The sequence below is a fragment of the Pseudomonas sivasensis genome (assembly GCF_013778505.1).
Classification (GTDB): domain Bacteria; phylum Pseudomonadota; class Gammaproteobacteria; order Pseudomonadales; family Pseudomonadaceae; genus Aquipseudomonas; species Aquipseudomonas sivasensis.
Window position 1 is genome coordinate 229,182 of record NZ_JAAOWU010000003.1, and the last position, 350,440, is coordinate 579,621.

Annotated in this window: 321 protein-coding genes, 4 tRNA genes, 25 pseudogenes and 2 riboswitches (1 of these 352 running past the window's edge); of the genes and pseudogenes, 175 read left to right on the forward strand and 175 right to left on the reverse strand. The window is 56.4% G+C overall.

All coding sequences use genetic code 11. The features are described from left to right. Nucleotides 1-1,281: the 5' portion of an arginine-ornithine antiporter gene (gene arcD / locus G9Q84_RS07385; RefSeq protein ID WP_032890966.1), read on the reverse strand. 147 nt of this gene lie to the left of the window's left edge; the window shows 1,281 of its 1,428 coding nt (coding positions 1-1,281); its start codon is at nt 1,279-1,281; its stop codon lies off the left edge, out of view. Between the two features lie 450 nt (nt 1,282-1,731). Here arcD (G9Q84_RS07385) and arcD (G9Q84_RS07390) point away from each other — a divergent pair, with 450 nt between their 5' ends. Further along, nucleotides 1,732-3,159 (forward strand): arginine-ornithine antiporter, encoded by a 1,428-nt coding sequence (gene arcD, locus G9Q84_RS07390; protein ID WP_122756144.1) that lies wholly within the window; start codon nt 1,732-1,734, stop codon nt 3,157-3,159. A 369-nt stretch (nt 3,160-3,528) separates the two neighbouring features. On the opposite strand, the gene G9Q84_RS07395 is transcribed toward arcD (G9Q84_RS07390), so the two are convergent. The 7 genes from G9Q84_RS07395 to G9Q84_RS07425 all read right to left on the reverse strand — a co-directional run bounded on the left by G9Q84_RS07395 (nt 3,529) and on the right by G9Q84_RS07425 (nt 9,016). After that, nucleotides 3,529-4,878, reverse strand: a complete 1,350-nt coding sequence (locus G9Q84_RS07395) for a CoA transferase (protein ID WP_122756145.1) — start codon at nt 4,876-4,878, stop codon at nt 3,529-3,531. Between the two features lie 40 nt (nt 4,879-4,918). After that, entirely contained in the window at nt 4,919-6,262 is a 1,344-nt protein-coding gene (locus G9Q84_RS07400) for a sensor histidine kinase (RefSeq protein ID WP_095185748.1), read from the reverse strand. Between the two features lie 68 nt (nt 6,263-6,330). After that, nucleotides 6,331-6,795 carry an LTXXQ domain protein gene (locus G9Q84_RS07405; protein ID WP_032890971.1) on the reverse strand — a complete coding sequence of 155 codons (465 nt, stop codon included), beginning with the start codon at nt 6,793-6,795 and terminating at the stop codon, nt 6,331-6,333. 124 nt (nt 6,796-6,919) lie between these two features. Further along, entirely contained in the window at nt 6,920-7,597 is a 678-nt protein-coding gene (locus G9Q84_RS07410) for a response regulator transcription factor (protein WP_095185747.1), read from the reverse strand. 7 nt (nt 7,598-7,604) lie between these two features. Continuing rightward, nucleotides 7,605-8,012, reverse strand: a complete 408-nt coding sequence (locus G9Q84_RS07415) for an SH3 domain-containing protein (protein WP_032890973.1) — start codon at nt 8,010-8,012, stop codon at nt 7,605-7,607. A 106-nt stretch (nt 8,013-8,118) separates the two neighbouring features. Then, a complete protein-coding gene (locus G9Q84_RS07420; RefSeq protein WP_027605568.1) occupies nt 8,119-8,418 on the reverse strand; it encodes a YciI family protein in 300 nt (99 codons plus the stop codon). Between the two features lies 1 nt (nt 8,419). Further along, nucleotides 8,420-9,016 carry a septation protein A gene (locus G9Q84_RS07425; RefSeq protein ID WP_032890974.1) on the reverse strand — a complete coding sequence of 199 codons (597 nt, stop codon included), beginning with the start codon at nt 9,014-9,016 and terminating at the stop codon, nt 8,420-8,422. Nucleotides 9,017-9,103: 87 nt separating this feature from the next. On the opposite strand from G9Q84_RS07425, the gene G9Q84_RS07430 reads away from it, so the two are divergent. The 7 genes from G9Q84_RS07430 (at nt 9,104) to G9Q84_RS07460 (ending at nt 15,073) form a co-directional block, all read left to right on the forward strand. Next, nucleotides 9,104-9,967, forward strand: coding sequence for a PHP domain-containing protein (locus G9Q84_RS07430; protein WP_032890975.1), 864 nt, complete (start codon nt 9,104-9,106; stop codon nt 9,965-9,967). A gap of 13 nt (nt 9,968-9,980) precedes the next feature. Further along, complete coding sequence (locus G9Q84_RS07435; protein WP_015885581.1) at nt 9,981-10,610, forward strand: L-threonylcarbamoyladenylate synthase; 630 nt, start codon at nt 9,981-9,983, stop codon at nt 10,608-10,610. Nucleotides 10,611-10,730: 120 nt separating this feature from the next. Then, the gene (locus tag G9Q84_RS07440; protein ID WP_177326464.1) at nt 10,731-11,429 is read left to right on the forward strand and encodes a segregation and condensation protein A; all 699 of its coding nucleotides are present in this window, start codon (nt 10,731-10,733) and stop codon (nt 11,427-11,429) included. Nucleotides 11,430-11,441: 12 nt separating this feature from the next. Continuing rightward, nucleotides 11,442-12,368: an SMC-Scp complex subunit ScpB gene (scpB, locus tag G9Q84_RS07445; protein WP_032890978.1), complete on the forward strand. Its 927-nt coding sequence runs from the start codon at nt 11,442-11,444 to the stop codon at nt 12,366-12,368. 27 nt (nt 12,369-12,395) lie between these two features. Next, nucleotides 12,396-12,587, forward strand: coding sequence for a DUF1289 domain-containing protein (locus G9Q84_RS07450; RefSeq protein ID WP_032890979.1), 192 nt, complete (start codon nt 12,396-12,398; stop codon nt 12,585-12,587). Nucleotides 12,588-12,731: 144 nt separating this feature from the next. Further along, nucleotides 12,732-13,943: a 23S rRNA pseudouridine(2605) synthase RluB gene (rluB, locus tag G9Q84_RS07455; RefSeq protein ID WP_032890980.1), complete on the forward strand. Its 1,212-nt coding sequence runs from the start codon at nt 12,732-12,734 to the stop codon at nt 13,941-13,943. 200 nt (nt 13,944-14,143) lie between these two features. Continuing rightward, nucleotides 14,144-15,073: a tyrosinase family protein gene (locus tag G9Q84_RS07460; RefSeq protein ID WP_095185743.1), complete on the forward strand. Its 930-nt coding sequence runs from the start codon at nt 14,144-14,146 to the stop codon at nt 15,071-15,073. Between the two features lie 126 nt (nt 15,074-15,199). Here G9Q84_RS07460 and G9Q84_RS07465 read toward each other — a convergent pair whose 3' ends face one another. Both G9Q84_RS07465 and G9Q84_RS07470 read right to left on the reverse strand, forming a co-directional pair. After that, nucleotides 15,200-16,159, reverse strand: a complete 960-nt coding sequence (locus G9Q84_RS07465) for a M29 family metallopeptidase (protein WP_122756146.1) — start codon at nt 16,157-16,159, stop codon at nt 15,200-15,202. A 77-nt stretch (nt 16,160-16,236) separates the two neighbouring features. Beyond that, a complete protein-coding gene (locus G9Q84_RS07470) occupies nt 16,237-16,374 on the reverse strand; it encodes a hypothetical protein (RefSeq protein WP_003175756.1) in 138 nt (45 codons plus the stop codon). Nucleotides 16,375-17,010: 636 nt separating this feature from the next. On the opposite strand from G9Q84_RS07470, the gene G9Q84_RS07475 reads away from it, so the two are divergent. After that, a complete protein-coding gene (locus tag G9Q84_RS07475) occupies nt 17,011-18,429 on the forward strand; it encodes an amino acid permease (RefSeq protein WP_099602783.1) in 1,419 nt (472 codons plus the stop codon). Nucleotides 18,430-18,608: 179 nt separating this feature from the next. Further along, nucleotides 18,609-19,022 carry an alternative ribosome rescue aminoacyl-tRNA hydrolase ArfB gene (arfB, locus tag G9Q84_RS07480; protein WP_181643066.1) on the forward strand — a complete coding sequence of 138 codons (414 nt, stop codon included), beginning with the start codon at nt 18,609-18,611 and terminating at the stop codon, nt 19,020-19,022. On the opposite strand, the gene G9Q84_RS07485 is transcribed toward arfB, so the two are convergent. The 3 genes from G9Q84_RS07485 to G9Q84_RS07495 all read right to left on the reverse strand — a co-directional run bounded on the left by G9Q84_RS07485 (nt 19,019) and on the right by G9Q84_RS07495 (nt 21,178). Continuing rightward, nucleotides 19,019-20,215: an MFS transporter gene (locus G9Q84_RS07485; protein WP_032890985.1), complete on the reverse strand. Its 1,197-nt coding sequence runs from the start codon at nt 20,213-20,215 to the stop codon at nt 19,019-19,021. The two genes, arfB and G9Q84_RS07485, sit on opposite strands and share 4 nt — an antisense overlap. Nucleotides 20,216-20,320: 105 nt before the next feature. Next, nucleotides 20,321-20,503 carry a hypothetical protein gene (locus G9Q84_RS07490; RefSeq protein WP_032890986.1) on the reverse strand — a complete coding sequence of 61 codons (183 nt, stop codon included), beginning with the start codon at nt 20,501-20,503 and terminating at the stop codon, nt 20,321-20,323. A 363-nt stretch (nt 20,504-20,866) separates the two neighbouring features. Beyond that, entirely contained in the window at nt 20,867-21,178 is a 312-nt protein-coding gene (locus G9Q84_RS07495; protein WP_032890988.1) for an Mpo1-like protein, read from the reverse strand. Between the two features lie 162 nt (nt 21,179-21,340). Here G9Q84_RS07495 and G9Q84_RS07500 point away from each other — a divergent pair, with 162 nt between their 5' ends. Beyond that, a complete protein-coding gene (locus tag G9Q84_RS07500; protein ID WP_032890989.1) occupies nt 21,341-22,399 on the forward strand; it encodes an AraC family transcriptional regulator in 1,059 nt (352 codons plus the stop codon). Here G9Q84_RS07500 and G9Q84_RS07505 read toward each other — a convergent pair. From G9Q84_RS07505 to G9Q84_RS07530, 6 genes are all read right to left on the reverse strand, one after another. Then, complete coding sequence (locus G9Q84_RS07505) at nt 22,356-23,810, reverse strand: TrkH family potassium uptake protein (protein ID WP_032890990.1); 1,455 nt, start codon at nt 23,808-23,810, stop codon at nt 22,356-22,358. The genes G9Q84_RS07500 and G9Q84_RS07505 overlap by 44 nt on opposite strands. Nucleotides 23,811-24,068: 258 nt before the next feature. Next, a complete protein-coding gene (locus G9Q84_RS07510) occupies nt 24,069-25,412 on the reverse strand; it encodes an imelysin family protein (RefSeq protein WP_032890991.1) in 1,344 nt (447 codons plus the stop codon). A 126-nt stretch (nt 25,413-25,538) separates the two neighbouring features. Next, entirely contained in the window at nt 25,539-27,590 is a 2,052-nt protein-coding gene (locus G9Q84_RS07515) for a putative bifunctional diguanylate cyclase/phosphodiesterase (RefSeq protein WP_181643067.1), read from the reverse strand. Between the two features lie 513 nt (nt 27,591-28,103). Then, nucleotides 28,104-28,700: a superoxide dismutase gene (locus G9Q84_RS07520; RefSeq protein ID WP_032862548.1), complete on the reverse strand. Its 597-nt coding sequence runs from the start codon at nt 28,698-28,700 to the stop codon at nt 28,104-28,106. Between the two features lie 177 nt (nt 28,701-28,877). Beyond that, nucleotides 28,878-29,480, reverse strand: coding sequence for a LysE/ArgO family amino acid transporter (locus G9Q84_RS07525; RefSeq protein ID WP_032890993.1), 603 nt, complete (start codon nt 29,478-29,480; stop codon nt 28,878-28,880). Nucleotides 29,481-29,485: 5 nt separating this feature from the next. Next, entirely contained in the window at nt 29,486-29,887 is a 402-nt protein-coding gene (locus G9Q84_RS07530; RefSeq protein WP_032890994.1) for an ACT domain-containing protein, read from the reverse strand. A gap of 97 nt (nt 29,888-29,984) precedes the next feature. Here G9Q84_RS07530 and G9Q84_RS07535 point away from each other — a divergent pair, with 97 nt between their 5' ends. The 10 genes from G9Q84_RS07535 (at nt 29,985) to G9Q84_RS07580 (ending at nt 41,169) form a co-directional block, all read left to right on the forward strand. Further along, a complete protein-coding gene (locus G9Q84_RS07535; RefSeq protein WP_032890995.1) occupies nt 29,985-30,878 on the forward strand; it encodes a LysR family transcriptional regulator ArgP in 894 nt (297 codons plus the stop codon). A 52-nt stretch (nt 30,879-30,930) separates the two neighbouring features. Then, nucleotides 30,931-31,929, forward strand: a complete 999-nt coding sequence (locus G9Q84_RS07540; RefSeq protein ID WP_032890997.1) for an NAD-dependent epimerase/dehydratase family protein — start codon at nt 30,931-30,933, stop codon at nt 31,927-31,929. A gap of 126 nt (nt 31,930-32,055) precedes the next feature. After that, a complete protein-coding gene (locus G9Q84_RS07545; RefSeq protein ID WP_032890998.1) occupies nt 32,056-32,901 on the forward strand; it encodes an ATPase in 846 nt (281 codons plus the stop codon). A 250-nt stretch (nt 32,902-33,151) separates the two neighbouring features. Continuing rightward, the gene (locus G9Q84_RS07550; protein ID WP_122756148.1) at nt 33,152-34,411 is read left to right on the forward strand and encodes a D-mannose isomerase; all 1,260 of its coding nucleotides are present in this window, start codon (nt 33,152-33,154) and stop codon (nt 34,409-34,411) included. A 104-nt stretch (nt 34,412-34,515) separates the two neighbouring features. Continuing rightward, nucleotides 34,516-35,802: an ABC transporter substrate-binding protein gene (locus G9Q84_RS07555; protein WP_181643068.1), complete on the forward strand. Its 1,287-nt coding sequence runs from the start codon at nt 34,516-34,518 to the stop codon at nt 35,800-35,802. 80 nt (nt 35,803-35,882) lie between these two features. After that, nucleotides 35,883-36,791 carry a carbohydrate ABC transporter permease gene (locus tag G9Q84_RS07560; RefSeq protein ID WP_003175732.1) on the forward strand — a complete coding sequence of 303 codons (909 nt, stop codon included), beginning with the start codon at nt 35,883-35,885 and terminating at the stop codon, nt 36,789-36,791. Further along, nucleotides 36,784-37,629, forward strand: coding sequence for a carbohydrate ABC transporter permease (locus tag G9Q84_RS07565; protein ID WP_032891002.1), 846 nt, complete (start codon nt 36,784-36,786; stop codon nt 37,627-37,629). The genes G9Q84_RS07560 and G9Q84_RS07565 overlap by 8 nt, the downstream gene beginning before the upstream one ends. Nucleotides 37,630-37,631: 2 nt before the next feature. Continuing rightward, nucleotides 37,632-38,792, forward strand: a complete 1,161-nt coding sequence (locus G9Q84_RS07570) for an ABC transporter ATP-binding protein (RefSeq protein WP_032891003.1) — start codon at nt 37,632-37,634, stop codon at nt 38,790-38,792. A gap of 85 nt (nt 38,793-38,877) precedes the next feature. Further along, the gene (locus G9Q84_RS07575; RefSeq protein ID WP_099602787.1) at nt 38,878-40,224 is read left to right on the forward strand and encodes a carbohydrate porin; all 1,347 of its coding nucleotides are present in this window, start codon (nt 38,878-38,880) and stop codon (nt 40,222-40,224) included. Nucleotides 40,225-40,323: 99 nt separating this feature from the next. Next, complete coding sequence (locus G9Q84_RS07580; RefSeq protein WP_032891005.1) at nt 40,324-41,169, forward strand: D-hexose-6-phosphate mutarotase; 846 nt, start codon at nt 40,324-40,326, stop codon at nt 41,167-41,169. 122 nt (nt 41,170-41,291) lie between these two features. Here G9Q84_RS07580 and G9Q84_RS07585 read toward each other — a convergent pair whose 3' ends face one another. Further along, a complete protein-coding gene (locus G9Q84_RS07585) occupies nt 41,292-42,152 on the reverse strand; it encodes a MurR/RpiR family transcriptional regulator (protein WP_169851198.1) in 861 nt (286 codons plus the stop codon). Between the two features lie 219 nt (nt 42,153-42,371). On the opposite strand from G9Q84_RS07585, the gene zwf reads away from it, so the two are divergent. The 3 genes from zwf to G9Q84_RS07600 are packed head-to-tail and all read left to right on the forward strand — an operon-like array spanning nt 42,372 to nt 45,221. After that, on the forward strand, nt 42,372-43,838 hold the full coding sequence (gene zwf / locus G9Q84_RS07590) for a glucose-6-phosphate dehydrogenase (RefSeq protein WP_032891006.1): 1,467 nt from the start codon (nt 42,372-42,374) through the stop codon (nt 43,836-43,838). Beyond that, complete coding sequence (gene pgl, locus G9Q84_RS07595; protein ID WP_032891007.1) at nt 43,825-44,538, forward strand: 6-phosphogluconolactonase; 714 nt, start codon at nt 43,825-43,827, stop codon at nt 44,536-44,538. The genes zwf and pgl overlap by 14 nt, the downstream gene beginning before the upstream one ends. Nucleotides 44,539-44,555: 17 nt before the next feature. Beyond that, nucleotides 44,556-45,221: a bifunctional 4-hydroxy-2-oxoglutarate aldolase/2-dehydro-3-deoxy-phosphogluconate aldolase gene (locus G9Q84_RS07600; protein WP_017735662.1), complete on the forward strand. Its 666-nt coding sequence runs from the start codon at nt 44,556-44,558 to the stop codon at nt 45,219-45,221. Between the two features lie 92 nt (nt 45,222-45,313). Here G9Q84_RS07600 and G9Q84_RS07605 read toward each other — a convergent pair whose 3' ends face one another. Both G9Q84_RS07605 and G9Q84_RS07610 read right to left on the reverse strand, forming a co-directional pair. Continuing rightward, nucleotides 45,314-46,489 carry an aminotransferase class V-fold PLP-dependent enzyme gene (locus G9Q84_RS07605; protein WP_122756149.1) on the reverse strand — a complete coding sequence of 392 codons (1,176 nt, stop codon included), beginning with the start codon at nt 46,487-46,489 and terminating at the stop codon, nt 45,314-45,316. A gap of 14 nt (nt 46,490-46,503) precedes the next feature. Beyond that, nucleotides 46,504-46,740, reverse strand: coding sequence for a DUF3820 family protein (locus tag G9Q84_RS07610; RefSeq protein ID WP_032891009.1), 237 nt, complete (start codon nt 46,738-46,740; stop codon nt 46,504-46,506). Nucleotides 46,741-46,948: 208 nt separating this feature from the next. Here G9Q84_RS07610 and G9Q84_RS07615 point away from each other — a divergent pair, with 208 nt between their 5' ends. After that, nucleotides 46,949-47,416 carry a ferritin-like domain-containing protein gene (locus G9Q84_RS07615; protein ID WP_032891010.1) on the forward strand — a complete coding sequence of 156 codons (468 nt, stop codon included), beginning with the start codon at nt 46,949-46,951 and terminating at the stop codon, nt 47,414-47,416. A 136-nt stretch (nt 47,417-47,552) separates the two neighbouring features. On the opposite strand, the gene G9Q84_RS07620 is transcribed toward G9Q84_RS07615, so the two are convergent. Both G9Q84_RS07620 and G9Q84_RS07625 read right to left on the reverse strand, forming a co-directional pair. Beyond that, nucleotides 47,553-48,023, reverse strand: coding sequence for a MaoC family dehydratase (locus G9Q84_RS07620; RefSeq protein ID WP_122756150.1), 471 nt, complete (start codon nt 48,021-48,023; stop codon nt 47,553-47,555). A gap of 69 nt (nt 48,024-48,092) precedes the next feature. Further along, complete coding sequence (locus G9Q84_RS07625) at nt 48,093-49,037, reverse strand: alpha/beta hydrolase (RefSeq protein WP_032891012.1); 945 nt, start codon at nt 49,035-49,037, stop codon at nt 48,093-48,095. A gap of 200 nt (nt 49,038-49,237) precedes the next feature. Between G9Q84_RS07625 and fadD2 the strand changes: the two genes are divergently transcribed. Together fadD2 and fadD1 are read left to right on the forward strand one after the other, a co-directional pair. Further along, nucleotides 49,238-50,926: a long-chain-fatty-acid--CoA ligase FadD2 gene (gene fadD2 / locus G9Q84_RS07630; RefSeq protein ID WP_032891013.1), complete on the forward strand. Its 1,689-nt coding sequence runs from the start codon at nt 49,238-49,240 to the stop codon at nt 50,924-50,926. A gap of 388 nt (nt 50,927-51,314) precedes the next feature. Further along, nucleotides 51,315-53,006 carry a long-chain-fatty-acid--CoA ligase FadD1 gene (fadD1, locus tag G9Q84_RS07635; RefSeq protein WP_032891014.1) on the forward strand — a complete coding sequence of 564 codons (1,692 nt, stop codon included), beginning with the start codon at nt 51,315-51,317 and terminating at the stop codon, nt 53,004-53,006. A 197-nt stretch (nt 53,007-53,203) separates the two neighbouring features. Here the strand turns inward: fadD1 and G9Q84_RS07640 are convergent, their stop codons facing one another. Further along, entirely contained in the window at nt 53,204-53,581 is a 378-nt protein-coding gene (locus G9Q84_RS07640) for a hypothetical protein (RefSeq protein WP_032891015.1), read from the reverse strand. Nucleotides 53,582-53,780: 199 nt separating this feature from the next. Between G9Q84_RS07640 and G9Q84_RS07645 the strand changes: the two genes are divergently transcribed. The 3 genes from G9Q84_RS07645 (at nt 53,781) to def (ending at nt 55,640) form a co-directional block, all read left to right on the forward strand. Beyond that, on the forward strand, nt 53,781-53,966 hold the full coding sequence (locus G9Q84_RS07645; RefSeq protein ID WP_032891017.1) for a CsbD family protein: 186 nt from the start codon (nt 53,781-53,783) through the stop codon (nt 53,964-53,966). A gap of 181 nt (nt 53,967-54,147) precedes the next feature. Further along, nucleotides 54,148-55,104 (forward strand): YihY/virulence factor BrkB family protein, encoded by a 957-nt coding sequence (locus G9Q84_RS07650; protein WP_032891018.1) that lies wholly within the window; start codon nt 54,148-54,150, stop codon nt 55,102-55,104. Beyond that, nucleotides 55,101-55,640, forward strand: coding sequence for a peptide deformylase (def, locus tag G9Q84_RS07655; protein WP_032891019.1), 540 nt, complete (start codon nt 55,101-55,103; stop codon nt 55,638-55,640). Before G9Q84_RS07650 ends, def begins: the two co-directional genes overlap by 4 nt. 70 nt (nt 55,641-55,710) lie before the next feature. On the opposite strand, the gene G9Q84_RS07660 is transcribed toward def, so the two are convergent. Both G9Q84_RS07660 and G9Q84_RS07665 read right to left on the reverse strand, forming a co-directional pair. After that, complete coding sequence (locus tag G9Q84_RS07660) at nt 55,711-56,529, reverse strand: class I SAM-dependent methyltransferase (protein WP_099602790.1); 819 nt, start codon at nt 56,527-56,529, stop codon at nt 55,711-55,713. 59 nt (nt 56,530-56,588) lie between these two features. Further along, on the reverse strand, nt 56,589-57,026 hold the full coding sequence (locus G9Q84_RS07665) for a GNAT family N-acetyltransferase (RefSeq protein ID WP_099602791.1): 438 nt from the start codon (nt 57,024-57,026) through the stop codon (nt 56,589-56,591). Nucleotides 57,027-57,527: 501 nt separating this feature from the next. Here G9Q84_RS07665 and G9Q84_RS29725 point away from each other — a divergent pair. Together G9Q84_RS29725 and G9Q84_RS29730 are read left to right on the forward strand one after the other, a co-directional pair. Continuing rightward, nucleotides 57,528-58,304: pseudogene (locus G9Q84_RS29725) on the forward strand (PAS domain-containing protein); the annotation flags it as partial. 138 nt (nt 58,305-58,442) lie between these two features. Continuing rightward, a pseudogene (locus G9Q84_RS29730) lies at nt 58,443-58,847 on the forward strand (methyl-accepting chemotaxis protein); the annotation flags it as partial. Between the two features lie 81 nt (nt 58,848-58,928). Here the strand turns inward: G9Q84_RS29730 and G9Q84_RS07675 are convergent. The 4 genes from G9Q84_RS07675 to gntR all read right to left on the reverse strand — a co-directional run bounded on the left by G9Q84_RS07675 (nt 58,929) and on the right by gntR (nt 62,111). Next, nucleotides 58,929-59,435, reverse strand: coding sequence for a hypothetical protein (locus tag G9Q84_RS07675; RefSeq protein WP_095185729.1), 507 nt, complete (start codon nt 59,433-59,435; stop codon nt 58,929-58,931). Between the two features lie 142 nt (nt 59,436-59,577). After that, nucleotides 59,578-60,315, reverse strand: a complete 738-nt coding sequence (locus tag G9Q84_RS07680) for an NAD-dependent epimerase/dehydratase family protein (RefSeq protein WP_032891087.1) — start codon at nt 60,313-60,315, stop codon at nt 59,578-59,580. Nucleotides 60,316-60,325: 10 nt separating this feature from the next. Beyond that, nucleotides 60,326-60,958, reverse strand: a complete 633-nt coding sequence (locus G9Q84_RS07685; RefSeq protein ID WP_032891026.1) for a glutathione S-transferase family protein — start codon at nt 60,956-60,958, stop codon at nt 60,326-60,328. A gap of 121 nt (nt 60,959-61,079) precedes the next feature. Next, entirely contained in the window at nt 61,080-62,111 is a 1,032-nt protein-coding gene (gene gntR, locus G9Q84_RS07690) for an HTH-type transcriptional regulator GntR (protein ID WP_164440467.1), read from the reverse strand. A 212-nt stretch (nt 62,112-62,323) separates the two neighbouring features. On the opposite strand from gntR, the gene G9Q84_RS07695 reads away from it, so the two are divergent. Together G9Q84_RS07695 and G9Q84_RS07700 are read left to right on the forward strand one after the other, a co-directional pair. Then, nucleotides 62,324-62,857: a gluconokinase gene (locus G9Q84_RS07695; protein WP_032891028.1), complete on the forward strand. Its 534-nt coding sequence runs from the start codon at nt 62,324-62,326 to the stop codon at nt 62,855-62,857. An 84-nt stretch (nt 62,858-62,941) separates the two neighbouring features. After that, a complete protein-coding gene (locus G9Q84_RS07700; protein ID WP_032891030.1) occupies nt 62,942-64,294 on the forward strand; it encodes a GntP family permease in 1,353 nt (450 codons plus the stop codon). A 158-nt stretch (nt 64,295-64,452) separates the two neighbouring features. Here G9Q84_RS07700 and alaC read toward each other — a convergent pair whose 3' ends face one another. Next, entirely contained in the window at nt 64,453-65,664 is a 1,212-nt protein-coding gene (gene alaC, locus G9Q84_RS07705; RefSeq protein WP_032891031.1) for an alanine transaminase, read from the reverse strand. 195 nt (nt 65,665-65,859) lie between these two features. Between alaC and G9Q84_RS07710 the strand changes: the two genes are divergently transcribed. Then, on the forward strand, nt 65,860-66,342 hold the full coding sequence (locus G9Q84_RS07710; protein ID WP_122756152.1) for a GyrI-like domain-containing protein: 483 nt from the start codon (nt 65,860-65,862) through the stop codon (nt 66,340-66,342). Between the two features lie 41 nt (nt 66,343-66,383). On the opposite strand, the gene G9Q84_RS07715 is transcribed toward G9Q84_RS07710, so the two are convergent. The 3 genes from G9Q84_RS07715 to G9Q84_RS07725 form a co-directional block, all read right to left on the reverse strand. After that, nucleotides 66,384-67,583, reverse strand: coding sequence for an NHL repeat-containing protein (locus G9Q84_RS07715; RefSeq protein ID WP_164440466.1), 1,200 nt, complete (start codon nt 67,581-67,583; stop codon nt 66,384-66,386). Nucleotides 67,584-67,751: 168 nt separating this feature from the next. Next, complete coding sequence (locus G9Q84_RS07720) at nt 67,752-68,264, reverse strand: GNAT family N-acetyltransferase (protein WP_122756154.1); 513 nt, start codon at nt 68,262-68,264, stop codon at nt 67,752-67,754. 124 nt (nt 68,265-68,388) lie between these two features. Further along, nucleotides 68,389-69,246, reverse strand: a complete 858-nt coding sequence (locus tag G9Q84_RS07725; protein ID WP_122756155.1) for a LysR family transcriptional regulator — start codon at nt 69,244-69,246, stop codon at nt 68,389-68,391. A gap of 88 nt (nt 69,247-69,334) precedes the next feature. Here G9Q84_RS07725 and G9Q84_RS07730 point away from each other — a divergent pair, with 88 nt between their 5' ends. Then, the gene (locus tag G9Q84_RS07730) at nt 69,335-69,847 is read left to right on the forward strand and encodes a multidrug/biocide efflux PACE transporter (protein ID WP_032891040.1); all 513 of its coding nucleotides are present in this window, start codon (nt 69,335-69,337) and stop codon (nt 69,845-69,847) included. On the opposite strand, the gene G9Q84_RS07735 is transcribed toward G9Q84_RS07730, so the two are convergent. Continuing rightward, nucleotides 69,746-70,504 carry an SDR family NAD(P)-dependent oxidoreductase gene (locus tag G9Q84_RS07735; RefSeq protein ID WP_032891041.1) on the reverse strand — a complete coding sequence of 253 codons (759 nt, stop codon included), beginning with the start codon at nt 70,502-70,504 and terminating at the stop codon, nt 69,746-69,748. The genes G9Q84_RS07730 and G9Q84_RS07735 overlap by 102 nt on opposite strands. Before the next feature lie 108 nt (nt 70,505-70,612). Between G9Q84_RS07735 and G9Q84_RS07740 the strand changes: the two genes are divergently transcribed. After that, nucleotides 70,613-71,509 carry a LysR family transcriptional regulator gene (locus tag G9Q84_RS07740; protein ID WP_032891043.1) on the forward strand — a complete coding sequence of 299 codons (897 nt, stop codon included), beginning with the start codon at nt 70,613-70,615 and terminating at the stop codon, nt 71,507-71,509. Here G9Q84_RS07740 and G9Q84_RS07745 read toward each other — a convergent pair. Beyond that, nucleotides 71,506-72,423, reverse strand: a complete 918-nt coding sequence (locus tag G9Q84_RS07745) for a LysR family transcriptional regulator (RefSeq protein ID WP_032891044.1) — start codon at nt 72,421-72,423, stop codon at nt 71,506-71,508. The genes G9Q84_RS07740 and G9Q84_RS07745 overlap by 4 nt on opposite strands. A gap of 105 nt (nt 72,424-72,528) precedes the next feature. Here G9Q84_RS07745 and G9Q84_RS07750 point away from each other — a divergent pair, with 105 nt between their 5' ends. From G9Q84_RS07750 to G9Q84_RS07760, 3 genes are read left to right on the forward strand one after another with little or no spacing between them, the layout of a single operon-like run. Next, nucleotides 72,529-73,284, forward strand: a complete 756-nt coding sequence (locus G9Q84_RS07750; RefSeq protein ID WP_122756156.1) for a 5-oxoprolinase subunit PxpA — start codon at nt 72,529-72,531, stop codon at nt 73,282-73,284. A gap of 59 nt (nt 73,285-73,343) precedes the next feature. Continuing rightward, on the forward strand, nt 73,344-74,222 hold the full coding sequence (locus G9Q84_RS07755) for a 5-oxoprolinase subunit B family protein (protein WP_122753097.1): 879 nt from the start codon (nt 73,344-73,346) through the stop codon (nt 74,220-74,222). Then, nucleotides 74,219-75,193 (forward strand): 5-oxoprolinase subunit C family protein, encoded by a 975-nt coding sequence (locus G9Q84_RS07760; RefSeq protein WP_122756157.1) that lies wholly within the window; start codon nt 74,219-74,221, stop codon nt 75,191-75,193. Before G9Q84_RS07755 ends, G9Q84_RS07760 begins: the two co-directional genes overlap by 4 nt. Nucleotides 75,194-75,316: 123 nt before the next feature. On the opposite strand, the gene G9Q84_RS07765 is transcribed toward G9Q84_RS07760, so the two are convergent. Further along, nucleotides 75,317-76,933: an inorganic phosphate transporter gene (locus G9Q84_RS07765; RefSeq protein ID WP_032891052.1), complete on the reverse strand. Its 1,617-nt coding sequence runs from the start codon at nt 76,931-76,933 to the stop codon at nt 75,317-75,319. Between the two features lie 264 nt (nt 76,934-77,197). Then, nucleotides 77,198-78,217, reverse strand: a complete 1,020-nt coding sequence (locus tag G9Q84_RS07770; RefSeq protein WP_032891053.1) for a transporter — start codon at nt 78,215-78,217, stop codon at nt 77,198-77,200. 260 nt (nt 78,218-78,477) lie between these two features. Here G9Q84_RS07770 and G9Q84_RS07775 point away from each other — a divergent pair, with 260 nt between their 5' ends. After that, on the forward strand, nt 78,478-80,106 hold the full coding sequence (locus G9Q84_RS07775) for a methyl-accepting chemotaxis protein (protein ID WP_032891055.1): 1,629 nt from the start codon (nt 78,478-78,480) through the stop codon (nt 80,104-80,106). Here the strand turns inward: G9Q84_RS07775 and G9Q84_RS07780 are convergent, their stop codons facing one another. The 3 genes from G9Q84_RS07780 to G9Q84_RS07790 all read right to left on the reverse strand — a co-directional run bounded on the left by G9Q84_RS07780 (nt 80,107) and on the right by G9Q84_RS07790 (nt 82,998). Then, the gene (locus G9Q84_RS07780; protein ID WP_181643069.1) at nt 80,107-81,279 is read right to left on the reverse strand and encodes a GAF domain-containing sensor histidine kinase; all 1,173 of its coding nucleotides are present in this window, start codon (nt 81,277-81,279) and stop codon (nt 80,107-80,109) included. Between the two features lie 181 nt (nt 81,280-81,460). After that, nucleotides 81,461-81,775, reverse strand: coding sequence for a PepSY domain-containing protein (locus G9Q84_RS07785; protein WP_122753094.1), 315 nt, complete (start codon nt 81,773-81,775; stop codon nt 81,461-81,463). A 95-nt stretch (nt 81,776-81,870) separates the two neighbouring features. After that, nucleotides 81,871-82,998, reverse strand: a complete 1,128-nt coding sequence (locus tag G9Q84_RS07790; RefSeq protein WP_032891060.1) for a glycerophosphodiester phosphodiesterase family protein — start codon at nt 82,996-82,998, stop codon at nt 81,871-81,873. Between the two features lie 232 nt (nt 82,999-83,230). Here G9Q84_RS07790 and G9Q84_RS07795 point away from each other — a divergent pair, with 232 nt between their 5' ends. Beyond that, complete coding sequence (locus G9Q84_RS07795) at nt 83,231-83,554, forward strand: DUF2025 family protein (RefSeq protein ID WP_032891062.1); 324 nt, start codon at nt 83,231-83,233, stop codon at nt 83,552-83,554. Here G9Q84_RS07795 and G9Q84_RS07800 read toward each other — a convergent pair. Both G9Q84_RS07800 and G9Q84_RS07805 read right to left on the reverse strand, forming a co-directional pair. After that, complete coding sequence (locus G9Q84_RS07800) at nt 83,551-83,874, reverse strand: antibiotic biosynthesis monooxygenase family protein (protein ID WP_032891064.1); 324 nt, start codon at nt 83,872-83,874, stop codon at nt 83,551-83,553. The two genes, G9Q84_RS07795 and G9Q84_RS07800, sit on opposite strands and share 4 nt — an antisense overlap. Beyond that, on the reverse strand, nt 83,871-84,572 hold the full coding sequence (locus G9Q84_RS07805; protein ID WP_122756159.1) for a CTP synthase C-terminal region-related (seleno)protein: 702 nt from the start codon (nt 84,570-84,572) through the stop codon (nt 83,871-83,873). The genes G9Q84_RS07800 and G9Q84_RS07805 overlap by 4 nt, the downstream gene beginning before the upstream one ends. 80 nt (nt 84,573-84,652) lie before the next feature. On the opposite strand from G9Q84_RS07805, the gene G9Q84_RS07810 reads away from it, so the two are divergent. Next, nucleotides 84,653-85,537: a LysR family transcriptional regulator gene (locus tag G9Q84_RS07810; RefSeq protein ID WP_122756160.1), complete on the forward strand. Its 885-nt coding sequence runs from the start codon at nt 84,653-84,655 to the stop codon at nt 85,535-85,537. Here the strand turns inward: G9Q84_RS07810 and G9Q84_RS07815 are convergent. The 5 genes and pseudogenes from G9Q84_RS07815 to G9Q84_RS07830 form a co-directional block, all read right to left on the reverse strand. Then, nucleotides 85,534-86,052, reverse strand: coding sequence for a DUF1003 domain-containing protein (locus tag G9Q84_RS07815; RefSeq protein WP_122756161.1), 519 nt, complete (start codon nt 86,050-86,052; stop codon nt 85,534-85,536). The genes G9Q84_RS07810 and G9Q84_RS07815 overlap by 4 nt on opposite strands. 84 nt (nt 86,053-86,136) lie before the next feature. After that, nucleotides 86,137-86,718 carry a methyl-accepting chemotaxis protein gene (locus tag G9Q84_RS29735; protein WP_371260759.1) on the reverse strand — a complete coding sequence of 194 codons (582 nt, stop codon included), beginning with the start codon at nt 86,716-86,718 and terminating at the stop codon, nt 86,137-86,139. A gap of 18 nt (nt 86,719-86,736) precedes the next feature. Then, a pseudogene (locus G9Q84_RS29740) lies at nt 86,737-87,543 on the reverse strand (PAS domain-containing protein); the annotation flags it as partial. A 150-nt stretch (nt 87,544-87,693) separates the two neighbouring features. Next, nucleotides 87,694-88,752 (reverse strand): diguanylate cyclase, encoded by a 1,059-nt coding sequence (locus G9Q84_RS07825; RefSeq protein ID WP_032891069.1) that lies wholly within the window; start codon nt 88,750-88,752, stop codon nt 87,694-87,696. 191 nt (nt 88,753-88,943) lie between these two features. Beyond that, nucleotides 88,944-89,570 (reverse strand): TetR/AcrR family transcriptional regulator, encoded by a 627-nt coding sequence (locus tag G9Q84_RS07830; RefSeq protein ID WP_032891070.1) that lies wholly within the window; start codon nt 89,568-89,570, stop codon nt 88,944-88,946. 123 nt (nt 89,571-89,693) lie between these two features. Here G9Q84_RS07830 and G9Q84_RS07835 point away from each other — a divergent pair, with 123 nt between their 5' ends. Continuing rightward, a complete protein-coding gene (locus G9Q84_RS07835) occupies nt 89,694-90,755 on the forward strand; it encodes an MBL fold metallo-hydrolase (protein WP_181643070.1) in 1,062 nt (353 codons plus the stop codon). Nucleotides 90,756-91,094: 339 nt separating this feature from the next. After that, nucleotides 91,095-91,613: a hypothetical protein gene (locus tag G9Q84_RS07840; RefSeq protein ID WP_081797863.1), complete on the forward strand. Its 519-nt coding sequence runs from the start codon at nt 91,095-91,097 to the stop codon at nt 91,611-91,613. A gap of 108 nt (nt 91,614-91,721) precedes the next feature. On the opposite strand, the gene G9Q84_RS07845 is transcribed toward G9Q84_RS07840, so the two are convergent. The 7 genes from G9Q84_RS07845 to argH all read right to left on the reverse strand — a co-directional run bounded on the left by G9Q84_RS07845 (nt 91,722) and on the right by argH (nt 98,579). Further along, nucleotides 91,722-92,102 carry a helix-turn-helix transcriptional regulator gene (locus G9Q84_RS07845; RefSeq protein ID WP_122756163.1) on the reverse strand — a complete coding sequence of 127 codons (381 nt, stop codon included), beginning with the start codon at nt 92,100-92,102 and terminating at the stop codon, nt 91,722-91,724. Between the two features lie 106 nt (nt 92,103-92,208). Further along, the gene (locus G9Q84_RS07850; protein WP_122756164.1) at nt 92,209-93,156 is read right to left on the reverse strand and encodes a hypothetical protein; all 948 of its coding nucleotides are present in this window, start codon (nt 93,154-93,156) and stop codon (nt 92,209-92,211) included. 54 nt (nt 93,157-93,210) lie between these two features. Beyond that, a complete protein-coding gene (locus tag G9Q84_RS07855; RefSeq protein WP_032891088.1) occupies nt 93,211-94,380 on the reverse strand; it encodes an MFS transporter in 1,170 nt (389 codons plus the stop codon). 150 nt (nt 94,381-94,530) lie between these two features. After that, entirely contained in the window at nt 94,531-95,352 is an 822-nt protein-coding gene (locus G9Q84_RS07860; RefSeq protein ID WP_032891075.1) for an ABC transporter substrate-binding protein, read from the reverse strand. A gap of 25 nt (nt 95,353-95,377) precedes the next feature. Then, nucleotides 95,378-96,142 carry an amino acid ABC transporter ATP-binding protein gene (locus tag G9Q84_RS07865; protein ID WP_010208290.1) on the reverse strand — a complete coding sequence of 255 codons (765 nt, stop codon included), beginning with the start codon at nt 96,140-96,142 and terminating at the stop codon, nt 95,378-95,380. A gap of 24 nt (nt 96,143-96,166) precedes the next feature. Continuing rightward, nucleotides 96,167-97,045, reverse strand: a complete 879-nt coding sequence (locus G9Q84_RS07870) for an amino acid ABC transporter permease (protein ID WP_025859372.1) — start codon at nt 97,043-97,045, stop codon at nt 96,167-96,169. Between the two features lie 106 nt (nt 97,046-97,151). Continuing rightward, the gene (argH, locus tag G9Q84_RS07875) at nt 97,152-98,579 is read right to left on the reverse strand and encodes an argininosuccinate lyase (protein ID WP_122756165.1); all 1,428 of its coding nucleotides are present in this window, start codon (nt 98,577-98,579) and stop codon (nt 97,152-97,154) included. Nucleotides 98,580-98,772: 193 nt separating this feature from the next. Between argH and G9Q84_RS07880 the strand changes: the two genes are divergently transcribed. Then, nucleotides 98,773-99,732, forward strand: coding sequence for a LysR family transcriptional regulator (locus G9Q84_RS07880; RefSeq protein ID WP_122756166.1), 960 nt, complete (start codon nt 98,773-98,775; stop codon nt 99,730-99,732). Nucleotides 99,733-100,402: 670 nt separating this feature from the next. Here G9Q84_RS07880 and G9Q84_RS07885 read toward each other — a convergent pair. The 6 genes and pseudogenes from G9Q84_RS07885 to G9Q84_RS07910 form a co-directional block, all read right to left on the reverse strand. Next, nucleotides 100,403-101,047 (reverse strand): HAD-IB family hydrolase, encoded by a 645-nt coding sequence (locus G9Q84_RS07885; RefSeq protein ID WP_032891078.1) that lies wholly within the window; start codon nt 101,045-101,047, stop codon nt 100,403-100,405. A gap of 72 nt (nt 101,048-101,119) precedes the next feature. Then, nucleotides 101,120-101,832, reverse strand: a pseudogene (locus tag G9Q84_RS07890) (HNH endonuclease). Between the two features lie 393 nt (nt 101,833-102,225). Next, a complete protein-coding gene (locus tag G9Q84_RS07895) occupies nt 102,226-104,715 on the reverse strand; it encodes a TniQ family protein (protein ID WP_181643071.1) in 2,490 nt (829 codons plus the stop codon). Next, nucleotides 104,708-105,664, reverse strand: coding sequence for a TniB family NTP-binding protein (locus G9Q84_RS07900; protein ID WP_181643072.1), 957 nt, complete (start codon nt 105,662-105,664; stop codon nt 104,708-104,710). Before G9Q84_RS07900 ends, G9Q84_RS07895 begins: the two co-directional genes overlap by 8 nt. A gap of 264 nt (nt 105,665-105,928) precedes the next feature. Then, nucleotides 105,929-107,818 carry an integrase catalytic domain-containing protein gene (locus tag G9Q84_RS07905; RefSeq protein ID WP_181643073.1) on the reverse strand — a complete coding sequence of 630 codons (1,890 nt, stop codon included), beginning with the start codon at nt 107,816-107,818 and terminating at the stop codon, nt 105,929-105,931. Beyond that, nucleotides 107,805-108,323: a hypothetical protein gene (locus G9Q84_RS07910; protein WP_181643074.1), complete on the reverse strand. Its 519-nt coding sequence runs from the start codon at nt 108,321-108,323 to the stop codon at nt 107,805-107,807. The genes G9Q84_RS07905 and G9Q84_RS07910 overlap by 14 nt, the downstream gene beginning before the upstream one ends. Before the next feature lie 1,031 nt (nt 108,324-109,354). On the opposite strand from G9Q84_RS07910, the gene G9Q84_RS07915 reads away from it, so the two are divergent. Continuing rightward, nucleotides 109,355-110,233, forward strand: a complete 879-nt coding sequence (locus G9Q84_RS07915; RefSeq protein ID WP_181643075.1) for a hypothetical protein — start codon at nt 109,355-109,357, stop codon at nt 110,231-110,233. Between the two features lie 41 nt (nt 110,234-110,274). Here the strand turns inward: G9Q84_RS07915 and G9Q84_RS07920 are convergent, their stop codons facing one another. Further along, complete coding sequence (locus tag G9Q84_RS07920; protein ID WP_181643076.1) at nt 110,275-111,231, reverse strand: DNA-binding protein; 957 nt, start codon at nt 111,229-111,231, stop codon at nt 110,275-110,277. Nucleotides 111,232-111,408: 177 nt separating this feature from the next. On the opposite strand from G9Q84_RS07920, the gene G9Q84_RS07925 reads away from it, so the two are divergent. Together G9Q84_RS07925 and G9Q84_RS29590 are read left to right on the forward strand one after the other, a co-directional pair. Then, on the forward strand, nt 111,409-112,323 hold the full coding sequence (locus tag G9Q84_RS07925) for a site-specific integrase (protein WP_181643077.1): 915 nt from the start codon (nt 111,409-111,411) through the stop codon (nt 112,321-112,323). Nucleotides 112,324-113,124: 801 nt separating this feature from the next. Continuing rightward, nucleotides 113,125-113,376 carry a BPSL0761 family protein gene (locus G9Q84_RS29590; RefSeq protein WP_338104089.1) on the forward strand — a complete coding sequence of 84 codons (252 nt, stop codon included), beginning with the start codon at nt 113,125-113,127 and terminating at the stop codon, nt 113,374-113,376. A gap of 266 nt (nt 113,377-113,642) precedes the next feature. Here the strand turns inward: G9Q84_RS29590 and G9Q84_RS29595 are convergent, their stop codons facing one another. After that, a complete protein-coding gene (locus G9Q84_RS29595; protein ID WP_181643078.1) occupies nt 113,643-114,026 on the reverse strand; it encodes a hypothetical protein in 384 nt (127 codons plus the stop codon). A 132-nt stretch (nt 114,027-114,158) separates the two neighbouring features. After that, nucleotides 114,159-115,010: pseudogene (locus G9Q84_RS07935) on the reverse strand (IS3 family transposase); the annotation flags it as partial. 276 nt (nt 115,011-115,286) lie between these two features. Between G9Q84_RS07935 and G9Q84_RS29170 the strand changes: the two are divergent. Next, nucleotides 115,287-115,682 carry a HAMP domain-containing protein gene (locus G9Q84_RS29170; protein ID WP_338104080.1) on the forward strand — a complete coding sequence of 132 codons (396 nt, stop codon included), beginning with the start codon at nt 115,287-115,289 and terminating at the stop codon, nt 115,680-115,682. A gap of 372 nt (nt 115,683-116,054) precedes the next feature. Further along, nucleotides 116,055-117,248: a GGDEF domain-containing protein gene (locus G9Q84_RS07945; protein WP_181643079.1), complete on the forward strand. Its 1,194-nt coding sequence runs from the start codon at nt 116,055-116,057 to the stop codon at nt 117,246-117,248. A gap of 31 nt (nt 117,249-117,279) precedes the next feature. Here the strand turns inward: G9Q84_RS07945 and G9Q84_RS29985 are convergent, their stop codons facing one another. After that, nucleotides 117,280-117,519, reverse strand: a complete 240-nt coding sequence (locus G9Q84_RS29985) for a hypothetical protein (RefSeq protein ID WP_475492985.1) — start codon at nt 117,517-117,519, stop codon at nt 117,280-117,282. 107 nt (nt 117,520-117,626) lie between these two features. Further along, entirely contained in the window at nt 117,627-117,878 is a 252-nt protein-coding gene (locus G9Q84_RS07950; protein WP_181643080.1) for an efflux RND transporter periplasmic adaptor subunit, read from the reverse strand. 124 nt (nt 117,879-118,002) lie between these two features. Between G9Q84_RS07950 and G9Q84_RS07955 the strand changes: the two genes are divergently transcribed. Further along, complete coding sequence (locus G9Q84_RS07955) at nt 118,003-118,482, forward strand: IclR family transcriptional regulator domain-containing protein (RefSeq protein ID WP_185160042.1); 480 nt, start codon at nt 118,003-118,005, stop codon at nt 118,480-118,482. Between the two features lie 140 nt (nt 118,483-118,622). On the opposite strand, the gene G9Q84_RS07960 is transcribed toward G9Q84_RS07955, so the two are convergent. Both G9Q84_RS07960 and G9Q84_RS07965 read right to left on the reverse strand, forming a co-directional pair. Next, entirely contained in the window at nt 118,623-119,168 is a 546-nt protein-coding gene (locus G9Q84_RS07960; RefSeq protein ID WP_181643081.1) for a cysteine hydrolase family protein, read from the reverse strand. A gap of 97 nt (nt 119,169-119,265) precedes the next feature. Further along, nucleotides 119,266-120,156, reverse strand: a complete 891-nt coding sequence (locus G9Q84_RS07965) for an MBL fold metallo-hydrolase (RefSeq protein ID WP_181643082.1) — start codon at nt 120,154-120,156, stop codon at nt 119,266-119,268. Between the two features lie 133 nt (nt 120,157-120,289). On the opposite strand from G9Q84_RS07965, the gene G9Q84_RS07970 reads away from it, so the two are divergent. Then, nucleotides 120,290-121,318, forward strand: coding sequence for a GlxA family transcriptional regulator (locus tag G9Q84_RS07970; protein ID WP_181643083.1), 1,029 nt, complete (start codon nt 120,290-120,292; stop codon nt 121,316-121,318). A gap of 14 nt (nt 121,319-121,332) precedes the next feature. On the opposite strand, the pseudogene G9Q84_RS29175 reads toward G9Q84_RS07970, so the two are convergent. Beyond that, nucleotides 121,333-121,921 (reverse strand): annotated as a pseudogene (locus tag G9Q84_RS29175) ((Fe-S)-binding protein); the annotation flags it as partial. Between G9Q84_RS29175 and G9Q84_RS07980 the strand changes: the two are divergent. Next, a pseudogene (locus G9Q84_RS07980) lies at nt 121,898-122,176 on the forward strand (EAL domain-containing protein); the annotation flags it as partial. The pseudogenes G9Q84_RS29175 and G9Q84_RS07980 sit on opposite strands and share 24 nt — an antisense overlap. A gap of 97 nt (nt 122,177-122,273) precedes the next feature. On the opposite strand, the gene G9Q84_RS07985 reads toward G9Q84_RS07980, so the two are convergent. Then, on the reverse strand, nt 122,274-123,587 hold the full coding sequence (locus G9Q84_RS07985) for a sensor histidine kinase (RefSeq protein ID WP_181643084.1): 1,314 nt from the start codon (nt 123,585-123,587) through the stop codon (nt 122,274-122,276). Between the two features lie 221 nt (nt 123,588-123,808). On the opposite strand from G9Q84_RS07985, the gene G9Q84_RS07990 reads away from it, so the two are divergent. The 3 genes and pseudogenes from G9Q84_RS07990 to G9Q84_RS08000 form a co-directional block, all read left to right on the forward strand. Then, on the forward strand, nt 123,809-123,988 hold the full coding sequence (locus G9Q84_RS07990; RefSeq protein WP_058419427.1) for a CsbD family protein: 180 nt from the start codon (nt 123,809-123,811) through the stop codon (nt 123,986-123,988). Between the two features lie 586 nt (nt 123,989-124,574). Then, nucleotides 124,575-125,543: a hypothetical protein gene (locus G9Q84_RS07995; protein ID WP_181643085.1), complete on the forward strand. Its 969-nt coding sequence runs from the start codon at nt 124,575-124,577 to the stop codon at nt 125,541-125,543. Between the two features lie 160 nt (nt 125,544-125,703). Beyond that, nucleotides 125,704-126,195 (forward strand): annotated as a pseudogene (locus G9Q84_RS08000) (IS66 family transposase); the annotation flags it as partial. 871 nt (nt 126,196-127,066) lie between these two features. Here the strand turns inward: G9Q84_RS08000 and G9Q84_RS29750 are convergent. The 20 genes and pseudogenes from G9Q84_RS29750 to paaF form a co-directional block, all read right to left on the reverse strand. Next, complete coding sequence (locus tag G9Q84_RS29750; protein WP_414704591.1) at nt 127,067-127,663, reverse strand: methyl-accepting chemotaxis protein; 597 nt, start codon at nt 127,661-127,663, stop codon at nt 127,067-127,069. Then, nucleotides 127,655-128,422: pseudogene (locus G9Q84_RS29755) on the reverse strand (PAS domain-containing protein); the annotation flags it as partial. The gene G9Q84_RS29750 and the pseudogene G9Q84_RS29755, both read right to left, overlap by 9 nt. Nucleotides 128,423-128,790: 368 nt before the next feature. Continuing rightward, nucleotides 128,791-130,358, reverse strand: a pseudogene (gene tnpC / locus G9Q84_RS08010) (IS66 family transposase). Between the two features lie 61 nt (nt 130,359-130,419). Continuing rightward, on the reverse strand, nt 130,420-130,608 hold the full coding sequence (gene tnpB, locus G9Q84_RS29760) for an IS66 family insertion sequence element accessory protein TnpB (RefSeq protein ID WP_181643087.1): 189 nt from the start codon (nt 130,606-130,608) through the stop codon (nt 130,420-130,422). After that, a complete protein-coding gene (locus tag G9Q84_RS08020; RefSeq protein ID WP_181643088.1) occupies nt 130,589-130,735 on the reverse strand; it encodes a hypothetical protein in 147 nt (48 codons plus the stop codon). Before G9Q84_RS08020 ends, tnpB begins: the two co-directional genes overlap by 20 nt. Next, a complete protein-coding gene (locus G9Q84_RS08025) occupies nt 130,732-131,088 on the reverse strand; it encodes a transposase (RefSeq protein WP_181643089.1) in 357 nt (118 codons plus the stop codon). Before G9Q84_RS08025 ends, G9Q84_RS08020 begins: the two co-directional genes overlap by 4 nt. Before the next feature lie 1,970 nt (nt 131,089-133,058). Next, complete coding sequence (paaZ, locus tag G9Q84_RS08030; protein WP_181643090.1) at nt 133,059-135,125, reverse strand: phenylacetic acid degradation bifunctional protein PaaZ; 2,067 nt, start codon at nt 135,123-135,125, stop codon at nt 133,059-133,061. A 58-nt stretch (nt 135,126-135,183) separates the two neighbouring features. Then, nucleotides 135,184-136,830 (reverse strand): cation acetate symporter, encoded by a 1,647-nt coding sequence (locus G9Q84_RS08035; protein WP_181643091.1) that lies wholly within the window; start codon nt 136,828-136,830, stop codon nt 135,184-135,186. Next, on the reverse strand, nt 136,827-137,135 hold the full coding sequence (locus G9Q84_RS08040; protein ID WP_181643092.1) for a DUF485 domain-containing protein: 309 nt from the start codon (nt 137,133-137,135) through the stop codon (nt 136,827-136,829). The genes G9Q84_RS08035 and G9Q84_RS08040 overlap by 4 nt, the downstream gene beginning before the upstream one ends. A gap of 79 nt (nt 137,136-137,214) precedes the next feature. Next, the gene (gene paaE, locus G9Q84_RS08045) at nt 137,215-138,291 is read right to left on the reverse strand and encodes a 1,2-phenylacetyl-CoA epoxidase subunit PaaE (protein ID WP_181643093.1); all 1,077 of its coding nucleotides are present in this window, start codon (nt 138,289-138,291) and stop codon (nt 137,215-137,217) included. 34 nt (nt 138,292-138,325) lie between these two features. Continuing rightward, nucleotides 138,326-138,859 carry a 1,2-phenylacetyl-CoA epoxidase subunit PaaD gene (gene paaD, locus G9Q84_RS08050; RefSeq protein ID WP_181643094.1) on the reverse strand — a complete coding sequence of 178 codons (534 nt, stop codon included), beginning with the start codon at nt 138,857-138,859 and terminating at the stop codon, nt 138,326-138,328. Beyond that, a complete protein-coding gene (paaC, locus tag G9Q84_RS08055; RefSeq protein WP_181643095.1) occupies nt 138,846-139,607 on the reverse strand; it encodes a 1,2-phenylacetyl-CoA epoxidase subunit PaaC in 762 nt (253 codons plus the stop codon). The genes paaD and paaC overlap by 14 nt, the downstream gene beginning before the upstream one ends. An 8-nt stretch (nt 139,608-139,615) precedes the next feature. Beyond that, nucleotides 139,616-139,897: a 1,2-phenylacetyl-CoA epoxidase subunit PaaB gene (paaB, locus tag G9Q84_RS08060; protein WP_007943393.1), complete on the reverse strand. Its 282-nt coding sequence runs from the start codon at nt 139,895-139,897 to the stop codon at nt 139,616-139,618. Between the two features lie 27 nt (nt 139,898-139,924). After that, nucleotides 139,925-140,914: a 1,2-phenylacetyl-CoA epoxidase subunit PaaA gene (paaA, locus tag G9Q84_RS08065; protein WP_181643096.1), complete on the reverse strand. Its 990-nt coding sequence runs from the start codon at nt 140,912-140,914 to the stop codon at nt 139,925-139,927. A gap of 448 nt (nt 140,915-141,362) precedes the next feature. After that, nucleotides 141,363-142,688 carry a phenylacetate--CoA ligase PaaK gene (gene paaK / locus G9Q84_RS08070; protein ID WP_181643097.1) on the reverse strand — a complete coding sequence of 442 codons (1,326 nt, stop codon included), beginning with the start codon at nt 142,686-142,688 and terminating at the stop codon, nt 141,363-141,365. Nucleotides 142,689-142,786: 98 nt separating this feature from the next. Next, nucleotides 142,787-143,998 carry a 3-oxoadipyl-CoA thiolase gene (gene pcaF / locus G9Q84_RS08075; protein ID WP_181643098.1) on the reverse strand — a complete coding sequence of 404 codons (1,212 nt, stop codon included), beginning with the start codon at nt 143,996-143,998 and terminating at the stop codon, nt 142,787-142,789. Next, nucleotides 143,991-144,440: a hydroxyphenylacetyl-CoA thioesterase PaaI gene (paaI, locus tag G9Q84_RS08080; RefSeq protein WP_181643099.1), complete on the reverse strand. Its 450-nt coding sequence runs from the start codon at nt 144,438-144,440 to the stop codon at nt 143,991-143,993. Before paaI ends, pcaF begins: the two co-directional genes overlap by 8 nt. Continuing rightward, nucleotides 144,433-145,950 (reverse strand): 3-hydroxyacyl-CoA dehydrogenase PaaH, encoded by a 1,518-nt coding sequence (paaH, locus tag G9Q84_RS08085; RefSeq protein WP_181643100.1) that lies wholly within the window; start codon nt 145,948-145,950, stop codon nt 144,433-144,435. Before paaH ends, paaI begins: the two co-directional genes overlap by 8 nt. A gap of 3 nt (nt 145,951-145,953) precedes the next feature. After that, a complete protein-coding gene (gene paaG / locus G9Q84_RS08090; protein WP_181643101.1) occupies nt 145,954-146,745 on the reverse strand; it encodes a 2-(1,2-epoxy-1,2-dihydrophenyl)acetyl-CoA isomerase PaaG in 792 nt (263 codons plus the stop codon). A gap of 37 nt (nt 146,746-146,782) precedes the next feature. Next, entirely contained in the window at nt 146,783-147,556 is a 774-nt protein-coding gene (gene paaF / locus G9Q84_RS08095; protein WP_181643102.1) for a 2,3-dehydroadipyl-CoA hydratase PaaF, read from the reverse strand. A 349-nt stretch (nt 147,557-147,905) separates the two neighbouring features. Here paaF and paaY point away from each other — a divergent pair, with 349 nt between their 5' ends. From paaY to feaR, 3 genes are all read left to right on the forward strand, one after another. Continuing rightward, nucleotides 147,906-148,502, forward strand: coding sequence for a phenylacetic acid degradation protein PaaY (paaY, locus tag G9Q84_RS08100; RefSeq protein WP_181643103.1), 597 nt, complete (start codon nt 147,906-147,908; stop codon nt 148,500-148,502). Between the two features lie 142 nt (nt 148,503-148,644). Beyond that, a complete protein-coding gene (paaX, locus tag G9Q84_RS08105) occupies nt 148,645-149,568 on the forward strand; it encodes a phenylacetic acid degradation operon negative regulatory protein PaaX (protein WP_181643104.1) in 924 nt (307 codons plus the stop codon). A gap of 93 nt (nt 149,569-149,661) precedes the next feature. Continuing rightward, nucleotides 149,662-150,573, forward strand: a complete 912-nt coding sequence (gene feaR, locus G9Q84_RS08110; RefSeq protein ID WP_181643105.1) for a transcriptional regulator FeaR — start codon at nt 149,662-149,664, stop codon at nt 150,571-150,573. Between the two features lie 18 nt (nt 150,574-150,591). Here feaR and G9Q84_RS08115 read toward each other — a convergent pair whose 3' ends face one another. The 7 genes from G9Q84_RS08115 to G9Q84_RS08145 form a co-directional block, all read right to left on the reverse strand. Continuing rightward, the gene (locus tag G9Q84_RS08115; RefSeq protein ID WP_181643106.1) at nt 150,592-151,113 is read right to left on the reverse strand and encodes a cytochrome C; all 522 of its coding nucleotides are present in this window, start codon (nt 151,111-151,113) and stop codon (nt 150,592-150,594) included. A gap of 97 nt (nt 151,114-151,210) precedes the next feature. Further along, a complete protein-coding gene (locus G9Q84_RS08120) occupies nt 151,211-151,732 on the reverse strand; it encodes a methylamine dehydrogenase light chain (RefSeq protein ID WP_181643107.1) in 522 nt (173 codons plus the stop codon). A gap of 19 nt (nt 151,733-151,751) precedes the next feature. Beyond that, nucleotides 151,752-152,372 (reverse strand): methylamine dehydrogenase accessory protein MauD, encoded by a 621-nt coding sequence (gene mauD / locus G9Q84_RS08125; RefSeq protein WP_181643108.1) that lies wholly within the window; start codon nt 152,370-152,372, stop codon nt 151,752-151,754. 3 nt (nt 152,373-152,375) lie between these two features. Then, entirely contained in the window at nt 152,376-152,915 is a 540-nt protein-coding gene (locus tag G9Q84_RS08130; protein ID WP_181643109.1) for a MauE/DoxX family redox-associated membrane protein, read from the reverse strand. An 11-nt stretch (nt 152,916-152,926) separates the two neighbouring features. Continuing rightward, entirely contained in the window at nt 152,927-154,075 is a 1,149-nt protein-coding gene (locus G9Q84_RS08135; protein WP_181643110.1) for an amine dehydrogenase large subunit, read from the reverse strand. Between the two features lie 194 nt (nt 154,076-154,269). Then, on the reverse strand, nt 154,270-156,396 hold the full coding sequence (locus G9Q84_RS08140) for a methyl-accepting chemotaxis protein (protein WP_181643111.1): 2,127 nt from the start codon (nt 156,394-156,396) through the stop codon (nt 154,270-154,272). A gap of 59 nt (nt 156,397-156,455) precedes the next feature. Then, the gene (locus tag G9Q84_RS08145; protein WP_181643112.1) at nt 156,456-157,778 is read right to left on the reverse strand and encodes an alginate export family protein; all 1,323 of its coding nucleotides are present in this window, start codon (nt 157,776-157,778) and stop codon (nt 156,456-156,458) included. A gap of 286 nt (nt 157,779-158,064) precedes the next feature. Between G9Q84_RS08145 and G9Q84_RS08150 the strand changes: the two genes are divergently transcribed. Continuing rightward, on the forward strand, nt 158,065-158,454 hold the full coding sequence (locus G9Q84_RS08150) for a c-type cytochrome (protein WP_181643113.1): 390 nt from the start codon (nt 158,065-158,067) through the stop codon (nt 158,452-158,454). A 46-nt stretch (nt 158,455-158,500) separates the two neighbouring features. Then, nucleotides 158,501-159,991: an aldehyde dehydrogenase family protein gene (locus tag G9Q84_RS08155; RefSeq protein ID WP_181643114.1), complete on the forward strand. Its 1,491-nt coding sequence runs from the start codon at nt 158,501-158,503 to the stop codon at nt 159,989-159,991. A gap of 819 nt (nt 159,992-160,810) precedes the next feature. Here the strand turns inward: G9Q84_RS08155 and G9Q84_RS08160 are convergent. The 3 genes and pseudogenes from G9Q84_RS08160 to G9Q84_RS08170 all read right to left on the reverse strand — a co-directional run. Beyond that, nucleotides 160,811-161,058 (reverse strand): annotated as a pseudogene (locus tag G9Q84_RS08160) (transposase domain-containing protein); the annotation flags it as partial. A 555-nt stretch (nt 161,059-161,613) separates the two neighbouring features. Then, nucleotides 161,614-162,393 carry an SIR2 family NAD-dependent protein deacylase gene (locus G9Q84_RS08165; protein ID WP_181643115.1) on the reverse strand — a complete coding sequence of 260 codons (780 nt, stop codon included), beginning with the start codon at nt 162,391-162,393 and terminating at the stop codon, nt 161,614-161,616. Between the two features lie 60 nt (nt 162,394-162,453). After that, the gene (locus G9Q84_RS08170; protein WP_181643116.1) at nt 162,454-162,960 is read right to left on the reverse strand and encodes a hypothetical protein; all 507 of its coding nucleotides are present in this window, start codon (nt 162,958-162,960) and stop codon (nt 162,454-162,456) included. Nucleotides 162,961-163,053: 93 nt separating this feature from the next. On the opposite strand from G9Q84_RS08170, the gene G9Q84_RS08175 reads away from it, so the two are divergent. Further along, complete coding sequence (locus tag G9Q84_RS08175) at nt 163,054-163,287, forward strand: helix-turn-helix domain-containing protein (RefSeq protein WP_181643117.1); 234 nt, start codon at nt 163,054-163,056, stop codon at nt 163,285-163,287. 346 nt (nt 163,288-163,633) lie between these two features. Here G9Q84_RS08175 and G9Q84_RS08180 read toward each other — a convergent pair whose 3' ends face one another. After that, nucleotides 163,634-164,884, reverse strand: coding sequence for a ribonucleotide-diphosphate reductase subunit beta (locus tag G9Q84_RS08180; RefSeq protein WP_005790649.1), 1,251 nt, complete (start codon nt 164,882-164,884; stop codon nt 163,634-163,636). A gap of 575 nt (nt 164,885-165,459) precedes the next feature. Beyond that, nucleotides 165,460-165,729 (reverse strand): DUF2790 domain-containing protein, encoded by a 270-nt coding sequence (locus G9Q84_RS08185; protein WP_032886743.1) that lies wholly within the window; start codon nt 165,727-165,729, stop codon nt 165,460-165,462. A 412-nt stretch (nt 165,730-166,141) separates the two neighbouring features. On the opposite strand from G9Q84_RS08185, the gene acs reads away from it, so the two are divergent. From acs to G9Q84_RS08220, 7 genes are all read left to right on the forward strand, one after another. Further along, nucleotides 166,142-168,097 carry an acetate--CoA ligase gene (gene acs / locus G9Q84_RS08190; RefSeq protein ID WP_032886744.1) on the forward strand — a complete coding sequence of 652 codons (1,956 nt, stop codon included), beginning with the start codon at nt 166,142-166,144 and terminating at the stop codon, nt 168,095-168,097. 653 nt (nt 168,098-168,750) lie between these two features. Next, the gene (locus tag G9Q84_RS08195; RefSeq protein ID WP_032886745.1) at nt 168,751-169,536 is read left to right on the forward strand and encodes an ABC transporter substrate-binding protein; all 786 of its coding nucleotides are present in this window, start codon (nt 168,751-168,753) and stop codon (nt 169,534-169,536) included. A gap of 91 nt (nt 169,537-169,627) precedes the next feature. Beyond that, nucleotides 169,628-170,317, forward strand: coding sequence for an ABC transporter permease (locus G9Q84_RS08200; protein WP_032886746.1), 690 nt, complete (start codon nt 169,628-169,630; stop codon nt 170,315-170,317). Further along, complete coding sequence (locus tag G9Q84_RS08205; RefSeq protein ID WP_032886747.1) at nt 170,314-171,012, forward strand: ABC transporter permease; 699 nt, start codon at nt 170,314-170,316, stop codon at nt 171,010-171,012. The genes G9Q84_RS08200 and G9Q84_RS08205 overlap by 4 nt, the downstream gene beginning before the upstream one ends. A 1-nt stretch (nt 171,013) precedes the next feature. After that, the gene (locus tag G9Q84_RS08210) at nt 171,014-172,126 is read left to right on the forward strand and encodes a succinylglutamate desuccinylase/aspartoacylase family protein (RefSeq protein ID WP_122756348.1); all 1,113 of its coding nucleotides are present in this window, start codon (nt 171,014-171,016) and stop codon (nt 172,124-172,126) included. A 27-nt stretch (nt 172,127-172,153) separates the two neighbouring features. After that, nucleotides 172,154-172,918 carry an ABC transporter ATP-binding protein gene (locus G9Q84_RS08215; RefSeq protein ID WP_032886749.1) on the forward strand — a complete coding sequence of 255 codons (765 nt, stop codon included), beginning with the start codon at nt 172,154-172,156 and terminating at the stop codon, nt 172,916-172,918. A gap of 129 nt (nt 172,919-173,047) precedes the next feature. After that, nucleotides 173,048-174,028, forward strand: coding sequence for a GlxA family transcriptional regulator (locus tag G9Q84_RS08220; RefSeq protein WP_095185706.1), 981 nt, complete (start codon nt 173,048-173,050; stop codon nt 174,026-174,028). Nucleotides 174,029-174,061: 33 nt separating this feature from the next. On the opposite strand, the gene G9Q84_RS08225 is transcribed toward G9Q84_RS08220, so the two are convergent. Beyond that, a complete protein-coding gene (locus G9Q84_RS08225) occupies nt 174,062-179,974 on the reverse strand; it encodes a leucine-rich repeat domain-containing protein (RefSeq protein WP_181643118.1) in 5,913 nt (1,970 codons plus the stop codon). 310 nt (nt 179,975-180,284) lie between these two features. Between G9Q84_RS08225 and G9Q84_RS08230 the strand changes: the two genes are divergently transcribed. The 7 genes from G9Q84_RS08230 to astE all read left to right on the forward strand — a co-directional run bounded on the left by G9Q84_RS08230 (nt 180,285) and on the right by astE (nt 188,098). Continuing rightward, nucleotides 180,285-181,505, forward strand: a complete 1,221-nt coding sequence (locus G9Q84_RS08230; protein ID WP_122756351.1) for an aspartate aminotransferase family protein — start codon at nt 180,285-180,287, stop codon at nt 181,503-181,505. Between the two features lie 196 nt (nt 181,506-181,701). After that, nucleotides 181,702-182,721, forward strand: coding sequence for an arginine/ornithine succinyltransferase subunit alpha (gene aruF, locus G9Q84_RS08235; RefSeq protein ID WP_032886753.1), 1,020 nt, complete (start codon nt 181,702-181,704; stop codon nt 182,719-182,721). Nucleotides 182,722-182,772: 51 nt separating this feature from the next. Then, nucleotides 182,773-183,798, forward strand: a complete 1,026-nt coding sequence (astA, locus tag G9Q84_RS08240) for an arginine N-succinyltransferase (RefSeq protein WP_032886754.1) — start codon at nt 182,773-182,775, stop codon at nt 183,796-183,798. Then, complete coding sequence (gene astD, locus G9Q84_RS08245) at nt 183,795-185,264, forward strand: succinylglutamate-semialdehyde dehydrogenase (protein WP_163033222.1); 1,470 nt, start codon at nt 183,795-183,797, stop codon at nt 185,262-185,264. Before astA ends, astD begins: the two co-directional genes overlap by 4 nt. Nucleotides 185,265-185,420: 156 nt before the next feature. Beyond that, a complete protein-coding gene (gene astB / locus G9Q84_RS08250; RefSeq protein ID WP_095185702.1) occupies nt 185,421-186,767 on the forward strand; it encodes an N-succinylarginine dihydrolase in 1,347 nt (448 codons plus the stop codon). Nucleotides 186,768-186,791: 24 nt separating this feature from the next. After that, on the forward strand, nt 186,792-187,082 hold the full coding sequence (locus G9Q84_RS08255; protein WP_003214319.1) for a hypothetical protein: 291 nt from the start codon (nt 186,792-186,794) through the stop codon (nt 187,080-187,082). 11 nt (nt 187,083-187,093) lie between these two features. Beyond that, nucleotides 187,094-188,098: a succinylglutamate desuccinylase gene (gene astE / locus G9Q84_RS08260; protein WP_122756352.1), complete on the forward strand. Its 1,005-nt coding sequence runs from the start codon at nt 187,094-187,096 to the stop codon at nt 188,096-188,098. Nucleotides 188,099-188,231: 133 nt separating this feature from the next. Here astE and G9Q84_RS08265 read toward each other — a convergent pair whose 3' ends face one another. Next, nucleotides 188,232-188,741 carry a 6,7-dimethyl-8-ribityllumazine synthase gene (locus G9Q84_RS08265; protein ID WP_032886758.1) on the reverse strand — a complete coding sequence of 170 codons (510 nt, stop codon included), beginning with the start codon at nt 188,739-188,741 and terminating at the stop codon, nt 188,232-188,234. 97 nt (nt 188,742-188,838) lie between these two features. Further along, a riboswitch (FMN riboswitch) is annotated at nt 188,839-189,008 on the reverse strand. Between the two features lie 191 nt (nt 189,009-189,199). Here G9Q84_RS08265 and ltaE point away from each other — a divergent pair. The 8 genes from ltaE to mgtE all read left to right on the forward strand — a co-directional run bounded on the left by ltaE (nt 189,200) and on the right by mgtE (nt 196,940). Then, nucleotides 189,200-190,204, forward strand: coding sequence for a low-specificity L-threonine aldolase (ltaE, locus tag G9Q84_RS08270; RefSeq protein ID WP_122753549.1), 1,005 nt, complete (start codon nt 189,200-189,202; stop codon nt 190,202-190,204). Nucleotides 190,205-190,350: 146 nt separating this feature from the next. Beyond that, nucleotides 190,351-192,969: an alanine--tRNA ligase gene (gene alaS / locus G9Q84_RS08275; RefSeq protein ID WP_032886760.1), complete on the forward strand. Its 2,619-nt coding sequence runs from the start codon at nt 190,351-190,353 to the stop codon at nt 192,967-192,969. A 96-nt stretch (nt 192,970-193,065) separates the two neighbouring features. Further along, nucleotides 193,066-194,307, forward strand: coding sequence for an aspartate kinase (locus G9Q84_RS08280; protein ID WP_032886761.1), 1,242 nt, complete (start codon nt 193,066-193,068; stop codon nt 194,305-194,307). A gap of 175 nt (nt 194,308-194,482) precedes the next feature. Then, nucleotides 194,483-194,671: a carbon storage regulator CsrA gene (gene csrA / locus G9Q84_RS08285; RefSeq protein ID WP_003175645.1), complete on the forward strand. Its 189-nt coding sequence runs from the start codon at nt 194,483-194,485 to the stop codon at nt 194,669-194,671. A gap of 62 nt (nt 194,672-194,733) precedes the next feature. Beyond that, a tRNA-Ser gene (locus G9Q84_RS08290) sits at nt 194,734-194,824 on the forward strand. A 108-nt stretch (nt 194,825-194,932) separates the two neighbouring features. Next, nucleotides 194,933-195,009: transfer RNA gene (locus tag G9Q84_RS08295), tRNA-Arg, on the forward strand. 72 nt (nt 195,010-195,081) lie between these two features. Then, nucleotides 195,082-195,158, forward strand: a tRNA-Arg gene (locus G9Q84_RS08300). 339 nt (nt 195,159-195,497) lie between these two features. Continuing rightward, the gene (mgtE, locus tag G9Q84_RS08305) at nt 195,498-196,940 is read left to right on the forward strand and encodes a magnesium transporter (RefSeq protein ID WP_032886762.1); all 1,443 of its coding nucleotides are present in this window, start codon (nt 195,498-195,500) and stop codon (nt 196,938-196,940) included. A 107-nt stretch (nt 196,941-197,047) separates the two neighbouring features. On the opposite strand, the gene G9Q84_RS08310 is transcribed toward mgtE, so the two are convergent. The 3 genes from G9Q84_RS08310 to G9Q84_RS08320 all read right to left on the reverse strand — a co-directional run bounded on the left by G9Q84_RS08310 (nt 197,048) and on the right by G9Q84_RS08320 (nt 198,182). Next, on the reverse strand, nt 197,048-197,374 hold the full coding sequence (locus tag G9Q84_RS08310) for an Arc family DNA-binding protein (protein WP_003175643.1): 327 nt from the start codon (nt 197,372-197,374) through the stop codon (nt 197,048-197,050). Nucleotides 197,375-197,763: 389 nt separating this feature from the next. Beyond that, entirely contained in the window at nt 197,764-197,943 is a 180-nt protein-coding gene (locus tag G9Q84_RS08315) for a PA3371 family protein (protein ID WP_032886763.1), read from the reverse strand. 11 nt (nt 197,944-197,954) lie between these two features. Further along, nucleotides 197,955-198,182, reverse strand: a complete 228-nt coding sequence (locus G9Q84_RS08320) for a hypothetical protein (RefSeq protein WP_032886764.1) — start codon at nt 198,180-198,182, stop codon at nt 197,955-197,957. Between the two features lie 326 nt (nt 198,183-198,508). Between G9Q84_RS08320 and G9Q84_RS08325 the strand changes: the two genes are divergently transcribed. Together G9Q84_RS08325 and G9Q84_RS08330 are read left to right on the forward strand one after the other, a co-directional pair. After that, a tRNA-Arg gene (locus G9Q84_RS08325) sits at nt 198,509-198,585 on the forward strand. Between the two features lie 121 nt (nt 198,586-198,706). Continuing rightward, nucleotides 198,707-199,630 carry an STM4504/CBY_0614 family protein gene (locus G9Q84_RS08330; protein WP_181643119.1) on the forward strand — a complete coding sequence of 308 codons (924 nt, stop codon included), beginning with the start codon at nt 198,707-198,709 and terminating at the stop codon, nt 199,628-199,630. 3 nt (nt 199,631-199,633) lie between these two features. Here the strand turns inward: G9Q84_RS08330 and G9Q84_RS29190 are convergent. After that, nucleotides 199,634-199,749: pseudogene (locus G9Q84_RS29190) on the reverse strand (recombinase family protein); the annotation flags it as partial. A 190-nt stretch (nt 199,750-199,939) separates the two neighbouring features. Here G9Q84_RS29190 and mobV point away from each other — a divergent pair. After that, nucleotides 199,940-200,953: a MobV family relaxase gene (mobV, locus tag G9Q84_RS08335; RefSeq protein ID WP_181643120.1), complete on the forward strand. Its 1,014-nt coding sequence runs from the start codon at nt 199,940-199,942 to the stop codon at nt 200,951-200,953. 302 nt (nt 200,954-201,255) lie between these two features. Here mobV and G9Q84_RS08340 read toward each other — a convergent pair whose 3' ends face one another. The 4 genes from G9Q84_RS08340 to G9Q84_RS08355 form a co-directional block, all read right to left on the reverse strand. After that, entirely contained in the window at nt 201,256-201,546 is a 291-nt protein-coding gene (locus G9Q84_RS08340; RefSeq protein WP_181643121.1) for a hypothetical protein, read from the reverse strand. Between the two features lie 93 nt (nt 201,547-201,639). Next, nucleotides 201,640-201,822: a helix-turn-helix transcriptional regulator gene (locus G9Q84_RS08345; protein ID WP_185160044.1), complete on the reverse strand. Its 183-nt coding sequence runs from the start codon at nt 201,820-201,822 to the stop codon at nt 201,640-201,642. 79 nt (nt 201,823-201,901) lie between these two features. Further along, nucleotides 201,902-202,627 carry a hypothetical protein gene (locus G9Q84_RS08350; protein ID WP_181643123.1) on the reverse strand — a complete coding sequence of 242 codons (726 nt, stop codon included), beginning with the start codon at nt 202,625-202,627 and terminating at the stop codon, nt 201,902-201,904. Between the two features lie 55 nt (nt 202,628-202,682). After that, nucleotides 202,683-203,690 carry a phage major capsid protein, P2 family gene (locus G9Q84_RS08355; protein WP_181643124.1) on the reverse strand — a complete coding sequence of 336 codons (1,008 nt, stop codon included), beginning with the start codon at nt 203,688-203,690 and terminating at the stop codon, nt 202,683-202,685. Between the two features lie 398 nt (nt 203,691-204,088). Between G9Q84_RS08355 and G9Q84_RS29195 the strand changes: the two genes are divergently transcribed. Then, entirely contained in the window at nt 204,089-204,301 is a 213-nt protein-coding gene (locus tag G9Q84_RS29195) for a hypothetical protein (protein ID WP_242461402.1), read from the forward strand. A gap of 534 nt (nt 204,302-204,835) precedes the next feature. On the opposite strand, the gene G9Q84_RS08365 is transcribed toward G9Q84_RS29195, so the two are convergent. The 6 genes from G9Q84_RS08365 to G9Q84_RS08380 all read right to left on the reverse strand — a co-directional run bounded on the left by G9Q84_RS08365 (nt 204,836) and on the right by G9Q84_RS08380 (nt 208,976). Next, nucleotides 204,836-206,620 carry a DUF927 domain-containing protein gene (locus G9Q84_RS08365; RefSeq protein WP_181643125.1) on the reverse strand — a complete coding sequence of 595 codons (1,785 nt, stop codon included), beginning with the start codon at nt 206,618-206,620 and terminating at the stop codon, nt 204,836-204,838. After that, nucleotides 206,617-207,630, reverse strand: a complete 1,014-nt coding sequence (locus tag G9Q84_RS08370; protein ID WP_181643126.1) for a toprim domain-containing protein — start codon at nt 207,628-207,630, stop codon at nt 206,617-206,619. The genes G9Q84_RS08365 and G9Q84_RS08370 overlap by 4 nt, the downstream gene beginning before the upstream one ends. Beyond that, complete coding sequence (locus G9Q84_RS29525; RefSeq protein ID WP_274602992.1) at nt 207,627-207,761, reverse strand: hypothetical protein; 135 nt, start codon at nt 207,759-207,761, stop codon at nt 207,627-207,629. Before G9Q84_RS29525 ends, G9Q84_RS08370 begins: the two co-directional genes overlap by 4 nt. 393 nt (nt 207,762-208,154) lie before the next feature. Further along, on the reverse strand, nt 208,155-208,394 hold the full coding sequence (locus G9Q84_RS08375; protein WP_181643127.1) for a hypothetical protein: 240 nt from the start codon (nt 208,392-208,394) through the stop codon (nt 208,155-208,157). Then, nucleotides 208,391-208,522 carry a hypothetical protein gene (locus G9Q84_RS29530; RefSeq protein WP_274602993.1) on the reverse strand — a complete coding sequence of 44 codons (132 nt, stop codon included), beginning with the start codon at nt 208,520-208,522 and terminating at the stop codon, nt 208,391-208,393. The genes G9Q84_RS08375 and G9Q84_RS29530 overlap by 4 nt, the downstream gene beginning before the upstream one ends. 253 nt (nt 208,523-208,775) lie before the next feature. Beyond that, nucleotides 208,776-208,976 (reverse strand): helix-turn-helix domain-containing protein, encoded by a 201-nt coding sequence (locus G9Q84_RS08380; RefSeq protein ID WP_181643128.1) that lies wholly within the window; start codon nt 208,974-208,976, stop codon nt 208,776-208,778. 116 nt (nt 208,977-209,092) lie between these two features. On the opposite strand from G9Q84_RS08380, the gene G9Q84_RS08385 reads away from it, so the two are divergent. Beyond that, on the forward strand, nt 209,093-209,632 hold the full coding sequence (locus G9Q84_RS08385; RefSeq protein ID WP_181643129.1) for a hypothetical protein: 540 nt from the start codon (nt 209,093-209,095) through the stop codon (nt 209,630-209,632). On the opposite strand, the gene G9Q84_RS08390 is transcribed toward G9Q84_RS08385, so the two are convergent. After that, nucleotides 209,625-210,836: a phage integrase gene (locus tag G9Q84_RS08390; protein ID WP_181643130.1), complete on the reverse strand. Its 1,212-nt coding sequence runs from the start codon at nt 210,834-210,836 to the stop codon at nt 209,625-209,627. The two genes, G9Q84_RS08385 and G9Q84_RS08390, sit on opposite strands and share 8 nt — an antisense overlap. Nucleotides 210,837-211,283: 447 nt before the next feature. Between G9Q84_RS08390 and G9Q84_RS08395 the strand changes: the two genes are divergently transcribed. Beyond that, a complete protein-coding gene (locus G9Q84_RS08395; RefSeq protein ID WP_122756353.1) occupies nt 211,284-212,678 on the forward strand; it encodes an MFS transporter in 1,395 nt (464 codons plus the stop codon). Between the two features lie 60 nt (nt 212,679-212,738). Here the strand turns inward: G9Q84_RS08395 and G9Q84_RS08400 are convergent, their stop codons facing one another. From G9Q84_RS08400 to flgA, 4 genes are all read right to left on the reverse strand, one after another. Then, a complete protein-coding gene (locus G9Q84_RS08400; RefSeq protein WP_032886767.1) occupies nt 212,739-213,488 on the reverse strand; it encodes a flagellar brake protein in 750 nt (249 codons plus the stop codon). A 96-nt stretch (nt 213,489-213,584) separates the two neighbouring features. After that, entirely contained in the window at nt 213,585-214,055 is a 471-nt protein-coding gene (locus G9Q84_RS08405) for a flagella synthesis protein FlgN (protein WP_032886768.1), read from the reverse strand. 48 nt (nt 214,056-214,103) lie between these two features. Then, the gene (gene flgM / locus G9Q84_RS08410) at nt 214,104-214,421 is read right to left on the reverse strand and encodes a flagellar biosynthesis anti-sigma factor FlgM (protein WP_095185680.1); all 318 of its coding nucleotides are present in this window, start codon (nt 214,419-214,421) and stop codon (nt 214,104-214,106) included. Nucleotides 214,422-214,562: 141 nt separating this feature from the next. Beyond that, entirely contained in the window at nt 214,563-215,327 is a 765-nt protein-coding gene (gene flgA, locus G9Q84_RS08415; protein WP_099601981.1) for a flagellar basal body P-ring formation chaperone FlgA, read from the reverse strand. 80 nt (nt 215,328-215,407) lie between these two features. Between flgA and G9Q84_RS08420 the strand changes: the two genes are divergently transcribed. From G9Q84_RS08420 to flgE, 6 genes are all read left to right on the forward strand, one after another. Next, nucleotides 215,408-216,340: a chemotaxis protein CheV gene (locus G9Q84_RS08420; protein ID WP_095185679.1), complete on the forward strand. Its 933-nt coding sequence runs from the start codon at nt 215,408-215,410 to the stop codon at nt 216,338-216,340. Nucleotides 216,341-216,384: 44 nt separating this feature from the next. Next, a complete protein-coding gene (gene cheR / locus G9Q84_RS08425; protein WP_032886774.1) occupies nt 216,385-217,212 on the forward strand; it encodes a protein-glutamate O-methyltransferase CheR in 828 nt (275 codons plus the stop codon). A gap of 312 nt (nt 217,213-217,524) precedes the next feature. Continuing rightward, nucleotides 217,525-217,932 (forward strand): flagellar basal body rod protein FlgB, encoded by a 408-nt coding sequence (gene flgB / locus G9Q84_RS08430; RefSeq protein ID WP_032886775.1) that lies wholly within the window; start codon nt 217,525-217,527, stop codon nt 217,930-217,932. Between the two features lie 3 nt (nt 217,933-217,935). Next, nucleotides 217,936-218,379 (forward strand): flagellar basal body rod protein FlgC, encoded by a 444-nt coding sequence (gene flgC / locus G9Q84_RS08435; protein ID WP_032886776.1) that lies wholly within the window; start codon nt 217,936-217,938, stop codon nt 218,377-218,379. 16 nt (nt 218,380-218,395) lie between these two features. Beyond that, complete coding sequence (flgD, locus tag G9Q84_RS08440) at nt 218,396-219,115, forward strand: flagellar hook assembly protein FlgD (protein ID WP_032886778.1); 720 nt, start codon at nt 218,396-218,398, stop codon at nt 219,113-219,115. A 31-nt stretch (nt 219,116-219,146) separates the two neighbouring features. Then, nucleotides 219,147-220,451 (forward strand): flagellar hook protein FlgE, encoded by a 1,305-nt coding sequence (gene flgE / locus G9Q84_RS08445; RefSeq protein WP_032886780.1) that lies wholly within the window; start codon nt 219,147-219,149, stop codon nt 220,449-220,451. 184 nt (nt 220,452-220,635) lie between these two features. Here flgE and G9Q84_RS08450 read toward each other — a convergent pair whose 3' ends face one another. Then, complete coding sequence (locus tag G9Q84_RS08450) at nt 220,636-223,530, reverse strand: ribonucleoside-diphosphate reductase subunit alpha (protein ID WP_032886782.1); 2,895 nt, start codon at nt 223,528-223,530, stop codon at nt 220,636-220,638. Nucleotides 223,531-224,245: 715 nt separating this feature from the next. On the opposite strand from G9Q84_RS08450, the gene G9Q84_RS08455 reads away from it, so the two are divergent. Both G9Q84_RS08455 and G9Q84_RS08460 read left to right on the forward strand, forming a co-directional pair. Beyond that, nucleotides 224,246-224,971 carry a response regulator gene (locus G9Q84_RS08455; RefSeq protein ID WP_032886784.1) on the forward strand — a complete coding sequence of 242 codons (726 nt, stop codon included), beginning with the start codon at nt 224,246-224,248 and terminating at the stop codon, nt 224,969-224,971. Continuing rightward, the gene (locus G9Q84_RS08460) at nt 224,968-226,578 is read left to right on the forward strand and encodes an ATP-binding protein (protein ID WP_032886785.1); all 1,611 of its coding nucleotides are present in this window, start codon (nt 224,968-224,970) and stop codon (nt 226,576-226,578) included. The genes G9Q84_RS08455 and G9Q84_RS08460 overlap by 4 nt, the downstream gene beginning before the upstream one ends. 4 nt (nt 226,579-226,582) lie before the next feature. Here the strand turns inward: G9Q84_RS08460 and G9Q84_RS08465 are convergent, their stop codons facing one another. Further along, on the reverse strand, nt 226,583-227,299 hold the full coding sequence (locus G9Q84_RS08465) for a 4'-phosphopantetheinyl transferase family protein (protein ID WP_122756354.1): 717 nt from the start codon (nt 227,297-227,299) through the stop codon (nt 226,583-226,585). A gap of 125 nt (nt 227,300-227,424) precedes the next feature. Here G9Q84_RS08465 and G9Q84_RS08470 point away from each other — a divergent pair, with 125 nt between their 5' ends. From G9Q84_RS08470 to G9Q84_RS08480, 3 genes are read left to right on the forward strand one after another with little or no spacing between them, the layout of a single operon-like run. Next, the gene (locus tag G9Q84_RS08470; protein ID WP_032886787.1) at nt 227,425-227,733 is read left to right on the forward strand and encodes a hypothetical protein; all 309 of its coding nucleotides are present in this window, start codon (nt 227,425-227,427) and stop codon (nt 227,731-227,733) included. A gap of 18 nt (nt 227,734-227,751) precedes the next feature. Then, on the forward strand, nt 227,752-228,429 hold the full coding sequence (locus G9Q84_RS08475) for a response regulator (RefSeq protein WP_032886788.1): 678 nt from the start codon (nt 227,752-227,754) through the stop codon (nt 228,427-228,429). Continuing rightward, the gene (locus tag G9Q84_RS08480) at nt 228,426-229,772 is read left to right on the forward strand and encodes an ATP-binding protein (RefSeq protein WP_032886789.1); all 1,347 of its coding nucleotides are present in this window, start codon (nt 228,426-228,428) and stop codon (nt 229,770-229,772) included. The genes G9Q84_RS08475 and G9Q84_RS08480 overlap by 4 nt, the downstream gene beginning before the upstream one ends. A gap of 138 nt (nt 229,773-229,910) precedes the next feature. On the opposite strand, the gene G9Q84_RS08485 is transcribed toward G9Q84_RS08480, so the two are convergent. Then, on the reverse strand, nt 229,911-230,909 hold the full coding sequence (locus tag G9Q84_RS08485; RefSeq protein WP_032886790.1) for an AraC family transcriptional regulator: 999 nt from the start codon (nt 230,907-230,909) through the stop codon (nt 229,911-229,913). Between the two features lie 339 nt (nt 230,910-231,248). On the opposite strand from G9Q84_RS08485, the gene G9Q84_RS08490 reads away from it, so the two are divergent. From G9Q84_RS08490 to G9Q84_RS08500, 3 genes are all read left to right on the forward strand, one after another. Continuing rightward, a complete protein-coding gene (locus G9Q84_RS08490; RefSeq protein WP_032886791.1) occupies nt 231,249-232,580 on the forward strand; it encodes a dicarboxylate/amino acid:cation symporter in 1,332 nt (443 codons plus the stop codon). Nucleotides 232,581-232,725: 145 nt separating this feature from the next. Then, the gene (locus G9Q84_RS08495; RefSeq protein ID WP_095185674.1) at nt 232,726-233,712 is read left to right on the forward strand and encodes an XdhC family protein; all 987 of its coding nucleotides are present in this window, start codon (nt 232,726-232,728) and stop codon (nt 233,710-233,712) included. Next, nucleotides 233,709-234,287 carry an NTP transferase domain-containing protein gene (locus tag G9Q84_RS08500; protein ID WP_122756355.1) on the forward strand — a complete coding sequence of 193 codons (579 nt, stop codon included), beginning with the start codon at nt 233,709-233,711 and terminating at the stop codon, nt 234,285-234,287. Before G9Q84_RS08495 ends, G9Q84_RS08500 begins: the two co-directional genes overlap by 4 nt. Before the next feature lie 61 nt (nt 234,288-234,348). Here G9Q84_RS08500 and rne read toward each other — a convergent pair whose 3' ends face one another. Continuing rightward, the gene (gene rne / locus G9Q84_RS08505) at nt 234,349-237,537 is read right to left on the reverse strand and encodes a ribonuclease E (protein ID WP_420875410.1); all 3,189 of its coding nucleotides are present in this window, start codon (nt 237,535-237,537) and stop codon (nt 234,349-234,351) included. A 758-nt stretch (nt 237,538-238,295) separates the two neighbouring features. Here rne and rluC point away from each other — a divergent pair. The 3 genes from rluC to G9Q84_RS08520 are packed head-to-tail and all read left to right on the forward strand — an operon-like array spanning nt 238,296 to nt 240,909. Then, on the forward strand, nt 238,296-239,255 hold the full coding sequence (gene rluC / locus G9Q84_RS08510) for a 23S rRNA pseudouridine(955/2504/2580) synthase RluC (protein ID WP_032886795.1): 960 nt from the start codon (nt 238,296-238,298) through the stop codon (nt 239,253-239,255). Then, a complete protein-coding gene (locus G9Q84_RS08515; RefSeq protein ID WP_095185671.1) occupies nt 239,242-239,904 on the forward strand; it encodes an HAD-IA family hydrolase in 663 nt (220 codons plus the stop codon). The genes rluC and G9Q84_RS08515 overlap by 14 nt, the downstream gene beginning before the upstream one ends. A gap of 21 nt (nt 239,905-239,925) precedes the next feature. Further along, the gene (locus tag G9Q84_RS08520; RefSeq protein ID WP_122756358.1) at nt 239,926-240,909 is read left to right on the forward strand and encodes a S49 family peptidase; all 984 of its coding nucleotides are present in this window, start codon (nt 239,926-239,928) and stop codon (nt 240,907-240,909) included. Nucleotides 240,910-241,056: 147 nt separating this feature from the next. Here the strand turns inward: G9Q84_RS08520 and G9Q84_RS08525 are convergent, their stop codons facing one another. Next, the gene (locus G9Q84_RS08525; RefSeq protein ID WP_122681225.1) at nt 241,057-241,635 is read right to left on the reverse strand and encodes a Maf family protein; all 579 of its coding nucleotides are present in this window, start codon (nt 241,633-241,635) and stop codon (nt 241,057-241,059) included. 105 nt (nt 241,636-241,740) lie between these two features. On the opposite strand from G9Q84_RS08525, the gene G9Q84_RS08530 reads away from it, so the two are divergent. The 14 genes from G9Q84_RS08530 (at nt 241,741) to G9Q84_RS08595 (ending at nt 256,327) form a co-directional block, all read left to right on the forward strand. Next, nucleotides 241,741-242,271, forward strand: a complete 531-nt coding sequence (locus tag G9Q84_RS08530; RefSeq protein ID WP_032886799.1) for a YceD family protein — start codon at nt 241,741-241,743, stop codon at nt 242,269-242,271. A gap of 13 nt (nt 242,272-242,284) precedes the next feature. Next, a complete protein-coding gene (gene rpmF, locus G9Q84_RS08535; RefSeq protein WP_008152339.1) occupies nt 242,285-242,467 on the forward strand; it encodes a 50S ribosomal protein L32 in 183 nt (60 codons plus the stop codon). A 4-nt stretch (nt 242,468-242,471) separates the two neighbouring features. Beyond that, nucleotides 242,472-243,482 carry a phosphate acyltransferase PlsX gene (gene plsX / locus G9Q84_RS08540; RefSeq protein WP_181643131.1) on the forward strand — a complete coding sequence of 337 codons (1,011 nt, stop codon included), beginning with the start codon at nt 242,472-242,474 and terminating at the stop codon, nt 243,480-243,482. Between the two features lie 126 nt (nt 243,483-243,608). After that, nucleotides 243,609-244,547 carry an ACP S-malonyltransferase gene (gene fabD, locus G9Q84_RS08545; RefSeq protein ID WP_122756360.1) on the forward strand — a complete coding sequence of 313 codons (939 nt, stop codon included), beginning with the start codon at nt 243,609-243,611 and terminating at the stop codon, nt 244,545-244,547. A 24-nt stretch (nt 244,548-244,571) separates the two neighbouring features. After that, nucleotides 244,572-245,315 (forward strand): 3-oxoacyl-ACP reductase FabG, encoded by a 744-nt coding sequence (fabG, locus tag G9Q84_RS08550; RefSeq protein WP_032886802.1) that lies wholly within the window; start codon nt 244,572-244,574, stop codon nt 245,313-245,315. Nucleotides 245,316-245,506: 191 nt separating this feature from the next. Continuing rightward, nucleotides 245,507-245,743, forward strand: a complete 237-nt coding sequence (gene acpP, locus G9Q84_RS08555; RefSeq protein ID WP_010566559.1) for an acyl carrier protein — start codon at nt 245,507-245,509, stop codon at nt 245,741-245,743. Nucleotides 245,744-245,870: 127 nt separating this feature from the next. Continuing rightward, nucleotides 245,871-247,115 (forward strand): beta-ketoacyl-ACP synthase II, encoded by a 1,245-nt coding sequence (gene fabF / locus G9Q84_RS08560; protein WP_122756361.1) that lies wholly within the window; start codon nt 245,871-245,873, stop codon nt 247,113-247,115. Then, the gene (gene pabC / locus G9Q84_RS08565) at nt 247,115-247,930 is read left to right on the forward strand and encodes an aminodeoxychorismate lyase (RefSeq protein WP_122756362.1); all 816 of its coding nucleotides are present in this window, start codon (nt 247,115-247,117) and stop codon (nt 247,928-247,930) included. The genes fabF and pabC overlap by 1 nt, the downstream gene beginning before the upstream one ends. A gap of 1 nt (nt 247,931) precedes the next feature. After that, a complete protein-coding gene (gene mltG, locus G9Q84_RS08570; protein WP_181643132.1) occupies nt 247,932-249,053 on the forward strand; it encodes an endolytic transglycosylase MltG in 1,122 nt (373 codons plus the stop codon). Nucleotides 249,054-249,310: 257 nt separating this feature from the next. Then, on the forward strand, nt 249,311-249,946 hold the full coding sequence (gene tmk, locus G9Q84_RS08575) for a dTMP kinase (protein ID WP_181643133.1): 636 nt from the start codon (nt 249,311-249,313) through the stop codon (nt 249,944-249,946). 13 nt (nt 249,947-249,959) lie between these two features. Beyond that, nucleotides 249,960-251,951 carry a hypothetical protein gene (locus G9Q84_RS08580; protein WP_181643134.1) on the forward strand — a complete coding sequence of 664 codons (1,992 nt, stop codon included), beginning with the start codon at nt 249,960-249,962 and terminating at the stop codon, nt 251,949-251,951. Nucleotides 251,952-251,954: 3 nt separating this feature from the next. Further along, nucleotides 251,955-254,015 (forward strand): tyrosine-type recombinase/integrase, encoded by a 2,061-nt coding sequence (locus tag G9Q84_RS29600; RefSeq protein WP_181643135.1) that lies wholly within the window; start codon nt 251,955-251,957, stop codon nt 254,013-254,015. 43 nt (nt 254,016-254,058) lie between these two features. After that, entirely contained in the window at nt 254,059-255,036 is a 978-nt protein-coding gene (locus G9Q84_RS08590) for a hypothetical protein (protein WP_181643136.1), read from the forward strand. 1 nt (nt 255,037) lies between these two features. Further along, nucleotides 255,038-256,327 (forward strand): site-specific integrase, encoded by a 1,290-nt coding sequence (locus G9Q84_RS08595; protein ID WP_181643137.1) that lies wholly within the window; start codon nt 255,038-255,040, stop codon nt 256,325-256,327. A gap of 173 nt (nt 256,328-256,500) precedes the next feature. Here the strand turns inward: G9Q84_RS08595 and G9Q84_RS08600 are convergent, their stop codons facing one another. After that, nucleotides 256,501-257,001 carry an LA2681 family HEPN domain-containing protein gene (locus tag G9Q84_RS08600; RefSeq protein ID WP_242461403.1) on the reverse strand — a complete coding sequence of 167 codons (501 nt, stop codon included), beginning with the start codon at nt 256,999-257,001 and terminating at the stop codon, nt 256,501-256,503. A 625-nt stretch (nt 257,002-257,626) separates the two neighbouring features. Here G9Q84_RS08600 and G9Q84_RS29990 point away from each other — a divergent pair. Together G9Q84_RS29990 and G9Q84_RS29995 are read left to right on the forward strand one after the other, a co-directional pair. Next, nucleotides 257,627-258,397 (forward strand): annotated as a pseudogene (locus G9Q84_RS29990) (MCP four helix bundle domain-containing protein); the annotation flags it as partial. Between the two features lie 129 nt (nt 258,398-258,526). Then, nucleotides 258,527-259,255 (forward strand): methyl-accepting chemotaxis protein, encoded by a 729-nt coding sequence (locus tag G9Q84_RS29995; RefSeq protein WP_477749764.1) that lies wholly within the window; start codon nt 258,527-258,529, stop codon nt 259,253-259,255. A 227-nt stretch (nt 259,256-259,482) separates the two neighbouring features. Here G9Q84_RS29995 and ppa read toward each other — a convergent pair whose 3' ends face one another. Genes ppa through crcB form a run of 3 tightly spaced genes read right to left on the reverse strand, consistent with a single transcriptional unit; the run spans nt 259,483 to nt 260,763 of the window. Next, nucleotides 259,483-260,013 carry an inorganic diphosphatase gene (gene ppa, locus G9Q84_RS08610; RefSeq protein ID WP_181643139.1) on the reverse strand — a complete coding sequence of 177 codons (531 nt, stop codon included), beginning with the start codon at nt 260,011-260,013 and terminating at the stop codon, nt 259,483-259,485. 2 nt (nt 260,014-260,015) lie between these two features. After that, complete coding sequence (locus tag G9Q84_RS08615) at nt 260,016-260,369, reverse strand: DUF190 domain-containing protein (RefSeq protein WP_181643140.1); 354 nt, start codon at nt 260,367-260,369, stop codon at nt 260,016-260,018. Between the two features lie 10 nt (nt 260,370-260,379). Then, nucleotides 260,380-260,763 (reverse strand): fluoride efflux transporter CrcB, encoded by a 384-nt coding sequence (gene crcB / locus G9Q84_RS08620; RefSeq protein WP_181643141.1) that lies wholly within the window; start codon nt 260,761-260,763, stop codon nt 260,380-260,382. 143 nt (nt 260,764-260,906) lie between these two features. Next, a riboswitch (Fluoride riboswitch) is annotated at nt 260,907-260,968 on the reverse strand. Nucleotides 260,969-261,171: 203 nt separating this feature from the next. Between crcB and G9Q84_RS08625 the strand changes: the two genes are divergently transcribed. The 5 genes and pseudogenes from G9Q84_RS08625 to G9Q84_RS29205 all read left to right on the forward strand — a co-directional run. Beyond that, nucleotides 261,172-261,471, forward strand: coding sequence for a hypothetical protein (locus tag G9Q84_RS08625; RefSeq protein WP_181643142.1), 300 nt, complete (start codon nt 261,172-261,174; stop codon nt 261,469-261,471). Nucleotides 261,472-261,607: 136 nt separating this feature from the next. Beyond that, nucleotides 261,608-262,390 (forward strand): DUF4253 domain-containing protein, encoded by a 783-nt coding sequence (locus G9Q84_RS08630; protein ID WP_242461404.1) that lies wholly within the window; start codon nt 261,608-261,610, stop codon nt 262,388-262,390. Between the two features lie 667 nt (nt 262,391-263,057). Next, nucleotides 263,058-264,698 (forward strand): methyl-accepting chemotaxis protein, encoded by a 1,641-nt coding sequence (locus G9Q84_RS08635; protein ID WP_181643143.1) that lies wholly within the window; start codon nt 263,058-263,060, stop codon nt 264,696-264,698. Nucleotides 264,699-265,098: 400 nt separating this feature from the next. Beyond that, nucleotides 265,099-266,586 carry a SulP family inorganic anion transporter gene (locus G9Q84_RS08640; RefSeq protein ID WP_181643202.1) on the forward strand — a complete coding sequence of 496 codons (1,488 nt, stop codon included), beginning with the start codon at nt 265,099-265,101 and terminating at the stop codon, nt 266,584-266,586. Nucleotides 266,587-266,674: 88 nt separating this feature from the next. Then, a pseudogene (locus G9Q84_RS29205) lies at nt 266,675-266,806 on the forward strand (DNA mismatch repair protein MutT); the annotation flags it as partial. A 179-nt stretch (nt 266,807-266,985) separates the two neighbouring features. Here G9Q84_RS29205 and G9Q84_RS08645 read toward each other — a convergent pair. Beyond that, a complete protein-coding gene (locus G9Q84_RS08645; RefSeq protein WP_181643144.1) occupies nt 266,986-267,780 on the reverse strand; it encodes an AraC family transcriptional regulator in 795 nt (264 codons plus the stop codon). Nucleotides 267,781-267,869: 89 nt separating this feature from the next. Here G9Q84_RS08645 and G9Q84_RS08650 point away from each other — a divergent pair, with 89 nt between their 5' ends. Then, the gene (locus G9Q84_RS08650; RefSeq protein WP_181643145.1) at nt 267,870-269,117 is read left to right on the forward strand and encodes a CynX/NimT family MFS transporter; all 1,248 of its coding nucleotides are present in this window, start codon (nt 267,870-267,872) and stop codon (nt 269,115-269,117) included. Here the strand turns inward: G9Q84_RS08650 and G9Q84_RS08655 are convergent. After that, nucleotides 269,030-269,941, reverse strand: a complete 912-nt coding sequence (locus G9Q84_RS08655; protein ID WP_181643146.1) for a LysR family transcriptional regulator — start codon at nt 269,939-269,941, stop codon at nt 269,030-269,032. The two genes, G9Q84_RS08650 and G9Q84_RS08655, sit on opposite strands and share 88 nt — an antisense overlap. Before the next feature lie 143 nt (nt 269,942-270,084). Between G9Q84_RS08655 and G9Q84_RS08660 the strand changes: the two genes are divergently transcribed. The 6 genes and pseudogenes from G9Q84_RS08660 (at nt 270,085) to G9Q84_RS08685 (ending at nt 275,188) form a co-directional block, all read left to right on the forward strand. Beyond that, the gene (locus G9Q84_RS08660; protein WP_181643147.1) at nt 270,085-271,482 is read left to right on the forward strand and encodes an amidohydrolase family protein; all 1,398 of its coding nucleotides are present in this window, start codon (nt 270,085-270,087) and stop codon (nt 271,480-271,482) included. Nucleotides 271,483-271,493: 11 nt separating this feature from the next. Beyond that, nucleotides 271,494-271,967, forward strand: a complete 474-nt coding sequence (locus tag G9Q84_RS08665) for a DMT family transporter (RefSeq protein WP_181643148.1) — start codon at nt 271,494-271,496, stop codon at nt 271,965-271,967. 39 nt (nt 271,968-272,006) lie between these two features. Beyond that, a complete protein-coding gene (locus G9Q84_RS08670) occupies nt 272,007-272,867 on the forward strand; it encodes an SMP-30/gluconolactonase/LRE family protein (RefSeq protein WP_181643149.1) in 861 nt (286 codons plus the stop codon). Between the two features lie 388 nt (nt 272,868-273,255). Further along, the gene (locus G9Q84_RS08675; protein WP_181643150.1) at nt 273,256-274,386 is read left to right on the forward strand and encodes a sensor histidine kinase; all 1,131 of its coding nucleotides are present in this window, start codon (nt 273,256-273,258) and stop codon (nt 274,384-274,386) included. A gap of 31 nt (nt 274,387-274,417) precedes the next feature. Beyond that, nucleotides 274,418-274,801: pseudogene (locus G9Q84_RS08680) on the forward strand (ATPase domain-containing protein); the annotation flags it as partial. A gap of 24 nt (nt 274,802-274,825) precedes the next feature. Continuing rightward, complete coding sequence (locus G9Q84_RS08685; protein ID WP_181643151.1) at nt 274,826-275,188, forward strand: response regulator; 363 nt, start codon at nt 274,826-274,828, stop codon at nt 275,186-275,188. A gap of 204 nt (nt 275,189-275,392) precedes the next feature. Here G9Q84_RS08685 and G9Q84_RS08690 read toward each other — a convergent pair whose 3' ends face one another. Continuing rightward, nucleotides 275,393-275,725, reverse strand: a complete 333-nt coding sequence (locus G9Q84_RS08690) for a hypothetical protein (protein WP_181643152.1) — start codon at nt 275,723-275,725, stop codon at nt 275,393-275,395. 466 nt (nt 275,726-276,191) lie between these two features. Between G9Q84_RS08690 and G9Q84_RS08695 the strand changes: the two genes are divergently transcribed. Continuing rightward, on the forward strand, nt 276,192-276,656 hold the full coding sequence (locus G9Q84_RS08695; RefSeq protein WP_181643153.1) for a 3'-5' exonuclease family protein: 465 nt from the start codon (nt 276,192-276,194) through the stop codon (nt 276,654-276,656). 630 nt (nt 276,657-277,286) lie between these two features. Here G9Q84_RS08695 and G9Q84_RS29765 read toward each other — a convergent pair. Then, on the reverse strand, nt 277,287-277,784 hold the full coding sequence (locus G9Q84_RS29765; RefSeq protein WP_181643154.1) for a helix-turn-helix domain-containing protein: 498 nt from the start codon (nt 277,782-277,784) through the stop codon (nt 277,287-277,289). Nucleotides 277,785-278,023: 239 nt separating this feature from the next. Here G9Q84_RS29765 and G9Q84_RS08705 point away from each other — a divergent pair, with 239 nt between their 5' ends. The 3 genes from G9Q84_RS08705 (at nt 278,024) to G9Q84_RS08715 (ending at nt 279,394) form a co-directional block, all read left to right on the forward strand. After that, on the forward strand, nt 278,024-278,419 hold the full coding sequence (locus G9Q84_RS08705) for a DUF6957 family protein (protein ID WP_181643155.1): 396 nt from the start codon (nt 278,024-278,026) through the stop codon (nt 278,417-278,419). Nucleotides 278,420-278,626: 207 nt separating this feature from the next. Next, nucleotides 278,627-278,920, forward strand: coding sequence for a hypothetical protein (locus G9Q84_RS08710; protein WP_242461405.1), 294 nt, complete (start codon nt 278,627-278,629; stop codon nt 278,918-278,920). A gap of 90 nt (nt 278,921-279,010) precedes the next feature. Beyond that, nucleotides 279,011-279,394, forward strand: coding sequence for a hypothetical protein (locus G9Q84_RS08715; RefSeq protein WP_110625214.1), 384 nt, complete (start codon nt 279,011-279,013; stop codon nt 279,392-279,394). Nucleotides 279,395-279,472: 78 nt separating this feature from the next. On the opposite strand, the gene G9Q84_RS08720 is transcribed toward G9Q84_RS08715, so the two are convergent. Further along, nucleotides 279,473-279,970, reverse strand: coding sequence for a hypothetical protein (locus G9Q84_RS08720; RefSeq protein ID WP_181643157.1), 498 nt, complete (start codon nt 279,968-279,970; stop codon nt 279,473-279,475). A 171-nt stretch (nt 279,971-280,141) separates the two neighbouring features. Between G9Q84_RS08720 and G9Q84_RS08725 the strand changes: the two genes are divergently transcribed. Then, entirely contained in the window at nt 280,142-280,801 is a 660-nt protein-coding gene (locus G9Q84_RS08725; protein ID WP_181643158.1) for a hypothetical protein, read from the forward strand. 95 nt (nt 280,802-280,896) lie between these two features. Here G9Q84_RS08725 and G9Q84_RS08730 read toward each other — a convergent pair whose 3' ends face one another. Then, the gene (locus G9Q84_RS08730) at nt 280,897-281,232 is read right to left on the reverse strand and encodes a hypothetical protein (protein ID WP_181643203.1); all 336 of its coding nucleotides are present in this window, start codon (nt 281,230-281,232) and stop codon (nt 280,897-280,899) included. A gap of 148 nt (nt 281,233-281,380) precedes the next feature. Here G9Q84_RS08730 and G9Q84_RS08735 point away from each other — a divergent pair, with 148 nt between their 5' ends. Together G9Q84_RS08735 and G9Q84_RS08740 are read left to right on the forward strand one after the other, a co-directional pair. Next, a complete protein-coding gene (locus G9Q84_RS08735; protein WP_181643159.1) occupies nt 281,381-281,563 on the forward strand; it encodes a DUF1289 domain-containing protein in 183 nt (60 codons plus the stop codon). Between the two features lie 297 nt (nt 281,564-281,860). Beyond that, nucleotides 281,861-282,055 carry a hypothetical protein gene (locus tag G9Q84_RS08740; protein ID WP_181643160.1) on the forward strand — a complete coding sequence of 65 codons (195 nt, stop codon included), beginning with the start codon at nt 281,861-281,863 and terminating at the stop codon, nt 282,053-282,055. A 398-nt stretch (nt 282,056-282,453) separates the two neighbouring features. Here the strand turns inward: G9Q84_RS08740 and chrA are convergent. Then, nucleotides 282,454-283,811 (reverse strand): annotated as a pseudogene (gene chrA, locus G9Q84_RS08745) (chromate efflux transporter). 1,476 nt (nt 283,812-285,287) lie between these two features. Here chrA and G9Q84_RS29770 point away from each other — a divergent pair. From G9Q84_RS29770 to G9Q84_RS08755, 3 genes and pseudogenes are all read left to right on the forward strand, one after another. Next, nucleotides 285,288-285,410 (forward strand): annotated as a pseudogene (locus G9Q84_RS29770) (HAMP domain-containing protein); the annotation flags it as partial. A gap of 159 nt (nt 285,411-285,569) precedes the next feature. Continuing rightward, the gene (locus G9Q84_RS29775) at nt 285,570-286,274 is read left to right on the forward strand and encodes a methyl-accepting chemotaxis protein (protein ID WP_420875415.1); all 705 of its coding nucleotides are present in this window, start codon (nt 285,570-285,572) and stop codon (nt 286,272-286,274) included. A gap of 188 nt (nt 286,275-286,462) precedes the next feature. Then, on the forward strand, nt 286,463-286,828 hold the full coding sequence (locus G9Q84_RS08755) for a histone-like nucleoid-structuring protein, MvaT/MvaU family (RefSeq protein WP_181643162.1): 366 nt from the start codon (nt 286,463-286,465) through the stop codon (nt 286,826-286,828). Nucleotides 286,829-286,872: 44 nt separating this feature from the next. Here G9Q84_RS08755 and G9Q84_RS08760 read toward each other — a convergent pair whose 3' ends face one another. Beyond that, nucleotides 286,873-287,004 carry a DUF2256 domain-containing protein gene (locus G9Q84_RS08760; RefSeq protein ID WP_181643163.1) on the reverse strand — a complete coding sequence of 44 codons (132 nt, stop codon included), beginning with the start codon at nt 287,002-287,004 and terminating at the stop codon, nt 286,873-286,875. 235 nt (nt 287,005-287,239) lie between these two features. Here G9Q84_RS08760 and G9Q84_RS08765 point away from each other — a divergent pair, with 235 nt between their 5' ends. Continuing rightward, on the forward strand, nt 287,240-288,433 hold the full coding sequence (locus G9Q84_RS08765) for a GGDEF domain-containing protein (protein ID WP_181643164.1): 1,194 nt from the start codon (nt 287,240-287,242) through the stop codon (nt 288,431-288,433). Between the two features lie 2 nt (nt 288,434-288,435). Continuing rightward, the gene (locus tag G9Q84_RS29780; RefSeq protein ID WP_181643204.1) at nt 288,436-288,618 is read left to right on the forward strand and encodes an NAD(P)-binding protein; all 183 of its coding nucleotides are present in this window, start codon (nt 288,436-288,438) and stop codon (nt 288,616-288,618) included. 392 nt (nt 288,619-289,010) lie between these two features. Here the strand turns inward: G9Q84_RS29780 and G9Q84_RS08775 are convergent, their stop codons facing one another. Then, on the reverse strand, nt 289,011-291,071 hold the full coding sequence (locus tag G9Q84_RS08775; protein ID WP_181643165.1) for a TonB-dependent receptor: 2,061 nt from the start codon (nt 291,069-291,071) through the stop codon (nt 289,011-289,013). 52 nt (nt 291,072-291,123) lie between these two features. Continuing rightward, nucleotides 291,124-291,507 carry a DUF2946 domain-containing protein gene (locus G9Q84_RS29785; RefSeq protein ID WP_282446076.1) on the reverse strand — a complete coding sequence of 128 codons (384 nt, stop codon included), beginning with the start codon at nt 291,505-291,507 and terminating at the stop codon, nt 291,124-291,126. A 792-nt stretch (nt 291,508-292,299) separates the two neighbouring features. On the opposite strand from G9Q84_RS29785, the gene G9Q84_RS08785 reads away from it, so the two are divergent. Further along, on the forward strand, nt 292,300-293,364 hold the full coding sequence (locus tag G9Q84_RS08785; RefSeq protein ID WP_181643167.1) for an HD domain-containing phosphohydrolase: 1,065 nt from the start codon (nt 292,300-292,302) through the stop codon (nt 293,362-293,364). A gap of 172 nt (nt 293,365-293,536) precedes the next feature. Here the strand turns inward: G9Q84_RS08785 and G9Q84_RS08790 are convergent, their stop codons facing one another. The 4 genes from G9Q84_RS08790 to G9Q84_RS08805 form a co-directional block, all read right to left on the reverse strand. Then, the gene (locus G9Q84_RS08790; protein ID WP_338104085.1) at nt 293,537-294,085 is read right to left on the reverse strand and encodes an SH3 domain-containing protein; all 549 of its coding nucleotides are present in this window, start codon (nt 294,083-294,085) and stop codon (nt 293,537-293,539) included. A 50-nt stretch (nt 294,086-294,135) separates the two neighbouring features. After that, entirely contained in the window at nt 294,136-294,612 is a 477-nt protein-coding gene (locus tag G9Q84_RS08795; RefSeq protein ID WP_181643168.1) for a hypothetical protein, read from the reverse strand. Then, complete coding sequence (locus tag G9Q84_RS08800; protein ID WP_181643169.1) at nt 294,593-294,817, reverse strand: hypothetical protein; 225 nt, start codon at nt 294,815-294,817, stop codon at nt 294,593-294,595. Before G9Q84_RS08800 ends, G9Q84_RS08795 begins: the two co-directional genes overlap by 20 nt. Before the next feature lie 165 nt (nt 294,818-294,982). Beyond that, nucleotides 294,983-295,909: an alpha/beta hydrolase gene (locus G9Q84_RS08805; protein ID WP_164444776.1), complete on the reverse strand. Its 927-nt coding sequence runs from the start codon at nt 295,907-295,909 to the stop codon at nt 294,983-294,985. 121 nt (nt 295,910-296,030) lie between these two features. Between G9Q84_RS08805 and G9Q84_RS08810 the strand changes: the two genes are divergently transcribed. Next, complete coding sequence (locus tag G9Q84_RS08810; RefSeq protein WP_181643170.1) at nt 296,031-296,969, forward strand: LysR family transcriptional regulator; 939 nt, start codon at nt 296,031-296,033, stop codon at nt 296,967-296,969. 162 nt (nt 296,970-297,131) lie between these two features. Here the strand turns inward: G9Q84_RS08810 and G9Q84_RS08815 are convergent, their stop codons facing one another. The 3 genes and pseudogenes from G9Q84_RS08815 to G9Q84_RS08820 form a co-directional block, all read right to left on the reverse strand. Further along, nucleotides 297,132-297,569, reverse strand: coding sequence for a PAS domain-containing protein (locus G9Q84_RS08815; RefSeq protein ID WP_181643171.1), 438 nt, complete (start codon nt 297,567-297,569; stop codon nt 297,132-297,134). A 237-nt stretch (nt 297,570-297,806) separates the two neighbouring features. Continuing rightward, nucleotides 297,807-298,073, reverse strand: a pseudogene (locus tag G9Q84_RS29215) (Rossmann-fold NAD(P)-binding domain-containing protein); the annotation flags it as partial. A gap of 141 nt (nt 298,074-298,214) precedes the next feature. After that, nucleotides 298,215-298,395, reverse strand: a pseudogene (locus G9Q84_RS08820) (transposase domain-containing protein); the annotation flags it as partial. Between the two features lie 148 nt (nt 298,396-298,543). Between G9Q84_RS08820 and G9Q84_RS08825 the strand changes: the two are divergent. Beyond that, nucleotides 298,544-300,067, forward strand: coding sequence for a sensor domain-containing diguanylate cyclase (locus G9Q84_RS08825; protein ID WP_181643172.1), 1,524 nt, complete (start codon nt 298,544-298,546; stop codon nt 300,065-300,067). A gap of 400 nt (nt 300,068-300,467) precedes the next feature. Here G9Q84_RS08825 and G9Q84_RS08830 read toward each other — a convergent pair whose 3' ends face one another. Beyond that, nucleotides 300,468-300,821, reverse strand: a complete 354-nt coding sequence (locus G9Q84_RS08830; RefSeq protein ID WP_181643173.1) for a DUF190 domain-containing protein — start codon at nt 300,819-300,821, stop codon at nt 300,468-300,470. 10 nt (nt 300,822-300,831) lie between these two features. Beyond that, nucleotides 300,832-300,921, reverse strand: a pseudogene (locus G9Q84_RS29220) (fluoride efflux transporter CrcB); the annotation flags it as partial. A 1,462-nt stretch (nt 300,922-302,383) separates the two neighbouring features. Here G9Q84_RS29220 and G9Q84_RS29790 point away from each other — a divergent pair. Beyond that, nucleotides 302,384-302,905, forward strand: a pseudogene (locus tag G9Q84_RS29790) (methyl-accepting chemotaxis protein); the annotation flags it as partial. A gap of 139 nt (nt 302,906-303,044) precedes the next feature. On the opposite strand, the gene G9Q84_RS29225 reads toward G9Q84_RS29790, so the two are convergent. The 4 genes and pseudogenes from G9Q84_RS29225 to G9Q84_RS08845 all read right to left on the reverse strand — a co-directional run bounded on the left by G9Q84_RS29225 (nt 303,045) and on the right by G9Q84_RS08845 (nt 304,864). Next, nucleotides 303,045-303,332 (reverse strand): SH3 domain-containing protein, encoded by a 288-nt coding sequence (locus G9Q84_RS29225; protein WP_338104086.1) that lies wholly within the window; start codon nt 303,330-303,332, stop codon nt 303,045-303,047. 261 nt (nt 303,333-303,593) lie between these two features. Beyond that, nucleotides 303,594-304,069, reverse strand: a pseudogene (locus G9Q84_RS29230) (hypothetical protein). Next, nucleotides 304,066-304,275, reverse strand: coding sequence for a hypothetical protein (locus G9Q84_RS29235; protein WP_242461406.1), 210 nt, complete (start codon nt 304,273-304,275; stop codon nt 304,066-304,068). The pseudogene G9Q84_RS29230 and the gene G9Q84_RS29235 overlap by 4 nt, the downstream one beginning before the upstream one ends. A 151-nt stretch (nt 304,276-304,426) precedes the next feature. Further along, complete coding sequence (locus G9Q84_RS08845) at nt 304,427-304,864, reverse strand: PAS domain-containing protein (RefSeq protein ID WP_181643175.1); 438 nt, start codon at nt 304,862-304,864, stop codon at nt 304,427-304,429. 306 nt (nt 304,865-305,170) lie between these two features. On the opposite strand from G9Q84_RS08845, the gene G9Q84_RS08850 reads away from it, so the two are divergent. Next, nucleotides 305,171-305,632 carry a DUF3429 domain-containing protein gene (locus tag G9Q84_RS08850; RefSeq protein WP_181643176.1) on the forward strand — a complete coding sequence of 154 codons (462 nt, stop codon included), beginning with the start codon at nt 305,171-305,173 and terminating at the stop codon, nt 305,630-305,632. A gap of 477 nt (nt 305,633-306,109) precedes the next feature. Here G9Q84_RS08850 and G9Q84_RS29795 read toward each other — a convergent pair whose 3' ends face one another. From G9Q84_RS29795 to G9Q84_RS08860, 3 genes and pseudogenes are all read right to left on the reverse strand, one after another. Beyond that, on the reverse strand, nt 306,110-306,496 hold the full coding sequence (locus G9Q84_RS29795) for a DUF7693 family protein (protein ID WP_420875416.1): 387 nt from the start codon (nt 306,494-306,496) through the stop codon (nt 306,110-306,112). 147 nt (nt 306,497-306,643) lie between these two features. After that, nucleotides 306,644-307,252: pseudogene (locus G9Q84_RS29245) on the reverse strand (histidine phosphatase family protein); the annotation flags it as partial. Nucleotides 307,253-307,402: 150 nt separating this feature from the next. Further along, nucleotides 307,403-307,870 (reverse strand): helix-turn-helix domain-containing protein, encoded by a 468-nt coding sequence (locus tag G9Q84_RS08860; RefSeq protein WP_181643178.1) that lies wholly within the window; start codon nt 307,868-307,870, stop codon nt 307,403-307,405. Between the two features lie 297 nt (nt 307,871-308,167). Here G9Q84_RS08860 and G9Q84_RS08865 point away from each other — a divergent pair, with 297 nt between their 5' ends. Together G9Q84_RS08865 and G9Q84_RS29255 are read left to right on the forward strand one after the other, a co-directional pair. Beyond that, nucleotides 308,168-308,725: a hypothetical protein gene (locus tag G9Q84_RS08865; RefSeq protein ID WP_181643179.1), complete on the forward strand. Its 558-nt coding sequence runs from the start codon at nt 308,168-308,170 to the stop codon at nt 308,723-308,725. A gap of 659 nt (nt 308,726-309,384) precedes the next feature. Then, a complete protein-coding gene (locus G9Q84_RS29255) occupies nt 309,385-309,597 on the forward strand; it encodes a hypothetical protein (protein WP_242461408.1) in 213 nt (70 codons plus the stop codon). A 33-nt stretch (nt 309,598-309,630) separates the two neighbouring features. Here G9Q84_RS29255 and G9Q84_RS08870 read toward each other — a convergent pair whose 3' ends face one another. Next, the gene (locus G9Q84_RS08870) at nt 309,631-310,320 is read right to left on the reverse strand and encodes an ImmA/IrrE family metallo-endopeptidase (RefSeq protein WP_181643180.1); all 690 of its coding nucleotides are present in this window, start codon (nt 310,318-310,320) and stop codon (nt 309,631-309,633) included. Between the two features lie 189 nt (nt 310,321-310,509). After that, nucleotides 310,510-310,995 carry a hypothetical protein gene (locus G9Q84_RS08875; protein ID WP_181643181.1) on the reverse strand — a complete coding sequence of 162 codons (486 nt, stop codon included), beginning with the start codon at nt 310,993-310,995 and terminating at the stop codon, nt 310,510-310,512. A 308-nt stretch (nt 310,996-311,303) separates the two neighbouring features. Between G9Q84_RS08875 and G9Q84_RS08880 the strand changes: the two genes are divergently transcribed. Then, on the forward strand, nt 311,304-317,930 hold the full coding sequence (locus G9Q84_RS08880; protein WP_181643182.1) for a DUF3320 domain-containing protein: 6,627 nt from the start codon (nt 311,304-311,306) through the stop codon (nt 317,928-317,930). Nucleotides 317,931-318,028: 98 nt separating this feature from the next. Here G9Q84_RS08880 and G9Q84_RS08885 read toward each other — a convergent pair whose 3' ends face one another. From G9Q84_RS08885 to G9Q84_RS08900, 5 genes are all read right to left on the reverse strand, one after another. Then, nucleotides 318,029-318,832: a DUF6694 family lipoprotein gene (locus G9Q84_RS08885; RefSeq protein WP_181643183.1), complete on the reverse strand. Its 804-nt coding sequence runs from the start codon at nt 318,830-318,832 to the stop codon at nt 318,029-318,031. Between the two features lie 662 nt (nt 318,833-319,494). After that, nucleotides 319,495-320,097, reverse strand: a complete 603-nt coding sequence (locus G9Q84_RS08890) for a hypothetical protein (RefSeq protein ID WP_181643184.1) — start codon at nt 320,095-320,097, stop codon at nt 319,495-319,497. Then, nucleotides 320,094-320,360: a hypothetical protein gene (locus G9Q84_RS08895; RefSeq protein ID WP_242461409.1), complete on the reverse strand. Its 267-nt coding sequence runs from the start codon at nt 320,358-320,360 to the stop codon at nt 320,094-320,096. The genes G9Q84_RS08890 and G9Q84_RS08895 overlap by 4 nt, the downstream gene beginning before the upstream one ends. A gap of 366 nt (nt 320,361-320,726) precedes the next feature. Continuing rightward, nucleotides 320,727-321,092, reverse strand: coding sequence for a 4-fold beta flower protein (locus G9Q84_RS29800; protein ID WP_420875411.1), 366 nt, complete (start codon nt 321,090-321,092; stop codon nt 320,727-320,729). Nucleotides 321,093-321,148: 56 nt separating this feature from the next. Further along, complete coding sequence (locus G9Q84_RS08900) at nt 321,149-321,295, reverse strand: hypothetical protein (protein WP_181643186.1); 147 nt, start codon at nt 321,293-321,295, stop codon at nt 321,149-321,151. Between the two features lie 357 nt (nt 321,296-321,652). On the opposite strand from G9Q84_RS08900, the gene G9Q84_RS08905 reads away from it, so the two are divergent. From G9Q84_RS08905 to G9Q84_RS08915, 3 genes are all read left to right on the forward strand, one after another. Continuing rightward, entirely contained in the window at nt 321,653-322,531 is an 879-nt protein-coding gene (locus tag G9Q84_RS08905) for a helix-turn-helix transcriptional regulator (RefSeq protein WP_181643187.1), read from the forward strand. A gap of 479 nt (nt 322,532-323,010) precedes the next feature. Then, nucleotides 323,011-327,354: an NACHT domain-containing protein gene (locus G9Q84_RS08910; protein ID WP_181643188.1), complete on the forward strand. Its 4,344-nt coding sequence runs from the start codon at nt 323,011-323,013 to the stop codon at nt 327,352-327,354. A gap of 733 nt (nt 327,355-328,087) precedes the next feature. Continuing rightward, entirely contained in the window at nt 328,088-329,059 is a 972-nt protein-coding gene (locus G9Q84_RS08915; RefSeq protein WP_181643189.1) for a DUF4760 domain-containing protein, read from the forward strand. A gap of 304 nt (nt 329,060-329,363) precedes the next feature. On the opposite strand, the pseudogene G9Q84_RS29260 reads toward G9Q84_RS08915, so the two are convergent. Next, nucleotides 329,364-329,624: pseudogene (locus G9Q84_RS29260) on the reverse strand (IS5/IS1182 family transposase); the annotation flags it as partial. Nucleotides 329,625-329,660: 36 nt separating this feature from the next. Continuing rightward, entirely contained in the window at nt 329,661-330,491 is an 831-nt protein-coding gene (locus G9Q84_RS08920; protein WP_181643190.1) for an HNH endonuclease, read from the reverse strand. A 248-nt stretch (nt 330,492-330,739) separates the two neighbouring features. On the opposite strand from G9Q84_RS08920, the gene G9Q84_RS08925 reads away from it, so the two are divergent. Continuing rightward, a complete protein-coding gene (locus tag G9Q84_RS08925; RefSeq protein ID WP_181643191.1) occupies nt 330,740-331,867 on the forward strand; it encodes a hypothetical protein in 1,128 nt (375 codons plus the stop codon). Between the two features lie 164 nt (nt 331,868-332,031). Here G9Q84_RS08925 and G9Q84_RS08930 read toward each other — a convergent pair whose 3' ends face one another. Together G9Q84_RS08930 and G9Q84_RS08935 are read right to left on the reverse strand one after the other, a co-directional pair. Next, nucleotides 332,032-332,946: a hypothetical protein gene (locus G9Q84_RS08930; protein WP_181643192.1), complete on the reverse strand. Its 915-nt coding sequence runs from the start codon at nt 332,944-332,946 to the stop codon at nt 332,032-332,034. Between the two features lie 15 nt (nt 332,947-332,961). Further along, complete coding sequence (locus G9Q84_RS08935) at nt 332,962-333,291, reverse strand: hypothetical protein (RefSeq protein WP_181643193.1); 330 nt, start codon at nt 333,289-333,291, stop codon at nt 332,962-332,964. 326 nt (nt 333,292-333,617) lie between these two features. On the opposite strand from G9Q84_RS08935, the gene G9Q84_RS29265 reads away from it, so the two are divergent. Then, entirely contained in the window at nt 333,618-333,836 is a 219-nt protein-coding gene (locus G9Q84_RS29265; protein WP_236461915.1) for a hypothetical protein, read from the forward strand. A gap of 185 nt (nt 333,837-334,021) precedes the next feature. Here G9Q84_RS29265 and G9Q84_RS08940 read toward each other — a convergent pair whose 3' ends face one another. The 3 genes from G9Q84_RS08940 to G9Q84_RS08950 form a co-directional block, all read right to left on the reverse strand. Then, nucleotides 334,022-334,801, reverse strand: a complete 780-nt coding sequence (locus G9Q84_RS08940) for a hypothetical protein (RefSeq protein ID WP_181643194.1) — start codon at nt 334,799-334,801, stop codon at nt 334,022-334,024. Nucleotides 334,802-334,924: 123 nt separating this feature from the next. Continuing rightward, entirely contained in the window at nt 334,925-335,227 is a 303-nt protein-coding gene (locus G9Q84_RS08945) for a hypothetical protein (RefSeq protein WP_181643195.1), read from the reverse strand. 617 nt (nt 335,228-335,844) lie between these two features. Further along, nucleotides 335,845-336,318 carry a hypothetical protein gene (locus G9Q84_RS08950; protein ID WP_181643196.1) on the reverse strand — a complete coding sequence of 158 codons (474 nt, stop codon included), beginning with the start codon at nt 336,316-336,318 and terminating at the stop codon, nt 335,845-335,847. A 1,037-nt stretch (nt 336,319-337,355) separates the two neighbouring features. Between G9Q84_RS08950 and tmk (G9Q84_RS08955) the strand changes: the two genes are divergently transcribed. The 11 genes and pseudogenes from tmk (G9Q84_RS08955) (at nt 337,356) to G9Q84_RS09005 (ending at nt 347,544) form a co-directional block, all read left to right on the forward strand. Beyond that, a complete protein-coding gene (tmk, locus tag G9Q84_RS08955; RefSeq protein ID WP_338104087.1) occupies nt 337,356-337,970 on the forward strand; it encodes a dTMP kinase in 615 nt (204 codons plus the stop codon). Continuing rightward, nucleotides 337,963-338,952 (forward strand): DNA polymerase III subunit delta', encoded by a 990-nt coding sequence (locus G9Q84_RS08960; RefSeq protein WP_032886809.1) that lies wholly within the window; start codon nt 337,963-337,965, stop codon nt 338,950-338,952. Before tmk (G9Q84_RS08955) ends, G9Q84_RS08960 begins: the two co-directional genes overlap by 8 nt. A 63-nt stretch (nt 338,953-339,015) precedes the next feature. Next, nucleotides 339,016-339,801, forward strand: a complete 786-nt coding sequence (locus G9Q84_RS08965; RefSeq protein WP_122756365.1) for a TatD family hydrolase — start codon at nt 339,016-339,018, stop codon at nt 339,799-339,801. Nucleotides 339,802-340,249: 448 nt separating this feature from the next. After that, complete coding sequence (locus G9Q84_RS08970; RefSeq protein ID WP_032886812.1) at nt 340,250-340,918, forward strand: TetR/AcrR family transcriptional regulator; 669 nt, start codon at nt 340,250-340,252, stop codon at nt 340,916-340,918. Nucleotides 340,919-341,031: 113 nt separating this feature from the next. Then, nucleotides 341,032-342,000 carry a GTP 3',8-cyclase MoaA gene (locus G9Q84_RS08975; protein WP_095185661.1) on the forward strand — a complete coding sequence of 323 codons (969 nt, stop codon included), beginning with the start codon at nt 341,032-341,034 and terminating at the stop codon, nt 341,998-342,000. A 113-nt stretch (nt 342,001-342,113) separates the two neighbouring features. Continuing rightward, entirely contained in the window at nt 342,114-342,719 is a 606-nt protein-coding gene (locus tag G9Q84_RS08980) for a DUF4823 domain-containing protein (RefSeq protein ID WP_122756366.1), read from the forward strand. Between the two features lie 27 nt (nt 342,720-342,746). Next, complete coding sequence (locus G9Q84_RS08985) at nt 342,747-343,307, forward strand: DUF1285 domain-containing protein (RefSeq protein ID WP_122756367.1); 561 nt, start codon at nt 342,747-342,749, stop codon at nt 343,305-343,307. A 70-nt stretch (nt 343,308-343,377) separates the two neighbouring features. Further along, complete coding sequence (locus G9Q84_RS08990) at nt 343,378-344,091, forward strand: GntR family transcriptional regulator (protein WP_032886816.1); 714 nt, start codon at nt 343,378-343,380, stop codon at nt 344,089-344,091. Continuing rightward, entirely contained in the window at nt 344,088-345,089 is a 1,002-nt protein-coding gene (locus G9Q84_RS08995; RefSeq protein WP_181643198.1) for an ADP-ribosylglycohydrolase family protein, read from the forward strand. The genes G9Q84_RS08990 and G9Q84_RS08995 overlap by 4 nt, the downstream gene beginning before the upstream one ends. Nucleotides 345,090-345,168: 79 nt before the next feature. Next, nucleotides 345,169-346,635: a purine-cytosine permease family protein gene (locus G9Q84_RS09000; RefSeq protein WP_122756369.1), complete on the forward strand. Its 1,467-nt coding sequence runs from the start codon at nt 345,169-345,171 to the stop codon at nt 346,633-346,635. Continuing rightward, nucleotides 346,628-347,544: pseudogene (locus G9Q84_RS09005) on the forward strand (PfkB family carbohydrate kinase). Before G9Q84_RS09000 ends, G9Q84_RS09005 begins: the two are co-directional and overlap by 8 nt. Nucleotides 347,545-347,664: 120 nt before the next feature. Here the strand turns inward: G9Q84_RS09005 and G9Q84_RS09010 are convergent. Both G9Q84_RS09010 and G9Q84_RS09015 read right to left on the reverse strand, forming a co-directional pair. Beyond that, entirely contained in the window at nt 347,665-347,925 is a 261-nt protein-coding gene (locus G9Q84_RS09010) for a hypothetical protein (RefSeq protein WP_032886820.1), read from the reverse strand. Between the two features lie 51 nt (nt 347,926-347,976). Then, nucleotides 347,977-348,315, reverse strand: coding sequence for a hypothetical protein (locus G9Q84_RS09015; RefSeq protein WP_032886822.1), 339 nt, complete (start codon nt 348,313-348,315; stop codon nt 347,977-347,979). 277 nt (nt 348,316-348,592) lie between these two features. Between G9Q84_RS09015 and G9Q84_RS09020 the strand changes: the two genes are divergently transcribed. The 3 genes from G9Q84_RS09020 to G9Q84_RS09030 all read left to right on the forward strand — a co-directional run. After that, nucleotides 348,593-349,072, forward strand: a complete 480-nt coding sequence (locus G9Q84_RS09020) for a GNAT family N-acetyltransferase (RefSeq protein ID WP_122756371.1) — start codon at nt 348,593-348,595, stop codon at nt 349,070-349,072. A gap of 157 nt (nt 349,073-349,229) precedes the next feature. Beyond that, the gene (locus G9Q84_RS09025; RefSeq protein WP_122756372.1) at nt 349,230-350,051 is read left to right on the forward strand and encodes an SDR family oxidoreductase; all 822 of its coding nucleotides are present in this window, start codon (nt 349,230-349,232) and stop codon (nt 350,049-350,051) included. A 37-nt stretch (nt 350,052-350,088) separates the two neighbouring features. Continuing rightward, nucleotides 350,089-350,440 (forward strand): substrate-binding domain-containing protein (locus G9Q84_RS09030; protein ID WP_181643199.1); only part of this gene is annotated, 352 nt, incomplete at its 3' end.

Consider the following 350,440-nt stretch of genomic DNA (forward strand, 5'->3'; position numbering starts at 1 on the left):
ATAGAGCAGGGCGGACAACAGCAGGTACTTGGTGCCGCCGGCGTAGAGCAGCCAGACCGCGTAGATCAGCGCGACTGCGCCGATGAACAGGTCTTTCTTGCGCTCTTTGAGGGCGTTTTCGTAGGTTTCGCCGCGCACCGCCAACAGCAGCGCGTAGGCCGCCGACCACAGGTAAGGCACCAGGATCATCGAGGTGGCGAGGTAGATCAGCGACAGGTAAGTACTGGCGGAAAACAGCGTGATCACCAGGAACACTTGGACCATGGCGTTGGTCAGCCACAGGGCGTTGACCGGCACATGGTTGGCGTTTTCCTTACGCAGGAACTCCGGCATGGTGTGGTCCTTGGCGGCGGCGAACATGATCTCCGCACACAGCAGCACCCACGACAGCAACGCCCCCAGCAGCGAGATGATCAAGCCGACGCTGATCAGCACCGCGCCCCAGTGGCCTACCACATGCTCCAGCACCGCAGCCATTGACGGGTTCTGCAACTTGGCCAGTTCCGGCTGGGTCATGATGCCCAGGGACAGCACGTTCACCAGCATCAGGAACAACAGCACAGTGATAAAGCCGATCACGGTGGCCTTGCCGACGTCGCTGCGTTTTTCCGCACGGGACGAGAAGATGCTCGCGCCTTCGATGCCGATGAACACCCACACGGTGACCAGCATCATGTTGCGCACTTGGTTCATCACGCTGCCCAGGTCTGGGTTTTTTACGCCCCAGATGTCAGCGGTGAAGATGTCCAGCTTGAACGCGAACACGGCGATCAACACGAACAGTACCAGTGGCACCACCTTGGCGACCGTGGTCACCAGGTTGATGAACGCCGCTTCCTTGATCCCGCGCAGTACCAGAAAATGCACGGCCCACAGCAACACCGACGCGCCAATCACCGCTGCGGGTGTGTTGCCTTCGCCGAAGATCGGGAAGAAGTATCCGAGTGTGCTGAACAGCAATACGAAGTAGCCGACGTTGCCCAGCCAAGCGCTGATCCAGTAGCCCCAGGCTGACGAGAAACCCATGTAGTCGCCGAATCCGGCCTTGGCGTAGGCGTACACGCCGCCATCGAGGTCGGGCTTGCGATTGGCCAGGGTCTGAAACACGAACGCGAGGGTCAACATGCCGATGGCGGTAATCACCCAACCGATCAATACCGCGCCAACATCAGCGCTGGCGGCCATATTTTGCGGCAGGGAAAAGATCCCGCCGCCGATCATTGAGCCCACGACAAGTGCAACCAGTGCACCTAATCGAAGTTTTCCGGGGGATTCAGACATTGCATAACTCCAATGCAGGAGAAGAGAGACCACAGAATAATTCCGTGTGCTAATCAAACAGCTGACTCAGATCACTTCATTGGCACATCCCATTGTGAATAAATGACTTAGGCTGGAAACTCGTGGGCGATAAAAATCCTTGGAAACGCGCTGCGCAGAGCGGTTAACCCCATTAAATTTAATTATTTGGCCGGTGAGATGGACGTTTGAAGCTAAACCTTTTTGCCGGATGTGCAAACTATTTGAGCGGTGTTTCACTTATTCGCTATAAATATTAAGAGTTGATGCACTATTTAAAATCTAAATAAGCCTAAATGTTGTTAATTTAAATGCCATTTGGTTATGAACGGATTGATTTAATCGCCATCCCTAATAAACGCTACACTCGCTGATTTAATTAGTTGAGTGCTCAGTTGTCAGCTCAACTCGGTTTTTCAGTCAGGAGTGTTCATGTCTCAACCGGCCCAGAAACTTCGACTCAGCGCCCTGATCGCCTTGGTGGTGGGGTCGATGATCGGCGGCGGGATCTTTTCCCTGCCGCAAAACATGGCCGCCCGTGCCGATGTGGGCGCGGTATTGATCGGCTGGGCGATCACCGCCGTCGGCATGTTGACCCTCGCGTTTGTGTTCCAGACCTTGGCCAATCGCAAACCCGAGTTGGACTCAGGGGTGTATGCCTACGCCAAGGCCGGTTTTGGCGATTACATGGGGTTTTCGTCGGCTTGGGGCTATTGGATCAGTGCCTGGATGGGCAACGTCGGTTACTTCGTGTTGCTGTTCAGTACCCTTGGCTACTTTTTTCCGGTATTCGGCCAGGGCAATACGCCGGTTGCCATCGGCTGTGCATCGTTGTTGCTGTGGGCGGTGCATTTCCTGGTCATGCGTGGGATCAAGGAGGCGGCATTCATCAACCAGATCACTACCGTGGCGAAGATCGTGCCGCTGCTGATGTTTATCGTGATCGCGGCCGTGGCCTTTAAAGCCGATATTTTCACCCGTGACATCTGGGGCCTGGGCAACCCGCAGCTCGGCAGCGTGGTGGATCAGGTGCGCAACATGATGCTGGTCACGGTGTTCGTGTTTATCGGCATCGAAGGCGCCAGCGTCTATTCGGCCCGGGCCGAGAAGCGCTCGGATGTCGGGCGCGCTACGGTGATTGGCTTTCTTGGCGTGCTGGCGCTGTTGGCGCTGGTGAATGTGCTGTCCCTTGGGATCATGAGCCAGCCAGAGTTGGCCAGCCTGCAAAACCCCTCCCTGGCGGGCGTGCTGGAGCATATTGTCGGCCCTTGGGGCGCCCTGCTGATCAGCCTGGGCCTCGCGGTGTCGCTGTTGGGCGCATTGCTGTCCTGGGCGTTACTCTGCGCGGAAATCCTCTATGCCACGGCTCACGACAAGACCATGCCGGCGTTCTTGAAGAAGGAAAACGCCAACCAGGTGCCGGTCAATGCCTTGTGGCTGACCAATGTGATGATCCAGATTTTCCTGGTGATCACGCTGTTTTCCCACAGCACTTACACCACGCTGATTTACCTGGCGTCGTCGATGATTCTGGTGCCGTACCTGTGGTCGGCGGCGTATGCCGTGCTGTTGAGCGGGCGGGGAGAAACCTATGAAGGTGCCCACCGCCATCGCATCAAGGACCTGCTGGTGGGGTTGATCGCCCTGGGCTACGCCCTGTGGCTGCTCTACGCGGGGGGGCTGAAATACCTGCTGCTGTCGGCGCTGCTGTATGCGCCGGGCGTGATCCTGTTCGCCCTGGCCAAGCGCGAACAGGGCCAGCCGTTGTTTACCCATGTTGAGAAGGGCATTTTCAGCTGCGTGATCGCCGGTGCAGGGCTGGCGGCGTATGGGTTGTACAGCGGGGTGTTGTCGTTGTAGTGGGGGGACTGTACTGGCCTCATCGGGAGCAAGCCGCCTCCCACATTTTGATGGGTGAACATATTCAAAATGTGGGAGGTCCCACTACCTTTTCGACGTAGCGCTGTCGCGCAGCAAACGGGCGAGCTGGCTTGCCTCGCGTTGGGGGGGAAGCGCCCCTGATTAAGACGAATGCGGTGTATCAGGCACTCTTCTGTGCCTGGTTTTGGGGCTGCTTCGCAGCCCAACGCGGGGCAAGCCCGCTCGCCACAGTTACAGTGTTCCTCCTTAACTGACTGGCATTAGGACAAGCCCGCTCGCCACAGGAATGCGCTCGTCTGAAATGGTTTATGCAAGACTCAGGGCTTGCTCCCCATAGCGGCGGTCAAGTCACCATTGCGGCCTGTGCGAGCCCAACTCTCCAGCCGGCAAATCCCATTGCAATGGCGTACCGACGATGGTCAGCGGGGGCAGCAGCCGGTGGGCCTGGCCCCAGGCGGTTTGTTCCACGACCAGGCCTTGATCTCCAGGTTCTTCCTCTCGCAACGCCGGTTGCTCCGGAGCCTGGCCTGCTTCCACCAGTAACGTCGCGGTGCGCGCCAACGACAACCGCGCGGAACCACCGCGCCCGGACTGCAATCGTTCGCCCAGCGCCTGAATCGCACTGGCCGCCATGAGGCACCCGGTCGCGTGATCCAGCGCCTGCAACGGCAGCGGCACCGGTTTATCCGCGTGTTTCCAGAGCATGCCCGCCTCGGCGATCCCGCTGCTCATCTGCACAAGGCTGTCGAAGCCCCGACGATTTCGCCACGGGCCGCTCCAGCCGTAGGCGTTTAGGCTGACGTCAATCAGGCCGGGGGCGATGTGTTGCAGTTCTGGGGCGGTGTAGCCCAGGTGCTCCAGGGCGTCAGCGCGGTAACCGTGGAGCAGGATGTCGGCGTCCTTGAGCAAACGCTCGAAAATCATCCGGCCTTCGGGCGTTTTCAGGTCCAGGCGCGCGCAGCGTTTGCCCAAGGTCATTTCCGGGACCACGCCGGGTTCGTTCCAGGTGGGGGAGTCGATGCGCAGTACATCCGCGCCGAGGCCAGCAAGAAAACGACTGGCCACGGGGCCGGCCAATACGCGGGTCAGGTCCAGCACCTTGAGGCCGGCCAGCGGGCGTGCCGCCGAGCCGAGCCAGGGTTTGTCGGTTGTGGTTTCGAAAGTCCGGCGTTGGACCAACGCCTCGGCGTTCACCGCCAACCCTTGCGGATGTTGCTGCCAGGCACGCCACGCACGCATCTGCGCCGCGCAGCCACCTTGGTCGACAATCGCCTGTTCCAGTTCGGCGGCGTTCCACGCAGCGACCTTGCCGGCCATCTCGGCGCGGTCGGCGACCTTGCCCAGCACCCGTTCGGCGGCGGCGCGGTGATGGGGCGCGTTGGTGTGCAGGCGAATCCAGCCATCGGCGCTGGCGTAGTCGCCGGCTACCGGGTCCCACAGTGGCGGCACTTGCCAGCCTATCGGGCGGATCGAGGAAGAAAACCAGAAAGAGGCGAGGCGCCGGTCCACACTCACGCTGGGTAAGCGCCCGGTCTGTTGCTGGATCAGTTGTGCGACGGCCTGCCCGGCAGCGCCGATGCTGGCACTGGCCAGTTCGGTGACGGCGTAGGTCGAGGGCAGGGCGCCAGCCTCGGTGAAGGTCAGCGGGGTGTGGGGTAGATCGAGTGCGGCTTGGATGGGAGTCAGCAGGTCAGTCATCGAAGGCCCTCCGTAAGAGAAGGGCCACTATAGAAGATCATCACACCGGCGTTGCAACCCCTGGTTCCAACGGCAGGTCGATGCTGGCGATAAAGCCGCCGTCAGGATGATTGGCCAGGATCAGGCTGCCGCCATGGCGTTCGGCTGCACGCCGCGCAATCGCCAAGCCCAGGCCGTGGCCTTGAGCAGTCTGGCCGGGCGCGCGGTAGAACGGCTCGCCCAGTTGGCTCAGGTGTTCGGCGTCAACACCGGGGCCATGGTCGCGCACGCTGATCAGGATGCGCTCGCCGTGGCGCTGCGCCCGTAACTCGATCGCCTGGCCTGGCGGGTTGAACCGTTGGGCATTGCGCAGCAGGTTGTCGACGGCGCGTTCGATCATGGTCGGCCAGCCCTTGAGCTGCAGGTCATGTTCGCTGGCCAGTTGGACCACTTGGTCTGGCGCGCCGAGCTGGGCGTCTTTTTGCAGGGTCTTGAGCAGGGGGTTGAGGTCGACATCCTCAGCGCTGGCGTTGTCGGCATCGACGCGGGCCAGTACCAGGATCTCGCTGATCAGAGCTTCCAGGCGGTCGCATTCGCGAGTCAGGCGCGGCCAGAGTTTTTCTCGTTCTTCGGGCCCGGCGCGTTCGGCCAGGGCCAGCGCGATCCGCAGGCGGGCCAGGGGCGAGCGCAGCTCGTGGGACACATCGCGCAGCAACTGGCGCTGGCTGCCGATCAGGCTTTGCAAGCGCGCGCCCATGCGATTGAAGTCAGTGGCGAGTACACCGAACTCATCACGCCGATTGGCCAGGCGCGCCAGGCTGTTTTGCTGGTAGGTGGCCTGGCCAAGGTCATGCACCGCACCGCGCAGGCGGCTCAGCGGGCGAGTGATGGATAAGGTGACGAACAGGCTGAACAGGGTCAGCACCACCAAGGCAATGGCCAAGGCGCTCAATGGCCACGTCAGGCTGCTGCGGTGCCATTCGTCGAGCTCCGGGTGGGCGATGCGGTAGATCAGCAGGTACGTGTCGCCGGTTTTCTCGCTGGTGTACTCGGCGGTCAGACGGCGCCAGGGAAGGTGGCCTTCCTTGCTGTCGTTCTGTCGGGCTTCAAAGGCGGCGGCGCGGCGCGGGAAGGTGCCACGTACCACTGGCTCGCCGCTTTCGTTCAGCACTTGCACGTCGAGGTGATACTGGCGCTTGCGCTGTTGCAGCAATTCCTGGGCAGCATCTTCGCCCTGGGTTTCGTAGAGTTGGGTCCACTCTTCGGCCAGGTTTTTGAGGCCAGGGTGCCGGCTGAGAATCCAGGCGTCTTGATTGAGCATGTGTCCAAGCAAGATCGACAACCCGGCAACCAAGGCGATGGCCAGCCAGAAACTGGCCAGGATGCGCCAGAACAATGAACGCACAGGAAACCCTCAAACAGGAAAAGCCCAGTGGCGGGAGCCACTGGGCTGGGAGCGTTAACGCGTGAGCATTATTGCGCTTTTTGCGGCTGTTGCGCTTTCCAGGCCTGGAATTCCTTCCATTCGGCTCGACGCTGTTCCTGCTTCTTGACGATCTCGTCAAACTTCTTCTGCTGGTCAGGTTTGAGCACGGCACGGATATCGGCCTGCGTTTTCTGCTTGCCGGCGGCGATTTCATCCTGCATGGCTTTCTGGTCAGCGGCCGGGAGTTTGTCCAGGTACTTTTTGGTCAGGTCTTTGCGAGCGTGCCATTGGTCGCCCATCAGCTTGCCGATCTGCTGGCGCTGTTCCTTGCTCAGGTCCAGTTGGCTGAAAGGGCCGCCTTTGCCACGCGGACCGTGTTCACCGCCGTGGCCCGGGCCGCCCATCATGTGGCCTTCAGGACCGCCCATCGGGCCTGGGCCTTCGGGCATCGCGGCCATGGCAACGGTTGGCAGGGCAGCGGCGAACATCAAAGCGATAAGGGTCTTGCGCATGGTGATTCTCCTGTCTCTATTCCGGTGAGTCCGGATGTGAGTAGGTTACCCAGATCAAGGTCAGCGGCAGTCAGGGGAGCGTAAAGCTTGGGTAAAGACGATTTTGTGCTAACTGACAAAACTTTCAGGGGGCGTAGTAATAGCCTCGGCTGCGCAACGCCACGATCCGTGGACGTCCGTCCGGGTGCGGGCCGATCTTTTTGCGGAGGTTGCTCACGTGCATGTCCAGGCTGCGGTCGTACAGGGTCAACTTGCGGCCCAGGGCGATCTGCGCCAGTTCCTGCTTGTCCAAGGGCTCGCCGGGCTGGCGCAGCAAAGCTTCCAGCAGGCGGCTTTCGGAGACGGTGAGGGTAAATTCCTGTTCATCAATGCTGACCACACCCCGTACCGGGCTGAAACACAGGTCGCCCAGCTCAAGCTGGCTGGACACGGCGGCCGGGTGGCTGCGGCGTAATACCGCGCGCAGGCGGGCGGTCAGTTCACGGGGGTCGCAGGGCTTGGCGAGGTAATCGTCGGCACCCAGTTCCAGACCGAGGATGCGGTCCAAGGGTTCGCCCCGGGCCGATAGCATCAGCACCGGCAGCTCCGGGTGATCGTTGCGCAATTGCTTAAGCAGCTCCAGGCCGCTGCCGTCTGGCAGCATTACGTCGAGCACGACCGCTGCCGGAGCACTGTCGGCCAAGGCCTTGCGCGCGCTCAAGCCATCGTGGCAGGCACGCACCTGAAAGCCTTCCTGGCTCAACCAACTGGTCAGCAGCTCGCAGAGCTCCTGGTCATCATCTATCAGTAACAGCTCGCTCATGACTCACTCAATTTAGCCATTGTCGACGGCGACGGTGCCCCCCGCTGGCGAAGATCCCGCACAGCAAGGCGATCAGTGCGACGGCCCCGCCGGTGACAAACCACTGCTGTTGCTCGGTCAGCCATCGGCTCAAGGTACCGCCCTGTGAATCTTTGAGTTGCTGGGCCAGCTTTTGGTTCTCTTGGCGAAGGCGACTCAATTGGGCGCTTTCGCGCGTAGCATCCGCGCTTTGCAGTTGTTTGGTCAGTGCTTCACGCTGCCGTTCGCTTTCTTTCAAACGTTGCTGCAGCTCGCTGATCTGGCTGCCGGCACTCAAGGACAAGGGCGTGGAACTGCCGGTGTTCGAGGTTTCTTCAGCGTGGGCCGTAGCCCCGATTGTTAACACTGCCAACAGACAAAACTGACGTAAGCGCATCGGAACTCCTGATTCCACACGAATATTCAGAACGTTGTCGGCAGGTTACCGAGAATAATGAGTAATAAGCAGCGCGCCGAACGCAATCGGTTCGGCGCAGCTTGGGTTAAGGCAGGACTTGTTTGAACGGCTTGATCACGACATCGGCGTAAACGCCCGCCGCGACATAAGGATCAGCCTTCGCCCAGGCCTGAGCATCGGCCAGGGAGGCGAACTCGGCGACGATCAGGCTACCGGTGAAGCCAGCGTCGCCTGGGTCGTTGCTGTCTACGGCCGGGTGCGGGCCGGCCAGTACGATGCGGCCTTCGGCTTGCAGCACTTTGAGGCGCTCGACGTGTGCCGGGCGAACGGAAAGGCGTTTTTCCAGCGAGTTGGCAACGTCAGTAGCAATGATTGCGTAGAGCATGTCAGTCCTCGGTTTTCGGCGTAGTGGTCTCGGCATCATGCAGGTGGCGCGACAGGTAAATGCCCTGGGCGACCAGGAACAACACGGTCATGCCCAGGCTGCCGAACACTTTGAAGTCGACCCAGTAATCCTGGAAGGTAAAGGCCACGAACAGGTTGGCGGCGCCGCAGAAGATGAAAAACACGATCCAGGCGATGTTCAGGCGCGTCCAGACCGGTTCTGGCAGGGTGAGCGCGTGGCCCATGATTCGCTTGATCAGCAGGCGGTCGCCGATGAAGTGGCTGCCGATAAACGCCAGGGCAAACAGCCAGTTCACCACCGGGGCTTTCCATTTAAGAAAGGTTTCGCTGTGGAAGGCCAGGGTCAGGCTGCCGAAGACCAGGCACGCGACCAGGGTCAGCCATTGGCTTTTTTCCAGTTTGCGCTGGGAGATGAAGATAGCGCCGTAGACCACGACAGAGCTGATGATCAGCACGGCGGTGGCGCTGTAGATGCCGCCGAAGGTGAGCTCGTGGCCGGCCAGATCGATGACCCGAGGGTCGAGTTTGTAAACGATGAAGAACAGCAACAGCGGGATGAAGTCGATGAATTGTTTCACAGTAAGAGCCAGAAGCTGGATGTGGCGGCATAATAACAAACATCCTTGGTTGCGAAAGCGCCAGCTGACTTGAGGTTACACACTCCCGTGAATGTTGATTTGCACTGCCACAGCACGGCCTCCGACGGCGCCCTGGCGCCTGCGGTACTGGTTGCGCGTGCGTTTGAAAAAGGCGTGCGAGTCCTGGCGTTGACCGACCACGACACCCTTGAAGGTCTTGACGAAGCGCGCGCAACCGCCCACTCGTTGGGCATGCAACTGGTCAACGGTGTTGAATTGTCCTGCACCTGGGGCGGGGCCACCATTCACGTGCTCGGTTATGGTTTCGATCAAAACGCCGCGCCGTTGATGGAGGCTATCGCGCAATTGCACGATGGCCGCTGGCTGCGGTCCGAAGAAATAAGCCGCAAGCTGGCCCTCAAAGGCATGCCTAATGCCCTCGACGGCGCCCGCGCGATCCAGCAGGAGCTGGGCGACAGCGGCAATGCGCCGGCCCGTCCGCACTTTGCCGATTGGATGGTGCGTGAAGGTTTTGTTAAAGACCGCGCCGAGGCTTTTCGCAAATGGCTGGGCGCCGGCAAGTTGGGCGATGTGAAGCAACATTGGCCGACCCTTGAAGACACCGTCGAGACCCTACGGGCCTCCGGGGCCTGGGTCAGCCTGGCGCATCCCTGGCATTACGATTTCACGCGCAGCAAGCGCCGCAAGCTGATCAGCGACTATATTGGAGCGGGTGGCCACGCAATCGAAGTGGTCAACGGGCATCAACCCGCCGAACAGGTCGGCAGCCTGGCGATTCTTGCCCGCGAATTTGGTCTGCTGGTCAGTGCCGGCAGTGACTTTCATGGCCCAGGCGGCTGGTCCGAGATCGGCGAGTACCGCGCGATCCCGGAAGATTTGCCGCTTTTGTGGGGGCGATTCAAGCATGACCCCATTGTTGCCACCGTCTGAACAGGTAGAGCTCGTGAGTCAATTCTTCCAGATTCATCCGGAAAATCCCCAGGCGCGCCTGATTAAACAGGCCGTGGAGATTATTCGCGCCGGCGGCGTGGTGATCTACCCAACAGATTCGTCCTACGCCATCGGTTGTCAGATCGGTGACAAGGGCGCGGTCGAACGTGTGCGGCGCCTGCGTCAGCTGGACGACAAGCATAACTTTGCACTGATCTGCAGCGATCTGTCCCAACTGGGGCTGTTCGCCAAGGTCGATACCGGTACTTTCCGCCTGCTCAAGGCCCACACGCCGGGGCCTTACACCTTCATTCTCAACGCCACACGCGAAGTGCCGCGCCTTCTGCTGCATCCCAAAAAGCGCACCATCGGCCTGCGTGTGCCGGAGCACCCGATTGCCCTGGCGTTGCTGGCGGAGCTGGGTGAACCGCTGATGAGCGTTTCGTTGATCATGCCCGGCGACACCGAGCCGCTGGAAGACCCGTACGAAATGCGCCAATTGCTGGAAAAGCAGGTAGACCTGATCATCGATGGCGGCTTCGGCGGCGGCAAAGCCTCCACCGTGATCAACCTGGCCGACGGCGAACCTGAAGTGATCCGTGTGGGTTGTGGCGATCCGGCGCCCTTTATGGTCGAGGCCTGAATGTCGTCAGTGGAAACCGTCGACCCCCAGGCAGGTGCGCAGCAGGAGCTGCCATTTGCGATGGTGTACGGCCAGGCCGTGCTGGAAATGCCCCTGGATCTGTACATTCCGCCGGACGCCCTGGAAGTCTTCCTTGACGCCTTCGAAGGCCCGCTGGATTTGTTGCTGTACCTGATCCGCAAGCAGAACATCAACATCCTCGACATCCCGGTGGCGGAAATCACCCGGCAGTACATGGGTTATGTCGAGTTGATGCAGTCGGTGCGCCTGGAGCTGGCAGCCGAGTATCTGGTGATGGCCGCCATGCTGGCCGAGATCAAATCGCGCATGCTGTTGCCGCGTTCGGAGACGGTGGAAGCCGAAGAGGACGACCCGCGCGCCGAACTGATCCGTCGCCTGCAAGAGTACGAACGCTTCAAGGCGGCCGCCGAAGGCATCGACGGTCTGAGCCGCGTGGGCCGCGACGTGGTGGTGCCCAAGCTGGATGCTCCCGAAGCTCGCGCACGCAAGCTGCTGCCGGATGTAAGCCTGGAAGAGTTGCTGATGTCCATGGCCGAGGTACTGCGCCGGGGCGATATGTTTGAACACCACCAGGTCAGCCGCGAGGCCCTGTCTACTCGCGAACGCATGAGCGATGTGCTGGAGCGCCTCAAGGGCGGCGGCTTTGTGCCGTTTGTCGAGCTGTTCACTAAAGAAGAAGGGCGACTGGGGGTGGTGGTGACCTTTATGGCGATCCTCGAATTGGTCAAGGAATCCTTGGTCGAGCTGGTCCAGAATGAGCCTTTTGCGGCTATCCACGTGCGGGCGCGAGCCGAATAAAGAGCTGAATCGATGAATCTGACTGAACCCCGCGAACTGGCACCGTTGCTGGAAGCCTTTCTCCTGGCCTCGGGTAAACCGCAATCCCTGGAGCGCTTGTTCGAACTGTTTGAAGAGGCTGAGCGCCCTGAGCCGCCGGTGTTCAAGAAAGCGCTGGAGATCTTGCGCAAGTCCTGTGAAGGCCGCGCGTTTGAACTGCGCGAAGTGGCGTCGGGTTATCGTCTGCAAATTCGTGAGAAATTTTCCCCGTGGGTCGGCCGCCTATGGGAAGAACGCCCTCAGCGTTACTCACGGGCGATGTTGGAGACCATGGCGCTGATCGCCTATCGCCAGCCGATTACTCGGGGTGAAATCGAAGATGTGCGGGGCGTGGCGGTCAACAGCCATATCGTCAAGACGTTGCTGGAACGCGAGTGGATCCGCATCGTCGGCTACCGCGACGTGCCGGGCAAACCGGCGATGTTCGCCACTACTAAGGTGTTCCTCGACCACTTCAACCTGAAAAACCTCGACGACCTGCCGCCGCTGGCCGAATTGCGTGAGATGGAAGCCGAGCCGGTGCTGGACTTCGACGACGCCCCAGTGCCGCCAGGTTTGCAGGAACTTGCCGATGCCACGGCCGAGCCTGAAGAACCGAAAGACGAAACCAGTTTCCACACCCTTTTGCTGGAACTGGACGACATGGAGCAGGGGATCAAGACCGACTTCGATGATTTGCTGCGTGATGGTGCGGCTGAGCCTGAAGCCGAAGTGAACGTTGAAGTTGAGCCTGAAGTCGAAGCTGAACCTGAGGAAGATATCCTTGGCGTGGCTGAAGCCCGCGAGAAACTCCTGGCTGCCGTTGCCGCTCTCGAACCGCCGCCGCTGAGCGATGAAGAAGACGAAGCCCGTGCATTGGCCGAAGCTATTGAGGCGGAACGCCGCGAATTCGAAGACTGATGCGGTCAATGCGGGATGTGAGAAGACATGAGTTCACCCAAAGACCCTTGCATCAGCGTCTGCAAATTCAGCGATGAGATCTGCGTCGGGTGCGGTCGCAGCAAACGCGAAATCCGTGCCTGGAAGAAACTCGACAAGACCGACAAGCGCACTGTCCTGGCCGAAGCCGAACTGCGTTTGTTGGCCTTGGGCGCCACCGGTCGGCGGAAAAACAAATGACTTGGCGCATATCGACTAGTCTCTGATGCGCAACGCGCGCCTTACGCGTATGATTCGCGACCCTTTGCCGACCTATTCGGCCAAAGCCCCGCTTTCAACACTCTTCAGGCCACGCCTGAATCGACCCACCGGGAGGTGCTTAAGATGAACGATAAAGACCAGAACGACAGCCAGGAAATCGGCCCTGCAGGCGAAAAGCTGCAAAAGGTGCTGGCGCGTATCGGCGTGGGCTCGCGCCGCGACGTCGAAGCCTGGATCACTCAGAAGCGCATCAAGGTCAACGGCGTCGAGGCTACCCTCGGTCAGCGCGTCGATCTGCACGATGCAATCACCATTGATGGCAAAGTCATCAAGCGTGAAGAGGCCGCCGAATCGGTGCGCCGCGTGATCATGTACAACAAGCCCGACGGCGAGATCTGCACCCGTGACGACCCGGAAGGCCGTCCGACCGTGTTCGACAAAATGCCTAAGCCTAAAGAAGGCCGCTGGATCAACATCGGTCGTCTGGACATCAACACCACCGGCTTGCTGATGTTCACCACCGACGGTGAACTGGCCAACCGCCTGATGCACCCGTCCTACGAGATGGACCGTGAATACGCGGTACGTGTACGTGGCGAAGTCGATGACGAGATGATCGAGCGCTTGAAAGCTGGCGTCGTCCTCGAAGACGGCCCGGCCAAGTTCACCGACATCAAGCAGGCTCCAGGTGGTGAAGGTTTCAACCACTGGTACCACTGCGTGGTGATGGAAGGCCGTAACCGTGAAGTACGTCGCCTGTGGGAATCCCAGGGCCTGGTGGTCAGCCGCCTGAAGCGCGTGCGTTTTGGTCCGGTGTTCCTGAACTCCGACCTGCCGATGGGCCGCTGGCGCGAAATGAGCCAGTACGAAGTCGACATCCTCAGCGCCGAAGTGGGCCTGACGCCGGTTGCCATGCCGCAGATGAACGCCAAGAGCAAAGACAAGCTTGAGCGCATGCAGCGTAAATCGTCGCGTCCTGTGGCACGTGCCGAGCGCGTGGCGCGCACTGTGCGCCCGGCGCTGGATGCTCCGGCGACCGGCGGGCGTATCTCCCGTCAGCCGCATATTGAAGGTGAGCGTCGTCCAACGGCCCCATCGCGTCAGGAAGGCGAGCGCGCACCGCGTGCACCGCGTCCTGCGCCGGCCGGTGGTCGCAGCAACCGTGGCGAAACGGATCGCCCGGCCGACAACGCCAGCACCAAGCGCCCAGCCAAGCCGGCGGCGAACAAGCGTCCCGGCCCGAAACTGGTCGCGGACGAGCCGTCGGGCAAGCGCCGTGGCGCTCCAGCGGGTTCGGGTCAGCGTCCGGGGTTTGGTCGCAAGAAGCCGCAGTGATGCAATAAGCGCTGCATAAAAAAACGCCAACTGTTGAAGTTGGCGTTTTTTTTTGCGGCGGGATTTGCGCCTGGAGCGTTTCACCGGATCGTTATTCGTCGAGTGATGGTGTGCGGTGTGGGCTAAACAGTTACCACCGGCGTTCACCACCGCGGCACTAGATTGAGCCCTGCACTCACTTATGCCACGAGGCGACGACCATGGATATCCGCATCAATCACCGCTACATGACCCGTGAACAGAAAGCCCTTTTTATCCAGGCCATCCTGCTGCTGAAAAACGACGTCCAAAGTGTCCTGCGTCCCGGACAGCAAATGCGCTATGACGATTACGTACAGGTTCACAGCAACGCCTTCGACGGCCCGGAGGCTTTCACGCCGATGCCGCACCGCTCGCCGCTGTTTTTCCCTTGGCACCGCGTATTCCTGCGTCAATTCGAGCGGGATCTGCAAAGCGCGGTTAACGATACCAGCGTCACCCTGCCATTCTGGGACTGGTCGATGGAGGGCTCAAGCAATCCATTCACGCCTGGCTTTTTGGGCGGCGATGGCGACAGTGCTCAAGCCCAGCGTGTAACGTCGGGCCCATTCGCTTATCAGGACGGGCGCTTTGAAATTCGCCAAGGGGTTCCGGAGGGGGATAAGGGCTTGCGCCGCGAACTGGGCGCAGGGCCCGGCGCGCATCTGCCGAACTCCGAACAAGTGCTGGATGCGCTGGCCAAGACGCCGTATGCCCCGGGGCCGGACAGTTGGGGCAATTTCTGTGAAGGCGTGCTGCATGACCCTGTGCATCGCTGGGTGGGCGGTAACATGTCGATGCCGTCCTCACCCAACGATCCGGTGTTTTTCCTGCACCACTGTTACCTTGACCTGTTGTGGGAGCGCTGGAAGCGTCAGCATCCCACCTCTTTGCCCTATTATCCGGTATCGGATATGCCTGGGCTGGACCGTCAGGCCACACTGGTCTTCCATGCTCCGAACAATCCCGCTCCTTGGCCGGAGACCTGGACTGTTGACAGCGTGATCACGACTGAGAGTCTGGATTACACCTACGGTGTGTTCACCTCAGTACCCGCATCCCTCGGCTCGCCGACGCTGACGACATGCGAGATGGGCTCGCAGAACGTGTGACTCTCCTCTGACACACCTGATCGATCAAGAAAACAGCAGCAGGCTTGCTCGCGCAGGCGGTGTGTCAGGCGCTTTACACAGGCGTTGTCATACGGCCTCGCGAGCAAACCCATACTGGGATTATCGTTAGAACGCAAAGGTGCCATCGAACACGGGCTTGTCATCCAGTGCCAGCACCCCACTGGCGAAGATCAGGTCCAAGTGGTGGCTGCCTTTCTGCCCTCCACCCAGACCCAAGTGCAGCCCACAGTGGCGCTCCTCGAACCCGGCATTGCGCGCATACAAGTCTTTCACCCCTTCATTGGTTCCAATTCCCAATTCCTCCACCCGACGATTGGACGGGTTGGCGTTCAAGTATTTGTTGAAGTCATCCACCAGCCCGGGCACATCGCTGGCCACGCTGCAGACGGTCGAGTTCTCAATCCACAGCTCCAGCGGTGATTGCAGCACGCCGTATTTGCGCGCGAACGGGATGGTGCTGAGAAAGGTGCCGACAAACCGTACCTGCCCGTTGATGGCCTCGCTGTGAGTGGCGATCTCACCGGGGGCAAGGTCGTGGTTGCCCACGCCGTTGATATTGGTCCACTTCTTGATGCTGCTCAGCGGCGCCTCAAGGCGTGAGCCGTGCTTATCGGTAAAGCTCAGCACAGTGGCCTGGCCCATGCGCCGGATCAGCGTGGCGTTGAGGTCGGCAATGCGTTGCGGTTCGACGCTGAAGGTGTCGTAGAAGTAGTCACCGTAATCCTTGAACAGCAAGGACTTCTTCCAGTGTTCAGCCATCACACCCTGCAGGGCACGGATAAAGTCAGGGCCTTCCGCGCGAGGGTTGGGCAGGGTCGAGGAATCGTACAGAAACAGATACAGGTCACAGCCTTCAATAGCCTCGGCCAGGGTGTCGCTGGCGGTCAGGTCCAGGCGCTGCACCTGGAAGTTGAAGCGTGCGGCGTTGCTGTGGTTGATGGCTTGGGCGATGGCATCGTAGCGCTCGGTATGGCCCAGCAGTACGTTTGGGCAGTTCAGGCCGCTGAGGGCCGGGTGGTGGGCGAGGTAGTAGAGAAAGTGTTCAACGGCGCGGGCCTTGTCCATGACGTGTGTCCTTGTGTGCCTTGGGTAAGGGGGCAGGGGGCAGGCGCCGTGCACAGCACCTGCCGGATGCCTGCCGGTTAGAAAGGCCACATCGCGGTGCCAAATGGCACTACGGCATCAGCTTGCATCATTTCTACGGCGGCCTCATGGGTCGGCGCTTCAAACCAGTCGTCGAGTTGCAGTTCGGTTTCCAGGTCGTTTTCCAGTGCTTGCATGGTGTATCTCCTAGAGGACGGTGTTTGAGAACGGCCTGCCAACGGGTGTCGCTGGCAAGTGGAATGAACCTAGGAGACCCTGTTGTTTAATGCAAAATATTTATTGATACGGTTTCATTTGGATTTTTTCTTCTGTTTTTTTAGCGGGCGTTTTTTCTGAGGAAATACAGTGAGCTGCCAGCGCTTTTTGCGCGGAAATTTCTTACCGCCAATTTTTCCAAAGATGACAGCTGTAACGCAGTGTTTCCGCTATGTAACGATTAGTTTACGAGTAAGTCTCGGCGTTGTTGGCCAACTCAAGGCTGTAAGGAATCCCTGACAGATCGTCGCACGCACCGTTCGGGGGCGGGCGTAAGCTGTCGAGCGGTGTACAATGCGCCGCGTTTTACTGTGACCCCCTTTGCGTAACCCGCAAAAGGCCAAGACCTCGGGGTTTGCCGACCCTGATCATTCCGCCTGGCCACGAGCCTGGCGGGTTCGATTTCGTCACAGATAAAAACAAACAGGTGACGCATGACCGTTAGAAAGACGCTGTACTCCTGGTGCCTTCGCTGGGGTTTGAGCGGCGCTGCTTGAGGCGGAATTCAAGTCAGCCACGTGCATTCACATCATCAAACCTTGCGTGAGACCCTTTTCATGAGTGGACCCAATTCCTCTTCAGGCGAGCTGAAACGCGGCCTGAAAAATCGGCACATCCAGTTGATCGCCCTCGGTGGCGCCATCGGCACCGGCTTGTTCCTCGGCTCGGCCGGGGTGCTCAAGTCCGCCGGTCCGTCGATGATCCTGGGCTATGCCATTTGCGGCTTCATCGCCTTCATGATCATGCGCCAACTCGGCGAAATGATCGTCGAAGAGCCGGTCGCCGGTTCCTTCAGCCACTTTGCCCACAAGTACTGGGGCGGTTTCGCCGGCTTCCTGTCGGGTTGGAACTGCTGGATTTTGTACATCCTGGTGGGCATGTCCGAGCTGACCGCCGTCGGAAAATACGTGCACTACTGGTGGCCGGAGATCCCGACGTGGGTCTCGGCAGCGGCGTTCTTCGTGTTGATCAACCTGATCAACCTGGCCAACGTCAAAGTCTTCGGTGAAGCCGAGTTCTGGTTCGCCATCATCAAGGTAGTGGCGATCGTCGGCATGATCGCCTTGGGCAGCTATCTGCTGGTCAGCGGCAGCGGCGGCCCGCAAGCCTCGGTGAGCAACCTGTGGGAACACGGCGGGTTCTTCCCCCATGGCGTGGGTGGCTTGGTGATGGCCATGGCGATCATCATGTTCTCCTTTGGCGGCCTGGAAATGCTCGGCTTCACCGCCGCCGAAGCCGATCAGCCACGCACTGTGATCCCCAAGGCGATCAATCAGGTGATCTACCGCATCCTGATTTTCTACATCGGCGCCTTGGTGGTGCTGTTGTCGCTGACGCCATGGGACAGCCTGCTGGCGACCCTTAATGCGTCCGGCGATGCCTACAGCGGCAGCCCGTTCGTGCAGGTGTTCTCGATGTTGGGCAGCAACACCGCCGCGCACATCCTCAACTTCGTGGTCTTGACCGCAGCGTTGTCGGTGTACAACAGCGGCACCTACTGCAACAGCCGCATGCTACTGGGCATGGCCGAGCAGGGCGATGCGCCCAAGGCCCTGGCCAAGATCGACAAACGCGGTGTACCGGTGCGATCCATCCTCGCCTCGGCGGCCGTGACCCTGGTGGCCGTGCTGATGAATTACTTCATCCCGCAACATGCCCTGGAACTGCTGATGTCCCTGGTTGTGGCCACGCTGGTAATCAACTGGGCGATGATCAGCTTCTCCCACTTCAAGTTCCGCCAGCACATGAACCGCACCGGCCAAGTGCCGCTGTTCAAGGCGCTGTGGTACCCGTATGGCAACTATGTGTGTCTGGCGTTCGTGGTGTTTATCCTGGTCATCATGCTGATGATTCCGGGGATTCAGGTGTCTGTGTATGCGATCCCGGTGTGGGTGGCGTTTATGGCGGTGTGTTACTGGATCAAGAACAAGCGCAGTGCCGAAGCGGCGCTGACTGCGGCAAGTGCGCTGAAGTAAGCCCGCTCGCATAAACAGGAAACCCGGCGCTTTGCCGGGTTTTTTGTTGGCGGGGCGGTGATTTGAGCGGATTTCGTCTCAATGATGCCAAACTGTTCAACGGCGCCGTGATTTCCAAAGCCCAGGCGTCGATGTTGTTGTCCGAGTAGGGCTTGTCCGTTTCGTAAGGTTTTTGATTGATGCTGGTTATTTCCAACAACGTGCACCTGCCCGACGCCGAGATCGAGCTGACCGCCATCCGTGCCCAGGGCGCGGGTGGGCAGAACGTCAACAAGGTGTCGAGCGCGGTGCACCTGCGTTTTGACATTCTGGGGTCGTCGTTACCGGAGTTCTACAAGGAGCGGTTGCTGGCGCTGCGCGACAGCCGGATCACCAGCGAAGGGGTGCTGATACTCAAGGCCCAGCAATATCGCACGCAGGAACAGAACCGTGCCGATGCGTTGGAACGTCTGGTGGAGTTGATCCTCAGCGCCACCAAGGTGGAGAAAAAGCGCCGGCCGACCAAGCCTACCCTGGGTTCGAAGAAGCGGCGCCTGGAATCCAAGACCAAGCGCGGCAGCATCAAGGCGGGGCGTGGCAAGGTCGACTTTTAGTCGCCGCGTGCCTCGCGGGCCAGGGGCGCTTGCCGGTAGAGGTACACGCTCAGCAGCAAGCCACCGAGGGCGGCGAGGGCGGCGAACAGGAAGATCGACGCAAAACCGAAGCCTGCCGCCACGGCCCCGGCCAACGGACCGGTGATGCCCAGGGACAGGTCGATAAACAGCGAGTAGGCGCCCACCGCCGAACCGCGGCTGGACGCGGGCACCAGGTTGACCGCTTCCACCCCCAGTGCCGGAAACACCAGGGAAAACCCGAACCCGCTCAATGCCGCGCCGGCCAAGGCCAGGTTGGCGTCAGGCGCCAGCCACAGCAACAGCAGGCCGAGGATCTCTACTGACAGGCACGCAATCGCCACGCGAAAGCCGCCGATGCGGTTGATCAAATTCCCGAACAGTAGCCGTGCGCCGATAAAACTGGCGCCAAACAGGCTCAGGGCCCACACCGCGTTATCCCAGTGCTGAGTGGTGTAATACAAAGTGATAAAGGTGGCGATGGTGCCAAAGCCGATGGAACCCAAGGCCAGCGCGCAGCCGTGGGGCAATACACGGCCCAGCACGTTCATGAACGGTAAGCGCACACCGGCCACGATCGGCGCGGCAACCTTGTTCCAGGCCAGCAAAAGGCCGACGACGGCCAGCAGGATAATGCTGACGCCCATGCTCCACAGCCCGAAATTTTTCACCAGCACTACGCCCAACGGCGCGCCGACGGCCAACGCGCCATAGCTGGCAATGCCGTTCCAGGAGATGACCTTGGCCGTATTCGCCGCGCCAACTCGGCCGATGCCCCAGCCGATGGCGCCAGACCCCACCAGGCTTTCTGCGCTGCCCAGTACCAATCGACCGACGAGCAGGCTGCCCAGGCTGACAGCCGGCAGGTTTGAAAACCACGCAGCGAGCAACATGAACACGCCACTCAGGCCGCAGCCCGCCAGGCCGATCAGCACCGCGCGCTTGCTACCCAGGTTATCGATGATTTTGCCCGCGTAAGGACGGCTCAGCAGGGTGGCCAGGTATTGCACGCTGATCACCAGCCCTGCGATCACCGCGCCATAGCCCAACTCACTGTGGACATAGCCCGGCAACACGGCCAGGGGGATACCGATATTCAGGTAGCCGATAAAGGTGAACAACACGATGGAAACAACTTGCAGCGTGACCGCCATGGGGCGCTGGGTATCTGGCATGGGGAGAGGTCCACTGTCGCAGCAGGTAAAGATAGGCTGCTAATGATACCGGTGCTTTGACGTGTGCAGGGCGGTAAAACGCAAAAACGTCAGATCAAAAAGACGTCAGGTTTTGGTCGGGGCCAGTAATTGGGTGGTGACCAGAGCAGCCAAGGCGTTTTCCTGGGTACCGAAGCGCTTGAGTAGTACGGCTTGCTTGTCCGCGCTGAGGCGGTTCCACACTTCGACCATCTGCAAGGCAGCGTCGAGTACGGCGGTGTCCGGGGTATTGGGGAGGGTATCGGTCATGGCGGGGATCTCGGAGGATTCAGGCAGTGTGGAAAGCGCTCAAAGCTGCGCTTTCCACACGGTCTGGTACGGCGTCAGTCCTGGCTTTTGCTGTCGACTGGTTTTGCTTCTTTGGCCTCAGGCTGCTTCGCGCTGGCCTGCTGCGGTGTTGGCTGCTCAGTTTCGTGCAGGCTTGGGAAGGGGAGATTAGGTATCTCGTGCATCGTCGTCGCTCCTCGCAAGGTCTGTTTTTTCAATCGCAGGTGATTTCGCGCTCTCAAAAAGCTTTGGCAGGATACAGCACTGTAAATGACAAAAAGACTTTTATATCGGCGGATGCACGAACCTTTATGGCTTCACGCAAGTGACAAGAGGTCACACCGTTCAGAACGGCACCTTGCCCAGGATCATGTCGCGGTACATCACAAAATCTCCCAGCAGGCTGTAGAACGGGTGCTGAAAGGTTGCCGGGCGGTTCTTTTCGAAGAAGAAGTGTCCGATCCAGGCAAAGCTGTAGCCGGCAATCGGCACTGCCAGCAATAGGCCTAACGACCCCCTGCCAATGGCATAGGCCAAAATACCGATCACGAGGGTGGTGCCGATAAAGTGCAGGCGGCGGCAGGTGCTGTTGGCGTGTTCGGCCAAATAGTAAGGGTAAAACTCGGCGAAGCTATTGAATCGCTTGACGTTTTCCACGGTGACCGGCCCTTTTGATTGTTGTGCCGCCCAACAGATGTTCGGCGGGGAGCTTATTTGAGTCTAGAGTGATCAGTGGTAACAGCCAGTGACATTAGATGCCACTTTAGTATCCTTGGATTCCTGGCTGCCGTTATGAGCCTGCTTTATTAAGAAGACGCCATGAGCGAACGAACAACTTCTGCAAGCTGGGCGATGGGGATAGTCAAGGCACTGGAAATGGATGGTCTGGATTGCCGCGCCCTGTTCAAGCAACTGGGCCTTGACTACGCCGCCCTCAATGACCCCGATGCTCGGTTCCCGCAAGACTCCATGACGCGCCTGTGGCAACGGGCGGTCGAGCTGTCGGGCAACCCCGCGATTGGCCTGAACATGGGCAAGGTAGTGCGCCCGGCGTCGTTTCATGTGGCGGGTTATGCGTTGATGTCCAGTAACACCCTGGCCGAGGGCTTCATGCGGCTGGTGCGTTACCAGCGGATCATTGCCGAAAGCGCCGACTTGAGTTTCCGACTGCTACCCGAAGGCTATGCGCTGATTCTGACGGTGCATGGCGATCATCTGCCGCCCACAAGGCAAAGTGCCGAAGCCTCTCTGGCCTGTGCATTGGCACTATGCGGCTGGCTGACCGGCCGTACCTTGCAGCCGCGTAAAGTCATGTTGCAAGGTGAACAACCGGCGGATCTGGAGCCTTATAAGCAAGCTTTCCATGCACCATTGGAGTTCAACGCGCCCTATGACGCGTTGATTTTCGAACGTGCCGACATGGACGCACCGCTGCCGACGGCCAACGAGGCGATGGCGTTGTTGCACGACCGTTTTGCCGGTGAATACCTGGCGCGCTTTTCCGAGAGCCGCGTGACCCACAAGGCGAGGCAAGTGCTGTGTCGTCTGCTGCCCCAAGGCGAACCCAAGCGTGAAGTGGTGGCCCAGACGTTGCACCTGTCCCAGCGCACCTTGCAGCGGCGTCTGCAGGAGGAGGGCACGAGTTTTCAGACCCTGCTCGACGACACCCGCCGCGAACTCGCCGAGCAATACCTGGCACAGCCGAGCATGACGCTGCTGGAGATTGCCTACCTGCTGGGCTTTGCTGATCCGAGCAACTTCTTCCGCGCGTTTCGCCGCTGGTTCGATACCACGCCCGGCGAATACAGGGCGCGGTTGCAAGACACGTCGACCGTCAGTGACGCCAGAACGCCGGGATGCACAGAACAAAGACTGTGATGATCTCCAGCCGGCCCAGCAGCATGCCCAGGGACAGGATCCACTTGGCCGCATCCGGCAGACTGGAGAAGTTGCCCGCCGGGCCGATCGTTTCCCCAAGGCCAGGGCCGACGCCGGAGACGGTACTTGCGGCGCCGGTGAGTGCGGTCATCCAGTCCAGGCCCAGGAGCGACAGGGCTAACGCGATAGCGCAGATGGTAATGGCAAAGAAAAACGAGAAGGTCAGGATCGAGCGCACGATCTCTTCGTCGAGACGGTGGCCGTTGTACTTCTGCTTGATCACCGCGCGCGGGTGAATCAGCTGGTTCAAGTTGGCCTTGAGCAGGATATAGGCGACCTGGAAGCGGAAGATCTTGATCCCACCGGCGGTGGAACCTGAACAGCCACCGATAAAGCCCAGGTAGAAGAACAACATCAGTGAGAAGTTGCCCCACAGGCTGTAGTCCCCCAGCGCAAAGCCGGTGGTCGTGACGACTGAGGTGACGTTCAACGCCACGTGCCGCAGTGCATCCAGCCAGTGCAGGTTGGTGGTCCACCAGTACCAGGTGCCGAGTACCAGCCAGGTCACTACCAGCAAACCGAGCAAGCCCTGTACCTGCTGGTCCCTGAGCAGCGCCCGGCGGTTGCCGCGTAAAGTGGCGACGTACAGGGTGAATGGCAGGCTGCCGAGGATCATCACCACCACCGCGACCCAATGCACCGCCGGTTGTTTCCAGTGGGCCAGGGATTCGTCGGAGGTAGAGAACCCACCGGTGGAAATCGCCGACATCGCATGGTTGATCGCGTCAAACAGGCCCATGCCGGCCCACCAGAACGCCAGGCTGCCGAGGATGGTGATGCCTACATACGCCGCCACAATCAGCCGCGCCACCATGTGTGAGCGGGGCATAACCTTTTCCGAACGATCCGAGGACTCGGTCTGGAACAGGCGCATGCCGCCAATGCGCAGCAGCGGCAGGATCGCTACCGCCATGCCGATAAAGCCGATACCGCCCAGCCAGTGCAGCAGCGAACGCCACATCAGGATGCCCGGCGACATGCTGTCCAGCCCGCTGAGCACCGTAGAACCCGTGGCAGTAATGCCGGACATGCTTTCGAAAAACGAGTCGGTGTAGCTGATGTGCTGGGTCAGCAAAAACGGCAGCGCGGCGAACACACACACCACCACCCAACTGGTGACCGTCAGCAGGTACATGTCCCGCGGGCGCAGGTGCACGTGCTCCGGGCGACCGGGGATTACAAGGGCAAGGCCGGCGATAAAGGTGATGAGGCTGGCCCACAGGAACGAGGGCAAGTCGCTGGTGCGTTCGAAGATCACCAGGGTGGCCATGGGCACGACCATGGCGATCGCGAGGGTGATCAGGAAGATGCCGATGATGAAACCGATGATGCGTAGGGTCGGCAACGCCATGAAATGAGCTCGAAATAGGGCAGAGGCGTCATTCTACCTAGGGTGCAGGGCATGTAAACCGGGCCTTGAAAGCGACGCAAATCAAATGAGGGAGGGGGCTTGCCCCCGATGGCGGTGTGTCAGCGAAGAAAATATCTGCTGAACCAGCGCTATCGGGGGCAAGCTCCCTCCCGCATTGGTTCCTGAGTGTTGGTACTGCTGTGAAAGGCAGGTAAAAAAAAGGCGACCCGAAGGTCGCCTCATTCAACGCGGCACTGATCAGAACTCGTGATCAGCGTTATCCGGGTTCAGGTCGCTGATGCCCAGCTTGCCCGCTGCGGCTTCGATCGAACCGGTCTGCTTGACCAGCGAAGCAATCGCGTCGCGCACGATTTGGTTGCCTGCGTCGTTGCCGGCCGCGATCAACTGGTCGTAGTGCTCACCTTTGTTGGCATGATCAACGATGACCTGCATCTTGGCTTCGGTCGCAGCCAGGTCGGCCTTCAGAGCGGTGTCGGCAGCCGGATCGGCCTTGGCTACCAGGGACGACAGGCTCGCGCCGGTCATCTTGGTGCCGTCGACGCGGGTGTATTCGCCCAAGTAGACGTTGCGGATGCCCTTGGCGTCGTAGAACTGCGAGTTGTGGGTGTTATCGCTGAAGCAATCGTGTTCGTCTTCCGGCGAGTTGGCTTCCAGGGAAACCTTCATGCGCTCACCGGCCAACTCGCCCAGGGACAGGCTGCCCATGCCGAACAGCATTTTGCGCAGGCCGTCGGTGGCAGGTTCTGCCTCCAGGGTGGCGCGGTAGTTGTCTTCGACGTTGGGTTTCCAGTTGCCGACCATTTCCTGCAGGTCGCTGACCAGCAATTGGGTCACGGCGCTGAGGTAGGCACGACGACGCTCGTTGTGGCCGCCAGTGGCGCCATCACCGGTCAGGTAGTCCGAGGCAGGACGGTTGCCGGCGCCAGGGCCGGTGCCGTTCAGGTCTTGGCCCCAGAGCAGGAATTCGATGGCGTGGTAGCCGGTGGCGACGTTGGCTTCGGAACCACCCAGCTCGTTGAGACTGGCGAGTTTTTCCGGGGTGATGTCCTTCACGTCGATCTTGTCTTCGCCGACCTGGATCTCGGTGTTGGCGATGATGTTGGCAGTGGCGCCAGGGTTACCCAGGGCGTGCTCGTAGGATTTGTCGACGTAGTCGATCAGGCCTTCGTCCAGGGGCCAGGCGTTAACCTGACCTTCCCAATCATCAATGATGGTGTTGCCGAAGCGAAACACTTCGCTCTGCAGGTACGGCACGCGCGCTGCAACCCAAGCGGCACGGGCGGCTTTCAGGGTTTCGTCGTTAGGCTTGGCGAGGAAGGCGTCGATCGCGGTTTGCAGGGTTTTTGCGGTGGATTCGGCATCGCTGTACACCGCGAAGACCATATCGGCGTAATGCGCGACAACGGCCTTGGCAGCCGCTTCGTCGACCTGACCGGCAGGAGTGGCAGCCGCTGGAGCGGTGGTGCTGGCGGCCGGGGTCGGCGCCTGGGGCGCTGCGGCCTTGTCTTTACCTTCGCCGCAACCGGCGAGAGAAATGGCAATGGCCAGCAGACTGGCGGTGGCCAGGGGCATACGAATCATGGCGAACATCCTGCTTCGGTTGTTAATAGGGCACGCGAGGGCGCGCAAAACTGCAACATAATGCGAAAGATTTGCATTTTGTGTAAAGGGTTAAACGCGGGAAATATTCAGTATCGTTTTGCCCCGTCAGAGAATGGCTGCGTTATTACGCTCAGCCTGCTTCAGAAAAACTGCCAGCTCCCGGGCCTGCAAGGGTTTGCTGTAGTAGTAGCCCTGACCTTCATGACAGCCCTCAGAGATGATGTAGGCTTCTTGCTCGGCGGTTTCCACGCCTTCAGCGATGACCTGCATGCCCAGGCTTTTGCCCAGTTGGATAATCGCCCGCACGATGGTGGCATCGTCGTCGTCGTCCAGCAGGTCTTGGACGAAGCTTTTGTCGATCTTGATCTTGTCCAGCGGCAGGCTCTTGAGATAGCTGAGCGATGAATAGCCGGTGCCAAAGTCATCGATGGCGATCAACGCCCCGGAGCGGCGCAGGCTCAGCAGGTGTTGGGCGGCGGTGCTGATGTCTTCCATCAGCCCGGTTTCGGTAACTTCCAACTCCAGGCTGCGCGGCGGTAAACGGTAAATCTGCATCAGGTTATTGACCACCCGCGGCAATTCGGCGTGGTGCAACTGCACGGTGGAAAGGTTGACCGCCATGCGCAGGTCGATGAAGCCCTGGTCATGCCATTCGCGCAATTGCCGGCAAGCCTGGTCCAGCACCCATTCGCCGATCGCAATAATGGTGCCGTTCTGTTCGGCCAGCGGGATAAACAGGTCCGGCGGCACCAAGCCGTGTTCTGGATGTTGCCAGCGGATGAGCGCTTCCACACCGACCACATGCTGGTCGCGATAGCTGATCTGCGGTTGGTACACCAGGTGAAACTGGTCACGTCCCAGGGCGTCCCGCAGGTCTTTCTCCAACTCACGGCGACGGCGCATCTCGCTGTCGACGCTGGCGATATAAAACTGATAGCGGTTGCGCGAACGGCTCTTGGCCAGGGTCATGGTCTGTTCGGCTTTTTGCAGCAGCTTCTCGGTGCTGTCGCCGTCTTCCGGGAACAGGGTGATGCCGATGGTGGCCCGCAGGCGAATCTGTTCGTGGTCGAGGGCGAATTCCCCTTCCAGATCGTCGAGGATACTTTGCGCCAGTTCGGCGGCTTCATAAGGCTGTTCGATATCGGCCTGTACCAGGGCGAACTGGTCACCCCCCAAGCGGGCGAGCGCGCCGAGGCGGCCGCTGTGGGCCCGCAGACGGTCGGCCAGGGCGAGTAGCAATTTATCGCCGGCCTGGTAGGTGAACTGCTCGTTTACGCTTTTAAAATCATCCAGCCCCACGCACAACACCGCTACGCGGCGCTGACGGCGGCCGGCGTCGATCAGGATCTTGTCCAGTTGCTCCTGCAGTTTCTGGCGATTCGGCAGGCCGGTCAGGAAATCATACTGGGCCATGCGCAGCAGGCTGCTTTCTGCTTCGTGGCGCAGATGGGTATTACGTTCGATAGATTCGAGTAACTGATTGGCGGTATTGATCCACAACCCTAATTCGTTGCGTTCATGGCCCTTGAGCTGCGGGATCTTGTGTTCGCTGGGGCGGTCAGGGTTGATCGACGTCAGGTGCCCGATAATCCGCGACAGCGGCTTGGTCAGCAGCCAGTGATACACCAAGTACAACACCAGGCCCATGGCCAATGCGCGTAATACCCCGGAAATAAAGATGATCACTGAGCTGACAATAAAGCCTTTGCCATAGGTGGCGGTGTCGAGGGTGATGCTCAGGTCGCCGTAGTACTCGCTGTAGGGGCCTTTGCCGACCAATGCGGTGGTGAACGTGCGCTCCTGTCCCAGAATCAGGTCGGTCAACCAGCGGCTGGAGGAATGCTGCAAAGCGCGGCTTTTTTCCGCGAGCATGGTTTCGTTGGGATGGCCGATGGAGGCCATGCGCACGGCATCGTCCTGAAACAGACCTTCAATCACCTGCATACCCATCTCGCGGTCCAGGCTGTAGACAGCCTGGGTCGAGGGGTCGCGGAACATGTCGAGGATGCGCTGGGCATCTTCGGCCACGGCATGGCGCGTCTTGTAGGCATCGAAAACGATCTGCGCCACGCTCAGCGCAACGCCCACGATCAATGCCGACAGCAGCACAACCCGTAGCAACTTCACCGACAAGCTGTTTTTGAGTTCCAGCTTCAAAGGGGCATTCCTTGTCTCATGCGGGTGGCCTTCAATATGCCATGAGTATTGGCAATCTGGTGATGGCAGTCAAAGGAACATTGCAGTGAGAAGGGGATGGATGTTTTGTTCGGGCAGGGGGCAGGAAAACGGCGGATTTGATCCGCCGTTATTTGTTACGCGTGCGAGTGCGAAGGGGCGTCAGCGGGTGGCGGATTAAAACTCAATCTTTGGCGGGGCTGGTGGCTGTTGATCCGCCCCTAACTGAGGGGCCTTGGCGCCCAATATGTCCTTAACCACATCCATCCCTATTTCCGCCGCTTTACCCAGGACAGGCAAGAGCGCGGAGGCTGCGCCGCCGATCATCGACATTGGATTCATCACTGATTCTCCGACATTGAGTGAGAGGTGTATTCCTCTCACCGGTTGGGTGGCGTATTCCTCTTATTGAGTTCCGCACTTCCCGGTCGGTCCAGAGTCGACGCCCACAAAAAAGCCCGGCAATCGCCGGGCTCTTTCTACTGCAAGGGTTGCTTAGGCAGTGAAGGTCTTGCCTTCGAACTGCTCAGCCACGAACTTCCAGTTGACCAGGTTCCAGAACGCTTCCACATACTTTGGACGTACGTTGCGGTAGTCGATGTAGTAGGCGTGTTCCCATACGTCGCAGGTCAGCAGCGGGGTGTCGCCGCTGGTCAGCGGGTTGCCGGCGCCGATGGTGCTGGCCAGGGCCAGGGAACCGTCAGCCTTTTTCACCAGCCAGCCCCAACCGGAACCGAAGGTGCCGACGGACGTCTTGGTGAACTCTTCCTTGAACTTGTCGAACGAACCGAACGCAGTGTTGATGGCTTCAGCCAGCGCGCCGGTTGGTTGGCCGCCGGCGTTTGGCGCCAGGCAGTTCCAGTAGAAAGTGTGGTTCCAGACCTGAGCAGCGTTGTTGAAGATGCCGCCCGAAGAAGATTTGACGATCTCTTCCAGAGTCTTGCCTTCGAACTCGGTGCCAGGCACCAGGTTGTTCAGGTTCACGACGTAGGTGTTGTGGTGCTTGTCGTGGTGGAACTCCAAGGTTTCCTTGGAGATGTGCGGCTGCAGGGCATCGTGTGCGTAGGGCAGCGGCGGCAATTCGAAAGCCATGATGATTCTCCTAATCAGGTCAGTTGCGGTGAGCGCAAGGCCGATCACGGGCGGCCAAACAAGCGCCGGGGAGTTTGTACTCTTTGCGGCGCAGGGGCAGGATCATAGCACCGGGGGTGCGGCAAAACCACGCAACAACTGTGTGGGATAGAGGTTCCAGAGCCTTTTGGAATAAGTTCATGGCGCGCTTATTAATTGGTAAGCCACGCTGAACATCATCACTGCCACCACCAAGTCCAGCAGCCGCCATGTGGCCGGGCGTGCGAGCCAGGGGGCCAGCCACGCGGCGCCGAGTGCCAGGGTGGCAAACCACAGGAATGATGCACTTGCGGCCCCTGCTACGTAGGCGCCAGGTTCGGTCTGTTGCGCGCCGAGTGAGCCGATCAGCAGCACCGTGTCCAAGTAAACGTGAGGGTTGAGCAGTGTCACCGCCAAGGCACTGAGCATCACCGCGCGCAACGAGCGCACTTTGAGGTTGCCGCCTTGTTCCAGGCTCTGTGTCGAGAACGCCCGACGCAGTGCCAGGGTGCCGTACCACAACAGGAAGGCCGCGCCGCCCCAGCGGGCAACTGCCAACAGCAGCGGGTTCTGCGCAAGGACCGTGGCCAGGCCGAACACCCCGGCCGCCACCAGTAGCGCATCACACACCACGCACAACGCCGCCACTGGCAGGTGATGTTCACGGCGCAGGCTTTGCGCCAATACAAAAGCGTTCTGCGTACCGATGGCCATGATCAGGCCCAGCGCCACCAACAGCCCATTCAGATAGCTTTGCCACATAGGGTTTACTCCGAGTCCGTAGCCAGTTGCCGCAACACATGCATCGCGCGTTCTGCATCGGCACGGCCGACAAACAGATGGTCGTGGTAGTAGCCGGCAATCACGTTACAACTGATCCCAGCCTTGCCCAGCGCACTGGCGAAGGCGGCCGTCAGGCCAACGGCTTCCAGGGCTGAATGCACATTCAGGGTGATCCAGGCGGCTACGTAATCGAAGGCCAACCCAGCGTGTTCGGCTTGCTGGCGTTCCAGGATCAGCGTCAGGCCTTCCTGTTCACGGAAGCTGCCGATCACTTCGCATCCTGCCGGGATGTTGTGATCGGGCAGGGTGCAGAACACGTAATCACCGTCATTGAGGTGAGGGCTCATACTGCGCAACAGGGTTGCCAGGGCGGTTTCGCCAGCCATGTGAGATTCCTTAATAGAGGTAAGCAATGCTGGTCATTCTCACGGGCTTACCTGTATAAGAAAAACCAATACTGCTGATCGCTCATTAGAGAAACTGATGTTCGACTATAAATTGCTTTCCGCCCTGGCGGCGGTGGTGGAACAGGCTGGCTTTGAACGAGGCGCCCAAGTGCTGGGGCTGTCGCAATCGGCGATTTCCCAGCGCATCAAATTATTGGAAGCGCGCATCGGCCAGCCGGTGCTGGTACGCGCCTCACCGCCGACGCCGACCGATATTGGCCGACGTCTGCTTAACCATGTGCAGCAGGTGCGCTTGCTGGAGCGCGATCTGCAAAGCCAGGTGCCCGCGCTGGACGAAGAGGGCATGCCCGAACGCCTGCGTATCGCCCTCAATGCCGACAGCCTTGCCACGTGGTGGGCTGAGGCCGTCAGTGACTTCTGCGCCGAACAGCATTTGCTGCTGGATCTGATTGTGGAAGACCAGACCGTTGGTCTCAAACGCATGCGCGCCGGTGAAGTGGCTGCGTGTATCTGCGCCAGCGAACGTCCGGTGGCCGGCGCCCGCAGTCTGTTGTTGGGCGCCATGCGCTATCGGGCCCTCGCCAGCCCGGCCTTTATTGCCCGTCACTTTCCACAGGGAGTGCGCGCCGATCAACTGGCCCGCACACCAGCGCTGGTGTTTGGTCCGGATGACTTCCTACAGCACCGCTACCTGGCATCCCTCGGCGTGGACGGTGGTTTCGAACACCACTTATGCCCATCGTCCGAAGGCTTTATCCGCCTGGCGGAATCCGGGCTTGGCTGGGGGTTGGTGCCTGAACTGCAGGTGCGCGACCAGCTGGAAAAGGGTGTGCTGGTGGAGTTATTGCCAGATAAGCCCATCGATGTGCCGTTGTACTGGCATCATTGGCGCAGTGGCGGGCAGTTGTTGGGCCTGCTGACCGATCACTTGGCCCACGCATGTGGCCAATGGTTGGTGCCGTTGGACTGAGAGCGGTCGTCAAGGCAACAGCGATGAAAAACGAAAGAACACGGGGTAATACATGAAGATTCTGGTCACCGGCGCAAGCGGCTTCATCGGCGGGCGCTTTGCGCGTTTCGCCCTGGAGCAGGGCCTGGACGTGCGGGTCAACGGGCGGCGCGCCGAGGGTGTGGAACACCTGGTACGGCGCGGCGCCGAGTTTATCCAGGGTGATCTGAACGACGCCGACCTGGTGCGCGACCTGTGCCGCGATGTCGAAGCCGTGGTGCACTGCGCGGGTGCGGTGGGACTGTGGGGGCGTTACCAGGACTTTCACCAGGGCAACGTGCTGGTCACCGAAAACGTCGTTGAAGCCTGCCTTAAACAGCGGGTTGGGCGCCTGGTGCACCTGTCGTCGCCTTCGATTTATTTTGATGGCCGCGATCATCTGGGCCTGACTGAAGAACAAGTGCCAAAACGCTTCAAACATCCCTACGCTGCGACTAAATACCTGGCGGAACAAAAGGTTTTCGGTGCCCAGGAGTTCGGCCTTGAAGTGCTCGCCCTGCGCCCGCGTTTCGTTACTGGTGCCGGGGACATGAGCATTTTCCCGCGCTTGCTGAAAATGCAGCGCAAGAAGCGCCTGGCGATCGTCGGCGACGGCCTGAACAAGGTCGACTTCACAAGTATCCATAACCTCAACGAAGCCCTGCTCAGCAGTTTGCTGGCCCCCGGTTCGGCGTTGGGGCGGGCCTACAACATCAGCAACGGCGCGCCAGTGCCGGTGTGGGATGTGGTGAACTACGTGATGCGCCAAATGGAACTGCCCCAGGTCACCCGGTATCGGTCCTACGGCTTGTCCTACAGCGTGGCGGCGCTGAACGAGGCAGTCTGCGCACTGTGGCCCGGGCGCCCCGAGCCGGCGTTGACGCGTCTGGGCATGCAGGTGATGAACAAAGATTTCACCCTCGACATCAGCCGCGCCAGGCATTATTTGGATTACGAGCCGAAGGTCAGCCTGTGGACCGCCCTCGACGAGTTCTGCAGTTGGTGGAAGGCGCAGGATCCGGGGCTCAAATAAGGTCACACCAGGCAACACATCGGGAACCGAATTCAGGGTTCCGGGTCGATCAGTGCGACGGGGCTGGGGTTTATACTCCCGTCGCTCGGCCACCAGCCAGCTAACTCACCGATTCAGGGTTGATTCATGCGTAACGATGCTAAAGACGATTTCGACAACGTTCCCAGCCTGCGGGCCGATCATGGGGATGACGATGATTTCGAACCTTCCCCGGCCACCTCGGTGCGTTCGCGCAACGTGCCGGTCGTCAAGGTCAAGGGCGCCAGCACCGGCCCGCTGTGGGCATTGATCGGCGCTCTGCTGATCGCCTTCGCCGGCCTGGCCTGGTGGAGCTTCCAGCAGATATCCCTGATGGGCCAGCAGTTGGTTGCCACCCAGGAAAGTTTTGCGCGGATCAGCGAAGAAGCGGCGGGGCGCCTGCAGGATATCTCCGGCAAGGTGGTAGCCAGCGAAGCCAGCGTGAACAACGGCAGCGAAGCATTGAAACTGCAGATCAAGCAGTTGGAAAGCCAACTGCTGGAGCAGGGCAAGCAGCAACTCGGCGTAGCCGGCCAGGCCACCGAACTGGACAAGCGTCTTGCACAAATGACGTCCAGCACCAACGAGCTGTCGAGCGCTAATGCCAAGCTGCAAGGTCAGGTGCAGGCCCTGACTGACGCCGTAGCCAGCCTCAAGGCTGCGCAAGGTGATGCAGGCAAGCGCGACGGTGAGATAAAGGAGTTGGTCGCCGACGTTGCCGCGCTGAAAAAACAAGGCAACCCAAGCGCCGCCATCGCCCGTCTTGAGCAGGATTTGGTTGTGCTCAAAAGTGCGCAGGACAACCAGCCGGCCAATAACGATGCGCCGACCAATAAAGAGTTCGATGTGTTCCGCATCCAGACCACCCGCAATATCACTACCCTGCAAAGCCAGGTGCAGAACCTGCAACAACAGCTCAACGCACCGGCGAAGATCACCCCTCTGGGTCAATGACCAAAACCGGCCCTAATGTGGGAGGGGGGTTGGTCCCGATGGCGGTGGATCAGTCAATAGATGTAACGACTGACACTCTGCTATCGGGAGCAAGCCCCCTCTTACATTTGGATTGGATGTTTAGGGTGGAATAATGCTCACCTATAACATTGTCACTGCTTGGTGACATTTACCTTCCCCTTCGTTACTTGCCCTCATCTCGCCCTTGTTTAGACTCCGGTCACCCCACAAAAAATAATAAGGGCCACCCATGACTACGCAACGACTGCCTGCCAGCAGTTGGCTGAATGCACCTGCCCATCACGCTTGGCTCGCCGCCGAAGGGCAGCGCTTGCTGGCATTCGCCAAGGCCTCGCGTCTGCCTGAAGGTTTTGGCAACCTCGACGAAAAAGGCCAACTGCCAGCCAATGCCCACGCCGAAACCATGAATACCGCACGCATGACCCACAGCTTCGCCATGGCCCATGCCATGGGCTTGCCGGGCTATGCCGAACTGGTTGAGCACGGTGTTGCGGCCCTCAGTGGCCCTTTGCGTGATAGCAAACACGGCGGTTGGTTCGCCACGCCTCAGGCCTTCGATGGCAATACCGGCAAGGCCGCCTACCTGCATGCTTTCGTCGCCCTGGCAGCCAGTTCTGCCGTGGTGGCGGGCGCGCCTGGTGCGCAAAACCTGCTCAATGATGCGACCCACATCATCGACCAGTTTTTCTGGAGCGAAGACGAGGGCGTTATGCTCGAGTCCTTTGCTCAGGATTGGAGCGGCGTTGAAGCCTATCGCGGCGCCAACAGCAATATGCACGCGACCGAAGCCTTCCTTGCCTTGGCCGATGTGACGGGCGATACCCGCTGGCTGGACCGTGCACTGCGTATAGTCGAGCGCGTGATCCACACCCACGCCGCCAGTAACCAGTTTATGGTCATCGAGCATTTCGACCCGCACTGGCGCCCGTTGCTGAACTACAACGAAGACAACCGCGCCGACGGCTTCCGCCCCTACGGCATCACCCCAGGTCACGGTTTTGAATGGGCGCGGCTGGTGCTGCACCTCGAGGCCGCCCGCCTGCAAGCGGGGCTGGCCACGCCGGATTGGTTGGTGAGCGACGCCAAAGGCTTGTTCGCCAGCGCCTGCGAATACGCCTGGGCCGTGGATGGCGCCCCCGGCATCGTTTACACCCTGGACTGGAACCACCAGCCGGTGGTGCGCGAACGCTTGCATTGGACCCACGCCGAAGCCTGCGCCGCAGCCCAAGCCTTGCTTAAACGCACTGGCGAACTGCATTACGAAACCTGGTATCGGCGCTTCTGGGAGTTCTGCGAAACCCACTTTATCGACCGCATCCACGGCAGTTGGCACCACGAACTCAACCCGCATAACCAGCCCAGCAGCACTATCTGGGGTGGCAAGCCGGACCTGTACCATGCCTGGCAAGCGGTGGTGCTGCCTGCACTGCCCTTGGCACCGAGCATGACCAGCGCATTAAGCGCTGGGCGCTATGTCACCAACTGGTGACATTTGTGCGTCCCTTTGTTACCCGCGCTCGAAAAAACCATGTTTAAACTCCGTGCAGCGCAAGCTCTAGACTTGCATGCATAACAACAAGAAAAGGTATTCAGATGAACGCGATTAATCGCCTCGCCGTAGCTATTTCCGTTGCCTCGTTGTTTCCCCTCAGTGCATTTGCCGCCGACTCCAAAGGTACGGTTGAAGTTGTGCATTGGTGGACCTCGGGTGGCGAAAAAGCGGCTGTAGATGTCCTGAAGGCCCAAGTCGAGAAAGACGGCTTCACCTGGAAAGACGGTGCCGTTGCAGGCGGCGGTGGCGCCACTGCCATGACCGTGCTCAAAAGCCGCGCGGTCGCCGGTAACCCTCCCGGCGTTGCCCAGATCAAAGGCCCCGATATCCAGGAATGGGCGTCCACTGGCCTGCTCGACACTGACGTGCTCAAAGACGTCGCCAAAGAAGAAAAATGGGACTCCCTGCTCGACAAGAAAGTCTCCGACACTGTGAAGTACGACGGTGACTACGTCGCCGTGCCGGTCAACATTCACCGTGTGAACTGGCTGTGGATCAACCCGGAAGTCTTCAAGAAAGCCGGTATCACCAAGAACCCAACCACCCTCGAAGAATTCTACGCAGCCGGCGACAAGCTCAAAGCTGCGGGCTTTATTCCGCTCGCCCACGGTGGCCAGCCTTGGCAGGACAGCACCGTGTTCGAAGCGGTCGTGCTCTCGGTGATGGGTGCCGATGGCTACAAGAAAGCCTTGGTTGACCTGGATAACGCCGCGCTGATCGGCCCGGAAATGGTCAAGTCCCTCACCGAGCTTAAGAAAGTCGCGACCTACATGGACGTCGATGGCAAAGGCCAGGACTGGAACCTCGAAGCCGGCAAAGTCATCAACGGCAAGGCCGGTATGCAGATCATGGGTGACTGGGCCAAGTCCGAATGGACTGCCGCCAAGAAAGTCGCCGGTAAAGACTACGAGTGCGTAGCCTTCCCGGGCACCGACAAAGCCTTCACCTACAACATCGACTCCCTGGCGGTGTTCAAGCAGAAAGACAAAGGCACCGCTGCCGGTCAGCAGGACATCGCCAAAGTCGTGCTGGGTGAAAACTTCCAGAAAGTGTTCAGCATCAACAAGGGTTCGATCCCTGTTCGTACTGACATGCTCAATGAAATGGACAAACTCGGCTTCGACTCCTGCGCCCAGACCGCTGCCAAGGACTTCCTGGCAGACGCCAAGTCTGGCGGCCTGCAGCCAAGCATGGCGCACAACATGGCCACCACACTGGCCGTGCAAGGCGCGTTCTTTGATGTCGTGACCAACTTCATCAACGACCCGAAAGCAGACCCGGCCGACACCGCCAAGAAACTCGGCGCTGCGATCAAGTCAGCCAAGTAAAAGCTGACCTTGTGAGGGGGACCCCTAACCCCTCACAAGGCCTGTTCCTGTAGTCCTTTTTCCCTGTATTGGATTTCCCCATGAGTTCTGTTGCTGTGTTCAGCAAAGCCTCGCCGTTCGATGCACTGCAGCGCTGGCTACCCAAACTGGTGCTGGCGCCCAGCATGTTCATCGTCTTGGTGGGCTTCTACGGCTACATCCTGTGGACGTTTGTGCTGTCGTTCACCACATCCACGTTCTTGCCCAGCTACAAATGGGCGGGTCTGGCGCAGTACGAGCGTTTATTCGACAACGATCGCTGGTGGGTGGCGAGCAAGAACCTGGCGCTGTTTGGCGGCATGTTTATCGGCATCACCTTGGTGATCGGCGTGACGCTGGCGATTTTCCTCGACCAGAAAATCCGCCGCGAAGGCTTCATCCGCACCATTTACCTGTACCCGATGGCGCTCTCGATGATCGTCACCGGTACCGCCTGGAAATGGCTGCTCAACCCGGGCATGGGCCTGGACAAACTCCTGCGTGACTGGGGCTGGGAAGGCTTCCGTCTCGATTGGCTGATCGACCCGGATCGTGTGGTCTATTGCCTGGTAATCGCCGCTGTGTGGCAAGCCTCCGGATTCATCATGGCGATGTTCCTCGCCGGTTTGCGTGGCGTTGATCAATCGATCATCCGCGCCGCGCAAATCGACGGCGCGAGCCTGCCGCGCATCTACTGGAGCGTGGTGCTGCCGAGCCTGCGTCCGGTGTTCTTCAGTGCGGTGATGATCCTGGCGCACATTGCCATCAAGAGCTTCGACCTGGTGGCGGCGATGACCGCGGGAGGTCCGGGCTACTCGTCCGACCTGCCGGCGATGTTCATGTATTCGTTCACCTTCAGCCGTGGCCAGATGGGCATGGGGTCGGCGAGTGCAATCCTGATGCTCGGTGCGATCCTCGCGATCATCGTGCCTTACCTCTACTCCGAGCTGAGGACCAAACGTAATGACTAGTCTCGCCTCTAAACCGTCCATCAGCCTGAGCCGTATCGCGATTTACGCGGTGCTGATCCTCGCCGTGCTGCTGTACTTGGTGCCGCTGGTGGTGATGCTGCTCACCAGCTTCAAGACCCCGGAAGACATCACCAACGGCAACCTGCTGAGCTGGCCCACCGTGGTCACCGGCATCGGCTGGGTCAAGGCCTGGGACACCGTCGATGGTTACTTCTGGAACTCGATCAAGATCACCGTTCCGGCTGTACTCATTTCCACCGCCATCGGCGCATTGAACGGTTATGTGCTGTCGTTCTGGCGCTTCCGTGGCTCGCAGCTGTTCTTCGGTCTGCTGCTGTTCGGCTGCTTCCTGCCGTTCCAGACCGTGCTGCTGCCCGCGTCGTTCACCCTCGGCAAGATGGGCCTGGCCAGCACCACCACAGGCTTGGTGTTCATCCATGTGGTTTACGGCCTGGCGTTCACCACGCTGTTCTTCCGTAACTACTACGTGAGCATTCCGGATGCGCTGATCAAGGCTGCGCGCCTGGACGGTGCAGGATTCTTCACCATCTTCCGTCAGATCATTCTGCCGATGTCGACGCCGATCATCATGGTCTGCCTGATCTGGCAGTTCACTCAGATCTGGAACGACTTCCTGTTCGGCGTGGTGTTCTCCAGTGGCGACTCCCAGCCCATCACGGTGGCGCTGAACAACCTGGTCAACACGAGCACCGGGGCCAAGGAATATAACGTGGATATGGCGGCGGCGATGATCGCCGGGCTGCCGACCCTGCTGGTCTATGTGATCGCAGGCAAGTATTTCGTGCGCGGCCTGACGGCCGGCGCGGTCAAGGGGTAATCATGGCTACGCTTGAACTTCGCAATGTAAACAAGACCTATGGCGCCGGCCTGCCCGACACCTTGAAGAACATCGAACTGTCGATCAAGGAAGGTGAATTCCTGATCCTGGTCGGCCCTTCGGGTTGCGGTAAATCCACGCTGATGAACTGCATCGCCGGTCTTGAGACCATCACCGGCGGCGCGATCATGATCGGTGATCAGGATGTGAGCGGCATGAGCCCCAAGGATCGCGACATCGCCATGGTGTTCCAGTCCTACGCGCTGTACCCGACCATGAGCGTGCGCGAGAACATCGAGTTTGGCCTGAAGATCCGCAAGATGCCGCAAGCCGACATCGACGCCGAAGTGGCGCGCGTGGCCAAGCTGCTGCAAATCGAACACCTGCTTAACCGCAAGCCGGGCCAACTCTCCGGCGGCCAGCAACAGCGCGTGGCCATGGGCCGCGCCCTGGCGCGTCGGCCGAAGATTTACCTGTTCGACGAACCGCTATCCAACCTCGACGCCAAGCTGCGCGTCGAGATGCGCACCGAAATGAAACTGATGCACCAGCGTCTGAAAACCACCACCGTCTACGTGACCCACGACCAGATCGAAGCCATGACCCTGGGCGACAAAGTGGCGGTGATGAAGGACGGCATCATCCAGCAGTTCGGCACGCCGAAAGAGATCTACAACAACCCGGCCAACCAGTTCGTGGCGAGCTTCATTGGTTCGCCACCGATGAACTTCGTACCTCTGCGCCTGCAACGCAAGGACGGTCGCTTGGTGGCACTGCTCGACAGTGGCCAGGCCCGTTGTGAGCTGGCGCTGAACGTGACGGATGCGGGGCTTGAAGACCGCGACGTGATCCTGGGCCTGCGCCCGGAGCAGATTATGTTGGCGACAGGCGAGGGCGACAGCGCATCGAGCATTCGTGCCGAAGTTCAGGTCACCGAGCCAACCGGACCGGACACCCTGGTGTTCGTGCAACTCAATGACACCAAGGTCTGCTGCCGCCTGGCGCCCGATGTGGCACCCCAGGTGGGCGAGACCCTGACCCTGCAATTCGATCCGGCCAAGGTGTTGCTGTTCGACGCCAAGACGGGGGAGCGTCTGGGCACTGCTGCCTCAGTGCCGACACAGGGACATGCCGATAACGTGGCTCAGTTCAAGGGTCGCTGAACGATATAAGTCGTTGTTTTAGTTAAAAAATGTAACCCGCGTTAGATAAAAACAGTTTAATAACAATAAAGACGAGGATGTAGGGATGAAAAAGCAACACAACAACACTCGGCTGATCTGCCAACTGTCAGCAGCAGCAGCCCTGGTATTGTCCGCCAATGCGATGGCGGCCGATGCATTCAGCGCCGATTCCAAGTGGATGACCGGCGATTGGGGCGGCGAGCGTACCAAGCTGATCGAGCAAGGTATCGATATCAAGGCCGACTACGTTGGGGAGATGGGCGCCAACCTGCATGGTGGCTACAACGACGACAAGACTGGTCGTTACTCCGACCAGTTTGGTTTGGGCGTAGCACTGGATCTGCAAAAGCTGTGGGGCTGGGATAACACTCAGGCCAAGATCCAGTTGACCAACCGTAATGGCCAGAACATCTCCAACGACCGCATTGGCGATCCGCGTGCCAGCACGCTGAGCTCGTCGATGGAAGTCTACGGTCGTGGCCACATGGTGCGTCTGACCCAGTTCTGGATTCAACACCAGATGTTCGACAACAAGCTGGACGTGAAGCTCGGTTACTTCGGTGAAGGCGAAGACTTCAACACCTTCCCATGCGACTTCCAGAACCTGTCGTTCTGCGGCTCGCAAGTCGGTAACTACGTGAACACTTGGTACAACTGGCCTGTCAGCCAGGCGGCCATTCGCGTCAAGTACAACATCACGCCTGAGTTGTACGCGCAGATCGGTGCATACAACCAGAACCCATCGCAGCTTGAGCACGGCAATGGCTTCAAGCTCAGCGGCAGTGGCACCAAGGGCACCGTGATTCCGGTGGAATTGGTCTGGTCGCCGAAAGTTAACAACCTGCCGGGCGAATACCGTGTGGGTTACTACAAGAGCGCGGCTGATGCACCGGACGTGCGTGAAGACGTCAACGGCGGCAATGCGGTCCTCACTGGCGCAGACTTCCGTACCCGCAGCAGCAAGAAAGGCTACTGGTTCGTTGCACAACAGCAGCTCACTACGCACAACGGCGATGCTTCGCGCGGCCTGAACATCGCAGCGAACGCCACCTTCCACGACAAGGAAACCAACCTGGTCGACAACTACCAGTCCTTGATGCTGGTGTACAAAGGTCCATTCGACGCGCGTCCAAAAGATGACGTCGGCATTGGTGCTGCTCGTCTGCACGTCAACAATGATGTGAAGAAGAACGCTGAGCTGCTGAACGCCGATAATGGCGTAAGTGACTATGACAGTGCGCAGTACACGCCGATTCGCGAGACCGAGTACAACTTCGAAATCAACTACGGCTTCCACGTCACCAACTGGCTGACCGTGCGTCCCAACCTGCAATACGTTGTCCAACCGGGCGGCGTGGATAAAGTCGACAACGCGTTGGTGGCTGGCCTGAAAATTCAGTCTACGTTCTAACGTTGTTGCGATAAGCTCCTTCTCTCTGTGCGCATTTGCGGGTAGCCATGGCTATCCGCTTTTTTTTGGGTGGCACTGTGATATTCGGGACCGTGGCACATGCATGAGCATCCGCTGCAACGCTTTTTCAAATCCTTGCGCGAGCGTCCAGTGTTCGCCTGGGAGCGCTTTCAGATGCGCGATGTGTTGGTGATTGACCATCCGCTGTGTCAGGCGGTGTTCAGCCGGCAGGGCGCGCAACTGTTGCATTTCCAACCCCGTGGCCAGAAACCCTGGCTGTGGTGCGCGGCCAAGTGGCCGCAAGTCGGCGCCATCCGTGGTGGCGTGCCGGTGTGCTGGCCGTGGTACGGCCGTCACCCGAGCGAGAACGCGTGGCCATCCCATGGCTGGGCGCGATTGATCGACTGGAAACTGCTCGACAGCAGCACCGACGACGACGGCGTACGCCTGCACTGGCAATTGCAGTTGTGCGACTGGCAGGTCGACCTGCACGCGCACCTGGGTGAAACCCTGGAACTGCGCCTGAGCACCGAGCATCAAGACGAGCTCCCATGCCAGTTGAGCCATGCTTTGCACGCTTACTGGCGTATTGGTCACGTCGACGAGATAGCGCTGTCTGGGCTCGACGGCGCCCAAGGTTATGACCAGCTCAATCGTCAGGCTTGCCAGCAGGAAGGCGAGTTGCGGGTGGACGGTGGGTGCCAGCGGGTGTTCCAGCACGAGGGTGAACTGCAGCTCAAGGATCACGCCTGGCAGCGTGAACTGTGTATCGACACTGGCGACAGTGCGGACACCGTGGTGTGGCATCCAGGCAGCCGGCCGTTGCTGGGGGTCAGTTTTAACGAGGCGTCGGGGTTTGTGTGCGTGGAGTCGGCGATGGCTGGCGCAAGTCTGGCGCCGGGGGAGCGGGCGCATCTCAGCTTGCAGGCGCGGGCTGGGGTTTAGCGGTGTGGCTGATGGCCCTATCGGGGGAAAGCCCCCTCCCACAGTTTGATTTGTGAATACATTTCAAACGTGGGAGGGGGCTTGCCCCCGATGAGGCCAGTGAAACCAATACTCAGCCTGGCTTAGTTGAACTCATCCCCAACCGGATAGCGGCTGTCATTCAAACTCTCTTTGATCTTGCGCAGATGCGGCTGGAAATCCACGCCGCGGCGCAACGTCATACCGGTGGCCAGCACATCCAGCACCGTCAGCTGAATGATCCGCGAGGTCATCGGCATATAGATGTCGGTGTCTTCCGGCAGCGGAATGTTCAGGCTCACGGTACTGGCCTTTGCCAGCGGTGAATTCTCGGCAGTCACGCCCAGCACCGATGCGCCGTTTTCCCGGGCGATACGCGCTACTTCCACCAACTCGCGGGTACGCCCGGTGTAGGAAATAATTACGAACAGCTCGCCGGTGTGCGCCACTGAGGCGATCATGCGTTGCATCAGCACGTCGGCGTGGGCGGTCACCGACAGGTTGAAGCGGAAGAACTTGTGCAGCGCATCCATGGCCACCGGCGCAGACGCGCCCAGGCCGAAGAAGTGGATCTGCCGCGCCTGGATCAACAAGTCCACGGCCTTGCTGATCAGGTTCGGGTCCAAGGCCTGGCAGGCGCTGTCCAGGGACGCAATGGCGCTGCCAAAGATCTTCTGGGTGTAGGCCTCGGGGTTATCATCGGCCTCCACGGCACGGCTGACATAAGCTGCGCCACTGGCCAGGCTTTGCGCCAACTGCAATTTGAGTTCAGGGTAACCGCTGACGCCGAACGAACGGCAGAAACGGTTGACCGTCGGTTCACTGACCGAAGCGGCCTGGGCAAGGGCGGCAATAGAGAAGCGGGTCGCCTGCTGCGGGTTGAGCAGGATGACCTCGGCGACTTTTTTCTCAGCCTTGTTCAATTCTTCGAGGCGGTTCCGGATCTGTTCCAGAAGATTTCGCACGCGGTCCATTCAGTCTTTCCTTCGGGCGACGATGCAAATAAAGGGCGGCAGCCAATCGACGAGTGGCTTTTCGCGGTGGCCTATCCTACTGAGGGTAGCTGAACACCACCACTCGGAATGCGTATTTCGGGAAAATGTTGTGGTTATTACTACATTTTTCCTTGAGTGATGCCTTGAAAAAAGGTATTTGTAGCTTAACTTGATAAAAGAACAAACATCATGCCTTCGATAACCGTAGAACCCTGCACCTTTGCCCTGTTTGGCGCCTTGGGTGATCTGGCGCTGCGCAAGTTATTTCCTGCCCTCTATCAACTTGATGGCGCTGGGCTGCTGCACGACGACACGCGCATCCTGGCCCTGGCCCGTGAAGCCGGTTCCGAGCAGCAGCACCTGGCTCATATCGAAAAAGAACTGCGTAAATATGTCGGCAACGAACTGGACGAAAGCATCGCCCAGCGTTTCCTGGCGCGCCTGACTTATGTCCACGTCGACTTCATGAAGGCCGACGACTACGTGGCCCTGGCTGAACTGGCGGGTACCGAGCAACGCCTGATCGCTTATTTCGCCACCCCGGCCGCGGTGTACGGCGCGATCTGCGAGAACCTGTCCAAGGTCGGCCTGGCGGAAAACACCCGCGTGGTGTTGGAAAAACCCATCGGTTCGGACCTGGAGTCCTCGCGCAAGGTCAACGATGCCGTGGCGCAGTTTTTCCCGGAAAACCGCACCTACCGTATCGACCACTACCTGGGCAAAGAGACCGTCCAGAACCTGATCGCCCTGCGTTTCGCCAACAGCCTGTTCGAAACCCAGTGGAACCAGAACTACATCTCCCACGTGGAAATCACCGTGGCCGAGCAAGTCGGTATCGAAGGCCGTTGGGGCTACTTCGATAAGGCAGGCCAGTTGCGGGACATGATTCAGAACCACCTGCTGCAACTGCTTTGCCTGATCGCCATGGACCCGCCGGCCGATTTGTCCGCCGACAGCATCCGTGACGAGAAGGTCAAGGTGCTCAAGGCCCTGGCGCCGATCAGCCCGGATGGCCTGACCACTCAGGTTGTACGTGGCCAGTACATCGCCGGCTACAGCGCCGGTAAAGCGGTGCCGGGTTACCTGGAAGAAGAGAATTCCAACACCCAGAGCGACACCGAAACGTTCGTCGCACTGCGGGCCGATATTCGTAACTGGCGTTGGGCCGGGGTGCCGTTTTATCTGCGCACCGGCAAGCGCATGCCGCAGAAGCTGTCGCAGATCGTCATCCATTTCAAGGAACCGTCTCACTACATCTTCGCCCCCGAGCAGCGCTTGCAGATCAGCAACAAACTGATCATCCGCTTGCAGCCGGACGAAGGGATTTCCCTGCGTGTGATGACCAAGGAGCAGGGCCTGGACAAGGGCATGCAACTGCGTAGCGGGCCTCTGCAACTGAATTTTTCCGACACCTATCGCAGCGCGCGCATCCCCGATGCCTACGAGCGTTTGCTGTTGGAAGTGATGCGCGGCAATCAGAACCTGTTTGTCCGTAAAGATGAAATCGAAGCCGCGTGGAAGTGGTGTGACCAGTTGATCGCCGGGTGGAAAAAATCCGGTGATGCGCCCAAGCCGTATGCGGCGGGTTCCTGGGGGCCGATGAGCTCCATTGCACTGATCACGCGGGATGGGAGGTCTTGGTATGGCGATATCTGAATTGAAACTGCCTCGTGGCGTAACTGCCCATGAGTACCGCACGCCAGTGCAACTGGCGGACGGCCTGGCCAATGACGTGGCAGAGCAACTGCGCACGGCCATCAGTGCCCGTGGCGAAGCGACCCTGGTTGTGTCCGGTGGCCGCAGTCCTGTGGCGTTTTTCCAGAACTTGGCCAAGCAAGGCCTGGACTGGTCCAAGGTCACGATTACCCTGGCCGACGAGCGCTGGGTGCCGGTGGAACATGCCGACAGCAATGCTGGCTTGTTGAAACAGCATCTGTTGCAAGGCCCGGCCGCCAAGGCCAAGTTTTTGAGTCTGTACAGCGCCGCCGCCAATCTAGAAGACGCTGCCGAGCAGGCCGATCGCCTGCTGGCCGAGTTGCCAGCCATTGATGTGCTGGTACTGGGCATGGGCGATGACGGTCACACCGCATCGCTGTTTCCCAACAGTCCGAACCTCGCCGAAGCGTTGCAGGCCGACGGTACCCGTCGTTGCTGGCCGATGCTGGCGCCGACCGTGCCGCACCAGCGCCTGACCATGAGTCGCGCGTTGCTGGCCACAGCCAACTACACCGTGCTGTCGATTTCCGGCAGTTCGAAATTGACCACCTTGAGCGCCGCCCTGGCCAGTGACGACGTTGCTGCCATGCCGATTCGCGCGTTTTTGCAACCTACTTTAGAGATTTACTGGTGCCCATGAGCCAAGGATCAGCCGCTATGAAAAGCCCCCAACCGACCGTGTCCATGGCGGATAAAGTTGCCTTGATCGACAGCCTCTGCGCCAAGGCGCGGATCCTGCCTGTGATCACCATCGCCCGCGAACAGGACATCCTGCCGCTGGCCGATGCCCTGGCAGCCGGTGGTTTGACCGCCTTGGAAGTGACCCTGCGTTCCGAGTTCGGCCTCAAGGCCATTCAGGTACTGCGCGAGCAGCGTCCGGAACTGTGCACTGGTGCCGGCACCGTGCTCGACCGTCACATGCTCGAAGCGGCCGAAGTGGCTGGCTCGCAATTTATCGTCACCCCCGGGATTACCCGCGACCTGCTGGAAGCCTCGGTGCACAGCCCGATTCCTTTGCTGCCAGGCATCAGCAACGCCTCCGGCATCATGGAAGGCTATGGCCTGGGCTACCGCCGCTTCAAGCTGTTCCCGGCCGAAGTCAGCGGCGGCGTGGCGGCGATCAAGGCTCTGGGCGGCCCGTTCGGCGAAGTGAAATTCTGCCCGACCGGCGGCGTTGGCCCGGCCAACATCAAGAGCTACATGGCGTTGAAAAACGTGATGTGCGTAGGCGGTAGCTGGATGCTTGACCCTGAGTGGATCAAGAACGGCGACTGGGCCCGTATCCAGGAAGTCACCGCTGAGGCGCTGGCGCTGCTGGATTGATCTGATTTACCGAATCGTTGTTGCTGTGTTTAACGGCATTTTTGCGGTGCACTTGGTCGGTGTACCGCTTTTTTTTGCCTGTAGAAAAGCGCTTATTCGGCGCTCAACTCGGTAATAGCGTTGATCAGCGCATGAATGTCCTGCGCGGAGGTCGCCAACCCTGGCGTCACTCGAATACACGTGCCAAACGCTGCTCCGGTTCGCGTGGTGGCAAACAGGTCGTACTCTTTGAGTAGCCGATCGACCATGCCTTGCTGATCGCGGCCGATGAATTTGAACGCGGTAATCCCGCAATACAGCCGTGGATCATCCGAGGTCAGGACCTCAATGCCTTTCAGTGGTCGCACCTGACTTACCCATAAATCGCGCAGGTAATTCACCCGAGCACCTTTGGCTGCTGCGCCACCCAATGCCCGATGTTCTTCAAATACCAGTGGCAGTGTCATCAGCGCCGGAAAGTTCGGCGTGCTGTAAGACGTGCGTGCGCGAACATCCGTGATGGGGTAGTGGAATTCGCCCATGTCCGGATCGATGTCTGCCAGGCGTTCCGGAGCGATATACAGAAAACCCAGGGTCAGCGGTGCACCGATCCATTTATGCAGGTTGAAGCCGGCGAACTGGATACCCAGCTCGGCGAGGTTGAAGTCGATCTGGCCCAGGGCATGGGCGCCATCGAGGATCACGTCGACGTCATGTTCACGCGCCGCCTTGGCGATGGCTGCGACGGGCATCACCAGGCCGGTGCGGTGGGTGACGTGAGTCAGCGCCATCAGCTTTAAACGCGGGTACTCAGCGAAGGCACTGCGATAGGTCTGCAACAGACTGTCGAAACTGGCCGGGTGCGTGTGGGAAAGCTCGATCACCTCTACACCGCGAACCCCGGCCAGCCAACGCATGGCGCCCTTGACGGTGTCGTACTCCAAATCACTGATCAACACCTGGTCGCCCGGCTGCAGGCGGTTGTAGTTGCGGATCAGCGACTGCAACGCTTCGGTGGCATTGCGGGTGAAGGCCACCGACTCAGGATCTACATCGATTAGTTCGGCCAATTGGCGGCGGATCTCGACGTTTTCGCCCTGTTCAAAGCGCTGGCGCACGTGCAGCGAATTGCTGCGGTTGATAAACGCCACATGGTCCAGATACTGCGCCTGTACTGCGCGGCTCATACGCCCGAAGTAGCCGTTTTCCAGATTGATCGGACCCGGTTCCAGGTCATACCGCTGGGCGATGGCGTGCCAGTGACGTTCGTTGTTTGCATTCCCTTGCATGGCGCAGTTCCTGATTAATGGCGCGGGGCGGGCTTGCCGTGTTTAGTGCGCAAGGGTTCGAGCAGTTCCGACAAACCGTTGTGGTCGATTTCCTGCATCAAGGCCAGCAAACCGCCCAGCTCGCCGTGGGGAAAGCCTTCGCGGGCAAACCAGTTCAGGTAAGGACCCGGCAGGTCGGCGATGATCCGGCCCTTGTATTTGCCGAAGGGCATTTCGCGGGTGATCAGCAGTTCGAGTTTTTCGGGGTTCATGGGGGATTCAATGGCGTGAGTCGAGACGTTCGAAAATACAGGCATTCTGCATGAAGGCCAAATGACAGATCATGCAAATAACGTACATACAGATCGTTCAAATATTTTTAAGTTGTTGAAATTAAACATAAAATTTGTTTTTCAAAACCTGGCACGAGCGCTGCAATCATTAAGACAACCCTTCGTAACCTGCCTAAGGAATTGAAAAATGACTGACATCAATAAAGAATCGATCTCCGTACTCAATGACCTGATCGAGACCAGCATCGACGGCCAGAAAGGTTTCAAAGAATGCGCCGAAGACATCAAACACCCAGAACTCAAGGCGCTGTTTGCCAAGCGTTCCGCTGACTGTGCAACCGCCGCCGCCGAGCTGAAAACCGCCGTGCGTGCCCTGGGTGGTGATCCGGAAGATTCGGGTAGTGTGGCCGGCGCCCTGCACCGTGGCTGGGTCGACGTGAAGTCGATGGTTACCGGTAAAGATGAAGAGGCTGTGCTGAACGAAGCCGAGCGCGGCGAAGACCACGCACTCAAGGCTTATAAAGAAGCGATCGAGAAGATCAACAAGCACAACCTGCTGGGCATTCGTGACTTGGTTGAGCGTCAGTACCACGGCGTACAGCGCAACCACGACCAGGTGAAAGCCCTGCGTAACCAGGCTCGCGCTCAGTCGTAAGCCCTGCTGTGTAACAACTGTGGGAGGGGGCTTGCCCCCGATAGCGGTGGATCAGTCGATATTTCAATGACTGACACACCGCAATCGGGAGCAAGCCCCCTCCCACATTTGTATGGCGTTGGCCTTGAAACCAGACTCAGCCGATGCTGATCGGCGGCAGCTCGGTCAAGGTCACGACCTGCTGTTTGCGTGGCGCGAGGATTTCCGCCTCGCCATCCACTACCAACTCATCGCGCTGATTGAACACGCGAGTGGCGATACGTACGCGAAACTTCGGAAGCTTCTCGAGGATTTCCAGACGCACGGTCAGGGTATCGCCGATTTTGACCGGCTTCTGGAAGGTCATCTGCTGGCCGATATAGATAGTGCCCGGCCCAGGAAGCTCGCAGGCAACGGCCGCGCTGATCAAGGCGCCGCTGAACATACCGTGGGCGATACGCTCCTTGAACATGGTCGCCTTGGCGTATTCGGCGTCCAGGTGCACCGGGTTGTGGTCACCGGACATGGCGGCGAACAGCTGGATGTCGCGCTCTTCGACCCTCTTGCTATAGCTGGCGGTCTGGCCGACTTCGAGGGCTTCGTACGGGGTGTTGGTTACCTGAGTCATCTAAAGGTGCATCCTGTGGCTAAACGGTAATTATCGGCCGATTTTAAACGGCTGATTTTAAAAGAAAAGTTATTCGCAGCGGGCTGGCCTGCGCAAGGTCAGGGCTTGGTCGAGCCACGTCAGCACATCCGCGGTGACGGCGTCGCGGTTGGTTTCGTTGAACACTTCGTGACGCGCCTGCGGGTACACATTCAATTGCAGATGCTGGCAGCCGGCCTCACGCAGGGCGTGGGCCAGGTTTTTGAGACGCTTGCCCTCACTCACCGGATCACATTCGCCGCCCATCACGAGGATCGGCAGGCCCGGATCAATCTGGGCGAGATTGGACGCTTTGCTGATTTGCTGCAAGCCGCCAAGCAGGTCGATCCACAGCTGGTTGGTACACCGGAAGCCGCAGAGTGGATCGCTGATGTATTTGTCCACTTCATCCGGGTCACGGCTGAGCCAGTCGAACGCCGTGCGGTTGGGCTTGAAGGCCTTGTTGAACGAGCCGAACGACAGGAACTCGATCAGCGCACTTCGCCCCCGTACACCCTGGCGCAGACGTTCGGCCCGAGCGATCACCCGCGCTGCGCGGTACAGCGCTACCGGTTGGAAATTCGAGCCACTGAGAATTGCCCCGTGCAGGCTGGCGCTGTGGTGCAGCAGGTAGGCTTGGGCGATGTAGCTGCCCATGCTGTGGCCCAGCAGGATGATCGGCAGCCCTGGTTGCTGCTGGCCGATGTGTTGATTGAGGCTTGCCAGGTCGCCTACCACTTTGTTCCAGCCATCCTTCTCGGCGTACAACCCCAGCGTACCTTCGTCGGCGGTACGTCCATGGCCACGCTGGTCCGGTGCATACACGCCATAGCCTGCGCTGCATAACGCTTCGGCCAAGCGTCCATAACGCCCGCTGTGCTCGGCCATGCCGTGGGACAGCATGACTACGGCGTGAACCGGGCCGTCGGGCATCCATTGATTGACGTACAGGCGGCTGCGGTCATTCGCGGTCAGCCAGAAGGTGCTGTGGTTCATGGCGCTTCCTTTGCTATGGGTCGTTGCAGTGTATAGCTGATCTGCCGAGGGGCGGGGTATCTGCCTACGCATCAGCGGCAAGATTCATACAATCAATGACACGATTTAGCGTATTTGCCTGTTTGGTCATAGCTGCTAACGTCCCCAAAGCTCCGCTTGTTATAAGCGGCCGGACATACTCAGGTAAGGGGACAAGAATAATGCAACCTGGTTTCTGGAATGACAAACGCGCGGCGGGCGTTCCCAACGATATCGACCTCACGGCCTACAAGTCGGTGATCGAAGTCTTCGAGCGCTCGTGCAAGGCCTTTGCCGACCGTCCGGCATTCAGCAACATGGGCATCACCCTGACCTACGCCGAGCTTGAGCGCCAGAGTGCGGCGTTCGCCGGTTACCTGCAACAGCACACCGACCTCAAGCCCGGCGAGCGCATCGCAGTGCAGATGCCCAACGTGCTGCATTATCCGATTGCCGTGTTCGGCGCCTTGCGCGCGGGGCTGATCGTGGTCAACACCAACCCGCTGTACACCCCGCGCGAGATGCGCCACCAGTTCAAGGACGCCGGCGTGCGTGCGCTGGTCTACCTGAACCTGTTTGGTTCGCGGGTACAGGAAGTGTGCAACGACACCGAGATCGACTACCTGATCGAAGCCAAGATGGGCGACTTCCTGCCCGCCGCCAAAGGCTGGCTGGTCAACACCGTGGTCGACAAGGTCAAGAAGATGGTCCCGGCCTATAGCCTGCCGCGCGCGGTGTCATTCAAGCGTGCCCTGCGCATGGGCTCGGGCCTGGCGGTGACCCGTCACCCCGTGACCCTGGATGACATCGCCGTGCTGCAATACACCGGCGGCACGACCGGCCTGGCCAAGGGCGCGATGCTCACCCATGGCAACCTGGTGGCAAACATGCAGCAGGCGCGTGCGTGCATGTCTCAGGTCGGCGACGACGGCCATCCTTTGATCAAGGAAGGGCAGGAGGTGATGATCGCGCCGCTGCCGCTTTACCATATCTATGCTTTCACCGCGAACTGCATGTGCATGATGGTCACGGGTAACCACAACGTACTCATCACCAACCCGCGGGACATCGGCGGGTTTATCAAGGAGCTGAAAAAGTGGCGCTTTACCGGGCTGCTGGGGCTTAACACGCTGTTTGTGGCGTTGATGGACCATCCGGAATTCAAGACCCTGGATTTCTCCCACCTCAAACTCACCAACTCCGGTGGCACGGCACTGATCAAGGCCACGGCCGAACGCTGGCAGCAAGTCACCGGCTGTACGATTGGCGAGGGCTATGGCCTGACAGAAACCTCACCGGTGGCGTGCACCAACCCCTATGGCAACAAATCGCGCCTCGGTACCGTGGGCATTCCCGTGCCGGCTACCGCGATGAAGGTGATTGATGACGAAGGCGTGGAGTTGCCTCTGGGCGAACGCGGCGAGCTGTGCATCAAGGGCCCGCAGGTGATGAAGGGCTACTGGCAGCAACCGGCCGCCACGGCCGAGAGCCTGGACGCTGAGGGTTGGCTCAAGACCGGCGACATCGCGGTGATCGATGAGGATGGCTTTGTACGCATTGTCGATCGCAAGAAAGACCTGATCATCGTCTCGGGTTTCAACGTGTACCCCAACGAGATCGAAGACGTGGTGATGGCCCACCCGGCCGTGGCCAACTGCGCGGTGATCGGCGTGCCGGACGAGCGCACGGGGGAGGCGGTTAAGTTGTTTGTGGTGGCGCGTGCCGAAGGCGTGAGCCTTGAGGAGTTGAAGACCTACTGCAAGGCCAACTTCACGGGGTACAAGGTGCCTAAGCAGATTGTGTTACGAGACTCGTTGCCGATGACGCCAGTGGGCAAGATTCTGCGCAGGGAGCTACGCGACATCGCCTGACCATGAATTGAAATGCAATCAAATGAGGGAGGGGGCTTGCTCCCGATAGCGGTGTATCAGTCACTGAATGTATTGACTGAACCACGGCAATCGGGAGCAAGCCCCCTCCCTTATTTGTTTTTGATTGTTCTGAAGACCCCATTCCAGAGCCTTTCAGTAGGTAATTCTAGCGCCAAAATAATTGTGACTAAATATTGTCCTACAGTCGAGTTTATGACTGTAAGGCCCGCTTTTGGCTCTAGTCGGCCCTTGGCAAAGCTGCTACTCTCGGCGCGCTTTGTGACGTCTAGGCCTGCTTGAAAGCGCCAGATTCACCTAAAAAAACATACACCAATAATAATCGCATCAAATGCGATGATGAATTCGCGTCGCTGAGGAGTGGGCTTCCATGAACGAAGACTTTTGGAAGGATAAGTACCCCGCCGGGATTGCTGCAGAAATCAATCCAGACGAGTATCCAAATATTCAGGCGGTACTGAAACAGTCCTGCCAGCGCTTCGCTAACAAACCGGCTTTCAGCAACCTGGGCAAGACAATCACCTACGGTGAACTGTACGAATTGTCCGGCGCCTTCGCCGCGTACCTGCAACAACATACCGACTTGAAACCCGGCGATCGCATCGCCGTGCAACTGCCCAACGTCCTGCAATACCCGGTCGCGGTATTCGGCGCCATCCGTGCCGGCCTGATCGTGGTCAACACCAACCCGCTGTACACCGCGCGGGAAATGGAACACCAATTCAACGACTCCGGTGCCAAGGCCCTGGTCTGCCTGGCCAACATGGCCCACTTGGCGGAAAAGGTCGTGCCCAAGACCGCCGTCAAGCATGTGATCGTCACCGAAGTCGCCGACCTGTTGCCGCCGCTCAAGCGCCTGCTGATCAACAGCGTCATCAAGTACGTTAAGAAAATGGTCCCGGCCTACCACTTGCCACAGGCGATCAAGTTCAACGACGTACTCGCCAAGGGCAACGGCCAACCAGTCAACGACGTCAACCCGGCGAGCAGTGACGTGGCCGTGTTGCAATACACCGGCGGCACCACCGGCGTAGCGAAGGGCGCGATGCTCACCCATCGCAACCTCGTTGCCAATATGTTGCAGTGCAAGGCGCTGATGGGCTCCAACCTCAATGAAGGCTGCGAGATCCTGATCACGCCGCTGCCGCTGTACCACATCTATGCGTTCACCTTTCATTGCATGGCGATGATGCTGATCGGCAACCACAACATCCTGATCAGCAATCCGCGTGACTTGCCGGCAATGGTCAAGGAACTGTCGAAGTGGAAGTTCAGCGGCTTCGTCGGTCTCAACACCTTGTTCGTGGCGCTGTGCAATAACGAAGGCTTCCGCAAGCTGGACTTCTCTGCACTCAAGGTCACCCTGTCGGGCGGCATGGCCCTGCAACTGGCGGCCGCCGAGCGTTGGAAGGCCGTGACCGGGTGTGGCATCTGCGAAGGTTACGGCATGACCGAAACCAGCCCGGTAGCCACTGTGAACCCGATCCAGCACATCCAGATCGGCACCATCGGCATTCCGGTGCCGTCCACGGTGTGCAAAGTCATTGCCGATGACGGCACCGAGCTGGCGCTGGGCGAAACTGGCGAGCTGTGCGTCAAGGGCCCGCAGGTGATGAAGGGCTATTGGCAGCGCCAGGACGCCACCGACGAGATGCTCGACAGCGAAGGCTGGCTGAAGACCGGCGACATCGCGATCATCCAGCCGGACGGCTACATGCGTATTGTCGACCGCAAGAAGGACATGATCCTGGTCTCAGGTTTCAACGTGTACCCCAATGAGCTGGAAGACGTACTGGCAGGGCTGCCGGGCGTGCTGCAATGCGCGGCCATCGGCGTGCCGGACGAGAAATCGGGGGAGATCATCAAGCTTTTCATCGTGGTCAAGCCGGGCGCGACCCTCACCAAGGATCAGGTGATGGAGCATATGCGCGCCAACGTCACCGCCTACAAGGTGCCCAAGGCTGTTGAGTTCCGCGACGCATTGCCGACCACCAACGTAGGCAAGATCCTGCGTCGTGAATTGCGTGATGAAGAGTTGAAGAAGCTGGGCCTGAAAAAGTAAGCCGATAAAAAACCCGCCGATGCGGGTTTTTTAATGACTGGATTGGAATGCAATCCAATCCAACGTGGGATGGGCGGTGCGACGATTCGACTCGCCTCCGATAGGGAGGGATCAGTCACCAGATTCAGTGACTGACACTCTGATATCGGGAGCAAGTCAAATCGTCGCAACGCGCCTTCCACCTTTAAATCCGGTGCTTACAGGGCGAAATGCGCGAAGCTCACGTTAGCGCCGGCTGGGCGTACGTCTTTAAGGAACGAATCCTTGTCCGCGCTCAATTCCAGCGTAATCTCGGGCTTGCGCTTGCCCGAATTGCGCACTACCAGACCTTCGATATGCTCGCGCAGGAACGCCGTCGGCACCTTCAGGTGCAGCAACTGATCCGTCTCGGCGTTGTGCATCAACAAGTGAATCCACTCGTAATGGCCCACCGCAATACGGCCCAGCGGCAGGTCGAACCACCAGATATTGCGCTTGCGGTCCAGGTCGGTGAAATGGCAGTTGTTGACGCCGAGTACGGCACCGCCCAGTTCCTGGTTTCTACGGGCGATGGCCTGTGCTTTATTGAGTTTCATAACCTTCCTACGGGATCTGTTATTCAGCGTTATAGCCTGAATGTGCCGCGCATTCTCGTGGGTTGGTCGACAAACATAAAGCCAAACCTGCCGTTTTGGACGAAATGCCCGCTGAAAATAATTGAAACTCTGCCGAACGGCCTCTGGTCAATCTTTGTGTAATCACCAAAACCCTTGATTGTTCTTTCGGAGAAATACCATGAGCAGCACATCGGACAAGGCAAAAGGCTTGGCAAACGAAGCGATCGGCAACATCAAGCAAGGCGTCGGCAAAGTGACCGGCAACGACAAGCTTCAAGCTGAAGGTGTGATTCAGGAAAAGAAAGGCGAAGTGCAGAAAGCAGTCGGCGATACCAAAGATGCGGTCAAAAAAGCGACCAAGTAAGTCTGTATCACTGGCTGTATTCGTACAGCCCGGCGGCCATCCACGGATGGCCGTTTTTGTATCCCTTATTGCAACTAAACTTTCGAAATTGTTTCAAAGTCGCCATATGGGCTACTTTGATGTAGAAAACGGCCCCTGAGTCGCCCACGATCTCACCCTCTTTGCGGCGAAAGGAGACGCTATGATCTTTCCGGTTCTCGATGGTCTCAAGCTGCACAAGGTGCTGGTACGCACCGTCAAGGAATTCGTCGACGACGAGATGTCCACCTACGCGTCTGCACTGGCGTACCAGATGCTGTTCTCGCTGTTTCCCTTCCTGCTGTTCCTGATTGCCCTGATCGGTTTCCTGCACCTGCCAGACTTCTTTACCTGGCTGCGCCTGCAGTCGGAACTGGTGTTGCCGCCCCAGGCTTTGGAGCAGGTCAACCCGGTGATCGACCAGTTGCAGCAATCCAAGGGTGGCCTGCTGTCGGTGGGTATCGTGATTGCGCTGTGGACCGCGTCGGCTGGTGTACGGTTGATGATGAGCGCCATGAACGCAGCCTACGACGTGGTGGAAGGGCGGCCGATTTGGAAGCGTTTTCCGCTGTCGATTTTCTACACCATTGGTATCGCCGGCATGCTGCTGGCCGCTGCGGCGTTGATGGTGCTTGGCCCCCAAGTGATGGAATGGGTGGCGGGGCAGATCGGCATGCAGGAGTTCGTGGTCACCTTGTGGACCATCCTGCGTTGGCCGCTGATCGTGATTTTGCTGATGTTTGCCGTGGCCTTGATGTACTACGTGATGCCTGACGTCGAGCAGAAATTCCGCTTTATCACCCCAGGCTCGGTGCTCGCAGTGGTGGTGTGGATCGTGGCCTCCCTAGGGTTTGGCTACTACGTCAAAACCTTCGCCGACTACAACGCCATGTATGGCAGTATCGGTGCGATCATCGTCCTGCTTTTGTACTTCTATATTTCCGCTGCCGTGCTGCTGCTCGGCGCGGAGATGAATGCCGTGATCGAACACATGTCGGCCGAGGGTAAAGATCCCGGTGAAAAAGAGTTCGATGAACCCGGCCACACCGATGAAAAACAGCACGTCTCAGGCCTAGGCCGTGACCACTCCAAGCCCACCCCCGTTGAGCCTGATCAATGATTCGTGAAATCCTGAAAATGGGCGATGAGCGCCTGCTGCGTATCGCGCCACCGGTTCCGCCGGAGATGTTCGACAGCCCCGAGCTGTGGCAATTGATCGACGACATGTTCCAGACCATGGAGCACGTCGGCGGTGTAGGTCTGGCGGCGCCGCAGATTGGCGTCGACCTGCAACTGGTGATCTTTGGATTTGAGGCCAGCGAGCGCTACCCGGACGCGCCGCCGGTGCCGCAGACTATCCTGATCAATCCGTTGATCACGCCGCTCAGCCCAGTGCTGGAAGAAGGCTACGAAGGTTGCCTGTCGGTACCCGGTCTGCGCGGCGCAGTGGACCGTTACCAGCAGATCCGCTACGAAGGTTTCGACCCCAAGGGTGAGCCGATCGTCCGCACTGCCGACGGCTTTCATGCGCGGGTGGTGCAGCACGAGTGCGATCACCTGATTGGCCGGTTGTATCCGTCGCGGATCACCGACTTCAGCAAGTTCGGGTTTATCGAAGTGATGTTCCCCGACATGGACCCAACGGCTGACGAGTAATCCCCCAGACACACTGAAAAAATGTGGGAGGCCAAGCGCCTCCCATATTTGAATCGCGCTTCATATCGGGTTATCGGGTCGGCTTCACGAACTTCAACGTCATCCGATCCGATTCGCCAATCGCCACATACTTGGCCTTGTCCTGCTCTCCCAGCTTCAATGCCGGCGGCAATGTCCACACGCCCTCCGGGTAGTCTTTGGTGTCTTTCGGGTTGGCATTCACCTCGCTTTGCCCCTCCAGTTTGAAGCCCGCGTCGGTGGCCAGTTTCACCACATACGCTGTGGTCAGATAGCCGCTGTGCTTGATGTCTTCCAGCGACGCTCCGTCTTTGGCGCGGTGATCCACCACACCTAGCACGCCACCGGGTTTAAGCACCTTGTAGAACGCGTTGAAAGTGGCCCTGTCGGTATCAGCCAGCACCCAGTTGTGCACATTGCGGAATGTCAGCACCGTATCGACCGAGGCCGGTTTGCCGAATACCGGTGCCTTGGGGTCGAACTCGATCACCTCGGCCTTGGCATAAAGCGTAGGGTCGGCGGCAAATTTTTTCTTGAGGTTTTCTTCGGACGTACGCGCGTAAGCGCTGCTGCTCGCGGCCTGCACCGCAGCGATGTAGTGCCCTTGGTCCTTGAGCAATGGCGCCAGCACCTCGCTGTACCAGCCGCCGCCGGGGGTGATTTCGATCACGCTCTGTTTGGCGCCCAGGCCAAAGAATTCCAAGGTCTGCTGTGGATGCCGATACCCATCGCGGGCGCTGTTTGCCGGGTCGCGCCAACTGCCGGCGAGCACGCTGGCGTATTGCTGGGCACTGATGGGAGCGTCGGCTGCCTGGCTCAAGGCCGGGGCGAGGAGGGCGGTGAGGGCGAGGGCTGCAAGCGTCGGTTTCATGATCATCCTGGTAAAGGCCACGGTGCTGCCGAGGCTAGCATGGGCGCTTTACCGGCCGATCACACATTATCTGAGGTCGACCTCACCAACGGTTCTAAGCCCATGGCGATCATCGGTTTGTTGCGCTTGTAACGCACCAGCCGTTCGCTGAGGGATTGGGGCAGGATCGTATCCTGGGTGAATCCCATGCGCTGATACAGGCTTTCTAGGTCTGGATGGCACAGCAGCCATACCGTGCCTTGCACATCAGCTATTGCCTGAAGAATCAAGCGCGCCGCCAACCCTTGGCGGCGATACGCCGGAGCCACAAACACTCCGGTCAGCCATTGCCCGCCTACCACCGGCGACAGGCACAGCCCGGCGACAATTTCACCATCGCGCGCCACCCATAAACGCCCGCCTTTAAGGGCCTTCATAGACGAGTCGTGGCTGCGGTAGAACTTGTTCAGCAGCGGCCACAGAGGCTCTGCCAGCAGATCAATGGACAACTCAGTCATGGTGTTCAGACAGGCTTTATAAAGGGGCGCGGATTATAAACCCCTTCTGGCGGGTGATCGGTGTTATACCCAGTGTTACATCCCCTTTCAGTGGAGCACGCATCATGGCCAAAGGTATGGATTCAAAGAAAGCAGCGAAGAAGAAACCGGCAAAGACCGCCGATGAAAAACGCGCCGACAAAAAAACCAAGAAATCCGAGAGCGGCCTGTTCGGTCACTGATCACCCTTCAACTGAAGGATTTTAAGCGGCCAACGCAACCCTCTCTGTTGGCCGTTCCTTGCCCCGCGCTCAACCTCCCTTCCTGCCCCGCCTTGCCATAACTAATGGCTGACTGGTGGCCTTGCATAGCGCCAAGCCCTGTCTATGCTCACCCAGAACCGTTGATGACGCTCGGCGTGTAAAGCGTTTCGGATGGTTATCCCATAAAGGTCTGCCAGCACTATCCAACTGATGAATGGAATGCGCCTAGCCAGGCGCGGGTTACTTAAGGGTGTCCGACATGTTCAACCTCCATCACAAGTCTGACCTGCTTGAAATCCAGCGTTTCTCCTGTGCACTCACCGAATCCAACGCCAAACTCGCCGCTATCAGCCGTTCCATGGCCATGATCGAATTTGATCGCGATGGGGTGATACTTGATGCCAACGACAACTTCTGCAAAACCATGGGCTACAGCGCCGAGGAAATTCGCGGCCAGCATCATCGGATCTTTTGTGACGAGGCCTACACCCATACCGACGCCTACGCCAAGCTCTGGCGCGACCTGGCGCGGGGTGAGGCCCTCAGCGGCACGTTCGTACGCTTGAACAGGCACGGCCAAGAGGTGTGGCTCGAAGCCAGCTATATGCCCGTGCTGGACAGCGACAACCACGTACAGAGTGTGATCAAAGTCGCGTCCGATATTTCCGCGCGGGTCCACCATGAACATGAAAACCAGAGCCTGATCGACGCCATCAGCCGCTCCATGGCGATGATCGAGTTCACCCCTCAAGGCCAGATTCTCAAGGCCAATAACAACTTTCTGAAGACCGTGCAGTACTCACTGGATGAAATCGTCGGCCAGCACCACAGCCTGTTTTGCCATCGCAGCGAAGTGGAGTCGCCGGCGTACAAAGCGTTCTGGGCGTCCCTCAATCGCGGCGAATACCACTCGCACCGCTTCGAGCGCAAAAACAAATACGGCAAAACCCTGTTTTTGGAAGCGTCCTACAACCCGATTTTCGACACCAACGGGCGCCTGTACAAAGTGGTGAAATTCGCCAGCGACATCACCGACCAAGTGACCACCCTGCGCACCGCCGCCGATTCGGCTCACGCCACCTCGGTACAAAACGACGCCTGCGCGCGCAAAGGATCGGAGGTGGTGCAGCAAACCGTGCAGATCATCGAAGAGATTTCTCACAATTTGAACCAGGCGGCACAGAGCATCGACGCGGTGAGCAAGCAGTCGGACATCATTGGCGCCATTGTGCAGACCATCCGCAGCATTGCCGAGCAAACCAATATGCTGGCGCTCAACGCCGCGATTGAAGCGGCACGAGCCGGTGAGCACGGACGCGGGTTTGCAGTGGTGGCCGACGAAGTGCGCAGCCTCGCCGCACGTACCAGCCACGCCACGGTGGAGATTGTGGAGGTGGTGCGCAAGAATCACGATCTGTCGTTGAGCGCAGTGTCGAGCATGCAGTCGAGCTTGAGCCGTACGGGGTTGGGGGTGGAACTGGCGAACGAGGCGGGGCAGGTGATCCTGGAGATTCAGGAAGGGTCACGGCATGTGGTGGATGCGATCGGGCAATTCAATTCGACCCTTCAACTGCAATAGCCGACCTATCCATTTCCAATTTGGAAAGCCAATCCCTGTGGGAGGGCGCAAGCACTCCCACAGGTTGATCCGAAGTGTGGCTTAGATTGCCGCCAGGGTTTCTTTCACCGAGTGCGCAGGATCAGTGGCTTTCGCCGCTACTTGCTGCTCTTGTTGCTGCTTCAACCGGTCGGCCACTTGCTTGGAAATCGCGTCCTGTTTTTCCAGGGACATGTTCTGTACATCCGCCTCAGTCAAACCCTGCTCCTTGAGCAACTGCTCACGAATGCGTTCGGCCGGAGTTTTGCTCATGTACTCCGTGAATTCCGAGCGCGCGCCAGAGGTGGATGTGGTGGCAGGCGTCTCGGTCGAGGAGGTGGTTGCCGTGGTGGAGGCTTGCAACTGCACGCGGGTCTTGGCGAAGGCTTCGTCGATACGGTCGGTGGCTTTGTCCAGATCCTTCTGCGCGACCGGTACGGTCACACTTTGCTGCGCGGCTTGAACGGCGCCGCTGTACAGCGCACTGGCGGCAGCGTTGGCTGGATCCATATCGGGGCGTTTGAGCTGTTGGACGGTCGATACGGCTTGGGTGTTGTTGTTAACCAGCATGATCGGGCACCTGGAGGAAATGTACGGTGCTACAGCTGGAGCAAATAGCGTGCCGGGCGCAAAAGCCCAGGTTTTGCTGGGGGCGGCTCGGCTGTTGCGGCAAGTGCTGGCCCATCGACGGCCAGCCATTGCCGCCTGCAACTCAGTAGGTGATGGGAATCTCGAATGTCTGAAACGCATCATCCACCGGTTGATAGCCCAGCACACGCGTGGTTTCGCTCAAGTCCAGACGCTTGAAACGGTTATTGGAAATGCCGTGGGCGATCAAGTGCTTTACGTCTTTAGTTTCAACCGAACGTTGCAGCAATTGCACCGCATCCCGTGGGCTGAGCCAAGCGCTGAGGTCGCGGGCGTTGTTCAGATCGTGGCTTTCGGGGAATTCAAAGGCGCCAATGCGCAGTGCGATGGTCGACAGTGGCGTTTTCGCCGCGTAGTAGCCGCACAGCGCCTCGCCATAGCATTTGCTCACGCCATACAGATTGGCGGGCAGCACTGGCATGCCAGGCGTGATCTGCCGATCCACCGGGTAGCCTTCGATGGTCTGGGCGCTGCTGGCGAAAACCAGACGCTTTACCCCGGCGGCCACGGCAGCTTCGAACAGGTAGGTGGTGGCGAGGATGTTGTTTGGCAGCAGTTCGTCGAACGAGGCGCTGGCATGGGGGATGCCCGACAGGTGCACGATCACGTCGATGCCATCGAGCAGCGCGACGAGCGCGGATTTATCGCTCAAGTCGGCGTGTACGAAGCGATGGTCGCCCAGGTCAAAATCCGGCGTGACGCGGTCTGTAAGCGTGAAGCGGTAGCGGTCTTTCGAGGCTTCGAAAAACGTCTTGCCGATTCTGCCGCAGGCGCCGGTGAGCAGTATGTTGAGTCCTTTCACGTGCATGTCCTTAGTTGTGGCCGTCGAGGGCGAAGGTCTGGAAGCCCGGATGCTGGCTGAGGCGTTCGTAATACGCTGCGATGGCGGGGTAGGGCGGATGTTCCATGGGCGTCATGCGCCAGCGGTGCACCGAAAGGCCGATAAGGACGTCGGCGAGGGTGAATTCGTCGCCGGTGACGTAAGCGTTGGTTTTGGTCAACTGTTGTTCCAGCAGGCCCATCTTGTCATTCCAGCCCTGTACGCCGGCTGCGATTCGTTGCGGGTCCTGATGCTCAGGACTCTGACGCACCAGCGCTTGGAACGCGTAACCCCAGGAAGGGTTGAGCTCGGTGGCTTGCCAGTCCATCCACTGCTCCACCCTGGCCCGTGGCGCGGGTTCGGCGGGCAAGAGGTCGTGGCGTTGGTAGAGGCTGACCAGGTAGCGGCAGATGGTGTTGGATTCCCACAGCACGCCGTGGTCGTCGATGAGCACAGGTATTTGCGCGTTAGGGTTCAGGGCCAGGAATTCGGGGGATTGGGTGGGGGTGTAGCCGATGCCCCAATCTTCGCGTACGTATTCGATGCCCAGTTCGTGGCATGTCCACAGGACTTTGCGTACGTTGATGGAAGAGGTGCGGCCCAAGATTTTCAGTGAGTGTCCCATGGTGCTTCCCTGGCAGTGGAGAAGGGACAATCTAGCAGGGGCCGGGGAGGTTAAGCGAGCGCGGTCAAATTGAGGGAACCGGCAGGCTAGCTCCCTCGATGGATCACGTTCGGCTTGAAGGTCAGGTGCTTTCCCGCACCTGCAACTCAAAGCCCATGTCCACTACCGGCTTGGCGACCTTGTTGCCCGCCATGATCGTGAGCAGATGCTCCGCCGCACGTCGGCCAATGGCTTCGCGTGGCGTGCTGATGCTGCTCAGGCGCGGCACCATAAAGGACGACGCGGGCAAGTCGTTGAAACCCAGCACCGCCACGCGCTCTGGCACCTTGATGCCATGGCGCAGGGCTTCCAGCAGCGCGCCTTGGGCCAGGTCGTCGTTGCCGAAGAAGATCGCATCCACGTCCGGATGGGCGGCCAGCAACTGTAGGAACAACTCACCGCCCAGGCCCACGGAAGAAGGACGCGGCGTCAGCAGCTCCAGCGCCGGGTCGTACATTCCGGCCTGTTGCAGGGCGCGGCGGAAACCCTCGCCACGCAGCAAGGTACGTTGGTCCAATTGCGCGCCGATATAGGCCAGGCGCTTGCGGCCACGGGACAGTAAATGCGCCGCGGCTGTTTCACCGGCGGCCAATTGCGAGAAGCCCACGCAATTCACGCCAGCGTTAGGGTCCAGGTCCATCATGTAAACGCAAGGCACATTGCTGGCCTCGACCATTCGTCGGGCGCTTTCGGTCCGATCGAAGCCCGTCAGCAGCAAGCCCCGTGGCTGATAGGACATGTAGTTGCGCAGCAGGTTTTCTTCTTCATCGCGGGAGTAGTGAGAGTTGCCGATCAGCACTTCAAAGCCCTTAGGCCGTAGCACCTGATGGATGGCTTCGAGGGTTTCGATAAATAGCAGGTTGGACAACGACGGTACCAACACCACCACCGAATGGCTCTGAGCCGAGGCCAGGGCGCGGGCGGCGGGGTTGACCACGTAGTTGAGCTCGGCAGCTGCCTGTTGGACTTTTTCTACCAGTTCGATGGCCACGGTGCTGATGCCGCGCAGGGCGCGTGAAGCGGTGATCGGACTGACGCCAGCCAGGCGGGCAACTTCGTTGAGGGTCGGGCGACCCGTGGTGCGCGTATTTTTATCGTTCTTAGAGGTCATCAGGCGGCTTGCCAAACAAAAATCGAGGCACTAAGGTAGCGCTGTCTCCAAATGGCTGCAAATTATTGAACTTTGGGTTGCCTGATCCGGTTCAAATGATTGGAGCGGATGCACGCGTCACTCCATAAAAATGACAAGACGGCGCGGGAAAAGCCTGTTTTTGCACGTGCCTTACAGCGTGTGAAGGTAGCGCTATCTGCGTCTTGAGGTGTTTCATGAGTCAACCTGTTACCGCCCTGGTCATCATGGGTGTTGCCGGCTGTGGCAAGACCAGTGTCAGCGAGGCCTTGTGCCGGCTGAACGGCGCTACCGCCATTGAAGGCGACAGCTTTCACCCTGCCGCGAACATCGAAAAGATGAGCGCCGGCCACCCCCTCAACGACGACGACCGCGCCGGCTGGCTCGACATCCTGTGCGATGAACTGCGCCGCTCGCTTAAAGCGGGTGAACATCCGGTGCTCACCTGTTCGGCTCTCAAGAAGAAATACCGTGACCACCTGCGCGAAGCCGCGCCAGGTCTGGGTTTCGTATTCCTGGAACTGACCCGTGAAGTCGCCTCGGACCGCGTGTCCCATCGCCCCGGCCATTTCATGCCGGCAAGCCTGATCGACAGCCAGTTCGCCACCCTTGAATCGCCCAAAGGCGAGCCACTGACCCTGGCCCTCAACGCCAGTGAAGACAGTGTCGAGGCGTTGGCCGAGCAGACCAACGCTTGGTGGCTGCAACACGGCTTTGAACGAACTCATTAATTTTTTGCCGGAAAAGATAGCGCTATCCCCGGCAAGAAATTCAACACCCGCTTTAATAACAACAACAAACAGGAGAGACCCCCCATGTTTGGCATGTCCCACGAGTCGTACCTGCTGCTAGACGCAGTCGTCACTATCATCGGGTTGATCGTTCTGATCACCAAGTTCAAGGTCCACCCGTTCATTGCACTGATCATCGCGGCCGGCTTCCTCGGCCTGACCTCGGGCATGCCCGTGGACAAGATCATCAAGGCCTTCCAGGACGGTTTCGGCGGAGTGCTCGGCTTTGTCGGCATCATCCTCGCGCTGGGCACCATGCTCGGCAAGATGATGGCCGAATCCGGCGGTGCCGATCAGATCGCCCAGACCCTGATCCGCGCCTTCGGCAAAGAGAAGGTCCAGTGGGCCATGATGTTCGCCGCGTTCCTGGTGGGCATCCCGCTGTTCTTCGAGATCGGCTTTGTGCTGCTGATCCCGCTGGTGTTTATCGTCGCGCGCCGCACAGGTGTGTCGCTGATCAAGATCGGCATCCCGCTGCTCGCAGGCCTCTCGGCAGTGCACGGCCTGGTGCCACCGCACCCGGGCCCGCTGCTGGCTATCGGCGTGTTTGGCGCGGACATCGGCAAGACCATCCTGTATGGCCTGATCGTCGCACTGCCGACCGCCATCATTGCCGGCCCGATCTTCGGTACGTTCATCGCCAAGTACATCCCCGGTAATCCCTCCCAGGAACTGGTGGATCAACTGGCCCGCGAGACCGACAACAAGTCGTTGCCAAGCTTCGGCATCACATTGGTCACCGTGCTGCTGCCGGTGTTTCTGATGCTGCTCAAAACCTTCGCCGACATCGCCTTTGCCGAAGGCAACGTGGTGCGCAACTGGATGGACATGATCGGTCACCCGATCACCGCCTTGCTGCTGGCGCTTCTGCTGTCGCTGTACACCTTTGGTAGTCGCCAGGGCATTCACTCCAAGCAAATCCTCAAGCTGCTCGACGCCAGCCTTGCGCCGACGGCCGCGATCATCCTGATCATCGGTGCCGGTGGTGGCTTCAAACAGATGCTGGTAACCAGCGGCGTGGGTGACGTGATCGGCCATATGGCGGTGAATGCGCAGATCAACCCGATCCTGCTGGCCTGGCTGGTGGCGGCGGTGATTCGTATTGCGACCGGTTCGGCAACCGTGGCGACCATTACCGGCGCGGGCATCGTAGTGCCGGTGGTGGGGATGATCCCAGGGGTTAACCGTGAGCTGTTGGTGCTGGCGACGGGGGCGGGTTCGTTGATCCTGTCTCACGTCAACGATGCGGGGTTCTGGCTGGTGAAGCAGTACTTCAACATGACCGTGGCCGAGACCTTCAAGACCTGGACGGCGATGGAAACCATTCTGTCTGTGGTGGCGTTGATCTTCATCATGCTGCTGTCGTTGGTGGTCTAACAGACACACCAGCAGCAAGGGTGAAAACCCAATGTAAATGTGGGAGGGGGCTTGCCCCCGATGGCGGTGGGTCAGTCACCAGATGAAGTGATTGAACCTCTGCTATCGGGGGCAAGCCCCCTCCCACATGTTGACCACATTTGTTCAGGTGGATCGGGTCAGGCTTTAGCGACCAGCCCATCCGCCCGGAACATCCCGCGAATCCCGCGCACCGCCTGGCGAATCCGGTCCTGGTTTTCGATCAGCGCAAAGCGCACATGATCATCCCCATACTCGCCAAATCCAATCCCCGGCGACACGCAGACCTTGGCTTCCAGCAGCAGCTTCTTGGCAAACTCCAGCGAACCCATGGCGGCATACGCCTCCGGGATCTTCGCCCAGACGTACATCGACGCCTTGGGATTCTCCACCATCCAGCCCAACTCATGCAGGCCCTTGACCAGCACATTGCGGCGCTGGCGGTACTGCTCGGCGATGTCCTTCACGCACTGCTGATCGCCTTCCAACGCAGCAATCGCGGCGACTTGCAGCGGGGTGAAGGTACCGTAATCGTGGTAACTCTTGATCCGTGCCAGGGCGTTGACCAGTTCCGGGTTGCCCACCATGAAACCGATGCGCCAGCCAGCCATGTTGTAGCTCTTGGACAGGGTGAAAAACTCCACCGCAATGTCCTTGGCCCCCGGCACTTGCATGATCGATGGGGCTTTCCAGCCGTCGTAGACGATGTCGGCGTAGGCCAGGTCATGCACCACCAGCACGTCGTACTGCTTGGCCAGGGCGATCACCCGTTCGAAGAAATCCAGCTCCACGCACTGCGCAGTCGGGTTGGACGGGAAGCCGAGGATCATCATCTTCGGCTTCGGGATCGACCCACGAATCGCCCGTTCCAGCTCGGCGAAGAAGTCCACGCCCGGAATCAGCGGCACCGAACGCACCTGGGCGCCGGCAATCACGGCACCGTAGATATGAATCGGGTAGCTCGGGTTGGGCACCAGCACCGTGTCGCCCTGGTCCAGGGTGGCCAGCATCAAATGCGCCAGGCCTTCCTTGGAACCGATGGTGACGATGGCTTCCGTCTCGGGGTCGATGTCCACCTCGTAGCGGTCTTTGTACCAGCGCGAAATCGCCCGGCGCAGACGCGGAATGCCTTTGGAGGTGGAGTAGCCGTGGGTGTCTTCGCGCTGGGCGACGGTGACCATTTTCTCCACGATATGGGGAGGCGTGGCACCGTCGGGGTTACCCATGCTCAAGTCGATGATGTCTTCGCCGCGCCGACGCGCAGCCATCTTCAGCTCGGCAGTGATATTGAAAACGTAAGGGGGGAGTCGATCTATGCGCGCAAAGCGGCGCGGCGAACCTTGGTCGGCCATTGTTGCCTCGAAGTACGTAAGCGCCCGGAACCGTCCGAGCGACGTCGGCCACTGCGGTGGCCTGCGGAGCAGACAATACGGTCGATGATGGCCAGTTGTCCATATGCGTAGGAAAATTTTCTGCATGGAGTACGGCACGGATATGCCCCTATACTCGATGCGGGTTTGTTCCCTCATAAGAAGGAGACTGTTCGTATGGATCAGCAGACAAAACAACCGTTAGAGCCACGCATGGAAGCAGGCAAGGCCTTGGTGATTGCTGGGGTACAAGGGCGTTATTCCAAGGCGACGGTGGGCGATATTCCCAAGTTGTGGGAGTTGTTCGACACCTGCATCAAGGACATCAAGAAGCGCATCGGCGGTGTGACCTATGGCGTTTGCCATAACCCCAATCACGGCGAATTCGATTACATGGCGGGGGTGGAAGTCCCGAGCAAAAGCGACGTCCCGAGCAACTTCGAAGCCATTGAGATTCCACCGCTCAACTATGCGGTGTTCCCGCATTACGGACCGGTGCAGGCTTTGGAACAGACGTACGAGCGCATCATGTTCGAGTGGTTGCCACATTCGGGCTACAAAGTGGCAGGGCCGGATTTTGAACGCTACAGCGCTGATTTTGACGTGAGGAAAGGCACGGGGACGGTGGAGATCTGGTTGCCTGTCGTAGCCAATACCTGATGGCGCATGACTGAGCTGCCGGGGCAGCTCAGTCGCGTGTGTCAACGGCTGAGCAGCCGCCCGATGAAGGACGCGTTGCCGCCGAGCGTGCCACTGCTTTGCAGGCGCTCTTCCTCCAAAACGCGCTCGAGTTTGTCGATACAGGAAGGCTGCGGCCTTGATTGCGTGTCGTTCCAGGCTATTGCGACGCCTTGATCGCCAAAGTCGGCGTCCAATTGGCCGGTCACGGTGTGTCTGAGCAGCTTGACCAGATTTCCGCTGTCATTACGCGCCAACGCGACAATCTTCCCATCGTTCTGGACCGTTACACTGGCATAGTTGCCATGGTTGGTTTCGGTTTCCAACGGCTGTCCTGCGTTGAACGACATGTCCAGTTGACCGTTGGCAAGCAGGCTGGCAACGAAGTTCATTTGATGTGGGAGTTTGTGGCTGTCGCCGACCACCGCAATGCCGCCGACAACGGCAATGCGCCCCTCTGGGCCGCTCGCCAGCACAGTAACCTGTTCGTCGTGATTGCCCGAAAGCGGCAAATGGACAAGTCCGTTGTTGCCAAATCCTGTGTTCAGTTCCCCTTTGTTCGTATACCCGCTGAGGTGGGCTTTGCCATTGCTGGTACCCGCCAGTACAAAACCCTGCGCTGTCGTCAAGACCGCACTCAGGAGAACACCATGGACTTCAAGTGGCCCGTTGTTTCCGAAGTTGATAAATCGGCCACTTTCGTCGAGCTGGTAAACGAAACTTTTGGTGCCGTCATTGAATACAACGATGATGTTGCCATCACCCTGCACCGCAAGACCGGCCTTGCTGGTTTCACCGAGATTGATCGCTTGATTCAGCACAACTTGACCGTTAGTGCCAAACGACTTATCTACGTCGCCGTTATCGACCCGGAATCGTGTGACAAACGCCGCTTCACCGTCAGTATTTGCCGCTAGCAGCAGGGGTTTGTTATCCGGCTGAATCAGCATGTCGACAAGGACGTCGCGGTCTTCAGCCGGCGTGAGCCAGAACCCGAAGTTGACATCCTCCTCTCCGGTCGGTGTGTGTTTGGTGAGACCGATGAAGTGATTGTTCTGGTAAGTAAACAGGCCCGCTGTAAGGGTCGAGCCATTACTGAGGGCGCGGGAAATCCCCACCGTATTTCTGTAGATCACAGTGCCGTTCTTGGGGGTTGCGTTACCAAACGAAAGATCCGCGCTTCCTGCGGTGTTTACTGCAGTACTGCTCGATGAAGTCTTCATGGAATGTCTCCGCACTGGACGTAAAACGTTTCCACTCCTGCTCGTCATATTCCGTGAGCGACAACCTTGGCGTTACAGTAAAAGGCATCGAGGTGCGTGCGTATAGCTGTGAGATCTGACAGTAGGCAACGGGGGCTAAAGCCTGCGCCGACTGCCGTATCACTTTCGCTAGGTAAGGTGTGTCAAAGACGCTCCACCCAACATCAGACTCAACCTGCGTTCATACCCCACCCGCGCCTTGTACGCCTCGCCGATATCCAACCAGCCCGCTTGCAGATATAACCCCATCGCCGCCACATTGGCGCTGTCCACCGACAGTTCCAGTGCCTCGATTTGTGGCCATTCCTGGCGCGCTGCCGCCGGCAATGCCTGCAAACACGCCTTGCCGAACCCACTGCCTTGTTGCCGCCGATCCACCTGGAACGCATGCAGCGTGGCGCTGTGTGCATCGGCCCAATGGGGCAGGCAAGGCGGGCGTTTGAGCAAGAGGAAGGCCACCGGAATGTCATCGGCCAGCAGGGCGAACCCTTTGACGCCTGGGCTTGGTTTGGCCAGCAGCGAATTGAGCGCGCAATACATATCGCCGCAAAACGGCAGTTGTTCGGGATGAACTTCGATGGCGCTGGCTTGCTGTCGTTGCACAGCAGTGAGCGCCTCGTAGGCGACAAGGCGGGTTTGCATCGGAACGTCCGAACGGCTGCAAGGAAGCGCGCAGTCTAGCGGGTTTGAGGGCGACACAGTGCTTAGTGATAAGCGGGCTGGCCCTGAGCGAGGCGCGCCAATTCACCACATACTCTGAGCCTGATCACTCATCCTGCATCTGCGCCAGCATCCAGCTGCCCGCCGGTCCCGGTGGATACTGCCGCGACCACAGCGCATCCACCGCTACCAGTCGCGGCCAACCGCGCACTGGGAGTTCCACCAGCCCAGTGTTGCCAAAGCGTTCCACCAGCCAACGCGGCAGCTCGGCCCAACCGAAACCGAGCTGGGCCATTTCCATCAGCATCAGAAAACTCGGCGCCGACCAAACGCGGCCGCTGGGGCGGGTTTCATTCGGGTTGATGATGCTCGCCAGCCGAAGTTCGCGGTGTTGCTGCAAGCACTGCACGTCGATGTTCGGCAGCGTGGCCAACGGATGCTCGGGCGCGACGAACAGCGCGATTTCCGTGCGTTCAGCCACGGGCGCGCGGCTGAGGTCGGGTGGGTAATCTGCCTGGGCCTCGACAAACGCGATCTGCGCACGACCGCTCTGCACCAGCGCGATCAAGTCTTCGCACTCGGCGATCAACCATTCCAGTTCAAGGTCCGGGTAACGCTGCTCGAAGGCCTTGAGCGCGAGTTCGAAGCGCTCAGATTGATAGGTATCGGACATGGCAATCGTGACTTTCGGCTCCAATCCCATGGCCAACTGACTCGCGGCCAGCGACAGGCGACTGCTGGCTTCCAGGACTTGCTCGGCGCGTTGCAGCAACACCAGGCCGGCGGGCGTGAGCGTCGGCTTGCGGCTGCTGCGATCAAACAGCACCACATCCAAGTCAATCTCCAGGCTGGCTACCGCCGCGCTGACGGTGGACTGGCTCTTGCCCAGTTTGCGCGCCGCCGCCGAGAACGAGCCTTGAGTGGCCGCCTGCACAAACGCTTGCAGCACTTCATTAGAGGCCATGACTATCGCCTTGATCGATGGTTATTGGTTATGAAGTATCGATTCAAAGGGTAATGATGGCAACCGTCGTCACTCTCGGAGACGGGTCATGAACCCTACCAAATCCATCACTGAACGCGTTTGCCAGGCTGTTGGTTTCGAAGCCCTGGCGTTGTTGATCTGCACCCCTTTGTTGGCGTGGATCATGGACAAGCCGGCCCTGGAAATGGGCATGGTCACCCTGGCGATCAGCCTGATGGCGCTGACCTGGAACGTGATCTTCAACGGCCTGTTCGACCGACTCAAGGCACGCCTGCAACTGGCCAACAATGGCTGGACCCGTGTGTTGCACGCGCTCATGTTTGAAGGTGGCTTGATTTTGGTGTGCGTACCGCTGATTGCGGCGTGGCTGAATATCAGCCTGATGCAGGCATTTATCCTCGACATAGGTGTATTGCTGTTCTTCCTGCCGTACACCTATGTGTATCACTGGGGCTATGACGTACTGCGCGACAAGCTCCTACAGAAACATTCCGCCCGACGCCTCGATGCGCTGGCCGGTGATCCAGTGGCTGCCGTCGGCCAGCAGGCTGGCAATCGCTCCACCGATATCGTCCGGTAAGCCGGCGCGGCCCAGGGCGGTGTTGCTCGCGACCATGGCATTGAGGTTGGCGTTGTCGCGTACAGCGCCGCCGCCGAAGTCGGTTTCGATCGCGCCAGGGGCCAGGATGTTGACGCTGATCCCGCGCCCACCCAGCTCTTTGGCCTGGTAGCGGGTCAGCACTTCCATGGCGCCTTTCATCGCCGCGTAGGCGGCATAGCCCGGCAGGCTGAAACGCGCCAGGCCGCTGGAGACGTTGAGGATGCGGCCGCCGTCGCGGATCAACGGCAACAGCTTCTGCGTCAGGAAAAACGGACCCTTGAATTGGATCGCCACCAGTTGGTCGAACTGGGCTTCGGTGGTCTCGGCAAAACTGGCGTGAATGCCGATCCCGGCGTTGTTGATCAGAAAGTCGATGTGATCCTGTGCGAAAACATCCTTGAGCACGCCGGCCACGTCGCCGACAAAACCTTCGAATGTTGCGCTTTGGCTCACATCCAATTGCAGCATGGCGGCGCGGCCACCCAATTGTTCGATCTCGGCCACCAATGCTTGCGCCTCGTCGGCCTTGCTGTGATAGGTGCCGATGATGTCTACGCCTTGCGCCGCCAGGTGCAATGCAGCGTTTTTACCCAAGCCACGGCTGGCGCCGGTGATCAATGCGATTTTGCGGGTCATGGTGCAGTCCTCTTCAGATGTGAACGTGGGACTGAGTGTATTTGTCCGCTGCTAACGTGATAAACAGGGCTACACCGGAATCACTGGCCGGATAAGGCGAACAATCCCATGAACAAACTTGAGTTGCTGCGCACCTTCGTGCGGGTCACCGAACTGTCGAGTTTTACCCAGGCGGGCGAGAGTCTGGGGCTGCCGCGTTCCACCGTGTCCGAGCATGTGCAGGCGCTGGAAGAACTGCTCGGCGCGCGTCTGTTGCAGCGCACCACACGCAAAGTGCAGGCGACCCAGGACGGGCGCGTGTTGTACGAGCGCAGCAAGGACCTGCTCGCGCATATGGAGGAACTCGAAGGGCTGTTTCGCCAGGACGAAGCGCAACTGAGCGGGCGCATCCGCGTCGACATGCCCAACGTGATGGCGCGGGAACTGATCCTGCCGCGCTTGTCGCAGTTCATGGACGCGCACCCGTTGATCGAGTTGGAGATCAGTTGCACCGACCGCCAGGTCGACCTGCTCGCCGAAGGCTTCGACTGCGTACTGCGCGTCGGCGCCCAGCCGGACCACAGCGTGGTCGCACGCGTGCTGTGCCGCATGCCGATGATCAACTGCGCGAGCGCGGGTTACGTGCAACGTTACGGCGTGCCCGCGACCTTGGCCGATCTGGCGCAGCATCAATTGGTGCATTACGTGCGGCCATTGGGTTCACGCTCGGCCGGTTTCGAGTATCAGCAAGGCAACAAGGTGCAGCGCATCCCCATGGCCGGGCGGGTGACGGTCAACAGCACGGATGCGTATCGCGTGGCGTGCCTGGGCGGTTTTGGCATTACTCAGGTGCCGGCCTTGGGTATTCGTGACTTGCTCGCCAGTGGCGAGTTGGTTGCCCTGCTCCCCGACTACCCGGCGCCGCCGCTGGATGTGTCCTTGCTCTACGCGGGTCAGCGGCATTTGCCGTTGCGGGTGCGCGTGTTCATGGACTGGCTGGCGGCCACCCTGCAAGCCCATCTTTAACGGCGCGCCGACAGTTGCTGCGGCGCCAGGAACGCGTCGTGAAAGTAATCCCGGAACGCCTGCATCGCCGGGGTAAATGCCCGCTCGCGGTGCCAGGCCAGTCCGACGCTCATGGGCGTGACCGGGTCGGTGACGGTCAGGGTTTCGATGCGCTTGCCTTCCAGTGACCACGGGCGGTGCACCAAGTCCGACAGAATCGCCACGCCGCTGCCATTGGCGACCATGCTGCGTACTGCCTCCACCGAACTGGTGCGCAGTCGCACCTTAGGCGTTTGCCCGGCCTGTTCCCAATAGCGCATGGCGCTGTGTTCGGCTTCATCGACGGTCAGCAGGATGTAGGGCTCCTGCGCGACATCCGCCAGGCTCACGGCGCCGCGCTCGCACAATGGGTGATGGCTGGGCAGCCACAGGCGACGTTCCGAGTTGAACAGAATCTCGGAAACGATCGCCGGGTGAGTCAGGTTGGCGGTGAGCACCACGGCCATGTCGAACTGGCCGTCGAGCAGACCTTGTTCGATCGCCTGGCGCTCCTGCTCGAAGACCTCGATGGTCACGTCCGGATGCCAATGCTCCATGCGCTGCAAGTGATGGGGCAGGAAGTAACCAAGTACGGTGTAACTGGCCGCTACCCGCAGCACGCCGCTGGCGCGGTAGTCGGGCAATGGACTGTTCAGCGCATCGTCCACGCTGCGCACAATCACATAGGCGCGGTTGAGAAAGTGCCGCCCGGCATCGGTCAAGTTCATGCCTTGGGCCGAGCGCACAAACAGTTGCACGCCGAGCATCGCCTCCAACTCCTTGATCGCCGTGGTCACCGCCGACTGCGAGATGTTCAGGTGGATCGCTGCCTGGGAAATCTGGCCGATCTCAGCGGTGGCGACGAAGTAGCGGATTTGGCGCAAGGTCAGCGACATGAGCGATATCTGTTTTTCAGAAGATAGGGCATCTGATAATAGATCTTCCCAAGGGGTCAAGGCGCAGCCTACTTTTCCAACATCATTTCTGGCGGAGCGACCCCGATGCAGGCAGTGGATTTCAATTCGGACATGGGCGAAGGTTTCGGCCCCTGGACCATCGGTGATGGCGTCGACGCGGAGCTGATGGCCTACATCAGCTCGGCCAATATCGCCACCGGCTTCCACGCCGGCGACCCCGGGACCATGCGCCGCACCGTAGAACGCGCCAAGCAACTGGGCGTGGCCATCGGCGCCCATCCCGGCTTTCGTGATCTGGTCGGCTTTGGCCGTCGGCATATCAACGCACCGGCTCAGGAGCTGGTGGACGATATGCTCTACCAACTCGGTGCCCTGCGGGAAATCGCCCGTGCCCAGGGCATGACGCTGCAACATATCAAGCCTCACGGCGCGCTTTACATGCACCTGGCCCGTGACGAAGAAGCGGCCCGGCTGCTGGTGCAAAACCTGCAACTCATCGAACCGACGCTGTTGCTGTACTGCATGCCCAACTCGGTGATCTGGCGCGTGGCCAAGGAGTTGGGGCAACCGGTGGTCCGGGAATTTTATGCCGATCGTGAGTACGATCTGACGGGCTCCATCGTGTTTACCCGCACTGTTCGCGCGCTGGATCCTGCGACGGTGGCGGCACGTGTCCTGCGGGCTTGTCAGACGGGGTTGGTGCGCACCGTAGAAGGCGAAGACCTGTTTATCGAATTCGATTCCATCTGCCTGCACAGCGACACTCCCGGCGCCCTGGAACTGGTGGAAGCCACCCGCGAAGCCTTGGACCAGGCGGGTATCACGGTCAAAACACCCTAATAAGATCGATCCCTTACTTTTTTGCCTGCCTTTCCATAACCATTCCAAGAGGAAGCGACATGGCTGAAACGACCCCCATCCGCTACAGCTTCGGCGGTGATGAACACCTGTTTGCCGAGGTCAGCGACAGCATGTCGTTGGAGGCCTTTTTCAAGGGCATGGCGGTGACCCGAGCGGTGGAGCGCCTGGCGCTGGAAGGCGTGCTGGATGTATGCCTGGCCAATGCCTCGTTCCAGATCCGCTTCGACCCCGACCGCATCGCGCCCCATGTGTTGCTCGACGCCGTGCAAAGCGCCGAAGCTCAGGCCGTGGCCGAACGCACCTTGCGCACGCGCATCATCGAAATCCCGGTGCTGTACAACGACCCCTGGACCCATGAAACCCTGATGCGTTTTCGCGATCGCCATCAAGACCCCAGCGGCACCGACCTGGAGTACGCCGCGCGCATCAATGGCCTGGCGGATGTGGACGCGTTTATCGCCGCTCACAGCGGCGCGCCGTGGTTTGTGTCGATGGTCGGGTTTGTCGCGGGTCTGCCGTTCATGTTCCAAATGGTCGAGCGCGAGCGGCAGTTGCAGGTGCCCAAATACCTGCGCCCGCGCACCGACACGCCCAAACTCACCCTCGGCCATGGTGGCTGCTTTGGGTGTATCTACTCGGTGCGCGGCGCTGGCGGTTACCAAATGTTCGGGGTGACCCCGGCGCCGATCTACGACCCGGCGCAGCAGTTGGCCTACCTCAAGGAGCACATGGTGTTCTTTCGCCCCGGTGACATCGTGCAGTTTAAACCCATAGAACGTGATGCCTACGACCTGGCCGTCGCCGAGGTGGACGCAGGACGTTTCGACCTGCGCATCCGCCCGGTGGAATTTTCCCTCGACGCCTTTCTGGCCGACCCGGTGGGCTATCCGAAAACCCTGCAGGAGGCGCTGGCATGATCAAAGTCCTCAAACCCGGCCTCGCCACCTCTGTGCAGGACCTTGGCCGCGAAGGTTATTACCACTTGGGCATTCCGCCGTCGGGGGCGCTGGACCAATACGCGCTGAGCGCGGCCAACCATCTAGTGGGCAATCCGGTCGGTGCGGCGGGCCTGGAATGCACCTTGATCGGGCCTGAATTGGAATTCCAACAGGATGCGTTAGTGGCACTCAGCGGCGCGCTCATGTCGCCGCGCCTTGACGGTGAAGTGGTGCATCAGGACACCGCGTTCCAGGTGCGTGCCGGGCAGGTGCTGCGTTTCGAATTTCCCAAGGCCGGCGCACGGACTTACCTGGCGGTGGCCGGCGGCATTGATGTGCCCGTGGTGCTCGGCAGTCGCTCCACTTACACCCTGGGCGCGCTTGGTGGGTTTAAAGGTCGGCGCTTGCAGGAGGGTGATGAATTGCCCATCGGTGAGCTCTGCGGGCAGGGCCGGGCGGGCAACAGTTTGCCGATGGCCTTGCGCCGGTCGGTAGGGGGCGATATCACCCTGCGTGTGGTGCCTGGCCTGTATTACGAGCGCCTGACCGGTGCCGCCAAAAGCAGTTTTTTCGCCGAACCGTGGACCGTGGGTTCCGAAGCGGACCGTATCGGCTATCGCTTCAAGGGCGGTAGCGCGTTGAGCTTTGAACCACGGGAACAGCCGTTTGGCGCGGGCTCGGATCCGTCGAATATTGTCGACAGCTGCTACCCCATCGGTTCGATCCAGGTACCGGCGGGGCTGGAGCCGATTGTGTTGCATCGAGATGCAGTGTCGGGCGGAGGTTACGCGATGATCGGCACGGTGATCAGTGCCGATCTGGATTTGATCGGGCAGATGCAGCCCAACCAGTGCGCGGGGTTTGTGGCGGTGACGCTGGAGGAGGCCCTTGAGGCGCGGCGGGTGTACAAGAAGCGGCTCAAGGCCATGACGGGTCTCTTCAACAACTGACACAACACACATCCAACTGTGGGAGGGGGCTTGCCCCCGATGTCGGTGGTTCAGCTACAGATCGGCCGACTTACCCACCGCCATCGGGGCAAACCCCCTCCCACAGTTTCAATCTATGTTGTGTCAGAAAAGTTGGGTGAACAGCCAGTAGAGGCTGCCAGACAGAAGAATCGCCGCCGGCAACGTCAGCACCCACGCCATCAGCAAATTGCGGATCGTCCGCATCTGCAACCCAGCACCATTGGCCACCATGGTCCCCGCCACACCGGATGACAGCACATGGGTTGTCGACACCGGCAACCCATACATATCTGCGGCCCCGATGGTCAGCATCGCCACTGTTTCCGCCGCCCCGCCTTGGGCGTAGGTCATGTGGGTCTTGCCGATTTTCTCGCCCACCGTGACCACGATGCGCTTCCAGCCGACCATGGTGCCCAGGCCAAGCGCAATGGCCACCGCGATCTTCACCCAAAGCGGAATAAAGCGCGTGGCGTTGTCGATCTGTTGCTTGAACAGCTGCAGTTTGTCTTGGGTGTCGGCGTCGAAATTGCCGACCTTGCCCTTGTCCATCAGGCGAATGGTTTCGCTGGTCAGGTACATGTCGTTACGCACGTTGCCGACCGCCTCGGCGGGGACTTTGGCCAGGGAGCCGTAGCCTTTGACTTCTTCGCCGATATGCCCGGTGAGCGCGGCGAGGGCCGGCACCAGGTCCGGTGTGGCTTGCTTGGTGCGCACGTAGGTCGACAGGACGGGGCGCGGGTCGCCGGGCAATGCCTGCGCCGTGGTTTTCATCAGGGCGGCCTGGGTCACTTCGGCCACCGCCGCGAACTGCAAAGACTGCTCGGCGGGCATGGTGCGGTTCAACGCATAGGCCATTGGCAACGTGCCGACCAGAATCAGCATGATCAGGCCCATGCCTTTCTGCCCATCGTTGGAGCCGTGGGCGAACGACACGCCGGTGCAGGTGGCGATCAACATGCCGCGAATCCACCACGGCGGCGGGGTGTTGCCTTTGGGCGCCTTGTACAGCGATCGGTTCTTCACAAAGGCGCGCATGGCCAGCAGCAACAAGGCTGCAAACGCAAAGCCGATCAAGGGGGACAGTAGCAACGCATAACCAATCTTGGTCGCCTGGGCCCAATCTACCCCGCTGGTGCCGTCACGTCCGTGCATCAAGGCATTCGCCACGCCGACGCCGATGATTGAGCCGATCAGCGTATGGGAGGACGAGGCCGGTAAACCCAGCCACCAGGTGCCGAGGTTCCACAGGATCGCAGCGATCAGCAGGGCGAAGATCATCGCGAAACCGGCCGATGAGCCCACCTGCAAAATCAGCTCCACCGGCAGCAGGGCGATGATGCCAAACGCCACCGCGCCGCTGGAGAGCAGCACGCCGAGGAAGTTGAAAAAGCCCGACCACACCACCGCGAAATGCGGTGGCAGCGAGTTGGTGTAGATCACCGTCGCGACGGCGTTGGCGGTGTCGTGGAAACCGTTGACGAACTCGAAGCCCAGAGCGATCAACAACGCGACGCCCAGCAGCAGGAACGGCGTCCAGGTGGTGACCACCGTGCCCAGTTCGTGCATGTCATGCATCAGGCTGTAGGCGGTGAACAACAGTCCCATGGCGAGGACGGCGAAGAAAATGATCACGGTCACCAGGCCAGGTTTCTTGTCCAGGCGCGGTTTTGAATCGACGGAAGATGAGTGCGTGGAGGCAGTCAGGGAAGGGGTGGCCATGCCGGAGCATCCAGGTGATGAAGGATGTCGTTCATAGTCATTGCAGAATGTTACAACGGTGCTGCCGCAGGTCAGTGTTTGGTCAATCAGGCACGCCATTAGTCTGTCTTGCAGCGCACACAGCCGCGAAACTCATAGGCACCACCGATCCCTGTGGGAGATGTCGAGCTTCAGCGAGGCTTCGATAGCGGCGGCAGGGCTGGCAGAGGTGTTGGCTGACACACTCTCATCGGGAGCAAGCCCCCTCCCACAGTGGATCTCATTTCAATTTGAAAATCTGCGAAACGCCCAACGCCCGGCAATCAAGGTAAAGGTCGCGACCAGCGCCACCAAAATCCAGAAGCCTTCCGGGTCTTGTGAAAGCGGCACGCCGCCGACGTTCATGCCAAAAAAACCGGCGATGATGTTGATCGGCAGTGCCAGCACCGTCACCACCGTAAGGGTGAACAGAGTGCGGCTGCTTTGCTCGTTGAGGTTGGCGGCGATCTCTTCCTGCAACAGTTTGATGCGTTCGCCCAGAGCCGTCAGGTCGTTGATGATCAGCGCAAACTCTTCGGTGGATTTGCGCAACTCCTTCACGTCTTCCTTTTGCAGCCATTGCGGCGGTCGGTTGAGCAGGCGCAGCAACGAGCCCGGCTCCAACGCCAGCAAGCGTTGCAGGCGCACCAGCACCCGGCGCGCGGCACCCAGTTCGGCGCGGTTGGTGGACAGGCGCGAGGACAGTAATTGGTCTTCGATATGGTCGACGCTGATGCTGGTCTTGCGCACGATCTGCGTCAGCACTTCGCCCTGGTCGCGCAGCAAATGCACCAACAGTTCCAGTGGCGAGCGAAAGTGTTCTCCGGCCTTTACCGACGAGCGCAACTTGTCCACCGAGTGCAACGGTTGCAGCCGCGCGCTGATCAACAGGCGGCTGCGAGCGCATACCCACAGCGTGGAAATATCCGACGAGACCATGCTGCTGAAGTTGAACACCACGTCGTTGACCACCGCCAGCAAGGCCGAGTCGACGTGTTCGATGCGGGTGGAGCGCGAGCCCTCGTGAAGGGCCTCGAAAAACTCTTCAGGCAGCTCCAGGTGCGCCTGCATCCAGCGCTCGCAGGCGGCGTGGGCGAGGTTCAGGTGCAGCCACAAGAACTCCTCCGGGTCCTGCGGTTGCTTCAATGCCGCCAGGGCGGTAGCCGAGTCAATCTGCTCCCCCTTAACACCTGGGCGAAAACGAAAACCGTAAAGCAAGCCAAACAGATCGGAGTCCTGATGGCTGTGATCGATGCTGTGATTCATGGAGGCTCGCAGAGAAAAGGCCTGTAGGACATTTCACAGGTCGCGTGGCGAATAATTACAGGGTTATTTGACAGTTTTATGACAGTCGTTGGTTTATTTCGCATTCGTGACATTTTATTGACCATTTGTCCGAATCCCTTCAAGAAGGCTCTATTCCGGCCGATTCAGCTCATTAACAACCGTTAGGGATGTGCGGTGCTTTTGTCGACAGGGAGGTCAAGGCATGCACACGCCACTTACCTGTATCGAGGCTTTCCCCGATGAATGTTTTGCGAACCTCCTTGAGAGCACAAATCCTGTCGCTGCTCGGTGGCAGCTTGCTGGCGATATTGTTGATCGCCCTGGCCTGTTTCAACTTCCTCTCCAACGGGGTGCAGAGTTATCGCAGTTTGATTGACGGGCCGTTGCTCACTTCGCAATTGATCGACGAAGCCAACCTGCAGTTCAAGGTGCAGGTGCAGGAATGGAAAAACGTGCTGCTGCGCGGCAAGCAGCCTCAGGATATGGAGAAATATTGGGGCCAGTTCCAGGACCGCCAGCGCGATGTGCAAAGTATCCTCGCTCGCCTGGTCACCCAGACCAGCAGCGACGCGCCGTTGAGCCGACGCATCGAAACCCTGCGCCTGGAGCACCAGCAACTGGGCGTGGCCTATCAGAAGGGCCGTGATGCCTATATGGCGGCGGGTGGTGATGCAACCGTCGGCGATACGGCAGTCAAAGGCGTAGACCGCGCCGCCAGTGAGCAGATGAGCGCTCTTGTCAGCGACCTGCGTGCCCAAGGCAGCCAGCAATCTCAGGCCATCAGTGCCTACGCCGAGCGCACCGTGCTGGTGGGGCTGGCGATTATGTTGCTCTCTGGTGTGCTGATCGGCCTGTTCAGCCTGTGGCTGATCAACCGCAACCTGATCCTGCCGATTCGTGGCTTGATCGACTACGTCACGCAACTCAGCCACGGCCGCTTTGCCGAGCGCGTAGCCAGCCGTCGCCAGGATGAACTGGGCCACCTGGCCGCCGCCGCGAATACGCTGCGCGACTTCCTCGCTGAAACCTTCAGCCGCTTGCAGCGCAGCGCCACCGACTTGGTCAGCGCCAGCGGCGAGTTGAACTCGATTGCCGGCCTGATGGCTACCGGCACCCAAGAACAATTCAACCGTACCGACCAAGTGGCCACGGCCATGACCGAAATGTCGGCCACCGCCCAGGAAGTCGCACGCCACGCTGCCAGTGCCTCGCGCGCGGCCGACGAGGCAGATCACTCGGCCCGCGAAGGCGGTGAAGTGATGAAGGTCACCATCGCTACCATCGGCCAGATGCGCACGGAAATCCTCAACACCGGCACCATCATCCGACGCCTGGAAGCTGACAGCGTACGCATCGGCAAAGTGTTGGAAGTGATTCGCGGCATCGCCGAGCAAACCAACCTGCTGGCGCTCAACGCCGCTATCGAGGCGGCGCGGGCGGGCGAGGCGGGGCGTGGTTTTGCAGTCGTCGCCGATGAAGTCCGCAGCCTGGCGCAACGCACGGCCGCGTCGATCATCGAGATCAACCAGATTATTCAGGCGGTGCAGACCGGCGCGATCGATGCGGCCGAGGCGATCGTCAGCGGCCAGTCGTGCAGCGATGACAGCGTGGAAAAAGTCAGCCAGGCCGGCGCTATGCTCGACCACATCACTCAGGCGGTGGAAGCGATCCGCGACATGAACCGCCAGATCGCCACGGCGGCCGAGGAGCAGACGTCGGTCGCCGAGGACATCTCGCGCAATATCACCCAGATCACCACGGTGGCCACGGCCAACCTCGACAACGTGCAACGCACCGAAGCCGCGAGCCACAATCTGCGCGGTTTGTCCGGTGAGTTGAATGAGGTGACGGCGCGCCTGGGCGCCTGATCAGCCGGTTGGCAGGCTGAAGCTAAACATCGTGCCGTGCTCCGCGGTGGTGGACACTTTGAGTTCACCGCCATGAGCTTCGGCAATCTGCTTGACGATATACAACCCCAGGCCCAGGCCGGCCTGGGGCGTGTTCGTCGCTGGGCGTGAGTAAGGCTCAAAGAGCCGGGGCAAGGCTTGCGCGCTTATCTGGCCGGCGTTTTTCACTGACAGGTGGAAATGGTCGTCCTCAACCTGCGCGCGCACCTCCACCGGGCCGTCATGGCTGCCATGGTGAATGGCATTGGCCACCAGATTAGACAGCAACTGCGCCAAGCGGTCGCGGTCGCCACTGACCCCTTGCAGATCACCGATATCCGCACGAATCTCGCGCTGCGGGTGCACGCTCTGCACTTCCGATACCACATGCTGCAACGCCGCCTGTAACCCCTGGCAGTCGCCGATGTTGAGTGGGATGCCGCTGCCCATGCGGCCCCTGGCGAAATCCAGCACGTCTTCCACTAACTGCGCGGCGCGTCGGCCGCTGGTGAGAATGTGCCGCACGAGGGTATCGGTGGCGGGGTCCGGGTATTTACGCAGCAGTCGTTCGGCACCGAAGTTAATTGCAAACAACGGGTTGCGCAGGTCATGGCCGAGCACGGCGATAAATTGCTCGCGCAGTTCGGCGGTACTGCGTTCTTCCTGCAATTGCACTTGTGTTTGCTGGGCGGCTTCTTCGGCTTCGATCTGCAATGACAACACCCGCGCAAACGATTCCATGGTCGATCGGATCGTGCTGCTGCGCAGCATGGCGGGATTGGGGTCCAAGGCGCAGATCGTGCCGAAGAAGCGCCCGTCGGTGCGAAATACCGGCACCGAAATGTAGCTTTCGAAGTGGTACAGGCGCGGTGTGTGGTGGTCGTGGTAGACCGGGTCTTCGCTGGCCTTGTCGATCACCACGGAGATATGGGAACCGCGAATCTCGTGGCAAATGGTGGTGGTCAGGTCCAACTCGCCTCCGACGCCGAGGCCGAATCCCAGGCGGTCGAGTACGGCGCAGGCGGTCCAGGTTTCGTCGGTCACCCGCGCAACGGCGGCAAAGCGCAGGCCAGTCATGTCGCTGATCACTTGGAGCATTGCGGGAACGGCACTGATTCGGCCAATGGTGGCAATGTCGACGGCTTTTTGCTCCATGACGTGTTCTCGGTGTGCTGTGCGATGGCGTAATGCCCTGGCTGATGCGGGGAAGTCTAACGACCTTGAATTGAGTCGGGGGAATTTGATTCATCGCGACGGCGCTTTTTCCAGGCATTACTGACGAGCGCCCATAAAAAAACCGCGCCACCCGAAGGTGGCGCGGTTTTGAGGATTCAACTCAGGTGTCTTGCTTGTTTTCCAGCACGGCACCGGTCTTGGCATCGAGCTTGACTTCAAACTTCTTGCCAGCGGTGTCGGTCAGGTCTACTTCGTAGACATATTGATCGGCTACACCGTGTTTGTTGTCCAGCTCGGTGTCGGTAATTGTCGCGCCAGGGTGAGTGGCTACGGCCGCGGCGTTGAGCTTGTCAAAAGGCATCACTGCGCCGGATTTGACCAGGCCTTCAATATGATCCGGACGAACATCCGCTTGGGCCAGGCCGGCAGTCAGCGTCAGGGCAGTTGCGGCGAACAAAGTGGTCAAAGTTTTCATGGTGTATGTCCTTCTTTGGTGAGCTGTTTAAGTGGCGCCAGATTAACTGGCGCAACTTAATTCATCCTTAATGGCGCACTGACACCAACGATGCCTCAGTACTTATAGTCGTTGAGCAAATCCTGCACGCTGGACGACGGCCAGCGCTTGTAGAACTTCAGCAGCTCGGCGGCGCGGTTGGTGAAGATGCCGTCGACGCCGGCTTTCATCACTTTCTCGAAATCCACTGGCTCATCCACGGTGTAGACATGCACCAGCAGACCTTTGTCGTGGGTCAGCTTGTTCATTTCAGGCTTCACCAGGTCCGAATAGCTCTGGTCGCCGTGGTCGGTCAGCTCGGCGGATGGGCCGGTGCCTATAGCGCCGAGGCTCTTGGCTTCGTCGACCCATTTTTCGAACTCGGCGGCGTCTTTCGGTTCTTGCTTGGCGTAGTAGGCGGCCTTGGTCGGCTCGCCGGATTCGGCGAAGGTCTGCTTGGATTTCGGCTCGATGCTGCCTTCACCCACCCACAACAGCAGGATCTTCGGGGTGTTCGGCATTTCTTTCTGCAGCTCTTTGAGGCTGGCGGTCTCGAAGGTTTGCAGCACTACGCGGCCCTTGCCCTGGCCGACGCCGGTGTTGCTCTTGCCCAGCTTGGAGCCGGCGGAGCTCAACCAGCCTTTATCCAACAGCTTGTTTTTGAGGTCGGCTTCGATGCCCGGGAACTGCTTGGGCTCCTTGGTCTCGATGTACAGGCCGGGTTTGTGCTGCGGATTGCCTTCAGCGATCTTGATGATGTCGTCCAGGCTCAGGATCTTCAGACCGACGAAGCCTGGACGCGCGCGGTCCGGGTAGGCGGCGTTGAACCAACTGCCGGCATCGAGGCTTTGCAGTTCCTTCCAAGTGAATTCGTTGGCCGGCGCGTCTTTGCGCTCGGGAAACTTGGTGGCCACATCGGTGGTGCGCTGCAGGTTGTTGTCGTGCAGGGCGAACAACACGCCGTCCTTGCTGCGCTGCAGGTCCAGTTCCAGGTAGTCGGCACCCAGGTCGCGCGCAACTTTGTAGGCGGCGGCGGTGGATTCCGGAGCGTCGTAGGAGGCGCCTCGGTGAGCGATCACGGCAGGGTGGGGAATGCCTTCGTTGGTTGCCAATTCAGCCGGGCTGATCGGGTCGGCCGCCTGCGCCTGGCCAAGGCCGAGCATCAGGGCCAGCAGCAGGGCGCTCTTGGTAAACGTGACAGGCATATGCGAAGTCCTTTCGTGGAGGTAGCTTTTAGAAGGCCTCCTTTTTAACAATTGATTGCGAAAGGCGCTATCACCAAACCGACATTAACGTGCGCACCCGTCAATTTTCTCGGTTTTTTTGCCAGGCATTGCAGTACTCTTGACCGCAGCCGCCCCGCTAGAGGGCAGTACTTTCCGCCACGCGTGTAAACCATCTTTCCAGTCCCTGTGGGACTTTTCAGTGAGGTTTACCATGCGCATCACTTCCGAGCTTATCTGCCAGGCCGCCGACCAACTCCACGGATTTGTGGGCCTTAATCGCAAGACCGGCCAGTACATCGTACGTTTCAGCGAAGACTCCTTCGGCATGGACGTGGCCGATGACGGGATCATTCCTACCGCCGAATTTGTCTGGCTGCCCGCCCCCGAGCAGACCATGACCCTATCGCGTGAACGCATTCAGTTGCTGCTGGACCAAAACATCGATGACCGCATCAACATTACTGAGCCGCTGCGCGTGTATATGCGTCGGGTTGAGATTCCACAGATCAGTGCGTTGCGCAGTCTTGTGAGCTAGTTCGCTTCAAAACCGTAGGCCCGCTCCACCTTGCACACCCGTGTCTGAAATGCCGAGTACCAGGTGGCGCGGCCCTGCTCACGCACGTTCCGGTGCTCGGCCTGCTGCTTCCACGCCAGGATTGCCGCCTCGCTGCTCCAGTACGACACGGTAATCCCCAGGCCATCTTCCCGCGCCGATTCCACGCCCAGAAAACCAGGTTGCTGCCGTGCCAGTTCCAGCATGTGTGCGGCGGCCTCGCCGTAGCCGTGATCGCCCTCGGTGCGCAGTGAGCTGAAAATCACTGCGTAGTAGGGCGGGGTGGGTGTCTTGGCGATCATGCCGATTGCTCCTGGCACGCCTTGAGCAGGGCGATCGCCAGGGGCGGCGCGATGCCATTGAGCGCCGCGCGTTCGGGCTGGAACAGAGTGGCGACGAAGAAAGGATGGCCGAGCAATTCCACTGCTCGCAGGTCCCCTGCGCAGTCGTGGCCGGTGGCGATCAGATCGCCCTCCAGCAACGCGCTGGCGAATTCGGGGTTCACCCCGTAACGGCAACGATAACCTTCTTCAAGATCAAGGGTGCCGTAGGCCTCGGCGATGCGCGTGTAGGGCATTAAACGTACGGTGTCGGTGGCCTCCACCAGCGCGCAGGTCAAGGGTGTGATCACGGCGCGTTTTGCGTCAGGAGCCACTTCACCGTGTTCGGCGTCGACCCAACCCAGCGCGTTACGTGCATATTCCAGCAATGCATGTTGAAAACCACCGCAGGTGCCGAGCAATGGTCGGCGCTGCTCGCGGGCGAAGCGGATCGCCCGCAGTGCGCCATCGGTATCCCGGTAAGGGGTGGCGGGTACACACCAGAAACCGTCGAAGTCGTGCAGGGATTCAGGCAGGGTGTCGGTGTCGAGCCAGTGCACATCAACAGTCATGCCCAGCGTATCGGCCGCCCGTTGCAGGGCCACGGGAATGGCTTGGTGCGCGGTGACGTGCGGGTTGTAATCGCCAATCAGCGCGAGGCGTAAGGGGGTGGCTTTCATCGTGTGCGTTCCATGGCTTGTTGTGGGCTGAGGCGCACTATAGATTGGCGTTCACGCAATCAATATTGGCGTTTGCCCATATGCTCAATGCACCGACGCACTATTCAATTGACTACCCTGACCTTTCGCTGATCCTTGCACTTGTGCGCGGCGGCTCCCTGGCGCGGGCGGCAGCGTTACTGCGGGTTGATGTGTCCACGGTGTTTCGCGCGATACGACGCTTGGAGGCGGCGCTGGGCCAGACACTGTTTGAAAAAAGCCGCGCCGGCTACCTGCCCACCAGCCTGGCCAACAACTTGGCGCAGCAGGCTGAACGCGCCGAACTGGCCCTCGAAGCGGCGCGCATCGGGGTGGAGCAGGGGGGCGAGGTGATCAGCGGCACAGTGCGCCTGACCTGTACCGATTCGGTGCTGCAAGGTCTGTTGCTGCCAGCATTGGCGCAGTTCATGCCGGACTATCCTGCGCTGATCCTGGAACTGAGCACCTCCAATGATTTCGCCAACCTCAGCCGCCGCGATGCAGATATCGCCCTACGCCTGACCAAGACTCCGCCTGAGCATCTCGTAGGACGTTGCCTCGGCACCGTGTCGTACCAAGTCTACGCAAGCGCCGACTATGCCCGCCGTCATGCAGGCCGTGAACTGGACGACCTGACCTGGATCGCGCCGGATGACTTCCTGCCCGATCATCCCACCGTCGCCTGGCGCCGCGAACACTTGCCGGGAATTCGGCCCAGCTATCGCTGCAACAGCATGTTGTCGGTGACCGAATTGGTACGGGCGGGGATGGGTGTGGCGGCGTTGCCGGACTTTCTGCTTGATGAGGGTCTGCAACCACTGGGCCCTGCATTGGCAGGGTATGACACGGCGCTGTGGTTGCTCACACGTCCCGATTGCCGGGCATTGCGCTCTGTGGTCACGTTGTTTGATGAGTTGGGACAGCATGTACGGTTGCCGGATCGTTAGGTTTTTCGTACGAAGTGCTCATGCATTTCGCACGTCAGGCTTTCGATATGCTCGGTCAGTTGCTTGGTCATCTCCGTCAGTCGGGTGTTTTGCTCCAGCAATTCCAGCAGCTGTTTGGTGGTCTGCGCGGCCTGGGCCTGGCGTTCGGTATTGGCAGTGGCCAAGGCTTCGCGATGCTGTGCGTCGGCGTCTGACTGCGCCTTGTCTCGCGCAGCCTGGCGAGTCTGGGCCAACAGGATCAGCGGCGCGGCATAGGCCGATTGCAGGCTGAACGCCAGGTTGAGCAGGATGAACGGGTACACGTCGAAGTGAGTGATGCCGGTCGCATTCAGAACCACCCACAGCACCACAATCGCGGTTTGCGCGCCGAGGAAGGTCGGGGTGCCGAAGAAACGGGCGAAGGCTTCGGCCTTCAGCGCGAAGGTATCGTTACCGAAAGTCGGCGCCAGGTGAGCGTGGGGGCGGTGGAAACGCAGGTGGTCAATAGGTGCGGTTTCAGGCTTCTCTGGGGTCATGGCGGGCTCGGGTCATCACGGTTAAGACGTTGGTTCACTATAGTCCTGGCGACCTGTCTTACACATGAATAACCCAAATCCTACTTAGTGGCGGACACGGTCATTGGCAAACGCACTCACCGCCTGTAACGCCTCGTTAGTGCCTTGGCGTATTTGCAGGATCACGGTGCCGGCGCGGTTGGCCAAGTCCACGCCCTGGGCTGCACGGTCGCGGGTACCGTCCATACTGTCGATGGCTTGGCGCGTTTCGTTCTGGATCATTGCGATCATGCTGGAAATTTCCGCCGTCGAACGGCTTGTGCGTGCGGCCAGTTGCCGAACTTCATCGGCCACCACGGCAAACCCACGCCCTTGCTCACCCGCGCGCGCCGCCTCGATGGCCGCGTTGAGCGCCAACAGGTTGGTCTGGTCGGCGATGCCGCCAATGGTGTTGACGATGGCGGTGATCTGCTGCGAACGCTCACCCAGCTTGGCGATCAGTTGCGAAGAACCGTCGATGTCTGAGGCAATTTCGCGCATGCCGTTGGCACTTTGCTGAATCACTTCGGCGCCTTTTTCCGCGATGTCCTGGGTGTTCAGGGAAATGTGATACGCCTGAGACGCGCTTGCCGCATCGGCGGCATGTTGCTCCACCTTGGCGGTCACGTCCGAGGCGAATTTCACCACTTTGCACAGGCGCCCGCTGGCGTCATATACCGGGTTGTAGTTGGCTTCAAGCCACACCGTCCGGCCGTTCTTATCCACGCGCTCGAATTGGCCGCTGAACAGCTCACCTTGGTTGAGGCGCTTCCAGAACTCGGTGTAGGCCGAACTGTTGGCCAGCTCCGCAGAACAGAACAGGCGATGATGCTTGCCCTGGATTTGCGCGAGGCTATAGCCCATGCGCTGCAGGAAGTTAGCGTTGGCCGTGATGATGGTGCCGTCGAGGTTGAACTCGATCACCGCCATGGCCCGGTCGATCGCCTCCAATTTGGCGCTGGCTTCGCTCTCGGCTTGCAGGCGCGGGGTCACGTCCAAGGCGAACTTAACCACCTTTATCACGTGCCCTGCCTCATCACGGACTGGGTTGTAGCTGGCTTCCAGCCACACCGATTCCCCATTGCTCGCCTGGCGTTCGAACGTTCCGGACTGAAATTGGCCATTGCGCAGGTTCGACCACAACTGGTGATACTCGGTGCTGCGGGCGAACGCCGGTGTGCAGAACATTCGATGGGGCTTGCCCACAACTTGCTCTGCGCGATAGCCCATGGTGTTAAGGAAATTGTCATTGGCCCGCAGTACATTGCCTTGCGGATCGAATTCGATCACCGCCATGGAGCGCTCGATGGCATCCAGCATGCTGGCCTGGTGGGAAACCGTGTTTTGTAGGGCGTTGATGGTTTTTTTATGGGTGTTGAATAGCATGGTGGCGGCTCGGGCAGGCAGCGTCTGAGTTTTCCATGTATAGGCGCCTGCCCCGTACGGCACTCGGCCTACGGTTGACGTGCTCATTGTCGGCTTCCTGCTGCCGACAGAGGGAGGTGGAACAAGGGATTCAGAGTGATCAGATTGCCAAGAAGTTCGCCCCAAGGGCAGGACCTTTTTTGGGTAGGCGACAGATGGTGGCTCTGTGCTATCTCCGCGGGTGCGCTGGAGGCTGTATCAGGCCGAATAGGCGACTCTTTCGTCGCTGACATTCACCCGGTTGCGGCCGTTATCTTTCGCTGCATATAGCGCTCGATCTGCCGCATTCAGCCACATAGCGGCGCTGGTGAAGGAGGGCTGGAAGTCCGCCAAGCCAATGCTCAGGCTCACGCGCAGCTCAGGGATGTGTGGGGCGCGGTAGTTGCTGAAGGTTTCGCGCATGCGCTCCATAACCTGTGCGGCTTCTTCTTGGTTCATTCGCGGAAGAATCACACAGAACTCGTCGCCCCCGTAACGTCCAGCCAAGTCGTTTTCCCGCAAGTGGCGCCTTAATTCCAAGCTCAACTGGCGCAGCACGGCGTCGCCGGCGATATGCCCATGAGTGTCGTTAATCTGTTTGAAGTGATCGATATCGATCAGCGCAATGGTGCCGTGGGTTTGTTGTTGCTGGCACTTGTGGAACTTGAGGTGCAACAAGTCTTTCCAGGACCCGTGATTGAGTAATCCCGTGAGGCTGTCGATGCGGCTCAAGGCACGGAGGGCGCGTTTGTGGTCCGAGAGTTTGATCGCCAATTGATAGCAGATCATGCCGATGGCCATGGGGTAGAAGGTCAGCATCGGCAGGCACGCGTAGACCTGGACCACGCTGATGCCAGGGTTGAAGTGCAGGCCAAACAGCAAAACAGCGACGCCGGCGCCGAGCAGTTGCGCCAGTGCTCCGCGTAACAGCAGGTATCTGCCGCCGGCGGCGACGTTGTTCATGGACACCATGGACAGCAAGGTCACGGTGGTTAACGGCGCGAACTGCAACGTCGCGACCCAAAAGCCGCTGAATAACGCGTCGTACACCAGATTGCGTCGCTCGGCGTCGTAGGGGACTTTGGCGCGGGTCGCCAGTTGATACGCGAGGTGCGGCCAGACAAAACCATTGGCCAACAGCGCTGCCCAGACCCACCCCGGCATCGCCAACGGATACAGGGCGGCTATTACACTGATGCTGCACATGGCAGAGCCGATGATTCTGGGCCTGTAGATGCGCCTGGCAAACGAGAGTCCTTTGCCTTGTCTGTTTTCCATAAAGTCCTGATTGAGCTGCTTTTCTACCTATATGAAGGCGCACGTTCGCTGGATGAACCGTTGATCGGATAAGGCCGATGAATATTGTCAGTTATTCCCGTGGGAATAATCAGTGTCCTTCCAGGCCATTTACGCAAAACAGAGGGCGAAAGCGTCAAATACGACCTTAAGTGTCGCTTACACAACAGGCATTATTGGGCGGGTGTGGGCCTGACTTCGTAGCCGGCCAGGAACAGGTCAATGGCGGACTCGATCACGCTGGCCTGGTTGGCGGCGTCCAGGGTAGGTTGGCCGAGGGTAATCTGCGGCCAGAATGCGAAGGCTTTGAGCAGACTCTGGATCTGATGGGCGGCAAATGCCGGGTCGGTGCAGGAGAGACGGCCGTCTTCCTGGGCGGCGCGCACCCACTGGGTAAAGCCTTCTTCGCGCTGGCTCAGGCGGGTAACCATGTCTTGCGCACGTTCCGGCGAATGAATGGTAGCCGCGATGGCGACTCTGGCGAGATCGAGGAAGTTGGCGTCCGACATCATCTTCATCTTTGCCTCCAGCAATCCGCGCAATTGCTCACGCAGCGGCCGGTCGCTGGCATAGCAGACGTCGAGCTGAGCGACGCTGCTGGCCCAGAGCTGGTGGAGAATCTCGGCGAACAACTCTTCCTTGCTGGGAAAGTGGTTGTACACCGTGCGCTTCGAAACGCCGGCGGTGGCGGCGATCTTGTCCATGCTGGTGACCTCGAAACCGTTATCGCGAAACTCAGCGATGGCAGCAGCCACGATGGCTTGGCGTTTGCGGTCGGTAAGGCGTTGAGGGGCAGTCATGGAGGGCGCTCAGCTCTTGAAGGAAAATTACACTCGGTAGTTTACTTGCTCCCTGTTTTGTTGCAATCTTGAAACTACACTGTGCAGTGTAATTTATGAGCGGACCGTAGGAGTCACTCTGCAATGGCCACCATCTCACCCCGCGTCGACCGCACGTCTGCAGCGCTCAAGCCAGCAGAGCAGGGCAAGGCGCACTTCAGCAACGACGCCCCTGTGCAACATGGCGGGCTTGGCAAAACGCTACGTATTTTTTGGAACATGGTGTTTAACAAGCCGCGCACCACGCGACCGGTGGGGGCGATTCCGGTAGAGCCGCTGACGCGCGAGCAACTGTTGGCGGCGCCTGATCACAGCGTATTTCGCTTGGGGCATTCCACTGTATTGCTGAAAATGCGCGGTAAGTTCTGGGTGACCGACCCGGTGTTCGCCGAGCGTGCTTCCCCATTCAGTTGGGCCGGCCCCAAACGCTTCCATCAGCCGCCGATCAGCCTTGAAGAGCTGCCTGATCTCGAAGCGGTGATTCTTTCCCACAACCATTACGACCATCTGGACCGCAAGGCTGTCGTCCAATTGGCCAACAAGACCCGTCATTTTCTAGCACCGCTTGGCGTGGGTGACATTTTGATCAAGTGGGGTGTCGACGCCAGCAAGGTTCGCCAACTGGACTGGTGGCAGGGCACCGAGGTAGACGGCATCCGTTTTGTGGCCACGCCGGCTCAGCACTTTTCCGGGCGGGGCCTGTTTGATGCCAATCAGACCCTATGGTGTTCGTGGGTGATGATCGACGGTGCGCGGAGGATTTTCTTCAGCGGTGACACGGGTTACTTCGATGGCTTCAAGCGCATCGGCGAGCAATACGGCCCGTTCGATCTGACGCTGATGGAAACCGGTGCTTACAACGTTGACTGGCCCCATGTGCACATGCAGCCGGAGCAAACCCTACAAGCGCACATCGACCTCAAGGGCCGCTGGTTGCTGCCGATCCACAACGGTACCTTCGACCTGGCGTTTCATGCCTGGCATGAACCGTTTGACCGCATCATGGCGCTGGCTTGGGAGCGCAATGTGTCGATCACTACGCCACCCATGGGCCAGGCGTTCAGCTTGAATCAGCCTGAGCGTGGGTATGCATGGTGGCTGGAAGTTGAAACTCAAAAAGATGCACAAGAGCAGCTTTCGAGCTGATGGAAGAGGTGTGGGAAAAAGGAGTTTTCATGTTGTTTCAGGGCTGCGACACACGCCAGTGAAGGATGCGATGATCCCCGGAAAATCACGGTTCAGGGGGTAGTTTTGGTGGAAAAAAAATGCAGTAAACATCCGCGAACAGAGGCGGTTTGCCAGTTAGGGCAGCCGCTGGCTGCACTCATGGATATAGCCGGTCGGGCAACGTCGTGCCACGCTCCGTCCTCTGAGCAGCCCCCTCCCCGCAACATCGCTTTTTGTGGCGATCCACACGTTCAAGTCCATCCCAGGGATGGCGTCCTGATCCCCGGATATAACGCGCCGGCCCTGCCGATAAAACCCGTGCGTGACCCCTCATTGACGCTGATTGCCTTGAGCGGCATCGAACCCGAGGGACCGGTGATGGTGGAGGTGCCTCTGGTGCAGAACAACAGCACTTTTACTGCCCTCAGCATGCTGGCTGGCCGGCGCGTAGGTTTTGCCGACCGATATGAGCGCAACGGTGATCAAGAACCCCTCAAGCATCGGGCGCCGTTCCTGCGAGCGTTGGAGCAATTACGACAGGCCGGGGCGCTCCTTGTACCGGTGTCTGCACAACAGGTCGATGGCTCGCTGCAATTCGACCTCCACACGCGTAATGAAATCGACGACCTTATGACTGAGCATCGGCTGGATGCGCTGGTCTCGGACAGTCAGAGTGCCGCGTTCCATCAGGCGTGTTGGAGTGGATACCCAAGGCTGGGCGAGCCTTTGGGAGCCGGGGCTACGTTGTGGTTCTACGGTGCAAGATGGTCGAAGGATTCACTGGCAGTCCTGGTGCAGGGGTATCGCAGTGTTCGTGGCCATGCAGATGCACGGTAGGGGCTGAATGTGGCGTCGGGCAATCCAACTCGTTGATCTCCCTACGTAGCGTGCGCCGGCATGAGACCTAGTTAAAGATGCCGGCTGGTCCGTTGACTTGGATAGGCTTTACGCACCATTCGGCTGGGCATTGGGAGAGTCTATTGATACGGTGGTTGAGCCCATCAGCCGAGACATGATGCCCTGTGCCGCGGGTTCAGGTGGCGTGATATCAAGGCGGCGCGCACTCATTCCCCAGCCCGGCGCAAAGCCTGGGAAAAATACCAGCCCTTCAGCCTCCAGCCGAAACGCCAGCGCCAGGCGCGTTGCATCATCGCTGTCACCCTGGCTTTCAAACCGTTGAATAGCCTCCACCGCCACACCGACATGACGGGCCAGGTCTTCCCGACTCCAGCCCAGCATCGCGCGGGCCTGTGCGCTGTGTTTGGCGGTGAATTGGTGCAGGACGATCTGCTGTTCTACGAAAGAGCTCATTGCCAGAGAGGACATGGGGTTTCTCCAGGGTTCGACGGGGGAGGACAAACTATACTGTGTTTTTGTACAGTTGTTTTGACCGCTCATCAACTGGATTTTTTCGATGGCTTTCAACCACTGGCTATTCCAACCCCGGCGCCTCCCGAATAATCAGGTGATCCAGGTTCTCGATATCCGCGCTGAACACCCCGAACGTTTGCTCGGGATTCTTCTTGCTGGGCACATGCTTGAGCTCTGGCGTCACCCCGTAGAAGAAGCAATACAGCGCACGCTGACTGTCCACTGCCGCCTTGATCTGTTCTAGGAACGCCGTGCGCTTGCGGTAGTTTTCGATGAGTTTTTTGCTCAGATAAACGTTGACCGAGTAGGGCTTCTTGTCGAGCCACACCTTCTTTTCGAAGTCGATGCGAAAGCTGCTGGTGTAGTCCTTGATCGCTTTAATCTTGCCCCAATAGATCAGGCCCTTGCTGTCTTGCAGGTATTCGATCTTCTTGAAAAACGTCCAGTAGGTCGCGGTGTGATCGCCGATTTTCAGCGGCATGCGCTTGAGCGTGTCCTTGTCGTCGATGTTGGACACGTAACATTCCACCGGGTGGGCGAATACGCTGGTTTTATCCGGGGTGGTGTCGTTGGAACTGACGGACGTGCTGGTTCGGTTCGAAGGTGTTTTCGCAGGTGACGCTGGGATTTGAGCTTCGGCACCGGTCACCGGAGTGTTGCGCGGGTACGTTCGTCGGGTCAGTACAAATTCCGACGGGAAATGGTCTTCGCGCTCGTCTTCAGTTTCCCCCGCGGCGCCCCTGTGCGTGCTGGCATAGCGGCATCCCTCGATATGCTGGGTGCTGGTTTTGTTCTTGAAGTGCGGCGTGCGCACATAGTTGACGTTTTTTGCATTGAATGTGCTCAACGCATTGCCCGTATCGAACGTCCCTCGGCACGCATCGTTGGGGCAGAGGAAGTGGTCAGTGTTGGAGTCGTATACGGCAGTTTCGTCGAAATTCAGGTCACGCACGTCGTAGATCGACAGCTTGTCATCGAGACTCAAACTGTAGGCCGTGTCGAATTTCATGAGGCTCGGGTCCGTGAGAAGTTTCGCTATTAATAGCGGGATCCCATGTAAATATCAGCAAGAACCTGCAACCCGCCGCCCACTCAGGAAACACAAGGTGCCACCCACAGCTGTAAGTGCGCCCAAGGCATAGAACATGCTGGTGGGCGCCGCATTGATCAGCAAGTACCCACAAATCACCGGGCTCAACGCTCCGCCAAAGGCGGCCAGGTTCTGTGCACCGTAGTAACTGCCGCGCAGGGTGTCGGGGGCGATGGTGTCGATGAACAGGAACTCCGAGGGGTAGATGATCATCTCGCCCAAGGTGAATACGAACATCGCCAGGCACCAGGTGACCAAGCTGTCCGCCAGGCTGAAACCGATCAACCCGGCAATGAACAGCAACGTCCCCAGCACGATCCAGTAGCGCAGTTGTTCACGCTTGAGAAACCGGCCTATCTGGTACTGCATCAAAATCACCGTAATGGCATTGCATGCCAGCACCGCCGAGAGAATCTTCAGAGCTTGCGCAGGCTTGTAGGCCACCAGCAGAAATTGCGACAGATACAGGGTGTAGCGCCCGTGGACAATGGTGCTTAACAGGCTGCCACCGGTGAACAGAATCAAGGTACGGTCGCTGCGCAATGTGCGCAGGGTGCTGAGAAAGCTCAGCGGTTTGTTGCTTTCGTCCCGTTGAGTCGGTGGGATGCCGATCATCAGGAACACACTGCAGAAGGCAATTGCGCTGGCGATCAGGAACGGCGCCAACTGCATATGCCCCGCAATTACTACACCCACCATGGGGCCCGTGGCGTAGCCGACGTTGGTGAGGGTGTAGCGCAGGGAAAACACCTTGGCACGCTCACCCACCGGCAGGTTTTCGCTGATGATCGCTTTGGAGCCAATCAGGAACAGCGCCGACGCGGCTTCGGTGATTACCAGGGTCAGTGTCGTCAGGTAGAGGTTGCTGGCAAAGGTCAGCAACAGAAAACCGATGGCGCTGGAGAGCATGGCCAGGATCAGCAGCTTGCGCTTTTCCAGGCGGTCGATGATGTAGCCGCCGTACAGGCCCAGCAGCGTGGCGATAAACACGGCGATCCCCATCAGCAGACCGATGTCCTGCTGGTTGAGGCCCAGGCGCGTGCTCAGCAGCAGGGCCAGCAACGGGCTGGTCATGGAGCGGCTGACCACGATGGTCACCGAGCAAATCATCAGGCGGCGGATTACCAGGGAGTAGGTGGCCACGGTGGGGCGGATGTCCTTGTTATCTTTTTTGAACAACAAAAATCCAGTGTGGGAGGGGGGCTTGCCCCCGATAGCGGTGTACAGCCAAGCATCAGGTGACAGAACCACCGCCATCGGGGGCAAGCCCCCTCCTACATTTTTTAGACCGAGTTATTGGCCAGCGTTAATGGTGATCTTCTCGACCGCCCCTTGCTCCAGATCCCACTTCTTCAAAATCTTGCCGTAGGTCCCATCATCAATCATGCCCTGTAGGGCCTCACTGATCGCGGTCACCAGCTCAGTGTTGCTTTTCTCAATCCCCAGCCCGGTGAACTGCTTGGAAATCGCCAGCCCAACCGGCTTGTACTTACCTTTATCCAACGACATCAGATAAGGAATCGTCTCGCTGCCCTGCATTGCGGCATCCAAACGGTTCTGCTGCAACTGCGCCCGCGCATCCGCCGAGCCTTCGGTGCCGATCACCACGATCGCCGGCTTGCCGGCCGCTTCGCAGTTTTCCTTGCTCCACGCGGCAATTTCCGACGGCCAAGTAGTCCGGCGACTGGTGCCGACTTTTTTACCGCACAGGTCAGTCAGTTCCTTGATCTCTTCACGCTTGGCCAGGGTGTACAGCTGCGGGCCACTGGTGAAGTAGTCGACAAAGGTTACGGATTTCTGGCGTTCGGCGGTGTCCGACATGCCCGACAGCACGATGTCCACGCGCTTGGTGGTCAGGCCGCTGAGCATTTGCTCGAAGCCGGTTTCCTGCCACTTGATCTTCACGCCCAGGCGCTCGGCCAGAGCGTTGCCCAGGTCGAAGTCAAAGCCGGTGAGTTTATTGGTGGCCGGGTCCTTGAAATCCATCGGCGGGTAGTTCGGCACGATAGCCGCGCTGATCTCACCCTTGTCCTTGATGGCCGCCGGCAAGGCCGCGAATACACAGGTGGAGGCCATCAGGCCTGCGAGCATCGTTGGGATAAACAATTTTTTCATGGGGGCGTTCTCGTTAGTTTTTTAGTTAAGTGCGAACGGCAGAAATAAAGCTTTGGGTACGCGGGTTTTGTGGGCTTATTAGAATTTCTTCGGGGCTGCCGGCTTCCACAATCTGGCCGGCGTCCATAAACACCATGCGGTTGGACACTTCACGGGCGAAGCCCAATTCATGGGTGACCACGATCATGGTCATGCCGGTGGTGGCCAAATCGCGCATCACCGACAGCACTTCTCCTACCAGCTCCGGGTCGAGGGCTGACGTGGGTTCGTCGAACAACATCAGCTTGGGACGCATCGCCAGCGCACGGGCAATCGCCACGCGTTGCTGCTGGCCGCCGGACAATTCCACCGGATAGGCATTGCGTTTGTCCGCCAGGCCCACGCGGGCCAGCAGTTCCAATGCATCTTCGATGGCTTCCTTGGGCGAGCGCTTGAGCACCTGGCACGGGCCTTCGATGATGTTTTGCAACACGGTCATATGCGGGAACAAATTGAAGCGCTGGAACACCATGCCGGTGGCCAGGCGCTGTCGGGCGATCTGCGATTCGTTCATCTCATGCAGCTTGTTGCCGACGACCCGGTATCCCACCAGTTCGCCGTCGACCCACAGGCCGCCCTTATCGATTTTTTCCAGTTGGTTGACGCAGCGCAGCAGCGTGCTTTTACCCGACCCGGACGGGCCGATGATGCACATCACTTCGCCTTGCTCGACTTCGATATTGATGTCGCGCAGCGCGTGATACTGGTCGTAATACTTGTTCAGGTTGACGGCCTTGACGATGCTTCTCATGGGGCAAATCTCCTCAACCCAAACTTACGAACGCTTGCCGGCGCCGCGAGCGAAACGACGCTCCAGACGGCTCTGGCCAAATGAAAGAACAGTCACCACCGCCAAGTACCAGATACCGGCAACGATCAGCAGCTCCATGACCCGGGCGTTGGCGTAGTAGATGTTTTGCGCGTTGTGCAGCAGCTCCGAGTACTGGATGACGCTGGCCAGGCTGGTCATTTTCACCATGCTGATGAACTCGTTGCCTACAGGCGGAATGATCACTCGCATGGCCTGCGGCAGAATGATCCTACGCAGCGCTTGCAAGCTCGGCATGCCGATGGACTTGGCGGCTTCGTACTGGCCCGTGTCCACTGACAGCAAACCGGCGCGCACCACTTCGGCGGTATAGGCACCCTGGTTGATGCTGAGGCCGAGCAGGGCGGCCACGAACGGCGTCATCAGGTCAACAGTGTCGATGCTGAACAGGCCGGGAATCGCGATTACCGGGAAAATCAGCGCCAGGTTGAACCACAGCAACAGCTGCAAAATCAGCGGTGTACCGCGGAACAGCCAGGTGTAGGTGATGGCCACATAGCGCAGGATCGGGTTGGCCGACATGCGCATGATTGCCGTGATCACGCCGATCACCACACCCAGCGCCATCGCCAGAATCGACATGACGATGGTATTCACCAGGCCCCATAGAATGGCCTCAGACGTGAGGAACTGACCGATGTAGGACCATTCGATCTGGCCATTGGCGAAGGCGCGCAACAGTGCGGCCAACACAATCACTATCAACGTGGCAAAAAACATCCGTCCGTAATAGCGGCGCGGCACGTGTTCGTACTGGGTTATGTCGAACTGGTTCTCGGACAGCTTGCGCTCTATTTCCAAGCGCTCGGCCGGGGTTTGGTTCATGGTGATTCTCCAAAACTGATGACGCTACTACTGATGTACTCGGTCCAAATGTGGGAGCGGGCTTGCTCGCGAAAGCGTCAGCCCCCGCACCACACCTCTGACAGGCTTAAATCCGAAAGCCCTGATAGCTCTCAGCCCACTGCTGCTGAGCCGCCAATGCAATCTTCAAACGTCCAATCTGCTCTCGAACCCGCTCCGGTGCCGTCCCACCCCAGCCACTGCGTGCCGCAATCGCCGCTTCCAGGGTCAAGCAATCCCGCACCTCAGGCAGCAGCCGAGCATCCACCTCGGCCAACATCGCCGTTGAGGCTTCCCACAACTCAATCTCATGCTTCTCACAGGCTTGTACCAACGCGCCGGTAATCTCATGGGCCTCCTTGAACGGCACACCACGGGTGGCTAGCCAATCCGCCACCTCGGTCGCCAAGGTAAAACCCATCGGTGCCTGGCGCCGCAGTTCGTCCACCTGGACTTTCATGGTCGCCACCATCCCGGCCATGGCTGGAAGTACCAGCAGCAACGTGTCCACGCTGTCCAACACGCTGTGTTTGTCTTCACTCAAATCGCGGTTGTACGACAGCGGCAAGGATTTGAGCGTCGACATCAACCCGGTCAGGTTGCCAATCAAACGCCCAGCTTTGCCCCTGGCCAGTTCGGCAATGTCCGGGTTCTTTTTCTGCGGCATGATCGAGCTGCCGGTAGCGTAGGCATCGTCCAACACCACCCAGCGAAACTGGCGCGACGACCACAGGCAAAACTCCTCCGACAGCCGCGAAATATTCACCCCGAGCATGCCCGACACAAACAGGAACTCCGCCACATGGTCACGGCTGGCCACAGCGTCGATCGAGTTTTCACACGGCCCGGTGTAGCCCATTTCCTTGGCCGAATGCTCCGGCCTCCGCGCAATCGCCGAGCCCGCCATTGCTGCGGCGCCCAATGGCGACAACGCCGTACGCGCATCCCAATCCACCAGGCGCTGTACATCGCGCAACATCGACTGCGCGTGAGCCAGTAAGTGGTGGGCGAACACGATGGGTTGCGCCTGCTGCAAATGGGTAAAGCCGGGGCAGATGCTCTCGACATGCTGCTCGGCCTGTTCCACCAACGCCTGCTGCAAACCCAACACCTCGGTGGTGATGGTTCGCGCATGGTCCCGTAGGAAAAGGCGCAAATCGTTGGCGGTTTGATCATTACGCGAACGCCCGGCGCGCAGCTTGCCGCCCAGGGCGCCCAGGCGCTCGGTCAATACGCGTTCGATAAAGGTGTGTACGTCCTCGTCATCCAGGGTTGGATGCAGGCGGCCGGCGGCGAAGTCTTCACCGATGCGGTCCAGGGCTTCGAGGGTGCGCAAGGTCTCCGATTCATCCAGCAAACCGGCGCGCTGCAATTCACGGGCATGGGCACGGGAGCCGGCCAGGTCGTAGGGCGTCAGGCGAAAATAGCGCTCAGGGCAACGTGACAACGCGGCCAACGCAGCAGACGGACCGGTCTTGAAACGAGCGCCCCAAAGGCGGTCGGTGGACTGAGACATGGGTATTCCTCACGCTTGTTTTTAGAAGAGTCGGAGGCAGTAAAAAAAGGTTTTCAACTAAACTGAATCAGCGTCTGACGCGCCGTATTCAAGGTTGCCAAGGGCGGATGTTTATGTTCATTATCGCCGCCTGGCTATGTTCAAGGATTGGGTTGAAGCCTGTTGAATATAGTACTTGAGGTCAACGCGTATTATGGAAACTCCACTTTCCACTTCTGGAAACCTGCCACCCAAACCGGGCACAAGACCACCGCTGCAACTGAGCGGACTGGACTTCAAATTGCTGCGGGTATTCATGGCCGTGGTCGAAGCCGGCGGCTTCAGTGCTGCGCAAAACGAGCTGAACGTGGGGCTGGCGGCCATCAGTAAACAGATCTCTGACCTCGAGATTCGTATCGGCATGCGCCTGTGTACACGGGGTCGAGAAGGCTTCGGGCTGACCGAAGAAGGGAAGTTAGTGTATCAAGCGTCCATCGAGTTATTTACCTCGGTGGATAGTTTCAGAGACAAGCTTAGTTCGGCGCAAAACGAGCTTATTGGTGACCTTAGTGTCGGGGTTATTGATAACACCGTGTCGGATGTTAATTCCCCGCTTATTACCGCATTGGGAAAATTACATAGCGAATCACCAAAAATAAGATTGCGCCTACAGGCTTCACAGTTGGACGAAGTTGAACGCGGCGTGGTGGAGGGCCGGTTAATCGTCGGTATCGTTCCCGTGTACCAGCGCCGTGAAGAGTTCGATTACTTCCCGCTGTACGAAGAAAAGGCTCACGCCTACTGCGCCGTAGGACACCCGCTTTTTACTGCGAGCGACATTACGCCGGAGGTGCTGCGCCAATATGAAGTGGTCAACCATCGTTATGCGATCCATCGCGACAAGACTAACTTCGTCAATTACGACAGCCAGTCCGCCTCCGCTTCGCAAGTCGAAGCCGTCGCGATCCTGATCCTTACTGGCCGTTTCCTCGGTTTCTTGCCCGAACACTACGCCAAGCCCATGGTAAGAGAAGGGCGCCTTCGCGCACTGTGCCCGGAGCAAGTTCACCTGAGCACCGCCTTCAACCTCATCCTGCGCCACAACGCTCCGCGCAGCCCGATGGTAAAAGCCTTTGCGGCGGCGTTGGGCGTAGACCTCAAAGCCGCTGTCTGATCAACCTGTGGTGAGCGGGCTTGCCCCGCGCTGGGCTACGCAGCAGTCCCAATAAAAACGCCGCATGCTGTCAGACAGCATGCGGCGTTTGGTTTTAGGGCCGCTACGCGCCCCAGCGCGGGGCAAGCCCGCTCACCACAATGGTCAGCGCAGCGCTTTCGCCCGCTTCTTCTTCGCCTGAAAATGCCGAAACGCCCCACGCAGCCCGATGGTAAAAGCCTTTGCGGCGGCGTTGGGCGTAGACCTCAAAACCAGTGTCTGACCAACCTGTGGTGAGCGGGCTTGCCCCGCGCTGGGCTGCGCAGCAGTCCCAATAAAAACGCCGCATGCTGTCAGATAGCATGCGGCGTTTGGTTTTAGGGCCGCTACGCGCCCCAGCGCGGGGCAAGCCCGCTCACCACAATGGTCAGCGCAGCGCTTTCGCCCGCTTCTTCTTCGCATGAAAATGCCGAAACGTCCCACGCAGCCCGATGGTAAAAGCCTTTGCGACGGCGTTGGGCGTAGACCTCAAAACCTATGTCTGATCAACCTGTGGTGAGCGGGCTTGCCCCGCGCTGGGCTGCGCAGCAGTCCCAATAAAAACGCCGCATGCTGTCAGACAGCATGCGGCTTTTGGTTTTAGGGCCGCTACGCGCCCCAGCGAGGGGCGAGCCCGCTCACCACAATATGGTCAGCGCAGCGCTTTCGCCCGCTTCTTCTTCGCATGAAAATGCCGAAAATGCGCATCCTGCGCCGCCGCCAACAACTCCCGGTCCCCGCGCGTATCGCCCCAGGCCCGGAGCCGATACTCCCCCAGGTCTCCGTACACCGCCTCAAGCCGCAGCACCTTGTTCTCACACCGGCAGTTATTCCCCGTGAGCTTGCCGGTCAACACCCCGTCGACTACCTCAAGCTCGGTGCCAATCAACTTGATCCCAAGTCGATTGGCAAACGGCTGCAACACTAACGCAGGCGAAGCCGAACACAATGTCACCTCCGCGCCGGAGCCCAACTCCTGCTCCACCGACAACACTCCGGCCGGGCGCATCAACCGCGCCCAATTGCGCTGGCAATACTCCTCGGCCTTCTGTTGCACCCACGTCTTCTCCACCCCTGTCATAAAAGTGCGGATCAACTGCGCTTTCAACTCATCCCGGCTGATCTGCCGAACCAAAAAGCGCAGCCCAGGCACCGCCAGCTTGACCATCCGGCCATAGAACTCGCCGGTACCAAAGGCAAACTTGAGGAAGGGCACGAAACTGTCGTGGTGGGTCAGGGTGCCGTCGAAGTCAAAGACGGAAAGTACTTTGGCGTCAGCGGGGCCGGCTTCGAGCATGTCTGGGTTCACGGGTTGGCCTCGGTCCTATCTAGTATTTTTTGAGCGTGCATCAGGTGTGACAGCAGGAGTTTACTCCCGTGCCAATCTTCCGACCTTGGCGTAAAGCCCCTCGGTGAAAGCCTCCCGGTCACTCGACCGGTGACAACGCTGATGGCAATTGGGGCACAAGGCTACAGCATTGGTGATGCGATCCGAACCCTTCTGGGCTAGGTGCTTGACGTGATGTACTTCAAGAAATGGCAAACCGTCGACCTCAAACGGCGCGTTAGAGCCGCAGCCTTCGCAGACGCCCTCGGCCTCTTTCAGTACCCAAGCGCGTACCTTTGGGTCTCGAACAAAAGCGGTGCTGACGGTCGAGACCTTCTGCGGCTGGGCAATGCCGTCCGGTAGCTGAGTGAAAGGTTGCTGCTGCAGTTTGGACGCACGGCGGATAAGCGTTTGCTCGTCTGCTGTTTGGGCGGCGTCTTCGGATTCGAATACACCCTGCGCGGCAAGTGCTTGGCGGATGCGTTGTTCGACGCCTGAGCCTACGTTCTTCGCAGGCTTATAGCCTTCGATGCGGTCCCAGCCCATACGCACAAGCACGGTGGAGATGTTTTGCATGCGGAATTCGATGGAGCCCTTTGCACGGCCTGCCACTGGACCTCACGCAGCAGGCGGTTTTCGAGGGCTTTGTTGAACGGTTGGCCGCTCTTTTCCCAGGCCAGCATCTTCAAGTACGCCTCGACCGCAGCTGCCAACTCCGCGTCGCTCCAGTCCGTTTTGTCTTTCGTAGTATCCATACAGCCGCCGAGGGTAGAAAACCCTCGGACGATACTGAGTAGCCATTATCGCGTCTACGAAATTTCCTACTAGCCAGAAGGATTTGGCGGTCAGCTACTTTGGTAAATTCGCTGCTTTGTAAGGAGAGTCTTTAGTGAGCTTGCATAAAAAAGCCCCGAACAAGTCAGGGCTTTTTGGTGTTGCTGTGCTAACCCCATTTTTCATTAACGCCTGAACTCACAAGCGTTGATTCTGTTGGTTTTTGTCAAAATCACAGATTAAACGATGTCAAGATTTCTCGATTTTTATCTGTTTTAGGCAAAATAAGCTAGCAAATATTAAAAGGCTTAGCAATAAACCAGTCGAGCTAATAGTTAGTTATATTGGTAGGGTGTTAGTGGAGGAGAGGGGAGTTATATGAGATGATGTTTTACCGCATAATCCTGCAAAGCCGCCCGTTCAACCATCGGGTAGTCTGTATAAGGCAATAGCGGGTGGGCTACACTTAGCTTTTTCGTTCGGATCAGGTTGTGCGCAAGGTTAGGATGCCCTAAATATTTGTTGGCTTGTGAGGTGATGCAGTACTTTTCCATTATTAGTGAAATTTTTTGGATGTCACCTTCCAGCAGATAAATTGGCTGATTATTTCCAATCGCGTTAACAAAGCCGGACGCTATGAAGAGTCGAAAGAATGGTACTGCTGCAAGTTGGTGCCGTTTTCTCACGGTCGAGACTTTTTCTAGCAATAGCGCTCTTCCCGACTTGTAACCATTTGAGTTGGGGCGGCAGGGTAGTGAAAAAACTGCGGCAACATCGTCTATCTTATAGATTTGAGTTTTGAAAGAGGTGTTCGTTGCTTCAGGTAATGGATTTATTCCAAACCTGGATAATGTTCGGACTACGCATCGGATGGGGATGTTCAACCACTGGGCAATGATCAGTTCTGTGGTGTAATGATCATAGAATTCATCCACGCTTTTTTTCTTTAGTAGTTTTTTCAACCGGTTTGTTGTGTCTGCGAGATCCAATACTTTGGCATGGATCAGCTTCATTATCAATGCAGGTGGGAGGTGTAACTGGCGACTTGCCTCATAGTTGGTAATGCCCGATGCGTTAGCTTCAAAAGTCTCATCAGTAGTTATTAATGTAAGCACTTGAGAACGCAAAAAATGGTAAGAGGGATTTCTATCTACTCCGGGCCCCGTAACTGGAGCGATGCCAGCCTGTTTAAGGACAGTACTGCTGGAGTGCAGCGTTAAGCCCAATAACTGTGCCGCTTCGGTGACACTTATGTAATTGAGTTTGAATTGGACTAGCGTCTTCTCCTCGATTAGGTAGGCATTGTTTTTGGATCCGCCCACCGACGCTGAAATGAGTCCGGCGGCTATAAAATAACCAATTTGTGGCGGCCCGACCCCCAAAAATTTTGCTGCTGCCGAAGAGTTCAGCCAGGTTCCCGACTGGAGTGGGTCATGTTTCGGAAGCCCGAACCAACTTGCGTCACGCTTCTGATATTTTTTAGGGTGAGGGGTGCACCACTCAATCACTGCTTTGCTTGTTTCTATACTCATCACATGCAAACATAATCTTTGATTTCTGAATTCGGAGTTGCGCGCTTCTAAGTATCGAAGCGCTCGGTGTATTTTGTGTACGGGAATTAGAGTGTTGGCTGACAGCTTCTGCGTGGAAATGTATTGTTGGGAAAAATTTTCCACGTCAGCAGAATCAAATAAAATGGAATTTTTCTGCCGTCTAATCGGGTGCAGTAGGATTTCGTTTATGGCCTCCCGTAATCCGGGTGTACTTATCATCAGAGTTCTTTTTAGTTCCCCAAGCGTTATGCCTGCAATATATTTTTTTTGGCTAAACCCGTTTTTTAGTTTTAGTTGAAGTATGTGAGCATTCATCGTTTGCACTTCCTTCCAATGGAAGCGACCCGTTGGCGGCAAATTGTTAAATGTTTGGCGAGCTTTTTTCCATTGATGTGGGTTTAAGTTTTGCCAGGCGCGAATTTGGCGTCCCGTTAAGGAAAATGATGACAATGGTTTTTGTGTGAGATCTCGTTGTACATTGTCACTTGTAGCCTTTTGACATAGGAAAGTTTTTATGCAGTCCTGATATTGCTCCGCTGGGATTAGAGAAAGTTTAGCGCAAATAATTCGTTTTGGTACGTCGGGATAAAGTGCGTGCAGTTTTTCTAGATTGTACATGACCGCCTTCCGGTCCCTGTCCAGCAACGCCAGCGCTATCATGACCAAGGTTCTTACTGCGCTGCACTCGTGTTGATCTTTTTTTAAAAACTCCAGAAGCAGCAGGTATTCTTCAAATTTTCTGAATTGTCCACAATCCCCTTGTCTAAACAAGTTCAAAAGCTTACGTTCAATGATCGCATCTTCAGGCCTGCACTGCGGTGACGTTGGCAGCTCTTTGCATCGGCACCTGCCGGATAACAGGTTGCACCAATTTAGATCCGTCCCACAGTGGGGACATTTATCCAGATACAGGCGTAAGTGATAAGGACAATAAACGGCAAGTCTCAGATCTTTGATGAAATACTCCTGGCCGGTTGCCCAGCATTCCGAGCAGAAGGCAGATCGTTCCTTTCGCACCATCTCTGCTCTGACCACCTGCCCGCCGATTTTCAATGGTGGTGCTATTGGTAACGGCCCCACCGGCTCGTAGAACCCGCTCAGAAAGCGTTCCGTGTTCCAGCCAGATTGCGTTGCAATGGCCTGGATAATGGGGTGCGTGCGAGCTAATATCGGCCTGTAGAAGTTGGCTTCTCCAAAAAGGTCCTTAAGATCCGTTCTAACTGTACAACCATGCCGGATCGCCATACGTCTCAGCACGCTGGTCGGACTTTCTTCGGGAAGCGGGGCAGGCAGGAACAGTATCTTACTCATCCTCCGTCTCCTCACAGTCCAAAATGAGTTTCAACGCGTCGTCATAAGACAGTCCGAAGGGATTTCCGTTTGACAAGTTTTTCGGCATGTCTGCGTACTGACAAGCCGTAATGAAATCATCCATCCTCAACTCGAGCTTCTCATTGCGGTACAGGCATGTCTTCAGCGCATCGTTGATGACCAAACGCATGCGTTTTAAATTGCCTCTGGTACCCACATACAGAGGAGCCGCGATCGTTGGATCATTAAGGTGGACACCTCTTTCGAGCGGAGCCACCTGATACATCGCCCTGTCCAGATGTTTCAACGTCGCGTAGTAGTCGGAGTTATCTCCCGTTTCATAGCGGAAGTTTGAAAGCTCGGCGAAGTATGGATATCTGTTTTCAAAGGCTTCGTCTTCGCGGCGAATGTTACGGCACAGGCAGGTGCCTGAAAGGATTACCGGAATTCCGGAGCCGTTGAGCAGCGAAACAATCCATTGCAGGGAATCCAGTCGTACCTTCTCGGCCACAGTGGTGAAGCAGAGGCGTTGAATTTCGTCGAGAAAAATCACCCTTACCTGAGATGTTTTAAGACACGTGATGAGCTGATGGGTTAGCTTCTCAACGGTACCACTAGGGGTAGCGTTAATCAGCATGCGCAACATGTTCGTGATCAGGCCTTTGACGGTGGCCGGTGAGGGGACCTCGCAATAGAAGACAGGAAGATTGGAGTAAGTGCCGTCTTTACGATGAGTTTCTGCGTCCGCGACATAATGCTTGCGAAAGTAATTACACAGCGTGGACTTCCCTGTCCCGCTTGGGCCGCAAAGCAGGGCGCACGCTGGTTCACCTAGTGCCTCCGTATTCTCGATCGCATTCTGGATTTGCGAGAATGCGTGCCGGTACCGCGGATGGAAGACAATTTTGCTTTTGAACGCTTTAAGTACTTGCTGACGCTCGAGCTCCATGATAGTGGACCTTTTGTGCGTGCGGACTGACGGATTATCAGGGCGTTGGGGACACTGATGTCGGGGAGGTAGCCCGGCTGTGGCTCACTCCAAGAAGTGTTGCCGGCAGCCGGCTACATCGCTTTTCGCTAACAGAGACGGAGATTGGCGCAGCCCGTGTGGCTGACAGGGCAATGCTCTGCGAGTGGTCGTGATCGCTGGCTGGCACCGAGCTGGGTCTGAGAGGGCACAGGCGAGTGCCTCGACATTGGCATGTGCATGGCCTTAGATCTCCTCAGACGAATAGTCGTCGGGTGTGTTGTCGTGGTAACGGTAGGTCGTGGGCTGCGGTTTCAGCGGCTGCTGTTCGCCGCCGCTGGCAGCGCGCCGGGTTTTGGTCTGCAATGAGCCCTGTTCTTCGGCTCGGCTGTGGTTACGCCGTTGGGCCGGCGTCTTTACTAGGGCCAGCTCATGCAGCAGTGCCACCCTGGCGCGGCGCGCCTTGTGCGAGTCGAAGCTTTTACGCTCGGCCCTCAGACGTTTAAGCGTCAGTTGATGAAGATGCATGGTCAAGCCTTGCTGGTAGTCAGGCTCTACAGCTTGCAGCTCCAACACCTCGTCGGGATAACTGGGATGGCAGGCCCAGGCCAGACCGAGGTCACTCGGGTCGTAGTAGACCAGTAGCTTCTCTGCTTTGGGCTCGCGGTTGGCCAGATACCCTACCGCCGGCCCGGTCCAAAACAGGGAGTTGTAGCGCAGCCGCCCCTGTTGGGGAGAGGCTTGGAACGCACTGAGAAAGTGCTGACGTAATTCGGACTGTGAATAGCGCCGGGGCGGAAACATCTCGGAGTACGCCGCTTCCCAAGCCCGATTGGGAGACGTGTTCAGACTGCTGTGCACGCGTTCGCAGTACACCTGCGTCACCCAGCGGGAAAAGGCGTCTCTGACGTCGTAGATGGTCATGCAAGCGTTTTTTTCGGAGCTGTAGTCACCCCGTGCGCCGATGTTCGAGAAAGTCGTGCCTCGCATCACGTGGGCGATTTCTTTCGACCAAGTTCCGAAGAACGCTTCCACGTGAGGCTTCTGATTGCCGGTAGCAGGCTCGCAATAGCACACCTCACCGCCCAGCATGGCGATAATTCGACGCAGATTCTGCGCGATGAACTCGGCGCCGCTGTCGAAAACGTAGCGGATGGCTACACCGGCGTATGTGTTATCACTGGATAACGATCGCTTGAGTGCCTGGAGGGTCGTGTCCAAAGAGGGGGGATTAAATCCGATAGACCAGGCATACGGCATCCGCGTGTAAACCTCTAGGAACACCGTCAGGTAGGGGCGGCCAATGACCTCTCCATCACTGCCCACTACCATCACGTGCATCTGCTGCGTGTCGGCCTCGACGAGTTCGAACAATCGTCCAGGCCGATCCCGCTTGCGAGTCCATCCCTGGTGTTTCTGGGCATATTTGCTGCCATGCTGAGCCAGCGCTCTTTCATAAGCGTCGAGCTCTCGCAGGATACGGTTGAGGGTCGATTCCGATGGGATCTTCAAGCGATCGTGGCTGGGTCTGCCGTCGTTAAAGGCTTCCAGCTCCAGGACAATGGCATCGATCACTTCAGTTTTACAGGCCGGTTCAGCTTTCAGGTAAAACTGGCTGACCTGTTGATTGATCACCTGCTGAACCTCCCAAGGCTGGAGGGCTAAGCGATGTTTCGCTCTCTGCCGTCGGCCGGGTATCAGGGCAAGGCTGCTGTGCCCCGATTTGCAGAAAGCCCGTACCCAACTGCGTGCCGTGCTGAAGCTGGGGGGACTGATGTCCTTAATGTCCTTAGCCAGAGCGCTGATCATCTGCGAGCTCCGCTCCCTCGGCATTTTCCCTCCAAACCGTTTGGTGAGCGCATGCACATAATGCCAGCGTCGGTCGAATGCAGCCGCGTAAGGCTTGGGGAGCCCCGCAAGGACTTTCTGTGGATCCTTCTCGATGGGCGCCTCCTGATCTTTGACCAGGTCACAGCGCTTCATCGCACGTAGTAGAACTTCCCGGGTTTGGCGCAATACGATCCGGCGGCCTTCGACGGCGCGCAGTTGCACGGTTTCACCTTGTTGATCGACGACCTGAAAGCGCTGGCCGCGGTAGCGGTAGTGTTCACCGATTTTAAATTCAGAGATGTCCATCATGGCCTCCGTAGATCCTGCTTTCGGGCGTGAGCTTCTGCTCAAGGTTGACCCGCAACTCATTCAGAAAGATGGCGTGGCTGATATCTGCGGGAGCGATACCCCTAGCCAGCAGTGCTGCAATGGTCGTCTGTTTTCCGGCATGCGCGACGACCTGAGCACGCACTTCAAGTGCTGCCCGTTTAGAACTGCTGAAGCTGTGGTGATAGAGGTACCGCAGGTTTTGAGTGACCAGACGCTGAGTCAGTTTGTCGTGAATGAGCCACCGGAATAGCACTCCATGCTCCAGCAGCATGGCTTCGACCGCCTTCGTCCAGTCACGCATGTGTGGTCTGGCCTGGTCATCCGGTAGCAGAAACTTGTGGTACACCGACGGTCCGTTGCTGAGCGCAACGAGAAAGTCGGCCTTGTAGCGTAGTTCACCCTTGCACACGGTTGGAGGGCGGCACTGGTAGGTGCGGACATCGTGGTGATACTCGAGGTGAACGCAATAATCAGCCTGCATGAGGTTGCCGCAGGTGATCGGGCCATGGTTTTTTCGTGACGGGAAAAACGTTACTCGACTCCCTGGGCGTCCTTTGCTCAAGGGCGCACGGGGCCGGTTTTCGAGACAATCCCTAGATGTTACAAGCATTATCGTGTTCCTCCGGGGGGCGCGCTGAGTTAAGCAGTCATGACTGTCAAGCAAGCTGACCTCCACGCAGCACGCCATGGGATATAAGTGCCCAATTAGCGCTAGCAGGGTCTTCGAGGAGACCATCGTCGTGACAATAGGGGGCTGAGCGCCGCGAAGATCCGGCCGATGATCTGTGCACGGTGCCGGACTCCTGCGTGGGGAATACGCAGCCCGGTGTCGTTCAGTGAAGTGGCCAACGCTGCGAGAAGATTGCGTTGGTGCATAGTGTGCTCCCCGATATTACTAGGCGCCTCCGCACGATCGGCCTGTTCGGGGCGTGCTTGGACGCAGTGGTGAGAGAGGCTGGTGCGCCAAGGCGGGGCACCGAATTGTCTATGCGAGGTGTTATCTAGGGCTATAGGCCGCCGTAAGGGCGGGATACTGCGCAGGTACAATCGATGGCGATGCATGGTCATGTCCTTCAGATAGATCCAAGCAAAGTGCCGGATCGCCAGCTCAATGTAGGCCGGTACGTACATTCATACTGCTAACAGAAATTCCTTTAAATTTTGAGATAGATATTGGCTATGGCCATAAGGATCAACGGCTTACACTCACCGAGGTTGCGCATTAGCTGGCGAGAGATGACAGGCCGTCAAACGACAAAATTGGCGCTAAATTCACGATAGGCATTGTATATATCTAGACACGTCAGAGACTTAGCGCGACCCAGTTTTCGCATTGCTCTGTCATGAACGGTTATAGCCTGTGACGTCGGCATGGGTGACGAGATGCGCTGGCTTCTGTTTCGTAGCGTTCTATAGTTATGTACTGGGGCTACGGGCCGCAGGAGTGACAAAGTGTCGACACTTTCGAGAGTGGCAATATGCCGCTGTCGCAACCGTTTCCTAGGCGCCCAGATGTACCAGATATCGGGGGCTCGTGACCGGAACGAATTTGCCCGGTGGTGCGACTATCTGGATCGTCCGTATCTCTATGCCGTACCGGGCGGTCAAGTGATCGCTGGCGCAGGCGTAGCCAATCCCAAATGGCTGCGCCTACTGGATGACGGGAGCCAGTTGCAGACCCATTGCCTAAAGCGTCTGATTGCAGCCTTCCCGGTGCTCAATCAGGTGTTGCAGAATCCGTTGTGGACGTTGCTAACTTGGGACTCGGAAGACGCTGAGAGGCCTGCGGCCTTTCTACAGGACCTTCTGCCCAGTTGCCGTGCCCTAGTCCCTAGTTCCTATCGCTGTCGCGTCAATGCGCGGATGAGTTGGGCGCTGGGTATACCGGATTGGAGCAGGCTGGCGATGCCACTGGCCCTGCTAGGCTGCAGTTGCCCGCGCCGGATGCCGCAGCGCATGTGGTTGCATAAATATTTCAACGACTACCTGACCCTCGCGTCGCTCTCGCCTGAGTGCCAAGGCTGTTTTGCTGACCTGTGGTTACTCATTGACAATTGGTTACGCGCCAGAGGGCTGGAGCCCAATCCGTCACAGCCTGATTGGCCGGTCGACGCCGCCGCGTTTGCTGATCAATGTGTTTTGTGCAACGAACGGTTCGCCGATCTGAAGGAGTGGGGATGGTTGCCCGCCGATGATCGCAGCGCGCGGTGCGCTATTGCGATGCTCTGGTGTCTCTGTATTGGTGGCAAAGCGTTTGAAAAAAAGCTGCAGGGCAGTCTGAACCATGGCGTGCGTCGGTGCCCGCCCTTACTAATGAGAGCGATGAGGGCGTTGGATCCACGGCTCGACGTGCCCAGTGCGGTGCGAGTAGACCGATCTCTCGAGGGCTAACACGTGGCAAGGCCCCGAACACTGTTTGCATAGGAAAGGTTTCATGCGCGATGCGTCGACGTGTCTAACAGGCGTTGCAGTTGAAGAATCTGCCGCTGCTCATGCCGTCGGTACAGAGCATCGCTGCGCTGCTTGAGCAGAGCCGCGCGCAGACGTTCGCGTAATTCTGCCTCCTCCGTTTGCCACTGGGCCTGTGCCTGCTGATGACGATGGGCGAGTTGTTGCCACTCGTCTCTGGCCTGGCTGTAATCCCGCGAGTCGGTAAGTGCCTGTCGGCTAGCCAGGCGCGACTCGGTGAGCAGCCGTTCGTTGGCTCTATTGAGAGTGGCTAGTTCTTCCTGTTTGGCGAGCAAGGATGCCTGCAGGGTCCGAAGTTCTTTGGACAACTGCTGGACCTGCTGATCGTGACGAGCCAGTTCCTGTTCTCGCTGAGTCCGTTGTTGCTCCTGATAGTGATCCCGCGAAGCTTTGAGGTGATCGTAACGCTCACTCAAGGCGGTAAGGTGGGCCTTGCGCTCATCTAGCGTGTGCTGCGCGTGAGTCAATTGCCGTTGCTGCGCCTCGAACTGGGTCTGCAGGTCCCGGGCATAGCTCTGCGCCGCCAATTCGCGCTGGCGGTGCTCTTCCACCTGTGCATCCAGGCGGCGGACCTGATCCCTTAACGATTCCACTAGTTCGCGTTGTTGCTCCTGAGCTTGCGCGTGCCGCTGCCAGGCTTGATCGACTCGGGTTTGATCGTTCGCGACTGCTTGTTTGGCTGACTCTTGCAGCCGCTTGGCTACACTGCTGATCAGGCGCACCAGTTCGTCTTCCAGAGCTACCGGATCTGAGGGCGCCTGCACGGCACTGAGCTCCTGCAGATAGCGCAGGATGGTGCTTTTGGAGCCCGTGTTGCCCAACTCGACTCGCACCGCGTCAATGCTGGCCCGGATGCCTCGAGCCTGCAGTGCGTCGCGAGCCTTCTGGACCAGCGCCTTGTTGATGCCACCACGTGCCATGAGATGTCTCCTACGATTTCGTAGCTTGTTATGGAGTATGTAAGTACGGGTGTACTTCTGTCCTCTGGTACGTGCGAACAGGCGACGGACTGACGTTCGAGAATCCTGATTTCTTGAACGTGATACGCATTTTTAACGGAGTTGCGTGCAAACGCGGTACGCGAGGAGGGCAGGGGCATGAGTGCCAAGGTTGATCGATACCTTAACGCCGCCCGTCGTGAAAGCACCGCGCGGCGGTATCAGCAAGTTATTGAGCATTTTGAAGGTGCCTGGGGCGGACTGCTGCCGTCTTCCAGCGAGGCCGTGGTGCGCTACCTCGCCGACCATGCCGAGAGGATGTCCAGCAATACCTTGCGCACTCACTTGGCCGCATTAGCGCAGTGGCACAAGAGTCATGGTTTTGCCGATCCCACCAAGGCAACCAGGGTGCGTGACGTGCTGCGTGGTATTCAGGCCGAACATCCAAGGCCGGTGAAGCAAGCTGAGGCCTTGCAATTGCAAGCGCTCGAGGCATGCATCATGGGGTTACAGACCCAAGTGACTTCGGGCAGCGACTGCCAGCGATTACGGGCGCTGCGCGACCAGGCGCTCATTCTGTTGGGTTTCTGGCGAGCCTTTCGCGCCGACGATCTGTGTGGCTTGCGCGTCGAGCATATAAAGCTGCGCAGCGCGGAAGGGCTGGAGTTGTTTGTGGCCAGCAGCAAAACTGATCGAGAGCATCAAGGTCGGACAGTCACGGTACCTGCGCTGAAACGACTGTGCCCCGTACAGGCTTATGAGGAGTGGTTACAGGCGAGCGAACTTAAGGAAGGGCCGCTATTTCGCTCCATCGATCGTTGGGGTCACATCGGTGTTGAGCCGCTGAACTCCAACAGCATCTCGCGATTGTTGCGTTTAGCTTTTGCCCGCAGCGGGTTAGATGGCGAATGCTACAGCGGTCATTCATTGCGCCGGGGCTTTGCCACCTGGGCCAATCGAAACGCATGGGGCACCAAAGCATTGATGGATTATGTCGGCTGGCGGGACGTCGCCTCGGCGATGCGCTATATCGACAGCACCACATTATTTGGTGAGTGGCGCGGTGACAGGTGATGTCGACGATAACGAGTAGACAGCAGTGGCGTATTTTCGAGCCCGCCACAGCGAACGGCGAAATGCAGTGAACAGGGGGAAGCGCTCCCATCTAGCACGAAGGATGTAGGCAACCACAAACCCACCATCTTCAAAAACGCTTTGATAGGCATCTGGGGGCATTGATGTTGCGATACGCCGTATTAGGTGAGGAGCCAGCATGCTCATCTCCCGGAGAGCAGGCTGTGACGTTGTTCCACTGGCGCGCGAGTCTTGAGCTATATGGATATCGATTTACTGCGCAGGATGATGATTCGATGCCATCGCGTGTAGAACGAGATGGTCGGCGTGTCGCCGTTGGCTGTTTTCCCGGGTTGATTAATACGCCGGCGTTTTCTCACCCCGTTGCGTCAGTCGTTGGAGTGATGGACGCGTAGCTTTGAATGAATACTTGCTCCGATCAGATTTGCCCAGAGCGAACTTGAAGGTGAGGCAAGGCTTTTTCGAGAGTTAGAGCAAAATATGGGGGAGCTGGCAAGACTATTCGGCCGAATGCGGTAAATGTGTTTGGTAGGAGTGTTTTCGAATCTCCATAAACTTTTAGCAACGGGGTGTCTATTAGGGTAATTTGGTTCTTGAGATTTTCCATGCGACCAACTCAGGGCCCAGATCTTCTGAAATTGTCCACGTAGCTATTACGTTGCGCACAGAGAATGCCAGCTGGTATCTGGTTAGGAGTCAGTCAGTCTTTCAGTCATAATAGTGGTCTAGACCATTTAGCGGTTGATCACGGAAAAGCCAAGGGGGAGGGATAAAGTGAGTATGCCGAGTGAACGCACCCGAAGTGTGATCCAGACAGAAGCGTTTTTACGAGAGTTGACAAAGAGCCCCTTCATTCCTGAGGAGTACCGTAATGAGGCGACGCGCCTTCTAAGACATTATCCTCAGTCGTCGTATGTCCTATTCGCCGGCAAGCTGGATGACATTATTCAGCGTGCAGAACCTGGAGATCGAAGGAGGGAGTTAGCCATCAGCGGTTATCATCCTATGTTCACTGGGGAAATAGAGCTTTAGGCCAGTTCTGAAATAAGCTCTGCTGTTCGTAAAGCAGATGCGATTGCCGAGACTCGTTGTGTCTTATCGGTCCTGGCGAGTGATGTCGTGTGGAATTCAAGCATCGAATGCCCATCGCATCGACTGCGGCCAGTTCGTCACATTGCGGCCATGACGATGAGCTTTTGGCCGATTGTTGTCAGTAGAGGCCATGTGGACGCAGGATTGTGGCTCCCCCCATCAGCGAAAAGAGCCGCTCTCCATGAAAGAGCCCGTGCGGACACCCGTCAAATGCCAAGACCGGTAATGGTTCTGGGGATGTCATCGTTGACCTCCCTGACGACATCCTCAACTGCATGGGTCTCAACCTTGCTGACTTCCTGACCATAGAATTGGTGGGCTAGAGCATAGCGCTCAAGCCAGTTCGTGATGCAGATGTCCAGCACTAATACAGCTATCACACCGCAGATACTCTTAGCGGTTGGCAGCAATAGGCCGATTCTGTTGAAAAAGCCGGTTCTTCCAGACTGCCCGCATACTGACCGCTGAAAACGCCTTATCTGCGTGCCACTACGCGAAATCTGAGCCCGGAATCCTCTGCTCAATGTAAAGAACTCAATCTCAAGCGCGTACTTTTCTACCGTGAAAACCGTGGTCGTCTTTTTCAACATGATGAGCCAAAAGCGGACAGTTATGCAGGGTTAGCGAACCTTCCTTGTAGCTTGATGGCATCTAAGAAACTAGGGGCGATTCAAAGCTCGCATGATTTGGTGATAACCTCGTGCTGAATCGCCCCGGATTCTTTAGACACCTTGCAAACTCATTGCGTAACGCTTTTCAAACTCTACCGGTGACAGCTGATTGTTGAAACCATGGCGGCGTTTTACGTCGTAGAACATCTCGATGTAATCAAACACATCACTCCGAGCATCTTCCCGCGTGGTGTAGATTTTTCGCTTGATCCGTTCCCGTTTCAGAAGCTGGAAAAAGCTCTCGGCCACGGCGTTGTCATGACAGTTGCCTCGGCGACTCATGCTGGCAACCAAATTGTTTGCCTTCAAAAAGCTGCGCCAATCGGAGCTGCTGTACTGGATGCCTTGGTCGGAATGAACCATCACCTCTTGCTTCGGTTTACGCCTCCAAACCGCCATCAACAACGCATCAATAGCCAAATCACTGGTCATCTTCGACTTCATTGACCAGCCAACGACCTGCCGAGAAAGCAGATCCAGCACCACTGCCAAATACAGCCAGCCTTCATACGTACGAATGTAAGTGATGTCGGTGACCCAAACTTTGTTGGGTGCTACGACATCAAACTGGCGCTTCAGTAAATTGGGTGAGGCGACCGCAGGCTTACCGCCGTACTTTCCAGGGCGACGTCGATACCCTGTCTGAGAGCGCAGCCCTTCAAGACGCATCAGCCTCGCCACACGATGGCGACCACAATCCTCACCGACTTCGCGCAGATCGTCATGGACTTTGCGATAGCCATAAACGCCGCCGCTCTCCAGCCAGGAATGCTTGATCAAGCCCAGCATTCGCTGGTCGTCTTTGGCGCGTACAGATTGCGGCTCAGACAGCCAGGCGTAATAACCGCTGGGATGGACTTTCAGCGTCAGGCAAAGCCGTCGAATGGAATATCGGCCACGTCGGGCATGGTGTTGGATGAAGATTACGCATCGCTTTTCATGATCGACCAGAGCACCTTGAGGCTGCCATGGCAAATCAACATCGTCGTGCAATTGCGCGGGCTTGCCAGCGGACTGCATGACGGACAAAAGTTGAGTTCGGGTGCGCGCAGCGTTATCAAGTCGATGCTCAAAAATGAGTAACTCATCCACAAAGAACTTCAACAAAGCCTGGCCCTGTTGCGTCGCAGAGAACCTGCCCTCGCTGATAGTATTCAGGCACCGATCACCAGTGCTTTTGTGAGCCTGGACAGTTTCCGTGCCGACCTTGAAGTATTGATTGACGCGCCAAGCGACACCATCACCGGCGTTCAGAGTCTGCCAGCCAAAGGCACTGCGGTGGTGGCTGAGTTGTACAAGGCGCAAGACACACTGCAGGAAGCACTGCTGAATGCGCTTGAACGCCGAGTTCAGGAAAAAACTTCGGAACGGCTATTCATTCTAGGCATGTTTGACGTTCTTGGCATGCTGCTGGTGTATGTGTTCAGCGGTATCTACAGCGCCATGCGTCGCACGATAAACGATGTTTTGATCGCCACCCAACTCATTGCGAAGGGCGACCTGAGCGTGCGCATTCAAGTGCGCGGCAAAGATGAAATGGCCGACGTGGGCAACGGCCTTAACCATATGGTGTAAGCCTTTAGGGGCCAGTGATGGCCCTTTTTTGGGCTTAACTTTTGGTTCGCCGGCAGCGCTCTCAGCATTACCAGACTTCCTCTCAGCAGCGCGCCCATTTTTTCTCCAGGTAAATGGAACCCCGCACGTAAGGTAGGTTTTAGAAGAAGCTCACTCTTTCCATTGCTTCACCTATACGAACTGCTAGGTGGGTTGTGGAAATACCAGCGATGCGAAGTTGCAGAAATCCTTTTCCCGACGAGTTAATGGCTTAGTACAGGTATCTCGATACCAGTACTAAGCATCGAAGCTCAAAGGGCTTGGTAGTGGCACTCGGCCATTTCGGCTAAACTTGCGCCTAAGAGGTGCTAGTGCAGGCGCCAGGTGAACCCTATGATTGCTCACACCCCTACGCTTTTCGCCTGTGTCGCTTTGGTAGCGACGATTATGGCTTTTTGTTTGATCCTAGTCGGACAGTTCAACCAGCGTGACGGCCTTCTAACGATAGGCTTCGGTCTGTTAGCGCATGCATTAGCCTACATCGGCTATACGTTCTATGGTCACGCACCGTTGTGGTTGACCTACGGCTCCGCCAACACCCTATTGGCAGTGGCACTATCCTTCTATGGGGCAAGTGTCTTCCGGGTTGTCGAGCTTCCTGTCGCATGGTGGGGAGTGTTTGCTCCAGCAGCATTGATGCTGGTGTTGATGGTCACTTTGATCGATACGCTCGAACCGCGAATGCTGGCTGCCACGGTGGTGTTGATGGTGCAGTGCTCATTGATCATTTACTGGACTCACCGGCACATTCCCGTTCAGGGGCGTGCACGCATGTTGTTGATCATCGGATCAAGCATTAGCTTGATCGGTTTGGGTATGCGAGTCGTGGCAGTGCTTGGCGGAGGCGCTGCGGAAATGCGTTACGACGTGAGTAACCTCAAGCAAACGATCTCGGTCAGCATTGGTACCTTCACTGCGATGATGATCTCCCTGGGCTTGGTGCTCCTGGCTAAAGAGCGCAGCGAGGCTTTGCTTCAGCACATGGCGCTGCGAGATGTGCTGACCGGTATCCTAAATCGTCGAGCCATCCTTGATCAGTTTTCGACGGAGTTGGAGCGTGCGCGCCGAGACGGTTCGAGCCTGGCAGTTGCTATGGTCGATATCGATCACTTCAAACACATCAACGACAGGTATGGCCATCTGGCAGGAGACGAAGTTATTAGGCACTGTGCCAATCATCTAACCCAGCGTATTCGCCATTCCGACAGTATTGGTCGTTATGGGGGGGAGGAGTTTTTGATCTTGTTGCCGAGCACTAATATTGAAGGGGCCTTGAGTGTACTAGATAAGTTGCGCACCTCTTTAGCCGAGTCGTCAGCTCAATATGGTGAGGCAAAAATTTCGGTGCGCATCAGTATTGGTGTTTGCTGCGTTGTACCCGATGAGGGCGACGCGATAGCCAATTTGCTTGCCAAGGCGGACGCTGCGCTTTATGAAGCAAAGGCGTCAGGGCGCAATACTTTGAAGCTCGTGCAGTCATACCCCCAACAGAATGAAGCGCCTTTAATACTGAAGCCGCAGCACTAAAGAACTTCCTCCCAGTAACATGATCATTCTCCTACACGTCCTTATTGATCGTATGCGCCGGATGAGACTGGCCCGAAGCGAGTAGTAAGGTTCTACGATTCAGGGGCGGAGCTCTTGGCCGTCCCGGTAGCGAGCGAGGTTCTCTTGCGACATCAAGATTAGCCCGCTGAGGTAGCAAAATTGGATCTGCTTGTGTGTTGGTGTTGGCGACGCCTCTGGCGATGCTTTGGACGCGACTGCTAATCGATGGCCCTCCGGACATGAGCGACACATCGGCCAAGTCCCCCTCGCGAATGTCCAAGAGATTGGTTTCCTCGAAGTAAGCCGTCTAGTAGAGCGAGTCGTTTTTGATGAGTGAGAAGGCGGGAGCCCCCTGGGCTACGTAGTTGCCTTCCTGCAACTGACGTTGGTGATCGTACCGTCAGATGGCGCAATCACGGATGTACGGGCGAGGTTGATCCTCGCGGTTTCCCACTGCGCCTTGTTGACCTCATATTGGGATTTGGCCAGCAAGACTTGGGAATGTGCGTTATCCAAATCCTCAGCGCTGATGGCGTTGATCCTGGCCAATGGAACACGGCGGCGCTCTAGAAGTACTGCAAGCTCCCACGCATGCTTTGCGTGTTCCATTTTGGCTTTCGACTCGTTCACAAGGGAGCGATAACGGGCGCATCAATCTCAAAAAGCACATCGCCTTTTTTTACCGCCTGGTTATCTCTCACTTCAAGCTTGGTTAATTTTCGTTTGCCCTTGGCTGCATAAGCTGAGCGAGACGGTTCAGGAGACCGTTGTCTTTTCGAGGTCTGCAGGCATTCAACTAATCGTTGAGGATCGTGTTGTTGCTGACCGTGAGTTGCAGGTGATGCCGCGTCTTGGCCAACTGGATACGCCGCTCTATGGCACATCAGCTGGACGGGCTCTTTTGGCTCTGGACAAAGATGAAGATGTGAGTGCTTTGCTTGCAGTTGGAAACACCGCGAAGCACAAAGCAGTGTTGCCTCAAGCTCTGTCGGTTCAGCTGGACGGTATTCGAAAGAACGGGATTTCCAGTGACCACGGTGAGCATATCGAGGGAATCACGACAACCGCCGTTGCTTTGGATACGATACTGGGGCGTTTCGCAATTTCAATGCCCATTCCGACGTTCCGTTTCGAGAGGAATCGCGATTCCTACATAGAGGGGTTGTTGCGCTGCAAGGCCGGATTGCTCAAAGAAATCGGTATAGACGGCTAACGCTCAAAGGCAGAAGTCTTGAGACGTTAGCCGTTTGATTCTGCGGCTAGGGAAGTCTAGTTCGGTACCGGCGCCATCAGATCATTGTAGAGGGTGAGAACACGAGCCCCCAGTGCCCTGAACATTAACTCGTCACGCGGTCAGGCCGAGAGGTAATCTTCCACCGACTTGACGGTGGCGTAACCGAACTCAAACGCTGCCATCATCGTGGCGTGTGCGTGAGCAGCAGGAACGTTAACACCACCAAATGTGAGATCCAGGGTGGCGCAGGCGTCATGCAGCACCGTAACGGGATAGCCCATGTCTGCCGCCGCGCGCACTACGGCATCGATGCACATGTGGCTCATTGCACCGATTACCACGAGTTCCTCGATGTCCGCTGCTTCCAACTGCTGCTTAAGATCTGTTTCTCGGAAGGCGTTGATGTGTGCTTTTACAATCACAGGCTCATTACCCAGAGGTGCAACAGCAGGCTGAGTTTGCGCACCGTTCGAGCCTTTGACGAAGATTGGAACGCCTTCATCATTGGACTCATGCCGTATGTGAAAAACCGGAGCTCCTATATCGCGCGAGTGGCTGATCACTCGGACAGCATTCGCTACAGCAGCTACGATGCCGTCTAACGGCAATTTGCCTGTGGGCAGGTATTCATTTTGCAGGTCAACTACTACAAGGCCACGTTTCATGAACGATCTCCGGTCGAATTATCCGAGCTAAGCATGCGGCTTGAGGGTTGAAGTCGACAGATAGAACACCTGGATTTCCAACCTCAAAAAATTTAAGTCAGAACTCCAGCGAAGCGCCGTCTTCCGGTATATCTACGCGACTTTCGATACCGTGCTGTTTGACGTAAGCGCGCAATTCCTTTCGGGTCAGCGACATATGGTTGACCGCGTCCATGTGCACCGCGACGATTTTCGCGTCTTTGGCCGCCTTGGAAGCGCGGAGTACATCTTCCTCGCCCATGATGATCGCACCCTCAAATCCGTTCACCTTCGCTTTTCCGGCGTTGAGTACGATGACTTCGGGGTGATATTTCTCAATGGTTCGGTCTACCTCTTTACGCCAGATAGTGTCGCCAGCTAGGTAGAGAGTTTTGTAGCCTGGCGCTTGAAATACAACGCCCATAGCCTCGCCCAGAAGTTTCGCGAGTGGGGGAGCGGCATACATATTGTCTGTGCCGTGCTGGCCACCCGTCTTGGTGATTTTCACGCCGCCGAATTCCGCTTCGTCAGTAAGAACGCGTACGTTCTTGAAGCCTTGGGAGCGAATCAACGTCGCGTCTTCCTCGTGCTGTGTGAACAGCGGTATGTCTTTCGGAAGCGCTTTCTGTGCGGCATCGTCCCAGTGGTCAAGATGCGTATGAGTGACGATGACAGCGTCTACACCAGAGATTACGTTTTCGGGCGACTCAGTCAGATCAACCAAAGGATTGCGTAGGTCACTACGGTAGGTATTTTCAAATCCTGGGTAGGTTCCTTTTTTGGACAGCATCGGGTCGATCAGAAAGGTCGTGCCTCCGTAGGAGATTTTTACCGTTGCGTTGCGAACTTGCTGCAAGTCGACTTTATGGGCCGCGTCCGGGGACTTGGGGGCGTCGGAGCTCGCAATTGCCGATGAGGTCGCGGCAGCCCAGGCGAGGCCAAGGGCTATTGGAAGTGTATTGAAATTCATCTCGTTAATCCTGTAATTGCATCAGTGACTCTATTCTTGCCCAATGCCTTGGGACTCAACAGTGGCCTGAAGGACAGAATTCGATATAATTGGGCCACTAAGCCTGCGCTGTTTTCGAATATGAGGCTGACTGATGCAATCCACACGCGTTGCTGTTCTGGCTTTTGACGGTGTCAGCTTGTTTCATCTTTCCGTGCCTGGAATGGTTCTAGGAACAGCTCAATCCGCACCCGGTGAACCTCATTACGAGGTCAGTTACTGTGCAGAGACGCCGGGAATGGTGATAAGCGACCAAGGCATAGGCCTAGCGGTCGATCATGGCCTGGAACTGATGGAAGCATCCGACGTAATTGTCATTCCGGCGTGGGGCGATCATTCTGTCGCAGCGTCTGCGCAGCTTGTGCAAGCCTTACAGAGTGCAAATGCCCAAGACAAGCTTATCGTCGGGCTATGTCTGGGAGCATTCGTGCTCGGCGATGCAGGACTTCTTGATGGCAAAGAAGCAACCACTCACTGGGCAGTCAGAGACGAGTTTGGGCGACGTTTCCCAGAAGTTCGTTTCAGGCCCGAAGTGCTGTATGTCAGTGATGGCAACATCATTACCTCTGCGGGAACCGTGGCAGCGATTGATTGTTGTCTGCATCTAATACGTCACCGACTCGGTGCTGACGTTGCCAATCGCACTGCAAAGATGCTGGTGACGCCGCCGCATAGGCAGGGAGGTCAGGCTCAGTACGTAGAGCATCCTCTGCCGCAGCTGTCTAGCGAGACTCATTTGTCCAATGTACTGGCGTGGGCCCGAATGCACCTGGCGAGTGATCTGTCGCTCGATGTTCTGGCGGACATGGCGAAAATGAGTCGGCGTACTTTTACCAGGCGATTTAGGGAGGCGACCGGCAGCACTGTCTCAAAATGGTTGAATGCTGAGAGAGTCGCCAGAGCACAACAGCTGCTCGAAACGACCGATTTACCTATCGAGTGTGTCGCCGGTGAGGCGGGTTTCGGAACGCCTTTGTCGTTGAGACAACAGTTCGGCGTTCACCTTGGCACTTCACCCTCTGAGTATCGGCGAATGTTTTTCCGTGAAATGAAGCCAGGCCCGAAGGCGGGCGGCAATCAGCACACTGCCGAGTCATTTACCCATTCCCAGGTAAAAGTTTAATCATGCCTCGTGGCTCAGGCAGCAAGACTTCTGACGACAGCGAGCAGCGCTTGTAACGGATGTAAAACGGTAATTCCATCCTGTCGTTTCACCTGACTTCGGCAAGCATATCCGTCGGCTAACAAACGGCCTGATGCATTGAATTTCGTCACAAGCGGCGCCCAGGACTGCTTGTAAATAACCGTGGACGTGTCGGCGTTCTTTGTCTCATGCACCATAGGTGCCGGACATGCCGCAGCACCCGCTGGCCTATACGCTCATTTTCAGTCCCATGCGCTCATAGACTTGTTGCCAAAGGACGATGCTGTTTGGCTCATTTGTCTTTTCAGTGCAGAGGGGAAGGAAATGATAGGGATCGGCATCTTTCACAATCTGCGACTGTGGAAGCGTATTGGCGAGCCACTCCTGCGGCAGTAGTACGGTAGGAACCTTGTGACTGCCAAGCGTCTTCGCATATTCCTGGTGATACACCAACGTCATCGCCGGATCGAGGCCCACCAGCGGTATTTCGTACTCCTGAAGCTGGTGCAACGCTTCACCGTTGAAACGTGCGGCCTCTTCAAAAGCTTTGATGAAGCCTTGTACCTGCGGCGATTTCCCATCGACAAACTCAAGATTGACATCGCTTTCATACGCGAAGTGACGAGCAATCCCCAAGACGCTGCTATTGCCAAGACGATTATTGAATTGGCGCACAGTCTAGACCTACAAGTGATAGCCGAAGGAGTCGAGACCGTTGAACAGCTTGCATTTCTTACGGAAAATGGCTGTGATCAAGTGCAGGGTTACCTCTTCAGTAGGCCACTGCCGATCAGTGAGTTGCATGAACTTCTGCGTGAACGAACCTGTTTTACTTGAGCTTTACGGCTTTCGGGGGGGGCAGCGTTGAATTGGTTGGTTCTTGGCGGCACTTTTTCACATGGAAGGTGCCTACCAAATCCCGAAGCCACGAAGGTTATGTGGGGTCGATCACTGAGTCGATTCGACCTAACGCCTTTAGGTATAGGGACACTGTTGTCCCTTTGTCAGGTGCTGTATTTACCCTAACTGTGCCCCCAGCGTTCTCTGCGAACTCACGGACTTGCGATAAGCCCAAACCCGTACCTTTTCCTCTTTCCTTTGTTGTGAAAAAAGGCTCAAAAATTTTAGCCGCAAGGTCAACCGGTATACCCGGCCCAGTATCAGTGACGCTGAGCACGATGTAATTGCCTCCAGCCAGCGCAACGTCACCCTCAACACATACCAGTCGCGTTGAAATGCAGATACGGCCTGCCGCCCCAAGCGCATCTCTCGCATTCGTGAGAAGGTTCAAAACCGCCGCATTCAATTGGGCTTCTTCGCACATTACGACTGTGTTTGGAGCCGACAAGTCGAAAGCCAAGTCAATACTTTCAGTAGCTGTGCGAAGCAATAAATCACGCATTTCTTCAAGCCGAGCGTTAACTTCTAAGCAGACTAGATTCGGGCTGTCCAAGCGAACGCTGGATAGCAGGTGACTGACCAGATGCCGCCCTTGGTCTACCGCCTGCAACCCGGTATCGCTGAATTGCTCAACATCCCCCGGGCGTCTTGCTCGTAATCTTATCATCTGCAGGCTTGCGCTTAGCGCCTGAAGGATGTTGTTGAAGTCATGTGCGATACTTGCGGTCACCATACCCAGGGAGGAGATACGCCTTGCGTGATGCAGTGACTCTTCTGTCAGTTGATTCAAAACCTTCGCCTGGGCGAGTTCTTTCTCCAGGATCTCTGCTCGATACTCACGTTGATGTCTAAGCAGTCGTAATTGCAGCAGTGAAGATGTCTGTCGAGCCAAAGCCAACAACGCTGTCCGCTGCTGCTCCGTTAACTTTCTCGGCTTTGTATCTATCACGCAAACCGTGCCAAGCGCGTGTCCCGTATCGTCAATAATAGGAGCTCCCGCGTAAAAGCGGATATGCGGAGGGCCAAGCACCAGTGCACTATTTTGAAATCGCGAGTCCAGTTTGGCGTCTTCCACAATCAACACGTCAGCGGGAGCCAGGATCGCATGGGCGCAGAAAGCCAAATCCCGATGAGTCTCCCTCACGTCCAGTCCAACGCAAGCCTTGAACCACTGACGCTCTCTGTCCACGAGGGAAACCAGCGAGACAGGAACGTCGCACAATGTGCTCGCGATCATAACGATGTCGTCGAATTCTTTCTCCGGAGCTGAGTCCAGCACGCCGAGATGCTCCAGCGACAGCGCTCTTTCATCCTCGCTTGGAGGAAATGGGGCAGGAATGTGGGGCATCTGACTACGCATCGCTGGGGGGAGTAGGGGCGATGATGCTGTTTCGACTGCTCGTACAGCAAGGAATTGTTTCTTCATCCAGGCATTGCGAAACCTGCATCAAGGTAGCGCTCGACAGATGTGCGACGAGTGGTCGTCATAAAAAGTGGAACTCCTGTTCACAGCCGCCAGTCAACTTTTCTGTCCAGACAGGACACGTATTCCTCACCGGGAGAAAACTCATGAGTGGCACATCTGACAAGATCAAAGGCCTGGCCAATGAAGCCATCGGTAATGTGAAGCAAGGTGTCGGCAAGGTCACTGGTAATGAGAAGCTGCAGGTAGAAGGGGCTGTCCAGGAAAAGAAAGGTGAAGCCCAGCAGGTGGTTGGCAAAGTCAAAGACGCCGTAGACAAGAAGTAACCTTAGGCGGGTAATACCTTCGCTGCGATGGCTATCAGTTGGTAGCCATTGTAGCTAGGTTACAAGTATCGGAAGATGACTCCACCCACTTCTGTTCCGGCCAGACTAAATATAACTGACCGCTATCTATCTCTCTATTAACAGGCTGTCACGATGAGTGAACAGTCTTATCGGTTTTTTAATATTTGGCTTGGCACTGCACGCCCCCTTCGCTTTGCCGACTTGTAACTTGTTGCGCATTGGTCGTAGCCGCTGCAATCGCTGTTGAGGCTTCAGATCCCTGGTGATTCAATCCTCTCTATAGGCCGATTAGGACGACAGCGCTTACTTCATACTGACGCACCAGGCCGCTTTTCATTGAGCCGGCTTGTAGATTTTGGATGTCAAAAATCTAAGGGCACAGGCGACGTCAAGCTTACAGCCGGCTGCCGGAGTATGAGAAATAGGATTTAAGTAAAAATTTTCTGGTGCATTTGATTCAGTTCTTATGGTGCATTTGGACTATCTTTGAGCGTATGTCCATTCGCCATACTCAGACTTGTTAATGCACATAGCCTTGCTCCCAAAACTAATAAAGGGCGTCTGTATGACCACTGTCTATGAAGCGAATCGTTCGTTATTCCGCGTGTCTTGGAGTTCGGTATTGGCAGGTAGTGCGATTGCACTGGTGACGTACGTAGTTCTGAGCGTTTTGGGAACCGCCATCGGCGCTAGCGCAGTGTCCCCGATGGAATCTGGTAATCCGCTCAGTGGTTTCGGTACTGGTGCTGGAATCTGGTTGTTCGTTTCTACTCTGGTGGCAATCGGAGTCGGAGCTTTCGTTTCTGGCAGGACGGCACCGGATCGCGGCGGCTTGCATGGTTTACTGACTTGGACAGTAACAACCTTACTGACGACTTGGCTGCTGGCTGGCCTGGCCGCAAGCGTAGTTGGAACTGCAGGCTCCGTCGTTGGTAAAGGATTGTCCGCCGCAGGAAGTGGCATCGCTGCTGCCGCGCCAGGTATTGGTGACAGCGTCAAAAAACAGTTGAATGAGCAGGGCGTCCAACTCGATTGGAACAGCCTTCAGGGTGAACTAGAGACGCTCCTTAAGCAGAGTGGCAAACCTGAGTTGGCTCCCGAGACCGTAGAGCAAAAAACTGATCAGGCCACCGCTGAAGGCAAGGAATCAGCTTCAGATGTCGCAACTAATCCTGTTCAGGCGGGGGATGAGTTGAAGCAATGGTTTGAACGCGTAAAAGCTTCCGGCGAGCCAGCGCTTAATGCTGCCGATAAAGACGCTCTCGTTAACATCGTTGCTGCCCGTACAGGCAAAAGCAAGAAAGAGGCTACTCAGATCGTTGATAACTACGCTCAGGCCTATCAGCAAGCGATGCAGAAATTTGAAGACTTGAAACAACAAGCTGAGCAAAAGGCACGTGAGGCTGGTGAGATTGCTGCGAAGCAAATTTCGCGCGCGGCATGGAGCACATTGGCGATGCTTCTGTTGGGGGCGGCTCTTAGCTTCTTTGTTGGTCGCATGGCTCTGACCAACCGTCGCATTCCTACAGCTTGATATCGAAAAGAGATAGGAGGGCGGCAGGGATGTCGCTTTTCCTTTGTTTTGGGCGGCGACCTGAAAGCTCTGCTACGCAGCTCATCAGAATTGAACTAACCACCTAGTGACGATGCCCAAGGTGCTCGTGATGGCCTATTAGCTCTTATTCGAGAGACGCAATTCGCGCCGCAAATTCTTCGAACTGCATGTAGCCAATAAAAGCCGGTTGGCGGAGCAAGCATTGCACTCAATCGTCGGTCTGCACGAGGTCGAGTGACATGGAAGGGAAATTAGCGACGAAGACCGTTGGCAATTAAGCCAAGATACAGCGGTGCCCATCGTTGAAAAGCTGCATGAGTGGATGCTGGCCCAGCTTGAACTTGTGCCGGAGGGTTCGGCCACGGCTAAAGCTCTGGTTTACAGCCTCAAACGCTGGGTAGCGCTGACGCGCTACTTGGAAGATGGTGCTGTGCCAATCGAGAACTACCAGATCGAGAATTTGATGCGGACGTGGGCGCTCGGACGGTCTAACTGGTTGTTTGCGGGATCGCAGCGCATCAACGGGCATAATCCGTATGCTTATGTAAAGGATGTGCTGACGCTGCTGCCGACGCAGCGGGCGAGTGAAATCCATGATCTAATACTTCACGTATGGAAGGGATTCGAGTAGCACTGTCCATACTTTGCAGATCTGACGCAGCATCAAACTGGTGAGGTAAACATGGAAGTACGGCCTATCAAAATTAAAGATCTCCACGCGTTTTACCCCGTCTTTTGTGAGGTGAGCGCTGAGGGTCGTTACTCGGCACGGCCAAACCCGCCACTATTCAAGTAATAGAACGTGCGTTAGCGCAGGTGTTGGAAAATCATTGGCCGGTATATGTGAACGAGCATGGTCGTCGGCTCAGCTGAAGCCTATCTAGATAGTTTTCGCCCGCCAGGCGGAAGCGAATTGATTGGAGTTCTGGGAATGCAGGGAAAGCGAGAGTACCGCCGAAGTGGTTATGGATTTGCTCTAACTTTAGCGGTGATAAGACATTGTCGGAGGAGGTGTTTTTAACTCTGTGGACACGCAGTGTTTTCAAGTCAAACACGGCAGCCAGATCACTTTACAAAAAGCTCGGTTTCACGTGGGTCGAAGATCTCCCGCCTTGCAAACTTACATGCGGTAGAGTTGAGCAGCCAATCAAAGTGCGGCTTGCACTCTGATTGCAAGGTTGTGGCAGACACCGCGAAACCATTGACAACGTGTGACGCCGACACGCGCAGTGCGCAAGCTCGTTCGCTGGCCGCTTACCTTCCTCAGCGCTCATAAATCATCTCCATATAAATCAAGACTGGCTTCTGCTTGCGGATTTCGCCGTGCCGATACTCAAATAAGGAAGTGGGTGGAGCGAGCGTTGGCCAAGATAGTTGATAGGGCCGCCGAGTCAGCTGTAGGTTAGAATTGCACGCAACGAACTAGAATCCATGGAGCATGATCCATATGCTCATTTTAAATGATATTAATCAGCGGAAGCCCGACTGTAGGTGGGGGCAGGTCAGCCCACCCAGCCTACTGCTGTCTTAGGGATCACCTCAGACTCATCCAGCTTGGAGGCAAACATGCTGACAGCCTCTACAGCATCACTTGTGCCCGTACGGATTTGCAGAATCACCATTCCCGCTTGGTCAGCAAGCGAGACTCCCCTCTGGGCACCTTCGTGGGTGGCATTCATGCTAGCGACTGCTTCTCTGGTCTCGGATAGAATTTTACCGATCATCTCAGCAATCTCAGTCGTGGAACGACTTGTTCGGCCCGCCAGCTGACGTACCTCATCGGCCACAACTGCAAAGCCGCGTCCTTGGTCGCCCGCCCGGGCTGCCTCAATTGCTGCGTTAAGCGCTAGTAGGTTGGTCTGATCAGCGATGCCCCGTATCGTGTTAACGATGGCCGTGATCTGCTCTGAGCGATCTCCTAGCTGGCCGACCAATCGTGCGGAAGATTCAATATGATCCGCTATGAGTCGCATTTCTCTGGCGGTTTGCTGAATAACTTCAGCACCTTGTTCGGCGACTTTTTCAGTTTCTGCAGAAATATGATAGGCACGTGAGGCACTGCGGGAGTCCTCTTCAAATTTCTCTACCCGCTCCGTGATGTCGCTGGCAAATTTGACTATCTTCGCCAGTTTTCCTTCTGCGTCATAGACTGGGTTGTAAGTTGCCTCCAGCCACACGACGCGTCCATGCTTGCCAATCCGCTTGAATTGTCCGCTAAAATACTCGCCAGAGTTCAACCGCCTCCAAAAATCTGCATATTCGTTGCTGTTTACCAGTTCAGTATCGCAGAACATTCTATGTTGTTTACCTTTGAGATCGCTATGAGCGTAGCCCATGGTGCTCAGAAAATTTTCATTGGCATTGAGAATGTTACCTTTCAGATCAAATTGGATGACCGCCATGGCGCGATCCAATGCTGCGAGCTTGCTGCTAGCTTCAGAATCGTTGATGACCCTCTGGGTTACGTTAAAGGCGTATTTTACAATTTTGCCTACCTTTCCCTCTCGATCCAGAATTGGATTGTAACTGGCCTGAAGCCATATCGTTTGTCCCTTCGCGTCCACGCGCTGAAACGTTCCCGATATGAATTTACCTGCCCGTAGTTGGCTCCAAAACTCAGCATACTCCGGATGGCTGACGAGCGAGGGTTTGCAAAAATCCCTGTGTGAGATGCCGGTGATCTGATCAGCACGATAACCCATCACCGTGAGGAAATTGTCGTTCGCGCGAATCACCTTACCATCGAGACCAAGCTCGACGATGGCCATTGAGCCATCCAGAGCGGAAATTAATCCTTTATATTCAGAAACTTCTACAGATTTTGACGCGAGCTTTTTCTTGATATTTGAGTTGAACATACCGTAATCTCTCGTTGGTTTTTTCCTCTATCTGATATCGGCCGTAATTAAAAATCCTTTATAGGCGCTGTCAGGCTTACCGTAGAAGTGACTTTGGCGTCGGGGCCAGGAAGGTTAGTTGGCCGGACGCTTAGTGCGCCAGTTAAAGCTGGCGGAGGATAGTCGATGAAAGTTCGATACTGGTAAGAAATGGCGAATCAACCAGACCCCGAGTCATGCATGTTGCACCCTGAGGTGCAGGGTGAAGCGTTGGGCGATGGTGTCCGCGTATTTTGAAGCGGAGGCGATCACCCTTATCGTAAGGATTTCCATACGTCAACGAAGCTCTTACTCGAAGCGTATGAATCCGACCATCACGCCTCGCATGATTAAACCGGTTGCCACTTATGCGGCAGCAAATGATGTCGCTCGCCCGCTGCGTCGGCAGGCGCGTGAGCAGGTCATTCAAATAAGCATATGGATCATACCCATTCAGTCGCGCAGACTGAATCAAACTCGTGATCGCCGCCGCCCGTTTGCCACTGCGCAGCGATCAGGCGAAGAGCCAGTTATTGCGTCCAAGAGCCTATGGCCTGATTTGATTTCCACACCAATTATTGTCTATGGGGACGGCACCAACATCCAGGTAGCGCGACAGCGCTGTCCAGCGTTTCAGACTGTAATCCAGCGTTCTGCTGATGGCTGAACCTTCGGACACGAGATCGCGCTGGGGGATAATCCAGGCATGCAGCCTATCCATCAACCGTACCGCTTTTTCCTGCCGTATTTGGCGCCGTAAATCCGGTTCCAGGTCGCGGACTTCGCTCTCGATTTCGTACAGCAACTGGATGTGCCGCAAGGCCTGCTCGGCGATCTGGCTCTTGTTGGTCGCGTGCAGTTCGAAGAACTTGCGCCGGGCATTGGCCATGCAGCCGATCTCGGTCACGCCGAGTTCGGAGCTGGCCTTGTAACCGCCAAAGTCATCGCAGACCAGCTTGCTCCTCCAGTCTTCCAGAAAGTTGCAAGCATGCTCTCCAGCGCGGCAGGGACTGAAGTCATAAACCACTGCTGCGACGTCCGAAAACTGGCTGGAGGCGTAGGCCCACACATAGGAACGGTGGGTTTTCTTTGTGCCTGGCGCGAGCCTCTGCACCGGCGTTTCATCAGCTTGGACGACCTGCGGCCCTAGCACCACTTCGCGCAGCGCGTCGACCAGAGGCTGCAACTGCACGCCGGTTGCACCCACCCACTGAGCAAGTGTTGAACGTGGAATCGCCAGGCCGGCTCGACCGAAAATCGATAGATGGTCGGCAAACTTGGCGATCATGACGTGGTCCAACAGCCGAGCAGTCCGTATACCCTTGTCGATGACCTGCGCCGGAACCGGTGGCTGAATCAGCGTTTCGCAGTCATCGCAGACCCATTTGCCACGAACATGGCGCTCAAAGGTAAATACGCCTGGCGTGTAGTCTAGCTTTCCGCTGACGTCCTCACCGATGCGCTTGAGGGCGCAGACGCATGGGCAGTGAGTGTTGTCCGGTTCTTGGTAGATCAGCGTGCGTGGACACTCAGCCGGTAACGCGTTGCGTTTGGGCTTCTGCTTTTTTTCAGGCGCAGTTATCACTGTCTGCAAGCTTTGAAGCTCGGCTTCAATCGCTGCGATATCGGTGTCGATCAGATCATCAAGCAGGCTAGCCTGCGCCGGATTCATATGCTCGCTGCGCTTAGCAAATTTCAAACGCTTGAGTTAGGCGATCTCATAGGTCAGTTTTTCGATGAGCGTTTGGTCGCTATGGATCTTATTACCCAGGGTCTCAACGGTTTGCCATATCGACTTGACGGTCATACCCAACGTGCTGACCTGATGGTCGAGCGTCCCGACATGCTGCATCAACTGCGTCGCCAAGGCGCGCTGTTGTTCAGGGGGCAAGTGATAGAGGTCGCGAAGCGAAGTCATAGTACGGATTGTGCCAGACTAGGCAATTTGCGGCGATAAATCGATAGGCTAATGGTTGCCGTCAAAGCAGTGTGATCGAGCCGCAAGCACCTGCACGTTGCCATGGTAGGCCCAACACCAATGCCTGAAGCTGCTCGGCATCGCGTTCTATTTCTGATCCATGTCGGATGCCAGGCCGGTGAAATCTGCCTTGATTCAATCGGCGAGCCGTTAACAAGACCCCAAAGCCGTCATGCGCCAGCACTTTCATCCGAGTGGCGCGGCGATAGGCGAACAGGTAAGCACAGTGCGGCAATCACCCGGGCCAATACGGTTTCAGTGCCTGCGCGCATGTCCATGGGCTCGGTGGCAAGCCAGATGGAATCGATGCGGATCATTGGGCAAGCTCACGGGTAAAACGGGCACATCCATCAGGGTCTAAAGATGGCCATTTCACCGTGAGCTTTTGCTGACCGAAAGGGATCTCGATGCTGACAGGCTGTTGCTGAATGGGCTGCTTTAACGACTCAAGTTTCATCGGAACAAAAGCGGGCAGCGCCGGCGGCTGACCATCGCGATAAACAGGAATACATTTTCGAACCAAGTTGGCGTTGATACCGTGGCGCAGGGCAACGCTGGCCATCAATACGCCCGGTTGCAGGCATTCCTGGACGACTTGAGCGTTAAAGGGTTTGGGATGAGAGGTTCTTTGGCGCATGGAAATCCGGAAGATAAGGGCGATGGTATCCACGTATTTTTAAGTGGAGAACAGAAGTGATACATAAGACGGCAGCAGTATGGGTTGTCTGGTTGAAAATCCCAATGCTGCTAGCATTCTTTTGCTAATTTAAATTGTTGAATGAGCATAGGGTTCATACACTATCCAGATTTTTAGTTTTTTTAAAGTTTTATATCAATAAATCACTTGTTTTTTATATCAGCTGAATCGGCCAGCGCTTCTATATTTTTCTCTCTCTAATTTGGAACGGGGCTCGAAATATATTAACCATTTGACTGAAGGTTGTGCGTCTGTAAGAACCATGTTGCGCCTGGTAATGGAGTTGAGACCGCTTTAGCCGTCGTTCTTAATAGAAATTAGAATTTCACTCGTCCGCGCAGGCTTTTGGATAACGGCTATTTAGATGCTTGAATTCGATAATTTCCATTAGGCGTGTTCGCTGGCTTTCGTAAAACTAATAATCAAGCGGAAATCAATGTTGGCGTGATTGATTTAATTCGAATGGGTGGTTGTTCTATGGTCAGTGGAGTTTGATTGGTAAATCGCACCTGTGCACAAATTTTAGGGGTTGGTCTTTATTAATGAGGCCAAGTTTTAGGGGTTGATGCTAGTAACTCAGCTGTTGTATGAGTAGCTTTTTAGGTTGGATTTAAAAGCATCACGGATGCTGTCTGAACTCGTTGCTACGCTAACGCTAAAATTGAAAATCTCGCGTTAGCTTCTGGGGGGGCGGTGCGCCACACGTGTAGTCAAGTGATTTTAGTGTTGCTAAGTTGTTCCGCTAGTAAGCAAATTTCTTAAGCAGCATGGTCGGCGGCGTGATACTCGATAATTTTTCGTTTAGACCGTTAACGGGCTATAGTTTCTGCGCTTTAGGGTGTCGGGATGGTCGTTGGTAATTTTATAGACGGCAGGTTGGTAACTGTGCATTTCTGTCCGCCATGTTCCATACTATAATTTTGGTGCTTCTAAATCTTGGTATCCTAGAAAGGCGTTCAGCGCTTATATTTAAGCTCCGCAGTGAAACTCTCAGCCGAAAATCTGCGCTTACGGTCAACGCTCTTTTGATGACGTCTAAAAAAGTCTGCTGAGGGATAAAATGATCCTCGGCAGCTATGGTGTATGGTCGGCGGCCAATGTAGAGCTGAACTGTTTGTCCTTTTGCGTTAGATAAAAACTTTTGTGTTGCGATGCTGTAGATTTGGTAGTGGATACAGTCCATCAAAGGGTGCGTAGAAAATGTTGGTCATTGTTTCTACTGTGCGAAGGTGTTAGTTGTAGAGATATCCGGTCTCGTTTTTTTTCTTCTTGATTACGCAATGTTTCATTGCGCCGGAGTGATCGTTGTTGCGCTAAATGCCAGCAATGAAAGTGCGGAAGTTAATCTATTAACTGATTTAAGATCAATCGCTTGTCTTGCTTCGTATGCATCAGCTTCGATGGTTGCGCAAAGACGATCGCTGCCAATCACAGACCGCGATCCGATATAAAATTTCGATAAGCTTTCGGCGAGTATTCCGTCGATGAATATTGCTGGCGAAGTATGCTGCGTTTATCTCGTAGTCAACAAAAGTATCGGGCGCTGGCTGGGCTTCTGCAAAATACCAATGTCGTCAGGTTCGTAAGTTTAAAGTTTTATTATGTATTGAGCCAGCGAGTGCATAGTGCTGCCATTCGACTGTGGCTAGGTGCATAGTCGAGTGTCGTATTAGAAAGTGCCAATAAAGAGCTGGGCGGTATCGCTTTGAAAGCGGCTGCCTGCAGAGGTAATTACCGTGTTCCATTATCGCCGTTGAGTGCTTCGACTTGAACGGGGCGATTATCTACGCGTTTACGCTAATTGCAAGCAGTATGCTAACGCTGGCTTAGGAGTCGCCAGCGTTGCGGTTGGTTCGGTTCAGCAAGGATTTCCCGTCTTGCTACCTGCTCAGCAGAGTGTGCACCAAATCGGATCTAAGCGTCGATTTGGTCAACTAGATTCGCTATTCGCGTTTCACAACCAGCGTAAGAATGTCGTAACTGGCAACCAGCTCTCCCAGTTGATTGGTCACTTCCACATCCCACGCCACTACACCTTGCGGTATACCCTGTGGACTCTTTTTGCCCTGGTCGATCTTGCGCTTGCAGGTCAGGCGCGCCTGGATGGTGTCGCCAATCCCCACCGGGTTGATGAAGCGCAGGGTATCGAGACCGTAGTTGGCCAGTACCGGGCCTACGCCGGGGGATACGAACAAACCGGCCGCTGCCGACAGCACGAAGTAACCGTGGGCGATACGCTTGCCGAACTGGGATTCCTTGGCCGCGATGTCGTCGAAGTGCATGTAGAAGTGATCGCCCGACAGGCAGCCGAAATTCACCAGGTCCGATTCGGTGACCGTGCGACGGTGGGTCAGTAACGACTCGCCGATCTGCAAGTCCTGGAAATAGCGGCGGAACGGATGCACCTCGGTTTCAATGACCTTGGCGCCACGCACGAATTCGCCGGTCACAGCTGCCAACATTGTTGGCGAACCTTGTACCGCCGCTCGTTGCAGGTAGTGCTTCACCGCGCGCAGGCCGCCGAGTTCTTCACCGCCGCCGGCACGACCTGGGCCACCGTGTTTCAGCTGCGGCAGCGGCGAGCCGTGACCGGTGGACTCACCCGCGCAGTTGCGATCCAGCACCAGCAAACGGCCGTGCAATGCCGCTGCCACCGGAATCGCTTTGGCGGCAATTTGCGGATCCTTAGTTACCAGGCTGGCCACGAGGCTGCCTTTGCCGCGCGCGGCTAGTGCCAATGCTTCATCGAGATCGCCGTAAGCCATCAATGTGCTGACCGGACCGAACGCTTCGATATCGTGAGCGCCACCTTCGGCGTGCGGATCACGGGCCTGCAACAGCGTCGGCGCGAAGAACGCGCCTTTATCCACGTTCTCGCCGCGCGGTTCAAAACCATCACGACCGCCAAACAGCATGTCGCTGCTCTGTAACAGGGCTTCCAGTCGCTCGGCCACGTCTTTTTGTTGATCGTGGGACGCCAGTGCACCCATGCGCACGCCTTCCACCGACGGATCGCCGACCACTACTTTCTTCAGACGATCACGCAGGCGGGTAGCGACCGCATCGACGTGTTTCGCCGGTACAATGGCGCGGCGAATGGCGGTGCATTTCTGCCCGGCTTTGGCGGTCATTTCCCGTGCGACTTCTTTGATGAACAGCTCGAACTCATCATCATCCGGCGTCACGTCCGGGGCGAGGATTGCGCAGTTCAGCGAGTCAGCTTCGGCGGTGAACGGCACCGAATTGCGGATCAGGTTCGGGTTGACCCGCAGCTTGGCGGCGGTTTCCGCGGAGCCGGTAAAGGTCACCACGTCCTGGCCTTGCAGGCGATCGAGCAAATCGCCGGTGCCGCCGATGATCAATTGGAGACTTCCCGCCGGCAGCAGGCCGGATTCGTCCATCATGCGGACCACGGCTTCGGTCAGGTAGCTGGTGGCGCTTGCCGGTTTGACGATGCACGGCATGCCTGCGAGGAAGCTCGGGGCGAATTTTTCCAGCATGCCCCAGATCGGGAAGTTGAAGGCGTTGATGTGCACGGCCACGCCACCGCGAGGCACTAGGATGTGGGTGCCGGCGAAGGTGCCCATCTTGCTCAGCTGCATGGCCGGGCCTTCATGGACGACGTTGCCCGACGGCAATTCGCGGGAACCGAGGCTGGCGTAGGTGAACAGCGTGCTGTTGCCGCCTTCGATGTCGATCCAGCTATCGGCGCGGGTCGCGCCGCTGTGATGAGAGATCACGTAGAGCTGTTCCTTGCGCTCGCTCAGGTACAGGGCTAAGGCCTTGAGACGCTGGGCGCGTTGCTGGAAGTCCAGTGCCATCAGGCCACTGACGCCTTCTCGGCGGCCGTGTTCGATGGCTTCGGCGAAATCCGGGCGTTCTTCGTGGGTCCGAAAGATTTCATGACCGTCTAGTGCGCTGCGCAGGACTTGTGCGCCGTGTTGGCCGATCCAGCGACCGGCGATGAAGCTTTGCAGGGTAGGGGCATGCAGTGTAGGTGAAGAGGACATCACAATTGCTCCGATGGTCAGTGTCTGGCGCAGTCGCAACCGCGCCTCAAGTTAAGGTTCAGTGTTGGCTGGCGCCCGAGGCGCCGATGCCGGTCATGGAACGGATGAACTGCGCCAGATAACGGCCACGTTCAAGGGCTGCACGGGGGGATTTGTCGGTGACGGAAAACAGCCAGGCACTGAAGAACGCCAAGCTCATGGAAAACAGCGCTGGGTTGGAGTAGGGGAAAAGCGCCTTTTCGTGATGCAGCACGTTGACCCACACCGCCGGGCTCAGCACCAGCAGGACTATTGCCGAGACCAGCCCCGCCAGGCTGCCGGTGACCGCACCACGGGTGGTCAGGCCTTTCCAGTACATCGAAAGGAACAGCACTGGGAAATTCACCGACGCGGCGATGGCCAGCACCAGGCCGGACAGGAAAGCGATGTTCTGTGATTCGAACAGCAGGCCCAGAATGATCGCCAGCACGCCGATGCACAGCGTGGCGATGCGCGAGATGCGAATTTCCTGTTGCTCGGTGGCTTGGCCTTTGCGCATTACGCAGGCATACAAATCGTGGGACACCGCCGAGGCGCCGGACAGCGCGAGGCCGGCGACCACCGCCAGGATGGTGGCAAACGCCACTGCCGAGATGAAGCCGAGGAACAGGTTGCCGCCCACCGCTTGCGCGAGGTGCACGGCGATCATGTTGCCGCCGCCGATGATCGCGCCGTTGGCGTCGCGGAACGTCGGATCGGTGCCGACCATGACGATGGCGCCGAAGCCGACAATGATCAGCAGCAGGTAGAAGTAGCCAATGAACCCGGTGGCGTAAAACACGCTTTTGCGGGCTTCCTTGGCGTCGCTGACCGTGAAGAAACGCATGAGGATGTGCGGCAGTCCGGCGGTGCCGAACATCATGCCCAGCCCCAGCGAGATAGCATCGATCGGGTTCGACAGCAGGCCACCTGGGGCCATGATCGCGTTGCCCTTGGCGTGCACGGCGGTGGCGCCGGCGAACATCGCTTCAGTGCTGAAACCGAAATGCTTGAGCACCATGAACGCCATGAACGTGGTGCCGAACAACAGCATTACCGCTTTGATGATCTGTACCCAAGTGGTGGCAAGCATGCCGCCGAAGGTCACATAGAACACCATTAACACGCCGACCAGCATCACCGCGTAGAGGTAGTCGATGCCGAACAGCAATTCGATCAACTTGCCGGCGCCGACCATTTGTGCGACCAGGTACATCAGCGCTACGGTCAGGGTGCCGAAGGCCGAGGTCAGGCGCACCGGGGTTTGTTCAAGGCGATAGGAGACCACGTCGGCAAACGTGTATTTGCCGAGGTTGCGCAGGCGTTCGGCAATCAGGAACAGGATGATCGGCCAGCCGGCCAATACGCCCAAGGCGTAAAGCAAACCGTCGTAGCCATTGAGGAACATCATTGCCGAGATGCCCAGGAAGGACGCTGCCGAGATCATGTCGCCGGCGATTGCCAGGCCGTTTTGGAAACCGGTCATGCCACCGCCCGCGGTGTAGAAATCGCTGGCGGAGCGGGTACGCAATGCCGCCCAACGGGTCACGCCGAGGGTGAATAAAACGAACACCAAGAACATGCCGATGGCGTTCCAGTTCAATGGTCGCGATGCGCCGTCGGCAGCGACGGCAAGGTCCGTGACCACTGCCAGCGGCAGCAGGTACAACGCGAGAAGGCGACTCATCGGGCGCACTCCTGCTTGAGTTTTTCATTCAGCGGGTCGATCACGTTGTTGGCGCGATAGACGTAGAAACCGGTCAACGCAAAGGCCAACACCACAATCAACACACCCACCAGCATGCCCACGGTGGTCACGCCGCCGCTTAGCGAGTGGCCGAGGGTTGAAGGGGAGAATGCCACCAGCAACACAAAGCCGAAATAGATCGCCAGCATGATAAGCGACAGCGACCAGTAGAGCTTTTGCTTACGTCGCACCAACTCGATGAAGTCGGGGTGCTGGCGGATAAGTTCTATGTCTTGGGGGGTCATGGAAGCGCTCTCCTTATTGTTTTTTTAGGAACGAACGTAATGCCTGGCTTTTGTGGATCATTCGATTGAGGCAGAAGAATCAGAGCTGGTCGAAATCCAGCACCACTTTGTCGCTGATCGGGAAGGCTTGGCACGACAGCACATAGCCGGCGGCCACTTCGTAGTCTTCCAAAGCGTGGTTGCTATCCATTTCCACTTCGCCTTCGATGACCTTGCACTTGCAGGTCGAGCACACGCCGGCCTTGCACGAGTAGGGCAGTTCGGCGCCTTGGGCGTTGCCGGCGTCGAGGATGCTCTGGCTGTTGCGCGGCAGGTCGAAGGCGAGGGCGCGGCCGTCGCTGATCACGGTGATCTGGCTGACCGCCGCATCCACCTGCCGCGCCGCTTCGCGGGCCTCACGTTTTTGCTGGCTGCCGGCGGCGGCGAACAGTTCGAAGTGAATGCGTTCCGGTGCCATGCCCTTGGCATTGAGGCTGTCGCGCACGGTCTCGGTCATTTCTTGCGGACCGCAGATGAACGCGGCGTCGAGGGCTTTGACGTTGAGCCAGCGGCTAAACAGTTGCTCGCATTTCTCGGCGTTGATCCGGCCGTTGTACAGGTCGACGTCCTGCTGCTCGCGGCTGAACACGAAGATCAGGTTCAAGCGTTGTAAGTAGCAATTTTTCAGGTCTTCCAGTTGCTCGCGGAACAGCGCGCCAGAGCTGGAACGGTTGCCGTACAGCAACGTGACGCGGCTGTTTGGCTCGGTTTCCAGGGTGGTCTTGATGATCGACAGAATCGGCGTGATGCCGCTGCCGGCCGCGACGGCCAGGTAATTGCCATGGCGCGCCGGGTCCAGTTCAACGCAGAAATGCCCGGCCGGTGGCATCACTTCCAGGGTGTGCCCAGCTTTCAGCTGTTCGTTGGCAAACGCCGAGAAGCGCCCACCCGCCACACGCTTGATGGCGACACGCAGTTCGCCGTCGTTGACCCCGGTGCAGATCGAATAGGAGCGGCGCACTTCTTCGCCGTCCAGTTGGGTGCGCATCACCAGGTGCTGGCCCTGGGTGTAGTGAAAGCTGTCTTGCAGTTCCTGCGGAATGTCGAAGGCGATGGACACCGCGTCACGGGTCTCGGTGCGCACATCCTTGATGGTCAGGCTGTGAAATTTGCTCATTGTTATTCTCCAGCTAGGACGGCCGATTCGCCGCTCAGATGCACTTGAAATAGTCGAACGGTTCCCGGCAATCGATGCAACGATACAGGGCTTTGCAGGCGGTAGAACCGAACTCGCTGAGCACCTCGGTGTGGGCGCTGCCGCATTGCGGGCACACAACGTGCGGGCTTTCACCGAGCAGGCTGCGTTTGCTGGTGCTGCCCTCGGGTGGCGCGATGCCGTAGGCGCGCAGGCGTTCGCGGCCGTCGGCGCTGATCCAGTCCGTGGTCCAGGCCGGGGTCAACTTGCGCTCCAGTTGCGGTGCCTTGAACCCGGCGAGTTCCAGGGCTTCGCGGATGTCGCTCTCGATCACTTCGGTGGCCGGACAACCGGAGTAGGTCGGCGTAACCACCACGTGAAGGTGACCGGCCTGCCAGTCCAGATCGCGGACGATGCCGAGGTCGACGACACTGACCACCGGCACTTCCGGGTCCATCACTTCGGACAGGATCGCCCACGCGGCAGCCAGGTCGGTCGGTTGAGCCGGCCGGGCGCCGAGGTCGCTGGCGATCAGCTCACCAGGTTGCATCGGGGTACGCTCGTGGCAGGAACTGCATTTCGGCCAGCAGAATGCCCAGGTGTTCGGTGTGCAGACCTGTGCGTGCATTCAGGTAGAAATAGCTCGGCGTCGCGGGGACGGGCAGGGTGGCGTGGCTGAAGATCTGCTCGACTTTGGCTTGCCACTGGGCGGCGACGCTGGCGATGTCCGGGGTGATGCCGGCTGCGCACAGTCGCTGTTCGCTGTCATCGGCGGCGATTAATTCAACGGTGAAGCGCCAGACCTCGGGAATCGCGGCAAGCATGCGCCGATTGCTTTCCTCGGTGCCGTCGCCCATACGCTCGATCCATTCGCCGGAGCGGCGCAGGTGATAGGTCACTTCCTTCACCGCCTTGGCGGCAATCCCGGCGATGCGCTCGTCGCTGGACTGGCTCAGGCCCTGCAGCACTGGCAAGTGCCAGGCGTCGTAGAGGAACTGTTTGAGCATGGTCACGGCGAAGTCGCCGTTGGGTTGTTCGACCAGCAGCAGGTTGCGATAAGCGCGCTCGTCACGGCGGAACGCCAGGTGATCGGCATCGCGGCCGTCGTCCAGCAATTCGGCGGCGTACTCCAGCCAGTTGCGCGCCTGGCCCACCAGGTCGAGGCCGACGTTCATCAGTGCCAGTTCTTCTTCCAGCGCCGGCGCCTTGCCGCACCATTGGCACAGGCGCTGGCCTTGGATCAGGGCGCTGTCGCCGAGGCGCAGCAGGTATTCGATCAGATCGGTCTTGTTGTTCATGGTCGACCTCACATGTGCCCGACTTCGGCCGGCAGCTCGTAGAAGCTGGCGTGGCGGTAGACCTTGTCGTCCGACGGATCGAACAGCGGGTCTTTTTCATCCGGCGACGAAGCGGTGATCAGCGCCGAAGGCACGACCCACAGGCTCACGCCTTCGCTGCGACGGGTGTAGAGCTCGCGCGCGTTCTCGATGGCCATGGTGGTGTCGGCGGCATGCACGCTGCCGACGTGCTTGTGGTTGAGGCCGTGCTTGCTGCGCACGAAAACTTCAAAGAGGGTCCACTCGGACATTTCAGTTACTCCACATCAGTGGCCGACTCAGGCGGCGTTCTTGTTTTGTTTTTTGCGGGCTTGGGCGACGGCGGCTTCACGCACCCAGGCACCGTCTTCAATCGCCTTGCGGCGGGTGGCGACGCGTTCCTGGTTGCACGGGCCGTTGCCCTTGAGCACTTCGTAGAATTCGCTCCACTGGATTTCGCCGAAGTCGTAGTGGCCGCGTTCGGCATTCCACTTCAGGTCCGGGTCGGGACAGGTGCAACCCAACAGCTCCAGTTGCGGGATGGTCTGGTCGATGAAGCGCTGGCGCAGTTCGTCATTGCTCTGGCGCTTGATTTTCCAGGCCATGGATTGAGCGCTGTTGGGCGAGTGTTCGTCGCTTGGGCCAAACATCATCAGCGACGGCCACCACAGGCGATTGATCGCGTCCTGGACCATGTTTTTTTGCGCTTGATTGCCGTGGCGCATCATGGTCAGGAGGATTTCGTAGCCCTGACGCTGGTGGAAGCTCTCCTCCTTGCAGATTCGCACCATGGCTCGGGAGTAGGGGCCGTACGAGGTGCGCTGCAGCACCACCTGGTTGACGATGGCCGCACCATCCACCAGCCAGCCCACCGCGCCCATGTCGGCCCAGTTCAGCGTCGGGTAATTGAAGATGCTCGAATACTTGGCTTTGCCGCTATGCAGCTTGGCGATTTCTTCATCGCGGTCTGCGCCGAGGGTTTCCATCGCGCTGTACAGGTACAGGCCGTGACCGGCTTCGTCCTGGATCTTGGCCATCAATTGCAGTTTGCGTTTGAGCGATGGCGCGCGGGTGACCCAGTTGCCTTCGGGCAGCATGCCAACGATTTCGGAGTGGGCGTGCTGGGAAATCTGCCGGATCAAAGTCTGGCGATAGGCATCTGGCATCCAGTTCTTGGCTTCGACTTTGATTTCTGAATCGATTTTTTCTTGAAAAGCGCGTTCCTGTTCAGACATTTCCGACAGGTCTTTGATGCGCTTTACGCCTGTTTCTACGAGCTGTGCGTACATTTGGGGTCTCCCGCCTAGAATCTTGTCGAGGGCATGGATAACTTTATAAGCGATACAGAAATTAATTTCAAACATAAAATGACGTGTCGTATTTGTTTTCTGTATCGGTTTTGGGGGGGGGGGCGAGGGGGTACTTGTCGGTTTCGGTAGCTGCCGCTTGTTTTCCCGAGCTGCTGCCGAGCGAGTGGATCGGGATCAAAGACGAGAGGCACGGCAACGCTAGGCCTTTGGAATGATTAGGGTGTACGCTTTTCTGTTTTCTTTGGGAGCCGGCCTGTTGGCGCTTGCGTGCGAACGCAAAACCCTTGTGTGATCGCATTTCGACGTGGACACCCATCCCAAGCAGATTTAATTCCACGGAACAGCGGATCGCCGTAGATCTCCAAACCCCAAAAAAAACCCCGCAAAAGCGGGGCCATAAGGGGTGCAGCAGTCATGCTTTAGGTGGTCATGCCTTTGGACGTTTATCCAACACGTGGCAAGCCTTGCCTTCGGATCGTTTGATCGAATGGAACGGCTGCAAAACAATTCGCGAACTGATCCCGATGTACGTCTTGATGTTTTTGCTCAATTCCCCGCAAACAGCCTTCTGCTGTTCATCAGTCAGGTGATTGTGCTCGGCCTTGAGCTCGACATGCACGTCAACGCTGTCGAGGTTGCCATTGCGATACAGGTGGATCTCATAGCACTCGGCAAGTTGTTTAACTTTGAGTACTTGTTCCTCGATTTGCGTCGGGAACACGTTGACGCCGCGGATGATCAGCATGTCGTCGCTGCGCCCGGTGATCTTGTCGATGCGGCGCATCGGGCGTGCGGTGCCGGGCAGCAAGCGGGTCAGGTCGCGGGTGCGGTAGCGGATCATCGGCAGGGCTTCTTTGCTCAATGAGGTGAATACCAGTTCACCCATTTGACCGTCCGGCAGCACTTCCCCAGTGACCGGGTCGATGATTTCCGGATAGAAGTGGTCTTCCCAGATGGTCGGGCCGTCCTTGGTTTCGGCGCATTCCATTGCTACGCCAGGCCCCATGATTTCCGACAAGCCGTAAATGTCCAATGCGGTGATGCCCAGGCGCGCTTCAATGGCGCTGCGCAAATCGGCGGTCCACGGCTCGGCACCGAAAATGCCCAGGCGCAGGGCCAGTTTATGCGGGTCGATACCCTGGCGCTCGATTTCGTCGGCGATGTTGAGCATGTAGGACGGCGTGACCATGATAATGTCCGGCTGGAAATCCTTTATCAGTTGCACTTGTTTTTCGGTCTGGCCACCGGACATCGGGATCACCGTGCAGCCCAGGCGTTCAGCGCCGTAGTGCGCGCCGAGGCCGCCAGTAAACAGGCCGTAGCCATAGGAAATGTGGACCTTGTCGCCACGTCGACCACCGGCGGCGCGGATCGAACGCGCCACTACGTTGGCCCAGGTGTCGATGTCGTTCTGGGTGTAGCCCACAACGGTCGGTTTACCGGTGGTGCCGCTGGATGCGTGCAGACGAACGATGTCGTTCATCGGCACGGCAAACATGCCGTAGGGGTAGTTGTCGCGGAGGTCGGATTTCGTGGTGAAGGGCAGCTTTGCCAAATCTTCCAGGGACTTGATGTCGTCCGGGTGCACTCCCAGCGCATCGAAACGCTGACGGTACAGCGGCACATTGTTGTAGGCGAGGTTCAGGCTCCAGCGCAGACGCTCCAACTGATGCTGTCGCAACTCGTCGATACTGGCGGTTTCCAGCGGATCCAGCACAGGGGTCAGCACGTCTTTGGCAATTGGCATGTTCATGTGTTCACTCGAATTGTTTTTGTGTTCCAGCCCCGTACACGGGGGCTTTGAGTGCATGCCCCAAGGATACCTCTCGGCTCCTCGGGAATCGCGACTATTTAGTGGGTTAGACGCTCGATGATCAGCGCGATCCCCTGGCCGACACCGATGCACATGGTGCACAGGGCGTAGCGGCCTTTACGTTCTTCCAGTTCGTGCAGGGCGGTGGTGACCAGTCTCGCACCGCTCATGCCCAACGGATGGCCGAGGGCGATGGCGCCGCCGTTCGGATTGACCCGTGGGTCGACGTCATTCAGACCTAGTTCGCGCAACACTGCCAAGCCTTGAGCGGCGAATGCTTCGTTGAGCTCGATCACGTCCATGTCGGCCAGGCTCAGGTTGGCCACTTCCAGCACTTTGCGCGTGGCGGGGACAGGGCCGATGCCCATGATCCGTGGCTCGACGCCAGCGGTGGCCATCGCCACGACGCGACCACGGGCGGTCAGGCCGTGGCGTTTGGCGACTTCAGGGCTTGCTAGCAGCAATGCACAAGCACCGTCGTTGACACCAGAGGCGTTACCGGCGGTGATACTGCCGCCTTCGCGGAACGGCGTGCCGAGTTTGGCCAGCTGTTCAAGGGTGGTGTCGCCGCGCGGGTGTTCGTCATGCTCGACCACTCTGGTCAGACCTTTGCGCTGGGGAATTTCCACCGCGACGATTTCCTTGGCCAGGCGCCCATTGGCTTGGGCGGCAGCGGCGCGTTGCTGGCTGCGCAGGGCGAAGGCATCCTGGTCGGCGCGAGAAATGTTGAACTGTTCGGCGACGTTCTCCGCGGTTTCGGGCATGGAGTCGATGCCATATGCCTTTTTCATCAGCGGATTGACGAAGCGCCAGCCGATGGTGGTGTCGAAAATCTCTGCCGAACGGGAAAACGCTTGTTCGGCCTTGCCCATCACCAGCGGTGCGCGGGACATGGACTCGACGCCGCCAACCAGCATCAATCCGGTTTCGCCGCTGCGAATCGCCCGGGCAGCAGTGCCGATGGCATCCAGCCCGGAACCGCACAGACGATTGAGGGTGGTGCCCGGCACGCTGACCGGCAATCCGGCCAGCAGCGCCGACATGCGCGCGACGTTACGGTTGTCTTCGCCGGCCTGGTTGGCGCAGCCGTAGATCACATCGTCCACGCTGTTCCAGTCCACTTGCGGGTGGCGGCGCAGCAGTTCGCGCAGGGGGACCGCGCCGAGGTCGTCGGCGCGGACGCTGCTAAGGACTCCGGCGTAGCGACCGATCGGGGTGCGGACCGCGTCGATGATCAGGGCGTCATTCATTGGGGATCTCCTGCGCCAGCACTGAGCCGCGCACTTTGTAGGATTTACCGTGGAATAGGGCAATCAACTGGCTCTGCTGGTTTTCAATGCGTACGTCGTAGTTGCCGTTGCGCCCGGAGCGGCTTTGCTCGGTGCAGTCGGCAGTCAGCGTGTCGCCCAGGCGTGCCGGGGCGATGTAGTCGACGCTGCAGCCGATGGCCACGGTGGCTTCGTTGTAGCTGTTGCAGGCAAAGGCGAACGCCGAATCGGCCAGCGCGAACAGGTGGCCGCCGTGGCACGTACCGTGGCCCTGGAGCATGTCGGCGCGCACGGTCATGCCGACGCGGGCGCAACCGGGGCCGGTCGAGAGCAGGCGCATGCCCATCGCTTGGCTGGCGGCATCACGCTGGAACAAGGACTGGGCGCATTTGCTGGCCAGCGTCATCGCTTCGTGGTTAGTCATGGAAGTGTTTCCCTTCGGCGACGCGACGGCGCAGCAGCAGTGACGGCCGGTAGCGTTCTTCGCCATAACTGGCTTGCAGGTTTTCCAGCACGTTCAGGATGTGCGCCAGACCTATCGCATCCGCCCAGGCCAGCGGCCCTTGTGGATAGTTGACCCCGGCGCGCATGGCCAGATCGATGTCGGCGGCCGAGGCCACGCCTTGCAGCAGGGCGTCGGCGGCTTCGTTGGCGAGCATGGCGACGGTGCGCAAGACCGCGAGGGCCGGGCTGTCACTGAGCAGGCTGACCTTGAGGCCGGCCCGTTGCAGCAGGGCCACGCCTTGTGCGAGTGCCAGCGGATCGATGCCGGCCGCATGGCTGATGGCGATACGCTCGGCTTTGCCGTAGTCGAACGCAAGGTCCAGCAGGATCAGGTTGCGCAGCCCGTCCTCGCGAGCACGCTGACAAGCCATGCGCCCGTCGCTCAAGGCCAGCACGGCGTCACCGACCCGCAACAAACCCTGGCCGTCACGCTGGATGATCTCGACGCCTTGCTCGTGCAAACGTACGAGCAAGCCTTGAGCGATACCGAGGTCACCTTCCACGGCACACACTTCGACCGTCGCTGTGCTGCTGGTTTCAGCTGCGAGAGGACGTTCCACGCCGTGGGCATAGCTGTAGAAGCCCTCAGCGCTTTTGCGCCCCAGGCGTCCACCGTCCACCAACTCTTTCTGGATCAGCGACGGCAAGAAACGGGTGTCCTGGTAGTAGGCGTCGAATACGGAGCAGGTCACGGCGTAGTTGACGTCGTGGCCGATCAAATCGGTCAGTTCGAACGCACCCATGGCAAAGCCACCGGCCTCGCGCATCAATGCATCGAGGGTCTGGCAATCGGCAGCACCTTCCTGCAGCAGACGCAGGCTCTCGGCATAGAACGGCCGGGCCACGCGGTTGACGATGAAGCCTGGCGTGGAGCGGGTGTGCACCGGCTTTTTGCCCCAGGCCTTGGCGGTGTCGTACAGACACTCAGCCAACGCCGGATCGCTTGCGAGACCCGAGACGATTTCCACCAGCGCCATCACCGGCGCTGGGTTGAAGAAGTGCAGGCCGAGCAGGCGTTCTGGATGATCAAGCTGAGCGGCGATGCTAGTAATAGACAGCGACGAGGTGTTGCTGGCGAGGATGCAATGTTCGCCGCAAATACCTTCGATCTGGCGGAACAACGCGCGCTTGACCTCAAGGTTCTCGACGATGGCCTCTATGATCAGCTCGCAGTCGGCCAGGGTTTCGATGGCCTCCGCCGCGTGAAGGCGGGCGATGGTTGCACTGCGTGATTCGGCCGACAGCTTGCCTTTTTCGACCTGCTTACCCAGTTGCCGATCAATCCCTTCAACGGCTTGCGCAGCAGCGCCGGGGCGGTTATCCAGTAGCAGCACCGTATGCCCGGCGTGTGCCGCGACTTGGGCAATGCCTGCTCCCATGGCTCCGGCGCCGATCACAGCGATGCGTGCGTTGTTATTCAGTGCGGCCATGGCTCAGCGTCCCTTGAAACTTGGGGTGCGTTTTTCCATGAAGGCACTGACGCCTTCGCGGTAGTCCTCGCTGCGCCCGGCCAGGCGTTGCAGATCGCGCTCGAGTTCCAGCTGTTCGTCGAAGCTGTTACTTAGACTGGCATTCAGGCTGCGTTTGATCAGTGCCAGGCCGTAGGTCGGCTGGGTCGCCAGGTGGCGGGCCAGTTTCAACGCTTCGTCGCGCAGGTCGGCGTCATCCACACATTGATAAATCAAGCCCCATTGCTCGGCTTGCTCGGCGCTCAGGCGATTGCCTAGCAGGGCCAAAGCCTTGGCTCGAGCCATGCCGACAAGGCGCGGCAGCGTCCAGGTGCCGCCGGAATCGGGTATCAGGCCGATCTTGCAGAACGCCTGGATGAAGCTGGCCGAACGTGCCGCCAGCACCAGGTCGCAGGCCAGCGGAATGTTGGCGCCGGCACCGGCCGCTACGCCGTTGACCGCGCAGATCACCGGCAGTGGCAGGTCGCGCAGCTGGCGGATCAGCGGGTTGTAGAACTTCTCGATGGATTCGCCGAGATCCGGCACCGCGCTGCCCGGCGCGACATTGCGGTCGCTCAGGTCCTGTCCAGCGCAGAAGCCGCGACCTTCGCCGGTCAGCAGCAGGACGCGCACGTCCGGGTTCTGCCGCACTAGCTTGAGCGCTTCCTTCACTTCGCCATGCATCTGCGTATTGAAGCTGTTGAGCTGTTCCGGACGGTTGAGGCTGAGCAGGGCGACGCCGGCCTCGATGGAAAACAGGATGTGTTCGAAGTTCATGGTCTTGGCGCTCTCTTGGCGATCTCGAATTCGGGGATTACTGGCCGGTGAAGGTCGGCAGGCGTTTTTCCTGGAAGGCGGCGATGCCTTCATTGCGGTCGCGGGTGCCGGCCAGCACGGTGAAGGCGTGGCGCTCGAAACGCAGGCCGCTGGCCAGATCGGTGTCCATGGCCTTGAGCAGCGCTTCCTTGGCCAGGCGGACCGCCAGCGGGGCTTTGGCGGCGATAGTGCGGGCGATGTGCAAGGCGCGTTCGACGGTCAATTCCGGTTGGGTGACTTCGCTGACCAGTCCGGCACGCTGCGCCTGACGGGCGTCGATCGGCTCGCCGGTCAGGACCATCTGCATGGCCAAGGATTTGCCGACGGCGCGCAGCAGGCGTTGGGTGCCACCGGCGCCGGGCATGATCCCGAGGTTGATTTCCGGTTGGCCGAAACGGGCGTCTTCGCCTGCAATAATGATGTCGGCGTGCATCGCCAGCTCGCAGCCACCGCCGAAGGCGAAGCCGTTGACGGCAGCGATCAGCGGCTTGCTGAAGTTGCTGATGGCCTGCCACGAAGCCTGGCGCGGATCGTTGAGGATGCCGACCAGATCGCGCTCGGCCATTTCCTTGATGTCGGCACCGGCGGCGAAGGCTTTGCGGTTGCCAGTGAGGACTACAACGCGGGTGTCCGGATCGGCCTGGGCGGCGCGCAGCTCGTCCGCCAGTTCACCCAGTATTTGGGTATTGAGGGCATTCAATGCTTGCGCACGCTGAAGGGTAATCAGGCGGACGCCAGGCTCGATCAGCTCGACGGCAAGGGTTAGAGGCATGGCGGATGCCCTCAAGGTGCACGCTCGGCGTGGGTGCCGGCTCGTTATTGGATCGGCCGCAGGGGCCGGTTTTGCCCAAGTATAGCTGTAACGTGATACGCAAACGCAACAAAAAATTTTATTTAATGTGTCCTATTGGTTGGGTGATGAGTTTGTATTATCTTCGTTTTAACGGAGCTGCTGATGATTTTCACCCCGATTTTATTGGGTTAATGCTGATTTATGGGGGGGGCTAGGCCCTCATCGGGAAGGCTGGCTTCAAGTGATACGGTTTTTGGTCTTTGTGTTGGTAAAAAAGACGTGATACAAAATTACTCATTATTTGCATCGCTTTGTAAAGGACGCCTCCATGACCTGCTACAGCCTTGATGGCCTGACCCCAGTGGTAGACCCGACTGCTTATGTGCACCCCTCCGCCGTGCTCATCGGTGACGTGATCATCGGCCCGCATTGCTATGTCGGTCCGCTGGCCAGCCTGCGCGGCGATTTCGGACGGATCGTGTTGGAGGAGGGTGCCAACCTGCAGGACACCTGTGTGATGCACGGTTTCCCGGACAGCGACACCGTGGTTGAACGCAACGGCCACATCGGCCACGGCGCGGTGCTGCACGGTTGCCGCATTGGTGTCGATGCGCTGGTGGGCATGAATGCGGTGGTGATGGACAACGCCCGGATCGGCCCGCGTTCTTTCGTTGCGGCGGCGGCGTTCGTCAAGGCGGGGTTCGAATGCCCTGAGCAGTCGCTCATCATGGGCGCCCCGGCCAGCGTCAAGCGAACCCTCAATGATCAGGAAGTGACGTGGAAGCAGGCGGGAACGCGTGAGTATCAGCAACTGGCCAAGCGCTGTCTGGAACAGATGCAGGTCTGCGAACCGCTGAGCGAACCGGAGCCAGATCGCCCGCGCATCAGTGACCGTGGGTTACGGCCCAAGGGCAGTACTTTGTGAACATGGCCCTTACTCGAGAAGGTGTGTCAGTCGACACCCGGGTGGCTGACACACCCTCGCGAGCAGGCTCGCTCCCACAGGTGTATGCGATTAACTTGCAGACATTCGGTATATTCCTTTTCTTTTTTCGCTCGGTACGCCCATGTCGTCCCTGACACCTTTGAACCATCTGATTACGCGCTTCCAGGAGCAGACGCCGATTCGCGCCAGCTCCCTGATCATCACGTTGTACGGTGATGCCATCGAACCCCACGGCGGCACCGTGTGGCTGGGCAGCCTGATCCAATTGCTCGAGCCGATCGGTATCAATGAACGGCTGATCCGTACCTCGATTTTTCGTTTGACCAAGGAAGGCTGGCTGACCGCCGAGAAGGTCGGACGCCGTAGCTATTACAGCCTGACCGGCACCGGTCGCCGGCGTTTCGACAAGGCCTTCAAACGGGTCTACAGCACCACGATGCCGGCCTGGGATGGTTCCTGGTGCCTGGTGATGCTCACGCAGTTGACCCAGGACAAACGCAAAAAAGTGCGCGAAGAACTGGAATGGCAAGGTTTTGGTGCGATCTCGCCCGCCGTGCTGGCCTGTCCGCGCACTGATCGGGCTGACGTCAACGCGACGTTGGTCGATCTTGGCGCCCAAGAAGAAACCATCGTCTTCGAAACCACCTCACAAGACGTGCTAGCCTCCAAGGCCCTGCGTTTGCAGGTGCGCGAGAGCTGGAACATCGAGGATCTGGCGGCCCATTACAGCGAGTTCATTCAACTGTTTCGACCGCTTTGGCAAGTGCTTCGCGAACAGGAGAGCCTGCAGCCATTGGACTGTTTCCTGGCACGGGTCCTGCTAGTTCATGAGTACCGCAAATTGCTTTTGCGCGACCCTCAATTGCCCGACGAATTGTTGCCGGGCGATTGGGAGGGACGCGCCGCGCGTCAGTTGTGCCGCAACATCTACCGGTTAATCTACGCTAAGGCTGAAGAGTTGTTGAACAGTGCACTGGAAACCGCCGATGGTCCTTTACCAGATGTGGGCGAGAGTTTCTATCGACGTTTTGGCGGGCTTAATTAATCCGTGTGGTTCCGAGGCAGCGTGACTGTTTGAGGAGCAGGAGACCCCGGGGATTTGCGTAGATAATAAAAACAAGCCTGCGTGAGGGCAGATATGATTTCTTCAATTGCACAGCACCGTGATGGCTTCGATCAGTGGGTTCATCAGATCAACCAGATCTGTGGCGCCTTCAATGCGAAAACGCTAGGTGACGAATTTGCCGGTCAGATTCGCGAACACAAAGACGGCGCCCTGAAGCTCAGCTTCGTGGATGCCCGGCAGGCACGGTTGTACCGCACACCTCACGAGGTCGCGGCGGGTGAGGGCGGCAAGTACTTCGCAGTTTTTCAACTCGATGGCACCGCCGGCATGGCTCAGGGCGACAGTAAGGTGTTGCTGTCGGCCGGTGATATCACGCTGATCGACGGCTCGCGTCCCAGCGACTTCACCTACAGTCAAAACTCCCGGCAGTTATCGTTGATTCTGCCGTCGCAAATGGTCGACCAAACCCTGCGCTTCAGTCAGGTCAAATGTGGCCACCGGATTGCAGCGACATCGCCCATCGCAATGCTGTCGCACCGTTTGATCTTGGATGTAACTGAGCAAAAATGTCTCACTTGGCAGGAAAGTGAGGCGACATTGGAGGCTATTGTGACTCTATTGCGACCGGCCATCTGTCAAGTCGAAGAGGCTGATATGCATGAACGTATCTTCCGCAAAACGCTTACATTTATCGACGCAAACGTTCATTCGGAAGAGCTTTGCCCCGAATGGCTGGCACACGAGATAGGCATATCGACTCGCGGTCTTTACCGAATGTTCGCCAAAAAAGGGCTAGTGGTTGCGCGGTATATCAAAAATCGACGCCTTGATTTGTGTGCTGAATCACTGCGTCAATCTGTGATGGATCAGAAGTTGTCTGCTCTTGGCTATTCTTGGGGCTTCCCTGACTCCAGCCATTTTTCCACCGCGTTCAAATCGCGCTTCGGCGTTTCTCCTGGGGAGTATCGCAAACAACACACTTGAGAATAGTCTTTGGCGAAGTCAATTGTTCATCCCATCCTCAATGGCGATGCCTTGCGAGCGCATCGAGTTGATCAGCTCAGCACGGGTGCCAGGAAGGTTGAGCATTGCTTTCTGCCGTAGTCTTGATACTTCTTCGGCAGTGTATGGCTGGAAGTTTGCGGGTGTGCTTTTCCCCGCCATACCGTCTTCACGAATCAACCAATTCATCAAATCTGCGACTTGTTTGTTGTTTAGAGCGGATTGAGACATTCCTGGCACTCGTACCAGAAACTCACGACCACCCGGTACTTTCAAAAAGTTGCCGACGAACCCCGTCATACGCGGAGTGTCGTTGGCTGGTGAACCCATACCGTTGCCCAGATGGCAGCCGGCACATTGTAATTGGTAGTTCACGGCATTGCTGTAACCAGCCTGGTCAATTGGCGTTTGAGGTGCTTCGTTGCCTTGTGCCTGGCGCTGTGCCGGGTTGGGGATTGCTCTAGCATGGGCAAGCGGTGTGCTGATGGCGCAGACCAGGCTAAGAAGCAGTGATATACGCATGAGCGAGTACCTTTCTTTAGTTGCCGGTGACGATAATTAGAAAAGGCCGCCGATAAAAAACCGCCGATTGTGCGAACAACCGACGGCATGTACTGGCTTATATAGCGACGCCGCGAATGACCGCAACTGTACAATGGTAAATGTTCGATTTGGCCGCTAAGCACCAGTTCACGTCGTTGTTGTTAAACGGACGATAGGCGGGTTCTTCGCTGTCGTTGCGAGTGCATGCACATTGCGCACAACTTTGTTTACCACAGCAATCGTTGTAAGAAATGATGTAGTCCTTGCCATCGCCAGGGTTGCGGCAAGTACCGATCCAGGTGACCTGAGACACTTCTGTGCCTGGCGGGCAGGAAGTGACCGAGCCCCCGCAGCAACTGCACAAAAAACCGTCGATGGAGCAGTAGCGCCAGTAGTCGCAGGTGTTCGGATCACCAGGGTCTCCAGCTTTAGGATTATCTGCGGCAAGGGCTTTACCGGTGCGATCAAGCGGCAGGAGCACCGGCAGCGCGGCACCAACCACTATCAATGACCCCATGCGCGCGAGAAGCTTGCGTCGCGATGTGGTGTCCGCAACACGGCGAGTCGAACGCTCAAATAATAGATCCAGCAGTTTCATAGAGGTCTCCCTGCCTTAATCAGTGGGTATGGCCGTGGCTGTGGTCGTGGGGGCGCGGCTGGTTGTTGAGATATTCCTGCAGCGTTGCGCTTTTGAGGTGCTCAACTTCGAACAAGCTGTCGAGGTGCTCGCGCGAGTTGACCAGGCCCTTGGCGCGCAGAGTGCCAGCCTTGTCGATCAGTGCGGCGTAAGGGAGCTTGCCTATCTGGTAAGTCATGCCTACTTCTGGTCCGACCACATAGATTGCGTCGTCCAGCTTGTGTTCGCTTATCAGTGCTTGCTGAGCTTCCATGTCACCGTCGCTGATGAATACTACGTCCAGACGATCGGCCTGTTCTTTGGCTATGGACTTAATCGCTGGCAACAGGGACTTGCAGATCGGGCAGGTCGGTGAGAGGAAGAATAACAATTGGGATTTTTCTGCGGCGTAACCGAAGTTCACTGGCCGGCCGTGACGGTCGGCGGCAGTTACTTGTGGAGCAGCTTCGTTGACGGCCACGCCTTTATCTACCATCAGTGCCCCTGCCGGAGCGATGCGCCCATGCAGTACACCAATTTGGCGCACCAAGCCCATGACTGCGAATGACAAGGCTAAAAGAAGTAACCAGAGCAAAACGTTGGAAATAATTAAGCCGTCCATTTATCACCTACCAATCAGTTTGAGCAGAAGAGGAGAATTCGCCAGCAAGCCATCGGCTGCTGCGTAAATAAGCAACGCGACTGCACTTGCGAGCAGCGTCACAAAGCTGTCAAAAACGGTCAGTTCACGTACCAGCGGCGTAACGCCAGCAACCAGAGCCAAGGCTATTAACACGCTATTTCGCAGCAGCAGAACAGGCCGCAGTGGTTGCGCCTGATCTGGTCCGGCACAGCCACAATCTATGTCCCGCCGGCCACGCCACAAGTTGATGCCAATCGCCGCTGCATAGAGCGTGATCAGGCTAACAGCACTCAGTGCCGCCCATGCTCGGGTCATAGGAACCAGTAGCGTGAAGGCGATGATCAATTCCAGTATCGGGATCATTTTAGCGATGGGACGTGCCAACGGATCGGGTACCAATTGGTAGTCAGTCAATTGCCTGGCGAAGCGCGTAGGTGCACGTAATTTATGGGTCGCCGCGCTGGCCAGCAACACGGCAATAGCGAGCGCGCTGGCGATGACGATGATCGGATCAATAGGCATGGCCGAACCTCTTAGTAGGTCATGATCTGAGTGGCTGTTTTCGCGACTTTTTTCATACTTCCGCTGAGTTGATTGGTCTTCAGATCGAAAATCTGCAAACCACCTTCAATATCGCTGCCCAGCAGCACCGGCTTGTCGTCGCCCGTTGCCTGTAAACTCCACATCGGTATAGGCGCCTCTAGGGTCGCGATTTTCCTTTGTGTTTTGAGGTCATATGCCCAGATTAGTTGGCTTGGGTCTTCCCATTTCATGGGTTCGTGGGAATCGTGCATTAGCACGTACAAGCGATTGAGCTTGGGGGCGATGGCCATCAATTGCCAGCCGCCCGGTGCCCAACCGTCTTTTTTCTCGGCTTCAGTGATCAGTGACCAGCTCGGCAGGATTATTGGCGCATCACCGGCAAAGTCCACAGGGCGAACGGTCCCTGTGGTGGTAGTGAAGTAATAGGTGTCACCTACGTTTACTGCACGCTCTACCAGTTTCTCAGCGTTCGGGTCGAAGAACGGCGTACGGCTACGTGCAGATTCCTGGCCCTGCTCGTTGATCGTCACGACCTGCACGCTGCCATCACCGCATAAGGAAGCGAACCGACGCTTGCCCACAGGGTAGTTAAGCACGCAACCGGGGATTGCGATTTCGCCGACCACAGCTTTGGACTGCGTATCCACTACGGTCACTGACGTTGACGGGGTGAAGTTGTATATGTATACAAAACGGTCATCACTGCTGGTTTTCAGGCCGTAGCGCTGAGTCAGCATTTGGGCACGCTTGTTCGGAATCAGCACTTCCCATGCTGGTGAAAGCGTTGAGCTGTCCCAGGCTGCTAATACGTCGGTGCGGTTGCCGCGAGTGCCACGAGAATACCAGATGTCGGCCGTGTAGATGGTCTTGCCATCATGGCTTAGGGCTGATGGGGCTGCAAAGCCAGTAGGTATCATACCTAGTATGCGTTTATTGTCCGGGTCGACCACGGTGATTCGCCCTATCGCAAAACTTTCGAATTCAACATCGACAATAAAGGCTCTATGCGCTTCAGCTGGGAATGCCAAAGTGGTTTGGCCGATCGTGTCTGCCGGCAGGTCTGCATTGGCACTTTTTAAACCCAGTACCAGAAGGCTTAGGCCGAGCGCCGATTTTACGGTGATCCTGGTGGCTCGCATTTGCGGGAACTCCCTGAATTATTGTTTTTTCACATAGCGGATGCATTAACAGACTTCTGTAGCTTAATTTTGCCCTGTCAGGAAAAGGCGGGGTTTGTTGTGGCTGCCAACTGTTTGGTTGTTTGTGCCAGCTTTATATAACGTTTTTTGCGCTGTGCCTGGCGTCGATCCTCCTGCTTGGTCAGCACGGGCTTTTATATTCGAAAACTGGCCACTAACTGCTTAAGGCGATCGGCTTCGCGTTCCAGTTCGGTACACGCGCGTAACGTAAATTTCAGGTTCTCAACACCTTGCTGGTTAAGGGTATTGATTTGGGTAATATCCACATTCAATGCCTTTACCACAGAGGTCTGCTCCTCGGTTGCTGCGGCTACCGATTGATTGACGTTGTCGATCTCGCTAATACTCTGGGTCACACTGCCAAGTCTCTGTCCTGCTAGGTTGGCGATATTGACGCTTTCGTCGCTGTGTTGCTTGCTCTGGGTCATAATAGCTAACGACTCCCTCGCGCCCACTTGCAGTTCTTCGATCATTTTTTGAATTTGCCCCACTGAAGATTGCGTGCGTCCTGCTAGGCTGCGCACTTCATCGGCGACCACCGAAAAACCGCGGCCCGCATCACCTGCGCGCGCAGCCTCAATGGCAGCGTTGAGTGCTAATAGATTGATCTGTTGGGAGATGCCTTTAATTACATCGAGAATCTGCCCGATGTTTAGTGTTTTGCTGTTCAGTACTTCTATGTTGGCACATGATGTGCTGATTTTCGTTGATAATTGGTTCATCGTCTCTATTGTGCGCTCCACCACTTGACGCCCTTGTTCAGCCTGTTGGCGCGCGACATTGGCTTGTTGGGAGGCATCGCTGGCGCTGATCGCGATTTCCTGAGAAGCGGCTCCTAGCTCATTGATTGCGGCCGCCACACTGCGGGTTCGTGTGGATTGCTCATCAGAGTTAGTTAGTGACGAGTTCGACGCCAGCAATACTCGTTTCGCGCCCTCGTTGACGCCCATAGCCGCCTGCGATACTTCGCACATCGAGTGATGGATGCGCTCCACAAAGCGATTGAACGCGGTTGCCAATTGGCCAATCTCATCTTTCGATTGTACGACCAAGCGCCCTGTCAAATCGCCCTCGCCCAAAGCGATAGTCTCCATGGTTCGTGTCAGTAGTTTCAGTGGTCGAGTGATGCTATGCGCGGCGTACCAGACCAATGCCAGGCCAAGCAGGGCCGAACTGCCACCCAACAACAATGCCATTGCGATGCTTTTCACGGACTGTGCATCAAGATGCTGTTGCAGCTTGGCAGCGGGCGCTAGCAGCACGTCTTGCGCGACGGTGACCAGCACTCCCCAAGGAGCGGCACCGGCAATAGGTGGCAGCGGTTCGAGGACGCTGATATGTTTTCGGTCGACCAACACTTTTGGCTGGCCCAGGCGCAGGGTTTCCATGATCTGGTGGTTGTTCAGCGCCTGTCCGAGATGATTGACTTTGTGGCTGTCGGCGGAAACGACTCCCCGAGGGCTAACGATAATGATTTGCCCATTACCGTCGAAGAGTTGTAGTGCGCTGGCTTGGCTGTTCTGTTGCAGGGCTTCGAGACTAATATCCAGCCCGACCACCGCGATCACTTTACCTTCGATAATTAAGGGGAACGCGATGCTGGTAACCAGTTTACGGCTGCCGGAGGTTTCGTCGAAATAGGGTTCAAGCACGCAGGACGTTCGCCTATTCCGCGCGCATGTGTAAAAAGCGTTGTGCGGTTCGCCACTAGGGCCGGGCGCGGTATCGGCCAGCAGCGTTTCGTCACCGATGATCGCTTGTAGTTCTCCTGGTTGGCTTTGCACCCAATAAAGGGAAAAGCGTCCGGTCTCGTTGCTGCCCAATGCGGTCTGATTAGCGAAGCTGGTGTCGATGCCGTCCAGCGAGTCGGGCTCGAAAATGACATAGAGACCAAGTAGATCAGGCTTGTTGATCAAGGCTTGGTGCAACTGTTGGTTCAGCGCCAGGCGCAGTTCTGCACGATTCAGTTTCCCCTGCTGTTGCAATTGCCGCAGGTTCAGTAAGTGGCGGGATAATCCCTGGCCGTATTCGTACGTTTGCATAAAGGTGCGTTGTACTTGCATTGCTTGCACTGTACCTAGTGCTTGCATGCGCTCCTTGGCGGCATTGGCAAGCATCTCGCTGCTGGTCTGCGCGACTTGTTGGCTGTTTTGGTGAGTTTGGTAGAGTGATAACCCTACTAGGGCCGCGACCACCAACAAGAGGCAGAGGCCAGCCAGCAGTGCGATTTTGCTCTGAATAGTCAGAAAGCTTCTGTGCATTGCAAATGCCTTTTTTTCGCCAGAGCAGTGGACGCGCCACTGCCCTGGCCTGGCCTAGCTTAGAAAGTAGTGGCGAACACTACCTGGCTATAGAGGTTTTTGTTGTTGTTGCCGAGCTGGGTGCCTCCTTGGTCGGCGCTCTTATCCGGCTGGAATAGCCCGATCAGCGGCATAATCGTGAGATGCTCGTTGAAGCGCCATTCACCGTAGAGATCGAGCTCATGACCATCTGTGTTGCCGAGGTTGCGATCAATTGTGTCGAAGTTGAAATACATCGCACCGACAGTCAGGTTTTCTAATGGAGAAACCTTGAAGGTGACGTTCTGGATTCGCGAGTTGCTATTGAAGGGCCCGGCATAGTTACCCGCAACTTCTCCTTGGAACCAAGTACCAAAACCACGACTGAATCCGTAGAAAAGCGTGTCGTAGCCTTGCGAGAAACGGCTATAGCGGTAGCTGGTATAAGGTGTCCAGGCCACGTCGGCGAAGGTCCAACCAGCTTCTAGATACCAGGCGTCTTCGTTGTCGGCATTGGGTTTGTTCTGCTTGGCATATTCACCAGACAGGAACAGATTTTTCACCCCGGCATCGCCAGTCGCACGCACGCTGTATGTTTTCATGCCGTCGCGCTCGAGTTGTGCAGGGGAGGCGAATGTTTTTTCGACATCGGTGGTATTGATGTAGGTCAGGCCGACTGTAGCCTCTTCGGCTACGTGCTCGAGGGTGCCGACGTACATTTGGGTTTTGGCTTGGGCGCGGTTATCTGACTTTAGCCACATCAAGTCGCCGCGCCAGCCATCCTTGCCTCCTATGCGCAATACGGCTGTTTCGTCAAAAGCCTTGCGTGCAGCTAGCCAGTAGGCACCGCCGCGGTTGAATTCGCCATCACCCAGGCCATTACCTAAGTTGACGGCGTCACCGTTAATGAGGAACCCATCACCCACGATAATGTTCTGTCGTCCAAAAGACAGGTCGAGACCGTCCTCTCCCAGCGTCTGAAACAATGTGCCTGAGCGCCAGCCGAGATAAGCGTCTTCAAACTTGGTTCTACGCTCGGAGCCGTCACTTGACCCTGTTGCATCGCCGTCGCCCCACGTGCCGGAGCTCAATAGATTAGCCGCGCCGTAAGCAGTGCCTTGGCCTCCCAGCCCTTGGTCGAAACTCAGACCATATTTTATGTAGCCCTCGCGCCACGACGAGGAACCTGGGCTTAGACGGCCGGATATTCCGTAGTTTTCCTGGCTGTGGAAAACCCCGAATACTGCTTCCAGCGTGGCATTCACATGGCTGTCATCGTCAGCGTACAGCTCATAGGCGCTGGCGTTTGTGCTGCTTACCAGCAGCACTAGAGTCGATAGGGCAAGCAAGGGAGGCTTGAGCATAATTGGCATCCGTTTATGTTCTTGTTCTTGAGCGCAGGGTTGCGTTCTTTTTGGATACTAAAGCCCGGAACTTTTTCATCCTTTTGTATGCTTGCCAAAACTTTGGTCTTTCTTGCCAGAATCTGCGATTTGGCAGTTTTTACAATACGATTGGCATGCATGGCAAAACCTGGTGGGCTATGAGTCCCGACAATAGTTATCAACTCAGCCGAAGCGCTTGTGCGTCGGTATTTTCAGTGTGGACGCTTGTTTGCTGGCAAACGCACTAATATTCAAGGTGTTTCCTATGCTCACTTCTCTGCGATTACCGCTTTTCTGTGCGCTTTTGTCTTGCCTGACACAGGCTGCACTGGCTGAAGAATGCTCCTCTGACCGAAGCCGCGGCGCGCAGTTATTTGCCAATGAGTGCTCTGCCTGCCATTCGGTGACGAAGGGGGTGACGGGAATGATGGGCCCCAGCCTTGCTGGTGTGATAGGGCGCAAATCCGGTGCGCTAGCAGGTTTCAATTATTCACAGGCCATGCGTGGCAAGGACTTTAATTGGCAGGTTGAGAACATTGCGCAACTGATAGAGCAGCCACAGGCGTTTATGCCGGGCACTTACATGCCGTATGCGGGGATGGCCTCGGCGCAAGATCGCCAGGCCGTCGCCTGTTTTGTTAAAGAACAACAGTAATCAGCCTTCATCTGGCTTAACAATGTGTTCAAACCTAAGGTGATCTATGAGCAACGTTGAAATTCTGCCGCAAGTCGCTGCATTTCTTGGACGCCGCCATGGCTGTTTTATTGACGGCCAAACGGTACTAGCGGAAGGCAATTATATCACTGTGGTCAACCCGGCCACCGGCGAAGCCTTGTGCGAAACTCTTGATGCGCCACTGGATGTGGTGGAACAAGCCGTACAGTCTTCGCATGAAGCTTTCAAATCAGGTGCATGGTCGGGCCTGCGCCCTGCTGACCGGGAGCGTATTCTGCTGAATTTCACCGCGTTAGTTGAGGCGCACGCCGAAGAACTGGCTCAACTGGAAACGCTGAATCAGGGTAAGTCGATCAACGTGGCGCGCGCATTCGATCTGAGCGCCACCGTGGAGTTCATGCGTTACATGTCTGGTTGGGCCACTAAGATTGAAGGTCAGACTTTCGACGTATCAATTCCGGTGCCAGTGGGAGCAAAGTTCACCGCTTTCACTAGGCGCGAGCCGGTGGGCGTGGTGGTCGGGATTGTGCCGTGGAATTTTCCGCTGCTTATCACTGCATGGAAACTAATGCCAGCACTCGCCACGGGCTGTACGGTGATCATCAAGCCTGCAATGGAAACGCCCCTGACTGCTTTGCGTTTGGCGGAACTCGCGCTTGATGCGGGGATTCCTGCCGGCGTATTCAACGTTATAACCGGTGGTGGTGTTTCTGTTGGTGGCGTGCTGACTGCGCATCCGCTTGTAAGCAAGGTGTCGTTCACCGGTTCCACCTCTGTGGGTAAAACGGTGGGTGTGGCCTGTATGGATAACATGACACGGTTCTCGTTGGAGCTGGGCGGCAAAAATCCGATGATAGTGTTGGCTGACGCGGACATCGCTAAAGCTGTCCAAGGCGCCATCCTGGGTGGCCTTCTAAATAGTGGGCAGGTGTGTGCCGCGGCATCGCGCTTCTATGTACATCGCTCAATTTATGACGCGTTCATTGAGGGGCTTGCAGAAGCTATCTCTACTATGCCGATCGGTTCTGGAATGGATGGCGCGGCAGTAATCGGTCCGCTGGTCTCGCGTAAACATCAGCAAAGCGTTCTCAAACATATTGAATTAGCTCGCCAAGAGGGAGCTCGCATCGTCTTTGGTGGTGAGATCCTAGAGAACAAAGGTTTTTATGTACAGCCAACTATTCTGGCTGACATTGATCACAGCATGTCAGTGTCTCGCGAAGAAGTGTTCGGTCCAGTACTGGCAGTGATTCCATTTGATGACGAAGAGGCGGTTATCGGGTTGGCTAACGACAATCGATATGGGCTAGCAGCCAGTTTGTGGACCAACAATTTGACCAAAGCCATGAATATGATACCGCGTATTGAGGCCGGTACGGTGTGGATTAACGCCCATGTTTTGCTTGATCCGGCAATGCCGTTTGGAGGAGTTAAACAATCTGGCATGGGGCGTGAGTTTGGTCGCGCGGTCATCGAGGCTTATACCGAGCTGAAATCTGTCTGCATCACCCATTAGTGTTTTACGTTGCGGTAAATACTTGCGGCCTGCATCGGCGGGCCGTTTTGTACCAGTCGGAAATTCGCAGCACTGCTCTTTGCGTCAATTTAGTGAGTGTATAAAAGTTTTTTGCGGAATTACCGAACTCGATGTAATAGAAAGTAACGCTTCTAAGGTTTGGTCGCTCCTCCTCCGTCCATCACCGAGCAGGGTCCGAAATTCGCGCTTCATCCGAGATAACGACCTCTTCAAATTTAATTTTTTGTCAATCAGCTTGAGCTCTGGATCTGAGTAAGTTTCTTTGATCTGAGCGTTCCAGACGTATATAGATGAGTTCGGCAGTTCAGCTGCTCCGAATATTACAAAATTTTGATCTTGTATACCGCGCAGCGCAGAGCTGTGTTGAAGACGAACGTCACGCTGTATGGACGGATGGTGCGACAATTCGCGATGTGTCTTTATCTGCATTCGGTTCGATCTGGTCAGTATTTATCCCTGACGATTTAGATTTCGAAACTGCCCCAGAAGAAATTAAGATATGTCTTCGGAGCGCGCGATCAAGCTGCGTAGGTAGCCTATGGCGAAATAACTGAACTGTATTGAGGTTCACGCGCAAACCTTCAGTGTGGCAGTTATGGGGCTAGCCGCATAGGTATAAGGCTTGGCCAGCGAGGCATACCGCGTCGTCTGAGAGATTGGAACGTTGGTTAAGGTGGTTACAGGTGACTTTATCGAATTGGCCCTCGCAACGGCGCTTCCCACTTTTGGCGACAACATAATCTAACACGCCGAAATAAGCTCCCAGCTCTGAAATCAATCTCTTCCGTTCTAACATAGTCACTCCTTAGGTAAAATATATGCGTCGGGCCAACCAATCTTGCGTGACCAAGGCTGACGCCACCGATGTGGTAGCAGTTCCTTAACCTCACTGGCCCTTGCGTCGTCAAGCGCGTCAGTACGTCTTTGAGATAGGAATACGGATCGTGCCCATTGTTACGCACCGACTGGATTAAACTCAAGATTGAAGGCGCGCGCTTGCCACTGTGAAGCGACACGGCAAAGAGCTGGTTCTTTTGCCCGAGAGACATTATCTTCGTGATCCTGGCTGTCCTCGCTGACCAGATCCTAAGTTCGCCGCTCCCGCTGAGGTAAGCCTATGCTTGCAAGAAGCTATCATTGCGCAGGTGCAGTTCACAGTGCATCCCGTCATGGGGGGCTATGACCCTAGTGTGCTTGTAGCTTGCCAAACTGATTCGCTCCAGTATCCATCCCCGGTGGAGCAGCGGCATATCGCAGACCACGCCAGTAACAGTCTCGACTTCGACTATTCCAGTTATTTTCATCGCGAACTTCTCCAAGAGCTCTGATTTTTTGTTTCCAAACAGGCTCCAAGGAGGAATGTTGGCTAGCTATTATGGTATTCACTAGGCGAATCAAGAGTCGCTCCTATTTCTGGTCATGATTAATAAAATGGCGTAGCGAGTTTCATTCAAATGGGTAGACCGGTCGAGTGACTTATGATCTTTGCTAGTTTCTGCAACGAGGTGTATTGGGTAAAGGGGGGGGGGGCAACTCTCTAGAAAGGGTTGCCAAAAAATAGCCTGATTTCACTTTGCTTCGCATGCGTCCACAGGCCAATTTTATCGTGTCTGGACCTCTTTCAACATCATCGAATACAGCCGTGTGAGTACTTCAGTAGATTTACCAACTAGCGAGATTTCGTTGAGTTCGTGTTCCTCCACACCCTGATCGATCGTGTTCACATGAATCACCGTTTTGTACAACCCAAACGCAATATCAGGAAGATCCGAGGCCGGGGTGACGATCCCCGATGTGCCAACGGAAACCAGAACGTCGCAATCTTTAATCAATGACATCGCTGTCTTCCAGGCGCCTTTGGGGAGTTCCTCTCCGTACCAGACCACTCCAGGACGCAACTTTCCATTACATTTTTTACACCTAGGTGGCTCGATTAGGGCGCCGAAATCCGTCACGTGTACGTTATCTGGCGACAGGGCGGCAGGCCGGTGGCATGCAAAGCATTTCGGTGTAGCCAAACTGCCATGTAGGTGGAGAACTTCTTTCGAGCCTGCTTTTTCGTGCAAATCGTCGATGTTTTGCGTAATGATGGAGACCTTTCGCCCCAGAGTAGCCATCTGGTGTAGAGCGATATGACCTGCATTGGGTTTCGCTCTTGCGACCTGCTGTCGACGCCACAGATACCATCCCCATACCAGTTGAGGATTCTCGCGAAAAGCGTTGGCTGTTTCCAAATACTGTGGATTGTGCCCGGCCCATAATCCGGTGAGTCCGTCTCGATACGTGGGAATTCCGCTCTCTTGTGAAATTCCTGCGCCTGTTGAGATAACGATTTTTTTGGCTTCTATAAGGGCCTTTACTGCTTGCTCGTAATCCGTCATTAATTTGTTCATAGGTAATGGTTGAGTTTTAATAGTCTGAGGTTTACTGTTTGTTCTAATTTACCTATCACCCTTTTTTGGCGTTGGGATAGAGCTACTGTTTCGAGAGGGAGAAGCAACATTTTTTAATATGATTCTTTGGTCGGGAGGTGTTGCTTCAGCAGTTTCTAAAAGTAGATATCTATAAGAGTGCATAATTGTCTTATATATTATGTATGTTGGGCGGCCTTCAATCCTCTTTTCAATGACGGCCTCTATAAACTCCTCTAGGATCCATCCGCGTCCGCTTGCAACGTCAGGAGGGAGTACTATCGATATTTTCTCAATTCCAAGATTTTTACGGTTTAAATTTTTTGCCGAGAAATCTCGCATCCTAAAATAGCTATCCATAATCGAGATACTATGATTTACACCCATTGAGTTTAGGTGCCAATGAAAGATCATGAATAGCGGGTGCGTCCCTGTATGCTCGAATCGATCTAATGCGATTTGGCCATCCAAATATTTTGAGATGTCTTGACCCTCAAGCCCTGATTCGTCCACGACCGCGATCATCAATTCAGGCAAATCTAGATTCCTCCATCAGTTAAATATTCACAGTATACTGTGAAGACGATTGCAGCGCTCTACCTCACAGTTCCCTTCTGATAGGAGGGGTGAGTGGATATCGCAGTTGCATTTGGTAAGGTCTTGCGTGAGGCGAGATTAAGTCAGCAGGTTACGCAAGAGGCTTTAGCTGCCCAAGCTGGGTTGCAGCGCAATTATGTGAGTCTTATGGAGCGAGGTCATCACCAACCGACATTAGCTACGATCTTTGCTCTGGCCGCAGCACTCAATAGCTCCCCATTGGACTTGGTGAAGTCGACGATGGAAAAAATATCGGCTTCCGAATAGTACCTGACTAACAAGTCTTGGCTTTTTCATCTAACCTATTTTCCTGAAGCTCCAGTGATAAATCAGGATGCAGTGTGCGTGCGTGCGGCCCTTTGTTAACCCACCTATGCGAAAAAAAACGCCGAGTCTATGGCTTTGCCTTCGTATGATAATTTGGCGTGATTGATTCTTTCATATCAGCATATAGCCGCAACTCGGTCCTACAGCGCATCGTTACGGCTATTTCAGTCAAAGCTCAAGCCCGATCCGAAAGCCTGAAAAAATCAGGCTTAGACGAATCGGGAGCTGGCGTGCTAAGTCATCGTGACAACGTGTCAATGCTTCGTGACAAGTGGGGGCTAAGGAATCAATCCCAGCTCAGCGCGCCGCCAGTCTGATACTCGATCACACGGGTTTCAAAGAAGTTTTTCTCTTTCTTCAAGTCCATGATTTCGCTCATCCACGGGAACGGGTTAGTGGTCCCTGGATACTCTTCTTTAAGACCGATCTGCGACAGGCGACGGTTCGCGATGAACTTGAGGTAATCCTCCATCATCGCCGCGTTCATGCCCAATACGCCGCGCGGCATGGTGTCGCGAGCATATTCAATCTCCAGCTGAGTCCCTTGCAGGATCATCTGGGTCGCTTCTTCCTTCATCTCGGCATCCCACAGGTGTGGGTTTTCGATTTTGATCTGGTTGATCACATCGATACCGAAGTTCAAGTGCATCGACTCATCGCGCAGGATGTACTGGAACTGCTCAGCGACGCCGGTCATTTTGTTGCGGCGGCCCATGGAGAGGATCTGGGTGAAGCCGCAGTAGAAGAAGATGCCTTCCAGCACGCAGTAGTAAGCAACGAGGTTGCGCAGCAGTTCTTTGTCGGTCTCAACGGTGCCGGTTTCGAACTTCGGATCGGAGATCGAACGGGTGTACTTCAGGCCCCAAGCCGCTTTCTTAGCGACCGATGGAATCTCGTGGTACATGTTGAAGATCTCGCCTTCATCCATGGCCAGCGATTCGATGCAGTACTGGTAGGCGTGGGTGTGGATCGCTTCTTCGAAGGCCTGGCGCAGGATGTACTGGCGGCACTCCGGGTTGGTGATCAGGCGGTACACGGCCAGCACCAGGTTGTTGGCAACCAGGGAGTCGGCGGTGGAGAAGAAGCCCAGGTTGCGCATCACGATACGGCGTTCGTCGTCGGTCAGGCCTTCGGGGTTTTTCCACAGGGCGATGTCGGCGGTCATGTTGACCTCTTGCGGCATCCAGTGGTTGGCGCAGCCGTCGAGGTACTTCTGCCAGGCCCAGTCGTACTTGAAGGGCACGAGTTGGTTGAGGTCGGCGCGGCAGTTGATCATGCGTTTTTCGTCAACGGCGACGCGGGCGGCGGAGCCTTCGAGTTCGGCGAGGCCTTCGGCGACGTCGAGTTTGTCCAGGGCAGCCTTGGCGCGCACGATGGCGGCGGAGTCACTGGCGGTGACGGCGCGTGCTTCGATGGCGGCAGCTGCGCCGGCACCGTCGAGGCGGTCCATGTTGGCTTCGGTGGCGTGGCCGGCGTTGGCGCCTTTGGTGGCTACTTCGCCTTCTTCTTCTTTGTCGAATTCGTCCCAGCTCAGCATGACGTGTCGTCTCCTGCGTGAGGGCTCAAAGGTGCCCGTGTGAAACCGGATGGTTGGGTGTTCACACGGCCCTAGGGCCGCGGTGGATCTTAAGGAATCGTTTGTTGCAGCAGCTAGCGCAGGCATTAAACGGAATAGGGTTACGGGTACTCTGCTTGAGGCTTGAGGTGCGCAGCGGTAGGTGCAAGCTCGCGCGGAGGCCTCAGGTCTGGCTCTTCGTCCCAGTGTAAAGGGATATTGCAGGCCCGATTTACCCGCGCATTATAGGGAAAAATTCGGTTTTGTGTTGCGGTGGATGGTCACGGGCGAGGGCCAAAATGGCGTGGTTTTCGGCCAAAGCGTGTGTTTGCGAGGCTTTGCTGGGGTTGGTTTTTTTTGAGGAGCGATGAGCGGCTTTTTGCGGGTGGGGGCAGGGGACGGGACGTAGGGCGTAATAGAGAGGTGCGGCGGTTGACGCTATCGGGAGCAAGCTCCCTCCCACACCTGGACTGCGTGGTGCCTCAAGCCGGTTCTTTGCCGCAAGAACGATTTCTTGCGGCGAATAAGATCCGGGTGTTTTCTAACTGACTAAGTTGTTAGCCGTTAGAGCAACCGTTGCCCATAATCTTGTAATTAAGAATATGGCGTTGACCCTGGGAATCTTCATATTCCATCTTCGCAGGTACAACTTCACATACATTCGGAACTTCGCTCATGGACAATACTTTGGCAACGTCCAAGTGGGTGCTGTAGGTGTAATCTTCAACAATCGGGGCGTTCTGGCCGGCCAGCTCGGTCGGGGCTTCGTCGGCCAGGGCGGCGGTGGCGCACAAGCTGCTGAGGGCCATAACTACGAGAGCTTTCATTTCTTTACTTACCTTCTTCAGGGCGAAAGGGGTCACGGGGCCCTTGTGAGGCCACGTGTGTAACTTAGGATTGGTTAGTTCGGATTAACGTTGCCTTCGTGGGGGCTGTTACGTTGTTAATCACTGCCGTGTAAACCACGGCGTCGTGTTGACGGAGTTGATTTTAGGCCTGCGGGTTATATTCATATACCCGTGCTTTTGATAAACACTATTGGCGGTTTTTGTAACAATCCCGTGGTAAAGGTTTTTTCACACAGCGCCAGAAGCCTTGCAGCCCTTGGCCCAGAGCCCTGTCAGCCGATACCAGGGCAATGTGTAGGGGCTTGTTACTACCATCGTCGAATGGTTCTATGGGGTCGCCCCGGCTACAAAAGGGCATACAAAAACAACTATTGTCACCGAGGTAAGAAAGATGAGTGCGGCTTCCCTGTACCCCGTTCGCCCCGAAGTAGCAGCCAACACGCTGACCGATGAGGCGACCTACAAGGCCATGTACCAGCAGTCGGTGGTCAACCCCGACGGTTTCTGGCGTGAGCAAGCCAAGCGTCTTGACTGGATCAAGCCTTTCACCACGGTGAAGCAGACCTCGTTCGACGATCACCATGTCGACATCAAGTGGTTCGCCGATGGCACCCTGAACGTGTCCTATAACTGTCTGGACCGTCACCTCGCCGAGCGTGGCGACCAGATTGCGATCATCTGGGAGGGCGATGACCCTGCCGAGAGCCGCAACATCACTTACCGCGAGCTGCATGAAGAAGTCTGCAAGTTCGCCAACGCCCTGCGTGGCCAGGACGTGCACCGCGGCGACGTGGTGACTATCTATATGCCGATGATCCCCGAAGCCGTGGTTGCCATGCTGGCGTGTACCCGCATCGGTGCGATTCACTCGGTGGTGTTTGGTGGTTTTTCGCCGGAAGCCCTGGCCGGTCGCATCATCGACTGTAAGTCGAAGGTGGTGATCACTGCCGACGAAGGCATTCGCGCCGGTAAGAAAATTCCGCTCAAGGCCAACGTCGACGACGCACTGACCAACCCGGAAACCAGCAGCATCCAGAAGGTCATCGTGTGCAAACGCACCAATGGCCAGATCAAGTGGAACCAGCATCGCGACATCTGGTACGAAGACCTGATGAAAGTGGCGGGCACCGTATGCGCGCCAAAAGAAATGGGCGCCGAAGAAGCCCTGTTTATCCTCTACACCTCCGGTTCCACCGGTAAGCCTAAAGGCGTGCAGCACACCACCGGCGGCTACCTGCTTTACGCCGGCCTCACCCACGAGCGCGTGTTCGACTATCGCCCGGGCGAAATCTACTGGTGCACTGCCGACGTCGGCTGGGTCACCGGCCACACCTATATTGTCTATGGCCCGCTGTCTAATGGCGCGACCACGGTGTTGTTCGAAGGCGTGCCTAACTACCCGGACATCACTCGGGTGGCGAAGATCGTCGACAAGCACAAGGTCAACATCCTCTACACCGCGCCGACCGCCATCCGCGCAATGATGGCCTCCGGCACCGCAGCCGTTGAAGGTGCTGACGGCAGCAGCCTGCGCCTGCTCGGTTCCGTTGGCGAGCCGATCAACCCGGAAGCGTGGGATTGGTACTACAAGAACGTCGGTCAATCCCGTTGCCCAATTGTTGACACCTGGTGGCAGACCGAGACCGGCGGCAACATGATGAGCCCGCTGCCGGGCGCCCATGCGCTCAAGCCAGGCTCGGCTGCACGGCCGTTCTTCGGTGTGGTGCCGGCGTTGGTGGATAACCTGGGCAACCTGATCGAAGGGGCTGCCGAAGGCAACCTGGTGATCCTCGATTCGTGGCCGGGCCAGGCGCGTACGCTGTTTGGCGATCATGACCGTTTCGTCGATACCTACTTCAAGACCTTCCGTGGCATGTACTTCACCGGTGACGGCGCTCGTCGTGACGAGGACGGTTACTACTGGATCACGGGGCGTGTGGATGACGTGTTGAACGTTTCCGGCCACCGCATGGGCACTGCCGAGATTGAAAGCGCCATGGTTGCCCACCCTAAAGTGGCTGAGGCAGCGGTGGTTGGGGTGCCGCATGACATTAAGGGGCAGGGCATTTATGTGTATGTCACCCTCAAAAATGGCGAAGAGCCAAACGAAGCGCTGCGCCTGGAGCTGAAAAATTGGGTGCGTAAAGAAATCGGGCCGATTGCTTCGCCGGACGTGATCCAGTGGGCGCCGGGCTTGCCGAAGACCCGCTCGGGCAAAATCATGCGCCGTATCCTGCGCAAGATCGCCACGGCTGAGTACGACGGGTTAGGCGATATCTCCACCCTGGCGGATCCAGGTGTAGTGGCGCATTTGATTGAAACCCACAAGACCATGAACGTCGCTTAAGGCGAGGTTGGTTGGACAAAGCCCCATTCGGTGTGAGCCGGGTGGGGCTTTTTTATGTTCGCTTCGAGCCGGTGGGGATCCAGTGTGGGAGGGGGCATGCCCCCGATTGCAGTGGGGCAGTGAATACAGCTGTCGCTGGCCTAGCGCCATCGGGAGCAAGCCCCCTCCCACGTTTGGATCTGCGCCACCCGAATAAATATCGGTTTATCGCGTAGGAGGTTTCTGAATGTTACCGGGTGGGGCAAATGTGTAACCCCATGTCCACACATGAGGCAAAGCGCTACGCCCGTGCCCCGAAAAACCCCATTCCAGACACCCCAAGAAATAAGATCAAACGCCAGACTTGCCGTGCCAGAAGGGTTTGCGAATAATAGGCCCGCAATTTGCAGCGTCTACAGGTTTAATGTCTTTTGTCTCTGCATAAAATCCAGGGGCTGTCAATGAGCTGGAACCGCTTTCTCTGTGCTTCTGTAAATTGTTGTCGCATTGAGGAAATATCGGCTTCCGGCCTGTCGTTAGAATGCCGATCACTCGCTCGTCGTCGCCGATGTTGAATTGGTGTCGGACGCAGCACCGCTATTCGGTTTCACCTTCGCCGCATCGTGGGCCATGGCTCATACTGCTGTTTTGCCCTATACCGATGGAGTCCCAAGATGAAGAAACTCGTGCTGTTGGGCGCCCTGGCGCTGTCCGTGCTGTCCATGCAGGCCTTCGCTGAAGGCAAGCCTCTGAAAATTGGTATCGAAGCGGCTTACCCTCCGTTTGCCTCGAAGGCGCCGGATGGCAACATCGTTGGTTTTGACTACGACATCGGCAACGCCCTGTGCGAAGAGATGAAGGTCAAATGTACGTGGGTCGAGCAAGAGTTCGACGGCCTGATCCCTGCGCTCAAAGTGCGCAAGATCGACGCCATCCTGTCGTCCATGTCCATCACTGAAGACCGCAAGAAGTCCGTTGATTTCACTAATCGCTACTACCTGTCCCCAGCACGCCTGGTGATGAAGGAAGGCACCGCTGTCAGCGACAGTCTGGATGAATTGAAAGGCAAGAAGATCGGCGTGCAGCGTGGTTCGATCCACGACCGCTTCGCTCGTGAAGTCCTGGCTCCAAAAGGCGCAGACATCAAGGGTTACAGCACTCAGAACGAAATCTACCTGGATGTGGCCGCTGGCCGCCTCGACGGTACCGTGGCCGACGCCACCCTGCTGGAAGACGGTTTCCTGAAGACCGACGCTGGTAAAGGCTACGCGTTCGTTGGCCCATCCTTCACTGACGCTAAATACTTCGGCGACGGCATAGGCATCGCGGTACGTAAAGGCGACAAGGAAAACCTGGACCGCATCAACGCTGCTATCGCTGCGATCCGTGCCAACGGCAAATACAAAGAAATCGAGAAAAAGTACTTCAACTTCGACATTTACGGCCCAGAAGCCCAGTAAAACGTCGCAGCGGTCTGTCCTAAATGGCGCAAGCAACAGAATTCCTGCGGTTTGCGCCATTTTTTCATCCCCCTTTTCGAGGACCTGAATCATGTTGAAAGGCTACGGGGCCGTCATCCTCGATGGCGCATGGTTGACGCTTCAGCTCGCCTTGTCGTCCATGGCCTTGGCCATTGTTCTGGGTCTGATCGGGGTCGCGTTACGCCTGTCGCCGGTGCGCTGGTTGGCCTGGCTGGGTGACTTGTACTCCACGGTGATCCGTGGGATCCCTGACCTTGTGCTGATCCTGCTGATTTTCTACGGCGGCCAGGACTTGCTCAACCGCGTCGCGCCGATGCTCGGCTACGACGACTATATCGACTTGAACCCTTTGGCCGCCGGTATCGGCACTCTGGGGTTCATCTTTGGCGCCTACCTTTCGGAAACTTTCCGTGGCGCCTTCATGGCCATCCCCAAGGGACAGGCCGAAGCCGGCCTTGCGTATGGCATGAGCAGTTTCCAAGTGTTTTTCCGGGTGATGGTGCCGCAGATGATTCGGCTGGCGATCCCTGGTTTCACCAACAACTGGCTGGTACTCACCAAGGCCACCGCGCTGATCTCGGTGGTAGGCCTGCAAGACATGATGTTCAAGGCCAAGCAGGCGGCAGATGCCACCCGCGAGCCTTTTACCTTCTTCCTCGCAGTGGCGGCGATGTACCTGGTGATCACCAGCGTATCGTTGCTGGCGCTGCGCTATCTTGAGAAGCGCTACTCGGTAGGCGTAAGGGCGGCTGATCTATGATCTTCGACTACAACGTCATCTGGGAGGCCATGCCGCTGTACCTTGGCGGCCTGCTGACTACCCTGAAATTGCTCGCCATCTCGCTGTTTTTCGGCCTGCTCGCCGCCTTGCCCCTGGGGTTGATGCGTGTGTCCAAGCAGCCGGTCGTGAACGGTGTGGCCTGGCTCTACACGTACGTGATCCGCGGCACGCCGATGCTGGTGCAACTGTTCCTGATCTACTACGGCTTGGCGCAATTCGAAGCGGTGCGCGAAAGCTTTATGTGGCCCCTGCTGTCCAGCGCCACGTTCTGTGCGTGCCTGGCCTTTGCGATCAACACCAGCGCCTACACCGCCGAGATCATTGCCGGTAGTCTCAAGGCCACGCCCAATGGCGAGATCGAAGCGGCCAAGGCGATGGGCATGTCGCGCTATAAGCTGTACCGCCGCATCCTGCTGCCGTCGGCCTTGCGCCGTGCGCTGCCGCAGTACAGCAACGAAGTGATCATGATGCTCCAGACCACGAGCCTGGCCTCCATCGTCACCCTGATCGACATCACCGGCGCCGCACGCACGGTGAACGCCCAGTTCTACTTGCCGTTTGAAGCCTATATCACCGCTGGCGTGTTCTACCTGTGCTTGACCTTTATCCTGGTGCGCCTGTTCAAGTTGGCCGAGCGCCGCTGGCTGAGCTACCTGGCTCCACGGAAGCACTGATATGGAACGTATCGACCACCTGTTGCCCTGGGGCCACCTGGGCTGCGAGCGCCAACTGAGCGTGTTCCGTTTCGGCAGCGGCGAGCGCAAGGCCTATATCCAGGCCAGCCTGCACGCCGATGAACTGCCCGGCATGCGCGCCGCCTGGGAACTGAAAAAACGCCTGACAGAACTGGAACAGCAAGGCGCCCTCAACGGTGTGATTGAGCTGGTGCCGGTGGCCAATCCGATGGGCCTGGGCCAGTTGTTGCAAGGCAGCCACCAGGGGCGTTTCGAAGTAGGCAGTGGCAAGAATTTCAACCGCGATTTCGTCGAGTTGAGCGAACCGGTTGCCGCATTGCTTCAAGGCAAGCTGGGGGATGATCCCCATGCCAATGTGCGCCTGATCCGTCAGGCCATGAGCGAGGCGCTCAGCGCCTTGCCCGAGCCGAGCAGCCAGTTGCAAGGCATGCAGCGCGTCTTGCTGAGCCACGCGTGCACCGCCGATATCGTCCTCGACCTGCATTGCGACGCCGAAGCCGCGCTGCATATGTACGCGCTGCCCCAGCACTGGCCCCAGTGGCGTTCGCTGTCGGCGCATCTGAATGTGAAGGTCGGCTTGTTGGCGGAGGATTCCGGTGGCAGCTCGTTTGATGAAGCCTGCTCGCTGCCATGGTTGCGCTTGTCCCGGATGTTTCCGGACGCTCAGATCCCGTTGGCGTGCCTCGCGACGACGTTGGAACTGGGCGGTCAAGCCGACACCGGGCGTGATGAAGCAATCTTCCACGCCGAGGGCATCCTCGCATTCCTTGCCGAGCAAGGCCTGATCAACGGCGAATGGCCGGCTGCGCAGCACGAAGCGTGCGAAGGCATGCCGTTTGAAGGCACCGAGTTGCTCTTCGCGCCCCACGCCGGGGTGATCAGTTACCTGCGCAAAGCCGGAGACTGGGTGGACGCCGGCGAACCGATTTTTGAAGTGATTGACCCCCTGCAAGACCGCGTGAGCATTATCTGCGCCGGTACGTCGGGGGTGTTGTTTGCCGTTGAACGGCTACGTTATGCCCAAGCGGGTTTCTGGCTGGCCAAGGTGGCGGGGCGCGACGCGCTGCGACACGGGCGCTTGCTCAACGACTGACCACCTGTTTTTGTGAGAACCGACCGCATGTACAAACTTGAAGTCCAAGACCTGCATAAACGCTATGGCAGTCATGAAGTGCTCAAAGGCGTTTCCCTGGCCGCTGCGGCCGGTGATGTGATCAGCATCATCGGTTCCAGTGGTTCGGGCAAAAGTACTTTTTTGCGCTGCATCAACCTGCTGGAGCAACCCCACGCCGGCAAGATTCTGCTCAATAACGAAGAGCTGAAACTGGTGGCCAACAAGGACGGCGCCCTGAAGGCCGCTGATCCCAAGCAGCTGCAACGCATGCGTTCGCGCCTGTCCATGGTGTTCCAGCATTTCAACCTGTGGTCGCATATGACCGCGCTTGAAAACGTGATGGAAGCCCCGGTGCACGTGTTGGGCATGTCGAAGAAAGATGCCCGTGAAAAGGCCGAGCACTATCTGGCTAAAGTCGGCGTGGGCCATCGTAAGGATGCGTTCCCTGGCCATATGTCCGGCGGCGAGCAGCAGCGTGTGGCGATTGCCCGTGCCTTGGCGATGGAACCTGAGGTGATGCTGTTTGACGAACCGACTTCGGCGCTGGACCCGGAACTGGTCGGCGAAGTGCTCAAGGTGATGCAGGACCTGGCCCTAGAAGGCCGCACCATGGTGGTGGTCACCCACGAAATGGGCTTTGCCCGCGAAGTGTCGAACCAGTTGGTGTTCCTGCACAAAGGGATTGTTGAAGAGCGCGGCAACCCGCGGGAAGTGCTGGTGAACCCGCAGTCCGAGCGGTTGCAGCAGTTCCTGTCCGGCAGCTTGAAATAATTCCTCCCACATGGATCTCTACATTGGGGTTCTACAGTTGGATCTTTATCGTTTTTAAGCTTTGTGTTGGTTTACGGGCTAGCATTGGCCCTTGTCTTCATTACTGTTACAGGCTTCGGATAGCACTCCATGACCGCCCATAAAATTGGTTTCCTGATTTGGCCCAGCACAAAGGCACTCACGCTTGCGCTGGCTGAGGAGGCCTTACGCGTTGCTCAGCGGGTGCATCCGGATGTGGTTTACGAGCTGTCGTTTTTGCTCGCGGAGCCTGCCACTGAAGGCGCCTGGCAATTGCCGGGTGAACCATGGGCCGGCAAGCTCGAAGGCTTTCAGAAACTGTTTCTGCTGGCCGACGAGCCGCCAACGGTTATTGCCTCGCAACTGAGCACGGCCCTCAAGCAATTGGTGCGGGCCGGGTGTGTGATCGGTGGTTTGTCGGCCGGCGTGTACCCGTTGGCCCAGCTCGGTCTGCTCGACGGTTATCGCGCCGCCGTGCACTGGCGCTGGCAGGATGACTTCGCCGAACGTTTTCCCAAGGTTATCGCCACCAGCCACCTGTTCGACTGGGACCGTGATCGCCTGAGCGCCTGCGGTGGCATGTCGGTACTCGACTTGCTGCTGGCGGTACTGGCCCGCGACCACGGCGCCGAACTGGCGGGTGCAGTCTCCGAAGAACTGGTGGTGGAACGCATCCGCGAAGGCGGCGAACGCCAGCGGATTCCTCTGCAAAACCGCCTGGGTTCCAGCCATCCTAAGCTGACCCAGGCCGTGTTGCTGATGGAAGCCAATATCGAAGAACCGCTGACCACTGACGAAATTGCCCAGCACGTCTGTGTGTCGCGACGACAACTGGAGCGGATCTTCAAGCAGTACCTCAACCGCGTCCCCAGCCAGTATTACCTGGAGCTGCGTCTGAACAAGGCCCGCCAAATGCTGATGCAAACCAGCAAGTCGATCATCCAGATCGGCCTGTCCTGCGGCTTCTCCTCAGGGCCACACTTCTCCAGCGCCTACCGCAACTTCTTCGGCGCCACCCCGCGTGAAGACCGCAATCAACGGCGCAGCAGCAGCCCGTTCGAGTTGTCATCGGTGCCGTCCGAACGCGGCTGAAACCGGGTTGTCACGAACAGGTACGCGACTGTCTCACTCCTCCATGGGTTCCGGTGTGCCGGGCGGGGTTATGTCCTCCATGTTTTCGTCGTATGTCGCTTCCTCCACGCCCAACTCATAACCCGTCTGCCGGTAATAGGTACGCAAGATCGTCAGGCTTTCGGGAGACAGGGGGTTGCCGCTCACATCCGAGTCATCGTCGAGCGGCAGTGGCATTCCCAGCAGGTCGTCCGGCAAGTGCTCGATCAGGTTGTCGCTCAGGTCTACGGCCCGCAGGCGCGGTAGGCTGAAGATTCCCGTGGGTATGTCGCGCAGCCTGCAGTTGTGCAGGTACACCATCGTCAGTCGCGTCATGTTGCGCAGGTCCGGCGCTTGGGTGAGGGTGTTGTCGCTCAGATCCAAGTAAGTGAGCTCCGTCAGGCTTGATAGCTGCTCGATGCTGTTCGGCGTCAGGCGGATCTGGTTATTGCTGAGCTTGAGCAGGCGCAATTGCTTGAGTTCGAACACCCGGTCTGGAATCCGCTGCAGGGCGTGCTGCTCCACTGTCAGCGCAGTCAGGTTTGGGAACGCCTGCAGGAATTCGCCTACGCGAACATGGCGCTTGTCGCCCGTCAGTTCCATCAGCGTCACATGTTCCAGGCGCGCATTCAGGGCTGGCAGATCTCCGGAAAGCTGGCCGTTGAAGATCAGCTTGTGAGTGTTTCGGGCGGGCCATTCGTTTTCATCCAGATCGGTTTCTCTGCGCCAGCAGCGCAGTATCAATTCCTTGAATGCCAGGCGACGCACCTGCTCCTCGGCGCGGGCATTTTCAATCAACAGGGGGTTGGCCAGTTGGTCCATGGCGGGGACGTTGAGTACCCATTCCTCCAGGTCGCTGTCGAGCCGCTCGTATTCGGCACTCAGGCGGCTGATTTGCGCGTCGGCTTCCTCCAGTTCGCCGGGTAGCTCAAAAAAGATGCGCTTGGTGTCTCGCTCCGTGAGGCTGGGGTAGAGCGCGTTGATGCGCTGCAATTGTGCATCGGGAATGCTGGCATTCCAGTGTTCGCCCTTGGCTTGGCAATAGCGCTTGATCGCGTGCAAGGTCGAGGGCGACAGCGGGTTGGCCGACAGGTCGAATGCGTTGCTGGCCGCCCGCGGCAGTTCGAAGGCCTCTTCAGGCAGCTCGCGCAAAGCGTTCTGGCTCAAGTCCACGCGGGCACGCAATACCGCTGGCTGAATCAGCGAGCGGGGCAGTTCGCTCAAGCCAGTGTTACGCAGTGACAGGCTGACCAGGTTGGGCAACTGGTTGAAATCCGGCAGTCGCGCCAGCGGGTTGTTATCGAGGTTCAGGTGCTTGAGTTCACGCATGCCCTGCAAGGCTTGCTGCGCGGATGGCGACAATTGCAGCGTGCAGCGGTCCAGCACCAGGTACGACAGGTTTGGCAGGTGGCCGAGTCGCGGCAGTTCACTCAGTGCATAGTTTTCGATATGCAGCGCCGTCAGCGCCGGGAAACTGCGCAGGAACGCATCCAGGCCCAACGGTGAGCCCAAGCCCTTTAAGGCGAGCACGGACACATGATTGAACGAGGTGCGCAGGGCGGGCAAATCGCCGCTCACCGGGAGGAAAAGGCTGAATTCGTAGCTGAGCATCGGCAGCCCGAAGTTGACATCGCCCGAGGTGATATCGCGTCGCCAGCCTGCCTCAAGGGCAGCGATAAATCGGTGGCGCAGGGCTTGTTCCTCGGCGGTGACGCTGCTGTCGTTGGCCCAGCCAAGGCAATCCTGACGGATAGTGGGAAATTCGTTCTCCAGCCGACTCATCTCGACGCGACCGGCTGCCAGGTCCCCTGGCAGGCCAAAAATGAAGCGGTTGATTTGGTCACCGTTGAACGAGGGAAACAGTCTTTTGGCCTGCTCCGCGTCGACCCTGGCCGGGATCGCTTCCAAGTAGTGTTGGGTACGCTGGTAGTAGGCTTTGACGCGCTCCAGTGTCGGCTCGGACAACGGGTTGTTGGACAGGTCGAAATGCCGAGTGATGTCGACGGGCAAATCGAACAGGGCGGCAGGCAACTCGCTGATCCTGTTATTGGACAGCATCGCCAGCGTCAGGTGGCTGCGACTCAGCAATCCTTCGGGCAGTTGCTCGATGTCGGTGTTGGCCAGGTCCAGGTATTGCAGCTGCGGCATCTGTTCCACATTGGGAGTCAGCGTCAGGGGGTTGTTGTACAGGTCAAGGGTCAACAGGCGCGTCATGTTGTTGATGACCGCATGGCTTTGCTCGGTGAGGCGGATGTTGCAGCTGCTCAGGATCAATTCGTTGAGCGTGTTCATCGAGGCCAGGCTGGGCGGCAGTTCGTCCACGGCAAGATTGCGGATGTTCAGCCGACGCAAGCTTGGAAAAAGCTGCAGGAATCCGTCGATTTCCATGCGTTGGTGCGCACCCTGCAATTCCAGGTGAGAGACATGTTCGAAGCGTGCACTCAGGGTGGGCAACTCACCCAGCAGGGGGGCTGACAGTCGCAGGATATGACCGTTGATGGCTGGCGGCTCATAGAAGTTATCGAGCTCGGTTTCCTGGCGCCAGGCTCGCCGTAGTTGGTGGGCGAACAAATTGCGGTCGCGCCGCAGGTATTCATATTGGAGCGCGCTCAGCGTAGCGCCGGTTGTGGGGTGTACACGGGGTGTCTGGGATTCCCAGACCACCAGGTTCAGGTCCAGTTGGATGTATTCGTTGCGCAACCGGGTTAAGGCCAGTTGTGCACCGCCGGGGGTGTTTTGCAGGGCGGCGATCATGTCGCGGATTCTTGCACGCGACAGTTGCGGGCGCAGCGTCTGCAGCTGTTGTTCGAGCGAGGGGCCGCGGCTGGGTCCCGGCACCTCGGGAATGGCTGGCGGGTAACCGTCCATGCCGCCGCGCAAACGCATGACATTGGGGTCGTAGCTGGGTTTGTTGTGCGGGTCGCTCTTTAATATGTCGCGCAAGGTAGGGCGATCCACCGGGGCATCGCCGATCGCCTGCTTGAGGCGTGGGCCCTGGCCGATATGAAGTTGCAGCGCATTGCGCGCACTGTCAGGCAGGGCCTGCAGGACGGCGGTGAAGAAGTCGGTGCTGCCAAACAGTGCGGTCTGGCCGTTCTCGGGGATGAATTGGCCGTCCGGTGTGGCCACCAGCGTACGTTTGGTCGGCGCGTAAGTAGGCCCGATGGCGTCGAGCAACTCGCCGTCAGCGCGGTATTGGCGCAGTTCCAGACGAATCCACTCGGGCCAGCCATTGAGGTTTTCCAGCGAATGCAGCGCCAGCCGGCAAGTGTCCGGATTTTCCACAGCGTCCAGATAAAGGCCTTCATAGGCGCGTGTGGTGCGCACTTCATGCAACGACCATTCGGCCAGTTCGGTCAGGCGCGTCGGTACGTTGCCAGCGTCGATCGACTTGAGCTCCTCGCCACTGGCACCGGCCAGTAACTCCTCGGCAACCGGCGTCGGCAGGCCGGGGCGCGAGGCACTGTCGATGAGCTTTTGCACACGTGGGTCGCTGGTGCGGTCCTGGCCGCGGTAGCGTGAGTCGAACAGTGAGAAGCGCTTGTCCTGGGCAATACGCGCAAGTTTCTTGCGCAAAGCGGCTGCGCGGGTGCGGCTGGAGGCGGGAGGCAGGCCGAATTCTTCTTCCAGTAGTTCCTTGCGCTCCGGCTCATTCAGGCTGTCGATCAGGGTGGGCAGCAGGTCTCCGTTGCGCAATTGCTCCTCAAGTACCTGCACAGTGCTGGCCCCGGATTCTCCGAGGAACTCCCACAGGGTGTTGCCGCTGGCATCCACCACCCGCAAGGTCTTGCCGGAGGGCCACAGGCCATAGCTGATCAGCAACTGCAATTGGGTCTGCGGATCTGCCTTGGCGTAGATCGCCGGGTCGTCGCTGTTCATCTGTGTCACAAATTCCTGCAACTGCTGGTCGATCTTGAAGCGCTTGAGGGTGTCGGCCAGTAGCGGTGGTGGAGGCTGCTGGGTGCTGTGCGTTTTGCGTAACGTGTTGTCATGGGTAGCGCTGCAGTCGCGGACCTGCGCTAATTGCGCGTCGCTCAATGAATCGGTCTGGTAACCGAGGCGGCGCATCAGCGTAGTGCTATCCCAGCTCAAGGGGTTTTCCAGCTCGGTGACCCAGGCGCCCTGTCCGTTGGTCATCACGGCCGGACGGTAAGCCGAAGGTCGCGTGGGGTGCTGGATAAAATAGCGGCCGGCGTCTTTCTGCACGTGATAGCGCTCGCCATTGAGGCTAAGGATGTTTTTGTCTGCGTGCAGGTGCAGGCCTTGCGCGTCCGGGCGTGCCTCGGCGGGCAGTGTCACGTCCTGGCGATAGGGGCTGAGGTCGGGTTGCCACAGACGGCGCTGACTGTTGGGCCGCTTGACCGGTTGCAAGCGCTCGATGAAGGCCAGCAGCTGCGCGGGCAATGCTTCGCGCACCAGTCCTTCGATGATGGGCAATCCGGTGGCGAACAGGCCCAGTTGGACCATCTGCTCCAGCAGGCCCAAAGCATGGCCCAGGGCTTCATGTCGCAGGCCCTCAGCCCAGTCGATGATGCCTTCGAAGGCCTCGTCGAGCACCTGATAGGCGGTATACGCCAGCATCAGTGCGCCCAGCGGCGGCACGAACGGCAGTGCCACGAAGGCAACGATCTGCAGCAGGGTATCGCCGATTTTCTTCAGGAATTCCCAGCGTTCCCAACGTGCGTTCTGGTCGACCTTGGCGGTGGAGACCGCGCGGCTCTGCGCGTCTGCCAGCAGCTTGCTCAGGTGCATCTGGAATAGATGCGCGAAGAGGTCACCGTTGATCCTGAGGCTGCGAAATTGCAGCTGGGGGCTCTGGGTCGGGGTCTCACGCCAACTGGGCAGTGGATCGCCCTGTTTATGCGCATGCCAGGTGACTTGGCTGAGGCGTTGATTGAGGTTGGCGAAGAACACCGCAGCGTCTTCATGGCGGACAAAACGGCTGAAGAACCCTTGAAAGTCCTTCGAGCGCAACCGGGCGACCAGGCTCTGCATGAACGCGGCACTGCTGGGGTAGTGTTTGATCGGGTGTTGCGGATCGTCGGGGATATAGGCGATCAGCGGGACTGCATCGCGGCTGTTCTCCAGATCCGGAGCGAACAGCACCACGCCAGTGAGGCGACAATCCATGATGAATAAATCATGGGCCATCAGCGGTGGGCAGCCGTTGTGCGTGGCGTCGCCGTTTTCGATCAGATTGAGTACCGCGGTGTGGCTGGCGGCGGGCAGCTCGTCCTTGAGCAAGGCCATGTACAGAGCGAATTTCAGCGCGCCCAAGTGGCTTTGTTTGAGCCAGTGCTCCAGGGCGTTGCGCGCCACGGGGTTGCCCAGGTCGAGGTACTCGTCCAGGTAGCGTTGGTATTGGCCGCCGATGTCCAGGCGCCGGCAGAGTTGGGTGAATTGCGCGACGCTGATCTTCGCGTCGAGGTCGGGGAGGGGGCTGAACTGCCCTGTGGCCGTGGGTTGCGTGCTGAAGCCGGAGTGCTGCGCGTAGGTCTCGTCGGCTTCGAAGTTGTGCAGCGCCGCTTCCAGCAGTGAGACCGACCAGGTTCTGGCCGCGCCCTGCTTGACGGTAAAACCGACAACGGTCAACGGGACGTACAGTTGCAGGTAGGTGGTGCGCACATCAGTGTCGATGCCGAACTCGTCCTTGAGTGCCGCGTGCAGGCGTTCCGCGCCGAACTGCTCCGGGCTTTTCAGTGCCGCCAGAGCCTTGTCCACGAGGTTCTGCGCGGTCCAGGCGGCGGCGTTGAGTTCTTTGAGCTGTGCATGTTGTGACTCGGTTGCGCGGGTATACCAGTCGGCAATCAACGGCGTGCAGGCTTTCAACGCCACACGCTTGGCGGCACTGGCCGTGCCCAACCAAGGAAGGATAGCGTCGCTGAGAATGTCGAGGTGTGGTGTCTGGGTTTCAGGATGCTGCGCCATGGGCCGTTCCTTGATGGATTTTGAGGAGGCTCAGCAAAACAGCGCGGGCTTGTCGTTGGGCGGTAGACAGTTAGCGCAGCGCGCTGGGGCTGATTTGCGAAGATCCTGTCATCCCCTGCCCACGAGGCCTGCGCACGGTTTAAACTGCGCCTTTGCGACGCTATTTGTCGCATTGGCGTAAACCCGCTGAAAACGCGGGTTGGCGCTATAAGAAGTTGTCGCTTGGCGGCAAGGCCGCTCTGAAAACTGTCCTTACAATCCCTGCATCGCCCGCCAGTTCCAGGCAGGCGTTCCTCTTCAGGAGACTCCGATGTCCGTTGAGCAAGCCCCGGTGCAACGTGCCGATTTCGACCAGGTCATGGTTCCCAACTACGCACCTGCCGCATTCATCCCCGTGCGTGGCGCAGGCTCCCGTGTGTGGGACCAGGCGGGTCGCGAGCTGATCGACTTTGCCGGCGGCATCGCGGTCAACGTGTTGGGCCACGCCCACCCGGCGCTGGTCGGTGCGTTGACCGAACAGGCCAACAAGCTGTGGCATGTCTCCAACGTGTTCACCAATGAGCCGGCCCTGCGCCTGGCCCATAAGCTGATCGACGCCACCTTTGCCGAGCGCGTGTTCTTCTGTAACTCCGGCGCCGAAGCCAACGAGGCCGCGTTCAAGCTGGCCCGTCGCGTGGCGTTCGACCGTTTCGGTACCGAGAAGTACGAGATCATTGCCGCGCTGAACAGCTTCCACGGCCGTACCTTGTTCACCGTCAACGTTGGTGGTCAGTCGAAGTATTCCGATGGCTTCGGTCCTAAAATCACCGGCATCACCCACGTTCCTTATAACGACTTGGCTGCGCTGAAAGCCGCCGTGTCGGACAAGACCTGCGCCGTGGTGCTCGAACCGATCCAGGGCGAAGGCGGCGTACTGCCGGCCGAGTTGGCTTACCTGCAAGGCGCCCGCGAACTGTGCGACGCCAACAATGCGCTGCTGGTGTTCGACGAAGTGCAGACTGGCATGGGCCGTAGCGGCCACCTGTTTGCCTACCAGCACTACGGTGTGACGCCGGACATCCTCACCAGCGCCAAGAGCCTGGGCGGCGGTTTCCCGATCGCGGCGATGCTCACCCGCGAAGACCTGGCCAAGCACCTGGTGGTCGGCACCCACGGCACCACTTACGGCGGTAACCCGCTGGCGTGTGCGGTGGCCGAAGCGGTCATCGACGTGATCAACACCCCTGCGGTGCTGTCCGGCGTCAACGCCAAACACAACCAGTTCAAGGCGCGCCTGGAACAGATCGGCAAGCAGTACGGCATCTTCACCGAAGTGCGTGGCATGGGCCTGCTGATCGGTTGCGTATTGAGTGATGCGTTTAAAGGCAAGGCCAAGGATGTGTTCAACGCAGCCGAGAAAGAAAACCTGATGATCCTGCAAGCCGGTCCGGACGTGGTGCGTTTCGCGCCGAGCCTGGTGGTGGAAGAAGCGGATATCAACGAAGGCCTGGATCGCTTCGAACGTGCAGTAAAAACCCTGACACAAGCCTGATAACTACACCTTCTGCCGGCCGGACTGGGTCAAAAATGTGGGAGGGGGCTTGCCCCCGATAGCAGTCTTTCAGTTGATACATCCGGTGACTGATACACCGCTATCGGGGGCAAGCCCCCTCCCACATTGGAATATGGTTGTTCCAGCTATGTCCGGTAATTTTCCCCTATGAGTTTTAGAGTTAAGGAGTGACACCATGCTGGTGATGCGCCCCGCGCAAATGGCTGATCTGGGCGAGGTACAGCGTCTGGCTGCGGACAGCCCGATTGGTGTCACCTCCTTGCCGGATGATGTGGAACGCCTCAGCGACAAGATCGCCGCCAGCGAAGCGTCCTTCGCGGCCGAGGTAAGTTTCAACGGTGAAGAAAGCTATTTCTTCGTGCTCGAAGACACCGAGACCGGCAAGCTCGCCGGTTGCTCGGCCATCGTCGCGTCGGCCGGCTACTCGGAGCCTTTCTACAGTTTTCGTAACGAGACCTTCGTGCACGCCTCGCGCGAGCTGAAGATCCACAACAAGATCCACGTGCTTTCCCAGTGCCACGACCTCACCGGCAACAGCCTGCTCACCAGTTTCTACGTGGTGCCCGAGCTGGTCGGTTCGCCGTGGTCGGAACTCAATTCCCGTGGCCGCCTGCTGTTTGTCGCCAGCCACCCCGAGCGCTTTGCCGACTCGGTGGTGACCGAGATTGTCGGCTACAGCGACGAGAACGGTGATTCGCCGTTCTGGGATGCCATCGGCCGTAACTTCTTCGACCTCAACTACGCCGCCGCCGAGCGTCTGTGCGGGCTGAAAAGCCGTACGTTCCTCGCCGAGCTGATGCCGCACTACCCAATCTACGTACCGCTGTTGCCGGACGAAGCCCAGGAAGCCATGGGCCAGGTGCACCCGCGTGCGCAGATTACCTTCGACATCCTGATGCGCGAGGGCTTCGAGACCGACCATTACATCGACATCTTCGATGGCGGCCCCACGCTGCATGCACGGGTTTCGGGCATTCGCTCTATTGCCCAGAGCCGCGTGGTTCCGGTGAAGATCGGCGAGATGGTCAAGGGTGTCGGCCGCCAATACCTGGTGAGCAACGCGCAGTTGCAGGATTACCGTGCGGTGATGCTGGAGCTGGACTACGCGCCCGGCAAACCGGTGACCCTGGACTTGGCAACTGCCGAAGCCCTGGGCGTTGGCGAAGGCGCGAGTGTGCGCTTGGTAGCGGTATAAAGACTGAGTTTCGCGGGTGGCTGACAACAGCGGCCCGTCTGAGGAGATAGCATGATCGTTCGTCCCGTACGCAGCAGCGATTTACCGGCCCTGATTGATCTGGCGCGCAGCACCGGCACCGGCCTCACGACCTTGCCGGCCAACGAAGAGCGCCTGACCCATCGGGTTGGCTGGGCGGAAAAAACCTTTCGCGGCGACGCCGGGCGTGGCGATGCGGACTACCTGTTCGTGCTGGAAAACGACGAAGGCCGCGTGGTGGGGATTTCCGCCATCGCTGGCGCCGTTGGCCTGCGTGAGCCTTGGTATAACTTCCGAGTGGGCCTGACCGTCAGCGCCTCTCAGGAACTGAACATTTACCGCGAGATTCCGACGCTGTTCCTGGCCAACGACCTCACCGGCAATTCCGAGTTGTGCTCGTTGTTCCTGCACGCCGACTACCGCAACGGCCTCAACGGCCGCATGTTGGCCAAGGCGCGCATGTTGTTTATCGCTGAGTTTCCGCAGTTGTTCGGCAACAAGATCATTGCCGAGATGCGCGGCGTGTCTAACGATGCCGGGCGTTCGCCGTTCTGGGAAAGCTTGGGTCGTCACTTCTTCAAGATGGAATTCAGCCAGGCTGACTACCTCACCGGCGTGGGTAACAAGGCGTTTATCGCCGAGCTGATGCCGAAGTTTCCGTTGTACAGCTGTTTCCTGTCGGAAGACGCGCGCAACGTGATCGGCAAAGTCCATCCGGACACCGAACCCGCGCTGAGCATGCTCAAGAGCGAAGGCTTCAGCTATCAGGGCTATGTCGATATCTTCGACGCCGGCCCGGCAGTGGAGTGTGAGACCAGCAAAATCCGTGCGGTGCGCGACAGCCAGTCGCTGGTATTGGCCATCGGCACGCCGGGGGACGACGCCACGCCGTTCCTGATCCATAACCGCAAGCGCGAAGAGTGCCGCATCACCGCCGCACCGGCCCGCCTGGCGGCAGGCACGCTGGTGGTCGATCCGCAGACTGCCAAGCGCCTGCAACTGGTGGTGGGTGATCAAGTGCGCGCTGTACCTTTGTCTGCTGCTCGGGAGTCGAAATAATGAATTCGCTGTATATCGCAGGTAGCTGGCTGTCTGGCCAGGGTGAGTTGTTTGAATCACGCAACCCGGTGACTCAAGACGTGCTGTGGGCCGGCAACGGCGCCACTGCCGAGCAGGTCGAGTCCGCTGTGCAGGCCGCGCGCCAGGCGTTCCCGGCCTGGGCCAAGCGTTCGCTGGAAGAGCGCATCAGCGTGCTGGAAACCTTCGCCGCGACCCTTAAACGTCGCGCCGATGAAATCGCCCGCTGCATCGGTGAGGAAACCGGCAAGCCGTTGTGGGAATCGGCCACTGAAGTCACCAGCATGGCCAACAAAATTGCGATCTCGGTGCAAAGCTACCGGGAGCGTACTGGCGAGAAGAGCGGCCCCCTGGGTGACGCCACCGCCGTGTTGCGCCACAAGCCCCACGGTGTGGTGGCGGTGTTTGGCCCTTACAACTTCCCTGGGCATTTGCCCAACGGGCATATCGTCCCGGCCTTGTTGGCGGGTAACACCGTGCTGTTCAAGCCGAGCGAGTTGACTCCCAAAGTCGCCGAGCTGACCGTGCAGTGCTGGATCGAAGCCGGTCTGCCGGCGGGTGTGTTGAACCTGCTGCAAGGTGCGCGGGAAACCGGTATCGCGTTGGCGGCCAACCCAGGCATCGACGGTTTGTTCTTTACCGGTTCGAGCCGTACCGGCAATCACCTGCACCAGCAGTTCTCCGGACGCCCGGACAAAATCCTGGCCCTGGAAATGGGCGGCAACAACCCGCTGGTGGTGGACGAAGTGGCCGATGTGGATGCGGCGGTCTACACCATTATCCAGTCGGCGTTTATCTCTGCCGGCCAACGTTGTACCTGCGCCCGTCGCCTGCTGGTGCCGGAAGGCGCCTGGGGCGATGCATTGCTGGCGCGACTGGTGGCGGTGAGTGCGACGATTGAAGTCGGTGCGTTCGACCAGCAGCCGCCACCGTTCATGGGCTCGGTGATTTCCCTCGGCGCTGCGAAAGCGCTGATGGATGCCCAAGAGCTGATGCTGGCAAATGGCGCTGTCGCGCTGCTGGAAATGACCCAGCCGCAGGATCAGGCCGCTTTGCTGACCCCAGGCATCATCGACGTGACCGGTGTGACCGAGCGCGAAGACGAAGAACTGTTCGGCCCGCTGTTGCAGGTGATCCGCTACGCTGATTTTGAGGCGGCGATTGCCGAGGCCAACAACACCCAGTACGGCCTGGCCGCCGGTTTGTTGTCGGACTCCGAGGCGCGTTACCAGCAATTTTGGCTGGAAAGCCGCGCCGGGATTGTCAACTGGAACAAACAACTGACCGGCGCTGCGAGTACCGCACCGTTCGGTGGGGTGGGGGCGTCGGGCAACCATCGCGCCAGTGCGTATTACGCGGCGGATTATTGTGCGTACCCGGTGGCGTCGCTTGAAACGCCAAGCCTGGTGGTGCCGGCCACGCTAACCCCCGGCATTACGCTGATCTAAATGTGGGAGGGGGCTTGCTCCCGATGGCGGTGTGTCAGTTGATGAATCAGGTGACTGATCCACCGCTATCGGGGGCAAGCCCCCTCCCACAGGGGTTCAGTGGTGTATTCAAGTAATTTGATGCCTATAAAAACAGATGTTCGTGGAGCCTCGCCGATGAAATCCTATGAAGTCAATTTTGACGGTCTAGTGGGGCCGACCCATAACTACGGCGGTTTGTCCTTCGGCAACGTCGCGTCCCAGAGCAACAGCCAGCAGCATTCCAACCCCAAGGAAGCAGCGTTGCAGGGCCTGCAAAAAATGAAAGCCCTGATGGACATGGGCTTTGTGCAAGGCGTACTCGCGCCCCAAGAGCGCCCGGACGTGGCCGCCTTGCGCAGCCTTGGCTTCAGCGGGACCGATGCCCAGGTGATCCAGCAGGCGGCCAAGCAGGCCATGCCGTTGTTGGTCGCCAGTTGCTCTGCGTCGAGCATGTGGGTGGCCAACGCCGCCACGGTCAGCCCGAGCGCCGACACGGCGGATGGTCGCGTGCATTTCACCGCCGCCAACCTCAACTGCAAGTACCACCGCAGCATTGAACACCCGACCACCAGCCGCGTGCTGGGCGCGATGTTTGCTGACCAGAAACACTTTGCCCATCACGCCGCATTACCGGCGGTGGCGCAGTTCGGCGACGAAGGCGCGGCCAACCACACGCGTTTTTGCCGTGAATATGGCGAGGCCGGGGTAGAGTTTTTTGTGTTCGGCCGCAGCGCGTTCGATCCCCGTTACCCGGCCCCCCAGAAATACCCGGCACGCCAGACGCTCGAAGCCTCCCAGGCCGTCGCCCGTCTGCACGGTTTGAAAGACGACGGCGTGGTCTACGCCCAGCAGAACCCGGCCGTGATTGATGCAGGTGTGTTCCACAACGACGTGATCGCGGTGGGCAACGGCGAAGTGCTGTTCTATCACGAGGATGCGTTCCTCAATACCGAACAGATGCTCGCCGAACTGCAAGGAAAGTTGGGCAAAGTGGGCGGCAACTTCCAGTCGGTGTGCGTGCCGCGCGCCCAGGTCAGCGTCGAGGACGCAGTGCGTTCCTACCTGTTCAACAGCCAGTTGCTGACCCGACCTGACGGCTCGATGCTGTTGATCGTGCCAGAAGAGTGCCGCGCCAATGAGCGCGTGTGGCATTACCTGCAAGGCCTGACCGCTGCGGGTGGGCTGATCCGCGAAGTGAAGGTCTTCGACCTCAAGCAGAGCATGCAGAACGGCGGCGGCCCGGCGTGCCTGCGCTTGCGCGTGGCGCTGAACGAAACGGAACTGGCGGCGGTGAATCCAGGGGTTATCATGACCGCGCCGTTGTACGACACGCTGACCCAATGGGTCGACAAACACTACCGCGACAGCCTGCGTGAAACCGACCTGGCTGACCCGCAGTTGCTGCTTGAGTGCCGGACGGCACTGGATGAACTGACGCAAATCCTTAAACTGGGCTCGGTTTATCCTTTCCAGATCAATTAACGCCGCACGGCTGAGAACTATTTTATGACCACCGACACCCTGAAGCTGATCCTTGAAGACACCGACGGCACCCAGCTGGAAACATCCTGCACCCGCGTCGCCGTGGTCTGGCAGGGCAAGGAAATCTGGATCCAGCACGACGGCCGTGGCCAACTGCTGATCGGTGTGGACGTCGAAGAAGGCGATGCCGAATACGCCAACCTGCTGATGCGCCCACTGGCCACCAACCTGATGAGCCTGCAGCTGGAAATGGAACCGGCCGACGTTGAAGGTGATGACGACGATCACGTCCACGGCCCAGGCTGCAACCACTAAGGAAGCTGCGTATGCTCGCCCTCGGCAAATTGCTTGAACTGACCCTCGCCGGTCGTGAACCGGCGCAAAAAATTCAATCGACTGTCGACGGCGTGCAGATGCGCTGGCTCAGCGAGGGCGCGCTTGAAGTGCGTCCTCCTGAAGCACGGGACAATGGCAGCGACCTGCTGCTGTCGTCCGGCATCCATGGCAACGAAACCGCGCCGATCGAACTGCTCGACCGCTTGTTGCATGGCATCGCCCGTGGGGAGATCAAACCCCGCACTCGTATTTTGTTCCTGTTCGGCAACCCCGAGGCGATGCGCCGCGGCGAGCGTTACCTCGAACTGGACGTCAACCGGCTGTTCAACGGCCGTCACGAAAAAAACATCGGCCCCGAAGCCATGCGCGCCGCCGAGCTTGAACAACTGGCCCGTAGCTTCTTCAGCCAGCCTGGCCGTTCGCGCCTGCATTACGATTTGCACACCGCCATTCGCGGCTCGAAGATTGAGCAGTTCGCCCTGTACCCCTGGAAAGACGGGCGCCAGCATTCGCGTCGCGAACTGGCGCGTTTGAACGCTGCCGGCATGGAAGCGGTGCTACTGCAGAACAAGACGTCGATCACCTTCACGGCGTTTACCTACGAGCAACTGGACGCTGAAGCTTTCACCCTGGAACTGGGCAAGGCGCGGCCATTCGGGCAGAACCAAGGGGTGAATGTTTCCCGCCTGGAGCTGCGCCTCAAACAGATCATCGAAGGCACGGAGCCTGAGACTGACAGCCTGGACGGGTTGAAACTGTTCGCCGTGTCGCGTGAAGTCATCAAGCACAGTGATGCTTTCCTGCTGCACTTGCCGGCTGACGTGGAAAACTTTTCGGAATTGGAAAAGGGTTTTCTGCTGGCCGAAGATGTGGCCAAGACGCGTTGGGTGATCGAGGAGGAGGGCGCACGCATCATCTTCCCCAACCCTAAGGTGAAGAATGGTTTGCGGGCAGGGATATTGATTGTGCCGACCACGGACGCTGGCCTGGCATAGGTCTCAAGGCGTAACCGGATGCAAATGTGGGAGGGGGCTTGCCCCCGATGGCGGTGTCTCAGCTACAGATGAGCTGAATGACACACTGCTATCGGGGGCAAGCCCCCTCCCACATTTTGTTTTGCAGTGTTGCTTAGACCGCTACCGCCCGTGGCTCGCTACGACGGATCGCACGTACTTTGTGCAGGGTGTCGGCGCACGTGCGTGCAGCTTCCTGGCCCTTGTGCACAAAGTGATCATGGAAGAACGCGTGGTGCTCGCTGCCCGCGTGGAAGTGATGCGGCGTCAGCGATACTGAGAACACCGGCACTTCAGTTTCCAGCTGCACCTGCATCAGGCCGCTGACCACCGATTGGGCGACGAATTCGTGACGGTAGATGCCACCGTCCACCACCAGCGCGGCGGCAACGATACCGGCGTAACGACCGGTCTTGGCCAGTAGCTTGGCGTGCAGGGGCATTTCAAAGGCGCCGCCGACTTCGAAGAAATCGATGTCCGATTCCTGGTAGCCCTGGGCGATCATTTCGGCGAGGAAGCCTTTACGGGATTGGTCGACAATATCCTTGTGCCAGCAGGCTTGGATAAACGCGACGCGCTCGCCGTAGTGGTTTTTGCTTTTGCTGTCGATAGCGGTGGGTTGCATGTTCTGACTCCTGTTTAAGAAAAAAACAGGGCGTTATGAATCGAATGGGATTTAAGGGTACGCATGCGTCAATAGGCGCGCGGCCCTTAGGTCTCAATCCCGTTCTCTCTTCATCCGGACTATGACCGTCGGCCCCGGGATCACACCGGGTCTGCTGACCTTGTCGCCGTCCCGCGTGAGCAGTTCGAGGCGCCAAGCGCTCGCGGGCTATACACATTGCGTGTAATTACCGCCGGTGGGGAATTACACCCCGCCCTGAGAACGTTGCCACCAGAACCCTGGCGGCGGGGAGATTTTTAACATGGTTTTTCAAAAACTGCACGGACGCCGTATCGATAACCTATATCGGTTTGTTTGGTTGGTATTCGATTGAATGCAAACGGGGCTTGATATTCCGGGGCTTTGCCCGCAGTAATCATCGATAAAAGGACGTACTCAACCTGTTAGAGGCCTGTTTCATGACCGTGATTGACCTGCGCAGCGATACCGTGACCCAACCCACCCCCGGCATGCTGGACGCGATGGCCACTGCCGTCAGCGGCGATGACGTCTACGGTGAAGACCCCAGCGTCAATCTGCTGGAAGCTGAATTGGCCAAGCGCCTTGGGTTTGCTGCGGCGTTGTTCGTGCCCACCGGCACCATGAGCAATCTGCTGGCGTTGATGGCTCATTGTGAGCGCGGCGAGGAATATATCGTCGGCCAGCAGGCCCACACCTACAAATATGAAGGCGGTGGTGCAGCGGTGCTGGGTTCGATCCAGCCGCAGCCGTTGGAAGTGCAGGCGGATGGCTCCCTGGATTTGAACCATGTACGGGACGCGATCAAGCCGGACGATTTCCACTTCGCCCGCACCCGCTTGCTGGCTCTGGAAAACACCATGCAAGGCAAAGTGCTGCCCTTGGAATACCTGGCCCAGGCGCGTGCGTTTACCCGTGAACATGGCTTGGCCCTCCATTTGGATGGCGCGCGAATCTACAACGCGGCGGTCAAGCTTGGGGTGGATGCGCGGGAGATCGCCCAGCATTTCGATTCGGTGTCGGTGTGCCTGTCCAAGGGGCTCGGTGCCCCCATCGGCTCGGTGCTGTGCGGCTCTACGATGTTGATCGCCAAGGCCCGGCGTTTGCGCAAGATGGTCGGTGGCGGTATGCGCCAGGCCGGTTCCCTGGCTGCGGCGGGGCTGTATGCCTTGGATCATCAGGTGCAACGCCTGGCTGATGACCACGCCAACGCTCAGTGGCTGGGCGAAGAGCTGCGCAAAGCGGGGTATGAGGTCGAGCCGGTGCAGACCAACATGGTCTACGTGCAGATCGGCGATCAGGCCCAGGCCTTGAAGGCCTTTGCTGCCGAGCGCGGGATCAAGTTAAGCGCCGCGCCACGCCTTCGTATGGTCACTCATCTGGATGTCAGTCGGGCGCAGATTGAGCAGGTACTTGCGACATTCGTCGAATTTTCGCGCAAATGATCGTGCAGACCGTCTAATTGAGCGTCTCTATCGCATAAACACGCTGTACCCCCGGCAAAGGGCCGATATAATGCGGCCTTTTGCCGTCGCTCCGTCTGATGATGTTGCGCACTGGCCTTTGGCCGCAGCCTCCGTGGAAGAACCTAATGAAAAGCGCAGAAATCCGTGAAGCCTTCCTTCGCTTCTTCGAAGAGCAAGGTCACACCCGTGTCGCCTCCAGCTCTTTGATCCCAGGCAATGACCCAACCCTGCTGTTCACTAACGCGGGGATGAACCAGTTCAAGGACTGCTTCCTGGGCCAGGAAAAGCGCGCCTACACCCGCGCCACCAGCAGCCAGAAGTGCGTACGTGCCGGCGGCAAGAACAGTGACCTGGAAAACGTCGGCTATACCGCCCGTCACCACACGTTCTTCGAAATGCTGGGTAACTTCAGCTTCGGTGACTATTTCAAAAAAGATGCGATTACCTTCGCCTGGACCTTCCTGACCGGCGTGCTGAAGCTGCCAAAGGAAAAACTCTGGGTCACCGTCTACGCGACGGACGATGAAGCGTATGACATCTGGACCCAACAAATCGGTGTGCCTGCCGAGCGCATGATTCGCATCGGCGACAACAAGGGCGCGCCTTACGCCTCCGACAACTTCTGGACGATGGGCGATACCGGCCCATGTGGCCCTTGCACCGAGATCTTCTACGATCACGGCGCCGACATCTGGGGTGGCCCGCCGGGCTCGCCGGAAGAAGACGGCGACCGTTACATCGAGATCTGGAACAACGTATTCATGCAGTTCAACCGCACCGCCGATGGCGTGTTGCATCCGCTGCCGGCGCCGTCGGTGGACACCGGCATGGGCCTGGAGCGGATCAGTGCGGTGATGCAGCACGTTCACTCCAACTATGAAATCGACCTGTTTACCAACCTGCTGAGCGCGTCGGCGGCGGCCATTGGTTGCGCCAATGAGGGCCAGTCTTCGCTCAAGGTTGTGTCGGACCATATTCGTTCCTGCGGCTTCCTGATTGCCGACGGTGTGCTGCCGTCCAACGAAGGCCGTGGCTATGTGCTGCGCCGCATCATTCGTCGAGCCTGCCGCCACGGTAACAAGTTGGGCGCCACCGGAAGCTTCTTCTACAAAATCGTTGCCGCCTTGGTGGCTGAGATGGGCGAAGCGTTTCCAGAACTCAAGCAGCAGCAGGGCAACATCGAGCGCGTGCTCAAGGCTGAAGAGGAGCAGTTCACCAAGACGTTGGAGCACGGTCTGAAGATCCTGGAACAGGACCTGGCTGAGCTCAAAGGCACCGTGGTGCCGGGCGATGTGGTGTTCAAGCTTTACGATACCTATGGCTTCCCGATGGACCTGACCGCTGACATCGCCCGTGAGCGCGAGCTGACCATTGATGAAGCTGGCTTCGAACGTGAGATGGAAGCCCAGCGCGTACGTGCTCGCTCCGCCAGCTCCTTTGGCCTGGACTACAACACCCTGGTCAAAGTTGATGTGCCTACCGAGTTCACTGGCTACAAGGCGACCCTTGGCTCGGCCAAGATCGTTGCCCTCTATAAAGATGGCAAGTCGGTCGACGTTCTAAATGAAGGCGACGAAGCCGTTGTGGTCCTGGACCAGACGCCGTTCTACGCCGAGTCGGGTGGCCAGATCGGTGACTGTGGTTTCCTGAGCTCGACATCGGGGCGTTTTGAAGTGCGTGACACCACCAAGACCGGCGGTGCGTTCCTGCATCACGGCGTGTTGGTGCTGGGCAACTTGACGGTCGGCGCGCCAGTGGACACGCAGGTCGATGCCGAAGTACGGCATGCAACCGCCTTGAACCACTCGGCCACTCACTTGCTGCACGCTGCATTGCGTCAGGTGCTGGGTGAGCACGTCCAACAGAAGGGTTCGTTGGTCGATAGCCAGCGTCTGCGTTTCGACTTCAGCCACTTCGAAGCGATTAAGCCGGAGCAGATCAAGGCCCTGGAAGATATCGTCAATGCACAAGTGCGCAAGAACACCCCGGTTGAAACCGAGGAAACCGATATCGAGACCGCCAAGGCCAAGGGCGCCATGGCACTGTTCGGCGAGAAGTACGGCGACAACGTGCGCGTACTGAGCATGGGCGGCGACTTCTCGGTGGAACTGTGTGGTGGTATCCACGCCAACCGCACCGGCGACATTGGCCTGCTGAAGATCATCAGTGAAGGCGGTGTGGCCTCCGGTGTGCGACGTATCGAGGCGGTGACTGGCGCTGCGGCCCTGGCCTACCTCAATGCGGCCGAAGAACAACTCAAGGAAGCGGCCAGCCTGGTCAAGGGCAGCCGCGACAACCTGATCGACAAGCTGTCCGCCGTGCTGGAGCGCAACCGTGCTCTGGAAAAACAGCTGGAGCAGTTGCAGGCCAAGGCAGCCAGTGCGGCGGGCGACGATCTGTCGTCTTCTGCGGTGGACGTCAAGGACGTGAAAGTCCTGGCGGCGCGCCTGGATGGTCAGGATGGTAAGGCGCTGTTGGCCCTGGTCGATCAGTTGAAGAACAAGCTCGGCCGCGCAGTGATCCTGCTCGGCGGTGTCCATGAGGATAAGGTCGTTCTGGTTGCCGGTGTAACCAAAGACCTGACTGGCCAACTCAAGGCCGGTGATTTGATGAAGCAAGCCGCCGCGGCGGTGGGCGGGAAGGGCGGTGGTCGTCCGGACATGGCGCAAGGCGGTGGTGTCGATGCCGGTGCTCTGGATGCGGCCCTGGCCCTGACCGTGCCGTTTGTCGAGGCAGGTATTTAAGGCGCTGTTAACTGGCCCGTGGTCTAGTCGCGGGCTTGTTCGGTGCTGGTTGATTGGATATTTAGGCGCCCCTTTACGGGCTGAGGCGGCTTAGAAATGGCTTTGATCGTACAGAAATTTGGAGGCACCTCGGTCGGCTCTGTCGAAAGAATCGAGCAGGTTGCCGACAAGGTTAAGAAATTCCGCGATGCTGGCGACGACCTGGTGGTGGTGCTGTCGGCCATGAGCGGCGAGACCAATCGCTTGATCGAGCTGGCCAAGGCAATCAGTGGCGACCAGCAACCGCTCCCGCGTGAGCTGGACGTGATCGTCTCTACGGGTGAGCAGGTGACCATCGCCTTGCTGGCCATGGCCCTGAACAAGCGTGGCGTTCCTGCGGTGTCCTACACGGGCAGCCAGGTGCGTATCCTCACCGACAGTGCGCACACCAAGGCGCGCATTCTGCAGATCGATGATCAGAAAATTCGCACTGATCTGAAAGCTGGCCGCGTGGTAGTTGTAGCGGGCTTCCAGGGTGTGGATGAACACGGCAACATCACCACCCTCGGGCGTGGCGGTTCGGACACTACCGGCGTGGCCCTGGCGGCAGCTCTCAAGGCTGATGAGTGCCAGATCTACACCGATGTGGATGGCGTCTACACCACTGACCCGCGTGTCGTTTCCGTGGCCCAGCGTCTGGACAAGATCACCTTCGAAGAGATGCTGGAAATGGCCAGCCTCGGTTCCAAGGTTTTGCAGATCCGCGCGGTGGAGTTCGCCGGCAAGTACAACGTTCCGCTGCGCGTATTGCACAGCTTCAAAGAGGGTCCGGGCACCCTCATTACTATTGATGAAGAGGAATCCATGGAACAGCCGATCATTTCCGGCATCGCTTTCAACCGCGATGAAGCCAAGCTGACGATCCGTGGCGTGCCAGACACCCCGGGCGTGGCCTTCAAGATTCTGGGCCCGATCAGTGATGCGAATGTTGAAGTCGACATGATCGTGCAGAACGTCTCGCACGATAACACCACCGATTTCACGTTCACTGTGCACCGCAACGAGTACGATGCGGCATTGAAAATCCTGGAGAACACCGCGAGCGAGATTGGCGCCCGTGAAGTGGTCGGCGATATCAAGATTGCCAAGGTGTCGATCGTGGGTGTGGGCATGCGTTCCCATGCCGGCGTTGCCAGCCGTATGTTTGGGGCTCTGGCCAAGGAAAGCATCAATATCCAGATGATCTCCACGTCTGAAATCAAAGTCTCGGTAGTGATCGAAGAGAAGTACCTGGAGCTTGCTGTGCGCGCGCTGCATACCGCGTTTGAGCTAGACGCTCCGGCCCGACAGGGCGAGTGATGTAGTGCCAGGAAGGCGCGGTCTACCGCGCCTTTCCTTTTTTTGTAGGGCGCATGGTCTTTTGTGTGCGCTCGACAATACTTAGGTCGTTAGGGCTATGACTCTCGAGTCGTAGGTCGAACGCCTTTTTTTTGCAGACTGTTGTTCCTGAAATGAAATGCGTGAGGAGAAAGGTATGCTGATTCTGACTCGTCGGTGCGCAGAAAGCCTGATTATCGGTGATGGCGAAATCACCGTGACCGTGCTCGGCGTCAAAGGCAATCAAGTACGTATCGGGGTTAATGCTCCGAAAGAGGTAGCGGTCCACCGCGAGGAAATCTACCTGCGGATCAAGAAAGAGAAGGACGAAGAACCAAGCCTTTAATTTTTATCGTTTTTTATGTTTGCAAACGGGGAGGAACGTGGTTAATATACGCCCCGTGTTGCGGAGAGCTGGCCGAGTGGCCGAAGGCGCTCCCCTGCTAAGGGAGTACACCTCAAAAGGGTGTCGGGGGTTCGAATCCCCCGTTCTCCGCCATTATTTGCTTAGTACGTTGCAATCTGATTTTTTCGGTAAGTTGTTGAAAATTAACGAAAAAATAGCTTTACATAGAGATTGAACGGCCTATAATGCGCGGCAACAAATGCACTCGTAGCTCAGCTGGATAGAGTACTCGGCTACGAACCGAGCGGTCACAGGTTCGAATCCTGTCGAGTGCACCATTTAAGAGTTAGTTGCAGCAATGCGGTTAACTTGGCTTCAACCAGTTGTGATCTGGTCTAAAAACACAATCTGCACTCGTAGCTCAGCTGGATAGAGTACTCGGCTACGAACCGAGCGGTCACAGGTTCGAATCCTGTCGAGTGCACCATACAAACAAAAAGCCCGCCTAGTGCGGGCTTTTTGCCGTCTGGGGTTTGTGTCGGACTTTATCTTTTTCTCCTTCCTTGTGTGTTTTCCCTTCGCGCCGTGGCGTCGCAGTTCTAAGATGCAGCCAATACTCAGCTTTGGCTCGCAAGCGCTTGTTCTTTCCAGTTTTTTGACATTTAAGATGGTCGGTCGGTGTATCATTGCGCCCGTCAGCCCCGCCGGGGCTTGTGGAATATCTCCATGGACTTACCCAGTAGTTACTCAGTACCCCGCTTTACCAATCATGAATTGACTGATTGATCCTTCCGGCGTGCCCCGCTGCTGGGAGTGGAGTTCGCCTATGACCGAAGTAGAAGTAAAGAAAACACAAGAAAGCCTGCAAGATCGCTTGGCTCAAGTCATTGAGCTGCTGCAGCGCCAGCGCGTGGTCGAAGACCTTACGCATCGCCAGGAAGGTCCAAACCACGACCGCGTCGAAAACCTGGTTCACCGGCAAAACCTCGTCGAATTGCAGCGCAAGCTCGATGATCTGCACTCCGCCGACGTTGCCTACATTCTGGAAGCCTTGCCGCTCGATGATCGACTGACCCTCTGGCAGTTGGTCAAGGCCGACCGCGACGGCGACATCCTGCTCGAAGTATCCGATTCTGTTCGTGAAACCCTGATCGCCGACATGGACGATCACGAGCTCCTGGCTGCGGCCAGGGAAATGGACGCCGACGAACTGGCTGACCTGGCCCCTGAGCTGCCCCGTGATGTTGTCCATGAGCTGATGGAGGCACTCGACGGCCAACAGCGTGAGCGCGTGCGCTCCGCGTTGTCCTATGACGAGGACCAGGTCGGCGCGCTGATGGACTTCGAGATGGTCACCATCCGAGAGGATGTCAGCCTTGAAGTGGTGTTGCGTTACCTGCGTCGTTTGAAAGAGCTGCCGAGTCATACCGACAAACTGTTCGTGGTTGACTACGAAGGCATTCTCAAGGGCGTGCTGCCGATCAAGCGGCTGCTGGTCAACGATCCTGAAAAAAGGGTTGCTGACCTGATGGCTAGCGATACCGTCAGTTTTCATCCGGACGAAGACGCCTACGACGCGGCGCAGGCTTTTGAGCGCTACGACTTGATCTCGGCGCCCGTGGTCGACAAGAACGGCAAGCTGATCGGTCGTCTGACCATCGACGAAATCGTCGACCTTATTCGTGAAGAGAGTGAAACCGAAGTCCTCAACATGGCGGGTTTGCGTGAAGAGGAAGATATTTTTGCGTCGGTCTGGCGTTCGCTGCATAACCGCTGGGCCTGGCTGGCGGTGAACCTGATCACGGCATTTATAGCCTCTCGTGTGATTGGGCTTTTTGAGGGGTCTATCGAAAAACTGGTGGCTTTGGCTGCGTTGATGCCGATTGTGGCAGGAATTGGCGGTAACTCCGGTAATCAGACCATTACTATGATCGTACGCGCGATGGCGCTGGATCAGGTGAGTACCGCCAACTCTTCGCGCCTGCTGCGCAAGGAGCTGGCAGTGGGTCTGATCAACGGCCTGGTATGGGGTGGTGTGATTGGTCTGGTGGCTTACTTGCTCTATGGCAGCTGGTCGCTGGGGGTGGTGATGACCGCCGCTATGACGCTCAACTTGCTCCTGGCAGCGCTAATGGGTGTGCTGATCCCCATGACGCTGGCGCGCCTCGGCCGAGATCCAGCCATGGGCGCCAGCGTGATGATCACCGCCATGACCGACAGTGGCGGCTTCTTTATCTTCCTGGGTCTGGCGACGATCTTCCTGCTCTGATCCCTTCCGACGGTGGGGGCAAATTTGCCCCCCAGCCTCGCATTACCTTTCTAAATTCCAGGCAAAAAAAAGCCAGCACATGGCTGGCCTCGGCTTTCAGTTGCAGATCAATTGGCTTCTGCGGCCGCCTCTACGTCGTGCGCGATAAGCGAGACGAGGGCATTTTGCTGGCGATGGGAGAGCTGACGAAAACGCTGCAGCAGTTCGCGTTCATGCAGTGACAGCTCAGGACTATCCAGGCGCATGCTCAACTCGTCACCTAGTGCGCCTTCCTGAATAAGGCTCTGTTCCAGGCGCGCGATGATTTCGGAGTTCATGCTGCGGTGATGATTGCGAGCCACCTCGGCAATGCGTTCCCGCATTCCGTCTGGCAGACGTACGACGAACTTGTCAGCCGTACGGCTGGAATAAATTGCCTGTTTCAATGGGCGCATATATTTAACCGGTTAGTTCAGGGGAGCGGTTTTTGGAATTGGCCGCAAGCGATGAGAGTTAAGACAAGACTCACGACCAAAGTTCAACCCGAATTGCAAAGAGGCCGCATCATGCCTCAGATTTGCCAGTTCCTTGGCGTCAATTCTGTGACAAATATTGAACTGCCTAAAGGCTTTATGCCAGCACTGATTTGCATTTTTGCGGACTGGTTGGAAAACTTTTCTGCGAGAGGGGCGCTTGACGATCTTCCCGTAGAACGGGCCGCAACGGGGCATTCGGGCGGCACATCGTATAGCAAAGTGGCCTTTTGCCCCTGTCTTTAAGACTAGTGGCAATTTGCCGATTTACTAGGGCGAGGCGACATAAGGTAGGACGAAGGGGGAGGGGGTCAGCGCAAAACCGGGTCGAATTTGATGCGGCGACCCATAACAAGGGTCAGCAGTAGAATGCAGGCGCAGACACCGCTCGCAATCAGTGCGTTGAGTTGAGTGTCCTGGGACTCGGCACCCAAGCCGTAGATGCCAGTGACAGTGGTCAGGCACAGAAAAAGCCAGGCAGTTTTGGTCATGAGCGGTTACCTTAAAAAACCCAGTGTTCGGAGGCCGGGGCGGCCTGAGTGCCTTGAGTCAAGCGTACCGGGGATTGCGCGTTCGGCGTCATGACTGCCAGCTGCGGGCGTTGTTGCAAGTGGTGCGGAACAGCCTGGCTGATCTGTGCTGGGTCATTATCGCCCGCCGACTGAAAATGGAATGTGACCAGCGTAGCCAGAGCGATGGCGTTAAGGGTTAACAAAAGGGCACTGTTCATGGTCATGTTCTCCGCTTAACGCCGTGGCTGAAGGGGTGGTATGGGAGAAGTATTGCAGGTGTCGTGCCAATCTATTAATTCAATAAAATCAATTGTTTAGGTATTGATAAAGATGTCAAAGACTTGCAATTTGCAATGCTGGCATTTTGGGGGAGTGCATTTTGCACGATTAGCCTGAGTGCCCGTATTTGCGGGTCGAAACCGCAACCTCCGGGGCGCGGATCCTCCTACACTCAAAAAGCCCACGGACGACATGACAAAACCTAACTCGGCCGTTAACATGCACGCCGTCCGTCGCAATGCCCTTGGCCCGACGGCTGTCATTTGTCCCAGTAGCTCAATTGGATAGAGCATCCCCCTCCTAAGGGGAAGGTTGGCAGTTCGAACCTGCCCTGGGACACCATATATTTCGGGGCTTCGCACAATATTGTCGTTTTTCCATTTTGCGCTGTGGGTGCAGGATGGGTGCAGTTTGAGAATGCCGGTACTGTTTTCCGGCTCGTTCATCATGGAGGAGCCAGTTCATGGCGTTGTTCGATATTTTCTCAAAGCGCCAAAAGAAACTTCGAGGCGAAGTGTCAGACGTTTACCAATACGATCAGTTACCACATCCTCTGCGTGTTCAGATAGTGCACGTGATGTGCGACGCTTTGGGCCGTCCAGGGGACTTTGTTCAAGTAGATTGCTGGAGATCTATTTCCGATGCGCTTTGCAGGGAATACGGAATGTTCTCTTTGCCCACGGCTAAAAAAGGCGGGCAGCGGCGCCTCTTTGAAGAAGTCGCTGACTTCCTTTTGCAAACTGATGACCTGGAGCAGGCGTTAGACGTCGTCGAACTTTGCTTCCGCGCTGTCGACACAGTGAGTCGTAACTTCACGTTCATGGGGCGGCACGAGGCGAATCAAATCGCTGATAAGGCAATCGACGAACTGAATCAACGGTTCAAGGAGCATGCATTTGGCTATCAATTCGTAAACGGTGAAATTTTACGGGTTGACTCGCAGTTATTGCACGCTGAGGTGGTAAAGCCAGCACTTAGGCTTTTGGAGAGTAAATTCTACGCCGGGCCACAAGAGGAATTCTTGAAGGCCCACGAGCATTACCGGCACGGAAACTCTAAGGAGGCACTGAACGAGTGCTTGAAATCCTTCGAAAGCCTAATGAAAGCCATCTGTGTGAAGCGAGGCTGGACTGTCTCTGGCAAGGAAACTGCAAGCTCGCTGATCAAGGTTTGTATGGAAAATGGTTTGATCCCTGCCTTTTGGCAAACTCAATTTACATCTCTCAAAAGCTTGCTTGAGGCCGCGGTGCCTACCGGGCGAAATAATCTTGCCGGTCACGGGCAGGGAGCTGAACCAACTGTCGTTCCAGATTACCTCGTGGCCTACATGCTTCATATGACTGGAGCCTGCTTGGTATTTTTAGCGACAGCCGAACAGCGTCTGTAAGCTTTAAACTCCGCTGTCTCTGGTTCGCAAAACGGTTGTAGCAGAAGAATCTGCATGCCTTGCCGTGGCCCGAATGCCCAATCCAGCCTCCCCAGAAGTTCCTTGACCCGTTTGTGCATGCTCAAACAGGGACGGCGTTGGGGTTGCTGTTTGCTTTTTTTTTCTGCGCAGCAGGCCCACCATCGCGAAGCGATGTGTAGTGGGTTACACGTTGCTGCCTTCAGTTTGTTCAAACTGGGGGGTTGCAATGGGTGGTGCTCCAAGCGCTTAACTGACTGATAAGGCAGTTAAAGGCGACGGAGAAGCGCTATGGCTTACGCAATTATCAGGGCGAAGAAACTCAAGAGCATGGGGGCGGTGTCGAGGTCGGCACAGCACACGTTCAGGATGCAGCCCACCCCGAATGCAGATCCCGCACTCACCGGACGAAACCGAACGGTGGGGGCCAAAGGATCGGATCAGATACTCGCTGCCCTGGTGCGCACGCTGCCGACGAAAAGGCGCAAGGATGCGGTGCTCGTGATTGAGTACCTGGTCACCGCGTCCCCTGAAGCTTTCAAGCGTCACGGCGGGCGTTTGGATGATATGGGGGACGGTTATTTTGCCGATGCGTTGAAGTGGCTGAAGACGCGCCACGGTGCAGAGAATGTCCTCAGCGCGACCGTTCACCTGGATGAATCAACGCCGCATATGGTCGTTTACGTTGTGCCGATGACGGCAGACATGCGGCTGTCGTGCCGTGACTTCCTCGGCGGGCCTGAGAAACTCAGAGCGATGCAAACCAGTTTCCATGCCGAGGTTGGGGCGCTGCGTCGCCTGGAGCGCGGCGTGGAGGGTTCCAAGGCGAAACATGAGGCGGTGTCGGCGTTCTACTCAACCATGGCAACAGCAGGCGAAGCGCCGGTGCTGAAGCCTCGCGACTATGCGGCGGCGGCTATCGGCGTGAAGACTGAAGCCTGGCAGCGAGCCGAAGCCGTGGCCAGCGCCAATGCCCAGGGCGCAGCTCGTCACGCGCGTTCAAAACAGGCAGTGCTGTCGCGTGCGAGGGCCGTGAAAAAAGCAGCGGCCCAGGTGGAATATCGCCAGCAAGAAATAGAACGGCGGGAGCAACAGCTGCGCAACAGAGAAGTGGATCTGGATCGGCGCTCCAGGGCCATTGATGGCCTGGTGAACCAGGTCAGTGAGGCGGAGCTGGCAGCGGTTGTGCTCGCTGCTGAAAAGTCCGCCCTAGAGCATCGTCTAAAAATGCTTGAAGGGAGTCAGGCCAATGACAAAGCCCAGGCGCGAAAGGCTCGCCACAATCAGGAACTCACGCTTGGCTGAGCGCACTGCCTAACCTCTAATGCAGAAAACGACAAACCCCGCACTGGGCGGGGTCGGTCGTTTGCAGGCTGGCTGACGTTGCCCCGAGAGAATTCAACAACGCCAGGCAGCGTGAGGCGAGTATATCTGGTCACATAAGGCCGATAGCGAAAAAAACGGCAGCGAAAATAAAACTTCCTGAAAAAGCACTTATCCCCCTCCCGCCGACGGGCTTCGTGTGTGTTTTTTTTGCAAACACAGATGTAGTGCAAACCATCCTCCAGCCCAGGCGGGCCGTGGGGCTTCCCAGGCAATCGCCCTTTTCATTTTGTGCAAAGTTTTGCAAAGAAATGCAAAACCATTGCACAGGCAATGCGCCATTCCTGACGGTGTTTCAAGTCACCAAACCCAATGGCAATAGGGGTGCGGCGGAGTTTTCTCAAAGTGAACGGCTTGTTTTTTTTGGTTGCATTCGTGATGCGATGGGAGCGAATTGAAAGCGTGCAGGCCATATGGAACAAGGCTTTCAGCCCAGTTTGCGGGGTTTTGTCGATTGCATGTCCCTTCGTGCGAGCGCCTGCGGTGGTGCAATCGAAAACACAGCTTTCGCCCATTTGAGGGAGGGTCTGAAAACAGCTTTTTTGAGAGTCGCCGGAACTGGCAGGCCTTACGGGTGAGGCGGCAAAGCGAAGGGGGAGTTAGGCCGTTTACACGGCCTTAACTGGGCACCACTCAGCAGGATTTTCCTGCCAGGCAATGATTGCTGACTCACGCCATCCGACACGCCCTGGTGAGATGCGGACAGGTCTGGGGAACTGTCCGCTTTTCATCAGTCGCCAGAGAGTGGTTCGAGAAAGGGAGGTGACATCGAGCACGTCCCTTTCCCGCATGAAACGATCCAGCTTGCTCACGTTGGGCTCCTACGATCTGAGCCTATGCGAGACTCCTAAACTGACTGGTCGCTGAATCTCAGGACGCGGCGATTGTGCGCTTAAGTTTCAGAAGGGCAGCAGTGTTATCTACGGCTGCTTCTTTCGGTACAGCAGGCGGCATCGCTGCCAGTGTTGGAGCCTGTGTTTCTTTCTCGGCCCCATCAAATAACTGTTCAAGTTTTTTCCCGAGAGCAATCCAGGTGAGTTCTTGAATTTTCATTTGTCGTTCGTGCTGGCTGTTACAGCGAGAGAGCACCACATCATGCTCGGCAAGACTTTTTAGCATTACGGCGTGGGATAATGTGAACAGCTCCAACAGAATTTCGAGAGTGCCACCCTGCTTTAGCGCCTGCTCTAACAGATCCTGTTGAAATAGTTTGTTGATCGAACTTGGAACGCCCACCAACTTTAAGCGCGCCTCGGCTACCTGAATAATTAAGCTGTTTGGAATACCGGCTCGCGCTTCGGCGGTGAAGCGCAATTCCTGAGCGTCCTTCCTGAGCTGAGCACTACGTTCAATTTCGTCATTGATTTTGCTCTGCTCGATGGTGCCTGACTTGCCCTGGGCATTCCAAGAGGCGTCCGTGCGGTTGGCCTGACCTTCAAGTTCGGCGGCTTTCTGTGTGAGTCGTTGGTTTTCTTGCATTACCTCGATGTATCGATTTTGCAGAGCGATGTAAGCGTCTCTGTTGACCTCGAAGTTAGCCAGGCTCTGCTGTAGTTCGGGGCTCAATTTTTCTCGGTCAATGGTGGCGAGTTGCATTGCGTTAATCCTTACTCAGTTAGATTATGTTGTTTGCGTCCTGGTGCGAGGCTTATCACACCAGTTCTACGTTCTCAGCCATGGCGAGTTTCCCAAACTGCTCAACTACATAGCCTTCGTTCCGGCTGTTGTAATCTTCGACGCGGTTACGCTTCGAATTTTCCAGCATGATTACGCGCCAGCTGGATTCTTGGAAGTAGATCGACAGATTGTCCCAGCTGGTGACCAGTACGGCGTTCACCGGGAAGTACGGCACGCTGAAACTCGGTACGCCGCCATAGGTGCTCACGACCTGCGCACTTTCTATACGCTCTTTCTCTGTGGGTGTGCCCGCCTGCTTGGCATATAACACGGCCTTGGCGTGAGCCAGCAGGTCAGATCCGATGATCGCGATCAGGTCGCCGGCTTCGCGTAAGTTTTCGTCAATCGCTCGCGTTACGTCATATACGAGGGCGTCCAGGTTGGCATAGTCGCCGCCTTCACCCAGGCGAATCTTGCCAGCCTCCAGACCCTGACTGAGCACCTGGCCTGGCACCTTCTCACGGGCCTGTTGCAGCCAGCCTTTGTTGACATCTTCGAGCATGGGGAAGGCTTCAATGTCGGTCTGTGCGGCGGCATGAGTGCCACGAAACCCAACCATCATGCGATCTAAGGCGATTTGCTTTTGCACCGCGTCGGAATAGCGCTTGTGGAAGTCCGGAAACTTGGCCCAGGCATCAAGTTTAGCGAATGGCAGACTAACATCCGATTCGGTAGGCGACAGTTCGTAAGTATTATTTTCCAAGTTGGAAAAGTCTTTAACTTCGCGGTCTTTAGTTTTGATGTCAGTTCGGCTGGTTACAGGGCCGGTTACCCCGAACATGACTTTCTCGCCTTTGATCTCACTAACTGGAACAATGTTGATGCGTTCTAGAAAGTCAGATTTTGCCGTAATATTTTCATTGAGTGATTGGGCTGCACTAGGTTCGACAGCAAATGAACGAGCCCCTTTAGGGGCTTTGTAGACCTTGGCATATGCCTGCTTTAAGATTGAAAACTTTTCATTGCCGTTATTGCTGCTCATGAGGGCTCTCTATTGACGGAGTTGAAGTGCGGGTAGGTTGCTTGCTTTAATTAGAAACGGTGGTGAGGTTGCACATTATGCTGCTTCTACATGTTAATATTAACACAGTGCAATGTCTTAATACGCTTTTCAGGGGCTGACTCGATGCGAATTTATTGTAGGGATTGTGGGAGTAAGGCGCTCATTACTAGAGTTGTAAAAGAAGCACTGGAGTATACAAAGCTTTATTGCATATGCCTTGATCCTACTTGTGGGCATGGGTTTGTTTCGGAGTTGCGATTATCGCACACACTTAAGCCCTCGAAAATTAAACCAGCAGACAGCGCAATGATTGAACGCCTATTAAAACTTAGCGACGATCAGCAAACGCAGTTGCTCCAGCAGTTGGATATGTTGGCATGACAGGGGCCGTACCAGGAGTTTTGACCTTTCAGGATCTTCAGCACGTGACGGGGTATCAAAGGCGCTCTGACGTTGAGCGTTCATTGATCGAGCAGGGGGTGCACATATTCCGTGGTCGCTCCGGCCCGTGGACAACAATTGATCTAATTAACCGGGCGGGCGGGATAAAACCGGACAGTGATGACCGGTATGCGGCAGACATCCTGTGACCAGATTAGGCGGAGGAAAAGCTGCTCGCCAAGAGGGAGGGGGTCAGTGACGGTGGCGTGCCTGATTGTCCTTGGCCACGGCTTCCAATCTCCGCAAGCCCAATCAAATATCTTCAGATCCGTCAACAAAAACCACATACCCCCCTGTTACCGCGTCTGATTTCGAAAACAGAAGGGATACGCGGGATTCAGGGATAGCCCTTGTAAACTGGGGTCTACAGAGCATTTCTTCATTCCCTGCTTTTTTTTCAAGGGAATGTTTTAGAGAACAAAGCCCTTATTAAACAGAGATGTATTCCCTTATCCCTTTTCTCTATTCTATTAAGGGAATGCTGTAGGCCGCGTATTACTGGCCCATTCCCTGATTCCCTTCATTCCCTTGAAAAAACACTGCCGCTGCCAGTTTGCACCCATAAGCAGCCTGACAACTGCGCGCGCCTTCGCTCCATGATTTCAAGGGAATCGGGTCACGACGACAAAGGGAATTGATTCACTACGACAATTGAGAGCGTCCTCCTGGCGTGCAAACTTGCCTCATCGGCCTGAAGCTTCCTGGTCGAGTTTTGCGGGATCAATCACATAAAAACGCGACTTTCCTCCCCCTGGCATGACGTAGCTTTTGTTGGCGCGCTTCTGGCCTTTCTCATTGTCCACTTTGGCGAGCGCGTCAACGTTCTGAAGCGCACGAATAATCCTATCCAGACTGAAACCGATAGCGGCCTCTGCCAGACCTGGCTTATTGAATAAGTACAGACGCACACCATCATCGACCTCGTAATAACCGGCTCGGTTATGCACGGTAGTGGTTCCAGAGTGACGGAACTCGGAAAAACGACTGTCGCCGTGCAAGTCAATAAAGTTAGCGATACCACGCAGTATTTGCCGATCCTCGGCGCTGCCGTCTCCCATTGTTGAAAGCCATTCGTTAAACAGGAGTCGGCATGCATTGACGGCAGTACCTTTGGGCCAGTTCAGTAGATTGCGGCGGATAGCCGACTCACCGGCCAGAGCCATAATCGCGAAACGATCAGCTACACGGCCAGCCTGTGAACCTTCGGTGGCAAAGGCCTCCCGAACCTGTCGGAAGGCGCTATGCAGATCCTCGGGTTGTTGAATCAGAGACTCCACAAACGCTGGGCCTACATGGCCGTAATTCTGAGAAACTGCATCGTTAAGCGTTCGGTGAAACTCTTGCCCACTCATTCCGTGCACATCATCGAAGGCGCGGTGTGTACGAGTACCGGCATTGACGTCCACCATGCGCAGTTCGGCCCCGGCGTGGGCCCCACTACCACCGATGGCTGCGTGGTCTGACAATGAGCGCTCGCCGCTGGAAAGCGCCAGTACACGCCAAGTCAACTTGGCGCGCCCCTCTCGCTCCCTTGTCATGGTGCCCTTGCCCATCCCGTTGGCGATGGCATACGCCATTTCCTGAACTCGCTTGGGATCGGCCCGTTTAATTTCGTCCAGGATCAACACGGTGTCGTTGCGCGAGGCAGCCTCAATCTCGACACCGCCTTTCGATACGTCCCATGACGCCGCGAAGCTCCCTGGATTACCCCACGCCGAAGCGGCCAAGAGCTGAGCTAGCGATTTGCCACTCGACGAATCACCTACTAGGTGCACACCGCCCCCATTCACCCCCAGCTTGGCGAGCAGAGGCCCTGCCAGGGCGCAACAGACCGACAGGATCAACACGGGGTTCCCCAGGCAGCGGGTAGCAATCTCGGTCTGCCAGCCGCTGATAGACCCCTTGCTGGTGAAGATGTTTGCCGCCCTGCCAGAGTCTTGGAAACGCACGTTGTCTCCACCAATGACGCGAGACGGCAGCACGAATGCTCCCGACTCATGCCAGCCTGGTTTGGTGGTGGTCGCGATTACCAATTCGGGCGATTGATGGCTCGCTAGGTAGGGCACGATCTGGCGGCGCTGGTGGTGCTCGATGACTAGCCCCCGGCCCAACAAAACCTTCATGACCTCATCACCCTTACCGGCTAGTGACTCCATGGGCATGACCCACTCGATCCGCTTCCCCCGGTGACTAAATGACAGCAGCCGCCCAATGGTGCCGTCTTCCGAGTTAACCGTTTCGGCTTCGACAGTTAACGGTGCGCAGATCCAGTTATCTACGGGGATAGCCTTTTCATCGGGGCCGCTTTGCTTCAAACCGTGATACCAGGTGCCAGGCTTGTATGTCCTGCCCTCGATTGTGCGAGCGATCTCGTAAACGGCATAACGTGGCCGTTCCAGCTTTTCAGGGACAGGAGCTACAGGATCGCCAACTAGGCTCAGAGTGGAGGTTTTTTCGTGAGTGCTCATACCTTGCGGCTCTCTAATGATCGACCTGCAAGCCAGAGGTACAGGTCGTTGAAATCGGATAGGTGGGACGGGGCGTCATCGGGCCACTCGGGGAAAACCACACGAGCATCGGTTTCTCGGGCTGCCTGGTTGGCAGCGCGCCTTCCCGGATTGCCAATGGTTTCGCGGTCGTCATCACCGGCAATTACCAGATCCAGCGTTGCGCCGTAGCGCTCACGCATGGCCATGGCCACGGCTTTGAGGTTGCCCGCGTTCATTGCGCAGACCACCGGACTCCCTGTGTTTTTGTGCAGGGTTGCGCCCGTGGCCCAACCTTCGCAGACATACAGGCGGCATCCTTCGGAGAACTTGCCCAGTGGCGAATAGCAGCCATGGACACGGCCATCTTTCAAAAAGCGTTTGCCGCCGTCCGGGGTGATGATTTGCAGATTGACCAATCGCCCGTCATCGCAGAGCGGAACCAAAAGGCGGCCTTGGCCCGACTGGCGCAACAGATACGGCTGTACACCTTTCGCCAGCAGGTAGGTGTGAAGTGGATAGGCAGGTTTCCCCTTTTGCCAGAGCTGCGAAGCATGACGGGCAGCATCACGATTTTTCTCCTCCTGGAGCTGCTGCTCACGCAGACGCCACGAGGCTCGCTCCTGCTCGGTCTGTCGGCGGCGCTCCTGGAGCTGCAGAGCATCGGCAGACGAGAGATTGAAAAGGCCCAGTCGCAGGCGCTCGTCAATTTCCTTGGCTGCTTCCAACTGCCCACATCCGCGCAGATAGGCCAGCAACGACACCAGATCACCGCCATGGGCACCGCTGTCGGCAAAGTCATTCCACCGACCAGAGTCGAGCGAAACACCAAAGGAACCGGCCTGCCGATCCCCGCGAGCAGTGTTGGCCGCCACCCACTCGCGGCCTTTGCGCGATCCACTGGGAAACCATTCAGGCAGCAGGGTTTCAGCGGCGGAGAGGGCGTGTACAGCGGTGTGACGAATCAGGTCGATGGGACTCAGCTTTGTCATGACTGCGCACCCGCCCGAACGACAGTGGCCCGCAAATACAAACCGCCGTGAATGGCTTCGCGGGTGTAGCAGGCTTTCTTTGGGCAAGCCGATCCCATCAGCGCATAAGTGCGCTCTTGAAAAGCTTTCATCTCGAGTTTTCCTTATTGATGGGAGTAGGGTGGCAGGGCTTATATGCCTGCTAGCCTGGCGTAATAGCTCACATTGCAGGTGACCAGCTGTGATCCTATTTTCTTGATCGCCTCCCAACGGGCGACCTGGTGTGATGTTGGCGTAACCAAGCGATAACCTCTGCTGCAAACCATCTTTTCGCAGCTTTCACACCAGTGCCGCAGGGCTGCACACAGCTCGGAAAGTTGGTCTGAACAACGACCCTCCGCTCAACTGTGTGTGCCGACAGCTTTAGGTAATGGGCGATGTCCAGTGATGTCCACAGCTCGTCTCCCACTGCAACTGCTGGGCGTTGCAACTGTTGAATCAGTTCGTGGATCGAGCCAATCAGATCCGTCAGATCGATTTGCAAGTCACCTGACATGGTTTTCTTCCCGTAACTCAAGACGCGGCTTCGGCAGCTCATTCACCACGGACTGGATCACCAGAGAAATGTCCTCTCCAAGCACATCCAGAAATGAGGCGATCATCTGCGGAGAATACGTAGTTGACCGTTGCACCTCACCGAACAAAATGCTCATCAATGTGATGGAGTCCTGTGCACGCTCTAACTTGTGGAACTCATCTTCGGACAGGCTGTAGGGGCGATTCATTTGTTAATCCCCACGCGCCAGGCGCCAATGGTGCGAAGAGCTTCAAGATCGATGAGGAAAGTGGTCGATGAGAGCGTTAGCTGGCCGAGCGAGTGGCCGGCGCGATCAAACAAGCTGATGGTGATCATGCCAACACTCCTCTGACTGCAAATCCGCGATATGAAAACGATTGTTTCATTGCAGTTGGGTCGGGGCTGGCATACGTCTTCAGCAGGGGAGTAGAATTCAACGGTCGCATGGTTTTTTCCTCAAAGTTCTGTGCGGTGAGTCGGGTCAGTGGTCGAAACACTGACTCGGCACTTTTTCTTTCAGGCCTGTAATTACCAGGCCGAAATTTGATTTGAATCCCTTCGTTTGTTGGTCTCCCTGGCACTGTCGCCGTCACCTGGCGCCATCCTTCGCCACCCGCTCAATCCATGCCTTCAGCTCGGTCATCAAGATCAAGCGTCGACGCCCAAGCTTGAACGCTTTGAGGTCGCCTGAGGCAATCACTTCGTAAATCCCCGACCGTGAATGACTCGTCAGGCGTGCTGCTTCCTCAACGCTTACGGACAGCGAAGACGACGTTTCCGCATGGTTCATCTGCTTTCTCCTTGAATGACCTATGGGACTGTACGATACTGTCCCGGACGTAAACATATTATTTGTAAGTAACACGATCTGCAAGCATTTTGTTTGTAGACGTTTAAGGGTGACAGATGGCTAACCGCTCAAAAAAGGTCGTGCTTTCCGCAAGGATTGATCCATACCTCAAGGCTGCATTGGAGATGTTCTCGGCTTCGCAGAATCAGAAGATCGTAAAATTGCTGGAGACATTCCTGCATAACGGATTGGACGACATGAGCGTGGTGAGTCCCTTCCATAACCAGGCGAATGGAGGACGGGAAATCAGCTTCATGAATCTGTTCACCGCCATCTGGTCGGAGGATGAAGTGCTTTTCAAGGTGAGGGCAGGGGTGTTAGGGCCTACTTACGCCGGGGAAACCACGTGGCGGGAGGCGATGGTTGCTATTGGATGCGATTACTTCAAGGGCCAAACTGATCTATACGCAGATTTGAACGGGTATGCCGTAAAGAACGGCTATGCCCCTCCGTCGAGATACTTTGTGAATTTGGATTTGATACGGGAGGAATGGCCGTTGATCGAGGGATACGTTGCGTTCGTCGAGAACAACAAACCCTTCGAGCCGTCCTACGATGATTACAAAAAAATGAGGGCGAAATCGGAAGCTAAATGAGCTCCACTGCTGCTGCTTTAGAGCTTGGAGCCAAGTGAGCATAACGTAGCGTCATCTTGATATCGGAATGACCCAGCAGGTCACGCACTGTATTCAGTGGTACTCCAGCCATCACGAGACGAGATGCGAAATCATGGCGCATATCGTGCCAGCGAAAGCTGTCAATCTTTGCTCGTTCCAGAAGTTTAAGCCAAGCGCTTTTGACGTCCTCTAGCCGACCGCCTTCTTGGCTAGGAAAAACATACAGAGCCTTGCCTACTTGCTTCCTCCATTGACTCAGAACGCTTACCGTCTCTTTGTTCATGGGGATGTGCCTTGTGTCGCTCGTTTTGGTTGTGTCCCCGACAGCAGTAATCGTGCCTGTGTCGAAGCTCACTGCTGACCATTTCAAATCGAACAGCTCGCCCCGCCGCAAGCCAGTGTTCAGGGAGACCAAAACCATCGGTTTCAGGTGATCGGTGAACGGCACTTGCGACAAGCTTTGCATCTGTTGTTTGTTTCTATCCATCCGCCACTGGTTAGCGCTTTCTCGCTCTTCACGCATTTCGTCCTGCCTAGCATCCAGCGCCTCTCGCAGACGTTTGGCCTCGTCGTTGTCCAGGTAACGAACCAATCCCAACGAGTCGACTTTGAGCTGCTTCAGTTTGGCCATTGGGTGTGTGCCAATGTATTCCCACTCCACGGCCCTACTGAATACACCGCTAATGGAGCCCATCTTTCGATTCACCGTCGAAGCCTTGTTTCCTGCTTGCAACCAGCCGGTACGGATTTGCTCCAGGTCACGGCCAGATATTGCGTCAATGCGCTGAGGCATCACCGCGTCGAAGTTATTGTTCAGTGTATGCAGAGTCTTCTCATCGCCCTTATGGTGAGCCTTAAACCACGGCATATATGTATCGTCGATAAAGTCGCGTAGTGAGGGCAGTGTTGCACCCTTGCGGCCCTGGGTGACCGCTAGTGGCTCTCCAAGCTTGCGAGCTTCAGCTAGGTACTGTGTGGCTTCTTGGCGGGCCTGGTCGAGTGTCAGTATTCCAACGCGGCCCAAGGTTTTTTTGCGGCCTCGAGCCCAGGTGACTACATACGACTTGGCACCAGCGGCTGTGACGCGAACGAAAAGCCCTGTGATAGTTGTGTCGTGGATTTCGTACTCTCGTCCCGACACTTTCAAAGAAGAGAGCAGCTTGGCGGTTATCTTTTCTTTCACAAGGTTCTCGTGGGTGCAATATGGGTGCAATAACGACTATACGGAACCGTTTTTGGGGACGCAACCGGACGTAAATGCCCAGTGCAGGCGGGTTACTTCCTTTGTTTAGTAGGCCCGAGATATCCCTCCTAAGGGGAAGGTTGGCCGTTCGAACCGGCCCTGGGACACCAGTTCCAAAGCCCCGCACAGACTATTCTGGGCGGGGCTTTTTTGTGCGTGCTCGGTCTTTTCAAACAACAATCGAACCTTGCCGCCGATCAATGTTCACAGCAGGTGCTGTCGGGTATTTTTCGCGATGGTGTACCTCTTACGACGCCCCGTGTCGTCTGAGCTGTTCAAGCAAATTAATCCCCGGAAACAGCTCATACCGCCTGTCCGGAACCGGCCACCCAGGACTATCATGCCGATAGCCCTGTCTCTCACTGCAAGGAGCCGCTCGGAACGCCGATGCGTCAGATCTGGAAATCTTTTCGAGCCCTTTATTTCGCGTCCTTGATGATGCTGATCGGCTCTGGCCTGCTCAGTACCTACCTGGCCTTGCGTCTGGCGGCCGACCATGTCGACAGCCTATGGGTGGGTGCGCTGATGGCGGCCAACTACTTTGGCCTGGTTTTGGGCGGCAAGATCGGGCACCGCTTGATTGCGAGAGTCGGGCACATCCGTGCTTATGCCACCTGCGCCGGTATCGTCGGCGCGGCGGTGCTGGGCCATGGCCTGATCGACTGGTTGCCGGCCTGGATCGTGCTGCGGATGATCGTCGGCCTCGGAATGATGTGCCAGTACATGGTCATCGAGAGCTGGCTCAATGAGCAGGCGGATGCCAAGCAGAGGGGCGTGGTATTCAGCGGCTATATGATCGCGTCCTACCTTGGGCTGGTACTGGGTCAATTGATCCTGGTCATGCATCCCCAGCTTGGCCTTGAGTTGCTGATGCTGGTGGCGCTGTGCTTTGCCCTGTGCCTGGTGCCGGTGGCCATGACTCGACGTATTCACCCGGCGGCCTTACACCCCGCGCCGATGGAGCCGCGTTTCTTTATCAAGCGCGTGCCCCAGTCGCTGAGTACAGTGTTGGGTGCGGGGTTGATTGTCGGTTCGTTTTACGGTTTGGCGCCGCTTTATGCGTCCCAGCAGGGGCTCACGACGGAGCAAGTCGGCCTGTTCATGGGTAGCTGCATTTTTGCCGGACTGCTGGTGCAGTGGCCTCTGGGCTGGTTGTCGGATCGTTATGATAGGGCGCTGTTGATTCGTTGTTTTGCCTTGTGCCTGGCGGTAGCGGCCTTGCCGCTGGCGATCATGACTCAGGTGCCGCTGGAAGTGCTGTTTGTCGCGGGCTTCCTGTGTTCGCTGGTGCAGTTCTGTCTGTACCCGCTGGCGGTGGCGTTTTCCAATGACCATGTGGAAGGCGATCGTCGAGTATCGCTGACCGCCATGCTGCTGGTGACTTATGGCGTTGGTGCGAGTATCGGGCCGTTGCTGGCAGGCGTGATCATGAAGATGTTCGGCAGCCAAATGCTGTATGCCTTCTTCAGCCTGTGTGCGTTGATCCTGGTATGGCGCATCCGGCCGAAGGCGGTGACCAATTTGCATCAGGTGGAGGATGCCCCGCTGCATCACGTGGCGATGCCCGACAGCATGTCGAGTTCGCCGCTGGTGGCCGCGCTTGATCCACGGGTCGATGAGCAAGTGGTGCAGGAGCAGATGCAGAATGTCCCTGATCCTAATCCTGAGCCTGAGCCGGAAACTGATCCCCAGGCGCCAGTAGATGAGCCAGCCTTTGTCGGGCCGCCGGAACCTCTGGGGCCGGAAGAGCATCCGCATGACTTGAGCAGGGCGCGCCCCTGAAAGTAAAAACGGGCAGATCCCCAAAGGATCTGCCCGTTTTTTTACCGCGATCTTTAATGATTAAAAATCGTCGTCCTTGTCGAAGCGCCGCGCTTCTCGCTGCAGTTGATACACAAAACGTTCGACTTGGCGCTGCACCAGGCCACTCATATTGTGGAAGCGCACGCCGGCAAAGGTGGTGTTTATCTTCTCTTCGAAGTGCAGGTAACGCAGCTCGACCGAAGTGGTCATGCTGCCAAACGGCAGGGCGGCGATAAAGCGGTCGTAGACCTGGCCCAGTTGCAAGCGTTCGGAGATGTCGCCTTCAAAGCGCAGTTTGCAGCCGGTGGCGGAGATATCGAGCAATTTGCCGTTGACCGGCGCCTTGAGTTTTTCGCCGCCGAGCTCGATGTTCACCAGTTGTGCCAGCTTCAGCGCGGCGCGAAATGCATTGCGGCGCTGATGGTAGACCACCTCGTCCGGCAGGCTGCCGGTGTAGATACGGTGGCCATCTTTTTCGCTGATTTTGAGGTTGCCGGTGCTTTCCCAGGCGACGCGCACGCCGTCGTGGAAGCCTTCGATACGGAAGGGTTCGCCGTTTTCGAGGTGGCGTTCGCCATCACGGGGGATCATTTCGTCCAGCGCCAGCGTGCTGCTGTCACGGTTAACGTCCACCAGATAGCTCTGGAAGCGCTGGCTGCGCTCATGGAAGGTGATGATCAGCGGGTCATGGCTGTCTTGCAGCATCCGCAAGGTGCCTGCGATTTCCAGAGGCGTGGTGAGCACCTTGGGTGGCTGCGGCGCATCTTCCGCATTAAGGGCGTTGAACACGGTTCTTCCATCTCCAGACAAAATACGACTACACGCAAGAACCGGCATTTTGCCAGCATGTGGCGCGCCTTGGATAGGGCGCACAGTAAACTGGCGTCAGGCTTGGCTGCGGGTGCTTGGCTTGACCAGGCGCGAGGTTGATCCCTGGGCGTTATACAGTGCCGGCGGCTCTCCGCCGTGGAGTATGCGCAACTGGTTGGCGGTCGTGGCTTGCTGAAGCTGGATCGACTGACCGTTAAGCAGGTTGGCTTCCTGGCACTGGGCGAGCAATTGGTTGAGTTCTTTGCTCTGGCTTAGGAGCTGATCGCCGACCGAGGAGTGGCTGGCCAGCTGCGCCAAGCCGTCGTGGTCTGCCGGCAGGCCAAGGCTGATCAGGATCTGGCTGCGTTTTTTGCCGTGCTGTTCCAAGAGAACAATCAGCGACTGTTTGCGGGCCAGAATTTCTTCCAGCAACGGCATATCCCGGCCGTAAAGGGCCAGTGATTCCTCTCTTAGCAGCTCCAGCAATTGTTGCGTCGGCGCTAGATCATCAATGATCAGTTGCAGCAAATGTTCGTCGTGATGCATGGCTGGCCTTGGGTTTTAAGCGTCCAAAAGCCCTGCGCAGGCCTTTGCCTAGCGCTCGGCTTCGAAATTAAGCAGCTTGCTGGCTACACGGTTGCTGTCGACTTTATAGCTGCCATCGGCGATTGCCTGTTTCAATTCGGCCACACGGGCTTTATTGACCACGGGTTGATCGCGCAGCGAGTCAGTGACCTTCTGCAACTGTTGAGCCTCATTGCTCAGGTGTACGGATTCCCCGCTCTGGCTGGCCTGTTCTGCCTTGACGGGCAGCGCCGGGGCCTTGGTTTCTACGCTGTCCTTGGTGCTGGTGGTGCGCGTAGTGCCTGACGTCGTCGGGGCGTTATTCAAACGGCTGAAATCGATGACCATGATAAAAAAACCTCTGGGTATTTGGACGCTTGCCATGTTTTCGGCCATACCCGGACAAACTTTAGGCGCGAATGACAATAAATCTCCGCACGGGACTTCTCGTGCACAGTGTAGGAAAACCCAGCGTCCTGTACCAGTAATCTATAAAGCGACCTCGACTTGCCCTGGGGCTGTCACCCGCGCCTTGATCACGCGGTTGGAGTTGAGGTTCTTGACTCGAATCTGTTCGCTCATACCGCCGTTGGACAGTGCTTCGCCAGGCATTTTCACATTCAATCCTCCGCTGCTCGCGGAAATCACCACCTGATCGCCCTTGCGAATGACCTCGGCCTGTTCCAGATGCACCAGCGTAATCACCTGATCGGTGACCACTGGTCGGGTCAATTTCTGCCCGATGGCCTGGTCCACTGATGTGAGATAGCCCTGGTTGATCAGGCTGATGTCGCGTTCACGCAGCACAACGTCTTCAAAACCAATGATGCCGGTGCGTTTCAGCGGTCGGGCCACCACCACTACATCGCGGAATAGCTTGACCTGTGCCGGCACAAACACCGTCCAGGGCGAGGCGCCATCGCAGCGCACCCGCACCGTCACGCGGCCGATAGGCTGGGCAGGGCTTTCCAGGGTCGCTGTCAATTCCTTGTCGCACATAGGCATGCGCAGGCGCGGGTCCAACTGGTTGACCTGGATTTCATAACGCCCCGGTGTCTGGGTGGTCGCCAGATAATCTTCTACAGTGAACTCAAGAAAGCCCTGAGTGACGCCGATAAGTAGATCAGGCAAGGTGACGTTATCTGCGCGGGCCGTGGCGCCGAGGCAGAAAGCAAGCAATGCCACCGAGGCGCAGAGCAATCTGCGGTACTGTGGGAATCGAAGGCGTCGGGAAACTGTCGTTTTAATATCCATGGCCAATAAATAGCAAAGCTCGTGCCGTTTAGTGTTGGGTGCGCGTCGCACCTTCAAGGTTTTAGCGTAGGAGTCTGGGCATGGCAGGAGTAATGGATTCAGTAAACCAGCGCACACAGCTGGTAGGGCAGAATCGCCTGGAGTTGTTGCTTTTTCGCCTGGATGGCAAACAGCTGTACGGCATCAATGTGTTCAAGGTGCGGGAAGTGCTGCAATGTCCCAAGCTGACGATCATGCCCAAGTCCAGCCCTGTGGTGTGTGGCGTAGCCAACATCCGTGGCGCGACCATCCCGATTCTTGACCTGGCCCTGGCCACCGGTTCGGCTGGCCTGCAGGACCGCGAGAGCCCGTTCGTAATCATCACCGAGTACAACACCAAGACCCAGGGCTTCCTGGTGCGCTCGGTGGAGCGCATCGTCAACATGAACTGGGAAGAGATTCATCCGCCGCCCAAGGGCACTGGCCGCGACCACTACCTCACGGCGGTGACGCGGGTCGACAACCAGTTGGTGGAAATCATCGACGTGGAGAAGATCCTCGCCGAAGTTGCGCCGACCTCGGAATCGATTTCCGTGGGCGTGGTGGATGCCGAAACGGCGCATAAGGCGGTCTCGCTACGTGTGCTCACGGTGGATGACTCCTCGGTGGCACGCAAGCAGGTGACCCGTTGCCTGCAAACCGTCGGCGTGGAAGTGGTGGCGCTTAATGATGGTCGCCAGGCGCTGGATTACCTGCGCAAGCTGGTGGATGAAGGCAAGAAACCGGAAGAAGAATTCTTGATGATGATCTCCGACATCGAGATGCCGGAAATGGACGGCTACACCCTCACGGCTGAGATACGCAGCGATCCACGCATGCAAAAATTGCATATCATCCTGCATACTTCGTTGTCGGGCGTATTCAATCAGGCGATGGTCAAGAAGGTCGGTGCCGATGACTTCCTGGCCAAATTCCGTCCTGATGACCTGGCATCCCGGGTAGTCGACCGGATCAAGGCAGCAGATCACAGCTAAGGGCTTGTTGCCCTGGCGGTCTTACGATTTTAGAGGCGGTATCAGTGTCTACGGGTAATTTGGATTTTGAACAGTTCCGGGTCTTCCTGGAAAAAGCCTGTGGCATATTGCTCGGTGAAAACAAGCAATACCTGGTATCCAGCCGTCTTAACAAACTGATGGAGCAGCAGGGCATCAAGTCCCTGGGCGAGTTGGTTCAACGGATCCAGGGGCAGCCGCGCAGTGGTCTCAAAGAAATGGTGGTCGATGCCATGACCACCAACGAAACCCTTTGGTTTCGTGATACCTACCCCTTTGAAGTGCTCAAGAGCAAAGTGCTGCCGGAGGCTATCAAGGCCAGCCCGGGCCAGCGTCTGCGTATCTGGTCGGCAGCCTGCTCCTCGGGGCAGGAACCGTACTCTATCTCGATGTCCATTGATGAGTTCGAACGGACAAACATGGGTCAGTTGAAGGCCGGGGCACAAATTGTTGCCACTGACCTGTCCGGCACCATGCTCACTAATTGCAAGACCGGCGAGTACGACAGCCTGGCTCTGGGACGTGGGTTGTCCCAGGAACGCCTGCAACGTTACTTCGACCCGAAAGGGGCGGGGCGTTGGGCGATCAAGGCGCCAATCAAGAGCCGCGTTGAGTTCCGCTCGTTCAACCTGCTTGATAGCTACGCCAGCCTTGGCAAGTTCGACATGGTGTTTTGCCGCAACGTGCTGATCTACTTTTCGGCCGAAGTGAAGAAAGACATCCTCTTGCGCATCCACGGCACCCTCAAGCGTGGCGGTTACTTGTTCCTCGGTGCTTCCGAGGCGCTCAATGGCCTGCCGGATCATTTCCAGATGGTGCAGTGCAGCCCTGGGATCATCTACCAGGCCAAGTAATAAAGCGTACGCGGTCAAGAATGTGGGAGGGGGCTTGCCCCCGATAACGGTGGTTCAGTTGATGCATCTATCACTGATACACCGCTATCGGGGGCAAGCCCCCTCCCACATTTTTTTTGTGCGGCAATCCTCAGGATAGCGGCAAGCCGGATTGCCGCTTTACTGGCGCTACGCGGAGACCCGTTGCCGCTTTTCTGGCATTGCCGCCGGCAATATCCCCGTAAACCCTTGATTCATGGGCTTTTCAGAAACTGGCATGCGCTTTGCTATAACCCAGTTAACGAACAGCAGGTCAGCCTAAAGGTTTCCGCCATGAGCATCAGCTTCGATAAAGCGCTCGGTATCCACGAAAAAGCCCTGGGCTTCCGCGCCCAGCGTGCTGAAGTCCTGGCCAACAACATTGCCAACGCCGATACCCCGAACTACAAGGCTCGGGACCTGGACTTCTCCGCCGTGCTTGCCGCACAGCAGGACAAGACCAAGAACGGCACCTTCGCCTTGAACATGACCAACAACCGTCATATCGAAGCACAAGGTCTGAGCAGTGGTGACGAGTCGCTGCTGTATCGCACGCCGATGCAGCCGTCGATCGACCAGAACACCGTCGACGCCCAGCTGGAGCAATCGGCCTACGCCGAGAACTCGGTGAACTTCCAAGCCAGCTTTACGCTGCTCAACAGCAAATTCAAAGGGCTGATGTCGGCCCTTCGTGGAGAGTAAGCCATGTCCCTGTCCAGTGTTTTCAATATTGCCGGTAGTGGCATGAGCGCCCAGACCACGCGTCTCAACACCGTCGCCAGTAACATCGCCAACGCCGAGACTGTGTCTTCGAGCATTGACCAGACCTACCGTGCGCGTCACCCGGTCTTCGCCACCATGTTCCAGGGCGGCCAGAACGGCGGCAGCGATTCGTTGTTTCAGGAGCAGGGCGCAGCAGGCTCTGGCGTGCAGGTGCTCGGCGTGGTCGAAGACCAGAGCAACCTCGAAGCCCGCTACGAGCCGAACCACCCGGCTGCGAACGAAAAAGGCTACGTGTACTACCCGAACGTCAACGTGGTCGAGGAAATGGCCGACATGATTTCCGCCAGCCGCTCGTTCCAGACCAATGCGGAAATGATGAACACCGCCAAAACCATGATGCAGAAGGTCCTGACCCTGGGTCAGTGATAAGGGGCGCCAAATAATGGCCATCGTTGATACGTCTACTAATTCGGCAGTCCAAGACCTTTTCAATTCCAAGGTCAGCACTGCAACAAACAATGTCGCGAGTACGGCTGCTGCTGCTACCGGCAATCAGTCGTTGGGTAAAGATGCATTCCTGCAGCTGCTCGTCACCCAGCTGAAAAACCAGGACCCGCTGTCGCCTCAGGACAACGGTGCATTTGTGGCCCAACTGGCCCAGTTCAGCAGCCTGGAAGGCATCAACACCCTCAACGACTCGGTGAATGCAATCTCCAGCAACTTCAGCTCCTCCCAGGCGCTGCAGGCTTCGTCGCTGGTTGGGCGTTCGATCATCACCCAGACCGACAAGGCCCTGGTGGATACGAGCAAGAGCATGAACGGTTCGGTAGCTGTGACTGCAGCCACCGGCAACGTCGCCATCAAGATCACAGACAAAGATGGCAACTTGGTGCGCACCATTGATATGGGTGCCCAGAGCGCAGGCACCGCGAGCTTCATCTGGGATGGCAAGAACGATGCGGGTGAGGTGGCTCCAGCGGGCACCTACACCTTCGCGGCCACGACCAAGAATGACGCGGGCGATTCAGTGGCCCTGGCCACTTCGTTGCCGGCAACGGTGACCAGCGTGACTTTGAGCAAGACCGGTGGCGAGATGCTGCTGAACCTTGCGGGTGGCATGGGCAGCGTCAAGCTGTCGCAAATTCAGACTATCGGTACATAGAGCCGGCTAACTACGGCAGAGGGAGAGAAACATGTCTTTTAATATCGGCCTTAGCGGCCTCTATGCGGCCAACAAACAATTGGACGTGACTGGCAACAACATCGCCAACGTCGCGACCACTGGCTTCAAGTCGTCCCGTGCGGAATTCGCCGACATCTACGCCGCGTCCAAATTGGGCACCGGCCAGAACAGCATCGGCAATGGTGTGAACCTGGCGGCGGTGTCCCAGCAGTTCACCCAAGGTGACGTCAACAACAGCGGCGGCGTGCTGGACATGGCGATCCAGGGCGGTGGCTTCTTCGTGCAGAAGGGCAGCGACGGTTCGCTGGAATACACCCGTAGTGGTGCGTTCCGTGCCGACAAAGACGGCTATATCACCAACAACACCGGCACTTCGCGCCTGCAAGGCTACGCAGCGGATGAAGACGGCAAGATCATCAAGGGTGGCTTGACCGACCTGCAACTGAACTTGTCTTATCTGCCGCCGAAGGCGTCCACCAAAGTGGATTCCACCAGTAACCTGAACTCGTCGGAGCCGGTGATCAATCAGACCGACAAGCCGTTCAACCCAAGCGACACCACCACCTTTACCACTCAGTACAGCACCACCTTGTACGACTCCCAAGGCAACTCGCACGCCATGGTGCAGTACATGGTGAAAACCGACGCCAACGAGTGGAATGCCTACACGTTGATCGATGGTCGTAACCTGGATGGTTCCAAGCCGACAACGACCGGCACCACTGCACCTGTGCCATCGACCATCACTTTTGATGGTGCCGGTAAGCTTAAAGATGTTGTTACCGGTGGCGTGAGCAGCAAGACATTGACGCTCACTGGCTGGGTCCCAGGATCGGTGACCGATGGCAATTGGACGCCAAACGAAGCGACCGCCGGGCCAATTGCCGTGAATATGGGCAATATCACCCAGTACAACTCTGCCAGCTACCGCAACCCACCGACTACCGACGGCTACGCCACCGGCCAGATCACCGGCCTGAAAATCGACGGCAACGGCGTCATGTTCGCCACGTTCAGCAACCAGCAGAGCAAGGCCATTGGCCAGATCTCCCTGGCCAGCTTCAACAACGAACAGGGCCTGCAGCCTGCGGGTAGTACCGCTTGGAGAGAGACCTTCTCCTCGGGCCAGCCGGGTTACGACACCCCGCAATCCGGGACCCTGGGTTCGATTGTGGCCAACTCCCTGGAGAACTCCAACGTCAACCTGACCAACGAGCTGGTAGACCTGATCAAGGCCCAGAGCAACTATCAGGCGAACGCCAAGACCATCTCCACGCAGAGCACCATCATGCAGACCATCATTCAGATGACCTGATGCGGTAATGCTCCACAAGAAGCCCCTCGTGAGAGGGGCTTTTTTGTGGATGTAAGAAAAGTGTGTTTGAAACGGTCCCCACGGGTGAGAGCGATCAAACCGCAGGCAAAAGAAAACCCCCGACCAGCCCAGAGGGTTGATCGGGAGTTTCGAGTAAGCGCTATTAGGCGCTTACCTGCTTAGCTTATTGGCAAGCTTCGCAATCCGGCTCATCAATCGCGCAGGCCTTTGGCACGGGTGCCGGACCGGCTGGAGCAGCGAGTACCGAGTCATCACCATGGTTGCCGCTGGATACAGCGTTCAGCTTACCGGTGTTGATGGTCGACTTCTCGGTGCTGGTTGCGGCCAGGGCACGGAGGTAGTAAGTGGTTTTCAGGCCACGGTACCAAGCCATGCGGTAGGTCACGTCCAGCTTCTTGCCCGAAGCGCCAGCGATGTACAGGTTCAGGGACTGAGCCTGGTCGATCCACTTCTGACGACGGCTGGCGGCGTCAACGATCCACTTGGTGTCCACTTCGAAGGCGGTCGCGTAGAGCTCTTTGAGTTCTTGCGGGATGCGCTCGATCTGCTGCACGGAACCGTCGTAGTACTTCAGGTCGTTGATCATGACCGAGTCCCACAGGTCGCGAGCCTTGAGGTCGCGAACCAGGTACGGGTTGATCACGGTGAATTCGCCCGACAGGTTCGATTTCACATACAGGTTCTGGTAGGTCGGTTCGATCGACTGGGACACGCCGGTGATGTTGGCGATGGTCGCGGTCGGTGCGATGGCCATGATGTTGGAGTTACGAATACCTTTCTGCACGCGGGCACGTACCGGCGCCCAGTCCAGGGATTCTTCCAGGTCAACATCAATGTACTTCTGGCCACGTTGCTCGATCAGGATCTGTTGCGAGTCCAGCGGCAGGATGCCTTTGGACCACAGCGAACCCTGGAACGTCTCGTAGGCACCGCGCTCGTCGGCCAGGTCGCAGGAAGCCTGGATCGCGTAGTAGCTGACCGCTTCCATGGACTTGTCGGCGAACTCGACCGCTGCATCCGAACCGTAAGGGATGTGCTGCAGGTACAGCGCGTCCTGGAAGCCCATGATGCCCAGGCCAACCGGGCGGTGCTTGAAGTTGGAGTTCTGCGCCTGTGGCACCGAGTAGTAGTTGATGTCGATTACGTTATCGAGCATGCGAACTGCGGTGTTGACGGTGCGCTCCAGCTTGGCAGTGTCCAGCTTGCCGTTGACGATGTGGTTCGGCAGATTGATCGAACCCAGGTTGCAAACGGCGATCTCGTCCTTGTTGGTGTTCAAGGTGATCTCGGTGCACAGGTTCGAGCTGTGAACCACGCCCACGTGCTGCTGCGGGCTGCGCAGGTTGCATGGGTCCTTGAAGGTCAGCCATGGGTGGCCGGTTTCGAACAGCATGGACAGCATCTTGCGCCACAGGTCTTTGGCCTGGATGGTCTTGAACAGCTTGATCTTGCCTGGGTACTGGGACAGGGCTTCGTAATACTCGTAGCGTTCTTCGAAAGCCTTGCCGGTCAGGTCGTGCAGGTCCGGCACTTCGGATGGCGAGAACAGGGTCCACGGGCCGTCATCGAAGACACGCTTCATGAACAGGTCAGGGATCCAGTTGGCGGTGTTCATGTCGTGGGTACGACGACGATCATCACCTGTGTTCTTGCGCAGCTCGATGAACTCTTCAATGTCCATGTGCCAGGTTTCCAGGTAGGCACACACAGCGCCTTTGCGCTTGCCGCCCTGGTTGACCGCTACCGCGGTGTCGTTCACGACTTTCAGGAACGGTACGACGCCCTGGGACTTGCCGTTGGTGCCCTTGATGTACGAACCCAAGGCCCGCACCGGCGTCCAGTCGTTGCCCAGGCCGCCTGCGAATTTGGACAACATGGCGTTGTCGTGGATCGCGTGGTAGATGCCCGACAGGTCATCCGGCACGGTGGTCAGGTAGCAGCTCGACAGCTGTGGACGCAGGGTGCCGGCGTTGAACAGCGTCGGGGTCGACGACATGTAGTCGAAGGACGACAGCAGGTTGTAGAACTCGATCGCACGGTCTTCTTTGTGTTTCTCTTCGATCGCCAGGCCCATGGCCACGCGCATGAAGAACACTTGCGGCAGTTCGAAGCGGATACCGTCCTTGTGGATGAAGTAACGGTCGTACAGGGTTTGCAGGCCCAGGTAAGTGAACTGCTGGTCGCGCTCGTGATTGATCGCCTTGCCGAGTTTTTCCAGGTCGAAAGTGGCCAGGATTGGGTTCAGCAATTCGAACTCGATACCCTTGGCGACGTAGGCAGGCAGAGCCTTGGCATACAGGTCGGCCATTTCGTGGTGGGTGGCGCTGTCGGCCACGCCCAGGAAGCCCAGACCTTCGGCACGCAGGGTGTCCATCAGCAGGCGCGCGGTCACGAACGAGTAGTTCGGCTCGCGTTCAACCAGGGTACGGGCGGTCATCACCAGGGCGGTGTTGACGTCGGTCAGGGCCACGCCGTCGTACAGGTTCTTCAGGGTTTCGCGCTGGATCAGGTCACCGTCGACTTCTTCCAGGCCTTCGCAGGCCTCGGTGATGATGGTGTTCAGGCGGCCCAGGTCCAGCGGTGCAAACGTACCGTCGGCCAGGGTGATACGGATCGACGGGTGAGCTTGTACGGCGGCTTCTTCGGCCGGGGAGCGCACGGCGCGCTCTTTGGAGCGGGCGTCACGGTAGATCACGTAGTCGCGCGCAACTTTTTGCTCGCCGGCACGCATCAGGGCCAGTTCGACCTGGTCCTGGATTTCTTCGATGTGGATAGTGCCGCCCGACGGCATGCGACGCTTGAAGGTCGCGGTGACTTGTTCGGTCAGGCGGGCAACGGTGTCGTGGATGCGCGACGAAGCGGCAGCGGTGCCGCCTTCAACTGCAAGAAACGCTTTGGTGATGGCGACGGTGATTTTGTCATCGGTGTAAGGAACGACAGTGCCGTTACGCTTGATCACGCGCAGTTGCCCTGGTGCAGTGGCGGACAGATCCATATTCGAATCTGCTGCCAGCGGCACGGAGCCCTGCGGGTTCTCGCGAGTTGTGTCGGTTTGCATGGGGGGTTGTCTCCACATTCTATATTTATTTGGGCACCATCACGGTGCCCACCGTTCCGTCCTGAAGCACTTACAGCAGGCGTTGGCCTGGCATAACAACTTCGGGACAGGAGGAAGGGGGGCTGTTCGCGCCGCTTCCATGCCGAAGTCTTCGGTTCGGGGCTTTAATGCCCTTGGCCGTATTCCTGGTGGGTGACAGTTGCCAGGTTCAAGCACTGCAACACCCGTACCGTTTTCTGCTATTGGAGCTTGAAAACGGCTGCCATCCGCTTGAGCGGTTTGGGCTTTCAAAAAATGCTTGGGTTCGACCAAACAGGAGCAAGAAAGGGCTTGAGTTTCTTGTCTGACTTGTGTTGGGTCTTTTCGCTCAAAACCCTACATGTAGGGTTTTTTTAGCGCCGAGGTACAAGATAATGCGTTTTGGGGGGCTTAGCAACGCACGACCTGTGGATAACGCTGTGGGTAAAATGTGTATGAAACGTGGAACGCCCGTGTAGGCCGCAGTACTGCTGGATTCGGCCGTTTGTCACCGAATATTCCAATATAAAAACAGCCGGTTGGATTTTTGAGGGCGCGAACCCTACCACAAAAAAACGCGATCACCGAATGGATTTACCGGCTTGTGTTCCAGGGTTGGGGCATGGCTACAATCGGCCTTCAATAGAGGCAGTATTGTGCTTCCCGTACATGACAATAATTAGAATCGAGGTAGCGCATGGAGCAAGAAGCCTGGCAAATCCTGATCGTCGAGGACGACGAGCGATTGGCCGAATTGACCCGTGAGTACCTGGAAAGCAACGGCCTGCGTGTTTCGGTTGAAGGCGATGGCGCCCAGGCCGCAGCGCGTATCATCGCCGAGCAACCAGACCTGGTGATCCTCGACCTGATGCTGCCCGGCGAAGATGGCCTGAGCATCTGCCGCAAGGTGCGCGAGCGCTACGAGGGTGTGATCCTCATGCTCACCGCGCGCACTGATGACATGGACCAGGTGCTGGGCCTGGACATGGGCGCCGACGACTACGTATGCAAACCCGTGCGCCCCCGGCTGTTGCTGGCGCGTATCCAGGCGCTGCTGCGGCGCAGTGAGCCCGCCGAATCCGCAACGGTAGAAAACCAGCGCCGCCTGGAATTCGGCCCGTTGGTGGTAGACAACGCCCTGCGCGAAGCCTGGCTGCACGACGGCAGTATCGAACTGACCAGCGCTGAATTTGACCTGCTGTGGCTGCTGGTGGCGAATGCCGGGCGCATCCTGTCCCGCGAAGAAATCTTTATCGCCCTGCGCGGTATCGGCTATGACGGCCAAGACCGGTCCATCGATGTACGCATCTCACGAATTCGCCCGAAAATCGGCGACGATCCGATCCATCCGCGTCTGATCAAGACCATTCGTAGCAAAGGCTACTTATTCGTCCCTGAAGCCGCCGCCGATATGTCGCTGTGAACTCGATCTTCCTGCGTATCTACGGCGGCATGTGCGCGGCCCTCATCCTGGTGGCGCTGTTGGGCGTACTGGCCTTGCACCTGCTTAACGAGGTGCGCAGCGGCCAATACCGCGAGCGCCTCGCCCATGGCACCTTTGCCTTGATGGGCGACAACCTGCAACCCATGAGCGCTATCGAACGCCAACGTGCCTTGGCGGTGTGGGAGCGCTTGCTGGGGATCCCCCTGGAACTGCGCAGCCTCACCGACGCACAGTTGGACCTCAGCCAGCGCAACAGCCTGCAACGCGGCCAGGTTCTGGTGCAGCAGACCGGCCCTCACGCCGCCCGTGTTCTGCGTCTGGTCAGCGATAAAGAGCAATGGGTGCTGACGGGCGAGGTGCAGCAGATCAGCGAACAACTGGCCCGTGCGACCATTTACCTGCTGGCTGACGAATTGGTGCGCTTCCCCGTGGCCGAGCAGCCGCAAAGGTTGGCGGATATAAAAGAAGCCAAGGGCTTTGGGTTCGAAATGCACCTGATGACCCTCGACCAGGCAGATATGGACGACGACCAGCGCCGCCGCGTGTCGGAGGGCGATACGGTGATGGCCCTGGGCAAGGGGGGCGACTCGATCCGCGTGTTCTCCGGCATTGTCGGTACGCCCTGGGTGCTGGAACTCGGTCCGCTGTATCAAATGAACCCGTACCCGGTGCAGTGGCTGGTCCTGATTGCTTTGATTGGCCTGACCTTGATCGGCTTGATCGTCTATCTGCTGGTGCGTCAGCTTGAGCGCCGGCTGCGTGGCCTGGAGGCGGCCGCGACACGCATTGCCAAGGGCAATCTGGAAGTACGCGTGCCGGCCCGGGGAGCGGACTCGGTGGGTCGCCTCGCCGCGGCCTTCAATGGCATGGCTGAGCACTTGCAGCAATTGCTGGCGATTCAGCGCGAACTGGTACGTGCGGTGTCCCACGAACTGCGCACGCCGGTAGCGCGCCTGCGCTTCGGATTGGAGATGATCGGCGACGCTGCTACCCCAGAGGCCCGGCGCAAGTACCTGGAAGGCATGGACAGCGATATCCAGGACCTCGATGGCCTGGTGGATGAAATGCTCACCTACGCAAGGCTGGAGCAGGGCGCACCCGAGCTGAGTTTTCAGCGAGTGGACCTTGATGCGTTGCTTGATCAGGTGATTGGCGAATTATCGCCACTGCGCCCACAGGTGACTGTGGCGCGGGGTATCTGCTTGTCATCGGCCCACTGGGATAACGCCTGGGTCGACGCCGAACCCCGCTATTTACACCGTGCCCTGCAAAATCTGGTGAGCAATGCCATGCGCCACGCGCAGAGCCAAGTGCTGATCAGTTATCAGGTGGGTCAGGTGCGCTGTCGAATCGATGTAGAGGACGATGGCCCCGGTGTGCCGGAAAACGCCTGGGAGCGTATTTTTACGCCCTTCCTGCGGCTCGACGACAGCCGCACCCGAGCGTCCGGGGGCCATGGCCTGGGCTTGTCGATTGTACGGCGGATCATCTATTGGCACGGCGGGCGCGCATTGATCAGCAAGAGCAACAACCTGGGTGGGGCGTGTTTCAGTTTGAGTTGGCCGAGGGGGCAGGATAAAACCTGACCTATCAGGCGCTGATGCTCACCAGGCTCAAGAGCTGCCCATCATTCACCGCAAACTGCCCAACCAACTCCTTGCCATGGCACCACTCATCCGACAAGTCAGTCAGCAACCGCAGCTTTATATGCCCGGCCTCGGTCCACTCCACCACCTCGGCATGCTCAAAATAGAAGCGCTTGTGCACAATCGGGTAAAGCGCCTTGAACAGGCTCTCTTTGACCGAAAACGTCAGCGTCACCAGCAGGGCAATCTGCTCTCGCGCCACACCGCCCATACGCTGCAGCTCGTTGGCTGTCAGAATTTCCCCGGCCAGACGCTCCGCGCGCTCCAGCGTGAGTACATTTTCCAGGTCCATCCCCAACCCGCGCCATTGCGCCTTGTACCCGACAATCGCCGCGGCATGCCCGGTGCTGTGTGTGATCGAGCCACTGATGTGCGCGGGCCAGACCGGTGCACGGTCTTCGCCGATAGCCGGGATGCAGTCAAGCTGATCGAGGTGTTGCAGAGCGGCGCGGGCGCACAGGCGACCGGCCAGAAACTCGGCTTGGCGCTTGGCCACTGAGCGCTGGATGCTCGCCGGTGCCGGCACTGCGCAGCGTTGGAAATCACCGGCTGCCAACAATGCCGGGTCGAAGTGAGTGCCGAGAAACACTGTTCCCGGTAATGGTTCGGGCAGTGGCCAATGGGCGTCGAGTGGTGTGCAGCAAGCGGGCAGAAGATTCATGGGCGGTATTTTGCCGAGTTGAGGCGCCAGAGGATAGCCCGCTGCGGCGCACCGCCTGTTCAGGGGGAGTTCAGGGGCTTTTGCGTAGGCTGACCTCAACAGCCAAACGCGTATGAGGTAACACCATGACTGCGATCAAAAAGCTGATGTTGGCGTTGACCATGCTCAGTGCCACCGCAGGGGTCCAGGCCTCTGATGGTGACTTTGCCGCATTCGGCCGCGAGAAAACCAAGAAAACCAGCACCTTGATTCAACGTGTCAGTTTCGAAGACGCGAGCAGTCAGCCTACGCCTTGGGGCCAGTCCCTGGGCCTTGCTACCCCACAGCCAGCCTACCGCACCGGTTACGCGCATCTGAGTGGCCAGTTCAATGGCATTAAACTGCGCCCGCAAGACCTGCAGGGCCGCTATGATGTCCCCCTGTCGGACAGTTGATTTGCTTTGGAGAGCCTTATGAAATTGCTGGTGGTGGAAGATGAGGCGCTGCTGCGTCATCACCTGTTTACCCGCCTGACCGACAGCGGCCACGTGGTCGAAGCTGTGGCCAACGCCGAAGAGGCGCTTTACCAGGTCGGTCAATTCAACCATGACCTGGCGATTATCGACCTGGGCCTGCCCGGCATGGGCGGCCTGGACCTGATCCGCCAACTGCGCAGCCAGGCCAAAACGTTTCCGATCCTAATCCTCACCGCGCGCGGCAACTGGCAGGACAAGGTCGAAGGCCTGGCCGCCGGTGCTGACGACTACGTCGTCAAACCATTCCAGTTCGAAGAGTTGGAGGCGCGCATGAACGCCTTGCTGCGCCGCTCCAGCGGGTTCACCCAATCGACTATCGTTGCCGGGCCCTTGCTGCTGGACCTCAACCGCAAGCAAGCGTCCCTCGACGAACAGCCACTGGCGCTGACCGCCTACGAATACCGCATCCTTGAATACCTGATGCGCCATCACCAGCAAGTTGTCGCCAAAGACCGCTTGATGGAACAGCTTTACCCCGACGACGACGAGCGCGATCCAAACGTCATTGAAGTCTTGGTCGGCCGCCTGCGCCGCAAGCTGGAAGGCCCCACAGGGTTCAAACCGATCGACACCGTGCGTGGCCTGGGCTACCTGTTCAATGAGCGCTGCCGTTGATCCGCTCGTTACGTGTGCGTTTGATGCTGGCGGCAGCGACCCTGGCCGTGTTGTTCATGCTGGGCTTGTTGCCGGCCATGCAGGGCGCTTTCAGTCTGGCGTTGCAGGACTCCATCGAACAGCGCCTGGCGTCGGACGTGACGACGCTGATCTCCGCCGCGCGGGTCGAAAACAACCGCCTGCTGATGCCTGCGCAGTTGCCGGACGAACGTTTCAACCTGACCGATAGCCGTCTGCTCGGCTATATCTACGACCGCGAAGGCCACTTGGTGTGGCGCTCGCGGGCTACCCGGGAAGAAAACATCAACTACAAGCCGCGCTATGACGGGCGAGGCAATGAATTCGCGAGGATTCGCGAAGCGGACGGCCAGGAGTTCTTCGTCTATGACGTGGAGGTCAAGCTGCTCGGCGGCAAGAGTGCGGCGTTCAGTATCGTCGCCCTGCAACCGGTGCGCGAATACCAGCTGACCCTAGAAGGCCTGCGCGAAAACCTCTACTTGGGCTTCGGCGCGGCGTTGCTGGTGCTGCTGACGTTGCTGTGGCTGGGCCTGACCTGGGGCCTCCAAGCCCTGCGGCGGCTGAGTCAGGAGCTTGACCAGATCGAAGGCGGCACCCGCGAAAGCCTGTCCGAACAACACCCACGTGAATTGCTGCGCCTTACCGGCTCCCTCAACCGCTTGCTGCACAGTGAGCGTGAACAACGTACGCGATACCGCGACTCCCTCGATGACTTAGCTCACAGCCTGAAAACCCCGCTCGCCGTGTTGCAAGGCGTGAGTGAAGACATGGCCAAGCGCCCAGAAGACCGCGATCAGGCCTGGGTGCTGCAATCGCAGATCGAACGCATGAGCCAGCAGATCAGCTACCAGTTGCAGCGCGCCAGTTTGCGCAAAAGCGGCCTGGTGCGCCATCAAGTGCGCCTGGAGCCGGTGCTGCAAAGCCTGTGCGATACCTTGGGCAAGGTCTACCGCGACAAGGGGGTCAGGGTGTCCTTTGAACTGCCGCACGCCTGCGATGTGCCGATCGAGAAGGGTGCCTTGCTCGAATTGCTTGGCAACCTGCTGGAAAACGCTTATCGGCTGTGCCTGAGTGAAGTGCGAGTTAGTCTGGTCGAGAACCTCGAAGGCATTGAGTTGTGCATAGAAGATGACGGACCAGGTGTGCCGCCAGATCAGCGCGCGCGGATTTTGCAACGGGGCGAGCGGCTGGACCGCCAGCATCCGGGGCAGGGGATTGGGTTGGCGGTGGTCAAGGACATCATAGAAAGCTACGGGGCGCGACTGACCCTGGGAGATTCACCGCTGGGTGGCGCGGCGTTCAAGATCCACTTTCCATCTGTGTGATCTTCAGTGGCTGGGCTGGCCCTATCGGGGGCAAGCCCTCTCCCGCATTTTGAATTTATTCAAGCATCAAACTTTGTAAACGCAGTCAAAGGTGGGAGGGGGCTTGCGCCCGATGAGGCCCTCACACACAACGCCTCTCTAACTCTCCCGTGCGCGATAGGCCCCCGGCGTTAACCCTGTCCACTTCTTGAACGCCCGATGAAATGCCGACGGTTCGGAAAATCCCAACTGCTCGGCAATCTCCTGCAACGACAAATCCGCCCGTCCTAGATGGTAGATGGCGATGTCCCGCCGCAACTCATCTTTGAGCGCCTGAAAGCTGGTGCCTTCTTCGCGCAAATGCCTGCGAAGGGTTTGTGGGCTGATGTGCAAGTGCTGAGCGACGGCTTCCAGATCCGGCCACGGCGTGCGATCGCGGCTCAGTAGGCGTCGCAACTGACTGCTCAAGCTATCGCCTTCATCCGGGCGTGACAGCAGGTCAGCGGGAGAGCGCTCCAGAAAGTGCTTGAGGGTGCGCTCATCCTGCAGCAGCGGCATGTTCAGGTAGCGGGCAGGGAACACCAGGCTACTGTTCGGCGAACCGAACACCCGGTCGCAGGGAAACAGCAGGTCATATTCGCTGGAGTGGGCCGGCATCGGGTAGCTGAACGTGGCCTGGTGCAGTCGGATGCGCTGGCCGATCAGCCAACTGCCCAGGCGGTGCCAGATCACCAGCAGGCATTCGCTGAGGAAGTGATCCGGGTCCCACAGTTGGGAGTCATCCAGGCTCAGGCGGGCCATTTCGCCTTCCCGTGTGAGCTGCCAACGCGGGCCTTGTGGGAATAGGCTATAAAATAATAAGCCGCGTTCCAGGGCTTTCTCCAGCGTGCGGCAGTGGATCAACGCATGGCACATCATGGCGAAAGTGCCACGTTTGCTCGGACCGTCGGCAAAGCCCAAGTATTCGTCGTCCAACGCCAGCCAAAGCATCTGGAGCAACCGGGTAAATTGCTCCGGCGCAATGCGGGCGCGAGGTTCAGTCAACTGCTCGGGGGTGATGCCCAACTGTTGCAGCAGGCCCGAATAATCGTAACCGGCCCGACGCGCTCCGCCCAGGGCGGCCCGTGCGTAGTGACTGGCGATGGTGCGTTCACGCATGCGGGGTCCTCGTCCATGGAATGGCGGATGGTAGTCAGCACCTGGCAAGGCGACAAGGCGGATATCCGCCAAATTGTAGGACGCGATTGGGTGCGGTGGCGGAAATTCGCCAACCGATTTGGCGCCTGGCGAGGCGTCTGAAAACCATCAGCCCTGATGCCTAAAGGCCTTTAGGGCTTTTGAGCAAAGTGGCACGGCGTTTGCGATAAGGATTACAGCGCAGGCCTGGACCTACAGGCTTCGCAAACAACAAATCCCTCCAGTGCAGGAGGGTTCGCAATTCAAGTGTCGTGGGCAATGGCGGATATTTGCCACACGGGACGATTGAGGAATTTTGCAATGACGACTCGTCAGCCAATCTACAAATCCCTGTATTTCCAGGTGATCGTTGCAATCGTTATCGGTATTTTGCTCGGTCACTTCTACCCGCAAACCGGTGTGGCCCTTAAGCCACTGGGTGACGGGTTTATCAAACTGATCAAAATGGTCATCGCCCCGATCATCTTCTGCACCGTTGTCAGCGGCATCGCTGGCATGCAAAGCATGAAATCGGTCGGCAAAACCGGCGGCTACGCGCTGCTGTACTTCGAAATCGTTTCCACCGTCGCCCTGCTGATCGGCCTGATCGTGGTGAACGTTGTGCAACCGGGCGCCGGTATGCACATCGACGTAGCGACCCTGGACGCTTCCAAAGTCGCTGCCTATGTGACTGCTGGCGCAGACCAGAGCATCGTTGGCTTCCTGCTTAACGTGATCCCGAACACCATCGTCGGCGCCTTCGCCAACGGCGACATCCTGCAAGTGCTGATGTTCTCGGTGATCTTCGGTTTTGCCCTGCATCGCCTGGGTGCCTACGGCAAGCCGGTGCTGGACTTCATCGATCGCTTCGCCCACGTGATGTTCAACATCATCAACATGATCATGAAGCTCGCACCACTCGGTGCCCTGGGCGCCATGGCGTTCACCATCGGTGCCTACGGTGTAGGTTCCCTGGTGCAGTTGGGCCAACTGATGATCTGCTTCTACATCACTTGCCTGTTGTTCGTGCTGGTGGTGCTGGGCGGTATCTGCCGCGCTCACGGTTTCAGCGTCATCAAGCTGATCCGCTACATCCGTGAAGAGCTGCTGATCGTATTGGGTACTTCCTCCTCCGAGTCCGCACTGCCACGCATGCTGATCAAGATGGAGCGTCTGGGTGCCAAGAAATCCGTAGTAGGTCTGGTAATCCCGACTGGCTACTCCTTCAACCTTGACGGTACTTCGATCTACCTGACCATGGCTGCCGTGTTCATCGCTCAAGCGACTGACACCCACATGGACATCACCCACCAGATCACTCTGCTGCTGGTGCTGCTGCTCTCCTCCAAAGGCGCTGCTGGCGTGACCGGTAGTGGCTTCATCGTTTTGGCTGCAACCTTGTCGGCTGTAGGCCACCTGCCGGTTGCCGGCTTGGCGCTGATCCTGGGTATCGACCGCTTCATGTCCGAAGCCCGCGCACTGACCAACCTGGTCGGTAACGCCGTTGCCACCATCGTTGTGGCTAAGTGGGTCAAGGAACTGGACACCGACAAGCTGCAAAGCGAGCTGGCGTCTGGCGGTACCGGTATCTCCGAAACCCGCGAAATCGATGACCTGGGCGTGGCCGAAGGCCCTGCACCTGTCGTCAAGTAAGCCGCTGAAGGCGTGAGCCCACGCTAGCAGCTATACGCAAACGCCCCGACTGGTTCGGGGCGTTTGCGTTTCTGCTCGGCCACTTTTGAATCGCTTTGCTTTACAGTAAATGAATACTTCATCAACAACGCTGGCGGGAGACTGAATGGACAGTGTGGATTTGAATGTCCTGCGCAGCGTACTGGAATGGCGCCGCGCTGGACAGCGAGTGGTGTTGTACAGCGTGGTCCAGACCTGGGGCAGTGCACCGCGTCCGCCGGGGGCAATGCTAGCCCTGCGGGGCGACGGCGTGGTGATTGGCTCGGTTTCCGGTGGTTGCATCGAGGATGACTTGATCGCGCGGTTGCAGGACGGCCGCTTGCCTGATGACGGCCCGCCGGTACAACTGGTGACCTACGGCGTTACACGCGACGAAGCTGCGCGTTTTGGGCTGCCGTGCGGCGGCACGCTGCGCTTGACCGAGGAGAGGGTGGATGACTGGGGCTGGGTAGAGAAGTTACTGGCGCGCTGCGAGGATCATCAGATTGTTGCTCGGGAGCTAAACCTTGCTACCGGCGAAGTGACCCTGAGCGGCGCGAGCAAGACTGATGTGGTGAGTTTCGACGGTGAACGCTTGCGCGCCATCTATGGACCACGCTGGCGCCTGCTGCTGATCGGCGCCGGGCAACTGTCGCGCTATGTGGCGGAAATGGCGCGTTTGCTGGATTTCGAAGTGCTGATCTGCGACCCGCGCGAAGAGTTCGTGTATGGCTGGGAAGAGCAACATGGCCGCTTTGTGCCGGGTATGCCTGATGAGGCAGTGTTGAATATCCAGACCGACGAACGCACGGCGATTGTCTGCCTCACACACGACCCGCGGCTGGATGACATGGCGTTGCTGACGGCGTTGAATTCCAATGCCTTCTATATCGGCGCGCTAGGTTCAAGGGTCAATACCCAGAAGCGCCGTGAAAACCTCGCCGCACTGGGTTTGTCGGCGGAGGCGATTGCCCGCTTGCATGGGCCGATTGGTTTGCATATCGGCAGCCATACGCCGGCGGAAATCGCGCTGTCGCTGATGGCGGAAATTGTCGCAATCAAGAACGGCGTGGCGCCTATGCAGAAAAAGCCTTTGCCGGTGGTAGCTGAGTGACCGTGACGGCGATTGTGCTGGCGGCAGGGCAGGGCAGCCGCTTCCGAGCAGAGGCTGGGGCCGACCAGGATAAACTGCTGGCGCTCTGTGTAGGTCGCGATGGCGTGACGCGACCGGTGATCGAGCAGGTGCTGTTGAATCTGCCGGAAGACGTAGTGGAGCGCTGGGTGGTGACCTCGCCGGATCGTTCGGAGGTCATTCGGTTGGCGAAGGTGTATGGCTGCAAGGTCTTGCTGCTGCAGTCGGCTGGCATGGGCGACAGTATTGCCGCAGCTGTCGCGGCCAGTGCTTCGGCGCAGGGTTGGCTGGTGGTACTGGGGGATATGCCGTTTATTCAAGCGTCGACGATCGAGCGCGTGATAGACGGCCTGGATAGCATCAATGTGCCGGTACATGCCGGTCAGTATGGCCACCCGGTTGCCTTTGCCCGTGCATTTGGGCCCGCCTTGATGGCGCTGAGTGGCGATCGTGGTGCCAAAGCGTTATTTGTACAGGCTGTTTTGAAGGCGGTGCGGGTGGAGGATCCCGGTGTGTTGTGGGATGTGGATGTGCCCGCGTTGTTGCATTACCGCTGACCGGCAGACAAAAAAAGCCCCGCCTGATCACTCAGGCGGGGCTTTTTAGTGGCTGATGGAATCAGACGAGGGGTTTAGGCTCGTGCTCTTCTTCCAGGGCCTTGTGCTCTACCACGGCTTCAGCAACCGGAGCAGGCGCTTCGACAGCTTCGACTACAGCCGGAGCGGCGGCAGCAGCAGCGGCGGCTGCCTCAGCTTCCTTGCGGCGACGACGCACTTCACGTGGATCGTTCGGCGCACGGCCGTTTTCGCTCAAGGCGCTGGCAGGAGCAGCTTCAACCACGGGTGCTTCAACTTCAGCAACAACCGGGGCTTCAACAGCCACTGGTGCAGGCTCGGCAACCACGACTTCAACCACCGGTGCTGGCGCTTCCTCTACAACAGGCGCAGGCGCGGGAGCTTCGACCGGGGCGGCAGGTTCGGCAGTCCACTGGAAGGCGGTCTGTTCTTCGCGAACTTCACGCACCGCTGGGGCAGCTTCTTCGACAGCCGGAGCTTCAACTACGGCTTCAACCACTGGCTGAGGTTCAACAACCGGCGCAGGTTCAATGGCGACCGCTTCGGTTTCTGGCTGGGCGTCGCGAACCGGGGCTACTTCCACTTCCGGAACCACTGGGGCTTCGATCGGGGTAGTTGCCTCAACAGCGGGGGCCTCAACGACCGATGCTTCAACCGCTGGGGTCTCGGCAACTGGTGCTTCTACAGCAGCGGTTTCTTCAACGGCTGCAGTAGCGCGTTCAGCTTGCTCGTGAGCCTGGGCTTCAGCAGGAGCGCTGATGACCGAGCTGGCAACGGCAGCAGTAACGGCCAGGCCGGCAGCCAGTTCGGCACCCGTCGGTTCGTTAGCTTCGTTGGTTGCGCCCTCAGCGTTCTCGCCGGTCTCTTCCGAGCCTTCGATTACGTTGCCGTTGGCATCACGCTGGCGCTCGCGACGGTTGCTGCGACGACGCTGACCACGGGAGCGGCGGCGAGGGCGATCGCCTTCGGCGTTGTCCTGACCATCTTCCTGCAGTTGCTCTTCGCCGGTCAGTACTTCTTCCTCTTCGCTGGCGGAAGCAGCTTGCTCGGCGCGTGGTTGACGCTCTTCACGCGGAGGGCGCGGCTGGCGCTCTTCACGGGGGGCGCGTTCTTCACGCGGCTGGCGGGCCGGGCGCTCTTCGGTAGTCGCAGCAGCGGCAGCAGCAACGGCTGGCGCAGCGTCCAGCGGCTCACGCAGTTCACGTACGCGTTCCTCACGCTCGCCACGTGGCTTGCGATCTTCACGCGGAGCACGTGGGGTGCGAGGTGCGCGCTCTTCACGCGGTGCGCGTTCTTCACGGGCTACGGCTGGTGTTTCTTCACGGGCTTCACGAGGCGCACGCTCTTCACGTGGCGCGCGTTCTTCACGCGGTGCACGTTCTTCGCGCGGCTTGCGCTCTTCGTCACGGCGACCGTTGCGGTTGCGGCTCTGCTGACGGCCGTTGCGACGTTCTTCGTTACGTGCCGGGCGCTCGGAGGCTGGTTTTTCAACTACAACCGGGGCCACAGGCTCTTCTTTGGTAGCGAACAGGCTGACCAGCGATTTCACCAGGCCTTTGAACAGGCTCGGCTCAGGCATGGCGGCTGGTGCAGCAACTGGTGCGGCAGCTTCAACCGGCACTGGTGCGTTGGCACGGGCTGGCGCGGTTTTCACGGCAGCTTCCTGGCGAACCAGAGTGCGGGTCGCGGCGGCTGGCTGGACTTCTTCCACTTCGGCAGCGGCAGCAGCGATTTCGTAGCTGGACTGGCCGCTGTGGGCTTCCGGGCTGTCGTCACGCAGGCGCTGTACTTCGAAGTGCGGCGTTTCGAGGTGATCGTTCGGCAGGATGACGATACGGGCACGGGTGCGCAGTTCAATCTTGGTGATCGAGTTGCGTTTTTCGTTCAGCAGGAAAGCGGCGACCGGGATCGGCACTTGCGCGCGGACTTCGGCGGTGCGGTCTTTCAGGGCTTCTTCTTCGATCAGGCGCAGGATCGCCAGGGACAGCGATTCAACGTCACGGATGATGCCGGTGCCGTTGCAACGCGGGCAGACGATGCCGCTGCTCTCGCCCAGGGATGGACGCAGGCGCTGACGGGACATTTCCAGCAGGCCGAAGCGCGAGATGCGGCCGACTTGCACGCGGGCACGGTCAGCTTCCAGGCATTCGCGGACTTTCTCTTCCACGGCGCGCTGGTTCTTGGCTGGGGTCATGTCGATGAAGTCGATCACGATCAGGCCGCCGATGTCACGCAGGCGCAGTTGGCGGGCGATTTCTTCAGCCGCTTCCAGGTTGGTCTGCAGGGCGGTTTCTTCGATGTCGCTACCCTTCGTGGCGCGCGCCGAGTTGATGTCGATGGACACCAGTGCTTCGGTCGGGTCGATCACGATGGAGCCACCGGAAGGCAGTTCTACGACGCGCTGGAAAGCGGTCTCGATCTGGCTTTCGATCTGGAAGCGGTTGAACAGCGGAACGCTGTCTTCGTACAGCTTGATCTTGCTGGCGTACTGCGGCATCACCTGGCGGATGAAGGTCAGGGCTTCGTCCTGGGCTTCAACGCTGTCGATCAGCACTTCGCCGATGTCCTGGCGCAGGTAGTCGCGGATGGCGCGGATGATCACGTTGCTTTCCTGATAGATCAGGAACGGCGCGGAACGATCCAGGGACGCTTCTTTGATAGCGGTCCACAGTTGCAGTAGGTAGTCGAGGTCCCACTGCATTTCTTCGCTGCTGCGGCCCAGGCCGGCAGTGCGCACGATCAGACCCATGTCGGCCGGTGCGATCAGGCCGTTCAGCGCTTCACGCAGTTCGTTGCGTTCTTCGCCTTCGATGCGGCGGGAAATGCCGCCGGCACGTGGGTTGTTCGGCATCAGCACCAGGTAACGGCCGGCCAAGGAGATGAAGGTGGTCAGGGCGGCGCCCTTGTTGCCACGTTCTTCTTTTTCGACCTGGACGATGACTTCCTGGCCTTCGCTCAGGACGTCCTTGATGTTCACGCGGCCTTCGGGGGCTTTCTTGAAGTATTCGCGGGAGATTTCTTTGAGGGGCAGGAAGCCGTGGCGCTCGGAGCCGAAATCGACAAAGGCAGCCTCAAGGCTTGGTTCGATGCGAGTAATACGGCCTTTATAGATGTTGGCCTTCTTTTGCTCGCGCGCACCGGATTCGATGTCCAGGTCGTAGAGGCGTTGGCCATCTACCAGTGCAACACGCAACTCTTCGGGTTGAGTTGCGTTAATCAGCATTCTTTTCATGTTGTACCGTCGGTTTCCGGGCTGCCGGAAACGGCGTTCGGCACACACGACTTCTCACGGTCGGTGTCAGGTGCGTCAAGAGTGGTTGGCCACTCCAGTGTCCAGCAAAATCGGCCAATTGGGCCGGTATCGCGACGGACGCGTCCTGCTTGTTAGCGGTGGTGACAAAGGCACCACTTCAACAAAAGCTAAGGTCAGGAGGAGGAATCAACCGGCGACTGTGGACGAGATGAAGCGTCTAAATATAAGCCTAGTGCTACACGGTCCGACGGTTGTGCATCTCCACCCTACACGTATCCCTGATAATTCGGGTGCTGCCGCGCGCAGAATCCGCAGCGGGTTGGCATTTACCGTGTACTCCAATGGGGAGTTCACGCTCATGGCTAAACAAGACTGAATGTGGGCGACTGCGCTCTCACTCAGCTCTTAACAGGCGTTGTTTCCGAAGCATTCGCCGTGGTCTGGTACAAGACTGACTGCACTTTGTGAACTGGCCGTAAATATCGGCGCAGAATGCGAGTATTCACTCTGCTTTCTGCACTCGCTTCAGGCCTCATGTCACCTGCGCTTGTTACAATCTCGAACCTTCCAGGGTGGCGAAAGCCCCGTAGGACGGCCTCGCGTCCTGATGAATTGCGATGGTCAGGGCCGGCAGCTTGCCGCAAGTCCTCTGTCCAGGCCGCTTTTGGCGGCGTTCGCGACTATAGCAGCAATGATTAAGTGCTTCAATTCCATAAAAAATTGTTATCATCGCCGCCATGACGACTACCGCCCCCCAGACCCCCAGCGTCCAGCTGCTTGAGGTCTCGCCGGAATATGCCGGCCAACGCATCGACAACTTTCTCCTGGCCAGGCTCAAAGGCGTGCCCAAGACCTTGATTTACCGCATCTTGCGTAAAGGCGAGGTGCGCGTGAACAAGGGTCGTATCAAGCCCGAGTACAAGCTTCAGGCGGGCGATATCGTCCGTGTGCCGCCAGTGCGCGTGCCTGAGCGGGACGAGCCTGTTCCCCTCGCTCAAGGGCTGCTGCAGCGCCTTGAGGCGTCGATTGTCTTTGAAGACAACAAACTAATCGTGATCAACAAGCCCTGTGGCATTGCTGTGCATGGTGGCAGCGGCCTAACGTTTGGGGTGATCGAAGCCTTTCGCCAGTTGCGCCCGGATGCCAAGGAACTGGAACTGGTCCATCGCCTGGATCGCGATACTTCCGGCCTGTTGATGATCGCCAAGAAGCGCAGCATGTTGCGGCACCTGCACACCGCCCTGCGGGGTGATGGCGTGGACAAGCGCTACATGGCGTTGGTGCGTGGCAACTGGGCCAGCTCAATCAAAAGCGTTCGCGCGCCGCTTCAGAAGAGCAATCTGCGCTCGGGCGAGCGCATGGTCGAAGTGGACGAGGAGGGTAAAGAAGCCCTGACCCTGTTCAAGGTGCTGCGCCGCTTCGGTGACTTCGCCACCCTGGTCGAGGCCAAACCGGTCACTGGGCGTACCCACCAGATTCGCGTGCATACCTTGCATGCGGGCCATTGCATTGCTGGTGATACCAAGTACGGCGACGAAGACTTTTCCAAGGAAATTAGAGACTTGGGCGGTAAACGCCTGTTTCTCCATGCCTACATGCTGACTGTGCCGCTGCCTGATGGTGGCGAGCTGAAGTTGCAGGCGCCTGTCGATGAGATGTGGGCCAAGACCGTGGAGCGTTTGAGTGTCGCACCTTGATTACAAGTTGCTGATTTTTGATTGGGATGGGACGCTGGCCAACTCCATTGGTCGCATTGTCGAGTCGATGCACATGGCGTCCACCCGTTCAGGCTTTGCGTTATGCAGCGATCAGGCGGTCAAGGGCATTATTGGTCTGGGGCTGCCTGAAGCCATCCGTACCCTGTATCCCGAAATCAGTGACGCTGAACTGATAGCGTTTCGCGAGCATTACGCTGATCACTACATTGCGCTGGAGGCAGAGCCTTCGCCGCTGTTTGAGGGCGTTGTGCAATCGCTGGCGGCGTTCCGGGCGCAGGGCTACCACTTGGCAGTTGCTACCGGCAAGGCTCGTCGCGGGCTGGATCGGGTGCTCAAGGCTCATGGTTGGGAAGATTACTTCGACATCACCCGTGCTGCGGATGAAACCGCCAGCAAACCTCACCCTCTGATGCTGGAGCAGATCCTTGCCCATTGCGGCGTGTCGCCGCGTGAGGCGCTGATGGTGGGTGATGCTTCCTTCGATCTGATGATGGCGCGCAACGCCGGCATGGACAGCGTTGCAGTCAGCTATGGTGCCCAGTCCGCTGAGGCGTTACAGCAATACGAGCCTAGGGTCACGATTGATCATTTTTCTGAATTGCAGGCCTGGCTCGGTCGGGCTCAATAAGTTTTTGCTGGGGTTGATGGCATGAGTGACGAGTGGAAAGCGCCTGAAAAGGCTGGAAGCGGTGACGACAAGAGTTGGAAGCTGCTGGAGAAGACGCTCCTGGCCAGCGTCCAGGAGCAGCGTCGTGCGCGGCGCTGGGGGATTTTCTTCAAGCTGCTGACCTTTACTTATCTGTTGCTCATGCTGGCGCTGTTCAGTCCGCTGATGGATATGGAAAAGAGCGCAACCCGTGGCGCGAACTACACCGCGCTGATCGAGGTGCGCGGTGTAATTGCCGACAAGGAGCCGGCAAGCGCCGATAACATCGTCGGCAGCCTACGTGCTGCGTTCGAAGATCCCAAGGTCAAAGGGGTGATACTGCGCATCAACAGCCCGGGCGGCAGCCCGGTGCAATCGGGTTATGTGTATGACGAGATTCGCCGCCTGCGTGGCCTGCACCCGGATATCAAGCTGTACGCCGTGATTTCCGATCTGGGTGCTTCGGGTGCTTATTACATCGCCAGTGCCGCTGATCAGATCTATGCCGACAAGGCCAGTCTTGTGGGCTCCATTGGTGTGACCGCGGCCGGTTATGGGTTTGTTGGCGCTATGGAGAAGCTGGGTGTCGAGCGCCGCACCTACACCTCGGGCGAGCACAAAGCGTTTCTGGATCCGTTCCAGCCGCAAAAGCCCGATGAAACACAATTCTGGCAGAGCGTGCTGGATACCACTCATCGCCAGTTCATCGCCAGTGTGAAGCAGGGGCGCGGGGATCGTCTGAAGGATAAAGATCATCCCGAGCTGTTCTCGGGGCTGGTGTGGTCCGGTGAGCAGGCGTTGCCGCTGGGTTTGATCGATGGCCTGGGCAGTGCCAGTTCGGTGGCGCGGGATGTGATTGGCGAGAAGGAGTTGGTGGATTTCACGGTTGAGGAATCGCCGTTTGATCGCTTCTCCAAGAAGCTCGGTGCCAGCGTGGCTGAGAAGCTGGCGCTGTACATGGGCTTCCAGGGGCCGACGCTGCGCTAATATCTCAAGTCTGTCGTAGGTCAAAATGTAGGAGGGGCGGTGCGACGATTCGACTTGCCCCCCGATAGCGGTGGATCAGTCAATCCAAGGTTGGCTGATACGCTTCTATCGGGGAAAACCCTCTCCCGCATTTGGTTTGCGGTGTTCTTAAGGGACTTGCACGCCTTCGCTGAGTAGCATATCTACCAAGCGAATCAGCGGTAAGCCGACAAGGCTGGTCGCATCTGGCCCGTCGGTGCTTTGGAATAAACTCACGCCCAGCCCTTCCGCCTTGAAGCTGCCCGCGCAGTCATATGGTTGTTCGACACGCAGGTAGCGCTCGATGCGCGCTGCATCCAGCTCGCGCATGTGCACGGTAAAGGGCACGCAGTCGACCTGGCAGTGCCCCGTCTCGCTATTCAGCAGGGCCAGGCCGGTGAGGAAGCTGACACGCTTGCCGCTGGCGGCCAATAATTGCTCACGCGCATTTTCGAAAGTGTGAGGCTTGCCGATGATGCGGCCTTCCAGTGCGGCGACCTGGTCTGAACCGATGATCAGGTGTCCTGGGTGGCTGGCGGCGAGGGCGCGCGCCTTTGCTTCGGCCAGGCGCTTGACCAGCTCGATGGCGGACTCATTTGCAGCATGGCTTTCGTCGATATCCGGCGAGCTGCAGATGAATGGCAGGTGCAGGCGACTGAGCAATTCCCGGCGATAAACCGAGCTGGAAGCGAGTAATAAAGGCAGCATGTACGACTCCTCAAGGCAGTCGCCGATTCTAGCGGGGCGACCGGCTGACGCACAGGGCTGAATTTCCTTTGACATGGCTGGGTGCATCCCTATAATGCTGCGCCTATGTTGAATGACCCGATTCCACCTCACGTTGACCCGCGCAAATTGGCTGATCGTGGCACTTCCCTTCAAGGTGAATTGCTGCTGGCCGATTTGGAGAGACTCTGCGACCCGCTTTCCGACACTGTCGGTACGGTGCAGGCCAAATTCGTTTTTGAGCGAGATGAACGTAAATCTGTGGTAATCCACAGCTTTATCGACACCGAGGTCAAAATGGTTTGCCAGCGTTGTCTTGAGCTGGTCACCCTGCCGATCCACAGCGAGTGCAGTTATGCCGTGGTAAAGGAGGGTGCGAATACCCAGTCGTTGCCGAAAGGTTATGACGTGCTGGAACTGGGCGAAGATCCTTTGGATCTGCATGCACTGATCGAGGAAGAGCTTCTGCTCGCCTTGCCCATTGTGCCTGCTCATCATCCGGAAGAATGCCAGCAGCCGGAGGGTCTCGATGACGAGGCCGAGCCGAGCGAGGACGAGGTAACGCGGTCCAACCCGTTCAGTGTATTGGCGCAGTTAAAGCGTGACCCAAACGTTTAGGAGTTAATCAATTATGGCTGTTCAGCAGAACAAAAAATCCCGTTCCGCCCGTGACATGCGTCGTTCGCACGATGCCCTGACGGCGAGCACTCTGTCTGTAGAAAAAACCACCGGTGAAATTCACCTGCGTCACCACGTATCGCCAGAAGGCGTATACCGTGGCCGTAAAGTGATCGACAAGGGCGCTGACGAGTAATCACTTGTCTGCTCAAGTCATCGCGATTGACGCAATGGGCGGGGACTTCGGTCCCCGCAGCATTGTTCAGGCCTGCATTGCCAGCCTGATTGCTACGCCCTCGCTGCACCTGACCCTCGTCGGTCAACCCTCACTCATTGAAGAATTGATCGCCAGCCATCCGGTTGTGGATCGCGCGCGCCTGACGATTACGCCGGCCAGCGAAACCATCAGCATGGATGACAAGCCTGCTTCGGCCCTGCGCGGCAAGCCTGACTCTTCAATGCGAGTGGCCTTGAAGTTATTGCGTGATGGCAAGGTGCAAGCCTGTGTCAGTGCAGGTAACACCGGGGCGTTGATGGCACTGTCACGGTATGTGCTCAAGACGCTGCCTGGCATAGACCGGCCCGCGATGGTCGCGGCGATTCCAACGCAGAAAGGCTACTGCCAACTGCTGGACTTAGGTGCGAACGTGGATTGCAGTGCCGAGCACTTGTTCCAGTTCGCCGTGATGGGCTCGGTGGCCGCAGAAGCGCTGGGTATAGCCCGGCCGCGTGTGGCCTTGCTGAATATCGGCACTGAAGACATCAAGGGCAATCAGCAGGTCAAGCTTGCCGCCAGTCTGTTGCAGGGCGCGCGGGGCTTGAATTACATCGGTTTTGTCGAGGGTGACGGTGTTTACCGCGGCGAAGCGGATGTGGTGGTCTGCGATGGGTTTGTCGGCAATATCCTGCTTAAATCCAGCGAAGGCCTGGCGACCATGATCGCTGTGCGCATTGAGACGTTGTTCAGGCGTAATCTGGTATCGCGCATCGTAGGTGCTCTGGCGCTACCGTTGATGCGGCGTCTGCAGGCCGACCTGGCTCCGGCGCGGCACAATGGTGCGAGCTTTCTGGGGTTGCAGGGGATTGTGGTGAAGAGTCACGGTTCAGCCGGTGTTGAAGGCTTTCAAAGTGCTATTGCGCGGGCCTTGATCGAGATTCAGGAAAACCTGCCGCAACGCTTGCACGGCCGTCTTGAGGATCTGTTGCCTTAGGCGAATTGGCTCGGGAGTGCTTAAATGTGACCGGCCAGTTCAATTGACCATCCAATCTGTCAGTTTCGCGCGCTCCCATAGTCGGCGCGCGCATTTTTGACGACCAGATCATTAGGGGCTTGTTACATGTCTACATCCCTCGCATTCGTCTTTCCAGGGCAGGGTTCGCAGTCCCTCGGCATGTTGGCCGAGCTGGGCGCGCAATACCCGCTGATCCTGGATACCTTCAAGGAAGCTTCCGAGGCCCTGGGTTACGACCTGTGGGCGCTGACCCAGCAGGGGCCGGAAGAGCAGCTCAATCAAACCGATAAAACGCAACCGGCCATCCTGACCGCTTCGATCGCCTTGTGGCGCCTGTGGCTGGCCGAAGGTGGCACGCGCCCGGCGTTCGTCGCCGGTCACAGCTTGGGCGAATACAGCGCCTTGGTTGCTGCGGGCAGCCTGACCCTCGCCGAAGCGGTCAAGCTGGTCGAGCGTCGTGGTCAACTGATGCAGGAAGCCGTTCCGGCCGGGCAGGGCGGCATGGCCGCTATTCTGGGTCTGGACGACGCCGTGGTGATCGAAGCCTGCGCCGAAGCGGCCCAGGGCGAAGTGGTCAGCGCAGTGAATTTCAACTCCCCTGGCCAGGTGGTGATCGCCGGTGCCAAGGCGGCAGTCGAGCGCGCCATCGAAGGCTGCAAGGCGCGTGGCGCCAAGCGTGCGCTGCCGTTGCCGGTGAGCGTGCCGTCCCACTGCGAGCTGATGCGCCCGGCGGCCGAGCGTTTTGCCGAGTCCATCGCAGCCATCAACTGGCAGGCACCGCAAATTCCCCTGGTGCAGAACGTCAGCGCGGCCGTGGCGGTCGACCTCGACACGCTCAAGCGGGACCTGCTGGAGCAACTCTACAAGCCTGTGCGCTGGGTCGAGTCGGTCCAAACCCTGGCCGCCAACGGCGCCACCGAGCTGGTCGAGTGCGGCCCAGGCAAAGTCCTGGCTGGTCTGAACAAGCGTTGCGCCGACGGCGTGTCGACTGCCAACCTCAATACCCCGGATGCCTTCGCTGCCGCTCGTGCGGCGCTGGCCTGATCCCCGAACTTAGGAGAAGCCTGCATGAGTCTGCAAGGTAAAGTTGCACTGGTTACCGGCGCGAGCCGTGGCATTGGCCAGGCTATCGCCCTGGAACTGGGCCGTCAGGGTGCCGTTGTGATCGGCACCGCCACTTCCGCTTCGGGCGCCGAGCGTATCGCCGCGACCCTGAAGGAAAATGGCGTTCAAGGCACTGGCCTTGAGCTGAACGTGACCAGCGATGAGTCTGTGGCTGCTGTATTGGCCGAGATCACTGCACAGTTCGGCGCACCGGCTATTCTGGTGAACAATGCCGGTATCACGCGCGACAATCTGATGATGCGTATGAAAGACGACGAGTGGTACGACGTGGTCGATACCAACCTGAACAGTCTGTTTCGCCTGTCCAAGGGCGTTTTGCGCGGCATGACCAAGGCTCGTTGGGGTCGAATTATCAATATTGGCTCCGTAGTGGGTGCCATGGGCAACGCAGGCCAAGTAAACTACGCAGCTGCCAAGGCTGGTCTGGAAGGTTTCAGTCGTGCTTTGGCACGTGAGGTCGGCTCGCGGTCGATTACGGTCAACTCGGTGGCCCCAGGGTTCATTGACACCGATATGACCCGCGAACTGCCGGAAGCACAGCGTGAAGGCTTGCTGACGCAGATTCCGCTGGGCCGTCTGGGCCAGGCTCAAGAGATCGCGAATGTGGTCACTTTCCTGGCATCCGACGGTGCGGCATACGTGACTGGGGCTACAATCCCGGTGAACGGCGGGATGTACATGAGTTAAATTGTGACGGATCGCTTCAAAAAAATGTCATACGAGCTGTCTAAAATCCGTTATAAAGCTGCAACTTAATTTATAGGCAGGTGGCGGACCGGGTACAGGGTGAAGCTTTCAGTTGAAAAGCTGAAAAGGCTTTCTATACACTTACCCACTGGCCAGCTGCCTGAATTTGTCCATTAGGAGTTAAACAAGGTATGAGCACCATCGAAGAGCGCGTCAAGAAAATCGTTGCCGAGCAACTGGGCGTCAAAGAAGAAGAAGTGACCAACACTGCTTCCTTCGTAGAAGACCTGGGTGCCGATTCCCTTGACACCGTTGAGCTGGTGATGGCTCTGGAAGAGGAATTCGAGACCGAAATCCCGGACGAAGAAGCTGAAAAAATCACTACTGTTCAAGCTGCTATCGACTACGTTACTGCCCACCAGGCGTAATAGTTTGTAGTCGTCGCTTGCTGTTAGGGAAAACCGCACTGCTGTAACGGCGTGCGGTTTTTTCTTTAGCGGTGATGAAAAAGTAAGCTCTGAAGCAAAGTGTCGTCATTAGAAAAAGGAGAGTGCTGTGTCGCGTAGACGCGTCGTAGTCACCGGTATGGGTATGTTGTCGCCACTGGGTACGGATGTGCCGAGCAGTTGGCAGGGCATTCTGGCTGGCCGCAGTGGTATTGGTCTGATCGAACACACGGACCTTTCTGCCTATTCCACCCGTTTTGGCGGCTCGGTAAAGGGGTTCAATGTCGAGGAATACCTCTCGATCAAAGAGTCCCGCAAACTCGACCTGTTCATTCAATACGGCCTGGCAGCCGGTTTTCAGGCAGTGCGTAACGCCGGCCTGGAAGTCACTGATGCCAACCGTGAGCGCATCGGCGTGGCGATGGGGTCTGGTATTGGCGGTCTGACCAATATCGAAGAAACCAGCCGCACGTTGCACGATACTGGCCCTCGACGAATTTCACCGTTCTTCGTGCCTGGCTCGATCATCAATATGATTTCCGGCTTCCTGTCCATCCACCTGGGTGCACAGGGACCGAACTACGCCATCGCTACTGCGTGCACCACCGGCACGCATTGCATCGGCATGGCAGCGCGCAACATTGCCTACGACGAAGCCGACGTGATGATCGCCGGCGGTGCCGAAATGGCAGCCTGCGGCCTGGGTATGGGCGGCTTTGGCGCGTCCCGTGCGCTATCGACCCGCAATGACGAGCCGACCCGCGCCAGCCGTCCGTGGGACAAGGGTCGTGACGGCTTCGTACTGTCCGATGGTGCTGGTGCCCTGGTGCTGGAGGAGTTGGAGCACGCTAAGGCGCGCGGAGCCACCATCTATGCCGAGCTGATCGGCTTTGGCATGAGCGGCGACGCCTACCACATGACCTCGCCACCGTCTGACGGTGCCGGCGCTGCGCGCTGTATCACCAACGCATTGCGTGATGCGAAGGTCAATGTCGATCAGGTGCATTACATCAACGCCCATGGCACTTCGACCCCGACCGGTGACTTGGCGGAAGCTGAGGCCATCAAGTCGGTGTTCGGCGAGCACGCGTACAAGCTGGCTGTCAGCTCCACCAAGTCCATGACCGGTCACCTGCTGGGTGCGGCGGGCGCGGTCGAGGCGATCTTCAGCGTGATGGCCATCAAGGATCAGGTCGCTCCGCCGACCATCAACCTGGATGAGCCGGATGAAGGCTGCGACCTGAACTTCGTACCGCACGAGCCGCAACAGATGCCGATCGACGTTGCGATCTCCAACTCGTTCGGATTTGGTGGCACCAACGGTTCCCTGGTGTTCCGCCGGTACGCCGAGTGATGCACAGCTGGGTCGACGGTCAGCCAGCGGACAGCGTGCCCCTGAAAGATCGCGGCCTGGCGTATGGCGATGGCCTGTTCGAGACCGTCGCCGTGAAGGCCGGGCAGCCCCTGCTACTCGACCGCCACCTGCAGCGCCTTGATGAGGGCTGCAGGCGCTTTGCGTTCGTGGTCGATCTCGGGTTGATCCGCAACGAAGTGCTTGCCTATGCCGCCGCCCTCGGTGACGGTGTCCTCAAGCTGATCCTTACCCGTGGCGACAGCCTGCGCGGTTACGGCATCAATCCCGACGCACCTGTGCGCCGTATCCTGCAGGGCAGTCCGCCCGCCACCTATCCCCACGCCCATGGAGCCGACGGCATTCGCCTGTTTCCGTGCGCTACCCGTTTGGCCGAGCAGCCTTTGCTGGCCGGGCTGAAGCACCTTAACCGCCTGGAGCAGGTGATCGCGCGTGCCGAATGGCAAGATGTCGAACATGCCGAAGGTTTGATGCTTGATATGTCCGGCCGCGTCATTGAGGGCGTATTCAGCAATCTGTTTCTCGTGCGTAACGGCTTGTTACTAACCGCCGATCTGAAGCGTTGCGGCGTCGCGGGCGTGATGCGTGCCGAGATCCTGGACCAGGCACAATTGCTGGGCATCCCGGTGGCCGTGGCCGACATCACTGTCGAGCAACTGCGGCAGGCCGACGAAGTCTTTGTCTGTAACAGCGTGTATGGCATTTGGCCGGTGCGCGGCTGTGCTGCGATGAGCTGGCCGGTTGGGCCGCTCACCCGTAAACTGCAGGGCATTGTTCGCGCGCTATTGGATATCTGAGTTGATACGAAAACTGGTTGTACTGCTGCTGATCGGTCTGTTCTCGGCGGCTTTGCTGTTGGGGGTCTGCGCCTGGAAATACGACGCTGCCTTGAAGCAGCCGCTGAATCTGACCCAAGAGCAGTTGCTCGATGTGCCGGCAGGGGCGACTCCGACCGGCACCTTCAACCGACTGGAAGCCGACGGCGTGATCGATGGAGCCTTCTGGCTGCGTCTGTATTGGCGCTTCAACCTCGACGGCCAACCGCTGCATAGCGGCGAATACCGCATGACGCCCGGCATGACCGCCGAAGGCCTGATCGGCCTGTGGCAGCGTGGCGACGTGGTGCAATACAGTCTGACACTGGTGGAAGGCTGGAACTTCCGCCAAGTGCGTTCGGCCCTGACCAAGCATGAAAAGATCGTACAGAGCCTCTCCGGCCTGAGTGACAGCGAAGTGATGGAGAAACTTGGTCACCCTGGGGTGTTTCCCGAAGGGCGATTCTTCCCGGATACGTATCGATTCGTGCGCGGCATGACCGACGTCGAATTCCTTAAAAAAGCTTACAACCGCCTGGACGACGTACTGGCCCAGGAATGGAGCAAGCGCGCCCCCGATGTGCCGTACACCGACCCTTATCAAGCGCTGATCATGGCGTCTCTGGTGGAAAAAGAGACCGGTGTGCCTGAGGAGCGTGGCCAGATTGCCGGTGTGTTCGTCCGCCGTCTGAAGATCGGCATGCTGCTGCAGACCGACCCTACGGTGATCTACGGCTTGGGTGAGCGTTATAACGGCAAGTTGACGCGCGCTCACCTCAAGGAACCCAACCCTTACAACACCTACATGATTGCCGGGCTGCCGCCGACGCCAATTGCCATGGTCGGCCGCGAGGCTATCCATGCCGCATTGAACCCGGTGCCTGGCAGCAGCCTGTATTTCGTCGCCCGTGGCGATGGCAGTCATATTTTCTCCGATGACCTGGGTGCGCATAATGCCGCCGTGCGTGAGTTCCAGCTCAAACGCCGTGCCGATTACCGCTCGAGTCCGGCACCGGTGGTAAAACCGCCGGAAGATGCAACGCCGCCAACGGAAGCGCCCGCCGAGCCCGTGCTGGACACCACCGCGCCGCAAAGCCCGCAATGACTCTGACTAAGGACTGCCTGTGACTGGCTTGTTTATTACCCTGGAAGGCCCGGAAGGCGCCTTATATCTCTTTGTGGTTCAACGTAAACCAGTGTCGTTATAGTCTCCTCTATAAAAATGTAAACTACCCATATAGGGTAATTATTTTGGTGATACGGCTTACAGCCCTTTTTGCACCTGCGTTTTAGTCCTTGACGCCTATCTGGCTCGTCTCCATCATGTAAACCACTTAAGTCTTTCTGCAGTGGTGAATCTCAATGTCAAATGGATGCCTGATCGTCTGCGACGGTAATAACGGAGCTGGTAAATCGTCGGTGATCAAGCATCTCAGCGGGTGGTTGAGCGAGGCTGGTCATCACGTTTTAGTGACGCGTGAGCCTGGTGGAACTCCGATTGGAGAAAAGATCAGAGAGGTGGTACTTGATCCATCCACCCCTGAGCTTTGCGATACGACTGAACTGCTTCTGTTTGCCGCTGCTAGGGCTCAGCACCTTCAAGAGAAAATTATCCCAGCCATTGAGGGTGGAGCGATTGTGATCTGTGACCGCTTCACACCCGCCACCATCGCATTTCAGCACTTTGGTCGAGGTCTGCCATTGGATCGTGTACTGGCGATCAATGAGATCGCTCTGGGTGGCTTCAAGCCTGACTTGAATATCATTTTAGATATCGATCCTGCGGTAGGCATGCAGCGTGTGGCCGGCCGGGGAGAGGTCTTGGACAGGATGGAGTTGCAGAAGGCTGAGTTCCTATCGCGTGCTCGTCATGGCTTTCTAGTCCAAGCCCAGGAAAATCCAGACACCTTTGCGGTTGTGGACGCCTCTCAAAGCTTTGAGGCTGTTGCTGCAGACATAAGAGCGGTAGTAGAGGAGTTGTTGGCTCGCTTGGCATAACAAGGAGCCATATATGCGATACCTCTCCATGTATCACGCTGAGCTATCAGCGACGTCCGCAGATGCAAAGGTCATCCTCGCAAATTATATAGAGCATCCGCTGTTCAGTTTTACGGATGCTTTGTGCTGCGGTTTTCACTACGTGTTTATAAAATATGTCCCAGATGTCAGTTATTCGAAAGGGTATGCTCTGCGTTCGGCGATAAAGGATTTTCTAGATTTCAGGCAAGATCACAATAATAAGCTCCACCCTGACCTTCATCTAAAGGGGGTTGGGGATATCGGTGTTGAACAGTTTAAGCTTTTTATGGATAGGTTGCGGCGCAATGGCCAAACTCTCTATCCTGCGAGAAGCATAAGATCCGCAGTTTTAAAAGTGGCAAACCACAACGATGATGGTCTTCCACTGTTAACGTTGCCTAGCGTATTGATTAAAACTCAGGTGAGAGAGCCACTCGATGAGGCGGCCGACGCCAGTTTTTATGAATCGATGCGGTCGGAAGTTGATAATATGCGATTCATGCTTGAGTTTCGCAAGCAGGTTGAACTCGCTGAACCATATCGCTTGGACGAAATCCGTCCTTTGATCTCAGAGCTCTTGTTGATCAGTAAACAATCAGAATGGGTTATTGATCCTGCTCGAGCATTGAAGACTCTTATGTTGGATGGTTACCCATTTAGGGTGACTAAATCCGACTCTACGGCATTGCGCAAAAAAATCCGAAAAATACCATATGTACAATCAATAACCCGTCCTAGCGAATTTGTATTAAGTTGCTGTCTGCCTTATAGTTATTCCATTCTCAGAAAGCAAACCCCAGACTCAATTGCTTATGATGATCTGGTGCGAATGTATTATCCTACTGCACAAAATCAAGCAACTCTGGGGCTTTTCATTCAGCGACAGTCGAGTTGGAACAAAGAGACAGTTATAGCCATCGATAAAAATCACTTTCTGCACCCTATGTCTGAGGTTGCGCATTCTGATGTGGTTCTTGTTGTATCTGAAAAAGAAAAATCCCAATCTGCTAACAAAAACTATGCGTCTCCAAAACTCGCAAAAGCAATGTCAACCAGATCGGATAGGTACTCCATTTTTAACTTGATGGAGCTTGCTAAGACTCTGTCAGAACCTCTCGCTGAAGTTGTGAATAGCTCGGACAGTTTCGCCCTGGATGATCCGCTGAGATGGTCGATATTCCTATGTCTATCTGAGCATGAATCTGACTGGCAAATCAAAGAGTCCGGCCCTGATATCAGAGTAAACTCGCTGAAAAATCAGAAATATTGGAACATTGGTGTCGCTGAGTTTTTGGGCAAACACCAACTGGTGGACGCCGGTGTGCCACTTACAAGCGCGATTGACCTGGAGGGGCGGCTTAGGGTGACGTGGGAATACTACAACGCCAAAAAAACCAAGCATCCCTTATCGCTAACCGCCCTGCAACTTGGCCATTCCAGCCTCGAGACCACGAGTGCTCATTACGACAGTTCAGCCATGGCTATCAAGGATAGAAAGGTGCGCTATCGGAGCATTCAGGAAGAGTTGATGGAAAAATTCCGAAGTCATAAGTTTCACGGAATTGTCGGTAGCACTGTTCGGGCGAAGTCGGCTGATCCCACCTTTCGTATTTTTACGATCATGGGGCATGAGCGTGCCCTGTGGGCTTGTATAGACTCGAGTAAGCCAGATTATCCAGATGCTGTTGAGCTATCCAAGAACGAGCGATGTACTCGACTGGATAAGTGTTTATCTTGCAGTCGTATCTACGTGCTTGGCGACTCATTACCTTTCCTAATGGAGCGGTTATCAACACTTCAGCGCGCGGTCGAGGCGGACGAAGGACGCCTTGAGGTGCACAAAGATGAAATTGAAATTTTGGAATATCTCCTTAGCATTTGGGGAAACCAATCTGCGATTGCTGAAGCGCTTGTTTACATGAGGGGATACGAGGCGTTACTGCCGTTTGATATGCGCTCACTCATCGCCTACATTGAGGATTAACTTGTGTCTAAAAATAATGCTCAAGGTGACGATGATTCTTTTCAGTCCATTTTGGATGAGATTGAGCGCGAAGCGTCTGATGCGGCCGATGCCTACTTCTCCGAGCTGTATGAGGCATCTCATGGTGGAACCGAAGGAGTTTGCAAGCAGCAGCTGAGCGGGTTGGTGACGAAGCTAGCTGTGTCCCCTAATGGATGTTTCCCTGTTTCAGAGTATTCCAATTATGGCGAAATGCGATGGGTGTTGTTGCGATCCGAAGGCTTTAAGGATATTGAGGTTTATATCGATCGTGCTCGGAGTGATTTGCAAGAGTTGAAGCGAGCTATATGTTACCACTTTATACCCCACCTACATCCGATCGGTACGATTCGAAGTTTTCGTTCGACTGAAACTTATAGTGATGGGTTTCGTTACGTACAGCGGCATATTTTTGAAGCGAATTTTTTAGATGCTTCTCCCGAACATATCGGTGTCATCACTGCAGGAGTTTTGAATACTGCATTAGATGATGCGCGGGACTCCGGAGTGATGCGTGCTTATTGGTTGTTATTTTTCCATATCAATTTCTGGATTTTTTTGTCCGTCGAAAAGTTGATTCCTGAAGAGTTATGCCTAAAGGTAGATTTGAACGATGTTGATACCATAGCGCGCCGAAAAGATATCCAGGAGGTTATTCGTGTCTCGTTTGTAGGCTGGAAGCCTTTTTCCGAAGATGAATTGCGCGACCTGTTAACTTATTCTTTCTTTTGGATTGATAAGGGTGTTCCGGTAATTAATGAGGTGTTGGAATATTGTAATGCGCGGCCTGAGATGGATAAAAAATATTATAGTTATGGAAAACGCGATCTAGAATTTGAGGCAGTGGTTGGTAAGGAAGTAGACGGCGTTGAGATCGTTGGGTTTTCGCATACTGTTCAGACGTTAAAACAAAAGGGTGGTGGTGGTAAAATCCGGTCATATGACACGAATCTATACACGTGGCGAAAAGGATTTATGTACGCCGTAGATAGGGTGCGAAACGCAATCTTCATTCTCTTCGGTCTAATGACAGGGCTGCGCAGGCGTGAGTTGGCTCCGCTCCAGTTCGACGACGTTTACAAGAAGGAAAGTGATGGTCTCTGGTATGTTTCTTTTGTCAGGTATAAAACCAGCGAAGATCCCAATTATTTTGGGGAGGCTGATGAGATTCCTCTCCCGGACTACCTAGGAGATGCCATCGCTTCTTACAAGAAGCTTAGAGAGTTTGATAAGTACATGCTGAAGGGTTACTTATTCCAGCCTGTAATTCCGACCCATGAGATGAATCAAGTGGACAGGATGATCACTAAGGTTGCCGTTAATCTCTCTGCGGAAGTTGGTGTTGACGGTCTCCATATTCATCGCTTTCGGAAAACGATAGCCGAAATATTGATTAATAAGTCTGAACGTAATATTGATATTATTCGGATGCTTTTTGGTCATTCAAGTTATGTCATGGGGCTACGGTATATTGCAAGGAACCCCTTCTTGGTTTCATCTGTTGTCGAGACCTTGAGAGAGCACTTCGCCAAAGATTTTGTTGATATTCTCCAATCTATCAATTCCGGCGTTTATGCTGGAGAGGCTGCCAATGGTCTTGCTGGTCGCATGGCTGGTAGGCCGGACATTTTTGTCGGGAAACTTTTGAAGCTTACGGTTCTCGAGTATGTCTCTCATATGTTTCAAGGCGGTGAGGCTGTCTTGGTTCAACGTACGACGCTTAGTACGTTTTGTATGAGCGGACTTATTCATGCAGGCGAGTCTCTACCTCCGTGCATCGCTAATCGGGCGAATCTGATTTATCCAGTAAGCCCGGACGTATCGAGCTGTCATATTCATTGTTCTCGCAATTTAGTGCTAGGTTCTGCTCAAGGTTCTATCGAACAGAATTTAAAGTTTTACAAGACGATCAGGTCATCCTCTAGAAAGCTCAGTTACGCCGCCCAATTTGAGCTGGATCAAAAGATCAGCATTAATGAGAAACTGCTTGAAGAGTTGCTGCACCCTAAACCAACTGTTATCGAGCGTGAGGTTTCGCAATCATGATCAGCCGTTCACGTAAACGACAGAAGAACAGGGGAAAGCGATAATGACTGCAGTTAGCACTGAACAGCGGCTCAAAAAAATCATCTGTGATCATTACCTTAGCGGCTCTTCAGAGCGCCTTACTATGATCGAGGTTTGCGCCCGCGCGGAAATCTCCCGCCAGGCTTTTCATAAATTTTATAGCCATCTCAAGCCGTATCTGACTGGGGCCAGGAATGTTGATGAGTTGCTGGTCGGAGACCAAGCTGATGCCAGTAAAACAATCATCCAGTGCCAGAAATTGGTTAGAGAGGCGCAAGCCGAGCTGAGGTATGTGAAGGAAAACCAGCAGAAAGAGCACCAGAAGCTTGAGGGGAATCTTTTAACGACCCTCATGAATGGTGACGTGCTAATCCATCACTCCCGAGAGCTTACTAACGAACTAAAGAAGAAAGCGCTCCATAATGAGATTCTCAAGCGAAATCTCTTAGAGAAGGAACTCGAACTATCAGAAAACCGTGGTTTGAGCAGCGCTGTAAAGCAGCAGGGCAAGCCTGAGTCCATGATTATGAAGTTCCAGTTAGATACTCGGGATGCTGTGGCCAGATATTCAGAGACTCAAGACCTGGCTGGTTATTACGGAGATAAGACTCTCGCAGTCAGTAAGCTAAAGGAGAAGCTACAAAAATTCCTGAAGAAAGGTCTTGTCAGGGTTGTGATTTTTCAGAATCGTTTCATTTCGTCGTTCGATAAGTTTGTCGAGAAGAACTTTCGTCCAGAGGATGACGCTGTTGTAGTAATTGATTTGCCTCTTGCATCCAGATCCGAAATTCGGGACTTCGTCCGTGGTTTGGTCGATGCAAGGCCACTCGAGATATTCGTTCCGTATTGTGACAGCGAGGCAACTATCAAAGCCCAGCGCGGCTTTTTGTATGGCCAGATTCCCGCTCCTGAATTTCGAAGCTTCGATAAAGAGCCGCTGCCTAGTATTCAGGATGGTTTTGATCGTGTAGTGGTGTCTAAAATTGCCCAAGGAGATTGAGATGCTTGAGATCTCCAGAAAGCTAATTACCTATGCGTGCCCACTGTCGGGTAAGGAAACCACTCACTACATACTGATTGCGGAAAGCGGGCAAAAGCGTGTGCTTCTAAGCCATGCTAATCTTTACCTTCGCGCTGTCACGGCACAGTCCGAGGACACATCTAATAGATACTCCCATTTAATTGCCAAGTTCTATCGATATTTGTCTACCACTGCTAAGTATGAAGGGGTAGAGCTTTATCAATATCATGCGCTCGTAGACAACGATGATTTGAAAAATTGGCAGGTTCATCGAGCGATTAAGCGTCAGGCAAAACAGTCCTTGAAGCCTAGTACAGCTACGATCATTGATGAGGGTAAACTCGTCTACGGATTCTTTTACTGGTTGGATTCGGAAGGCTATTCTAGTTGCTTAAATTTCAAGCTAAAAACCTGGCAGCCTAATTTTAAGAACAATGATTTGCTCAGCTATATCAAACGTGAGGCGCGCGTTGCATTGGATGGTAAAGGCATTAAAGCCTTGGATCGTGATTGGCGACAGAAGCAAAGCTATTCACTTATCACTAACCAGGAGATCAGGGATTTCGTTGGTGGGTTCCATGACCCGGTCTACGTAGCGATGTTCATGCTTGCGCTGGGCACCGCGATGCGCCCTATGGATCTATGTGATTTCCCCTATGCGGGCAATGGCTTTAATCGGCATATCCAGCCACATGAAAACATGACGTTCGATGAAGAAACCGTTGAATACCGAATCTATTTTAGTAAAGGCAAAAAGCACCGTACCATCAGGATTCATCAAGGTGATCTCAAAGCTTTAGCCGATAACTATACGAATACGCTCTACCCGCCTAGGGCAGAGTTATACACCAAAAAGTATGGTAAGCCTTGCCCACCTTCGATTCTGTTTTTGAATGCCGCTGGGGAGCCTGTGACACCTAGGATGATAGCGACTCGCTCCAGTGCTGCGAAAGTGCGGGCTATAAGCAATGGTTCGAAAATGCGCTCTGATGTTTGCTTCTATGACAGCAGGCATTGGTGGCCAACCATGTTTTTGATCAAGCGATTTGGGTCGGGATTGCTGGGTGAGCTTAGTGAAGTAAAAGACATCGCTGCAATGGAAGTGCTGAAAGCGCAGATGGGCCACGCTCACCTGCATACTACCTACGATCACTATGTTGATGTAGCACGTGTTCTGTTGCTCGCGCACGAAGGCTACGTGAACGAGCTCTACATCAACGCGGATCAGACTGTCAGTGAGTTTCTAAGCGCGCCAGTATTCAAAAGTTAAGATCGGGATCCCGGGATGGCTCACATTGTCTCTGGTTTGGGCTTGCCCCCTTCGGGGTAGGGCTGTCGTAAACCAAACCCTGGCTGCGTCAGGTTTTGGCCCTACGGGCTTCCATCCTCAAGCCTCTGGCCCAGAGGGCCGGCGCGCTCCGCTTGCGGTAATGGCCTATAAGCTCAAGCGTTAGTCAACATCTTCATCCTGACCACCATGGTGCGGCGTACAAGGGCTGTTCGATGCGCCAGTATGAGTGCCGAGGTATCAGGGCCATACATTGCATAGTCGAGAGTGTCTGCAAACTGCCCTGTTTTCGGCCAAACGCTTCCATCACTTGCACGCCATGCCAAATCCCGTGCGAGAACAAAATCGCTCTTCAGCATATTGAACATGGCGAACAATGGCGGCGGGCTCCCCCCCATATCTATCTCACGCTCGAGAATTCCTGGAAGGGTAAGCCAATCTAGCTTGCCCAAGGACGGATCGACGAGCTCGACAGTTGGGGCTAACGTCAGGCGCTCCTCCTCCACCCATTTGATGAATGGGTCGATGTGCTCAGGCCGCGATAGCGGGTCACTTAACTCACCTGCTAGCGCTTCAACGTTGGCCGCTAGCGGTTTATAGCCGCCATCAGTAGCCAGGAGCATTTTTTCGAAAGCGCTGCCTCTGTAGTGATGCAAAGCCTACTTCGCGAGACCTTCGGCGACCTTCCTGCATAGTAGTTCGAGGGATATTCAGATTGCTTCTGCTTTGAGCTTGCCCCCTTCGGGGTTCGGCTGGCGTGAACCAAACCCTGACTGCGCCAGGTTTTGGCCCTCCGGGCGTTCATCCTCAAGCCTTTGGCCCGTCGTGGGCCGGCGCGCTCCGCTTGCGCTTTGGGCTAGGCGCTACAGGACTCGGTTGAGTATGAGCATCCCGTTTAAGGACTGGGCGACATTCTAGTGGTGCCACCGTTGAAGGACGCGCGCGAGCGCGGTACGGCTATTTACGTCAAGCAAGTGCAAAACTATCTCGTTGGTTGATTGCTAAAGCGTAGATCTGAAATACGAATAAGAATGCCTAGTCATTCAGTTACGGCTTTGTAATTTTTTGCGCTGTTTGTGTTTTTATATCCCTGAAATAAAAAATTACCGAATCCTATTTCGTTCGGAAATTCGAGATGGCACTGCGGTAGTTACAACTAGAAACATAATATTCCGAATATAAAGCCAACCTTTACGGGTTGCATTGCACTACCCGATGAACGGTACTTAAGCGCGCCTAACGAGTGACGACATAGCTGACAATTCAAACGAGGCTCTCATTATGATATTGCGCAAACTCAACCTTGCTCCACGCTCGGCTCTGTGCTTCGGTTTCTTTTGCCTGATGATTATTGCGCTGGGGATCATCGCTCTCAAACAGGCGTCAAGCTTGAAGGATTCTGAAAGCTTCGTTGAGACGAATGTCGTACCCAGCATATTCATACTTGGCGTAATTGACAGGGAGTTCGTAAGTATTAGAGGTAGCAACGCACGGTTGCGAAACCCCGTAGAGCCAGAGAGCCGTAAAGCTCAAGCTTTGGAGGAATTGAAGAGGGCTAGAGTTAATATTCAGAATTCTCTGTCGAATTTGCAACCGCTTATTGTAACCTCGATGGGCAAGCAGAAAATTGATGAGCTTTCAAAAAGCTTAACCAGCTATCAGGTGTTACAAGATCAATACCTATCTCTAATTTCTTCTGGAAATTTAGACGAAGCAGTCAAGCTTTCCAGCGAGTCGATGAAACAATCTGCTGACGCTGTTGAGGGCGATATCAAAGGAATGATAGAAGTTAACAATAGTAAGGCTAAACGAGCAGGGGAGGAGGCGAGCCAAACCTATGAACAAGCTAAATTGATCGTTGGTGGTTTTATATTGATCAGCACCTTGGCCGCTATTGCACTAGCTCTGATGTATACCCGAAGTATTACCAGCCCGATCAGTCAATCATTAGCCATTGCTGAGCGCATAGCTAAAAACGATCTCACCGGAGTTATTGAAGCTCAAGGGCACGATGAGGTGGCCAGGCTCATGCGGGCGTTAAGCGCTATGCAGCATGGTCTGCGAAATACCCTTTCTTTGATATCTGATTCCTCCAATCAGTTGGCGTCGACTTCTGAAGAAATGCATGCTGTCACCGAAGACGCAAATAAAGGCATGCTGCGTCAAAATAACGAAGTTGAAATGGCAGCAACTGCCGTCACTGAGATGAGTGCAGCGGTAGAAGAGGTAGCTAGGAATGCCTCGCAAGCTTCTGAAGCAGCCAATCGATCCAACTCCGCCGCGTTGGCTGGCCGTGCACGCGTCGATGAAACCGTACAGGCCATTAGCTTGATGGTCGCAAATGTTGAAGACGCATCCCAAGAGGTACAAGGGCTCGCCATAATGGCCACCGACATCAGCAAGGTTTTGGATGTGATACGCGCTATCGCCGAACAGACCAATCTTCTTGCGTTGAATGCGGCTATCGAAGCCGCTCGTGCCGGTGAGGCTGGTCGAGGCTTCGCAGTAGTCGCTGATGAAGTCCGAGCATTAGCTCATCGTACTCAGCAATCAACCAGTGAAATTGAGCAGATGATCAGCTCAATTCAAAAAGGTACTGGATCTGCTGTGTCTGCAATGACTCACACAAACACCCAAGCCCAGAAAACTCTGGACACTGCTCAAGGCGCTGGTTCCGCGTTGGTGGAGATTACCGAATCTATCGACAATATTACTGAGCGCAACGTCCTGATTGCGACCGCGTCGGAAGAGCAGGCCCAGGTTGCAAGGGAGGTAGATCGCAGCCTGGTGAGTATCCGTGATCTTTCAAATCAAGCGGCAGAGGGCTCAAGTCAGACAGCTATTGCAACGTCCGAACTCACAAAACTAGCGGTCGAATTGAACAGGCTGGTTAAGCAATTTCAAATGTAGTGATAGCCTTCTTTACTGGAGGGTTGCATTCTTAAACTAACGACATCTACCAGGCAGCTCGCAACTTTGAAGTAGAAATCCGGTGTTCCGGGTCTTCGGAGCACCGGTAGGATAATTCTTTGATTTTCACCTTTCCGTTGTCATCCTGGCGAAAGCGGAATGGTTGTGACCGTCCTCAAAAGCCCTCCGTCTGCAGCGTGAGAGCTCTAATTGAATCTGGAGTAAGCCTATTTGGGGATATACGCAGCTACCGACTTGCGAATCTCTTCCCGCGCTTCATCGGCGCTGCCCCAGCGGCCCATCTTCACCCACTTACCCGGTTCCAATGCTTTGTAGTTTTCGAAGAAGTGCTGGATCTGTGCGAGGAGTAACGCAGGGAGGTCTGAGCACTCCTTGACGTCGCTGTACATAGAACTGAGTTTGTCATGAGGCACTGCAATCACCTTGGCATCCGCTCCGGCTTCGTCCGTCATATACATCACACCCACTGGACGACTACGAATGACAACGCCAGGCGATACCGGGTAAGGGCAAACCACCAGGACGTCCAGCGGATCACCATCTTCGCTCAGCGTGTTCGGGATAAACCCGTAGTTGGCCGGGTAGAACATCGGTGTGCTAAGGAAGCGATCAACGAAGATCTGTCCACTAGGCTTGTCCACCTCGTACTTAATCGGCGAATGGTTTGCAGGAATCTCGATAACGGTGAAAAAGTCATCGGGGATGGCGTTACCAGCTGGAATATCTGTGTAGCTCATGTTCATAGCTCCGAAGTTTTGGAAGGGGCTGCGCTGGAGGGCGTTTTTCCAAGAGTGCCCATCTCGATTGGCGTCTTAGTGAAAAACACCGAAATCTCCTCGGAGTCCAGTCGTGTGAACAACCGTGCTGCCTCATCTTCCGTGATTGCCAAGCGAATTTCCGTGGGCTGATCAGCCAGCTCAAAAAAATGTGATGAATGCAGTTTGCCGGTGTGCCCAAACCCTTCAATTCCAGTGCAGAGCGTGGCGCCGCGTAACCCCATCTCTTTAGCCACATCGACGATCCATTCGCCGAGCATCTTTCCTTGGTAGCGACGGTTCTGTTGGGTGAAGAAAACGACCATATAGCCTTTCATTTCTAACTCCTCAGCGAGTACCAATCATTTGGTAGGACAGAAGCCCGGCAGCGGTCATCGCTAACGAACCTATGACGTGCAACGAAATTGAGCCAAGCGCCCAGAGCAGTCTGCCTTCCTGAATCAAGGCAACCGTTTCGGCTGAAAATGTAGAAAAGGTGGTAAGCCCGCCACAGAAACCCGTGATGATCAGGAGACGCCACTCTGGGCTTAGTGTCGGAGATGCAGCCAAGAAGGCGATGGCCAAGCCGATGATGTAACCCCCAACCATATTCGCGACCACAGTGCCTGGAGGAATCGTAGGAAACAGAGCATTCAGCTTCATCCCCAAAAGCCAACGCAACCAGGCTCCAAGTGAAGCGCCAACGGCGATAAGTACAAGTGATTTCAGCATGGCCGGCCCACCTCATCAGATCTGAGTGGACTAACGGCCAACCGGCTTGCGCGGGAGCGGAAAGATAAGAAACGCTTGAAGGGTAAAGTCATATCCTGTCCTAGATTGGGGACAGGGAGCCACACCTACGCTCCCTGTCTAGGGTTCACGTAGGCATCATCAGCACAAGGCGGTTTTAAGGAGGAATGCCATCTCCTTTTTCATCCTATAACACCGCATGCAAAGGGTTCAAGTTGTCTTTAGCAGTACACTGGCGAGGTATCCACAGTATCATCCGACTAATATTTGAAGGGCATGCTGACTCTCCTAATGACGCACCAAGCAAGACAGATCTAAGTTTCAGGCATATTCCCGTTCCGCTGTGCCTGTAAGTCTACTTGTATCTACTCATGGGTAAGTCACAGCGCGATGGATAAGAAAATTACCGTCGATCAACTGGCTACCACCGACCTAAGATCAATCAACGAAATATGGCTCGGCGGGACGCATATCCAGCTATGCCTATGGCGTGGCAAACAAGTCTTCACCCACGAAATAATGAGCGAGGGCACCCACGATCAGAACGTCCGACGCCTGTGCTTGCAGTTGGTCGACTCTGACGATCAAACCGCAGTGACCAGCGTTGAGGTAATTGTGCGCGAACGGCTGAAAAACATGGGGAAGGAGGGCGAGTTTTATCCCGCTGGGGAGGCGGACACTCATCAATAAGAAAAGGAGCATCGGGCATTCATGGGGAGTTAATCCAAGGCCAGCTGTCGCTTGGAAGCGTATCTTCCGATGATGATCCTGGAGCGCTTAGGATTACTCACTCAATTCAGTAACACCATGGAGCAGGCCACGGTTTATGGATATCGAATTTCGCGGTAATGGCATGCGTGAAAACCCGTCTGTAGGTACATGCGATGAGTACGGCGTGAGCGGGATTACTAGCTTTGACGATCTGACCGAAGCTCGTCGTAACATTGCTAAGGCGCACCCAGGCTTTAAACTCCTGATCTCGCTCGATGATCTGCACCAAGCTCGCTACACCTCGGGGCATGCGCGCAATAATTTAGGGATGGACGATGCATCGGAACAGGACGTAGCGGGCTTACCTCCAGAGTGCTTCGAGCAGGGTGAATACATAGGCTATCCGACTACGAAAGCGGAGTTTGCAATTTGCTATCGCAATTTCATGAACCTGGTAGCAGCCACATCTTTCGAAGATGCTTGCGCTCATGGTTTGACACTCAATGAGCAGGCCCTGCAGGAGTGGATCGCTTACCAGAACGACCCTATTTCTCTTCTAGAGCAGCCCCTTTCAGCTCTCCTGGTACCCGTTCAGCAGTCTTGCCAGGCACTTGCGGCTTTTCCGAATGGCTATTTCACTTCAGATCTGGATCCAGCGAAAAACTTTGCGGTTGCGCGTCACTTTTCAGAAACACATGGCTATGAGTTGATGGGAGTAGGTGCTTCTCACATCGGCTTCATTCGTTCTGAGCCGCCTGATACACCCCTAGCGAACGTAGTAGCCAAAGACTTCTGTGCACTCTATAACACTAGCGATGAAGACCGACAAGCGCGCGTTTGCGCAGTTGCACAGGCGATCTCCGGTCGGACGCATTTGTGGCTCCGTTACGTGGAATGATCTCCGTGCGCAGCAAAAGCCTGGCTGAATAGAGGCCAGAACTTGTGAGAGGTCTGGGGGAATTTGGCTGTCTTTAGGAGGGTAGTTGCTTTTCACGTTGTGTTCGGCCCGCGACGATAGTGCTACTGAGTCAAGAAAGATCTGACTGACTTACGTCTCTTGGCGAGCCGCTTTGCGCGGGCAGGCTGTCGTAAACCGAGCTCCCGCGTCCCGCTGTATCTCGGCCCTGCGGGCGTCCGTCCTTCACGCTTTCGGCTGTGCCAGCCTGCGCGCTCCGCTTGCTTCGGTTACTCAGCGCTTTCCGACGTCCTGTAGTTAAGCTGGATTGGCGCCCACAGACTCCCAGCTGTCTCGATCTAGTGAAAGGATCAGAGAGGCATCAGCTATTCAGATTGCTTCGCACCAAGCTGGGAAAGGCGGCCTTCAATGGGCGAGAAGCTAACTCTGTCAAGTTGTTCTCAGTGGACATTCAAAAAACCTAACAAATGAAGCGCGAATTATTATCAAAATTAACATCACCTATGCTTATGGTAATAAATATAAAAAGCAATCTATTTGAGCTGTGCGTGAGAAAAAAGCTCAATAAACATACTTGCCTGCCGATACCTTCCCTGATCAATGGCACGCCTCAAGGTTGACCATATCTCCCCTATGAAGAGAAAGCTCTATGACTTGGTTTTTGAACTTGCGCCTTGCGGCAAAACTGTCCACATCATTCTTGATATGCGCATTGATAACTATCGCGATTGGGCTCGTCGGGATGAACGGCAACTCACGGCTGGGCGACGCGATTTCATCTGTATTTAGCAATAATATAACTTCAATTAACAAGGTAAATGAGGCCCTGCAGCAAGTAATTTATCATAATAGAGACCTATACTTGTTGCTGGCACAAAAATCTAGTGGTGCAGCTGAGGGGGAACTCGCAACCACTCAAAAATCATTGTCTGACCGCCAGCGTGCTGTAGAGAAAGCATTTGCTATTTATCGTAGCACCCCGCTGCGCGATGACGAAAAGGCCTTAGGTGATAACTTTGAACGGGATTGGCCTGCTTATATTAGAGCGGGAGAGCAGTTCGCAAATGTTTTGATGTCGGGGGATTTGCCAAGGGCGAGATTGCAACTGATAGGAGACGTCAGCGATAAGTACGGTTTCGCTGAGAAAGAGATGTTAGGGATAATTGCATCTAACAATGATCAAGCGGACGATCTCCGAAGTGAAAGCGATGCGCTTATTCAAAGTTCTAAGCTAACGATGATTGTAGGTATGGTAATCGCGTTCGTCCTGGCAATGGGCCTGGGTGTTCTTATTACGCGACTCATTACCCGGCCACTCTCCTATGCAGTATCGGCTGCAGAGCGTATTGCAGGTGGAGATCTTACGCAACGTATTGACGCAGGTAGCCAGGACGAAACCGGGAAATTACTGTCCTCCCTTGATGAGATGCAGGCGAGCCTTCGAAGCACAATTCAAAATATATCCAGTGCATCAGATCAGCTAGCTTCGGCAGCAGAAGAGCTGAGCGTCGTAACGGACGAGAGCACACGGGGTCTTACTCAGCAGAACAGTGAAATCGAACAGGCTGCTACCGCTGTGAATGAAATGACAGCTGCGGTAGATGAAGTCGCTCGCAATGCCGTTTCTACAGCAGAAATATCGCAAAGAACCAATCAAGACGCCATGGCTGGCAAAAGTAAGGTTGGAGAAGCTGTTGTAGCGATTGAAGGAATGGTTGGGGAAATCAACTCATCGAGCTCGCAGGTTCAAGAGCTTGCTCATCAGACGAAAGAAATTAGCAAGGTGCTTGAGGTCATCAGGTCGATTGCTGACCAAACCAATCTCCTAGCTCTGAATGCGGCCATTGAAGCTGCACGAGCGGGCGAGCAAGGTCGCGGATTTGCAGTAGTAGCTGACGAGGTAAGGGCTCTAGCTCATCGTACCCAATCATCGACTATTGAAATCGAGGGGATGATTAACGCTGCTCAGACAAGCGCTACTTCTGTAGTAGAAACCATGACCAAGAGTCAGAGCCAGGCAAATAACACACGTCAGCTTGCGCAGGCTGCAGGCATTGCTCTGGAGTCAATCACGGAGGGTGTAGCTGCAATCACAGAACGCAACCTGGTTATCGCAAGCGCGTCAGAAGAACAGGCACAGGTTGCTCGTGAGGTAGATCGTAACCTCGTCAACATTCAAAGCCTGTCAGCTCAAACAGCTACAGGTGCGCATCAGACAAATGCCTCGAGCCACGAACTCTCGAGGCTGGCAGTGTCCTTCAACCAGTTGGTAGCCAAATTTAAGCTGTAGATCCCGCAGGAAAGTGCGCTTTTGCTGGCGCACTTTTCACCCTACGTTACACAAGCACGGGATTGCCAATAGGTATAACTCAACTCGAACCGACCAAAGCGAGTCGGCGGGTGGCAATCAAAGTTCACTCAATTGTATACTTATTGCGCAGTCTTACCCTTGAGCTACAGGAACATCAGCATGACTGTACTCCAAACGATCTACTGGCAGCCTACGCCGCCTTAGCGCTAGGCCCCCTCGCAATACCTCGTATCCGCCTGTTCCGCTCGCGGTGCGTTCTGCTGTATGCCCGGTTCTCACACCCAAAGCACACAGCCAAATAATCCTCAAAATATGAATTCGTATCGACGCGCTCGCCATTCGCCTGGTGTGCGTTCGGTGCATTGCCTTGGATATTCTGATGCTGCAATCACTCAAAAAAACGTGGTTCTCTAACGTTCGTGGAGATGTGCTCGCGGGAATCGTGGTCGCACTAGCGCTGATCCCCGAAGCCATCGCCTTTTCCATCATCGCCGGCGTTGACCCAAAGGTCGGGCTTTACGCCTCTTTCTGTATCTGTGCTGTTATCGCCTTTGTCGGTGGTCGTCCCGGCATGATCTCGGCGGCTACCGGCGCCATGGCACTGCTCATGGTTACTCTGGTTAAAGAGCACGGACTTCAGTATCTGCTTGCAGCCACGTTGCTCTGTGGGGTACTTCAAATCCTTGCCGGCTACCTGAAGCTTGGCTCGTTGATGCGCTTTGTTTCACGCTCGGTAGTCACCGGCTTCGTAAACGCATTGGCGATTCTGATATTTATGGCGCAATTGCCTGAGCTGACCAATGTCACCTGGCATGTCTACGCCATGACGGCAGCGGGCCTCGGGATCATCTACCTGTTCCCATACGTACCTAAGATCGGCAAGCTGATTCCGTCACCGTTGGTGTGCATCCTGACGCTGACTGCCGTCGCCATTTACCTCGGTTTGGATATCCGCACCGTCGGTGACATGGGCCAACTGCCTGACACGCTCCCGATCTTCCTCTGGCCTGAAGTTCCGCTGACTTTTGAAACCCTGCGCATCATTTTCCCGTACTCGGCTGCCTTGGCTGTAGTGGGTTTACTCGAGTCAATGATGACCGCGACCATTGTCGACGATCTGACCGATACCACCAGCAACAAAAAACGCGAGTGCAAAGGCCAGGGTGTGTCCAACATCGCTGCCGGCATGCTTGGCGGCATGGCGGGTTGCGCGATGATCGGCCAGTCAATCATCAACGTGAAATCGGGTGGCCGCACCCGTCTCTCGACATTGTGTGCCGGCGTTTTCCTGCTGCTGATGGTGGTATTTCTTGGAGAATGGCTCTCAAAAATCCCTATGGCCGCACTCGTAGCAGTCATGATCATGGTGTCAATCGGTACCTTTAGCTGGGATTCCCTGCGCAATCTGAAAGAGCATCCGCTGTCGACCAACCTCGTCATGGTGGCGACTGTCGTGGTCGTCGTGGCCACTCACAACCTGGCCTACGGCGTAATGGTAGGTGTGCTGCTGGCTTCGCTGTTCTTTGCTAATAAGGTCGGGCACTACCTGGATATCAAGACCACTCTGGAAGAGACGGAGTCGCATCGGACTTACCACGTCATGGGCGAGGTGTTCTTTAGCTCTGCAGACAAGTTCACTGAAGTTTTTGACTTCAAGGAAGCGCTCAACAAGATCACCATCGATCTCACGCAGGCGCATTTCTGGGATATCACCGCCGTCGCAGCGCTGGATAAGGTGGTTATTAAGTTCCGCCGCGAGGGCGCCGAGGTAGAAGTGCTCGGTCTCAATGAGGCCAGCGCCACAATCGTTGAGCGCTTCGGCGTGCATGACAAGCCTGGTGCCATCGACAAGCTAATGAGCCACTAAGGAGAACAACAATGACCCACGTAATGGCATGCATTGATAACTCACAATCCTCATTGGCGGTCTGCGATTACGCAGCATGGGCCTCGCATACATCGAGGAGCACCGGCCCTATTGGAAGCCACACTACGATCTGATGCACATGACCTCGCATTTTCATCAATGCGAAGTCGCACCCCGGCTAGCTCCCGTGAGAATGGAAAGCCACGAAATCGCCAATGGTAGGGGGTAGCCGAACGGGCTCGGCTCAACCTCACGATCGACCGATTCTGGTCGGTCACCGCCAATTTTCACTGGCTGTATTGGGGCGATTTCGGTCAGTCGTGAGAGGCAGAATCGGCCAGAAGCGGACGTAGAGTGATCACCCTACAACCTCGGCGCTCTGTATCAGCCACCGGAGCATTAACGCAGAGAGGAAAAATACTGAGTAGGCGGTTTACCCAGTGCTTTCTTGAACATCGTGATGAATGCATTAACTGAGTCATATCCCAGGATGCCCGCCACACGTTGAACGGATACCCCCTCCGCCAAATGACTCAGTGCGATCATCAAATGCAATTGTTGACGCCAGCGTCCGAAGCTCAGCCCGGTCGTGCTTTCTACAAGCCTGGCCAGCGTTCGTTCACTGGTTGCAAGCCGAGTGGCCCACTCGCGCAACGTGGTTCGGTCGCCTGGATCGGAGAAGAGCGTATCGGCGATTTGTTTGATCTTGGGGTGGTCTGATATCGGCAAATGCAGCTCTTTCAGCGGGGCATCGGAAAGCTGCTCAAGCAGCACTGCAACCAGTCGCGCTGTCTTGCTCTCGTCACGGTAAGCAGGTTCCTGTTCAGCGAGATGCAGAATCATCTCCCGTACCAGGGGAGTGATGGCAACAGTACAACACGCTTCAGGCATGGCTGCCGCGCCTGGCTCAACAAACAGAAAGCAGGTACGGGCGCTCTCGGTTACGCGGCAGCTGTGCGGCGTGCCGCCTGGGATCCATACCGCATGTTGAGGAGGCACAAGCCAAAGTGCATCTTGTACCTCACAGCTAACCGCACCGTGCAAAGACAGGATCAACTGACCTTTACGGTGGTCATGCGAGCTGACACCTGAGTAACTCAATTCGGGCGCAATCTTTAGGGCAATCGCTGCCTGAGCGAAAAGATCTGAATCGAAATCTTCCGGCGAGGTAACGACATTTTTTGAGATTGGCATAATTTAGATGTCGGGTGTCTTAATGTCTATATTATACGGTTCTGAAGTTCTCTACAGTTGTCTTCTTTATAAGAGGACAGATAAAGAATATGTCAGACACAAAAAACAAGTGGCATGCCATCGCGCTCGTCGCAGGCATTCTGCTTATCGCCGTGAACCTGCGCGTTCCCTTTACCAGCATCGCGCCCGTTTTGCCGCTGATCCAGAATGCTTTTGGCTTGAGCGCCTCAGCTCTAGGCCTGCTTACGTCACTTCCATTATTTGCCTTCGCCGCCTTCTCTCCGCTCAGCGCGTCGGTCGCCCGCAGGTACGGAATCGAGCGCACGCTTTTTGGTGCACTGTTGGTCATTTCATCGGGCATCCTGCTCCGCTCCGCAGGCAGTGCCTGGGCGTTGTACGCCGGTACGATATTGATAGGCACCGGGATCGCACTGGGCAACGTGCTGCTGCCCGGCCTGATCAAACGCGACTTCTCAACGAAAATGGCGTCCATGACCGGCGCTTACTCCATCACGATGGGCGCAGCAGGCGCTGTCGGTTCAGCCGTGATAATTCCGCTGACCCAATCATGGGGATGGCCGATTGCACTGAGTTTGTTGGTCGCAGCCCCGTTGTTGGCGCTGGTGGTGTGGCTGCCGCAGTTGAAAAAACACAAACACGTAAATCTGTCCGGTTCGAAAGAAGCGCCAACCGTGGCCGTCTGGCGTTCGCCGCTGGCATGGCAGGTCACGCTGTTCATGGGGCTAAACGCGATGCCTTTTTATGTCGCTGTCGGCTGGCTGCCGACCATTTTGATAGACCATGGAATATCCCCCGAGCAAGCAGGTACGGTACACGGCACGCTTCAACTGACCACGGCCATTCCCGGCTTGATTCTGGCGGCCACACTTCGCCGTCTCAAAGACCAGAGACTGGCAGCCGCTACCGTCAGCCTGTTAACCGCCTTATCCCTGATCGGGCTCATTTATGCGCCAGGCTACGCCATTTTGTGGGCCGCGCTCCTGGGCTTCGGCTCTGGCGCCAGCATGATGCTCGGCCTGACCTTCATCGGCTTGCGCACAAAAAATGCCGGTGACACGGCGGCACTTTCAGGAATGGCGCAGTGCGTCGGCTACCTGATGGCAGCCGCAGGCCCCTTGCTGCTGGGCCAACTGCACGACTGGATTGGTGGCTGGACAGCACCGCTGCTGATCACAGCCGCAATCTCCGTAGCCGGCGCATTCACCGGCATGCTGGCCGGGCGCAACGTTCAACTTGAACCTGCTGAATCATCGTCGCGAACAAACCCAGCAATCCAGTCAGCGAATGCGCTCACAGCTGGCGATAGAAAGCGCTGATGCGGGTATAGCAGGTGCACAGGAACCGATGCGGGCTGCCAGTCAGCAAGCACTTCGATCAGCCGCCCTTCTCGTAGATGCTCGCTGACCACGTTCTCAGCGAGCTGTACCAGCCCGAAGCCTTCAAGGCACATTTTGATGTAAAGCCCAGTCTCGTTGACAGCCGCTGTGCCGTTCACCGGGACTGAGATCTTTTCGGTGCCACGGGCGAAGCGCATTTCACCTGCTTGTCTTGCGCGGCCCGAGAAGTAATGGATGGCCCGGTGGTGAGACAAATCTTGCGGTGTTTGCGGAATACCGTTTTTTTCGAGATAGGCTACAGACGCACAGGTCACCCAGCGAAACCGGCCGAGTGGGCGCGCAACGAGCGTTGAGTCATCGAGCTCGCCTGTACGAATAACGCAATCGACACCCTCTTGAACCAGATCAACCTGCCGATCGTTGACGCCTATCATCAGGTAGATATCCGGGTAGCGCCTGTAAAAGTCTTGCAGGTTTGGCATGACGATGAAGTGTGCAATGCCACCCGGTATATCGACCCGCAAACGCCCCTGCGGTCGTTTTACGGAATCCGACAGACTGGTTTCCGTGTGTTCGATTAGCTCCAATATTTCCCGACATTGCGCCAGATATTGTGACCCCTCAGACGTCAGGCTGACTCGCCGAGTGGTTCTGTTCAGCAGGCGCACCTGCAGGTACTTCTCAAGATTCTTAACGCTGCTGGTAACTGTCGAGGCTGGCAAAGAGAGCGTCTGCGCCGCTTGGATGAAGCTTGCAGCCTCAGCCACACGGACGAAAATCTGCATTGATTGAATACGATCCATGACTGTCATCGACCTCAAAGCAGTGATTGGGAAAGGCTTCATTATTCGTATAAATTGAACAATAAAAACAGTTTTACCATCTTTTTCCCGCAGTATCGTCTTGCGTACAGTTCTTCCAACGAAATTTGAAGAGGTGTACCGAAATGGCTGAATACAACCGCAGCATCGTGCAGGCCCTGGCCGCTCCGGCCGCTAGCACACTTATTCGCAACGCCACTGTGCTGAGCATGGACGGCGATATCGGTAATCTGGCGCGCGGCGATATCCTTATAGAAGGAAGCACCATCACGGCCATAGGTGAAAACCTCGAGGCCGGCGACGCTATGGTTATCGAGGCATCCGGCATGATTGCCATGCCGGGCATGGTCGATACGCACCGTCACTCTTGGGAAGGGCAACTGCGTCGAATCAATCCGAATGCCGAAACCCTGGAAGACTACTGCAACGCTACGCACTTCTCTTTCGCCAAATACTATCGCCCGGCTGACATGTATATCGGCAACCTGCTGACTGCGTTGGGTTGCATCGATGCCGGTATCACCACCGTGGTCGATAACTCGCACAACAGCCGCACCGGCGCGCACTCCGATGCTGCCGTAGAGGCGCTACTTGATGCTGGTATCCGATCTGTACACGCCTCCGGTGCGCCAGTTTCCGGTGAGTGGGACAAAGCCCACTGGCCCGGCAACCTGGAGCGCCTGAAGGAAAAATACGTCAAGAACGGCGACAACCCACTGCTCTCGCTGGCAGTGATGGCGCAGCTGGAGCCTGAGCTATGGGCTGAAGCCCGGCGTCTGGGGCTGCCGATCATCACCGAATTTTTTGGCGGGGACATGGCAACTGAGTTGGAGGGTTTGCATCGCGAGGGCCTGCTGCGCCCCGATAACATCTTCAACCACTGCACAGCGCTGCCGGACGCCGGCTGGAAAATCCTTCGCGAGGCTGGCGTTCGGGTCAACGTATGCCCGCGTTCAGATGCCCACTACGGTATTGAAGATGGAATGTTCGCCATGCAGTCGGCCCAGCGCCACGGCATCAGCCCGGGGCTGAGTGTCGATAACGAAACCTCCTACAGCGGTGACATGTTCATGGAGATGCGGGTGGCGTTCTACCTGCAGCGCGTCATGGGCATGCACCAGCAGCGCTGCTGCGGCGCAGAACATCATCCGGTGACCCTACCTGCTCATGGCCTGCTCAAAGCCGCCACTCTCGACGGCGCTACCTGTGCCGGATTGCAGGACAAAGTCGGCAGCCTGGCCCCCGGCAAACAGGCCGACCTGATCCTTATAAACGCGCAGGACATCAACCTTTACCCGTCAGGCAACGCATTCGGCACCGTTGTACACGCGGCCGAACGCAGCAATGTCGACACGGTCATCATTGGCGGTCGCATCGTCAAGCGCGGCGGCAAGGTGCTGGGCGTGGACAGCGAAAGGCTGCGTGCAGCAATCGACGAATCCCGTGAGCATCTGTTTGCTGCCGCAGGCTACCAGCCGGATATTTTTGCCGAGACATTCATGCCGCTTGAGTCAGCCAAGTAAGGAGGCGCGAAATGAACGCAGCTTACTACCTGCTGGCCGTCTTCGCGGGACTTGGCATAACCCTGCAGACCACGCTGAATGGGCAACTCGCTACAGGTGTGGGTGGAGATTCCGTAGCGGCGGCGCTGTTCTCATTTACTGCCGGAGCGGTATGCCTGGGCGTATTTTCATTGATGCGTGGCGGGATAGTGGCCTCACTGGCGGCTATACCTGCCCAGCCCTGGTGGAGCCTGCTGGGCGGTCTGCTGGGTGCCGGTGCCTTGCTTAGTTATGTGGTGCTTGCGCCAAAAATCGGTCTATCAGCCCTGCTGGGCCTCGCTATCGCAGGGCAGATTATTTCGTCACTGGTTATCGATCATTTCGGATTGATGGGGGCATCGGAAAGGCCGGTATCTCTCGTCAAGTTGGCCGGGTCGATGGTGATGCTCACAGGCCTGGTCATCGCCCTGTTCGGTGACAGGTGGTCAGCGCTTTTCTCCAACTGACTGCCTTGTTTACCCCATCCTTTTTCGTAGGACGCCACCATGTTTAAAACCCTAACCAACACCACCAGCCTTCTTGGCGAGTGCCCTGTCTGGTGTGAAAGAACGGAGCGTCTGTTCTGGACTGACATCCCGGCCTGCGAGTTGCTTGCTCTGGATCCCGTAAACGACGAAGTGCAACGCTGGCCACAGCCGGAGCCATTGGGGTCATTTGCCCTCACGGCAGATGAAGACGTATTGCTGATGGGGCTGGCATCCTGCCTGGGCTACTACAACCTGATTACCTGTCATTTCACTAAAATTACGGCCACGCCTGGAGTGGCCGCAACCCGGATCAATGATGGCCGCTGCGATCGTATGGGCAACTTTGTATTCAGCACAATGGACGCCGGTGAGCAGGTGCAAACCATAGGCAGATTTCATCGGCTCAACGCGGCAGCGCTCGAGACAGAAACTCTAGACCTTCCCGCAGTGGCGATCCCGAACAGCATCTGTTTCAGCCCGGACGGTTCCACCATGTATTACGCGGACTCCCTGCAAGGATGCATTTTCTGCTGCGATTACCCGTCGCTAGAAAACCAGCGTGTATTCACTACAGTCAATGGTCAGGGTGCTCCAGACGGCTCTTGTATTGATGCGCAGGGTTTTCTCTGGAATGCGGAATGGGGCGGTAGCCGACTGGTTCGTTACGCACCCGACGGAAAAATTGACCGCGTGATCGACTCCCCATGCGTACAGACCACTTGCCCGATTTTAGCGGGCCCCGGTTATGAAACGCTTTACAGCACCAGCGCCCGGGTGGGGATGGATAAGCCGACAGATTCCGATGGTGCGCTGATAAAAGCCGAAGCCGTAGTCGCTGCGGGGCTTCCAGAGGAGCGATTTACTGGGCGACTGAACTGAATAGCGAGTTCTGACCTGTAGGGCCTTTCTAATGCCAATTTGGTAGACTTCAGTGAATGACCGCGTTTGGCCGATTCTGTTGTAAAAGTAGCTCCCCTGTTTGACCTGCGGCAAAATTGCTTCATTGGTCGGCGGGGGATCACATAGCATGATGGAACAGTTATCGAGTGGGCAGGAGCGACTGTTTTACTCGTTCAACCTTGAAGATCACATCCCAGCCAATCATCTTCTGCGCAGCATTGATCAGTGTCTCGATCTGAGTGACCTGCGCCATTGGGCATCTACTTAGAGCGCATGCTAAATGACTGAATCGGTGGTCTAATCCTGCCCATGCTGTTTCATTTCCGTTTTCGAGCTCGACTACGAATTTACAATCAGGATCATCGGCATGCGCTTGTCAGACTTCATAATTAAAAACCTGGAGCCCATTCTGCAGTCTTGGGAAGACTTCGCCAGAACCATTGAGGTGCCAGGCCAAGAATTGGACTCAAAGGGTCTGCGTGATCACGCAGAACAGATGTTGCGCGCAATTGCCCTAGACCTTCGCACAACCCCGCCCCCGCAAGAGCGAATTTCCCAATCCCAAGACAATGATCCTGTGGAGCAGTTGGAAACGGCTGCCGAAGTCCATGCGGTAACGCGCTTACTGGTAGGTTTCACACTGGATCAGATGGTATCGGAGTATCGGGCCTTGAGGGCTAGCGTGCTCAGTCAATGGCTGGGGCAGATGAGGGCTGGAACGTTTTTGGATGTGGACGATATGATCCGCTTCAACGGAGCAATTGATCAAGCGCTGGCCGAGTCTATCGCTAGTTATTCGCGTGCAGTGGAAGCCTCTCGTAACGTTTTTTTAGGCATTCTGGGACACGATTTGCGTACCCCACTGGGAGCTATTTTACTGGGAGCAGACGTGTTGCGGCGCTCGAAAAATTTTGAGGGGCGAGAGGCTAAAGTTGCACTGGGAATATTCACCAGCGTAAAGCGAGCCAGCCGAATTGTTAGCGACTTGTTGGATCTAACACGTTGCCAAATGGGCCCTGGAATTCCTGTCAAGAAGGTCGAGATTGACTTAAAGCCGCTATGCATACGCATAGTAGAAGAGATCCGCACCTTTCACCCAAGCGCGGACATCATATTTAAAGCAGAAGCGTCAGCTCTAGGTGAGTTTGATGGCGCTCGAATGGAGCAAGTTTTTTCCAACCTACTAAGCAATGCTGTGCAACATGGCGACCATGAATTTCCTATCAAAGTATCGCTCGATAGTTCTGATGGGAGCGTTGTATTCGTCGTCCACAATCGCGGCGAACCAATACCAGAGCATGTTTTACCGTTTATCTTCAGTCCCATGGGCCGCTTTTCTCAGAAAACTACGTTTGATGCCCGCCATAGCGCTGGCTTGGGATTGGGACTCTACATCGCTTCCGAAATCGTTGCCGCACACTCCGGCTCTATAGATGTGACCTCCGACAAACTGCACGGAACCACTTTTCTGGTAAAAGTACCTGCCGGTAAACGCTGAATTTGTGTTTGGTAGCCAGGCTTCACTATGGCTGCTCATCGATAGACTTCGCGGTATGACACGAGTCTCGACAAATCCGGCGCGCATTACTGACTTCTTCAGAGCTCTGATGAACGAGCTGCGATCCAGGGGCGTTACGGTATTTGCATCCTGGGAAATGCGCGATCTGTTTGGTTCAGAAGTCAGCGCACCAAACTCTGACCTGTCCAGCATCGTCGACAACCTGATGCTGATGCGATTCTATGAGAATCACTCTGAACTAAGCAGGACGCTTTCCATTCTTAAAGTACGAGACAGCTCTTACGACCCTTCGCGTTTTGAGGTCGTCATCCGTGATCAAGATGTTTTCCTGAAAAAGGCTTCAAGACATGAACCTTCAGTCCCGACTGAGACATCGCCCGGTTCAAAATCTTAAGCCTTTGTGCGGGTTGAATTTAACATGACCACCATCCTGGTCGTCGACGACGAGTATTTGATCGCTGATATTCTCAGTTTCGCGCTGGAGGACGAGGGGTTCATGGTGGTGACGGCCATCAACGGTCAGAAAGGGCTCGAGGTGCTGGATAGAGAGCGGCCTGCCTTGATCATTACTGACTTTATGATGCCGGTCATGGACGGCCTTGAGTTCGCCACTGCCGTTCGAGCGCTGCCTTCGGCGAATCAATTGCCGATAATCCTGATGAGCGGAGCTCAGGCCCACATCGGTATGGAGAGATCGGATCTGTTTGATGCAGTTTTGGCAAAGCCATTCAACATCGACTTGATCATTGCCGAAGTTAAAAAACTACTAGCCTCTGATTAGTAAGTGCCCCATGTGCATACCCATAGCAATCTCAAGCCGGGCTCCCCTCTAGCCCGGCGGCAGCTTAGCGACTGGGATGAGCGCAATAGCTCATCTGCAACATAAGCGGCGTGAGTGTGATGGTGCGACCGTCAAACGATTTAGATACCCGCAGCGTTGAAGCCACTTATAAGAGCCTTGGAGGGAGTGCGAACCTGGGCGTGGCTACATCGACTTTACCGAGACTACGTCCACATACTTGTACTTCTTCCTAGCGGCTTTCACGGCCTCTTGCTCAGCAAGCAACGAGCTCAACGTATCAGCCTCGTGAATCAACTCGTGCATTTTTCCCTCAAATTCGTTTCCAACCCTGAGAGTGACCTTCAGCCTAGGCGTAAAAGCTTTTTCCGCTTTCTTCTTCACCTGGGGAGGTGCTGGCTTTGTAGGCAATACTTCTGGCACATGCTCCTGTACTTGAGGGGCAGACACATGCTCTTCGGGCTGAGGCGTCCCGAATAGAGCACGACGCATTTCTTCTTCAGTTAATTCAGAGTTCATAGAACATCTCAAAGGGACGCATTTCGCTGGGCAAGTTCTAATAGGATTGTTGCTGACCGGTGTTCGGGGAGCCTGCTGGGACGTCAAATCCCCAATTCGATTTCAATACAAGAGCCTCGCAAGGCTCGCGAAAGCTGTGCCTTTGGCAGCAGTGTAATGATTCCATCAACTAAGTTGCTAGCGTGACGAGCGTGCAGCGTGACTGTGCCTGCATCAGGCGTTCGACCTGGCACGATGGCACCTACCCGCTGCTGGGCAATTTTCAGTATGCTCAAGACGTCCTGACTCACCTCATTGGTGGACAGGTGTTCAACCAGTGGTCTGGGTGGAGGGGCGGCGCGGCTCCACATTTCTATGACCGCTTGGAGGAGTCCGTCTGAGCCAAGATGCTCAAGGGCCATTTCCCATAGCTGCCCCTCCTGCGCCATATTCGAGCGAGCCCTAGTCATTACGGAGTTCTAACAAGGTGAGGGTCTTTCTTGATTGCGAGTTTACCAAGCTCTCAGCAGCAGCGGAGCTGATATCACTCGCATTGGTGGCCGAGGACGGGCGCGAATTCTACGTCGAATTGCTCGATACTTGGCAAGAAGAAGACTGCAGTGATTTCGTAAAGAAAATCGTGCTTACGCAGTTGTGGGGTGGGAGCTACGCATTGCCCATTGTTGAAGCCAGGATGTCGCTGCTCAGGTTTCTGACGTTATTCGAAGAGGAGGTCGAGATCGTCACGGATGCTCCCCAGTACGACTGGGAGCTTTTTTGCGATCTGGTATATGAGGACGGACGATGGCCCAGAATCGTTCGCAATTTTCCCGCTGACGCGACGACACTTGCTCCGACTAGCGAGGGTGACGAGCTGCCTCATCACGCGTTGCTCGACGCTAGGATTATCGCCGGCATGTTCAGGTCATTGAGCCGAGGGAATCCCGGTTAAGCCTGGGCGGGTTAGACGGAATTATACCTCTTGCTGATTCGCTGGATTTTCTTGATCTCTTATCACACCAACTCTCGTATAACCCACAAAAAAGTAGGATTAAATACTTGGTTTTTGATGGCAACAACGAGCCGGGCCTACGGCCCCAAATTGACGAGCAGGATACAAGGTGCGGAGTGGCATCCATAAGCGATGGTATTTGCTTGAGAGTGAGCTTAAAAAGCTGTCATATCAAAAGGGTCAGATAAAAACAGCGGCCAGCGAACCAGCCTCATTTCCAAAATGAAAAATGTGCCGTTGCAGGCAACCCTGCTTTTCTTTTGAGTTCAAAATATAGATCTCCGGTTTTGAAAAACGAATTCAAGGGCAGAGATTTCATAATGTCGAAAAAAAGACATTAATGTCGCATTTGTGTAAATTCTGAATCAGGATCTGGCACCATCGCTTATGGAGGTTCTCGTGCGCAGGGGGCTATGGATTAAGCCGGAAATAAGGTTATCCAGTGATCGAAGCCACTTGGCGGCAAACCGATCTTTCCGCTCGGCCTCGCGTTGTCGTGTAAGCCAAGCTCAATCTCAACGCACGGCCCCGAGCCCTTTGAGAGCACGTGCGTCAATCCAGCATTGTCCTCTAACAATCAGCTCTAGATTCGGTAGCGTTAATCCTCTTCCAATATCGATGCACAGTCGATAGAGCCAGCCCCGTCTCCCGCGCAATCTGCGATTGATTCATTCCAGCAGTCTTAAGCTCGCGAACGACGCTTTCGCTTCCCTTGTTCTGAGGCTTTCCAGGCTTACGGGGGGCAACCCCTCCATCAGTGAGCTGTTCAGCAAGAATTCCAAGACCTCCTTCTTTCTCAAACGCTTGCAGCTGCTTCAGGGCAGCATCCATGAGGACAGGGTAAGGGGTGTCTTGCTGTTGGGACATACATAGAGCTAGGAGGGCCAGAGGGTTTATTCGAAGGCCCTCAGCAAGGCTCTCGAACTTCTCAAGAGTAATGCTTGTTTCGCCTCGCTCGAGGGCGCTGAGTTTAGATTTCACGGAGGCGTCAGAAAGGTCTTCGTGCCGAAGTTGACGCTGCTTACGCAGTGCTCGGATGGCGCCTGCGAGTGCGATTCTAAGCTGCATGGCTCACTCAAAAGTCAGGATATAGCCACACAGGAGGGTTTCCGTTAAATACCAAAATGAGGTAGTATTGCGCATATCGCGATCAAGACGGCTCATAGCGAAGCTTCCGTAAGCTCGTTTTGGCAATTTATGGAAATTAGGTGAGAGCGTTTTGCTGCCCGTGAAGACCAGCGCGCGGACTTTCCAGCAAGCCTCTGGTGAGCAGGCGTACTACTCGTAAATGATTTCGGAGGCAGCACATGGTTAGAGTGATCGATGCGGGCCTTTTGGGAGACCCGGGAGCCTCTCTAGTTGGCTCAGAACTTAGCCTCGAAGACGCGATGTCTGCAGCCAGAAAGCGCTACAAATGGATGCCCCTCTGCGCCGTCGAGGAATGGATCATCCTAGACGCCATCGTCACCGACGAAGAGCGAGCGAAAGTTACCGCCGCAGGCTTCCAGCCAATCTTTCTTTTTGCCCACAAAGTTGTGCACGACGAGCAGCGGCGTTTCGAACCAGGCCATTGGGTGCGCTCAAGCATGGGCACCGCTTTCAAAGAAGGCTACCTATTCGAAACACGCAACACGGTCTACGTCTTGCTTGGCCCAGGCCATCGTAAGTCTGCTTCTATCGAAGCGATATTTTCCCTTTTCTGATTACCAACCGGTTCTGCTGGGCAACTGACGTGCTCCAGCAGCTTGAGGCGACACATGTTCAGAACCTTAGACAGCGACCTGATAGGCGTCCCAGGAATGTTCGGGGAGGGCGTGTCCCATTGGCGCGGAGTCTCAAGGCTGCTCCGAACGGCTTGGTACCACTTAACCCTTAGCGTCGAAAACGAGGGTCGGTTCAGCGAGTGCGCGATGATGATTGACGACACCCATCAGCTTCAAAAAATGTTGGTAAGCCAAGGTGCGGATTTAGTTATTACCGAGATTATGGCTGTGACGCCATCTTGGATGAATAAGTCCGGGAGCTGGCAGATGGAGCGGTTAACCAAAGTGTCCGTTGGGGAGGACGGGTCTGGTTCTGAGGTTTGCTTGCTGGAAGTGGCTAAGGGAGCTGTGTATCACACCTCACACCAGCGAGACTTCAAGATTGAGGCGCTGGCTAACCTGAGGCCCGTCTTTCTCTCAAGCATGATTCGATCAGCCTGAAATTTACCAGTAATCACCCACGATACCAGCGCTCCTGGTTGCGTGTGCAATTCTTGATAACTCCCTACAGATCGCAACCGGAGCGCAGTGATGCTCGACACCATAGATGTAAATTTCCACGGAAAACGCCATACAGATTTCGATCTCAAACGAATCATTAAAGCCCAGGAGCAAGGCTTTGATGTGCCAGTGACCGCGTACCTCTGCGGTGTTTCCATCAGGTCACGGGCAGGTATCGGCGTAGTTTTTGGCCACAAGCGGAAAGACCAGTATGGTCGGTTTGCTGACGGCCATCTGATTCGGACTTCTGACGTTCTGAAAATTGAACGTGAGGGGCGGTTCTGGGTAATGACAACGGAGAACTCCAGGTACGTGCTCACCACGTTCCAGCGTGAAAACGGACGTGCCAGCCTTCGCAAATTCCTGCGTCTTTCACAAGGGCAGCATCACCTAACCCCACGAGTGCTGCAGTGACTTGGAGTGAACAGCTAAGATGCTTTTCGTAGGGGAGGGTATACCCGCAGGAGAACGAGGGAAGCCCAACCCGCAGCATTATTCCGACTGCATTCTCCTGTCCCAGCCAAAGGTATCAGCGCAGGGCGCCAACCACTGCTGGATTTTTGCATTGCGTGCTAGCTCATTGGGCTTCAGTAAGCGTGCGCCCAAATCGACATGGCGAAGGAATTGAATCTCGAGACACTGTTCCAACTGCTCTGCCAGCAGTGGAAAGTCCATAAGCCTCTGCATGCGTGGCCACCTGACGAGCTTATGGTAGCGTAGCTGCTGAGACTCAATACGCAGATCATCATTCGGGCGCCACTGGACATTGAATAGATCGTCATGACGTGACAGGTCGACGCGCCAGTTACCACTGGATGGGATACACAGATCGAGCTTAAGGCTGTCAGGCCGCAATTTGTTGCGCTTGAAAACCCAATGCTCAGGTGGTTCAGTCATCAGATCGATAGAGCAGACGCTGTATGACACCTCAGCTATGTCGAATCGAGAGAACCATTCGGCGATTTCGGGACAGACCGGATGATCGAACACACTTGACCTCTTCCTGAGTAGTTGTCGGATGGCCGGGCAGCTTACTCGCTTGAGCCCTTGGGGGGCATTCAACGTTGTCCTGGCATGTACGATCAGAAGGTGACTGATCGAGCCCAGGAAACAAAGATTTGGACACCATTGTCGTGGCCTGACATAAATTAAGGACAAAATATGTTCAGCAAATCTCAGATCATTACCATCCCAGTCCTGATCTCATCGGTACTTTTACTCACCGGCTGCCCCCCATCACCGGAATTCACCCGATGGCAGCGTACTTCGACCTCTGTAGATGGTGTAAGAGCCGCAATGGCAGAATGTGGCGACCCTATGGCAGGGCCACAAAACCATTTCCCAATAAACGAACAGATAATTCACTTTCAGTGTATGCAGCGCCTCGGCTTTACCCGTAAAGACGGCTTTGAATACTGTGAAATAATGGAGAATATGCCAGCCTGCGTCGAAGAAAGGCAGGGTCGTCCGCTCAGTTTGTCGCAGCTCGAAGCGTTGCCGTTTGTAGAGGATGAAGCATTTCACCCAATCAAGCCTAATTCTGGTCGGGATGAACGTATGCAGGTCTCATGGCGTAAAGCGGGAGCATCACGCCATTTCGAATTCAAGGTAGTCAATGATAGTGAAGCCTTGCCGGTAATGTATGCGTGCGGCTATGCAAAACCACTAGGGTCAAATGTAGATGTCGCAAGCATCGGGCGCACTGCTGAAGTGCAGCGTTGCATGATTGATCATGGCTTTGAGCCCAAAAATAAAATTATGCTGGTTTGCCAGACTTACCCCCAAGTGACGGGCTGTTCGTCGAAAATGCCACCGAGTTGATGCAGATAGAGCAGAGAGTATAGGGGCTTGAGTGTGAGCGATAAGAGATCTTCCTAAGTGCACGATTTTCTACCTCATGAGCCCAGTTGCGTCGTTTACATCGATTTAACCGATACCACGTCCACGTACTTGTACTTTTTCTTGGCAGCCTTCACAGCCTCCTGTTCAGCAAGCAACGTGCTCAACGTATCAGCCTCGTGAATCAACTCGATCATTTTCCCCTCAAACTCGTTTCCAACGCGTAGCGTGACTCTCAGTCTAGGAGTAAAAGCTTTTGCCGCTTTCTTCTTCACTTGGGGAGCTACTGCTGGTTTTTTAGGCACTAACTCTGACGCATGCTCCTGTACTTGAGGCGCAGACACCTGGTCTTCGGGCTGAGGCGTACCGAATAGGGCACGACGCATTTCTTCTTCAGTTAGTTCAGAGTTCATAGAAATCTCAAAGGGGGCGGTAATCAGCTCGACGAATTTACTAGGATGGCTGCTCCAACGTGTATCGGGAAGCATGTGTGCCACTGTGAATTCTGGCTACGTGGAAAAATCGTCTGGCTCAATTAGGCGCGACCAAAGGGGACTGACAATGGCTAAAGAAATTGAAAACCCCTGCATCTCGACTTGCCAGCTGAGTGGTGATCTCTGTGTGAGTTGCGGGCGCAGCAAGGAAGACATTAGAAAGTGGAAACGCATGAAACGGCCTGAAAAAATGGCCGCTGTACAAAGGGCGAATGTGCGATTGAAAGGACTGAAGAAAGCTGACGTATAGTCACTTGCACTGGATGACCGCTGTGGGACGTTAACGCGTGCGCTGTGGTCAAGTAACTTTCGGTTTGAAAGCGCCGCTGGAGGCCTATCCAGACTCACCGTTCCCGACCTTGAAAGAGTATAGTCACATCGAGTCTATGGTCGACCTGGCCGTGAAGTACAGGAAAAGCAGCCAAGGATGGTTTTAGAGCGAGATCAATTCTGATCGTTGACTGTGCTTTCCGTAGATGAGACTCGAGTGAATTTTTTGTTGTACTAAGCTAAGGTCACTTGTGTGTATTTCCTTCAAGAGGGATCTATGAATAATTTCAGATTTGTCGCTGTCCCTGCGGTACCGACCGAGACAGGATCCTTACGCACCGCAAAGCGTGCTATCGCTAAGATTTCGGCTTTAGGATTTAACATCTACGACAATGAAGATAAAATGCGTTTGAAAACAAACTACTTGACCAGAGTTGAAGCTGAGCGCGAGTGTGAACGACTGAATATTTAGTTTCATAGAGGTCATCTTCTTTCAGACGATGTGTCTGCCCTCCTAAAGCGCTTTGAGCAATACAACACCTCTTCTCAATATCGCTCCCATTTCTTGCGCCATGCGATGGGGGCGCGCAGGTCATGCAGTTTTTGAAAGGAAGCTCACTATTTATCAAAATGCCCATTAGTTGGGTTAACGACGTATTCCGAAGGCGTGACAACGGTCACCAGCGGTGATACTGATTCAAAAGGTTGCCATTGCAACCATAAAACCAACGACTACCACTGCCACTAAACGGCAAAAGCCCAGCGCAAGGCTGGGCTTCGTTTCGAGCTGGTCTCTATACAGTGAGGAGGCCAGTAGGGTGGTCTTGCGAGCTCTATGCCCGCCCAAGATCGTTAACCGGTTCGTACTTTCTAGCGCAGAAAATGTACTGCCAAGCCGAATAGCGCGCAGGCCATCAGCACCTGAATGACGCCCCGTTTAAAACGGAATAAGGCAATTGCGGCAGCAATCGCGATCAGTGCGGATGGCCAGTCGAGGTTGCCGCTGAAGCCTTTCGGCCAAAGCACGTGATAGCCAAAGAAACACGCCAGATTTAGGATCACTCCAACGACGGCGGCAGTGATGGTAGTCAGCGGCGCAGTGAACTTCAGTTCGTTGTGAGTCGACTCCACCAGCGGGCCGCCCGCGAGGATGAAAAAAAACGAAGGCAGGAAGGTAAACCAGGTCACCAGGGATGCGGCGATGGCTCCGACCAGAAATACCTGATCAGCCCCGAACACTTGGAATACATAGGCCCCAACAAAGCCCACGAAAGCCACCACCATGATCAGTGGCTCTGGCGTGGTCTCACCCAGCGCCAGGCCATCAATCATTTGTGTCGGGGTCAGCCAGCCATGGTGACCGACCGCGCCTTGGTAGACATAAGGCAACACAGCGTAGGCCCCACCAAAGGTCAGTAACGCCGCTTTGGTAAAGAACCAGCTCATTTGGGTTAGGGTTCCTTCCCGGCCAAAGAGCGCGGTCAAAATCCTCATTGGTAAAGCCCATAACACGGCGCCGATAAGTGCGAGTGATGCCAGTTTCAACCAACTGAACCGTGCATGTTCCGGGGACGGAGTGTCGTCATCGATCAATGCTGGGCCGAAGTTTTTTTTGGCGGCGCTATGCCCCCCGGCTCTGAATTTCTCGGGGGCCAAACGCCCTCCAAAATAGCCGATTAACGCTGCCCCAAGACTATCAGCGGGAAAGGAACATTGAATGCAAAAATCGCGGCAAATGACGCAGCCGCTATCGCCCACAGCCAATTGTTCTTCAGTGCCCGAGAGCCGATCCTATGCGCCGCTTGTAACACTATGGCCGTCACGGCAGGCTTAATTCCATAGAAGAGTCCGGCTACCACGGGTACTTCACCGAACGCGATGTACATCCACGACAGCGCGATCAGAATGAACAGTGAGGGCAGCACAAAAAGCACACCGGCGATGATGCCTCCCCAGGTTCGATGCATCAGCCAGCCAATATAGGTCGCCAGTTGCTGCGCCTCTGGCCCAGGCAACAACATGCAGTAATTGAGGGCATGCAGAAATCTGCGTTCGGAAATCCAACGCCGTCGCTCCACCAACTCCTGGTGCATGATCGAGATCTGGCCCGCAGGCCCGCCAAAGCTGATGAAGCCGAGCTTCAACCAGAACAAGAACGCCTCACGCAGGCTGATCGCTTCCGGTCTCGACAGCTCTTCTCCAGCCATTGGTGCCAATATCTTACTCATTGGGTTGTTCCTCTTTCACAAACCCGGCGAGCAGTACGTCGAAAATAGCGCTCGCAGCAGCCAGCAAATGGTCGTCGTCGGTATCTCCTAAGGACGAATACCTGGCCTGGCTGTTGGCAGATCGGTGTGGGCAAATGTCATCCTGCAGAGGTTCACTACGTTAGCTACCGCAGCGCTTGCCCCTACAAAGCTCTATTGAAGCAGTGATGGCTCGGCGACATCACCGCTCTCAAGGCGTTCCAAACTTGTACAAAAATAAATATATGTACAACTTTTCATAAAGTTATCAATCTGAATGCCGACAGGATGACTGAAACGTTTAATTACATAAAACGTGATTAGCCGAATGAGCCAGACAGAGCCCGGCATTCGAGAAAATGGAGCGTTCTCAACAAAAAACCAACTACAAACCGTCCCATTCCGGGCTGTGAGAACTCTATGAATATCCTTGCTCCTGCCGTAAGCCTAGCTAATCGATTACGCTTCCCCGCGAAATTTGGTGTGCTCGCAATCATTGTCTTCATCCCTCTGGTTCTACTCGGTACGCGCGTCATCCATCAGATAAACGAGAGCCTTGAGGTTATTCGCTCGGAACAATTGGGCCAGCGCTATCTTTTGGATGTCACACCTGTACTGCGCTTATCAATGTTGCAACGCGCGCTGACGAACCGATTTCTCAGCGGTGACAGAACCGCTCAAGCCGATCTATCGGCCAACCAGACGAAGCTGGAGGACGCGTTTTCGAAACTGGCCGCCACCGACAGGCAATTCAACACGCAGCTGGAAACCGGTGATCGCGTGCAGCGTCTGCACACGGCGGCACAGCGTTTGATTGAGCAGGCAAAGGCCGATGCCAACCAAAGCGAGATGTTCGACAACTGGAACGATCAACTCACCGAGACATTGAACTTCGTGTACTACGTATCGGCCACGTCGGGCATGGTGTTGGATGAAGATTACGCATCGCTTTTCATGATCGACCAGAGCACCCTGAGGCTGCCACGGCAAATCAACATCGTCGGGCAATTGCGCGGTCTTGCCAGCGGACTGCATGACGGACAAACGTTGAGTTCGGGTGCGCGCAGCGTTATCAAGTCGATGCTCAAAAATGAGTTACTCATCCACAAAGAACTTCAACAAAGCCTGGCCCTGTTGCGCCGCAGAGAACCTGCCCTCGCCGATAGTATTCAGGCACCGATCACCAGTGCTTTTGTGAGCCTGGACAGTTTCCGTGCCGACCTTGAAGTATTGATTGGCGCACCAAGCGATACCATCACCGGTGTTCAGAATCTGCCAGCCAAAGGCAATGCGGTGGTGGCTGAGTTGTACAAGGCGCAAGACACGCTGCAAGAAGCACTGCTGAATGCGCTTGAACGGCGAGTTCAGGAAAAAACTTCGGAACGGCTATTCATTCTAGGCATGTTTGTCGTTCTTGGCCTGCTGCTGGTTTATGTGTTCAGCGGCATCTACAGCGCCATGCGTCGCACTATCTACGATGTTTTGATCGCCACCCAACTCATTGCTAAGGGCGACCTCAGCGTGCGCATTCAAGTGCGCGGCAAAGATGAAATGGCCGACGTGGGCAATGGCCTTAACCATATGGTGCAAGCCTTTAGCTCCTCGCTGGCGCAGGTCGAACGTAGTTCACAATCGGTCTCCGATGCGGCGGAGCGCATTGGGGTGTCGATTGACCGGGCTAAACGCTCGATGAGCACCCAGCAAAGCGAAACCGAACAAGTCGCTACGGCTATCAACGAGATGACCGCCAGCGTTGCGGACGTGGCACAAAACACCGAGGGCGCCGCCCACGCTGCTGAGCAAGCCAGCCAGTCCTCCAACACCGGCCTGGCGAAGATGCAGGAAACCCGCATGACTATTGAAGCCTTGGCCGATGAGGTGGAACGCTGTGCGCAAAAGGTTTCGGCGCTTGCGCAACATAGCCAGCAGATCGGCGGTGTTATTGAGGTGATCCGTAACATTGCTGATCAAACGAACTTGCTGGCGTTGAACGCGGCCATTGAGGCGGCCCGCGCAGGTGAGCAGGGTCGAGGATTCGCGGTTGTAGCCGACGAGGTCAGAACGCTGGCCTCGCGCACACAAAACTCCACTGAAGAGATACGCCGGATTATCCAAGAGCTGCAACTGGCAACAGGCGACGCCGTCGAGCAAATGAAAGCGGGAAAACTGCGCGCGCAGGAGTGCATCGAGTCCGCTGATCAGGCCTCGACCAGCCTAGATGCAATCAATGACGGCGTTGAGCAAATCGTAGGAATGAACACCCAGATAGCCAGCGCGGCGGTTCAGCAACACGCCGTCTCGGAGGATATAAATCGCAATGTGACCGAGATTCGTAACGGTAGCCTTGCATTGATGGAGGGGATAGAGGACAACGCTGTGACTGCGGAAGAACTCTCGCTGCTGGCTGTGGAACTGCGTACTGTCGTTTCGCGTTTCAAGCTGTAACGTGACAGAAAGGGAGCCCAATTTGTTGCCTCCCCCAGCTTTTGCTTACGCGCCTACGGATACCGCGTTGATTCAATCGTAAGCGAAGGACACCCAGCATTTTATAGGGTCTAAGAGTTGAGTCTTCTCCTTCCTGCGAGTGTCTATTCTCTCGTAACGTGACAATATTAATTACTCAGGAAACTCCCATGTCCAAACTCGCAGAATTCCGCCAACTCGAAAAACACCTTGCTGAACAACTCCAGGCGCTCGAAGCTCTCAAGGGCGATGCTGGCTTCAAGCAAGAAATAGAATTTGAAACGAAGCTGCGCGATTTGCTTGAAAAATATGGCTACAGCCTCAAAGACGTAGTCAACCTACTTGATCCAGATGCTAGTCGTCGCGCTCCAGTTTCTGAGCTAAAACCCGGCACACGCAAAGCCCGCAAGGTGAAGGTTTACAAGAACCCGCACACAGGTGAAACCATCGAAACGAAAGGTGGTAACCACAGAGGCTTGAAACAGTGGAAAAGTGAGCACGGCGCAGCGACTGTAGAGTCTTGGCTAGCCAAGTAATCTCTGTCGAGTACAAAGGGCCCATTAGGGGCCCTTTTTTGGGCTCAACTTTTCGTGCGCCGGCAGCGCTCCGAACAGTAACGAACCTCCTCCCAGCAGCGAGCCCATTTTTTCCTCCAAGTGAAAGGAAGGCCGCACGTAAGGCACTTTTTTACCGGAAGCTCGCTCTTTTTCACAGCCGCGCCCATGTTGATTGGTGAGCAGGTTACTTCGACATACGTTATCAATTTTCAAAACAGAATCATTGAGAGTTCCGTATTTGAAGTGCTTTTCCCGGCCGTATAATGGTGCCGTACAGCTATGTCGATGCCAATCCTGAGCTTCGAAGCTTTCAGGGCTTAGGCGTAGCACTCGATCATTTCGGCTAAACTCGCCTATAAGAGGTGCTAGTGCAAGCGCCAGGTGAACCCCATGATCGCTGACACTCCTACTCTTTTCGCCTGTGTCGCTTTAGTAGCGATGATTATGGCGTTTTGTTTAATTCTTGTCGGAGAGTTCAACCAGCGTGACGGCCTTCTAACGATAGGCTTCGGTTTGTCAGCTCATGCATTAGCCTACATCGGCTATACGTTCTATGGTCACGCACCGTTGTGGTTGACCTACGGCGCCGCCAACACACTGCTGGCAGTAGCACTGGCTTTTTATGGAGTCAGTGTTTTTCGGATTGTCGAGCTTCCTGTCGCCTGGTGGCGAGTGTTTGCTCCAGCGGCATTGATGCTGGTGTTGATGGTCAGCTTGATCGATACGCTAGAACCGCGAATGCTCGCCGCTACGCTACTGTTGATGCTGCAGTGTTCATTGATCATTTACTGGACGCGCCGGCACATTCCCGCCCAGGGGCGTGCACGCATGTTGTTGATCATCGGATCGAGTATTAGCCTGATCGGTTTGGGTATGCGGGTTGTCGCGGTGCTTGGCGGAGGTGCTGCGGAAATGCGTTACGACGTAAGTAACCTTAAGCAAACGATCTCGGTCAGCATTGGTACCTTCACCGCGATGATGATCTCCCTGGGCTTGGTACTGCTGTCCAAAGAGCGGAGTGAGTCCTTGCTTCAACACATGGCGTTGCGAGATGTGTTGACCGGGATTCTAAATCGTCGAGCCATCCTCGATCAGTTCTCGACTGAGTTGGAGCGTGCGCGCCGAGACAGCTCCAGCCTGGCAGTAGCTATGGTAGATATCGATTACTTCAAACAGATCAACGACAGGTATGGCCATCTGGCAGGAGACGAGGTGATTAGCCACTGCGCCAATCATCTAACCCAACGAATTCGTCATTCCGACAGTATTGGTCGTTATGGAGGTGAGGAGTTTTTGATTTTGCTGCCGAGCACTAATCCCGAAGGGGCCGTAGCTGTGCTAGATGAGCTCCGCGCTTCTTTGGCCGAGTCGCCAGCTCAATATGATAAGACAAAAATTTCGCTTCGCATCAGTATCGGTGTTTGCTGTGTGGTACCCACTGAAGGCGACACCATAGCCAGCCTGCTTACCAGCGCAGATTCGGCACTTTATGAAGCGAAGGGCGCCGGTCGGAATACTTTGCGGTTTGCACCATCGCTTTTCCAACCGAGCGAAACACTAGCCGTTGCAGTCTTAGAGATCTAAATATAAAGGTTTGTAGTGGTCTATACGCAGCGTATTTACTCCAACTCCAAGGAATTTCTGATTACGTTCTGTTTGACGCGCATGAGAGGCTTGGTGGAAAGGTGCTATCTGTAGGACTTGCGAGTACAGGCGAAGCCGCGCCAGATCAGACCAATCGATTCGATCTGGGGCCCTCCTTGTTCTGACCCGTCCCTCAATCAATTAGCACTCGGACTCACGAGCAGCTTGGTAGGCTCTGCCCGGCACACGCCAAATTGGCGTTCATTCGTGGCTCCTCACGGGCTGGCCGGCTTACTCTCCAACCGGCTTAGTAGGGATCTTTCGAAAACAGGCACTCACCACAATTGGGCTCGTGGTTCGCGATTTCATCCTCACGCCAGGCCATCATAGATCCACTATCAACGCCGAGCGGCTTGCGCTCAGGTCTCTTAAAAGTGCGTATCATCGCTTGCATCTTCACAGAAGGGGCCGAATGCACAGGAATGCGACGCTCTACCCGTAACGCTAAATGAGTCAAACATTCAAGAACCAAAAAGCCAGAGATACCTCTGACTTTGCTCTCTTTGATAACACAGTGTTAAAGCTTCATGTTGAGCGAGACATAAGCCGAACGGCCTGGTGCTGGTGAAAACATCGCCTGGTCGTCGCCACCCCAGAAGAAGTTGTCGTACCAGACGTACTCATAGTCTCGGTCGGTCAGGTTCTTAACCTGAAGGTCGATACTGGTCGCTTCGCTCAAGCGATAGCTGACATTGGCATCTAGGACGGCGAAACCACCATATTTCCCGGCTTCATTAGCCGTGTCGATGTAGTAATCACCTTGAGCTCGGGCCTGCATGCCGAAGCGCCAGTCATCGTTCATGCGGTAATCGACGCCCAGATTGCTGATATATCTCGGCGTTGAGAAGACTTCCTTGCCCGCCAAGGATTTGCCGTTGGCATCAAAAGCCTTAACCACCTTGGCCTCTTGGATTGCATGCGAGCCCCATATCGTCCATTGGTCATTAAGCTGGCTAGTGAACTGCATATCGACACCTCGACGACGAGTTTCACCGAGTCCAACTGTCGTGCCTGTCGCTGGCATGTTCGACACTTCATCGGTTGCGTCTTGTTGCCATACTGCAACTCGCGTCTCTGTACCGGCGAATGGGCGGTATTTTATGCCTACTTCCTTACCGGTATTGATTGACGGATCGTAGTGCGAAGCCCCGTTGATTAGATAACCTGGATCGGCGTTCCCGGTGAGTATCTGGAAGGTGCGCCCCCAGTTGGCATAGACGTCAATATCTTGATTGATGCTATAGACCACGCTGAGCTTGGGCTGCTCGATCCAACCGTAATCCTGCAAAGATCCCTTTGCAATTGAAGTGCCGTTGAACGCCTTGGTACTACCGCTAAACCTGTCCACACGCATAGCGGGGATGATCTTGAGGGAGTCGGTCGGCTGGATAATCGCTTGAACGTAGCCACCCACGTTATACAACGTATAGTGATCGTCATTCTGAATACGCGCTGGTGGCGCATCGAAATCGGTCGGCACCCCATACGCAAAACGTCTGCGTTCGTATGAGTTGTTCTGCTCCTCATAGTTTATGCCGCCATCGAGCGTAAGCCAGTCGTTGGCGCGCCAAGTCAGGTTGTTCAGCATCCCAAGCTGTTGTTCGTCCCAGAAACGACGCTGGCGCGGAGCATTACCAGGCTGATAACTGGTGAAGGTGATCGAGCGGTCATCGTTGTAGCTGTTGTAGTACAGCTTGCTGCTCAGGTTCAGATCGTCATTTGGCTGCCAGTCCATGTGCAGGCTCAAGTGCTTCATGTCGCGGTCACTACGGTCATTGTCGTTCTTTTCCGGCGAATTCTTACGGCTGGCGTGCAGCTCTTCGCGAGTGAGGAACCCGCCTTCGTCAGCCTGATGGTGATAGAGACGTGCGATGGCGCCGATCCGGAAGGTTTGATCGTCGTTGCTGAGAAACCACTTGCCACCCAAGGCATATTTATTCGAGTTGCTATGATCGCGGGATCCGTCCGAATCCTGTTTGGCCAGTAGGTAGTTCTGCGCGAAGTTACCGTCTTCGTGGCCGATAGCTAGTTGTACTTCACGGGTATTAAAGCTGCCGTAGGTCAGGCGGCTATCGGTGTAGTTTCCGCCCTGGCGGGTGGCATAATTGATATTGCCGCCAATGTTGTGCAAGCCGTAGCGCGGATCATTAGTCCCACGTACCACTTCGATATGGTCGATATCGAGTGGGAAGATCATGTCGACAAAGCGTTGGTTGCCGCTGTTGACGTTGCTCGGAATACCGTCGATCAGCACCTTGATGCCGTTGATGTAGCCCTCGCCATTGAACGCACGAAAAGTAGCCTTGCCGGACTCGGCGCCTTGACCAGTCTCGGTCAGCTGTATACCGGGCATCTGTCCCAGCAACTGCCAGCTGTTCATTACGTTCTTGTCTTCTACCTGATCGCCGCCTAGGACATCGACAGAAGTTAGTATGTTCTCGGTGCGCAAAGCGGTACTTTCCTGCTGCGAAATGCGTACCTCTCCCAGAGTGATCGTTGAATTTCCAGACTCGGCAGCATGGAGGACGGTTGAGGCCAGCGCTGTTAGGACAGCGAATGAGGCCGGGGCGGATTTCATGGTATCTCCGAAACTACAGATCGCAGTGATTAAGGGAAACTGGCTGGCGGCGTTAGCCAATATCGCGGAAGCAGCGATCGAGAGCGTGCTGACGTCCGGAGCCAAACGGCCAGCACATTAGTTTGTTATAACGTAACGATTCCACTGGATTTTGTAACCTAATGTTAACTTCCTCTAAGCGATCAACCGCCCATAGGGCCTGCAACGTTGCGCTCCAATTGTGGTAATGCGCGTTGGGAATACTTGGAGTGTGGAAGAACAACGAGCAATAGCCGCACGCATCTAGCAGGTGTTCAAGGTGGGCGCCTTGAAGGCGGTACGAATCATTCTGCATCGTCATGCAGTGATCGTCCGCCGATCCCGCATGCTTCATCCAAACAGTACCCTGACCAATCAAGGGGCCGAGCAACATCATCAGCACGGCAAATGACGCCAACCAAGATGCTAGTCGGCGGTCTGTCGTGCAGGTGCCGCTATCGGTTTGAGGTCACGCGCGACTAGCTCTTCAAATTTCGTGCAACTGTCCAATTGCTGATGATTTTGTTTGCTCACAACGTAGCCGAATACAGTCAAGGCCTGTTTGAGAGAAGGGCTGGGTTCACTCATCCAAGACTGTGGCTCGTTCAAATTAACTCGTCTGGCTCATACGGCGCGTCTGCGTTGAGCCAATACCGAGATCCTGCGACTGGGTAGCCGGGTGGTGAAGCATCCATCCTACAACAGCTTTCTTTTTCTGAGCCTAGAGTTGACCCCACACAGCTTTGTCGTTGCTGCGGCCAGTATTGCGGACATATCGCAGGCCGAAAAAATGTTTACGCCGACTCGGTTTATGCTAAGTGAGAGGAGCATGAAAAACCTGCATGGGGGAGCAAAATAGCTTCAATCTAGCTATGCACAATTGCGCTTGCGTGGGTTGTCTAAGAGCATGAAGCAGACGGTGAAGGTCGCTCAACGGAGCTTTGTAAGAAAATGCCGGCTTTGTTGGCAGGCGCGATAGGTATTCTATAATAACCAGGCGGTTATAAAGCTTGTAAAAAAAGCTAAATCGCTTATTATTTTCAGGGTGATATCAATGAGCCATCTTTGCCAGTTAGAAACTTAATATCACTGAGCGGGGAGCACTGCGTGAAATAAGGGTTTTGAGCTAGTACACCGCTTCCAAAATCCAGCGGAGTCTATGCCCTAATATAAAGGCTAAAGGTGGCAATTAAAATATGTCGGTGACAATATGAGCTCTCAACTTCTAGCGGAAAGTGAAATTGTAATTATTGATGATGTGTTAACTAATTTGTTAATTATTAGCTCCTATTTAAAGGTGGTTGGATTTTCTAGGGTTCATGTTTTTTCTGATTCTACAGAAGGCTTGGAGTGGTTGTTAAATAATAAATGGGATTTGGCTCTGTTGGATTTGAATATGCCGTTTCCTAACGGCTTCGATATTCTTGAGCAGCTTCAGGAAAGAGATCGGGCAGAGCAACCTATAATCATAGTCACCGCGCTTAATGACCCTGCAAGCCGCAGAAAAGGGTTAGAAAAGGGTGCCAATGAATTTGTTTCAAAACCAATGGATTTTCCAGAGCTTTTACTCCGCGTGCAAGGTTGCTTGAAGTTATCCGACGCGTCGCGTAAGTTGCGAAGCAACAATATTGAGCTTGCGCGGCAGGTTGAGGAGCGAACGGAGCAACTGCAAAATAGCTATAAGGCTGTCATTAGCAGTTTAAGTAAAGCTGCGAGTTATAGGGATGAAGAGACAGGCTCACATATCAGGCGTATCGGACAGTCAGCTGCCATCGTGGCGAACGCCCTCAATATGCCTTCGCCATGGTGTGACTTAATTCGTTTAGCTGCTCCAATGCATGACGTTGGTAAAATAGGCGTTGATGATTGTATTTTGCGTAAACCTGGAGCTCTTACAGATGAGGAGCGTAATGCCATGCAACAACACACTCGTATTGGATATGAGATTTTATCAAATTCTAACGGTGCCGCAGTAACTGAAATGGCAGCAGAAATAGCTTTGTCACATCATGAGCGTTGGGACGGGCACGGCTATCCAGATGGTTTAAAGGGAGAATCGATTCCTCTCAGTGCGCGGATAGTTGCAATATGTGACGTTTATGACGCGTTGCGAATGAATCGTCCTTATAAAAAAGCATGGGCGAAGGAACGAGCACAAAGTTACATTTTTGATCAAAGTGGCAAACATTTCGATCCTCGAATTGCTGATGTGTTTTGCTCATTGTTTGATGAAATTGAAGAGTTGCGTGATGCCGACGAGTTACCAGGGTTGTAGTTGTGTGATTTGTACTGATTTTTTGGGTTTTTGTGTTTGAATACTCAGGGTTTTGAGGTTGAATTTCGAGCCATGTGTCATTTCAACGTTTTTCTCAGTTGTTAGTATGATTTTTTACGTGGATTTTCAATGCTGTTTCGCGTGAACCCCGCAAGCGGCATCAGATGATCGCTCAAACGCCGTACCGTTTGTTACCTCCAGAGGTAATGCAGTATCGACCACCCCGAGGCCCGATACACACATTCCCAGAGGAACAAAGGCAGGATGAACCGTAAGCTGGAGTCTGTTGGCGAACAGGATTTGGAAGCTGGGCCGCTGGTCTGGGCTTCGACGGAACGTAGCAGCCAGACCCGATGCACAGGCTTTTTAACGAAAGCCACTTCGGTGATTGACCATCAATGCTGATGCGTGCCCAATCGTTGCGCGTCTCGAAAACCTGAACCTTTTCCCCGCGCCTCAGTTTGGAGATGACCTTTCCACCTGGTTGATCCCTGACATTGAGATTATTGACACTCACAAAGTGTTCAGTTGCGGAATCAGGAGCCGGGGCTGGCGGTGAGGCCGGAGAAATCGACGCTAGCGTATTCGGCGTGCTAAGAGCGTGTGGCTGTACCGGGGCTGGAGGCGTGTCTTTCTTCCCCATTGCCCACAGGACGGCAAAAAGAATCAGGAGCGGGACAAACCATGACGGGGACTTCTTGCGCATATCCATTGCTCTCATTCAGCATGTATTACAACGGCTGTTTTCCTGACCAACCTGACGTCATTCACCTACTGCGAGCTTAGCCAAACTTCCATTTTTTGCAGCTTGTCGGGATCTAAAAGTTTGCGCCTTCCCGAATTCAGGATTTCAAAAAAACGCTGCTTCGTTTCGGAAGAGGGAAACCAATCAGCGACCTCGACGTTGCAGTGCTTAGAATCACTTAGCACCCATTTCATCACCATGTCAGCTGCCGCTCTGTAGTGATCTGCCATGAACAGCCGTTTGCCGTCTTCTGACCAGCCTCGCATCGCAAGATCGTCGGTTACGTCGATGACTCCAGCGTCTCCAAAGAAATCGGTGGTATCTGGGTAGTGGACGCCTGCCAAGGACACTTTCGCTACGCCCGAATCGCGGTCGAAGTAGGACAGGAAATGCCACCCACCTGTAGTGCTTCCAGCGTGCGGAAAGTTGATCGCAGCCTTGCCAGTGATGTAGTGCGTGCGGGATACGCGTTTGAGATCAAAATCAAAAAGCGGCTGGGTCATGGGAGCTTTTGAGCCGGGCTAGCCCCTGTTTGATATGACCAGCGTTCTCACCAATTGTGTAAAGCGCACCACGGACGTTGTCGCCGACTTCCGGATGTCCTTGCGCTTCCACCTGGAGGGTCAGCTCCATGAGCGCGGCTTCGAGAGCGAGCTGATTTTGGTACATCCTTTCCAGCACATCCGACAACGAGTATTCCTTTGGCATTGATGTGGCCTCCTTCAGGGAAACTCAGCATAGCGCAGCACAAGAAATGAATACGTATCTAGACAAGGCGAGCTGTCAGACTACTAGCAGTGGATGGGCAAATGGCCTTAGAAAATATGGGTAGAGCCACGATAGCCTAGAAAGCTATCGCGGTTGTTCTGCGTTTTAGCGGTTAGCGTCGGCCAAGCCAGCCTCGATGAAGCGAACGGAGCTCTCCATAGCCTGCTGAGCTTCAGGCAGCATGGTGGCGTAGAAGTGCCAGGCGTGGAACATCGCTGGCCATACTTCCAGATTCACGCGAACGCGGTTATCAGCCAGGTGAGTTGCAAGGCGCATTGCATCACTCAACATCAGCTCGTTCTCGCCGATCTGCACCAAGATCGGTGGAAGACCGGTGACGTCCGCGAACACAGGTGAGGCCAGAGGATGATTGGCCAATGTGTCGCCTAGGAATGCTCTGGCGAGGATGTCCAAGACAGGCTTGGAGTTCAGAGGATCCAGGCCTTCACGGTTGCTCATGGAAGCACCGGTGTGTTCAAGGTTCGCCCATGGTGAGATGGAGGAGCCAACCGCAGGCAATGGAAGCCCTTTCGATTTAGCCGCGACCATGACGCTGACAACCATTGCGCCGCCAGCCGACTCGCCAGAGAACGCAATTTTGTTAGCCGGGATTTTCTGCTCAAGCAACCATTCGTAAGCGCGCAATGTGTCGTCAATAGATGCTGGAAACTTGTGCTCAGGAGCGAGGCGGTAGTCCGGCATGTATACACGAGCACCGAGCATTTTCGCGTAGTTGCCGCCGATACCGTGGTAGCCGTCTGGACGTCCTACAATGTACGCGCCGCCGTGGATGTACATCACGACCGCGTCCGTTTTGATCTCGTCCGGAGTAACCAATGTGCCGGGTACGCCACCCATGTCGACTGCTTCGAATTTAACGCCAGCTGGCGCTGGATTTTGCGCGAGCATTTTTGCGTAAGAGTCGCGGATGTCACTCATTTTTGTGGTGGTATCGATTCCCTTAAGAACGGGTACCAGATCGCTAAGGCTATTGGCCCAGGTTTGGACGGCTGCTTGGACTTTGGTGTTCATAATGACCTCAATTGATCGTTGGGAGTTTATTAGCTAATTGAGATACTATGCTTAGTATTGGGGAATAGGGTTCCCCATAACAGGTGCTAAGCCGCCCGAGCGTTGAGACCACCGAGGCCGTATGGAACTCCATAATCTGAATGATATCGCCGCGTTTGTAAGCTCGGTAAACGCGGGAAGCTTCACTGCGGCGGCAAAGCAACTTGGCCTCACGCGCTCTGCGGTGGGGAAGTCGATAGTCAGGCTTGAGGCTCGTTTACAGATACGTCTACTGAATCGCACTACGCGTAGCTTGAGCATGACGGATGACGGCCAGGTTCTGTATGAGCGCTGCGTGGGCGTTCTTCAGGATCTGGATGACGTGGAGGATGCCCTTGCGTTTCGTCGTTCGACACCTAGTGGGCGACTTCGGATGAGTCTGCCGGTTGCGTTAGGGAGACTTCATGTCCTTCAGCACATTGAATGCTGTCTTAAGGACTGGCCCTCCTTGAGCGTGGATGTCACCTTTTCTGACAGGCTGGTCGACCTGATTGACGAGGGATTTGATTTGGCCATGCGCATTGGCCCTCCCAAGGAGGACTCTCGGTTGCTCACGCGTACTGTGGCCTACCAACAAATGATTACCTGTGCTTCACCCAAATATTTGGCTGAGCATGCCGAGCCTAAAACGCCGGAGGATTTATCCGAGCACCAGTGCCTGCATTTCGTGAGCGGTGGGAGATTGCTTCCTTGGAATTTTCGCGTGAATGGTAGCGCTGTGTCCGTTACTCATGGTGGAAGGCTACAGATGGACAGTGCTGAGTCATTACACCAGTCAGCTGTAGCTGGCCTGGGCATCGCGACTCTTCCTTCCTACGTGGTGAACGACGATTTGAGGAGCGGCAAGCTTGTTCAATTGCTCGCTGGGTATGCAGAGGCCGCAGAGCCTATTCGGGTGATCTACCCTAGCAAGCGGCACCTATCTCCGAAAATTCGACTCTTTATCGATAAGCTCGTGGGGGCTTGGTCACCATGCCCACCGTGGGAACAGAATTCTGTTGAAGGTATTCGCTTACCTTGACCCCTGAGCGAGGCCCAGGCAGCTAGCTGAGAATTCACGAGCCTCATCAACTTTGAACTAATCATAACGCCCATGCCCTTAACACTGTGCTGATCGGCACCATTGACACGCGACTGACTTCCTCCATTTAAGGCGTTATGAGCGTTCGCGCGATTCACATGGCTATAGAGCCAGGCGAGCTTTCAAGCTGGCGACTTCCGCTTCAAGTTCACGCACGCGTTCGCTGGCCTCAAATTCGACGCTGACGTCCTTCTGGATGCCGATGTAATAGGTGAGCTGATCCGCCTCGTTAAAAACCGGAGTAATCGACAGCTCATTCCAGAAGGCACTACCGTCCTTACGATAGTTGCGAATGATTTGCCGGCAGGGCTCATGCATCTTTATCGCCTCTCGGATAACAGCCAAGCCCGTTTGGTCTCGGTCATCACCCTGCAGGAAGCGGCAGTCCTGATAAAGAATTTCGTCAACGCTGTATCCCGTCAGGCGCTGGAAGGCAGGGTTAGCGTAGATCAGGATGTTTTCATCGCCTTCCTGCTCCGCAATTACAATGCCATCATTGGAGGTTTCAACCATCAATTTCAGCAGTTCTGCGTCGATCATTTTCAGAGCTCGGTGAATTTCACATCATTCTAGGACAACGTGGGGGTTATGAGCGTTTTCGAGATCATTTGAAAATATCTATATGACTTACCAAGGTATTGCCAACGACCCGATGCGCTCTTCACATGAATTACAAATCTCATCATCGACCCACTGCTGCACAAGAGCGCAGTGAAATGGTGGAGGGGGACAGTAATAAACCAGTCAGCGGCTGCAGATTCAATCTTAATTACCTGCCTACCAAGGAAGGCTTTCTCCGTTATAAGAGAAGAAATTACCACTGTCGGTAGGCTCTAATCGGTCGATAAGCGATAGTAGTTCACAGGCGGCCACCTGTGCCGGCTTGGCGGCAGATACACCCCGAAAGTGTTGCGACAGTGCTGATACAACTGTACCCGGGTGAAGGCTCAGCAGTCGGCTCTGAGGTCGAGTTCTTGCCAGCTCGATGGCCGCCATTTTAATTAGCATGTTCAGTGCTGCCTTGGAGGCACGATAGACGTACCACGCTAATGAACGCAGCTTGTGTTAGGGCTCGGGACACAGCCGGCGTCTGGTAATTTGCAAATTGGAGTTATTAAGGACGCCAGCTTACCGAGGCCACCGCGCGGCTAGAGCGCAGGCGTTCGGGTATCACGCCTTGCCTGACTAAACCAGCTGCCAGCTATGCGGCAGCAAATGACTGATTTCACTCGCCCGCTGTGCCGCTAGCGCGCATGAGAACGTCCTTCATACAGGCGTAAGGATCATGCCTATCTAGCCGTGCAAACTGGATCCAGCGCATGATCGCTTTCGCACGTTTTCCGCTGCGTAAAGACCATGCGAAAAGTCCATGTTAGCGGTCAAGAGAGTCGTCCGCAGCGCTGAAGACAATACCCGCGACTGAGATTGCTGCATACGCGGTATCAGACGGCCAAATTATCTTGCAGGTGATTATGAATCCAGCACCATCAAGCAGTACCACAAGTAAGTCTTTCATGGGTGTTTCATTTTATCTGGCACTGATATTGACCACCGTGATGGTGTCGGTTTCGCTGTACGACCAGGCCCTGACCAACGGTTACGCAGAACTGGCAGTGGTTATTCAAGCGCTTATTCTGGGCGTGCTTTTTTTCTCAACACGCCGCCAGCAAAAGCAGTCAAAGATGCAGCTGAATGAATTGGTTGAGAGGAAAAAACAGATCGGCTCTTTGAACGAGCGCCTCACTAATCTGATAAATGCCGCGACGCAGGTGGCTGTCATCACAACCGACTCGCAAGGCCAAATAAAGCTTTTCAGTCAGGGGGCGGAGGCATTGTTTGGCTTCACACGTGAGGAAATGTTAGGGCGAAATAACGTCGAAATGCTCTATATCAAGGAAGACATAGATAGCCGTCGTGCCTCCTGCGTCCCGGCGTTTCAGGCGTTGACCGACAAGCAACTGATCGGCCAGCTCGCTTTTGATGACACAGGATCAAAAAAAGCCATGGAGTGGCGGTATCAGCGTAAAGACGGTACCCAATTCACGGGCGAACTGCGCCACGCTCGGTTCAGCGACCCCCTGAGCAACGAGGTCGAACACATCAGCGTGATTATTGACATCAGCGAGCGTATCGAACTGCTCGACCGGATAAATGAAAGCAAAGCAATGTTGACGCAGCTGACCCAGCGTATCCCCAACGTACTGTACCAATACCACTTGCTGGCACCTGGCAACGGCTTCTTTACATTTTGCAGTGATAGCATAGAAGAGATTTTGGAGCTAAAAGCCGAAGCGGTCGTAGGTGCGAATTTCAACGATAACCCACTCTTCGAGCGCATTCATCCCGACGATCTCCCATTGATTAGACTGGCGACCGCGAGGTCGGCAGAAACCGGCGTGGGGTGGACAGAGGATTTTCGGATGTTACTGCCCGTCAAAGGTTTGCGCTGGTTTCGGGTAGCGTCCTACGCTGAGCGCCAGTCGGATCAAACATGCGTCTGGTATGGCTCTTTCAGTGACATTACCGTACTCAAGGATCGCGAAGAAAAACTGCGAAACCAGGCTGTCACCGATGAATTGACCGGCATCTATAATCGCCGCTATTTCATGAGTTCGCTGGAGCAATTGGTGCAACACGGTAAAAGGTACACTGTAGGTTTTTCGCTGATCATGCTCGATCTCGATCACTTCAAATCCATCAATGACCGGTTCGGCCATGAGGTGGGTGACACGGTGCTGAAGCAAACGTGCAAAGTCATCCGCAAGCGCTTACGCGCCAGTGATGTGTTTTGCCGAATAGGCGGGGAGGAGCTGGCTATCCTTTGCCCACTCACTTCGTTGGAAAACGCCGAAGAATTGGCCAACCTGCTTTGCCACCTCCTCGCCAATCATGAAGTCGACGTCGCAGGCAGCGTCACAGCAAGCTTCGGTGTCGCGACCTGGACAGCCGACCTTAGCACCGAAGAGTTGCTGCGCCGCGCTGATCAGGCCAGTTACAACGCAAAAAACATGGGCCGTAATCGAGTTGTCACGGCTTAGAACTGTTGATCCGTCCGTTTATTAGGCGCCTGGATATCACGCGATTGCTAATGAGACACTTTGACGAAAGTTGTGCGGTGCTGATTGCACCTGGTGCTTCAAAAATAGAGTTGATCGGTAAGCGTGCGACGAACACACCTTCAGAATCCTCCAATCAAAGTACAGCGTCATAGACCAATTCGTTTTCTTGTACGCGGATTGCACGACTGTATGACTCTTTTACAAGATATGCTGAAATAAACAGACTGACAATAGGCACTATTCTGTAGATGCGCGAGGTACTCTCACTGCCAGCTTCGTAAAAGGATCGTCTATCTCTTCGGCATCGGGCTTCGAGAGCATGAGCTATACGAAGGCGTTCACGAGATTGCAATGTGTGTAGAACCCAGGGCGATTCAGTTCATAGCTCCGAAGTTTTGGAAGGGGCTGCGCTGGAAGGCGTTTTTCCAAGAGTGCCCATCTCGATTGGCGTCTTAGTGAAAAACACCGATATTTCCTCGGAGTCCAGTCGTGTGAATAACCGTTCTGCCTCATCTTCCGTGATTGCCAAGCGAATCTCCGTGGGTTGATCCGCCAGCTCAAAAAAGTGTGATGAATGCAGTTTTCCTGTGTGCCCAAACCCTTCGATTCCGGTGCAGAGCGTGGCGCCTCGCAACCCCATTTCTTTAGCCACGTCGACGATCCATTCGCCTAGCATCTTTCCCTGATAACGACGGTTTTGTTGGGTGAAGAAAACGATCATATAGCCTTTCATTTCTATCTCCTCAGCGAGTACCAATCATTTGGTAGGACAGAAGCCCGGCAGCGGTCATTGCTAACGAGCCTAAGACATGCAACGAAATTGAGCCGAGCGCGCAAACGTGAGCATAGATCCAGCACTACAGCCAAGTAATGCTCTTTCCCCTGGGCCTAGATGTAGGTGATGTCTCCGCACCGTCCCTGGCTGTATGCCGGAACAGCGAACTCCCGAAGATGTTCGAGATAGCTGATCAGAAATGCCCTATTCAACTCACAAGGGCGACTGCGGAAACTGCACACCGCCATGATAGCTATACGCTATCATGGCGGTGTTTATTGCTAACTGGATGACCTTCCTATGTCGAGGTATGGTCAAGGCATCAGCGTGATGGGCTGTTATCACCGCTCGCGTCTTCCAAATCAACAGAGGCCTATACAGGTCATATTTTCGAGCTCGCCATGAAGAAACCGCTTACGTTGGCCACACGCATAGGGCTTAGTTTCGCAGCCATCCTGGTGTTGCTCATATTGATAACCGCCATCGGCATTCACCGCGTTGCATTCATTGATTCCACCTTGGGCGACGTCAGCGAAAATGCTGCAAAGGTGCAGCGCTATGCGATCAACTTCCGAGGCAGTGTTCATAACCGAGCCATCGCTATTCGGGATGCTGTGCTGGTGACGACTGATACGGATTTGGCAAAACACTTATCGGAGGTCACAGCCCTGGAAAATGCCTACTCCGACTCGGCGGTTCCCATGGATCAGTTGTTCAAGGGCGCAAGGGTAACAGGGGAGGAGGTTCGATTACTGAGCGCTATCAAGGACATCGAACAACAAACCCTTAACTCCACCAGGGCGGTAATCTCCCTGCGCCAAGCGGGTGACATACCTGGCGCTCAGGCGCTGCTGATGCGTCAAACGTCGTTGGATTACAGTGAGTGGCTGAAACGCGTCAACGCACTGATCGACTACGAGGAAGCATCAATCAAGGCAAAGCTGGGTGCAGTGCAGGCAACCGCCAGCCAGTTCAGTACGCTGATGCTTATCGCGACAGGTATTGCTTTGCTGCTGAGCGTAACGTTGACGTCTATAATTATTCGTTTCGTTAAATCCACGCTGGGTGCGGAGCCCACTGATGTTGCATTAGCCATCGAGCGATTGGCAGCGGGTGATCTGAATCAGAAGATTTCCACAGATTATCCCAGCAGTGTGATGGGCGTCCTGAAAAACGCGCTAGGCCATCTCGGAGAGACTATTCAGCAAGTACGTAAGGCGGCCCAAGAGGTCGATCACTCGTCCACACAGTTGTCTGCCGCATCATCGGCTAACAATGAGCAGACCAGCTTACAAACCCGCGAAGCCGAGAAGGTGGCCGCCGCCATGATGCAAATGGCGGCGACGGTTAATGAAGTGTCTGGATATGCAGCGCAGGCAGCTGACGCCTCCCGATTGGCTGATACTGAAGTGGAAGGTGGGAATAAACTGGTTGCAAGCACCACGCTTGCTATTGAACAGCTCGCACTAACTCTCGAACAAACCACTGCTACCGTGAACCAGGTGTCCAAACACAGTGAAAATATCGCGTCAGTGATCGACGTGATCAACGCTATCGCCTCGCAAACCAATTTGCTTGCCTTGAACGCTGCCATTGAAGCAGCGAGAGCGGGGGAACACGGGCGTGGGTTTGCGGTGGTGGCTGACGAAGTACGATCTTTAGCCAATCGTACACACCAGTCGACCGAAGAAATTCGGGAGATGATCAGTACGCTGCAATTGGGTACCGAAACGGCATCCCAAACTATGCGCGACAGTTGCGAGCGAGCAAGCCAAACTGTCACACAAACGCGCAGTGCGCAGAATGCATTGGCAAGGATCAGCGAGCAGGTTGCCGCAATAAGTCATATGAACGCCCAAATCGCGAGCGCGTCCGTACAGCAGAGTAGCGTGACCGATGAGGTCTCTGAAAATATCAACCGCATTCATAGCTCGACTGTTGAATCTGCCAACGGCGCGCGCCAAGTGGCGGCAGCTAGCATCGAGCTATCAGGTCTGGCGGATCGCCTTACGGCTAAAGTGGCGTTCTTCTCTGCGGCTTAGTGGGTTCAGGGCAGCGTTCCACTGCCACACTGAGGTTTATGCGCGACTGCTGGGCCACTCAGAAGGATGCTTCGACAAGCAGTAATAAATATTCCATCTAACGCCATAGCGTTTGTTTCCCCCGGAGGTAATGCAATATCTACCGTCCCTTGGCCCTACACATACGGTGCCGGACGAACAAAGGCAGGAGGATCCATAAGGCGGCTGACGTGGGATAGGCAGCAGAGCAGGTTTCGGCTAATGGACTGGTTCCGGATTGGAAGTTGCGTAGCAGCTCGCTCCGCCAAAAAAGGCTTTTGGACGATAGCCATTTGGCTGGCTGGGCGTCCATGCAAATGCGAACCCAGCCATTTTTCTTTTCGAATACTTGTACCCTGTCGCCGCGCTTCAGGGGCGAGATAACCTTCCCTCCCGGCTGGCTCCGCACGTTCGGCTTCTCCGCGCTTGCGATCTACTGGAGGGATTTGTGCTGGCGGGGCTACGGGTAATGGAGCAGAAGCTAACGTGTTCGGCGTGGTCTGTTGGCTAAGCGGTGCTGTAGCCTGGAGCGTGTCTTTTTTCCCTATGACCCAGAGGGCGGCGAACAGAATGAGGAGCGGGATAAACCATGACTGAGATTTTTAAGCAAATCCATTGCGCTCGTTGAGCTCGCCCCAGGGCGGCTTTTTTCCATAGTGCGGTAGTGTCGCTACTGCGAGCTTAGCCAAACCTTAAATTTGTGCAGCCTGCCAACCTTGAAGAGCTGGGGCTTTGCCGCTTCCAGTATCTCGAGTAGTCGTTGTTTCTCTGATGGGGATGGGAACCACTCATTAATCACAACATTGCTGTGCTCGGACTCGCTCAGTGTCCACTTCGCGATCATGTCGGAGGTGGCTCGATAGTGATCCGCCATGTAAAGCTGCCGACCTTCTACAGACCAGCCAAGCCTCGCAATATGCTCAGTGACGTCGACGATGCCTTCGTCGCTGAAAAACTGGTAGTGTCAGGATAGTGGATGCCCGCCAGCGACACCTTGACGACCCTAGCCTCTCGATCAAAGTACGACAAGAAATGCCACCCACCTGTAGTGCTTCCAGCGTGCGGAAAGTTGATCGCAGCCTTGCCAGTGATGTAGTGCGTGCGGGAAACGCGTTTGAGATAAAAATCGAAAAGCGGCTGGGTCATGGGAGCTTTTTGAGCCGGGCTAGACCTTGCTTGATGTGGCCAGAGTTCTCGCCGATTGTCTCGAGGGCACCTCGGACATTATTCCCAACATCTGCATGACCGTGAGCTTCGACGTGGAGTGTCAACTCCATCAGGGCTGCCTCTAGGGAAAGCTGGTTTTCGTACATTCTTTCCAAGATGTCTGAGAGAGAGTATTCACCGTGCATTTTTCAACTCCTTGTTGGGGAAACGACAGAATAGCAGGAGGAGAAAGCGATATTGCAATGAGCTCTTCGCACTCGCTTTCAGCGGAGTCGTTGACACGCCAACTGACTTTCTCCATTTAAGGCGCTATCAGCGTTCGCGTGATTCACATGGCTATTGAGCCAGGCGAGCTTTCAAGCTGGCGACTTCTGCTTCAAGTTCACGCACTCGTTCGCGGGCCTCAAATTCAACGCTGACGTCCTTCTGGATGCCGATGTAATAGGTGAGCTGATCCGCCTCGTTAAAAGCCGGAGTAATCGACAGCTCATTCCAGAAGGCACTACCGTCCTTACGATAGTTGCGAATGATTTGCCGGCAGGGCTCATGCATTTTTATCGCCTCTCGGATAACAGCCAAGCCCGCTTGGTCTCGGTCTTCACCCTGCAGGAAGCGGCAGTCCTGATACAGAATTTCGTCAACGCTGTATCCCGTCAGGCGCTGAAAGGCAGGATTAGCGTAGATCAGGATGTTCTCATCGCCTTCTTGCTCGGCAATTACAATGCCATCATTCGAAGTTTCAACCATCAGTTTCATCAGTTCTGCGTCGATCATTTTCAGATCCCGGTGAATTTCACATCATTCTAGGATAACTTGCGGGTTATGAGCGTTTTCGAGATCTTTTGAAAATATCTCTATGACTACCACGGACGCACTGCCGCATAAGAGCGCATGGAAATGGTGGGGGCGCTGCAAGAACCAAGTAGATGATTGATGGAGCGAAGGTGCACAGGCTTCGCTACAACGTCCCGTTCAACAGGTCAGCGCTGCAGTCATTTAGTCCACGTTGCCATCAATATCTCGCCCAAGCGGGGCTTTTGGGCCTACAGTCTTGAGTCTCGCTCACTGCAAGGAATACAAATGAACGTGTTGCCTTCAACCTCTCCGCCAAAGCACGTCAGCCTGCTGGGTTATGGCGGTCTGTTGCCGTTTATTTTTCTGGCGCTGCTGATCCCGTTCTCTCTCGACTATCGGACGTTGTTTGAGAATGCGCTTGTCAACTATGGCGCAGTCATCCTGAGCTTCGTTGGAGCCTTGCACTGGGGCTTCGCTATGACCGTAGACATGAGTGCCAAGCAGTGTCGTGACCGGTTTATCTGGAGTGTCATTCCTGCGCTTATTGCTTGGATTGCCACATTACTACCAATGCCATTGGGTTGCTTGCTGTTGGTCATCGGCTTAGTTGCCCAACTCCGGCAGGATAGGCAACTGTTGCGGGTTGTGAGCTTGCCCGCCTGGTACCTGCCGATGCGCTTACGGCTTACCCTCGTGGCGAGCGCTTGCTTGATGCTTGCCGCGATGGTTGAGGTGCTTAATTCATGAAGCCTCTTGTGCCCCGCTCGTTGCCCCTGACTTTGCGACGTCTAACCTGGCCGTACGCCGGTGTGATACCGATTGGTAACTAAGTGCCGACCGCGACTTCTGGCGTACGCCACCTGTGAATTTACTGTTGCTGCATCTTAAGGCAGGGAAGTTTGTATCTGTTGAACGAGAAGCTGAAGATGCGCGTGAAGAAGTGTTTTACAGCTACAGAGGATAAATCTGCACTCATGCTAGCGCGGAGGTGCAGATATCTGCTGCTGAGGCAAGCGGAGCGCGCAGGCGTGATGGATGGAAGCCCGGTAGGGCCGAGACACGAAGTGGCTCGGTGCACGACAGCCGTCCCCAGCGGGGCACGTCCAAGAACTACCTGTCCGGCTATAGGTATAGGCCTACAACATTCGATGTAGGTTCTGATGCCCCCACGTAGAGAGGAGAGCAATAGGATCAGCACCGTAGCGGCCATAAAGCGGTCGCTAATCACAACTCCTTCAACATCCGCTCTAGTGTCTGATGCTCCCATGTGCTGAGCAGTGCAACTGGATCAGTGCCAAAGCGATCCCCGGAGTCAAACGACCAGTGTCGCCCATCTGGACTGACGCATTGTTCACAGTAGTCGAGCTGATCGCAGTCGTTGTAAATCGATATCTCCCAACCGTCTACATTGATCTGGAAGTGGCCGGCATAAATCTCGTCCCACGATTCATGACCCACCTTACTCATGACGGTTCGACCGAAAATCACCTCCCTAAGTACGTTGGATACCTCTCTTGCTGAGAGCTCAGCCGCAGTGTTTTCGCTAACGCTACCTACCTGGGATGAACGAGCTGCCGCTCTGGCCTCTTTCAGCCTTTGCTCAGCGTACATAGCCGGATCATCGTCTGGCAGCGGGTAGCCTGCAGCCGATAGGGCCTGGGCCCGCTCCTCAATCACCAGGCGCTCGGGATCGCGAACCGCTTGGTAGGATCTGCCTGGTACGCGTTGAGTTACGCCAATTCGCAACTCCCCAGGACTTACTCTCCAGCCGGCATCGTCTGGGTGCTTGGTAAGGTTGTAACCAGAGCAGTTAGGCACGTGATTAGTGATCTCGTACTCTCGCCATTCGGCCATAGCTTGACCGTCAATCTTCTGTGGCCTGCACTCAATCAGCCAAGCCACCGCATTGATGAGTTGCCCGTGTGAAAACACGGCGACCTCCTGGGCAGGATGCTCTGCAATTCTATCTAAAAAAGACTGAGCTCTAGATATAAAGTCCAGGAATGACTCGGCGCCTTCACCATCCGTGAACGCTGGGTCTGACTTAGCCCAGTATTCCTCCACCCAAGCTCGTCTCTGGGCAACGGTGGTGTTGATACACCGTGCAGGTTCAAGGTAGGTGAACTCGTGAATGGGCCATATTTCAAACGGCACTGAAGGAAAAGCAGCCACTGTCTGCATTGCAGTTGCTTGCGCTCGGGAGAACGGCGAGGCAACGATCAGATCTGGGGCCTGGGCGAATGCCACGGCCACCAAGTGCGCTTGTTCAACACCCTTTGGCGTTAGGGGGATGCTCGCATGATCCGAACTGGCTTCTCCAGCGTTCGCGGCGCTTTCCCCGTGGCGAATCAGTCTGACGTGCTTCACCGACCAAATACCCCCACTATTAGAGCCATCCGAACCTGCTCTCTACGCTATGGGCAACACCACAAGTGCCTCCCTTCCCCAAGGATACACCGCAGCCATGAGCACGAAAGACATCACGTAGAGAAAGAGGGATCGCGATAACCTCGAGGTTTATGTATTCCAATATTTCTGAACGGTAGTCCGTGCGATTCCGAGTTTTTCAGCGATTGTTTTCCGGTCAAAACCTTGCGCTTTCAAGGCTCGAATGTATTCCGCATTAAGCGGCTGCTTTGGCTTTCCCTGGGAACGCTTGATGAGCTTTCCATCACTGAATTGCTCCTCTACTAACTGCCACCCTCCGGACATCTCGAATTCCCTGATTCGCAACGCAGTACGTTGCAAAGCCTCAGATGGAAGTTCTTCACCCTGCGCAGCGATGGCAAGAGTGACCATAGTCAAAAGGTCGAGGCCTAAGTAGTCAGCGATCTCGTCCAGTTTCTCCAGCGTCGGCGTCGTCCTGGCCTGTTCAAGCTTCCCTACATTCGTTCTATGCGTTGCTCCCGCCAGATCCTCGTAACTCAACCCTTGGTGTGCACGGGCTCCGCGTAATGCCCCCGCCAGCGCTTCCTTCAGATTCATGAGTCGGATCCCCAAAAGCGAGGATAGAGCCACGGGGAGCATGTTTCGATAAACAGATCATAGTGATATTATCGTGTCATTAGGCTCGTCAGGCAGTGGTGATCAAGGCGTCACGGCGTCAGGAGCGATGGTTTGATCAGGAGAGCGGGCTGGTGGGACATGGCTCGGTGGCCTTGACGCGAGCCGCTCCATAGAGCGTGCATTGAATGGCCTCCGCGTGCCTACCTGCAACCATCATTGAAGGCTTCCTGGCATGAACCGAATGCGTTTTTTAAGCGAAGGCAGGGATAGGTAGTAATGAAATTTGATTGCGTGAAGTTTTCTGGGAAAGTCGATTACGTTCGGCATACAGATCGTATAAGTGGAGGTTATAAGGCTAATGTCAGTATTGATGGGGCCGTGATACCAAAACTACAGCTGACGAATAAGTTCTACGAAGAGCTGGAGGCTGGCGAAAATGTGACGTTGTACGGCGTTTTTAAAAACAAAAGAAAAAAAGAAGAAAACGACGGCTTTATATATGGACTTCAGAAAGAGAGTGGCGAAAAAATGTTCGCGACTCATTATAGATATCAAGTTCCTATTTTTATGGCATTTACGGCTGCTATAGCTTTTTGTCTGACATTCGTTGCAGGCTGGTTTGCATCGATATTTCCAGTGCTGATGCTCTTTGGCAAAGATGATCCGAATTACATGTATAACACTACTGTATTTGCGACAATTGAAGCGACTATGGTCGCTGCTTTTTTTCTGTGGCGGGCTTGGCTAATGTTCAGCGTTACGGCGGATCCAGAAAGCTGGGAAACCATTGAGCCAGCAACTCTTTCGAGCCGCTTCAGTAAGTTTTATAAGTAAAAAGGATTGCAGTGGGTGGGGTATGCGCCACGCTTGCCCCCTTGCTAGAGAGCGCAGTCAGAATCAAGTCTTGCTGCGCAGGACTATTCTTACCGTGCAGTTCAGAAGGCAAGCGGAGCGCGCAGGCGTGTGGGATGGACGCCCGAAGGGCCGAGACGTGCTTGTTACGGCTCGGTTCACGACAGCCCCCGCCGAAGGCGGCACGCCAAAACACCGCTCCTTGTCAAAAGGAGGTTTAAATGACCTGCGATTTACTTCGCGAGCGTGAAAGAACCAGGAGAAGGGTTCTGTGGGCCCTTGCATGCCTCCGTCCTGGCGATCCCACTGCATCCGAGCTCCTTGCCACCCTTGATGAGCTCGACGACCTAGATCTAAACCCTACGTCCTCTACTCAGAAGCCTCTCGAACTCATTGAGGTTCGTAATTCTGTCTCGGTGGAGCGTCATCACTCCGGAATCGACATCATCTTGGAACATACCATTCCGCAACCCTGGAGGGAGCGTTTCCATCAGGCAAGCATCGGGTCGACCAGGTTGGTCGATGGGCCATACGCCTCAGGCTGGGATAAATTCCTGGCGAGTTGGGAAGCAGAGATGCGACACCTGGAGCAGCACCGGGCCGCAAGAAATAAATCTAAAAAAGACTGAGCGGGTGAGGGCATGGGACAAGACGATGACAAGGTGTACTGCGATATCCAGATGCCGCTAGCCCAAGGGCGAGAGCTTCTGGAGTTAGTGAATGCACTGCGAGAATCGAAAGCTCATCCGCGTCTCGAAAAAGTCTTCGAGCACATGCAAGACGAACTCAGTACATCCATCGATTTCGTTGAAAACCCACCAACCAGGGACTTGTTTTGGCCGACGCACCACTGAACATCGGCACTAGAGCATCAAGGGGGATAGATGCTAAGGCCAGCGTACTAGCTGAAGCTCCTTGATTCGAATCGCCATCGCAATATCCGAAACCCCAAATTGAACCGAAAGTGGAATTAAATTACGGTTATTGAACCGGGCACACCTTGCCAGCGAAATCTCTCGATCAAGCGAATCCCTTTCTGCGTTCAGAAGCGACCATGGATCTGAAGGGTTGAGGTGGTAACAGGTGGTATCGGTGAAAGGGAAGGGGCCCTTCATTTGAAATTGAGCAGCAAAAGCATCCAGTAGAAGTCGGGCTGGTATCAAAAAACACGCCGCAAAGTAATCAGCCTCCCTTTCCTTGGGAGGGCGTTGTCCTCGTGCCGATCCGTCCAAAGGCTTGTCACGATGCATCACCTCATCTTCATGAAGCAAAAAGTGACCGACCTCATGAGCGCCGGTGAACCGGATCACATTTAGTGGGAATTCGGTGGAAACTGCTATGCGTCGAATCGAGCGATTCATTAAACCAGCAGCCTTGAAGCGCTCTCCCTCTCGCCCGAACAGTGGAGAGCCCAGGTCAGGAAGGAGCTGGTAATCAAGTCCTAAAATATGGGCCGCGACCTCAGGTGCCAGCATCTGAAATGGCGTCAGGTGTCGGTTTGGCCATAAGCGTTCTTGGTTGTCCCAAATTTCCTTATGAAGACGATGGGCTGCTTGCTGAATGCTTTCACGGTTCATAGCTTTGTGCACCATATGATGTGCTATTTTAGCATCCTATGCACCATATGTAGTGTTGTCAACGACCTGTAATGCCAGGGTAATGTCGGGGTAAAGAGGCGAGTGGGCTCCCGGTACTCGTGCGCTGGTTACTCCAGCCCAGAACCCATTCCGGTGCCTTTTCTGTTGCGATCCAGACTAGCGACTACCCTAGCTCAAGGTTTGCGTTCGCAGCCACGCTTTCACTTTTTGCCATCGGCCCACCTCGGAAAGCTTTGACCTTCCTGTATCTAGAATCTCAAGCAGTCGCTGTCTCTCCGCACGAGAGGGAAACCAATCATCAATCTCGACGCTGCAGTGGATAGACTCGCTCAGTGCCCATTTCACGATCATGTCCGCAGCGGCTCTGTAGTGATCTGCCATGAACAGACGATAGCCATCCACAGACCAGCCGCGCTCCGCCAGCTCATCGGTCATGTCGATGATGCCCATGTCGCCAAAGTAGCCGGTAGTGTCAGGATAATGGATCCCCGCCAACGACACCTTGGCCACCCCTGATTCTCGATCAAAATAGGAAAGGAAATGCCATCCACCGGTGGTGCTTCCAGGATGTGGAAAATTGATGGCGGCCTTGCCTGTTATGTAGTTTTCGCGGGATGCGCGTTTGAGGTCAAAGTCGAAGAGTGGCCTGTTCATGGGCAAGCTTGCCTCCACGGGTAAGCTAAAAAACGTCAGACATGCCTCTCCACGTCAAAAGTAATTAGCGGTATTAGCTGCGACGATACCTGAAGTATCGATAGATTCTTTGTCCAGCGGACAATGACGACGATTCAGGCACGGTAGCCACATCCTATTTAGTAGGTGTGTGCAAGAGGCAAGAGTGACCAAAGGCTCATTACGCGGCTGACGAGACGCGCTATCATCGCGCCATTAGCTCAATCGGGGCTCCCTTGACCTGGCATTCGCCTGCACCCCCATGGGCACTGAGACAAGGATGTTTGCGCGTGGACGAACTCGTTCAGCATGTCACCTTACCAGCAGAACCGAAGCTGAAAGAGCTCAAGATCCTCGCTACGCTGGTGTCAAAGCTCAACCTGGCAGACTTCCAGAACGCAATCCCAGTGATCCATGAGCTGCGTCTCGCGAATGAAACTGGCGAGTGCTATCTCAATGCTACGTTGACTCTGACATCCTCGCCCGAAGTGTTGAAGCGGAAGAGCTGGCGTATTGAGGAGATTGCAACAGAGTCGTTTCGAACCCTTCCTGGTCTCGATCTTGTGCTGGATGGGCCCTTGCTCAGCAGGTTGACTGAAGCTGAAATGTCTACGTTCCTCTTCGTCCTTGAAGCCGATTGCAAGGAGGCTGAAGGAGGGCACAAAGTTATTGCGCAACTGGAGCAAGTCGTTGAGCTGCTACCTCGGAACCAGTGGGGTGGATTGCGTCATATCCCGGAAATGACGGCTGCGTTCGTTCAACCAAACGATCCAGCGGTAGAGCGTGTTCTCAAGCAGGCTGCCGAGTTGCTTCGTTTGAGCGAAAAATCTCCTGCACTGGATGGTTATGCCGGTGGCCCTAAGCGAGCATGGCAGCTTGCTTCAGCCGCGTGGGGTGCTGTTGCTCGGATGAAACTTGACTACTCATTGCCGCCGGCCAGTTTCGAACAGTTCGGTCAGAAAGTGCGAAGCCCTAGCCAGATTGCCGATTCTGGCCTAGCAACCTGTATGGATTTGACCCTATTCCTGTGTGCAGCGCTGGAGCAGATCGGCCTTAACCCTGTCATCGTGTTTACTAAAGGCCATGCGTATGCAGGGGTTTGGCTGAAGCCTGAAGAGTTCACCACTACACTCATCGACGATGTCACGACAGTGCGTAAAAGAGTGAAGCTCAAAGAGCTAGCTCTGTTTGAAACTACGTTGCTTACTCAGCCATCAATCCCGTCGTTTGGATATGCAGTCGAACGTGGAGCCAAGCAGATTGACGAGGATGCTGAGGCCGAGTTCGAGATGCTGCTTGATGTTCGACGTGCTCGACTTCAACGTATCAAGCCCTTGGCCAGCTCCGAGGCTCAGATTGCCCGGGTTGTAACAGGCGAGTCGAGCGAGGCGCCTTTTCTTCTAATTGATGATGGTGACGATATTCCCGACGAAATGGTGAATATCGAAATCGAAGACATCGCTAAGCTCAATCCAAAAGATAGGTTGGAGCGATGGCAGCGCAAGCTGCTTGATCTCTCGCTACGTAACAACCTGCTCAATTTCAAATATGGCAAGAGAGCTCTCAAGCTTGAGGCGCCGGATCCTGGAGCACTCGAAGATATTCTCGCCAGCGGGCAGTCTCTGAAGCTTTTGACCCGCCCAGACCTCATGGATGGGGCAGACCCGCGTGAGAAAGAAATTTACGAGCAGCGTGAGCGTGAGGATGTTCGCCGGCGTCACGCTGAGGATGCCCTGAAGCGTCGAGAGGTTTTTGTCGCTCTAACCTCTCGCGAGATGGATGCGCGCTTGACCGAGCTCTATCGCGGCGCTCGTACCGCTTTGCAAGAGGGCGGAGCTAACATATTGTTTCTCGCTGTTGGCTTTTTGAGGTGGACGCGCGAAGACAAAGGGGGACAGAAATACAGCGCACCTCTGTTGCTCATCCCTGTCAGCCTTGAGCGTAAAAGTGCACGTTCAGGTTTTTCAATTGTGCTCCATGATGAGGAGCCTTGCTTCAATCCAACTCTCATCGAAATGCTTCGGCAGGATTTCCAGTTAGGCTTAGGGACATTGGAAAGTGAGCTTCCTCGAGATGAATCGGGGTTGGATATTGTCGGGATTTGGCGGCGAGTAGGTCACGCTATTAAAGACATTTCAGGATGGGAGTTATCTGAAGAAGTTACCCTAGCCATGTTCTCGTTTGCCAAGTATCTAATGTGGAAAGACCTGTCAGAAAACGCTAGCCACTTGCGGCAGAGTCCAGTCGTCCAGCATCTTCTCGACACCCCAAGGGATTCCTTTGCATCTGATACGCCTTTCCCGGATGCCAGATTCCTTGATCGTGAATACGGCCCAGCAGATGTGTTCTGCCCGTTGCCGTCAGACTCCTCCCAGCTCGCCGCCGTGATGGCTGCGTCCAAGGGAAAAGATTTTGTGCTTATCGGCCCACCCGGTACCGGTAAAAGCCAGACAATTTCTAACATGATCGCCCAGTCAATTGCTCAGGGTCGACGCGTATTGTTTGTCTCCGAGAAGATCGCTGCCCTGGACGTTGTCTACAGACGGCTCCGTGAGATCGGTCTTGGAGAGTTCTGTCTCGAGATTCACTCCAGCAAAGCGCGCAAAGCGGACGTACTAGCCCAACTGCAATCAGCTTGGGAAGCCAAGGGAGAGATTGACACGCAAGCTTGGGAGGTTGAGGCGCAGAGGCTCGCTTCTATCAGAGATAGTTTGAATATCTACGTTGAGCGATTGCACAACCGGTATCGCAATGGGTACACCGTGTTTGACGCGATCGGTACGGTCACCTCCGGTACTGACGAGCCGGTAGCTCCATTGAGTTGGATATCTCCTGAAATCCATGACCAGAAGGCAATGCTGGAAATTCGCGAGATTGGTGACCGCCTAGAGGTCAACGCTCAAGAGGTGGGGTATGAACACCTAGGCAAGCATTCACTTTCCGGAATCGGGCAGTCGGAATGGTCGCCCCATTGGACGCAACAGTTTTTGCAGGCTTCTCGTGATGTTCTGCCTGCGGTTCTTGATGCCCAAAAAGCTGCTGACGGGTTTATTGAGTTTGCAGGGTTGCCAGCAGTTCCTCATACACCTTCGGCTCTTCAAGGGTTGTCAGCTCTATCTTTGGTGCTTCCGACTGCTGCCGGCCATGACTGGCGCTTCGCCTTGCTGCCAAGCGCCCGATCGATCGCGCAGCGTCTAACCGATGGGTGTAATTGGATTGAGGAGCACCGTGATCTGACGAGCAGTTTGTCGCAGATCTGGCCGACTCGGGTTGTGGGAGAAGCCAAGAGTGCAATGGATCTTTTGCAACAGCGAAGGACGACATTAGATTCCATGAGTCCTGCTTGGTCTTCTGCCGTGATCGACACGATCCAAGATGGACTCGCCAAGTTTGCAAAAATCAAGGAGCTGACAGATCAGCTTTTGGTAACCTACACCGACGCGGTCGAAACGCTCGATGTTGAACAACTTCACCAAGAGTGGGTAAAGGCTGATGAGGCCATTTGGCCTAAATCTTGGCTTGGCAAGCGTCGTGTTAATGCCACCCTCGCTGCAGTTCAGGCAGTAGCTGGAGAAGCTGATGTTGCAAGGGATCTTTCGACTTGGATTGAGATTCGTGGTCAGCGGAAACTCATTGACGAACTCCAGCCTGGAGCCCAGTGCGGAGACGTTTGGAACGGATCTAAATCTAATCCTAGCCACCTAACCAGCTCCCTAGCTCTTCAGTTCGCCTTGGCGAATCAGATGAACAACTCTGAGTGGCACGACGAAGGATTTGATGTCGTTGAACAGGGGCATTTAGGCGAGGCTCTAAAGGCCCAGCTCTCGCGCATGCGCGCTATTGTTCGTCTCGACAGTGAGTTGGCTAAATTCGATGAGCTTGGTTGTCATACCTCCGGCCTGTGGAGAGGGCTTGCTACAGAGTGCGAATTACTTACGGCGGCATTGCAGTTTCAGGCTGAGCGGCGAGAAATAGAAGTGCGTGGTCGCCTAACCGATGACCATCCTCATGTGGAGGAGGGGCGTTGTGGCCAAACCCTGAAAGATGACTACATCCTACTCAAGAAGCGCGGCATTCTTGAGCGACAGTTGGCTGACCTTGCTGATCTTCGTGAAACTGTGCCCTTTTGGAGTGACCTGAAGACAAAGGTGGATGACGCACGTCAGGCAGTGCTGTTCCAAGGTCAAATTGCGGTCGCCTTGGCTAAGCTAGCCCAAAACCCCGAGCAAATCGCAGGGTTTAAGGGGCCATTGAGTGTGCTGCTCGGAGAGGGTAACGCTCTGCTGGAACCTGAGGGCGCTATCCACCAGTCTGGGATCGCCCTCCGTGAAAAACTTCAACAGTTGGAAGTCCGGTCAGCACATTTGACCGCTGTGGGTCAGTTCACTGAGCAGGCAGTAGCCATAAATTCAGAGCTGTCTCTTGATGAATTGAGGCAAAATTGTGAGTTGATGATCGTGTCTGAGCCTCGTCTGAGAGCTTGGTGCGCTTGGCGTAAAATCCGTGATGAGGCTTTTGCGGTTGGCCTGGCTCCGATTGTGGAAGCTATGGAGAAAGGAGCAATTGCTCTCGGCAATGTGCGTCGAGTGCTTGAAGTGAACTACGCACGGTGGTGGTTGAATGCGACCGTCGATAACGAAGCTGTAATTCGAACGTTCGTCAGCGCCGAACACGAACAGCGCATCCGTGATTTCCGAGCTCTGGATGATAAATTCACTTCGTTGACTCGTGACTGGTTACGGGCGCGCCTGTGTTCAGAGCTTCCTAGCCAGGAAAGCGTAAGTCGCTCTTCTGAGTGGGGTTTACTGCGTCACGAGATGAGTAAAAAAACCAGGCATATGCCGTTGAGGGAGCTGATGAGTCAGGCACCGGGTGCGCTGACAAAGCTCACCCCTTGCTTGTTGATGAGTCCGCTGTCGATTGCTCAGTATCTGCCATCAGGTACTACTCCGTTCGACTTGGTGATTTTTGATGAGGCCTCTCAAATTCCTGTCTGGGATGCGATTGGCGCGATGGCTCGTGGGCGCCAGGTTGTCATGGTTGGTGACCCCAAACAGCTACCGCCAACATCCTTTTTCGGGCGCGCAGAGTCTGGATCTGACGATGAGGACACCGAAGCTGACCTGGAAAGCATTCTGGATGAGTGCATCAGTGCCAACCTCCCGACTCGAAAGCTCAGTTGGCACTATCGTAGCCGCCATGAAAGTCTCATCGCGTTCTCGAACCAACGCTATTACCAGTCTGAGCTGGTTACCTTTCCGTCGCCATTCACTGCGGATAAAGCTGTCACGCTTCATCCCGTCGCCGGTGTGTATGACAGGGGTGGATCGCGAACAAATCGCATCGAGGCCCAGGCACTCGTCGCGCATCTCGTTGCCCGTCTGAGGTCGCCGACGTTCAGGCAGTCGGGACATACCGTAGGAGTGGTTACCTTCAACAGCGAACAACAAAAGCTGATTGAAGATTTACTCGATGAGGCGTGCAGGAAGGATCCGTCGTTGGATAGCTATTTCTCGGAGTCGCTACTGGAGCCCGTTTTCGTCAAAAACCTGGAGAGCGTTCAAGGTGATGAACGAGACATCATCTATTTCTCCATTACGTTCGGTAAGGATGCAGCAGGCCACACATCGATGAGCTTTGGCCCGATGAACGAGCAGGGTGGCGAGCGTCGTTTGAACGTGGCGATAACTCGAGCGCGTCAAGAGCTTGTGGTGTTCTCCACTACGCGTCCTGAACATATGGATCTCTCCCGAACCAAGAATGAGGGCGTACGAGACCTGAAGCACTTCCTTGAATTCGCCGAGCGTGGCCCTCGTGCTCTGGTGGAAGCAGATTTTGGAAGTGTCGGAGGCTTCGATAGCCCCTTCGAGAAAGCAGTCGCCGCCGCGCTGTCCAAAAAGGGATGGCAAGTCCACACACAGATCGGCGTATCGTCCTTCCGAATTGACCTGGGCGTAGTTCACCCCGACGCACCTGGTCGATTTCTCGCGGGCGTCGAATGTGATGGCGCTACTTACCACCGCAGCGCTACTGCTCGAGACAGGGACAAACTTCGTGAATTTGTGCTGCGCGGGTTGGGCTGGGAAATCGTCAGAATTTGGTCGACCGATTGGTGGATCGATGCTTTAGGGACGGCGGACAAGGTTCATCAGAAGCTCACTGCATTATTGGAGGCTTCGCGTGCGAAACAGGCGGAAATTGATGCGGTGGAGGAAGCTGAACGGCTCAAGGCTGACGCAGCAGTAGCCGAGGTGATCGAAATAGCTGAGCAGGTCGGCCAAGTAGTATTAGGCGAGGAGGGTACTCCCGTTGCCAATGATCCTGCGCTGGGCATGCCAGAACTGAAGTACGCGAGAGCGGCTGATATAGAGGGCACGAACAAGTACGTGGCTTACGAGCCCGTGAGCTATCTAGTTTATCGAGAAACAGATCCTGCCCAGGCTGTAGACAATGTGAACCCAGATCTCTTCTTTGAAACAGAGTACACGCCGCTTCTGCAGAGCATGATCGCGCACGTCGTGAACGAAGAAGGCCCAATTTTGAATACAGTTCTGGCGAGGCGTATTGCCAGGGCACACGGCTGGGTACGCACTGGAGCACGTATCCGGGATCGCGTGGATCAAGTTGCTCTCGCGCATTTCAGATCTCACGAGGAGGAGCTTGGTACCTTCTTTTGGCCGATTCATTTGCAGTCAGACTCAACTTCATTTCGCCGCCCTGGTGATGATGACTCTACGCGCAGCCTCAGCGAAATTTGCCTTCAGGAGCTATCTGCGCTTGTAGGGGAGATGGAAAGCAAAGGGCATGAGGCTGAAGCGCTGATTTACGCCGTCGCTAAGGAAGCAGGTGTCACGAAGCTTGCTCACGCTGGCCGCTTGCGTATAGAGAAAGCCATAAAACATCGCAGAGATGTTTAGTTGTCGACAGTAGCGAGTGGAATGGGTAGCCGCTTGGGGCGGCTCGCCCGATGAAATTCAACCTTAACCACGAGTCTGCTATAAGAGCCTGCACCACGTTACTGAGCGTACTTTGTTTGGAGTGCGGTTAGCCTCGTTGCATCACGCTCGGTGAATGAGCCTGCGTCGAATAAAGGCTTATCATCAGCACCATCAAGCCGTTCGACGGTAACGGTGAAGATGGCATCCTTTGGTGGTTCGACCTTGCCCCAGTCCGAGAACTGATTAGGTGCGAGATTCCAGGATTGAGATTCGCCAGGTTCCAAACCACCGCTGATTGAGTAATTGAACGTTTCGACAAGCCAAGGCACTGAGCGTCCAGGAGACGCGATGGTGCCTTTGAAATACGCCCGTGACACGGCGCTGGCAGTCCCGTTATTCACCGTTATTTCGATGATAGGTTGGTTACCAAGGCCATACTCTTTAACCCTTTGATAGAAGCGAGACTTTGAAACTTGGAAGCGGGCTAATTCTTCTTTTGCAGCTCCGGATTTTTTTTGCTTTTCGACCAGCTCCTGAATTTCCGTTAACGCCTGTTGCCGCTCTTTTTCCGCACGCTCTGTCCGGATGCGGTTTGCTTCATCGGTAACCTGCTGAGCAGTCTTCCCGTTAAGCGCAACAAGCATTTCTGCGGACGCACCGTCGGCATTTTTCTTGCCCTGTAGAACCTGAGAAATATCGAGTCCCTGAAATGCAAGCACCATCACATCAGATGCGAACTGCTTGCGCTTGTCCTCAGGCAAACTCGCAGCAACCTTCGCTGCAGAGTCTTTGAAAGCCTGTTGGGAGCTACCGTCCAGCTTCGGCTCGCCACAGCCAGCTAGCATCCCTGCCATCAGCGTTATGCACATAACTCGACGCATCTGCATTCCCTCTCAGAAAATTCAGGGCAGCATATCAAAATGATGTCGGAATGCGATCTGTACAGGTAGGTGGGGCTCCTTTGACAGTGAGTCTAAAGTTTTATAGTCCTTCGCTCGGCAGCGATTTTTTAGAACCATACCAGTCACCTGAAAAATTTCAGACTCGTCATGTATGATCCGCTGATCCGCTGATGTCTGGTCTGCGACTATGGCGATGATCCGATTTGGTTGGCCTTTCGGTATCGCTATTTTTTAACCAGGTCTTTGTATAACTCACGGGCCGCAAGGATCTGATCCCTGAGTTCCTCGGGGTCAATGCGCATGCCACCGCGAGGCGTTACCTGAAGCGTCTTTAGGCGGTTCGCAGCTTTAATGAATTCCTGTTCTTCTGCCTGAACCCACGCGGGGCGCTTGTCTTTCCAAAAGAGCCAACCCATTTGCCCGGCCTCATCTTTGATCGGATGCTCAGCAGTATGTGGGAGCGGTAGCCAATGTCCAAGCAAGAAGGTGAGTCGGATCACTCTGCAAGCGGAGCGCGCAGACCAGGAGGGTCGAAGAGCATGAGGATGGAAGCCCGAAGGGCCAAGACCAGTCCACGACTGGGCTTGGTTAACGACAGCCGTCCCTGAAAGGGCATGCCACGATAACCGCAGCGTCGATGACTACCGAAAGGTGCGCTGATCAAATGATCGGGACACAACTCCCTGTGCGCAAAGATCATACGTTTTGCGCAACGCTACTTCTTCGCCAGAAGACACCCTCGCATGAGCGAAAATAGTCGACAAAAAACGCCTCCGCTCGCCATTGCCGAGTTCTGACCAGATCCTTGGCTGACCTTGTGCATCAGGAATCGCCAACCGGTCGAGGAGATACTCTTCCAGGCTGTGAAGGCGTTGCTGGCCATCAATCAAGATTTCACTGTTTTCGGCTAATGCCCTGCTACCGATCACTGGCTCGTACCAGTCATTCGTGAGGTAGCTCCCCAGGTCTGCCCCTGACCAAACAGCGGTAATGAAACGAGCCTTCTGGCCTAGGCTCCACTCCACGCCTCGCGCCCAAATTGGTACGGGCATGCCCATGACAAAGTGCGCAGCCCACGGAAAGCAATCACGAGCGGAGGAGGGGTCTACCAGATACTTTTCCCAATGGCCGACTAAGACCTCGAGGGGACAATGACTGACGGTCGTGGGCAGAACACGCTGCGGCATACGGATGTGCAGGTCTGATGTTCCGACGTCGGCGTATCGTTTAAAAAAGGCAGTCATGGTTTTCCTGGGTAGCTCAGGTTGGTCGAAGTATTCAGGTAAGTACGCGCGCATCGCCACGCGTCCAACGTTGCAATGATCAGCAGATCCCGATCTGTGGAGATATCGATCTGCCCGCTGTCGGCACAAGCATGTGCATAGCCCTCGGCATAGGCTGCCGCTTTGTTGAATTCGGATGTGCAGGTTGCGGATTCGATGTAGCCGATCAGCCGCTCCCATGTGCGCCGCTGGCGGTTGCCGAGAATCGTGAGGGGGAACGACAAGGCGCCGCTCAGGCACTGTGCGAAGTCATGTGTAGAGAGGGTCAAAGCTGTCGCTCAAAAAGGGTACTTAACTATGACAAACGGTTTCTTTCAGAAAACCTTGAGCCTGAAGTGAGTTTTTTCTGAAGATATACAAGTTTGCCCAAGCACGGCAGCTGGTACTGATGTGTTACTGGACTGTCACGTCAGGCAGGAAGCCAGGAACAAGCGTCTGTACCAATGGGATGATTTTCGTTGCGAGATCTTCCATAGCCTGTCTTTCTTACCTCATTAGTCGGAGGTCTGAATCATCCGTTGGCTTAAAGCCGGTGCTTACACCGCTATCGTTCTTAACCATGGCCGAAAGAGCGGGCATGTCATTTCTTATCAAGAGAAAAATTCATCCCCAGGTATCTTTGATTGAAAGAGACGCATCAGAGCATAAAATTTCGGACGCCTTCGACATTTGAGATATCGCATTTGCTTGGGGCCCTTATTTGGAGGGGGTAGGAGCCACATCTTCATTGAGCCACCGCCTGACTCTGGTGTGCGTAGCACTATGTGGCCGTGATTATCGCGAATGTAGCCATTCGCTATAAATCCTAGATGTAAGCCTGGATAGGAGTAGACCGAACCTTCGTGAAAGTAGGCGAGTGGACGGCCACAGTATGTATATAAGTGCTCGTCGTCATCTGTATACGCGATCAGCTTGTGTTGCATATCATAGAAATCTAGGCTCATGAGGCTCTTCATTGCAGCGATGGGAGAACAGGGCACTTGTGTGCCCCGAGCTCTGTTAAGCAGCCAAATTACTTGGCTGCTTTAGGGCGAATCACGATACGAAACGGCTGACCGTTTGCACGTCGAATCACCTTCCCGGTTTTGGTGGTGATGGTCATGCGATAGATGACCTCACCCTCCGCGTCGGGTTTTTCGAACATCTCAATCTGGGACATAAAATGTCTCCTGCTGAGGTAGGCTCAAACACAGAACTCGCTCCCTTGCGAAAGGAGCCGACAGGGGCTACCATCGCAAAGCTTTCTTCAACGAAGCGCGAGAGACATCTGGAGTCTGTTCAGACGTCTTTTCCCAAAGGCCGGTCAAGGTGCGAACTTGATCGGCTTTTTTGTTTCTGGCTTTCCACCATCTAGTCCAATGCAGGCTCAGAAGCCTCCTCGTAGCGCTAGTGATGAATATGTATCGGTGTCATTTGCAAAGCCTATCATCATCATTTTGATGACGTCAACTGCTCATGTGTTATGCTGGGTGAAAGGTGACGGGCTTGACCGACTTTTAGATTCGATGGAGATGACATGATTGATTTGAGCGAGTACAGCCAAGCGCAACGGGAGCGCCTGGTGTACATCGATTTCCGCCTCTACTTCACAGGCGCCGTCTCACGTGCGGATCTCATGGATAGGTTTGGCGTAGGCGCCGCTGCTGCCACCCGTGATTTCGCTCAGTACAAGGATGTTGCCCCCCAGAACACGGAACTCGACACGGTAACGAAGCAGTATGTGATGCGCGAAACATTCTCCCCTTTGATCGCACATGCGTCTGAGCGAGTTCTCACTGCGCTTTCGCAGGGGTTCGGCTATGGCTTGGATTCATATGAAAAGCCGCTGATCCCCCACGAGTCGGTTTCGTTGCTCAGCAAACCTAAGGTGGAGGTTTTAGCGCCCATCACCAGGGCAATTCACCTCAAACGGGTCGTTAAAATCAGCTACACCTCCGGTTCAGGTCAGTCAGAGCGAACCATCGTACCGTTCGCTATTGGTTGTGACGGTCTTCGCTGGCACGTCCGGGCGTTTGATCGGAAACGTAAAAAGTTTGCAGACTTCGTTCTAACTCGAGTGGGGCATGCTGAGCTTCAGATGGGGGAGAAAGCAGGAGACGAAGAAACGCCGAAACACGACGATCAGTGGAATCGGATGCTTGAGTTACCTATTGTCCCGCATCCCGATAAAGACTCTACAGAGATCGTGAAGCGTGACTACGACATGCTTGATGGCGTGCTCAAACTACGAGTTCGCGCCGCCATGGCGGGCTACGTACTGCAGCAGTACCACGTAGATTGTTCTCCAGATCACAGCATCGCGGACAAGGCTTACCGTTTATGGCTCCAGGATCCCCTAGCTCTTTATGGGGTAGAGAGCTCCATGTTTGCGCCTGGGTACAAAAGTCCTAAATGACCTATAACCAGCGCACTGTTCTATAACTCGATGCCATCCTTAACCGGGCTGGTTGCAGGAGGGGGCTGTGAGTGAGCATGACTCGCCAGGTTCGTTAGGGCAATTTTCATCGTCGTGTTCAGCTCCTTTCTGTATTAAGGCTTAACGGAACGGCAGCTGAGAAATTCGCCCAGCCTGTGCAGGTGGCCGATTATCGCTAGATTTCTTCATAGACCTTTGCTCTTGTATCTGCACTATCACTGGCTTGGGTTCAGGGCTAATCATTCGGCGCGCGGAGCGCTCAGCGTCAGCGGCTAGCAGCCGTCCAAGCGCCGACCTGATCAAGGAAGTGTAGCTACTTGAGTGGCAATGCGACATCGGTGTGGGTGCCGCATATCTGAGTTGAACTACCGCAGACGATTCAGATTTTATTTCGGTTAGGATGGTAGAGCCTCGGCAGGCGATGTTGGGGCTGCACTTGAACTGCTTTGAGGCTCGATATGACCATGCACTCGGACGACTTCATCGATCTTGATCGCACCTTCTCAAAAATCCCTCTAAATGCTGATCTGTCCGATGATGTTGATCTGAGTGGTAGGCATCAGAGTCGTGGGGAGCTTCACTGGACAGACTTGCTCAATCATCACCGAGTGATACTTCTATCCGAGGCTGGTTCAGGAAAAACGGCCGAAATCCAAAATGTCACTCGACAGCTTCGGAGCGCAGGAAAAAACGCCTTTTTTCTCCGGATTGAAAATGTCTATCCAGATCTGGAGGACGCTATTGAAGAAGGCACTTTCGATGAGTTTAAGAGCTGGCTTGATTCTGGTACGGAAGGCTGGCTGTTTATGGACTCGGTTGATGAGGCTCGGTTAAAAGATCCTAGAGATTTCGAGCGTGCAATCCGAAAATTAGGACGTTTAACCAAGAGTAGTGGAGCCCAAGCGCACATACTCATCACAGGTCGTAGCACAGCCTGGCGCCCTAGTACCGATTTAGCTATCTGCAAAACAGCTTTCGAGTTTGAGGCAAAAGCTCGTCGAGCTGTTCCCATACAAACTGATGCTCTTGAAAGCGCCGTACAAACGACGACAACCGAGGCCGAGCCAGATACTTCGTTTCTCGTAGTCACTCTGGACGACATCCATGACGCCCAGATTGATCGCTTTCTAAAGGCCACTGGCGTTCAAGACGTCAAGGCGTTTCTCACCGCAGTTGAGCGCAAAGAAGCCTGGTCGCTAACCACGCGTCCTCTGGATTTCATGGAGCTCGTGGGTTTTTGGCATAAGCACCAGAGAATAGGCACACGACTGGAGTTGATGAAAAGCAGCATTGACCGCCGCCTTGAAGAACGCGACCAGAACCGTGCAGAGTTCAGCCCCATTGCTCCAGAGAAACTGCGTGAAGGAGCGCGTCTCATCGCTGCCGCAGCAACGTTTGGTCAGATATCTGTAATCTCCGTTCCTGATGGCGACGCTAGTAAAAAGGGAATTCCTATTCGCGCAGTGTTGAGAGATTGGGATGACGCTGACGCTGGTGCCTTACTGGCCCGCCCCATTTTCGAACCCGGCATTTATGGAACGGTTCGGTTCCATCATCGGACTGTCCGAGAGTACCTAACTGCAGAGTGGCTCCACGAACTAATCCGAGGTGCAGGCTCGCGAGTCAGGATCGAGAATTTGTTCTTCCGTACACAATATGGTCTGGAGGTCATCAATCCTTCGATGCGTCCAGTTTTGCCTTGGCTCGCCCTGTTGGACGAGCGCATTTGTAAGCGGCTAGAAAAGGTTGCTCCGGAGGTGTTCTTTGAGGGCGGTGATCCTGGGCAGCTCCCCCTGAGCACACGCCGACGCGTGTTGCGCAAGGCTTGTGAACATCTGGCGCAGCCGGCTCACAGTTGGACGATGACCGACTATTCAGCCGTACAGCGATTCGCGCACCACGATCTCACTGAAGACATCAAAGAATTACTGACCCTTTACCGTACCAACGATGATATCGCCTGGTTTCTTTTAAGAATGGTATGGCAGGGAGAGGTAGTGGGGGCACTTGCAGAGACTAAGCAATTTGCCCTCAATGCTCAGCACAAACACACTCGTTTGGCTGCAATCCGAGCTGTTACCGACTTGGGTACAGCCCAAGACGTAGCCGATGTGCGCCTAGCGCTGCTGGCAGGAAAGTTAAAGGTTAACAGGGAATGGTTAGCTGAGCTGCTTGATGGATTTACGCTCGATACCCAATGGCTGCCCTGGCTGCTGCAGGCGATCGAGAAAAGTGCGAAGAAAGAGCGCTACAGCGGTAGGGATGCCCTAGCGTTGAAACTTTCCGCCCTTGCTACGGTTTGTTCGCTGGAAAACCTGCCCGCTCTCATTTGCGGGCTCAGAGTGCTTTTAGACAAGCCTCCTATGGAAGATCACGGTTTTAGCGTTATCTCTAAGAAATACAGCTGGTTAGCTGAGATAGCTGGTACGGCGGTGCTCCGTTTGCTTCAGGTAAGAGACCCGTTTGTGCTTGAAGAACCGGCCCTCGCGATCCTGAGCAAGCTGGCACAAGCGCATATTTATGGCGAGCTCGATACTAGAGAACTCGGAGAAGAACTCCGGGAGATCGTACCTACTTGGCCTGAGCTCGATTACAAGCTGTTTTGGTATGACGTTGTATTAGCTCGTAACGGCCTAGTGCATCGCGGGGAACCTGTGGTTAACGTTTGGCAGTTACTTGGTTTCCGGCCATTCTGGTCGCTGAATCGGCAAAATTTTAGCCTCGCCTGCGATCACATCGAAAGCCTCACAAATATGGATGATCGCCTGATGGCGCTCAGTATGGCTTTCAATATTTACACGCAGTATGAGGAGCCAACCTGTTGGGAGAGTCAGCTTAAGCAGGCAGCCGAGGCCCATGTCGTGCTTCGCGAGAAGCTTGAAATTTTGTTGAACCCACCGGAGCGGGACGTTGACAAGTGGGAGATCAAGCAAGCTCAGTGGAAAGAAGAGGCAGCCAAGCGAAAAGCGGAAGAGACAGAACGTCGTCGCTCTTGGCGAGAAGGTCTCGCAGCCGAAGTGACCCTGATAAACAGCCCAAAACCAGGCGTGATGACTCGAAGCCAGTCTTACCTAATTGAACGGCTGCTTGACGGCTCAACCTCATCTAATACTTGGAGCAGCGGAAATTGGCAATCGCTCATAACTGAGTTCGGCTTGCCAATTGCTCAAATGTTTCGTTCCGGCGCTGTTAATTTCTGGCGTGGCTATTGCCCAACTCTGCCATCCGAGGGGGCTCCTGCCAATTCTACCCCCTACCAGGTGATTTTGGGATTGACGGGGCTCGCTATCGAAGCCAGAGAGGAGTCATTGAGCTTCACGCAGATGTCTGCTGATAACGCTGAGTACGCAGCCCGCTATGCGCTGCTTGAGCTGAATGGTTTTCCGGAGTGGTTTCCCAATCTTTTCAGGCTATACCCGAGCGTCATCCGAGAAATCGTAATGCGCGAAGTCAACCATGAGCTGGATCCGCTACGTTTGGGGTCAGGTGGTAATCGTATTTTACAGAGACTTCGCTGGAGCGGGGACTGGATGTACGGAGAGCTGGTTGCTCCACTCTTAATCCTCTTGGAACAGCAGATCAGCGATCTTGAGTCGCTTCAGCTTGTGCTAAGCATCGTACAGAACTCATCAGTCCATGATGGCGTCCTGGCAGAGCTCTCCAGAAAGCGTGCTTTGGAAGAGGCTAATTTGGATATTGCGCCGACTTGGTACGCCGTGTGGATTGGAACAGAGCCGGCGCTTGCTATCCCGGCACTTGCATCTCGCATCGACTCACTGTCCTTAGATGAGGAAAAAGCCAAATTTGCCATGCTTTGCCTGATTGCGATTGTTGGAAATCGCACTTCCAGCCGTTGTAGGCAAAACTACAAAACAGTTGGGCATGCCAAGAGCCTGTATCTGCTTATGCACACTTATATACGTATTGCAGACGACATTGATCGCGCAGGAACAGGGGTCTATTCCCCGGGGCTTAGGGACGATGCCCAAGGTGCTCGTGATGGCCTATTAGCTCTTATTCGAGAGACGCCAGGTAAGGAAGCATTCCTTGCATTGCAGGAGATTGCACAGGCGCACCCTGCCGAGCCATTACGTCCATGGGGCGCATTTTACGCTCATCAGAAAGCTACAGCCGATTCACAGACGTCACCTTGGGAGCCAGCGAAGGTCGTCGAATTCCATGAGTCGCTGGAAAGCACGCCGTCTACCCATCGCGAACTCTGGAACCTGGCAATCGATCGTCTTCTGGATTTAAAGCATGATTTAGAAGATGGCGACTCCAGCTATGCAGAAATTTTGCTGCTGACCAATCAGGAGACTTCCATTCGGAAGTTCATCGGAAAGTGGTTGAGAGATCGCGCAGTAGGAAGGTACGTCGTTCCTCAGGAAGAGCAGCTTGCCGATGACAAACGCCCGGATTATCGATTCCAGAACAGCCAGACCTACGCGCCCGTACCTGTCGAACTCAAGCTCTCTCAGAACTGGAGCGGCCCCGAGCATTTTGAACGGATCGAGAACCAGCTCTGCGGCGATTACCTACGCGATGTAAGCTCAAGCTGCGGCATTTTTTTGCTAGTGAACAATGGGGGGCAGGTTGCGTGGGACTCTCCCAACAATGGACGGATTGGATTTGAGGATCTAGTTATCGCATTGCAGGAGCACTGGTTAGCCATCGCGTCGAAATTTCCGAATGTCGAAGACATCAAGGTCATTGGCATAGACCTTACTAAGCGAGGAGGAGTGACCGCGACCAAAGCCATCAAAGCTAATCAGGCGGAGGCTAGCCAGAGAGGCGAAGGATGATATGCGGCGGCTGAGGTTCTTGAAATGGAATGTCAAAGGCAGCGGAGATTTTGTAATTTCTCGATTCTGTCGCCTGGAAATTCAGAAGCGATTGCTGGCCTCAGAAGGTAGTTTCGAATCTTTTGGCTAGCGATGGGGGGCGGAATAATCGGGTCAGATATTGATGTCGCCGGCGAAAGTGAGTGAGCTGGCAACGAATTTCTGAGTGCTCGAAAGCGAATCTGATCATTAACCAGGATGCGATCATTTTCCGTGATCATGTTACTCGGTCTAGGTTAACTGAGAGCTAACCACAGTCTTCGGTAGGATTCTTGTGACCGTCGGTCGGCTGCTTTTTCTGTTGTGTGTGTCACTGATATTTTTCCCCGTGCTCACCGTCGCCACTAGCCAACCGCTCGTAGAGTTACCTAACCTATGGTGGGCTTTGCTGACGGCCATCAACGAGTCGTGATGAGCTGCTTAGCGCCGGAGCTTGACGTCCCCAGTCGGGCGTATGGGAGAGTAGTCGCAACATTTTTTTGTTGCGTTCCAGTGCGCGCAGGTGCAAGAATCAACTGTAATTAAGGCCAGCTACGCTTAGCTGTCTGATCACTGAGTGAGGAAAATACGATGACTCTGAACCTTGAATTGATTGCCAAAGAGATTGATCTAGGCTTGGTATGATTTGACGCTTGCGTGACACGGCAACTAAGCGCCAACCCAATGGGTGGCGCTTTTTTTTTAAGGACGATAAATGCTTTTCAGATTTGTAAACGCCAACAAGCTCGCTTTGCCTCTGATTTATATTTTTTTCCTAGGATGCTTGGTTGCCGCGCTTGGCTACCTTTTTTATGCCCAAGTCACCTGCCAGGACTGCTCCGTCTCTTCGATCAATCCGTCGTCCTTTCTGATGCCGATCATCGCGTACCTGAGTATCGGACTGGTGGGCATCACTATTGGGTTCACTCGCAAAACGGCGAGTGAAAAAAACGCTCTGGAATTCGAAAAGGAAATGTCAGAGCTTGGAGAGCACTTCCAGGTTTTATATACGGTTCGTCAGGGTATGCTTCTCCCTGACGGTAACCTTAATCGCCGGAAAGCGGTTGCTTACATGCACGAGCTTTATGCACCTGCGAGTTCCTCGACTGCCTCGCCAGGCGCGACCAAAGCAGACCCTTCATTCGAAAGCGGGGACGATTCTGCGACACAATTCTTTTTTTACTCAAGTTCGACCACAGACGGTGCGGGCACTAAACGAGCTGAGCATGTCTTTTACACGGGCAGATTTGCTGCAGCTGGTACGCCAAAAACGTCCAGTGCCGCTAAAAAACCGGCCACTTCCAAAGATGCAGTGAGGGCCTCAGCTTCGGTCATCCTCAACGCAATGGAAGGCTGTGCCAACGCGATCCGCTACGGCATCTATGATGAAGATTTCATTTACAACATCTACGGCAGCCAGTTTATTGACCTCTATGAGCTGACCTATGGTCTGATCAAGGCCCGGCAAATCAAGAAAGCTCGGCTCTGGGTTAATTTTGAGTGGCTCGCTGTGAAGTGGACTCTGCGTCGGAACATTACTGGTGTTATTTCCAAAGAGTCGGTGGAAACCTCTCATATCATCAACCAGTCGCTTGCCGCTCTGAAAGAACACAACAAGATCAGACCAATCACCAAAAAGCTGAAGCAGTTTGAAGCGAAGCTTGAGCGCAGGAAATTTCCAAGGTAAAGACTGAGGTCAGTCTAGGAAAGGTCTGCGTCATAGTTTTAGAGGTGCCCGATTTCGCGGAGAAGGGCTAAGTAAGTGCCTTTCGTCGACCAGCCTATCTTGCCGTCCTGGCAAAAATTTTGTCCCAAACGCGCCTAGCAAATTCCACGTAGGCGCTCGGCACACCTCCAAAGCAGCGCTGCGATACCTTGAGTATGTTGGCTTCCGTCGCGTAGCTGATGTATCTCCGAAATCCGAAATTTGGGAGGAGGCCCATTTGCGCGATATCGCTAGTGTCTAGGCTGTTTCGAAGTTCTGACTAAGCTTCGGCGTAATAGACGTGGTTCGCCAGCAACCATCGGCAGCGCTTGCGCAGGTGACCGCGCAAGCTGGGTATATACATCTCATCAAGCAATGGCTGGGAGTAAGCAAGATCGAGGGTCTGTCCACCCAATATCCGATAATAGAAACTTCAGCAGTACGCCGATGGCATCGCAGAGCATGTGGATCTTGGTGGTCAGGCCCCCTGAACGCGTGGTCTTGCGATTCTTCAGGCTCCTGTTTTCCCGGTACCTGAAGTCGCTCGCTTCAAAGGCTGGTATGCTTCTTCGAGCTGTAGAAACTATAATATGTATGGTCGATAAGAATTAAGGTTTACTTCGGTGTAACTAAATCTTAAGTGGTTCATTAGCTTTGTATAGCTCTGAATAAAACTATCTCTTTTCTCGCAAATTTCACTTTGTATATCAAGCGATTCTTTGTAAGGGTAAAGTTCCCCTTTGTTGAATAGTATGGTAAGTGTATTTCCGCGTTGGATTGTGTCTTTGTAGACCGAGATTAGATGCTTTTTCTCATTCTCAAAGTTTGATTTGAGAAGCCAGGAAAGTTCTCGATACGTTTTTTCAAAGTCGGAAAAATTAAACTCTAAAATTTCATCGTAGAACGGGCGTGCATCTGGCAGGTCAATAGGGAACCCATTTAACACTGACCCGACCTCAAAAAGGTCAGAATTAAAGCTGTCAGGTAGGCTTTCGCAGTAGCCACGAATTCGAGTGAAGGCTAAGTTCTCCATCAGCAGACTTAGCGAGCTTATGTCACGACTGCGTCGGTTGTCAGTGGCTAACGAGTTCTCAACAAATTTTTCAAGTTCGATCTTCTTGCGGTGTAACCAGTCAGGGGGAAACCGCAGGGGGTTGTCATCTACAGACTTGTGGTGATTAGGGCAAAGTAGTATCAGGTTGTCGTAGTCATCGATGTCCCCGCTAAAGCCATCCTCACCACGAGGCCCTTTCTTGCTTCGAGCAATTATGTGGGCTGCTTCTGAAATATTTTTGTTATCAATGTCAATATCGCATACCTGCTCCTTGAATACACTTTCAAAGCCCGGGCACATAGCACATCGCCCTGCAGCTCTGGCATACAGCTCCTTAAGAGCTTTTGGCTTAACTGCCATTTCTTGAGTCCTTGCAAAAATCGGGTAGACGAATGAGTGTAAATGCATATTTCCGCTTGCGGCAACTTGCTCGAGCGCGATGAGGGAAATGTGACTACGTATAACACGTAAAAAAGTGCGATTTCGCCGCCTTTTGTGCATCTTTCTGTCACAGCGAGTGTGCTAGCTTAAGTGCGAATCTGCAGTGTTGGTCGCCTGGCTCGGCGGCGAGGTCAGCAGATTACACCACAGTTACCAAGGAGGGATGCATGAACTTTGAGCACACCGGATTTCGAGAGATTTTCAACTTTGAGCACCACCTCAACTCTGAGGGTGGGTTTGTCATAGGCCCCTACCGAATCACTGTGAGCAAGGAGCTTATTGGTGGGGATTTTGCTCGGTCATCACGACTCGTCTTTGGTGGTGCCTTCGATTCTTCCGGGTTCAGGAACACCGTCACTGAGGAACCCTCTAGCTCTGGCACTTGGAACGTAACGGCGGCTGTAGCGGAGCACGAGGGGCTAGATCAGGCCTCCGTGCTTTTGCCCGGCAATCCATGGGTGAATGGAGCCTACGACCTATCGGTCATTCTCTCGCTTCTCACAGGTCGCCATGTGCTGGTTGGCAATGCTGCCAGGCCGTACATGCCGGTTTCAGCAGGGCAGGCCGTCACCAGCAAAAACTTCTTCCGTACCCACCCAGTGATCGATTGGGCGCTGCTTCCAGTTCTGCAAGAAGCAGGTGCTGGAGAAGCGATGGAAGCAGTGATGCTCGCAATGACTAATAGCAATGCAGGCGTGAAAATTGCGATGGGATCGGCTGCGCTCGATGGGCTGAACACCCACTGGTACAGTGCCTCGGGCTCCAACCGCTATACGAAGGACGTAAAAGCGGAGGTCAAGGTCGCGGCACAGGCATTTAAGGAGTATCTGGAAAAAGCCGGTGTGAGCCAGGATCTCATTGATGACATCATGCCGCGACTGTCAAACGTTGCGAATGAGTCGGCGCTTGCCAAGCTCGCAGCCTTCTTGAAGGCCGGTGGCATGTATCCGGAAAATCCAGATGAGGGCGCGCCTAAGCGTCTCAAATGGCTGAATGTCCTTCGTAATTCCGTAGCGCATTCAGGCTCGATCAGGTTAGACATTGCAGAAAGTCCTGAGGCGTCCTTCCGGGTAGCCGGCGCTGTCGCACTGCTGCTCCAAGACATCTGCCGGGTTTACATCGCGAAGTACCTGCTCAAGATTGAAGATCAAGGTGTTGATAAGGCGCAACAGGCCGTGATGACCTTCTTTCTGAACGGGACGTACCACGGTCAAGATATCCTTTCCGAAGACTACGAGACCTTCAGGCAACGACTGATCGACCACTACGAAGAATTTGGCAATCTCGACCTTTAACGACAGGCTTGAGCAGAGAGGGCGAAGTGCTCTCTCCATGCAATGGTAGCGCTAGTTCCAGCAATCCACTTTACTGGTATCAATCACTCGGCTGTACGAATCTACCTCCCTTAGTGAGAGGCTATGGCCTTCAGGCGCGAGGATTTCGAACCCCCCAGATGAACTCATCGGTAGGGAATCCAGGTTGGTGCAGCGGGAGGGCAGGGAGGGGCACTCTCCTTCCGAGGCTGCGCAAGTTCCAGCCAAGTGCTCGCACAGAGGTATTTAGGCTGAGTGGATACTTTGGCATTTTGAGGGCCCATGTCGATGGGTTGATGCTGAGCTTGCGCAGTGCTCGTATTAGCCCCAGAAGTTGGGGTGGATGGGAATATCACCCAAATACAGGCTGCTGCGCCGGCAGCCATGAGAAGCCGCTCTATCGTTTTGAAGAAACCTTCGTGTTTTTTCGTCCTGGCATCTTTGTAAATCAGCCGTAGCCGCCAGCTGTAGTCCATCACGCTCTGCTGGTGGTGAGCGCTAGTAATGGAGAGATACCTGAAGAACGTGGATAACAGCTCTCTTATTCGTTTATCGGTCAGCTTCTCAGGGCTCGAGTACATTCCCAGAATGATGTTCTCTTCGTTCATTTTCAGGACTGCTGAACTATATGGCGCCATGAAAACTGTGACAGCTCCCGAAGGAGATTGGTTGAACCACAATGCAGCGTCTTTTTCGAGAAGAGTTTTGGCAGCGCCTTGAGGGGGGTATTCGCTTTTTTCCAACGTATCGAGACCTAGCCGCCGGGTACCACACGTCAACTGCAATTGGGCAAGGTACTGGCCTTCAGGCAAATGCCGGTAAGCGTCTGGAACGACCGGATGCAAATACAAAGAGCCGAAATGACCAGCGAGCGGTGAGTGCTCTATCTCATCAAACACTGCCTGGATCCGCCTCACCATTGCTGGCCACATCTGTCGGCGCGCCAAGGACTCGAGATCATCGAGCTTGATACGCTCAGCGTATTTCTCAAAAGCTTTCATGCCGGGATGTTGGCGGCGATGAGTGCGAATCGGGCGCGAAGCGTTAGCTTGTGAGTTCATTGGTTAAGTTGCCAATTATTCAACTTCGGCGGTGTAGGGATCGTAATGGCCATGTACGTACTCGCCTCCCTTTTTCCAGACGATTCGGCCGATCGCGGCCTCGTTTGAAATCTGTACGACGTACTTAACCTGCTCAATTTTGCCTCCTGCTGCAGCCTTCTTCACCGCGCGAATAATGCGGTCGCGAACGTCCTTGATACCATCCTCGTTGTTAGCAATTTGGCTGAATCGGCCACACCACACAGTATCGACACCACTTAGTTTGACCCATCCCTGTTCCTTGAGGCTGGCGTCGAAGTCATTCCGCTGGGCCGTCGAGGCATTCTTCAAGTCGAGGGACATCATTGCTCTGATCACTGTGCAGTCCTTGAGTAAACAGTTGGATTGGCCAAGGAATGCCTCTTTGCAAGGCATGTGGCGCAAGGCCATCTTCCATTGTCAAGGGTCTCTAAGTCCAGCGTTACAAGCTCATCAGCGACGGTGGTGTGGTATCTGATCCAATCGGCAAGAGGAGCGCGCAGGCATAGCCGTAGAGGCGAGGATGGAAACCCGCAGGGCCGAGACGCAGTCAGGCGGCTTGGTGCATGACTGCCGTACCTTGGGCGCCCCAGTCCCCACGAATACGACTTCCCATTACGGTGAGCTATCATCGGGAGCAAACAGGAGGCTCTATGACTCGAGACACCAAGGACACCGTCTACTGTAATGTCCAGATGCCTATGGCCACGGGGCGAGAGCTTTCTCAGTTGGTGGCTGAGCTACGAGCATCAGGCAGTCATCCTGGACTCGACTCAGTCTTCGAAGAGATACAGTACGAGCTGGATTCGTCGATCGAGTTCGTCGAAGAGCACCTCCGTGGTGAAGGCGGATTCGGCCGGCGGCCACACTGAGCGGTCTAAGTCGAGACGGCTCACTTTCTACCCCCTAGGCCCAGAATAGCAACCTGCATGGCGCCAGCAATGTCAGATTTCGTACCCGACCCAGGCTAATCCAACCAGCATCAAGATGAAATTGGATGAGCCAAGGATGTTCGTAACATTCGAAATGGCGGACGAATGTGCAGATGGATACCCGCTTATTTTTTCTCTTCGAGGGGCTCTGGAGGGGCAACCATATTAGGGAAGCGCTCAGACATCACAACGTGTACAAAGCGCGGTGCCTCAGAAAAATCCTGATTCGAGAGAAAGGTACTGTCTACTGTCACCACCTTGAAATCCAGAAACTTATCCTCCTTAATCTTAGTGGCCCTTTCCGAGAGATCATATTCCGCACGAATAAGATCTTTCTGACCCGCCCCTATATTCCAAAACTGCTGAAGAGATGTCACATGACTTCGGAACCAAAAACGCACCCAGCGTGATCTGAGAACTTTGCCATCACTATTCTTCGTGGGCTTGAAGTCCCTAGTGGCAAGCATGGCAATAATTACCTCGTGCTCCTGGATATTCTGGTACTTCCAAACCCCATTGTTATCGATCTCCCGAAGAGCCGAAGTAAAATCCTTGATATCCGCCGTGCGGACGTATTTTTTGAACTGGTGCCAGTGGTACGTCCAGTTTTTGAAGAAGCTCGATCGGAGATCCGCTGCTGCTTGAGTATCCGGAAAATTCGCCGTTAGTACGGAGTATCGAATGGCTCCCTCAGCCTTGATAGGGCATTTGGGTGCCTTAGGGTTTCGCACATGAGCAAAATGAGCCTTCACTGCAGGATCAGGATCGTTAACTGCTTTTTCTGACAACGGCTGATTGCATGCCGGACAACGTGCAGGGCCCGTTGACGGTTTCGACCGCTTCAGATGAATGTAGTCATTGATAGTGATGGCTTCAGACAGGGTTGGGTGCATCGCTTTAAACATTAGAAGCTCCAGCAGAATTGATCCAAAATCCTGCCAGCGGTAAATCAGCTTGGCAACTCAAATGGTTGCACGAAGCCCGAATTAGCTCTCGGAGCTATCCGGTTTAGTATGTGGCGGGCGTCTTCACCGGTGAGAGCTTTTTTTGCGACGGAATCTGCCCTCGTCTCGACGCCCTTGCTTGTACCCCAGAAGGTAGTAGTCGTGGCACAGCCACCCAGCGTTGCGAATGGCAAAGTCAGGCATCTCAATGGGCATCGGGCCTAAGTAAGTTTTCTTGCTGTTAGGTTGGCCAGGGTGCTCGACGCGGAAAAGTTTCAGATGCTTTCCATCTGGCTCATATTGACTTTCCTGATCTGCTACCTCAATCCGCCACCCAAAGGTTGCTAAAAGCTCAGTATTTAATGACTCAAGATCTTTAGTTTCCATAAGGTCATCCGATATTTATCCGCATCATGTTTAAATTATGTTGGTGGAGATTGGAGTGGCGCAACAATGCGGTGCAACTGTAAGTGTGCAACTCGTACGGAATGAGGCGGGTGGTGATTCGGTTGATTTAATTTGATTTGAGCGCAAAATGGCTCGTGGTTTCGATAGTTACCGCCAGCCAACTTAAGTTTCTCGTCTCAAAAAGTGCAGGAAATTTTTGCCCGAACTTCTCGCGCTGAAGTCATAAGTCACCGCACTGATCGGTGCAGTTAGCAAGCGGAGCGCGCAGGCCGTCAGGCCGAGGCGCGAGGATGGAAGCCCTCCGGGCCGAGACGCGTTAAGCGGCTCGGTTCACGACAGCCGTCCCAAAGGGCGCGCACAGAGAATTCCACGAACACCCATGTCATCGCGGAAAAGTTGTCATAATTATTTTCATATCCGCTAAAGTTTTCTGAGCGACAAACCGTTTAACTTTGTATTTAACAATGATGGTAAATTCATATGTTAAGTGAAGCCGGCATGACGATGGGTAATATTTTCAACGTTGAGCGATGCCCCCCGCTCGCGCCTTACTTCTCACTCTGACCTTTGAACTTTGCACAGCCACCGTAGAAGATCTATAAACCACTGCATGTTTTGCTTCCGGGGATTGGCTCAAGTGGAAGTTTCGCATTCATGAGGGGCAGCTCGGGTGAGTAGTCCAAGATTCCAATTTCAGCTGACCTTATGATTGGGTTGTTGTATCTTTCCAGTACGCTTGCGTTTTCTGGATCCGTGGACTTTAGGTTGTCTGAGCAAACCACCAGTATCCATTTTTTCTCGGAGATTTTTCTTACGAGGGCTTCCAGTGCAAATACAAAAGCCCTTAGCTTTTCTTTGTTCAGATCTTGATCAATAACAATATCTAATCGCCCATTGTCAATTTGTAAAACCTTAATTGGGGAAAGCATCCTGGCAATCAGCGCTTCCTCGATAATGGTAATTACTTTTGAGTCGAATTCGCCATTCCAGAGAACTGCAAATCGTTGTAGTCCTACCGATTTGCGAAAGCCGAGCGACGGGGTGTGTGACTGCGGAGTCGAAAATATCAAGTATTGTGTTTAATCTTGAGCGAAGGTAATTGAGCCCAGGGACTCCGTATGCAAAAAGGGCGAATAAATCATAGGTATTCCAAATCATTGAAAATGAAATCGCGAGCTTGCTTAGCGGGCTAGTGCATGCTCGCTGTTTGTGGCGCTCTTTCGTTCTATTGCTGAAATATATATGGGGTATTTAGTCAAGTTTTTTGTCTTGTCTCGGGTGCGTTAAGTTGGTTAACGGTATTCTTAAAATATCCTGTGATGAGTGTTTTATAATAGTGCTTTTCGTCAGGGTTAAATGTCAATTCATTGGTAATTAGTGGTTCGTGATATATGGGTGTTTTTTTGTTTTGGGGAGCCTTTCGTTTAAACGGAGGATTGCAGGTGTCGGTTGGAAATAGCTTATTAGGATGTCTGGGGGTATGACTGCTTATGAAGGGTATACATATTATCCTGGGGTGATTTAGCTTCGAAAAGACTGGGTGGGGTATTTGAGGGGGCGCTTCTGTATCGCTTCGTCGATAGACGTGTCAGCCGCCTCATAGATGTGGTCGGCTTAGGCTAAATTGACAGGACAAAGGTGGTTTCACACGAAGCTTCTGCTAGTTATGTTGGGGCGGTTAATCGACCAAGTCGCGTAGCGCCCTCTGGTGCGTTCAAACGTGGTATCTGCTATGGCAGCTGTGACCTGCATAGCCCAGCGCAGGCTTCAGTCCTGGGCTTTGATGCCTCTGTCGCTCTAGGTGCTAGCTTAAATAGTGGTTTGCATCGAGCCAGACAGGTAGAGCTCAAAGATATAGAATCAAGCGCCTGTTCCTCGGGTTTACATTTTGACTCATCGAGGAGTCATCGAAATTCACTTTTTTGGGCAGCACTGAGAAACCAGGTTTACATTTTCACCGTGATGAAGCCCATTTTTTGGTTGGGTTGACCTGTTTTTAAATAAGTGAACGAATTTAGCTGCGTTGCATAAGGTTTTAGCCTTGAATTTATTAGGTTTTTTAAGATTTATGTTGGTGCAAATTCAAGTTTCTCTTGGGTTTACATTGGTGGCGCGAGATATATTTGGCGCCGGCAAAAGCACCAACCGCGATTACTTGGCAGAGCGCTTGCGTGCCGAAGGCATCGAGGTGGTGTTGACCCGTGAGCCCGGCGGTACGCCTTTGGCCGAGCGCATCCGTGAAGTGTTGCTGGCCCCAGGCGAAGAACAGATGAACCCGGACTCCGAGCTGCTACTGGTGTTCGCTGCCCGGGCACAACATCTGGCCGAAGTGATTCGCCCGGCCCTGGCCCGCGGTGCCGTGGTGATTTGCGACCGGTTTACCGATTCCACCTACGCCTACCAGGGCGGCGGCCGCGGCTTGTCATTGGCGCGCATCGCTACCCTGGAAACGTTCGTGCAAGGTGATTTGCGTCCTGACCTGACCCTGTTGTTCGACTTGCCCGTAGAAGTGGGCATGGCTCGCGCCAGTGCTCGTGGTCGTCTCGATCGCTTCGAACTCGAAGGCCAGGCGTTCTTCGATGCTGTGCGCAGCGCGTTTCTCAAACGTGCTCAGGTCGAACCTGCTCGCTATCACCTGCTTGACGCATCCCAGCCGTTGGCCAATGTGCAGCAGGCCATCGACGGCTTGTTGCCAACACTGTTGGAGCGCGCCCGTGGCTGAAGCCTACCCGTGGCAGGACAGTCTCTGGCAACAGTTAGCCGGCCGCGCCCAGCACGCTCATGCCTACTTGTTGCATGGGCCAATCGGTATTGGTAAACGGGCCCTTGCCGAGCGCCTGATGGCCAGCCTGCTGTGCCAGCGTCCGGTTAACTTGGAGGCTTGTGGCGAGTGCAAATCCTGCCTGTTGCTCAAGGCTGGCAGCCATCCGGACAATTACCTGCTGGAGCCCGAGGAAGCCGACAAGGCGATCAAGGTCGACCAAGTGCGTGATCTCGTCAGCTTCGTGGTGCAAACCGCGCAGATGGGCGGGCGCAAGGTGGTGCTGATCGAGCCGGTAGAAGCGATGAACATCAACGCCGCCAACGCCCTGCTCAAAAGCCTGGAAGAACCCTCCGGCGATACTGTGCTGTTGCTCGTGAGCCACCAGTCAAGCCGCCTGTTGCCGACCATCCGCAGCCGCTGCGTGCAGCAGGCCTGTCCGCTGCCAAGCGAGGCGATAAGCCTGCAATGGCTGGCGCAGGCACTGCCAGACTGCTCCGCCGATGAACGTGTCGAACTACTGACCCTGGCCGCCGGTTCGCCCTTGGCGGCCGTGAAGCTGCAAGCCCAAGGCGTGCGTGACCAGCGCGCGCTGGTGGTGGATGGGGTTAAAAAACTGCTCAAGCAGGAACTGTCTGCGACACAACTGGCCGAAAGCGCCTGGAAAGACATTCCCCTGTTGCTGCTGTTCGACTGGTTCTGCGATTGGTCGAGCCTGATCCTGCGGTACCAGTTGACCCAGGATGAAAATGGCTTGGGCCTGCAGGACATGCGCAAGGTGGTGCAGTATCTCGCGCAGAAAAGCGCCCAGGACAAGGTGCTGTCCATCCAGGACTGGATCCTCGCCCAGCGCCAGAAAGTGCTCGGCAAGGCCAACCTCAACCGTGTGCTGTTGCTTGAAGCGCTGCTGGTGCAGTGGGTGGGCTTGCTCGGCCGCCGTTAATTTCCGTGGCCGACGGATGTATCGTCGGCCAGACACTTTCCGTGACTCAAGTTGTAACTTCCTATGCTCGTAGATTCCCACTGCCACCTTGATCGTCTTGACCTCGCCCAGCACGGCGGCTCCCTCGATGCCGCCCTGGAAGCGGCTCGCCAGCGCGGAGTCGGGCATTTCCTGTGCATCGGCGTCAGCGCCGACAACGCCGCCGACGTCAAAGCCTTGGCTGATCGTTATGCCGACGTGGATTGCTCAGTGGGTGTCCACCCGCTGGACCTCAAGCCTGGCGAGGCCCCGGCCCTCGACTGGCTGCTGGGCGAACTCAACCATCCGCGTGTAGTGGCCATCGGCGAGACCGGCCTGGATTACCACTACGAACCCGAAGCTGCCGAGTTGCAGCAGGCATCCTTTCGCCTGCATCTGCAAGCCGCCCAGCAGACGAGCAAACCGGTGATTGTCCATACCCGCGGCGCCCGTGCCGACACGCTCACCTTGCTGCGCGAAGCCGCGTTGCCCCAGGCCGGCGTATTGCACTGCTTCACTGAAGACTGGGACATGGCCAAGGCGGCGTTGGACCTGGGTTTCTATATCTCCCTGTCGGGCATCGTCACTTTTCGCAATGCCGACGCGTTGCGTGACGTGGCCCGCCAAGTCCCGGCCGATCGCCTGTTGGTGGAAACGGACTCGCCGTACCTGGCGCCCATCCCCCATCGCGGCAAGCCGAACCTGCCGGAGTACGTGCGTGATGTGGCGGATTATCTGGCGATGCTGCGGGGTGAGTCCTACGAGCGTTTTGCGCAACAGACTACCGAGAACTTCAAGCGCCTGTTTCCATTGGCTCACGTCGCTTCGTAGATCCAGGGTCAAATCGCGGGCAAAAAAAACCCGGGTTCTGGGGGGGGAATCCGGGTTAAGACCATTAGGAGTAAAGCAAGGGCACACAGTCCGTCGGTACCCAGGTCGGCGCTTCACTTGGGGGAGATGTCACGCCGACAGTTCAAGTATTGATCAGTATCTGATTCAGTCCAGTCGCGACTGATCGTTTTTTAAACAGATTTGGAATACACGCGCTTCGCTTGAGTTCTCATTAGGCCGGTGCACGGGTGCAGTTGTTGCGTATTATTTCTGACTGATAGCCATGAAATCGTTGGCAGTCTGAAAGTAAAGTGCATGGCGGGTTCACATAGACGTTGCCCAACGACCGTTCAGTCGGGATAATCCCTCGCACTGGGTAAATCGTATCGCCATGTAATCTTGGTCATGCGCAACCCTCCCTATTCCGACCTTTGCAGACCTCTTCCTCATGCACAAAGAACCCCGTAAGGTCCGTGAGTTTCGCCGCCGTGAGCAGGAAATTCTCGACACCGCACTCAAATTGTTCCTCGAACAAGGCGAAGACAGCGTCACCGTCGAGATGATCGCGGATGCCGTGGGTATCGGCAAAGGCACGATCTACAAGCACTTCAAGTCCAAGGCGGAGATCTACCTGCGCCTGATGCTCGACTACGAGCGCGACTTGAACGAGCTGCTGCATTCGGCCGATGTCGATAAAGACAAGGAAGCGCTGTCCCGCGCTTACTTCGAGTTCCGTATGCGTGATCCGCAGCGCTATCGCCTGTTCGACCGCCTGGAGGAGAAGGTCGTCAAGGGCCATCAGGTGCCAGAGATGGTCGAAGAGCTGCACAAGATCCGCGCCTCGAACTTCGAACGCCTGACCCTGTTGATCAAGGGCCGTATCAGTGAAGGCAAGCTTGAAGACGTACCTCCTTATTTCCACTATTGCGCGGCTTGGGCCTTGGTGCACGGCGCCGTGGCGCTGTACCACTCGCCATTCTGGAGCAATGTGCTGGAAGATCAGGAAGGTTTCTTCCAGTTCCTGATGGACATTGGCGTACGCATGGGCAACAAGCGCAAGCATAGCGCCGAGCCAGCAGCCGTAGAGTCTGCGCCCGTTGAGACGCCGGCGTCGTAATCTTTACTGCCAGGCGTAGTACCCCAGGAATATACTCAGGCAAGGACCTTGCTAAAAGCTGATTTATCAGTCAGTTTTTAGCGCGCCCGAATCATCCTCTGCCGGAGTGATCCATGATCGTTGATCGTCAAGGCAGGCGTTTTCGCAATTTGCGGATCAGCCTGACTTCAGCCTGCAACTACGCGTGTACCTACTGCGTGCCCAACGGCAAGCGGCTGGTGGCTGCCCAGGACGAACTCTCGGCCGAGGCCATGGCCCGTGGAGTGGCTTACCTGATCGAAGCGGCGGGCATCGACCGACTGCGCATCACGGGTGGCGAGCCGCTGGTCAGCCCCAAGCTGGAAGCCTTCATGAGCGCAGTCGGTGGCATGGGTCTCAGCGATATCAGCTTGACCACCAACGGCCAGTTGCTGGCGCGCAAACTGCCGCTGTTGGTGGATGCCGGCATTCGGCGTATCAACGTCTCTCTCGATACCTTGGACGCGGACGCCTTCCGCAGCATCGCCCGTGGCGGCGACCTTGCCACCGTGCTCGATGGCATGGACCAAGCGCGCGCTGCAGGAATCAAGATTAAGGTCAACATGGTGCCGTTGCGCGGCCAGAACCTCGACCAAGTGATGCCGCTGCTCGACTACTGCCTGGAGCGTGGTTACGAGCTGCGCTTTATCGAGTTGATGCGCATGGGCCACCTGGCCAAGGATTCCAACGCGTTCCTGCAGCAATTCGTCAGCCTGCAGCAACTGCTCAGCCTGATTGGCGAACATCACGAATACCTGCAAGCCAACGCACCGGTGGACGCAACCGCAGTTCGCTACGAGGTGCCGGGCAAAGGCTACTTTGGCGTGATCGCCAACGAGAGCGTTCCATTCTGCCGTACCTGCTCACGGTTGCGCCTGTCGTCCACCGGCTGGCTGCATGGCTGCTTGTCTTCCAGCAACCGCCACTATGTCGGCGACCTGCTCGACAAACCGCGCCACCAGGCACTGCCGGCGCTGCAAGGCTTGCTGATGAAAGCCCTGGGCGACAAACAGGAAGTGGCATTCTCCGGCGGCGCGACGATCATGAAGATCATCGGCGGCTAACGCTATCCCAAGGTTACCCATCACCCAATATGGGAGTTGCCCTCAAGCTGGCGCAGAACCTGCATCTCACGTCCATTCGCCGGTTTTCCGTCACCGGCTTCTGGAGGATTAGGATGCGTAATCTGGTTTTGTTGCTGGCGTCATTGACGCTGAGTGGTTGCATGACCGTCAGCGATATGGCCGAAGGCACCCGCTATCAGATGAGCGACGCCGGGTTGCTTGACCACAGTGATACCCGCCGTACCGCCTCGGTTCGCATACAGCCGGACTCCTTTGTCTTCATCGCGCAGGGTGTCTTCGTGCCGCCGGGCAGCGCCTATCCGCGACCGAACGTGGTGGCCGAAGAAGCCTTCAACGGATTCGTCGAATACTTCCCCATGGTGCGCCGCGCCCGTCAGCCCGAAGGTTTGGAACAGGCGATGGCCGAAGCTCGTGCGGCAGGCGCCCATTACCTGCTGTACTGCCGATTCGCCAAGGCAGATGACCGCATCGGCAACGCCGACGAATGGGCCGATCAAGAGGCTCTGGACCGGGTAGGGCTAGACAGTGGCGTAATCCAGATCATGTTGATCGAGACCAGTACCCAGTATTTGATTGATACTGCACGCATTCGCAGTCGTGGCGGTTTACTGACGTTCCACGACAATCGGCCACAAGACTTGATTGCCCGCCCGCTGGCGCAGTACGCCCGAGGCCTGCTGGGTATGAGCGATCAGTAAGGCCAGATCAAAAAAAGGGAGAACCCCATGACCGATTCCGCCAAGGCCAACGACCTTTTGGCCCAACTGCCCAAAGGCAAGGGACCGGCGCCGGTGCACCTGTGGAACCCGGACTTCTGCGGCAACATCGATATGCGCATCGCCCGCGATGGCACTTGGTTCTACCAAGGCACGCCTATTGGGCGAAAGCCGATGGTCAAGTTGTTCTCCAATATCATTCGCCGCGATGGCGATGATTATTTCCTGATTACTCCCGTGGAAAAAGTCGGCATCACCGTCGACGATGCGCCCTTTGTCGCGTTAACCCTGGAGGTTGAAGGGCAGGGTGAAAGCCAGTTGTTGCGCTTCACCACCAACGTCGATGAACAGATCGAAGCTGATATCGAACATGCGCTGCGGGTGGTCATCGACCCCGTCACCCAGGAACCTGCGCCCTATCTACGGGTGCGTACCAACCTCGAAGCGCTGGTGCACCGCAACGTGTTCTATCAATTGGTCGAGCTTGCTGTAAGCCGTCCGATCAACGGTCAGAACTGGCTGGGCGTGTGGAGCGGTGGCGAGTTTTTCCCGATCGGCGTGGAACCTTGAGGCCGGTTTTTTCACCTTCTTGAAATAATAAGCTTGCTGCTAACGGGCGCTTTCGGTTATCAATTTGTACATGATTAGACATGTTCGATTTGATAAGAAAAAACGCGTCGTCGACGAGCTCATCCGCCGTATCGAGGGTGGGGTGATGGCCGACGGTTTCCTGCTGCCGGGCGAGCACCAACTAGCGGAAGAATTTGCGGTCAGCCGCGGCACCCTGCGCGAAGCCCTGGCCGAGCTCAAGCGGCGCAATTACATTGCGACCCAGAGCGGCGTCGGCTCCATCGTCACATTTGACGGCATGGTGCTCGATCAAAACAGCGGGTGGGCCCAGGCCTTGGCGGACAATGGCGCCTTGGTGACCACCGATGTCCTGCGCCTGGAAGCGGTGACGCGCCCCGACCTGTTCAGCCGGTTCGGCACCGATCAATTTATCGCCCTCGACCGCCGCCGGCGCACCACCGATGGTACCGCCGTGTCCCTTGAACGTTCGTTGATGCCCGCGTCCGGTGGCCTGGAAAGCCTGCCCCGCGTCGGCCTGATCGACAATTCCCTGACCATCACCCTGGCGGCCTACGGCTATGTCGGCGCCGAAGGTGACCAGTGGATCGGCGCCGAACCCCTCAGCGATGAAGACGCCCAACTGCTCGGTCGCCCGGCGGGGACCGTATTCCTCAAGGCATCGCGCACCACCTATGACCGGCGCGAGCGTTTCATGGAGCACGTCGAAAGCTTGCTTGACCCTCTGCACTTTCGCCTGCACCTGCAATTTGGATCGTCGAAATGACCTCGAATAACCGCGCCGTTGGCGCTTTCTACGGTCTCGCGCTGGGTGATGCCCTGGGCATGCCTACTCAGTCCCTCAGCCGCGAGCAGGTGCGACAGCGCTTCGGTGCTATCACCACCTTGGAAGATGCCGGTGCCGACCAACCTATCGCGCCGAACATGCCCGCCGGTTCCATTACCGATGACACCGAACAGGCAATTCTGGTCGGCGAGTTGCTGGTTGAAGGCCAAAGCAAGATTGAGCCCACCGTCCTCGCCCAGCGCCTGATCGACTGGGAAGCGGTAATGCGTGCCAAGGGTTCCCAGGACCTGCTCGGCCCGTCGACCAAGCGTGCCATCGACATGATCCTTGCCGGTCATACCCCGGAAGAGTCGGGCCGCTACGGCACCACCAACGGTGCTGCCATGCGCATCACGCCGGTGGGAATCGCCGCCGATGTCAGCGACCCGGCAGCGTTTATCCAGGCGGTCATCCAGGCGTGCCAGGTCACCCACAACACCACCTTGGGCATCTCCAGTGCAGCGGCGGTGGCGGCGGTGGTGTCAGCCGGTATCAACGGTGCGGATCTCGGCGAAGCGTTGAATATTGGCGCCCAGATCGCCCGACAGGCGGAAGGCCACGGTCATTGGATTGCTGGCGGGCGTATCTCCACCCGTATCAGTTGGGCGCGGACCCTGAGTGTCGGCAGCGGCGACAAAGCGTTGTTTGCTGAACTGCTCTACGAATTGATCGGCACCTCAGTCGCCTCCCAGGAGTCGGTGGTGGTGTCGTTTGCCCTCGCCCAGCAAGTGGCAGTGGGGGATATGAACGCCTTCGAGGCTTTGTGCCTGGCCGCCAGCCTTGGCGGTGACACCGACACCATCGCGGCGATTCTGGGTGCAATGCTCGGCGCCTGTTTAGGCATGCAGTGCTGGCCTGCGGCAATGATCGAACAGATCAAGGCCGTGAATGGGTTGGACTTGCAGCCGTTGGTTGAAAATCTGTTGAAAATGCGCTGAGTCAGGACAGTTGGGAAGACCGATTCACCTTGCACACCTGCCACAACCACAACAATACCGGCACCAGGAGCACCCCCTCATGAGCAGCACCTCTTCCGGCCAAAGCGCCGGACAATTGGAAACACGCGGCATTGAACCGGTCCCCGAAAGCGAGTGCAATGGCCATCCGCTGCAACTGTTCTGGGTGTGGTTCGCCGCCAACATCAGCATCCTCGGCTTGCCGCTCGGCGCGACGTTGGTGGCGTTCCGTGGCCTGGCAATCTGGCAGGCGATCATCGTGGCGATCCTCGGCGCAGCAGGCTCCTTCGCGGTGGTGGGCATCATCTCCATCGCTGGCCGTCGTGGTAGGGCTCCCAGCCTGACCCTGTCCCGCGCTATCTTCGGCGTGCGCGGCAATATCGGCCCAACGCTGGTGTCGCTGATGTCGCGCCTGGGCTGGGAAACCGTCAATACCACCACCGCCGCCTTTGTGCTGCTGTCGTTGTGTTCGATCCTGTTCGGGTCGCCGGTCGAGGCCAAAAGCGCGCCGGTGCTGACCCTGATCTTTATTGCCATCTTCGTGTTGCTGACCCTGTCCGTTTCCGGCCTGGGCCATGCCACCCTGCTGGTCATCCAGAAGTGGGCCACGTACGTGTTTGGTGCGTTGAATATCCTGGTCGGCGGCTTCCTCTGCGCCACCATCGACTGGAGCGCCGTGTTCAACGCCACACCCGCACCGCTGAGCGCAATGATCATCGGCATAGGCACCATGGCCGCCGGCACCGGTATCGGTTGGGCCAACGCCGGTGCCGACATGTCGCGCTACCAGCACCGCAGCGTCAAGGCCGTGCGTCTGGTGGCATCCGCCGCGTTTGGTGCGGGCATTCCGCTGGTACTGCTCATCACCCTCGGCGGCTTGCTGTCGGTGGGCAACAACGACCTGGCCTCGGCCACCGACCCGATCATCGCGATCCGCGACATGCTGCCTACCTGGATGGCCGTGCCGTACCTGATCACCGCGTTCGGCGGTTTGCTGCTGTCCAATAACCTGTCGGTATACTCGGCCGGTCTCACCACCTTGACCCTCGGCTTGAAGGTCAAGCGCGTGCACGCAGTGATCGTCGACATCGTCGCGATCTTCGCCGGTTCGATTTACTTCATGTTGATTGCCGACAGTTTCTACGGTCCGTTCATCACCTTCATCTCGTTGCTGGCGGTGCCGATTACCGCGTGGGTCGGGATCTTTGTGGTCGACCTGATCCACCGTCACTACTACAGCCCCAAGGATCTGCTGGACGTCAGCCCCAGCAGCGCCTACTGGTATCGCGGCGGTGTGGAGTGGCGTGCGTTCGGCGCGTGGGCCGTGGCGATTGTGCTGGGCTTCAGCTTCACCACCATCGGTACCACCGCCGAAAATATCTGGTTCGCCGGGCCGCTGTCCGACTCCTGGCTGGGCCACAACGGCCTGGGCTGGATCGTCACCTTTCTGGTGGCCGGCGGGATTTATGCCGTACTGGGCGGCGCGGCTGATCGTCGCCCAGCGTTAGTAGAGAGCCCCAATGTCTAGATTGCTGCACACCGGCCAGGTCATTGTTGACCTGGTCATGGCCCTCGATACCCTGCCCGCCACCGGCGGCGACGTGCTCGCCAAGTCCGCCGGTTTCGAAGCCGGCGGCGGCTTCAATGTGATGGCGGCGGCACGACGCAATGGGTTGCCGGTGGTTTACCTGGGGCGCCACGGCAACGGCCGTTTTGGCGACCTGGCCCGCACGGCGATGCAGGCCGAGGGCGTGGAAGTGGCCCAGGCGGCAAGTGAGGGCAAGGACACCGGGTTGTGTGTCTCGCTGACCGAGGCCACTACCGAGCGTACCTTCATCTCCCATATCGGCGCTGAAGGTGACTTGACTGCCGATGACCTGGCGCGCGTCGTTCCCCAGGCTGATGATTATGTATACGTCAGCGGCTACAGCCTGCTGCTGGAAGGCAAAGCGCAGGCGTTGCTCGATTGGTTACTGGCGTTACCCCGCGCGATCACCGTGGTGTTCGACCCGGGCCCGCTGGTCAAGGCGCCCGATTCTGCACTGATGATTGCCTTGCTGCCACGTATCGACATCTGGACCAGCAATGGCCCGGAAGCCTTGGCGTTTACCGGTGCGAAAACACTGGCGGACGCACTGCTGGACCTCAATCGGCATCTGCCTGATGGCGCGCTGCTGGTGGTGCGTGATGGGCCGAATGGCTGTTGGGTCAGTCGTCACGGACATGCCGACCATGTGCCAGGCTTTAAGGTGAGGCGGTGGATAGCAATGGCGCGGGTGATGCGCATGCGGGGGTGTTTATTGCAGGTTTGGCCGCGGGTTTGACACCGTGTGAGGCAGCGCGTCGGGCGAATGCGGCGGCGGCGCTGGCGGTGACCCGTTGGGGCCCGGCCACCTCGCCCGGCACCGACGAAGTTGATGCTTTGCTCACTCACTGAGCGCGGAGCAGGCATGTGGAAGGGGGCGTGCTCCCGATTGCAGTGCATCAGCCCATGAACAGGTGGCTGACATACTGCTATCGGGAGCACGCCCCCTCGCACATTTGGTTGGTGTGGAGGCTACTGACCTGCGTCCAGTTTGCGCGCCTCATCCACTCCAGATGCCGTCAGCTTGATCGGCAAGTTCAGCGAATATTCACCGGCGTCGTCGGTGGTCACATGCCCATCCTTGATAAACCCGCGGTCCTGTAGGAACGCCAACACACTGGCGACCTCCTTTTCGCCGCGGTAGTTATCCAGCACCTCCTTGCCCAAACCTTGTGGGTGGGCGTGCAGCAGGCGGGTGAGGACTTCTTTTTCAAGGTTTCTATCGACGTTCATGCGTACCTCTTCACTGGGAAATGATCGGGTGTTCATCTTGCGGTCGAGTGCTTAAGGCGCAGGTTGTTTCGGCGCGCCGGGCAGGTTCGAGTCGTCGCCTTTGTTGATCTTCGGCTCATTGATCGACGGGCCCATTTTACCGTTGCCGACTGCGGCAGGTGCCTGGCGCTCGGTGTCGTGGCCCTTGGTATGCGGGTCGGCGCCGTTGGCGTTATCAATGACTGCGCCACCATTGGTATCCAGGCCAGTGCCCATGGATTTTTGCGATTCGGTGGTGGCGTCAGGCGTAGGATCGGTCGGGCCGGTGGTCGAGCTGGCAGCGACGGCGCTCAGCGATGCGGCGGACAGCAGGCCGGTGAGGGCGAAGGCAGCAAACTTGGAAGGCTTCATGAGGATATCTCCATAGAATTAATGTCCTTACCCTCTATTGGTCAGTTGCCGTTTGTTGATGGTGCCTTGATGGCGACGAACGGTATCAGCGCGCCTGTAAGATTTTGTGTGGCGCGGCCCCTCACCACTCCCGCCGCGCCACCCCCGGCTTTGTCGTGTGCGTGCGGGTGCTTGCAGCAGCGCAGGCCGGCGTAACTGCACGGCCCATGAAAATGCGCTGCAATCAGTCATCAAAGCGCCTTAGTATGTCGGCTTTGAAATTGCCCAAGGCTTGCCCATGACCATCGAGATTCGCCCCGCCGTGCCCAGCGATGCTGCGCAGATCCTGACGTTCATCACCGAACTCGCCGAGTACGAGAAAGCCCGGCATGAAGTGATCGCCAGCGTGGTTGATATCCAGCGCAGCCTTTTCAGCGAGGGCGCCACCGCCCATGGCCTGATCTGCTTGCGCGATGGCTTGCCGATTGGTTTTGCGGTGTTCTTTTTCAGCTATTCCACTTGGCTGGGCAGCAACTGCTTGTACCTGGAGGACCTCTATGTCAACCCCGAGCAGCGCGGTGGCGGGGCGGGTAAGAAGTTGCTGCGCCACCTGGCCAAGATCGCGTTTGATAACGGCTGCGCGCGCTTCGAGTGGAGCGTGCTGGACTGGAACGAGCCGGCGATTGCCTTCTATAAATCCATCGGCGCCCAGCCTCAGGAAGAGTGGGTGCGCTATCGCATGGAAGGTGATGCATTACGAGATTTTGCCCTGGGCTGATTGTCATCCCGCCTACAAAACCGGCCAATCCAGGGCCGGTTTTTTTATGTAAAAGCTCACAATATGGGATGCAAATTTATATATTGAGATGTTTCTGGGTCTGGGTTTATAGTCGGCGGCATCAGCACTCACTACCAAAAATAAAACAGGTGAAGCGATGCAGGCACAACCGTTGTCACTCCCCGCTGTGCCCGAGCCCACTTACGGCGATCGGCTCAAAGGCAAGGTGGTGATCATCACCGGCGCCGCCCAAGGCATTGGCGAAGCGATCGTCGCGTGTTTCCAGGCCCAGCAGGCGCGCCTGGTTATCGCCGATATTCAGGGTGAAAAAGTCGAGAAGGTGGCCGCCCATTGGCGCGAACGCGGTGCGCAGATTTACGCGCAAGCCGTCGACATCACTTCAAAAGAGCAATGGCAGGCGCTGGTCAATGTGGCCATCGAGCGCTTTGGTCGCGTGGATGTGCTGGTCAACTGTGCTGGCGTCAACGTGTTCTGCGACCCACTGGAAATGACCGACGAAGATTGGCGCCGCTGCTTCGCCATTGACCTCGACGGCGCCTGGTTTGGCTGCCGCACGGTGCTACCGCACATGATTGAGCAGGGCGTCGGCAACATCATCAATATCGCCTCTACCCATTCCAGCCACATCATTCCTGGTTGCTTCCCGTACCCCGTCGCCAAGCATGGCTTGCTCGGCCTCACCCGCGCCCTCGGTATCGAATACGCGCCCAAGGGCATTCGCGTTAACGCTATCGCGCCGGGCTATATCGAAACCCAACTCAACGTCGACTACTGGAACGGTTTTTCCGACCCCCACGCCGAGCGCCAGCGCGCCTTCGACCTGCACCCGCCCAAACGCATCGGCCAGCCGGTGGAGGTGGCGATGACTGCGCTGTTTTTGGCCACCGACGAGGCGCCCTTTATCAATGCTACCTGCCTGATGATCGATGGCGGGCGGTCTGTGATGTATCACGACTAGAACTTTTACCGCTCAATAACAATAAAAGGTGTCGTTCATGAAAAAAGCCCTACGCGTCCTTGCCGCCGCCGTTGCTTTAAGCAGCCTCAGCAGCCTCGCATCCGCCGAAGAAGTGAAGATCGGCTTCCTGGTTAAACAAGCCGAAGAACCCTGGTTCCAGACTGAATGGGCCTTCGCCGAAAAAGCCGGCAAGGAACACGGTTTCACCGTGATCAAAATCGCCGTGCCCGATGGTGAGAAAACCCTTTCCGCCATCGACAGTCTGGCCGCCAACGGTGCCAAGGGCTTTGTGATCTGCCCGCCGGACGTGTCCCTCGGCCCAGCCATCGTGGCCAAGGCCAAGCTCAATGGCTTGAAAGTCATGGCCGTGGATGACCGCTTCGTCGATG

Bases quoted from the DNA above. Each gene is read 5' to 3' on its own strand.
- G9Q84_RS07810 (WP_122756160.1), top strand. From the start codon at position 84,653: ATGCTCAATGCACCGACGCACTATTCAATTGACTACCCTGACCTTTCG.
- ppa (WP_181643139.1), bottom strand. From the start codon at position 260,013: ATGAGCTACACAGATATTCCAGCTGGTAACGCCATCCCCGATGACTTT.
- G9Q84_RS07740 (WP_032891043.1), top strand. From the start codon at position 70,613: ATGAACAAACTTGAGTTGCTGCGCACCTTCGTGCGGGTCACCGAACTG.
- G9Q84_RS08670 (WP_181643149.1), top strand. From the start codon at position 272,007: ATGTTTAAAACCCTAACCAACACCACCAGCCTTCTTGGCGAGTGCCCT.
- G9Q84_RS08970 (WP_032886812.1), top strand. From the start codon at position 340,250: ATGCACAAAGAACCCCGTAAGGTCCGTGAGTTTCGCCGCCGTGAGCAG.
- csrA (WP_003175645.1), top strand. From the start codon at position 194,483: ATGCTGATTCTGACTCGTCGGTGCGCAGAAAGCCTGATTATCGGTGAT.
- G9Q84_RS08800 (WP_181643169.1), bottom strand. From the start codon at position 294,817: ATGCCAAAGGAATACTCGTTGTCGGATGTGCTGGAAAGGATGTACCAA.
- G9Q84_RS07995 (WP_181643085.1), top strand. From the start codon at position 124,575: ATGACCACTGTCTATGAAGCGAATCGTTCGTTATTCCGCGTGTCTTGG.
- G9Q84_RS07600 (WP_017735662.1), top strand. From the start codon at position 44,556: ATGAAAAGCCCCCAACCGACCGTGTCCATGGCGGATAAAGTTGCCTTG.
- G9Q84_RS08975 (WP_095185661.1), top strand. From the start codon at position 341,032: ATGATCGTTGATCGTCAAGGCAGGCGTTTTCGCAATTTGCGGATCAGC.
- G9Q84_RS08650 (WP_181643145.1), top strand. From the start codon at position 267,870: ATGTCAGACACAAAAAACAAGTGGCATGCCATCGCGCTCGTCGCAGGC.
- G9Q84_RS08900 (WP_181643186.1), bottom strand. From the start codon at position 321,295: ATGTCCCAGATTGAGATGTTCGAAAAACCCGACGCGGAGGGTGAGGTC.
- G9Q84_RS07965 (WP_181643082.1), bottom strand. From the start codon at position 120,156: ATGAATTTCAATACACTTCCAATAGCCCTTGGCCTCGCCTGGGCTGCC.
- G9Q84_RS08140 (WP_181643111.1), bottom strand. From the start codon at position 156,396: ATGCACAGAAGCTTTCTGACTATTCAGAGCAAAATCGCACTGCTGGCT.
- G9Q84_RS07735 (WP_032891041.1), bottom strand. From the start codon at position 70,504: ATGACCCGCAAAATCGCATTGATCACCGGCGCCAGCCGTGGCTTGGGT.
- G9Q84_RS29995 (WP_477749764.1), top strand. From the start codon at position 258,527: ATGGCAGCAACTGCCGTCACTGAGATGAGTGCAGCGGTAGAAGAGGTA.
- G9Q84_RS08340 (WP_181643121.1), bottom strand. From the start codon at position 201,546: ATGGGCGAAAGCTGTGTTTTCGATTGCACCACCGCAGGCGCTCGCACG.
- G9Q84_RS08595 (WP_181643137.1), top strand. From the start codon at position 255,038: ATGCTTGAGATCTCCAGAAAGCTAATTACCTATGCGTGCCCACTGTCG.
- G9Q84_RS08690 (WP_181643152.1), bottom strand. From the start codon at position 275,725: ATGAACTCTGAATTAACTGAAGAAGAAATGCGTCGTGCTCTATTCGGG.
- G9Q84_RS07960 (WP_181643081.1), bottom strand. From the start codon at position 119,168: ATGAAACGTGGCCTTGTAGTAGTTGACCTGCAAAATGAATACCTGCCC.
- G9Q84_RS08935 (WP_181643193.1), bottom strand. From the start codon at position 333,291: ATGATGTCCCTCGACTTGAAGAATGCCTCGACGGCCCAGCGGAATGAC.
- G9Q84_RS07950 (WP_181643080.1), bottom strand. From the start codon at position 117,878: ATGGAACACGCAAAGCATGCGTGGGAGCTTGCAGTACTTCTAGAGCGC.
- G9Q84_RS07605 (WP_122756149.1), bottom strand. From the start codon at position 46,489: ATGCAAGGGAATGCAAACAACGAACGTCACTGGCACGCCATCGCCCAG.
- G9Q84_RS07920 (WP_181643076.1), bottom strand. From the start codon at position 111,231: ATGGCACGTGGTGGCATCAACAAGGCGCTGGTCCAGAAGGCTCGCGAC.
- G9Q84_RS07725 (WP_122756155.1), bottom strand. From the start codon at position 69,246: ATGGCCTCTAATGAAGTGCTGCAAGCGTTTGTGCAGGCGGCCACTCAA.
- G9Q84_RS08920 (WP_181643190.1), bottom strand. From the start codon at position 330,491: ATGGCAGTTAAGCCAAAAGCTCTTAAGGAGCTGTATGCCAGAGCTGCA.
- G9Q84_RS07660 (WP_099602790.1), bottom strand. From the start codon at position 56,529: ATGAAACCGACGCTTGCAGCCCTCGCCCTCACCGCCCTCCTCGCCCCG.
- flgA (WP_099601981.1), bottom strand. From the start codon at position 215,327: ATGGATATTAAAACGACAGTTTCCCGACGCCTTCGATTCCCACAGTAC.
- G9Q84_RS08965 (WP_122756365.1), top strand. From the start codon at position 339,016: ATGCTCGTAGATTCCCACTGCCACCTTGATCGTCTTGACCTCGCCCAG.
- G9Q84_RS07895 (WP_181643071.1), bottom strand. From the start codon at position 104,715: ATGAGTAAGATACTGTTCCTGCCTGCCCCGCTTCCCGAAGAAAGTCCG.
- acs (WP_032886744.1), top strand. From the start codon at position 166,142: ATGAGTGCGGCTTCCCTGTACCCCGTTCGCCCCGAAGTAGCAGCCAAC.
- G9Q84_RS08805 (WP_164444776.1), bottom strand. From the start codon at position 295,909: ATGAACACCAAAGTCCAAGCAGCCGTCCAAACCTGGGCCAATAGCCTT.
- G9Q84_RS08255 (WP_003214319.1), top strand. From the start codon at position 186,792: ATGACCACCGACACCCTGAAGCTGATCCTTGAAGACACCGACGGCACC.
- G9Q84_RS29595 (WP_181643078.1), bottom strand. From the start codon at position 114,026: ATGTTGAAAAAGACGACCACGGTTTTCACGGTAGAAAAGTACGCGCTT.
- G9Q84_RS08825 (WP_181643172.1), top strand. From the start codon at position 298,544: ATGGGTGTTTCATTTTATCTGGCACTGATATTGACCACCGTGATGGTG.
- G9Q84_RS08120 (WP_181643107.1), bottom strand. From the start codon at position 151,732: ATGAAACTGCTGGATCTATTATTTGAGCGTTCGACTCGCCGTGTTGCG.
- G9Q84_RS08225 (WP_181643118.1), bottom strand. From the start codon at position 179,974: ATGGCGCAGCATCCTGAAACCCAGACACCACACCTCGACATTCTCAGC.
- alaC (WP_032891031.1), bottom strand. From the start codon at position 65,664: ATGGCCGACCAAGGTTCGCCGCGCCGCTTTGCGCGCATAGATCGACTC.
- G9Q84_RS08660 (WP_181643147.1), top strand. From the start codon at position 270,085: ATGGCTGAATACAACCGCAGCATCGTGCAGGCCCTGGCCGCTCCGGCC.
- G9Q84_RS08740 (WP_181643160.1), top strand. From the start codon at position 281,861: ATGAATAATTTCAGATTTGTCGCTGTCCCTGCGGTACCGACCGAGACA.
- G9Q84_RS07490 (WP_032890986.1), bottom strand. From the start codon at position 20,503: ATGACCGATACCCTCCCCAATACCCCGGACACCGCCGTACTCGACGCT.
- G9Q84_RS08580 (WP_181643134.1), top strand. From the start codon at position 249,960: ATGCGATACCTCTCCATGTATCACGCTGAGCTATCAGCGACGTCCGCA.
- G9Q84_RS08925 (WP_181643191.1), top strand. From the start codon at position 330,740: ATGAACTTTGAGCACACCGGATTTCGAGAGATTTTCAACTTTGAGCAC.
- G9Q84_RS07985 (WP_181643084.1), bottom strand. From the start codon at position 123,587: ATGCCCCACATTCCTGCCCCATTTCCTCCAAGCGAGGATGAAAGAGCG.
- G9Q84_RS08210 (WP_122756348.1), top strand. From the start codon at position 171,014: ATGGAACGTATCGACCACCTGTTGCCCTGGGGCCACCTGGGCTGCGAG.
- paaE (WP_181643093.1), bottom strand. From the start codon at position 138,291: ATGAGCAAATTTCACAGCCTGACCATCAAGGATGTGCGCACCGAGACC.
- G9Q84_RS07765 (WP_032891052.1), bottom strand. From the start codon at position 76,933: ATGGCCACCCCTTCCCTGACTGCCTCCACGCACTCATCTTCCGTCGAT.
- G9Q84_RS29530 (WP_274602993.1), bottom strand. From the start codon at position 208,522: ATGATCACCATCAGCTTGTTTGATCGCGCCGGCCACTCGCTCGGCCAG.
- G9Q84_RS08815 (WP_181643171.1), bottom strand. From the start codon at position 297,569: ATGATCGACGCAGAACTGCTGAAATTGATGGTTGAAACCTCCAATGAT.
- paaC (WP_181643095.1), bottom strand. From the start codon at position 139,607: ATGAACAACAAGACCGATCTGATCGAATACCTGCTGCGCCTCGGCGAC.
- G9Q84_RS07715 (WP_164440466.1), bottom strand. From the start codon at position 67,583: ATGAAGACTTCATCGAGCAGTACTGCAGTAAACACCGCAGGAAGCGCG.
- fadD2 (WP_032891013.1), top strand. From the start codon at position 49,238: ATGCAACCTGGTTTCTGGAATGACAAACGCGCGGCGGGCGTTCCCAAC.
- G9Q84_RS07755 (WP_122753097.1), top strand. From the start codon at position 73,344: ATGGCTGAAACGACCCCCATCCGCTACAGCTTCGGCGGTGATGAACAC.
- G9Q84_RS29195 (WP_242461402.1), top strand. From the start codon at position 204,089: ATGACAGGGGCCGTACCAGGAGTTTTGACCTTTCAGGATCTTCAGCAC.
- mobV (WP_181643120.1), top strand. From the start codon at position 199,940: ATGGCTTACGCAATTATCAGGGCGAAGAAACTCAAGAGCATGGGGGCG.
- G9Q84_RS08185 (WP_032886743.1), bottom strand. From the start codon at position 165,729: ATGAAAGCTCTCGTAGTTATGGCCCTCAGCAGCTTGTGCGCCACCGCC.
- G9Q84_RS08370 (WP_181643126.1), bottom strand. From the start codon at position 207,630: ATGACAAAGCTGAGTCCCATCGACCTGATTCGTCACACCGCTGTACAC.
- G9Q84_RS07730 (WP_032891040.1), top strand. From the start codon at position 69,335: ATGAACCCTACCAAATCCATCACTGAACGCGTTTGCCAGGCTGTTGGT.
- G9Q84_RS07500 (WP_032890989.1), top strand. From the start codon at position 21,341: ATGAGCGAACGAACAACTTCTGCAAGCTGGGCGATGGGGATAGTCAAG.
- G9Q84_RS07450 (WP_032890979.1), top strand. From the start codon at position 12,396: ATGAGTTCACCCAAAGACCCTTGCATCAGCGTCTGCAAATTCAGCGAT.
- G9Q84_RS07505 (WP_032890990.1), bottom strand. From the start codon at position 23,810: ATGGCGTTGCCGACCCTACGCATCATCGGTTTCATCATCGGCATCTTC.
- G9Q84_RS07475 (WP_099602783.1), top strand. From the start codon at position 17,011: ATGAGTGGACCCAATTCCTCTTCAGGCGAGCTGAAACGCGGCCTGAAA.
- G9Q84_RS07900 (WP_181643072.1), bottom strand. From the start codon at position 105,664: ATGGAGCTCGAGCGTCAGCAAGTACTTAAAGCGTTCAAAAGCAAAATT.
- G9Q84_RS08020 (WP_181643088.1), bottom strand. From the start codon at position 130,735: ATGATCCGCATCGATTCCATCTGGCTTGCCACCGAGCCCATGGACATG.
- G9Q84_RS07880 (WP_122756166.1), top strand. From the start codon at position 98,773: ATGGAAACTCCACTTTCCACTTCTGGAAACCTGCCACCCAAACCGGGC.
- G9Q84_RS08395 (WP_122756353.1), top strand. From the start codon at position 211,284: ATGCGTCAGATCTGGAAATCTTTTCGAGCCCTTTATTTCGCGTCCTTG.
- def (WP_032891019.1), top strand. From the start codon at position 55,101: ATGATTCGTGAAATCCTGAAAATGGGCGATGAGCGCCTGCTGCGTATC.
- flgD (WP_032886778.1), top strand. From the start codon at position 218,396: ATGGCCATCGTTGATACGTCTACTAATTCGGCAGTCCAAGACCTTTTC.
- G9Q84_RS07460 (WP_095185743.1), top strand. From the start codon at position 14,144: ATGGATATCCGCATCAATCACCGCTACATGACCCGTGAACAGAAAGCC.
- G9Q84_RS08865 (WP_181643179.1), top strand. From the start codon at position 308,168: ATGAAATTTGATTGCGTGAAGTTTTCTGGGAAAGTCGATTACGTTCGG.
- G9Q84_RS08995 (WP_181643198.1), top strand. From the start codon at position 344,088: ATGACCTCGAATAACCGCGCCGTTGGCGCTTTCTACGGTCTCGCGCTG.
- G9Q84_RS07760 (WP_122756157.1), top strand. From the start codon at position 74,219: ATGATCAAAGTCCTCAAACCCGGCCTCGCCACCTCTGTGCAGGACCTT.
- G9Q84_RS08130 (WP_181643109.1), bottom strand. From the start codon at position 152,915: ATGCCTATTGATCCGATCATCGTCATCGCCAGCGCGCTCGCTATTGCC.
- G9Q84_RS08765 (WP_181643164.1), top strand. From the start codon at position 287,240: ATGATCGCTGACACTCCTACTCTTTTCGCCTGTGTCGCTTTAGTAGCG.
- flgC (WP_032886776.1), top strand. From the start codon at position 217,936: ATGTCCCTGTCCAGTGTTTTCAATATTGCCGGTAGTGGCATGAGCGCC.
- G9Q84_RS07770 (WP_032891053.1), bottom strand. From the start codon at position 78,217: ATGAATCACAGCATCGATCACAGCCATCAGGACTCCGATCTGTTTGGC.
- G9Q84_RS07465 (WP_122756146.1), bottom strand. From the start codon at position 16,159: ATGGACAAGGCCCGCGCCGTTGAACACTTTCTCTACTACCTCGCCCAC.
- G9Q84_RS08525 (WP_122681225.1), bottom strand. From the start codon at position 241,635: ATGCTGCCTTTATTACTCGCTTCCAGCTCGGTTTATCGCCGGGAATTG.
- G9Q84_RS08375 (WP_181643127.1), bottom strand. From the start codon at position 208,394: ATGAATCGCCCCTACAGCCTGTCCGAAGATGAGTTCCACAAGTTAGAG.
- G9Q84_RS07835 (WP_181643070.1), top strand. From the start codon at position 89,694: ATGGCCACCATCTCACCCCGCGTCGACCGCACGTCTGCAGCGCTCAAG.
- G9Q84_RS08405 (WP_032886768.1), bottom strand. From the start codon at position 214,055: ATGCATCACGACGAACATTTGCTGCAACTGATCATTGATGATCTAGCG.
- paaD (WP_181643094.1), bottom strand. From the start codon at position 138,859: ATGCAACCTGGTGAGCTGATCGCCAGCGACCTCGGCGCCCGGCCGGCT.
- astB (WP_095185702.1), top strand. From the start codon at position 185,421: ATGAAATCCTATGAAGTCAATTTTGACGGTCTAGTGGGGCCGACCCAT.
- astA (WP_032886754.1), top strand. From the start codon at position 182,773: ATGATCGTTCGTCCCGTACGCAGCAGCGATTTACCGGCCCTGATTGAT.
- G9Q84_RS07625 (WP_032891012.1), bottom strand. From the start codon at position 49,037: ATGAACCACAGCACCTTCTGGCTGACCGCGAATGACCGCAGCCGCCTG.
- G9Q84_RS07485 (WP_032890985.1), bottom strand. From the start codon at position 20,215: ATGCCAGATACCCAGCGCCCCATGGCGGTCACGCTGCAAGTTGTTTCC.
- G9Q84_RS08980 (WP_122756366.1), top strand. From the start codon at position 342,114: ATGCGTAATCTGGTTTTGTTGCTGGCGTCATTGACGCTGAGTGGTTGC.
- flgE (WP_032886780.1), top strand. From the start codon at position 219,147: ATGTCTTTTAATATCGGCCTTAGCGGCCTCTATGCGGCCAACAAACAA.
- G9Q84_RS08590 (WP_181643136.1), top strand. From the start codon at position 254,059: ATGACTGCAGTTAGCACTGAACAGCGGCTCAAAAAAATCATCTGTGAT.
- G9Q84_RS08420 (WP_095185679.1), top strand. From the start codon at position 215,408: ATGGCAGGAGTAATGGATTCAGTAAACCAGCGCACACAGCTGGTAGGG.
- G9Q84_RS07910 (WP_181643074.1), bottom strand. From the start codon at position 108,323: ATGCAGGCTGATTATTGCGTTCACCTCGAGTATCACCACGATGTCCGC.
- paaY (WP_181643103.1), top strand. From the start codon at position 147,906: ATGACCTGCTACAGCCTTGATGGCCTGACCCCAGTGGTAGACCCGACT.
- G9Q84_RS08615 (WP_181643140.1), bottom strand. From the start codon at position 260,369: ATGAAAGGCTATATGGTCGTTTTCTTCACCCAACAGAACCGTCGCTAC.
- G9Q84_RS07570 (WP_032891003.1), top strand. From the start codon at position 37,632: ATGGCTACGCTTGAACTTCGCAATGTAAACAAGACCTATGGCGCCGGC.
- G9Q84_RS08940 (WP_181643194.1), bottom strand. From the start codon at position 334,801: ATGTTTAAAGCGATGCACCCAACCCTGTCTGAAGCCATCACTATCAAT.
- G9Q84_RS08280 (WP_032886761.1), top strand. From the start codon at position 193,066: ATGGCTTTGATCGTACAGAAATTTGGAGGCACCTCGGTCGGCTCTGTC.
- G9Q84_RS07850 (WP_122756164.1), bottom strand. From the start codon at position 93,156: ATGAAATTCGACACGGCCTACAGTTTGAGTCTCGATGACAAGCTGTCG.
- G9Q84_RS07860 (WP_032891075.1), bottom strand. From the start codon at position 95,352: ATGAAAAAATTGTTTATCCCAACGATGCTCGCAGGCCTGATGGCCTCC.
- G9Q84_RS07555 (WP_181643068.1), top strand. From the start codon at position 34,516: ATGAACGCGATTAATCGCCTCGCCGTAGCTATTTCCGTTGCCTCGTTG.
- G9Q84_RS07790 (WP_032891060.1), bottom strand. From the start codon at position 82,998: ATGCCTGTCACGTTTACCAAGAGCGCCCTGCTGCTGGCCCTGATGCTC.
- G9Q84_RS08150 (WP_181643113.1), top strand. From the start codon at position 158,065: ATGCTCACTTCTCTGCGATTACCGCTTTTCTGTGCGCTTTTGTCTTGC.
- flgM (WP_095185680.1), bottom strand. From the start codon at position 214,421: ATGGTCATCGATTTCAGCCGTTTGAATAACGCCCCGACGACGTCAGGC.
- G9Q84_RS08135 (WP_181643110.1), bottom strand. From the start codon at position 154,075: ATGCGAGCCACCAGGATCACCGTAAAATCGGCGCTCGGCCTAAGCCTT.
- G9Q84_RS07545 (WP_032890998.1), top strand. From the start codon at position 32,056: ATGCGTAACGATGCTAAAGACGATTTCGACAACGTTCCCAGCCTGCGG.
- paaF (WP_181643102.1), bottom strand. From the start codon at position 147,556: ATGCCTCTAACCCTTGCCGTCGAGCTGATCGAGCCTGGCGTCCGCCTG.
- G9Q84_RS08665 (WP_181643148.1), top strand. From the start codon at position 271,494: ATGAACGCAGCTTACTACCTGCTGGCCGTCTTCGCGGGACTTGGCATA.
- G9Q84_RS07700 (WP_032891030.1), top strand. From the start codon at position 62,942: ATGTTTGGCATGTCCCACGAGTCGTACCTGCTGCTAGACGCAGTCGTC.
- G9Q84_RS07520 (WP_032862548.1), bottom strand. From the start codon at position 28,700: ATGGCTTTCGAATTGCCGCCGCTGCCCTACGCACACGATGCCCTGCAG.
- G9Q84_RS08875 (WP_181643181.1), bottom strand. From the start codon at position 310,995: ATGAACAGGCCACTCTTCGACTTTGACCTCAAACGCGCATCCCGCGAA.
- paaH (WP_181643100.1), bottom strand. From the start codon at position 145,950: ATGGCCGCACTGAATAACAACGCACGCATCGCTGTGATCGGCGCCGGA.
- G9Q84_RS29235 (WP_242461406.1), bottom strand. From the start codon at position 304,275: ATGCACGGTGAATACTCTCTCTCAGACATCTTGGAAAGAATGTACGAA.
- G9Q84_RS07815 (WP_122756161.1), bottom strand. From the start codon at position 86,052: ATGACCCCAGAGAAGCCTGAAACCGCACCTATTGACCACCTGCGTTTC.
- G9Q84_RS29800 (WP_420875411.1), bottom strand. From the start codon at position 321,092: ATGAAGAGCCTCATGAGCCTAGATTTCTATGATATGCAACACAAGCTG.
- paaK (WP_181643097.1), bottom strand. From the start codon at position 142,688: ATGAACATGCCAATTGCCAAAGACGTGCTGACCCCTGTGCTGGATCCG.
- G9Q84_RS07795 (WP_032891062.1), top strand. From the start codon at position 83,231: ATGCGCATCACTTCCGAGCTTATCTGCCAGGCCGCCGACCAACTCCAC.
- G9Q84_RS07610 (WP_032891009.1), bottom strand. From the start codon at position 46,740: ATGAACCCCGAAAAACTCGAACTGCTGATCACCCGCGAAATGCCCTTC.
- G9Q84_RS07650 (WP_032891018.1), top strand. From the start codon at position 54,148: ATGATCTTTCCGGTTCTCGATGGTCTCAAGCTGCACAAGGTGCTGGTA.
- flgB (WP_032886775.1), top strand. From the start codon at position 217,525: ATGAGCATCAGCTTCGATAAAGCGCTCGGTATCCACGAAAAAGCCCTG.
- G9Q84_RS07525 (WP_032890993.1), bottom strand. From the start codon at position 29,480: ATGTGGCAAAGCTATCTGAATGGGCTGTTGGTGGCGCTGGGCCTGATC.
- G9Q84_RS09015 (WP_032886822.1), bottom strand. From the start codon at position 348,315: ATGAAGCCTTCCAAGTTTGCTGCCTTCGCCCTCACCGGCCTGCTGTCC.
- G9Q84_RS08860 (WP_181643178.1), bottom strand. From the start codon at position 307,870: ATGAATCTGAAGGAAGCGCTGGCGGGGGCATTACGCGGAGCCCGTGCA.
- G9Q84_RS07530 (WP_032890994.1), bottom strand. From the start codon at position 29,887: ATGGCTGGCGAAACCGCCCTGGCAACCCTGTTGCGCAGTATGAGCCCT.
- G9Q84_RS09010 (WP_032886820.1), bottom strand. From the start codon at position 347,925: ATGAACGTCGATAGAAACCTTGAAAAAGAAGTCCTCACCCGCCTGCTG.
- G9Q84_RS07710 (WP_122756152.1), top strand. From the start codon at position 65,860: ATGGATCAGCAGACAAAACAACCGTTAGAGCCACGCATGGAAGCAGGC.
- crcB (WP_181643141.1), bottom strand. From the start codon at position 260,763: ATGCTGAAATCACTTGTACTTATCGCCGTTGGCGCTTCACTTGGAGCC.
- ltaE (WP_122753549.1), top strand. From the start codon at position 189,200: ATGACCGTGATTGACCTGCGCAGCGATACCGTGACCCAACCCACCCCC.
- G9Q84_RS08180 (WP_005790649.1), bottom strand. From the start codon at position 164,884: ATGCTGAGCTGGGACGAATTCGACAAAGAAGAAGAAGGCGAAGTAGCC.
- G9Q84_RS07825 (WP_032891069.1), bottom strand. From the start codon at position 88,752: ATGGAAAACAGACAAGGCAAAGGACTCTCGTTTGCCAGGCGCATCTAC.
- G9Q84_RS08265 (WP_032886758.1), bottom strand. From the start codon at position 188,741: ATGCAACCCACCGCTATCGACAGCAAAAGCAAAAACCACTACGGCGAG.
- G9Q84_RS08710 (WP_242461405.1), top strand. From the start codon at position 278,627: ATGATGATTGACGACACCCATCAGCTTCAAAAAATGTTGGTAAGCCAA.
- G9Q84_RS08910 (WP_181643188.1), top strand. From the start codon at position 323,011: ATGACCATGCACTCGGACGACTTCATCGATCTTGATCGCACCTTCTCA.
- G9Q84_RS08115 (WP_181643106.1), bottom strand. From the start codon at position 151,113: ATGCGTATATCACTGCTTCTTAGCCTGGTCTGCGCCATCAGCACACCG.
- G9Q84_RS08035 (WP_181643091.1), bottom strand. From the start codon at position 136,830: ATGAGTCGCCTTCTCGCGTTGTACCTGCTGCCGCTGGCAGTGGTCACG.
- G9Q84_RS07575 (WP_099602787.1), top strand. From the start codon at position 38,878: ATGAAAAAGCAACACAACAACACTCGGCTGATCTGCCAACTGTCAGCA.
- G9Q84_RS08775 (WP_181643165.1), bottom strand. From the start codon at position 291,071: ATGAAATCCGCCCCGGCCTCATTCGCTGTCCTAACAGCGCTGGCCTCA.
- G9Q84_RS07915 (WP_181643075.1), top strand. From the start codon at position 109,355: ATGTACCAGATATCGGGGGCTCGTGACCGGAACGAATTTGCCCGGTGG.
- pgl (WP_032891007.1), top strand. From the start codon at position 43,825: ATGGCGATATCTGAATTGAAACTGCCTCGTGGCGTAACTGCCCATGAG.
- G9Q84_RS07665 (WP_099602791.1), bottom strand. From the start codon at position 57,026: ATGACTGAGTTGTCCATTGATCTGCTGGCAGAGCCTCTGTGGCCGCTG.
- G9Q84_RS08520 (WP_122756358.1), top strand. From the start codon at position 239,926: ATGAGTGACGAGTGGAAAGCGCCTGAAAAGGCTGGAAGCGGTGACGAC.
- G9Q84_RS08985 (WP_122756367.1), top strand. From the start codon at position 342,747: ATGACCGATTCCGCCAAGGCCAACGACCTTTTGGCCCAACTGCCCAAA.
- G9Q84_RS08945 (WP_181643195.1), bottom strand. From the start codon at position 335,227: ATGGAAACTAAAGATCTTGAGTCATTAAATACTGAGCTTTTAGCAACC.
- G9Q84_RS08785 (WP_181643167.1), top strand. From the start codon at position 292,300: ATGAGCTCTCAACTTCTAGCGGAAAGTGAAATTGTAATTATTGATGAT.
- G9Q84_RS08755 (WP_181643162.1), top strand. From the start codon at position 286,463: ATGTCCAAACTCGCAGAATTCCGCCAACTCGAAAAACACCTTGCTGAA.
- G9Q84_RS08905 (WP_181643187.1), top strand. From the start codon at position 321,653: ATGATTGATTTGAGCGAGTACAGCCAAGCGCAACGGGAGCGCCTGGTG.
- G9Q84_RS08470 (WP_032886787.1), top strand. From the start codon at position 227,425: ATGACTGCGATCAAAAAGCTGATGTTGGCGTTGACCATGCTCAGTGCC.
- G9Q84_RS08735 (WP_181643159.1), top strand. From the start codon at position 281,381: ATGGCTAAAGAAATTGAAAACCCCTGCATCTCGACTTGCCAGCTGAGT.
- acpP (WP_010566559.1), top strand. From the start codon at position 245,507: ATGAGCACCATCGAAGAGCGCGTCAAGAAAATCGTTGCCGAGCAACTG.
- tnpB (WP_181643087.1), bottom strand. From the start codon at position 130,608: ATGAAAGTGCTGGCGCATGACGGCTTTGGGGTCTTGTTAACGGCTCGC.
- G9Q84_RS09000 (WP_122756369.1), top strand. From the start codon at position 345,169: ATGAGCAGCACCTCTTCCGGCCAAAGCGCCGGACAATTGGAAACACGC.
- G9Q84_RS07775 (WP_032891055.1), top strand. From the start codon at position 78,478: ATGAATGTTTTGCGAACCTCCTTGAGAGCACAAATCCTGTCGCTGCTC.
- G9Q84_RS07580 (WP_032891005.1), top strand. From the start codon at position 40,324: ATGCATGAGCATCCGCTGCAACGCTTTTTCAAATCCTTGCGCGAGCGT.
- G9Q84_RS07720 (WP_122756154.1), bottom strand. From the start codon at position 68,264: ATGCAAACCCGCCTTGTCGCCTACGAGGCGCTCACTGCTGTGCAACGA.
- rpmF (WP_008152339.1), top strand. From the start codon at position 242,285: ATGGCTGTTCAGCAGAACAAAAAATCCCGTTCCGCCCGTGACATGCGT.
- G9Q84_RS08495 (WP_095185674.1), top strand. From the start codon at position 232,726: ATGGACAGTGTGGATTTGAATGTCCTGCGCAGCGTACTGGAATGGCGC.
- G9Q84_RS08635 (WP_181643143.1), top strand. From the start codon at position 263,058: ATGACTTGGTTTTTGAACTTGCGCCTTGCGGCAAAACTGTCCACATCA.
- G9Q84_RS08465 (WP_122756354.1), bottom strand. From the start codon at position 227,299: ATGAATCTTCTGCCCGCTTGCTGCACACCACTCGACGCCCATTGGCCA.
- G9Q84_RS08205 (WP_032886747.1), top strand. From the start codon at position 170,314: ATGATCTTCGACTACAACGTCATCTGGGAGGCCATGCCGCTGTACCTT.
- G9Q84_RS07565 (WP_032891002.1), top strand. From the start codon at position 36,784: ATGACTAGTCTCGCCTCTAAACCGTCCATCAGCCTGAGCCGTATCGCG.
- G9Q84_RS08795 (WP_181643168.1), bottom strand. From the start codon at position 294,612: ATGACCCAGCCGCTTTTTGATTTTGATCTCAAACGCGTATCCCGCACG.
- G9Q84_RS08215 (WP_032886749.1), top strand. From the start codon at position 172,154: ATGTACAAACTTGAAGTCCAAGACCTGCATAAACGCTATGGCAGTCAT.
- G9Q84_RS08730 (WP_181643203.1), bottom strand. From the start codon at position 281,232: ATGAACTCTGAACTAACTGAAGAAGAAATGCGTCGTGCCCTATTCGGT.
- G9Q84_RS07470 (WP_003175756.1), bottom strand. From the start codon at position 16,374: ATGCAAGCACTGGAAAACGACCTGGAAACCGAACTGCAACTCGACGAC.
- G9Q84_RS08380 (WP_181643128.1), bottom strand. From the start codon at position 208,976: ATGAACCATGCGGAAACGTCGTCTTCGCTGTCCGTAAGCGTTGAGGAA.
- tmk (WP_181643133.1), top strand. From the start codon at position 249,311: ATGTCAAATGGATGCCTGATCGTCTGCGACGGTAATAACGGAGCTGGT.
- G9Q84_RS08845 (WP_181643175.1), bottom strand. From the start codon at position 304,864: ATGATCGACGCAGAACTGATGAAACTGATGGTTGAAACTTCGAATGAT.
- G9Q84_RS07550 (WP_122756148.1), top strand. From the start codon at position 33,152: ATGACTACGCAACGACTGCCTGCCAGCAGTTGGCTGAATGCACCTGCC.
- G9Q84_RS07675 (WP_095185729.1), bottom strand. From the start codon at position 59,435: ATGCTGGTTAACAACAACACCCAAGCCGTATCGACCGTCCAACAGCTC.
- G9Q84_RS08145 (WP_181643112.1), bottom strand. From the start codon at position 157,778: ATGCTCAAGCCTCCCTTGCTTGCCCTATCGACTCTAGTGCTGCTGGTA.
- G9Q84_RS08625 (WP_181643142.1), top strand. From the start codon at position 261,172: ATGGATAAGAAAATTACCGTCGATCAACTGGCTACCACCGACCTAAGA.
- G9Q84_RS07745 (WP_032891044.1), bottom strand. From the start codon at position 72,423: ATGTCGCTGACCTTGCGCCAAATCCGCTACTTCGTCGCCACCGCTGAG.
- paaA (WP_181643096.1), bottom strand. From the start codon at position 140,914: ATGTACGCACAGCTCGTAGAAACAGGCGTAAAGCGCATCAAAGACCTG.
- G9Q84_RS08165 (WP_181643115.1), bottom strand. From the start codon at position 162,393: ATGACGGATTACGAGCAAGCAGTAAAGGCCCTTATAGAAGCCAAAAAA.
- G9Q84_RS07885 (WP_032891078.1), bottom strand. From the start codon at position 101,047: ATGCTCGAAGCCGGCCCCGCTGACGCCAAAGTACTTTCCGTCTTTGAC.
- G9Q84_RS07415 (WP_032890973.1), bottom strand. From the start codon at position 8,012: ATGCGCTTACGTCAGTTTTGTCTGTTGGCAGTGTTAACAATCGGGGCT.
- G9Q84_RS07410 (WP_095185747.1), bottom strand. From the start codon at position 7,597: ATGAGCGAGCTGTTACTGATAGATGATGACCAGGAGCTCTGCGAGCTG.
- pcaF (WP_181643098.1), bottom strand. From the start codon at position 143,998: ATGAATGACGCCCTGATCATCGACGCGGTCCGCACCCCGATCGGTCGC.
- G9Q84_RS08655 (WP_181643146.1), bottom strand. From the start codon at position 269,941: ATGGATCGTATTCAATCAATGCAGATTTTCGTCCGTGTGGCTGAGGCT.
- G9Q84_RS08890 (WP_181643184.1), bottom strand. From the start codon at position 320,097: ATGACTGCCTTTTTTAAACGATACGCCGACGTCGGAACATCAGACCTG.
- G9Q84_RS07845 (WP_122756163.1), bottom strand. From the start codon at position 92,102: ATGTCCTCTCTGGCAATGAGCTCTTTCGTAGAACAGCAGATCGTCCTG.
- G9Q84_RS08810 (WP_181643170.1), top strand. From the start codon at position 296,031: ATGGAACTCCATAATCTGAATGATATCGCCGCGTTTGTAAGCTCGGTA.
- G9Q84_RS07990 (WP_058419427.1), top strand. From the start codon at position 123,809: ATGAGTGGCACATCTGACAAGATCAAAGGCCTGGCCAATGAAGCCATC.
- G9Q84_RS08530 (WP_032886799.1), top strand. From the start codon at position 241,741: ATGTTGAATGACCCGATTCCACCTCACGTTGACCCGCGCAAATTGGCT.
- G9Q84_RS08870 (WP_181643180.1), bottom strand. From the start codon at position 310,320: ATGAACCGTGAAAGCATTCAGCAAGCAGCCCATCGTCTTCATAAGGAA.
- paaZ (WP_181643090.1), bottom strand. From the start codon at position 135,125: ATGTCCTCTTCACCTACACTGCATGCCCCTACCCTGCAAAGCTTCATC.
- G9Q84_RS07395 (WP_122756145.1), bottom strand. From the start codon at position 4,878: ATGACTGACCTGCTGACTCCCATCCAAGCCGCACTCGATCTACCCCAC.
- fadD1 (WP_032891014.1), top strand. From the start codon at position 51,315: ATGAACGAAGACTTTTGGAAGGATAAGTACCCCGCCGGGATTGCTGCA.
- G9Q84_RS07405 (WP_032890971.1), bottom strand. From the start codon at position 6,795: ATGCGCAAGACCCTTATCGCTTTGATGTTCGCCGCTGCCCTGCCAACC.
- G9Q84_RS08345 (WP_185160044.1), bottom strand. From the start codon at position 201,822: ATGCGGGAAAGGGACGTGCTCGATGTCACCTCCCTTTCTCGAACCACT.
- G9Q84_RS07620 (WP_122756150.1), bottom strand. From the start codon at position 48,023: ATGACTCAGGTAACCAACACCCCGTACGAAGCCCTCGAAGTCGGCCAG.
- G9Q84_RS08705 (WP_181643155.1), top strand. From the start codon at position 278,024: ATGGTTAGAGTGATCGATGCGGGCCTTTTGGGAGACCCGGGAGCCTCT.
- paaG (WP_181643101.1), bottom strand. From the start codon at position 146,745: ATGAACTTCGAACACATCCTGTTTTCCATCGAGGCCGGCGTCGCCCTG.
- G9Q84_RS08355 (WP_181643124.1), bottom strand. From the start codon at position 203,690: ATGAGCAGCAATAACGGCAATGAAAAGTTTTCAATCTTAAAGCAGGCA.
- G9Q84_RS07645 (WP_032891017.1), top strand. From the start codon at position 53,781: ATGAGCAGCACATCGGACAAGGCAAAAGGCTTGGCAAACGAAGCGATC.
- G9Q84_RS08685 (WP_181643151.1), top strand. From the start codon at position 274,826: ATGACCACCATCCTGGTCGTCGACGACGAGTATTTGATCGCTGATATT.
- arcD (WP_122756144.1), top strand. From the start codon at position 1,732: ATGTCTCAACCGGCCCAGAAACTTCGACTCAGCGCCCTGATCGCCTTG.
- G9Q84_RS29525 (WP_274602992.1), bottom strand. From the start codon at position 207,761: ATGAAAGCTTTTCAAGAGCGCACTTATGCGCTGATGGGATCGGCTTGC.
- paaB (WP_007943393.1), bottom strand. From the start codon at position 139,897: ATGTCCGAGTGGACCCTCTTTGAAGTTTTCGTGCGCAGCAAGCACGGC.
- paaI (WP_181643099.1), bottom strand. From the start codon at position 144,440: ATGACTAACCACGAAGCGATGACGCTGGCCAGCAAATGCGCCCAGTCC.
- G9Q84_RS08915 (WP_181643189.1), top strand. From the start codon at position 328,088: ATGCTTTTCAGATTTGTAAACGCCAACAAGCTCGCTTTGCCTCTGATT.
- G9Q84_RS08725 (WP_181643158.1), top strand. From the start codon at position 280,142: ATGTTCAGCAAATCTCAGATCATTACCATCCCAGTCCTGATCTCATCG.
- G9Q84_RS08790 (WP_338104085.1), bottom strand. From the start codon at position 294,085: ATGAGAGCAATGGATATGCGCAAGAAGTCCCCGTCATGGTTTGTCCCG.
- paaX (WP_181643104.1), top strand. From the start codon at position 148,645: ATGTCGTCCCTGACACCTTTGAACCATCTGATTACGCGCTTCCAGGAG.
- mgtE (WP_032886762.1), top strand. From the start codon at position 195,498: ATGACCGAAGTAGAAGTAAAGAAAACACAAGAAAGCCTGCAAGATCGC.
- G9Q84_RS07830 (WP_032891070.1), bottom strand. From the start codon at position 89,570: ATGACTGCCCCTCAACGCCTTACCGACCGCAAACGCCAAGCCATCGTG.
- G9Q84_RS08715 (WP_110625214.1), top strand. From the start codon at position 279,011: ATGCTCGACACCATAGATGTAAATTTCCACGGAAAACGCCATACAGAT.
- G9Q84_RS08310 (WP_003175643.1), bottom strand. From the start codon at position 197,374: ATGCGCCCATTGAAACAGGCAATTTATTCCAGCCGTACGGCTGACAAG.
- feaR (WP_181643105.1), top strand. From the start codon at position 149,662: ATGATTTCTTCAATTGCACAGCACCGTGATGGCTTCGATCAGTGGGTT.
- G9Q84_RS08455 (WP_032886784.1), top strand. From the start codon at position 224,246: ATGGAGCAAGAAGCCTGGCAAATCCTGATCGTCGAGGACGACGAGCGA.
- G9Q84_RS07905 (WP_181643073.1), bottom strand. From the start codon at position 107,818: ATGGACATCTCTGAATTTAAAATCGGTGAACACTACCGCTACCGCGGC.
- aruF (WP_032886753.1), top strand. From the start codon at position 181,702: ATGCTGGTGATGCGCCCCGCGCAAATGGCTGATCTGGGCGAGGTACAG.
- G9Q84_RS08155 (WP_181643114.1), top strand. From the start codon at position 158,501: ATGAGCAACGTTGAAATTCTGCCGCAAGTCGCTGCATTTCTTGGACGC.
- G9Q84_RS09020 (WP_122756371.1), top strand. From the start codon at position 348,593: ATGACCATCGAGATTCGCCCCGCCGTGCCCAGCGATGCTGCGCAGATC.
- G9Q84_RS08450 (WP_032886782.1), bottom strand. From the start codon at position 223,530: ATGCAAACCGACACAACTCGCGAGAACCCGCAGGGCTCCGTGCCGCTG.
- G9Q84_RS07510 (WP_032890991.1), bottom strand. From the start codon at position 25,412: ATGATTCGTATGCCCCTGGCCACCGCCAGTCTGCTGGCCATTGCCATT.
- pabC (WP_122756362.1), top strand. From the start codon at position 247,115: ATGCACAGCTGGGTCGACGGTCAGCCAGCGGACAGCGTGCCCCTGAAA.
- rne (WP_420875410.1), bottom strand. From the start codon at position 237,537: ATGAAAAGAATGCTGATTAACGCAACTCAACCCGAAGAGTTGCGTGTT.
- G9Q84_RS29775 (WP_420875415.1), top strand. From the start codon at position 285,570: ATGACCGCCAGCGTTGCGGACGTGGCACAAAACACCGAGGGCGCCGCC.
- fabD (WP_122756360.1), top strand. From the start codon at position 243,609: ATGTCTACATCCCTCGCATTCGTCTTTCCAGGGCAGGGTTCGCAGTCC.
- rluC (WP_032886795.1), top strand. From the start codon at position 238,296: ATGACGACTACCGCCCCCCAGACCCCCAGCGTCCAGCTGCTTGAGGTC.
- G9Q84_RS07535 (WP_032890995.1), top strand. From the start codon at position 29,985: ATGTTCGACTATAAATTGCTTTCCGCCCTGGCGGCGGTGGTGGAACAG.
- G9Q84_RS07865 (WP_010208290.1), bottom strand. From the start codon at position 96,142: ATGAGAAGCATCGTCAAGGCCGTCAACCTGAACAAGTATTACGACCAG.
- G9Q84_RS09025 (WP_122756372.1), top strand. From the start codon at position 349,230: ATGCAGGCACAACCGTTGTCACTCCCCGCTGTGCCCGAGCCCACTTAC.
- G9Q84_RS07615 (WP_032891010.1), top strand. From the start codon at position 46,949: ATGACTGACATCAATAAAGAATCGATCTCCGTACTCAATGACCTGATC.
- zwf (WP_032891006.1), top strand. From the start codon at position 42,372: ATGCCTTCGATAACCGTAGAACCCTGCACCTTTGCCCTGTTTGGCGCC.
- G9Q84_RS08320 (WP_032886764.1), bottom strand. From the start codon at position 198,182: ATGAACAGTGCCCTTTTGTTAACCCTTAACGCCATCGCTCTGGCTACG.
- mauD (WP_181643108.1), bottom strand. From the start codon at position 152,372: ATGGACGGCTTAATTATTTCCAACGTTTTGCTCTGGTTACTTCTTTTA.
- G9Q84_RS08990 (WP_032886816.1), top strand. From the start codon at position 343,378: ATGATTAGACATGTTCGATTTGATAAGAAAAAACGCGTCGTCGACGAG.
- G9Q84_RS29765 (WP_181643154.1), bottom strand. From the start codon at position 277,784: ATGCAGCTTAGAATCGCACTCGCAGGCGCCATCCGAGCACTGCGTAAG.
- G9Q84_RS08040 (WP_181643092.1), bottom strand. From the start codon at position 137,135: ATGACCCCCCAAGACATAGAACTTATCCGCCAGCACCCCGACTTCATC.
- rluB (WP_032890980.1), top strand. From the start codon at position 12,732: ATGAACGATAAAGACCAGAACGACAGCCAGGAAATCGGCCCTGCAGGC.
- G9Q84_RS07695 (WP_032891028.1), top strand. From the start codon at position 62,324: ATGAGTCAACCTGTTACCGCCCTGGTCATCATGGGTGTTGCCGGCTGT.
- G9Q84_RS07805 (WP_122756159.1), bottom strand. From the start codon at position 84,572: ATGAAAGCCACCCCCTTACGCCTCGCGCTGATTGGCGATTACAACCCG.
- G9Q84_RS07780 (WP_181643069.1), bottom strand. From the start codon at position 81,279: ATGGAGCAAAAAGCCGTCGACATTGCCACCATTGGCCGAATCAGTGCC.
- G9Q84_RS07925 (WP_181643077.1), top strand. From the start codon at position 111,409: ATGAGTGCCAAGGTTGATCGATACCTTAACGCCGCCCGTCGTGAAAGC.
- G9Q84_RS08490 (WP_032886791.1), top strand. From the start codon at position 231,249: ATGACGACTCGTCAGCCAATCTACAAATCCCTGTATTTCCAGGTGATC.
- arfB (WP_181643066.1), top strand. From the start codon at position 18,609: ATGCTGGTTATTTCCAACAACGTGCACCTGCCCGACGCCGAGATCGAG.
- fabG (WP_032886802.1), top strand. From the start codon at position 244,572: ATGAGTCTGCAAGGTAAAGTTGCACTGGTTACCGGCGCGAGCCGTGGC.
- G9Q84_RS08365 (WP_181643125.1), bottom strand. From the start codon at position 206,620: ATGAGCACTCACGAAAAAACCTCCACTCTGAGCCTAGTTGGCGATCCT.
- G9Q84_RS07685 (WP_032891026.1), bottom strand. From the start codon at position 60,958: ATGGGACACTCACTGAAAATCTTGGGCCGCACCTCTTCCATCAACGTA.
- G9Q84_RS07800 (WP_032891064.1), bottom strand. From the start codon at position 83,874: ATGATCGCCAAGACACCCACCCCGCCCTACTACGCAGTGATTTTCAGC.
- G9Q84_RS07750 (WP_122756156.1), top strand. From the start codon at position 72,529: ATGCAGGCAGTGGATTTCAATTCGGACATGGGCGAAGGTTTCGGCCCC.
- G9Q84_RS08640 (WP_181643202.1), top strand. From the start codon at position 265,099: ATGCTGCAATCACTCAAAAAAACGTGGTTCTCTAACGTTCGTGGAGAT.
- G9Q84_RS07560 (WP_003175732.1), top strand. From the start codon at position 35,883: ATGAGTTCTGTTGCTGTGTTCAGCAAAGCCTCGCCGTTCGATGCACTG.
- G9Q84_RS07420 (WP_027605568.1), bottom strand. From the start codon at position 8,418: ATGCTCTACGCAATCATTGCTACTGACGTTGCCAACTCGCTGGAAAAA.
- G9Q84_RS08315 (WP_032886763.1), bottom strand. From the start codon at position 197,943: ATGACCAAAACTGCCTGGCTTTTTCTGTGCCTGACCACTGTCACTGGC.
- astE (WP_122756352.1), top strand. From the start codon at position 187,094: ATGCTCGCCCTCGGCAAATTGCTTGAACTGACCCTCGCCGGTCGTGAA.
- alaS (WP_032886760.1), top strand. From the start codon at position 190,351: ATGAAAAGCGCAGAAATCCGTGAAGCCTTCCTTCGCTTCTTCGAAGAG.
- argH (WP_122756165.1), bottom strand. From the start codon at position 98,579: ATGTCTCAGTCCACCGACCGCCTTTGGGGCGCTCGTTTCAAGACCGGT.
- G9Q84_RS08350 (WP_181643123.1), bottom strand. From the start codon at position 202,627: ATGCAACTCGCCACCATTGACCGAGAAAAATTGAGCCCCGAACTACAG.
- G9Q84_RS08385 (WP_181643129.1), top strand. From the start codon at position 209,093: ATGGCTAACCGCTCAAAAAAGGTCGTGCTTTCCGCAAGGATTGATCCA.
- G9Q84_RS29255 (WP_242461408.1), top strand. From the start codon at position 309,385: ATGGGACAAGACGATGACAAGGTGTACTGCGATATCCAGATGCCGCTA.
- G9Q84_RS07540 (WP_032890997.1), top strand. From the start codon at position 30,931: ATGAAGATTCTGGTCACCGGCGCAAGCGGCTTCATCGGCGGGCGCTTT.
- G9Q84_RS08850 (WP_181643176.1), top strand. From the start codon at position 305,171: ATGAACGTGTTGCCTTCAACCTCTCCGCCAAAGCACGTCAGCCTGCTG.
- G9Q84_RS08830 (WP_181643173.1), bottom strand. From the start codon at position 300,821: ATGAAAGGCTATATGATCGTTTTCTTCACCCAACAAAACCGTCGTTAT.
- G9Q84_RS29265 (WP_236461915.1), top strand. From the start codon at position 333,618: ATGACTCGAGACACCAAGGACACCGTCTACTGTAATGTCCAGATGCCT.
- G9Q84_RS07970 (WP_181643083.1), top strand. From the start codon at position 120,290: ATGCAATCCACACGCGTTGCTGTTCTGGCTTTTGACGGTGTCAGCTTG.
- G9Q84_RS08330 (WP_181643119.1), top strand. From the start codon at position 198,707: ATGGCGTTGTTCGATATTTTCTCAAAGCGCCAAAAGAAACTTCGAGGC.
- G9Q84_RS08630 (WP_242461404.1), top strand. From the start codon at position 261,608: ATGGATATCGAATTTCGCGGTAATGGCATGCGTGAAAACCCGTCTGTA.
- G9Q84_RS08485 (WP_032886790.1), bottom strand. From the start codon at position 230,909: ATGCGTGAACGCACCATCGCCAGTCACTACGCACGGGCCGCCCTGGGC.
- G9Q84_RS08475 (WP_032886788.1), top strand. From the start codon at position 227,752: ATGAAATTGCTGGTGGTGGAAGATGAGGCGCTGCTGCGTCATCACCTG.
- G9Q84_RS08200 (WP_032886746.1), top strand. From the start codon at position 169,628: ATGTTGAAAGGCTACGGGGCCGTCATCCTCGATGGCGCATGGTTGACG.
- G9Q84_RS08220 (WP_095185706.1), top strand. From the start codon at position 173,048: ATGACCGCCCATAAAATTGGTTTCCTGATTTGGCCCAGCACAAAGGCA.
- G9Q84_RS07870 (WP_025859372.1), bottom strand. From the start codon at position 97,045: ATGAACCAAACCCCGGCCGAGCGCTTGGAAATAGAGCGCAAGCTGTCC.
- G9Q84_RS08930 (WP_181643192.1), bottom strand. From the start codon at position 332,946: ATGAACTCACAAGCTAACGCTTCGCGCCCGATTCGCACTCATCGCCGC.
- G9Q84_RS29590 (WP_338104089.1), top strand. From the start codon at position 113,125: ATGCCGAGTGAACGCACCCGAAGTGTGATCCAGACAGAAGCGTTTTTA.
- G9Q84_RS29795 (WP_420875416.1), bottom strand. From the start codon at position 306,496: ATGTACGCTGAGCAAAGGCTGAAAGAGGCCAGAGCGGCAGCTCGTTCA.
- scpB (WP_032890978.1), top strand. From the start codon at position 11,442: ATGAATCTGACTGAACCCCGCGAACTGGCACCGTTGCTGGAAGCCTTT.
- G9Q84_RS08195 (WP_032886745.1), top strand. From the start codon at position 168,751: ATGAAGAAACTCGTGCTGTTGGGCGCCCTGGCGCTGTCCGTGCTGTCC.
- G9Q84_RS07785 (WP_122753094.1), bottom strand. From the start codon at position 81,775: ATGAAAACTTTGACCACTTTGTTCGCCGCAACTGCCCTGACGCTGACT.
- G9Q84_RS08230 (WP_122756351.1), top strand. From the start codon at position 180,285: ATGTCCGTTGAGCAAGCCCCGGTGCAACGTGCCGATTTCGACCAGGTC.
- G9Q84_RS08885 (WP_181643183.1), bottom strand. From the start codon at position 318,832: ATGCGTCGAGTTATGTGCATAACGCTGATGGCAGGGATGCTAGCTGGC.
- G9Q84_RS08645 (WP_181643144.1), bottom strand. From the start codon at position 267,780: ATGCCAATCTCAAAAAATGTCGTTACCTCGCCGGAAGATTTCGATTCA.
- G9Q84_RS07640 (WP_032891015.1), bottom strand. From the start codon at position 53,581: ATGAAACTCAATAAAGCACAGGCCATCGCCCGTAGAAACCAGGAACTG.
- G9Q84_RS07945 (WP_181643079.1), top strand. From the start codon at position 116,055: ATGATTGCTCACACCCCTACGCTTTTCGCCTGTGTCGCTTTGGTAGCG.
- G9Q84_RS08675 (WP_181643150.1), top strand. From the start codon at position 273,256: ATGCGCTTGTCAGACTTCATAATTAAAAACCTGGAGCCCATTCTGCAG.